This is a genomic window from Marinimicrobium sp. C6131 (genome assembly GCF_026153455.1).
In the GTDB taxonomy this organism is placed as follows: Bacteria; Pseudomonadota; Gammaproteobacteria; order Pseudomonadales; family Cellvibrionaceae; genus Marinimicrobium.
Window position 1 is genome coordinate 517,371 of record NZ_CP110629.1, and the last position, 461,373, is coordinate 978,743.

Annotated in this window: 386 protein-coding genes, 4 tRNA genes, 1 other RNA gene, 5 pseudogenes and 3 riboswitches (2 of these 399 running past the window's edge); of the genes and pseudogenes, 290 read left to right on the forward strand and 106 right to left on the reverse strand. The window is 58.6% G+C overall.

Features of this window, described 5'->3' with window-relative positions; genetic code table 11:
* Positions 1 to 1,088: the start of a 5-methyltetrahydropteroyltriglutamate--homocysteine S-methyltransferase gene (gene metE / locus OOT55_RS02195; protein WP_265367530.1), read on the reverse strand. 1,297 nt of this gene lie to the left of the window's left edge; the window shows 1,088 of its 2,385 coding nt (coding positions 1–1,088); the start codon lies at positions 1,086 to 1,088; its stop codon lies off the left edge, out of view.
* A 188-nt stretch (positions 1,089 to 1,276) separates the two neighbouring features.
* Here metE and OOT55_RS02200 point away from each other — a divergent pair, with 188 nt between their 5' ends.
* Together OOT55_RS02200 and OOT55_RS02205 are read left to right on the forward strand one after the other, a co-directional pair.
* A complete protein-coding gene (locus OOT55_RS02200; protein ID WP_265367531.1) occupies positions 1,277 to 2,197 on the forward strand; it encodes a LysR family transcriptional regulator in 921 nt (306 codons plus the stop codon).
* 74 nt (positions 2,198 to 2,271) lie between these two features.
* Positions 2,272 to 3,498 carry an MHYT domain-containing protein gene (locus OOT55_RS02205; protein WP_265367532.1) on the forward strand — a complete coding sequence of 409 codons (1,227 nt, stop codon included), beginning with the start codon at positions 2,272 to 2,274 and terminating at the stop codon, positions 3,496 to 3,498.
* A gap of 120 nt (positions 3,499 to 3,618) precedes the next feature.
* On the opposite strand, the gene tpx is transcribed toward OOT55_RS02205, so the two are convergent.
* On the reverse strand, positions 3,619 to 4,116 hold the full coding sequence (tpx, locus tag OOT55_RS02210; RefSeq protein WP_265367533.1) for a thiol peroxidase: 498 nt from the start codon (positions 4,114 to 4,116) through the stop codon (positions 3,619 to 3,621).
* A gap of 138 nt (positions 4,117 to 4,254) precedes the next feature.
* Here tpx and OOT55_RS02215 point away from each other — a divergent pair, with 138 nt between their 5' ends.
* The 13 genes from OOT55_RS02215 to hrpA all read left to right on the forward strand — a co-directional run bounded on the left by OOT55_RS02215 (position 4,255) and on the right by hrpA (position 19,087).
* Positions 4,255 to 5,784, forward strand: coding sequence for an AbgT family transporter (locus tag OOT55_RS02215; protein WP_265367534.1), 1,530 nt, complete (start codon positions 4,255 to 4,257; stop codon positions 5,782 to 5,784).
* A gap of 102 nt (positions 5,785 to 5,886) precedes the next feature.
* Positions 5,887 to 5,982: signal recognition particle sRNA small type (gene ffs, locus OOT55_RS02220), an RNA gene on the forward strand.
* Positions 5,983 to 6,120: 138 nt separating this feature from the next.
* The gene (dnaX, locus tag OOT55_RS02225) at positions 6,121 to 8,133 is read left to right on the forward strand and encodes a DNA polymerase III subunit gamma/tau (protein ID WP_265367535.1); all 2,013 of its coding nucleotides are present in this window, start codon (positions 6,121 to 6,123) and stop codon (positions 8,131 to 8,133) included.
* A gap of 15 nt (positions 8,134 to 8,148) precedes the next feature.
* Complete coding sequence (locus OOT55_RS02230) at positions 8,149 to 8,469, forward strand: YbaB/EbfC family nucleoid-associated protein (protein ID WP_265367536.1); 321 nt, start codon at positions 8,149 to 8,151, stop codon at positions 8,467 to 8,469.
* A 9-nt stretch (positions 8,470 to 8,478) separates the two neighbouring features.
* Positions 8,479 to 9,081, forward strand: coding sequence for a recombination mediator RecR (recR, locus tag OOT55_RS02235; protein WP_265367537.1), 603 nt, complete (start codon positions 8,479 to 8,481; stop codon positions 9,079 to 9,081).
* On the forward strand, positions 9,078 to 10,244 hold the full coding sequence (gene rnd / locus OOT55_RS02240; protein ID WP_265367538.1) for a ribonuclease D: 1,167 nt from the start codon (positions 9,078 to 9,080) through the stop codon (positions 10,242 to 10,244). Before recR ends, rnd begins: the two co-directional genes overlap by 4 nt.
* On the forward strand, positions 10,241 to 10,534 hold the full coding sequence (locus OOT55_RS02245) for a YcgL domain-containing protein (protein WP_265367539.1): 294 nt from the start codon (positions 10,241 to 10,243) through the stop codon (positions 10,532 to 10,534). The genes rnd and OOT55_RS02245 overlap by 4 nt, the downstream gene beginning before the upstream one ends.
* A 3-nt stretch (positions 10,535 to 10,537) precedes the next feature.
* Positions 10,538 to 10,978, forward strand: coding sequence for a YcgN family cysteine cluster protein (locus OOT55_RS02250; RefSeq protein WP_265367540.1), 441 nt, complete (start codon positions 10,538 to 10,540; stop codon positions 10,976 to 10,978).
* Between the two features lie 60 nt (positions 10,979 to 11,038).
* Positions 11,039 to 11,380: a hypothetical protein gene (locus OOT55_RS02255; RefSeq protein WP_265367541.1), complete on the forward strand. Its 342-nt coding sequence runs from the start codon at positions 11,039 to 11,041 to the stop codon at positions 11,378 to 11,380.
* A gap of 105 nt (positions 11,381 to 11,485) precedes the next feature.
* A complete protein-coding gene (locus tag OOT55_RS02260) occupies positions 11,486 to 12,157 on the forward strand; it encodes a YEATS-associated helix-containing protein (protein WP_265367542.1) in 672 nt (223 codons plus the stop codon).
* A 2-nt stretch (positions 12,158 to 12,159) separates the two neighbouring features.
* Positions 12,160 to 14,232 carry a VWA domain-containing protein gene (locus OOT55_RS02265; protein ID WP_265367543.1) on the forward strand — a complete coding sequence of 691 codons (2,073 nt, stop codon included), beginning with the start codon at positions 12,160 to 12,162 and terminating at the stop codon, positions 14,230 to 14,232.
* A gap of 153 nt (positions 14,233 to 14,385) precedes the next feature.
* A complete protein-coding gene (locus OOT55_RS02270; protein WP_265367544.1) occupies positions 14,386 to 14,853 on the forward strand; it encodes a Dps family protein in 468 nt (155 codons plus the stop codon).
* A 292-nt stretch (positions 14,854 to 15,145) separates the two neighbouring features.
* On the forward strand, positions 15,146 to 19,087 hold the full coding sequence (gene hrpA / locus OOT55_RS02275; RefSeq protein ID WP_265367545.1) for an ATP-dependent RNA helicase HrpA: 3,942 nt from the start codon (positions 15,146 to 15,148) through the stop codon (positions 19,085 to 19,087).
* 48 nt (positions 19,088 to 19,135) lie between these two features.
* On the opposite strand, the gene OOT55_RS02280 is transcribed toward hrpA, so the two are convergent.
* The 3 genes from OOT55_RS02280 to OOT55_RS02290 are packed head-to-tail and all read right to left on the reverse strand — an operon-like array spanning position 19,136 to position 21,859.
* Entirely contained in the window at positions 19,136 to 19,585 is a 450-nt protein-coding gene (locus OOT55_RS02280; RefSeq protein ID WP_265367546.1) for a response regulator, read from the reverse strand.
* Positions 19,557 to 21,119, reverse strand: a complete 1,563-nt coding sequence (locus tag OOT55_RS02285) for a sensor histidine kinase (RefSeq protein ID WP_265367547.1) — start codon at positions 21,117 to 21,119, stop codon at positions 19,557 to 19,559. The genes OOT55_RS02280 and OOT55_RS02285 overlap by 29 nt, the downstream gene beginning before the upstream one ends.
* A gap of 14 nt (positions 21,120 to 21,133) precedes the next feature.
* Complete coding sequence (locus OOT55_RS02290) at positions 21,134 to 21,859, reverse strand: substrate-binding periplasmic protein (RefSeq protein WP_265367548.1); 726 nt, start codon at positions 21,857 to 21,859, stop codon at positions 21,134 to 21,136.
* Positions 21,860 to 22,299: 440 nt separating this feature from the next.
* Between OOT55_RS02290 and OOT55_RS02295 the strand changes: the two genes are divergently transcribed.
* Positions 22,300 to 23,118 carry an AfsA-related hotdog domain-containing protein gene (locus OOT55_RS02295; RefSeq protein WP_265367549.1) on the forward strand — a complete coding sequence of 273 codons (819 nt, stop codon included), beginning with the start codon at positions 22,300 to 22,302 and terminating at the stop codon, positions 23,116 to 23,118.
* A gap of 19 nt (positions 23,119 to 23,137) precedes the next feature.
* On the forward strand, positions 23,138 to 23,818 hold the full coding sequence (locus OOT55_RS02300) for an HAD family hydrolase (RefSeq protein WP_265367550.1): 681 nt from the start codon (positions 23,138 to 23,140) through the stop codon (positions 23,816 to 23,818).
* A 79-nt stretch (positions 23,819 to 23,897) separates the two neighbouring features.
* Here OOT55_RS02300 and OOT55_RS02305 read toward each other — a convergent pair whose 3' ends face one another.
* On the reverse strand, positions 23,898 to 26,003 hold the full coding sequence (locus OOT55_RS02305) for a putative bifunctional diguanylate cyclase/phosphodiesterase (protein WP_265367551.1): 2,106 nt from the start codon (positions 26,001 to 26,003) through the stop codon (positions 23,898 to 23,900).
* Between the two features lie 434 nt (positions 26,004 to 26,437).
* On the opposite strand from OOT55_RS02305, the gene OOT55_RS02310 reads away from it, so the two are divergent.
* Complete coding sequence (locus tag OOT55_RS02310) at positions 26,438 to 27,523, forward strand: OprO/OprP family phosphate-selective porin (protein ID WP_265367552.1); 1,086 nt, start codon at positions 26,438 to 26,440, stop codon at positions 27,521 to 27,523.
* Positions 27,524 to 27,817: 294 nt separating this feature from the next.
* On the opposite strand, the gene OOT55_RS02315 is transcribed toward OOT55_RS02310, so the two are convergent.
* Positions 27,818 to 29,011, reverse strand: coding sequence for a transposase (locus OOT55_RS02315; protein WP_265367553.1), 1,194 nt, complete (start codon positions 29,009 to 29,011; stop codon positions 27,818 to 27,820).
* 139 nt (positions 29,012 to 29,150) lie between these two features.
* On the opposite strand from OOT55_RS02315, the gene cadR reads away from it, so the two are divergent.
* From cadR to OOT55_RS02330, 3 genes are all read left to right on the forward strand, one after another.
* Entirely contained in the window at positions 29,151 to 29,558 is a 408-nt protein-coding gene (cadR, locus tag OOT55_RS02320; protein ID WP_074210454.1) for a Cd(II)/Pb(II)-responsive transcriptional regulator, read from the forward strand.
* Positions 29,559 to 29,655: 97 nt separating this feature from the next.
* Entirely contained in the window at positions 29,656 to 29,940 is a 285-nt protein-coding gene (locus OOT55_RS02325) for a hypothetical protein (RefSeq protein WP_265367554.1), read from the forward strand.
* 200 nt (positions 29,941 to 30,140) lie between these two features.
* Positions 30,141 to 30,908: a VacJ family lipoprotein gene (locus tag OOT55_RS02330; RefSeq protein WP_265367555.1), complete on the forward strand. Its 768-nt coding sequence runs from the start codon at positions 30,141 to 30,143 to the stop codon at positions 30,906 to 30,908.
* Positions 30,909 to 30,945: 37 nt separating this feature from the next.
* Here OOT55_RS02330 and OOT55_RS02335 read toward each other — a convergent pair whose 3' ends face one another.
* Positions 30,946 to 31,248, reverse strand: coding sequence for a PilZ domain-containing protein (locus OOT55_RS02335; protein ID WP_265367556.1), 303 nt, complete (start codon positions 31,246 to 31,248; stop codon positions 30,946 to 30,948).
* Positions 31,249 to 31,424: 176 nt separating this feature from the next.
* Here OOT55_RS02335 and OOT55_RS02340 point away from each other — a divergent pair, with 176 nt between their 5' ends.
* From OOT55_RS02340 to OOT55_RS02355, 4 genes are all read left to right on the forward strand, one after another.
* Positions 31,425 to 32,609 (forward strand): SpoIIE family protein phosphatase, encoded by a 1,185-nt coding sequence (locus OOT55_RS02340; RefSeq protein ID WP_265367557.1) that lies wholly within the window; start codon positions 31,425 to 31,427, stop codon positions 32,607 to 32,609.
* A 6-nt stretch (positions 32,610 to 32,615) separates the two neighbouring features.
* Positions 32,616 to 33,098, forward strand: coding sequence for an STAS domain-containing protein (locus OOT55_RS02345; protein ID WP_265367558.1), 483 nt, complete (start codon positions 32,616 to 32,618; stop codon positions 33,096 to 33,098).
* A gap of 73 nt (positions 33,099 to 33,171) precedes the next feature.
* Positions 33,172 to 35,307, forward strand: coding sequence for a serine/threonine-protein kinase (locus tag OOT55_RS02350; protein ID WP_265367559.1), 2,136 nt, complete (start codon positions 33,172 to 33,174; stop codon positions 35,305 to 35,307).
* A gap of 50 nt (positions 35,308 to 35,357) precedes the next feature.
* Complete coding sequence (locus OOT55_RS02355) at positions 35,358 to 36,134, forward strand: hypothetical protein (RefSeq protein ID WP_265367560.1); 777 nt, start codon at positions 35,358 to 35,360, stop codon at positions 36,132 to 36,134.
* A 4-nt stretch (positions 36,135 to 36,138) separates the two neighbouring features.
* On the opposite strand, the gene bfr is transcribed toward OOT55_RS02355, so the two are convergent.
* Together bfr and OOT55_RS02365 are read right to left on the reverse strand one after the other, a co-directional pair.
* Positions 36,139 to 36,615: a bacterioferritin gene (gene bfr / locus OOT55_RS02360; protein ID WP_265367561.1), complete on the reverse strand. Its 477-nt coding sequence runs from the start codon at positions 36,613 to 36,615 to the stop codon at positions 36,139 to 36,141.
* 162 nt (positions 36,616 to 36,777) lie between these two features.
* Positions 36,778 to 36,987: a bacterioferritin-associated ferredoxin gene (locus OOT55_RS02365; RefSeq protein ID WP_265367562.1), complete on the reverse strand. Its 210-nt coding sequence runs from the start codon at positions 36,985 to 36,987 to the stop codon at positions 36,778 to 36,780.
* Positions 36,988 to 37,354: 367 nt separating this feature from the next.
* On the opposite strand from OOT55_RS02365, the gene OOT55_RS02370 reads away from it, so the two are divergent.
* The 4 genes from OOT55_RS02370 (at position 37,355) to ung (ending at position 41,695) form a co-directional block, all read left to right on the forward strand.
* Positions 37,355 to 37,957 (forward strand): peroxiredoxin, encoded by a 603-nt coding sequence (locus OOT55_RS02370; RefSeq protein WP_265367563.1) that lies wholly within the window; start codon positions 37,355 to 37,357, stop codon positions 37,955 to 37,957.
* A gap of 260 nt (positions 37,958 to 38,217) precedes the next feature.
* Positions 38,218 to 39,492 (forward strand): diaminobutyrate--2-oxoglutarate transaminase, encoded by a 1,275-nt coding sequence (gene ectB / locus OOT55_RS02375; protein WP_265367564.1) that lies wholly within the window; start codon positions 38,218 to 38,220, stop codon positions 39,490 to 39,492.
* A 190-nt stretch (positions 39,493 to 39,682) separates the two neighbouring features.
* Complete coding sequence (locus OOT55_RS02380; RefSeq protein ID WP_265367565.1) at positions 39,683 to 40,855, forward strand: type III PLP-dependent enzyme; 1,173 nt, start codon at positions 39,683 to 39,685, stop codon at positions 40,853 to 40,855.
* A gap of 144 nt (positions 40,856 to 40,999) precedes the next feature.
* Positions 41,000 to 41,695, forward strand: coding sequence for a uracil-DNA glycosylase (ung, locus tag OOT55_RS02385; protein WP_265367566.1), 696 nt, complete (start codon positions 41,000 to 41,002; stop codon positions 41,693 to 41,695).
* Between the two features lie 375 nt (positions 41,696 to 42,070).
* Here ung and OOT55_RS02390 read toward each other — a convergent pair whose 3' ends face one another.
* Positions 42,071 to 42,427, reverse strand: coding sequence for a hypothetical protein (locus OOT55_RS02390; protein ID WP_265367567.1), 357 nt, complete (start codon positions 42,425 to 42,427; stop codon positions 42,071 to 42,073).
* A 12-nt stretch (positions 42,428 to 42,439) separates the two neighbouring features.
* On the reverse strand, positions 42,440 to 43,795 hold the full coding sequence (locus OOT55_RS02395) for a flavohemoglobin expression-modulating QEGLA motif protein (RefSeq protein WP_265367568.1): 1,356 nt from the start codon (positions 43,793 to 43,795) through the stop codon (positions 42,440 to 42,442).
* A gap of 76 nt (positions 43,796 to 43,871) precedes the next feature.
* Between OOT55_RS02395 and OOT55_RS02400 the strand changes: the two genes are divergently transcribed.
* The 14 genes from OOT55_RS02400 to OOT55_RS02465 all read left to right on the forward strand — a co-directional run bounded on the left by OOT55_RS02400 (position 43,872) and on the right by OOT55_RS02465 (position 55,518).
* A complete protein-coding gene (locus OOT55_RS02400; RefSeq protein ID WP_265367569.1) occupies positions 43,872 to 44,183 on the forward strand; it encodes a Rieske (2Fe-2S) protein in 312 nt (103 codons plus the stop codon).
* A gap of 213 nt (positions 44,184 to 44,396) precedes the next feature.
* Complete coding sequence (locus tag OOT55_RS02405; RefSeq protein ID WP_265367570.1) at positions 44,397 to 44,687, forward strand: FmdB family zinc ribbon protein; 291 nt, start codon at positions 44,397 to 44,399, stop codon at positions 44,685 to 44,687.
* A 57-nt stretch (positions 44,688 to 44,744) separates the two neighbouring features.
* Positions 44,745 to 46,526, forward strand: coding sequence for an aspartate--tRNA ligase (gene aspS / locus OOT55_RS02410; RefSeq protein ID WP_265367571.1), 1,782 nt, complete (start codon positions 44,745 to 44,747; stop codon positions 46,524 to 46,526).
* Between the two features lie 380 nt (positions 46,527 to 46,906).
* A complete protein-coding gene (locus tag OOT55_RS02415; RefSeq protein ID WP_265367572.1) occupies positions 46,907 to 47,650 on the forward strand; it encodes a YebC/PmpR family DNA-binding transcriptional regulator in 744 nt (247 codons plus the stop codon).
* A 26-nt stretch (positions 47,651 to 47,676) separates the two neighbouring features.
* Positions 47,677 to 48,195 (forward strand): crossover junction endodeoxyribonuclease RuvC, encoded by a 519-nt coding sequence (ruvC, locus tag OOT55_RS02420; RefSeq protein WP_265367573.1) that lies wholly within the window; start codon positions 47,677 to 47,679, stop codon positions 48,193 to 48,195.
* Between the two features lie 519 nt (positions 48,196 to 48,714).
* A complete protein-coding gene (ruvA, locus tag OOT55_RS02425) occupies positions 48,715 to 49,329 on the forward strand; it encodes a Holliday junction branch migration protein RuvA (protein WP_265367574.1) in 615 nt (204 codons plus the stop codon).
* Positions 49,330 to 49,437: 108 nt separating this feature from the next.
* A complete protein-coding gene (gene ruvB / locus OOT55_RS02430) occupies positions 49,438 to 50,460 on the forward strand; it encodes a Holliday junction branch migration DNA helicase RuvB (protein WP_265367575.1) in 1,023 nt (340 codons plus the stop codon).
* Between the two features lie 52 nt (positions 50,461 to 50,512).
* Positions 50,513 to 50,923 carry a tol-pal system-associated acyl-CoA thioesterase gene (ybgC, locus tag OOT55_RS02435; protein WP_322113823.1) on the forward strand — a complete coding sequence of 137 codons (411 nt, stop codon included), beginning with the start codon at positions 50,513 to 50,515 and terminating at the stop codon, positions 50,921 to 50,923.
* A 25-nt stretch (positions 50,924 to 50,948) separates the two neighbouring features.
* Positions 50,949 to 51,620: a protein TolQ gene (gene tolQ / locus OOT55_RS02440; protein WP_416140968.1), complete on the forward strand. Its 672-nt coding sequence runs from the start codon at positions 50,949 to 50,951 to the stop codon at positions 51,618 to 51,620.
* Between the two features lie 18 nt (positions 51,621 to 51,638).
* Entirely contained in the window at positions 51,639 to 52,067 is a 429-nt protein-coding gene (gene tolR, locus OOT55_RS02445) for a protein TolR (protein WP_265367577.1), read from the forward strand.
* Between the two features lie 10 nt (positions 52,068 to 52,077).
* Positions 52,078 to 52,863, forward strand: a complete 786-nt coding sequence (gene tolA, locus OOT55_RS02450) for a cell envelope integrity protein TolA (protein ID WP_265367578.1) — start codon at positions 52,078 to 52,080, stop codon at positions 52,861 to 52,863.
* Positions 52,860 to 54,161: a Tol-Pal system beta propeller repeat protein TolB gene (gene tolB, locus OOT55_RS02455; protein ID WP_265367579.1), complete on the forward strand. Its 1,302-nt coding sequence runs from the start codon at positions 52,860 to 52,862 to the stop codon at positions 54,159 to 54,161. The genes tolA and tolB overlap by 4 nt, the downstream gene beginning before the upstream one ends.
* Positions 54,162 to 54,244: 83 nt before the next feature.
* The gene (pal, locus tag OOT55_RS02460) at positions 54,245 to 54,763 is read left to right on the forward strand and encodes a peptidoglycan-associated lipoprotein Pal (protein ID WP_265368773.1); all 519 of its coding nucleotides are present in this window, start codon (positions 54,245 to 54,247) and stop codon (positions 54,761 to 54,763) included.
* 8 nt (positions 54,764 to 54,771) lie between these two features.
* A complete protein-coding gene (locus OOT55_RS02465; RefSeq protein WP_265367580.1) occupies positions 54,772 to 55,518 on the forward strand; it encodes a YbgF trimerization domain-containing protein in 747 nt (248 codons plus the stop codon).
* Positions 55,519 to 55,884: 366 nt separating this feature from the next.
* Here the strand turns inward: OOT55_RS02465 and ppnN are convergent, their stop codons facing one another.
* A complete protein-coding gene (ppnN, locus tag OOT55_RS02470; protein ID WP_322113824.1) occupies positions 55,885 to 57,303 on the reverse strand; it encodes a nucleotide 5'-monophosphate nucleosidase PpnN in 1,419 nt (472 codons plus the stop codon).
* Between the two features lie 147 nt (positions 57,304 to 57,450).
* Here ppnN and OOT55_RS02475 point away from each other — a divergent pair, with 147 nt between their 5' ends.
* Entirely contained in the window at positions 57,451 to 58,116 is a 666-nt protein-coding gene (locus OOT55_RS02475; RefSeq protein WP_265367581.1) for an alpha/beta hydrolase, read from the forward strand.
* Positions 58,117 to 58,129: 13 nt separating this feature from the next.
* On the opposite strand, the gene mgrA is transcribed toward OOT55_RS02475, so the two are convergent.
* The 4 genes from mgrA to dkgB all read right to left on the reverse strand — a co-directional run bounded on the left by mgrA (position 58,130) and on the right by dkgB (position 62,327).
* On the reverse strand, positions 58,130 to 59,146 hold the full coding sequence (gene mgrA, locus OOT55_RS02480; RefSeq protein WP_265367582.1) for an L-glyceraldehyde 3-phosphate reductase: 1,017 nt from the start codon (positions 59,144 to 59,146) through the stop codon (positions 58,130 to 58,132).
* A 124-nt stretch (positions 59,147 to 59,270) separates the two neighbouring features.
* Positions 59,271 to 59,549, reverse strand: coding sequence for a high-potential iron-sulfur protein (locus tag OOT55_RS02485; RefSeq protein WP_265367583.1), 279 nt, complete (start codon positions 59,547 to 59,549; stop codon positions 59,271 to 59,273).
* Positions 59,550 to 59,770: 221 nt separating this feature from the next.
* The gene (locus OOT55_RS02490) at positions 59,771 to 61,354 is read right to left on the reverse strand and encodes an enolase C-terminal domain-like protein (protein WP_265367584.1); all 1,584 of its coding nucleotides are present in this window, start codon (positions 61,352 to 61,354) and stop codon (positions 59,771 to 59,773) included.
* 157 nt (positions 61,355 to 61,511) lie between these two features.
* Positions 61,512 to 62,327 carry a 2,5-didehydrogluconate reductase DkgB gene (gene dkgB, locus OOT55_RS02495; RefSeq protein WP_265367585.1) on the reverse strand — a complete coding sequence of 272 codons (816 nt, stop codon included), beginning with the start codon at positions 62,325 to 62,327 and terminating at the stop codon, positions 61,512 to 61,514.
* Between the two features lie 328 nt (positions 62,328 to 62,655).
* Between dkgB and OOT55_RS02500 the strand changes: the two genes are divergently transcribed.
* Positions 62,656 to 64,845, forward strand: coding sequence for an alpha-amylase family glycosyl hydrolase (locus tag OOT55_RS02500; RefSeq protein ID WP_265367586.1), 2,190 nt, complete (start codon positions 62,656 to 62,658; stop codon positions 64,843 to 64,845).
* A 60-nt stretch (positions 64,846 to 64,905) separates the two neighbouring features.
* Here the strand turns inward: OOT55_RS02500 and OOT55_RS02505 are convergent, their stop codons facing one another.
* Positions 64,906 to 66,402 (reverse strand): hypothetical protein, encoded by a 1,497-nt coding sequence (locus OOT55_RS02505; protein WP_265367587.1) that lies wholly within the window; start codon positions 66,400 to 66,402, stop codon positions 64,906 to 64,908.
* A gap of 117 nt (positions 66,403 to 66,519) precedes the next feature.
* On the opposite strand from OOT55_RS02505, the gene OOT55_RS02510 reads away from it, so the two are divergent.
* The gene (locus OOT55_RS02510; RefSeq protein ID WP_265367588.1) at positions 66,520 to 67,479 is read left to right on the forward strand and encodes a glycoside hydrolase family 43 protein; all 960 of its coding nucleotides are present in this window, start codon (positions 66,520 to 66,522) and stop codon (positions 67,477 to 67,479) included.
* Positions 67,480 to 67,524: 45 nt separating this feature from the next.
* Here OOT55_RS02510 and OOT55_RS02515 read toward each other — a convergent pair whose 3' ends face one another.
* The 7 genes from OOT55_RS02515 to OOT55_RS02545 all read right to left on the reverse strand — a co-directional run bounded on the left by OOT55_RS02515 (position 67,525) and on the right by OOT55_RS02545 (position 75,694).
* Positions 67,525 to 68,322 carry a DeoR/GlpR family DNA-binding transcription regulator gene (locus OOT55_RS02515; RefSeq protein WP_265367589.1) on the reverse strand — a complete coding sequence of 266 codons (798 nt, stop codon included), beginning with the start codon at positions 68,320 to 68,322 and terminating at the stop codon, positions 67,525 to 67,527.
* A gap of 102 nt (positions 68,323 to 68,424) precedes the next feature.
* Entirely contained in the window at positions 68,425 to 69,234 is an 810-nt protein-coding gene (gene tpiA / locus OOT55_RS02520) for a triose-phosphate isomerase (protein WP_265367590.1), read from the reverse strand.
* Positions 69,235 to 69,284: 50 nt separating this feature from the next.
* On the reverse strand, positions 69,285 to 69,941 hold the full coding sequence (locus OOT55_RS02525; RefSeq protein ID WP_265367591.1) for a LutC/YkgG family protein: 657 nt from the start codon (positions 69,939 to 69,941) through the stop codon (positions 69,285 to 69,287).
* The gene (locus OOT55_RS02530) at positions 69,934 to 71,385 is read right to left on the reverse strand and encodes a LutB/LldF family L-lactate oxidation iron-sulfur protein (RefSeq protein WP_265367592.1); all 1,452 of its coding nucleotides are present in this window, start codon (positions 71,383 to 71,385) and stop codon (positions 69,934 to 69,936) included. The genes OOT55_RS02525 and OOT55_RS02530 overlap by 8 nt, the downstream gene beginning before the upstream one ends.
* Positions 71,382 to 72,200, reverse strand: a complete 819-nt coding sequence (locus OOT55_RS02535; protein ID WP_265367593.1) for a (Fe-S)-binding protein — start codon at positions 72,198 to 72,200, stop codon at positions 71,382 to 71,384. The genes OOT55_RS02530 and OOT55_RS02535 overlap by 4 nt, the downstream gene beginning before the upstream one ends.
* A 78-nt stretch (positions 72,201 to 72,278) precedes the next feature.
* Positions 72,279 to 73,571 (reverse strand): L-rhamnose catabolism isomerase, encoded by a 1,293-nt coding sequence (gene rhaI / locus OOT55_RS02540; protein ID WP_265367594.1) that lies wholly within the window; start codon positions 73,569 to 73,571, stop codon positions 72,279 to 72,281.
* A 23-nt stretch (positions 73,572 to 73,594) separates the two neighbouring features.
* Positions 73,595 to 75,694 (reverse strand): bifunctional rhamnulose-1-phosphate aldolase/short-chain dehydrogenase, encoded by a 2,100-nt coding sequence (locus OOT55_RS02545; protein ID WP_265367595.1) that lies wholly within the window; start codon positions 75,692 to 75,694, stop codon positions 73,595 to 73,597.
* Between the two features lie 243 nt (positions 75,695 to 75,937).
* Between OOT55_RS02545 and OOT55_RS02550 the strand changes: the two genes are divergently transcribed.
* The 4 genes from OOT55_RS02550 to OOT55_RS02565 all read left to right on the forward strand — a co-directional run bounded on the left by OOT55_RS02550 (position 75,938) and on the right by OOT55_RS02565 (position 82,507).
* Complete coding sequence (locus OOT55_RS02550) at positions 75,938 to 77,605, forward strand: purine-cytosine permease family protein (protein WP_265367596.1); 1,668 nt, start codon at positions 75,938 to 75,940, stop codon at positions 77,603 to 77,605.
* A gap of 75 nt (positions 77,606 to 77,680) precedes the next feature.
* The gene (locus tag OOT55_RS02555; protein ID WP_265367597.1) at positions 77,681 to 79,090 is read left to right on the forward strand and encodes an FGGY-family carbohydrate kinase; all 1,410 of its coding nucleotides are present in this window, start codon (positions 77,681 to 77,683) and stop codon (positions 79,088 to 79,090) included.
* A gap of 58 nt (positions 79,091 to 79,148) precedes the next feature.
* Positions 79,149 to 81,149, forward strand: coding sequence for a rhamnogalacturonan lyase (locus tag OOT55_RS02560; protein ID WP_265367598.1), 2,001 nt, complete (start codon positions 79,149 to 79,151; stop codon positions 81,147 to 81,149).
* 38 nt (positions 81,150 to 81,187) lie between these two features.
* Positions 81,188 to 82,507 (forward strand): BNR repeat-containing protein, encoded by a 1,320-nt coding sequence (locus tag OOT55_RS02565; protein WP_265367599.1) that lies wholly within the window; start codon positions 81,188 to 81,190, stop codon positions 82,505 to 82,507.
* 416 nt (positions 82,508 to 82,923) lie between these two features.
* On the opposite strand, the gene OOT55_RS02570 is transcribed toward OOT55_RS02565, so the two are convergent.
* Positions 82,924 to 85,959 (reverse strand): TonB-dependent receptor, encoded by a 3,036-nt coding sequence (locus OOT55_RS02570; protein WP_265367600.1) that lies wholly within the window; start codon positions 85,957 to 85,959, stop codon positions 82,924 to 82,926.
* Positions 85,960 to 86,623: 664 nt separating this feature from the next.
* On the opposite strand from OOT55_RS02570, the gene OOT55_RS02575 reads away from it, so the two are divergent.
* A complete protein-coding gene (locus OOT55_RS02575) occupies positions 86,624 to 90,517 on the forward strand; it encodes a carbohydrate-binding protein (protein WP_265367601.1) in 3,894 nt (1,297 codons plus the stop codon).
* 121 nt (positions 90,518 to 90,638) lie between these two features.
* Here OOT55_RS02575 and OOT55_RS02580 read toward each other — a convergent pair whose 3' ends face one another.
* On the reverse strand, positions 90,639 to 91,898 hold the full coding sequence (locus OOT55_RS02580) for a class II aldolase/adducin family protein (protein WP_265367602.1): 1,260 nt from the start codon (positions 91,896 to 91,898) through the stop codon (positions 90,639 to 90,641).
* Positions 91,899 to 92,117: 219 nt separating this feature from the next.
* On the opposite strand from OOT55_RS02580, the gene OOT55_RS02585 reads away from it, so the two are divergent.
* The 7 genes from OOT55_RS02585 (at position 92,118) to OOT55_RS02615 (ending at position 103,802) form a co-directional block, all read left to right on the forward strand.
* Positions 92,118 to 94,790: a Tat pathway signal sequence domain protein gene (locus OOT55_RS02585; RefSeq protein WP_265367603.1), complete on the forward strand. Its 2,673-nt coding sequence runs from the start codon at positions 92,118 to 92,120 to the stop codon at positions 94,788 to 94,790.
* 47 nt (positions 94,791 to 94,837) lie between these two features.
* Positions 94,838 to 95,944, forward strand: coding sequence for a glycoside hydrolase family 88/105 protein (locus tag OOT55_RS02590; protein ID WP_265367604.1), 1,107 nt, complete (start codon positions 94,838 to 94,840; stop codon positions 95,942 to 95,944).
* 64 nt (positions 95,945 to 96,008) lie between these two features.
* Positions 96,009 to 96,323 carry an L-rhamnose mutarotase gene (gene rhaM, locus OOT55_RS02595; RefSeq protein ID WP_265367605.1) on the forward strand — a complete coding sequence of 105 codons (315 nt, stop codon included), beginning with the start codon at positions 96,009 to 96,011 and terminating at the stop codon, positions 96,321 to 96,323.
* A 10-nt stretch (positions 96,324 to 96,333) separates the two neighbouring features.
* Entirely contained in the window at positions 96,334 to 97,113 is a 780-nt protein-coding gene (locus OOT55_RS02600) for a DUF1961 family protein (RefSeq protein WP_265367606.1), read from the forward strand.
* A gap of 53 nt (positions 97,114 to 97,166) precedes the next feature.
* Positions 97,167 to 99,659 (forward strand): glycoside hydrolase family 31 protein, encoded by a 2,493-nt coding sequence (locus OOT55_RS02605; protein WP_265367607.1) that lies wholly within the window; start codon positions 97,167 to 97,169, stop codon positions 99,657 to 99,659.
* A 62-nt stretch (positions 99,660 to 99,721) separates the two neighbouring features.
* Entirely contained in the window at positions 99,722 to 102,427 is a 2,706-nt protein-coding gene (locus tag OOT55_RS02610) for a Tat pathway signal sequence domain protein (protein WP_265367608.1), read from the forward strand.
* Between the two features lies 1 nt (position 102,428).
* Positions 102,429 to 103,802 carry a rhamnogalacturonan acetylesterase gene (locus OOT55_RS02615; RefSeq protein WP_265367609.1) on the forward strand — a complete coding sequence of 458 codons (1,374 nt, stop codon included), beginning with the start codon at positions 102,429 to 102,431 and terminating at the stop codon, positions 103,800 to 103,802.
* 17 nt (positions 103,803 to 103,819) lie between these two features.
* Here the strand turns inward: OOT55_RS02615 and OOT55_RS02620 are convergent, their stop codons facing one another.
* From OOT55_RS02620 to OOT55_RS02630, 3 genes are read right to left on the reverse strand one after another with little or no spacing between them, the layout of a single operon-like run.
* Complete coding sequence (locus tag OOT55_RS02620) at positions 103,820 to 105,187, reverse strand: glycoside hydrolase family 88/105 protein (RefSeq protein WP_265367610.1); 1,368 nt, start codon at positions 105,185 to 105,187, stop codon at positions 103,820 to 103,822.
* Between the two features lie 18 nt (positions 105,188 to 105,205).
* Positions 105,206 to 106,045 carry a sugar phosphate isomerase/epimerase family protein gene (locus OOT55_RS02625; RefSeq protein ID WP_265367611.1) on the reverse strand — a complete coding sequence of 280 codons (840 nt, stop codon included), beginning with the start codon at positions 106,043 to 106,045 and terminating at the stop codon, positions 105,206 to 105,208.
* A 45-nt stretch (positions 106,046 to 106,090) separates the two neighbouring features.
* A complete protein-coding gene (locus OOT55_RS02630; RefSeq protein ID WP_265367612.1) occupies positions 106,091 to 107,620 on the reverse strand; it encodes a rhamnogalacturonan acetylesterase in 1,530 nt (509 codons plus the stop codon).
* 309 nt (positions 107,621 to 107,929) lie between these two features.
* On the opposite strand from OOT55_RS02630, the gene OOT55_RS02635 reads away from it, so the two are divergent.
* Both OOT55_RS02635 and OOT55_RS02640 read left to right on the forward strand, forming a co-directional pair.
* Complete coding sequence (locus tag OOT55_RS02635) at positions 107,930 to 109,159, forward strand: DUF418 domain-containing protein (protein ID WP_265367613.1); 1,230 nt, start codon at positions 107,930 to 107,932, stop codon at positions 109,157 to 109,159.
* A gap of 94 nt (positions 109,160 to 109,253) precedes the next feature.
* Entirely contained in the window at positions 109,254 to 111,419 is a 2,166-nt protein-coding gene (locus tag OOT55_RS02640) for a glycoside hydrolase family 20 zincin-like fold domain-containing protein (RefSeq protein WP_265367614.1), read from the forward strand.
* 173 nt (positions 111,420 to 111,592) lie between these two features.
* Here the strand turns inward: OOT55_RS02640 and OOT55_RS02645 are convergent, their stop codons facing one another.
* The 4 genes from OOT55_RS02645 to gcvP all read right to left on the reverse strand — a co-directional run bounded on the left by OOT55_RS02645 (position 111,593) and on the right by gcvP (position 117,186).
* A complete protein-coding gene (locus OOT55_RS02645; protein WP_265367615.1) occupies positions 111,593 to 113,122 on the reverse strand; it encodes a hypothetical protein in 1,530 nt (509 codons plus the stop codon).
* Positions 113,123 to 113,495: 373 nt separating this feature from the next.
* Positions 113,496 to 113,807, reverse strand: coding sequence for a nucleotidyltransferase family protein (locus OOT55_RS02650; RefSeq protein ID WP_265367616.1), 312 nt, complete (start codon positions 113,805 to 113,807; stop codon positions 113,496 to 113,498).
* Positions 113,804 to 114,214, reverse strand: coding sequence for a nucleotidyltransferase substrate binding protein (locus tag OOT55_RS02655; RefSeq protein WP_265367617.1), 411 nt, complete (start codon positions 114,212 to 114,214; stop codon positions 113,804 to 113,806). Before OOT55_RS02655 ends, OOT55_RS02650 begins: the two co-directional genes overlap by 4 nt.
* A gap of 62 nt (positions 114,215 to 114,276) precedes the next feature.
* The gene (gene gcvP / locus OOT55_RS02660) at positions 114,277 to 117,186 is read right to left on the reverse strand and encodes an aminomethyl-transferring glycine dehydrogenase (protein ID WP_265367618.1); all 2,910 of its coding nucleotides are present in this window, start codon (positions 117,184 to 117,186) and stop codon (positions 114,277 to 114,279) included.
* A gap of 375 nt (positions 117,187 to 117,561) precedes the next feature.
* On the opposite strand from gcvP, the gene OOT55_RS02665 reads away from it, so the two are divergent.
* Positions 117,562 to 119,049, forward strand: a complete 1,488-nt coding sequence (locus OOT55_RS02665; RefSeq protein ID WP_265367619.1) for an MFS transporter — start codon at positions 117,562 to 117,564, stop codon at positions 119,047 to 119,049.
* A gap of 199 nt (positions 119,050 to 119,248) precedes the next feature.
* On the opposite strand, the gene OOT55_RS02670 is transcribed toward OOT55_RS02665, so the two are convergent.
* The 3 genes from OOT55_RS02670 to dusA all read right to left on the reverse strand — a co-directional run bounded on the left by OOT55_RS02670 (position 119,249) and on the right by dusA (position 121,843).
* Positions 119,249 to 119,707 (reverse strand): TerB family tellurite resistance protein, encoded by a 459-nt coding sequence (locus OOT55_RS02670; RefSeq protein ID WP_265367620.1) that lies wholly within the window; start codon positions 119,705 to 119,707, stop codon positions 119,249 to 119,251.
* Entirely contained in the window at positions 119,700 to 120,656 is a 957-nt protein-coding gene (tal, locus tag OOT55_RS02675; protein ID WP_265367621.1) for a transaldolase, read from the reverse strand. Before tal ends, OOT55_RS02670 begins: the two co-directional genes overlap by 8 nt.
* A gap of 170 nt (positions 120,657 to 120,826) precedes the next feature.
* Positions 120,827 to 121,843, reverse strand: coding sequence for a tRNA dihydrouridine(20/20a) synthase DusA (gene dusA, locus OOT55_RS02680; RefSeq protein ID WP_265367622.1), 1,017 nt, complete (start codon positions 121,841 to 121,843; stop codon positions 120,827 to 120,829).
* Between the two features lie 128 nt (positions 121,844 to 121,971).
* Between dusA and OOT55_RS02685 the strand changes: the two genes are divergently transcribed.
* Positions 121,972 to 122,736 (forward strand): DUF481 domain-containing protein, encoded by a 765-nt coding sequence (locus tag OOT55_RS02685; protein WP_265367623.1) that lies wholly within the window; start codon positions 121,972 to 121,974, stop codon positions 122,734 to 122,736.
* A gap of 7 nt (positions 122,737 to 122,743) precedes the next feature.
* Here the strand turns inward: OOT55_RS02685 and OOT55_RS02690 are convergent, their stop codons facing one another.
* Positions 122,744 to 123,451, reverse strand: coding sequence for a glutathione S-transferase N-terminal domain-containing protein (locus OOT55_RS02690; RefSeq protein ID WP_265367624.1), 708 nt, complete (start codon positions 123,449 to 123,451; stop codon positions 122,744 to 122,746).
* A 221-nt stretch (positions 123,452 to 123,672) separates the two neighbouring features.
* On the opposite strand from OOT55_RS02690, the gene acnA reads away from it, so the two are divergent.
* The 5 genes from acnA to OOT55_RS02715 all read left to right on the forward strand — a co-directional run bounded on the left by acnA (position 123,673) and on the right by OOT55_RS02715 (position 128,617).
* The gene (acnA, locus tag OOT55_RS02695; RefSeq protein WP_265367625.1) at positions 123,673 to 126,411 is read left to right on the forward strand and encodes an aconitate hydratase AcnA; all 2,739 of its coding nucleotides are present in this window, start codon (positions 123,673 to 123,675) and stop codon (positions 126,409 to 126,411) included.
* 93 nt (positions 126,412 to 126,504) lie between these two features.
* A complete protein-coding gene (gene moaC, locus OOT55_RS02700) occupies positions 126,505 to 126,999 on the forward strand; it encodes a cyclic pyranopterin monophosphate synthase MoaC (protein ID WP_265367626.1) in 495 nt (164 codons plus the stop codon).
* Positions 126,996 to 127,244 carry a molybdopterin converting factor subunit 1 gene (gene moaD, locus OOT55_RS02705; RefSeq protein ID WP_265367627.1) on the forward strand — a complete coding sequence of 83 codons (249 nt, stop codon included), beginning with the start codon at positions 126,996 to 126,998 and terminating at the stop codon, positions 127,242 to 127,244. The genes moaC and moaD overlap by 4 nt, the downstream gene beginning before the upstream one ends.
* A 1-nt stretch (position 127,245) precedes the next feature.
* Complete coding sequence (moaE, locus tag OOT55_RS02710) at positions 127,246 to 127,692, forward strand: molybdopterin synthase catalytic subunit MoaE (RefSeq protein ID WP_265367628.1); 447 nt, start codon at positions 127,246 to 127,248, stop codon at positions 127,690 to 127,692.
* Positions 127,693 to 127,723: 31 nt separating this feature from the next.
* Entirely contained in the window at positions 127,724 to 128,617 is an 894-nt protein-coding gene (locus OOT55_RS02715; protein WP_265367629.1) for a class I SAM-dependent methyltransferase, read from the forward strand.
* Between the two features lie 69 nt (positions 128,618 to 128,686).
* Here OOT55_RS02715 and OOT55_RS02720 read toward each other — a convergent pair whose 3' ends face one another.
* On the reverse strand, positions 128,687 to 129,517 hold the full coding sequence (locus tag OOT55_RS02720) for a sulfite exporter TauE/SafE family protein (protein WP_265367630.1): 831 nt from the start codon (positions 129,515 to 129,517) through the stop codon (positions 128,687 to 128,689).
* Positions 129,518 to 129,695: 178 nt separating this feature from the next.
* Between OOT55_RS02720 and gltX the strand changes: the two genes are divergently transcribed.
* The 5 genes from gltX to OOT55_RS02745 all read left to right on the forward strand — a co-directional run bounded on the left by gltX (position 129,696) and on the right by OOT55_RS02745 (position 134,945).
* Positions 129,696 to 131,207 carry a glutamate--tRNA ligase gene (gene gltX / locus OOT55_RS02725; protein WP_265367631.1) on the forward strand — a complete coding sequence of 504 codons (1,512 nt, stop codon included), beginning with the start codon at positions 129,696 to 129,698 and terminating at the stop codon, positions 131,205 to 131,207.
* Positions 131,208 to 131,314: 107 nt separating this feature from the next.
* Positions 131,315 to 131,390, forward strand: a tRNA-Ala gene (locus tag OOT55_RS02730).
* A gap of 1,229 nt (positions 131,391 to 132,619) precedes the next feature.
* Positions 132,620 to 133,195: a hypothetical protein gene (locus OOT55_RS02735; protein ID WP_265367632.1), complete on the forward strand. Its 576-nt coding sequence runs from the start codon at positions 132,620 to 132,622 to the stop codon at positions 133,193 to 133,195.
* A 37-nt stretch (positions 133,196 to 133,232) separates the two neighbouring features.
* A complete protein-coding gene (locus tag OOT55_RS02740) occupies positions 133,233 to 133,682 on the forward strand; it encodes a hypothetical protein (protein WP_265367633.1) in 450 nt (149 codons plus the stop codon).
* Positions 133,683 to 134,360: 678 nt separating this feature from the next.
* Positions 134,361 to 134,945, forward strand: a complete 585-nt coding sequence (locus tag OOT55_RS02745) for a hypothetical protein (protein ID WP_265367634.1) — start codon at positions 134,361 to 134,363, stop codon at positions 134,943 to 134,945.
* Positions 134,946 to 135,108: 163 nt separating this feature from the next.
* Here the strand turns inward: OOT55_RS02745 and OOT55_RS02750 are convergent.
* Positions 135,109 to 135,807: pseudogene (locus OOT55_RS02750) on the reverse strand (replication endonuclease); the annotation flags it as partial.
* A gap of 769 nt (positions 135,808 to 136,576) precedes the next feature.
* Between OOT55_RS02750 and OOT55_RS02755 the strand changes: the two are divergent.
* The 4 genes from OOT55_RS02755 to OOT55_RS02770 all read left to right on the forward strand — a co-directional run bounded on the left by OOT55_RS02755 (position 136,577) and on the right by OOT55_RS02770 (position 139,728).
* Positions 136,577 to 136,882: a helix-turn-helix domain-containing protein gene (locus OOT55_RS02755; protein WP_265367635.1), complete on the forward strand. Its 306-nt coding sequence runs from the start codon at positions 136,577 to 136,579 to the stop codon at positions 136,880 to 136,882.
* 185 nt (positions 136,883 to 137,067) lie between these two features.
* Positions 137,068 to 138,120 carry a Kelch repeat-containing protein gene (locus OOT55_RS02760; protein WP_265367636.1) on the forward strand — a complete coding sequence of 351 codons (1,053 nt, stop codon included), beginning with the start codon at positions 137,068 to 137,070 and terminating at the stop codon, positions 138,118 to 138,120.
* A gap of 76 nt (positions 138,121 to 138,196) precedes the next feature.
* On the forward strand, positions 138,197 to 138,718 hold the full coding sequence (locus OOT55_RS02765; RefSeq protein WP_265367637.1) for a GNAT family N-acetyltransferase: 522 nt from the start codon (positions 138,197 to 138,199) through the stop codon (positions 138,716 to 138,718).
* Positions 138,719 to 138,783: 65 nt separating this feature from the next.
* Complete coding sequence (locus tag OOT55_RS02770) at positions 138,784 to 139,728, forward strand: YihY/virulence factor BrkB family protein (protein WP_265367638.1); 945 nt, start codon at positions 138,784 to 138,786, stop codon at positions 139,726 to 139,728.
* 81 nt (positions 139,729 to 139,809) lie between these two features.
* Here the strand turns inward: OOT55_RS02770 and OOT55_RS02775 are convergent, their stop codons facing one another.
* Positions 139,810 to 140,409: an FMN-dependent NADH-azoreductase gene (locus OOT55_RS02775; protein WP_265367639.1), complete on the reverse strand. Its 600-nt coding sequence runs from the start codon at positions 140,407 to 140,409 to the stop codon at positions 139,810 to 139,812.
* A gap of 104 nt (positions 140,410 to 140,513) precedes the next feature.
* Between OOT55_RS02775 and OOT55_RS02780 the strand changes: the two genes are divergently transcribed.
* The 13 genes from OOT55_RS02780 to OOT55_RS02840 all read left to right on the forward strand — a co-directional run bounded on the left by OOT55_RS02780 (position 140,514) and on the right by OOT55_RS02840 (position 156,697).
* Positions 140,514 to 141,455: a LysR family transcriptional regulator gene (locus OOT55_RS02780; RefSeq protein WP_265367640.1), complete on the forward strand. Its 942-nt coding sequence runs from the start codon at positions 140,514 to 140,516 to the stop codon at positions 141,453 to 141,455.
* A 170-nt stretch (positions 141,456 to 141,625) separates the two neighbouring features.
* A complete protein-coding gene (locus OOT55_RS02785; protein WP_265367641.1) occupies positions 141,626 to 142,318 on the forward strand; it encodes a TVP38/TMEM64 family protein in 693 nt (230 codons plus the stop codon).
* On the forward strand, positions 142,315 to 144,576 hold the full coding sequence (locus OOT55_RS02790; RefSeq protein WP_265367642.1) for a hypothetical protein: 2,262 nt from the start codon (positions 142,315 to 142,317) through the stop codon (positions 144,574 to 144,576). The genes OOT55_RS02785 and OOT55_RS02790 overlap by 4 nt, the downstream gene beginning before the upstream one ends.
* Positions 144,573 to 145,877: a glycosyltransferase gene (locus OOT55_RS02795; protein WP_265367643.1), complete on the forward strand. Its 1,305-nt coding sequence runs from the start codon at positions 144,573 to 144,575 to the stop codon at positions 145,875 to 145,877. The genes OOT55_RS02790 and OOT55_RS02795 overlap by 4 nt, the downstream gene beginning before the upstream one ends.
* Positions 145,874 to 148,282, forward strand: a complete 2,409-nt coding sequence (locus OOT55_RS02800; protein WP_265367644.1) for an endonuclease/exonuclease/phosphatase family protein — start codon at positions 145,874 to 145,876, stop codon at positions 148,280 to 148,282. Before OOT55_RS02795 ends, OOT55_RS02800 begins: the two co-directional genes overlap by 4 nt.
* A 118-nt stretch (positions 148,283 to 148,400) precedes the next feature.
* Positions 148,401 to 148,625: a hypothetical protein gene (locus OOT55_RS02805; RefSeq protein WP_265367645.1), complete on the forward strand. Its 225-nt coding sequence runs from the start codon at positions 148,401 to 148,403 to the stop codon at positions 148,623 to 148,625.
* A 23-nt stretch (positions 148,626 to 148,648) separates the two neighbouring features.
* The gene (locus OOT55_RS02810; RefSeq protein ID WP_265367646.1) at positions 148,649 to 148,918 is read left to right on the forward strand and encodes a DMT family transporter; all 270 of its coding nucleotides are present in this window, start codon (positions 148,649 to 148,651) and stop codon (positions 148,916 to 148,918) included.
* Positions 148,919 to 149,156: 238 nt separating this feature from the next.
* Complete coding sequence (locus tag OOT55_RS02815) at positions 149,157 to 150,191, forward strand: TRAP transporter substrate-binding protein (protein WP_265367647.1); 1,035 nt, start codon at positions 149,157 to 149,159, stop codon at positions 150,189 to 150,191.
* Between the two features lie 3 nt (positions 150,192 to 150,194).
* On the forward strand, positions 150,195 to 150,704 hold the full coding sequence (locus OOT55_RS02820; RefSeq protein WP_265367648.1) for a TRAP transporter small permease: 510 nt from the start codon (positions 150,195 to 150,197) through the stop codon (positions 150,702 to 150,704).
* Positions 150,697 to 151,992 (forward strand): TRAP transporter large permease, encoded by a 1,296-nt coding sequence (locus tag OOT55_RS02825; protein ID WP_265367649.1) that lies wholly within the window; start codon positions 150,697 to 150,699, stop codon positions 151,990 to 151,992. The genes OOT55_RS02820 and OOT55_RS02825 overlap by 8 nt, the downstream gene beginning before the upstream one ends.
* A gap of 60 nt (positions 151,993 to 152,052) precedes the next feature.
* Complete coding sequence (locus tag OOT55_RS02830; protein ID WP_265367650.1) at positions 152,053 to 152,352, forward strand: Dabb family protein; 300 nt, start codon at positions 152,053 to 152,055, stop codon at positions 152,350 to 152,352.
* A 15-nt stretch (positions 152,353 to 152,367) separates the two neighbouring features.
* Positions 152,368 to 153,192, forward strand: a complete 825-nt coding sequence (locus OOT55_RS02835; protein ID WP_265367651.1) for a 3-keto-disaccharide hydrolase — start codon at positions 152,368 to 152,370, stop codon at positions 153,190 to 153,192.
* A 448-nt stretch (positions 153,193 to 153,640) separates the two neighbouring features.
* Complete coding sequence (locus tag OOT55_RS02840) at positions 153,641 to 156,697, forward strand: TonB-dependent receptor (RefSeq protein ID WP_265367652.1); 3,057 nt, start codon at positions 153,641 to 153,643, stop codon at positions 156,695 to 156,697.
* Positions 156,698 to 156,774: 77 nt separating this feature from the next.
* Here OOT55_RS02840 and OOT55_RS02845 read toward each other — a convergent pair whose 3' ends face one another.
* On the reverse strand, positions 156,775 to 158,778 hold the full coding sequence (locus tag OOT55_RS02845) for a VacB/RNase II family 3'-5' exoribonuclease (protein ID WP_265367653.1): 2,004 nt from the start codon (positions 158,776 to 158,778) through the stop codon (positions 156,775 to 156,777).
* Positions 158,779 to 158,912: 134 nt separating this feature from the next.
* Here OOT55_RS02845 and OOT55_RS02850 point away from each other — a divergent pair, with 134 nt between their 5' ends.
* From OOT55_RS02850 to OOT55_RS02865, 4 genes are all read left to right on the forward strand, one after another.
* Complete coding sequence (locus tag OOT55_RS02850; RefSeq protein WP_265367654.1) at positions 158,913 to 160,628, forward strand: potassium/proton antiporter; 1,716 nt, start codon at positions 158,913 to 158,915, stop codon at positions 160,626 to 160,628.
* Between the two features lie 248 nt (positions 160,629 to 160,876).
* Positions 160,877 to 162,148 carry a methyl-accepting chemotaxis protein gene (locus OOT55_RS02855; protein ID WP_265367655.1) on the forward strand — a complete coding sequence of 424 codons (1,272 nt, stop codon included), beginning with the start codon at positions 160,877 to 160,879 and terminating at the stop codon, positions 162,146 to 162,148.
* Entirely contained in the window at positions 162,142 to 162,480 is a 339-nt protein-coding gene (locus tag OOT55_RS02860) for a hypothetical protein (RefSeq protein ID WP_265367656.1), read from the forward strand. Before OOT55_RS02855 ends, OOT55_RS02860 begins: the two co-directional genes overlap by 7 nt.
* Positions 162,481 to 162,572: 92 nt before the next feature.
* Positions 162,573 to 163,067 carry a shikimate kinase gene (locus tag OOT55_RS02865; RefSeq protein ID WP_416140988.1) on the forward strand — a complete coding sequence of 165 codons (495 nt, stop codon included), beginning with the start codon at positions 162,573 to 162,575 and terminating at the stop codon, positions 163,065 to 163,067.
* Between the two features lie 28 nt (positions 163,068 to 163,095).
* Here OOT55_RS02865 and OOT55_RS02870 read toward each other — a convergent pair whose 3' ends face one another.
* The 3 genes from OOT55_RS02870 to OOT55_RS02880 all read right to left on the reverse strand — a co-directional run bounded on the left by OOT55_RS02870 (position 163,096) and on the right by OOT55_RS02880 (position 164,731).
* The gene (locus OOT55_RS02870) at positions 163,096 to 163,581 is read right to left on the reverse strand and encodes an Lrp/AsnC family transcriptional regulator (protein WP_265367658.1); all 486 of its coding nucleotides are present in this window, start codon (positions 163,579 to 163,581) and stop codon (positions 163,096 to 163,098) included.
* A gap of 181 nt (positions 163,582 to 163,762) precedes the next feature.
* A complete protein-coding gene (locus OOT55_RS02875; RefSeq protein ID WP_265367659.1) occupies positions 163,763 to 164,314 on the reverse strand; it encodes a hypothetical protein in 552 nt (183 codons plus the stop codon).
* An 84-nt stretch (positions 164,315 to 164,398) separates the two neighbouring features.
* Positions 164,399 to 164,731: a pilin assembly protein gene (locus tag OOT55_RS02880; protein WP_123637030.1), complete on the reverse strand. Its 333-nt coding sequence runs from the start codon at positions 164,729 to 164,731 to the stop codon at positions 164,399 to 164,401.
* A 313-nt stretch (positions 164,732 to 165,044) separates the two neighbouring features.
* Here OOT55_RS02880 and adk point away from each other — a divergent pair, with 313 nt between their 5' ends.
* From adk to OOT55_RS02925, 9 genes are all read left to right on the forward strand, one after another.
* Positions 165,045 to 165,698: an adenylate kinase gene (gene adk / locus OOT55_RS02885; protein WP_024459760.1), complete on the forward strand. Its 654-nt coding sequence runs from the start codon at positions 165,045 to 165,047 to the stop codon at positions 165,696 to 165,698.
* A 302-nt stretch (positions 165,699 to 166,000) separates the two neighbouring features.
* Positions 166,001 to 166,717: a hypothetical protein gene (locus OOT55_RS02890; RefSeq protein WP_265367660.1), complete on the forward strand. Its 717-nt coding sequence runs from the start codon at positions 166,001 to 166,003 to the stop codon at positions 166,715 to 166,717.
* Positions 166,718 to 166,942: 225 nt separating this feature from the next.
* Positions 166,943 to 167,659, forward strand: coding sequence for a tRNA (adenosine(37)-N6)-threonylcarbamoyltransferase complex dimerization subunit type 1 TsaB (tsaB, locus tag OOT55_RS02895; protein ID WP_024459761.1), 717 nt, complete (start codon positions 166,943 to 166,945; stop codon positions 167,657 to 167,659).
* Positions 167,660 to 167,685: 26 nt separating this feature from the next.
* Positions 167,686 to 168,486 (forward strand): undecaprenyl-diphosphate phosphatase, encoded by an 801-nt coding sequence (locus OOT55_RS02900; RefSeq protein ID WP_265367661.1) that lies wholly within the window; start codon positions 167,686 to 167,688, stop codon positions 168,484 to 168,486.
* A gap of 56 nt (positions 168,487 to 168,542) precedes the next feature.
* On the forward strand, positions 168,543 to 169,862 hold the full coding sequence (locus OOT55_RS02905) for a M18 family aminopeptidase (RefSeq protein WP_265367662.1): 1,320 nt from the start codon (positions 168,543 to 168,545) through the stop codon (positions 169,860 to 169,862).
* A 17-nt stretch (positions 169,863 to 169,879) separates the two neighbouring features.
* Positions 169,880 to 170,584 (forward strand): hypothetical protein, encoded by a 705-nt coding sequence (locus OOT55_RS02910; RefSeq protein ID WP_265367663.1) that lies wholly within the window; start codon positions 169,880 to 169,882, stop codon positions 170,582 to 170,584.
* Between the two features lie 20 nt (positions 170,585 to 170,604).
* Positions 170,605 to 171,633, forward strand: coding sequence for a cyclic nucleotide-binding domain-containing protein (locus OOT55_RS02915; protein ID WP_265367664.1), 1,029 nt, complete (start codon positions 170,605 to 170,607; stop codon positions 171,631 to 171,633).
* The gene (locus OOT55_RS02920; protein WP_265367665.1) at positions 171,633 to 172,769 is read left to right on the forward strand and encodes a tRNA-queuosine alpha-mannosyltransferase domain-containing protein; all 1,137 of its coding nucleotides are present in this window, start codon (positions 171,633 to 171,635) and stop codon (positions 172,767 to 172,769) included. Before OOT55_RS02915 ends, OOT55_RS02920 begins: the two co-directional genes overlap by 1 nt.
* 82 nt (positions 172,770 to 172,851) lie before the next feature.
* Positions 172,852 to 173,859 carry a tryptophan--tRNA ligase gene (locus OOT55_RS02925; RefSeq protein WP_265367666.1) on the forward strand — a complete coding sequence of 336 codons (1,008 nt, stop codon included), beginning with the start codon at positions 172,852 to 172,854 and terminating at the stop codon, positions 173,857 to 173,859.
* A gap of 374 nt (positions 173,860 to 174,233) precedes the next feature.
* Here OOT55_RS02925 and bioA read toward each other — a convergent pair whose 3' ends face one another.
* The 3 genes from bioA to OOT55_RS02940 all read right to left on the reverse strand — a co-directional run bounded on the left by bioA (position 174,234) and on the right by OOT55_RS02940 (position 178,160).
* Positions 174,234 to 175,559 (reverse strand): adenosylmethionine--8-amino-7-oxononanoate transaminase, encoded by a 1,326-nt coding sequence (gene bioA / locus OOT55_RS02930; RefSeq protein ID WP_265367667.1) that lies wholly within the window; start codon positions 175,557 to 175,559, stop codon positions 174,234 to 174,236.
* 128 nt (positions 175,560 to 175,687) lie between these two features.
* Positions 175,688 to 176,668, reverse strand: coding sequence for an aldo/keto reductase (locus tag OOT55_RS02935; RefSeq protein WP_265367668.1), 981 nt, complete (start codon positions 176,666 to 176,668; stop codon positions 175,688 to 175,690).
* A 391-nt stretch (positions 176,669 to 177,059) separates the two neighbouring features.
* Positions 177,060 to 178,160 carry a beta-N-acetylglucosaminidase domain-containing protein gene (locus tag OOT55_RS02940; protein WP_265367669.1) on the reverse strand — a complete coding sequence of 367 codons (1,101 nt, stop codon included), beginning with the start codon at positions 178,158 to 178,160 and terminating at the stop codon, positions 177,060 to 177,062.
* Positions 178,161 to 178,505: 345 nt separating this feature from the next.
* On the opposite strand from OOT55_RS02940, the gene pgi reads away from it, so the two are divergent.
* Positions 178,506 to 180,149, forward strand: a complete 1,644-nt coding sequence (gene pgi, locus OOT55_RS02945) for a glucose-6-phosphate isomerase (protein ID WP_265367670.1) — start codon at positions 178,506 to 178,508, stop codon at positions 180,147 to 180,149.
* 227 nt (positions 180,150 to 180,376) lie between these two features.
* Here pgi and OOT55_RS02950 read toward each other — a convergent pair whose 3' ends face one another.
* On the reverse strand, positions 180,377 to 180,499 hold the full coding sequence (locus OOT55_RS02950; protein WP_265367671.1) for a hypothetical protein: 123 nt from the start codon (positions 180,497 to 180,499) through the stop codon (positions 180,377 to 180,379).
* Between OOT55_RS02950 and edd the strand changes: the two genes are divergently transcribed.
* From edd to OOT55_RS03015, 13 genes are all read left to right on the forward strand, one after another.
* Entirely contained in the window at positions 180,491 to 182,305 is a 1,815-nt protein-coding gene (gene edd, locus OOT55_RS02955) for a phosphogluconate dehydratase (protein ID WP_265367672.1), read from the forward strand. The two genes, OOT55_RS02950 and edd, sit on opposite strands and share 9 nt — an antisense overlap.
* A 74-nt stretch (positions 182,306 to 182,379) precedes the next feature.
* Positions 182,380 to 183,858 (forward strand): glucose-6-phosphate dehydrogenase, encoded by a 1,479-nt coding sequence (gene zwf, locus OOT55_RS02960; protein ID WP_265367673.1) that lies wholly within the window; start codon positions 182,380 to 182,382, stop codon positions 183,856 to 183,858.
* On the forward strand, positions 183,858 to 184,562 hold the full coding sequence (gene pgl / locus OOT55_RS02965; RefSeq protein WP_265367674.1) for a 6-phosphogluconolactonase: 705 nt from the start codon (positions 183,858 to 183,860) through the stop codon (positions 184,560 to 184,562). Before zwf ends, pgl begins: the two co-directional genes overlap by 1 nt.
* 64 nt (positions 184,563 to 184,626) lie before the next feature.
* Positions 184,627 to 185,259 (forward strand): bifunctional 4-hydroxy-2-oxoglutarate aldolase/2-dehydro-3-deoxy-phosphogluconate aldolase, encoded by a 633-nt coding sequence (locus tag OOT55_RS02970; RefSeq protein WP_265367675.1) that lies wholly within the window; start codon positions 184,627 to 184,629, stop codon positions 185,257 to 185,259.
* A 65-nt stretch (positions 185,260 to 185,324) separates the two neighbouring features.
* Positions 185,325 to 186,335: a type I glyceraldehyde-3-phosphate dehydrogenase gene (gene gap / locus OOT55_RS02975; RefSeq protein WP_265367676.1), complete on the forward strand. Its 1,011-nt coding sequence runs from the start codon at positions 185,325 to 185,327 to the stop codon at positions 186,333 to 186,335.
* 19 nt (positions 186,336 to 186,354) lie between these two features.
* Positions 186,355 to 187,800, forward strand: coding sequence for a pyruvate kinase (gene pyk, locus OOT55_RS02980; protein ID WP_265367677.1), 1,446 nt, complete (start codon positions 186,355 to 186,357; stop codon positions 187,798 to 187,800).
* Between the two features lie 230 nt (positions 187,801 to 188,030).
* Positions 188,031 to 188,864, forward strand: a complete 834-nt coding sequence (locus OOT55_RS02985) for a M23 family metallopeptidase (protein ID WP_265367678.1) — start codon at positions 188,031 to 188,033, stop codon at positions 188,862 to 188,864.
* A gap of 79 nt (positions 188,865 to 188,943) precedes the next feature.
* Positions 188,944 to 189,141: a Trm112 family protein gene (locus OOT55_RS02990; protein WP_265367679.1), complete on the forward strand. Its 198-nt coding sequence runs from the start codon at positions 188,944 to 188,946 to the stop codon at positions 189,139 to 189,141.
* 37 nt (positions 189,142 to 189,178) lie between these two features.
* Positions 189,179 to 191,779, forward strand: a complete 2,601-nt coding sequence (gene alaS, locus OOT55_RS02995; RefSeq protein ID WP_265367680.1) for an alanine--tRNA ligase — start codon at positions 189,179 to 189,181, stop codon at positions 191,777 to 191,779.
* A gap of 127 nt (positions 191,780 to 191,906) precedes the next feature.
* Positions 191,907 to 193,154 (forward strand): aspartate kinase, encoded by a 1,248-nt coding sequence (locus OOT55_RS03000; protein WP_265367681.1) that lies wholly within the window; start codon positions 191,907 to 191,909, stop codon positions 193,152 to 193,154.
* Positions 193,155 to 193,410: 256 nt separating this feature from the next.
* On the forward strand, positions 193,411 to 193,602 hold the full coding sequence (gene csrA, locus OOT55_RS03005) for a carbon storage regulator CsrA (RefSeq protein WP_024459782.1): 192 nt from the start codon (positions 193,411 to 193,413) through the stop codon (positions 193,600 to 193,602).
* A gap of 200 nt (positions 193,603 to 193,802) precedes the next feature.
* Positions 193,803 to 193,893: transfer RNA gene (locus OOT55_RS03010), tRNA-Ser, on the forward strand.
* A gap of 492 nt (positions 193,894 to 194,385) precedes the next feature.
* Positions 194,386 to 194,898 (forward strand): REP-associated tyrosine transposase, encoded by a 513-nt coding sequence (locus tag OOT55_RS03015; protein ID WP_265367682.1) that lies wholly within the window; start codon positions 194,386 to 194,388, stop codon positions 194,896 to 194,898.
* 71 nt (positions 194,899 to 194,969) lie between these two features.
* On the opposite strand, the gene OOT55_RS03020 is transcribed toward OOT55_RS03015, so the two are convergent.
* Complete coding sequence (locus tag OOT55_RS03020; protein ID WP_265368775.1) at positions 194,970 to 197,822, reverse strand: valine--tRNA ligase; 2,853 nt, start codon at positions 197,820 to 197,822, stop codon at positions 194,970 to 194,972.
* Positions 197,823 to 197,921: 99 nt separating this feature from the next.
* Between OOT55_RS03020 and OOT55_RS03025 the strand changes: the two genes are divergently transcribed.
* Complete coding sequence (locus OOT55_RS03025; protein WP_265367683.1) at positions 197,922 to 199,574, forward strand: acyl-CoA dehydrogenase family protein; 1,653 nt, start codon at positions 197,922 to 197,924, stop codon at positions 199,572 to 199,574.
* Here OOT55_RS03025 and OOT55_RS03030 read toward each other — a convergent pair.
* On the reverse strand, positions 199,543 to 200,556 hold the full coding sequence (locus tag OOT55_RS03030; RefSeq protein ID WP_265367684.1) for a glutathione S-transferase family protein: 1,014 nt from the start codon (positions 200,554 to 200,556) through the stop codon (positions 199,543 to 199,545). The two genes, OOT55_RS03025 and OOT55_RS03030, sit on opposite strands and share 32 nt — an antisense overlap.
* Before the next feature lie 314 nt (positions 200,557 to 200,870).
* Between OOT55_RS03030 and OOT55_RS03035 the strand changes: the two genes are divergently transcribed.
* The 6 genes from OOT55_RS03035 to OOT55_RS03060 all read left to right on the forward strand — a co-directional run bounded on the left by OOT55_RS03035 (position 200,871) and on the right by OOT55_RS03060 (position 207,519).
* Positions 200,871 to 201,938, forward strand: a complete 1,068-nt coding sequence (locus OOT55_RS03035) for an efflux RND transporter periplasmic adaptor subunit (protein ID WP_265367685.1) — start codon at positions 200,871 to 200,873, stop codon at positions 201,936 to 201,938.
* Entirely contained in the window at positions 201,935 to 205,090 is a 3,156-nt protein-coding gene (locus OOT55_RS03040; protein WP_265367686.1) for an efflux RND transporter permease subunit, read from the forward strand. The genes OOT55_RS03035 and OOT55_RS03040 overlap by 4 nt, the downstream gene beginning before the upstream one ends.
* 221 nt (positions 205,091 to 205,311) lie before the next feature.
* The gene (locus tag OOT55_RS03045) at positions 205,312 to 205,620 is read left to right on the forward strand and encodes a DUF883 C-terminal domain-containing protein (RefSeq protein WP_265367687.1); all 309 of its coding nucleotides are present in this window, start codon (positions 205,312 to 205,314) and stop codon (positions 205,618 to 205,620) included.
* 13 nt (positions 205,621 to 205,633) lie between these two features.
* Complete coding sequence (locus OOT55_RS03050) at positions 205,634 to 206,122, forward strand: hypothetical protein (RefSeq protein ID WP_265367688.1); 489 nt, start codon at positions 205,634 to 205,636, stop codon at positions 206,120 to 206,122.
* A complete protein-coding gene (locus OOT55_RS03055) occupies positions 206,119 to 206,385 on the forward strand; it encodes a hypothetical protein (RefSeq protein WP_265367689.1) in 267 nt (88 codons plus the stop codon). The genes OOT55_RS03050 and OOT55_RS03055 overlap by 4 nt, the downstream gene beginning before the upstream one ends.
* 15 nt (positions 206,386 to 206,400) lie before the next feature.
* Complete coding sequence (locus OOT55_RS03060) at positions 206,401 to 207,519, forward strand: AI-2E family transporter (RefSeq protein ID WP_265367690.1); 1,119 nt, start codon at positions 206,401 to 206,403, stop codon at positions 207,517 to 207,519.
* On the opposite strand, the gene ylqF is transcribed toward OOT55_RS03060, so the two are convergent.
* On the reverse strand, positions 207,492 to 208,427 hold the full coding sequence (ylqF, locus tag OOT55_RS03065) for a ribosome biogenesis GTPase YlqF (RefSeq protein ID WP_265367691.1): 936 nt from the start codon (positions 208,425 to 208,427) through the stop codon (positions 207,492 to 207,494). The genes OOT55_RS03060 and ylqF overlap by 28 nt on opposite strands.
* 310 nt (positions 208,428 to 208,737) lie before the next feature.
* On the opposite strand from ylqF, the gene OOT55_RS03070 reads away from it, so the two are divergent.
* The gene (locus OOT55_RS03070) at positions 208,738 to 210,132 is read left to right on the forward strand and encodes a family 43 glycosylhydrolase (protein ID WP_265367692.1); all 1,395 of its coding nucleotides are present in this window, start codon (positions 208,738 to 208,740) and stop codon (positions 210,130 to 210,132) included.
* A gap of 203 nt (positions 210,133 to 210,335) precedes the next feature.
* Here OOT55_RS03070 and OOT55_RS03075 read toward each other — a convergent pair whose 3' ends face one another.
* From OOT55_RS03075 to OOT55_RS03085, 3 genes are all read right to left on the reverse strand, one after another.
* Entirely contained in the window at positions 210,336 to 210,806 is a 471-nt protein-coding gene (locus OOT55_RS03075; protein WP_265367693.1) for a hypothetical protein, read from the reverse strand.
* A 27-nt stretch (positions 210,807 to 210,833) separates the two neighbouring features.
* Entirely contained in the window at positions 210,834 to 211,703 is an 870-nt protein-coding gene (locus OOT55_RS03080) for a lysozyme (protein WP_265367694.1), read from the reverse strand.
* Positions 211,704 to 211,888: 185 nt separating this feature from the next.
* Positions 211,889 to 212,521, reverse strand: a complete 633-nt coding sequence (locus OOT55_RS03085) for an SDR family oxidoreductase (RefSeq protein WP_265367695.1) — start codon at positions 212,519 to 212,521, stop codon at positions 211,889 to 211,891.
* 102 nt (positions 212,522 to 212,623) lie between these two features.
* On the opposite strand from OOT55_RS03085, the gene OOT55_RS03090 reads away from it, so the two are divergent.
* From OOT55_RS03090 to OOT55_RS03110, 5 genes are all read left to right on the forward strand, one after another.
* Positions 212,624 to 213,382: a TIGR01458 family HAD-type hydrolase gene (locus OOT55_RS03090; protein WP_265367696.1), complete on the forward strand. Its 759-nt coding sequence runs from the start codon at positions 212,624 to 212,626 to the stop codon at positions 213,380 to 213,382.
* Positions 213,383 to 213,502: 120 nt separating this feature from the next.
* Entirely contained in the window at positions 213,503 to 214,249 is a 747-nt protein-coding gene (locus tag OOT55_RS03095) for a hypothetical protein (RefSeq protein ID WP_265367697.1), read from the forward strand.
* 599 nt (positions 214,250 to 214,848) lie between these two features.
* Positions 214,849 to 215,433 (forward strand): HD domain-containing protein, encoded by a 585-nt coding sequence (locus OOT55_RS03100; protein WP_265367698.1) that lies wholly within the window; start codon positions 214,849 to 214,851, stop codon positions 215,431 to 215,433.
* Between the two features lie 225 nt (positions 215,434 to 215,658).
* Entirely contained in the window at positions 215,659 to 216,471 is an 813-nt protein-coding gene (locus tag OOT55_RS03105) for a glycoside hydrolase family 11 protein (protein ID WP_265367699.1), read from the forward strand.
* 108 nt (positions 216,472 to 216,579) lie between these two features.
* Positions 216,580 to 217,128, forward strand: a complete 549-nt coding sequence (locus OOT55_RS03110) for a YdeI/OmpD-associated family protein (protein ID WP_265367700.1) — start codon at positions 216,580 to 216,582, stop codon at positions 217,126 to 217,128.
* 15 nt (positions 217,129 to 217,143) lie between these two features.
* Here OOT55_RS03110 and OOT55_RS03115 read toward each other — a convergent pair whose 3' ends face one another.
* The 5 genes and pseudogenes from OOT55_RS03115 to OOT55_RS03135 all read right to left on the reverse strand — a co-directional run bounded on the left by OOT55_RS03115 (position 217,144) and on the right by OOT55_RS03135 (position 223,928).
* Positions 217,144 to 217,518 carry a hypothetical protein gene (locus OOT55_RS03115; RefSeq protein WP_265367701.1) on the reverse strand — a complete coding sequence of 125 codons (375 nt, stop codon included), beginning with the start codon at positions 217,516 to 217,518 and terminating at the stop codon, positions 217,144 to 217,146.
* A gap of 217 nt (positions 217,519 to 217,735) precedes the next feature.
* The gene (locus tag OOT55_RS03120) at positions 217,736 to 219,385 is read right to left on the reverse strand and encodes a family 16 glycosylhydrolase (protein ID WP_265367702.1); all 1,650 of its coding nucleotides are present in this window, start codon (positions 219,383 to 219,385) and stop codon (positions 217,736 to 217,738) included.
* 205 nt (positions 219,386 to 219,590) lie between these two features.
* Complete coding sequence (locus OOT55_RS03125; RefSeq protein WP_265367703.1) at positions 219,591 to 220,880, reverse strand: endo-1,4-beta-xylanase; 1,290 nt, start codon at positions 220,878 to 220,880, stop codon at positions 219,591 to 219,593.
* Between the two features lie 92 nt (positions 220,881 to 220,972).
* Positions 220,973 to 221,896, reverse strand: a pseudogene (locus OOT55_RS03130) (endo-1,4-beta-xylanase); the annotation flags it as partial.
* A gap of 274 nt (positions 221,897 to 222,170) precedes the next feature.
* Positions 222,171 to 223,928 carry a starch-binding protein gene (locus OOT55_RS03135; RefSeq protein WP_265367704.1) on the reverse strand — a complete coding sequence of 586 codons (1,758 nt, stop codon included), beginning with the start codon at positions 223,926 to 223,928 and terminating at the stop codon, positions 222,171 to 222,173.
* A 328-nt stretch (positions 223,929 to 224,256) separates the two neighbouring features.
* Between OOT55_RS03135 and OOT55_RS03140 the strand changes: the two genes are divergently transcribed.
* Positions 224,257 to 225,063, forward strand: a complete 807-nt coding sequence (locus tag OOT55_RS03140; protein ID WP_265367705.1) for an IclR family transcriptional regulator — start codon at positions 224,257 to 224,259, stop codon at positions 225,061 to 225,063.
* A gap of 25 nt (positions 225,064 to 225,088) precedes the next feature.
* On the opposite strand, the gene OOT55_RS03145 is transcribed toward OOT55_RS03140, so the two are convergent.
* From OOT55_RS03145 to OOT55_RS03170, 6 genes are all read right to left on the reverse strand, one after another.
* Positions 225,089 to 226,219, reverse strand: coding sequence for a cupin domain-containing protein (locus OOT55_RS03145; protein ID WP_265367706.1), 1,131 nt, complete (start codon positions 226,217 to 226,219; stop codon positions 225,089 to 225,091).
* Positions 226,220 to 226,221: 2 nt separating this feature from the next.
* A complete protein-coding gene (gene purB, locus OOT55_RS03150) occupies positions 226,222 to 227,604 on the reverse strand; it encodes an adenylosuccinate lyase (protein WP_265367707.1) in 1,383 nt (460 codons plus the stop codon).
* Between the two features lie 135 nt (positions 227,605 to 227,739).
* Positions 227,740 to 228,378, reverse strand: a complete 639-nt coding sequence (gene hflD, locus OOT55_RS03155; RefSeq protein ID WP_265367708.1) for a high frequency lysogenization protein HflD — start codon at positions 228,376 to 228,378, stop codon at positions 227,740 to 227,742.
* Positions 228,379 to 228,471: 93 nt separating this feature from the next.
* The gene (gene mnmA, locus OOT55_RS03160; protein WP_265367709.1) at positions 228,472 to 229,560 is read right to left on the reverse strand and encodes a tRNA 2-thiouridine(34) synthase MnmA; all 1,089 of its coding nucleotides are present in this window, start codon (positions 229,558 to 229,560) and stop codon (positions 228,472 to 228,474) included.
* A gap of 20 nt (positions 229,561 to 229,580) precedes the next feature.
* Positions 229,581 to 230,033, reverse strand: a complete 453-nt coding sequence (locus OOT55_RS03165; RefSeq protein ID WP_265367710.1) for an NUDIX hydrolase — start codon at positions 230,031 to 230,033, stop codon at positions 229,581 to 229,583.
* Between the two features lie 139 nt (positions 230,034 to 230,172).
* A complete protein-coding gene (locus OOT55_RS03170; RefSeq protein WP_265367711.1) occupies positions 230,173 to 231,057 on the reverse strand; it encodes a phytanoyl-CoA dioxygenase family protein in 885 nt (294 codons plus the stop codon).
* A 274-nt stretch (positions 231,058 to 231,331) separates the two neighbouring features.
* Between OOT55_RS03170 and OOT55_RS03175 the strand changes: the two genes are divergently transcribed.
* From OOT55_RS03175 to nspC, 4 genes are all read left to right on the forward strand, one after another.
* Positions 231,332 to 232,957, forward strand: coding sequence for a pectate lyase (locus OOT55_RS03175; protein ID WP_265367712.1), 1,626 nt, complete (start codon positions 231,332 to 231,334; stop codon positions 232,955 to 232,957).
* A gap of 293 nt (positions 232,958 to 233,250) precedes the next feature.
* Positions 233,251 to 235,173, forward strand: coding sequence for a biosynthetic arginine decarboxylase (gene speA / locus OOT55_RS03180; RefSeq protein ID WP_265367713.1), 1,923 nt, complete (start codon positions 233,251 to 233,253; stop codon positions 235,171 to 235,173).
* A 92-nt stretch (positions 235,174 to 235,265) separates the two neighbouring features.
* Positions 235,266 to 236,468 carry a saccharopine dehydrogenase family protein gene (locus tag OOT55_RS03185; protein WP_265367714.1) on the forward strand — a complete coding sequence of 401 codons (1,203 nt, stop codon included), beginning with the start codon at positions 235,266 to 235,268 and terminating at the stop codon, positions 236,466 to 236,468.
* A complete protein-coding gene (gene nspC / locus OOT55_RS03190; RefSeq protein WP_265367715.1) occupies positions 236,468 to 237,631 on the forward strand; it encodes a carboxynorspermidine decarboxylase in 1,164 nt (387 codons plus the stop codon). Before OOT55_RS03185 ends, nspC begins: the two co-directional genes overlap by 1 nt.
* Positions 237,632 to 237,655: 24 nt before the next feature.
* Here nspC and OOT55_RS03195 read toward each other — a convergent pair whose 3' ends face one another.
* On the reverse strand, positions 237,656 to 237,979 hold the full coding sequence (locus OOT55_RS03195) for a hypothetical protein (protein WP_265367716.1): 324 nt from the start codon (positions 237,977 to 237,979) through the stop codon (positions 237,656 to 237,658).
* A 266-nt stretch (positions 237,980 to 238,245) separates the two neighbouring features.
* Between OOT55_RS03195 and OOT55_RS03200 the strand changes: the two genes are divergently transcribed.
* From OOT55_RS03200 to OOT55_RS03210, 3 genes are read left to right on the forward strand one after another with little or no spacing between them, the layout of a single operon-like run.
* Complete coding sequence (locus OOT55_RS03200; protein WP_265367717.1) at positions 238,246 to 238,446, forward strand: DUF2788 domain-containing protein; 201 nt, start codon at positions 238,246 to 238,248, stop codon at positions 238,444 to 238,446.
* Positions 238,447 to 238,467: 21 nt separating this feature from the next.
* Complete coding sequence (locus OOT55_RS03205) at positions 238,468 to 240,660, forward strand: response regulator (RefSeq protein ID WP_265367718.1); 2,193 nt, start codon at positions 238,468 to 238,470, stop codon at positions 240,658 to 240,660.
* Positions 240,661 to 240,674: 14 nt separating this feature from the next.
* On the forward strand, positions 240,675 to 241,919 hold the full coding sequence (locus tag OOT55_RS03210; protein ID WP_265368776.1) for a sugar efflux transporter: 1,245 nt from the start codon (positions 240,675 to 240,677) through the stop codon (positions 241,917 to 241,919).
* Here OOT55_RS03210 and OOT55_RS03215 read toward each other — a convergent pair.
* Genes OOT55_RS03215 through OOT55_RS03230 form a run of 4 tightly spaced genes read right to left on the reverse strand, consistent with a single transcriptional unit; the run spans position 241,819 to position 246,108 of the window.
* Positions 241,819 to 243,681, reverse strand: coding sequence for a cation:proton antiporter (locus OOT55_RS03215; protein ID WP_265367719.1), 1,863 nt, complete (start codon positions 243,679 to 243,681; stop codon positions 241,819 to 241,821). The two genes, OOT55_RS03210 and OOT55_RS03215, sit on opposite strands and share 101 nt — an antisense overlap.
* A 5-nt stretch (positions 243,682 to 243,686) precedes the next feature.
* Positions 243,687 to 244,184, reverse strand: a complete 498-nt coding sequence (locus tag OOT55_RS03220) for a hypothetical protein (protein WP_265367720.1) — start codon at positions 244,182 to 244,184, stop codon at positions 243,687 to 243,689.
* Positions 244,185 to 244,198: 14 nt separating this feature from the next.
* On the reverse strand, positions 244,199 to 244,624 hold the full coding sequence (locus OOT55_RS03225) for a DNA polymerase III subunit chi (RefSeq protein ID WP_265367721.1): 426 nt from the start codon (positions 244,622 to 244,624) through the stop codon (positions 244,199 to 244,201).
* Positions 244,621 to 246,108, reverse strand: a complete 1,488-nt coding sequence (locus OOT55_RS03230) for a leucyl aminopeptidase (RefSeq protein WP_265367722.1) — start codon at positions 246,106 to 246,108, stop codon at positions 244,621 to 244,623. The genes OOT55_RS03225 and OOT55_RS03230 overlap by 4 nt, the downstream gene beginning before the upstream one ends.
* A 243-nt stretch (positions 246,109 to 246,351) precedes the next feature.
* Here OOT55_RS03230 and lptF point away from each other — a divergent pair, with 243 nt between their 5' ends.
* On the forward strand, positions 246,352 to 247,467 hold the full coding sequence (gene lptF / locus OOT55_RS03235) for an LPS export ABC transporter permease LptF (RefSeq protein ID WP_265367723.1): 1,116 nt from the start codon (positions 246,352 to 246,354) through the stop codon (positions 247,465 to 247,467).
* On the forward strand, positions 247,460 to 248,521 hold the full coding sequence (gene lptG, locus OOT55_RS03240; protein ID WP_265367724.1) for an LPS export ABC transporter permease LptG: 1,062 nt from the start codon (positions 247,460 to 247,462) through the stop codon (positions 248,519 to 248,521). The genes lptF and lptG overlap by 8 nt, the downstream gene beginning before the upstream one ends.
* Positions 248,522 to 248,599: 78 nt before the next feature.
* Here the strand turns inward: lptG and OOT55_RS03245 are convergent, their stop codons facing one another.
* Positions 248,600 to 249,076 (reverse strand): RDD family protein, encoded by a 477-nt coding sequence (locus tag OOT55_RS03245; RefSeq protein ID WP_265367725.1) that lies wholly within the window; start codon positions 249,074 to 249,076, stop codon positions 248,600 to 248,602.
* A gap of 42 nt (positions 249,077 to 249,118) precedes the next feature.
* Positions 249,119 to 250,003, reverse strand: a complete 885-nt coding sequence (locus tag OOT55_RS03250) for an adenylate/guanylate cyclase domain-containing protein (RefSeq protein WP_265367726.1) — start codon at positions 250,001 to 250,003, stop codon at positions 249,119 to 249,121.
* 242 nt (positions 250,004 to 250,245) lie between these two features.
* Positions 250,246 to 250,332, forward strand: a riboswitch (cyclic di-GMP riboswitch).
* Positions 250,333 to 250,495: 163 nt separating this feature from the next.
* On the opposite strand from OOT55_RS03250, the gene OOT55_RS03255 reads away from it, so the two are divergent.
* The 4 genes from OOT55_RS03255 (at position 250,496) to OOT55_RS03270 (ending at position 256,251) form a co-directional block, all read left to right on the forward strand.
* Positions 250,496 to 251,029: a DUF4402 domain-containing protein gene (locus OOT55_RS03255; RefSeq protein ID WP_265367727.1), complete on the forward strand. Its 534-nt coding sequence runs from the start codon at positions 250,496 to 250,498 to the stop codon at positions 251,027 to 251,029.
* Positions 251,030 to 251,458: 429 nt separating this feature from the next.
* Positions 251,459 to 251,917, forward strand: coding sequence for a hypothetical protein (locus OOT55_RS03260; protein ID WP_265367728.1), 459 nt, complete (start codon positions 251,459 to 251,461; stop codon positions 251,915 to 251,917).
* Between the two features lie 67 nt (positions 251,918 to 251,984).
* Positions 251,985 to 255,164, forward strand: coding sequence for a hypothetical protein (locus OOT55_RS03265; protein WP_265367729.1), 3,180 nt, complete (start codon positions 251,985 to 251,987; stop codon positions 255,162 to 255,164).
* A gap of 526 nt (positions 255,165 to 255,690) precedes the next feature.
* Positions 255,691 to 256,251, forward strand: coding sequence for a DUF4402 domain-containing protein (locus OOT55_RS03270; protein WP_265367730.1), 561 nt, complete (start codon positions 255,691 to 255,693; stop codon positions 256,249 to 256,251).
* Between the two features lie 114 nt (positions 256,252 to 256,365).
* Here OOT55_RS03270 and OOT55_RS03275 read toward each other — a convergent pair whose 3' ends face one another.
* Genes OOT55_RS03275 through OOT55_RS03285 form a run of 3 tightly spaced genes read right to left on the reverse strand, consistent with a single transcriptional unit; the run spans position 256,366 to position 258,887 of the window.
* Positions 256,366 to 256,890, reverse strand: coding sequence for a GDYXXLXY domain-containing protein (locus OOT55_RS03275; RefSeq protein WP_265367731.1), 525 nt, complete (start codon positions 256,888 to 256,890; stop codon positions 256,366 to 256,368).
* Positions 256,883 to 257,935 carry a DUF4401 domain-containing protein gene (locus tag OOT55_RS03280; RefSeq protein ID WP_265367732.1) on the reverse strand — a complete coding sequence of 351 codons (1,053 nt, stop codon included), beginning with the start codon at positions 257,933 to 257,935 and terminating at the stop codon, positions 256,883 to 256,885. The genes OOT55_RS03275 and OOT55_RS03280 overlap by 8 nt, the downstream gene beginning before the upstream one ends.
* Positions 257,919 to 258,887 (reverse strand): DUF2157 domain-containing protein, encoded by a 969-nt coding sequence (locus tag OOT55_RS03285; RefSeq protein WP_265367733.1) that lies wholly within the window; start codon positions 258,885 to 258,887, stop codon positions 257,919 to 257,921. The genes OOT55_RS03280 and OOT55_RS03285 overlap by 17 nt, the downstream gene beginning before the upstream one ends.
* A gap of 194 nt (positions 258,888 to 259,081) precedes the next feature.
* Here OOT55_RS03285 and OOT55_RS03290 point away from each other — a divergent pair, with 194 nt between their 5' ends.
* From OOT55_RS03290 to OOT55_RS03340, 12 genes and pseudogenes are all read left to right on the forward strand, one after another.
* Positions 259,082 to 260,230 (forward strand): metallophosphoesterase family protein, encoded by a 1,149-nt coding sequence (locus OOT55_RS03290; protein WP_265367734.1) that lies wholly within the window; start codon positions 259,082 to 259,084, stop codon positions 260,228 to 260,230.
* On the forward strand, positions 260,227 to 262,866 hold the full coding sequence (locus OOT55_RS03295) for an AAA family ATPase (RefSeq protein WP_265367735.1): 2,640 nt from the start codon (positions 260,227 to 260,229) through the stop codon (positions 262,864 to 262,866). The genes OOT55_RS03290 and OOT55_RS03295 overlap by 4 nt, the downstream gene beginning before the upstream one ends.
* A 225-nt stretch (positions 262,867 to 263,091) precedes the next feature.
* Positions 263,092 to 263,661, forward strand: a complete 570-nt coding sequence (locus tag OOT55_RS03300) for a hypothetical protein (RefSeq protein ID WP_265367736.1) — start codon at positions 263,092 to 263,094, stop codon at positions 263,659 to 263,661.
* Positions 263,662 to 263,775: 114 nt separating this feature from the next.
* Positions 263,776 to 265,968, forward strand: a complete 2,193-nt coding sequence (locus tag OOT55_RS03305) for an argonaute/piwi family protein (protein WP_265367737.1) — start codon at positions 263,776 to 263,778, stop codon at positions 265,966 to 265,968.
* Complete coding sequence (locus tag OOT55_RS03310; RefSeq protein WP_265367738.1) at positions 265,956 to 267,116, forward strand: hypothetical protein; 1,161 nt, start codon at positions 265,956 to 265,958, stop codon at positions 267,114 to 267,116. The genes OOT55_RS03305 and OOT55_RS03310 overlap by 13 nt, the downstream gene beginning before the upstream one ends.
* Before the next feature lie 343 nt (positions 267,117 to 267,459).
* Positions 267,460 to 268,497, forward strand: a pseudogene (locus tag OOT55_RS03315) (DUF6351 family protein); the annotation flags it as partial.
* Between the two features lie 111 nt (positions 268,498 to 268,608).
* The gene (locus tag OOT55_RS17815) at positions 268,609 to 269,013 is read left to right on the forward strand and encodes a tannase/feruloyl esterase family alpha/beta hydrolase (protein WP_416140989.1); all 405 of its coding nucleotides are present in this window, start codon (positions 268,609 to 268,611) and stop codon (positions 269,011 to 269,013) included.
* Positions 269,000 to 269,437 carry an FAD-binding oxidoreductase gene (locus OOT55_RS03320; RefSeq protein WP_265367740.1) on the forward strand — a complete coding sequence of 146 codons (438 nt, stop codon included), beginning with the start codon at positions 269,000 to 269,002 and terminating at the stop codon, positions 269,435 to 269,437. The genes OOT55_RS17815 and OOT55_RS03320 overlap by 14 nt, the downstream gene beginning before the upstream one ends.
* A 210-nt stretch (positions 269,438 to 269,647) precedes the next feature.
* The gene (locus OOT55_RS03325; RefSeq protein ID WP_265367741.1) at positions 269,648 to 271,993 is read left to right on the forward strand and encodes a TonB-dependent receptor; all 2,346 of its coding nucleotides are present in this window, start codon (positions 269,648 to 269,650) and stop codon (positions 271,991 to 271,993) included.
* An 81-nt stretch (positions 271,994 to 272,074) separates the two neighbouring features.
* Positions 272,075 to 272,752: a response regulator transcription factor gene (locus tag OOT55_RS03330; RefSeq protein ID WP_265368777.1), complete on the forward strand. Its 678-nt coding sequence runs from the start codon at positions 272,075 to 272,077 to the stop codon at positions 272,750 to 272,752.
* Positions 272,752 to 274,005, forward strand: a complete 1,254-nt coding sequence (locus OOT55_RS03335; protein ID WP_265367742.1) for a sensor histidine kinase — start codon at positions 272,752 to 272,754, stop codon at positions 274,003 to 274,005. The genes OOT55_RS03330 and OOT55_RS03335 overlap by 1 nt, the downstream gene beginning before the upstream one ends.
* 90 nt (positions 274,006 to 274,095) lie before the next feature.
* Positions 274,096 to 274,440 (forward strand): hypothetical protein, encoded by a 345-nt coding sequence (locus tag OOT55_RS03340; RefSeq protein ID WP_265367743.1) that lies wholly within the window; start codon positions 274,096 to 274,098, stop codon positions 274,438 to 274,440.
* A gap of 638 nt (positions 274,441 to 275,078) precedes the next feature.
* Here the strand turns inward: OOT55_RS03340 and OOT55_RS03345 are convergent.
* Together OOT55_RS03345 and OOT55_RS03350 are read right to left on the reverse strand one after the other, a co-directional pair.
* On the reverse strand, positions 275,079 to 275,498 hold the full coding sequence (locus OOT55_RS03345) for a type II toxin-antitoxin system VapC family toxin (RefSeq protein ID WP_265367744.1): 420 nt from the start codon (positions 275,496 to 275,498) through the stop codon (positions 275,079 to 275,081).
* On the reverse strand, positions 275,498 to 275,752 hold the full coding sequence (locus OOT55_RS03350; RefSeq protein ID WP_265367745.1) for a type II toxin-antitoxin system Phd/YefM family antitoxin: 255 nt from the start codon (positions 275,750 to 275,752) through the stop codon (positions 275,498 to 275,500). Before OOT55_RS03350 ends, OOT55_RS03345 begins: the two co-directional genes overlap by 1 nt.
* Before the next feature lie 218 nt (positions 275,753 to 275,970).
* On the opposite strand from OOT55_RS03350, the gene OOT55_RS03355 reads away from it, so the two are divergent.
* The 3 genes from OOT55_RS03355 to OOT55_RS03365 all read left to right on the forward strand — a co-directional run bounded on the left by OOT55_RS03355 (position 275,971) and on the right by OOT55_RS03365 (position 279,399).
* Complete coding sequence (locus OOT55_RS03355) at positions 275,971 to 277,071, forward strand: hypothetical protein (RefSeq protein ID WP_265367746.1); 1,101 nt, start codon at positions 275,971 to 275,973, stop codon at positions 277,069 to 277,071.
* Between the two features lie 17 nt (positions 277,072 to 277,088).
* Complete coding sequence (locus OOT55_RS03360; RefSeq protein ID WP_265367747.1) at positions 277,089 to 278,387, forward strand: phospholipase effector Tle1 domain-containing protein; 1,299 nt, start codon at positions 277,089 to 277,091, stop codon at positions 278,385 to 278,387.
* A 61-nt stretch (positions 278,388 to 278,448) separates the two neighbouring features.
* Complete coding sequence (locus tag OOT55_RS03365) at positions 278,449 to 279,399, forward strand: DUF2931 family protein (protein WP_265367748.1); 951 nt, start codon at positions 278,449 to 278,451, stop codon at positions 279,397 to 279,399.
* A gap of 134 nt (positions 279,400 to 279,533) precedes the next feature.
* Here the strand turns inward: OOT55_RS03365 and OOT55_RS03370 are convergent.
* Positions 279,534 to 279,620: transfer RNA gene (locus OOT55_RS03370), tRNA-Leu, on the reverse strand.
* A gap of 127 nt (positions 279,621 to 279,747) precedes the next feature.
* Here OOT55_RS03370 and queA point away from each other — a divergent pair.
* The 5 genes from queA (at position 279,748) to OOT55_RS03395 (ending at position 287,222) form a co-directional block, all read left to right on the forward strand.
* Entirely contained in the window at positions 279,748 to 280,827 is a 1,080-nt protein-coding gene (queA, locus tag OOT55_RS03375) for a tRNA preQ1(34) S-adenosylmethionine ribosyltransferase-isomerase QueA (RefSeq protein WP_265367749.1), read from the forward strand.
* 15 nt (positions 280,828 to 280,842) lie between these two features.
* Positions 280,843 to 281,961 carry a tRNA guanosine(34) transglycosylase Tgt gene (gene tgt / locus OOT55_RS03380; RefSeq protein WP_265368778.1) on the forward strand — a complete coding sequence of 373 codons (1,119 nt, stop codon included), beginning with the start codon at positions 280,843 to 280,845 and terminating at the stop codon, positions 281,959 to 281,961.
* 125 nt (positions 281,962 to 282,086) lie between these two features.
* Entirely contained in the window at positions 282,087 to 283,964 is a 1,878-nt protein-coding gene (gene secD, locus OOT55_RS03385) for a protein translocase subunit SecD (protein WP_265367750.1), read from the forward strand.
* A 12-nt stretch (positions 283,965 to 283,976) separates the two neighbouring features.
* Positions 283,977 to 285,140 carry a protein translocase subunit SecF gene (secF, locus tag OOT55_RS03390; RefSeq protein WP_265367751.1) on the forward strand — a complete coding sequence of 388 codons (1,164 nt, stop codon included), beginning with the start codon at positions 283,977 to 283,979 and terminating at the stop codon, positions 285,138 to 285,140.
* A gap of 69 nt (positions 285,141 to 285,209) precedes the next feature.
* Positions 285,210 to 287,222: a PAS domain-containing protein gene (locus OOT55_RS03395; RefSeq protein ID WP_265367752.1), complete on the forward strand. Its 2,013-nt coding sequence runs from the start codon at positions 285,210 to 285,212 to the stop codon at positions 287,220 to 287,222.
* Between the two features lie 75 nt (positions 287,223 to 287,297).
* On the opposite strand, the gene OOT55_RS03400 is transcribed toward OOT55_RS03395, so the two are convergent.
* Positions 287,298 to 288,098 carry an inositol monophosphatase family protein gene (locus OOT55_RS03400; protein WP_265367753.1) on the reverse strand — a complete coding sequence of 267 codons (801 nt, stop codon included), beginning with the start codon at positions 288,096 to 288,098 and terminating at the stop codon, positions 287,298 to 287,300.
* A 228-nt stretch (positions 288,099 to 288,326) separates the two neighbouring features.
* On the opposite strand from OOT55_RS03400, the gene trmJ reads away from it, so the two are divergent.
* The 20 genes from trmJ to OOT55_RS03500 all read left to right on the forward strand — a co-directional run bounded on the left by trmJ (position 288,327) and on the right by OOT55_RS03500 (position 307,940).
* Complete coding sequence (gene trmJ, locus OOT55_RS03405) at positions 288,327 to 289,136, forward strand: tRNA (cytosine(32)/uridine(32)-2'-O)-methyltransferase TrmJ (protein WP_265367754.1); 810 nt, start codon at positions 288,327 to 288,329, stop codon at positions 289,134 to 289,136.
* A gap of 85 nt (positions 289,137 to 289,221) precedes the next feature.
* A complete protein-coding gene (iscR, locus tag OOT55_RS03410) occupies positions 289,222 to 289,698 on the forward strand; it encodes a Fe-S cluster assembly transcriptional regulator IscR (protein WP_265367755.1) in 477 nt (158 codons plus the stop codon).
* 42 nt (positions 289,699 to 289,740) lie between these two features.
* Positions 289,741 to 290,925 (forward strand): IscS subfamily cysteine desulfurase, encoded by a 1,185-nt coding sequence (locus OOT55_RS03415; RefSeq protein WP_265367756.1) that lies wholly within the window; start codon positions 289,741 to 289,743, stop codon positions 290,923 to 290,925.
* Between the two features lie 90 nt (positions 290,926 to 291,015).
* The gene (sufB, locus tag OOT55_RS03420) at positions 291,016 to 292,455 is read left to right on the forward strand and encodes a Fe-S cluster assembly protein SufB (protein WP_265367757.1); all 1,440 of its coding nucleotides are present in this window, start codon (positions 291,016 to 291,018) and stop codon (positions 292,453 to 292,455) included.
* Positions 292,456 to 292,585: 130 nt separating this feature from the next.
* Complete coding sequence (gene sufC / locus OOT55_RS03425) at positions 292,586 to 293,335, forward strand: Fe-S cluster assembly ATPase SufC (protein ID WP_265368779.1); 750 nt, start codon at positions 292,586 to 292,588, stop codon at positions 293,333 to 293,335.
* 3 nt (positions 293,336 to 293,338) lie between these two features.
* Positions 293,339 to 294,652, forward strand: a complete 1,314-nt coding sequence (gene sufD / locus OOT55_RS03430; protein WP_265367758.1) for a Fe-S cluster assembly protein SufD — start codon at positions 293,339 to 293,341, stop codon at positions 294,650 to 294,652.
* A gap of 37 nt (positions 294,653 to 294,689) precedes the next feature.
* Positions 294,690 to 295,940 (forward strand): cysteine desulfurase, encoded by a 1,251-nt coding sequence (locus OOT55_RS03435; protein WP_265367759.1) that lies wholly within the window; start codon positions 294,690 to 294,692, stop codon positions 295,938 to 295,940.
* Between the two features lie 21 nt (positions 295,941 to 295,961).
* Positions 295,962 to 296,333, forward strand: a complete 372-nt coding sequence (locus OOT55_RS03440) for a HesB/IscA family protein (protein ID WP_265367760.1) — start codon at positions 295,962 to 295,964, stop codon at positions 296,331 to 296,333.
* 15 nt (positions 296,334 to 296,348) lie between these two features.
* Complete coding sequence (gene sufT / locus OOT55_RS03445) at positions 296,349 to 296,885, forward strand: putative Fe-S cluster assembly protein SufT (protein ID WP_265367761.1); 537 nt, start codon at positions 296,349 to 296,351, stop codon at positions 296,883 to 296,885.
* 25 nt (positions 296,886 to 296,910) lie between these two features.
* Positions 296,911 to 297,330, forward strand: a complete 420-nt coding sequence (locus OOT55_RS03450) for a SufE family protein (protein WP_265367762.1) — start codon at positions 296,911 to 296,913, stop codon at positions 297,328 to 297,330.
* Positions 297,331 to 297,495: 165 nt separating this feature from the next.
* Positions 297,496 to 297,924, forward strand: a complete 429-nt coding sequence (gene ndk / locus OOT55_RS03455) for a nucleoside-diphosphate kinase (RefSeq protein ID WP_265367763.1) — start codon at positions 297,496 to 297,498, stop codon at positions 297,922 to 297,924.
* 48 nt (positions 297,925 to 297,972) lie between these two features.
* Positions 297,973 to 299,154, forward strand: coding sequence for a 23S rRNA (adenine(2503)-C(2))-methyltransferase RlmN (gene rlmN / locus OOT55_RS03460; protein ID WP_265367764.1), 1,182 nt, complete (start codon positions 297,973 to 297,975; stop codon positions 299,152 to 299,154).
* 29 nt (positions 299,155 to 299,183) lie between these two features.
* Entirely contained in the window at positions 299,184 to 299,969 is a 786-nt protein-coding gene (gene pilW, locus OOT55_RS03465; protein ID WP_265367765.1) for a type IV pilus biogenesis/stability protein PilW, read from the forward strand.
* A gap of 7 nt (positions 299,970 to 299,976) precedes the next feature.
* Complete coding sequence (locus OOT55_RS03470; protein ID WP_265367766.1) at positions 299,977 to 300,927, forward strand: RodZ domain-containing protein; 951 nt, start codon at positions 299,977 to 299,979, stop codon at positions 300,925 to 300,927.
* A gap of 33 nt (positions 300,928 to 300,960) precedes the next feature.
* Positions 300,961 to 302,085, forward strand: coding sequence for a flavodoxin-dependent (E)-4-hydroxy-3-methylbut-2-enyl-diphosphate synthase (ispG, locus tag OOT55_RS03475; protein ID WP_265367767.1), 1,125 nt, complete (start codon positions 300,961 to 300,963; stop codon positions 302,083 to 302,085).
* A gap of 181 nt (positions 302,086 to 302,266) precedes the next feature.
* The gene (gene hisS, locus OOT55_RS03480) at positions 302,267 to 303,556 is read left to right on the forward strand and encodes a histidine--tRNA ligase (protein WP_265367768.1); all 1,290 of its coding nucleotides are present in this window, start codon (positions 302,267 to 302,269) and stop codon (positions 303,554 to 303,556) included.
* Between the two features lie 30 nt (positions 303,557 to 303,586).
* The gene (locus OOT55_RS03485; protein ID WP_265367769.1) at positions 303,587 to 304,288 is read left to right on the forward strand and encodes a YfgM family protein; all 702 of its coding nucleotides are present in this window, start codon (positions 303,587 to 303,589) and stop codon (positions 304,286 to 304,288) included.
* On the forward strand, positions 304,285 to 305,430 hold the full coding sequence (gene bamB, locus OOT55_RS03490; RefSeq protein WP_265367770.1) for an outer membrane protein assembly factor BamB: 1,146 nt from the start codon (positions 304,285 to 304,287) through the stop codon (positions 305,428 to 305,430). Before OOT55_RS03485 ends, bamB begins: the two co-directional genes overlap by 4 nt.
* Positions 305,431 to 305,564: 134 nt before the next feature.
* Positions 305,565 to 307,013 (forward strand): ribosome biogenesis GTPase Der, encoded by a 1,449-nt coding sequence (der, locus tag OOT55_RS03495; RefSeq protein ID WP_265367771.1) that lies wholly within the window; start codon positions 305,565 to 305,567, stop codon positions 307,011 to 307,013.
* 33 nt (positions 307,014 to 307,046) lie between these two features.
* Positions 307,047 to 307,940, forward strand: coding sequence for an AEC family transporter (locus OOT55_RS03500; RefSeq protein ID WP_265367772.1), 894 nt, complete (start codon positions 307,047 to 307,049; stop codon positions 307,938 to 307,940).
* Between the two features lie 53 nt (positions 307,941 to 307,993).
* Here the strand turns inward: OOT55_RS03500 and OOT55_RS03505 are convergent, their stop codons facing one another.
* From OOT55_RS03505 to xseA, 4 genes are all read right to left on the reverse strand, one after another.
* On the reverse strand, positions 307,994 to 308,785 hold the full coding sequence (locus tag OOT55_RS03505; RefSeq protein ID WP_265368780.1) for a thiazole synthase: 792 nt from the start codon (positions 308,783 to 308,785) through the stop codon (positions 307,994 to 307,996).
* A 2-nt stretch (positions 308,786 to 308,787) separates the two neighbouring features.
* Positions 308,788 to 308,991 carry a sulfur carrier protein ThiS gene (gene thiS / locus OOT55_RS03510; protein ID WP_265367773.1) on the reverse strand — a complete coding sequence of 68 codons (204 nt, stop codon included), beginning with the start codon at positions 308,989 to 308,991 and terminating at the stop codon, positions 308,788 to 308,790.
* A complete protein-coding gene (gene thiO / locus OOT55_RS03515) occupies positions 308,957 to 310,090 on the reverse strand; it encodes a glycine oxidase ThiO (protein WP_265367774.1) in 1,134 nt (377 codons plus the stop codon). The genes thiS and thiO overlap by 35 nt, the downstream gene beginning before the upstream one ends.
* 67 nt (positions 310,091 to 310,157) lie before the next feature.
* Positions 310,158 to 310,263, reverse strand: a riboswitch (TPP riboswitch).
* A gap of 128 nt (positions 310,264 to 310,391) precedes the next feature.
* Positions 310,392 to 311,735: an exodeoxyribonuclease VII large subunit gene (gene xseA, locus OOT55_RS03520; RefSeq protein WP_265367775.1), complete on the reverse strand. Its 1,344-nt coding sequence runs from the start codon at positions 311,733 to 311,735 to the stop codon at positions 310,392 to 310,394.
* Between the two features lie 143 nt (positions 311,736 to 311,878).
* Between xseA and guaB the strand changes: the two genes are divergently transcribed.
* From guaB to OOT55_RS03555, 7 genes are all read left to right on the forward strand, one after another.
* Positions 311,879 to 313,351, forward strand: coding sequence for an IMP dehydrogenase (gene guaB / locus OOT55_RS03525; protein ID WP_265367776.1), 1,473 nt, complete (start codon positions 311,879 to 311,881; stop codon positions 313,349 to 313,351).
* A 222-nt stretch (positions 313,352 to 313,573) separates the two neighbouring features.
* Entirely contained in the window at positions 313,574 to 315,151 is a 1,578-nt protein-coding gene (gene guaA / locus OOT55_RS03530) for a glutamine-hydrolyzing GMP synthase (RefSeq protein WP_265367777.1), read from the forward strand.
* 47 nt (positions 315,152 to 315,198) lie between these two features.
* Complete coding sequence (locus OOT55_RS03535; protein ID WP_265367778.1) at positions 315,199 to 315,915, forward strand: YebC/PmpR family DNA-binding transcriptional regulator; 717 nt, start codon at positions 315,199 to 315,201, stop codon at positions 315,913 to 315,915.
* Between the two features lie 104 nt (positions 315,916 to 316,019).
* On the forward strand, positions 316,020 to 316,382 hold the full coding sequence (locus OOT55_RS03540; protein ID WP_265367779.1) for an FHA domain-containing protein: 363 nt from the start codon (positions 316,020 to 316,022) through the stop codon (positions 316,380 to 316,382).
* A gap of 21 nt (positions 316,383 to 316,403) precedes the next feature.
* Positions 316,404 to 318,074 (forward strand): serine/threonine-protein kinase, encoded by a 1,671-nt coding sequence (locus OOT55_RS03545; RefSeq protein WP_265367780.1) that lies wholly within the window; start codon positions 316,404 to 316,406, stop codon positions 318,072 to 318,074.
* Between the two features lie 25 nt (positions 318,075 to 318,099).
* Positions 318,100 to 318,453, forward strand: a complete 354-nt coding sequence (locus tag OOT55_RS03550; protein ID WP_265367781.1) for an FHA domain-containing protein — start codon at positions 318,100 to 318,102, stop codon at positions 318,451 to 318,453.
* 228 nt (positions 318,454 to 318,681) lie between these two features.
* Entirely contained in the window at positions 318,682 to 320,088 is a 1,407-nt protein-coding gene (locus OOT55_RS03555; RefSeq protein ID WP_265367782.1) for a family 43 glycosylhydrolase, read from the forward strand.
* Between the two features lie 221 nt (positions 320,089 to 320,309).
* Here OOT55_RS03555 and OOT55_RS03560 read toward each other — a convergent pair whose 3' ends face one another.
* Complete coding sequence (locus OOT55_RS03560; protein ID WP_265367783.1) at positions 320,310 to 320,771, reverse strand: EVE domain-containing protein; 462 nt, start codon at positions 320,769 to 320,771, stop codon at positions 320,310 to 320,312.
* 129 nt (positions 320,772 to 320,900) lie between these two features.
* Here OOT55_RS03560 and thrS point away from each other — a divergent pair, with 129 nt between their 5' ends.
* The 11 genes from thrS to OOT55_RS03615 all read left to right on the forward strand — a co-directional run bounded on the left by thrS (position 320,901) and on the right by OOT55_RS03615 (position 330,333).
* On the forward strand, positions 320,901 to 322,829 hold the full coding sequence (thrS, locus tag OOT55_RS03565; RefSeq protein ID WP_265367784.1) for a threonine--tRNA ligase: 1,929 nt from the start codon (positions 320,901 to 320,903) through the stop codon (positions 322,827 to 322,829).
* Positions 322,795 to 323,442, forward strand: coding sequence for a translation initiation factor IF-3 (gene infC / locus OOT55_RS03570; RefSeq protein ID WP_265367785.1), 648 nt, complete (start codon positions 322,795 to 322,797; stop codon positions 323,440 to 323,442). The genes thrS and infC overlap by 35 nt, the downstream gene beginning before the upstream one ends.
* 61 nt (positions 323,443 to 323,503) lie before the next feature.
* Complete coding sequence (gene rpmI / locus OOT55_RS03575) at positions 323,504 to 323,701, forward strand: 50S ribosomal protein L35 (RefSeq protein WP_027329098.1); 198 nt, start codon at positions 323,504 to 323,506, stop codon at positions 323,699 to 323,701.
* 35 nt (positions 323,702 to 323,736) lie between these two features.
* Complete coding sequence (gene rplT / locus OOT55_RS03580; RefSeq protein ID WP_265367786.1) at positions 323,737 to 324,096, forward strand: 50S ribosomal protein L20; 360 nt, start codon at positions 323,737 to 323,739, stop codon at positions 324,094 to 324,096.
* 120 nt (positions 324,097 to 324,216) lie between these two features.
* A complete protein-coding gene (gene pheS, locus OOT55_RS03585) occupies positions 324,217 to 325,230 on the forward strand; it encodes a phenylalanine--tRNA ligase subunit alpha (protein WP_265367787.1) in 1,014 nt (337 codons plus the stop codon).
* A 10-nt stretch (positions 325,231 to 325,240) separates the two neighbouring features.
* On the forward strand, positions 325,241 to 327,622 hold the full coding sequence (gene pheT, locus OOT55_RS03590) for a phenylalanine--tRNA ligase subunit beta (protein ID WP_265367788.1): 2,382 nt from the start codon (positions 325,241 to 325,243) through the stop codon (positions 327,620 to 327,622).
* A gap of 11 nt (positions 327,623 to 327,633) precedes the next feature.
* Positions 327,634 to 327,942, forward strand: a complete 309-nt coding sequence (ihfA, locus tag OOT55_RS03595; protein ID WP_024459887.1) for an integration host factor subunit alpha — start codon at positions 327,634 to 327,636, stop codon at positions 327,940 to 327,942.
* On the forward strand, positions 327,923 to 328,282 hold the full coding sequence (locus OOT55_RS03600) for a MerR family transcriptional regulator (RefSeq protein ID WP_024459888.1): 360 nt from the start codon (positions 327,923 to 327,925) through the stop codon (positions 328,280 to 328,282). Before ihfA ends, OOT55_RS03600 begins: the two co-directional genes overlap by 20 nt.
* A gap of 90 nt (positions 328,283 to 328,372) precedes the next feature.
* Positions 328,373 to 328,449: transfer RNA gene (locus tag OOT55_RS03605), tRNA-Pro, on the forward strand.
* Between the two features lie 299 nt (positions 328,450 to 328,748).
* Entirely contained in the window at positions 328,749 to 329,714 is a 966-nt protein-coding gene (locus tag OOT55_RS03610) for a glycoside hydrolase family 19 protein (protein ID WP_265367789.1), read from the forward strand.
* Positions 329,707 to 330,333, forward strand: coding sequence for a hypothetical protein (locus OOT55_RS03615; RefSeq protein ID WP_265367790.1), 627 nt, complete (start codon positions 329,707 to 329,709; stop codon positions 330,331 to 330,333). The genes OOT55_RS03610 and OOT55_RS03615 overlap by 8 nt, the downstream gene beginning before the upstream one ends.
* A gap of 51 nt (positions 330,334 to 330,384) precedes the next feature.
* Here the strand turns inward: OOT55_RS03615 and OOT55_RS03620 are convergent, their stop codons facing one another.
* Positions 330,385 to 330,756 (reverse strand): thiol-disulfide oxidoreductase DCC family protein, encoded by a 372-nt coding sequence (locus OOT55_RS03620; protein ID WP_265367791.1) that lies wholly within the window; start codon positions 330,754 to 330,756, stop codon positions 330,385 to 330,387.
* Between the two features lie 120 nt (positions 330,757 to 330,876).
* Here OOT55_RS03620 and OOT55_RS03625 point away from each other — a divergent pair, with 120 nt between their 5' ends.
* Entirely contained in the window at positions 330,877 to 332,178 is a 1,302-nt protein-coding gene (locus OOT55_RS03625) for a serine hydrolase domain-containing protein (RefSeq protein ID WP_265367792.1), read from the forward strand.
* 9 nt (positions 332,179 to 332,187) lie between these two features.
* On the opposite strand, the gene OOT55_RS03630 is transcribed toward OOT55_RS03625, so the two are convergent.
* Entirely contained in the window at positions 332,188 to 337,977 is a 5,790-nt protein-coding gene (locus OOT55_RS03630; protein WP_265367793.1) for an alpha-2-macroglobulin family protein, read from the reverse strand.
* Positions 337,978 to 338,136: 159 nt separating this feature from the next.
* On the opposite strand from OOT55_RS03630, the gene OOT55_RS03635 reads away from it, so the two are divergent.
* The 6 genes from OOT55_RS03635 to OOT55_RS03660 all read left to right on the forward strand — a co-directional run bounded on the left by OOT55_RS03635 (position 338,137) and on the right by OOT55_RS03660 (position 344,571).
* On the forward strand, positions 338,137 to 339,018 hold the full coding sequence (locus OOT55_RS03635; RefSeq protein WP_265367794.1) for a 3-keto-disaccharide hydrolase: 882 nt from the start codon (positions 338,137 to 338,139) through the stop codon (positions 339,016 to 339,018).
* Between the two features lie 45 nt (positions 339,019 to 339,063).
* A riboswitch (cobalamin riboswitch) is annotated at positions 339,064 to 339,222 on the forward strand.
* Between the two features lie 111 nt (positions 339,223 to 339,333).
* The gene (locus OOT55_RS03640) at positions 339,334 to 341,181 is read left to right on the forward strand and encodes a TonB-dependent receptor plug domain-containing protein (RefSeq protein WP_265367795.1); all 1,848 of its coding nucleotides are present in this window, start codon (positions 339,334 to 339,336) and stop codon (positions 341,179 to 341,181) included.
* A 39-nt stretch (positions 341,182 to 341,220) separates the two neighbouring features.
* A complete protein-coding gene (gene cobO / locus OOT55_RS03645; RefSeq protein ID WP_416140990.1) occupies positions 341,221 to 341,829 on the forward strand; it encodes a cob(I)yrinic acid a,c-diamide adenosyltransferase in 609 nt (202 codons plus the stop codon).
* Between the two features lie 8 nt (positions 341,830 to 341,837).
* Positions 341,838 to 342,875, forward strand: coding sequence for a FecCD family ABC transporter permease (locus OOT55_RS03650; protein WP_265368781.1), 1,038 nt, complete (start codon positions 341,838 to 341,840; stop codon positions 342,873 to 342,875).
* 3 nt (positions 342,876 to 342,878) lie between these two features.
* Complete coding sequence (locus OOT55_RS03655) at positions 342,879 to 343,661, forward strand: heme ABC transporter ATP-binding protein (protein WP_265367797.1); 783 nt, start codon at positions 342,879 to 342,881, stop codon at positions 343,659 to 343,661.
* Entirely contained in the window at positions 343,654 to 344,571 is a 918-nt protein-coding gene (locus OOT55_RS03660; RefSeq protein WP_265367798.1) for a cobalamin-binding protein, read from the forward strand. The genes OOT55_RS03655 and OOT55_RS03660 overlap by 8 nt, the downstream gene beginning before the upstream one ends.
* Position 344,572: 1 nt before the next feature.
* On the opposite strand, the gene OOT55_RS03665 is transcribed toward OOT55_RS03660, so the two are convergent.
* Positions 344,573 to 347,785, reverse strand: a complete 3,213-nt coding sequence (locus OOT55_RS03665) for a DUF3857 domain-containing protein (protein WP_265367799.1) — start codon at positions 347,783 to 347,785, stop codon at positions 344,573 to 344,575.
* 262 nt (positions 347,786 to 348,047) lie between these two features.
* Here OOT55_RS03665 and OOT55_RS03670 point away from each other — a divergent pair, with 262 nt between their 5' ends.
* Entirely contained in the window at positions 348,048 to 348,800 is a 753-nt protein-coding gene (locus OOT55_RS03670; RefSeq protein ID WP_265367800.1) for a SapC family protein, read from the forward strand.
* A 91-nt stretch (positions 348,801 to 348,891) separates the two neighbouring features.
* Here OOT55_RS03670 and OOT55_RS03675 read toward each other — a convergent pair whose 3' ends face one another.
* Entirely contained in the window at positions 348,892 to 349,338 is a 447-nt protein-coding gene (locus OOT55_RS03675) for a universal stress protein (protein ID WP_265367801.1), read from the reverse strand.
* Positions 349,339 to 349,518: 180 nt separating this feature from the next.
* Between OOT55_RS03675 and OOT55_RS03680 the strand changes: the two genes are divergently transcribed.
* Together OOT55_RS03680 and OOT55_RS03685 are read left to right on the forward strand one after the other, a co-directional pair.
* On the forward strand, positions 349,519 to 350,451 hold the full coding sequence (locus OOT55_RS03680) for a TIGR01777 family oxidoreductase (protein WP_265367802.1): 933 nt from the start codon (positions 349,519 to 349,521) through the stop codon (positions 350,449 to 350,451).
* Between the two features lie 221 nt (positions 350,452 to 350,672).
* Positions 350,673 to 351,185, forward strand: a complete 513-nt coding sequence (locus tag OOT55_RS03685; RefSeq protein ID WP_265367803.1) for an Hsp20 family protein — start codon at positions 350,673 to 350,675, stop codon at positions 351,183 to 351,185.
* An 85-nt stretch (positions 351,186 to 351,270) separates the two neighbouring features.
* Here the strand turns inward: OOT55_RS03685 and OOT55_RS03690 are convergent, their stop codons facing one another.
* The gene (locus tag OOT55_RS03690) at positions 351,271 to 352,281 is read right to left on the reverse strand and encodes a GlxA family transcriptional regulator (protein WP_265367804.1); all 1,011 of its coding nucleotides are present in this window, start codon (positions 352,279 to 352,281) and stop codon (positions 351,271 to 351,273) included.
* Between the two features lie 162 nt (positions 352,282 to 352,443).
* Between OOT55_RS03690 and OOT55_RS03695 the strand changes: the two genes are divergently transcribed.
* From OOT55_RS03695 to recJ, 10 genes are all read left to right on the forward strand, one after another.
* Positions 352,444 to 354,348 carry a beta-ketoacyl synthase gene (locus OOT55_RS03695; protein WP_265367805.1) on the forward strand — a complete coding sequence of 635 codons (1,905 nt, stop codon included), beginning with the start codon at positions 352,444 to 352,446 and terminating at the stop codon, positions 354,346 to 354,348.
* Between the two features lie 207 nt (positions 354,349 to 354,555).
* The gene (rpsP, locus tag OOT55_RS03700; protein ID WP_265367806.1) at positions 354,556 to 354,807 is read left to right on the forward strand and encodes a 30S ribosomal protein S16; all 252 of its coding nucleotides are present in this window, start codon (positions 354,556 to 354,558) and stop codon (positions 354,805 to 354,807) included.
* Positions 354,808 to 354,824: 17 nt separating this feature from the next.
* Complete coding sequence (gene rimM / locus OOT55_RS03705; RefSeq protein WP_265367807.1) at positions 354,825 to 355,379, forward strand: ribosome maturation factor RimM; 555 nt, start codon at positions 354,825 to 354,827, stop codon at positions 355,377 to 355,379.
* Positions 355,376 to 356,191, forward strand: a complete 816-nt coding sequence (trmD, locus tag OOT55_RS03710) for a tRNA (guanosine(37)-N1)-methyltransferase TrmD (protein ID WP_265367808.1) — start codon at positions 355,376 to 355,378, stop codon at positions 356,189 to 356,191. The genes rimM and trmD overlap by 4 nt, the downstream gene beginning before the upstream one ends.
* Complete coding sequence (gene rplS / locus OOT55_RS03715) at positions 356,184 to 356,534, forward strand: 50S ribosomal protein L19 (RefSeq protein WP_024459910.1); 351 nt, start codon at positions 356,184 to 356,186, stop codon at positions 356,532 to 356,534. Before trmD ends, rplS begins: the two co-directional genes overlap by 8 nt.
* A 152-nt stretch (positions 356,535 to 356,686) precedes the next feature.
* On the forward strand, positions 356,687 to 357,532 hold the full coding sequence (xerD, locus tag OOT55_RS03720; protein WP_416140992.1) for a site-specific tyrosine recombinase XerD: 846 nt from the start codon (positions 356,687 to 356,689) through the stop codon (positions 357,530 to 357,532).
* Between the two features lie 46 nt (positions 357,533 to 357,578).
* Positions 357,579 to 358,337, forward strand: a complete 759-nt coding sequence (locus OOT55_RS03725; RefSeq protein ID WP_265367810.1) for a DsbC family protein — start codon at positions 357,579 to 357,581, stop codon at positions 358,335 to 358,337.
* 172 nt (positions 358,338 to 358,509) lie between these two features.
* On the forward strand, positions 358,510 to 359,817 hold the full coding sequence (locus OOT55_RS03730; RefSeq protein ID WP_265367811.1) for a homoserine dehydrogenase: 1,308 nt from the start codon (positions 358,510 to 358,512) through the stop codon (positions 359,815 to 359,817).
* Positions 359,814 to 361,211 carry a threonine synthase gene (gene thrC, locus OOT55_RS03735; protein WP_265367812.1) on the forward strand — a complete coding sequence of 466 codons (1,398 nt, stop codon included), beginning with the start codon at positions 359,814 to 359,816 and terminating at the stop codon, positions 361,209 to 361,211. Before OOT55_RS03730 ends, thrC begins: the two co-directional genes overlap by 4 nt.
* A gap of 243 nt (positions 361,212 to 361,454) precedes the next feature.
* Positions 361,455 to 363,194 carry a single-stranded-DNA-specific exonuclease RecJ gene (gene recJ, locus OOT55_RS03740; RefSeq protein ID WP_265367813.1) on the forward strand — a complete coding sequence of 580 codons (1,740 nt, stop codon included), beginning with the start codon at positions 361,455 to 361,457 and terminating at the stop codon, positions 363,192 to 363,194.
* Positions 363,195 to 363,234: 40 nt separating this feature from the next.
* On the opposite strand, the pseudogene OOT55_RS03745 reads toward recJ, so the two are convergent.
* A pseudogene (locus tag OOT55_RS03745) lies at positions 363,235 to 363,810 on the reverse strand (arylesterase); the annotation flags it as partial.
* A 180-nt stretch (positions 363,811 to 363,990) separates the two neighbouring features.
* On the opposite strand from OOT55_RS03745, the gene OOT55_RS03750 reads away from it, so the two are divergent.
* The 4 genes from OOT55_RS03750 to OOT55_RS03765 all read left to right on the forward strand — a co-directional run bounded on the left by OOT55_RS03750 (position 363,991) and on the right by OOT55_RS03765 (position 369,336).
* Positions 363,991 to 364,692 (forward strand): ABC transporter ATP-binding protein, encoded by a 702-nt coding sequence (locus OOT55_RS03750; protein ID WP_265367814.1) that lies wholly within the window; start codon positions 363,991 to 363,993, stop codon positions 364,690 to 364,692.
* Positions 364,693 to 364,696: 4 nt separating this feature from the next.
* Positions 364,697 to 367,162 carry an ABC transporter permease gene (locus OOT55_RS03755; protein WP_265367815.1) on the forward strand — a complete coding sequence of 822 codons (2,466 nt, stop codon included), beginning with the start codon at positions 364,697 to 364,699 and terminating at the stop codon, positions 367,160 to 367,162.
* A 215-nt stretch (positions 367,163 to 367,377) separates the two neighbouring features.
* The gene (locus OOT55_RS03760; RefSeq protein ID WP_265367816.1) at positions 367,378 to 368,769 is read left to right on the forward strand and encodes an MATE family efflux transporter; all 1,392 of its coding nucleotides are present in this window, start codon (positions 367,378 to 367,380) and stop codon (positions 368,767 to 368,769) included.
* A gap of 309 nt (positions 368,770 to 369,078) precedes the next feature.
* On the forward strand, positions 369,079 to 369,336 hold the full coding sequence (locus OOT55_RS03765) for a DUF4404 family protein (protein WP_265367817.1): 258 nt from the start codon (positions 369,079 to 369,081) through the stop codon (positions 369,334 to 369,336).
* Between the two features lie 67 nt (positions 369,337 to 369,403).
* Here OOT55_RS03765 and OOT55_RS03770 read toward each other — a convergent pair whose 3' ends face one another.
* The gene (locus tag OOT55_RS03770; protein WP_265367818.1) at positions 369,404 to 369,634 is read right to left on the reverse strand and encodes a 4-diphosphocytidyl-2C-methyl-D-erythritol kinase; all 231 of its coding nucleotides are present in this window, start codon (positions 369,632 to 369,634) and stop codon (positions 369,404 to 369,406) included.
* Between the two features lie 242 nt (positions 369,635 to 369,876).
* Between OOT55_RS03770 and cueR the strand changes: the two genes are divergently transcribed.
* Positions 369,877 to 370,281 carry a Cu(I)-responsive transcriptional regulator gene (cueR, locus tag OOT55_RS03775; protein ID WP_265367819.1) on the forward strand — a complete coding sequence of 135 codons (405 nt, stop codon included), beginning with the start codon at positions 369,877 to 369,879 and terminating at the stop codon, positions 370,279 to 370,281.
* 167 nt (positions 370,282 to 370,448) lie between these two features.
* On the opposite strand, the gene OOT55_RS03780 is transcribed toward cueR, so the two are convergent.
* Positions 370,449 to 370,850 carry a GtrA family protein gene (locus tag OOT55_RS03780; RefSeq protein ID WP_265367820.1) on the reverse strand — a complete coding sequence of 134 codons (402 nt, stop codon included), beginning with the start codon at positions 370,848 to 370,850 and terminating at the stop codon, positions 370,449 to 370,451.
* Positions 370,831 to 371,784, reverse strand: a complete 954-nt coding sequence (locus tag OOT55_RS03785) for a glycosyltransferase family 2 protein (RefSeq protein WP_265367821.1) — start codon at positions 371,782 to 371,784, stop codon at positions 370,831 to 370,833. Before OOT55_RS03785 ends, OOT55_RS03780 begins: the two co-directional genes overlap by 20 nt.
* Positions 371,785 to 372,087: 303 nt before the next feature.
* Between OOT55_RS03785 and prfB the strand changes: the two genes are divergently transcribed.
* From prfB to OOT55_RS03805, 4 genes are all read left to right on the forward strand, one after another.
* Positions 372,088 to 373,183, forward strand: a protein-coding gene (gene prfB, locus OOT55_RS03790) for a peptide chain release factor 2 (RefSeq protein WP_265367822.1) whose coding sequence is annotated in 2 segments (ribosomal slippage) — positions 372,088 to 372,159 and positions 372,161 to 373,183 — 1,095 coding nt in all. Because the reading frame shifts where the segments join, the coding sequence is not laid out codon by codon here.
* Between the two features lie 39 nt (positions 373,184 to 373,222).
* The gene (gene lysS / locus OOT55_RS03795) at positions 373,223 to 374,707 is read left to right on the forward strand and encodes a lysine--tRNA ligase (protein WP_265367823.1); all 1,485 of its coding nucleotides are present in this window, start codon (positions 373,223 to 373,225) and stop codon (positions 374,705 to 374,707) included.
* A 5-nt stretch (positions 374,708 to 374,712) separates the two neighbouring features.
* The gene (trxA, locus tag OOT55_RS03800; protein ID WP_265367824.1) at positions 374,713 to 375,561 is read left to right on the forward strand and encodes a thioredoxin; all 849 of its coding nucleotides are present in this window, start codon (positions 374,713 to 374,715) and stop codon (positions 375,559 to 375,561) included.
* Positions 375,562 to 375,913: 352 nt separating this feature from the next.
* The gene (locus tag OOT55_RS03805; RefSeq protein ID WP_265367825.1) at positions 375,914 to 376,939 is read left to right on the forward strand and encodes a LacI family DNA-binding transcriptional regulator; all 1,026 of its coding nucleotides are present in this window, start codon (positions 375,914 to 375,916) and stop codon (positions 376,937 to 376,939) included.
* Position 376,940: 1 nt separating this feature from the next.
* Here OOT55_RS03805 and glk read toward each other — a convergent pair whose 3' ends face one another.
* The gene (gene glk, locus OOT55_RS03810; RefSeq protein ID WP_265367826.1) at positions 376,941 to 377,930 is read right to left on the reverse strand and encodes a glucokinase; all 990 of its coding nucleotides are present in this window, start codon (positions 377,928 to 377,930) and stop codon (positions 376,941 to 376,943) included.
* Positions 377,931 to 378,827: 897 nt separating this feature from the next.
* On the opposite strand from glk, the gene OOT55_RS03815 reads away from it, so the two are divergent.
* From OOT55_RS03815 to OOT55_RS03880, 14 genes are all read left to right on the forward strand, one after another.
* Positions 378,828 to 379,940 carry a phosphoserine transaminase gene (locus OOT55_RS03815; protein ID WP_265367827.1) on the forward strand — a complete coding sequence of 371 codons (1,113 nt, stop codon included), beginning with the start codon at positions 378,828 to 378,830 and terminating at the stop codon, positions 379,938 to 379,940.
* A gap of 47 nt (positions 379,941 to 379,987) precedes the next feature.
* Positions 379,988 to 381,163, forward strand: a complete 1,176-nt coding sequence (locus OOT55_RS03820; protein ID WP_265367828.1) for a phosphoglycerate dehydrogenase — start codon at positions 379,988 to 379,990, stop codon at positions 381,161 to 381,163.
* Positions 381,164 to 381,423: 260 nt separating this feature from the next.
* Complete coding sequence (flgB, locus tag OOT55_RS03825) at positions 381,424 to 381,822, forward strand: flagellar basal body rod protein FlgB (protein WP_265367829.1); 399 nt, start codon at positions 381,424 to 381,426, stop codon at positions 381,820 to 381,822.
* A gap of 20 nt (positions 381,823 to 381,842) precedes the next feature.
* Positions 381,843 to 382,286, forward strand: coding sequence for a flagellar basal body rod protein FlgC (gene flgC, locus OOT55_RS03830; RefSeq protein ID WP_265367830.1), 444 nt, complete (start codon positions 381,843 to 381,845; stop codon positions 382,284 to 382,286).
* Positions 382,287 to 382,309: 23 nt separating this feature from the next.
* Positions 382,310 to 383,026, forward strand: coding sequence for a flagellar hook assembly protein FlgD (locus OOT55_RS03835; RefSeq protein WP_265367831.1), 717 nt, complete (start codon positions 382,310 to 382,312; stop codon positions 383,024 to 383,026).
* A gap of 32 nt (positions 383,027 to 383,058) precedes the next feature.
* The gene (locus OOT55_RS03840; RefSeq protein WP_265367832.1) at positions 383,059 to 385,407 is read left to right on the forward strand and encodes a flagellar hook-basal body complex protein; all 2,349 of its coding nucleotides are present in this window, start codon (positions 383,059 to 383,061) and stop codon (positions 385,405 to 385,407) included.
* Positions 385,408 to 385,602: 195 nt separating this feature from the next.
* Positions 385,603 to 386,346 (forward strand): flagellar basal body rod protein FlgF, encoded by a 744-nt coding sequence (locus tag OOT55_RS03845; RefSeq protein ID WP_265367833.1) that lies wholly within the window; start codon positions 385,603 to 385,605, stop codon positions 386,344 to 386,346.
* Between the two features lie 98 nt (positions 386,347 to 386,444).
* The gene (gene flgG / locus OOT55_RS03850) at positions 386,445 to 387,230 is read left to right on the forward strand and encodes a flagellar basal-body rod protein FlgG (RefSeq protein WP_265367834.1); all 786 of its coding nucleotides are present in this window, start codon (positions 386,445 to 386,447) and stop codon (positions 387,228 to 387,230) included.
* A 13-nt stretch (positions 387,231 to 387,243) separates the two neighbouring features.
* Positions 387,244 to 387,954: a flagellar basal body L-ring protein FlgH gene (flgH, locus tag OOT55_RS03855; protein ID WP_265367835.1), complete on the forward strand. Its 711-nt coding sequence runs from the start codon at positions 387,244 to 387,246 to the stop codon at positions 387,952 to 387,954.
* Positions 387,955 to 387,983: 29 nt separating this feature from the next.
* Positions 387,984 to 389,084, forward strand: coding sequence for a flagellar basal body P-ring protein FlgI (locus tag OOT55_RS03860; protein ID WP_265367836.1), 1,101 nt, complete (start codon positions 387,984 to 387,986; stop codon positions 389,082 to 389,084).
* Positions 389,084 to 390,025, forward strand: coding sequence for a flagellar assembly peptidoglycan hydrolase FlgJ (gene flgJ, locus OOT55_RS03865; protein WP_265367837.1), 942 nt, complete (start codon positions 389,084 to 389,086; stop codon positions 390,023 to 390,025). Before OOT55_RS03860 ends, flgJ begins: the two co-directional genes overlap by 1 nt.
* 13 nt (positions 390,026 to 390,038) lie before the next feature.
* Complete coding sequence (gene flgK, locus OOT55_RS03870; protein WP_265367838.1) at positions 390,039 to 392,786, forward strand: flagellar hook-associated protein FlgK; 2,748 nt, start codon at positions 390,039 to 390,041, stop codon at positions 392,784 to 392,786.
* A 14-nt stretch (positions 392,787 to 392,800) separates the two neighbouring features.
* On the forward strand, positions 392,801 to 394,411 hold the full coding sequence (gene flgL, locus OOT55_RS03875) for a flagellar hook-associated protein FlgL (protein WP_265367839.1): 1,611 nt from the start codon (positions 392,801 to 392,803) through the stop codon (positions 394,409 to 394,411).
* A gap of 44 nt (positions 394,412 to 394,455) precedes the next feature.
* Entirely contained in the window at positions 394,456 to 394,782 is a 327-nt protein-coding gene (locus OOT55_RS03880; protein WP_265367840.1) for a flagellar protein FliT, read from the forward strand.
* Positions 394,783 to 394,929: 147 nt separating this feature from the next.
* Here OOT55_RS03880 and OOT55_RS03885 read toward each other — a convergent pair whose 3' ends face one another.
* On the reverse strand, positions 394,930 to 396,099 hold the full coding sequence (locus OOT55_RS03885) for a lipase family protein (RefSeq protein WP_265367841.1): 1,170 nt from the start codon (positions 396,097 to 396,099) through the stop codon (positions 394,930 to 394,932).
* 44 nt (positions 396,100 to 396,143) lie between these two features.
* Positions 396,144 to 396,647 carry a DUF6795 domain-containing protein gene (locus tag OOT55_RS03890; RefSeq protein WP_265367842.1) on the reverse strand — a complete coding sequence of 168 codons (504 nt, stop codon included), beginning with the start codon at positions 396,645 to 396,647 and terminating at the stop codon, positions 396,144 to 396,146.
* Positions 396,648 to 396,951: 304 nt separating this feature from the next.
* Here OOT55_RS03890 and OOT55_RS03895 point away from each other — a divergent pair, with 304 nt between their 5' ends.
* A complete protein-coding gene (locus OOT55_RS03895; protein WP_265365857.1) occupies positions 396,952 to 397,986 on the forward strand; it encodes an IS110 family transposase in 1,035 nt (344 codons plus the stop codon).
* A gap of 515 nt (positions 397,987 to 398,501) precedes the next feature.
* Here OOT55_RS03895 and OOT55_RS03900 read toward each other — a convergent pair.
* Positions 398,502 to 399,356 (reverse strand): annotated as a pseudogene (locus OOT55_RS03900) (Rpn family recombination-promoting nuclease/putative transposase); the annotation flags it as partial.
* A 516-nt stretch (positions 399,357 to 399,872) separates the two neighbouring features.
* Between OOT55_RS03900 and OOT55_RS03905 the strand changes: the two are divergent.
* The 6 genes from OOT55_RS03905 (at position 399,873) to OOT55_RS03930 (ending at position 406,926) form a co-directional block, all read left to right on the forward strand.
* Entirely contained in the window at positions 399,873 to 401,627 is a 1,755-nt protein-coding gene (locus tag OOT55_RS03905; protein ID WP_265367843.1) for a flagellin, read from the forward strand.
* 52 nt (positions 401,628 to 401,679) lie between these two features.
* Positions 401,680 to 402,096 carry a flagellar protein FlaG gene (locus tag OOT55_RS03910; protein ID WP_265367844.1) on the forward strand — a complete coding sequence of 139 codons (417 nt, stop codon included), beginning with the start codon at positions 401,680 to 401,682 and terminating at the stop codon, positions 402,094 to 402,096.
* A 245-nt stretch (positions 402,097 to 402,341) separates the two neighbouring features.
* Entirely contained in the window at positions 402,342 to 404,372 is a 2,031-nt protein-coding gene (fliD, locus tag OOT55_RS03915; protein ID WP_265367845.1) for a flagellar filament capping protein FliD, read from the forward strand.
* A 53-nt stretch (positions 404,373 to 404,425) separates the two neighbouring features.
* The gene (fliS, locus tag OOT55_RS03920) at positions 404,426 to 404,866 is read left to right on the forward strand and encodes a flagellar export chaperone FliS (protein WP_238559184.1); all 441 of its coding nucleotides are present in this window, start codon (positions 404,426 to 404,428) and stop codon (positions 404,864 to 404,866) included.
* Positions 404,867 to 404,868: 2 nt separating this feature from the next.
* Positions 404,869 to 405,144, forward strand: coding sequence for a hypothetical protein (locus OOT55_RS03925; protein ID WP_265367846.1), 276 nt, complete (start codon positions 404,869 to 404,871; stop codon positions 405,142 to 405,144).
* 333 nt (positions 405,145 to 405,477) lie between these two features.
* Positions 405,478 to 406,926 (forward strand): sigma-54 dependent transcriptional regulator, encoded by a 1,449-nt coding sequence (locus OOT55_RS03930; RefSeq protein WP_265367847.1) that lies wholly within the window; start codon positions 405,478 to 405,480, stop codon positions 406,924 to 406,926.
* Positions 406,927 to 406,951: 25 nt separating this feature from the next.
* On the opposite strand, the gene OOT55_RS03935 is transcribed toward OOT55_RS03930, so the two are convergent.
* Positions 406,952 to 408,130 carry a helix-turn-helix domain-containing protein gene (locus tag OOT55_RS03935; protein ID WP_265367848.1) on the reverse strand — a complete coding sequence of 393 codons (1,179 nt, stop codon included), beginning with the start codon at positions 408,128 to 408,130 and terminating at the stop codon, positions 406,952 to 406,954.
* 318 nt (positions 408,131 to 408,448) lie between these two features.
* Between OOT55_RS03935 and OOT55_RS03940 the strand changes: the two genes are divergently transcribed.
* Positions 408,449 to 411,229, forward strand: coding sequence for a di-heme oxidoredictase family protein (locus OOT55_RS03940; protein ID WP_265367849.1), 2,781 nt, complete (start codon positions 408,449 to 408,451; stop codon positions 411,227 to 411,229).
* A 113-nt stretch (positions 411,230 to 411,342) separates the two neighbouring features.
* On the opposite strand, the gene OOT55_RS03945 is transcribed toward OOT55_RS03940, so the two are convergent.
* Positions 411,343 to 412,650, reverse strand: coding sequence for a DEAD/DEAH box helicase (locus OOT55_RS03945; protein WP_265367850.1), 1,308 nt, complete (start codon positions 412,648 to 412,650; stop codon positions 411,343 to 411,345).
* Positions 412,651 to 413,176: 526 nt separating this feature from the next.
* Positions 413,177 to 414,211 (reverse strand): IS110 family transposase, encoded by a 1,035-nt coding sequence (locus OOT55_RS03950; protein WP_265365857.1) that lies wholly within the window; start codon positions 414,209 to 414,211, stop codon positions 413,177 to 413,179.
* A gap of 256 nt (positions 414,212 to 414,467) precedes the next feature.
* Here OOT55_RS03950 and OOT55_RS03955 point away from each other — a divergent pair, with 256 nt between their 5' ends.
* Together OOT55_RS03955 and OOT55_RS03960 are read left to right on the forward strand one after the other, a co-directional pair.
* Positions 414,468 to 415,718, forward strand: coding sequence for a sensor histidine kinase (locus OOT55_RS03955; RefSeq protein WP_265367851.1), 1,251 nt, complete (start codon positions 414,468 to 414,470; stop codon positions 415,716 to 415,718).
* A 49-nt stretch (positions 415,719 to 415,767) separates the two neighbouring features.
* Positions 415,768 to 417,255: a sigma-54-dependent transcriptional regulator gene (locus tag OOT55_RS03960; RefSeq protein WP_265367852.1), complete on the forward strand. Its 1,488-nt coding sequence runs from the start codon at positions 415,768 to 415,770 to the stop codon at positions 417,253 to 417,255.
* A 19-nt stretch (positions 417,256 to 417,274) separates the two neighbouring features.
* Here OOT55_RS03960 and OOT55_RS03965 read toward each other — a convergent pair whose 3' ends face one another.
* Positions 417,275 to 418,435, reverse strand: coding sequence for a PAS domain-containing protein (locus tag OOT55_RS03965; RefSeq protein WP_265367853.1), 1,161 nt, complete (start codon positions 418,433 to 418,435; stop codon positions 417,275 to 417,277).
* 38 nt (positions 418,436 to 418,473) lie between these two features.
* Between OOT55_RS03965 and OOT55_RS03970 the strand changes: the two genes are divergently transcribed.
* From OOT55_RS03970 to OOT55_RS04140, 35 genes are all read left to right on the forward strand, one after another.
* Positions 418,474 to 422,259 (forward strand): PAS domain S-box protein, encoded by a 3,786-nt coding sequence (locus OOT55_RS03970; protein WP_265367854.1) that lies wholly within the window; start codon positions 418,474 to 418,476, stop codon positions 422,257 to 422,259.
* Between the two features lies 1 nt (position 422,260).
* On the forward strand, positions 422,261 to 423,034 hold the full coding sequence (locus OOT55_RS03975) for an EAL domain-containing protein (protein ID WP_416140969.1): 774 nt from the start codon (positions 422,261 to 422,263) through the stop codon (positions 423,032 to 423,034).
* A complete protein-coding gene (locus OOT55_RS17820) occupies positions 422,968 to 423,894 on the forward strand; it encodes an EAL domain-containing protein (RefSeq protein ID WP_416140970.1) in 927 nt (308 codons plus the stop codon). Before OOT55_RS03975 ends, OOT55_RS17820 begins: the two co-directional genes overlap by 67 nt.
* Positions 423,895 to 424,033: 139 nt before the next feature.
* Positions 424,034 to 424,399: a flagellar hook-basal body complex protein FliE gene (fliE, locus tag OOT55_RS03985; protein WP_265367855.1), complete on the forward strand. Its 366-nt coding sequence runs from the start codon at positions 424,034 to 424,036 to the stop codon at positions 424,397 to 424,399.
* 49 nt (positions 424,400 to 424,448) lie between these two features.
* Positions 424,449 to 426,152, forward strand: coding sequence for a flagellar basal-body MS-ring/collar protein FliF (gene fliF / locus OOT55_RS03990; RefSeq protein WP_265367856.1), 1,704 nt, complete (start codon positions 424,449 to 424,451; stop codon positions 426,150 to 426,152).
* A gap of 34 nt (positions 426,153 to 426,186) precedes the next feature.
* Positions 426,187 to 427,230, forward strand: coding sequence for a flagellar motor switch protein FliG (gene fliG, locus OOT55_RS03995; protein WP_265367857.1), 1,044 nt, complete (start codon positions 426,187 to 426,189; stop codon positions 427,228 to 427,230).
* Positions 427,231 to 427,290: 60 nt separating this feature from the next.
* Positions 427,291 to 428,148 (forward strand): flagellar assembly protein FliH, encoded by an 858-nt coding sequence (locus tag OOT55_RS04000; RefSeq protein ID WP_265367858.1) that lies wholly within the window; start codon positions 427,291 to 427,293, stop codon positions 428,146 to 428,148.
* Entirely contained in the window at positions 428,145 to 429,614 is a 1,470-nt protein-coding gene (fliI, locus tag OOT55_RS04005; RefSeq protein WP_416140971.1) for a flagellar protein export ATPase FliI, read from the forward strand. The genes OOT55_RS04000 and fliI overlap by 4 nt, the downstream gene beginning before the upstream one ends.
* A gap of 3 nt (positions 429,615 to 429,617) precedes the next feature.
* Positions 429,618 to 430,076, forward strand: coding sequence for a flagellar export protein FliJ (gene fliJ / locus OOT55_RS04010; RefSeq protein ID WP_265367859.1), 459 nt, complete (start codon positions 429,618 to 429,620; stop codon positions 430,074 to 430,076).
* 106 nt (positions 430,077 to 430,182) lie between these two features.
* Positions 430,183 to 430,488: an STAS domain-containing protein gene (locus OOT55_RS04015; RefSeq protein WP_265367860.1), complete on the forward strand. Its 306-nt coding sequence runs from the start codon at positions 430,183 to 430,185 to the stop codon at positions 430,486 to 430,488.
* A gap of 90 nt (positions 430,489 to 430,578) precedes the next feature.
* Complete coding sequence (locus OOT55_RS04020) at positions 430,579 to 432,312, forward strand: ATP-binding SpoIIE family protein phosphatase (RefSeq protein ID WP_265367861.1); 1,734 nt, start codon at positions 430,579 to 430,581, stop codon at positions 432,310 to 432,312.
* Positions 432,313 to 432,349: 37 nt separating this feature from the next.
* Positions 432,350 to 432,694, forward strand: a complete 345-nt coding sequence (locus OOT55_RS04025; RefSeq protein ID WP_265367862.1) for an Hpt domain-containing protein — start codon at positions 432,350 to 432,352, stop codon at positions 432,692 to 432,694.
* A 190-nt stretch (positions 432,695 to 432,884) separates the two neighbouring features.
* Complete coding sequence (locus tag OOT55_RS04030; protein ID WP_265367863.1) at positions 432,885 to 434,315, forward strand: flagellar hook-length control protein FliK; 1,431 nt, start codon at positions 432,885 to 432,887, stop codon at positions 434,313 to 434,315.
* A 191-nt stretch (positions 434,316 to 434,506) separates the two neighbouring features.
* A complete protein-coding gene (locus tag OOT55_RS04035; protein WP_265367864.1) occupies positions 434,507 to 435,055 on the forward strand; it encodes a flagellar basal body-associated FliL family protein in 549 nt (182 codons plus the stop codon).
* Positions 435,056 to 435,075: 20 nt separating this feature from the next.
* Complete coding sequence (fliM, locus tag OOT55_RS04040) at positions 435,076 to 436,089, forward strand: flagellar motor switch protein FliM (RefSeq protein WP_024459975.1); 1,014 nt, start codon at positions 435,076 to 435,078, stop codon at positions 436,087 to 436,089.
* Entirely contained in the window at positions 436,073 to 436,534 is a 462-nt protein-coding gene (gene fliN / locus OOT55_RS04045) for a flagellar motor switch protein FliN (RefSeq protein ID WP_416140972.1), read from the forward strand. The genes fliM and fliN overlap by 17 nt, the downstream gene beginning before the upstream one ends.
* On the forward strand, positions 436,534 to 436,872 hold the full coding sequence (gene fliO, locus OOT55_RS04050) for a flagellar biosynthetic protein FliO (RefSeq protein WP_265367865.1): 339 nt from the start codon (positions 436,534 to 436,536) through the stop codon (positions 436,870 to 436,872). The genes fliN and fliO overlap by 1 nt, the downstream gene beginning before the upstream one ends.
* Positions 436,872 to 437,702: a flagellar type III secretion system pore protein FliP gene (gene fliP, locus OOT55_RS04055; protein ID WP_265367866.1), complete on the forward strand. Its 831-nt coding sequence runs from the start codon at positions 436,872 to 436,874 to the stop codon at positions 437,700 to 437,702. The genes fliO and fliP overlap by 1 nt, the downstream gene beginning before the upstream one ends.
* A gap of 9 nt (positions 437,703 to 437,711) precedes the next feature.
* Positions 437,712 to 437,981 carry a flagellar biosynthesis protein FliQ gene (gene fliQ / locus OOT55_RS04060; protein ID WP_265367867.1) on the forward strand — a complete coding sequence of 90 codons (270 nt, stop codon included), beginning with the start codon at positions 437,712 to 437,714 and terminating at the stop codon, positions 437,979 to 437,981.
* Between the two features lie 192 nt (positions 437,982 to 438,173).
* A complete protein-coding gene (gene fliR / locus OOT55_RS04065; RefSeq protein WP_265367868.1) occupies positions 438,174 to 438,959 on the forward strand; it encodes a flagellar biosynthetic protein FliR in 786 nt (261 codons plus the stop codon).
* Positions 438,959 to 440,095, forward strand: a complete 1,137-nt coding sequence (flhB, locus tag OOT55_RS04070) for a flagellar biosynthesis protein FlhB (RefSeq protein ID WP_265367869.1) — start codon at positions 438,959 to 438,961, stop codon at positions 440,093 to 440,095. Before fliR ends, flhB begins: the two co-directional genes overlap by 1 nt.
* A gap of 498 nt (positions 440,096 to 440,593) precedes the next feature.
* On the forward strand, positions 440,594 to 442,816 hold the full coding sequence (flhA, locus tag OOT55_RS04075) for a flagellar biosynthesis protein FlhA (protein ID WP_265367870.1): 2,223 nt from the start codon (positions 440,594 to 440,596) through the stop codon (positions 442,814 to 442,816).
* Between the two features lie 82 nt (positions 442,817 to 442,898).
* Entirely contained in the window at positions 442,899 to 444,338 is a 1,440-nt protein-coding gene (gene flhF, locus OOT55_RS04080; RefSeq protein ID WP_265367871.1) for a flagellar biosynthesis protein FlhF, read from the forward strand.
* A gap of 47 nt (positions 444,339 to 444,385) precedes the next feature.
* On the forward strand, positions 444,386 to 445,210 hold the full coding sequence (locus OOT55_RS04085; RefSeq protein ID WP_265367872.1) for a MinD/ParA family protein: 825 nt from the start codon (positions 444,386 to 444,388) through the stop codon (positions 445,208 to 445,210).
* Between the two features lie 44 nt (positions 445,211 to 445,254).
* Positions 445,255 to 445,977: an RNA polymerase sigma factor FliA gene (locus OOT55_RS04090; protein WP_322113838.1), complete on the forward strand. Its 723-nt coding sequence runs from the start codon at positions 445,255 to 445,257 to the stop codon at positions 445,975 to 445,977.
* Between the two features lie 134 nt (positions 445,978 to 446,111).
* A complete protein-coding gene (gene cheY, locus OOT55_RS04095) occupies positions 446,112 to 446,495 on the forward strand; it encodes a chemotaxis response regulator CheY (RefSeq protein WP_024459986.1) in 384 nt (127 codons plus the stop codon).
* Between the two features lie 55 nt (positions 446,496 to 446,550).
* Positions 446,551 to 447,351, forward strand: coding sequence for a protein phosphatase CheZ (locus OOT55_RS04100; protein WP_265367874.1), 801 nt, complete (start codon positions 446,551 to 446,553; stop codon positions 447,349 to 447,351).
* A 110-nt stretch (positions 447,352 to 447,461) separates the two neighbouring features.
* Positions 447,462 to 449,747: a chemotaxis protein CheA gene (locus OOT55_RS04105; protein ID WP_265367875.1), complete on the forward strand. Its 2,286-nt coding sequence runs from the start codon at positions 447,462 to 447,464 to the stop codon at positions 449,745 to 449,747.
* A gap of 67 nt (positions 449,748 to 449,814) precedes the next feature.
* A complete protein-coding gene (locus tag OOT55_RS04110; protein WP_265367876.1) occupies positions 449,815 to 450,876 on the forward strand; it encodes a protein-glutamate methylesterase/protein-glutamine glutaminase in 1,062 nt (353 codons plus the stop codon).
* 1 nt (position 450,877) lies between these two features.
* Complete coding sequence (locus OOT55_RS04115) at positions 450,878 to 451,621, forward strand: flagellar motor protein (RefSeq protein ID WP_265367877.1); 744 nt, start codon at positions 450,878 to 450,880, stop codon at positions 451,619 to 451,621.
* Between the two features lie 9 nt (positions 451,622 to 451,630).
* Entirely contained in the window at positions 451,631 to 452,614 is a 984-nt protein-coding gene (motD, locus tag OOT55_RS04120) for a flagellar motor protein MotD (protein ID WP_265367878.1), read from the forward strand.
* 131 nt (positions 452,615 to 452,745) lie between these two features.
* On the forward strand, positions 452,746 to 453,552 hold the full coding sequence (locus OOT55_RS04125; RefSeq protein WP_265367879.1) for a ParA family protein: 807 nt from the start codon (positions 452,746 to 452,748) through the stop codon (positions 453,550 to 453,552).
* Positions 453,549 to 454,451, forward strand: coding sequence for a chemotaxis protein CheW (locus OOT55_RS04130; protein ID WP_265367880.1), 903 nt, complete (start codon positions 453,549 to 453,551; stop codon positions 454,449 to 454,451). The genes OOT55_RS04125 and OOT55_RS04130 overlap by 4 nt, the downstream gene beginning before the upstream one ends.
* A 108-nt stretch (positions 454,452 to 454,559) precedes the next feature.
* Positions 454,560 to 455,057 carry a chemotaxis protein CheW gene (locus tag OOT55_RS04135; protein WP_265367881.1) on the forward strand — a complete coding sequence of 166 codons (498 nt, stop codon included), beginning with the start codon at positions 454,560 to 454,562 and terminating at the stop codon, positions 455,055 to 455,057.
* 3 nt (positions 455,058 to 455,060) lie between these two features.
* Entirely contained in the window at positions 455,061 to 455,432 is a 372-nt protein-coding gene (locus tag OOT55_RS04140) for a DUF2802 domain-containing protein (RefSeq protein ID WP_265367882.1), read from the forward strand.
* A gap of 23 nt (positions 455,433 to 455,455) precedes the next feature.
* Here OOT55_RS04140 and OOT55_RS04145 read toward each other — a convergent pair whose 3' ends face one another.
* The 4 genes from OOT55_RS04145 to OOT55_RS04160 all read right to left on the reverse strand — a co-directional run bounded on the left by OOT55_RS04145 (position 455,456) and on the right by OOT55_RS04160 (position 459,095).
* On the reverse strand, positions 455,456 to 456,202 hold the full coding sequence (locus OOT55_RS04145) for a YciK family oxidoreductase (protein WP_265367883.1): 747 nt from the start codon (positions 456,200 to 456,202) through the stop codon (positions 455,456 to 455,458).
* Positions 456,203 to 456,255: 53 nt separating this feature from the next.
* A complete protein-coding gene (locus OOT55_RS04150; protein WP_265367884.1) occupies positions 456,256 to 456,948 on the reverse strand; it encodes an HAD-IA family hydrolase in 693 nt (230 codons plus the stop codon).
* A 3-nt stretch (positions 456,949 to 456,951) separates the two neighbouring features.
* Complete coding sequence (ubiG, locus tag OOT55_RS04155; protein ID WP_265367885.1) at positions 456,952 to 457,653, reverse strand: bifunctional 2-polyprenyl-6-hydroxyphenol methylase/3-demethylubiquinol 3-O-methyltransferase UbiG; 702 nt, start codon at positions 457,651 to 457,653, stop codon at positions 456,952 to 456,954.
* A gap of 110 nt (positions 457,654 to 457,763) precedes the next feature.
* The gene (locus tag OOT55_RS04160) at positions 457,764 to 459,095 is read right to left on the reverse strand and encodes a TRZ/ATZ family hydrolase (protein WP_265367886.1); all 1,332 of its coding nucleotides are present in this window, start codon (positions 459,093 to 459,095) and stop codon (positions 457,764 to 457,766) included.
* A gap of 266 nt (positions 459,096 to 459,361) precedes the next feature.
* Here OOT55_RS04160 and gyrA point away from each other — a divergent pair, with 266 nt between their 5' ends.
* Positions 459,362 to 461,373 carry the 5' portion of a DNA gyrase subunit A gene (gyrA, locus tag OOT55_RS04165; RefSeq protein ID WP_265367887.1) on the forward strand. Its footprint extends 559 nt past the window's final position, so the window shows 2,012 of its 2,571 coding nt (coding positions 1–2,012); it begins with the start codon at positions 459,362 to 459,364; its stop codon lies beyond the right edge, outside the window.

Consider the following 461,373-nt stretch of genomic DNA (forward strand, 5'->3'; position numbering starts at 1 on the left):
TCGACCGGTACGTGCAACAAGGAACAGGATGGCGCCAACCACAGTCGGTCACCCAGGCGCTCGGCGACATCGGCGAGGGTTTCCCGCGCCGTCTGCAGGTCGGTGCGCCATATGTTCCTTCCGTCGATTGCCCCAACGGACAACACTTTGTGCACCGGCAGGCGGTCGACGACGCTCAGTAGTTGCTCCGGTGCCCGCACGGCGTCGATGTGCAGACCGGCGACAGGCAACTGGACCGCTGTGGACAGATTCTCGCCGAGCGCTCCGAAATAGGTGGCCAGCAGCACTTTTACCGCCCGGCTCTGCAATCGGTGGTAGCTTGGCTCGAAAGCCTGCTGCCACGCCAGAGGCAGGTCCAATACCAGAATGGGTTCGTCAATCTGCACCCATTCGGCGCCCGCCTCGGCCAGGGCGTCCAGCAGTTGCTGATAGGCGGGCAACAGGGCATCGAGCAGGCTCAGCCGGTCAAAATCCGCTTTTTCCTTGCCCAGCCAGAGATAACTGAGCGGGCCCAATATCACGGGTTTGACCCGATGCCCGAGGGCGACGGCTTCCCGCGTCTCATCGATGATCTGCCGATAACTCAGCTCAAAGGTCTGATCGGGGTGAAATTCGGGGACCAGGTAGTGGTAGTTGGTATCGAACCACTTGGTCATTTCGCAGGCGCTGCTGGCGGTGCCGCTGGGCGCTCTGCCGCGCGCCATCCGGAACAACGTGTCCAGATCGACCTGTCGGCAGGGCCCCTCGGGGGCTTCCGGGGTGTCAATCGGCTCGCTGCAGCCACACTCGGACCGGGCGGCCGGTTCATTGTTCTCGGCGAGGGCTTCAGCCCGGTGGCGCAACGGAACGTTGCCAAGCGTGGCGGACAGTGTCAGGACCTGGTCGTACCAGGCAAAGTCACCGGTGGGAATCCAGCTCAGGCCGGCGTCGGCCTGTTGCTGCCAATGCCGGCGGCGCAAGGTCCGTCCGGTATCTTCCAGAGCCTCTCTGGACAGGTCGCCGCGCCAGTAGGCTTCGAGAGCCCGCTTGAGTTCTCGGTCGGCTCCGATTCGGGGAAAGCCCAGGTTGTGAGTGGGTATCGGGTGCATAGGGTCCTCAGCTCAAAAGTGTGAACAGACAAACGGTCTGTGGGGTAAGTCTCAACGTGGTGGGCGTATTCTCTGTAAAGTGCTACTATGAATCAAATGGAGTATTTTCAGATTTACTATGAATTTTATTAATATAGGCCTGGTGCTTTTTTCGCCTCGCCCGATTGTTGAGGAGCGGAACAAAACCGATGCTGGAAATCCGTCACTTGAAAACCCTGGTGGCCCTGCGGGACACCGGCTCTTTGGTGGATGCTGCGGAGCGCGTTCACCTGACCCAGTCAGCGCTGTCTCATCAGTTGAAGGACCTGGAGAGCCGTCTTGGCGGCGAGCTGTTTGTGCGCAAGAGCCGGCCGGTGCGTTTTACGCCCGCGGGCAAGCGACTATTGGCGTTGGCCGACGATGTGCTGGCCCGGCTTGAGGACGCCGAGCGGGAGGTGCACAAGCTGCTGCATGGCGAGGCCGGGCGCCTGAATATGGCCATTGAGTGTCACAGTTGCTTCAACTGGTTGATGCCGACCATTGAGCGTTACCGAAACCACTGGCCGGCCGTGGAGCTGGATTTTTCCGGCGGCTTCACGTTTGAGCCGCTACCCGCGCTGGTTCAGGGCGACATCGACCTGGTCGTGACAGCGGATCCGCAATTGATTCGCGGGGTAGAGTACGTCCCGCTGTTTGCATATGAAATGCAGTTTGCCCTGGGGCGGGACCATCCTCTGGCGGAACGTCCCTGGCTTGAACCGGAGGACCTGTTGGAGCAGACGTTGATCACCTACCCGGTTGAGCGCAACCGGCTGGATGTTTTCAAGCAGTTTCTGGAGCCCGCGGGGGTTGAACCCGCGTCAGTGCGTACCGCCGAACTGACCATGATGATGGTACAGCTGGTGGCCAGTGGGCGGGGCGTTTCAGCGCTGCCGAACTGGGTGCTGGCCGAGTATGTGGATCAAGCGTTGATCACGGTCCGCTCGGCTGGCCCTCGAGGTGTCTGGCCAATACTTTATGCCGCGGTGCGCGAGGCCCAACTGGATGCGCCCTTTATGCAGGACTTCCTCCGGTTGGCCCGCGAACACTGTCTCAAACATCTGAAGGGGGTGCGTCGGGTATCGTCCTGATCCAACCGTCGCTGTGGCGCGTAAAAACACGGAACGTCAAACAACAGCCAGATCATCTACAGCGGACTCCTCCTATGACAGGCTCCTACAATGCCGTTCTGGTCATCGCGTCTTATTGCGTGGCGGTGATTGCGTCCTACACCGCCATCTACTTTGGTACCCGGGTATTTCATTTCGACGGAGCCCAGCGGCGTCACTGGCTGATTGCCGGCGCGCTCTGTCTGGGGACCGGGATATGGTCCATGCACTTTGTGGGAATGAGTGCCTACGAGATGCCTATGGGAATGACCATGTCCTTCAATGCCGGGCTGACAGCCCTGTCCTGGCTGCCGGCGTTGGTGGCGTCAGGGCTGGCTCTGCATGTCATTACCTTGCCCAGAGTCACCTCGGTCGCTGTTGCGTCTGCCTCACTGATTATGGGCGCGGGCATTTTTTCGATGCACTATCTGGGCATGTATGCCATGCAGATGGATCCCGCCATTCAATACGACCCGCTGTGGGTCGCTATTTCCGCGGCGATTGCCGTGGGAGCATCGGGGGCTGCGCTGATGATCTGTCGCAAGATCCGCGATGTGCCTGTTCAGTATGCGGTATGGGTCAAGGCGTTGGCGGCGCTGGTGATGGGGGCCGCTATTTGTGGCATGCATTACTCGGGGATGATGGCGGCGATTTATCCGATGGAAGCCACCCTGCATCAGGGCAATCATCTCCAGGGGAACTGGATGGGTGTACCCACGGCGATAGTGGTGAGCGGCCTGCTGTTGTTGGCTATTTATGTTGCCTACAGCGATTTGCGTGCACGGGACCGGGCGCGGCAAGCGCAGGAACGGGCGCAGGATCAAGCCCGTCAGGCGGCCTTCTACGATGCCTCCACGGGGCTGCCCAATCGCAGCTATCTGGAGCGGCAGTTGTTGGAGCGGTTGACCGTAACAGCGCGGGGCTCACAGCCCGAGCCCTTCTTGCTGTTCTACGTTCAGCTCCAGGCGCCGGATGATACGCAGGTGCAGGAGGTGGCTCGACAACTCAGGCGCGCTTTCAGCCGTGCAGTGCATGTCGTGCGATACAGTAGCGACAGCTTTATGGTCCTGCACGAACCCATGTCGGCGGAGGAGGTCAAGCGAAAGCGGGTCACCCTGAACGCCGCTTTTTCGAGCAGTGCGACCATCGCCCGATGGGGGTGGGGGCTGAGCCAATACCCGGCATCGGCCAGTAACAGTCGTGGCCTGATGCAGAACGCACAGCGGGTACGGGAATGGTTGAAACCTGAGAGTGCCGCAGTTGGAGGTCGCCAGGTCGCCTGAGACGGCGCAGCGCGAAACCCGAAAGAAAGCCAGCAGCAGTCATCGAACGCTGGCTTTTCTGTCGGGCAAGGCTATCAATTCACGTGATGATATCGAATGGAACGCCCCGGCCTGTAGGCTTCAGCCCAGTGCCTGGATGGCGGCGTCATAGTCCGGCTCATCCGCCACTTCGCTGACCAACTGGGTGTAGGTTACTTTACCCTCCTGATCAACCACCACCACAGCGCGTGCATCCAGTCCGGTCAGTGGACCTTCCACCATGCGCACGCCGTAGTCCTCGGCAAAGCTGGAGCGGAAAGCGGACGCGGGAATGACTTGATCCAGTCCTTCCGCGCCGCAAAAGCGTGCCATGGCAAATGGCAAATCCTCGGAGACACACAGAACCACCGTGTTATCCAGTGCGCTCGCCTTTTCATTGAACGCACGAACAGATTGCGCGCAGGTGGGCGTGTCCACACTGGGGAAAATGTTCAGCACCACTCGCTTGCCTTTGAAGTCACTCAGGCTGATTTCCGACAGGTCGGTTTTTACCAGCGTGAACTCAGGTGCCGCTGTGCCTTTTGCGGGCAGTTCACCACTGGTTTTAAACGGGTTACCTTTCAATGTAACAGTTGCCATGCTGTGCTCCTGCTGGATGGTGACATGAGGAATCGAATCGGCCCGCACACTGGACAGGCCATAAAACATGCATTACAACGCTGGTGCGATGTGATTGCAAGTGCCGATTACCTTTCTTTAACGCAACCGGAAGCTACTATGAACGCCATTAAGTCCCCGCCCGGTGCATTGGCGGCGATTGCCCGCTGGGGCAATCGATTGCCGGCGCCAGCGCTGCTGTTCCTTTGGCTCAGTCTGGCGTTGGTGCTGATTTCTGCGGTGGTCGCCGCCTTTGACGTGTCCACCCGTTTGCCGGGGCAGGACGAGCGTATTGCGGTGCGCAGCCTGCTCAGTGCCGAGGGGGTGCGTTGGGCACTGACTCACACAGTTGACAACTTTGTTTCCTTTGCGCCGGTGGGTACGGTCCTGGTGGCCATGATGGGTTTGGGGGTTGCCGAGCACTCCGGCCTGTTGCGGGTGCTGCTTGAGCGCTTGGTGCGCCGTACGCCCCGGGGCCTGCTGAGCTGGGTTGTGGTGTTTGCCGGCATTCTGTCGAATCTTGCCATGGATGCGGGCTATGTCGTGCTGATTCCTCTGGCGGGGTTGATGTATGCCGCGGCGGGGCGGCCACCCCTGGCGGGTATCGCAGCGGCTTTCGCGGGCGTTTCGGCCGGCTACAGTGCCAACCTGTTGATCGGTCCGGTGGACGCCATTCTCAGCGGGATGAGCACGGAGGCGGTGGCGATTGTTGCGCCTGAGTACACGGTGGGCGTTGAGGCCAATTACTACTTTGCGGCCGTCTCGACCCTGGTGTTGAGCGTGCTCGGTGCCTGGGTGACGGAGCGCTGGGTGATGCCGTACCTGGCCCGGACGGCCGGCTCTGAGGAGCGTGGGAATCCCGTGCCGGATGAGGCTGTCGCGCTGTCGCCGGCCGATCGCCGTGGACTCTGGCTGGTGGCCGGCTGGACCCTTCTGTTTGTCTCAGGGGTGCTCGCGGCGTCGGTTCCGGAAGGTGCGCCGCTGCGCGACCCGGACAGTCCGGGTTTTCTCGGCTCGGCGGCAATGCAGGGGGTTGTGGTGTTGATTGCGCTCTATGCGGCCGTTGCCGGCTGGCTGTTCGGGCGCTTCAGTGGGCGGTACGGTAGTAGTCAGGCATTGGTGCAGGCCATGGAAGGGACGATGGCGACCATGGCCGGTTATCTGGTCCTGATGTTTTTTGCCGCTCAGTTTGTGAATTATTTCGCCTGGAGCCAGTTGGGTACCCTGCTGGCCGTCAGTGGTGCCGAGGGGTTGAAAGGCCTGGCGGTACCGAACAGCGTCCTGCTGATCGTGTTTGTGTTAATGGCAGCCTTTATCAACCTGTTTGTCGGTAGCGCCTCGGCCAAGTGGGGGTTGTTGGCGCCGGTCTTTGTCCCGATGCTGTTCTTGCTGGGAGTCAGCCCTGAGGCGACCCAGATGGCCTTCCGGATCGGAGACAGCAGCACCAACATCATAACACCGCTGATGCCCTATTTCGGGGTGGTGGTTGCCTTTGCCCAGCGCTATAAACCGGACTTGGGTATCGGCACGCTGATGGCGATGATGTTGCCGTACAGCATTGTGTTTTTGTTGGGCTGGAGCGCACTCATGCTGGTGTGGTTCTGGCTCGGTTTGCCCCTCGGGCCGGGTGCACCGATGCTGCTCAATTGAGGTTGCAATAGGGGGGCAAACTGCGCATAATGCGCCCCACTCGACCACAGCCAGTGGCTGTTTCAGGGGGATTCCCCCGGTGTCGAGCGACAATGGTGGCCTTTCCGGTCCCCTCGCAATGATCAGCTGTGAACCCCGCCAGGCCCGGAAGGGAGCAACGGTAGCAGTCAGTCATGTGCCGGGGTGTGGCTGGTCAGGTCACCACCCATCCCCCGCTATTTGTATAATTCTGTCGTTCCCCTGGTGGTAAGCGCAGCGCACCCGCCGTATATATCACCGGGCATCTTCCGGTATACTCCCGCCCTGGTTTTGATATTCTGATCCACTGAGGAAGGCATGAGCTACCAAGTCCTGGCCCGCAAATACCGCCCCCGCACCTTTCGGGAAACCGTGGGGCAGGAGCATGTGCTCCAGGCGCTGATAAACGCCCTCGATCACAACCGGCTCCACCACGCCTACCTCTTCACCGGCACCCGCGGGGTGGGCAAGACCACCATCGCCCGAATTCTCGCCAAATGCCTCAACTGCGAGAGCGGCGTCAGCTCCGAGCCCTGCGGTCAATGCTCCGCCTGCACGGAGATCGCCGAAAACCGTTTTGTTGATCTGATTGAAGTGGATGCGGCCTCGCGCACCAAAGTGGAAGACACCCGTGAGCTGCTGGAAAACGTCCAGTACGCGCCCACCCGGGGTCGCTACAAGGTCTACCTGATCGACGAAGTGCACATGCTCTCCGGGCACAGTTTCAACGCGCTGCTCAAGACGCTGGAGGAACCTCCACCTCACGTCAAGTTTCTGCTCGCCACCACCGATCCGCAGAAACTGCCGGTGACCATTCTGTCACGCTGTCTGCAGTTCAATCTGAAAAACATGAACCCGGAGCGGATTGTCCAGCACCTGCAGGAAATCCTGGAAAAGGAGCTGGTGCCCTTCGAATCCAGCGCGCTGTGGCTGTTGGGTCGGTCCGCCGATGGCAGTATGCGGGACGCCATGAGTCTGACCGACCAGGCGATCGCTTACGGCTCCGGGAAAATTACCGAGGCCGAAGTGCGGGCCATGCTGGGCACGATTGACCAGCGGGCCATCTACGACATGCTGGCCGCGCTGGCGGTTCAGGATGGTCGAGCGCTTCTGGGCGCGGTGGAGCGGATGTCCGAGCAGGCGCCTGATTACGCTGCCGCATTGGCAGAATTGCTGGCACTGCTGCATCGGATTGCCATCGCTCAGGCGTTGCCGGAGGCGGCGGATAACAGCCATGGTGATCGGGACAAGGTGCTTGAGCTGGCGCAGCAGATGCCCCCGGAGGACATCCAGCTGTTTTATCAGACGGCCCTGCTCGGTCGACGAGACCTGCCGCTGGCGCCAGACCCCCGTGCGGGGCTGGAAATGGTGCTGTTGCGGATGCTGGCGTTCAAACCCCAGGGGGTGGCCGACATCCCCAAAAAAGCGCTGCCGCAAGGCGCCAGCGAAACACCGGCCAGCCCGGGTGAGCGCCTGGCTGAGCAGATTCCGGAGCAGGCCCCCGTAGCGACCGTGTCGGAGTCGGCGCCTCCTGCTCCCGAGACTGGCAAACCGGGTGCGAAGGAGGAGCCCTCCCAGGCCCCAAAGCCGGTCGCTGACAGTACGCCGCCGGCTCCCGAGTCGGCGGCTGTGGCCCCGGTGGGCCACGAACCGGCGGGGCAGGAGTCTCTCCAACCATCGGATACGACCGCACCAGAGGCGAGAGGAGCCACCGGGGAAGAACCACCTCCCTGGGCCGAGGAGGATGTGCCGCCATTTGACGGCCCTTATCAGGCCGCACCCGAAGCCGGAACTCAATCGGCTGACCGGTCGAGCCGTGAGGCGACGGCGCCAATGGGCGCGCCGGGTGCTTCACGGCCGGAAACGCCACCGCCGGCATCGGCTGAGCCCGAGGCAGCCGAAACGATCAGAGCGAAACCGGCGGTTCCCAAAGTGACGCTTGAGGAAACCCGTCCGGACAACTGGGCCCGGATTTACCTGGGGTTGAGCGCGACAGGCCTGCTGCAAAGCACCGCCGCCAACTGCGTGTTGGTGGGACGTCAGGGCAATGAGCTGAATCTGGTGCTGGATGAGCGCCACAGCGCCATTTATGACGAGAGTCAGCAGCAGAGACTGGCGGATGTGCTCAGTGACTATTATGGCGAACCAGTGCGGGTGCGTATCCAGCCGGGAACGGTGGATGCGGAAACGCCGGCGGCGCAGGCCATTCGGCTCAAGGAGGAAAGCCGCATTGAGGCGCTTGAAGCCATGAAAAAGGACCCCATCGTACAACAATTGGTCGAACACTTTGGCGCGACTCTGCGCGAAGACACTGTCCAGCCCCTGGACTAATTGATGAGGTAAGTTATGAAAGGTTTGGGCGATTTGATGAAGCAGGCCCAGGAGATGCAGGCCAACATGCAGAAGATGCAGGAGGAGTTGGCTCAAGCGGAGGTCACCGGGCAGTCTGGCGCGGGCCTGGTCTCGGTGGTCATGACCGGGCGCCACGATGTGCGCCGTGTGAGCATCGACGACAGTTTGATGAGTGAAGACAAGGAAGTACTGGAAGATCTGATTGCCGCCGCGGTTAACGACGCGGTACGCAAGGTGGAGGCCAACAGCAAGGAAAAAATGGCGAGCATGACCTCGGGTATGGGCATTCCGCCCGATTTCAAAATGCCGTTTTAAGAGACGAACATGGCATCGCTATTCAGTCCACTGATCGACGAGTTGATCTCCTCGCTGCGCTGCCTGCCGGGGGTTGGTCCCAAGTCGGCCCAGCGCATGGTGTTGCATCTGCTTGAGCACAATCGTGAAGGCGCGGCGCGCCTGGCGCGCAGTCTGGAGCAGGCCATTGACGGGGTCGGGCGCTGTCAGCGTTGTCGCACCCTGACCGAGCAGCCGGTCTGCGGCATTTGTGATAATCCCCGACGGGATGGCTCCGTGCTGTGCGTGGTGGAAACACCCGCAGATGTTGTCGCCATTGAACAGGCCGGAGGCTATCAGGGTAAATATTTTGTGCTGCTCGGTCGTCTCTCTCCCATTGACGGTATTGGTCCGGAGGACATTGGCATTGATCAGTTGGTCAATCAGCTGAAAACCGGAGAGGTCAATGAGGTGATTCTGGCAACCAATCCGACCATGGAAGGGGAAACCACCGCGTTCTATATCAGTGAGCGGGCCAAGGATCTCGGCGTCACAGTATCCCGAATTGCCCACGGCGTGCCGCTCGGGGGCGAACTGGAGTTCGTCGACGGTGGCACCCTGGCCCATGCATTTTCCAGTCGAAAAACCTTATGACCACCATACCGACAGAGCCGATCTGGATTGATCAGAACGCGGAGCTGGCCGAGCTGTGCGAGCGCTGGCGTGAGCAGGGCGCCATCGCGGTCGACACCGAGTTCATGCGTTCGGAAACGTTTTATCCGATTGCCGGCCTGCTGCAGATCGGGGATGGCCGCGGCTGCTACCTGATTGATCCGCTGGCGATTGATAACCTTGAACCGCTCAGGGTCCTGTTCCTGGATCCGAGGGTGACCAAAGTGCTGCACGCCTGCTCCGAGGATCTGGAAGTGTTTCAGCGCTGGCTGGGGGTGGTTCCGGAGCCGCTGTTCGATACCCAGATTGGTGCCGCCTTTGCCGGCCTGGGCTTTTCGTTGGGTTATGCCAATCTGGTCCAGCAACTGCTGGGTATCGAGGTGCCCAAGGGAGAGACCCGATCGGATTGGCTGCAGCGGCCCCTGTCGGTTCCTCAGAAAAAGTACGCGGCACTCGATGTGGCGCACATGCTGGTGATTTACGGCAAGTTACTGCAGCGGCTGAGAGATCAGGATCGCCTCACCTGGGCGCGTGCCGACAGCGCCGATCTGGTCGCGAACGCCAAAGCCAGCCCGGATTTTAACGATTACTACCGCAAGGTGGGATCGGCGTGGAAGTTGCGCCCGCGTGAACTCGCCGTGTTGCGCCGGCTCAGTGCCTGGCGCGAACGGGAGGCACGGAAGCGGGATCGACCGCGCAACCGGTTGATCAAGGAAAATGGTCTGTGGGAGTTGGCCCGCCGTCAGCCTACGGATCTGGCGCAACTGCGGACCCTGAAAGAAGTCCCGGCCCATACCCAGAAAGAGGAAGGGGAGGCGCTGATGGCTGAGATCCGCCTGGCGCTGGAGGAACCGGAATCCGAGTGGCCCGAACGCCTCGACCCGCCCCTGGGCAAGGCCGAGGCGCCTTTGATGAAGGCGCTCAAACGTTATGTCCGTGAACTGGCGGAAGCGCACGAATTACCGCCGGAACTGTTGGTGCGCAAGCGCGAGTATGAAGCGGTCGTCCGCTCCGGGCTCAAAGGCGGAGCTTTCGAGCTGCCCGAGCGGCTGCAGGGGTGGCGCTATGAGCTCTTGGGGCAAGGGTTGCTTGAGGCGGCCGAAGCACACCGGGCCGATGTCACACCGCAGAAGGAGCCCTCATGAAACAGCTGGTTGAGATATTCCGCAGCCCGAAAGAAGAGGGCATGTACCTTTACGTCAAACGCGAGGAAGGGCTTGAACGGGTTCCGGAGGACCTGCTCCGGCGGTTCGGCAAACCCCAGTCGGCCATGGTGCTGGCGCTCACTCCGGAGCGGAAGCTGGCGCGCACCACCGCTGAGCGTGTGTTGGCCTGTCTCGAGGAGCCGGGCTATTACCTGCAGATGCCGCCAAGTCCCCATGCGGATACCGAAGTGGCCCGGGTGCGCCTCCACAACACGAAAATGGGGCATTGAGGTTTGGCTCTGCAAGCCTTCTGGGAGCGCAAAACGCTGGAGGAGATGACGGCACAGGAGTGGGAATCTCTCTGTGACGGGTGCGGCAAGTGTTGTCTGCACAAGCTTGAGGATGAAGATACCGGAGAAATTCTGTACACGGACGTGGCCTGCCGGTATCTGGATACGGCCACGGCCTGCTGCAGCGACTACCCCAATCGCCAGCGCAATGTGCCTGATTGCACCGTGCTGCGCCCGGAGGATGTTGCCGACTTTCATTGGCTGCCCTCGACCTGTGCCTACCGTCTGCTGGCCGAAGGGATTCCCCTGCCGGACTGGCACCCGCTGATTTCCGGTGATCCCGCGTCGGTGCGGCGGGCGGGCGTGTCGGCGGCAGGTCGGTTTGTCTCTGAAACCGAAGTGCCGGAAGAGGACTGGGAGGAGCGTGCGGTGATCTGGGTATGATCCCGTCCGCTGCCCGACTGTGATGAAGACTCAAGAGCGAACAACAGGAGCCGATAGCCTATGACAACGGGATACACCCTTGCCTGGATCGTCTATTTACTGGGAGCCCTGGCGCTTCTGGCCGCCGCCTGGCGGGTGACTCGGGGGTTTCGGCGCGAATGGCGACACTTACTGTTGGTGTCGGCGGCCGCATTGCTTCTGACCCCCGGGCCGATGAGCGTCAATGACAGCCTGATGCTGGCTCCGGCACTGTTTGTGCTGGTGCTTGATGGGTTGTTCGATACTCTGGATAGTGCCTCCCGAGCCGGGCTGATCATGCTGGGGGTCTGGTTGGTGGCCCTGGTCATTTCGCTGATCTTTCAGTTGCTGGTACGGCCCCGACCCCGACCCGAGACGGACTGAGATTGCCCTTTGGTACAAACCTGCTATAACTAAGAGTAATTAAACACCTGCACTGATCTCTACCTTTGGGTATTGGAGAAGGGGGCGTTTACACAGGAGAATTTCATGGCAAACCATATTTTCATTCTTGCGGCGGTCATGACTATTGCCGGCGTTTTCGGTGGGTTGATCAACTACTATCAACTGACCCAGGAGCGCGATGACGAGGCGGCGCTGCCGCGCTGCATTGTGCTGGGTATTGGTGCCGCATTTCTGGTACCGGTCATACTGTTTTTCGTCCAGAGCGATCTGATCACCCAGATTCAGGAAGACCCGTCGCGCTTGCTGATTTACACCGGTTTCTGTCTGATCGTGGCCATCGGTTCCCGTCTGGTACTGACCAGTACCCCAAAGCGTATTCTGCGTGAAGCGCAGGTCGCTCGGACCCAGGTTGAGGCAATGCAGCACGAGCTGCGGGTCATGCAGGAAGAGCTGCTGCCGCTGCTGGACACCGAAACCGAGCAGGACACCGATGTAGACGACAACGCCGGCCCCCTGAATCCGAATGAAGAACTGGATATCGCCGCCAGCAAGGTTCTGAAAACCCTGGGCGTGGGGCGGCACATCTATCGCTCCATGGCGGGCCTGTGTCGAGAGGCCGGGGCGGATGAGACGACCATCCAGAAATCTCTGAACGTCCTGGTCAGCCGGCAACTGGCCGGTAAACTCAACACCCGCAAAGGCGTACGTTGGTACCTGACCGAGAAGGGCCGTCGCGCGCTGGACCTGTTGGTATAACGATGATGACAGGGTGCCGGGCGGCGCTACTGATTCTGGGGCTTGTGCTGCTGGCACCGCTGTCTGCCCAGGAACCACTGGCCGAGCAGGCGGACATCCGCCTTGTGGTGGATATCTCCGGCAGTATGAAGCGCACCGACCCGGACAATCTGCGCCGTCCGGCGCTGTCGTTACTGGTGCGGTTGTTGCCCCCGGGCAGCCAGGCGGGCGTGTGGACCTTCGGGCAGCAGGTCAACGCTCTGGTACCTCACCGTGAAGTTGATGATACCTGGAAATCCCGGGCATTGGAGCGTGTTGGGGAGATCAATTCGGTTGCCCTCTATACTCACATCGGGGCCGCGCTGGAAGGCGCGGCCTACGATCGATCCGAACGCTCGAAGGGCACCGCTCTACGCACCGACATCATTTTACTGACCGATGGCGTGGTGGATGTCAGCCCGGATCCGCAGATCAGCGCCCGTGAGCAGCAGCGGGTGGTAAGGGAACTGGTGCCCGAGTTGCATTCCCTGGGCTACCGGATCCATACCATCGGCCTCTCGGATGAGACCGACGAGGCCCTGTTGCGCGATATGGCGCGCGGCTCAGATGGCCTGTTCAGCAAGGCGCGCAATGCCGAACAGTTGATGGATAGCCTGTTGCAGATTTTCCAGCAGACGGTGCCCGCTGAACGCCTTCCAATAACCGGCGGGCTGTTCCTGATCGATGACAGTATCGAAGAGTTTACCGCTCTGGTTCGAAAGGAGCCTGATCAAGACGCCACCGAACTCATCGCGCCCGATGGCCAACGCTATCATGCTGACGTGGAACGCCCCGAGCTGCACTGGCACAGCACCCCGGATTATGACCTGATAACGGTGACCGATCCGCCACCCGGCCGCTGGGAGATCAACGCGCAGTTGCAACCACACAGTCGACTGACGATCATCAGTAACCTGCAACTGGTGGTTGAGCCGCTGGTGAATAATATCAACGTTGGGGAGCCCATCCCGGTAAACTTCTACCTGCAGGATCAGCGGGGCGTTGTCAGTAACCCGGCCCTGCTGGAACTGTTGACCTTGACACTGGAGCTCAGCGGTACGGTTGAAAGTGAACAGGCCCTGAAGACCTGGCAGGGGCCTCCTCCGGACGACGGCCGTTATGAGCTGGTGCTGCCGGCTCCCCGTCGTCCCGGGGATTATGAATTGCGCCTGACCCTCGATGGCAAGAGCTTTGAGCGACTGTTCACACACCGAATGACCGTCGCCTCCCAGTTTGAGGTCAGTCTGGCCAAGCGGATAGAGAATGAACAAGTGCATTGGGACCTGGTGGTGGATGGCAAAGAGACCATCAACCCCGGGCAAACCGATGTGGTGGCTCATATTCGCCACTCGGCTGGGCACAGTGAAGTGATTTCCCTGGAGGCTGATAGCCCCGGCATCTGGCGCCATACGCTGACTCCTGAGGAGCGCGCCAACTACCGGGTCTCACTGCAGGCGAGTGGCCAGACGGCGGACGGGCGACCGTTTGAAGAACATCTGCCGACCCAGTATTTTTCCTACCCGGAGGAGGGCGACCCCAAGCCCGACCCGCTGGGCGAGGCAATCAGTGCTCTGCGCGAAGACCTGGAGGACAACGAGGCGGCGGCCGAGCGCGCTCGCCAGGGTCGGGACAGTGAACCGCCTCCCTCGACCCTGACGCTGGGTGAGCCCCAGGTTGACGTCGAACCCTCCCCCCCGGACGTGGCGACCAGAGAGGCGCGTAAACCGGCACACCCGGCGCTGTTGGCCGGCAGCCTGATCCTGGCCAACGGCCTGCTTCTGGTACTTGCTTACTTCGGTTATCGCGCCATCATGGGTGGGCGTAAACCCCAGCCACTGGACGATACCGACGATGAGCCGCTGCCCCCTGAAGCGGGTGCTCCTCCCCCCATGCAGCAAATCGAGTCGGAGCTGGACTCGCCTGGCGATTCACCCGACAAACCCGCGCCGACGCAACCGACGCCCAAGCCGGAGTCAGCGGATGACGAAGAGTCGCTTTTCCCGTTGGGTGACGATCAGCTGTTTGACGATAGCAGCGATGACCCGAACGGGCGGTGAAATGTCGCATAGCGCGATGCTATCGATGTGATAAAAGCGTATTTACGCCCCAGCCTTGAAAAGGTGCTGTTCTGCACGCATATATCCAACTAAGCTAATTCAATCGGGGCCCCGTCAGACGGGGCCGCTATTCATCCATTGAGGAGAAAGGTCATGGAAATCGATATCGGTATCAAACAGAGTGATCGCGAACAGATTGCGGAAGGTTTGTCGCGGTTGCTGGCGGACAGTTATACCCTGTATCTGAAGACCCACAATTTCCACTGGAACGTCACCGGCCCGATGTTCCAGACGCTGCACATCATGTTCGAGGAGCACTATACCGAGCTGGCCGAGGCGGTAGACGTGATCGCGGAGCGTATCCGTTCCATCGGTTTCCCCGCACCGGGGACCTATAAGGAATTCATCGAGCTGAGCAGCATCAAAGAGGAGCCGGGTGTTCCGAGCGCGACGGATATGATCAAACGTTCCGTCGAAGGGCACGAAGCGGTGGTCCGCACCGCCCGTTCGCTGTTCCCGGTGGTCGAGTCAGCCAGCGACGAAGCCACCGCCGACCTCCTCACCCAGCGCATCCAACTCCACGAAAAAACCGCCTGGATGCTGCGCAGTCTTCTGGAGTAAAGGTTGAGTTGCATAAAGGTTTGGCGACTTCGCATTGGAATGCTGCGGGTGGGTATACCCTTGTGAGACACGCCGTGAATACATCCCTGTAGGCTCATTACCCGCCTGGACGGCGGGTAATGAGCCTACAGGGATGTATTCACGGCGTGTCTCAAAGTGACCTTACCTCCCGCAGCTGCTGTTCCAGAGTGGTGCGCCAATCAACTTTGTCTCTCCAGCCGCTATGAAGATGCCCCCTGCGATACTGGGGCCCTCTCTGCTATCATGCCGTGCTTAATCATCCGAGCTGGCTATGTCTGAATCCGAAACACCGACCCTCGACCAATTACCCCAACGCCTCGACCTCAGCCGCGTACTGAGTCGGGACCGGTTTCGTCTGTCCAAAGGCTGGCAGGCCATCCAGGAGCGGCTCAAAGCCGGCCAACCGGTGGACAAAGACCAGAGCAAATGGCTGCAACAATGGCAGCGCTCCCAGCAGCGGTTTGAACAGCGCGAACAACACCGGCCACAGACCATCGTCTACCCCGACCTGCCGATCAGCGACAAGCGGGACGAAATCGCCGAACTGATTCGCGATAATCAGGTGGTGGTACTGGCCGGGGAAACCGGCTCGGGGAAAACCACCCAACTGCCCAAAATCTGTCTCGAACTGGGCCGGGGTGTCAGTGGCATGATTGGCCATACCCAGCCCCGGCGGGTGGCGGCGCATACCGTCGCGCAGCGCATTGCCGAAGAACTCCAGTCGCCCCTGGGCGAACTGGTGGGCTACCAGGTTCGGTTTACCGACCAGACCAGCGAACAGAGCCTGGTCAAAGTCATGACCGACGGCATCCTGCTGGCGGAAATTCAGAATGATCGCTTTCTGTCCCGCTACGACACCCTGATTATCGACGAAGCCCACGAGCGCAGTCTCAATATTGACTTCCTGCTCGGATTCCTTAAACAACTGCTGCCCAAACGCCCGGACCTGAAGGTCATCATTACCTCCGCCACCATCGACCTCGAACGCTTTTCCCGGCACTTTGACAATGCGCCGATCATTGAGGTGTCCGGCCGTACCTATCCGGTGGATGTCTGGTACCGGCCACCGCTGGACAGCGAGAGTGAGAGTGACGACAGCTATCAGCCGATACTCGATGCGATCCACGAAATTGAAACTCACGAGCGAAGCGCCGGTAAAGGCGCGCGCGGCGGTGACATACTGGTGTTTCTCAGCGGCGAACGGGAGATTCGGGAAGCGGCGCGCAGCATCCGGCAGGCGGGGTTTCAACACCTGGAAGTGCTGCCTTTTTACGCCCGCCTGAGTATGGCCGAGCAGCAGAAAGTGTTTGCGCCGCACAAAGGGCGACGGGTGGTGCTCGCCACCAATGTGGCAGAGACCTCCATCACCGTGCCCGGCATCCGCTATGTGATCGATCCGGGCTTTGCCCGGCTCAGTCGATACAGCTACCGCACCAAGGTGCAGCGCCTGCCCGTCGAGCCGATTTCCCAGGCCAGCGCCAATCAGCGAAAAGGCCGCTGCGGGCGGGTTGCGGAAGGTATCTGCATCCGCCTGTACAGCGAGGAAGACTTCCTGGCACGACCGGAGTTTACCGATGCGGAAATTCTGCGCACCAATCTCGCGGCGGTGATCCTGCAGATGCTGCAATTGCGCATGGGCGATATACACCGGTTTCCCTTCATTGATCCACCGGACCGGCGTCTGATCAATGACGGGTTCAAATTGTTGGAGGAGTTGCAGGCGGTCAACGGCAAAGGGCGTCTGACCCCGACGGGAAAGCAGCTCACTCGACTGCCACTGGACCCACGACTGTCCAGAATGTTGATAGCGGCCAGTGAACTGGATTGCCTCAGGGAGCTGCTGATCATCACCAGCGCCCTGTCGGTGCAGGATCCCAGGGAGCGACCGGCGGATAAGCAGCAGGCGGCGGACCAGTCCCATCGTCGATTCTGGCACGAGCAATCGGATTTCCTCGGTTTTGTGAATCTGTGGGACTACTTTGAACAGCTGCGTCAGGACCTGTCCCAGAACCAGATGCGCAAGCAGTGCAAGAAAGAGTTTCTGAACTACGTTCGCTGGCGCGAGTGGCGGGATATTCACCACCAACTGAAAGTCAGCCTGCGCGAGCTCAAACTCAAGGAGAATGGCGAGCCGGCGGATTACGAAGCGGTGCACCGAGCGCTGCTGTCCGGCTTGCTGGGGAACCTGGGGTTCAATGTGGAAGATCGCGAGTACCTGGGAGCGCGCAATCGCAAGTTCATGATTTTCCCGGGCTCGTCCCAGTTCAAGAAGACCCCGAAGTGGCTGGTGGCGGCGGAGCTGTTGGAAACCTCCCGACTTTACGCCCACACGGTGGGCAAGATTGACCCCCAGTGGGCGTTGAGTGCGGCCAGACACCTGGTCAAGCGTCATTACTTCGAGCCTCACTACGACTCTAAAAGTGGGCGCGTGAAAGTCTTCGAGAAGGTATCGCTGTACGGGCTGGTACTGGTGGAAAAGCAGCGCGTCGATTTCACCGAACTCGAGCCGACCACCTGTCGCGAAGTGTTTATTCGCTCCGCGTTGGTGGAGGGCCGTTACGCGAAGAAACCGGAACGGGGCGGGCCCGCAAAGTTCTTTGCTCACAACCAGCGTCTGGTCTCCGAGCTGGATGAGTTGGAGGCGAAAAGCCGGCGCCGGGATATTCTGGCCGATGATGAGGCCCTGTATCAGTTTTACGATGAGCGGATTCCCGAGTCGGTGGTCAGCCGCGCCAGTTTTGATCAGTGGCGTAAAACGGCCGAAAAAGACCAGCCCCGGTTGCTGTTTATCGAGCGCGAGCAACTGATGCAGCGCGATGCCGGGGAGGTGACCGAGGCGCAGTTCCCCGACGCATTGACCTGGCGCGGCGTCAGTTTTCCGCTGAAATATCAGTTTGAACCCGGTCACGAGGACGACGGGGTGAACCTGCAGGTGCCGGTCAGCCTGCTGCATCAGGTACCGGAAAAACGCCTCGAGTGGTTGGTGCCCGGACTGTTGCGCGACAAGTGCATCAGTCTGATCAAGGGGTTGCCCAAGCAGTGGCGCAAGCACTTTGTGCCGGTGCCGGATGTGGTGGACCGGGCCTTGGCCGGCATGCAGCCGGACAACACCTCGTTGACCGATGCCCTGGCTCACCAACTCAAGCGTCAGACCCTGGTCGAGGTGCCGACCGAGGCCTGGGACGACACCCGCATTGACGATTTTTACCGGGTCAATATCCAGGTGCTGGACGAGCGGGGGCGCTGTATCGCCCGGGGTCGGGATCTGGCGGTGTTGCGCGAGCGCTATCGGGAGCAGGCCCAGGAGAAGATTCAATCGGCAGCGGTGGGCATCGAGCGCGACCAGCTGACCCAGTGGGACTGGGATACATTGCCGGGGGAGGTGCAGCTCAAGCGCGGCGGTATCCAGTTACGCGCTTACCCGGCGCTGGTGGACAAGCGCGATTCGGTGGCCATCGTGGTGTTGGATGAAGCGGCGGATGCCGCCTATCAGACCCAGCGCGGGCTGGCGCGGCTGATTCTGTTGGAGCTTTCCCAGACCCGAAAGTATTTGCACAAGGAGCTACTGAAAAAAGACGAGCTGGCTCTGTCGGTGGCGGAGATGGGTAAGCGCGATGCGGTGGTTGATGACCTGCTGCTGGCGGCGGTGGCCCAGTGGTTACCGCTGGATGACCTGCCTCGAACCGCACCGGCCTATGAGCGCTGCAAGCAAGTGGTGCGCGAAGGGCTGGTGATACAGGCCCAGGCCCTGGCGGATGTGCTTTCCACCAGTCTGCACTCCCTGGTGAAGATCAAAAAACAGCTCAAGCAGCACCGCACCCAACTGCCACTGGCGTTTACCCTGTCGGACATCCGCACCCAGCTGGCCCACCTGTTTTACCCGGGCATGCTGTATCGCACCCCGGAGGAATGGCTGCGCCAGTACCCACGGTATATGCAGGCGCTGGAAATTCGGCTGGAAAAGGCGCCTCTGGACCCGAACAAGGATCGCCGCCTGGTGGATGAGCTGGCACCCTTCTGGGAGCGTCTGGAGCCTTTCTGGACCGATCGCGACGGTCAGGCCCTGGCGTTGAACGAGGCGCTTCAGGGGTACCGGTGGAGCCTGGAGGAATTCCGGGTGTCGCTCTTTGCCCAGACACTGAAAACGCGCATGCCGGTATCCGCCAAACGTCTGGAGAAGCAGTGGCAGGCGCTGGAAGCGGAGCGTACCTGATCCGGAACGGAAAGGGCGCGCTCGATACCGGCCGGCTCAGGGGGTGAGTCAGGGATTGTGGCGTCGTCCCGGCTGGGTGTTGCTGGACAACCAGTACTCGCTGACCTGCTGCAGCAGGTCGGCAAAACTTTCAAAATCCACGGGTTTACACAGGTAGCTGTTGACGCCCAACTGGTACCCCTGAAGAATGTCCGACTGCTCGTCGGAGGTGGTCAGTATGACGACCGGTGTGTAGCGGTACTCCGGGGTCGAGCGGATCTGTCGAAGCACTTCAAAGCCGCTCATCCGGGGCAGGTCCAGGTCCAGAATCACCAGGCTGGGGGCCCGCTCGGTGGCGCGGTCCGCATGGCGGCCCGTGGCGAAGAGATACTCCAGGGCCTCTTCTCCGTTTCGGACCAGTTGGATGTCGTAGTGACGGCCAACCTGGCCAAAACCGAACAGCGCGAGTTCGGCTTCGTCCGGGTCATCCTCAACTAATAGTATGGTGTCCCTGTTCACGGTCAGTGTTCCTTTCCCACAACGTGAAATAAAAAGTGGCTCCTTCACCCGGGCGGGACTCCGCCCAGATACGTCCACCGTGTCGGGTGATGATACGCTGAACAGTGGCCAGTCCGATACCCACCCCTTCAAATTCTTCCGCCTTGTGCAGTCGGCTGAAGGGGGCAAACAGCCGGTCGGCGTATTGCATGTCGAAACCGTCACCACGGTCGCTGACGAAATAGATGCGTTCGCCGTCTTCCTCCCGAAAGCCAAACGCCAGGTGGGTTTCCGGAAGATGACCGGAATATTTCCAGGCGTTGTCAATAAGGTTACTTAATAACATATCGAACAAATGACTATCAACCGGGGCGCGGACTTCATCCTGGATTTGCGGGTAGACATCACGTTCCGGTTCCCGCTCCCGGTACTGGGCGATCAACCGGTGTACTTTGGCGGACAGGTCGACAATTTCAACATTCAGTTCCCCCTGGGTGGCGCGGGACAGACGCAGGAAGCTGTCGATCATTTCTGACATCTCCCGGGTTCCGGCCGCAATCCGGTCGAGGTAGTGCCGGCCCTGATCGTCTACCTGCTCGTGGTACCGATCATTGAGAATTCGGCGAAAGCCCTCTATGCGCCTCAGTGGAGCCCGGAGGTCATGAGAGACGGAATAGCAGAAACTGGCCAGCTCGGCATTGGCGGCTTCCAGCTCCGCGGTACGCTGGCGCACGCGTTGCTCCAGTACCGAGTTCAGGCGTTTGACTTCCTCCTCGGCCTGACGGCGGGCGATAATGTCCTTGGCTAACGCATTATTGACCTCATGCATATGCTCGTAGGCCTGCCGCAGGTTTTTGCTCAGCGTATTGAACGCGGCAACGACCTGATCCAGTTCATCGGGCTCCGATGGTGGGCGCCGCTCCAGCGCCAGAGGCGGCTGCTGTTGGCTGATTTCAAACCGGCTGACTCGTTCTGAAATGTGCGTCAGATGAGAGGTGATCAGCCGCGAGACGATATAAAGAATAAACAGTGATACCAGAAAGGTTTTCACGCCCTGGCTCAACAAAATGACCACGGCTTTCTGCTGCAGGCGCGCATACACTTCACTCAGTGATGCCTCCACGGTCAACATGCCGATCTGGCGGGGGCCTGAAGCCAGAATGTGGATGATCGGGTAGTGCCGGGTGATGACGTTCTTGCTGTTGCCCTCGCCGCGGCTCAGTTCCAGCGGGTCGGATACGTTGTCCGAGCTTTCCTGCACGGAGACGGACTGGATGTCCGGTAGTTGATGGATCCCCTCGAGCTGCAGGCGAAGCTGCTGTATATCCAGGTTCCACAGACTGGCGCTGATACTGCCCAGGTAGCTGCCCTCGATGTCATCCAGGCGGTTTTTGATGGTGCCGACATCGCGATGGTAATCCGTATACAGCTGTACCAGAGTGGCTGCCAGAGTAATCAAGGAACTGAACAGAATGATCTGCACGAGCAGGCGCTGCCCGATACCCGAACGTTTCAGTTCACGCAGGCTGCTGAGGCCGGGAATCCGTAAGAGCATGAATCGAGATTCCGTTAAAAGTGGTACAGATCGGTGATGTCGTCCAGACGGCCTGTCTGTCTGAGGGTGTCAATGGCGGCATTCAGGGACGGCATTAACGCCAGTTGACTGGATTGCCGTGAACATTGAAAGATCAGGGGAATATCGGTCAGCTTCAAGGGTGGAGCCAACATCTCCGCCAGACCACTTTCGTTGGCCAGGAATTTCAGGGTGGGTATGGCGCCGGCAATGCCGTCCACCCGCTGACGATCAAGTTTGCGCAGGGCGATCAGGTAGTCAGTGTCATAGACTTTGTTGATGTTTTCGTCCTGATCGAACTCCGGGGAAATGGCAGAGCCTCGCAGGAGTGAGATGGTCTGCCCATGGAGGTCATCGTAGTGATCAATCGGATTGTCTTTGTGGGACAGAACCCCGACGTCATGATCAGCTACCAGTTCCCCGTGGATCACAATGGACTCATCGCGAGGAACCAGAATGGTGCAGTCATGAGTCCCGGCCTCGAGCTCCCGATCGACACGGGCGAAAGGCGTCAGTGTCGTCTCAATGGCCAACCCGGTGAGCTCGGACAGCGCTTCCACAATAGCCACGAACGCCCCCTCCTGTTGACCGGTTTCGGGGTTGTAGGATGCCCAGGGTGCGACATCAATCGTGATGAACTTCAATGGAGGCTCGGAAGTCTCCGCCGACGAGGTCGGGTCGGCGGCTGACGGCAGCGTCAGAACGGATGCCGCACTGCTCATCAAAAGGAGCAGAGTCCGGAAAAATGTACGAAACAATGGCGTTGTTTTCACCAGAAACCTCATTTACACGTTGTTTGTGGACGGGTTTGTCTGAAAGTTGTCACTTCTTGCGGGTCTTTCTGTTGACAAGTCTGAAAACGTCATATTTTTGACTAATTATTGATCATCTTGCTGGTTTTGTGGCCAGGTCGGCGGACAAGTCCGACTGAATCCTAGCACAGCCCGTCAAACCCACGCGGATGTTTTGTGTGAATTTTCTGTAAGCGAACACAAAAATAGTCGTTGAAACAACGACTTACCCACGATTCGGTGCTCTGTCAAAATTTCCGACTTGAAAAAGTGGCCTGTGCCGTACAGAAAAGGTCGCTTTTTTGCACTGAGCTATTTGATGCCACACCAACCGGTGGGCACAGTCTGTTTAAATAGCTGAGGTGAATATTATGAAACAACGTATTGTTCTTGTCGTCGGTGACAAGTTTTCTGCGTATGTCCACGGCAAAGATGCCATAACGTACTCCAATCTGCGTGGGCTGTTGAGCCTCTCCATCCCGCTGGTGCCTGGACAGGGGCGGACGGTGCTGGTCCCCGGTCAGGGCCTGAGTGATGCCAATGTCAGACAGTTGCTTGAGGAAGCCGCGCAATCGCCAAACCTGAGTCAATTCGACTTCACTCTCTGGCACAGCCTTCCGGCTCGCGCTCCGGCCAGTCTGACCCACAAGCATCGTCCTGAAAATACCCTGATCTCCGTTCCGGTGCGGCAGACGGTGGACACCTTCACCATGCATCTGCTGATCGATGAGCAATGCGAGCTGATGCAGGATCACCAAAGCGGTCAACATGTGCAGGGTATGATCCTGATAGAAGCGGCTCGCCAGGGGATGCTGGCTGTGGTTGAGCAGTACTTCCTGCCCGACAACGAAGTCGATTATGCCTTTGTCCTGAACGACATGTCTGTCAAGTACAACAATTTCGCCTTTCCTGTGTCGGCGACCATTGAGTGTCGAATTCTGGAGCAGAGCACGGATAACCCGCGAAAATTGAGCTTTGTGACCGAGGCAGTGGTGCAGCAGTGTGGAATGGACGTCTCCTCGCTGACCTTTACGTTTGCCGCGATGGATAAAGCCCGGATTGGCAAGCGCGAGGCGACGATGGCGGCCAAGGCGCAACAGGCGCATCTGGCGTTTGTGGACGGTCAGCTCCAGGCGCAGAGTGCAGCAGCTGCCTATGCCGAGATGTTGCAGCGCGTCGATAACTTCTGAGTCGCAGGGAGGTGTTTTCATGACGGCATTACCGACATTGACACAAGAGTATGTGTTTTTTGATGTTGACGACACGCTGATCTCGATCAAAAGCATGCTCAGCTTTCAGACCTTCTGGTATCAGCGAACCGGTGACGATGAAGGGCAGCGGGCTTACGAACAGGACCTGCGCCAGCACTTGCACCCCGGAGCCTCCTGGGAGTTTCTGAACCGCCTGTATTACCGCCATTTCAAGGGCCGGTGTCCTCAAGAGGTCCGTGCCATGGGGAGGGCCTGGTTTGATGAAATGCGCCACGGCCAGGCGCCGTTTTATCACCCCCGTCCATTGGCCGAACTGCGCGCCCATCAGCGGGCGGGGCGAGAAGTGGTGTTTGTGTCAGGTTCTTTTCCGGCACTGCTTGAGCCGATTGCGCAGGAGTTACAGGTGCAGCATCTGCTGTCGACCCGCCTGGCGGTCCATCAGGGGCGCTATACCGGTGAAATTCTCCCGCCCCAGACCATCGGCTCTGGCAAGGTGGAGGCGCTGACACAGTTCCTGGAAGCTCAGGGCGCTGTGCCTGAACACTGTTTTGCCTATGGCGATGATGTGTCGGACTTCCCGATGCTCAGTGCCGTCGGTCAGCCGACGGTGGTCAGTGGTGGACGGGAGTTGGAGGCGAAAGCGAGAGCGATGGGTTGGCGGGTGATTGCCCCTGCCTGAGGCGCTGGTTGAAATAACAATTCAGCATTCTCTTGAGAGTGAACCTTTGACTCCCGCAGCAACCCCTGCGGGAGTTCTTTTATCCGTCGGGCTGATTTTCTGAAAACGACGGCTGTTCCTGAACCGCTTTTTCGAGCAGCGGACGAAGCTGCTCCAACGGCAGTGGATGACTGAACAGATAGCCCTGCCCCTGATCGCAGCCATGAGCTTTCAGAAACTGACGCTCAAGATCCGATTCAATCCCCTCCGCCACAATCTCCATACCCAGGCCGTGTCCCATGGTGATGATGGTATCAATCAGCCGGGCCGTGTGGGTATTGATCCCGATGTTGCAGACAAAACTGCGATCAATTTTCAGCGTGTTGAACGGGTAGTTCTGAAGGTAGCCCAATGAAGAGTACCCGGTTCCAAAGTCGTCAATTGACAGTCGCACGCCCATGTCACAAAGACGCTGGATGTTTTCCTGCGTAGAGTCGGAATTATCCACCAGCATTCGCTCGGTGATTTCCAGCTCCAGCTGTGAGGGCGTGACACCGTTGGCGGTCAGTTGTTCGGCAACGTATTGATGGAACCCGGGCATCTGCAATTGCTGGGAGGAGATATTCAGAGCCAGGCGCATGGTTTCGTTGCTATCCGAAAGCCAGGGCGCCATCGTCCGTAGGGCACTGCGCAGAACCCAGTTGTCGATCGCGTGGATCATTCCGATCTCTTCCGCCAGTGGAATAAACCGGTAGGGTCCCCAGAGGCTGCCGTCGGGCTGGCGCCAGCGGACCAGGGCCTCGACGCCGGTGACAAAGTTTCCCTCGAGTGAATAGATGGGCTGGTAGTGCAGGGTCAGCTCACCCTTTTCCAGAACCCGCCTCAGTCGTCCCTCGAGCTCCAACCGTTCAATCAATTGCTGATTGATCTCTTCGGTGAAGAAGTGATATTGGTTGCGCCCCAGGTCCTTCGCCTTGTACATCGCCAAGTCGGCATTGCGCAGAACCAGGTGGGGATTTTTTCCGTCTTCGGGGTAGAGCGCAATACCGATACTCGCAGTGACACGGTACTGCTTTCCGATGATCGTGAAGGGGCGCTCAAACTGCTCGATGATCTGCTCGGCCACTTTCTGGGCTTCGCGGGCGGAATCGACTTTGGGCATGATCACCACAAACTCGTCGCCGCCCATCCGTACCAGCGTGTCGCCGCCGCGGATGCAACCGCTGAGGCGCCCGGCGGACTCTTTCAGAAGGTTGTCGCCAATACTGTGTCCAAGACTGTCGTTCACATTCTTGAAGTGATCAAGGTCAATGACCAGCAGGGCACACTTGTGATCATCCCGCTGGGCCGCCTCCAGGGCGACGCTCATCCGGTCGATCATCAGCACCCGATTGGCCAGCCCGGTCAGTTGGTCGTAGTGCGCCTGGCGCAACAGTTGTTCTTCATAGCTGCGCCGGACGGTCACATCTTCCTTGATGACGACGTAGTGGGTGATCCGGTCATCGGTATCGGTCAGGGGGGAGACGCTGACCTGCTCCCACAGCAGTTGCCCGTCCCGGCGGGCGCTGCAGAACTCGCCACTCCATTCCCGGCCACCGCTGACCGTCGACCACAGCTCGGATAAAGCCTGGGCGCTGTCCTGGTCGACCATGGAGAAACCCAGTTCGCGTCCGGTGGCTTCCTCGGCGGAATAGCCGGTCAGTTCCTCGAACCGGGGGTTCACATACTCGATGTTGCCGCTGGGGTCAGTGATGACGACGGAAACCGGGCTTTGTTCAACCGCCCGCGACAGCACTCTGACCCGATCTTCGGCCTTGCGCCGTTTGACGCGAATTTCCGCTTCCCGAAGTTCCCGCTCGACAGCGGGCAGCAGGCGTGCGAGCGCATGTTTGTCCATGAAGTCGTGGGCACCCTGCTTGAGCAGGTTGACGGTGTCTTCGGCTTGCACGGCGCCTGACATGATGATGAAGGGGATGTCCTGTCCGCTTCGCTTCAGAGCGGCCAGCGCATCCTCGGCGCTGAAGCGCGGCAGGCGATAGTCGCAGATGATCAGGTCCCAGGGTTGCTCTAGCGCCGCTTCCAGGTCCGGCGCCGTTTCGACCCGATGGCCGTGAGGATCAAATCCGCCCCGAACCAGCTCGGCGGTGGTGAGCTCGGCGTCTGCTTCGGAGTCTTCAATAAACAATACTTTCAGCGATGTGGCCATGAATAATCCGTAAGTGCCGACGGAAATTGGTATTTTACAGGCATCTGGGCTATTTCAAGAGGAGACCTCAGGAGAACAGCCGCACAATCGTTGATGCGTCAGTGGTCGGAACGCCAAACGCGGCCCGACAGTAATTACTGTAGTCGGTTCGCCGGGAAAAAGCGAAGCCCGGTGGTGCCGGCCCGGTTCGGACGGGTGCGGCGCGCATTGAATTACAGGGTGTCATAAAAATGTCATTTTTACGACATAAAATATTCACTTAACGGACATCAGATCGACACCAAAGTGACATATTTGAGCCGGTTTTCGGTAGAATAGCCCGGTTTTCAAATGACGTGGTAGTGACTCTGGTTGTCTTTACAGCCTATTTAAACACCCGACTGCAAGTTAGGAGTCTTCAATACCCACAAGCAAACTGAAAGGAAAAAACCACTATGAGCAAGAAATATTTGGGCTTGGCTTTGGCGATTTCTGCAGCTTCCGCCGCACAGGCCGGAACTGTTACGACCAGCGGCAAAGACCTTGTGATCGATACCGAGAGCGGTATCAAGGTGAAAACGTCGGATAAGTCAGCGTCTTTTCAGCTCGGCGGGCGCCTTCAATGGGATTACGACGCCACGCAGTCTGACGACAACGGTGTTGACACTACCAATTTCGACGTGCGCCGGGCACGCCTCTACGCCGAGGGCCACTTTGGCGACTGGGCGTACAAAACCCAGTTCAACGTGGCTGAGAGTGATGGCGCCGACGGCGGGACCGCTGAGGACCTGTACATTCGCTACCTGGGATTTGGCTCAGCTGCAACCGTGACTATTGGTAAGCAGAGAGAGCCATTCGGCCTGGAACAATTAACGAGTTCAAAAGACATCTCGGCCCTTGAGCGATCCGCCATGACCGAGCGTTATGCCCCCGATCGCAGCGGCGGCATCCAGCTCAGTGGCAAAGGCGACAACTGGACCTACGGTATCGGCTACTTCGAGGCAGACGGCAATGGCGACGACGACTTCAATAACACGGCAGTAACCGCACGGGGCACGGTTGCACCGATTCAAACGAACAATATGGTTGTTCATCTTGGTGCGGGTTATACCACGCGTGATGCCGACACTCAGGCCGATGAGGTCGATACGTTTAATCTGGAGCTCGCCGGCGCTTCCGGGCCCTTCCATGCCCAGGCCGAATATTTCGATTCCGAGGAAGGCCAGGTGGATGTTGATGGCTATTACGTACAGCTTGGCTGGATCATCACCGGCGAAAGCCGTCCTTACAAAGCCGGAGTATTCAAGCGGGTAAAACCGGCATCACCCAAAGGGGCCTGGGAAGTTGTTGCCCGCTTTGAGGATGGTGACGGAAAATACAGTGATGTGGGGCTGGCCACGACCGACGGTAAGCAAACAACACTGGGCGTTAACTATTACGCCAACAAGAATGTTCGACTTGGAATGAGCTACATGGATGGCGAAGAAGCCAATGGCGCTAGCGGAGATGAAGTGCGTGCGAGGTTACAATATGCATTTTGACCGCATGGGAGAGTGCTTGGTTGAGCTCACCACTTGATAGGGCACTGGTACGGGAAACATTGTCCTGAATCCGTGAAGCCGGCGCCGACACTTTCCCTATCACCGCCAGCGAGCACTTTTTGATCATTCGCCCCGTGCAAGTTGGCTTTCGCAAGCCCGTTATTGCCAAAACCCACCGTGCTGATCGGTGCTGACGGCCCGTTTTGTCATGCCTTTCCACCCGCCAGGCACGACATATCTGGCGATCGCGTGTCGCTTGGAACTGCTTGTGGATAGAGTGTCGCCGATTGACGGTCAGCATGGCGTTCCTCGTGGATAACGCAGTCGGCTCCGCAGCGTCTTGAGCACCGTCATGCGCCCGATATCCTGCCCGAAGTCGAGGATGATCTGCCGTGCCTTGTGAATCACGAGAGCCGCACGGTGCACCAGCTCTTGTAGCACGGTGCGCAGCCGGCGCCGCTTGGCCGGGTGGCGAACCGGGCTCAGCTCGCCGGTCATGCCCAGCTGTCCCATCAGGCGCAGGATGTTGTAGGCCAACTGGGCGAGATGCAGGATCAGATCGTTGGTGGCGAACTTGCCGGACGGCAAGCGCTCCAGGTCGAGATCGGTCTTGATCTCGCTGTGAAACTGCTCATGGGTGGCATGCGCCTGGTAGCGCTTGATCACCGCCTCCGGCGCCTCGTCCAGGCTGGTCCACCAGCCTTCCAACTCATAGTCCGGTTCGAGCAGCAACTGGCCATCGCGATCGGCGGTGCGCTCGACCAGGCGCATCACGCGTTGGACGACGTATTCGGTCTTGTTGTCGTCGTGGATCGAGACGGTCTGCGGCCACAGCGCCTGGCTGTCGAAGCCGCTGTCCTCGCGTAACAGGATCGGTTGCTTGGTCAAGCATTGGGCGCGAGGCAGTACCCGCTCCAGGAAGGCGTTGCTCTCCTTCATGGTGTGCTGCTTGCCAGGCCGCAGTTCCAGACCCAGGCACCACCCTTCGTTGCCCAGATAGGCGGCGATCGGGGTGTAGCCATCGACCTTCTGGTAGGTCCGCGAGACGCCTTCCTTCTTCGAGTTGCTGTTGTCCATGACGAGGGTGTCGATGTCCAGGCAGACGTGCGTCGTCTCGGCGGTGATCGGTGCTTCGATCAGTGACAGCAGGGTCGTGGACCAGGTGGCGGTGCGCGCCTGCAGGTCGTTGGCGGCAAGTTTTTCCAGCCGCTGTCGCAGCGTCGCCGCGCTCGGCACCTTCTGCAGGGTCAGCAGTTGTTGGAAGGGCTTGTCGCGGCGGAAGTTCTCGACAGCGTCATAGTCGCTCATGCCCAGACACAGCAGGCCCAGGTAGCTCTTGATCACGTCACTGGTGCGCATGCCCAGCGTGGTGGGGAAGCGGCTGTCGATGCTGTCGACGCCAGCGATCTCGAAGCATTGCCCGATGATGGACAGCCCGGCGTGGCTGGTGAGGGTGCGGCAACTGGCGCGGAACTTTATGTTGGGCATGGCACTGTCTGGGTGAATGGCGATAATGGCTATATTGCCATGCAGGTCAGTGGGTTAGAAGTGCTTCCGGGGGCCGGTCTCACGGATTCAGGGCTACTATAAGGTCAATAGAGTAAAGAATCCGTTGGGGAGGAGGCTGATGCGCATTGGTCAGTTGGCGCAGTTGGTAGGGGTCGAAACACAGACGATCCGCTTCTATGAACAGCAGGGCTTGTTGCCGCCGCCTGATCGGCAGGACAACGGTTACCGTGTCTATACCGAGAAGCATGGTGAGGGGCTGGCCTTCATCCGTCGCTGCAGAATCCTGGGCCTGTCACTGGCTGAGATTCACGAACTACAGAGCTATCAGGACGACCCTCATCAGCCTTGTACCGCCGTCAACGCCTTGCTCGATGATCACATCTCTCATGTGCGGTCGCAGATAACCGCTCTGCAAGCGCTTGAGAAACAACTCGTTTCACTGAGAGCGAGTTGCAACGATGACCGGGAGGTTGAGGCGTGTGGGATTCTTGCTGGAATTAGCGAAGGAAACATGCACCAGCAGTAGGTGAAGCATCAACCAGATAATCCGATGAGATGCCGGTCTGTCTCACTCTCATGCAAAGGTAAGATCAACCATTTAATCCGCTTACCCCAATATCCATGTGGGCGCCCTGTTCGAAACCTATGAAGACGCCACCACCGATGAAGATGGTGCCTTCGTCTCCGTTCTGTGGGAGGCCACCGATGTCTGGTCTTTCAAAGCGCAGGCTGGCAGCTCCGACATCAATGAAGGTGGCGGTGAGGCCATCAGCCTGGGTGCGGACTACAAGCTGACCGACAAGACCAAGCTGTACGGTTACTACACCAACGAGACCAGTGATCTGATCGACAATGGTGTCGACCGTGACGATCAGTATCTGGGCGTGGGCATGAGTCTGTCGTTCTGATCATTTTGTATGACCAAGCCCCGACGCCTGTGGGCGTCGGGGCTAACACTTTTTTACAGATCAATGTTAGCATCTGCCGGTACACTGACGTCTTGGAGGCGTTGACCGCTGCCGTATAAGGATCATGCACCCGGCCCTCCCGCACGACACCACATCACAGCCTTCGATGCGTTCGAAGCAGCCGACAGAGGTAGCTTGTAGTGATTGACACCCGCCGTGTGGCCCTGAGATGGATCAAGGTTCCCGCCGTGCTTTTGTTGCTCAGCCTGTCCGGGCTGGCGCTGGGCGCCGATGAGTTTGAGGATCCTTGGGAGGACTTCAACCGTCGTATTCACGCCTTCAATATGACCGCCGACCGCTTTGTGCTCAAGCCGGTCACCCGTGGCTATCGTTTCATTACCCCGGAGTTTGTCCAGGCCGGGGTCCGTAATGCGTTCAACAACGTGCTGGAGGTGCCCAGCGCGCTCAACGGAGTGCTTCAGGGCAAGCCCGGGTCGGCACTGCACGATTCGGGTCGTTTCCTGATCAACAGCACCGTGGGTGTGGGCGGGCTGTTTGACGTGGCCAAGCACGTGGGACTGGAGAATGGCGATCATGAGGATTTCGGGCAGACGCTGGCGGTCTGGGGGTTTGACCGGGGCCCTTATCTGGTGTTGCCGATTCTGGGGTCAAGTACCGTCCGCGACACCCTGGCCCTGCCGGTGGACTGGCTTTCCGATCCGCTGTTCTATATAGACCATACTCGTACCCGCAACAGTACCGTCGCCCTGTACTATATCAATAAGCGCTCGGAGCTGATGGAGTTGGAGAAGCACCTCACGGGGGACCATTACATTTTCATTCGCGACGCCTATCTGCAGCGCCGGGATTATCTGGTCAATGACGGCGAAGTGGAGGATGATTTCGGCTCGGATATGGATATGTCCGAATACGGCGACTTTGGGGAAGAGGGTGGCGACCCTTTCTAGAGGCATCGTCACCCGGTCTGGTACCGTCCGGGTTGGATCAGTGGAGGATTTCCAGAATTTCCAGCCCGACCCGGTGTATCTTTCCATGGGTTTCCGTCCGCACAACATGGGTTTTGGCTTTCAGGGTGGGGGCCTGACCGTGTTCAGAGGATATGGTCACTTCCAGTTCGGTACCGGGCTCCAGATAGTGCTCGGTGGCCAGCTGCATGCCTCCACCGCTCAGTTCGTGGCAAAGCCCTTCTGCCGCCACCCCCTCGCCGCTGATTTGCGCCCTGAGTGGGGTATCGATCTTCATGCGGATGAAATCCCGCTTCTCCTGATGCGCTCTGTCGACGGTCATGTCTGGCCCTCCGGATGGGTTTGACGTCAGTGGGCTAACCGGCTGTCGACCGGTTTCCTCGCTTAAACTTAGTCTAAAAAACGCACTTTGAACAGCTTGCGCCTGCCCGGAGAAGGGAGTAGTGTATTGCGCCTTATGCAACCCACGACTTTTCCGGCACCCGGACCGACAAAGAGATGACCGACGCGAGCAGAAAACTGCTGATCATCGACGACGACGCGCCGGTCCGCCAGAGTATAGTGGCCTACCTCGAAGACAGCGGGTTTGAGGTGCTGGAAGCGACCGACGGCCCTTCCGGGCTCGCGGTCTTTCGGGAGCAAAAGCCGGAACTGGTCATCACTGACCTCAGAATGCCGGGCCTGGATGGCCTTCAGGTGCTTCAGGCCCTGCATGAAGACGCTCCGGATCTGCCAGTGATTGTGGTCTCGGGCGCTGGGGTCATGGGGGATGTGGTCTCGGCCCTTCGACTCGGTGCCAGTGACTACCTGATCAAACCCATCGTTGATATGGAAATGCTGGTGCACTCGGTGCGCCGGGCGCTGGAACGTTGCGACCTGTTGGTTCAGAATCAGCGCTACCGGGACAAACTGGAATTTGCCAACCGCGGACTGCGAGAGAATCTTCGGGTACTGGAGCGCGATCAGCAGGCGGGGCGCCAGGTCCAGCAGCGGTTGCTGCCGGTTCCTCTGGATACCCCGGAGGGCTATCACGTAGCCCACCACATCGCGCCATCGCTCTATCTGAGTGGGGATTTTGTAGACTACGCCTACCTCAAGCAGCGTTATCTGGCGTTTTATCTGGCAGATGTGTCCGGTCATGGCGCGTCCTCGGCTTTTGTGACCATCTGGCTGAAACATCTGGTCAGCCGTATGGTGCGCGAGGAAGGGCTGTTCTGCGATGCCCAATCTTTTGAAGATGGCGCGAATACCATGCTTCAGCAGATCAACCGGGAGTTGAATGAAACCCGGCTGAACCATCATTTGACCTTTTTTGTCGGAGTCATTGATACTCAGACACAGGAAATGCGCTATGTTGTGGCGGGTCACCTGCCCATGCCTATTCTGATCACTCCGGAAGGGGCCGGGTTTCTGGCCGGGAACGGCAAACCTGTGGGGATCTTTGCCCACCCGGATTGGGAGATTTACCAGGTGCAACTGCCGGCGCAATTTTCTCTGGTCTGCTTCTCTGATGGGGTGCTGGAAGTATTGCCGCCGAGAGTGCTGAAAGAGAAGGAGGAGCTGTTGTTGGAAACCGTGCGAGATCACGGCGACAGTCTCGAGTCCGTGTGTTCGGCGCTGGGTATTGAAGATGTCAGCGAAACGCCTGACGACATCGCGATTATGACGGTTATCAAGAGGTAATTAGGCATGCGTCCCGGTCAGATTTTGGTTGCGGATCACTCGGGGGTCTATGTCATCAAGATGGTCGGTGACGTGCGCCTGACCCTGTGCATTTCGTTCGACCAGTTTATCGATACCATGTTCAGCCGGGACGACTTTTGCGATGTGATGTTCGATCTGTCTGAGGCTGAAGCCATCGATAGCACCACCCTTGGTCTGATGGCAAAAATTGCCCTGCAGGGGCGTGAGGAAAAAGGCATCACGCCGGTCATTTTCTCCAATAATGACAGTATCAACCGGCTGTTGCGGACTATGGGGTTCCAGGAAATTTTCACCATCGTCAGCGATCTGGAGGCGCCTGTGAAGCCCGAGCAGCCACTGGCAATGGACGCTACTGAGGAGCAGCAGGTCAAGGAAAAGGTGATCGAAGCCCACAAGATATTGATGGGGCTCAACCAGGATAATCGCGAAACCTTCCGGAATCTGGTAAAAATGCTCGAAGAGCGCTGACTGTCTCGCGAGGGTTCCCCCTCCCGAGCGGCAGAAAACCGACCGAGTCTGGTCCCGGCACCCTTGGCAACGCATGCAGATACCCGGCTATAAAATCATCGACACTCTGGGCGAAGGCGGTATGGCCCGGGTGTATCTGGCGATTCAGGAAAGCTTCGAGCGCGAAGTGGCGCTCAAGGTTCTGGACCCCCACCTCTCCCGCGACCCGACCTTCGGCGAGCGGTTCCTGCACGAAGCCCGTATTGTCAGCCGTCTGGTGCACCCGAATATTGTCACGGTCTACGATGTCGGTGTGCATCGGGGCAACCACTTCCTCTCCATGGAATACGTTCCGGGCCGGGACCTGAAGCACCGGCGCTTTGAACTGAGCCTGTACGAGTGTATCGGGGTCATCAAGGATGTTGCTCGGGCCCTGGATTACGCTGGCCGCAAGGGGTGCGTGCACCGGGATGTCAAGCCTGACAATATCATGTTGCACGCCGAGGACGGGCGCGCGGTGTTAATGGATTTTGGCATTGCTCGCATAGTGGATCAGACCTCCGCTATGACCCAGACCGGAACCACGGTGGGTACACCGCACTACATGAGCCCTGAGCACGCCCGGGGTGCGGCGGTGGACAGTCGCTCGGACCTGTACAGTCTGGGAGTCGTTCTTTTTCTGTTATTGACCGGACACCTCCCCTACGACTCGGACTCTGCCGTCGCCATTGGCGTGATGCACATTTCTGACAGCATTCCGCGCTTGCCAGAGCATCTGTCGGCGTTTCAGCCTCTGATAGATCGGGCGTTGGCCAAAGCGCCGGAGGATCGTTTTCAGACGGGCAGCGAATTGGTGGACGCCCTGGAGGCTTTTGATCGGGACACTCTGGATACCCTGGAGCGGGCAGGTGAGCGCTCTCTGATTGTAGACGCAGACGGCGAGTCGCCCACGTTGCATCAACCCCAGGCCGTCATGACTGAATCGGTCGGAGATCGTGAGGACGAGGCTGATACGGATCTTGAGGTATCCGGCGATTATCTGGCGGTTCATGACGAGGATCGTATCGACCGGGATAGCGATAAGGGAGAGATTCGACAGGGGGGCTGGGTCTGGGCTCTGCTGTTGGTGCTCGTGGTCGCCAGCGCGGGCTATGTATGGCAGGAACCGATGCGCGCTGAATGGGAGCGTCGGATAGCTCCGCTTCTGCCGGATCCGGATGGCGAAGCCACCGGGGAGGCGTCTCCAGAGGCGGTCCCGGAGGCGCCTGTCGAGCAGGACGATGACCAGAAGGCGCCGCCGGTTGTCGACGCGTCATCTGCCGGGAGTGATACGGCTGAGGGGCGGCAAGAGCCGGCGCGGAGTGGTCCTGACGCGGCGCTTGCCGACGCGGTGACTGCCGAGCTGTCAGTGCCTGTGGAGCCTCTGGATGAGGTCCCATCAGAAACGGTCAGTGACCAAACCCCTTCGGATTCGGGTGAGGTGGGTTCGTCACAACCCGATGACGAAGCGATATCGGTCGTACCGAGCCGGGATGATCGAATCCAGGACGTGAGCGAAGCGGCGGGCGAGTTGGCCGCGCAGGGTGATCTGGAAGGTGCGCTTCTGCAGATCGATCGGGCGATGACGGAATTTCCGGACAGTGAGAAACTGGCCTTGCAGCGCGAGCGGTTGGCGGTCCAGCGAGACCGGCTTCGCGAGGCGGAAATCGAGCGTCAGGCCCAGGCCGCTCGCGAAGCACGGCTTCAGGAAGTGATCAGCCGAATCGAAACCCTGCTCGCCAACGATGAACTTGAGGCGGCGGGGGCGCAATTGCGTGAAGCGCGCCGCGAGTTTACTGACAGCAGTGCGCTCCTCTCCCTGGAAGTGGAGTGGAGTGAGCGTCGTGATGCTGCGTTACAGCCGAAGATTGAGCGGGCAAGGGTCAGTCCCGAGCCCATGGAAGACCTGCAGGGTGAGCAACAGGCTAACCTGGCCCCGGCCAGAGTGCTGTATGCCGGTTTTGCTTACCGGAATTTCGGTGAGACAAGTTCGGTGATACAGGCTATTCTGTATGACGGCTCCCGCCAGTTGCAGATTGCACTGGTCCCTGTGGTCATTCAGGGAGAGGGGGGAGTCACGTTTTTTCGCCTCGAGCGTCCGGTGACCGGTTTCGTCGAGGGTGGCTATCATCTGGATCTGATCTCCGACGGGGAGGCGCTGGCCAGCGTGTCATTTCAGATCGGTGGCTGATCAGGCGCGTAGCGTCCGGATCGGCCGCAACGACCAAAAGAGAGAGTGCGATGAAATCAATAGTGATCCTCAGACGAGTTTCAGCGTTGTTGATGACTCTGGGGCTTACGGCCTGTCTGGCCCAGCCGAACGTGAAAGCGCTGCGCGATGAGAATGCGCAACTGCAGCGACAGCTCAATCAGGCCAGTGACGAGATCACGGACATGCGTGTACGCGAGGAGCGGCTACGCACCGAGTTGAGCGAACGCAACCGGGTCATTGATGTGCTGTCCACCGAAAAGAGCTCCCGGGTGCAGGAGTCCTCCCAGCTTCGGGCACTGGTGAGGGATTTTGTACAGGCCCAGATTGACAGCTACCGGGACTTTCTGTTGCAGTCTGATCTGCTTGACTATGTCGGCGGGGAGTTGGTCAGTCGCGCCCACCGGGGGGAGGAATCCCGCACGCTGGTTGACCTTGCCAATCCCATTCCACGGTCCGGAACCCTGACCGGTATGGCGGGTCATTTCGAATCGCCCGGACAGTTGGTGGTGAAAGTGCTGCGTCCAGTGGAGGAAAACCTGGTGGTCGTGTGGGAGAGTCTACCTATCAGGGCAGAGCAGTCCGGGTTGGTCCGTTTGAGCTTTCCCGTGAGCGTTGGCGTGGATGAAGGCGATATTATCGCCTATCAGTTTGACGGCGTGGTGCCCATCAGCTTTGATCGAGGTACCGGAGATACCCGCTTTCAGCGTGAAGGGCTCACGTTGGGCAGTATCGTTGAGCCCGAAGCGCTGGCCGGCGCCGATGAGCGCCGGGCCTATTCGATTGGGGTGTTGGGACTGCTGAATTGACCGATCAGCCGTCGCTGTCCATTTTGGACTGCAGGTAGTTCTGAATACCCACTTTATCGATCAGTGACAGTTGGGTTTCCAGCCAGTCCACGTGCTCCTCTTCCGAAGTCAGAATGTGCTTCAGAAGATCCCGGCTGCCATAGTCCTGTACCGACTCGCAGTAGGCAATGCCATCGCGCAGGTCAGGAATGGCTTTCAGCTCGAGTTTGAGGTCGGAGGCCAGCATTTCCTCGGTGTTCTCACCGATCAGCAGCTTGCCCAGGTCCTGCAGGTTCGGGAGCCCCTCCAGAAACAGAATCCGCTCAATCAGCATGTCGGCGTGTTTCATCTCGTCGATGGATTCTTCGTATTCGTGGTCGGCCAGCTCTTTCAGCCCCCAGTCTTTGTACATGCGGGCATGCAGGAAGTACTGGTTGATGGCTACCAGCTCATTGCCGAGGCAGGTGTTGAGAATTTCGATGACTTTTGCGTCGCCTTTCATAGCCGTCTCCGTCGATAGGTGGGCGAGGGTGGGTGCACAACCTTTAAGTCTGGGCCGGGACGGTCACGGTGTCAAGCGGTGCTTGCCTGCTAAGTGCTTGATGTATAAGGGGAAAGTGAATCTGAATAAGACTGATTTTCAGTGCGCTTGCCGGTGCTGGTATCACGCCACAGCGTAGTGAAGTGGTTGGGCTTCGGCGTATTCGGCTTGAGGCAGCGTTTCGTCAATGAGCTCACGGGTCAGGCAGGTACATTTACCGCACTGGGAGGCGACCCCCAACGCTTTACGCAGTTTGCCCACGGTGGTAGCGCCAGCGTAGATCGCGTCTTTGATTTGGTGGTCGGTAATGCCCTTGCAGACACAGACATACATAGCCAGATACCCCGGAACACGGTTGACGGACACCATTATGGTAATGTTAATGAGAATTTGTGTCAACAGGGCTTGAGAATAATTAACATTTGTGTTGCTATCTCCGGTGGGAGTCTGATAGCCAGTTTCTATATAGTCCTGGCCTTTCAGGATCATTTATAAAATCAATAGAACCCAAACCTTTCGGCCTGTATGATGTCGGCCTGCGATCTGATGCGAATCGGCAGTGGCCACAATACGAGCTGGCGGCTGCTAAATCATTGTTTTGTCGAGTGTTTGTGATCTGGTGCCAACGGTGAGTCGGTACCGGAGCCTCAGACACGGGCTTTTTTTAACCCTCAATGTCAACTTAATCAGGAGATTAAACATGGGCGTATTAGTCGGTAAACCCGCACCCGATTTCACTGCTGCGGCGGTTCTGGGTAACGGAGAAATTGTTGACGAATTCAATCTGGCCTCGGCCATCAAGGGCAAGAAAGCGGTCGTGTTCTTCTACCCGCTCGACTTCACCTTCGTCTGCCCCTCGGAGCTGATTGCCTTTGATCACCGTGTGGAAGAGTTCCAGAAGCGCAACGTGGAAGTGATCGGCGTGTCAATCGACTCCCAGTTCACTCACAACGCCTGGCGTAATACCCCGGTGGATCAGGGCGGCATCGGTCCGGTCAAGTACACCCTGGCCGCCGACGTGAAGCACGACATCTGTAAGGCTTATGATGTCGAATCCGAAGGCGGCGTGGCGTTCCGCGGCTCCTTCCTCATCGATGAAGATGGCATCGTGCGTCACCAGGTGGTGAATGATCTGCCTCTGGGTCGCAACGTCGACGAGATGCTGCGTATGGTTGACGCTCTGGCCTTCCATCAGGAGCACGGTGAAGTATGCCCGGCTGGCTGGAACCAGGGTGATAAAGGTATGGACGCTTCTCCGGAAGGCGTGGCCAAGTACTTGGGCGAACACAGCGGCAAGCTGTAAGCATCGCTTCGCGATCCCGAAAAACCCGGCTCTGTGAGCCGGGTTTTTTTTTGCCCGAAATTCCCGTAAACCCTTGTGGTTACTGGCTTTGCGGGCGGTTGGGCGGGGCGCTGAACTTGCTTTGAACTCTAAAGGTTTGTAAACTATGCAATTCTTTTCAGGCGGATTTGCTGCCCGGTGCAGTGGATCTCGTCCGCTGGCGAGGTCGTTTTTTGCCCGGATGAAGCCATTCACCCAGTGACGATAATGAGGATTATTCGATGAGAATTTTTGAAGAGATGGAGTCTGAGGTTCGTGGTTATGTGCGTTCCTTCCCCGTCGTATTTGACAAGGCCGAAGGGTCGGAACTGTTCGACGAAAACGGCAATCGCTTCATCGACTTCTTCGCCGGTGCCGGTACCCTGAACTATGGGCACAACAACCCGAAAATTACCGAAGCGCTGATCGAGTACCTGCAGCATAAGGGCATTGTGCATGGTCTGGACAAGGCCACGGTAGCGAAGCGCGAGTTCATGACCAAGTTCCGCGACACCATCCTGGCACCGCGTGGCCTGCAGTACAAAATGCAGTTTACCGGTCCTACCGGTACCAACGCTGTGGAAACCGCGTTGAAACTGGCCCGAATGATCAAGCGTCGCTCCAACGTCATCGCCTTCACCAATGGCTACCACGGTCTGACCATGGGCGCGCTGGGGGTAACCGGTAACTACTTCTACAAGGATGAGTCCTACGGTTCGCGTGCCAACACCGCCTTTATGCCGTTTGACGGTTTCCTGGGCGAGGGTGTGGACTCCATTGAGTACATGCGCAAATTCCTGTCCGATCCCAGCAGCGGCGTTGATCTGCCGGCGGCGGTGATCGTGGAAACCGTACAGGGCGAAGGCGGTATCAACGTCGCCAGCATCGAGTGGCTCAAGCGTCTGGAAGAGCTGTGCCGCGAATTCGATATCCTGTTGATTATCGACGATATTCAGGTGGGTAACGGTCGTACCGGTACCTTCTTCAGCTTTGAACGTGCGGGGATTCACCCGGACATGGTCACCCTGTCCAAGTCCATCGGCGGTGGTCTGCCCATGGCCCTGCTGCTGATGCGCCCGGAGCTGGACCAGTGGTCTCCCGGTGAGCACACCGGTACTTTCCGCGGTAACAACCTGGCCTTTGTGGCGTCCACTCAGGCGCTGAGCTACTGGGATAACGACGACATGGGCAAAGTCGTCGAGTACAAAGGCAATATCATCGAGGAAGAGCTGAAGAAGATGGCAGCGGACTTCCCCGAACTCGAGCCGCAGGTCCGCGGTGTGGGCATGGTCTGGGGACTGGAGCTGGCCGCTGGTATGGCCAATGAGGCGTCCCACGAAGCCTTTACCCGGGGTCTGGTGATGGAGACCGCCGGCGCCGACGATCAGGTGTTGAAGTTCCTGCCGTCGCTGTTGATCGAAGAAGACATTCTGCGCGAAGGGTTGCAGATTGTGCGCGATTCTCTGGCCGCCCTGGTCGAGAAACAGCGTAAAATGATCACCGGCGAAGAGAGCTAAGCGTCGCCCGGGGCCACGGCCCGCGCGGGTTTCCCCGCGGGCCGACCTCCTTTCCCGGGACTTTCAGCAAAAAGCTTCCCCAGCGTCTAAAATAGTGCTTGCCAAGCGGGCAAAACGTGTATTAAATCGCCGCCCGCGATCCCCGGCGAGCCTTGCCGGATGACGCCAATTTCGACGCCCAGGGGGTGCCATGACCGATTCTCCCATCCAGCTGCAGGACTACTACAGCCCGGAAACCTTTGCCCGCCTAAAACACTTTGCGGACACCAAAGAAACGCCGTTTGTCGTGATCGACACAGCGACCATTGATGCCGCCTATCAGGAGTTGGAAGACAACTTTCCGTACGCCAACATTTATTATGCGGTGAAGGCTAACCCGGCACCCGCCATCCTGAAGCTGTTGACGGAGCGTGGCGCAAACTTCGATATTGCTTCCATCTACGAGCTGGACAAAGTGCTGGGCTTCGGCGTGGGGCCTGAGCGGATCAGCTACGGCAATACCATCAAGAAGAGCCGGGACATTCGCTACTTCTATGAGAAAGGTGTACGTCTGTTCGCCACGGATTCCGAGGCAGACCTGCGCAATATTGCCCGGGCCGCCCCGGGTGCCCGTATTTACGTACGCATTCTGACCGAGGGCACCCTGACCGCCGACTGGCCCCTGTCACGCAAGTTCGGTTGCGAAATCGACATGGCCATGGATCTGTTGATTCTCGCCCGGGATCTTGGGCTGGAGCCCTATGGTGTGTCCTTCCACGTGGGCTCCCAGCAGCGCGAAATCAGCAGTTGGGACGCTGCACTGGGCAAGGTCAAGGTGATCTTCGAGCGCCTGAAGGAAGAGGATGGCATCGAGCTGAAGATGATCAATATGGGCGGCGGTTTTCCGGCCAATTACATGACCCGCACCAACGATCTGCAGACGTATGCCCAGGAAATTACCCGCTTTCTGGAGGAGGACTTTGGCAAGGACTTCCCGGAGATCATCATCGAGCCGGGCCGGTCGCTGATTGCCAACGCCGGTATTCTGGTCAGTGAGGTGGTACTGATTTCCCGCAAGTCACGCACGGCGTTGCACCGCTGGGTGTTCACCGATGTGGGCAAGTTCAACGGCCTGATCGAAACGCTGGATGAGGCGATCAAGTTTCCGATTTATGTGGAGAAGAAGGGCGAGCTGGAGGATGCGGTGATCGCCGGCCCGACCTGCGACAGTGCGGATATCATGTACGAGCACCACAAGTACCCGCTGCCGTTGAATCTGGCCATCGGTGACCGCCTCTACTGGCTTTCCACCGGCGCTTACACCACCTCCTACAGCGCGGTAGAATTCAACGGCTTCCCGCCCCTGAAAGAATACTGCATCTAACCCGTCCCGCACGCCGCCCCTACGCCCCATCCCCCGACTGGCGTAGGGAGGGTGCGCTGCGCCCTACGCGTGATGCTGGGGCGGTTTTCACCTTATGAGATCAATGCTAAATTGACGCGCTGATAAAACAGCTTGGGAAACGTTATGGCGGATGCGCAAAAGACAATCGACCTGGAGCCCAGTTGGCTGAGCCACCTGGAACTTGAATTTCAGCAGCCCTACATGCGCCAACTGAAGCAGTTCCTGCTCAAGGAAAAACACCAGGGCAAAACCATCTACCCGCCGTCCAGACAGATCTTCAACGCCTTCAACACCACCCCGCTCGACCGGGTCAAAGTCGTCATCCTGGGGCAGGACCCTTACCATGGCCCCAACCAGGCCCATGGCCTCTGCTTCTCCGTGCAACCCGGCATCGCGCCACCGCCGTCGCTCAAAAACATCTTCAAAGAACTCGAACGCGACCTCGGCTGCCCCGTGCCCAATCACGGTTGTCTGCAACACTGGGCCGAGCAGGGCGTCCTGCTGCTCAACGCCACCCTGACTGTCGAGCAGGGCAGGGCGGGCTCGCACCAGCGCCAGGGCTGGGAAGCGTTCACCGACCGGGCGATTGATCTGGTCAATCGGGAGCGCGAGGGAGTGGTGTTTCTATTGTGGGGCAGCTACGCCCAGAAAAAGGCGGCCTTTGTGGATCGCAATAAACACCTGGTTCTGAAGTCGGTCCACCCTTCACCCTTGTCCGCTCACCGAGGCTTTATTGGTTGCGGGCACTTTTCGCAGGCGAACCGGTATTTGGTGGAGCGGGGTGAGACGGAGATTGATTGGTGTTTGCCTTTGGTTTGAAGCATTTTTAGAGCCCGGCGGCTACAAAGACACCCGTTTGCAGACCCGCCGTAAACCCGTCCCTGGGGGCTTCACGTCGGCATCCATGCCGACGAGAGTCTGCAAACGGGTGTCTTTGCATCCGCCTCAGTGCCATCCGATTCCGTTGTTGTCTCCGAAGTAGCTCGCAGGGTAGATGTGTCGTGCCATTCTTTGTCCGAAAGAACGTTCAGCTCGGGAATTTGGCACCGAGTCGAAGGCGGGGTTTACCATTTACAGACTCTCGAAGGCATGGATGCCGACGCGAAGCCTACAGGGATGTATTCACGGCGGGTCTGTAAATGGTGAACCCCGCCTTCGACGGACTTTCTGGAGTTAAGGGGTTCTGTTCTTTATCTATGGTGCCCTACGTTTTTTGAACCAGCGGCGTTTGGGTTGGGTGAAGTGTTCCAGGTGCGCCTCGCGCTGTTCGTCCGAGACGTAAAAGTAGAAATCGTGCTTCGGCCTGCGGGTCAGCAGAGGGTGAACCGTCGCAATATGCTCCACCGACAGCTTCGGCAACCCCGCCTTACGGTCCGCATTGAAACTCTGATTCCACTGCACCAGAATATCGCGCTTGACCGTCGCAATCGCCAGCTTCTCCGAATCCGCTTTCAACAGACGGCAAGTGACAAAGCCCATCACCGGTTCCGGGCTGCCATAGTGGTCCACCAAAATGCCGCTGCCCGTCAGGACAATCTTGTAATGCATCATAATCTGAAAACGTCAATCCAATTCGGCGTCGCGCTTGCCGTTACTCGAGCCCGGATACAGCGGGGCGGTGGCCGGTAATTGCTCAAACAGCTTGCTGAAATGCTGCTGTATCCGTGCGATGTTCATCAGCGACAGACTGCTCGAAAAGCCGAACCAGACATACAGGCCATTCAGGTCGCGGAACATCGGTGGCAAATGCCGGGGGGCGGAGATTACACCTTCCAGGTAGCGTTCGTACAGTAGCGGCAGATCATCCAGGGTCACTTTACCGACAAACAGCATCGGAATGATCTCGGGCACCCCGGACTGAATGGCGCTGCGGATGAAGTTTACATTTTCCACAAAACCTTTCACATAGGAAATATCCTTGGTGAACACCGCGCCGCGCTCGCCACTGACCTGGCCGCCGCGAAATACCCGCTGAGTGACCCGGTAGCTATCGTGTTCACTGACGCCCCGGTCGAGAAAATAGCGATACACCTCGCAGAAGTCCGCTCCCTGCTCGGCCAGGTCTACCGCCACCACCCGATCACTGACCCGTCGGGCGCGCTGCGGAAAGGAGCTGAACGTCAGGGTTTCCATCAGCACTGCCATCCCCTCCTGGATGGCGGTAATCCGGGGCGAACCGACGCTCAGCCAGGTCGCCCAGGGCTGTTCTCGCCCGTTGAGCGTCGTGCCAATATGCACCCAGCCCTCGTGAACCTCCAGAACCTGAATGTCCAGCTCGGAGAATTGGGCGCGCCGATTCACCTTGAGGGTGTCTCCGCCGGCGGCGGCGTCCGAGACAATGTCGTCGCTGATGCTGACCTTCACTTGACCCGCGCCGAAATAGCGGTCCATGCGCTGACGCAGCATGGTGACGGCGGTTTCGGCATCAATGTCACTTCGGTAGGGGCGGTTCAGGTGCTCTACGGCGGGCAGTGAGAAGATGTCGCACAACCGCTCGCCCAGGGTGCGCAGGGTTTTACGGTCGCCCCGGATACGGTCACTGGCGGAGCCATACAACTGACGGCTGTAGTCGCCGAACTCCGCGCACCCACGGTGGCGCAGCAGTTGCACCACCAACTGGTACTGTTCGACCGTCGATTCGAGAATCCTGCCCAGCGCGTCTCCCCGGCCCAGCTTGCGCTTGAGGTCCCGATCCAGAGCGAGCAGTTCGCTGTCCAGCCGCTCTGGATCAAACCCCAGGGCCTGGCGCTGGTAGTACTCCGGGCCCACCTGGGGTAGTGCCTTGCCGCCGCTGGCGCGAAAGGCCTGCTCAATCTCCGGGGTCCACTTGATGGCATCGAGGATGCGAATCGGCTTCTGCAGAGCCACTAGCCGGTTGGAGAGGGTCTTGAGCTGTTCCAGGTATTGCTGGGAGGGCATAGCGAAGCTCGCGTCGGTCGGGTGGTTCAACAGTGTGCTAGTCTAGCGGAATTGGCCGGCTTTCGGGGACAAAATCATGGCATACCAGGCGCTGGAAACGCTGCATCAGCTCTATGACGGTTACCGCCGGGTCTTTCGGCTCGCCGGTCAGGAGTTGCTCCTGCTGCAGGAGGAGGGGCGGACCTACCTGCTGGTCAATCGCTGCCCGCATATGGAAGCGCCCCTGCACAAGGCCAGTGTGCAGAGCGAGGTCTTGCGCTGCCCGGTACATGGCATTGAGTTCGACTTGCGCTCGGGGCGGGCGCTGAATGGCCCTGAGGGGTGTGTGGGCCCACTGGCGTTTGTGCCTCTGGTTTACGAGGGCAACACCCTGGGTGTGGACCTTTAAAAACGCTCCGCGGCCCCTATCTATCCAAAACCGCCGCGACGTCGCTCGATTCGTCGTTGAGGCGGACTCTCCAGAGTCGCCACAAGCCCGTGGAAAACGGCTCAACCGGTTCTCGCTGGCGCCCCGTTGGGTTATAATCGCGCGTTTTTTGGCCCCTGTGGGCATTGCTGGCGATGGTTGCTCTTGACGAGCATTTGATTGAGGAACACGACAATGCCCATCTACGAATATCAGTGTCAATCCTGTAACCACGATATGGAAGCACTGCAGAAGCTCAGTGACGAGCCTCTGGTAGACTGCCCGGCCTGTGGCCAGGCGAGCCTGAAGAAGAAAATTTCAGCGGCAGGCTTTCGTCTGAAAGGCAGCGGCTGGTACGAGACGGACTTCAAAAAGTCCAATCAGAAAAATCTGGCGGGCGAGCGCAGCGGCGGCAAAAGCTCCGAGAGCGGCTCCGGTGGTGACAAAGCCTCCAAACCCGCCAACTCCAGCGCAGCGTCCGCCTGACAGACAGACGGCGCCGCGACGACTTTGAACCGAGACGGCAAATAACGGGAAAGCACTATGCGCAGTGATTACTGTGGCACACTGACAGCCAAAGACATTGATCGGGAAGTGACCCTGTGCGGGTGGGTCGATCGCCGCCGTGACCACGGTGGCGTCATCTTTATCGACCTGCGCGATCGCGAGGGGATTGTACAGGTGGTGTTCGACCCGGATGCGGGTGATCACTTCAATCTGGCCGACCGGGTCCGCGGCGAGTACGTGCTGCAGGTGACCGGTAAGGTGCGCGCCCGGGATGCCGCCACGGTCAATCCCAACATGGCCACCGGTGAAGTGGAAGTCTACGGCACCGGCCTGACCATTCTGAACGAGGCGGAAACCACCCCCTTTCCGCTGGATTCCCACGCGTCCGTGGGTGAGGATGTCCGCCTCAAATTCCGCTACCTGGACCTGCGCCGGGCGGAAATGCAGAAAGGCCTGAAATTCCGCTCCAAGGTCACCAACCTGGTGCGTAACTACCTGGACGACCAGGGCTTTCTGGACATCGAAACCCCGATTCTGACCCGCGCCACCCCCGAGGGTGCCCGGGACTACCTGGTGCCGTCACGCACCCACGAGAACAAATTCTTCGCTCTGCCCCAGTCTCCTCAGCTGTTCAAGCAGCTGTTGATGGTGTCCGGGTTCGATCGCTACTATCAGATCGCCAAGTGCTTCCGCGACGAAGACCTGCGCGCCGATCGTCAGCCGGAATTTACCCAGATCGATATCGAAACCTCGTTTATGGACGAAGAGGGCATCATGTCGGTCACCGAGGGGATGATCCGCACCATTTTCCAGACACTGAAAGAGGTGGATCTGGGCGACTTTCCGCGTATGACCTACGCCGAGGCCATGCAGAAATATGGCTCCGACAAGCCCGACCTGCGTATTCCGCTGCAATTGGTGGATGTGAAAGAGCTGATGGGCGCGGTGGACTTCAAAGTTTTCTCCGGCCCGGCCAAAGACCCCAAAGGCCGCGTCACCGCCCTGAAAGTGCCCGGCGGCAACGAGAAACTGACCCGCAAGCAGATTGACGATTACACCAAATTCGTGGGTATCTACGGCGCCAAGGGTCTGGCTTACATCAAGGTCAACGACAAAAGCGATCTGGAAGAGGGGCTGCAGTCCCCGATCGTGAAGTTCCTGCCCACCGACGTGCGCAAAGCCATTCTGGAGCGGGTGGAAGCCGACAACGGCGACCTGATCTTCTTCGGTGCGGACAAGGCTAATGTGGTCAGCGAAGCCCTGGGCGCACTGCGCTGCAAGCTGGGCGAGGATCTGGACCTGTACACCTGCGATTGGGCGCCCCTTTGGGTCGTCGACTTCCCGATGTTCGAGGAGGAAGACGACGGCTCTCTGAACAGCCTGCACCACCCGTTCACCGCGCCTTCCTGCTCCCCGGAGGAACTGGAGAAGAGCCCGGAGACGGCTTTGTCCCGCGCCTACGACATGGTGCTCAACGGCACCGAACTGGGTGGCGGCTCTATCCGTATTCACAACCAGACCATGCAGCAGGCGGTCTTCCGCGCGCTGGGCATTGGGGAAGAGGAGCAGCGTGAGAAGTTCGGTTTCCTGCTGGATGCCCTCAAGTACGGCGCACCGCCGCACGGTGGCCTGGCCTTCGGTCTGGACCGTCTGATCATGCTGATGATCGGTGCCGGTTCGATCCGCGATGTGATCGCCTTCCCGAAAACCCAGAGCGCCGCCTGCGTCATGACCGACGCTCCGGGTGCGGTAGACGAACAGCAGCTCAAAGACCTGCACATCCGTTTGCGTAAGAAAGAAAAACCCGCGAGCGAGTAGTTTTTAGAGCGTGGGGCAGTGAATTGACGCCTGGGTTCGGGGCAATACTTCCGGGACACGCCGTAAACCCATCCCTGGGGGCTCGGATCGCGGGTCCCCCGCTCTACGGTCCCGGAAGTATTGCCCCGAACCCCAGGCTCGCTTGGTCACTCTGTAGCAGGATGGGTATAGGGTGCTACCAGAGTGCTGAGGGCCGATTTGGGGTGTAGGGTTGCCAGACCGTGGAGCGGGGGACCCGCGATCCGAGCCTACAGGGATGTATTTACGGCGTGTCTGGCAACCCTACACCCCAAATCGGACCGGACGTGATTTTAGCGACATACTTCGATCAAAGAGCAACCAAACCCGACTTATAACAGACCAGTAAGTGGAGAGTATTCATGGCTGGCCACAGTAAATGGGCAAACATCAAACACCGCAAAGCCGCCCAGGACGCCAAACGCGGTAAAGTATTCACCAAAATCATTCGCGAGCTCACCGTCGCCGCCAAAGGCGGTGCCGCGCCCGAAGACAACCCCCGCCTGCGCGCCGCCATGGACAAAGCCCTCGGCGCCAACATGAAAAAAGACACCATCGAAAAAGCCATCGCGCGGGGTGCCGGTGCGGGTGAGGGGGACAACTACGAAGAAGTCACCTACGAAGGCTACGGTGCCAACGGCATCGCCGTGCTGGTCGAATGCATGACCGACAACAAAAACCGCACCGTCTCCGAAGTGCGCCACGCCTTCAGCAAACGCGGCGGCAACCTCGGCACGGACGGCTCAGTGGCGTACCTGTTCACCCGCATGGGCCAGATCAGCTTCGAGGGCATCACCGAAGAAGACATCATGGAAGCCGCGCTGGAAGCCGGGGCCGAGGACATCGTCACCAACAGCGACGGCTCCATCGACGTGCGCACGCCCTTCGAGGAGTACTTCGCCGTGAAAGAAGCGTTGGTGGCCGCCGGGTTTGAACCGACCAACAGCGAAATCATCATGCTCCCGTCCACCACCATTGAGCTGGACAAAGAAGGCGCTGAAAAGCTGTTGGCCCTGGTGGACATGCTCGAAGACCTGGACGATGTCCAGAACGTCTACACCAACGGCGACATCCCCGATGAGGTGATGGAGCAACTGAACGCATAAAGGGGCGTTAAGCCCCAGAGGTGGCCATGACCCGCATACTGGGTATCGACCCGGGTTCGCGCAAGACCGGCTTTGGTGTGATCGAGCGCATCGGCGGCAAAGTGGCCTATGTCACCAGCGGGGTCATCCGGGTGCCTGAAGGGAGTCTGCCGGAGCGTCTTAAAGTGATTTTTGACGCCATTACCCAGATCATTCAGCAACAGAGCCCGGATGTGGTGGCCATCGAGCAGATTTTCATGGCCAAAAACGCCAGCTCGGCTCTCAAGCTGGGCCAGGCCCGAGGCGCGGCGATCACCGCCGCGGTGGTGCAGGACCTTCTGGTCTACGAGTACGAAGCGCGCAAGGTCAAACAGTCGGTGGTCGGTACTGGTGCGGCGGACAAGGCGCAGGTCCAACACATGGTCAAGGCCCTGCTGCGCCTGCCGGGCACCCCCCAGGAAGACGCCGCCGACGCCCTGGCCGTCGCCCTCTGCCACGCCAACACCCAAGACCAATTGATCGCGTTGGCAGGCAAACGCAGTTTCCGGCGGGGTAGGGTGGTTTGATTTTCCGAACTCCTTTTATGACTTATGGTGTTTTCGGAGGGGCCGGTCAGGTGTGGGGTAGGGTTTTCCCAGACACGCCGTAAACCCATCCCTGGGGGCTCGGATCGCGGGTCCCCCGCTCTACGGTCTGGGAAAACCCTACCCCACACCTGACCTCCGAGCGCTGCAGAGAGTAATTTGCGCGTTCTGCTCAGGCGTAGGTCGGATTAGCGAAGCGTAATCCGACATTGGGCACGGAATCCCAGAAAGCGTCGGGTTACGCTTCGCTAACCCGACCTACGGTTGTAGGTATTTAAGTGTGGGTTGAAAGAACGTAAGGCCTGAATTTGGCACTGAGGCCCGATGCGGGGTAACCCCTTCGTGAACTCTCTGAGGCATGGATGCCGATGAGAAGCCCCCATGGATGGGTTCACGGCGGGTTCACGAAGGGGTTACCCCGTAGCGGGCCGGACTAGACACTGCCTCCACCGTTCGATGAACGGAACGACCAAAAACGGCGAATTTATCAGGATAAATACAATGATCGGACGCTTACGCGGCACATTGCTCGAAAAACAACCGCCTCACCTGCTGATAGACGTGCAGGGCGTGGGGTACGAAGTTCAGGCGCCCATGACCACCTTCTATCGGTTGCCCGAACTGGGAGCCGAAGTGACGCTGCACACCCACCTGGCCATCAGCGAAAGCGCCCACCAACTGTTCGCCTTTGCCGACCAGCGGGACCGGGCCCTGTTCCGCACCCTGATCAAAGTCAACGGCGTCGGCCCCAAAATGGCCATTGCCATCCTCTCGGGAATGGGAGCCGACGACATCGCCCGCTGCGTGCGGGAAGACAAAGTCTCGGCCCTGACCAAAGTACCGGGAGTCGGCAAAAAAACCGCCGAGCGGCTGGTCATTGAACTGCGTGACCGCCTGAAAGGTTGGGAACTGCCCCGGGAAGACCTGGCCGGCGACCTGCTGCCCGAACCCGCCCAAGCCACGGACGACCACCAGGAAGAGGCCGAAAGCGCCCTCATCGCCCTGGGTTACAAACCCGCCGAAGCCGCCCGCATGATCAGCGCCGCCGCCCGCCAGGACCCGGCCGCCGGCAGCCAGGAACTGATCCGCCTGGCGTTAAGAGCCCTCAGCCTTTAGGGGAGTCGCCCGCCGCCCGAGGGCGCAGGTCCCCCAGCGTCCAATAGAGCCTCTCCCTTCCGGTCTGATAGACTGTGCTCCGGATTATGATCACATTGAGTAGCTCCCATGATTGAAACCGATCGCCTGATCGATGCGGCTCCCCGCGAGCGCGAAGACGTCATCGACCGCGCTGTGCGTCCCAAGGCGCTGGCCGATTACATTGGTCAGCCCGCCGTGCGCGAGCAAATGGAGATTTTTATCGGCGCCGCCCAAAAGCGGGGCGAAGCACTGGATCACACCCTGGTGTTCGGCCCGCCGGGCCTCGGTAAGACCACCCTTGCCAATATCATCGCCACCGAAATGGGAGTGTCCCTGAAAAGCACCTCCGGCCCGGTGCTGGAGAAAGCCGGGGATCTCGCCGCGCTGATGACCAATCTGGAGCCCGGCGACGTGCTCTTTATCGATGAAATCCACCGGTTGAGCCCCGTGGTGGAAGAAATTCTTTATCCGGCCATGGAGGACTTCCAGCTCGATATCATGATTGGCGAGGGCCCGGCGGCCCGCTCCATCAAGCTGGACTTGCCGCCGTTCACCCTGGTGGGCGCGACCACGCGGGCCGGGTTGCTGACCTCGCCGCTGCGAGACCGGTTCGGGATTGTTCAGCGCCTGGAGTTCTACTCCGTCGCGGACCTGACCCGTATCGTATTGCGCGCGGCGCAGTTGATCGGGGTCAATATGGAGGAATCCGGTGCGGTGGAAGTGGCCAAGCGAGCCCGCGGTACCCCCCGGGTGGCCAACCGCCTGTTGCGCCGCGTGCGCGATTACGCGGAAATGCGTGGCGACGGTGTGGTCACCTCGGAAATGGCCGATCTGGCCCTGAATATGCTCAAAGTGGATGAGCGGGGGTTTGATCACATGGATCGCCGCCTGCTGCTGGCTCTGATGGACAATTTTGATGGTGGACCCGTGGGCATTGAAAGTCTGGCGGCGGCCATCAGTGAGGAGCGCGGGACGATCGAGGATGTAATCGAGCCCTATCTGATTCAGCAGGGTTTCATGGCGCGCACACCTCGCGGTCGGATTCTCACCGCTAATGCCTACCTGCACTTCGGAGTGGACTTGCCGAAACGCCTGAGGGAGAGTGACTGACCTTATGGGCCAACTATCGAGCAGGAATGAGACGGGTGTCTCAGAGTCAGCCGTGGCGGGCGAATTTTCCTTGCCGGTCAGGGTCTACATCGAGGACACGGATGCGGGCGGGATTGTTTACTACGTAAACTACCTGAAGTTCATGGAGCGCTGTCGAACCGAATTTCTGCGCCAATTAGGGTATGATAAGCCGGCCATTCTGGACGACGGCCTGTTACTGGTCGTGCATCGGGCGCAAGTACAGTACCATCGCTCCGCCCGACTCGACGACGTTTTGCGTGTGACCGCGCGGGTCGAAAAACTGGCGCGCACCAACGTGGTCTTTCACCAGTCCGTCTGGCGAGGGAACGAAATGTTGTGTGACGGTCTAATCCGGATTGCCTGTGTGTGCGGCGAAAGCTTCCGCCCGCGCCCAATTCCAACGGAAATGCAGAAAAAAATCGCATCCACTACTGAGAGCTGATGATCTTATGCCTCAAGAAAATAACATGTCCATTTGGAGCCTGGTGGCTGAAGCGAGCTTACTGGTTCAGTTTGTCATGCTGCTGCTGTTTCTCGCTTCCGTCATTTCGTGGGTCATGATTGTTCAGCGGGGACTGTACCTGCGCAAGGCCCGCACCCTGTTTCACGGGTTCGAACGGCAGTTCTGGTCGGGTATTGACCTCAACCAGCTGTACCGACAGGGCAACGGCAAAACGGCCGAGGGCGCCGAGAATATTTTTCGGGCCGGTTTCAAGGAATTCACCCGTCTTCGTCAGCAGAGTGGCGCCAGTTCCGAAGCAGTGATGGAAGGCAGTCAGCGGGCCATGCGAGTGGCGCTTTCCCGCGAGGAAGAAAAGCTGGAGCAGCACCTGCCGTTTCTGGCCAGTGTGGCTTCTGTAAGCCCCTATATCGGGTTGTTCGGTACGGTCTGGGGCATCATGAACTCGTTTCGGGGGTTGGCCAATGTCCATCAGGCGACTCTGGCCACGGTCGCCCCGGGCATTGCCGAAGCTCTGGTGGCCACCGCCATGGGGCTGTTCGCTGCCATTCCGGCGGTTTTGGCCTACAACCGTTACTCGGCTAGAGCCGAAGCCATGCTCAGTTATTACCATACCTTTGCGGAAGAGTTTTCGGCCATCCTGCACCGGCAGGTCCACAGCAAACAGGTCTCATCCTGATAGAGCGAGGTTGCCGACATGTCTCCGTTTGGGCGTAAACCCAAAAAAAAGCCCCTGGCTGAAATCAACGTGGTGCCCTACATCGATGTGATGCTGGTGCTGCTCATTGTGTTTATGGTGACCGCCCCGCTGCTGATGCAGGGGGTCCAGGTCGAATTGCCCCAGGCGCCCTCCGAGCCTCTGGAGGATGATGACGTCGAGCCGTTGATCGTGTCCGTGAAGAAAAACGGCACCTACTATATCAATCTGGGTGGGGATCAGGAGCAGGAGCGCCCACTCGAGGAGATCAAGGATACCGTCGGCAAGGTCCTGCGCCAAAAACCCGAGACGCCCGTGTTGGTGTGGGGGGATCAGGAGGTGGGCTACGGCGTGGTCGTGCAATTGATGACCGAACTGCAGAGTGCCGGGGCTCCCTCGGTGGGGCTTGTCACCGAACCGCCACAGTGATCACAGATTTATGACCCTGAAGGCTTATACACTTCCCCTGTTGATCAGCCTCTCGCTGCACGCGTTGGTGTTTACCCTGGTGCTCTCTACCTGGGATGCACGCCCCGAGCCACGGGAGGTGCAGCGGCCGCGCGTGGTGCAGGCCAAGGTGGTTGAGTACACGCCCAAGAGTCAGCGTCAGGCCGAGCAACAGGCGGCGCAACAGAAAGTCATCGATATGCGCCAGCGCCAACAGGAGAGGGAGCGACAGGAAGCGGAGCGTCGCCGCCAGCAGGAAGAGGCACGGCGTGCTCAGGCTCAGCGCGAGCGCGAACAGAAAGCGAAGGCGGAGCGTGAGCGCGAGGAAGCCGAGCAGCGGCGTCGCGAGCGGGAGGCCGCCGAGCAGCGACGCCGGGAGCAGGAACAGCAGGCCGAGCAAGAGCGACTGGAGCGGCAACAGCAACTGGATCGCGCGCTGGCCGAAGAAGCCGAGTTTTTTGAGGAACAGCAGGCCGAGGAAGTGGCCCAAAGCTACGTTGATGTCATGGCTCAGCGCATCGAGAACAACTGGAGCCGTCCGCCGTCCGCCCGCACCGGTATGCAGTGTGTTCTGGAGATTCAACTGGTGCCCACGGGTCAGGTGGTCAATGTGACCGTGGTGGAAAGCAGCGGCAACAGCGCCTTTGACCGCTCCGCAGAGCAGGCGGTCAAGCGCATCGATCGCTTTGAGGAAATTCAGGGAATGCCTTCCCATGTGTTTGAAAGTCAATTTCGCCAGTTGAGGCTGGTGTTTAAACCAGAGGATTTGAGATTGTGAGACATTGTCTGGCATTGGTCTTTTTGTGGGCGCTGTGTCTGGGAGCCCAGGCGCAGTTGACGATTGAAATCACCCGGGGCGTGGATAACCCGACCCGGATTGCAGTGGCTCCCCTGGAAGTCGTGGGGGGTCCAGGTCTGCCGGAGGACATCAGCCGGATCATTGAAGACAACTTGCGTCGCAGTGGTCAGTTTGCCCCGATCGCGCGGGAAGACATGCTGTCGTTCCCTCATCGGGAGGAAGATGTCCACTTTCGTGACTGGCGGGTGTTGGACACCGAGTACCTGATCGTGGGCCGCGTCGAGAACCTCTCCGGCCTCTATCAGGTCCACTATGACCTGTACGACGTACTCAACCAGCGCAAAATCCTCAGCAAGCAGGTTGTGGAGGGGACCGAGAGGCAGTTACGGGATATCGCCCATGCGATCAGTGATCGGGTCTACGAGTCGTTGACCGGGATTCCCGGGGCTTTCTCCACCGAAGTGATTTATGTCGAGGTTCTACGCAATCGCACGCAGGGCGGAGGCTTCAATGACACTTTCCGCCTGATGCGTGCGGATGCCGATGGCGCCCGGCCGACGATGCTGCTCGAGTCCGACCAGCCCATTCTTTCACCGGTATGGTCGCCCAACGGACGTCGGGTGGCGTATGTGTCGTTTGAAACCACTCGTCCGGCCATTTTTGTGCAGAATCTCGCCACCGGTGAGCGTGAACAGCTGACGGACTTCCAGGGGCTCAATGGCGCGCCGGCCTGGTCGCCGGACGGCAAGAAGCTGGCCCTGACCCTCTCGAAGGACGGTAATCCGGAGATTTACACGCTGGATATTGAAACGGGTAACTTCACTCGTATGACCCAACATTTTGCCATCGATACCGAACCGAGCTGGACGGCCGATGGAAAAGGCATTATTTTTACCTCCAACCGGGGAGGAAAACCCCAGATTTACCAGGTAACGCTTGCCAACGGCCGTGTCGAACGCTTAACCTTTGAGGGCGATTACAACGCCAGAGGGCGTATTTCGCCCGACGGTCGCACCATGGTGATGGTACATCAGCGCAATGATGTGTTCCATATTGCCGCTCAGGACCTCGAGACCGGAACCTTGCGTATCCTGACCGAGACGTACCTGGACGAATCGCCCAGCATTGCCCCAAATGGTGCTATGCTGATTTATGCGACGCGTCGCAACGAAAAAGGTGTTTTGGCGGTGGTATCGCTGGACGCCGGGACGCGCTATTACCTGCCATCCGAGCAGGGTGACGTGCGTGAGCCCGCCTGGTCGCCTTATTTTGACTAGGGTGAGAGAGTCGTACACGGGTTTGTAAACCGCCCATTGGGCGGACTTGAGAAGATCAACAACTGATGATGGAGTCACACATGATGACCAACGTAAAAAAGCAGGGTTTGAGTCTGGCGTTTGTTCTGGCATTTCTGGCCGGTTGTTCGAGCACTGACACCACCGATGATAGCGATAGTGCAATGGGCTCTGACGGCCAGGCCGGCAGCGGTGTGACCACCGGCACCTCGGATCGCGACGGCGTCAGCTCTCGTTCCGGTGACAGCGATGATATGGAAGAGCTGGATACGATCATTTACTTTGACTTTGACCAGGCCACTCTCAAGCCGGAAGCCCGCGCTCTGTTGTTGGCACACGCCGAACGTCTGAAGCAGTCTCCGGCCGACGTCCGCCTGGAAGGTCATGCCGATGAGCGTGGTTCACGCGAGTACAACATGGCACTGGGTGAGCGTCGTGCCAACGCTGTGCGCGACTTCCTGGTATTGCAGGGTGTGCGCCGCAGTGATCTGGAAGTCATCAGCTACGGTGAAGAGCGCCCCATGGCCATGGGCAGCAATGCCAGTGCCTGGGAGAAAAACCGTCGCGTTGAGATCAAATACTGAGGGTCATGATGAAGACCTTGATAACCGCCACGGCGTTCACCGTGATCGCAGTGGCGGCTCCGGTACTGCAAGCTCAGGTTCGGGTGGTAGAGTCACAGCCGCTGGGTAACAATCAATCAGCCAATTCCGGTGAAGCCGGGGATGCCTCCAACCTGCAGGCGGAACTGTTTTATCAGTTCCAGGCACTGCAGCAGGAGGTGCTAGAGCTGCGGGGTATGGTTGAAGAGCAGGCGCATGAAATTCAGCGTCTGAAGCAGCAACGGATGGATGATTATCTCGATCTGGACCGTCGTATTGGTGAACTGAGTCGATCTGGCGGCGGAAACCTGGGTGAATCCTTGCCAGGAAGCCGCTCCGCCGGCGAGTCCGGTGAATCCGGTGATCGGGTATCGGAAACCCAGATGTATCGCGACGCATACCAGCTGTTGCGTGATCGGGAAATCGAGCAGTCCATCGACGCTTTCAATGCGTATCTCGAAGCGTATCCTCAGGGTAATTTTGCCGGTAACAGCCATTATTGGCTGGGTGAGATCTACTTGCTGAACGAGGATCTGGATGCGGCCCAGGAGTGGTTTGAAAAACTGCTGCGGGACTTTCCCGATGACCGCAAACGCGCTGATGCCCAGTACAAGCTTGGCCGTGTCTACCACCAGCAGGGAAATGATCAGCGGGCGCAGCGGTTGTTGGAGGAAGTCGCCTCCGGCACCAGCGATGCGGCGCGGCTGGCTCGACAGTACCTGCAAGACAATTTTTAGGCTGAACACCTTCAGGTAGCCCGGGATGCTCTTCTGGGCATCATAAAAACGGGGGTCAGCGCATCGCACTGACCCCCGTCCGGCTCTTCCTGAGCAACTCTCCTTTGCGCTCGATGAGCGCTCCCTGGCCGGCGTTCCTCGCCGAAGTCCCTGACGTCCTGTCCCGAACCCTCCCGGTTCGGTGAGAATAGGCGCTTCCCTTGACCTTTCCTGGTCGACGTCACGTCACTGTGTACCTCCCTGTTGATGAGTATTCTCTCGAATTACCCGCTGTGGCGATAGTCGCCATCGTCGGCAATATTTGTGAGACATTGACCATGGTTTCCGGCCGCCCTGACGGACACACCGTGGCGTTCGGCCGTGGTGTCAGATAATCCGGTAGCAGGGGCGATAGGTCCGGCCCGGAAGCTTCATTCGGTTCTGGGCCACGAAAGAGGCCAGCAGTTCGTCCACGGGAAGCATTACCTCCGGGTCACCGTGGATCTCAAAGTGTCCATACTGCTCAATCGCGCGAATGCCCTCATCTTTTACATTCCCGGCGACGATACCGGAAAATACCCGACGCAAATTGGCGGCCAACTCGTGTGGTGCCTGGTTTTTATGCAGTTCCAGAGAGCGCATATTTTCGTGAGTTGGTATGAAAGGACGTTGAAATTCCGGGTTGATTTTCAATTGCCAGTTAAAATAATAGGCATCGTCCGTGTGCCGACGAAACTCACGCACATGCTTTACGCCCTCAAGCATCTCTCTGGCGACTTTGGGTGGGTCGTCCACGATAATCTGGTATCGTTGTTGCGCCTCTTCTCCGAGTGTGGTGCCAATGAATTCATGGATTCGCTCGAAATACTCCGCTGAGTCTTCCGGGCCGGTGAAAATGACCGGAAAGGGGATATCGCGATTGTCCGGGTGTAGCAAAATGCCCAGCAGATACAGGATTTCCTCAGCGGTGCCGGCACCGCCCGGAAAGACCACAATGCCGTGACCCGTCCGGACGAAAGCCTCCAGCCGTTTCTCGATATCGGGAAGGATCACCAGCTCGTTGACCATGGGGTTGGGCGCTTCTGCGGCAATGATACCCGGTTCGGTAATACCCAGATAACGCCCCGCCTTGATACGCTGCTTGGCGTGCCCGATGTTGGCCCCTTTCATGGGGCCCTTCATGGCGCCGGGTCCACAGCCGGTGCAGATATCCAACCCGCGCAGGCCCATCTGGTAACCCACTTCCTTGGTGTAGTCATACTCCTCCCGGCTGATGGAGTGGCCGCCCCAGCAGACGATCAGCTTCGGCTCGACCCCCGACTGCAATGACATGGCATTGCGTAGCATGTGGAACACCGCATCGGTGGTGCCCTCCTGGGTTTGCAGGTCGAACTTTGGATTTTTCTGAATCTCGGCGTTGGCATAGAGTACATCGCGCAATACGGCAAACAGATGTTCGGTAATCCCCCGGATCATCTTGCCGTCGACGAAGGCGCTGGCCGGTGCACCCTTGATGTCCAATTTGATGCCCCGCTCTTCCTGCAGTACCCGAATGGAAAAGTTCTGGTAGCGCTCGAGCAGTTCTTTGCCGTCATCCATATAATTGCCGCTGTTGAGCACGGCGAGCGCACAGCTGCGAAACAGGGAGTAGAGGCCGCTCTGGCTGGCATCGAGAAGCTTGGCCATTTCCATTTTGGAGAGGACTTTAAGAGGTCCCACCGGGGACACGACGGCATCAATAGTCTGATAGGTTCTCTGCGAGTGGTCCAATATTGAACCCTGGTACGGCTGCTGAGAATGAGTCATAAAATCGCGTATTCCTTGTTATCAATGGTTACCCAAAGTGTAGCGGGATTTGACCTCGTGTGGGTAGGGCTTATTCTGTTTTTGCCAGACGCGTATACTGGGCGCCTTTCAACCGCTTGACGTTGTCACAGAGGCAGGAACCGTTTTATGAGCTATTTACCCTGTGTGGAAATTGAGCCCAACGTGTCGGCCAATAGCGCTGTCATCTGGCTGCATGGCCTGGGGGCGGACGGCAATGATTTTGCTCCGCTGGCACCTCAGTTACCGCTCCCCGAAGCCTGCCATACCCGGTTCGTGTTTCCCCATGCGCCGCGGATACCGGTGACCATCAATGGGGGCATGGTGATGCGCGCGTGGTATGACATTCGAGAGATGAGCATTGACCGGAAGGTGGATGTCGATACCCTCAGGGCCTCGGCCGGCCAGGTCCAGCGGCTGATCGAGCGGGAGCAGGCACGGGGCGTCCCCGCCGAGCGTATTGTGCTCGCCGGCTTTTCCCAGGGGGGTGCAGTGGCTTATGAGGCCGCGCTCAGCTATGGGCAACGGTTGGGCGGGCTGCTGGTGTTGTCGTCTTATCTCGCTACGGCGGAGTCATTGACGCGGCATCCCGCCAATCAGGCCTTGCCGGTGCTGATTCAGCACGGTGTTTACGATCCGGTGGTACCAGAGGTGTTGGGGCAACGGGCGGAGGCACAGCTGAAGGCCTGGGGTTATCCGGTCCGCTATGAGCGCTATCCGGTCGAGCACGGCGTGTGCCCGGAACAGATTCCGGTGATCAGCCGCTGGCTGGGCCAGCGGCTGTGTGGTGAGTGAGGGGTACACTGTCTCAAGCGCCCAGAATGCCCTCAATGGTGGTGAGCTCGTCCTCGGAGAAGTCCAGGTTATCCAGAGCCGCCACCGAGTTTTCAATCTGCTCGGGCCGACTGGCGCCAATGATGGCACTGGTCACGGCGTCGTTATTCAACACCCAGGCCAATGCCAATTGTGCGAGGGACTGGCCTCGGGCCTGCGCCACCTCGTTGAGTGCCTGGACCTTGCGCAGGTTCTCGGCGCTGATGTCGTCCTCGCTGAAGTAGATCTGTTCGCTGCGTGAGGCCCGAGAGCCCGCCGGGATACCGTTCAGGTATTTGTCGGTGAGCATTCCCTGTGACAGCGGTGAGAATACGATCGAACCCACGCCCTCATGTTTGAGCACATCGGTCAGGCCGTCTTCGATCCAACGGTCCAGCATGTTGTAGCGCGGCTGGTGGATCAGCAGCGGCGTGCCAAGGGATTTCAGGATGGCCACCGCCTCCCCGGTTTTTTCGGGCGAATAGTTGGAAATGCCGGCGTACAGTGCGCGACCGGAGCGGACTATGGTGTCCAGGGCGCCCATGGTTTCCTCAAGGGGAGTGTCCGGATCCATGCAGTGGGAGTAAAAAATATCGAAATACTCCAGGCCGGTGCGTTTCAGACTCTGATCGCAACTGGCAATCAGGTATTTGCGGGAACCGCCAATGCCGTAGGGGCCGGGCCACATGTCGTATCCGGCTTTGCTGGAAATGATCAGCTCGTCCCGGTAAGGGGCCAGATCCTGTTTCATGATCTGACCAAAGGTGGTTTCCGCGGACCCGTAGGGCGGGCCGTAATTGTTGGCGAGGTCGAAGTGGGTAATACCCAGGTCAAACGCCCGCTGGACCATGGCGCGGGCGTTGCTCAGTGAGTCCACGCCACCAAAGTTCTGCCACAGCCCCAGAGACAGGGCCGACAGCCGCACACCACTGCGTCCGCAGCGGGGGTAGGGCATACGCTGGTAGCGCTCGGGATTGGGGCGGTAAATCGGGTTGGGTTCTGTTGTCAGCATAGTGTCGCTCTTTTTGGTGTTGACCGAGCGACCTATGGTAACGCAAAACCCGTCCGGAGGGACACGTAGCGGGGTCCGGAGCTGACCGTGGCCGGACTGGCTCCGGCCACGCTAATAAAGGGACTCAGCCACGCGCGGCCCACACATTGCACCAGCCGCTGGCCTTGACCTGCTTGCCGGGGAACAGGTTGCAGCCTATCCACTCGGCGTCCAGATCACCTTTGGCGTGGATGCAGTTATCGCAGCGCTGTCCCTCGGTTTCACTGGTTTCCATGTAGTTGAGTGCTTTGGCCTGGGCGTCATCGGGGGACAACTTCTCATCCTGGGCGTATACCGTATGAACGGGGATCAGGGTTGCACCCGCCGTGGCGGCCGACAGCTTCAGAAAGTCTCTGCGCTTCATGGTCTTCTCCTGTATTTACGGTTGGTCACGGTATTGTTTTGTGTTGTGGGTCAAACTCTAGCACAAATCGTTGCGCCCTAGGCGGGGTTGTTGTGCCAGGCGTCCCGAACTTGGAGTTCGCGTATGACTGAAGGTTCTACGTGCGGTCCGGTGGTTTGGATCCGTTGGCCGTTGTGTCCTCCGCGCCGTCCCGCTGTCTCACACGTCGTATGAAGCGCTGATCAGTGTGGGTGTTGCATAAACTGGCGTGCCAACCGGGCAAAGTGATCGTTGGCCTGCCAGGCATCGCCGCCGGGGAGCGTGTAATCCTGCTTACCCCTGGCACTGTAGTCCACGCCGACCCCGGGCTCGCGACTCATCTGGTAATAACCGTTTTTCACGATGGCCGGGTTGATAAAGACGCCCTCGTGGACGCTGCGCTCCTCCTCGGCCACAAATTCCAGAATATCCGGCACGCCGGCCAGGTTGGTGGGCCCAAACCAGGCCTGCTTGATCGCCTGAACGTTGCGCATACCTTCGCACAGCCCGATACCCCCGGTGTGAGGGCATATCCGCACATCCCGTCCCTCTTTCCGGGCTTTCTGGGCCATCAGCAGAATCGCCAGGTTATCCCCGATGCCCCCCACCCGGGAGTAATCCATCTGAATGACGTCGATGGCGTACTTGTCCCGGGTCTGTCCGCTCACATCCGGCGCGTGCAGCAGGTCTTTGAACGTGGTGGGAGAGGCGCCTTGCTCGCCGGTGGAGATGGGCATGCGCAGGGGCGGGTCGAAATCCCTGAAAGCGTGGTTCAATGCCTGTTGGAGCTCCACATGGGCCATGGCGCTGTGCTGGTTGCAGGGCTCCTCAAACCACTCGACCCGGTAGTCGGGGCTGGCCTCGTAGAGTTTCAGACCCAACTGATGGGCGAAAATGAAGGCAGAGCGGGTATCGAACACCTGGTTGCTGTCGATGGCCACGGTCATTTTATCCGGCCGGGGGTCTTCCTGCGCAATGGTCTGGTACACCAGAATCATCCGTTCGGCGTCTTCGTTGGCCGCTTGCAGGGCAATACGGTCAATGTCCTCTCGCGAGAGCAGGGTGCGAGCCTCATCGGCCTTCATTCTCGCGGCTGAGTAGCTGGCACCCACCTTGATCTTGATCTGGGGCCAGCCCGCCCGAAGCATCTTGCGGGTCTGATCCACCAGCCCCTGCTTGCTGATACCGCTCCAGCCGGCGGTGTTGTAGGCCAGCAGGCCCCGCTGATAAATCTGGTGAATCCGCTCCTGCTTCCCGTTCTGGGCCTGTTCGAGCAGGTCCAACGCCTCGGCCGGGCTGAGAACATCCCCAATGGGCTCAAAGTCGATGAACTCGAGCAGGTCCCTGGGCTCCATATCCACAATCAACTGCCAGGCCGGGACCTGCTGGATTTTTGCACTCAGGTCCCAGAGGGCGTTGGCGACCGCACCGATGGCCATGCGCGAAACGCCCACCCCGCCCAACCAGCTGTAGTCGGAGTCCTGTAGCATCCGCTTGCAGAAGCGGCCCAGGTTGCCGTTCTTGTGAAGCGCTTGAGGTGCGGGCAGATTTTCTTCCTGGAGCAGAAATCGGTTAGCCACCATCCTGGTCACTTCGCACATCTCTTTCAGGCCGTGACCGTTGGTGAAAATCACGCTGGTGCCGCGCAGCTCTGGATGGTCGGTGAGGATTTCCAGCACCGCATTGGCATAGGTGGGGCCGCCCTGGGCGATATTGCGGGCGTCGCCGCCAAAGCCAGTAGGCGGGGCGCCAATGGGTTGGACGTCGATACCGGTGATAGCAACCATGTGATTCATCTCCAAGGTCGGTTGATGGATGTTTTGTGGTTGTCAGTCACAGTATAGTAGGGCACACATGTCGTGCCGAAAGACCACCGGGCATTGCTCGTATTTGGTAGCGGCACCCCATGGGTGCCCTACGTTTTTTACGCCACCGCCTGAGTGTCTACTCGTCCCACTGAGGTGCGAAATCCGGATTGGCAATCCGCTCGCCGGCGTCCAGGGCATTGATTTTTTCCATTTCGCTGTCGCTCAACCGGATGTCCAGGGCGGCGAGATTGGCCTTCTGATGCGCGGGTTTGGTGGAGGAGGGGATGACCACGATGTCCTGCTGTGCAACCCAGGCCAGAGCGACCTGAGCCGGTGTAACACCGTGGGCCTTGCCGATCGCTTCCAGCACGGGGTCTTTCATCACTTTGCCCACCGCCAGTGGCATATAGCCGGTGACTTGCAAACCCTTGTCCTGACAGTGTCTGACCAGTTTTTTGTTCTGCAGGTAGGGGTGTACTTCAATCTGGTTGGTGACGATATGTTCTCCACCCGGCGCCGCCAGCGCCTCGTCCACCTGGGCCATGGTGAAGTTGGAGATCCCGATATGCCGGGTCAGTCCCAGCGTCCGGGCTTCGTTCAGTTTGCCGATATAGTGCTCCATGGGGACGGCATTGTCGGGCGACGGCCAGTGGATCAGCGCGAGATCGACATGGTCGGTCCCCAGTTTCTCCAGGCTTTCCTTGAGGCTGTCGACCGGTTTGTTGCCATCCAGGAAATCGTGCCACACCTTGGTGGTGATAAACAGTTCATGTCGGGGAACGCCGCTCTGGCGAATGGCCTCGCCGACGGCTTCCTCGTTGTCGTAGAACTGGGCGGTATCGATGTGTCGGTAGCCCAACTCCAGAGCCGATGTGACGGCGTTTTTGACTTCCTGATCTTTCAAGCGGAATGTTCCCAAGCCGATGGCGGGTAGCACCTGTGCCTGACTCATGTAAAGCTCCTCGTGATCCGTTCGGTTGTGTGGCGATTTGCCGTTGTTCAAAATGGTTTGAAAGCCCTTATCTTGCGTCTTGTCGAGGGGATTTCAACCGGAGCGTGCCAATCATCGCCATTGTGTGAACTTATCAAACGGTGGAGCGGTGTCTCCCGAGGCTGAGTCACTGGGCGGAACAGTGATATGGGTAATGGCCGGGAAACCGGATGCACTGCATACGTATTCATCCCTATGCATACGTATGCAGTGTGTTGTTACCGCCAGGCCCCCCACCTACCATCACTTCGGATAATAGCCCATAACATAAAATCCTGGAGTGACAATAATGAAAACGCTGTCAAGACAATGGTATGCCCTGGTGCTCAGTGCTCTGGTACTGTCGTTCTCGGCCTTGATTGGATGCGGAGGTTCGTCCTCTGGTGATTCCGGCCCCGACGTGGTCAACCCGGACCCCGATGACGACGAGGATACCGACAACGGCGATAACGATGACGGCGGCAATGATGGCGACACCGCCGAGCCGCTCACCTGTGACAATCCCTCCTACACTGAGGCCATGAACCTGCGCATCTATCAGGTGATGACCGAGTCTTTTATTGACGGCGATCCGGGTATCGGCCATGGGGTGGGCTATGGAACCAGTCACCACAGCGGCGATATTCGCGGCATCATCGACAGTCTGGAGTACATCAAGGGCCTGGGCTTCAATGCCATCTGGCTGACACCGGTTTTCGACAGTGTGCCCCTGTCCGGCCAGGACCTGGCCGCCGACCGACTGGATGCGACCGGGTATTACGCCAGCAACTACTTTGCGATTGATCCGAATTTCGGCTCCATGGACGATGCCCGGGAGCTTGTCGAAACCGCCCATGAACTCGGGTTGTATGTATTTTTCGATGGTGTGTTCGGTCACTTCAAAAACAACGCCGAGGAATACCCGTCCGTTGAGGGGCGCACGGTTACGACCGGAGGTGCGAGCGTGGCCGGAACCGGTCGCATTGCCGAATACCCGGATGACCTGGAATTCTTCAAAGAGGTGGCTACCTACTGGGTGGAGGAACTGAAAATCGATGGCTGGCGTCTGGACCAGGCCTATCAGGTACCCCTGGATGCCTGGGTCGAGATTCGTCGCGCCGTGGAAGACGCCTCGGCATCGGTCACCTATACCAACGCCGACGGTGAGTCAGTGAATCCACTCGGCTATATGGTCGCGGAAATCTGGAAAGGTGAAGCGGACATTGCCGCCGAGGCCTACGGGTCGGATGACAACCCGGCACTGTGTTCGGCGTTTGATTTTCCGGTGCGGTATGCACTGGTTCAGGCCCTGGCCGTGGAGGAGAGCGGGGCAAATAACCCAAGCGCCGCGCGGCTGAGAAGCGGCTTCAATTCCTACGACGCCTATCCCGATCACGCCATCCCCAATGGGTTTATGGGCAACCACGATCTGGTGCGCTTCGGGGATCTGTTACAGCGCGGCGACATTGCCGATCCGCAAGAGGATCTTTATTGGGCGCGCCACAAGGCAGCCTACAGCTTCCTGGCCGCGTATACCGGTCCCATCACCCTCTACTACGGCGAAGAAATTGGCGAGGAAGTACCGGACTACGCCGATCAGGTAACTGCAGACTGCGCCGACCAGGGGCTGTGTGACGACCATGTTGCCCGCACCAGCGGAAAGGTCGAGGGGTTGCCCAGTGGCACTGAGCGCGAGGTGTTTGTCGCCAATGAGAAGCAGGCCGAGCTGCGCGATTATCTGTCGGAACTGATGGAACTGCGCGCGGCGCAACCGGCGCTCTATCGTGGTGAACGCACGGCGATTGTCGCGCCCATAGACGTGGCCGGCGCGCTCTATGCGGATTACAAAACCTATGCCGAGGATGCGATCATCTATCTGTTGAATGTGAGTGATGAACCCATTGAAACGACGTTTGAAGGCTGCGCGCTGGGAAGCACCGGAACGTTGACCAACCTGCTCACCGACGACACCATCAACGTTGACGAGGAAGGGCACTATCAGATTCAGGTGCCGGCCAGCGCCGCACTGTTTCTGAAGGTCGACGCACCCGCCGAGGATGGACCGGGCTGCACCACCAGCGATGGGCCGGTGGGAACCGGACCCTTGGCCGCGTGTGATACGCCCGATGCGGACGGCACCGGCCCGCTCGCCTCCGACATGTACATCCGGGGTTCTTATGCGGGAGGCGACGGGTTCGGCGCAACCCCGAGCGATCGTCGCTTTGGCTATAAAGGCGATAACCTGTATCAGGTTGTGGTGAATGAACCCTCGGCAACCAGTTATGGTTTCAAGTTCGCGAACAGTGACTGGACCTATGAGTTCGCCGTTGCGGGCAGCGCCGATGTCGTTCTGGGGGCTGAGCAGGCCATGGCGGTTGCGTCCGGGCCCGGAACCGAGTCGTCCATCGACATTCCCGAGTCGGGGGATTATGTGTTCAGTTTTCAGATCAATGATGCGCTCGACGGCGGCACCATGATGGTCAGCCAGTGCGCTGAGTGACACCAGTCTGGAACGCTGCAGAGAGGGCGCTTCGGCGCCCTTTTTTTGGGGGGCTTGTCTTCACAGCCCCAGCTCGTCGAGCAACTCCGGGTCATCAAAATGGCGTCGGCCGATGAAGGCGATAGCGTGAGTGCCCAGTATCCGCAAAGCACCCGGGCTGCGAATGCCCATGGGCCAGAAAACCCACCGTTCCAGGCGCTCGGAGCCCGGCAACAGACCGTTTTCGTCAAACGCGGCCACGACCTGGTCGGTGTCGTCGCCCTCCAGAGCCCTCAGTTCGTTGTAGTCCTGAATCTCAAACGGTACGACGGAAGCGTTCACCGGCCCGGAGGAAATGCCCCGCAAGTGATGGGTATTGGACTCGAGCCACAGTGTCAACCGGGTTCTGGGATCCAGAGTTTGGCCAATGTGGAAGGGCTCCTGGCCGAGAGGAAGCGAGGGCCGGGGCCGGAATCCCATGGCCGGGAAAAACTGGTACCAGCAGCCACACAGATGCATCTTGTCGAATCCGATGACCGCCCCTGAGGGCAGCAGGTGCACCCGCCAGGCGATACCATTGTAGCGTCCGGCCAGCAGGTCCAGTGAGCCTTCCGGGCGTCGTTCGCTGAACCACACGCTATAGATCAGCTGGACCGTGACCTGGTCGCGGTATCGGCCATAGGCGATGTCGGTATACAGTGTCGGTTTCGATAACCGGGGTTGCAGGTCGCCGGCGTTGCTGACGGATAACCGCAGCGGATGATCGTTGTCGGCGAGTCCACCGTCGTTTGCCTGAACCGCGATGGTCGGCTGGAAGGCGGTCAGCAACTGTTGCCGTGTCGAGGCATCCATGCGGGGGATGCCGAGCGGGTCGATAGTCTGTTGGCTTAACAGCGTCAGGGCGTTGCTGGCGGACAGAATCGTGTTTTGTTGACCGAAGTAATGCCATGGGTCCGTTTCAGGGGCATCAGACAGGGGCGCGGTAAATCCGGCCTGACGCCGACTCAATGTGCGATGTTCTTCAATCACGCCCCGATAAAAGGGCAATGCCGCCAGAGGGTATAACCCCAGCCATCGCTTCCACCCCTGGTAGTGATCCGGTACATCGAAAGGCGCCAGCCTCGGTTGCAACAGCTGCTCCGCCACCAGTCGCTCACCACAGTGGATCAGTGCTGCCGAAATGTCCTCGTGGTGTTCTTGCAGTAACGGCAGCAGGGCGCGTTGTTGAGACGCCGGCAAGCGCAACCATTCCAGTGTCAGCCCCTCAATGGCCAGTGCGTTCTGATGTTCCAGCCAGGTACGGTAGGCGGCGGGCGTCATCGACGCTGGAGAAAAGCTCGCCCAGAAGCGGGACGTCCGTAAAAACGGCAACCCCGGGACTCGCGTATGTCGCACATCCAGAGTACGCCGGGCTTCCATCGTCTGATCCAGTATCCGATAGATTTTGAGGCAGGTCGCCTCCGGGCTTTCAGCGTCGACCGATGGTGGGGCAGGGGGCGGCACTGTGCAGCCGGTGAGGCTCAAACACAGAATGACCCATCGCCAGGGGGATGCGAACCACCAACACTGTTCAGACAAAACCGGCTCCATCAATGTGTCCACTCTATTGAGTACTATAGTGGAATTCCGGGGTGATCTCGAAGAGCGGTTCGTGTAGGATTCAAATCGTATGATAATTACTGAAAAGGACCCGTTATGACCTTCCGGACTTCCATCATTTCTCTGGTGACTTTAGCGATGGCTTTCCTGCTCGGCTGTCAGTCGCCGGGCAAACCGAACGACACCGGTGCTTATGTCTTTTCCTCCTTTCGGGGCAATGGGGAGGACGGCCTGCATCTGGCGTACAGTCATGACGGGCTGACCTGGAAAGCGTTGAAAAACGATACGACCTTCCTCGAGCCCGAAGTCGGTCAGGGACTGATGCGCGATCCTTGCATCATTCAAGGGCCCGAGGGGACCTTTCACATGGTGTGGACCACCGGTTGGTGGGATCAGGGGCTGGGGGTGGCGCACTCCGATGATCTGGTGAACTGGTCCGAACAACAGTTCGTCCCGGTAATGGCTCATGAACCAACGGCGAGAAATACCTGGGCGCCGGAAATCATCTGGGATGATCAGAATGATCAGTATGTGATTTATTGGGCCAGCACCATCCCGGGACAATTCCCTGAAACCGCCGATAGTGGCGACGACGGCCTGAACCACCGGATCTATTACACGACCACCAAAGATTTTCAGACCTACAGCGACACCAAACTGTTCTATGAGCCCGGGTTCAATGTGATTGACTCCACCATCATTCCCGATGGGGACGGTTATGTCATGATCCTGAAAGATGAGACTCGTCATCCCGCCGAGAAAAATCTGCGAGTGGCCCGCAGTGACAGTCTCTATGGGCCCTGGACGGAGCCGTCCGAGCCGTTTACGCCAGAAGGCGTGTGGGTGGAGGGGCCGACCCTGCTCGATCTGGGTGAAGAGGTTATCGTCTATTACGACGAGTACACCAACAAACGCTACGGCGCGATGCGCACCCGTGATTTTGATACCTGGACGGATATTTCAGACGAGATCAGCTTCCCGGAGGGAACCCGACACGGGACGGTACTGCGCGTATCAAACGCGACGTTGGAAGCGTTGTTGGAGGAAGTTGAGTAAGATTGGCGGCACCCTGTGGTGCCGCCGTCGCTCGTTGCGAGCGTTTTATTCCGCCTGGCTCACGTCAACCAGAATCACTTTGATGTTCTGATCTTCAAAAAAGCGCACGGTCTTTGGATCGGCTTCGCTGTCCGTGATCAGAATGTCCACATCCGCGAGCGGACACAGAATGAAGTTGCTGCGCTTGTTGAGCTTGGTGCTGTCCGCCAGGATGATCAACTGATCCGCCTGCTTTTTCAGTTTCTGCTCGGTCTGGATCAACAGCGGGTCTGATTCCATGACCCCAAACTCGCCAATCCCCGGCGTTCCCATGAACATTTTACTGGCGTGGTAATACTGGATGGTGTCGTTCTCAAAGGCGCTCAGGATGATGCCCTGTTTCCGGTAGAGCTCCCCGCCGGGCAGGGTAATCTGGTTGTCACTGACTTCCGACAGGTCCTGGGCAAGCACAAAGGAGTTGGTCAGCACGTTCAGGTGACGGTCGGCCAGAAACTCCTTCATCATGTAGGTCGAGCTACCGCCGTTGATGATGATGAATTCGCCGTCCTCACACAATTTCACCGCTTCCTGTGCGATCAACCGTTTGACATCGGCCCGCTGTTCCTTGGCCGCGAGAAACGCCGAGCCGGAAATGTGCGGGCGACGGACTTTCCGGTCCTGGACTTTGAGCACCTCGGCCCCGCCCCGGATTTTGCGCAGCTGGCCCTGATTGGACAGCTTGGTGATGTCCCTCCGGATGGTGGCTTCAGAGGCGTTCAGTTGCGTGGACAGGTCGTTGACACTGACAAACTGTTGTTCGTCGAGAATGTCCAGCAGCAGTTTGTGGCGTTGTTTTTCCAGCATGGAAGTCGAGGCCCCGAGATGAAATGATCATGTGAAGGAAATTTGACGAAAAGCTAGCATAAAATTGCAGGGAAAACAAACAAAATCAATCATAACCTTTCACTAAAAGTCTTGGTAGTGGACGTTTTTTGTGGATCTCATTTTGGGCTTGGGCGGCCGAGTCTGAGCGGCCCAGCAGATGTCCAGAAAGTCGGCGGCTTTCAGGGAGGCACCGCCAATCAGACCGCCATCGACATTGGGCAATGAAAAGATTTCCTCACTGTTGCCGGGTTTGAGACTGCCGCCATAAAGCAGGGTGACGTCATCGGCGTCCAGGCCGTTGTCAGACAGTTGCGCTCTGATCAAAGCATGGGTGGCCTGAATGTCCGCCAGCTCGGCGGATACCCCGGTACCAATTGCCCACACCGGCTCATAGGCAATGACCGCGTTGCGGAACGCGTGTGTACCAGAGGTATCAATCACCGCCTGAATCTGGTGGGAGATGACCGATCGGGTCTGCTCCTGTCGTCGCTCCTGTTCCGTTTCACCGACACACAACACCGGGGTCAGCCCTGCCAACGAAACCAGCTTGAATTTTCCGGCAACGTCGATATCGCTTTCTCCCATGCGAGCCCGTCGCTCGGAATGTCCGACGATCACATAGCGGCACTGGAGCTCCTTGAGCATGTTGACACTGACTTCACCCGTGAAAGCGCCAATACACTCCGAGCTGACATCCTGGGCGCCAAGCTGCACGACATCGGGCAATATCGAACGAATGGATTGCAGGTAAGGAAAGGGAGGGCAGACGGCGACCTCCACGTCCTGAAGCGTCTGGGATTTCAGTCCGTGGCGAAAGTGGGTCGCCCAGAGAATATTGTCGGCCAGGCTGCCGTTCATCTTCCAGTTGCCAATCACCAGGCGTTGTTTCACGGTCTACTCCAAAAAATTCAACGGATTCGGTATCAATCAATAGGAGTTGGTCACTGGGGCAGGGACTCAACAATCAGGTAATCGGTCCGGCGCGGTCCATGGGCGCCAATCTGAATCTGTTGCTCGATATCGGCGGTCCTGGAGGGGCCGGTGACCAGGTTGACTGTTCGCGGCAGAGGCTGACCGTCGTGCAGTCTCTCCCAGGCATCTTCCTGAAAGCGGACAATGTCCCGCTTGTCGATCAACACAATCAGCCGCTCCACCAGAAACAACAACCTGCTCGGGCAGTCACGACTCAGGGACATGATGGTCCCGGTTTCAGCCATCGCCGAGTGGGCGCGCACCAGCCCCCAACTCTGAACCGGCTGTGGTGTGTCGTCGGAAAGGGTCAGTGATCCCCAATCGGATTGGCTCGCGGCGATTTGGGGGGACAGCGACAGGGTGGGGGGAACGCTCTGACTGTCCGCCTCGCGCTCCAGCCAGTGCTGAACCTGCTCCAGATTTTCCAGCTCGGTCACCACGGCGCCGTTGCGCTGGGCTTCACTGATAAAGCGTGAGACGGTTTCCACATGGCTGAGTGCCGGTTGGGCCGGCGTGTCGGCCTGCGTCTCACACAGTGTTTTGAAGGCCGCTTCCAGGTCCTCGCCCGCGTGGTCGCTGCCGATGGACTGACGAATGCGCTCGATAATACGGGTGCGACTATCCATGGCGACGGTTCTCCGGGTGCGATTGACGTTGTGGCTGTTGCCGCCACTGTGTCTGGAAGCTGGACCCCTGGGGCGCGGAGAAATCCCGGTACCGGGTCCAGCTGGACATCATGGGTAGCGAGCGGAAACGTCCCCGGTTGCCCGCCAGCCAACGCATTACCTTCACCGCCGGACTGGTCAGGTGTCGATAGAGGCCGGGGCGGCGGCTCAGCCGGCAGAACAGTCTGACGGCCAGGGTTGATGCCTTGGGCTTCGTTGCTTCACGCTGCTCCTTATCCCGCAACTTGCGCATCAGGCCGGGCAGGGGAATTCGCACCGGGCACACCGACTCGCAGCGCCCGCAGAAGGTACTGGCATTGGGCAGCTGATAGTCATCCTTCCCGTGGCGCAGCAGGGGGGTAAGCACGGCGCCCATGGGGCCGGGGTAGACGCTGTTATAGGTGTGCCCGCCCACGGACTGATAGACCGGGCAGTGATTCATACAGGCACCGCAGCGAATGCAGTGCAGCATGTCCTGGAATTCCGTGCCCAGAATTTCTGTGCGCCGGTTGTCCATCAGGACGATGTGAAAGTTCTCCGGCCCGTCTTTATCCTGGGCGCCCTTGGGGCCGGTAAAAAAAGTGGTGTAGGTGGTAATGTCCTGCCCGGTGGCGCTGCGGGCCAGCACCCGGAGGATCGCGCTGGCGTCTTTCCAGGTGGGTATCACCTTGTCGATGGATGTGGTCACGATATGGGTTTTGGGCAGAGTGGCGGTCAGGTCGCCATTGCCCTCATTGGTCACAATCGCGGCGGTGCCGGTTTCGGCAATCAACATATTGGCGCCGGTGATCCCCACATCCGCCTGCAGGAATCGTTCACGGATAACATCCCGCGCTTCGTTGACGATGGACTCGACCGCGTCGAGATCCCGCTCGCCCAGCGGGTGATTTTCACGGAACAGGGCCTGAACCTGGGCCTTGGTTTTGTGCAATGCCGGGGCGACGATGTGGCTGGGTCGTTCGTGTGCCAGTTGAATGACGTATTCGCCCAGATCGGTTTCCTGGGGTTCAATACCGGCTTCCTCGAGCGCCTCATTCAGCTCGACTTCCTCGCCCACCATGGACTTGCCCTTGGTGACGGTTTTGGCCTCGTACTGACGACACAGCCCGACGACGGTCTCGCGCATCTGCTCGGGGGTTTCGACCCAATGGACCTGCCCGCCGGCTTCCTGCACTTTCTTTTCAAAGTGCAGCAGGTAGACATCCAGATTTTTCAGCGCACGTTGGCGCGCGCGCAGAGCGCGATCGCGCATGGCTTCGAAGTTGGGCACCCGCTCGATCGCCGCCTGGCGTTTGTGCACAAAACCCGAGCCGGCCTTTTCCAGGGCCTGCTGCAGGTTGTCGTCATCCAGGGCGCCCCGGGAGCGGGCGATGAAGTCCGGTTCCTGTATCTCGACACCGCTCATGATGTTTTCCCCGAGTCGGCGGCGGTTTCGCCGATAGCGGGCGTGGCGAGATCACCCGCCAGCACTTCGGCAATGTGACGCACCTGAACCACGGGGTTGCCAGAGGCCGGATCGGTCTCCCTGTGCAGCTTGCCGGCGATATTCAACAGGCAGGACAGGTCGCCGCCCAGCACCATGGAGGCACCCGATTGTTGAATGTTCCGGGTTTTGTCGCCGACCATACGGTTGGACACATCCGAGTACTTGACGCAGAAAGTGCCGCCAAAGCCACAGCAGACATCGGTGTCGGCCATCTCGGTCACCTCGACCCCTGAACACTGCTTCAACAGACGACGCGGCTGCTGTTTGATGCCCAACTCGCGCAGGCCGGCGCAGCTATCGTGGTAGGTCACTTTCTGTGAACTCAAGTCGATGTTGGGGGTGTCCGGCATATAGTCCAGCACATCCGTGAGAAAACTGGTCAGCTCAAACACCTTGCGGCAAAAGGACTCGACCTCGGCGCGTCGGGGATCCCCGGCGAACAGTTCGGGGTAGTGCTCCCTGATCATGCCTCCGCAGGAGCCGGACGGCGTGACGACGTAATCAAAGTCTTTGAAACTCTGCACAATGTTCCAGGCCAATGCGCGCGTCTCGTCGGGAAGCCCGTTGTTGAACGCGACCTGTCCGCAGCAACTCTGTTCCGGCACGCTGACGGTGCAACCCGCCTGCTCCAACAGTTTTACAGTCGCAAAGCCGATGCTGGGCCGTATCAGGTCCACCGGGCAGGTAATAAACAGGCCGACTTGAGGGCCTTGTGATGACTGGTTATTCGACATAATTATCCGTCTGATTCACAGCGACCGGGAGAGGAAAAAACGGTGCCGGCCGACACATTGAAGCCGGCACCCAACGCGCTACACAATACCGGAACGGCTGCCACCAGCGTCCGGGCGAGCCACCGCCGCCTGCTCGCGGTACCGGGAGGCCCGGTAGGTGGCGAGCGGATTGATCGCGGCGTTTTTCCGGTAACGGGCCATGGCCAGAATCGGAGAAACGTCGACGTTGAACGCTTCTTTCAGTGTGTTGCTCGCCATCAGGGCATCATTGTCCTGCTGGTAACCTTCAAGTGCCGTGCGGTCAACCAGTAGGGCCTTGATGTAAGAGCGCTGCACCTCAATCGCGGAATTGATCAGACTTTCGATCGGATCGGTGACATTGTGCGATTGGTCGAGCATATAGGCCGGTGAAAAACCGGGCTGTTTGCGGTGCTCGGCATCCACCAGTTCGTTGAAGATCAGGAACTGCTGGTAGGGATGAATGGAGCCGCTGTCCAGATCATCATCACCGTACTTGCTGTCGTTGAAGTGGAAACCGCCGAGCTTCTTGAATTGAATCAGCCGCGAGACGATCATCTCGATATTGACGTTGGGCGCGTGATGGCCCAGATCCACCAGAGACTTGCACCGCTCGCCGGTTTCCATGGCCGCCAGGATGTTGCTGCCCCAGTCCTGAATGACCGTGGAGTAGAAGGCCGGTTCGAACACCTTGTGTTCCAGGTGCATTTCCCAGTCACCGGGCAGGGCGGCGTAAATGGCCTTGGCGCTGTCCAGGTAGCGCTCAAACGCGCGTTGGAAGTGTTGTTGGCCCGGATGGTTTGAGCCATCGCCGACCCAGACCGTCAGGGTATCGGAGCCCAATTGCTTGCCCCACTCGATCACCTGGATGTTGTGGGCGATGGCCTGCTCGCGGACCGCCGCACTGGTGTGGGTGAGGCTGCCGTACTTGTAGGACTGCGCCTGGTCCGGCTGATCCTGGAAGGTGTTGGAGTTCACGGAACTCCAGCTCAGGCCGTAGCTGTCGGAGTGGGCTTTCAGTTCACTGAAGTCATCCACCACGTCCCAGGGAAAGTGGGGCGAAATGGCGCTGGCACAGCCCGAGAGCTGATGGATGACCGCGCAGTCTTCCACTTTCTCAAAGATGTTCCGCGGTTCACCGATGCCGGGGAAGCGGGCAAAGCGGGTACCGCCGGTGCCGGTGCCCCAGGAGGGTACGGCAATGTCGAAGGCCTGCGCTTTTTCGGTCAGAGCGTTGATATCAACGCCCTTGCGGGAGAGCTGCTCGCCCAGAACCTCAAAATCCCGGTTGAGATCGGAGACCAGTTTGTCATTGTGCGCCGAGAGGACGTCAGGCTGAATGGCGTATTTCATGATTATTTTCCTGCTGGCTCGGGTTATCGGGTAAAGGATGGCGCGTGACCGGCATCGACGTTGATGATATTACCGGTGGACTTGGCCGACAGATCCGCAGCGAAGAAGTAGGCGGCCTCGGCGATATCTTCCGGCAACACCGAACGCTTGAGCATACTGCGCTGGCGATAGTGCTCTTCCAGTTCTTCGTTACTGATATCGTACGCCGCGGCACGCTCCTGGCGCCACTCGCCGTCCCAGATTTTGGAACCGCGCAGTACCGCGTCGGGATTGACCACATTGCAGCGAATACCCAGCGGGGCTCCCTCCAGAGCAATACAGCGGGCCAACTGGATTTCGGCGGCTTTGGCTGTGCAGTATGCCGACGCGCCGGGAGAAGCCACCAGGCCGTTTTTGCTGACAATAAAGACTACGGAACCGCCAGTGTTCTGTCGCTTCATCAGCTTAAAGCCTTCGCGGCCGACCAGAAAGTAACCGGTGGCCAGGATGCTGATGTTTTTATCCCACAGATCCAGGCTGGTTTCGTCCAGTGGCGCAGAGCTGGCAATGCCGGCGTTGGACACCAGGATGTCGATGCCGCCGAACTCCCGGGCGACGTCGGCCATGGCGCCGGCGACCGATTCGGGTTTGGTCACATCGCAGTGCACCTGACGAATAACATCCTTGCCGAAGGCCTGGCTCAGCTCATCTTGTGCGCGGTCGAGACCGGCCTGGTCAATGTCGGCCAACATAATGCAGGCGCCTTGCTCGGCCATACGGATGGCCGTGGATTTGCCGATACCACCGGCGCCGCCGGTGATGAAGGCGATGCGACCGGCCAGAGACTTGGGTTTGGGCATGCGCTGCAGTTTCGCTTCCTCAAGCAGCCAGTATTCAATATCAAAGGCTTCCTGCTCCGGCAGGCCCACATACTCGCTGACGCCGTTGGCTTCGCGCATCACGTTGATGGCGTTGACGTAGAACTCACCGGCAATACGCGCGGTGGCCTTGTCTTTGGCAAAGGTGATCATGCCGACCCCCGGCACCAGGTACACCACCGCATTGGGGTCGCGCATGGCCGGGCTGTTGTCCCGCTTACAACGATTGTAATACTCCGCGTACTCCTTGCGGTAGGCTTCAAGTTGCTGGTCCAATCCTTTTACGCAGCGTGCCAGTTCAGCATCGAGATCTTTGGCGGTGGGGTCGAAATCCAATACCAGCGGGCGGATCTTGGTGCGCAGGAAGTGGTCCGGGCAGGAGGTGCCCAGCGCGGCCAGCGGCTCCAGGTCTTTGGAGTTCACGAACTGCAGCACGGTATCGGAATCGTTGAAGTGGCCGATTTTGCGCTGGTCGTTGGTGATTTTGCCGCGAATCCGGGGCATCAGTTCGCTGATGACGGTTTGCCGATGGCTTTCATCCAGGGGGTTGTCATACTTGATGCCGCCGAAGGCGTCGGTTTTGTTGTTCGCTTCCAGCCAGTCCTGCGCGCGCTGAATGATGTTCAGCGTGGTCAGGTAACAGTCTTTGGCCGTGGGGCCCCAGGTAAAGATACCGTGACCTTCCAGCATGATGCCCTTCAGGTTGGGGTTGTCTTTGGCCACTTTTTCCAGCTTCAGCCCCAGGTCGTAGCCCGGGCGCTGCCAGGGCAGCCAGCCCATTTCGCCTTCGAAAATCGTTTCGGTCAATTCTTTGCTGTTCTTGGTGCAGGCAATGGCGATGGCGGCATCCGGGTGCATGTGGTCGACATGCTTGTGAGGGATGTAGGCATGCAGCGGCGTGTCGATGCTGGCCGCGCGGGGATTCAGGTTGAAGGTGCAGTGGGGCAGATAGCCCACCATCTCGTCTTCGTGCTCCAGGCCCCGGTACAGGTCCTTCAGTTGGTGCAGCTTCTCCATATAAAGGGTGGAGAAACCATCGAGCTTGATCGAGCCCAGATCACCTCCGGAGCCTTTTACCCAGAGCACCTCGGCGTCCCGACCGTTCAGGGGATCCTTCATGGTGAGCTTGGCCGAGGTGTTACCTCCGCCAAAGTTGGTGATGCGCAGGTCGGAGCCGAGCAGGTTGGAACGGTACTTCAACAGCTCGGGTTCGCTCATTTTGGCGGCTTCTTGATCATTCCAGAGGTTATCTAATTTCGAGGCCATGGTCGTCGCTCTTATTTCAGGTGAATAATGGGTTCATAAACTGAATATCTGATTGAGAGTGATTATAAATGAGCAAAAATGGAGGGTCAAGGTGAAGTTGATCGAATCTTTATGGATTTTGAGGTTGTTTAAATGCTATTTTGACGTTATTGTTCATAATTGATCATTAATGTTCAGTTTGGGCCTGCCTGTCGCAGCCCGAACCCTCGAATACCGTCAACAATACAAATAAGTATAGTGAACATGCCGTCCCACGATGAGTTTGAGCAGGCGCCCTTGCGGCCCGACCAGTTGAAGCCCGCCCGTCATTTTGCCGCCAGTTATGCCGGCGAGCATGTGGCGGGCACAGAGTTTGTCATCGGTGCCAGCTTTGTGGCCTGGGGCGTAGGCGTTGCCGACGTGCTATGGGGGCTGCTGTGGGGCAATCTGGCCGCAGTGCTGACCTGGGGCCTGGTGTGCGCCCCCATCGCGGTGGACACGCGTCTGACGCTCTATGCCTACCTGAAGAAAATTGGCGGTAAGGGGCTGATCAATCTTTATAGCGTTGTGAACGGCCTCCTTTTCTGTGTGTTGGCGGGCGCCATGATCACGGTATCGGCCTCGGCGGCCCGAATTCTGTTCGGTATCGGCCCGCAGGTCGAGTGGTACCCGACCGATCCTGCCTTCGTCGCGGTCGCATTGCTGGTTGGCGCCGTGGTGACCGTTGTCTCTACCAAGGGGTTTCGCCGTCTGGCGGTGTTTGCGCAAGTCTGCGCACCCTGGATGATCATGATGTTTGTCGTGGGCGGCTTGACCATGCTCACCGTTCTGCGTGACGCGACTCCGCTCGCGTCCGAGTCCTCTTTTCTCCAGCGTCTGCTTTTGATTGCCGACTCCCACATATGGCGCGGTGACGAAGACGGGCTCGGGCTCTGGCATGTGGCGGCTTTTGCCTGGGTGGCCAACCTGGCCATGCATGGCGGCCTGTCGGATATGACCATACTGCGCTATGCCAGAAAGTCGTCCTACGGGTTTCTGTCTGTGCTGGGGATGTTTATTGGCCACTATCTGGCGTGGGTGTGCGCGGGCGTGATGGGGGCCGGGGCGGCGCTCGTCCTCAATACCTCCATTGAGAAACTGGATGCGGGCTCGGTGGCCTATCAGGCCCTTGGCGCGACCGGGATACTGGTCGTCATTATCGCCGGTTGGACAACGTCCAATCCGACCATTTACCGGGCCGGGTTGGCGTTTCAGTCATTGCATCCCCGGTGGCGTCGCACCACGGTCACCGCCATTACCGGTGCGGTGACTACCGTCATTGCCTGCTTCCCGTTTGTGTTTACTCAGTTGATGAGTTTTGTTGGCCTGATGGGGCTGATCCTGGCGCCGATGGGTGCGGTCATCGTGACCGAGCACTGGATCTTTCCCCGGATCGGCCTGACCCGATACTGGAACCAGTATCGAAATGCCTATATCAACTGGCCCGCATGCCTGGCCTGGTTTCTGTCCCTGTGTGCGGCATGGGTGTTCCACTGGCTGGGCCTGCACTTGTTTTTTCTGCTCATTCCCACCTGGATGACGGCAGCCGCCGTGTACACCGCTTTGGCGGCCTGGAGTGGGGCGGCGGCCTCCTACACGCAATCCTCGGTGCACGAGGTCGACGAGGTACGGCGAAAGCAGGCGGAGCAACAGTACCTGCAGGCGCCACAGGCGCGAGTTCGCGGTGACCAATCCCGTTTCGGTTCGCCCACCATGGCCGCATCCGCGGTGGTGGCGATCGGCTCGTTGTTGGTTTGTTTGGGGCTCGGGCTGTATAGCGTCGATTCGGGTAACATTGACCTGGTCAAACACTGGGTCTTTCTTCCAACGGCGACTTATCTGATATCGGCGACCCTCTGGTCCCACTTGAAAGAAAAGTACACCCAACGTTAACCGGTACATCTGACTTTAACCGGGGTGAATCATGCAGTCATCCCGGCGACAACACGACATGGTGAACTTGTCCCAATGAGTAATATTCTGATTCTGGATATTGGTAAAACAAACATTAAAGTGCATGTTCTTGATGAGCATCTCGAGAGCCGGTTCGAGAAAACCAGGCGCAATGCTGTGGTAGAGAATCCGCTTTATCCTCACTTCGACGTGGATGCCATATGGGACTGGTTTTGCGAGACGGTTCGCGAGGTGGCGAAGGCCTTTTCCATCACCGCGATCAGTGTCACCACCCACGGCGCTACGGCAGCCCTCGTTGATCGGCACAGCTCCGGTAATGGGCTGGTGCTTCCGGTTCTGGACTATGAATACGGGGGCCCGGATGAGATGACGTCGGACTATGCCTGCGTTCGACCGGATTTCTCTGAAACCCGCTCTCCCGATCTGTCGGCGGGCCTGAACCTGGGGCGGCAATTGTACTGGTTGCGTCAACGGTATCCGGAGGCCTTTGGAAAAGCCACCGATGTTCTGTTGTATCCCCAGTACTGGGTTTGGCGGATGACTGGCAAGCGCTGCTCCGAAAGGACCTCTCTGGGGTGTCACACCGATTTATGGTCCCCCGAGCGAAATGACTATTCATCGCTGGTTGACCGGATGGGGTGGCGAGCGCTGTTCCCCGAGCTGAAAGCCGCCGACAGTCTGGTGGGGCCGGTCTGTTCCGATTTCATCGCCCGAACCGGTTTGCCCGCTTCCTGTCAGGTTGCGGTGGGCATCCATGACAGCAACGCCAGTTACCTGCGGTATCTGCTTCATAATGATGGCCAGCCGTTCTCCGTGATTTCTACCGGAACCTGGGCAATTACCATGACCCACGGTGGGGCCAACGCCGAACTCGACGAAGCCCGGGACATGTTGATGAATGTCGATTACCGGGGGACTCCGGTGCCCTGCGCCCGCTTTATGGGCGGGCGGGAATACGAAGCCATCTGCTACCGCTTGGGGTCCTATCCGGAGGAGCCCTTCAGTGTTGAGGATATCGAAACCGTCCTGGCGGACGCCGTCTACGCGCTGCCTCAGTTCTGTGATACCTCGGGCCCGTTTTCCGGAACGCCGGGGCGAATCGAGGGAAGTACCGATCGAATAAACGGAGCCGCTCTGGCGTCGGTGTACAGTGCATTGATGCTGGATCTTGAACTCGATCTTCTCAAGGCTCGGGGCGCGGTGTTTGTTGAGGGGGCCTTCCTGAAGAACAGCCTACTGTGCCGCCTGCTTGCGACACTGCGCGGTGACAACCCGGTGTATCTGTCGAATGACTCGACGGGAACCGTCAAGGGCGCCGCGTCTCTGGCGCTCTCCAACCCGGACAGCCCTGAACATCGAGTTCTTTGTGAGTCATTGTCGATCGACGGCCTGGAACACTACAAGGCGCAATGGCGGAACTATTGTCAGGCGATGACATTGGAATCTTCGGCTGCATCACTCTGAGAAAAATCACATTGTTTCTATAGTCAATCAACCCTATCGATCAAATGCAGGTTCAATCATGAAAATAATGTTGCATAACACCAAGCGTTCATACCGCCGGATCCCGTTGGGGCTGCTGTTGCTCGCCACCCTGCCCGGGTGTGGTACCGCGTTGAATGACAGCGCTCCATCCGTGACGAAGGGTTCGAATCAGAAAGTAATAACGCTGGCCGACGTAAAACCCGGACGCCAGGACGGTCGGTTTCTTGAGCAGTTGAATCGTGGATTGGTGGCGGTACCCTCTGATAAGGGTGTGCTTGTCTCCTGGAGGCAGTTGTATCAGGACCCTGACGGTCTGTCATTTTCGGTGTATCGGAACGGTGAATTGATTTCGGAACAACCCATTACCGGGCGTTCCAACTTTCTGGACCCGGAAGGAAAAGCCGGTGACGAGTATCAACTGAAAGCCGGTGGACGGGTCCTTGATGTGGCGACCACCTGGAGCGCCCCTTATCTTGAAATTCCGTTGGATGTGCCGGAAGACGGTGTGACGCCCGATGGTGATCACTATCACTACACCGCCAATGACGCCAGCGTCGGCGACCTGGATGGCGATGGTCAGTATGAAATCATTCTCAAGTGGGATCCCTCAAACGCAAAAGATAACTCCCAGGGCGGCTATACGGGTAACGCCCTGATTGATGCCTATACCCTTGAAGGCGAACGACTCTGGCGTATCGATATGGGCCGAAATATCCGCGCCGGCGCCCATTACACCCAGTTCATGGTGTATGACTTTGATGGCGATGGCCGTGCGGAGATCGCCATGAAAACCGCCGATGGAACCCTGGATGGTGAAGGCAATGTGATCGGATCAGCGGGCGCCGACTGGGTCTCCCACGGCGGGAACCCGGAGGTGAGAGATCGCACGGGATCAACGGTCACCGAAGACGGGCGCTATCTGGGTGAACTCAAAGGACGAATTCTCAAAGGCCCTGAGTACTTTTCCGTATTCGATGGCGAAACCGGTCGGGTTCTGGATACCAAACCCTATATTCCCCAGCGGGCGCCGGGCAACGATAACCCGACGATGGATGAGATGAAATCTCTGTGGGGGGATGGTTATGGCAACCGGTCCGAGCGCTATCTTGCCGGCGTTGCCTTTCTAGACGGCGAGATGCCCAGTATCGTCATGGCCCGTGGCTACTATGAGCGCACCGTCATTGCCGCTTACGATTTCCGGGATGGCGAGATTTCTACCCGGTGGACGTTCGATACGCTGTCCGAGGAGATACCGGATGAGTACGCCGGCCAGGGGAATCACCAGTTGTCCATAGCAGATATCGACGGAGATTTTAAAGATGAGATCGTCTACGGTGCCATGGCCGTCGATCACGAGGGTTCTCCGAAATGGAGCACTGGGTTTGGTCATGGCGACGCACTGCACGTTTCTGATCTGGACCCCAACAACCCGGGCCTTGAAGTATTTGGTGTTTATGAAGACATTCGCGGAAACGGCGGCATCGGGTCGGCTCTGATCGATGCCGAGAGCGGCCGGGTTCTCTGGACGAAAAGCGCCCGGAAAGACAATGGCCGAGGGCTGGCCGCCAATATCGATCCGCGTTTCCCCGGGGCGGAAGTCTGGGCGCTGAATGCGCCGGACTTGTTTGATATCAAAGGTGAACCCACCGGTGCGAATCGTCCGGGCCCCGTGAATTTTGCCGTCTGGTGGGATGGTGATCTGCAGCGTGAACTGCTCAATCACAACACCGTCTACAAGTGGAATTGGGAGTCCGAAGAAGTCGACACCCTGATGGTGGCCAGCGGCATGACATCCAACAATGGTACCAAGGCTACGCCGACGTTATCGGGAGATATTCTGGGAGACTGGCGGGAAGAGATCATATTGCGCTCGGAGGATAACCGGTTTCTCCGGATCTATTCCACGAACATTCCCAGTGAACACGGATTTGTCACGTTGATGCATGACCTGCAATACCGGCTCGCCATTGCCTGGCAGAATACTTCGTATAATCAGCCTCCCCACCCCAGTTTCTATATTGGAAGCGATAGAGAGTGATGGTCGTCCCGGGGAATCTTAGGATAGTCGGTGCCGCAATGCTGGTCGCGGCCGCATTGGGTGCCTGCAGTATGCATTCGCCCGAGGACGACTGGCCGGGGCCGCAGGCCGCGGGAGTCGATCAGATCCCGCTGGGGCCTGAGGCCTTCTCTGGAAGCTCGGTCAATGTGGTGGCCGGAACCCGCCAGATGCTTTTTACTCACGGCGGGCACCAGTACGCCGGATACTATGGCCCCGAAGGCCGGGTGATCCTGGCCAAGCGCACATTGGACTCGTCGCAATGGCAAAGGACACCGACCCCGTTTTTCGCCAATACGCGGGATGCGCACAACTCCATCAGTCTGATCGTGGACGGAAAAGGTTATCTGCATCTGGCGTGGGGGCATCACGATTCACCGTTGAGTTACAGCGTTTCTGATGCCCCTGGTAGCCTGGACATGACGGAGCCAGCCGAGATGGTCGGCTCTGATGAGGATAAGGTCACCTATCCGCAATTCTTCCGGCTCAGCAACGGCAACCTGTTGTTTGTTTACCGGGATGGCGCTTCGGGCAGAGGCAAGGTGGTTCTGAATCACTACGATGTACAGCGCCAACGCTGGACCCGCAGACAGGATAACCTCATCGACGGAGAAGGGGAGCGAAGCGCTTACTGGGATATGGTGGTTGGCCCCGACGATACGCTGCATCTGGCGTGGGTCTGGCGGGAGTCGCCCGACGTCGCCACCAATCACGATCTGCTCTATGCGGAATCAGTGGATGGCGGGGTTACCTGGCAACGTCGCGACGGTACGCCGTACAGGCTCCCGATTACCCAGCGTACCGCAGAGGTCGCTCACGCCATCGAGCAGAACAGCAACCTGATGAATCCTCCCGCCCTTGCGGTTTCGGCAAACGGCACTCCTTTTGTGACCTCCTACTGGTCTGAAAACCCTGGCGACAATCCGGGGTTCAACATTGTGTACCCTTCGTCAGAGGGCTGGGATTTTATTGCCGGACCCAAGGCGGCGAAGCCGTTCACTTTGGCGGGGGGCGGTACCAAGAAGCCGCCAATCTCCCGGGCGGCGCTGCTGGTGGAGGAGAACGCGGAGCGAATTCACCTCGTGTATCGCAGTGACCATCACGGTGGACGTGTTGTAGGAGCGTCTTTGCCGACCCTCTCCGGGGCTGAATGGCGTTACCGATATCTGACTGATGACTCGGTTGGCGCCTGGGAGCCCTCCATTGATCCGGGGCAATGGTCCGGAAATCAGCAAGCTCATATGTTGTTACAGCGAGTGGCGCAGATTGATGGCGATGACACCGTTGGAAAACAGCAGGAAGCAACCACTATTCATGTGTTGAAGTGGCGCCCTCGCTGAGAATTGACGCGCGGGAGTCCTTTCCCGCGACGTCAGTACAGTCTGCGATCTTTAATGATTTATAACGATTGATTGTGATTTAAAATGATTGACGGGTTGACTGAAAACACCTACCATAGTGTGGAAGTCGGGATTCAGGTTGCTCCGCTGATAGCGCACCCGGTGTCGCACAGAGAGCGCTCTCTCACCCGGTCCTTCGAGTCTGCTTGGTTGGCATCACTCAGGTCCGGTGTTCTCCTGTCTACTGGTTTACCAGCGCCGACTACCACCGAGCAATCACGACTTCTGATCTCCTCCTCGGCTTGCTGCTGATTATCCAATCAGCAGCTTTTTTTTGCCTGCCGTTCTCTCCTGAATTGAGCACAAAAAAAGGCACCCAAAGGGTGCCTTCAAGGGGTGTTGCTTGAGGAGAGCACTTACATCCGGTAGGTGAAACCAGCGGAGAACATACGGCCAGACCACTGCAGGTCGTTGGTCCGTCCGACACCGGAGGTTTCCAGTTTCACCTCTTTGCCCAGGTTCCGCGCATCAACGTAGAACTTGAGGTTGTCATCATAGGTATAGGTGATCTTTCCGTCGATATAACCACTGGCATCTACGAACACCGGGAGACCATCAAACACACGCGCGTAGTACTCATCACGATAGTTGTAGGCCAGTTTTAGACTCCAGGTATCGTCCTCATAGAACGCCTCAAGGTTATAGGAGTTCTCTGACTGACCACGCAGTGGCATCTGTTCGCCGGTCAGCGGGTTGAAGTCATCGACATTGTCGGCGGTAATGTAGGTGTAGTTGGCTTTGGCACCGGTATTGTTGAAGGGCTCAGGCAAGAAGTCGAAAAAGGTCGAGGCCTGGAGTTCAAAGCCCTTGGTGGTAATACCTTCTTTGTTCACCTGCTGACGAACATCCCACAGAGTGCCATCGTTGAAGAAGTCGACATCCTGCTGTGTTTCAGCGCCAAAGATATAGCTTGTAATGTCTTTGACGAAGTAAGCACCAGACAGGATAGAGCTGTCATTCGGGTACCAGGTCAGCGCAAGCTCACCCTGAGTCGCGCGGTAGGGGTCCAGATCCGGGTTACCCGCGGTACAGGTGTTCGGGGTCATCTGATCCCGTGCCAGCGGATAATCGCGCAGAGTACAGTCGGCGTTGATGTTCAGGTCGTTGATCTGTGGACGCGCCATCACTTTCGCCACGCCCAGATAGGCTTCCAACCCTTCGATCATTTCCAGGGTCAGGTTCAGGCTGGGCAGAACATCCACGAAGTCTTCCTCAACGGTCCGACGACCTTCGAAAGCGCGCGGATCATCGGGGTCTTCGACACCCGCCAGGTCTTCACCGTTTGGCCCGTAAATCGGGTTGCCATCTTCGTCGGTCTGCTCCACGAGCACCCGAATGCGGGAGAAGCCTTCGGAGGCGGTTTCGGTGCGAGCGACCCGAACACCAAAGTTACCGCGCAGTACCATGCTACCGACATCGGTCTCGAAATCGGCCTGTACGTAGGCGGACTGGGTCTGGACATTGATGTCGTAACGGCTGTCGATGGGTTGCAGGTTGCCGCGCGCCGCTTCAGCGGAGCTGAAACCACTGCGCTCGAGCAGAGCGGCCAGGTACGGCTCGGTATCAACGGCCATGTAACTCTCGATGATATCCACGCCCGGGTTGTAATCCCGGAAGAACTTGTCGGTCGCAAAACGGTTTTCAACCAGTACCGCCTCGTGATCGTCCTGGGTCCAGATGCGGGTTTCACCATCGACGGTATAGGGGTTGCCTACGGTCTGCATCAGGTTGTAGCCCCAGGCGTTGTTGGCGAAGTCCTGGTCGGTGGCAATAAAGCCTGTACGGTAAGCGGTGAAGAAGCTTTGCTCAGGGCTGTAAGTTACGTCAAACTTGGCAATGTTCTCGGACGCTTCACTCTGCGAGGGCGCGTATTTGAAGCGGTCCAAAGACGTGTACTGAGTGCCGTCATTGTAGTTGAAGGTATTGAAGGTATCTTCAACGTCGTCCTGATTGATGATGTAGGCGTCGGTAAAGTCAATTTCCGGAAGGTCATTGACCTGGGTGACGACAATGCCCCCCACGTTGTTCTGGGCGGTCTGGGTATCCCGGGAATCAATATCCTCAAACGTGGTGGATCGTGCGATATAGCCATCGATCACCAGATTGTCGTTGACATAGTCGAAACCGGCACGCATCACCTTGCGTTCCTGGTTCCAGTCAAAGTTCAGGGTCCGGTTTCTGACGGTGGCACCAATAGGAGTGCCCGCGGCGTTCACACCGTTGGTTACGAACTGGGTAACGTTCTTGTTGGCATCGACCACGGCGCTGTCGATATCAAAGGCCGAACCGACCTCCACTTGGAAGTTGCGGTCGGTCGCCAGTTTTTCACGCTCACCGTCGGTGTAGGAGAGGTCGAAAGACAGGTTGTCGGTAACGGCGTACTGTACTTCGACGTTGGCCGACAGGCGGTTTTCTTCACGGCCCCAGATACTGTAGCGGGGAGTGCTCGGGCTGTATTCATGCCACTGCTCCAGACAGGCTGTTTCGCTTGCCGAGTCGAGCCCCGCATCCATACACTCCTGTTGGGTGGAGTAGTCTGCATAAAGCTGGTCGACTGAGGTCTTACTGGCAACTCCGTCAACATCGTGATACTTCTGCCAGTTGGTATTACGCAGGCCGTGCAGCATCGTATGCACATCGGAGCCGGTAATATTCACCAGGAAGCCCAGGCGGTCGGATGCTTTGTAAACACCGGTCAGGTTGTACTTGGGCATCACCTCATCAATCATGGTGTTGTACTGGGCTTCCCCGTTGATTGACAGGAAATTTTCCTCAAACTCGTTGGGCTTGCGGGTATTGACCTGAATGGTACCACCCACGCCACCTTCGGTGAGTCGGGCTTCGGATCCTTTATAGACATCAATCGACTTGACCAGCTCAGAGGCCATGTCCCGGAAGTCCACACTGCGGCTGCCGCCCATACCCATGGCGGTCACGCCATTCAGTTCAACGCGTACGAGCCCTGATTCGACGCCCCGGACACTGACTGAACTGCCTTCGCCCATATCGCGTTCGAGCTGAATGCCGGAAATCCGCTGCAGTGCCTCACCGATATTCTTATCGGGGAATTCACTGATGTCTTCGGCCACCAGAGAGTCCATCATGGTACCGGCTTCCCGCTTCCGGTCCAGGGCGCTGGTGTAGCTCTGACGGATGCCGGTGACCAATACCTCTTCAAACATCGCATTCTCGGAGGAGGCGTTATCATCCTGAGATTGATTCTGCTGCTCTTCGTCCTGTTGGTCCTGAGCGTAGGCGCTGGTCGCCATAAAGGTGCTGCAGGCGGCGCCCGCCAATACGATAGAGGCAATGCGACTGGCCAGTGAGTTCTTTCTAAAGAGTGGTGTTGTCTTGGTGCAATCAAGCTTTTCAGACTGATTGTAGTTATTCATTATTAAATCCCGCCTTAAATGTTAGTAAGTGGAAATTTTATGTAATGGTTACTTTGCTAACAGTGCCCATAGTATAACCAAAAAAAATCAAATTCAACAAAATATAGCCACGATAATAACGAGTTACAGTCACTAGCGGTCATATCAATCTCTTATTGATTTAAGAAACAATATTTATATTTCATTAATGAATATGCAGGGTTTGAATCCGAATCCTGATCAAGGGGCCCAAAGGGGGGATACGCATAGGCGGGGTCGGCGGGAGATGGCGCCAGCGCAGGCGCTGCAGCGACGGCTTCGGCCTGGAGACCGGCCATGATGCCAGCCAGGATAGGGATATTTTGCGGATGATATGGTCGATAATACCTTTTGAGGTGTGAGTTGTGCCCTCCAGTGTTGAGGCCGGCCGCCTTTCCGGAAAGCAAGGGCGGTTGCTGCACTTGGCGGTTTGAAAACTATTGGCAAACAACGACGAAAAGCACTAGAATCGTGATTGAAGCTGATGTAATATGATCATTGATGGTTTTTTGTTAGCAGTTACATAATGATAAATGACTAATTCCGTTGGTCTTTTCACCCTAAATAAGAATTCAGTTTCATCGCCATGTAGTTTTAACCGCTAATTCTACATCTCTTTCGTAAGATCACTTTCGGAGATTGCATAATGAGAAAAGACGGAAGTTACTCCAAAGGCAAAATACGGGCGCTGGCGGTACCGCTGGTGCCGGTGTTGTTATCCACGATGCTGGTGGCCTGTGATGATGAGTACACACCGGCCGAACCTTTCAACGCCCCACCACTGACCGACGCTGAGCGCGACACCAGCGGCAGCTCCAATGTTGAGTACCTTGATCGCGGGCTGGTGGTTATGCCTGGCGAAGAGGAGGGGAATGTCCTCAGTTGGCGCTGGTCCGGTCTGGATGAACAGCGAATTATTTTCGCGGTTTATAAGAACGATGAGTTCTTCCGAACCGTGCGCCCGGGAGAGCCTACCTTCCTGGAAGATCCCAACGGGATGCCGGGTGATACCTATCAGATCGAGGCCCTGGTCGACGATGAACAGAAAGATGTCTCGGCGGTCGTTGCGGCTCCGGAGACACCTTATCTGAGTATCCCCCTGAACAAACCGGCCAACGGCTTTGTGGACGGGGCGGAGTACAGTTACTCCGCGAATGATGCCTCCGCCGCCGACCTGACCGGCGATGGCCAGTACGAGCTGATCGTCAAATGGGAGCCTGACAATGCCAAAGATAATGCGCAGTCGGGCAAAACCGGTGATGTGCTCATTGATGCCTATACGATGGAAGGCGACTTCCTCTGGCGCATCAACCTGGGACCGAATATTCGTGCCGGCGCTCACTATACCCAGTTTATTGCCTATGACTTCAATCAGGACGGTCGCGCCGAAGTGGCGATGAAGACTGCCGATGGCACCGTCGACGGTCGCGGCACAGTGATTGGCGACGCAGAAGCCGTCTATCGCAACGATGGTGGCTATATTCTGGACGGCCCCGAGTACCTGACCATGTTCGATGGCATTTCCGGTGAAGCGGTCAGTACCGTAGACTACATCCCGCCTCGAGGCGAGGATATCAATGCGATCTGGGGGGACGACTATGGCAACCGGGTCGACCGTTTCCTGGCGGGCGTTGCGTATCTGGATGGTCAGACACCCAGTCTGGTGATGACGCGGGGCTATTACACGCGCGCGGTAGTGGCTACCTTCAACTTTGACGGAAGCAACCTGACTCAAAACTGGGTCTATGATTCGGCCGAGGATGAGTCGGGGCCAAGTCTGGCGGGGCAGGGGGCTCACAGTCTGAGTGTGGCCGATGTCGACAGCGACGGCAAAGACGAAATCATTTTCGGGGCGGCGACCCTGGATGACAATGGTACTCCGCTGTACAGCACCGGACTCGGGCACGGCGATGCGCTGCACGTCACGGATATTATTCCGGACAACCCCGGTCTCGAAATCTTCATGGTTCACGAAAGCTCCGGCGCCTACATTACCGAAGATGGTAATTTTGGTGTGGAAGTTCATGACGCCGAAACCGGTGAAATTCTCATCTCTCAGCCAAGCAACGGTGAAGGCGATGACGTGGGTCGCGGCGTAACCGGGGATATCGATCCGAACTATCCCGGCCTGGAAAGCTGGGGCTCTCGCGGTGGTCTGATGGCCGCTGATGGTACGGTCATTTCCGAGAACAAGCCGGCCATGAACTTTATGGTCTGGTGGGATGGCGATCTTAACCGTGAGATGCTGGACGGTACCGAAATCACCAAGTGGAACCCCGAATCCATGCTGGTGGAAGAGCCCCTGCTGAATGCGGGTACTTTCGCCAATGGTCTGGCGGTATCCAACAATGGTACCAAGGCGACGCCCGCTCTGTCCGCCGACCTGCTGGGTGACTGGCGCGAAGAAGTGGTGTTGGCCAATGAGGCCAGCACCCGATTGATGGTCTACTCAAGCAATATTCCCACGGATGTTCGTTTGCCCACCCTGATGCATGATCGTCAGTATCGCACCGCCATTGCGTGGCAGAACGTTGGTTACAATCAGCCTCCGCACCCCAGCTTTTATATGGGTTCGGATATGAAGCTGTACGATCATATCGTCAAGGAACTGCCTCAGTTCAAAACCCAGGCGGTCCCGGCCGAACCGGTCAGTGCCGCTGTCGTCCAGGGCAATAATGACAATGTTCTGGTCAAGGTGATTCCCGGTGATGCGGAGCTCGACTCCTTTGAAGTGTTCCGGAGTGAGTCCGATGCACGCGATTCCGCGACCAGTGTGGGTGTGGCCGAAGGTGGTGAGACATCGTTCATTGACGATTCCGCACGCCCGGATACAACCTACTATTACTGGGTCGAAGCCACCAATCTGAACGGCAATGCAATCTCGGGCATTGATGGTCCGTACCAGACACGACTGACATCCACGCAGATTCCCCGTGTCGAGGCGGCCAGCTCCAACAATTACGTCGATCTGACTTGGGTAACTGACCTGGAGTTGAGCGATATTTACATCTATCGCGCCGAGACCGACGATGTCGAGAACGTGCCTGAAAAACCGTCCACGGCTTATGCGGAGGTCAACCCGAACGCGAAAACCTGGACCGATGGCGACACTGAAGAGGGTAGAAAGTACTACTACTGGCTTGAGTTGAGCACGGTTGAAGGCGATACCATCGTCGCGGCGCCGGCGTTCGGTGAAAACCTGGTGGTTCCTGCCACCAACCTGAACGCCACTTACGCTGATGGTGTAATGACTGTCTGTTGGGACCTGGAGAATGTCGAGCCGGGCGCGACCTACAATGAGTTGTACCGCAACGACGTCAATGATGCCCCAGGTCGTACCCGGGTCTATCCGATCAGTGATTCAGCTGTGATCTATGAAGGTTGCTTCGAGGATGCAGGTCCTGAAGGAGGCTTCGTCGAAGGTCAAGGCTACTGGTATATGTTCAAGCAGGTGGCGGGTAATGAAATTGTCGGCCCCTTCGGGTTTGGACTGGAGTCCAACGTTACCAACTTCTCGGCTGAGCTGGATCCGGTATTGGGTACCATCAATCTGAGCTGGAAGCTGTGGAACTTTGGGCAGGACATCGTCAATGTTGACCTGTACCGGAATACCAGCGACTCCCTTACCGGAAAAACCCTGGTGCGTGAAGATGTGAGAGCGCTGGATGGTCGTCTGCGCGATACCGGTGGCGACAATGGGTTTACCCAGAATGAAACCTACTGGTACTCCTTCGAGGTAACGCTGCAAGACGGCACTGTCGTCAATACCGATCCGGAAGGTGAGGTCTTGTTTGAGTTGCCTGAGCCGGAAACCAATATCCTCACGCGCCTGGAAGATGGTGGTATTCGCATCGACTGGAACCTGGAAAACTTCCAGGGCGAGATCAGTCAGATCGAAATACTGCGCAATACTGAAGCGTCCGCTGAAGGTGCGACCGTGGTGGTGTCCGAAGGTCTGGAACTGCGCGGTGTGTACGCCGAGTACGAGGGGCTGGTGGAGCTGCAGTCCTATTGGTACTTCATGCGGGTCACCATGGCCAATGGCGACGTCATTGTCGGTGAGCCTTCCATGGAACTGGTGTATGAGGAGAACCCGAGCACGACCAGTCTGACCATCAACGAGAATGAAGATGGTTACTGCGAGATGTCCAATGGTCTGATCGAGAGCAACTGGGCCGGCTATGAAGGCGATGGTTTCTCCAATACCGATAACGCCGAAGGTGAGTACATCACCTACAAGGTCAACATCCGCGATGCGGGCACTTATCGGCTGCTGGTTCGTTACGCCAACGGTGCGGGGGACAACCGCTTCGCCCGTGTGGATATCAACAGCCAGATTGGCGTGGCCCAGATTGATATGGAAGGCACCGGTGCCTGGGATACCTGGATGGAGTCCAGTGTGGATGTGGAACTTGAGTCAGGCGAGACTGACATTACCCTGTACGCCGGCTCCGGCGGTGGCCTGGGCAATGTCGACTACCTGTACATCAATGCTCTCACCACGGAAAATGCTCCGCAAGCGATTGCCTGTACGCCGTAATCGTGGGGCTCTGGGGCGTTCCCGCCCCAGTTCGTTACCATGAAAAAGGGCCAGACTGATGTCTGGCCCTTTTTCATTCTGTATGCGTTTCTGTTCAGACGGATCAATGAGCCGTGTGGCTTCAGAGGGTTGCCAGAAGCTGAGCTTCCTGTGCGGATAAGCCCACATAGGTGTCGATAGCCTCGGCGCAGCGCATGACCTCGATCGCATTCTGGTAGGCCTCGGCGGCCAGCCGGGAGTCACTGTCGCTTTGGCCCCATGCAATCATTCCGATACCGGGTATCAGGCAGACCGCAGGCGCTTCGCTTTGTGCGTTGTATTTGTAGTGATCGCTGCGCGTCTTCCGGTAGCGCGCGACCCCGTGTTCAAGGCGCTGCTTGAGCGTTTCCAGGGTGTCGCCGTCAGGGTTCCAGGGAATGAACAGCGGTTTCAGTTTGGTGTGCCTGAGGTGATGCAGGCAGGCCACGCCTTTGTCCGCCAGGCGGGCTGCATCGACTGAATTGACGAAACGCAACACCTCTGGCCCTGATTCCACGGTTCCGATCACCGGGTTCCCATCGGATATCAGGTCGGTCAGAAGCGGCAGAATTCGCTCCAGGACATTCTGTCGTGCCGATTCGCTCAGGTCGCGATGGCGCGGGCCTCCGAAGGTCTTATCGCCCTTGTCCCGTGTGGCGATATAGCGGGACGCCGCTTCAATGATGTCCAACGTCTGTCGGTAGCAAAGCCTGTTGTCATCGGACCAGGTGGCGATGCCATTGCCGGCCAGCAGGGCGCCTATCGCGTCGGGGTTGCGGTTCCAGGCGGCCTGCAAGGGGATGCCCTGCTCGAAGCCCGGACGTGCCCGGGGGACCCAGAGCATTGCCTGACCCCAGATGCGTTCCGTCAGGGCTCTGGAGTTTTTACAGGCCCCCACGGCAATCGCTGCACACGGATGAATATGGTTGACGTGGGCGTAGGGCATCAATGCGTGCAGGGGCGTGTCCACTGAAGGGGCAGGAGCGGCCCGGTTGAATGTGGCTGCCTTGAACGGCTCCGACGGAATGGTCTGGAGACGATCCCGTGCGCGGCGCTCTCGTTGGTAGTGGTGCCGTAACGCTATCAGCTTCTCCTGATAAAGCGGAGAAAACTGGCTCCCGCTTGAGGTTTTCAGGTCTGTGCCGGCACTTTTGACCCAGATGACCTCGACGGGTTGACCGCTAAGTGGGTCCTTTTCGATGACTTTCAGTGAGGTGCTGCCGCCCCCGGTCGGAGTGATGCGACGATCCGCCCCGAGTCTGTTTGAGCGGTACACCAGCGCTTCCAGCGGTGACAGCTGATTGGCCTGTGCATCATCCCAGGTGTCATGGATGTGGGTGTAACGATTGTCGCGGTAAGACATGGCTCGAACCCTGAATATGGCATCGTCGTTGGATGAAAAAGGGTAGCGCAGGAATCACAAAAAGTCATTATAAATCAAATATTGTCAATAATCGTCGGTTGTGATAACGTTTCATGGATGAAAGGGTCGCTTCATGCGGCCTGAAAACGATAAAACCAACGCTGATCAACGCTAGAGTGCTCCTGAATGAACCGACGAGAGTTTCTTAAAAGAGGCGGTGTGGCCGCTTCTCTCCCCCTGACCTTGCAGGCCCTGTCCAGCGGTTGTGCCACCTCCGGTTCTTCCTCGGTTCCGACGCGCCAGGCGGGTCGTTTGAGCTGGCTTGAGGGTGACGAACCGGCGGTCAACGCCGGTACCACCTGGGGACAGCCCTGGGCCGTGGGTGAGCTCTCCGTCAACGACGCGCTCCGTCTGAACACAGAAGACGGACGCCGGGTGCCCCTGCAGAGTTGGCCAACCGCATACTGGCCGGATGGCAGCATCAAGTGGACCGCCCACGCCGTGCCGGCGGGCGTCACACTCGGAAAACAGTTCCAGGTGACCAAAGGTCGTAACGCCGCTCCCGAGCGTCCTGTACGTGTGACATCCGGCGCAGGCGCCATTGAGGTCGATACCGGTCGGGTCAAGGTCTCGGTGCCCACCTCGGGGGATTTTCTGATTGGCTCGATGGCTCGCGGTGATGCCTTGGTCGCCCGTAACGCTCGCCTGGTGGGGCTCGTTCAGGATCAGGTGGACCCGAGTGAGTCCGTCTCCCGGGTGGAGGCCTTCCAGTCCCGAACGGATCGGGTCACGGTCGAACAGGAAGGCCCGGTGCGTGCGGTTGTCAAAATCGAGGGCAAGCACAAGGCGGAGTCCGGAAAAGAATGGTTGCCCTTCACGGTCAGACTCTACTTTTACAGTGACGCCGAGTCCCTTCGAATCAGTCATACCTTCATCTATGACCTGGATGACCAGAAAGATTTTATTCGCGGTCTGGGTTTACGCTTTGACGTGCTCCAGCGCGACGAAGTGTATGACCGTCATGTCCGCTTTGTGGGCGAGAATGACGGCCTCTGGGCCGAGTCGCCCAAAGGCATTACCGGGCTTCGTCAGGACCCGGGCAAAGCCGTACGGGAGGCACAGCTTGCCGGGCGCAAAACGCCGCCCTTGAGTGAATGGAACCCGAGGGTCAGTGGCCTGCTGCACTATGTGCCGGTCTGGAATGATTTCACGCTGTCCCAACTGAATGCCAACGGTTTCACCATCAAAAAGCGCACCCAGAGCGGTCATGCCTGGATCAACGCCGATCAGGGCCGCCGTGCCAGCGGTGTGGCGTATGTAGGCGGAGCCTCCGGCGGCGTACTGTTCGGGATGCGGGATTTCTGGCAACTGCACCCGGTTCAGGTGGATATTCGCAACGCCGGTCGCGACGTGGCGGAAGCTACGCTCTGGTTCTGGTCGCCCGAAGCGCCACCCATGGACGTGCGTTTTTACCACGACGGCATGGGGCAGGAGACCTACGAGCAGCAGTTGGATGCGCTTAAAATCACCTACGAAGATTACGAGCCCGGATTTGATACCGCCTACGGTGTGGCGCGGACCACGGACTTTGTCCTGTGTGTGCTGTCCTCGACGCCGTCGCGCACGGAGACCGTGAACTGGGCGAAGGAAATCAGCAAACCCGCGCAGGTGGTTGCCGCCCCTGAGGACTATCTGCAATCCGGTGTCTTTGGTGCCCTCTGGAGCCTGCCGGATCGCTCCACGACCCGGAAAAAACAGATCGAAGACCGCCTGGCCTGGCAGGTTGAGCATTACTGTCGGCAGGTGGATCAGCACCACTGGTACGGTTTCTGGGATTACGGCGATGTGATGCACACTTACGATGTCGACCGCCATGTGTGGCGCTACGACATCGGTGGATACGCCTGGGACAATTCCGAGCTTTCACCGGATTTGTGGCTGTGGTACTCCTTCCTGCGCAGCGGCGATCCCGACACCTTCCGGTTGGCCGAAGCGATGACCCGGCATACCCGGGATGTCGACATCTATCACCTCGGACAATATAGAGGGCTGGGCACTCGACACAACGTCCAGCACTGGGGCTGTAGCGCCAAGCAACTTCGCGTCAGTACCGCCGCCTACCGACGATTCCACTATTTCCTCACCGGGGATGACCGGACGGCGGATGTACTCGATGAAGTGATTGATGCCGGGGAAGCCTTGCGCCGCGTCGATCCCACCAGAAAGCTCCCGAATCGCGAGCCGGTGCCGGGCCCGGATCGATTGCAGGTGGGCACCGACTGGGGTTCGGTCGCGGCCAACTGGCTCACCGCCTGGGAAAGGACCGGTGATGACCAGTACCGGGATCGACTGGTAAGCGCCATGCGCACGATCGGCGGTCATCCCGACGGCTTCTTTGCGGGTACCTATGGCTTTGATGCCGACACGAAAGAACTCCTGGCGCCTCCGGAAGGTGACATTGAAGGTTCACATCTGAGTTCTGTATTCGGGCTGGTGGAAATCAATGCCGAGCTGATTCAACTGCTCGATGTGCCCGAGTACAAGGCGGCCTGGTTGCGCTACTGCCGCCTGTACAATGCCAGTGATGAGCAGAAGGTGGCGGCGGTAGGGCGTGCCTTTGGCACGCATCTGGAAGCACCGCATTCGCGCTTGACCGCCTACGCGGCTGCTCAGGAAGGCGACGCCAGGCTGGCGAAACGCGCCTGGCAGGAATTTCAGTTACCGCAAGAATTTGCTCGCCAGTGGACCGGTGATTTTCAGGCGATTCTGGAGGTGAAACCCCCTCAGGTACTCAACCCGGTGGTGGAAGCGCCCTGGCTATCGACCAATGATGCATCGCAATGGGGACTGGCCGCCATCCAGAACCTGGCGCTGATCGCCGACGAGCTATAATACCGGATACGTTTTGTTTGATTCATACGCTAGAGGTTTTAAGAAGTATGCCAACTGTTGCACATAACATCGAATACGCCCAGGTCCGGAACACCATCGATAAGCTGATCGATAATCTGGTCAACATCAAAGATGAAACCGGTGAGTTCCTGCTCAAGCTCGACGATGGCCGGGTGATTGATACCAAGGGCTGGGCCGGCTGGGAGTGGACCCACGGCATTGGCCTCTACGGCTTGATGAAGTACTGGGACATTACCGGCGACGAAAAGCCCAGAAAGATCATTGAAGACTGGTTTAGCGACCGGCTCAAGGAAGGTACGCCCACCAAGAACGTGAACACCATGTCCCCGTTCCTGACCCTCGCCTATATGCATGAACGCACCGGAGAGCGCAGCCATCTTCCGTACCTGGATGTCTGGGCGGAGTGGGTCATGCGGGATATGCCCCGGACCCGGGAAAATGGTCTTCAGCATATTGTCTACAACTCGGTGAACGATCAGCAGTTGTGGGACGATACGTTGATGATGAGTGTCATGCCGCTGGCCAAAATCGGATTGTTGCTGGATCGTCCCCACTATGTGGAAGAAGCCAAGCGGCAATTCATGTTGCACGTTAAATACCTGGCGGATCGCAAGACCGGCCTCTGGTTCCACGGCTGGACCTTTGACGGCAACCACAACTTTGCCAATGCCCTGTGGGCACGTGGCAACAGTTGGGTCACCATTTCCATTCCCGAGTTTATTGAACTACTCGACCTGCCGAAGACCGACGGTCTGCGCCTATTCCTGGAGGAAACCCTGGAAGCCCAGGTCAAAGCGCTGGAGGAAACCCAGCACAAAGACGGCCTGTGGCACACCCTGTTGGATGATCCCGACTCCTACCTCGAAGCCTCGGCCGCCGCCGGGTTTGCCTACGGCATTCTGAAAGGCATTCGCAAAGGCTATCTCGACAAAAAATACGAAGCGGTTGGCCTCAAAGCGGTCAAAGCCGTGCTGGATAATATCAGTGCGGACGGCGAGCTCCAGCAGGTGTCGTTCGGCACGCCGGTTTTTGATGACCTGCAGGGTTACCGGGATATCCCGCTTACCTCCATGCCCTATGGTCAGTCCATGGCCATCCTGCTGTTGGTCGAATACATGAACTATTACATCTGATTGTCCCTCGCTCTGCCTGCCTCCGTCGGAGGTAGGCCGAGTGCCATTCTGGAGTCACTCGACCATGGAAAAAATAGCCTTCGTCATGCAGCTGAAGCCGGGCTGCGAGCAGGAGTATGAGAAGCGTCACGACGAAATCTGGCCCAAGCTGGTGGCTCAGCTCAAGGCCGCCGGTGTTTCGGATTACTCCATCTTTCTGCACCCGGAGACGCTGCAGTTGTTTGGAGTACTCAAGCGCACGGATGATCATGGTATGAACGAGTTGCCCCACACCGACATCATGAAGCAGTGGTGGGCTTACATGGCAGATATCATGGATACCGAAGCCGACAACAGCCCGGTATCTACGCCACTCAAGAACGTCTTCCACCTGGAATAGCGAGGCCTCTATGAGCAACAGACCACGGTCTTTATGGGTGACACTGCTACTGGCGTGCGTGGTGGCAGGCTGTTCCATGGTGTCGTCCGAGCGCAAGGCCAATCCCACGGCGGATTCTCTGACCGAGCCGGGTCCATTGCTTTACGAGGTCAGCTTCGGCGATTCCGAGTCGGTGGCCGACTGGGTAATGGAAGGCCCGGGTGAAATCGCCTTCGTGGACGGATGGATGGAAATGCACAGCCCGGGCGAGCAGGGCCATCACGTATTCTGGTGTCCCGAGGATTTCCCGGAAAGCTTTATCGCCCGCTGGGATGCACAGAACCTGGATGACGAAGCGGGACTGGTGATCGTCTTTTTTGCCGCACGCGGTGTCGATGGCCAGGACATCTTTTCACCCGAGTTACCGGAAAGGGATGGCACCTTTACCCAGTACACCGAAGGCGAGATCAAAAGCTACCACATCTCCTACTATGCCAACGCCGCCCATAACCCGGGCCGGGGCCATGCCAACTTGCGCAAGAACAATACCTTCAGCCTGTTGCAGAAAGGGGAGGTCGGCATTCCGACCGAATCCATGCAAGAGCATGAAATCACCCTGGTGAAAGAGGGCGAGCGAATTCGACTGTACATCGACGATCGAAAGGTGATCGACTATACGGATAATGCCCCGGTGGTCGACGGTGTCGATACGGGCGGCGCCCTGGGAGGTGGGAAAATCGGCTTCCGACAGATGAAATGGACTCAGTTCCGCTATAAAAACTTCCGCGTTTACGAATTGCCCCAGCAATAATGGGGCAAAGCACACCCCTCGATATAACCAGCGATAATTGACGAGGAAACCCCATGAAGTACTGCTTACTGGCACTCCTGTGTCTGGCGGCCTTTGTACAGGCGACTGAGTCGCCCGAATCTTCCGCAGCTCGGGACGCACTGGGCCCGGGTAAGGTTCAATCGTCGCCCGTCAGGGAGGGCAACAGGGTGCTCATCTCCGCCGAGCATGCGGATGTTCAGATCGAGTTCTGTACCGCCTCCATGGTGCGTGTGCGCAGCAGCTGGGATCGGGAGTTTGACGAGAACGCGGCGCTCGGACTGATGGTCACCAGGCAGGATTGGCCGCCCGTCGTAATCAATACCGCGGAGGAAACTGATTTCTACGAGCTGGAATCAGAGCAGTTGCTCGTCCGTGTGTATAAGTCGCCATTGCGACTGGAGTTCTATGCTTCTGACGGAACCCTGTTGTCCACCGAGCGGATTGAAGCAGGGGGTATGGTTCAGAAAACGGCGGGCGTTTCGGTTCATAAAAAGCTGCAAGACAATGAGCAGGTGTTCGGCTTTGGCCAGCGGATGGACTTTATCAACCAGCGGGGCAAACAACTGGAGCTGACCGTCGGGCGTGGTATGGGTCGCCCCCATATCATCGGGGCCTACAATATTCTGGAAGCCAACTACAGCCCGGTGCCGTTTTTCATGAGTACGCGGGGCTACGGCATTTTCCTTCACACGCCCTACACCTCCCACTGGGATATGGGGCACTCCACGCCGGGTGTTTACTCATTTGAAGCAGAAGGCGGGGAGCTGGATTACTACTTCATGGCAGGTGCTGATTTTCCCTCCCTGCTGAATCAATACACCGCTGTGACCGGCAAGTCACCGCTGCTACCCAAACCGGCTCATGGTCTCCACGTCGGGACCTACAGTGGCGGCACCTGGGGCTACGAGAAGCACACCTCCACCGACTACGTGGTCAAACTGGGGCGGACATTCCGTGAAAAGGAAATCCCGGTGGATATCATTCATCTGGATTCCACCTGGCGGATGTTCGGTGAGCAGGGCGGCAGTGGGGCCACCACCTTTGAATGGCGTGAAACCTTTGATGACCCGGAGACCATGTTCGATCAGCTCTACGACATGGGTTACAGCATGGTGGGCGTTCACGTCCGGCCACGCTATGACAATGGCAGACAGTACAAGCTGCTGGATCAGGCACGGGATGCGGGTATGGTCTATCCCGAGCCCAATAATAGCGGCGAGTTCGTCAACTTCTTTGACCCGAAGGCGGTGGACTGGTGGTGGGAGCACGGCGCCATGAAGGTGGCCTCCCAGGGGGCCATGTTCTTCAAGACCGATGAAGGCAGCGCCTTTGGACGCAAGGCAAATGAGAGTGACAAGACCGGACCGACCGGGCCGGAAGCCGAGCGTTTGCACAATCTCTTTCCATTGGCCTATGCCAAGGCGCCGTTTGAGAAATTCAGTGAACACAATCAGATGCGCGGTTTCAACCTGACGCGGGAAGGCTACGCCGGTATTCAACGCTACCCCTATCTCTGGGCGGGCGACTGGCCGAGCGAGTGGCAGTACTTCAAGCCGGTCATTCGCGCCGGGCTCAATATGGGCCTGTCCGGGGTTGGCTACTGGTCGCACAATATGGGCGGGTTCGAGCACGACCCGGATCCCGAGCTCTATATCCGCTGGACCCAGTTTGGGCTCTTCAGCCCCATCGCGCATCTGTTCGGAATGGATCACCCCGGTTACAAGGAGCCCTGGCGTTATGGGGAAGAGGCTGAGCGGATTTTCAAGCAGTACGATCGCATGCGTTACCGGTTTATTCCCTATATCTACAGCGAAGCCTACCAGATGCACCGGACCGGTATGCCCATGATGCGGGCGTTGGTACTGGAGCACCAGGAGGATGAGAATACCCACGACATTGATGACCAGTATCTGTTTGGCCGCAATCTGCTGATTGCCCCGGTGACCACCAAGGGCGCGCAAACGCGGGTGGTCTATCTACCCGAAGGTACCTGGTATGACTACTGGAGTGGTGAGCCCTATGAGGGCAAGCGCTATCACAACATTGTCACCCCGCTGGACCAGTTGCCCATCTTCGTCAAAGCCGGTGGCATTCTTCCTCAACAGAGAGTGATGAATCTGGGCCGGGAAACGGCGGATACCCTTACTCTGGAAATATTTCCCGGTGGCGAGTCCTCGTACCCGATTTACGATGATGATGGTAAAACCAAGGCGTACCTGTCGGGTGACTACGCGATCACCGACGTCACCGTCAACGCCGAGCCGGATCGAACCCTGATTCGTATTGAGGCCCCTCGTGGCGACTATGACTTGGCCGAACGTTCCTACACACTGAAAATTCGCCGTGACGGCCCTCCGGAATCCGTTGAAGAGGCGTCCAGTACGCTCCGTGCCTTTGGCTCCTCCGTTGAGTACGAGACAAGTCAGCCTCAAGCCGGTTGGTACTTCGATGATGAATCGGGCGCACTGTACGTGAGGTTGGCCGGAAGCAGCCTGAGCGACATTTCCGTGGCAATCAATCAGTAGTTGTCGTTAGCGAATGCACACAAAACCCGTGAGAGAACACCAATAACAGGATCCCTGAGACCATGAAACATTCCCGATTATTTCCCCTGCTGGCCGCCGCACTGTTGTCATCGGCCTGCTCCGCTCAGGCCGAGCCGGAGGTGCAGGTGCAGTGGCTGAACGACAGTACGGACCGCGACGCGGTAGGCGCGACCTGGGGGACGCCCTGGCCGCAGGGCGAGGTGGACGCCGCCAGCGGATTCACCCTTGAATCCGAATCCGGAACGTCGTTGCCCGTGCAGAGTTGGCCATTGGCCTATTGGCCCGATGGTTCCCTGAAATGGACCGGGCATGCGATTGCACCGCTTGAGTTGAATGTCGGCGCGCTGACGTTGAGGCCCGGTGAAGCGGCCAGGTCCGAACAATCGTTGCGGATCGTAGAGAACAACCGCTCCATCCGTGTCGACACCGGTGTAATTCAGGCCGTGATTGCCAAATCCGGTGATCGCCCGATTCAGTCCATTACCCGCGGAAACCGGCAGACGCTGAACGATGGTCGTCTTGTCATTCTGTCGCAGAATCAGCCCGAACCCGACGTGGGGCAACCATTGACGGTGAAGTCCTTCACTGGACAGCTCGACCGGGTGACCCTCGAGCAGGAGGGACCCGTGCGCGCGGTGGTCAAGCTCGAAGGTCAGCACGTTGGCGAAGACGGACGTGCGTGGATTCCCTTTGTGGTGCGTCTTTATTTCTACGCTGGCGATGATTCGGTGCGCATGGTGCACACCATGATTTACGATGGTGATCAGGAGACCGGTTTTATACGTGGGGTGGGCGTCCGTTTTGATGCGCCGCTGGACGGCCCGCTGCATGATCGGCACGTGCGCTTTTCCGGTGAAGGCGATGGCCTTTTCGGTGAAGCCGTTCGAGGTATCACCGGCCTGCGTCGCGACCCGGGCAAGGCGGTTCGTGAGGCGCAGATTGAAGGGCGTGCTACGCCGCCCTTGAGTGAATGGGCGAGCAGTGTGTCGGATCGTCTCGAGATGATTCCCGCCTTCGGTGATTACACCCTGTCCCAACTGACCGCCGATTCGTTTGAAATCCGCAAGCGTACCCAGCCGGGCCTGTCCTGGCTGGACTCCGCGGAAGGCACGCGATCCAGAGGGCTGGGTTATATCGGTAGCCCGAAGGGCGGCGTGGCGTTTGGTATCCGGGATTTCTGGCAAAGTCATTCGTCTCAGCTCGATATTCGCAACGCGCGTTCGGACGAGGCCGAAGTCACCCTGTGGTTGTGGGCCCCCGACGGTCGAGCCATGGATATGCGCTTCTATCACGATGGTATGGGGCTGGATACGCACGAGAAGCAGCTCGATGCTTTGAACGTGACCTACGAGGATTACGAACCGGGCTTTGACCATGCCACCGGCGTGGCCCGCACCAGCGAGTTGCGCCTTTGGGCTTTACCGGCCACACCGGATCGCCATACCATCGTTGAGATGGCACGAACCCTGGCCGAGCCCCCGCAGATGGTGGCCCGTCCCCAGGACTATGAAGCGGCCGGCGTGTTCGGCGCCGCCCTCTGGGATCTGCCGGATCGCTCCACCCCCGCCAAAGCCGCGATTGAAGATCAGGTGGATTTTTATCTGGACCACTATCTGACCCAGGTGGAAGAGCACAACTGGTACGGCTTCTGGGACTACGGCGATGTGATGCATACCTATGATCACGACCGGCATACCTGGCGTTACGACGTGGGCGGTTTTGCCTGGGCCAACTCCGAGCTCTCGCCCGACATCTGGCTATGGTATTCCTTTTTGCGCACCGGCCGTGCCGACGTCTTCCAGATGGCCGAGGCGATGACCCGCCACACCGGTGAGGTCGACGTTTACCATCTGGGACGGTTTGAGGGGCTCGGCTCCCGCCACAACGTCAAGCACTGGGGCGACAGCGCCAAACAACTGCGCATCAGCACGCCCGCCAACCGCCGCTTCTATTACTTCCTGACGGCGGATGAACGTACCGGTGATCTTATGCGCTCTCTGCTCGGGGCTGAACGGCGTCTGCTGGACGTGCCTCCGCTGCGCAAACTCAATCGTCCGACGCCCGACTTTTCGGGAAAACCCTATTCCATGATGATGGGCCTGGGGACCGACTGGAGTTCGGTGGCCGCCGCCTGGCTGACCGAGTGGGAGCGCACCGGCGAGCCGACCTATCGGGACAAATTGGTCACCGCGATGCGCAGCGTCGGCAACTTTGACCACGGATTGCTGGTCGGCAGTGCGGCGTTTGATCCCGAATCCGGTCAGTTTCACCGGATCGGGGAGGGCGTGTCCGTTTCCCATTTGTCCATGGTGTTCGGCGGTGTCGAAATCAACGCAGAGCTGATTCAACTGCTCGACGTGCCGGAGTATGAACAGGCGTTTATTCAATATGGGCGCTTTTATAATGCCCCCCGGGACGAGAAGGCCGAGATCATCGGCCAGCCCTATGAGCGGAATCTGAATCTGGGTCAGGCGCATTCGCGGATGACCGCCTACTCGGCCTGGAAGCTCAATGATGAGGCGCTGGCCGATCGCGCCTGGGCGGAATTCTTCAGCGGCCGGGCCGGTATCCCGGTGTTCGGATTACCCTATCCGACCAGGACGGTCATGCCACCCGAGGTGCTATCCCCGGTGACCGAAGCACGCGGCGTCTCCACCAATGCGGTGTCCCAGTTCGGGCTTGCCGCGATTCAGGTGATGGCATTGATTGGAGACGAGGCGCCGGAGCAGGTTCCGGAGCGGGATTAATATGGATGATCGAGCTATGACCGCGCGCTCAAACGGGACGACCAAAGGGCTGCGACCGTTACTGTTGTCTCTGATGTTTCCTTTGATGGTGCAGGCGGCCGAGATTCGGCCGCTCCCCAAATTCGACTTTGGTCTCGGCGCTGTGGCTGAGGGTTACGTCGGTATTGGGCCGGAAACGCGCTACGCTCCCGAACGGGGCTACGGCTTCGCCAGTGCCAATACGCCTGAGTGTACCGTGGCAGCGCCTGGGACAGAGGCGCTGCGAGGCGATGCCTGTGTGTCCGACGAGGCATTTACTTTTGCGATCGACGTACCCGAAGGAAATTATGAGGTAACGCTCCTGTTAGGTTCACCCGATTCCGCCGCGGAGACGACCGTAAAAGCCGAGGCACGCCGCTTGATATTGCGTCCCGTCCCGACCAAAGCCGGAGAGCAGGCGAGGGCGACCTTCACCGTCAATCGAAGGGGTCCGGCATTGGAAGAGGACCGCCGTCTTTTCTTGAACTCGCGCGAACAAGGCCCACCAATGATCGCGCACTGGGATGAGCATCTGACCATCGAATTTCTGGGCAGTCCGGCGGCGGTGTCGGCAATGACGATTCAACCGGCACCGGAGGCCACTACCGTCTTCGTGGCCGGGGACTCGACCGTCACGGATCAACGCAATGAGCCCTGGGCCGGCTGGGGGCAGATGTTGCCCGCTTTCTTTACGCCGGGTGTGGCCATTGCCAACCACGCCGAGTCGGGGCGGGCTCTGTTCAGCTTCGAATCGGAGAACCGGCTGGAGAAAGTCCTGAGTACCATGAAACGCGGGGATTACCTGTTGATTCAGTTCGGCCACAATGACCAGAAAGACCAGAGCGAGGGCGCCGGCCCTTTCACCACATACGCCGAAGATTTACGCGAGTACATTCAGGCGGTACGGGGCAAGGGCGGTATTCCCGTGTTGGTTACACCCATGGAGCGTCGCCGCTGGAGTGAAGGAAAGCCCAGTGAAACCCTCACCGACTTCGCCACAGCGGTGCGTCAGGTCGGAGAAGAGCAGGGCGTACCGGTTATCGATCTTCACGAGATGAGCCTGGCGCTTTACGCTGCTTTGGGAGAATCAGGTTCCAAAAAGGCTTTTGTACATTATCCGGCCAATACTTTTCCCAATCAGAAGCGGGCGCTGAAAGACGATACACACCACAATCCCTACGGCGCTTACCAGCTGGCTCGCGCTGTCGTAGAAGAGATTCGGAAAAAGGTGCCGGGACTGGCCAATCACTTGCGTGACGATGTGCTCCCGTTTGATCCTGCCGAGCCGGACTCCCCGAGTGCGGTCAGCATCCCGGCAAGTCCGGTGTTTCAGCTCGAGAAGCCGGAGGGTAACTGAGCGCTCCGGCGGAAGCGTTACTCCTTGAGTTGCAAAGAGCTATCGTTAATTTCGAATTCGTTGTCCTTGAGCGTCAGGATGACTTCGGCACCGGCCAGCAGAACGGGTCCGTAGCCGTGCGCGGCGTATAGATGAACCGGTCTGTAATAGTAAAAGGCCGGGTCAAAGCCCATGCCGGTGCCAACGCAAGTCCCCTCGACCTGACCGGCATCATTGACCTGTGTTGCAACCGCGTTCCAGGCAAGGAGTACTGCCGGAGAGTAGGCTTTTTTGTCGATGTAGCCCCGGTTGATGGCTCGCGCCATGGAGTAAGCGAAGATCGCCGTGGCGGACGTTTCCAGGTAAGTATCATTTCGGTCGAGCAACTGATGCCATAAGCCGGTTCCGTCCTGATATTGAACAAGCCCTCTGATATGCGCTCTCAGTTGATCCAGTACACCGGCGTAGCCGGGGTGATCCTCAGGTAGGACCTCCAGCAACTCTACCATGGCCATCACGGCCCAGCCGTTGGCTCTCCCCCAGTAGAACTCCGGGTGATCTTCCATGCCCTGCACCCAGCCGTGCATATAGAGTCCCTGGTCTTCGTTGAACATCCTCTCTGAAAACTGCTCTATCTGCTTTACCGCATCATCAAAGTATCGGCGTTCTCCGGAGTAGTGCCCCATTTGAGCCAGCGCAGGAACGCTCATAAAGAGGTCATCCAGCCAGAGCGTGTTGTCCTGGGGGCGGTTGCGGGCCAGGGTGCCATCGTCAAGGCGAAATTGCTCCTCACTGATGTACTCGAGAAAGTTGCTGATCAGCGGCTCTACCGGAGCATCCAGGCCGTTCATTTTTGCCTTGATCATAGCGGCGGCCAGGGAACCGGAGTCATCGAGCGAATCGGGATTCAGCACACTGCGAATCGGAGAGCGCCTCGGGTCGTCCGCGCCATGGTTCGCGGCAATATCGGCAATCAGTTTCAGGCGGGTGTTGGTGTAATCTGCATAATAGGGTTCTCCCGTCGCCTCGGAAGCCAGCAGCATGCCGGCGTAGGTGACGCCCCACTCATAGCCGGTGATGTGGAAGGCGCCCTCGCCGAGGGCAATGTTTCCTTTAATGGCTTCGGGATCCGTAATTACCTTTCCCGTATCGGCATCCACAATGATCGAGGCCGAGTTCTCATCCAGAAAGGCATGGACCCGATCCAGAACCGCCTTGATGCTCTCCACTTCCGGGGCTCCATAAGGGGTTGGATACTCGGCGGGAAGCAGGTGAAGCGGGCCCGCCGTGTCACCGGTTTGAGCGGTGGCCTGAGAGCCTGACAGGCACAGGACGCTGAGTGCGAAACCCCTGAAGAATCGGTTGGAGATAATTTCAGTGGTTATTTTTCTAATGGGTTGATGCATGGTAGAAGCCTCCGTGGGCTACTTGGCCGACTGACGCAAACGCTCCAGAATACCCTGGACGTTCTCAGGATTGGTGCTCTCGAGAATGGTATGGATGCCGGGTTTGATTTTCTGAATCAATGACATCAGATAGCGGTGATCCATTTCGCCGGTGCCGGAAGGCAGGTCTCCTTCCTTCATTCCATCCTTGATCACGAAGTCCTTGCTGTGTATCGCGACGATTCGGTCTCCGAACAGTCTGAAGGCTTCGTCCATCAACGACTGCTGTTGGTGGCACTGGTCCAGCGGGAAAAAGTTCACCGGGTCGTAAATGACCTGAACATTGGGTGAGTCCACCAGCTCCAGCATTCTTACCATTTTCTCGTAGCTGTGTACCGTATGATGGTGTGCCACGCCTTCAATACCCACAATGGTGCCGTATTTCTCGGCGGTATCGGCCAGGCGTCGGACGGAATCGACCAACTCCAGAAACGAGCTTTCTTTCCGGCTGTCGGGGTGATAGCTACAATCGCCGTTCTTGGAGCCGGTCTCGGTGCCGACAATAGCGCAGCCGAAATCCCGGGCAAAGCGCAGGTGTTCTTCGAAGCGCTGCAGCGCCTGTTCTTTGGCGTCGGGGTCCGGGTGAGTCGGGTTGATATAGCAACCCAGTACGGCGATGTTGATCCCCTGTGCGGCAAAGACATCGCGCACGTGGTTGGCGAACCCGGGGGTCAGTTGTCCGGGCTGTTCCGTCAGGACGGGAAACGACTTGGCGGGTGCGAGCTGCACGCAGGAGACATCGTATTGACCGAGCTTTGCCGCAATCTCCGCGGGTGTACCCTGACCATAGTCGTGTGCTCTCAGGCCCAAATTCAGCATAAAACGTCTTCCTGTGGTTGATCTGTTCGGTGTTTGGAGATGTCGCTACAGAATGCCTTCAAGCCCCTGGGCGACCACTTTGGCATTCAGTTGGGCCCCTTCGCGGGACGTGTGGGTGTGTTTGTCGGCAAAAAAGGCTTCGACTTTTTCCGGCCCCAGCTCGTCATAACGTTCGGCGACCCATTCGTGCAGATCGATCAGCGCGACGCCGCTTTCCGCGGCGACCTGTCGGGCCCACTGAGGGTAACTGTCGTCCGGGCGGGCAATCCGCTCACCGCTGTCGTCCCAGATTTTCCGGGGCACCGGGGTGGCGAGGATGGGAGTCACACCTCGGGCATAGGCCTCGCCAATCATTTTGCGCAGGTACCAGCCGTAGGTGTGAACCGTTTCAGGCTGGCCGGTCAGAAGGTTGTCGATGTCCTGCTCGGCGGCACCGACCCCCTTGATGGTGCCCCGTGCCCGCTCTTTATCATTGAGTGGAGCGGAGTCATTGTGACCAAACTGGATCACCACATAATCACCGGGGCGCGCCATGTTCAGGGTTCGCTCCCAGTGGCCGCCGGTTACAAAAGTCCGGCTGCTGAAACCGCCGATGGCGCGATTGACAAAGTTGTAGTCCTCGGCGCTCAGATAATCGTCAATGAAATCACCCCAACCCCACTGACCACCGGCGCCATCGCCCCAACCGTTGCGCACGGTGGAGTCGCCGACCATAAAAATGCTGGTCTTCCCGGGGTGGGCGATTACCGGCAGGCGCAGAAACGTCCAGTCGTAGGCCATCACTTTGCGGCCTTTAGCGGAATACAGCTCCGCCGCCAGGGTGGGACGCAGCCCCTTCAGCGCCGATACGATGGTCTCGACGTGAAGCTCGGCGCCCGCCTCGTTAAAATGGGTGTGGTCCTTCGGGTAGAGTTCCGCCACCCGCTCGGCGCCCAGGCGGTCCAGCTTGTCGGCCACCGGGTTGGTCACATCGATAAACGGTGTGTCCAGCGCCCAGGCGAGCTGGCGCATCCAGTAACCGTACTGGCCGTGGCGACGCTCAACACGGTCATTTTCCCACCGGTTACGGACCGTCATCGACAAAAGGATCGGCGTGGCGTCCTTGGCTTTCACGTCCGCCACCATCTGGCGAATGTAGTGCCCAAAGGTATACACCGTTTCGTTCTTGCCGGTCACCTGATTGGTAATCTCGGTCCGTTCGTCGCTCAGTCCGGGCAGGGAGCCCCGCGCCCGGCTGTCATCATTGATCGCCCCGGCATCGTTATGCCCGAACTGGATCAACACCAGATCGCCGGGCTTGACGTCCTCGATCAGAGACTGCCACAACCCTTCGGTAATAAACGTCCGGCTGCTCCGACCGCCCCGCGCCCGGTTATCCACGACCACTTTGTCCTCATCCAGAAAGCTCTGCAGGGTGGCGCCCCAGCCCTGGTGGTCCTTGTTCTGGTAGGACGCCGCCGTGGAGTCCCCGGCAATAAAGAGGGTCTGGGGGTGCAGCTCCTCGGCGAAGCAGGGCAGTGAAAGCAGGAGTATCGCGAGCTGCGCGACGATTCGGAGGATTCCCTTGTTAGGCATGGACAGTGTCTCTTTATTGGAGGTTGGCGTTCCGGAGGACGTCGCAGAACGCCTTATGGCAACAAAGTGATCACTATAGACGTAAATTGACTCAATATGCAATATGCTGGTAATTATTGAGCTGAGTGGCGAGTTGTCCAGAAACCACTGTTTCCCTGTTGGACAGGCCCTCAAACCTGGATGTCCCCTCCGCCGGACGCCGGATCGAGAGACTCCTCATGGCGCTCCACCCGGCTTGGTGATAGATCGGAAGATACGCTATATTGGGTCGGACAGAGTTTGACTCGAATAATTAACAAGGAGGATAAGATGCAGCCACACCCTATGGGCCCCACTGAAGAATCCGAACGCTTGGTTCACTTGGACATTTTACGTGGCTTTGCTTTATTCGGTATCTTATTGGTCAACTTTCAATGGTTTACTCGACCTCTCCAAGCAATATATCTGGGGTATGACCCGTCTCTCACCGACACCAACCTCACCGTTGACTGGTTGATCAGTTGGTTGGCGGAAGGCAAATTTTACCCTTTATTTGCCCTGTTGTTTGGTGTCAGCTTTACATTGATGGCTGAACGTGCAGACGTCAGGGATACCCGCTTCTGGACAACGTATTGCCGTCGCTTATTGATGTTGGCTTTCATCGGGCTGCTGCATGTGGCTTTTGTCTGGTCTGGTGATATTTTATTGGTTTATGCCGTATGTGCGGCGGTGATGCTTGTGCTGTTTCGGCGGACACCGGTGCAGCGATTGTGGAAATGGGCCCTGGTGCCAATAGGAATACCGTTTTTGCTAATCGGTGTATTGGCGCTGTCATCGTTCATTGACCCCTCCTCAATGAACGATATGCGTGAAGATCTTGTGCAAGAGAAAGCCGAGTTGCTAGCGGATGTTGAGCGGGCTCGCGCGGTATACAGTGACGGCAGTTACATCGAGGTGACACGCGAACGCATCAACGGCTACCTGAGCTACGTGTCTTCTGACGAAATCCTCGTGTTCCCCACGGTGATAGCTTATTTTCTGCTGGGCCGTTGGCTGGCTGTATCACGCCGAGTGATTGATCTCCACAGGCATCGCCGGTTTTTGCGGTCCTGGGCGATCGTGGGTTTTCCTTCAGGGCTGGTTTTGTCGGCTTTGGCCGCCGCTCTTATGTATCGTGGCGATATTGCTCTACTGGATCAGTTCTCTCTCGTGGGGGCATGGTTAGCGTCGGTGGCCGGTGTGGTTTTACCACTCGGTTATCTGGCGGTGGTGGTACTGAATGCCTCAACACTCCGCTGGTTGGCACCAGTGGGTCGCATGGCGCTCAGTCAGTACCTGTTGCAATCCTTGGTTTGGACCACAGTCTTCTATGGCTATGGGTTGGGACTCTGGGGACAAGTGCCCAGAATCTGGCACCCAGCGCTGGTTGTGGTGTTTTTTGCGCTGCAAGTAGTCAGCAGTCACTGGTGGTTAAAGCACTTTCGCTACGGTCCCGTCGAATGGTTATGGCGTTGCTTTACCTACTGGCGTTGGCAGCCTTTGCGTCGCGAGCTTCGTTGAATGGATGCAAACCCTGAGCGCCATCCAAGTGGTTCTATTGACTATATGCTGTGGGCTGGGTAACGTAGAGCCTTGTTCTGCAGGGTTGAAACTTATGACAATAAAACGCTTGTTCCCTTCGTTTGTGCTCCTCTTTCTTTTGAACGCTACCGCAGCCTGTGCTCAGGAGGTGACGCTCGTCTACGACGAGACGGTGCCACAGGAGGCCTATGCCGCCCGGAAACTGGGTGAGGCCCTGGAAGAGCAGGGCTATGAGCTCGGCTCGGATCGGAGCGGTTACGATCATCTGGTCAGTCTGTCGGTGCATGAAGAGAGGCTGGGTTCTGAAGCCTTTGCTATTGTGCCCGAGGACAGGGTCACGAGCGTCTATGGGGGCGATCACCGGGGGCTGATCTATGGCGCGCTCGCCCTGGCCGAGACGTTGCGCAACGGCACGCCGCTGACGTCGGTGGAAGCCACCGAACAGAGCCCGAATCTGGCGTTTCGCGGGATCAAATACAATCTGCCCTGGGAAACCTACCGGCCCAGCTCAGCGCTGGACCAGCACTACGACACGGCCCGGGATCTCGAATATTGGGAGGCGTTTCTGGATATGATGGTGGCGAACCGCTTCAACGCCATCAGCCTGTGGAATCTGCACCCTTTCACGTTCATGATCCAGCCGAAAAATTTCCCCGAAGCGAGCCCCTGGTCCGATAAAGAATTCGCCCAGTGGCAGCGTCTCTACCGCGAGATCTTCCGGATGGCAAAGGAGCGTGGGTTGGACACCTACCTGGTCCACTGGAGCATTTTTGTCAGCCGGGAATTTGCCGAGGCCCACTCCGTCGCGGAGCAGAACTTTTATCCACACTACTATGTGGAAGGCGATACCTCTGAGATCGTGCGGCGTTATCTGCGCGAAAGCGTGACCCAGGTGCTGGAGGAGTATCCCAACCTGGATGGGTTTGGTATTTCCCACGGTGAAGGCATGGCTGGCATGACGCCTCTTGAGCGCCAGAAGTGGATGGATGATGTGTTGATCGCGGGGATGCTGGACGCTGATCGCCCCGTGAAACTCATTCACCGCGTCCCTTTTTCCTCGGGAACCGGTTCGGAGCCGGGCGTCAGCAAGAGTGTGGAAGTGGTGACCCGCGATGCGATGGAGAAGCTGGAGGATCGCTTCGATGGCCCGATCTGGGTGGAAATGAAGTTCAATTGGTCCCATGCCCATTCCACACCGGAGCTGGTGAAGGTCCACGGCGGCAAGCTGGGCGACACTTATTTCAAACCGACGCCCAAAAACTACAAGGTCACCTGGCAGGCACGCAACGAAGACTTCTTTGCCCTGCGCTGGGGCGTGCCCGATTTCATTCGTCAACATATCGCTCTGAATGGCGCGGCGGACTATGTGGGCGGTTATTTTGTCGGCTCGGAAACCTACATCCCGGCGCTCGATTACTTCACCGCGGTGGACGAGCCGGTCGACTGGAACTGGGCCTTCGAGCGCCAGTGGTTGTTCTATCAGCTTTGGGGCCGTCTGCTTTACGATCCTGAAACGCCCGACTCGGTGTTTCAGGCGGCATTCAACCGCCGGTACGGGGCCAAGGGAGATAACCTGTTGAACGCTTACTCTCTGGCCTCATCCACCCAGTTGCGGCTGGCCTCGCTGTATGACTCGCGCTGGGATTTCACCCTCTACAGCGAGGGCTTTCTGGCGCTGCAGGGCGACTACACCCGTTATATTTCGGTTGACCACCTTATCGACCATCCCACCATGGACCCGGATTATGTCTCGGTGGCGGATTTCGTAGAGACGATGCACGAAGGCGGCTCTTTCGGCGTTGACCGCATTACTCCGCCGATTCTGGCCGAGCAGCTTGAGCGCGACAATCGCGAGGCGCTTCGGCTGGTAGAAGGTATTGATACCGAGGGCAATGCCTCGCTCATGTACGAAGTGGCCGACGTCAAAACCTGGGCCCATCTCGGTCTGCATCTTGCGGAGAAGCTGAAAGGCGCCGTGGCGCTACACCGTTACCGTCTGTACGGTGATGACGAACAGCAGCAGGTGGCTATCCGGCATTTACAGCAGGCCCTCGCGCACTGGGACCAGGTGGTGGCGATCACCCGGCCGATTTACCGCGACATGCCGCTGACCCACTACAACCACAACTTCTTCGAGGCCAATGACGATAATCTCTTTCATTGGGCCCTGGTTCGGGATGAGGTGGCGCAAGACGTTGAAATTGCCCGCAGTGCCGAGCCAGAAGGTTCGGCCAGATGAGGTTATAGCCGCCATTATCCATCACAGACCGAATGTTCTCACCGGGCACCGTCGTAGGTCCATTCCGTTGGAAAAGAACTGTCCGATCAATCCGGCTTTTTTGGGCGCCACGCTTCCTTGATCTGTCGTAATGGTCTGATAATCCCGGATATCCAGTGAACATGACGGCTCAATTACTCTGATTCTGTGGCTGGGGTATCCGGGTGAGGTTCGGAAAGATAGGGAGTGTATGGGATTTGGTCGGTAGCTGACAGGTCGTCATTGATGTCATAGATCATCGACTCGATGATACCTTCATCTGTTGTTCCCCAGTAGTTTTCCCGCGCATCCATGGAAGCGTTGCTGTGTCCGGGACGCAACTCCACTGCTATTCGGTCCGTGCTTAGAAAGCTGTTTTTCGATACTGTAAGAACAGAGGAGTCATATGTGGCCCAGCTTTGTACTGCGTAGCCGGAAGAGGTTGAAGATCCTTGATTACGAATAAACACATTATTCTCGACTGTTGCGTTCACTCCGGTAGAAAGGCCTATTGATAATCCTCCAGTATCTATGAATATGTTGCGAGCTATAGTTACATCATCTACTGGATACCAGAGGTGAACGTAAGGGATGCCCTCTATGACCGAGTCGGTTAGTATCAATGTCCCGTAAATCGCATTACCGGTTGGGTAATACAAGCTGCCACCACGCAGTGACAAAAATGTTAAATCGATCTTGAAGGGAGGATCTGAAGTCGAATTATTTCCCGGGACTATATGGAGATTGTTGATACGCACATTGTTGTTTGGGGCGCCTTCTACCTTGAATATACCAAATACGGAAAAATTTCTGTTGTCGCCTTCTAAGTTAACTCCTGGTTGGATATTTACGGTGGTGTTATGAGCTACCTGAACATCTTCGTAGGCCTTGTAGGGGGATTGGTTCTCGTTTAGTAACTGATCTGAATAGATGATTCCTCCCAAAGGCGTAGCGTTCAACTCCGTAATGGGGTCAGTCCTAAACCTATGACCATCTCCAAAATCCGCTTCAATGATAAAATCTTTCTCTCCCAGGTTGAAATTCTCCAGTGTCTTCAGGGCGATGCTGACATTTGGGACCATTTCTGCGTCCGGGTAAGCAGCATAATTCGATGTGTCGGATATACCTACCGGCATTGCGTAGGCGGCATAGTGGGGCGCTTCGATACTAGTCCAGGATAGAGTTAATCCGTCTTCTGAGAATTCGCCTTCTGCAAAAAAATTAGAAATGCAGCGCAAGTTAAGGACATTGCCTGAACCGTTCTGCGTAAGTCCTTGAGATCCCATAAGTGAGCAACGCGGTAGTCCTCCAGGCGACAGAGGAGCCGCAGTTATTGATACCTTGTACTCGGTGCCCTCAGGTAGCCCCGTAGGGAACATAAAGGACCCATCAGAGAATATTTCGACATTTTCGCTGTCATTAATCTGAAGAATGACGGGTTCGTCGAGGTTATCAATCCCAACGGATGTTCCCCCAATATGATAGACGAGCACCTCTTGCTCGGGAGGAGGTTCTTCAGATGGATTATTCGGCTCTGGATCATCTGTCGGTGTATCGGTCTCCGTCTCAGACTGATCCTCAAAGGTTGACTCGGGAGTAGGTGAAGATGTCCCACCCTCACTGCCACAGGCAGACAATACCAGTGCTATGAATCCAGCTTGGAATAGCTTTATTAACTGTTTCATTTAAGGCCCCCGAACCATCATCTCTCTGAGCGGCAAAAACTGTTCCAGGGCTATAAAAATCAATTGGTTATAGGCATTCTTCTTGATGGGTGTAAAAATTATCGACGCTCTGTGTGTTTTCCGGTGAATATGACTTTTCACTCCCCTAATTGTATGGGTAGCTGGGGGCAGGCTGGATAGAAATTTGCTTTGAGCAGGTTGTTCTGGCTCTTTCTTAAATTGGATCTTTGAAAGGTGACGAGTTATGGTGCTCAGCGGTTCGTATTGGTGCTCTACGCGAGAAAGTTCTCCGAAGGTTGAGGGGTTCACTTGAACAATTTGCTTGAGAAGTAAAAGTGTATTTAAAACCTGATGTTCCGGAGGTGCAGGGTTATTAGCGCAACGGAATACCGTCTCGTTGAATGATGCGCTGAAACGACTCATCCGTCATTGAATAGTCCAGGACATCTACTTTCCATGGAAGGTCGGACTCGGAGAACGCTTCTGATAGCCTGGCCAGCGTATCGATCGGAACGGGCTTTTCGCTGACAATGGCCAAGTCGAGGTCGGAGTAGGGTTTTGGCTTTCCGGTCGCACGGGAACCGAAGGCGAGTACCCGCGTACTGGCCAGGTGCCGACTTAGAATATCTTCGATCAGGTGCCATTCGCTCGGGGTGACGCGGAGACCGCTGGGAACCTGACTCATACGTTTCGCTTTTGCAATTCGTTCAGCAGATGGCGAGCTTCCAGGAGAAAGTCGGGTATCTCCGCGACTACGATGAGCGCGACATCTTCGCTGTAGGTGTGGCTGGTTTTGGCTCTAAGCTCTCGATAGCGACGCCACGTTGGCCAGTCACTTCGTAACAAACCGGCCTCATTACCTGTCCGGATCAGATCCTGAAACGGCATTGCGTCAAACTGCTCAGGAGTGGCGGACGTCATTTCCAGATACCGCTTGAGCATTTTGTGACTGATTTCGTAGGTGAACTCAAAGCGTTGAATCAGCCCGTCTCTAATCTGGGTGTCGGAGGTATCTTGTTGGTAGCGGGCAAGACCCTCCTCCAGTCGTGAGACAGCGTTCGCTAGGGTGGTAAGATCCAGCTTTGCTTCCATTGTTACTTTGCCGTCAGAATATCACTTTGGATTATCGATAAAGCATAACAGTTTACGCGCATTCACCGATAATCCTCAATACTCGGGCAAGAACAAACAAGATTCCGGTCCCCGAACACATTATCAATGCGGTTCACCGTCGGCCACACCTTGTGCTCTCTCAGCCAGCTTGCTGGGCGTGAAGCTGTGTCTCGGCTGTAGGGGCGATCCCAGTTCTCATCCATCACGTCGTCCTGCGTGTGCGGTGCATTGCGCAGCGGGCTCTGTTCCACGGTGTATTCGCCGCTTTCGATCTGGGCGATTTCCTTGCGGATGGTGATCATGGCTTCGATAAAGCGGTCCAGCTCTTCTTTGGACTCGGATTCGGTCGGCTCGATCATCAAGGTGCCGGCCACCGGGAAGGACATGGTGGGGGCGTGGAAACCGAAGTCCATCAGGCGCTTGGCGATGTCTTCCTCGGTAACGCCACTGGCTTCTTTCAGCGGGCGCAGGTCCAGCAGGCATTCGTGGGCGATGGTGCCGTTTTTGCCCTTGTACAGAATGGGGTAGTGGCCACTCAGCTGTCTGGCGATGTAGTTGGCGTTCAGGATGGCGTATTCGCTGGCCTGGCGCATGCCGTTTTTGCCCATCATTTTGATGTACATCCAGCTGATCGGCAGGATGCTGGCGGAGCCCCAGGGGGCGGCGCTGATGGTGCCGTTGGCCGGGTCGGTGTCGGGCACGCCCTGGACCGGGTGACCGGGCAGGAAGGGCGCCAGATGTTGGGCCACGCCGATGGGGCCCATGCCTGGGCCACCGCCGCCGTGGGGAATGCAGAAGGTTTTGTGCAGGTTCAGGTGCGATACGTCGCCGCCGAACTGACCGAACGCGGCCAGGCCCACCAGAGCGTTCATGTTGGCACCGTCGATATACACCTGGGCGCCGATGCTGTGGATCAGCTCGCACAATTCGGTCACGCTCTCCTCAAACACCCCGTGGGTGGAGGGGTAGGTGATCATGATGGCGGCGATGCGGGTGCCGAACTCGTCCACCTTGGCCTTGAGGTCCGCCATATCGACGTTGCCGTCTTTGTCGCAGCTGACCACTTTGACCTGCATGCCCACCATCTGGGCAGAGGCCGGGTTGGTGCCGTGGGCCGAGGCGGGAATCAGGCAGATGGAGCGCTCGGTTTCACCCTTGCTCTCAAAGTATTTCTTGATCGCCACGAGACCGGCGTACTCGCCCTGGGAGCCGGCGTTGGGTTGCAGGCTGATGGCATCGTAGCCGGTACAGGCCTCGAGCATCTGCTGCAGGTCTTCAAACAGTCGCTTATAGCCCTGGGCCTGATTCATGGGCGCAAAGGGATGCAGTTGCCCGAATTCCGGCCAGGTGACAGGAATCATCTCCGCGGTGGCGTTGAGCTTCATGGTGCAGGAGCCAAGCGGAATCATGGATTGGTTCAGGGCAATGTCCCGGCCTTCGAGGCGGCGCAGGTAGCGCAGCATCTCGGTTTCGCTGTGATAGCGATTGAACACCGGGTGGGTCAGCACCGCGTCCAGACGCTCCAGCACCTCGGGAATGGCCGGCGCGCGATTGTGGCTGGCCAGTTCATGGTCCAGTTTGGGCAGGTTCAGGGCGTGGTCACCGGCGCAGAAGACGTTCAGCAGCAGGTGCACGTCATCCTGCGTGGTGGTTTCATCCAGGCTGATGCCCAGACCGGTGGTGCCCACCTTGCGCAGATTGATTTCGCTGAGCAGGGCGGCGTTGTACAGGCCGTTCTGCTTTTTCTCGCTGTCGAGCTCCACCACAATGGTGTCGAAGTAGTGATCGTGGCGCAGCTTGAAGCCTTTGTCCTTCAGCCCTTCGCCGGTCAGCCGCGCCAGACGGTGAATGCGCTCGGCGATGCGCCGCAGGCCTTCCGGGCCGTGGTAGACGGCGTAGCTGCTGCTGAGCACCGCCAGCAGCACCTGGGAGGTGCAGATGTTCGAGTTGGCCTTTTCCCGGCGGATGTGTTGCTCGCGGGTCTGCATGGCCATGCGCAGGGCGGTCTTGCCCCGGCTGTCTACGGAGACGCCGATCAGCCGGCCCGGGGCCGAGCGCTTGTAGGCGTCGCGGAAGGCAAAGAAGCCGGCGTGGGGGCCACCAAAGCCCATGGGAATGCCAAACCGTTGGTTAGTGCCCACCACCACGTCGGCGCCCATCTCGCCGGGGGATTTGAGCAGCATCAGCGCCATCAGGTCGCTGGCGACGGTGATCAGGGTGTTTTTCTCGTGAGCCCGGGTGATCAGGTCGGTCAGATCGTGGACCCGGCCGGTGGAGCCGGGGTAGGAGAGCAGGGCACCGAAACACTCGGTGTCGGCCAGTTGCTCGGCGGGCGCGATCACCACCTCAAAGCCAAAATGCTCGGCGCGGGTGCGCAACACGGCAATGGTCTGTGGGTGGGTGTCCTCGTCCACAAAGAACACGTCGGACTTGTTCTTCTTGTTCTGGCGCTTGCACATCGCCATGGCTTCGGCGGCGGCCGTGCCTTCATCGAGCATGGAGGCGTTGGCCAGTTCCATGCCGGTCAGGTCCATCACCATCTGCTGGAAGTTCAGCAGCGCCTCAAGTCGGCCCTGGGAGATTTCCGGCTGATAGGGGGTGTAGGCGGTGTACCAGCCCGGGTTTTCCAGAATGTTGCGCTGAATCACCGGGGGCAGATAGGTATTGTAGTAGCCCATCCCGATATAGCTTTTGTACAGGCGGTTCTTGCCGGCAATGGCTTTCAGCTCCGCCAGGGCCTCGTGCTCGGTCATGGGCTCGCCCAGCGCCAGGGGCTCGCGCTGGCGAATGGCCTCGGGCACCGTCTTGTCGAGCAGTTCATCCAGCGTCCCGGCGCCCAGTGCGTCCAACATGGCGCGGGTCTCGGCGGCATCCGGGCCGATATGACGGTGGATGAATTCATCGGCGTAGGCCAGTTGCGCCAGGGGCGCGGAGCGGAAATCAGCGGACATAGGATGACTCGTGTCGGGGTTGTGCGAACGTGATCGTCGGGCGTGCGGAGGGCGGTGTAAATCCGGGCCTCCAAAGGGCGCTAATGGTAGCAATTGCCGGCTCTGGCGGCAATTGCTGAATCCTCTGCCGAATCCTCTGAGTGGACCGCGTTGACCGCGGCCTCCGGGCACCCGACGGCAAGTAAAGATACGTCAGCGCCCGGCCTCTGGATTGTCGGCGGCGCAATAATCAGTTTATACTGCCCAGCTTATAGTAATCTTAACTATATACGCTGGCTCCGGGAGTCGGGTACACTTCCGACTGACGCTGGTAGTGTGAGGGGGCGCAGAGCCACCCTTGAACGTTAACGACTCAACAATAAGACTCTGAGCGCTATGAATAATCAGTCACAAATACTCTCAGTCAAAGAGAAGGTAGGCTACAGCCTGGGCGATCTGGCGGCGAACCTGGTATTCCAGACCATGGTCACCTTTATTGCCTACTACTATACGGATGTGTACAAACTCGAGGCCAGCACGGCTCAGTGGGTAATTGCTACCTGTGGCATCATCGGCGGGGTGCTGTTTGCGCCCATCATGGGCGCGATTGCGGATCGTACCCGTACCCGCTGGGGCCGTTACCGCCCCTGGATTCTGTGGACGTCCATTCCCTTCGGTGTGATGGTGCTACTGACCTTCACCACGCCGAATGTCAGTTATGAAATGAAGGTGGTTTACGCCTTTGCCACCTACCTCGCGTTGGTTACCCTCTACACCGCCAACAACCTGCCGTATTCATCGCTCAGCGGTGTGCTGACCGGCAATATGTCCCAGCGTAACAGTCTGTCCGCCTACCGCTTTGTGGCGGTGATGGTGGCCCAGTTCACCGTGCAGGTGCTGTTGCGTCCGATCGTGTTGATCCTGGGTGATGGTGATGAGGCGGTCGGTTTTGAGAAAATCATGATGATCTTCGCCGTGGTCGGGGTGATTTTCTTCTTCATCACTTTCTTCACCACCCGTGAGCGCGTCATTGAAAAGCCGGGCGAGACCAGCACCATCCGCCAGGACCTGGGCGACCTGCTGCTGCGTAATATTCCCTGGGTGATTCTGCTGTGCGTCACGGTTCTGGTGTTCACCAACCTGGCGTTGAAAGGCGGTACCTACGTGTACTACTTCAAGTACTACGCGAGCCAGGCCGCGATTACAGCCTTCCTGAGCGACATTGGTTTCACGGGTCTGATCGCCAGTATCCAGAGCGTCTGGCCCAACTTCGCCTGGCCTGAAGATCCCGACGCCTCGGCCTTCGCCCTGTTCAACGGCGCCGGCATCATTCTGATGATCGTCGGTATCGGTTTTGCCCGGCCCCTGGCGGACCGCTTCGGCAAGCGCAACATTTTCGGGGGCTTCCTGTTTCTGTCCGCCTTACCGTTGATCGGGTTTGCGGTGGTACCCCGGGAGTCGATCGGGACCATGTTCGTACTGCAGATTCTGCACGGCTTTTTCTACGGCGTGACCATTCCGCTGCTGTGGGCCATGACCGCAGACGTCGCGGACTACTCCGAGTGGCGTAACCATCGTCGGGCAACCGGTATTATTTTCTCCGCCATGATTCTGGGCCTGAAAGGCGGTCTGACCCTCGGTGGTACCCTGGTGGTGACTTTCCTGGCGGCCTATGGCTATGAGGCCGGGGTGGCGGATCAGACGGCCGAATCGATTCTGGGTATCAAGCTGACCATGAGCATCTACTCGGCGATTCCGTTCCTGATCGCCTGCGGTCTGTTGTTCTTCTACCGGATCAACAAATCGCTTGAGACGGAAATTGAGCAGGAGTTGGGTTCACGTCGCACCCAGCCGATGCCGGAGCCGGATGAGCCGACCCTGTAAGGGGTTGGTTTGATCGGCCAACAAAAAAGGCGAGCCGGATGGCTCGCCTTTTTTGTTGGGGATGTGATTTCGAGTTGGGTTGCGGCGGATGCGGGCTTACACCGCTGCGCTCGGCCCCTACGGGTAGCACTAAAGGTCGCGTAGGGCGGATCGGTCCGACGCATCGGAGCGCGAAGCGCGCATCCGCCGTTACCGAACTTTATGCCTGCCCATCCCTCACCGAATTCCGCGCATGAATAAACATCGAATGCGACACATAAATTAAATCCGCCACTTTGCGGATCAGTGCCTCTTCGTATTTATCCAGCTCACCGTCGGCGTAGGCCACTTCCCACATTGCCTTGATCAGCTCGTACTTCTCGTCGTCGCTACAGGTCTGGTTGATCTGGTAGGTGAACTGATGCAGCGAGGTGGCGTCATCCTGTTCGGACTTGGCCAACTCACTCAGTTCGTCCAACTGCGCGGGATCGAGCTCGTACTTGCGGTGCAGGATGTTGCGGAGGGTGGCCAGCTCGGTGTCATCGAGCAGGCGATCAGCGGTGCCGACTTCAATCAGAAGGGCGGCGACCGCCAATTGCTTCTGCTCGGAAGACAACGCGGGCGCATTGTCTTCCGGCTGAAGGTGCTTCTCAATAAACTGCGAAATTTTATTAAGCACGTGACTTCAACAGATCTTCCAGTTTGACCTGGTCGGCGGCGAAGTTGCGAATGCCTTCGGCCAGCTTTTCGGTTGCCATGGGATCTTCATTCAGCGCAAAGCGGAAACTGGATTCATCATTGTTGGGCTTGGCAATCGCCTCACCGGTGTTCTCGGGAGACAGCTTGCGCTCCAGAGTGCCGGTGTCATTGCTCAACTCTTCCAGCAACTGCGGGCTGATGGTCAGGCGGTCGCAGCCGGCCAGCGCTTCGATTTCACCGATGTTGCGGAAGCTGGCACCCATCACAACCGTCTTGTAGCCGTGCTGCTTGAAGTAGTTGTAGATGTGACGCACGGACAGAACGCCGGGATCTTCTTCCGGGGCGTATTCGCTCTTGCCGGTGTCTTTCTTGTACCAGTCCAGAATACGGCCCACGAAGGGAGAGATCAGGTAGACACCGGCTTCGGCGCAAGCGGCCGCCTGGGCGAAGTTGAACAGCAGGGTCAGGTTACAGTTGATCCCTTCTTTCTGCAGCACTTCTGCCGCGCGAATGCCTTCCCAGGTGGAGGCCAGCTTGATCAGAACGCGGGACCTGTCCACACCGCTCTTCTCGTACAGGTCAATCAGGTGGTGCGCCTTCTCAATGCTGGCTTTGGTATTAAACGACAGGCGAGCGTCCACTTCGGTGGAAATCTTGCCCGGGATCAGTTTCAGTACTTCACAACCGACGGCGACCGCCAGGTGGTCGCAGGCATAGCTTATCTGCTCAGCTTCAGTGCCACCCTCTTTTTTGCCGGCGGCAATGGACGCGTCCACCAGCTCGGCATACTCGGGAATCTGAGCGGCTTTGAGCAGCAACGAGGGGTTGGTGGTCGCATCTTGCGGCTGATATTTTTTGATGGCGGAAATCTCACCGGTATCCGCGACCACATCGGTCATTTTCTTCAGCTGTTCGAGTTTCGTAGTCACTGTTATCCCGTCCTATATTTAACGTGTTGAGTGAATGGTTGACGGCCAGCGGCCGGCAATCATGGGTGCCGGGCCCGTCGGTGGCCGGTTAGCGTTCGATCTGTATCCTTATTGTATTACAAATTGCTTCCCGCTTGTAGTTTTGGCTTTTGCTCTCCAGCTTGGCGCTTTCATACCGCCATTGTATCAGGCTCGACGCGGGCTCTGGCCGCGTCGAGCACTTCCAGACCCGCACCGGGCCGGAATGCCTGTTCGCTGATCACCCGACGGAACTGACGCCCGCCGGGCTGGCCCTGGTAGAGGCCCAGAATATGTCGGGTCATATACTTCAGGGACACGCCCCGGGCGAGTTCGGTTCCCATATAGTCGCGGAATGCATCCAGTATATCGGCCCGGGTCGGTACGGGTCGGGAGGCGCCAAACAGCTGCTGATCCACCTCCGCCAACAGGTAGGGGTTGGTATAGATTTCCCGGCCGATCATGACGCCGTCCAGGTCGTCCAGCAGCGTTTTGGCCTGCTCCAGCGTGTTGATGCCGCCATTGATGATGATTTCAAGGTCCGGGTACTCCCGTTTGAGCTGACGGACCCGGTCGTAATCCAGCGGCGGAACGGTGCGGTTCTCTTTGGGACTGAGGCCCTTCAGCCACGCCTTGCGGGCGTGCACGATAAAGGTGCGGCAGCCCGTTGCCGCCACGGTGCCGACAAAGTGTGACAGCCCCTCGTAGGCATCCATATCGTCCACACCAATGCGGTGTTTGACCGTCACCGGAATGGTCACGGCCTGTTGCATGGCATCGATGCACTCGGCCACCAGGTCCGGCTCGGTCATCAGGCAGGCGCCGATTTTGTTGTTCTGTACCCGATCGCTGGGGCAGCCGCAGTTGAGATTGACTTCGTCATACCCCCAGTCTTCAGCCATGCGGGCACACTCGGCCAGCTCCGCCGGATTGCTGCCGCCCAACTGCAGGGCGAGGGGGTGTTCCACGACGTTGTAATCCAGGTGTTGGGCCCGGTCGCCATGAATCAGGGCGCCGGTAGTCACCATTTCCGTGTACAGGAGGGTTTCACGGCTGAGTAGCCGCCAGAAGGTCCGGCAATGCCGGTCAGACCAATCCATCATCGGGGCGGCGCAGAAGCGTCGGTTGACCGGATCTGGTGTGGCGTGAGGCCGGTGGCTCTGACTCATGAGTTCCTATGGGGTAAAAAGTGAATTATATCACTCTTTTGACGGCGACGAAAAATTGTCCCGACGGGAAAACCGCCAATGAGTTGTGTAAACTAGGCGTTTTTCTGAACGGTAAAGGATGAGGTTTTATGAAGGTTCGACTCACAGCACTGGCGGCCGGTCTGGCGGCATTGAATGCGGCACCGACCCTGGCCCAGGAGGAACAAGCAGCGAAGGTGTGGAAAGCGACGGCCGAACTGGGCATGATTGTCACTTCCGGTAATACCGAGACCACCACCTTCCAAGGCAAGATGGATGCCACCCAGGATCTGGAAATGTGGAAAAACCAGTACGTGATCAGCGCGCTGTTCAAGGAAGATGAAATCACTCTGGCGGACGGCACCAAGGAAACCGAAAAAACCGCCGAGAAAATTTCCGGGTCGGTGAAAAGTGCCTACAAGCTGGATAAGGACAACGCGAACCTGTTTATCTTTGGTTCTCACACCGACGACAAGTTCGGTGCCTACACCAAATACAGCACGCTCGCCATCGGTTATGGTGACCGCCTGTTCGAGACTGAAACCATGCAACTGGATGTGGAAATCGGTCCGGGTTATTTCTGGGCGGAGCAGGAACAGGAAGATGGCACCACGGTCGACGAAGAGGGCGCTATCGTCCGTGCCGCAGCACAGTACGATTGGCAGGTGACCGAGAGTGCCGACTTCCGCCAGACCCTGGCGGTTGAATCCGGTCAGGACAACACCCGCACCACCTCTGACACCTCACTGAGCGCCCGCATCAACGGCTCCATGCAGATGAAAGTCGGTTTTACGGTTCAGTCGGATTCGGAAGTGACCGAGGGTAAGGAAAAGACGGACACCACCACCTACGTCACTCTTGTGTACAAGTTCTGACGGCGCTTCAGCGATCCCGGTCCTCGGGGTCGCACACCCGGCGGGCGATGCCGTAGCTGGGCCGCTCGGTACAGCGTGCCAGCCAGCGCAGAACCGCCGGGAATTCCCGTAGTTTCAGGTGTTTACCGGCCCGGTAAAAAGTGTCCAGGCAGTCCACCCAGGGCGCGATGGCCATATCGGCAATACTGAAACTCTCCCCCAACATGTAGTCCCGGTTATTCAGGTGTTGCTCCAGCACGCCAAGCAGGCGCTGCGTCTCTTTACTGTAGCGTTCCACGGGGTAGGGGTGGTCGCACTTGTCCCGGGCGTACACGAAGAAGTGACCGAACTGGCCGAACATCGGGCCGATGTGGCCCATCTGGAAAAACAGCCACTGCAGGCAGGCACTTTTGCCATCCGGGTCTACCGGCATGAAGGTGCCGGTTTTCTCCGCCAGGTAAATAAGAATGGCGGCGGACTCCATCAGGCTGATCGGGCGTCCGTCGGGGCCATCCGGGTCGTACAGTGCGGGAATTTTACCATTGGGGTTGATCCACAGAAATTCCGGGGTGTGCTGATCGCCCGCCAGGATGTTGACCGTATGGGGTTCATACGGCAAGTGCATCTCTTCGAGCGCCTGAGCCACCTTGATCCCGTTCGGGGTGTTCATCGAATAAAGCTGGATCAGTTCCGGTTCCCGGGGTGGCCAGCGACGGAAAATGGGTGGCTGGGACATGATGACATCTCCTGGTTGGGGCAAACATTACAATGCTGACAAGTGTAAATCGGCGCAAAGAGGGCTTGGATTAACAGCATAAGGCCCCATATGTTTTTAAGAAAGCACATTTGCCCCACTCGTGCGAACGGAAACTCAAGCGCCTGCTGGCGTCCCGGGCCGCAATGGCCTAATCTCTAAAGCAGTGATGGATTCATTTTTTAGCAAACCGTGAGGCAGTTATGGCAGATTCCTACCGGTCCGTCGACACCCTGAAGGTGGGCGGCAAAGACTATCGTTATTATCCCTTCACGGAAGTGGAGAAGCGCTTCCCGGTCGATAAGCTCCCCTATTCGCTGAAAATTCTGCTCGAAAACCTGTTGCGCCATTCCGATACGGACGTGGTCAGCGATGCGGATATCGAAGCGCTTGCTCAGTGGGACCCCAAGGCTCAGCCCTCCCAGGAAATTGCCTTCGTGCCGGCCCGGGTGGTCCTGCAGGACTTTACCGGCGTGCCGGCCATCGTGGACCTGGCGGCCATGCGCGATGCGGTGAAGAGCCTGGGCGGCAAGCCCGAGCAGATCAATCCGCTCTCGCCGGTCGAGCTGGTGATTGACCACTCCGTCATGGTGGACTTCTTCGGTGGCGAAAACTCCTTCAAGAAAAACACCGCCCTGGAGGTGGAGCGCAACCGCGAGCGCTATCAGTTCCTGCGCTGGGGCCAAAAGGCCTTTGATAACTTCAAGGTGGTGCCCCCCGGTACGGGTATTGTCCATCAGGTCAATCTGGAGTATCTGGCCCGTGGTGTGTTCACCCGCGAACGCGACGGTGTGCTGGAAGCCTACCCGGACTCCCTGGTCGGCACCGACTCCCACACCACCATGATCAACGGCCTGGGCGTACTGGGCTGGGGCGTGGGCGGCATTGAGGCCGAAGCGGCCATGCTGGGTCAGCCGATCTCCATGCTGATTCCTCAGGTGGTGGGCTTCAAACTGACCGGCGAGCTGCCCGAGGGCGCCACGGCCACGGATCTGGTGCTGACCGTCACCCAGATGCTGCGTGAACTGGGCGTTGTGGGTAAATTCGTCGAATTCTTCGGCCCTGGCCTCAAGCACCTGACCCTGGCCGATCGCGCCACCATCGGCAATATGGCGCCGGAGTATGGTGCCACCTGCGGGATCTTCCCGGTGGACCAGCAGACCTTGGATTACCTGACCTTCACCGGCCGCTCCAAAGAGCAGGTGGAACTGGTGGAGGCCTATATGAAGGCCATGGGGCTCTGGCACGACGATAAAACGCCGGATGCGGCGTACAGCGACGTACTGGAGCTGGATTTGGGCACCGTGGTGCCCTCCATCGCCGGTCCCAAACGTCCCCAGGACAAGATCGCCCTGACCGACGCCAAGCCGGCGTTCCATGACGTGTTGAATGAAATGGATCGCCACCGGCGCAACACCATTGCCTCTACCGAGCAGGATTTTTCCTCTGAAGGTGGAGCCGCCGCCGTGGGTGGCGTGCCCCTCTCGGACCAGGGGGCGGTCCGGGTGGATTATGCCGGTGAGAATTTCCTGTTGAAGAATGGCGCGGTGGTGATAGCCGCCATCACCAGTTGTACCAACACCTCCAACCCGGCGGTGTTGATGGCAGCCGGGCTTCTGGCGAAGAACGCCCGGGCCAAAGGGCTCAAATCCCGGCCCTGGGTCAAGACCAGTCTGGCCCCCGGCTCCAAGGTGGTGACCGACTACCTGGAAAAAGCGGGGCTGATGGATGAGCTGGAGGGCCTCGGGTTCTACCTGGTCGGTTACGGCTGCACGACCTGTATTGGTAACTCCGGCCCGCTGCCCAAGGAAATTCACGAAGCCATTCATGAGGGCGACCTTACCGTCACCTCCGTGCTCTCGGGCAACCGCAACTTCGAAGGGCGGATTCATCCGGATGTGCGGGCCAACTATCTGGCATCGCCGCCGCTGGTGGTGGCCTACGCGCTCGCCGGCACCATGGATATCGACCTGCAGAAGGAGCCGCTGGGTTACGACAAAGACAACAAGCCTGTCTATCTGAAAGACATCTGGCCCTCCGCAGTGGATATTCAGAAAGCCATTGCCGACAACCTGGACCCGGCCATGTTCTCCGAGAAGTACGCGGACGTGTTCAGCGGCGACGAGAGCTGGCGGGCACTGCCGGTGGAGGAGAGCCAGCTGTACGCTTGGCCGGACTCCAGTTACGTGCGCAAGCCCCCGTTCTTTGACGGCATGGGGAAAACCCCGGACGACATCACCGACATCAAGGGGGCACGCTGTCTGGTGAAGGTGGGTGACAGCATCACCACTGACCACATTTCCCCGGCCGGGGCCATCATGCCGGACAGTCCCGCCGGCCTGTATCTGCAAGAGCAGGGCGTGGATCCGTCGGACTTCAATTCCTACGGCTCCCGGCGCGGCAATCATGAAGTGATGATGCGCGGCACCTTTGCCAACGTCCGGCTCAAAAACCAGATGGCCCCTGGAACCGAAGGCAGCTGGACCACCTATCTGCCCGGGAACGAAGTCATCAGCATTTTCGATGCCGCCGAGCGCTATCGCGAAGACGGCACACCGCTGGTGGTGTTGGCGGGTAAGGAATATGGCTCCGGCTCCTCCCGGGACTGGGCCGCCAAAGGCCCGTCATTGCTGGGAGTGCGCGCCGTCATCGCCGAAAGCTACGAACGGATTCACCGCTCCAACCTGGTCGGCATGGGCATTCTGCCACTCCAGTTTGCCGAGGGAGAGTCGGCAGACTCCCTGGGGCTGACGGGGGAGGAAGCGTTCGATATACCCGCCGTGCAGGCGGACACTCAGGAGGTGGAAGTAAGCGCCAAAGGAGGCGATGGCAAAGCCAGAACCTTCAAGGCCAAAGTGCGCATCGATACCCCCAACGAGTTCGCCTACTTCCGGAACGGTGGCATTCTCCACTACGTACTGCGCAACCTCGCCAGTCAGTAGCCCGTTCGCACTACCCACAAGCGCCTACCCACTCACGGGAGGCGCTTTTTTTCGGGTATGATGAAGGATTATTTCAATCACAACAGGTTTCCCATGAGTTTGACCCATACCGATGATCAAGGGCGCGCCAGCATGGTGGACGTGTCGGACAAGCCCGCCACCGTGCGTGAGGCGAGGGCCAGTGCCTTTGTCCGGATGCAACCCGCCACCCTGGCGTTGATTCGTGAAAATGGCCTGAAAAAAGGCGACGTATTGGCGGTATCCCGCATTGCCGGAATTCAGGCGGCCAAGCAGACCGCCAACCTGGTGCCGCTGTGTCACCCACTGGCGCTGAGCAAAGTGGGGGTGGAGTTTGAGTTGCAGGAAGAGCCCGCTGGTGTCGCGATTGAAACCTACTGCAAGCTGTCCGGTCAGACTGGCGTGGAAATGGAAGCACTGACCGCCGCCAGCGTGGCGGCGCTGACCATCTATGACATGTGCAAGGCCGTGGACTTGAGTATGGTGATCGAAAATGTCTCACTGCTGGAGAAATCCGGTGGCCGTCGCGGTCATTACGTGCGCGCCAAAGACGAGACCAAGCAGCCATGATTCAGGTGTTATTTTTTGCCCGCTTGCGCGACCAGTTGGGCTGTGATTCTCTCACCCTGGAAACCGTGGATGGTGACAGTGTCACCAAGGTGCGTGAGCGTCTGGTGGCGGAACACCCCGACTGGCGCGAGCCCCTGAGCGCCTCCGGCGTGCTCTTTGCGGTGAACCAGTCGCTGGTGAAGTCCGGCCATCCGGTTCATGATGGTGACGAGGTGGCCTTTATGCCCCCCGTGACCGGAGGCTGACATGATATCCGTGCAGACCGCGCCTTTTGATGTGGCCCATGAATACGGCCAGCTCACCGCCGACGACGTGGATGCCGGCGCGGCCGTGTTTTTTGTCGGTCGAGTGCGCTCCCACAACGACGGTCGCGCCGTCACCGGCATGACGTTGGAGCACTACCCGGGCATGACCGAAAAGGCGCTGGAGCAGATTGTCGCCGATGCGCGTCAGCGCTGGCCGCTGGGGCGGGTCAGGGTGATCCATCGCGTCGGTTCACTGGTATTGGGGGACGCGATTGTGTTCGTTGGCGTGACCAGCGCCCATCGGGACGCGTCCTTCGAGGCCGCGGAATTCATCATGGATTATCTGAAAAACCGGGCGCCGTTCTGGAAGCGCGAAGACACCGAAGACGGCTCAGTCTGGGTCGACGCCCGGGACAAAGACCTGCGCGCCCTCGCGCGCTGGAACTGAACACCTTATCGATAATAAACGGAGACAAACCATGAAAATCCTTAAACTCGTCGCCTGCCTGGCGGCCGCCACCGCACTGACCGCCTGCGACCAGGCAGAAGAAACCCAGACTGCCACCCCCGAACCGGAGCCCGAAGCGACAATCTCGGACGGCGCCCCTCTGGCGGCTCCGGGGGCCAGCATTCTGGAGATCATGGCCAGCGCTCACCGCAGTGACGAAAACCGGGCCCGGGATCGCTATCGCAATCCGGAAGAAACCCTGTTTTTCTTCGGTCTGGAGCCCGATGACACCGTCATTGAGATCAACCCCGGCGGCGGCTGGTATATGGAAATCATCGCCCCCTTCGTCAACGAAGACGGGCAATACATCGCCGCCACGCCGGATCCCGAGCTGGAGGGCATGCCCTCTTACGTGATCCGTCAGGCGGCGCAGATTCAGGCGCGTATCGAGGAACAGCCCGACTTCTACGGCAATGCCGACGTACAGCTCTACGATCCTTCAGCGCCCGTGCTGGGCGAGCCGGGCAGTGCGGACTTTGTGTTGACGTTCCGCAATGTGCACGGCTGGATCAATGGTGGGCAGGCCGAAGGCATGTTCCAGGCGTTTGCCGATGTGCTCAAACCCGGCGGCGTGCTGGGCGTGGTGCAGCATCGCGCCGTGGATGATGCCGACCCCTCGGAAAGTGCCGCTACCGGGTACGTTTCCGAGGCGGCGGTGATTGCATTGGCGGAAGCGGCCGGTCTGACACTGGATGACCGCAGCAACATCAACGCCAACCCCAAGGACACCCGGGATCACCCAGAGGGCGTGTGGACCTTGCCACCGTCACTGCGCCTCGGTGAAGAGAATCGCGCCGCCTACGAGGCGATTGGCGAGAGTGACCGGATGACCCTGCGCTTCGTCAAACCCGAATCGGCGGAATAAGCCACTCGGCAGCAGCGCACGGAAAAGGGGCTTCGGCCCCTTTTTTGTTTTGAGGGCGACAGGCCGCGGTCAGCGAATCAGGGTGGACGCCAGAGTGACCAGCGCCAGGAGCACCAGCCCGACCGCAAAAATCTGTTGCAGGCGGGCATTGGCGATACGGTGACTGATCTGTTGGCCAACCACCATGCCTCCCACTCCGCCCAGCGCCAGCCAGCCCAGCAGAGACCAGTCCATCGGGGTGCCGGCCTGTTCACTGAACAGCCAGTGGCTGATAAAGCCCGAGCTGCTGATCAGGGTGATGATCAACAGCGAAATCGACACCGCCTGCACCATGGAGATTCGGCTCAGAAACAACAGCAGGGGAATAATCAGAAACCCGCCGCCGACCCCAAATACCCCGGACAGCAAACCCACCAACGCACCACCAATGGTCAGCCCGGAAATACAGCGCAGCTTGAGCTCGAACTGACCGTTCGGGCCCAGCATGCACAGCATCTCCGGGCGTCGGTGCTCGGCCCTGCTGGCCCGTACCACCTGGGCGCGCTCGGGGTTACGCTGGGCGTCGCGCCACATGCGCACCGCGATAATCAGCGTCAACCCATTGAAACTGACCAGCAACAGGACGTCTGGCAATTGATTGCCCAGCCATTGACCTAACGGCGCGACCAGAGCGCCACTGAGCGCGAGAATGAGGGTGGGCGGCCACAGCACCAGATCGCTGTGCCAGCTGCGAACGCTGCCGTAGAGCGCACTGATGGCCACGGCGCCCAGGGACAGGCCGACGGCACCATGGACGCTCATCCCGCCGAGCAGAATCAGCAGCGGCACCGCAAACACCGAGCCACCCGCGCCAGTCAGGCCGAGCACCAGTCCGATGAGCATGCCAATCAGAAAAAACATGAGCGCGTCCCCCGCCAAGTAATGAGTGTCATAGGCTAATACTAGGCAAGCCAGTTAAATTAGTAAACTCTAATTTAATGTCTGTTCAAAGTGTTCAGGTTCATCGCAGATCTGCCGTCACTCACGTATAATGCCGGCCCATATCGCACTCTCGTTCATCAACTCGCGGAAGTTTTCTATGACCGTTCGCACCCGTATTGCGCCTTCACCGACGGGCGATCCCCACGTCGGTACCGCCTACATTGCCCTGTTCAACCTGTGCTTCGCCCGCCAGCACGGCGGCCAGTTCCTGCTGCGCATCGAAGACACCGACCAGGCCCGCAGCACCCCGGAATCCGAACGGGCCATTCTGGACAGCCTGCGCTGGCTGGGCATCGAGTGGGACGAGGGCCCGGATGTGGGCGGCGAACACGGCCCCTACCGCCAGAGCGAGCGCATGGACATCTACCGGGGCTACGCCGAAGAGCTGATCGAGAAGGGCCATGCCTTCTACTGCTTCGCCACCGCCGAAGAGCTGGACCAGATGCGCGCGGAACAACAGGCCCGTGGGGAAACCCCCAAATACGACGGTCGCGGCCTGAAACTGAGCGAAGCGGAAGTCAAACAGCGCCTGGACGCCGGCGAGCCCTACGTCATCCGCATGAAAGTGCCGGAAGAGGGCACCTGCAAAGTGCAGGACATGCTGCGTGGCGAAATCGACATCGACTGGTCCCAGGTGGATATGCAGGTGCTGCTCAAAGCCGACGGCATGCCCACCTACCACCTGGCCAACGTGGTGGACGACCACCTGATGGGCATCACCCACGTGATCCGCGGTGAGGAGTGGATCAACTCCGCCCCCAAACACCTCAAACTGTACGAATACTTCGGCTGGGAAGCCCCCGTGCTGTGCCACCTGCCGTTGCTGCGCAACCCGGACAAATCCAAGCTCAGCAAGCGCAAAAACCCCACCAGCATCCTCTACTACCAGCGCGCCGGCTTCCTGCCCGAAGCCCTGCTCAACTACCTGGGCCGCATGGGCTGGTCCATGCCCGATGAGCGCGAGAAATTCACCCTGGAAGACATGCAGGCCCACTTCGACATCACCCGTGTGTCCCTGGGCGGCCCCATCTTCGACGTGGAAAAGCTCTCCTGGCTCAATGGAATGTGGATCCGCGAAGACCTCTCCACCGAGCAGCTCGCCGACCGCCTGCAGGCCTGGGCGCTCAACCGGGACAACCTGCTCAAAGTGCTGCCCCACGCCCAGCCCCGCATGGAAACCCTGGGCGACTTCGCCCCCCTGGTCAGCTTCCTCGCCTCCGGCAACCTGGGCCTGACCGAGAGCCATTTCACCGGCAACAAGCTGGACCTGGACGAACAGAAGCGGGTCCTCCAGTTCGCCGTCTGGCGCATGGAAGCCCTGCGCACCTGGGAGCGCGACGCCATCTTCGCCGAGCTAAAATCCCTGGCCGACGCCACCGGGATCAAGGTCAAAGACTTCCTGGCCCCGCTGTTCGTCGCCATCTCCGGCACCACCGCCTCCTTCTCGGTCATGGACGCCATGGTCCTGCTCGGCCCGGACATGAGCCGCGCCAGACTGCGTCAAGCCGTCGAAGTGCTCGGCGGCGTGGGCAAAAAGCAGCTCAAAAAGCTGGAAAAGGCCTACCAGGTGCTGGGTGCAGAGGAAGTCGCTTCAAGCGACAGCGAGTGACAACTGCTTAAAAATCAACAAATTAGGATTTTTGGCGGATTTGATCTTGACAGCCCAGAGCGGGGTGCTACAATGCGCCCCGCTTCCAACGAAGCACAAGCAGTTTTGGGGCCTTAGCTCAGCTGGGAGAGCGCAACACTGGCAGTGTTGAGGTCAGCGGTTCGATCCCGCTAGGCTCCACCAAACACAAAACCCTCGCACCGAAAGGTGCGGGGGTTTTTTGTTTGGCGGGACCCCCGCCGGGTGAGGGCCGCTGACGCGGTTCACGTGCAGCGCCGGGAGCGCTGCCGAACGCCCGCATGGGCGGCCCGCAGGGTGGAGCACAAGGAAGTGCTCCATACTAATCGGCAGGACAGCCATTTTGCACAGCCGAAGGCTGCCCGAAGGGCGAGGGCCATGGATGGCCCGAGTGCATCCCGCCCCTCCGTTGGCTTCGAAACAGCTATCCTTCCCCAGTCGGAATTGTGCAAATCGTTGTAAATCAATGGCTTAGAAGCCCGCTCACGTAGCGGGTTTTTTGTATCTGTAATTTAAGTCCATACTAAGTCCAAATTTACTCATCAATTTCCCGCTTAACCCCTTCCCGCTACTGGGAAGCCGCCAGATTGTTGTAACTATCGCGCTCAGCAAATCGCTATAGCCGCTTGCTTCTGCGCGCATACCCGAGCGGCTCTTTGGGCCGCCGAGCCCTTAAATGCGTGAGTGCGCCTTCGAGTGGCCCGTGCTAGCCTTATAGTCATATGCTCTAGACTAGAAAGCGGTTCATATGCGGTGGATGAATCCATAGGACCGGTCTAAGCAGCAATGAAAATAGTTTGAATAGTTTGCCCAGTGTATTTGCGGTGTGGCCGGAATGAAGCACATTGCGGAGAAGCAGTGCGTGTTTCCATCCCACCTGATTGACGGAAAGCTGTCTGAAAGATATCGAAAACTAGGGGTGTCCGTCTTCAGTAAAATGGTTGATTGGGGGATGGCATGCATGCGTATTCTAAAGGCGCCAAACACCCTAGGAGCATGAATATGATAACGGTCCGGATTAACGAGAATTCGCAAGATTATTCAAAGATTAATCCAAGCTAGATCAACGCGAAAATACGGGAAAGAGAAAAGGAAGGGGTTGCTATTTGCGTGGTTATTGAAGTCAGAAAGGGTGACGTCAGAATCTCTTTAACTGCTGGAAACTGCGAGGATATGGGCGCCCACCGAATCACCACGAAAAGGAAGTGTTGAATCTATGGGATAAGTTAGGTGTGGATCAAAACCCAATTAACACAGGTAAACTCAACGCCTTTCTGGAACAAGTCTCAAGGTTGTGAGCGTGTTTGACAAAAATTATGTCAACGGCTGATGGGCGGGGCCTTCGCTCCGGCGCTTCGCGCCGCAGCTTCGTATTTGGGTATTAGGAAGTTATTATGATTAGAGATATCGATTCAAGGAAAACAGAGTATATAGGTACTATATATAGATCCCGAACTGAGGCTAGATGGGCAGTATTTTTTGATCGTTTGGGGGTCACATTCGAATACGAAAAAAATCTTATAACTCTTTCATCTGGTGAAAAATACTTGCCAGATTTTTATATCCATGACTTCGACACTTACCTTGAAGTTAAGTCTTCATCAGAGGAAGTAGTTACTGAAGAATGCGTAAAGGCCATAGCCTTTTCAAATGAAGTTGGCGATGTGAATGTTTGGCTTTCTATAGGAGCGCCATCATCCAAAAGGGCAAACATACTACCTTTGAGCCTATGGGAGAGTGACAGAGACATCAAGGAGATACTGTCCTCACCGGAGAATCGATATAAAATTCTAGAAGATAGAAGAGATCATCAGATTTATTGGCTGCACTCTGAATACACTGGAGGTTCGTTTCATCATAGCTACATGATCGGCGGACCAGGCATACCAACAGACCATAGCAGGCTTCCTTTGCTTCATAATGTGGTTAAAGAAGCATATGAAGCTGCTTTCAATGTAAAGTTTAAGTGAAAGCGATTGGCAAGTACAGGGATTTGGAGGGCAGATTGTGAACTTACCGTATGAATTCATATTCCCGGAAAAAGATTGGTATATAGTTGAGATCGGAAAAGCTACAAGCTGGGACTTGTACGTAATAGTATCCCTGCACGTAATGTCGCATGAAGATAGAATTAAACGTCTTTCTGCGTTGGGGTTTGAAGTAAATGAGAATGATAAAAAAAGTTCCTTCCTAGGGGTATCTGGGGGAAAGGAAGAGAACGCCTATCATTACTCCATACACGTTTTTGAAGAATATAGCGGAGCTAAAGCTTACTATGACTATGAAGTATCGCGTAGCTCTGAATCATCTCATTCTTACTATCAGAGATTTAAAATATGGAGAACTATTTCACGGTTTAGGTATCGTGCAAAGAGAGATCCTGGGTTAAGTTTAATCGACAACCTTCTTCATGATAAAGATGTAGGAAAAGTTAATCTTAGTGCCAAACAAGAATAGTTCGCTTGGACGGATTTGAGCGCCGTGACGTTGCCAAGTAACGTAAACGCTCTGTATGGTTAATTCCTCTATGTTAAGAGGTTCAACATGGTAAGAATGTTTATATACATACTTATAGGCGCTACCTGTCTCATATCCTACGCACAGGCGCTTGATGCGTTACTCAACCCGAACTACAGAGGAATATTTCAGCATCCTGATCGCACCGAATATATTTATATGCCGATAGGTTTTGGTGTGCTACTTGGAGTGGCCATGTTTCTTAGTTCAGTTTGTGGTCATAGAGGGTGGCGTAGGTTGGGAATTGTACTAAGCGCAATCTCCGGAATATACCTCTCCTATAGTATATCTGAGACAGTTTACTCAATGATTTATTTTTTTTTCGTAGCATTTGGCATTTCTCTAATGTTATACCACCTAGTACTAATGGTGGGGTTATGGATAATATCTGGATTCATAGGAAGTAAAGAGTGAACATATATAAATTCTGCTCTGAAAATGTATAATGAAATTAGTATCTGGTAAGCAGATACTATCGTAAAATTAGTTCAACTACTTAATTGGTCTCAGTCAGATCTTGTTGAACGCTAGGCGAGGAATATTTAATTGACAAAATTTAGATTGCTCAGTTGGTTGTGCGCGATATGGCGCTGGTTGGCAGAGGCCAGAGTCGTCTTTATGGGGCTGTTCATCTTGGTTGTCGCCTTTTTGTTAGAAATAGCTGTCTGGCAAAGCGAAGCCTCTATCAGGATTTCGGGTTTCGTTCTTCAGCTTATCGGCATGTTGCTTGCCATCAGGGGATTATTGCTCATTCGAGCACACTTTAGGCAGCCCTTGTTACGGGATCTTTTAATAAAGTGGATAAAGCGCTTTCCAAACTGGAAAGGTCGAGTTGTTAGGGGCGCTGGTGTCGCTGCTGCGATGAATGCTACGGGAACAGCTGATTTAACTGCATGGACTCCAGATAATCCAGAACATTCGTTAGAGAAGAGGGTCGATGCGATAGTTGAAAATCTTAGCCGCCTCCGGGAATCGCAATCTCAGCAGAATATTATTCTTAGGGAACTAAAGGGCAGCCATGAAAAACACATAAAGGAGACAGCAGAGGAAACCCAAAGGTTAGAAAAAGATCTGCGAGCGGATTTAGAGTCTCTACATACGTCGGATATCGTAACGTCCCTTGTGGGGCTGGTTTTGCTGACCTTTGGGATATTTCTAAGCACTTTGGCGCCTGAGTTACACTTTTGGCTACACCATACTTAATCCGTGTCAATAGCCATTCATTTAGACCTACCATATAGCGTTTAACTTGTCGTCTTTTGCTTTATTCGATAGCTCTCATCGTCCTGCATGGAGAGTACAGTTATTGACAGAACTCCAAGGGAGCGAAATTCTCGGGTTGTGCCAATAAGTGCGGACTTGTACGCTAAATGTGATCGGTTTGAATACCGGTAGCTTCTGCCTCTTCTGATGTTGGATTGGCATTCTGGCTGACTAGGCGCACCGTCCAATCGTGAACTCGGGTTATTACCCGCTCGGGTCCGTAGAACAGGCCTTTTAAATTTTTTACCGCTTCGCCGTATTTGTTCAGCGTTTCACGAATGATCATCATAGGCCTTATCGGTCGGTCTTTTCGGGGGAAAACCGCTCCGCCCATGAGACGGGTGTACTCCTCCCTGTCGCTGTCGTCGGCCGCTGCGATGGGCTGGCGAAGCAGTTCTTTGTCTTCCGTATTAGCCTCTAATCGGCGTAATTCCCGCCAAACCGTGACGCTGGCCCCTCCAATTTGCTGAAACTGGCGAATCCCCCACACGGAAGCCCAGGTCTCAATTCTTATGGCGCTTTCTTTGGCGTCTCGTCCGAAGGAATCGGCGTCGATGCCGAAACCGTCGATATTTTTGGAGATGTACTTGACGATGTAGCCGGTAGCGCTGCCTTTGTTGGGATCTATCGTTTCGGCGGTAAAGCGTCTTAGTGCCGCCCCTGGCTCATCCCCGCCTTCCGCAAGGGCGTAGCGCCTCAAAATCTCGGTTGCTCGTGCGGCCTGGTCCGCCGGAATGAAGAGCAAGAGGTGCCAATGGGGTGTTTCGTCGTGGTGCGGCTCAGTGACGCGCATTCCGTAGGTGTAAAAGCTGGTACGGAAGAGGTGTTCGTATCAGCCGTTTAGAGCTTAGTAAGTCGGTCTGAGAGCGAAGTGGGAGGCTAGAATTGAGCTTTCCTTAGCTCAGCGTGATAAAGCTTTTTCGAATGGCTTGGTGTTTCATCAACGAGTGGTGGACCTAGCCACCATATGAAGCATTGCACGCACACCCGGACGACTTGTGGCACGTTTTATCCTTGGATATGCAGCTGTCTCCGCAAGCCTTGCCTTTGCGGCAAATTTTGCAGCAGCTCTGGGCAAGCTCCATAAGCGTATCTGGTTCACCTGATGCAGACGTTGAATCGGCACAAGCGGCACTCTCGACGCTCAATGAAGCTGAAGAATCGATGTCAGGGCTAGAGTTTACGGGTGTTCCTGCAAAGACTCCGGCGCTGAATACTAAGGATATGAGTAAGATAAGGGTAGCTCGAGACATATTGATATCCGCCATTTAAGAATAGTTGTTATTTGCAGTGCGGAGACGGTGCTACTTTGGCAATACTTGGCAAGGTCCCCAGCCCAGACTGGTCCTTCAAGTCGTTTTCCATACTAGCACGTAAATTCACGCGCCACCTTCTTTGTGGACGGTAATTTTTGGCTCATGCAGCTGTTAGTCTAGCTCTTGATGATTATACGTCAATGACGTATATTTAGCGGGAAAACGGAGAATTGTGGTTACTGGTGATTTATGCAAAGAGTGTTCGCGGTAATATCCCAGCTCACTTGCTGAAATCCATCCGAGAGGTAATTGAAAATGGCTAAACAACCTACCATGACCGGGGAAGAGCTAGGCAAAAAGCTTCTACAGTCCGTGAATGAAATGAAGGCGGGTAAAGTAGCACGGACGACGCAGGTTTCGCCAAATGAAGTGGCGGCGGCTCGTATTAAAACCGGGCTTTCCCAGTCACAGTTTGCAGAAGCTCTACATATATCCCCTCGCACTCTTCAGGAATGGGAGCAAGGACGTCGAAAACCTTCAGGCGCCGCCCAAGCTCTCATCCAAATTGCTTTTAGGCACCCTGAAGTCATTACAGAGTCCTTAATGAAAGAGGCAGGCTGACAAGCAAATTATAAACGCGCGTTTCACGTGCCGGACACTCTCCTGCGTCGGGTGCCATATATTCGCACGTTTTCCTGACACAGTATCCCTTGATAGCTATACGTCAAGGTTTATCGTTCCCCCAGTTGAATAGACACCTTCTATAAAAATTTTTGCTCAAAAAATTACAACAGGAGTCGTAAACGATGCCATTGTTCAATCCCTCAATCAGAACCCGGCGCACCGTCACAACACTCGTTTCATCGGCCGCAATGGCTGCTGCGTTCTGTGTCCTTGCGGCCTGCAACTCTGAAACCAATAGCCCACAAGTTACCGACATCGCCCCAGTGCAATGGCAGCAGCACAAGGCCAGTACACCACCCAGTGCGCGCCACGAAAACGGTTTTGTGGCTGTAGGTGAACATTTGTATCTGATCGGCGGTCGAGGTGAGCGGCCTTTGGACATCTTTGATCCAGCCACTGGGAATTGGAGCCAGGGCGCCAAACCGCCGTTTGAAATTCACCATATGCAGGCCATCGAATACGACGAAAAACTCTACGTGCTGGGCGCCATGACCGGCGGTTTTCCGGAAGAGCCTCCACTGGCTAATGTCTTGATTTACGATCCCGCCACGGACGCCTGGTCGGAGGGGCCAGAAATTCCCGCCGATCGTCGGCGTGGCGGCAGCGGCGTTGTGTTGCATGAAGGGCTGATTTATCTCGTGGGTGGAAACACGCGTGGCCATATGAGCGGCTATGTCCCCTGGGTGGATGTGTTTGATCCGGAAACCGGACGCTGGACGCAACTGCCCGATGCACCCCATGCGCGGGATCATTTTCATGCGGCGGTGATTGATGGGCACATATACGCGGCCGCAGGGCGTACCTCATCCCACGACACGGGCGAAAGCATGTCGCTCACCGTTGCGCCCGTCGATGTGTATGACATTGAAAACCAACGCTGGCACACACTGGAAGCGCCTTTGCCCACCGAGCGTGCTGGTACGGCAACGGTGGCTTTCAATGGATTGTTGGTGGTCTTGGGCGGTGAGAGTATCAGTCAAGTTGAAGCCCACCGCGAAGTGGAGGCGTACAACCCGGAAACTGGGGAATGGCTCAGTCTGCCACCTTTACCGGTTGGGCGCCACGGGACCCAGGCCACGCTGTTCAATGGAGAATTGCATATTGTCGCCGGCAGCGAAAATCGTGGTGGCGGTCCTGAGTTGAATGATCATTGGGTTATGGAGATGGGTGAGTAGGTATCCGTACAAACTTATTCATTCGCCAATTTCATGGGCACTTAGTGCCCTGGGGAAACAGGGAGAACGATGCTAAATGGAAACGCAACCTAAACTTCATACCAAACGATTGACGCTACGGCCATTCTCATTGACAGACGCTCCCCGAGTGCAGGCGTTGGCGGGCGACCGTCGAGTATCAGCAATGACGGCCAACATACCGTATCCCTATAAAGACGGTATGGCGGAAAGCTGGATAGCCTCTCGGGCTGTTGCGTTTTCGCGTGGTGAGGCAATCGTTTACGCGGTCACTCTTTCGGAAACGTCGGAACTGATCGGGACAGTGAGTCTAACCGAACTCACAGCTGCCGACGGTAATCTCGGTTACTGGATTGGGTTTCCATACTGGGGTAACGGGTATTGTACCGAAGCCGCGGGCGCTCTGGTTGAGTTCGGACTGAAAGAGTTCGGGTTGCCACTGATTTATGCCAGGCACCTGAAAGAAAATCGCCCTTCAGGGCGGGTAATCCTCAATATCGGTTTCCAGTATACAGGTACAGTGTCTACGAATGTTCATGGTGAAAGGCGCGTGCTTGAACACTACGAGAGAAGGACGTGACTGCCCCTCTGGCGTTGCGTCGACACCGGGCACCAGGTATCGCTAAGGCAAAGGTTCTTCACACTATGGATTTGACGATTCAGGACAAGCTCCCTGCTCCCGTAAAGCACTGGCTCGACATCTTCCTCGCCGCGAGCCAATATTGGCTGGGCAGCCAGGCCTTCATCTACGCCGCCGCGCTGGCGTTCTTCACGGTCTTCTCGATCGCACCGGTGTTGGTCGTGGTGGTCATGCTCGTTGGGCTGTTTATCGGTGAGCGGGCGGTTCAGGGCCAGCTCTTTGAACAGCTTGAGGGGACCATCGGGCCGGAGGCCGCCGGAGTGGTTCAGACAGCAGTGGTCAATTCGCAAATTGATCAGAGCGGCATCTGGCCGGCGCTGATCGGGATCACGGCCACCATCATCGGTGCCACCACCGTGTTCGCCCAGATGCAGCGGTCTCTGAATGAGATCTGGAGTGTTGTGCCGCGTCCCTCCAAAAGCAGTCTCTGGATCTTTATCAAAAGCCGATTGTTGTCGCTGACCATCATTCTGGCCATCGGCTTCGTTCTGCTGGTCTCGCTGCTGTTGTCCGTGGCCTTGCGTACCATCATGGCGTTTGCGGAGGAGTGGTTGCCGGTGCCCGGTTGGGCCATGGTAGGGATGGAACTGTTTCTCTCACTGTTCGTGGTGACGGCGCTGTTTGCTGCGATGTTCAAAATCCTGCCGGATGTACTTCTGTCCTGGCGGGACGTTCTGCTCGGCGCCTTCATCACCGCCGTGCTGTTCACGGTGGGCCGCTCCCTGATCGCCATTTACCTGGCCTATACGGCGACGGCATCGGCCTATGGTGCCGCCGGCTCTCTGGCGCTGCTCCTGTTATGGGTGAACTATTCCTCCATGATTCTCCTGTTCGGGGCGGCGTTTACCCGGGCGCACCTTGAGGGCCGGGGTCTGTCAGTGCTGCCCAGGAGCACAGCGGTGCGAGTGCATCGCGAGTTGATTGACGAAGTGCAAAAGAAAAATGAGTGAGAAGGCTCATTGCTGCATCTCTTGAAGTCCGGTGACAGGCCGCCGGGCAGTTCGACGCCCCTGTTTCACGGGGCATCAAGCTCATACTACCGCGCTCAGACGTTCAATCCGTTGTTTCGCAGCCGCCAGATTTTTCTCGGCTTTTTCCTTCATCGCCAGGCCTTCGGCGTGGATAAATTCCACATCGGTGATACCGATGAATCCGAGAAATTGGCGGACAAAATCGGTCTGGGCGTGGCTTTCACCGTACACTCCTCCGCGGGTCACAAAGACATAGGCCTTTTTGCCTTTGACCAAGCCCTCCGGGCCGTTCGCGGAGTAGCGGAAGGTAACGCCGGCGCGGGCGACATGGTCGAAGTAGGTATGCAGCGTCGACGGAATGTTGAAGTTGTACATGGGTATTCCAAGGAGGATCACATCGGCGCTGACCAGCTCCGCAATCAATGCATCTGATTGGGTGACCGCTTCATGCTGCGCGTCCGTCATCTCATCCGGGGTGGCGGTGAAGGCCTGGAATCGCTCAAGGTCGAGGTGGGGGACCGGATCTTCGGCCAGGTTGCGATTAATGACTTTGCCGCCAGGGTGCAGGGTCAGCCAGTGCTCGACGAAACGGTTGATGAGTGCTGAGGACTGTCCCTGCTCTCCGAACAGGCTGCTTTGAATGGTCAATAACGTGCTCATGATGTACCTCCAGATCAATTGTTGATGGCTAGGGGTATCTAACCATTGATCCAGTCGATATAAAAATGCAAATATTGGCTTAAAATCATCAAATGGATAGATATATGAAAGCGAAACCCACCCCCCATATCACGTTGGAGCAATGGCGCTGCCTAGTGGCTGTGGTTGATGCCGGGGGCTACGTCCAGGCCGCCGAGGCGTTGCATAAGAGTCAGTCCTCAATCACTTATGCGGTGCAGAGGCTTGAGCACATGCTGGACGTCAAGGTGTTCTCGATTCAGGGGCGAAAGGCGACGCTGACCCCGGTCGGGCGCATGTTGTACCAACGCGCGCAGCAGTTGCTGGAAGACTCGTTAAATATCGAACGGGCGGCGGGCAAGGCCTCTGCGGGCTGGGAGAGTGAGATTGCCGTTGCCGTGGAGGTACTGTTTCCCGCCTGGCTGCTGCTGGAATGCCTCGACGCGTTTGGAGAGATCAGTCCGCAGACCCGGATCAACGTTTATGAAACGGTGCTTGATGGCGGCAAAGAGTTGTTGAAGCGGGGCGAGGTGGACCTTGCGATCCTGCCACAGATTCCGGTCGGTTACGATGGTTCTATTATTCAGCGTGGCGCCAAAATCATTCCTGTTGCCCACCCCGATCATCCTTTGCATCAGTTGGGGCGTGAACTGTCACTCCGCGACCTTCGCAAGCACCGACATGTTGTCGTGCGCGATACCTCCTCTGAGCGCAACGACCGAACGTACACCGTGGACGTGGAGCAACGGTGGACGGTGACCAATATGGCGACCCTGATTGGCGCGGTATCGCGTGGATACGGTTTTGCCTGGTTGATGGAGGAGAAAATTCGGCATGAACTGGCCGCTGGGACTCTCAAGCCTCTGCCCATGCGTAAAGGGCGCGAACGCTTTGTCGATCTGTATCTGGTGTTTGCCGGCGGCGATGTGGCAGGTCCGGGCGTGGAGCGCCTGGCACACATCATCCGGGATAGAACCCAGACCGCGTGCGCCAGGTTTCTATCCGATAAAGAGCCTGAACAGCGGTAAGTACGCGATTTGCAGCTATACTTTTGCTGAGCAGAACAAGGATATGACCCCGTCCTTCGCGGCCGGCACCGCTTTGCATTGGGGGTTGGACGATGACGCAGAGTCTTCCACCAGAGCCTTCCAGCAGGCTACCGTCGCCGCTATTCGCCATAGCGGGGGGCATTCTTTTTGTGGCGGTTTTGCTGGCGGTGCTGATCTACTTCGATGTGCATGAGCAGGTGGTCGCGCTGTTGGAGTGGTTCAGGGACCAGGGCGTCTGGGCGCCGGTGCTGTTCATGCTGGTCATGGCCGCTGTGGTGGTGCTGCTGCTTCCGGGCGCGCTGTTCACCGTGGGGGCGGGCTTTGTGTTTGGCCCGGTGCTGGGGACCTGCTATGTGGTGGTGGGTACCACGCTCGGCGCTACCCTGGCTTTTCTGGGCGCCCGCTATTTTTTTGGGGCCCGTGCGCGCCAGTTCGTCGTAAGGCACACCCGCCTGAGGCTGGTCAGTGAGGAACTGACGCCCAATGGCTGGAAAATTGTTCTGCTGATCCGCCTTATTCCCTTCTTTCCCAGCAAGCTGGCCAATTATTTTTTTGGCCTGACCCAGTTTCGGCTGTCGGGTTATATGGTGGGGTCGTTTATCGGTTTTATTCCTTTCTCCCTGCACAATGTGTACCTGGGCTCCATCGTTGCCGATCTGTCGCAACTGGGTACCCGGGAACTGGATCGTTCTCCGCTGGAGTGGGGGATTTACGGTCTCGGCTTCGTCGCGACGGTGGTGGCGATTGTGTACCTCAACCGCCTGGCCCGGCGCGCTCTGGCGCCCTATACCGACCCACCGGGCACCGATGACAATGCCGCTGCCCGCGGGGGCACGCCATGACCTGGATGAAGTGGTTACCCTGGCGTTTTGCCATTCGCTATGTGGCCCGCAAACACGGGTTCCTGGACCCGGTGGCTCTGCTGGCGCGGCTGCATCAGTTTGCTCAGCCCTCGGAAGTGGGGGAGCCAATCGAGTTGCTGCGCGCCGGCGTGGTATTTCACGCGCGGGGGCTGATCAACAGTCGGGTAATCCAGCACAACCTGGACTGGGTCTGGCCCTTCTGGATCGAGCGGCAGTTCGACCCTTGCGACCCGTCGTTTATTCCGCGCGCCTTCTCCATTACCCACATCAACCTGACCCACCGCAACTGGACGGCCATCGGTTACCCGGACGTGGAAGAGCTACCCATTGTCGATCCCCGGGGGCTGTTGACCCCGTTTCTCGACGGTTGGTCGCTGGACGGCTGGCTGTTGGCCGGGGACGGCCGCTGCCTGTTGCCCTCGCGCACGCCGGCGTGTCGGCAGCAGCAACAACTGACGCCGGGGCTGAGCATCAGCACCGAGAGCGCCATGGACGACCTCCAGTTGACCGCCCGGGCACGGGTGGTGTTGGAAGCGGGCCAGCCGGTATGCCAGTTGCAGTTGAGCGGACGGGCAGCCAGCGACGGCTGGCTGGTGCTGGCGCTGCGGCCACAGAACCCGGAGGGGATCAGTTTTGTACACCGGGTCAGCCTGTCCCCGGAGCGCGATGCCTGGCTGGTTGACGGTGTGCGACGGGTGGAATTCGACACCCGGGTGGCGCGGCACCACGTATCCGATTATCGCGACGGGGATGTCTATATCCATCTGCTGGAGCGGGAAGAACAGACGCAGGGAATTTGCGACGTCGGCATGGTGACGGCGGCGGCGATGTTTCCTGTGGTGGCGGGGCAGACGTGCGAGGTCCGGGCCAGTATTCCTCTTTCAGAGGGGAGCGAAAAGGCTTATCCGCAAGAGGCTTGGCCGACTCTTCAAGCGCAACATTGCCGACTCAGCTGCCCCGAGGCGCGCTACCAGTTTCTCTATGACGCGGCCATCAGCTCCCTGATTCTGCATTCCCCAAAAGATGTATACCCGGGGCCGTTCACTTACAAGCGGTTCTGGTTTCGTGATGCCGCCTTTCTGATTCACGCCCTGCTGTGCGCGGGTTTTACCGAGCGGGCGGAGCGGGCGCTGGCGCAATTTCCGGCGCGGCAGACGGCGACCGGCTTTTTTCGATCGCAAGAGGGGGAGTGGGATTCCAACGGCCAGGTGCTGTGGATTCTGGAACGCTTCTTCGCCATGACGGGTAAGACACCCTCGCCCAACTGGCTGAAATGCATCAAGCGTGGCGCCCGCTGGATCGAGCGCAAGCGGATCAGGAACGCGCCGGATGCACCGCACGCCGGTTTGTTGCCCGCCGGGTTCAGTGCCGAGCATCTGGGCCCCAATGATTATTACTACTGGGACGACTTTTGGGGCGTGGCGGGGTTGCGTGCTGCGGCCCGCTTGTTGGGTGAACAGGATCCCGAGGCGAGCGAGACCTTTGCTAAGGGAGCGGATGACTTTGCCGCAGCCATCGAGCGCAGTCTGGCGGGCTGTGAGATCCGGCTGGGGCGCCCGGCCATGCCGGCCTCTCCCTACCGGCGACTGGATGCCGGAGCCATCGGTTCCCTGGCGGTGGGTTACCCGATCCAGGGTTGTGCCCCGACGGACCGGCGTCTGCTGGATACCGTCGAGTTTCTGCTCAAGCACTGCTTTGTGAACGGTGCTTTCTACCAGGACATGATTCATTCCGGGCTCAATGCCTACCTGACGCTGCACGTTGCCCAGGTATTGCTGCGTGCCGGTGACTCGCGCTATCTGGACTTGATGGATAGTGTCGCCGAGCTGGCGTCGCCAACGGGGCAATGGCCCGAGGCAATTCATCCTCTCACCGGGGGTGGTTGCATGGGGGATGGCCACCACGTCTGGGCGTCGGCGGAATGGGTGCTGATGGTACGGCACTGTTTTGTGCGGGAGGAGGGCGGTCAGCTGATTCTCTGCGATGGGATTCCGGCCCGCTGGCTCGAGCAGGAGCAACCCATCCACTTTGGGCCGGCGCCCACAGCGTTCGGTGCGGTGACGCTCAGCCTCTGGCCCAATCCCGGCGCTCAGCCTCGCGTGGAGTGGCAGGGGGACTGGCACCGGGAGGCGCCGGACATTGTTCTGGCCCTGCCCGGTTACGAGCGGGTTCATGTCAGCGCCGAGCGGAATGCCTGTGTGCTGCGAAGGACGGTTAAAGAGGACGCTGAGCGATGAACATTTTATTGGTAACCAATACCTTTACGCCACACGTTGGCGGGGTGTCACGCTCGGTGGTCGCCTTTGCCCGGGAATACCGACAGCGCGGTCACCGGGTATTGGTGCTGGCTCCCCGGTTTCCCAACATGCCCGCACGAGAACAGGACGTCGTGCGCGTCGCGGCCATCCAGAATTTCAATGCCAGTGATTTCTCGGTGGCGCTGCCGTTTCATCAGGGATTGAGCGATGCCCTGGATGACTTTGAGCCGGATATTGTCCATTCCCAGCATCCGTTCCTTTTGGGAATGACCGCTCTGCGGGTGGCCCGCTACCGGAAGTTACCCCTGGTATTCACCCATCACACACTGTACGAGCAGTACACGCACTATGTGCCGGGGGACTCGCCGGCGCTCAAACGTTTCGCCATTGAGTTGGCCACCCGCTACGCCAACCAGTGTGACTGGGTGTTTGCCCCCAGCGACAGCATCCGGCAACTGCTGACCGAGCGCGGCGTCACCACCCCGGTCAGCGTCGTCCCGACCGGTGTGTCTCTGGAGAACTTCGCCCGGGGGGATGGCGCGGCCGTGCGCGAGCAGTGCGGGATACCGCGGGATGCCTTTGTGGTCGGGCATCTCGGTCGATTGGCGCCGGAGAAGAATCTCGCGTTTATGACGGCGGCGTTGGTGGATTTTTTGCGAGTCCACTCCGATGGTCACTGCCTGGTGGTCGGTGAGGGCCCCTATGCCGGTGAGCTGCGCGCGGCTTTTCAGCAGGCCGGGCTGGCGGCGCGGCTGCATACTCTCGGAGTCCTCCTGCAACAGTCTCTCGCCAATGCCCTCCATTCGATGGATGTATTTGCGTTTGCCTCTCTCAGCGAAACCCAGGGCATGGTGCTGACCGAAGCCATGGCGGCGGGCTTGCCGGTGGTGGCGTTGGATGCCTCGGGTGTGCGGGAGGTGGTGAGGGATGGCTGGAACGGGCGCCTGTTGCCGACCGGGAGCGTGGCATCATTCAGTGACGCCCTGGGCTGGGTTCGGGCGTTGCCCGCCGAGCAGCGGGCGGTATTGCGACGGCATGCGCTGGAGACCGCCGAGACCTACTCCATGCCCCGATCGGCGGACAAGGCTCTGGGGCTCTATGCCGACCTGATCGCCCGGGGCGGCACCGGTAGGGGCGGCGAGGACCGTCACTGGGAGGATGTGCTCACCTGGATCAGGACGGAGTGGAAAATCCTGAAAAGCCTGGCGGAAGCCGGAGATGCGGCGGTCACCCCGGTTCATCCCAAGGACCCGAAAAAGGGTGGGCAGACAGCACCATGATTGGCCGGGTGGAGGTGTTCTTTCGTCGGTTGCGTCGCAACCTCAGCCGCAGCCTCTGGTTATCGAGACTGCTGAAGTTGCCGGTGTCCGAGGGTTCGCCCAATCGGCCCGGTCTGATTATGGTGCAGGTGGATGGCCTCTCCCAGCGACAGTTTGAACGGGCACTGGCAAAAGGGGAGTTGCCCTTTCTCCGACGTCTGCTGCAACGCGAGCATTACCGGGTACACCCGCACTACTCCGGGTTGCCTTCGTCGACGCCGGCGGTTCAGGCCGAGCTGTTTTACGGTGTCAAAGGGGCGGTCCCCGCGTTTTCGTTTCGCGACCGTGATACCGGTAAACGGGTCAGCATGTTTGACGCCGACGCCGCAACCAAGGTGCAGGAACGCTGCGCCAGTGAAGAGTTCGAACCGTTGCTGAAAGCGGGTAGCGCCTACGTCGATAACTACACCGGTGGCGCCAGTGAGGCGCACTTCTGCGCAACGTCTGTCGGATGGGGCCCGGCCTTGCGCAGCGCCAATCCTCTGGTGCTGATCGCGTTTCTGTGCGTCAACTTTTACAGCTTTCTGCGCATGCTCGTTCTGTTTTTCACCGAGCTGGGTTTGTCACTGGTGGATGCGATTCGCGGCGTTACCCGCGGTCAGGATATCGTTACCGAGTTGAAATTCATCCCGGCGCGGGTGGGAATTACCATTCTCCTGCGCGAGCTGTGCGTGATCGGTGGCAAGATCGATATCGTCCGGGGGCTGCCGGTCATTCACATCAATTTTCTCGGGTATGACGAACAGGCTCATCGACGGGGCCCGGGTTCCCTGTTCGCCCACTGGACGCTGAAAGGCATCGATGATGCCATATCCCGTTTATGGCATGCGGCTCATCATGCGCCGTGGCGCCACTATGATCTGTGGGTGTATTCCGATCACGGCCAGTCGCACGCTACGAACTATCACGAGATGCAAGGCTACAGCCTTAAAGATGCGGTGGTTCGGGCCGCGGAAACCCTGGCACTGAACGCCGCCACCGAGCTCAGGACCAGGCCCCCCAGTAAACAGGGGCAACGCGCGCGGGTACTGGGAGGGCGACGGGTGCAACGCTGGTTTTCCGTGTTGGGCATCAACGGCGATGAGGTGCCGGCGCAACATTGGGTTGTCTCCGCCCTGGGCCCGGTGGGGCATGCCTATTCGCCGGTGCCGTTGAGTGACCGGGAGCGGGTGGCGCTGAGCCATGAGCTGGTACACACGCACAGGGTTTCTGCGGTGCTGACCGTGATGGCCTCCGGAAGCATCCTCGCCTGTACCGCTCAGGGGGAACTGTCACTCCCGGAGGACAGTGCGCGGCTGTTTGGTGCCGGGCACCCGTTTGTGGCGGTGATGGGTGACGACCTGGTGCGATTGTGTCGGCACAAGGATGCGGGCGACCTGGTCCTGCTGGGCTGGTGTGATGGCGCGCCGTCGCTGACCTTTGCCCAGGAGAATGGTGCACACGGCGGTGTGGCACCAGAGGAAACCGGCGGCTTCGCACTCTTGCCCAGAGACGTACCCTTGCGGGCCTCGCCTCACCCTTTCCTGCGCCCTCTGGACCTGCGCGAGGCGGCGTTGCGACTTCTCGGGAGGGCGGAACCTCATGCGACGACCGGCACTTTTCAGTGGGAAACCCCGAAGGCGGAGAGTCTTCGGGTGATGACCTACAACGTCCACAGCTGTATCGGCATGGATGGCAAAGTGGATACCCGGCGTATCGCCCGCGTGATTGCCCAGGCTCAACCGGATGTCGTGGCGCTGCAGGAACTGGATGTGGGCAAGGCGCGCAGCTTTGGCAAGGACCAGGCTCATCTGATTGCGCGCCATCTGGATATGGACTTCCACTTTCATCCGGTCATTCATCTGGAGGAGGAACTCTACGGAGACGCCATCCTGACGCGATTACCCCTGCGCCTGATCAAGGCGGGGCCCTTGCCCGGTCTGGAGGGCAACCTTCAGCGAGAGCCGCGCGGGGCTCTGTGGGTGGCGGTAGAATTCAGGGACCGTGAAATTCAGATCATCAATACTCACCTGGGACTGAGCGTGCGTGAGCGCGGGGTTCAGGTCGACGCACTACTGGGCCGCGAGTGGTTGAGTCACGCCGACTGCCAGGGACCGGTGATACTGTGTGGCGATTTCAACGCAATGCCGTCGTCGGCGGTTTACCGCCAGTTGGCCGCCCGTTTCAAGGATGTGCAGACCCAGATTCCGGGGCTCAGGCCACGAGGCACTTTTTTCAGCCGCTTTCCCCAGATGCGCCTCGACCACATTTTCATCAGCGATGATCTGGCGGCGGTCACTATGACCACCATCGATTCCCAACTGGCGCGCACGGCCTCGGATCACCTGCCACTGGTGGCGGAGGTTCTGGTTTCTGGCAGGCCGTAATGTTTTGACAAAGACGTCGCGGTAAACGACCCTCACGCAGAACGCTTGACGATTTGGCCGCACGAAGCGGAACCGGTCATTTCGCCTCGCACCCTTCATCCGGTGTTATTGAGCAGTGATGAAACGTCTGACTGACAAAACTCTCCCGGGTCCCGCGTTTGTCGCGCTGGCCGCATTCTGCTGGGGGCTGTCGGGCGGCATCGGCGGTATACTGACCAGCGAGGGTTGGGCGCCGCTGGTGGTGTCGTTTTACCGGGGCGCGATCGGGTTGCTGTTTGTGCTCGCCTGGTTGGTCATCCGGCCGGGTGGCAGTGGGTTGGCCAGCCGCCCCTGGCGGTTCTGAGTGCGCCGACCTGGCCCCTGTTTGTGCTTCTGGGCCTGCTGGGGGCGGGCCTGTCGTTCGTGATCTACCTTCGGGGCCTTCACTATACGCCACCGGCCGTGGCCTCCATTGTGGCCATGGTCGAGCCGGTTACCGCCTCCCTGTTCGGCGTGGTGCTGTTGAATGAAAGTCTGGGGCGCTTCCAGGTGCTGGGACTGGTGATGATTCTGGTGACGGTCACGGCGCTGAGCGTCTATTCGAATGTCCGGCCGGCCTCCGGAGAGCATCCCGGAGCGTCGGAGCACCCGCCTTAGACTTGCTGTTGGCAGACGCCGGTGGTCTGATCCGGTCCGCCGTTGGCACTGTTCGGCGCGGGGCGCCCCTCGCTGCGGCTGATAATTTACCGCCCGCCATATTTCAATCACGCATTTTCTGGGTTACAATTGCCTAAATTTGATTGAAAATGATTTATAATGAAATCAATTTGGCGCCTTTTTCTTCCGTAAAGGGCTCTTATTCTGCCGATGTATTCGTGATGGTAGGAGAATAATAATGACAGCTCGCCCCCCGTTGTCCCGGGCGCTGAAAGCGCTCTGTGTGGGCATCACCCTGTCTTTGGCGGTTGCCGCGATTGCGGCTTCCGGCATTCTGTCCGGAGCAACCCGCGGTACCACCCTGTTTATCGCTTACGCCCAGAACAGCCAGCCGGTCATTGATGCTCTGCATCTGCTGGGGCGGCGAATCGAGGAGAAGACCGGGGGTGAGGTGAAGGTCCGCTTTTTTCCGGACAGTCAGCTCGGCGGTGAGCGTGAGTTGGTGGAGTTGCTGCAAGTGGGCGCGGTGGATATCACCAAGGTATCCGCCGGCCTGATGGAGAGTTTTTCCCCCATCTACGGTGTCTTTTCCATGCCTTTCCTCTTCGAGGATACCGGGCATTTCTACCGTGTCATGGATAACCCCGACATCATGCAACCCATCTATGCGTCCACCCGAAAGAACGGGTTTGTCGGTATGGGTTATTACGACTCAGGCTCACGCAATTTTTACGTGAAAGATGACCCGATCCGCTCTGTGGAAGACCTCCAGGGGCGGAAGATCCGGGTCATGCAGAGCGAGGCGGCCATTGAAATGATGCGCCTGTTGGGAGCGACACCGGTGGCCATGGGGCAGGCCGAGGTGTACACCGCGATGCAACAGGGCATTCTCGACGGAGCGGAAAACAACGAGTTCGCACTGACCATCGCCCGGCACGCCGAAATCGCCAAGCACTACACCTACACCATGCATACGCGTATTCCCGACGTGGTGGTCATCAGTAATATGACGCTGAACAAACTCAATGATGACCAGAAGAGGGCGGTTTACGAGGCCATGGCGGAGTCCATTGAATTTCAGAAACAGGCCTGGAATGAGGCGGTGGCGGAGACCCGTCAATTGGCGATCGATGAGTTCGATGTGAACTTTATTGACGTCAAGCTCGCTCCCTTTCGAGAGGCGGTTGAACCCATGTATGAGGACCTGAAGCAATATCCCGAACAGTATTCACTGTATCGCGAAATCAGGTCCACAGCAGATGAAGCGGAGTAGGGTATGCGTTTGATCAACGGGATTCGAACCGTGATGGACCGCCTGGTTGAGGTGGTGTGCAGCGTCTGGTTGCTGGTGATGGTCGCCATGACCTGTTGGCAGATCATCAGTCGTTATCTGTTGGGAGCACCCAGTACGTATTCAGAGGAGTTTCTTCGTTTCTCCCTTGTCTGGGTGTCCATGATTTCGATGGCCTATGTGGCCGGCTTGCGCAAGCATGTCGCCTTTACGCTGTTTTCGGACAAAGTGTCGGTTCACTGGCAACACTACTGGCAGATTCTGATTGAGCTGGCCTTTCTGGCGTTTGCCATCTTTGTTCTGGTTCAGGGTGGATACAATGCGACCAGCATTACCATGAATCAGGTATCGCCGTCGCTGGGGTTGCCCATGGGGTATGTCTACTCGGCGTTACCGCTGGCCGGGGGGATTCTGGCGGTGTACAGCGTGTTGAACTGCATCGAGTTGTTGGTGAAAGAGTTGCGCCCGCAAGAGGAGGCCCCTCAGGATGTTTGATGCGGCGCTGTTACTGATCGGGTCTTTTGCATTTTTACTGGTGCTGGGTATTCCCATCGGCATCTGTATCGCGGTTTCCTCCGTGATCACCATCGCTTCGGTGCTGCCCATGGATGTTGCGCTGTTCACCACGGCGCAAAAGATATTTTCCAGCCTGGATAGTTTCTCTCTGCTGGCGGTTCCTTTTTTCATTCTGTCCGGGGTGATCATGAACTCCGGGGGTATCGCCATGCGGCTGGTGAATTTTGCCAAGCTGTTCAGCGGACACATTCCCGGCTCTCTGTCTCATACCAATATTGCCGGCAACATGATGTTCGGGGCCATTTCGGGTTCGGCGATTGCGGCGTCCACCTCTATTGGTGGGGTCATGGTGCCGATGAGTAAAAAGGAGGGCTACAGCAGTCCGTTCGCGGCGGCGGTCAATATTGCCTCGGCGCCCACGGGTATGCTCATTCCCCCCACAACAGCGTTTATCCTCTATGCGCTGGCCAGTGGCGGAACTTCCATCGCGGCGCTGTTTGCGGGCGGTCTGGTGGCCGGCGTGCTCTGGGGCGCGGGCTGTATGCTGGTGACTTACCTCATTGCCCGCCGCCGGGGTTATCGCTCCGTGGTGCTGGTCGAAAAAGGGGTGGCGGCACGTGTCACAATGGAAGCCCTGCCCAGCCTGTTGCTGATTATCGTCGTGGTGGTTGGTATCGTCGGCGGAGTGTTTACGGCAATTGAGGCCTCCGCCGTCGCGGTTGCCTACACCGCTTTTCTGACCATGGTGGTCTATCGCACGGTGTCTTTTGGTGACCTCCGGGGTATTCTGGTTCAGTCATTGGTGATGACCGGAATCATCATGTTCCTGTTGGGGACGTCCTCGGCCATGTCCTTTGCAATGGCGATTACCGGGCTGCCGGATCTGATCAGCAGTGTCATTCTCGGGCTTTCCGAGAATCCCGTCATGGTGTTACTGATCATCACACTGTTTCTGCTGATTATCGGCACCTTTATGGATATTGGACCAGCCATCCTGATTTTTACCCCGATATTGTTGCCCATCGCCCTGAAAATTGGCGTGGATCCGGTGCATTTCGGTATTCTGATGGTTTACAACCTGAGTATTGGTACCATCACACCTCCGGTAGGCAGTGGGCTGTATGTCGGCGCCAGTGTCGCGGATGAAAAGGTTGAGAAAATACTGCCATCGCTTCTGCCCTTCTATGGGATCATCATTCTGGTGCTGATCCTGATTGCGCTGGTTCCGGACGTTACCTTGTTCTTGCCACGATTGATGGACTTGTAGGGTGGCGCTTGACTCGGCGGTGGCGTAAATACCACTGACTATACCTGTAAGGGAGATCGCATGATCCGACATATTCTGCTGGTCAAATTCAAACCGGAGGCAACCGCTTCGGAGATCGAGAACGTCCGCACTCTGTTTGAGTCCATGGTTACCCGTGTGGAGGGGGTCGAAGCGGTGGAGTGGGGGCTTAATGATAGTCCCGAAGGGTTGAACCAGGGGTTTACCCACGCCGTTCTGATGACTTTTGCCGATGAGCAGGCGCGGGAGCGCTATCTGCCTCATCCGGAACATGAGGCGCTCAAGGCGGAGTTTGTGCCGCTGGTGGCAGACATTGTCGTTTTTGACTATCCGGTCGCGTAATTAAGGGGGCGTGCCATGGTGTTTTTAAATAACCGCATCAACCTGACTCGCATAACGGGCCGAGCCGCCGGTGCATTGCTTTTTATTGGGCTGACGGCCTGCAGCGCCACGGAGCAGAGTCAGGACTCTGGAGAGTGGCAGTCGCTGTTCAACGGGAAGGATCTCGATGGATGGGTGGTGAAAATCCACCGCCATGCGGTGGGTGATAATTACGCGGACACGTTCCGGGTTGCCGATGGGGTGATTCAGGTTAACTATGAGGGGTACGATGAAGGTTTTGGTGAACGGTTTGGACACCTGTTCTACAAGGAGCCGTTTTCATCCTATCACCTGAAGTTCGAGTACCGGTTTACGGACCAGTGGCTCGAGGATGCTCCTGGGTACGCTTATCGGAACAGTGGCATCATGTTTCACGCTCAGGATCCGAACACCATACTGAAGGGGCAGGATTGGCCCATTTCGGTGGAGTATCAGATGCTGGCGGACCGGGGGGATGGAAACCCGCGGCCGACCGGGAACATGTGCTCTCCGGGCACGGACGTGGTGTATCAAGGCGAGCTGGATGACCGACACTGCATCAACTCGACATCGGCCACCTATCCGCCCGGCGAGTGGGTTGAAGGTGAGCTGATCGTTCATGGTGATTCTCGGGTGGTTCACAAGGTGAATGGCGAGACAGTACTCGAATACACCGATCCGCAGATCGGTGGTGGTGTGGTGAGCGGTTACGACCCTGGTATCAAAGTGGATGGGCAGCCGTTGAACGAAGGTTACATCGCGCTGCAGTCGGAGGGGCAGGGCATTGAGTTCAGAGGTATAAAGATCAAGCCGTTGAAGTAATTGATGCGTCAGGTGCTCGAATAAAGTGTCACGTTTTCAGGTCACCGGCGAAAGACGTTTGCCGGTGACCGTTTGATCCTCTCGCGGTGCGCCACTGCCCTGCGTGTGCGACCGTTTCCGTCTCTCCCGTTCCAGATTGATCAAGTGCAAAAAACCGTAAAGCGGTTGCGCTCCGGTTTTTTTAGTAATATCCTCTCCCGTGCCTGTAATCGGTTACAAAAATGGTATTCAGGTGACCCGACAGCGACCCGGTATACGGCCTGCATTGGCTAAAAAATGATCATAAAGCCGCTGTTTTAAGCCAAAAAGACGAAATAAGTGACAGTTGTGATGCGCATCCCAATGCGTATCGATGATCATTTTGGTGTCATTTTCGGGGGCATACCCCCGGGCTGGGCAGGCCTTCGGGCCGATGATAAAAACCCAAAGCAAGTGATAGGAGAGTTCCATGTCACCCAGAACAAAGTCTTTTCAGAAGCGACTCCTGCCGGCGGTTATGGCCGCCTGTGCGGCTGGCAGCCTGGCTGCACCGACACTGGCGCAGGACGATAGGCAATTGTTGGAAGAAGTGATCGTCACCGGTGTTCGCAGTGCTCAGGAGACGGCGGTCAACGTCAAGCGCGATTCCGACTCGATTGTGGATGCCATCTCGGCGGAAGATATCGGTAAGCTGCCGGATGTCACCATCACCGACTCCCTGCAGCGCATCAGCGGTGTGCAGGTTCGCCGCAACGCCGGGGAAGGGGGCTCATTGAATATTCGTGGTCTGGGGCAGGTCTCCACCACACTCAATGGTGAGTCCTATCTGGGTGCCAACTCCATTACCACCGTGCAACCGGACTACTCGGACATCCCGTCCCAGCTGTTTTCCGGTACTCAGGTCATCAAGTCCCAAACGGCGGCCAATCATCCGGGTGGCATCAGCGGTGTGGTCAATCTGGAAACCTATCGCCCGCTCGACAGCGGCTTTGACGACGGCTGGACCCTTTCCGGTGCGGCGCAAGTGGGACGAGGCAAGGAGACCGGTGAAACCGATCCTTCCGTGAATTTCCTGGCGAACTGGCGTACTGACACTGTGGGTTTCCTGGTGTCGTTTGCCCATCAGACCTCCAATTTGGCCAATACCTACTCGGGCATGAATGGTGATGCCGGCTGGACGGGCTTCGCTTCGGAGCGCGATGGTGCGGAATACAGTTGGGTCAGCGCCGACACGCAACTTGGTGGCATGGGTGACCGGGTGACCGCTGACGGTGTGGATGTGAACGACAATGGTGTGGTTGGCGACACGTTTTGGGCCTATCAGGGCCACTCGGCGTTCAACCGCGCCTCCGAGCGCGAGCGCGACGGTTTGAATGCGGCGTTCCAGGCGGATCTGGGCAATGGCTTTGAGGTAGTTGCCGAAGCGTTCTACACCAAAATGGAAGACTATGATCGCCAGATGGGCGTCGCCTTCTCCGACAAATGGAACCGGTGGGGCTGGGCCTACCCGAGCATCAGTACACCCAAGGGCGTTGAGGTGAGCGGCGGCGAGCTGCATACCGTTCAGGAGTTTACCGGCAATGGCATGCGCCTGAAGTCCTACTCGGATGTGGGTGTGACGGAAGCGGAGTCCCGAAACTTCAATCTGGAGCTGAATTACGACAATGGTGGCGCCTTTACCGGCAGCGCACGGTTGGTCAGTGGCAGTGCCGAGCAGGAGCAACTGAACAGCTACATGGATATCGACCTGGCCAGTGGTCGCCAGTGGGGTGTTGACTGTCAGTTGTATCCGGCCGGCACCGCCGGGGAGCAGGGCGACTGCGCGGATGGCCGTCTGCAGACCAATCCGAATGGCTATCAGGGCTGGCCGGTGCTCACGGTGAACTATCAGGGTGATAACCCTCACTGGAGCGGTTGGGACAACAACGCGAACCTGGATCGGGATGGTCAACCTCAGGCCGGTATCGACAGTCGCAGCCTGCAGAGTTATGTCGATGACGTGAACAGCTATTCACTGGGGGCCTTTGCGTCGGAGAACAACTTCCTGCGCGAAGGGGACGTGGATGTGGTCCGTTTTGACGGACGTTACGACGTGGCTTTCGGCATGCTCGACAGCGTCGACTTTGGTGTGCGTTACAGCCAACGAAGCGTGGACAACTTCGAGTTTGATTTGCTCTCCCCGGTGGGTGGTTGTGATGTGAAATGGAAAGCGACCGACGTGGTGTTGAATGGCGGCGGTATTGAGGGTGCCTGCACCTATGGTGAGGGCGGCGAGTATTACACCGCCGGTGTGCCGACCCCCATTGCCGACCTGGATCCCATCCAGGTCAGTGATTTCGGCAGTGCCACGGGTATTCCGCCGGTCTGGACAGTGAACCCGGAATACATGGATGACGTGGAAGGCGTGCACAATCAGTTGTATCCGGGCACGCGCCGGGCGATCAATCCGGGGCGGTCCTATGGTGTCGACCTGGATGAAATGAGCACTTACGTCAAAGCCAATTTCTCCCGCGGTATCATGAGCGGTAATGTCGGTGTGCGGGTGGTGGAAACCGACCTCACCGTGGACCAGAACCAGGTGGGTAGCCCGCAGCCCTACGGTGCCGCCAACGAGTTTCTGGGCCAGGTCAGTACCGAACGTTCCTACAGCGATGTGTTGCCGTCGTTGAACCTGCGTTTTGATCTGACCGACGAGTGGGTATTGCGTGCGGCGGCGACCAAAACCATGGCACCGCTGGATCTGGCACAGTGGGGGGCCGGCCTGGCACCCAACTATGCTATTGACGGTGAACCGGGCAGCGATACCTACCAGCAATTTATCGTGATTGGTGGTAACGCGGATGGTAATCCGGAGTTGGACCCCTGGCGCGCGGATAACTACGATCTGTCGCTGGAATACTATCTGGGGCCCGCCAGTGCCTTGAGTGCCGGTTTGTTCTACATCGATGTCGAGAGCTTCATCGAGAGCGGTTCCGTGCAGATGGCACTGCCGGATCAGGACGGTGTGGTACGCCGGGAAGTGGAAGTGTCCACCAGTGTTCAGGGCAGCGGCGGTGAGCTGAAAGGTCTCGAGTTGAGCGCCAAGCTGGCCTTCGGTGACTTCCTGTACGACAGTGTGCTGGAGGATTTTGGTGCGGACGTAAACTACACCTACTCACCCAGCGAGTCCGGCAATCAGGATCTCAACGGCGGTGACCTGCCGTTCCAGGATAACTCCGAGCATGTGTTCAACCTGGTGGGTTGGTACGAGTCCGGTCCCTTCCAGGCTCGGGTGGCGTACAACTACCGCAGCGAGCGTGTAGCGGGTTACAACCAGACCTGGGGCAATGGCGCCCTGTGGCAGGAGGCGACCGGCTATGTGGACCTGTCGGCCAGTTACGATATCAATGACGCGGTCAATGTGTTCTTCAACGCGTCCAACATCACCGACGAAAAAGAGCAGTACTACCTCGAATTTGAAGATCAATTCGCCTGGCAGTATGAGTATGAAGCCCGGTACACCCTGGGGGTACGTGCGACTTTTTAAGCGGCGATAGAAAACCGGCCGTCAACGGTGTTGACGGCCGGTTTTTTTGTGCCCGGAATCGGTGGGCCCGAGCGGGCTCAACCAGCGGAATCCGGCGTATCGGTCCAGGCTTTCAATCGTTCAGCGGTGGCTTCATCGACCACCTCCAGTATCACCCGTTGCCGTTCGTCATCCACGCCCTGAATAATCACATGGACCTGTTGGTCAAGTTGGTATTGCTGGGCTTCCAGGGTAATTTTCAGGCGTCGTGAGTCAAACGCCGGTTTGACGTCGTCTTTCGCCAGGCGCACAAAACCCTCAATGCCCCAGTCGTCCAGGCGCACCCCGAAGCCCATGGAGTTCACCAGGGCGATGGTGCCCGTGTGTACGCTGCCAATCTTGTCGCGTACAAAATCACAGGCCAGCCACTGCTCCAGCTGGCGACAGGCCTGACGGCCTTTCTGAAGCTGGTTCTGCAGGTCTTCAAGCAGCGTGGGTTCCGGTGACTGGGCGGGTTGCTCGCGCAGAATCCGCTTGATGGCCCGGTGATTGTAAAAGTCGTGGTAGCGCCGGATCGGCGAGGTGACCGTGGCGTAATGGGGAAAGCCCAGGCCAAAGTGTTCGCTGGCATCGGCGGACAGGGAGGCGGCCTGCAGCATCCGTTGGACAAGAGGCAGCAGGGACTCGAATTCCGGAGTATTGTCCGGGTTGACCCGCAGATCGCGCAGCAGCTTCTGGAAGTGACGCAGCGCGGTCAGGTCGCCCACCTCGTAGTCCGGAACGTCTTCGTTCAGCAGGCTGACGGCATCGTCCAGTCGTTCCGGACGGAAGCCGACGTGGTTGGAGAAAATGCCGTGCCCGGGGTGCCGGGTGAACAGTTCTCCCGCACAGATGTTGGTGGCAAGCATGGACTCTTCGACAATCCGGTGCGCCTTGGTGCGCTCGCGTTTCTCGATGCGTTCGATTTTCTTCTGATCGTTCAGGACGAAGTAATAGTCCGGACGGTCTTCCATCATCAACGCGTGCTGATGACGGTAGTCGCTGCGTGCGGTGGCGCAGGCGTACAGGGCTTTGAGCATCTCGACCCGCTCGGCGGGCAAGTCAGCGGGGGCGTCCTCACCGTCGAGCAGCTCGGTGACGCCGGTGTAGCTCAGCTTGTGGTGAGAGCGGATCAGGGCCTCGGAAAACCGGTAGTCAGTAATGGTGCCGTCCTGCTGGATGTGCATCTGGCACACCAGGGCCGGGCGGCGCTGATCCGGCACCAGTGAAAAGGTGTCGTGGGACAGCTCCGCCGGCAGCATGGTCACACTCTGGCCCAGCAGGTAGACGGTGCTGGCCCGGCTCGCGGCGGCCTGGTCCAGCGGGGTGCCCGGTTCGATGTAGCGGCTCGGATCGGCGATGGCGACCCAGAGGTCCCAGCCGTCCTCGCGCGCCTCCAGGTAAACCGCATCGTCCATATCCCGCGTGGTTTCGGCGTCGATGGTCACAAAGGGGCGATCGGTCAGGTCTTCCTGGTGATCATCTGCGGTGATGGGCGTCAGGTTGATGGCCTGGGCCTGATCCCGCGCCTTATCGGACCAGTCCGTCGGCAGTTCGAATTTCGCGGTGATGTAGCGGCTTTCCACTCCAGGCTCGCCGGGCTTGCCAATGGCGCTGAGAATGGTGACCTGCGCCTTGCCTTCGTGATGAAATGGATGGCGGCTGAGTTTGCAGTGAATCAGGTCGCCGTCGTCGAAGCCTTTGCGCTGATTTGGTGGAATAAACAGCCAGCGTGTAAACTGGGCGACGTCAGGCTCCACAAAATGGGCCTTGCCCTTGACGCGATAGCGACCCACAAAGGTGGTGAATTCGCTGCTCAGCAGTCGCTCCAGTTGCGCTTCCAGTTGATCTTTGCGGTTGGTGGTCAGTTGGACTTCTACCCGATCGCCGGGCATGACCTTCATGGTTTCATCGGGCGGAAGAAAGGCATCCCGCCCATCATCGAGGTGGACGAACGCAAAGCGACGGGTGGTGGTGCGCACGGTTCCTTGAGCCAGGTCCTTCTCCGAGCGAAGGTTGGATTTGAGCTGAGACAGCTGTTGCAGTGCGTTCTGATCAAACATGAGAGACAACTTCAGATTGGCAGGTTCGGTTTCGGGGTCAGGCGCGATCATAACAGGAAACCCGCCCTGACGTTACCGGGGCTGGCACAATTGGCCGGCTCCATTCTCTGGATATGTAGTAGTATTGGCGCCCTATGGATACCTTGAACCAGCTCATTCTGTTTGGCGGAATGCTGTTTGTGATCAGCATTCTCGCCAGCACCCTCTCCCCGCGCATGGGCATGCCTCTGCTGCTGGTGTTCCTTATTATCGGTATGTTGGCGGGGGAAGACGGCCTCGGTGGCATTCGTTATAACGATGTTCAATCGGCGTACTTCCTGGCCACCCTGGCGCTGGCGGTGATCCTGTTCGATGGCGGCTTGCGCACTGATCGGCACAACTTTCGGGTCGGGCTGCGCCCAGCCTTGCTCCTGGCCACCGTCGGGGTGGTGGGCACAGCGGCCCTGACCGGCGCTTTTGCCGCCTGGATTCTGGGAATTGGTTGGGTTGAGGGCTTGCTGATCGGGGCGATTGTGGGCTCCACCGATGCGGCGGCGGTATTCTCGGTATTGAACATGCAGGGGCTGGCGCTCAAGACCCGGGTGGGCGCGACGCTGGAAATCGAATCCGGTCTGAACGACCCGATGGCGATCTTTCTGACCATTATTCTGGTGGAGTTCATGGTCAGCCAGCAGAGCGGTTTTGACGCCCTGATGCTGGGGCAGTTTGTCTGGCAGATGGGGCTGGGGGCTGGCATTGGTCTGCTGGGCGGAAGGATTCTCGCCTATGGTGTCGCCCGTCTGGCCCTGAGCCCGGGGTTGTACCCTCTGTTGGCCCTGTTTGGTGGCATCTCTATTTTTGGCCTGGCAGCGGTCCTGCAGGCCAGTGGGTTCCTCGCGGTGTACCTGGCCGGCCTGGTGGTCGGTAACCGACTCTCCCGAGGGCTTTACAACATCCAGCGCTTCCATGACGGTATCGCCTGGTTGGCCCAGATCAGTCTGTTCCTGATGTTGGGCCTGCTGGTATCGCCCCGCGAACTGATGCTCTATGCACCCAGCGCCGTGCTGGTGGGGCTGTTTCTGATTCTGGTCGGGCGCCCCGTGGCGGTCTGGCTGTGTCTCATGCCGTTTCAGTTCGCCTGGCGGGAAAAGCTGTTCATAAGTTGGGTGGGGCTGCGCGGCGCGGTGCCGATTGTGCTGGCCATGTTTCCCTGGTTGGCAGGCTTTGAGAACTGGCCGTTCTTTTTCAATATCGCCTTCTTTATTGTGCTGGTGTCTCTGGTTATGCAGGGCTGGACCGTGGCGCCCCTGGCCCGCTGGTTGAAGCTCGATGTCCCCACCACTTCCTCACGGGTCCAGCGGGTCGAGTTGGGGGTGCCGGGGCAGGTGGGCTACGAGTTTGTCGGCTACAAGCTGGCCGAAGGCAGCCCGGCGCTGCGCTCGCCCACCGATAAACTGCCCTTGCCGGCGGGCGCCAGCCTGTTGTGCGTCTTGCGGGAGGATCAGCCCCTGTCGCTAAAGGAAAGTCATACCCTGGAGCCGGGAGATCACGTCTACTTGCTGGCCTCCGCCACGGACTTGCCCGCCCTCGACAAGTTGCTGGTGGGGGTGGACGAGCCGGACCGGCTGTCGGCTCAGGCGTTCTTCGGGGAATTTGTGGTCACGCCGCGGGCCAAACTGGCGGACCTCGGCATGCTCTATGGCTTTGAGGTGCCGGAGGAGATGGCCAACTGGAGTATCGCTCGGTACATCTACAGCCAATACCGCCAGCCGGTGGTGGGCGACCGGGTTCGCTTGGGTGATGTGGAATTTGTGGTGCTGGATATGCGCGACTCGAAGCTGACTCAGGTCAGCCTGAAACTCCACCGGTAAAATCCTGCCCGAATTTTCCTTCAGAAATTTTGCGCCCGGCCGATGATTATTGGCCAGGCGTGATTTTGTCTTTTCTCGGCTACACTTTAATAACCAATCCCGATGAGGCCCAGCGTTGTACGGTGGGTTGGGGCTGAAAATCGGTATTTCGATACGGTCTGTTAAACGCCGGATTTTCTTATATAGGTCTTGTTGAAGGGTTCGTTATGTTGAGTTGGTACAACAATATAAGCTTTCGATGGAAGCTGATGCTGCCTTTATCGCTTCTGGTTATTATCTTTATTGCGGTGAGCATCTACGCGGTGCGGGCGGCGCATCAAATGGGGAGCTACTCGAACACCATCGGCACCGTGAACCTTCCGGAAATCCAGCTTTTGATGCAGGCCGATCGCGACCTTTATCAGGCGCTGACCGCCGAGAGGGCCATGCTGTTAGCCGACCCGGGTAGCAGCGAAATGGATGCGCTGTATCGCGACCATCAGGATAATGCCCAGCAGACTTATGATCGCGCGATCCAATCTCTGGACCTCTCCGAGATTGCCACCCGCGAAGAGCGGGAAACCTTTCAGCAGCTCTACGATCGCTGGTTCGATCTGAGTCAATCCATTGTTCAGGATGCTCGCAGTGCCGATCGGATGACGCTCGCCTTCCTGGAGGATCGTTCCTTCGGAGAGGTGGCTGAGGCTTTCGACGCGCTTCGAACTCACCTGGACGTGGTATCCGAACGCCGCCTGGAGCAGGTTGACCGGCTCAATCAGCGGGTTGACGCGGAAGAGGCGCAGATGACCTCGATCCTTACTCTGTCGGGTGTGACGGGCACTCTGATTGCCGTGTTGGCCGCCTTGTTATTGCCCCTGGTGGTGACACGCCCTCTGAACGAAATCAGCGGCCGGATTCACGACATCGCCGAGGGCGATGGAGATCTTACCCTGCGCATCAACCTCGATCGGCGCGATGAGCTGGGACAGCTTGCCGGGCATGTGAACCGCTTTATGGACCGGTTGCAGCAATTGATTGGCGATATTCGTCACACCACCGAAGACGTTTCCGTTTCCAGTGAGCAGGTGCTGCAGGCCTCCACCAGCAGCCAGAAAGCGGCGGACGATCAGGGCCAGGCCATCAACATGGTGGTGGCGGCCGTCAATGAGCTGACCGCCGCCATTCAGGAAGTGGCGCAGAATACCAACGAGACCGCCGACAGTGCCAAAAACGCATCGGGCACCACCGATGTGGGGCGCGAGCGCATTGAGCGGGCCGTGGCCCGGGTGAACAGCCTCTCGGCCCACATTGGCGAAACGGCGGAGAGCATGCGCCGTCTGGAAGAAGAAGCCAAGAACGTCACCTCCGTCATTGATGTGATTCGCGGCGTTGCCGAGCAGACTAATCTGCTCGCGTTGAATGCCGCCATCGAGGCGGCGCGGGCGGGCGAACAGGGGCGCGGTTTTGCCGTGGTGGCGGATGAAGTCCGCACCCTGGCCAGCCGCACCCAGCAGTCTACGAGGATATCCGCACCATGCTGACTCGGCTTCAGTCCGGCGTGCAGGAAGCGGTTGAGGCCATGACCTCCAGCAGCGAAATGACCGAAGAGGCCGTCACCGCCGCCGGGGAAGCCGGGCAATCCCTGGAGGATATTGCCGAGGCGGTACAGCGGATTACCAATATGGCGATTCAGATTGCCAGTGCCGCTGAAGAGCAGAGTACCGTCACCGCCGATATCGACAAAAACATGGTGGAGATCAACGAGCTGGCGGCCCGGACGCAGGATGATGCCGCGACCACAGCGAGCGCCAGTGGACGCCTGACCGATCTGGCTTCCAGCCTGAGAGAACTGGTGGTAAGGTTCAAGGTCTGACGTTAACGAGCCGGCCCGTGTTTTCGGGCCAGGCGTGATACGAGGAGACTTCCGTGAGCGAGCCGATTGGCAACAGTCTGATACTGGTCGGTATGCCCGGCGCGGGTAAAAGCACCGTGGGGCTGCTGCTGGCGAAAGAGTTGGTCAAGGCCTTTGTGGATACCGACATTCTCATCCAGACCCAGGAGGGTAAGGCGCTTCAGGACATCATTTACGATCACGGCTACGAGTATCTGCGCAAGGTGGAAGAGCAGGTGTTATTGCAGTCGCAGTATCTCAACCATGTGATCGCCACCGGCGGCAGCGTGGTCTACAGCGACCCCGGTATGCAGCACCTGAAAAAGGCGGGTCGGATTGTGTTTCTGGACGTTCCCTTGGAGGAGCTCGAACGGCGGGTGCACAACTTTTCCACCCGGGGTATTGCTTGCGCGCCGGGACAGACTCTGGCCGACCTGTTTGAGGAGCGTCGGGCCCTGTATCAGCGCTATGCCGATATCACGGTGGACTGTGCGACCAAGCATCAGGATGAGGTGGTGTCGGAAATCATTTACCAGGAAGCGGAGCAATTCGCTGAAATGGATGCCTGAGGCGTCCCTGCCTCCTTTTCCGGTCTGACTACAGTGGCAGCTCGGTGGTGTATTTCACCTGCTTGAGCGCGAAGTTCGAGCGAATCGAGGCAACATGGGGCAGGGGGCGCAGCTTTTCATTCAGCAACTGCTCGTAATGCTCGATGCTGTTGACCACCACCTTCAATAAATAGTCGCTGTCTCCGGTGCTGGCATAGCATTCCAGTACCTCGGGGACGGCCTGTATCCCCGCTTCAAACTCCGCCAGGGCTTCACTCTGGTGGCCGGTCAGACGCACGGCGCTGTGCACCACCACATGCATTCCTACCTTTTTCGGGTCCAGCAGAGTCACTTTCCCCCGGATGATGCCTTCGGCTTCCAGCCGTTTGAGGCGGCGCCAGCAGGGCGTATGCGACAACCCGATCAGGTTGCCCAGATCGGCCATGGAGTAGTCCGCACTGCCCTGGAGGGCGCGCAGAATTTTTCGGTCGTAGTCATCCAGATCAATGGAATCGGAGGAGGTTGATACTGACATAGTTTTTATCCTGATTATGAATTTCTCTCACTACCTATTGTAGGGGGCGCGGGCGCGGCAATCAATTAGGGCGAGTATGATCAATCAGGGGGCGGACGGCGGGCAGTTGGCGCTTGAGATCAGGCCTCTGCCCGAGGTGAGCAAAAGCCTGATTTGACGAAGGTTTTGGGGCGTTTCCGGATCAGGAAGAGAGGCTGCCACGCCCCCGGCGCCCGGCCGCAATGGGCGTGGCCGGCTCGGTCGTTTCCAGGCTGTCGCTCAAGGGTTCGGAATCCGTCAGGGGCGCTGCTGCTGGTGCGGGCGGCGCCTGTGTCTGAGGGGCCCGGACCTGCTCAAAACGTGCCTTTATACGGGTCAGCTCCTCCAGTGAGGTGCTGAGCTCCGCCAGTTGCACCTGCTTATCATCAATCTGCTTCTGGAGGGCCGCAATATCCTGCTCGATTCCCTGATGCTCACGGCGAATACGCTGCTCTTTCTGATTAGCATCCTGGAGCACATCGTCGGTGCGGATACGCGCCGATTCCAGGGTTTTACAGATGACCTCCATCAGCCGTTCATCCGGATCGTCGGGCAATTGGCGCATCAGCGCCATGGCGTCGTCAATGCTGTATCGGGTTGCGTTGCGGGCTTTGGGCTCATCCACCAGAGGCGCGTGGAAGTCGTCTCGGGTGGGTAGGTCCAGGTCTTCGTCTTCCGGTGCATTGTCCTGCTCGTGTCGGTTGAACAGTCCCATAGTCTTATCCTCTGCTGTTGGCAGGTGTCACAAGACCTAAGCATAGTCTACCGCGGACGATTTTTCCGGTGTCCCCAGCCTGTTTCAGGCTGGCTCTCCCTTGAGTTTCTGGAGGTGCTTCTGGCTCAAAGACAGAAACCGGGGCGTTGGGCCGGAGTCGTTGTAGATCGGATCGCCCAGTTCATCCTCCGCCACAACGGTCCCACCTTTTATATAGGGCATGCCGGATTCCAGCTCGCTCAAGGCGGCGGAGAGCAGGTCAGTGATCAGGCTCTCCGGGGTTTTTTTCGGGTACATCTCGCACAGTGCTTGGATGCGTGCCGCATCTTCCACCGGCAGGTGCACGGCGTAGGCCTGCTTGGTCAGTTCGCCGCGGGCATTTTTTTCCCAATGACTCATGAGTTCGCTGACTTTCATCGATAAAACCTCATTGCTGGTCAGTGTGGGCGGTCGACCGGACCCCCTCAAATTCAGTATAGAGCAGCTTTTTGCGGCCAGCTAACTCCCGATAGGGAAAAGTGGCCACCCGATGTCGGTTCCGCTACGGAACCTGCCGGTAACGGCTCCTCTATATAAGGAATGTGGGTGAAAGTCGACAAATCAAGGGTTTCCGGGGGCTGATTGTCGCCAAACGGGGCTTATATTGTGCTCCCGGGGCCGTGCGTGTATCGTATGCGGTTTTTCATTGGCCATCAGTCCGCCAATCCGTACTGCTTTAGAGGAGCAACCCATGAAAGTAATCCTGCTCGGTGCCCCGGGAGCCGGTAAAGGTACCCAGGCTCAGTTGATCATGGATAAGTTCGGTATTCCCCAGATCTCCACCGGTGATATGTTGCGAGCGGCCGTCAAGGCAGGCACACCCTTGGGTTTGCAGGCAAAAGACATCATGTCGGCGGGCGGTCTGGTGCCGGACGACCTGATCATCGCCCTGGTAAAAGAGCGTATCAAGGCCCCGGATTGCGCCAAGGGCTTTCTGTTCGACGGTTTCCCCCGCACCATCCCCCAGGCGCAGGCGCTGCTGGATGAGGGGATCAAAATCGATCACGTGATCGAAATCGATGTGGATGATGAAGAAATTGTTTCCCGTCTGGCCGGTCGTCGTGTGCATGAGCCGTCTGGTCGGGTCTATCACATCAACCATCAGCCGCCCAAAGAAGAAGGAGTGGATGATATTACCGGCGAGCCCCTGATTCAGCGCGAAGACGATCGGGAAGATACCGTGCGTAAGCGTCTGTCGGTGTATCATGAGCAAACCAAACCGCTGGTCAACTTTTACCGCGACCTGGAAAAATCCGGAAACCCGGACGCACCTCATTACACTCGCATTGAAGGTGTCGGCAGCATTGCGGACATTCGCGCACAGCTGGAATCGGTGCTGAAATAAGCGAAGAGTCACGTCTCCGTTTTTGCGATTGCATCAGGGCCCGCTTGCGGGCCCTGATGCGTTTTAGAGCAATGAAGAATTACCCGCGTTGCATTCCGGCAACACCTGAAACGGTTCAGTTTTACCAAAAACGTGATAAAAATTAAAAAAAAGCCGAAAAATCATCAAATAATTTGCTAAAAACTCGCAATGTGGCTAATTTTTACATAGTATTTGTGTGCAGACTGGACGCACATAGACTGTGCTCGGTTTATGATTCAACTGATGTGCAAACAACGATACGAAGTTGAGGAGAAACGTTTATGGCCAGAGTAGCAAAAAAGCGTAAGGCAACTGCCAAACGCGCCACCGCAAAACGCACCACTTCAACCACCAAAACCGTTGACGCGGCCGTGGCAAAAGTGGAAGCGAAAATCGAAAAGCTGCAGAAAGATGTTGCTGATCACGCGAAGAAAGTAGAGGCCGCTCGCAAGAAAGCGACCGCGGCAAAGTCGAAAGCCGCTACTTCCAAGCGCGCGGTTGACAAGCGTTCGGCAAAATCTGCCACCGCAGCGGTCAGCAAGGCCAATGAAAAGGCCAAGGCCGCTCGAGCCAAGGTCGCGGAAGCGCGCGTAGAGCTCGCCAAAGCCAAGGCGATGGCAACCGCAAAAGCCGCCGCCGAAGCGGCTGAAGCCAAGATTACCGAGTTGCGCGAAAATCTGGCCAAGCGTGCCGAAACCGATCTCGAGAAAGCCAAGGCTTCCTTCGAGCAGCGCTGGAGAAAGTCCCGCGAGAAAGCGGATGAGCGTAAGGTGAAGGCCGCACGCAAAAAAGCCGCTGCCAAAGCCAAAGCCGCCGAGAAGAAGGCCAAGGTGAAAATGGCGCAGGTCGAGCGTAAAGCCGCCGCCAAAGCCAAGACGAAAACCAAGAAGAAGGCCACCAAAAAGCGGGCTACCGCCAAGCGGACCACCACCGCACCGGCGAAAACCCAGGCTCGCAAGGCGACCGCCAAGCGTGCCGGTCGTCCGCGTAAGAAGTAAGACGCGAGTCAGCGCCGCTCACTCGTCCAGGGCGGGCCGGGCGGTCGCTTAGGCCAGGCGAAGCCCTGTAAAGGGATCGCCTTTGGTAAAAACCCGGAACTCCCGGCCGAAATGGACCGGGAGCCGGGTTTTTTTCGTTCTGGAGGCTTACGTGAGGTAGATCGATGCACGGCGGGGTGAAATCTGGCAGAATGCGGCGTCTTCTCTCTGGACCCACGTGACACTATGACCCGACTTCTTGCCCTCGATACCTCAACCGATGCTTGCTCCGTCGCGCTGCAGGACGGAGAGCGGATCATTTCCCGATTTGAGCTGGCCGCCAAGAGCCACACCCAGCGTCTGCTTCCGATGGTGGACGAGGTGCTCTCGGAGGCCGGGTTGGCGTTGGCCGACCTGGATGCGCTGGTGTTCGGTCGCGGTCCCGGGTCATTTACCGGCCTCCGAATCTGTTTGGGGGTGGTTCAAGGGTTGGCGTTTTCGCGGAATTTGCCCGTCGTGGGCGTGTCCACGCTCGAGGCCATGACGGTCGGTTATTATCGGCGGCATCCCGACCTGGCCAGCGCCTCCACGCCGTTGCTGGTTGCGCTGGATGCGAGAATGCAGGAAGTGTATTGGACTCTGGTCAAACCCCAATCCGGTGGCGGCGGTGTTGAAACCTTGACCGATGAAGCCGTTTCTCCCCCGGAGCGGGTCGTCGAGCTTGCCGCCGGGCACACCGGGGAGGCGGGTTTTTATGGCGTGGGGCCGGGTTGGCACTACCCGGCATTGGAAAAGCTGGCGCCATCGGCGGTGGATATGGACGTACAGCCGGACGCCCGCGATATGCTGCCGTTGGGTGCCTTTGCGCTCGCGCAGGGGCAGGCGGTGTCCGCCGAGCAGGCCCGGCCCGTTTACCTGCGCGATGAAATCAGTTGGAAGAAACGCGAGCGGATTCGTTCCTGAGCCTCATTATAGTCACGGAAAGCGCTATGGACCTGTTGCAGATTGTTTTTCTGGCCCTGATCCAGGGCATTACCGAGTTTCTGCCCATATCCAGTTCGGGGCATCTGCTGCTGCCATCGGAGTTGCTGGGTTGGCCGGATCAGGGGCTGGCCTTTGATGTCGCGGTACACGTCGGCACGCTCAGTGCCGTCGTACTGTATTTTCGCCACAGTCTGGGCGCCATGGCGCGCGACTGGTTGGGGCAGGTGTTTGCCCGTCGCGACAGCACCGAAGACAGCCAGCTCGCCTGGTATCTGATTCTGGCAACGGTGCCGGCGGCGCTTGCCGGACTGGTGTTTGATGGCGCGATCGAAACCCATCTGCGCTCGGTGTGGGTGGTGGCGATTACCACGATTGTATTTGGCCTGGCGCTGGGCTGGGCGGACTGGCATGGCGGGCGCGCGAAAACCGTATTGGACATTACCTGGAGAACCGCTTTGATCATCGGCCTTGCCCAGGCGCTGGCCCTGATTCCGGGAACCTCCCGCTCCGGCATCACCATAACCGCAGCGCTATTTCTGGGACTCACGCGAACGGATGCGGCCCGCTTCTCGTTTCTGTTATCGGTGCCGGTGATTGCGCTCAGCGGTGGCTATAAGGCCTTACAGTTGTGGTTGCAGAGCGAGCCGGCACCTTGGGGTGAACTCTTGGCAGGCGCGGCTATCGCCGGGGTCAGTGCGTTTGTGTGCATCCACTATTTCATGCACTATATTCGGCAAATTGGCATGATGCCGTTCGTTGTGTATCGGTTGCTCTTGGGGGCCGCGCTCATCTGGGTGGCGCTTTGATTCCCACCCCAAGCCAATCACGCTGTTGTCTCGATTCATTTGGATAGATGTCGTTTATGGTTGATCAATCCTCCCAAGCATTCAATCGGGGCCTGCTGGAATTTCTGCAGGCTTCGCCCACGCCGTTTCACGCGGCGGAGAATATTGCGGCCCAGTTGACCCAGGCCGGCTTCCAGCCCCTGGTCGAGGGTGAGCGCTGGAGTCTCAAACCCGGTGGCAAGTACTGGGTCATGCGCAATGGCTCCTCCGTGATTGGTTTCATCTACGGGCGCGAGCCCATGGAGACCGACGGTATCCGGATGGTCGGTGCCCACACCGACAGCCCCTGCCTGAAAGTGAAACCGCAGCCGGACCTGTCCCGCCAGGGGTATGCTCAGCTTGGCGTGGAAGTGTACGGTGGTGCGCTGTTGGCCCCTTGGTTTGACCGGGACCTGTCCATGGCGGGGCGCGTCAGCTATCGCGATGGTGAGGGCCGAATCCGCAGCGGTCTGGTGGATTTCAAATTGCCGGTCGCGGTGGTGCCCAGCCTGGCCATTCATCTGGACCGGGAAGCCAACCGCCAGCGCAGCATCAACCCGCAGAAAGAATTGCCGCCGCTCCTGCTCAGTGAAATAGATGGCGTGGATCAGCCGTCATTTCGCGAGCGGCTCAAGGCCCAGTTATTGGCTGAACAACCGTCGCTGACGGTGGATGAGGTGCTGGACTTTGAAATCAGTCTGTACGACACCCAGCCACCGGCATTGATCGGCCTGGCCCAGGATTTTCTCGCCAGTGCCCGGCTGGATAACCTGTTGAGCTGCTATGTGGGTCTGCAGAGCCTGCTGAAGGCCGATGACCGGCACAGCACGCTGTTGGTGTGCAACGATCACGAAGAAGTGGGCAGTGCGTCCGCCTGTGGTGCCAAGGGGCCCATGTTGCAACAGTTTCTGGAGCGTCTGGTGCCCGAGACGGAAACCCGTATGCGGGTGCTGGATGCCTCCCTGATGATTTCCGCGGACAACGCTCATGGCGTGCACCCGAACTTTGCCGATCGCCATGACGACAATCACGGCCCGCGCCTGAACCGGGGGCCGGTGATCAAGGTCAACGCCAACCAGCGATATGCCACCACCAGTGAGAGCAGCGCCCTGTTTCGTGACCTTGCCGAGCGGGCGGACGTGCCGGTGCAGACCTTTGTCTCCCGGACCGACATGGAGTGCGGCAGCACCATTGGGCCGATCACCTCTGCTGAAGTGGGCGTCAAAACCCTGGACGTGGGTGTGCCCACCTTTGCCATGCACTCCATTCGCGAGCTGGCGGGGCGGGACGATGCGGCCTATCTTCATCAGATCCTCAATGAATTCTATCGCTACCCGCATCCGCCGGGGCAATCATGACACTAGCAGGAGGAGTTATGTCCGGGAGTTTCTATCGTTCAACGCTGAGGCGAGCGGCCTGGCCACTGATGCTTGCGACGGCTTCGATACTGATGGCCGTCAAGGCAGGCGCCAATGGTGGTCACTTTCTGGTTGATGACGCGGCCACGACACCACCACAAACCTGTGCCCTTGAGACCTGGGTTACGAGAATGGATCCCACCACCCGTGCGACGGTGGCGCCAATGTGCAATATTACTGGTGCCAGCGAGTGGAAGCTCCCACTGGAGTACAACCTGTCCAATGACGAGCTGACCACCATCGGGCTTGATTACAAGCGGGTGTTGTGGGCTTCGCGCAGTGGCCCGGCGCTGGCCGGCAGTGCGGGATTTCGCTACAACCGGGTGACCAGCGAAATGGACACCTACTATCTCAATATTCCCCTGAGTTTCCAGCCCATGGACAGCCTCACGCTGCACCTCAACGGTGGGGTGGAGCACGATCGGCCACTGGATGACACCTACGCCACCTGGGGCGCGGCGGCGACGTTCAAACCGGTGACCGGACCGATCTGGATTCTGGAGATGTATGACAATGATCGCCGTCAGGATCCGATCATTGCCGGCGGCGCGCGAATGAATGTCGGCAGCACCCGCTGGACACTGGACCTGGGCCTGGCCCGTGATACTCAACTGGACGAGACTGCCTATACGCTGGGGATCAACATTCCCCGTTTGTTTTGATTGCACGGTAGAAACGTTCTATGAGTCTCCAACGGGACACTTTACGGGTTTTTTCCCCTTTCGATCGCCTGTCTGATGAGTACCTGGACAAGGTGCTGGAAAAGGCCGAGTGGGTAGAGATACCCCGCGGCACACTGATCTTTAAACGGGGCAAAACCCTGGATGTGCAGCACTATCTGGTATCCGGCCGGGTCGACCTGATCGATGCCCAGTTTCAGAGCAGCAGCCTGGAGGCGGGATCGGACAATGCCAGCTTTCCTCTGGCGGATCATTCGCCCACGCAAGTGTCGGCGGTCGCCAAAACGGACGTCGAGCTGATTGTTCTGGAGCGCGACTTTCTGGATCTGGTGATGGCCTGGAGTCAGAGCGGCGATCACCCCGAGGGTGACAGCAGCGGGGCGGATGATCATGACTGGATGTCCTACCTGCTGGAGTCGCCGCTCTTTACTCGCGTACCGCCGGGCCATATTCAGCAACTGTTTGTCCGCTTCGAAGAAATCGACGTCGAAAAAGGCGAATCAATCGTGCGCGAAGGGGAGCCCGGTGATTATTTTTATGTGCTCGAGTCCGGGCGCGCTTCGGTAACCGACAAGGCCGGTCGGGTATTGGCGGAATTGGGCGCGGGTTCCTATTTTGGTGAGGAAGCGCTGGTCGGTGATACGACCCGCAATGCCAATGTCGACATGCTGACCGCCGGGCGGCTGATGCGCCTGGAAAAAGCGGATTTCAAAACCCTGTTGCAGGAGCCGGTGGTCAAAACCATCCCGGCGTCCGAGTGGGGCGAGCGCTCCGCCTCTTTGGGCGAGTTCGTCATTCTCGATGTCCGTCTGGTGGTGGAGCGGCGTTTCGGTAAGCTGGAGGGCAGCCGCAATCTTCCGCTCGGACAGCTGCGCGGTGCTTTGGGCGAGCTGGACAAATCGACCGCGTATGTCGTTTCCGATGATGCCGGGCGACGCAGCGATGTCGCCGTGCAGTTGCTGGCCCAGGCGGGCCTGGAGGTCTACCTGCTTACAGACGCGGCTCAGTTGCACGGTCAGTCGCTCAACTGATGCGCGTCCTGCTCCTGTCCGGATACGATGCCCCCAGTCATCGTCGATGGCGGGAGCAACTGGCCGCCCGGTACCCGGATTGGCAGTGGACACAGTTGAGTCTGCCCCCGCGTCACTTCAAGTGGCGCATGCGCGGCAGCGGTTTTCTCTGGGCGTTTGAGCAGGCGCACTGTCTGCGTGAACCCTACGATCTATTGATTGCCACCTCGATGGTGGACCTGTCGGCTCTGCGCGGATTGGTGCCCGAAGTCGCGCGCATTCCCACCCTGGTTTACTTTCACGAAAATCAGTTTGCCTACCCCCAGCGCAAGCAACAGCGGGCCAATGTCGAACCTCAGCTAATCAACCTGTACACGGCCCTGTGCGCCGACCAGGTGGCGTTCAATTCCGATTACAACCGGCAGACCTTTCTCACCGGGGTGGCGGACCTGCTAGCGCGGTTGCCGGATCGAGCGCCGGATACCGTTCTGGCACAGCTGCACGCCCGCAGTCGGGTGCTGCCCATACCGATCGAGCGCAACTGCTTTGTGCCGGACCGGGCACCAGAGGATGGCCCTCTGACCCTAATCTGGAACCACCGTTGGGAATACGACAAAGCGCCGGATCGGCTGCTCAATGGTCTGCGCCGTTTTTTCGAACTGTGTCCGGAGGGAAAAGCCGGCGAGCCGCCGATTCGCGTGCACGTGGTTGGGCAGCAGTTCCGCCAGCAACCGCCGGCTTTTGAGGCCCTGAAGTCCCTGCTGGACGCTCACGGCGCCGGGGGCGCCTGGGGTTATGTGGAGAGTCGGGAAGCCTACGGCCGCCTGCTGGCCGAGAGCCATGTGGTGCTGTCCACAGCGTTGCATGACTTTCAGGGTTTGTCGGTACTGGAAGCGGTGGCGGCGGGCTGTCGCCCCCTGGTGCCGGATCGTGAAGCCTATCCGGAGTGGTTTGCGCCCGATTACCGTTACCTGAGCGATCCGGAAAATCCCGAGCTTGAAGCCCAGGCGTTTGCGGAGCGGTTACTGAGTTGGTGTCGGGCGCGGGTCCAGGGCGAATGGCTTGCTGTGCCAGATATCGATTTTCTGCATGAGCGGCGCTGGCATCCGGTCTATCGGGATGAGCTGATCGCACTCGCGCGGACCTCAAAAATCTGACCGTCGGGTGCAAAACCGGTGTTTCAGCCTGTATCATAGCGGCCTTTCGTTCCCACCACTGAACAGCGATACGATAACGATCATGAGTAAACAGCGGGTTCTAACCGGTATCACCACCACAGGCACGCCTCATCTGGGCAACTACGTCGGCGCCATTCGCCCGGCCATTCGCTCCAGTGAACGGGACGATGCCCAATCCTTCTACTTTCTGGCGGATTACCACGCGCTGATCAAATGTCAGGACCCGGAGCAGGTGCATCAGTCCACCCGCGAGATTGCGGCCACCTGGCTGGCACTGGGTCTGAACACCGACAAGGCGGTGTTCTATCGCCAGTCGGATATCCCGGAAATTCCCGAACTCTGCTGGTTGCTGACCTGCATGGCTGCCAAAGGCCTGATGAACCGCGCCCACGCCTACAAAGCGGCCGTCGCCGCCAATATGGAAGCGGGGGAGGACCCGGACTTCGGTGTCACCATGGGCCTGTACAGCTATCCGGTGCTGATGGCCGCCGACATTCTGATGTTCAACGCCAATGAAGTGCCGGTCGGGAAGGATCAGATCCAGCACGTGGAAATGGCCCGGGATATCGCCGCGCGATTCAACCATCATTACGGTGATCACTTCGTCTTGCCCGAAGCGAAAGTGGACGACCATGTGGCGGTGTTGCAGGGCCTGGATGGCCGCAAGATGAGCAAGAGCTACAACAACACCATTCCGTTGTTCCTGCCCGAGAAAAAACTCAAAAAGCACATCAACAAAATCAAAACCAACCTGCTGGAACCCGGCGACCCCAAGGACCCGGATGATTCCACCGTGTTCCAGATCTGGCAGGCCTTCGCCACTCCCGAGCAGACCGATGAAATGCGCAGGGCTTTCGCGGAGGGTATTGCCTGGGGCGAAGCCAAGAAGCAGTTGTTTGAATTGGTGAATGGCCAGTTAGGCGAGGCGCGCGAGCGTTACGAAGCCTTGTTGGCCAACCCGACCCACATCGAAGAGGTGTTGCGGGCCGGCGCCGAGAAAGCCCGCAAAGAAAGCCGCGAGTTTATTGGGAAACTGCGTGAAGCAGTGGGTATTCGTCCCATTCGGTGATTGTTATGAACGTTCCGGTGTTGCATGACGTCCGGGCCGCTACGGGGTAAGCCCTTTCAAGACACGCCGTACATACATCCCTGTAGGCTCGAATCGCGGGTCCCCCGCTCCACGGTCTTGAAAGGGCTTACCCCGCATCGGCCCTCCGTGCCACGGTTCGCGATGGACGGATCGGCCCGACGCATCGGAGCGAAAATTAAATCAATCCATTGGACTGCTGCGTTACTCTGAGGGTGGCACGGAGGCCTGGGGTGGGGTGGACCCTTTCAAGACCGTAAGCGGAGGGACTCCGCGAGGCGAGCCCCCAGGGATGGGTTCACGGCGTGTCTTGAAAGGGTCCACCCCACCCCAGGCCGGGTTAGATGCGCCCTCCATCACTTCAACTCAGATACAACCGTATAAATACCCATAGTTAACTGCCGCAACTCCTCCGGCGTGATCACAAACGGCGGCATGATGTACACCAATTTGCCGAAGGGCCGTACCCAAATCCCTTCTTCCACAAACCGCGGCTGCACCTTCGCCATATCCACCGGCTCGTGCAACTCCACCACACCAATCGCGCCCAATACCCGCACATCGGCCACCGCCGGCAAATCCCGACACGCCCCCAGCTCCTCTTTCAACTGAGCTTCAATACGCCCAACCTGTCCCTGCCAGTCGCTGTCCAGCAACAGGTCGATGCTGGCATTGGCCACCGAACAGGCCAGCGGATTGCCCATGAAAGTGGGCCCGTGCATAAACACCCCGGCTTCGCCCCGGCAGATGCCGTCGCTGACTTTATCGTTACACAGCGTGGCGGCCAGAGTCATATAACCGCCGGTCAGACCCTTGCCCAGACACAGAATATCGGGGCTGATGCCGGCGTGTTCGCAGGCGAACAGTTTGCCCGTGCGACCAAAGCCAGTGGCGATTTCATCGGCAATCAATAGCACATCGTGTTCATCACACAGTTCCCGCACCCGGCGCAGGTAATCGGGGGAATAAAAGCGCATGCCGCCCGCGCCCTGCACGATGGGCTCGAGAATCACCGCCGCGAGTTCGTCTTTGTGCGCCACCAGCAGGGCTTCAAAGTCCGCAATATGGCGCTCGTCCCAGGGTTCATCGATGCCGCATTCCGGTTGGGGGGCAAACAGTTGCTGTGCCAGGGTGTGACTGAACAGCTGATGCATACCGGTCACGGGGTCACATACTGACATGGCGCCGAAGGTATCGCCGTGGTAACCGCGGCGAAGGGCCAGAAACCGGTGCTTGTCCGGGCGCCCCTGGGACTGCCAGAACTGCATGGCCATCTTCAGCGACACCTCCACCGAAACCGAGCCGGAGTCGGCCAGAAACACTTTGTTCAGGCCCTCCGGGGTCAACTCCACCAGTCGTTTGGCCAGGGTGACGCCGGGCTCGTGGGTCAGACCGCCGAACATCACGTGCGCCATCTGCTCCAGCTGTTCCTGAATGGCCTGATTCAGACGCGGGTGGTTGTAGCCGTGAAGCTGACACCACCAGGAGGACATGCCGTCCACCAGCTTTCGGCCGTCGGACAGGTGCAGGTATACGCCCTCGGCCCGTTGCACAGGGAACACAGGAGTCGGGTTCAGAAACGAGGAGTAGGGATGCCAGACGTGCTGACGGTCGATCTCCAGAATCTGTTCGGCGCTGAGCGGGCTGGAGGAACTGGAACTGGAGGGATGGTGACTGGACATGCGGGCCCTTCAGAAGTTACGTGAGTGGAGTGGAAAGGCGCTCACGCTAGCAGAAAAGCCGTTAAAAATCAGCTGTCCTGAGACTATCGGGCCCGGCCAGCGCCGGGTCCGATAGTGGAAGGGTGCAATCAGTAGGCGCCGCGAATGTGCTGCTGGACCTGGTCCTGATAGAACCGATACAGGTCTTCATGCAACCCGTCTTCCAGGGGCTTGAGCGCACTGACTTTGGCATTTTCCCGCACCTGCTGAGCCGAGCTGGCACCGGGGATGATGCTGGTGACCGCGGGCTGGTCCAGAATCCAGCGCATGGCCATCTGCGCCATGGTGTAACCCTCGGGTACCATGCCTTCCAGTGCGCGCACCAGTTTGACGCCGGTTTCAAAGGGAATGCCCGCAAAGGTCTCGCCCACATTGAAGGCGTCGCCATCGCGGTTGAAGTTCCGGTGGTCGGTTTTGTCGAACTGGGTGTTCTCGGTGAACTTGCCGCTCAGCATGCCGCTAGCCAGGGGCAAGCGAACGATAATGCCAATGCCCTTGTCTTCGGCCCGGGGCAGCAGTTCGTCGAGCAGTTTCTGGCGGAAGATGTTGAAGATGACCTGCAGTGAGGTCAGGTCATCGTGCTCGGCACAGATCAGCCCCTCTTCAACGGTTTCCACGCTGGCTCCGAAATAGCGGATCTGACCGTCCTGCTGCAGTCGGCGCAGCCAGTCGAAGATTTCGCCGTGGCGCATGACTTCGGTGGGCACGCAGTGCAGTTGCAGCAGGTCCAGGGTGTCGGTCTTCAGACGGTCCTGGGCGCGCTTGACCGAGTCCTGCATGTGGGTCAGGGAGTAGCCGTCGGGGTAGACGCCGTCGCCGCGGCCGTATTTGGTGGCAATGACCGGCTTGGGGTTGCGGTTGGCCAGGTGTTGGCCCAGGTAGGTTTCGCTGGCACCACCGCCGTACACATCGGCGGTATCAAAGAAGGTGATGCCTTCGTCCAGAGCGGTCTGAAGGATGGCTTCGACGGTGTCGGCGGTGATCGGGCCGAAGTCGCCACCGAGCTGCCAGCAGCCCAGGCCCACTTCGCTCAATACCAGTTCGCTGTTGCCGAGTTTTCTCGTCTGCATTGGTCGCTCCCGTGTTTGCGATACATCGTGATGGACGGGATCGCCGTCCATAATTAGTCGTTCTGACTATTTGCAGTTTAACACTCTGCTGTGGTCAGTGTGTCTTGTGGGTTGATGGGGTCTAGTGGTCCATGCGGCTAATGCTGTAACTTTCAGCCGTCACACAAGCGTCGTGGGCAAGGCGCGCGAGCGCAGGACTGGCCGTGGCCAATTCAAGCGAGCGCAACACCGCCCACGGCGCTTGTGTGGCGGCCCTTCGGGAGCTTCTGTGCTGACGCGACTCGTCGTTGCGTTTCTTGACAAGGGAGCCACCCTTGCCTGCAAAACGCGCCTTGATTCGCGCCAGCACAGAAGCTCTGAAAGCTACAGAATTAGCCGCATGGACCACTAGTCAATCGGTCAGGCACGCCGGGTCAAACGCATAGCCGCCGTTGAGCCAGTTCAGTAATTCCCGGGCGTGAGGTTGTCCCGCCTCGGCGAAGGGTTGATAGTGGTCTTCCAGGTCGCGTCGCTCGGCGTCGGTGAGCGCATTCAGCCCTCGCTCCTGCAGCAGTGCCCGGTCGGCGATCAGGTGTCTGGCCAGCTCGGGCGGGGTGCAGGCCCGGGTCGCGCTCATGAACGCCGCCTCCGGCTGGTAATCCCCCCATGTCCGGTACGCCTCAGGTAGGGAGTGTAGCGGAATCTGCGACAGGTAGGCCTGGTTCATCGGGTTCACCGCGTGGCCCGCGACCTGCCCGCGAAGCCTGGCATGGCTGGCGGGGTAGGCGTCCAGGCGCAAATAGGGGCTCAGGCTCGCACTGTCATTGACCGGGTAATTGTCCCAGAGAAAGGGCCGCCGCTGCAGGTATTGGCTGACCTGGGCGAGGTGATCATCGGGGTAGGTCCGGGAGCAGACTTCCGCCCCGGTCCAGAACAGGTCGATCGACGGATCGAGGTTCTGCCCGAGATGCTCCCAGTAGCCGGCCGGCCGTGCACCGAAAACCTTCTCCAGAACGGGGTCAAAGCTGTAGTAGGTCGGGCAGAGGATCAGGTGCTCGGCGGTGCTGGCCTCGGCCGCGACATGGGCCAGGGATACCTGGCGTTCAGCCAGCTCGGGCAGGTCGCCGCGCATATCGTCGAACAACAGTCCCATCAGGTCCGGTTCGAGGCGGTTCAGCGCCTGGAGTTTCCGCGTCAGGGCCTCCCGGCTCTGCGGCCAGGGCTCCCGGTAGAGTTCCAGGGGGCTGAGTCCTACCCCAAAGCGGATCCCCTGTGCCCGACAGGTGTCGCGCAGGGCGCACAGGGCCCGCCACTCGTCTTCCGGCCAGGGCGTCTGCCAGTGGCGGCGCAGGTGGGGGTCCGCTTTCGGGGCATAGAGGTAAAAATCGTAACCCTGTCGGGCCAGGAAGTGGACCATGTCGGTTCGGGCCGCCCAGGACCAGGGGCGGCCGAAGAAACCTTCAATGATTCCCAGCGGCGGCGGGGTGGAGCGAATGTCAGCGGATGGGGACATGGCGCAAACTCGGCCTCGACAAATAAGCCAGCTTACCCTGTGAGACCAGCGCTGGAAAGCCGCTCAAATTGACTTTTTCACCCTAAGTGCTTATTATGCCTGCCTTTTTGAAGCACGCTCAATTTCTCGCCAGGCCAGAGGCGGCGGTGCTTTGCAGCGCTCAATCGGCACCTTTGACACCCGGCGCAGCGGCGGTGTCATCGCTAAATACCTACGCAGTCTTTCGCGTCGGTCAACCGAAGCGGCGGTTGGGCGGGCAGGCGACCTGATGCACCGGACGCCGCCAAAAAACCACAATTGCTTCCAACACAAGTGACCCGCTCTGCGGAAAAATGAGGTCGATACATGGCAAGTCCTACCCAGTTACCGAGTTGGCAATCCCTGGCACAGCATGCCGATACCCTGCGTCAGCGGGAGCTCAAATCTCTGTTTGCCGAGGACCAGTCCCGGTTCGACAGTTTCTCCATTCGCGCTCCCCACATCCTGTTTGATTATTCCAAGAATCTGATCACCGAAGAGACCCGCAAAGGGCTGCTGGCATTGGCAGAAGAGTCCAGGGTGGCGGATTGGCGCGATCGCATGTTCGGCGGTGAGCACATCAACCGGACCGAAGATCGCGCCGTCATGCACGTGGCGCTGCGGGACAAGTCGGGCAAGCCGATCATGGTGGACGGCAAGGATGTTCGCCCCCAGGTTGAGCGCGAGCTGAACCATATGCGCGAGCTGGTCACCAGCGTGCGCGCCGGTGAGTGGAAAGGCTTTTCCGGCAAGTCGATCACCGATATCGTCAGCATCGGCATTGGTGGTTCCAACCTGGGGCCGCTGATGGTCACTGAAGCGCTGAGCGCCTATAGCGACGATACTCTGCGTACCCATTACGTCTCGAACGTGGACGGTTTTCAGATCGCCCAGGTGCTGGAGCGGGTGAACCCCGAAACCACCCTGTTTATCGTGGCCTCCAAGACCTTTACCACGCTGGAAACCATCACCAACGCCAATACCGCCCGGGCCTGGTTCCTGAAAGGCGGCGGCTCCGAGTCCACCACCAGCCAGCATTTCGTGGCCGTCTCCTCCAACGTGAAAAAAGCCGTGGAATTCGGGGTGGCGGAGAAGAACATCTTTGAAATGTGGGACTGGGTCGGCGGCCGCTTCTCGCTCTGGTCCACCATCGGGCTGCCCATCGCGCTGCAACAGGGTTTTGACGCCTTTGAGGAGTTGCTGCAGGGCGCCTATGAAATGGATCGCCACTTCTGCGAAGCCCCCCTGGCGGAAAATGCCCCGGTCATGCTGGCCCTGGTCGGTATCTGGAACCGCAACTTCCTGGGCTATCCCTCCCATGCCCTGCTGCCGTACGACCAGTGCTTGCACCGCTTTCCGGCCTATATGCAGCAGGCGGAAATGGAAAGTAACGGCAAGTCGGTCAACTGGGAAGGGGAAACCCTGACCTACGGCAGTGTGCCGCTGATCTGGGGTGAGGTGGGCATTAACGGCCAGCACGCCTTCTATCAGTTCCTGCACCAGGGAACCGACATCATTCCCGCCGACTTTATCGGCTCGGTGAAGCCCACCATTGAAGTGGAAGGGCATCACGATGCACTGATGGCCAATATGTTCGCGCAAACCGAAGCGCTGATGAAGGGCATCGACGCCGATCAGGTGCGTGCGGACCTCAAGGCCAAGGGTATGGATGAGGCGCGGATTGAAGAAATCGTGGCCCACAAGGTGCACCGTGGCAACCGTCCGACCAACACGCTGCTGATGGACAAGGTGACGCCGCGTTCTCTGGGCGCCCTGATTGCGCTATACGAGCACAAGATCTTCACCCAGGGCATCATCTGGCAGATTCACTCCTTCGATCAGTGGGGTGTGGAGCTGGGTAAGGTGCTGGCGGCCGGTATTCAGCCTGAGCTGGCGGATGGCGCCGAGGTGAGCGACAAACATGATGCCTCGACCCGCAGTCTGATAAACTACTACAAACAAGCAAAGTAACAGCGGAAACAGTACAGCCGCCAGCGACCCCCGGTCCCTGGCGGCAAAATCATTTTTATGACCGCTGCGCGGAGACGTGTGAGAGAGCCTTGGTGGCATTGTCCGGCAACGTATCGGATGAGCGCTGAGGAGCATTAGACCGTGAATATAGCAAGTCAGACAAGGCTTGGCGGGCCGGTGTATGGCGCCGCCCCCTGTGCTGTCCGGCCCCCCAGCGCCGGACACGTTCACCCGTAGACGGGGTGGCAGTGCGCGGGGCAGGCCTCCGACCCGATTCGTTGCTCCCGCTGGTGGCGGGGCGAGGGCGTCTGGCTGGATGTAAAGTAATCAATGGTGCTGAAATGACTCACAAAAGACTCTCCGACATTACCCAGCGGATCATCGACCGAAGCCGGGATACCCGGGCTGCGTACCTTGAGCGCGTCAATGCGATGCGCACCGACGGTCCCTCCCGGCAGCGCTTGTCCTGTGGCAACCTGGCGCACGGGTTTGCTGCCTCTTCCGAGAAGGAAAAACAGCAGCTGATGGACACGGGTGCCCCCAATATCGGGATCGTAACCGCTTACAATGACATGCTGTCGGCGCACCAGCCCTACGTGGATTACCCTGACAAGATCAAGCGGGCGGCCCTGGCCAACGGCGTCACCGCCCAGGTGGCTGGTGGCGTTCCCGCCATGTGTGACGGGGTCACTCAGGGACGGGACGGTATGGACCTGTCACTGTTCAGTCGCGACGTGATCGCCATGTCCACCGCCGTCTCCCTGTCCCACGACATGTTTGATGCCGTGCACTGCCTGGGTATTTGCGACAAGATCGTGCCCGGCCTCATGATCGGCTCGCTGTCGTTCGGGCATCTGCCCACCGTCTTTGTGCCTGCGGGTCCCATGCCCTCGGGTCTGCCCAACTCGGAAAAAGTGAAAATTCGCCAGCTCTTTGCCGAGGGCAAAGTCGGCCGTAAAGAGTTGCTCAAGGCGGAAATGGACTCCTACCACAGCCCCGGCACCTGTACGTTCTACGGCACAGCGAACAGCAACCAGATGCTGATGGAAATGATGGGGATGCAGTTGCCGGGCAGCTCGTTTGTCAACCCCGGCACCGGCATGCGCGATGCGCTGACCACCGAAGCGGTCAACCAACTGGTGAAACTGACCCAGAGTGGCGACCAGTACACGCCGATCGCCGAGGTAATCGACGAGAAAGCCATCGTCAACGGTATTATTGGTCTGTTGGCGACCGGTGGTTCCACCAACCACACCATTCACCTGACCGCCATTGCCCGGGCGGCCGGGGTGATCATCGATTGGCAGGATATGGCCGATCTGTCCGAGATCATTCCGCTGATGTGTCGTGTGTATCCCAATGGTCTGGCGGACGTGAACCGCTTCCAGGCGGTGGGGGGGATGGGCTTCCTGATCCGCAGTCTGCTCAGCGAAGGGCTGATGCACGAGGATGTGACCACCATCATGGGTAAGGGGATGTCCCACTTCGCCAAGGAGCCTTTCCTCGAGGGCGATAAAATTGAGTGGCGTGACGCCCCGGAGAAAAGCCTGGACGAAGATGTGCTTCGCCCGGCGGGCAGCGCCTTCAGCAAAACCGGCGGTATGGCCCTGCTCAAGGGCAACTTGGGCCGCTGCGTCATCAAAGTGTCCGCAGTCAAGCCCGAGAATCGTAAGGTCAAGGCGCCCGCACGGGTGTTCTACCGCCAGGAAGACCTCCAGGCGGCGTTCAAGGCCGGCGAACTGGACCGGGATTTCGTCGCCGTGGTGCGTTTCCAGGGCCCGAAAGCCAACGGTATGCCGGAGTTGCACAAACTGACTCCGCCGCTGGGTGTGCTCCAGGACCGCGGCTTCAAGGTCGCGCTGGTCACCGATGGCAGGATGTCCGGTGCCTCTGGTAAAATCCCCGCGGCCATCCACCTGACCCCCGAGGCGCTCGATGGCGGCCCCATCTCGCTGGTGCGCGATGGCGACATGATTGAGCTGGATGCCGATGCAGGCAAGCTGGAGCTGCTGGTTTCTGAAGAAGAGCTTGCCAGCCGTCAGCCGGAGCAGACGGACATTTCCAACAGCCACTATGGCATGGGTCGTGAGCTGTTTGCCCCCCTGCGTGCCGAAGTCGGGTTGGCCGAAGAGGGAGCCACCGTCTTCCGTTGGTAGTGAGAGCGCTCGAGCCCGGTGAACACACCGGGCTTGTTGTATAACCGCAAATACAGAACACAAGGTTTTAGTCCATGCTGAAAGCATTTGATTTTGTGATTTTTGGCGGTGCCGGTGACCTGGCGCTGCGCAAACTGATCCCGGGCCTGTATCGTGCTTATTGCAATGACGAGTTGCCCGAAGGGACTCGCATTTTCGGTACCTGCCGGCGTCAGGAAGCCGTGGCCGAATACCAGGACAAGGTTCGCGCTGCCGCCGAACAGCACCTGCGCAAAGGCGAGTTTGTGGCTGAAACCTGGGATCGTTTCGCGAAAATGATTCACCCGCTGTTTCTGGACATTTCTTCCCGGGATGAACACTGGGACAAAATGGCGGAAATCCTCAAGTCCGGAAACGAGAATCGTGTCTTTTACCTGTCGACGCCCCCCAGCGTGTTTGGTATCTGCTGCAAGCACATTTCCGAAAGCGATCTGATCAGCCCGACCACCCGCGTGGTGGTCGAGAAGCCGCTGGGTTACGATGCCGCATCCGCCGATGCCATCAACACGGAAATTGGCGAGTACTTTGACGAGAAGTCCATCTACCGGATCGACCATTATCTCGGTAAGGAAGCAGTGCAGAACCTTCTGACGTTGCGTTTTGCCAATGGCATCTTCGAGCACCTGTGGGATGCCAAAACCATTGATCATGTGCAGATCAGTCTGTGTGAGACCGTGGGCCTGGAAGGGCGCGCCAGCTTCTACGACGACGCGGGTGCCATGCGCGATATGGTGCAGAACCACCTGCTTCAACTGCTTTGCCTGGTGGCCATGGAGTCACCCAACAAGCTGACCGCCGACAGCATCCGCTCCGAGAAAATCAAGGTGCTGGAATCGCTGCGTCCGCTCAAAGGGGATGCGGTCAAGTGGCACACCGTGCGCGGTCAGTATGCGGCCGGTGAAATGGGCGGCAAGCCGGTGCCCGGCTACCTGGACGAGCTGGGTAAGGAGAGCAACACCGAAACCTTCGTCGCCATTCGTGCCCACATCGACAACTGGCGCTGGTCGAAGGTGCCGTTCTATCTGCGCACCGGCAAGCGACTGAAGGAACGTTTTGCGGAAATCGTCATTCAGTACAAAGACGTATCTCACGAGGTGTATCCCGAGTCGGCCGGTGGTGTAACTCCGAACCGCCTGGTGATCCGTCTGCAACCGGAAGAAAGTATCCAGATGGTGCTGATGTCCAAGAACCTGGAAAAGCACGAAACGGAGCTGACGCCGGTGGTTCTGAATCTGAACCTGGCGGAAAAGTACAAGCATTTTGTCAGTGACGCCTACAAGCGTCTGATGCTGGATGCCGCCGCGGGCGACCCCAGCCTGTTCATTCACCGCGCCGAAGTGGATGCGGCCTGGGGCTGGGTGGACCCGATCATCGAAGCCTGGCAGCGCCCTGAGAACAAACCCATGGCGTACCCGGCGGGAAGCTGGGGGCCAGAGGCTTCGGAAGAACTGTTGTCCGGCGATGGTCGCCGTTGGTTCAACATGGATGAACTGCTGACGGAGGATAAGGACTGATGTTGGACGAAAAGATTTTTGACAGCCGAGAAGCACTCCTGGCGGCGTTGCAGGAAGATTGCGTCGCCGCATTGGATGAGGCGCTCAAAGCGCGTGACCAGGCGAGCTTTCTGGTGTCCGGTGGCAGCTCACCGGCTCCCCTGTACCAGCGCTTGAGCCAGATCGCGCTGGACTGGAAGCGGATTCAGGTAGCGCTTGTGGATGAGCGTTGGGTCGAGCCGGGCCACGCCAAGAGCAACGAGACTTTTGTGCAGAAAAACCTGCTGCAACATGCGGCGGGCCAAGCGCCGTTTCTGGGTATGAAGAACTCCGCAGCCACGGCCGCAGAGGGGCTGGCGGCGTGTGAGCAAGCCTACCAGGCATTGCCCCAGCCGTTTGATCTGACCATTCTGGGCATGGGACCGGATGGCCATACCGCATCTCTGTTCCCCAATGCCGAAGGTCTCGAGGAAGCGCTGACCACCGATTCGCTGTGTTCGGCCATTACCGCGCACCAGAGTGAGGTGACCGGCGAGTACACCGAGCGCATGACCCTGAGCCTGGCCGGCATCGTGAATTCCCGCCGTCTGGTTCTGCTGATCACTGGCGACGAAAAATTGCAGGCCCTGCGCGCCGCACAGGGTGAAGGCCCGGTTGGCGATATGCCGATTCGCGCCGTTCTGCGTCAGAACAAAGTGCCTGTGACCCTGTATTGGGCCCCCTGAAGCCCCTGGCTCGGGAACGCCCCTGTTGAATCAACCCAGTTACCGAATTAAAGAGGAAAGCATAGTGGCATTAAGTATCGATAAAATCGTCCAGGTGGCTCCGGTCATTCCCGTGATGGTGGTGGAGCGCCTGGAAGATGCTGTACCGCTGGCACAGGCTCTGTACAACGGCGGCCTGAAAGTGCTTGAAATTACCCTGCGTACCCCCGTGGCACTCGACGCGATTCGCGCAATGGTGGATGCGCTGCCGGGCGATGCCGTGATCGGTGCCGGTACCATCGTCACCCCGGATGACCTGAAGAAAGCGGTAGACGCCGGTTCGACCTTCCTGGTCAGCCCGGGCACCACTCCGGAACTGATTGAGGCGGCGAAGGCCAGCGATGTTCCGCTGTTGCCCGGTATTGCCACGCCCAGCGAAGCCATGAATCTGCTGGCACACGGCTTTACCCACATGAAGTTTTTCCCGGCGGAATCCGCCGGTGGTGTGTCCATGGTCAAATCCATTGGCGGGCCTCTGCCGCAAATCACTTTCTGCCCGACCGGTGGCATCAACCTCGCCAAGGCGCCCGAGTACCTGAGTCTGCCCAACGTGGCCTGCGTGGGGGGGACCTGGATGGCTCCCAAGGAGCTCATTGCCGAGAAGCGTTGGGACGAGATTGAAAAACTGGCTCGTGAAGCGGCCCAACTGGCGCGCTGATCACGCCTGAATGTGTTTGTTGTTTCTCTATTTAGATTGTCCGAATTGTAACCAGGAGATGTGTAATGACCATTAAAGTAGCAATCAACGGCTACGGCCGTATCGGCCGCAACGTGCTGCGCGCTCTGTACGAATCCAACTATCGCGATCGCATTCAGGTGGTCGGTATCAACGACCTGGGCGACGTCAACCTGAACGCCCATCTGACCAAGTACGATTCGGTCCACGGCAAGTTCCCCGGCGAAGTATCCGTCGACGGTGAGAACATGATTGTAAATGGTGATGCAATCCGCATTACCTCTGAGCGTGACCCGAGCAAGTTGCCCTGGGGCGAGCTGGGTGTGGACGTGGTGTATGAGTGCACCGGTATCTTCACCAGCAAAGAAAAAGCCAGTGCCCACCTGGAAGCCGGTGCCAAAAAGGTCATCATCTCCGCACCGGGTACCGATGTGGATGCCACCGCTGTCTATGGCGTAAACCACAACACCCTGAAGGCGACCGATCAGATCATCTCCAACGCCTCCTGCACCACCAACTGCCTGGCGCCGATCGCCAAAGTGCTGAACGACAAGTTCGGCATCGAGCAGGGCTCCATGACCACCATTCACGCCTACACCAACGACCAGAACCTGAGCGATGTCTATCACACGGACATCTATCGCGCCCGTTCCGCGACTCAGTCCATGATCCCGACCAAGACCGGTGCGGCTCGCGCCGTGGCGCTGGTGCTGCCGGAACTCAAGGGCAAGATCGATGGTATGGCCGTTCGCGTACCGACCATCAATGTCTCTCTGGTGGACCTGAACGTGCTGGTTTCCAAAGACGTGACCGTTGAGGAAGTGAACGCGGCCATGAAGGAAGCCGCTGAAGGCGAAATGGCGGGCGTACTGGAATACTGCGACGAGCCGCTGGTCTCCATCGACTTCAACCACAATCCGGCGTCTTCCAACTTCGACTCTCTGCAGACCAAGGTTTTCAATGGTCGTTGGGTAAAAGTCATGGCCTGGTACGACAACGAGTGGGGTTTCTCCAACCGCATGTTGGATAACACCCTGGCGCTGATGCAAGCCAAGTAAAAAATACTGAGAGAGAGTTATGTTAAGACGTACCAAAATTGTCAGCACCCTGGGGCCCGCTTCTGAGGCCCCGGAAATGCTGGAGAAACTGATTCTGGCGGGCGTGAACGTTGTTCGCCTGAATTTCTCCCACGGGTCGCCGGAAGAGCACAAGCAGCGCGCGGAAAATGTGCGCGCCATTGCGGCCAAGCACGACCGCTTCGTGGCCGTGCTGGGCGACCTTCAGGGGCCGAAAATCCGTATTTCGCGCTTCAAAAACGGCAAGATCGAACTCAAGCTCGGTGACAAGTTTGTCCTGGATGCGGATCTCGGTCGCGACGAGGGAGACCAGAACCAGGTTGGTATCGACTACAAGGAGTTGCCGGGCGATTGTAAGCCGGGCGACAACCTGTTGCTCGACGACGGCCGCGTCGTGTTGGAAGTGGAGAAGATCGAAGGCAACCGGGTGTACTGTGTTACGCGGATTGCTGGTCCGCTGTCCAACAACAAGGGCATCAATCGTCAGGGCGGTGGTCTGTCTGCTCCAGCGTTGACTGAAAAGGATATGGCCGATATCAAGACGGCGGCGGCGATCGACGTCGACTACCTGGCGGTTTCCTTTCCGCGCAGTGCGGAAGACATGAACAAGGCCCGTGAGCTGATGCGAGCCGCCGGTGGTGAGCGCGCTGGTCTGGTGTCCAAGATTGAACGTGCCGAAGCGGTGGCGGATGACGCAACCCTGGATGCCATCATCGAAGCCAGTGATGCGGTCATGGTCGCTCGTGGTGACCTGGGTGTGGAAATCGGTGATGAATCCCTGATCGGTGTACAGAAGCGCATCATCGAGCGCTCCCGTGCCCTGAACAAGGTGGTGATCACGGCGACCCAGATGATGGAGTCCATGATCAAGAACCCGATGCCGACCCGCGCGGAAGTGTTCGACGTGGCCAACGCCGTACTCGATGGCACCGATGCGGTGATGCTGTCCGCTGAAACGGCGGCCGGTGACTTCCCGGAAGAGACCATCAAGGCGATGGTGCGCATTATCCTGGGTGCGGAAAAGCATCCCAGCGCCAGCCAGAGCACCTATCGGGTGGATCAGAAGTTTCAGACCATCGATGAATCCATCGCCATGGCGTCGATGTATACCGCCAACCATCTCAGTGGTGTGAAGGCGATCATCTCGCTGACCGAGTCCGGTGCGACACCGCGCCTGATGTCGCGCATTGGCTCCCAATTGCCGATCTTCGCGTTCTCCGGACGGATCGATACCCAGCGTCGCGTGGCGTTGTATCGCGGTGTTCAGCCGGTACCGTTTGAAACCGACAGTTCCGCGCCGGGCCATCAGGATCATATGCGCGCCATTGACATCCTGAAAAGCAAAGGGGTGTTGAACGACGGTGACCTGGTGATCGTGACCAACGGTGACTCCAACCAGTTGGGTGGCACCAACACCATGAAAATACTGCGGGTGGGCGAGCAATAAGCTCAATCCTCCGTCATTGTACGAAACGGAAACGGCAGCCTCCAGGCTGCCGTTTCCGTTTGTGGCGGTACAGTTAGCACGGCAATTTGCGTAGGGGCCGAGCGCAGCGGTATGACCCGCATCCGCCGTTCCCTCAGACCCTGACCCCGGCACAACATGGGTGCCCCAATCATCTCCGTTCGTGCTAACCTGCTCATTAATTGACCCTTTGATGATGTTTGAGGCACCCCATGCTCAAAAATTTCGCCGCACTCCCGCTCACCCTCCTGGTGGCCCTTTCGGCCCAGGCTCTCGAAATCCACCACGGCGACTGGCAGCAGGGCGCCGTCATCCGGGGCTCTGTGACACCGGGTAGCGAGCTGAAACTGGGTGAGCGCGCCGTGCGGATCGCCGACGACGGCCAGTTTGTGATCGGTCTCGACCGGGACGCCGAGTCACCCGCCAAGTTGACCCTGATACCGCCGGCCGGCGAACCCGAGCACTTTGAGTTCGCCGTCAAAGCCCGGGATTACAATATCCAGCGCATTGAGGGCGTGCCGCAAAGCACAGTGACCCCCGACCCGGAGCAGGTCAAGCGCGCCCGGGCCGAGGCGGCTCTGGCCTGGAAGGCCCGCCAGCATGATTTGCCGCGCACCGACTTTGCGGAGCCCTTCCAGTGGCCGCTGGTCGGCATCATTACCGGCGTTTACGGCAGTCAGCGGTTTTATAACGGCGAGCCGCGCTCACCCCATTACGGGGTGGACATCGCCGCGCCGCAGGGCACCCCGGTGGCATCCCCGGCGCCGGGTGTGGTCACCTTGGTGCACGAGGATATGTTTTTCTCCGGGGGGACCCTGATAGTCGACCATGGTCATGGTCTGTCGTCCACCTTCATACACCTGCATCGAATTCTGGTGGAAGAGGGGGATGAAGTGGGCCAGGGGGACACCATCGCCGAGGTGGGAGCCACCGGAAGGGCGACCGGCCCGCATCTGGACTGGCGCATGAACTGGTTCGACCGGAGGGTCGACCCGACGACACTGGTGGGCCCGATGCCCGAGCCGGAGGATGTCGCCAGCAACTGATTTGCCGGGCCACTCAGTAGCGTTGGAGTCATGCCCCGGTGTAAGATAGCGGCTTTTACCTCATTCCCCGAGGGGCACTATGATCGACAAAAAACTGCTCAGTCTACTGGTCTGCCCGGTGAGCAAGGCTCCGCTGGAGTACGACGCTGAAAAGCAGGAACTGGTGTGCCGGGCCAGCCACCTGGCCTATCCCATTCGCGATGGTATCCCGGTGATGCTGGAGAGCGAAGCGCGCCAGCTGACCCAGGAAGAGCGGGAACAGCTCGACCGCTCCTGAATCGCCCCTTTTCGATGTTTATAACCACGGATACGCTATGAAAAGCGCAGAAATTCGCGACGCCTTCTTGAAGTACTTTGAGCAGCAGGGGCACACCGTTGTTCCCAGCAGCTCCCTGATTCCGGGTAATGACCCGACCCTTCTGTTTACCAATGCCGGCATGGTCCAGTTCAAGGACGTGTTTCTCGGAGAGGAACACCGGGATTACCGCCGTGCGGCCAGCTCCCAGCGGTGTGTGCGTGCCGGGGGCAAGCACAACGATCTCGAGAACGTGGGCTATACCGCCCGTCACCACACGTTTTTCGAGATGCTGGGTAATTTCAGCTTTGGGGACTACTTCAAGCGCGACGCGATCAAGTTTGCCTGGGAGTTTCTGACCCAGGTACTCAGGCTGCCCGAAGAGCGGCTGTGGGTCACTGTCCACATCAGCGATGATGAAGCCGCCGATATCTGGCAGAAGGAGGTGGGCGTCAGCCCCGAGCGATTCTCCCGCCTCGATGAAGACAATTTCTGGCAGATGGGCGACACCGGTCCCTGTGGCCCCAGCTCCGAAATCTTTTATGACCACGGCCCGGATGTGCCCGGTGGCCCACCCGGCAGCGAGAATGACGATCTGGACCGGTACATCGAGATCTGGAACCTGGTGTTCATGCAGTATGAGCGCCACAGTAACGGCGAACTCAAACCCTTGCCCAACCCCTCCATCGATACCGGGATGGGGCTGGAGCGTATCGCTGCGGTCATGCAGGGGGTGCACAACAACTACGACATCGACCTGTTTCAGCACCTGCTCCAGGCCGCCGCCCAGGCAACCGGTGCCGACGATATGGAGAACAAATCGCTGCGAGTGATCGCCGACCATATCCGGTCCTGCGCTTTTCTGATCAGCGATGGTGTCCTGCCCTCCAATGAAGGGCGGGGTTATGTGCTGCGCCGTATCATTCGCCGCGCCGTGCGCCACGGCCACCAATTGGGTCAGACACAACCCTTTTTCCACCAGTTGGTGGTCGCGTTGGCCGAGGTCATGGGCGATGCTTATCCGGAGCTTCGACAGCAACGGGCGCAGATCGAAAAGGTGCTGCTGTTGGAAGAGGAACAGTTCGCCAAAACCCTGGACAAGGGGATGGTGGTCCTCGAAGGGGCGCTGGAAGACCTGAGTGGCACCGAGATCCCCGGCGATATCGTTTTTACCCTGTACGACACCTACGGCTTTCCCGTCGATCTGACCGCCGACATTGCGCGCGAGCGCGGTCTGACCCTGGATATGCCCGGTTACGAGCGGGCCATGGAGGCTCAGCGTGCCCGGGCCCGGGCCGCTGGCAGCTTCAAAGTGGATTACACGGCGGCGGGGCTGGACCTGCCGGCGACGGAGTTCCTGGGCTATACCCAATTGGCCGAACAGGGCCGTGTTCAGGCGTTATTGAAAGACGGCCAGACAGTGGAGCACCTGGAAGAGGGCGATGAGGGGGCCGTGGTACTCGATCGCACGCCGTTTTACGCCGAATCCGGTGGTCAGGTGGGCGATACCGGTTACCTGGAAACCGATGCTGGTCTGCGTTTCGAGGTCCGTGACTGCAATAAACAGGGCGCCAGCCATCTGCATCTGGGCCGCCTGCTGCATGGCAGGTTATCCGTGGGTGATACGATTTCCGCTCGGGTGGACGGCACGGTCCGTCAGGCGACGGCCCTGAATCATTCCGCGACCCACCTGATGCACGCGGCGCTTCGGGAGGTGCTGGGCGAGCACGTGACCCAGAAAGGTTCTCTGGTGGATTCCGAGCGCCTGCGCTTTGACTTCTCTCACTTTGAAGCGGTCAAGCCCGAAGAACTCAAGGCGATTGAAACGCTGGTCAATGACCAGATTCGTGCCAACACCCGGGTGCAGGTGGAGGAGATGGACATTGAAAGCGCCAAAACGAAAGGCGCCATGATGCTCTTTGGTGAAAAGTATGGCGATCAGGTCCGGGTTCTGACCATGGGTGACGGCTTTTCGGTGGAGCTCTGCGGCGGTACCCATGTCCGTCGCACTGGTGACATCGGTCTGTTCCGGATCACCTCTGAGTCCGGTGTGGCGGCGGGTGTACGTCGTATCGAGGCCGTGACCGGAGCGGGCGCTCTGGCGCTGTTTGATGAGGTTGAAGCCCTGGCCGACCGCACCGCCCAGGCCTTGAAAACCCGCCGTCCGCAGGTGCCGGAGAAAGTCGAGCAGTTGCTGGCGCAGAACCGCAAGCTGGAAAAGGAGCTGTCCGCGCTCAAGGCCAAGCTGGCCACGGCGGGTAGCGGTAGCCTGCTGGACCAGGTTCAGGAGGTCGCGGGGGTCAAGGTACTGGCGGTCAAACTGGAAGGTGCCGACAGCAAATCCCTGCGTGAGAGCGCCGATCAACTGAAAAACAGACTCGGCAGCGGCGTGTTGCTGGTAGCGGCGGTTGAAGGCGAGAAGGTCTCCCTGGTCGCCGGGGTAACCAAGGATCTGACCGACCGGATCAAGGCCGGCGACCTGATGCGCGAAGTGGCCGCCAAAGTGGGCGGTAAAGGCGGTGGTCGACCGGATATGGCACAGGGTGGCGGCACCGACCCGAGCGGCCTGGGTAGCGCCCTGAGCGCCGTTCCCGAGTGGGTCAAAACCCAGCTTTCGTGACCGCCGTCGGGGCGTAAAAAACTATTTCGCTAAAGCGCGATTTACGCTTTAATAGCGGGCCGCGTATGGCGCGCAATATTGCAACTGAGCCGGTTTTCCGGCGCACTGGTCGAGGAAGCGTTCGGACATGAGTTTGTTCGTACAGAAATACGGCGGAACCTCCGTGGGCACCGTCGAGCGGATTGAAGCGGTGGCTGACAAGGTGGCGGGATTCCGCGACCAGGGCCACGATATGGTGGTGGTCCTGTCGGCGATGAGCGGCGAGACCAACCGTCTGATTGCCCTGGCTCAGCAAATTCAGGAAAACCCTGATCCGCGTGAGCTGGACGTGCTGGTGTCGACTGGCGAACAGGTCACCATCGCACTGCTGTGTATGGCTCTGAAAAAGCGGGGTTACGATGCCCGCTCCTACACCGGTGGCCAGGTGCGTATTCTGACTGACAATGCCTACACCAAAGCCCGAATCCAGGCCATTGATGAGGCCAATATGCGGGCCGATCTGCGGGCCGGACGTGTTGTGGTGGTCGCCGGCTTCCAGGGGGTGGACGAGAACGGCAACATCACCACCCTCGGGCGCGGTGGCTCCGATACCACAGGCGTGGCCCTGGCAGCCGCGCTGAAAGCGGATGAGTGCCAGATCTATACCGACGTGGACGGCGTATATACCACCGATCCACGAGTGGTGGAACGGGCCCGACGGCTGGACCGGATTACCTTCGAAGAAATGCTGGAAATGGCCAGCCTGGGTTCCAAGGTATTGCAGATCCGGTCGGTTGAATTCGCTGGCAAGTACAAAGTTCCGTTGCGGGTGTTGTCGAGCTTCCAGGAAGGCCCGGGCACCCTGATTACACTCGATGAGGAAGACGACACTATGGAACAACCCATTGTCTCGGGCATCGCGTTCAATCGCGATGAGGCAAAAGTGACTCTCGCCGGTGTGCCGGACACGCCGGGCGTCGCCGCCCGTATCCTGGGCCCGGTGGGCGCGGCCAATATTGAAGTGGACGTGATTGTCCAGAACGTGAGTGCCGACAACACCACCGACCTGACCTTCACCGTCAACAAGGGCGATCTGAAAAAAACCGTCGCGGTGCTTGAAACCGTTGCGCAGTCCATCGGTGCCCGGGAAGTCCGCGGTGATGATCGGGTGGCGAAGGTGTCGATTGTGGGGGTTGGTATGCGGTCCCACGCCGGCGTTGCCTCCACCATGTTCAATGCCCTGGCCGAAGAGAACATCAATATTCAGATGATCACCACGTCGGAGATCAAAATCTCCGTGATCATCGAAGAGCGTTACCTGGAGCTGGCGGTTCGTTGCCTGCATACGGCGTTCGGGCTCGACAAAGAGCCTGAGGAGAGCCGGGACCGGGGTTAACCGGCGCTGGGCCGGGTTTGGGGCGGTTGGTTAGCGAACGCTCAATAAATCTGGTACAGTTAGCGCGCGTTAATGTAAGCAAGGAGAACAAAGTACATAAAAGGGTGGAAAATGTTTGTCCTAATCGCCAACTATGGTCAATACTTCAAGGGGGTTTGTGGTTTGACGCCCATTGGCGATCGGGGTTAGCCGAGAAGCGGCATCGGACGATGGAGTCTAAGCCGTATTCTTACAGGATGAGTGAAGGAGATTTAATATGTTGATTTTGACCCGCCGTATTGGCGAAACACTGATGGTTGGTGATGAAGTAACAGTCACTGTGCTTGGCGTGAAGGGTAACCAGGTCCGTATCGGTGTGAATGCACCCAAAGACATTGCCGTTCACCGCGAAGAGATTTACCAGCGCATTCAGCGTGAAAAGCAGAACCAGGATGAGCAACTGGACTGAAACCAGACTCGTCAACGGGCCTCGGGAGCGTAATCAACCACCTCCCGAGCCGCTCTTCCCTCTGGAAATTCCGGTCAAGTTCTGACCCGACGCGATTTTGATCGCACTTTTTTGCATCCAACCACTCTCAACCCTTTGATTTTTCGTGAGATATGGTATGATGCGCCGCACTTGTCGAGAGGCAGGTGACAAATTGTTTTGGAGAGGTGGCCGAGTGGCTGAAGGCGCTCCCCTGCTAAGGGAGTATACCCTAATCCGGTATCGAGGGTTCGAATCCCTCCCTCTCCGCCATACAAAAACCGTCCCCGACAGGGGGCGGTTTTTTTATGGCTGAAAGGAAAGGGTGAGAAGGCTCGCCGGGTTCGACCAATTTGACGGGATCAAATTGGGACGGCGAAGCCGCCCGAAGGGTGAGCCTCAGGAAGAGGCGAATCAAAAAACGGCAGGACAGCCGTTTTGCACGGCCGAAGGCCGCCCGGAGGTCGAGGGCCATGGATGGCCCGAGTGAATCCCTCCCTCTCCGCCATAGGCCTCGGTCTATCCCTGCTCAAGGCAACGGCGGATTTATACCGCTGAGCTCGGCCGTAGGGCGGATAAGCCGAAGGCGCATCCGCCGTTACCCACCCCAAATGCCTCCACCCGACACCCTCTGGCTCGCCCCAAAAATCATGACTCCCGTCCCACTTCAATAACCCCCTGTCGCTTGATGCCTCTATCGGCTTGGCGCCGTTCGTCCTATTGGATACCCTTTGTGGCGACATTATCCAAGGACTGGAGCCCGCCATGCACAACTACCGACGCACCTACATCCCCGGTGGCACCTTCTTCTTCACGGTAACCCTGCAAGACCGGCAATCCGATTTTTTGACTCGCTATGTTGATACCTTCCGCGATGCCGTGCGCCGGGTACACCAAACGCGTCCTTTTGCCATCGACGCCTGGTGTGTCCTGCCGGATCACCTGCATGCCATATGGACCTTGCCGCAATACGATACCGACTACTCTGGCCGCTGGCGGGAGATCAAAAAGGTGTTTTCAAAAACGGTGATTGCGATGGAGGGGTTGTCAAGAGATACCGCGATTTGGCAGCAGAGGTTTTGGGAGCACACCATAACCAGCGAGCAAGATTTCCAGAACCATGTGGATTACGTACATTACAATCCAGTCAAACACGGTTGGGTGAACGCAGTTAAGGATTGGCCGTATTCAACCTTTCACCGATCGGTAAAGGAAGGTGTTTATCCCGAGGATTGGGGTGGGAAAGGGGTGCTCGACGTAAGGGCCGGTGAGCGTTAGGTGGCGTAGGGCGGATCGGTCCGACGCCTCGGAGGGCGCAGCCCGCATCCGCCGTTACCCAAACAGGCGTATCAAAGACTCTCGATCCGCCGCACCTGCTCCTGCAGTTTACTCAATGCGGATTTCAACCCGTCCAACCGATCGCGCTCCTTGTCGACCACCTCTTTCGGCGCCTTGTCGACAAAGCTCGCATTGCCCAGCTTGCCTTCGGTTTTCTGGATGTCTTTTTCCAGTCTGACGGTTTCCTTGTTCAACCGCTCCAGCTCGGCATCCTTGTCGATCAGGCCGGCCATGGGGACCAGCAGTTCCAGATCGCCCGCCAGGGCGGTGGCGGATACCGGTGCTTCGTCGCCCGGGTTCAGCCAGGTGACATCTTCCAGGGCGGCGAGTTTGATCAGGTACTGGCGGTTGTCCTTCAGGCGGCGCTGATCCTGATCGGAACCGTTGTAGAAAAACAGCGGCAGTTTTTTTGCCGGGGAGATGTTCATTTCCCCGCGGATGTTGCGCACGCCCAGAATCACCGCTTTCAGCCATTCAATATCCGCCGAGGCGTCCGCATCGATTTTGCGCTCGTCGGCCACGGGGTAGGGCGCGAGCATAATGGTCTCGCCCCGGGCGCCGGCCAGGTCTTTGATCTTCTGCCAGATTTCCTCGGTGATAAAGGGCATCAGCGGGTGCGCCAGACGCAGGGTGGTTTCCAGCACGCGGATCAGGGTGCGGCGGGTGCCCCGCTTCTGTTCGGCGGTGGCATTCTCGTCCCACAGCACCGGCTTGGACAGCTCCAGATACCAGTCGCAGTACTCGTTCCAGATGAATTCGTAGAGTGCCTGGGCGGCCAGATCAAGACGGTAGGTGTTCAGCGCCTCGGTGACGGTTTGCTCGGCGTTCTGCAGACGGGAAATGATCCACCGGTCCGCCAGGGACAGGGCGATCTCTCCACCGTCCTGCCCGCAATCCTCACCTTCGCACTGCATCAATACATAGCGGGTGGCGTTCCAGATCTTGTTGCAGAAGTTGCGGTAGCCTTCCACCCGGCCCATATCGAACTTGATGTCCCGGCCGGTGGAGGCGAGGGAGCAGAAGGTGAAACGCAGGGCGTCGGTGCCGTAGGCGGCAATGCCCTCCGGGAATTCCTTACGGGTCTGCTTTTCAATTTTCTGGGCGTCTTTCGGGCGCATCAGGCCTTTGGTGCGCTTGGCCACCAGGCTTTCCAGGTCGATGCCGTCAATGATGTCCAGCGGGTCCAGCACATTGCCCTTGGACTTGGACATTTTCTGGCCATAGCTGTCGCGCACCAGGCCGTGCACGTAGACGGTTTCGAACGGTACCTGTGGCTTGCCGTTTTCGTCCTTGATCAGGTGCATGGTCAGCATGATCATGCGCGCGACCCAGAAGAAAATGATATCGAACCCGGTCACCAGCAGATCGGTGGGGTGGAACTTTTTCAGGAAGTTGGTCTGCTCCGGCCAGCCCAGGGTGGAGAAGGTCCACAGGCCTGAACTGAACCAGGTATCCAGTACGTCTTCGTCCTGCTCCAGCTTGACGCTCTGGGGCAGGTCGTATTTGCTGCGGATTTCCGCCTCGTTGCGGCCCACGTACACCTGGCCGTTTTCGTCATACCAGGCGGGAATCCGGTGGCCCCACCAGAGTTGACGGCTGATGCACCAGTCCTGGATGTCGCGCATCCAGGAGAAGTACATGTTCTCGTACTGCTTGGGCACAAACCGAATGCGGCCGTCTTCCACCGCCTCGATGGCCGGCTCGGCCAGGGGCTTGGTACTGACGTACCACTGGTCGGTGAGCCAGGGCTCGACCACCACGCCGGAGCGGTCACCGCGTGGCTGTTTCAGGGCGTGATCTTCAATCTTGTCCATGAGGTCGGAGGCTTGCAGCGCCTCGACAATGGCTTCCCGTGCAGCGTAGCGGTCCTTGCCCGCGAGATCATCCGGTAGACCGGTGTCGATATCCGAGCGCGGTTGACCGGCATAGTCGAACACTTGGGCGGTGCCCAGAATGGCCGCGTCTTTATCCAGAACATTGATCAGTGGCAGGTCGTGGCGCTTGCCCACTTCGTAGTCATTGAAGTCGTGGGCGGGGGTGATCTTCACGCAGCCGGTGCCGAAATCCTGGTCCACATAGTCATCGGCAATGATCGGAATGCGACGGCCCACCAGGGGCAGTTCGATAAATTTGCCCACCAGCGAGGCGTAGCGTTTGTCGTCCGGGTGCACGGCCACGGCCGAGTCGCCCAGCATGGTTTCCGGGCGGGTGGTGGCAACCACCAGGTAGCCTTTGCCGTCGGCCGTCTTCTCGCCGTCGGCGAGAGGGTAGCGCATGTGCCAGAAAAAGCCTTTCTCATCGTGGTTCTCCACTTCCAGATCGGAAATGGCGGTGTGCAGTTTCGGGTCCCAGTTCACGAGTCGCTTTCCGCGGTAGATCAGGCCGTCTTCATACAGGCGCACGAAGGCTTCCTGAACCGCTTTGGACAGGCCCTCGTCCATGGTGAAGCGCTCGCGGCTCCAGTCCAGGGACGAGCCCAGACGACGCAGCTGGCGGGTAATGTTGCCCCCGGACTCGGCTTTCCACTCCCAGACTTTTTTCAGGAATTTTTCCCGGCCCAGGTCGTGCCGGTCCTGCCCTTCGGCGGCCAGTTGCCGCTCCACCACCATCTGGGTGGCGATACCGGCGTGGTCGGTGCCCATCTGCCACAGGGTGTCATCGCCCTTCATCCGGTGATAGCGGATCATCGCGTCCATCACCGCGTTGTTGAAGCCGTGGCCCATGTGCAGGCTGCCGGTCACGTTCGGCGGCGGAATCATGATGCAGTAGGGGTCGTTGCCGCCCTGGGGCTTGAAGTAACCTTTCTCTTCCCAGGTCTGATACCACTCGCGCTCGATGGCGTGGGGGTTGTACGTTTTTTCCAAAGACATGCGGTAACCTGTACTAAGCTTCGTGTATGACGGGCTGGCGTGAAACCCGCGATTATACAGCTTCCAGACCCACCGGCCTACCGGGAGGTGACCATGAGCGAGCCCCACTCGCGCGATTCCCAGACAGAGACCCATGAAGTGTTCAACGTGCCGCCGCCCCTGGAGGGGCAGGATGCGTATCGCGACGACCTGGCGTTGCAGGAGTTGGTCAAAACCGGTGGCGCGGGCTGGGCGGAAACCGCCCTGCATGAACAGGGCCGGACATTGGGTGATCCGGAGTGGATTCGCTGCGGCTTTGATGCCAACGCCCACCCGCCGGCGTTGCGTACTCATGATCGCTGGGGCCACCGACTCGACTGGGTGGACTACCACCCGAGCTATCATCGGCTGATGCACAAGGCCATTGCCGAGGGCCTGCACGCCGCGCCCTGGCAGGTCCCCCAGCCCGGCGCCCATGCCGCCCGGGCCGCCGGCGTCTATCTGCAGACGCAATTGGAGCAGGGCCACGGTTGTCCGATCACCATGACCTTTGCCGGTATACCGGTGTTACAGGCGCAGGAGGGGCTCCCGGCGACCTGGGTGCCCGGGCTGTTGTCAGGGGAATATGACGGCAGCAATCGGCATTTCAACGAGAAGGCCGGACTGACCCTGGGCATGGCCATGACCGAAAAACAGGGTGGCTCGGATGTACGCGCCAACACCACCCGGGCTCGGGCCCAGGGGGATCACTATCGGCTGACCGGCCACAAGTTTTTTATGTCCGCCCCCAACTCCGATGGCTTTCTGACCCTGGCGCAGACCGACGCGGGTCTGTCCTGTTTTCTGGTGCCCCGTTGGCGCGCTCAGGGTGGCAAGAACGCGCTCCTGCTGCAGCGGCTGAAAAACAAGGCCGGCAATGTCTCCAATGCCTCCAGTGAGGTGGAGCTGCGGGGAGCCGAGGGTTGGCTGTTGGGTCAGGAAGGGCGGGGAGTGGCGACCATCATCGAGATGGTGGCCCTGACGCGGTTTGATTGCACCGTCGCGTCGGCCGCCGCCCTGCGGCAGGCGGTGGTTCAGGCCATTCACCACTGCGTACACCGCCGGGCCTTTGGCCGGGCGCTGGTGCAGCAACCGCTGATGCAGAACGTGTTGGCAGACCTGGTGGTCGAAAGCGATGCGGCCGTGACATTGGCGATGCGCCTGGCCCAGGCGCTCGATCATCGGCAGGACCCGCAGGAGCAGGCGTTTCTGCGTCTCGCGACGGCCCTGGGTAAGTATTGGGTGTGTAAACGGGTGGCCGGCCACAACGCCGAGGCGATGGAGTGTCTGGGGGGCAGTGGGGTGATGAACGAGTTTATGACCGCGCGGCTGTACCGGGAGGCGCCGATCAATGCCATTTGGGAGGGCAGCGGCAATGTGCAGTGTCTGGATATTCTTCGGGCGTTGGATAAGCAGCCGGAAACCCGAGAGGCGCTGTTCAGTGAGTTTCAGCGCAGTCGTGGCGTGGATGACCGGCTGGACCGGTATGTGGTGGATCTGGAGGCGGCGCTCAAGGCGCCGGACGCGCGGGAGTACCGGGCCCGGAGCCTCGCCGAGGCCATGGCGGTGGCCTTGCAGGCGTCATTATTGCTGCGCCACGGTGATCGGCGCGTGGCGGAAGCCTTCATCGTCAGCCGTATCGAGCGACCGCACGGGTTGTACGGTAATTTGCCCAAAGGCGTGCCGGTGAAGGAGATTATCGCGCGTGCCTTGCCGATGTATGGGTGATGTCACCCCGATCATGGGGCGCATCCAACCCCAGCTCCGGCCCTGCCGGCACGATTCGGGTCGGGTTGATGGTGTCGTGGCTGTAGTAATAATGATGCTTGATATGGTCCAGATGCACCGTCTCTTTCACCCCGGGTACCTGGTACAACTGACGCAGGTAGTTGGACAGATTCGGGAAGTCCGCAATCCGGTTCCGGTTGCATTTGAAATGGCCCACGTACACGGCATCAAAACGCACCAGCGTGGTAAACAGTCGCCAGTCCGCCTCGGTCAACACATCCCCGGCGAGGAACTTCTGTTGCCCGAGTAGCGCTTCCACATCATCCAGAGCGGCGAACAGCGCCTGAAAGGCTTTCTCGTATTTGTCCTGCCGGGTGGCAAAACCGGAGCGGTACACGCCGTTGTTGATATTGTGATAGACCTTCTCGTTAATCGCATCGATCTTCGAACGAAGGGCTTCCGGATATAAATCCCGGGGCGATTTCGCCAGGTCCCAGAAGCCGCTGGAGAGCATGCGGATGATTTCAGCGGATTCGTTATTGACGATGGTTTCCCGCTGCTTGTCCCAGAGTACCGGCACGGTTACCCGTCCGGAATAGTCCGACCGGGTTTTGGTATACACCTGGTGCATACAATCAAAACCGTATAAGGGTTCCGGGCCCTCAGTGCCGAAGGTTTTATCAGTCCGGAACTCCCAGCCATTTTCCAGCATATGCGGGTGTACCACCGACACGCTGATCACGTCTTCAAGTCCCAACAGAGCGCGAAAAATCAGTGTCCGGTGGGCCCAGGGGCAGGCGTAGGACACATACAGGTGGTAGCGTCCTTTTTCCGCCTTGAAACCACCTTCGCCACTGGGGCCGGGGGCGCCGTCCCGCGTGACCCAGTGTCTGAACTGGGCGTCCTCGCGAATAAACTCGCCGCCGGTTTTTTCCGTATCGTACCACTGGTCGTGCCATTCACCTTTGACTAGCAGGCCCATTGCTGTGCTCCCCAAGTTGATGTCAGTTGGTCCAAGGCTAACGACCTTTACGGGAGATATCCACGGGAGTGTTAAGTGAGATAACCAATCTTTACATTTACTGTTCGGCCCGCAACCCCCGTTATCTCGTCATTTGTATGATTTTAGCGTAGGCTGTATTGCTTCCGAATGATCGTTTGTAATAACAAAGCAGTATCCCTGACAGCCAGGGAGTTCCCGACCTCAATTGACCTGAAAACCATCAGACGCTTATGAAAATTTCGATGTATTGTTCTCGTGCCAGCCGTGCCCTGTTAGGGGTTTTGGCCGTTTCCTTGACCGTTGCCTGTTCCGACTCTGGCGAAGAGCCGGGACGAATGGGGGGCGGACCGGGAGAGCGCAAGCCTCAGCCGGTGCTGACGGCGGCGGCAGAATACGCCTATGAGACCACATCGTTGGAAGCGGTGGGGACCTCCCGGGCACTCAAATCGGTCACTATCGAGTCGGCGGTGTCTGGTGAAGTGGTCGAGGTCAATTTCTCGGCGGGAGACAAAGTGGAGCAGGGGCAGGTATTGCTCCGGCTGGACGATCGCGACGAGCGCTTGGCGGTGCAGGCGGCTGAACTGGAACTGGCCGATGCCGAGCGGCAACTGGACCGGTACCAGCGCTCTGTCCAGAGCGGCGGTGTGACCCAGTCCGATCTGGACGATGCCCGCAGTGTGGTCGAGCGTGCACGGATCGCCCTCGAACGGGCGCGGGTGGACTTGAACTACCACACCATTCGCGCGCCATTCAGTGGCTATGTCGGGCTGACCGACCTGGACCCTGGTGCCTGGATTGATCCGGATACTGCTATCACGACACTGGATGATCGCAGCACCCTGCTGGTGAGATTTGAGTTGCCGGAGCTGTTGTTGGGCAAGCTCCAACGAGGCGAAGAGATCGAAGTGACCACCTGGAGTAACCGTTTCGCCCAGGCGACGGGAACCATCGTCGATGTGTCCTCCCGGGTGGACGAAGTCCGGCGGACTTTCACGCTGCGCGCTCATGTCGATAACGACAATGACGTGCTGCTGCCCGGGATGAGCTTTCGGATCAATCTGAGTCTGCAGGGCAACCGTTACCTGTCGGTGCCTGAAGTGTCCGTTCAGTGGGGCGGTGAAGGCGCCTATGTGTGGACCATTGAAGAGGGCAAGGCGGAGCGGGTTGCGGTCAATCTGATCGAACGTAATCAGCGCGGTGTCCTGGTGGAAGCGAACCTGCAAGAGGGTGATCCGATCATCACCGAGGGTGTTCATATCGTTCGGGCCGGCATGGAGGTTCGCCCGTTGAATGCCGAGCTGGGCGAGAATGACGGCGCCTACCGCGACGCTGAAGAAACCGAGGAAGGAGAAGAGTCGTGAGCGAGGAAAAATCCCGGGCTGACACTCAGGAAGTCAACGACCTCCCCAGTCTGAGTATTCGCCGCCCGATTCTGGTATTGGTCATCAACCTCCTGATTGCCCTCGCCGGTGCGGCCGCGATTCTCGCCGTGGAAGTGCGTGAACTTCCGAATATTGATTATCCCTTTGTCAGTGTGAACGGCAACTATCCAGGCGCCTCACCGGAAACCATGGACGCGGAAGTGACCTCCATTGTCGAAGGTGCCGTGGCTCGAGTGACCGGGCTGCGCTCCATTCGCTCGGACAGCGAAGAGGGAAATTTCCGGATGTCGCTCGAGTTCAATGCGGGCGTGGATCTGAATGATGTGGCCTCCGAAGTCCGTGAAGCGGTCAGCCGTGTGCAGCGTGAGCTGCCGGAGGATGTTGAGCAACTGACCGTGGTCAAGGCCGACCCCGATGCGCAGTCGATCATCAATATCGCGGCCATCAGTGATTCACTGAGTGAAACCGAACTGACGCAGCGAATCGAGCGGGACATCGTCCCGGAGTTGACGTCGGTATCCGGCGTGGCCGACGTGCAGGTGTTTGGCGGGCGTGACCGGATTGTGCGAGTGGTGATGGACCCGATCAAGCTGGCCAGTTTCGGCCTTGGGGTGACCGACGTGGCCAACGCCCTGCGCAATGCCCCCTACGACGTACCCAGTGGCAGCTACCGTTCCAGTGATCAGGAATTGCTGGTGCGAGCCGACGCGACGGCGACCACGGAAGAGGATATTCGCAGCATCATCGTCGAGGGCAATACTCGGGTCGGAGACGTGGCCCGGGTGTTTTATACCCCGCGCGACGCCGATTCCCTGGTGCGGTTTAACGGTCAGCCGGTTGTGGGTATGGGCGTGATTCGTCAGGCCCAGTCCAACACGCTGGAAATTTCCGATGGCATTCGTCGGGTGCTCGGACCACTGGATGAGCGCTTGACCGATGTTGAACTGATCATTACCGAAGACAATGCCACCTTCATTCGCGGTTCGGTGAAAGAGGTGATCACCAGTCTGTTGCTGACGGTGGCCATCGTCATTGGCACCATCTGGCTGTTCATCGGCTCGTTCCGGGTCACCCTGGTGCCGAGTCTGGCGATTCCCATTGCGCTGGTGGGCACCGTGGCAGCCATCTGGGCACTGGGGTTTTCCATCAACATTCTGACGTTGTTGGCGCTGGTGCTGGCGACCGGTCTGGTGGTGGATGACGCCATTGTGGTGCTCGAGAATATTCAGCGTCGTCGGGGGCAGGGCCTCGGGGCCCGGGCGGCCGCCGTTCTCGGTACCCGGCAGGTATTTTTTGCGGTGGTGGCGACGACAGCCGTATTGATTTCTGTTTTTGTGCCGATTGCCATTCTGCCCAGCACAGCGGGTCGACTGTTCCGCGAGTTTGGTTTTGTATTGTCCATTGCCGTTGCGATCTCCTCGTTCGTTGCCTTGTCGCTGGTGCCGGCGGCGGCCGCGCGCATCTCGCCGGAGCGTGCCGACCAGCCGCACCCGATTCGCAACAAGCTCACCCGGTTTGGCAATCGGATGACCGGCATCTATAGCTGGATGGTCGATCATGCACTGCGTTATGCCTGGACGACGTTCGGCATCGCCCTGCTCATCGTGGCATTGGCCGGCTATGCCTACACTCAAGTGCCCAAGGAGCTGGTGCCCAGTGAGGATCGGGGTGTGATTTACATCGGTATCAACGGGCCTGAAGGTGTTGGTCTGGATTACATCGAGCGTCAGGCCGGGCAGGTGAGTGAGATCATTCAGCCCATTGTGGATTCCGGGGAAGCTCGGCTGGCGTTTTCCATTCTCGGCTGGCGCGACCCGAATCGTGCACTGTTTGTTTTGCCTCTGGCTGATTGGAGTGAACGCCGTCGCAACCAGCAGGCCATCGCCGCCGAGATTGAGCCCAAACTGAAAGAGTTGCCCGGGGTGACCAGTTGGGTTGGCGCGGGCAACAGTCTGAATATTCGTGGCGGCGGTCAGGGCTCAACGATTGAGCTGGCGCTGACCGGGCCGGATTACGATGAGATCTACCAGGCGGCGCAAAGTTTCATCAAGGAAGTGGAAACACGCTACGATCATATTTCCGATCCAGACCTGGACTACGATCCCAACAAGCCCCAGCTGTCGATCAATGTCGACCGGCGCCGGGCCTCAGAGCTGGGTGTTGAGCTGGCCGATATTTCCGCCACTCTGCGGGCAATGGTCGACGGGTATGATCTGGTGGATCTGAGTGTCGGCGACGAGGCCATTCCGATTATTCTGGAGTCGGCGACCGGACAGATTCGCAGCCCCGACGACTTGCTGAACCTGTACATCAGCTCGAGCACGGGGGAGTTGCTGCCGCTGTCGAGCGTGGTGACCCTGACCGAGGAAAACATTGCCGCTGAGCTTGAGCGCAATGCGCAACGTCGCTCGATTGAAGTGGAGTTCCAACTGGACTCGGACTACCCTCTGCAGACCGCTGTCGATGATGTGCGGGCGGTGGCCGCCGATACGCTGCCGCGTGGTATCGGGTTGATCTTTCAGGGCGAAGCGCAAACCCTGGATGAAACCTCCCGTGATGTGGCGCTGACCTACATCATCGCCCTGGTAGTGGTATTTCTGGTGTTGTGTGCCCAGTTCGAGAGTTTCACCAGTGCCCTGATTGTCATGGTCACGGTGCCGTTCGGTATTGCGGCGGCGATTCTGGCCATTCTGATTACTGGCACCAGTATCAATATCTATTCCCAGATCGGGCTGGTGATGCTGATCGGCCTGATGGCCAAAAACGGCATTCTGCTGGTCGAGTTTGCCGACCAGTTGCGGGATCTGGGGCACGATGTGTACAGCGCGGTGCGCACCGCCGCCATGGTACGTTTGCGGCCCATTGCAATGACCCTGATGTCGACCGTGCTCGGCGGTCTGCCGCTGATCCTCAGTACCGGGCCGGGGGCCGAGTCCCGTTGGGCCATTGGCTGGGTCATTTTTGGTGGCCTGGGGTTGGCGGCGCTGTTCACACTGTTCCTGACGCCCGTGGTCTATCTCGGCCTCGCGCGCTTTGCCAAACCCCGTGCCGCTGAGGGTGAGCGTCTGCACGGCGAGCTGGCCGATGCCGAAGCCATTCCCGACAGCGACGCCGAATGGCGTGCATCCTGACAGTCCGGATCGGAGGTTTGGGCGCCGAATGACACTCCGACGTCGAATATCATGGTCCCGATCGGTTCAAACGGTTTTGGGGGCGGGTGCTCACACCCGATCCCCAAAAAGGTGTTAAGCTAGTGATTGGAGCCACGCGGCGCGGCCGCGTGGGGGAGTTCCTCAACGGCCACATTACTGGCTGCCACAACTCTGGCGATGACGCCAAAAAGGAGGCTGAAATGGCAACATCATCCAAAACCACCACCGACAATGGCGCCGAGACGGGCGCTCCTTTCACAGAGAAAACCGTTGCAGCGGCGCACGAAGCGATAGACCGTCTGTCCGAGCGTGTGGCTAAAACCGAAGAGCGCCTGCGTGGTGCCGCGACCCATGGCCAGCAGAGCTGGACGGAAAAGCAGGAAGAGGTGCGAGCCCAGGTGGAAGGTTCTGTTTCCAGCGCGCGGGAATACGCCCGGGAAAATCCGTTGATGACGGCGGGTATCGCGTTCGCGGCAGGCCTGATTGTTGCCAATCTGCTTCGCCGCTAATCCGGGGCATTGAATGCACGACGGTGAACAGGCAAGAGCCCGGGACCATGGTGGAGAGAGTGACGCAGAGTCTGTGAACGGTGCGGCGAATGAATCGCCGCCGGAATCGTCGCTTCTGGATCTGGCGACTGCCATGGTCATTCTGATCCGCCAGACGTGGATCGACCGCTGGGCGTTGTTTAAAGCCGAAGCCCGTCTGGCGGCCAGGAGCCTGGCGTTGATCCTTCTGGTGAGCATGCTTCTGGCGATGACACTGGTACTGGTCTGGGTGTTACTGTTGGCGGTGGCCAGTTACCTGGTCTGGCAGGCGGGCGTGCACTGGGGCTGGATCGCCGCCGGACTGCTTCTTGCTCAGGGTCTGATGATCATTTATCTGCGCGGGCAGCTCCGGCGACTGCTGCGTTGGCTACGTTTTCCGGAAACCCGTCGTGCCTTTGAACGGTTGGCAAGCGAGCATTCATCATCGGAAACGCCTTCTGAGGAAACGGAATCAACGCCATGATTACCTCACTTCTTCTCAAACGTCAGTCTCGGGAAGTTGCCCGGTTGTCCGTTGCCATTCATCATGAGCGTCGGGTACTCAATGCCCTTCGTCAGGAGGCTCGAGCAGGGTTGGAATCCCACCTGCGAGGGGGCTGGGCGTTGGCAGGCTGCTTTTCCGCAGGCTTTCTGACCGGCCGCTTTGGTGGCCGGGCTGTCCGAGCGGTGCGTACGCTTCCGGTGATGCGACTGGCCCGTCAGCTGTGGGCCCACCTGTTGGTGTAAGGACTCATCACCCTCATGTTCAAACCGTTCTCATCGCACTTTGGTCTGCCGCACTTTCAACTGATCGCTTTACTGGTACTCGCCACCATCGCTCTGGTGGCGGCATTGCATGTGGCGTCGCCCATTCTGATCCCCATTACCGTGGCCTGGCTGCTCAGTGCGCTGCTCGCTCCGGTCATTCGCTATGGCCAGCGTTATCACATTCCGCCCACGCTGTCTGCCCTGGTGCTGATGGCGCTGCTGGTCTACGGCGTAGTGCTGATGTTCCTGCTGCTGATCGAGCCGGCCGAGCAATGGCTGCAGGATATCCCGGACGTGGTACGCGGCTTTCGGGAAAAGATGTCCGAGTTCAGTGGCCCCCTGTCCAACCTTCAGGCAGTAACGGAAGAGGTCCGTCAGCTTTACATACTGGGGGATGGCGACAAGATGACCCCGGTCGAAGTCAAAGTCGAGCGCGAGAGCACACTGGGGTCGTTTGTACTGGCCAATCTTCCGACGCTGTTGGCCGGCCTGACCATCGTGGTCTTTCTGACGTACTTTCTGCTGGCGGCGGGAGACCGCTTTCTGCGCAAGGCCACGCAACTTGGGGCCAACCTCGGTTCACGGCGTCGCATTGTGCGCATCGCCTACCGAATTCGCCAGGACATTTCCCGTTATCTGGCCACGATCACGGTCATCAACATAACGCTGGGTGCCTGTGTGGCGCTGGCCATGAAGTTGCTGGGCGTACCCAATGCCCTGTTGTGGGGAATCATGGCCACCTGTTTCAACTTCGCGCCTTACGTCGGCGCGGTGGTGATGGCCGGGATTCTCACACTGGTCGGACTGGCCACCTTCCCGAGCATTCCCCAGGCACTGCTGGTACCGGGTGTGTACATGGCACTGTCGGTCACCGAGGGGCACATGATTACGCCGCTGGTGATCGGGCGGCGCTTGGCCGTCACGCCCACCGCGGTGTTCATTTCAGTGGTGGCCTGGGGCTGGTTATGGGGTGTGGCCGGGGCGCTTATGGCGGTTCCGTTGCTGGCGAGCTTCAAGATCGTCTGCGAAAATGTGCCGCAGTTGATGCCGATTTCACGACTGCTCGATAACCGCTCCCCCAAGCGTCAACGCCGGTTTTTGCGAGCCCGCTGACGGCGCAGTTTGGCTTTCTCTTCCTTCTCGATTCTGGCCCGCTCGTCGGCCTCTCGGGCTTCGGCCTCTTCGCGTTCGGTCATCTCCGGCGTTTCCAGCGTAATGGGGCCGAGAACCCCGTCCCGCAGTTCACTGATCAACAGGGCGGAGACTTTCTCCAGATCCACCTGGCCGCCCTTGCGCACCGTGCCCCGGGCCCGACCGATGTCTTCCAGCAGTTCCAGATCGTCGTCGGGCAACGCCGTGAGTCGGTAGCGGGCCTTGAGCGCCTCGGGGTATTGCTGGCCCAGATAGGCTACCGTAAACAGCGCCACTTCCGGATAGTCAAAGATCTTTTCCTTGATCGCCCCCGTGGCGGCCAGGCGGTATCCGCAACTGGGGGGATTGAGTTTGGGCCACAGAAAACCGGGGGTGTCGGTCAGTACGACCCGATTGTCCAGTTTGATCCGTTGCTGGGCTTTGGTCACCCCGGCTTCGTTGCCGGTTTTGGCAATTTTGCGCCCGGCCAGGATATTGATCAGGGTGGATTTGCCCACGTTCGGAATCCCCATGATCATTGCCTGGGTGTTCCGCGCGCTCAGGTTCCTGTCCGCCAGAATGTCCTGAATCTGTACCAGCAGTCGACGAATACTCTCGGGCTTGTGGTGCGTGACGGGTAGGGCGGTCACGCCCTGTTCCTGCTCCAGGTGGGCCACCCAGCGCTCGGTCATGGCCGGGTCCGCCAGGTCGGCTTTGTTGAGCAGCTTGATACACGGCTTGTCACCGCGCAGGGCGGGAATCATCGGATTCTCGCTGGAGTAGGGGATACGGGCATCGAGCACCTCAATGACCACATCCATATGGGCCATCACCTCCGCAATCTCCTTGCGGGCCTTATGCATGTGTCCGGGAAACCAGTTAATCGCCATTCAATTCTCTACCAGGCTGCGTGTTCATCGGCGGGGGAGGGCGATTGTGCCCGCAAACCACCCCAACCACAACGGTTGCTTAAGGTTGCGTAGGGGCCGAGCGCAGCGGTATAACCCCGCATCCACCGTAAACTAAACCCGTTTCCAGTTGCGCCACCCAAAATTATCGAAATAACAGATACCTCCAACTATTCAAAAATTGTATTACAAATCCTTGGCTCGCCATTCCAACCTTGATACCCTCAATAACGCACGATAATAGGATAATAATACGAATGGACCCACAAACCATAACCATAACAGGTGACCCATGAGAACAGCGATACTCCGTCTACTACCGTCCCTGCGCCGCTTTGGCCTGATGGCGCTACTGTTGGGCGCGACTCCCGCTCTGGCGCTGGACCTGACCGGCATTACCAACTCCCATGACCCGTCCACCCTGGTGCGGGATGACGATACCTACTTCCATTTCACCACGGGTAACGGTATCTGGTATTCACGCTCGACCGACCTGGTTCACTGGGATAACCCCGGCGATATCTTCGGCAGCTCCTGGCCGGCCTGGATCAACGACGCGGTGCCCGGCTTCGAGGGCCACTTCTGGGCGCCTGATGCCATCCAGATGGGGGATTATTACTACGTTTATTACTCCGTCTCCACCTTCGGCAGTTCCCGTTCCGCCATCGGCGTGGTGCGTACCCCGTCGCTGAAAAAACCGAACTGGCAGGACCTGGGTGTGGTGGTGCAGTCCTACGGCGGATCGGAGGAAATCAATGCGATTGATGCAGCCCTGTTCCGGGATCACGACGGCAAAGTGTATATGTCCTACGGCTCCTGGTTCGGCGGCCTGGGTGTGGCGGAAATCAATCAGAATACCGGTAAGCTCGCCAGCGCCGTCACCAAAATTTATGGTGGTGGTCACCAGTCCATTGAAGCGCCCTACATTACCCGCAACGGCGATTACTATTACCTGTTCTTCACCCGCGGTCTGTGCTGCCGGGGCGCGGACAGTACCTATGAAGTGCAGGTGGCCCGCTCCACCAGTGTGTTTGGCCCCTACACCGACGAGCGCAACCTGTTGCCTAACGAGGACGGCAAGCGCAAAGGGCCCGGCCACATCGGCGTGCTCAAGCAGGACGGTTGTAACTACGTCACCACCCATTACTACGATCTGAATGACGGCGGCAACGCCAAGCTGGATATTCAGCGTATGACCTTCTCCGGCGGTTGGCCATCCATGACTCACAACTTCAGTTCCATCACCAGTTGTGGTGGGGTGAGCGAGGGGCTGTATCAGTTCGAGTCCCAGCTCAGTGGCAAGCTGTTGGAGATTGCCAATGCCGATACCGCCAACGGTGGCAACGTCGTGCAGTACGAGGATAATGGTGGCCTGCACCAGAAATGGTATGTGGTGGACCACGGCACCGGTGAATACAGCCTGATCAACGGCCTCAGCCTGAAGGGCATGGATGTGTGGGAAGGCAGTACCTCAGCGGGTGCCAATATCGCCCAGTGGGACTACTGGGGCAGTGCCGGACAGCGTTGGCAGATCAACCCGGCCGGTAACTACGTGGAAGTTGAGTCGGTACTGAGCGGCATGGTGCTGGATGTGGAAGGAAAAAGCACCGCCAACGGCGCCAACATTCTGCAGTGGAACAGCACCGGCGGTACCAACCAACGCTGGACCATGATCCGTCAGTATTAATCACCAATCTTGTTGCGGCGGATGCGGCCTTCGGCCTTATCCGCCCTACGCGTGTCTATACCGCTGCGCTCAGCCGTAGGGGCTGAGCGCAGCGGTATTAAGGCCGCATCCGCCGTAACCCAACCCGAATCTTTCACCGCTAACCTCTAATACGCACTGATGCTCTGCCTTCAAAACACGCCGGTCTTGCCGGAAAGCTTATTTTATTGGGTTCGCTGGAGAGAATACACCCAACCGTCAAACAACTCCCAAAGCCCACCATCAACGATTTCGAAGTAATAGGAAGGATGGTTGTCTTCCTCCCCAACAGCATACACCTCTAATACTTCTATGAACTTACGATCTATCCCGAGGCCGTAGTGGATACTCCACCGCTGGCTGGGAATCTCTCCCTCTATGGAGGTCGCTGGGTAGCACTTGATAGCGTACCGAGGGTTTTCAAAGGTCACTAAACCCGTATTCAGAATTTCCTTCGTAATCAGAACTTCATTCCCTATACGTGCCTGGGCCGTGTTTTCATCAGTCAGCCCACCCCGGTATCTATCCGCACTCTGTACCGTGTAGGTATCAAGATAGGAGTCCAGTGGCTTTTCAGAGCATGACGCTCGGGTTTCCGCGTTGCATGCAGTGCATAGAAAAACCGCTGCTATGAGCATAACTTTTTGAATTTTCAATGAAACTTCTCCCTGAAGTACGTCAGATTACCAGCGTTGGTAGATACCCTGGATGTAAATATTCCACTCAGCAGCACGTCGATTGACCAACCCTTGATTGACTGTCCCTTGAGACCTACGCCACGCTTTCCAGGCCATTTCCAGATTGTTGAAGGGTGTTTTGGCGTCTGGGTTATTGATCAAGGAAACCACAGAGGAGCTTGAAAATGCGGATACACCGATGTTGAACGCCAGGATCACCAGTGCATCGAACTGATGCTGATTCTGAGGGGTATTGATGTGCTGTTTGACCGCAGTGACGAATGGCTCAACGTCTCCCTGAAATATCTGATTGGCCTGCTCTTGGGTGATTCCGTTTTTGAAAACCGACCATTCAGGCTTGTGAATCAGGTGGCCATATCCGATAGTCGCTCCCTCAACCCACGAAGTGATTTCCTGGCCCGTCTGATCCTCATAAGGTGTCAGCCGAAGAGCTTCGGTGCTTTTGAGGAAGTCTTCACCCCTTTTGCTCAATGAGGAGGCCGAGGTCGGTTCAACATTAACTGACCAGTTAGCGGTCAAAGCCTGATGGAAAGCGTCAAGAGAGCTGCCGGTTGGAAATGCGACCTTCGATAAAACATGCACGTCATCCCGGGTCCTTTCGATAATAAATCGGACGCCCGGAAATGCAAGTTGGTAACGTTGACCACCTCTGCGAGAGGTTATCGGTTCACCTTTGACGCGAGACAGGCCTCCAGAGGAAACATCCGCCAAGCCTTTAACCAACATTCTGGCCCAATGGCTGCCTTTTAGAGAAGCTTGATAGAGTTTTTCGTAGACGGGAAAGCAGTCTGGTGCGCACCGGAGCACTTTTCCACCAAACTTTCCGGATATCAGGGGGTATTGCGAGAGGGGCATAGAGCAAGTCCTTTCAATGAATCCATAACACGCTGTCGTACCTTACAAAAAATGCCCACGGAAAGTCCACAAGAGACGTTTTCCAGTAGAACAAATCGTGACCAAGCTCTCAAACTTGGCTGTAGGGCGGATCGGCCCGATGCCTCGGAGCGCGCATCCGCCGTAACCCAACTCAATCCCCTCACTTACCCCAAACAGGCCCCTATCGGCTGATCCCCATGAAACAGGGGATAAATCTTCCCGATCGTTCCCGGCGACCCCAGGCAGTGCTCAATCGCCAGCGCCACATCCGCCCGGGAAATCCACTGGTCCTCGGCGTTCTCCGGCCAATGGTTGATCACCCGTCCCGAGGCCGGATCATCGGTCAAGCGTCCGGGCCGCAGAATGGTGTAGGGCACACCGCTCGCCAGCAGATAATCGTCCGCAACTTTCTTGCACACCGTGTAATGTTTGATCTTGGCCGGCCCCGCATCGGGATCTTCCGCCCCGCGGGAGCTGACCATCACAAACTGCTGAATACCCCGGGCCCTGGCGACATCCACCGCCTTCATCGCGCCCCACATATCCACCAGAATGGTCTTGTCCGCCCCCGTTTTCGGGCCCGAGCCGGCGGTAAATACCACCTTGTCACAGCCCTCAAACGCATGGCTGAAATCGCCTTCCAGATCCGCAATCACCGGCTCGGCGCCCAGAGAGCGCATCGCCTCGACCTGCTGCTCGTTGCGCACCATGGCCCGCGGTTTCTGGTGGTGGTCCGCCAGCTCCTGGACCAGTAACTGGCCAATCTGCCCGTGAGCGCCAATAATTAAGGTGGTCATTGCGTGTTTCCTCTCATTTCCAGTGCAATGACAACACCTTACCATGAACACAAAAAGTCTGGCATCATCAAAAAAGACCCGTCGATGTTACTGGAGGCCGCCATGAACGACACCCCCGTCAAAGCCGTATTTTTCGACCTGTCCGGCGTCCTGTACGAGGGTGATCGGCGAATCGACGGCGCCATCGACGCGGTCGCGGCGGCCAGAGACCGGGGCCTGACCCTGCGATTCGTCACCAACACTGCCACCAAGTCCCGCGAACAGTTGCTGGAGAAGCTGCAACAACTGGGTTTTGATGTGACAGCGCAGGAACTCTTTACCGCCCCCGATGCGGCCCTGGCCTACGTGCGGGAACACCGGCTGACCCCCTACGCCCTGGTCCACCCCAGCATCAAGCCGCTGTTCGAGCCCCAGAGTGAGCGCGAACCCGACTGCGTGGTGCTGGGCGATGCGCGGGACGAGCTGAACTACCGCAACCTCAACCAGGCGTTTCGTATCGCTCAGGCCCATAAACGGCTGATCGCCATCGGCGACAACAAATACTTCAACGACGGTGACGCCCTCTGCCTGGATGCCGGCCCCTTTGTCCGGGCCGTCGCCTGGGCGGCGGATGTGGAGCCGGTGGTCATGGGCAAACCCAACCCGGAATTCTTCCACCAGGTCGTGGCCTCCACCGGCCTACCCCCCGAGCAGTGCCTGATGATCGGCGACGATGTGTTCGGGGATGTTGAAGGTGCACTTACAGCCGGACTGCAGGCCCGGTTGGTGAAAACCGGGAAATATCAGGCTGGAGACGAGAATAAGCTGAGTCCGTCCGCTTTGATGTTGGATTCGGTAAAAGCGTTGGAGTCAGTGTTGTAGGTGCCGGATTTGCAAATTCTGAGATATGGTGCACACTTTCGTGTACTGCACTTGATACGGCAGTGGTTAGTCGAGGCACAGCTACAGCTCATTGATGGGCGGTGAGTAGGGTATGTGTCTGTGGATGCACGTCACTTTTCCAATGAATCTAATGTTGAATTAAAAATGGACCGATATGAAAAGATTGCCTACACATATCTCGCACGTCATGGGCACACTCCAATTGTCCATGAGCCAGATGGAAATGTTCCTCCTGACCTTCTGACAAAAGAAAAAATTGCAGTAGAAGTACGACTTTTGAACCAAAATATCGAATATGGTGGCCGTGTCAAGGGGGTGGGGGATGAGGCGTTCCCTTTAATGAAAGGTATTGAAAATCACCTTATAGGTATTGCGAATCCGAGTGCGGAAAGAAGTGCTTATGTAAGCTTCAGTTTTCGTCGTCCTCTACCGAAGCTAAAAAAACTGAAGAGCCTTGTTTCGAAGAGCCTCCCAGTTGGCATTCCAGAAATCGGAGAAGACACTTTCTATCAGCTGACACCAACAGTGAATATGCATGTTGTTGGAGCTAGTAAGTGGCTTAATGAACCATATGTTTATAGTGGTTGCTTTGACGATGATTCTGGGGGTTTTGTTCTTTCCGAGCTAATTAGAAATGCCCAGATATGCATCGATGAAAAAACCGAGAAAATTAAGCCGTATCGAACCAGTTACGAAAGGTGGTGGTTAGTTCTGATAGATTCAATCAGTTTCGGCTTGAATGATCTCGAGTTAGAGGTTCTGAAAAGTTCTCTCGCGGTTCCTGATTGTTGGACGTATGTTAGTTTCATAAGCTTACAAGATGATCGCATTGCTTTCAGGATCTAATCGGTCGCGTCACCCGGATGTTTTTTATGAGGGTTCGCCATGCAAAGGCCGGCGATGAAATCAATGTTAGCTATCAGAGTGCCAATATGAGATTGATATTTATTCCATTGTTTGGGGTTTGTTTGTCAGGGTGTATACCAGTCATTCATACTGCAATGTGTATAGATGCCAAAATTCCAAGAGGTGGCGAGAGAGTGAATGGGTACTACGAGGTGTCTCTGAAATACCCTGGACATGAAACAATTATTAGAAATATTGAGTGTGAAAGCTATTACGATAGTCAGTGCAGCACGAGAGGAAACTCTTGGGCATACAGAGAAGTAGGCCAAGAAAGGGGTTGGCCTTCTCAAAAAGTTACAGTTAATACTGAGGATCATGGGCCAATAGAGTTTAGCCTTCCTAGCTGTAACTGGCTCGTTACGGGAAAGTCAGTAAGTCATCACAATAGCATAATTGAGGTGTCTGAGGAGCCGTATTTCTTGCAATCATCAAATCATGAGAGTCATACCTATGTTTCTTCGAGCTCCAATGATGCGATAAAGAAAACGATTACCATCAATTACTCAGTAGATGTGCAGCATGTCAATCAAGGAAACTAAGTGAACGACAGTGTTACTCAACTATCCGATTTTCTACTTCAACTTGACGGGCTGAAGTCCGTAAACCGCCGGACTTACATCAGCGGCGGCGAGCGCGTAGAAAACTCGGCTGAGCATTCCTGGCACTTGGCGATGGCGTGTTGGGCGTTCTCGGAGTTGTTGCAAGATGACTTCGACGTTTTGACGCTTATCAAACTGGCGTTGGTTCATGATCTGGGAGAGATAGATGCCGGTGATACGTTTCTCTACAGCGCCGATCGAGGCACTGCCCACCTTGAAGAGCGCAAGTGTGTTGAGAGGATGGCATCTCACCCTGGAAACCCCATCAAGAACTTATTGACCCTGTGGGACGAGCAGGAGTTTGGCCAAAGCAGAGAGGCCAAACTGCTGAAGGTCATCGATCGACTGCTGCCGTTTCTGCACAATATCTCCAGCAACGGGCGAGCCTGGCGGGAGAGTGGGATTCATAAAAGCCAGGTGTTGGAAATGCATCAGTTTGTTGAACAGGAACAACCGGACATCTATCAGTGGGTGATTGCAAAGGTAGATTATGCGGTCGAGCAGGGGTGGCTGAAAGAGTCCTGATGACGGGCTTGATCAAATAATGACCAAATCGTTCTCCGGGGCCGCAGGGATTCACTTATTTGGCCAGAAACCACCGATTTTGGTTTCCCGAAAGTGGTTACTTTGGCTTTGTGTTCGATCCGGATAAATGCTCTAATAATGGTCATAAGGACCACTACAGACATTCAAGCTCCCGTGTACCTCAGGTATGGAGGTCTGGCCGGGAGCCCATAAGAGGACCGAGATTTGAAAACCCATCGTCTTACGACTACCGCACTGGCGCTCGCCCTGTTTGGCGCTGTGGGCTGTGCTACCGAGCAGCAGGCTCCGGATTCCAGCGATACGGCCTCCGCGGCCGGTATCGAGAAGTTCAAGGCCTATACCCGGAAATTCTCCAATGACACCGTGATTACCGACAGCCATGCCACCGGTCACGTGGGTGATTTCTTCTTCACTCACTGGAAAGACGGCGGTGCCACCACCCTGGCGCTGGAGACCGACGGGTCCTTCAAGGTGGAATGGGAAGGCGGCGGTTATAACTACGTTGGCGGCCCCGGCTGGCACTATGGCGATGAAGATCGGGTGATCGGCTATCGGTTCGACGAGGACAGCGGTGCGAGCTATATCACCCTGTACGGCTGGGGCTACGATGAAACCATGCCGAAGGACGATCCGGCTCACCTGGTGGAGTATTATATTCTCCAGCGCTGGACCTACGACCCCAGTCAGGACGGTGAGTACGGAAAGACCTTTGTCAGTAATGGCGTCGAGTACTCCACCTATCGCTCAGTACGCGAGCAGAAGCCGTCGATCAACAATACCTCCACGTTTTACCAGTATTGGAGCAAGCCGACGGAACAGCGCGAGCTGGGCAAGGACTACGAGATTGTCTTCGCCGACCACGTCAAGGCCTGGGCGGATACCGGCTGGATTATTCCGGATATGAACAACTTTGACGCCAGCGATGACCCCACCTATCAGGTCATGGCGGTCGAGGTGTTTAACCCTGCCAATGACGGTGTTGGGTCTGGTCAAGTATGGGATGCGACAGAGCGGTAAGGTCTATTGATTCCTTCTTGCCGGCGCTTAGGGTTCTTTTTGGTTGCTCTTATTGTGTAAACTTGTGGTGACACAAAAGAACCCTCAGTGCACGTTCAATATTGAGCAATGACAACGCCAAATCCATCGACATTCAAAGCCAAACTCCAACGCCCGGCCAAGCCGGGAGCGGATGATACCTGGACCTTCCTTGTGTTACCCAAAGCGGCCAGTGACACGCTGCCCCGGCGTGGACGGACGTCGGTGGATGGCACCCTGAATGGTTACCCCTTTCAGGCGACGCTCGAGCCGGATGGGCAGTTGAGCCATTGGCTCAGGGTCTCCCGGGCATTGCGAGAAGCAGCGGATGCAGAAGTGGGTGATACGGTAACGGTGGCACTGGCACCCGTTGAGGTGGAGCCGGAACCCGGGCTGCCGGAGGATCTTCAAAACGCCCTGGCGGCGGCTCCGTCGGCAAGGGAAACCTGGGAGAGCGCCACCACCCTGGCACGAGTTGACTGGATACACTGGATCGAGTCGGCCAAGCAGGCGAAAACCCGGGCGCGGCGGGTGGAGAATGCCTGCGATATGTTGGCTTCGGGTAAAAAGCGGGTCTGCTGTTTCGATCCGTCGGGTTTTTATAGCAAGAGCTTGAGCGCCCCCGACGCTGATCAATGAGCAGCGGTCCGCTGTTTATTGCGATTCGTTTCGCTGGCTTCGCTGCTCTCTGATGTAGCTCATTATCTGCTCCACCTGATCGGACCTCAGTATCCGGTTCAATCTTGACTCCAGAACGATATCGGAATAGACGGTTGTAGCACTGATCTCTTCCTGAGGTGGCAGGGTTTCACTCAACTCTTCCAGCGCTTCTTCGGCTTTCTCCCGGTCCTCCCGAAATTGATTCATCACTTCCATTACGTCGTTGCGTCGACGCATGGTCAAATCCATCTGTTGGAAAAGTTCATCCAACTGGATGTCGTCGTAGAGGTCGCCTTGATCATCAGCCAGAGCTTGAGGCAGTGACAGCGCAATGAACAGGGCAGATACGGATAGCAGTGCACGAATCATGACGTTTTCCCTCAGAGTCCAGTGGGCGTTTCGGTAACCGAGGAAGCCATTGGCTTCGTCTTCCCTACAGTATTGATCAAGATGCACTTTTTTGGGGCTGGTTGTGGCGGATTTATAGACGATTTGGTTTGTGGATGGGGTTCGGTTATTGCGTTTGGAGATTTAGAGAGAAAAGACCGTCGCAGAATAGCCGTCTGCGACGGTCTCGTTGGCAGGGTTACTGGTAGACCCGCACGTAATCGACATACATGCGTTGGGGGAACTGGCTGGTGCCGTCGGGTTCACCGGGCCAACTGCCGCCGACTGCGATATTCAGCAGGAAGAAGAAGGGGTGGTCGTACACCCAGTTACCGTATTGTTCAACCTGCGTGCGGCTGACGCTGTAGAAGTTGACGTCGTCTACGTACCAGTCGATGCCGTTCTCATCCCACTCCACCGCGTACACGTGGTAGTTGGCGTCGGCGGACTCGCCCAGGTCGTGGGTGCCGTTGATCGGGGTGTCGCCGGAGTAGCCCGGGCCGTGCAGGGCACCGTGGGTGAGGTTGGGTTCGAAGCCCACGTGTTCCATGATGTCGATTTCGCCATTGTTGGGCCAGCCGACCTGGTCGAAGTCATTTCCCATCATCCAGAAGGCGGGCCAGATGCCCTGGGTTTGAGGCAGCTTGATGCGGGCTTCCATGCGCCCGTATTGGAACTCCTGCTTGCCTTTGGAAATCATGCGGGTTGAGGTGTAGCTGCAGTAGCCGTACCAGCAGTCGTAGCCTTGGGGGTTTTCCTGGCGGGCCTCCAGCACCAGTACGTTGCTGTCCACTTCGGGATCGTACTGGATAAAGGCGTTGTCACCGCCGGTGTAGTACTGCAGCTCCTGATTGCCCCAGCCCCAGCCACCGGTCTCAAAGGTCCAGTTATTGCTGTCGATCGTGTCGAACTCGTCGCTCCACACGGGCTGAGGGCCCGGATCGGTGCCGCCGCTGTCCGGTTCGAAGCGCACCCAATTGAGGTTGAAGTCTCCGCTTTGAACATTGACCCGCACAGTGTGTTGCCCGGCGGGCAGAGCGATGGGCCAGGAGGTCAGGGTGGTCCAGCTTTGCCAGCCACCGGTATTGTCGACGGTCTGGGTGCCGACGATTTCAGAGCCGTTCAGGTCGATCGTGAACTGGCCGCCACCGATGTCCGAAGCGACGCGGGAGCTCACCGTGTAGGTGTCGGCGTCCAGATTGATGGTGTATTCCAGCCATTCCCCGGCGTCGATCCAGCCGACATTGTAGCCGCCGCCGTCGTCGGTGCTGGCTTCAATGTCGACATCGCCGCTGCGATAGGCGCCACCCGTGTTGCCTGCCGTGGTGTCGTAGGCGTTGATGTAGTCTTCGGCCTGCAGTGTTTGCGCGCTGACTGTGCCGCCGCCCTGGCCGTAAATTTCCAGCTCCCAGATGGAATAGCCCCATTCATTACCAGCACTGCGGCTGATGCCGTTCATGCGCACGTAGCGGAAGTCGCCCGCGACGTTGAGGGTATCCGTTCGGTCTCCGAAGGTGCCGCCGGTTTCTGTGGCCAGCGTCGTCCAGTTACCCCCGTCGTTGGAGCCGAGTATCTGGTAGGTGTCGGCGTTGGCCGCTTCCCAGTGAATGACGACGCTGGACAGGGCGTACTGTTGTCCGAGGTCGATGGTGATGTGGGATGGGTCAGTCTGCGCCGCTGAGGCCCAGCGGGTGTTGGGATCGCCATCAATGGCGTTGCTGGCCGCCAGATCCTGAGTGCTGGCGGAGGCTGTGGCGTTTAGTGCCAGGTTGTCGTTTTGTGCCTGAACGCTGACGCTGATCATGAGCAGCAGTGCGCTGAAAAGCGCGGGAAGGTTTCGATACATCATTATTATCCTCGCTGTGCAAGTGAGTTTTATTGAGATGGCCGTTAAACGGCATTGTCAGCTAAGCACAGAAGGTGAGCGAGGGTTTCCCACTTTGGGGTAGGGGCGGAAAGTGGGGCTTGCGAATGGTTGAAAGTGTGGGGTGAGTCACAGGGTAAGGTGGATAAGGGGCCAACGGCCCCTTATCCACCTTTATCCACCAATTACCTTAAAACTCGCTGGTGCAGGTTTCGCCACGGAATGCCTGAGCGACGCCTTCCAGGGCGGGCTTGGCACTCAAGTCGGCGTTGAACAGCAGCGGCCAGACGTCGTCGTAGTCATTACCGGTGGCGTTGGCGAACTGGTTCATCAGCCAGCTTTCGTCATCGGTAAGGCCCCAGACGGTGAAGCCGCCGCGCAGGTTTGCCGGAACAACCTCCAGGTAAACTTCGGCGATTTCACAGAACCGCAGCTTCTGGGCGCCGGCCAGTTCAGCGTCGTAGGTCAGCGTGTCCGGCGCATTGCCTCCGTAGGGATTGACCACGGCGACATCCAGCTCGGTGATCTTCACTTTCAGTTCCATGTCCACCACGTCCTGGAAAGCGTCCCGGAAGTTGGCGATACTCGGGTAGTCCATATAAGCGTGCATCTGAAAACCGACGCCATCGATAAGGCCCAGGCCGTCGAGGTGCTCGGCAATCTCCAGGGTCTTGGCCAGGCGGCCGGCGTTGGCAGTGTTGTCGTAGTCGTTGTAGTACAGGTCGACGTCCGGCTGGGTGTTGCGTGCGGCCTGGTACATTACTTCGATGTACTCGGGCACTTCGCCTTCAGCCGGCGGCGCGTAGTTGTAGAACAGCGAGTGGCGCCATCCGTCGGCAGTGCTGGTATCCACCGCTTCGTTGACAACGTCCCAACTGACCACCACTTCGGGATCAAAATGGTTGAGGATGCCTTCGACGTGGGCCGTCAGCATATCCTGCCAACCCTCGCTGTAAGTCTCCATAAACTCGGGCACTTGATAGTCGGGGTGCCAGAGCAGGGCGTGGCCGTGTACGGTCATGCCGTTGCTCTGGGCAAAGTTGACCAGCTCATCGGCATCCTCGAAGGTGAAGGTGTCTTCGGTCGGATGCAGGTAACTCATCTTCATGATGTTGCCAGCGGTGAGCTGGTTGAAGTGAGTGGCAATGACATCCTGACGTTCAGTGGCATCGCTGTGATTGAAAATACTGTAGTTTTCGTTGGCGGCCGAAACGGCGACGCCGACCGGGAAGTTGGTGGGTGCTTTCGCATACAGGTTGTAATCAGCGGTTACGCTGAAAACACTGGGTTCGCTACTGCTACTGGAGCTTTCGCTGCTCGATTCACTCGACGACGAACTGGAAGAGCTTGAGGATGAGCTTGAAGGCCGCTCTGGAAATTCCAGCTCCGGGCCGCTGTCGCTGCCGCCACAGGCGGACAGGCCCAGCGCCATCAGGACGGTGGTGAGCAGAGTAAAGCGGTTTTTCGTTGCGATTGACATGGGGTCACCTGGTTAGTGTTATTGAATTGTGCGAACCGGGGCTAAAGCCCCGGTTCGTGTTGGTCAATTGCGGTAAAAATCCAGTTTGCCGATTAGCGGTTCAGGTACTCCATTAACCACTGCATGGCGGGGCGTTGCTCACCGTCGCTGGTCATCAGGCCGGAACCATCAATCCAGGTGGCGCCCACGATATAGCCCCACAGGGTAATACCGACCACATCGGGATGCTCGTAGAAGACCGGAAAATGCGTCTGCATATACTCGAGTTGCTGCTGGTCATCGGCCTCGCCAATATCGTACTCTGATACGTAGATGGGCAGGCCCAGCTCGGCGATGTTGTCAAGATTGTCCTTGATTTCCTGCGCCGTCCAGACGCGCGGACTGTAAAGGCCGTGTGCCTGAACACCCAGTGCGTCCACGTAACCGGATTCCACCAGAGGAGTGATCAAGTCGATGATCGCCTGGTTGTCCCAGGTCAGGAAGTTGTAGTCGTTGTAGATAAGGATCGTATCCGGGCAGTGCTCGCGTGCCAACTTGAAGGACTCGATAATCCAGTCGTCACCATAGGCGCTTTGTGCGTATTCGGCGGGCGCATGAGTGGGCAGCGCCTCATTGACGACATCCATCATGGCAGTATCTGGGTAGCGTTCACAGTAATCACTGATCCACTCTTCGATTTCCGCGCGCTGTTCCTCTGGGCTCAAGTCCGCAATCCAATTCGGCTGCTGGCTGCCCCATACCAGAACATGGCCTTTAACCGGGATATCGTTGGCACGGGCAAACTCATAGATGGCATCCAGCGGTCCCCAGTTGTACTGATCCCGAGTGCCTTCCACCGAGCCCCACTTGCCTTCGTTTTCCGGGGTAATCTGATCCCAGTACTGCGTAAAATCGGAACGAACAGCGCCATTGGTGGTGATGTTGCCCACGAAGGTTACGGACGTCGGCGTGCTGCTGGAACTACTGCTGCTTGACTCACTCGAGGAGCTGGATGAGGAAGAACTGGATGAGCGGTCGGGAAATTCCAGCTCGGGGCCGCTGTCGCTGCCGCCACAGGCGGACAGGCCCAGCGCCATCAGGGCGGTGGTGAGCAGAGTAAAGCGGTTTTTCGTTACGATTGGCATGGGGTCACCTGGTTATGGTTATTGAATCGGCCGGGCCCGGATCGCTTTATCGGCCCGTTGTAGTCAAATATACCACAAGAGTTCAGGTTGACCAATGGCTGTTGAGCGGGCGCACAAAAAAAGGGGCGCAGCCGCGCCCCTCAAGGGTTTCAGCGCAATAATCTGCCTAGGGGGCGCTGACCCCGCAATTTGATAACGCTGTCCACTGCCCATTTTGGTAGCAGGTGTTATCGCCACTCATGGTCAGGTCAGCGGTCTGGGCGCCACCGTTGTCGTTGAATACGACATTCAGGCCGGTGAGCTCAACGCCGGTGTCGTAGCAGTAAAATCCGTTGTTGGCTTCCAGAGCGACGCCGGGCCAATTGGTATCACCCAGAACACCGCTGGGGCTGGCACTCCAGAAATGCATATGCGGATTGCTGTAGCCGTTGGCGTTGTCATAGCAGACGTAGGTGTTGTCGCTCGGGGTGACCGCACCGGTGATGCGCGCATCGCGGTGGATGGCGGCGGCGGACATGCCGTCCAGGCTGACGTCCACTTGACCCTGGGCGTTCACCCAGAGGATTTCGCCGGAGCAGTTGCCATTGTCGAAATCGCCGTCGATCACGTTGCAGTACTCACCTTCCGGCAGGTTGGTGCTGAAGGTGCGGGTCAGTTGGTTGCCTTCCCGATTGATGACCACAAAGCCGGCATCGCCACGCCCGAAGGCAATCTGATTGCTCCCGTTGTCCCACCAGTTGTTGACCGGCTGATCGCCAACGGCGGAGCGAAACCCCACCATATTGGCGATGGGGCGCCAGCGGTGTTCGCACTTCCAGTCGGAGCCATAGCAGTTCAGGTTACCGTTGTTGTGCACCGGCGCGCTGGGCGGGCCCGCTTCGCTGTCCGAGAAGTCGAAACTGGACATGACTTTTGGGTAGCCGTAGGGCCAGGCGAGCATGAATACGTTGCTCAGGTCATACAGTGAGCCGTCCTTGTAGGTCAGCACATTGCTCCCGCCGGCACCGTGGCCGCGCTGATTGTCGTGGTTGTCGGTAAAGACCACCGCGGAACCGCCGCTGATAAAACCCCAGCTCTCGCCGAAGTTCTGCAGCCAGTTCAGTTGGCCGTTTTTAAATTGATTACCAAGCTCGGCGCTGTATCGGAATTCGGTGACGTCGCCGCCACTCAAATATTCACCGGCGCTGACCGCTTCGCCGCCCAGATCAATTACTTCCTGAAATATATAGGGGTTGCCATTGAGGCGGCTGGTGATGGCGTTAATATCCGTCGGGCTCATATGTTTGGACGCATCCAGGCGAAAGCCTTTGACGCCGATGTTGATCAGGTCATTCAGATAGTTCGCCAGGGTTTGCCGGACATACTCTGCTCCCGTGTCCAGGTCCGGTAGGCCTACCAGCCGACAGTTTCGCACGGCCCAGGCATTGCTCGCGTAATCGCTTCCGCTGATGTCGCAGGGTGCATGGAAGTCATTTGTGGAGAATTCCGGGTAGCTGGTGCCGTAGGAATAATTGCTGCCGTTGGTGCCCACACCGGAACCGGCGGCCGTGTGGTTGATGACCGCATCGACGTAGATGTTCACACCGGCCGCGTCACAACGTTGCACCATATCGATAAATTCAGCGCGGGTGCCGCTGCGGCTATTGTCGATGGAGAAGCTGACCGGCTGGTACCGGGTCCACCATGCGTCGCCCTGGATGTGCTCCTGGGGCGGAGACACCTGAATGCCGGCATAGCCTTTGGGTCCCAGGTGCTGTTCACACTCGGTGGCAATATCGCTCCAGCGCCATTCAAACAGGTGAACAAACGTATCCCCGGGAGCCGGTTGGGCAAAGCTGCCGGACGTACTCAACGCGGCGATCGACAGAGCGCCGCCAAGCCAGTGACGCAATCGTGAAAGTAAGTGGTTATTGTGGTTTTGCATAGAACCTCCGTTCTCGAAATGTCTATTGGTGTTATGTTTTTTTTAACTTGCCACATCGCGCAAGTTCGGGAGGTTGGGATGACATCAGCGACTGATTATTGTGGTGTGCGTCGCTCAATGGTCATTGGAAAACCTTTCGGGGCGTTCGGGCAATATGAATACGTATGCAACCTTGGAATGCTCGGGTGTAATCGACCTCAATGTGCACTGTGTCACGCTGACTGAACCAGCCACGATTTTTCAGTGAGGGGACAAACGGCGGTTTTGTTTTTACATGTAAAATTTATGTGGTAGTCTTCTGAGCGAGAATTTGAATTAAGGAGTGAACATGGCCAAGCCCTCTCCCGCGCAGGATTCACCCGGCGCCAGTTCCAACGATGAAACCGAACGCAAGTATCGCGCACCGGCACTTGAGAAAGGTCTCGATGTGCTCGAGTTGTTGGCGCAGGGAGGGGGTCCGTTGACCACATCGCAGATCGCCGCGCAGTTGGGACGGTCCGTGAGCGAATTGTTCCGGATGGTGCTGACTCTGGAGTATCGGGGCTATATCGCGCAGTCCGACAATGGCGAAGGCTACGAGCTCACCAACCATCTGTTTACGCTCGGCATGGCGCAGGCACCGACCCGAACGCTGTTGGATGTCGCATTACCGGTCATGAAGGAGTTGACCCAGGAAGTGGGGCAGTCCTGCCATCTGGTCGTCGCTTCCGGCGATCAGGTCGTGGTGGTGGCGCGTATTGAAAGTCCCCGTGACCTGGGCTTTGCCGTGCGTCTGGGCTACCGGCGCCGGGTTATTGATGCGGCGTCGGGGCTGTTGCTCTACGGGCTGCGTTCGGAACAGGAGCGCGCCGCCTGGCGCCCGATGTTGGTGGCCTCGGATGATCAGGGCCAGCGAATGGCGTCGTTTTTGGTCGAGGCCGAGCAGGCCGCGGCTCAGGGCTATCTGTGTCGTGCCAGCGATTTCGTGGACGGAGTGACCGACGTTGCCTGTCCGGTCATGGGCCGGGAGGGGCCGATTGCTGCGTTGACTGTCCCGTTTATTCAGTGCAAGCCGCTGCCGTGTACCCTGGACGAGGTGTTGGAACGGCTGAAAAATGCCACGGCCCGTATCGGCAGTCAGCTTGGCGGCGTGTAGCGCCGCCTGTTGAATTCCGCCGGGCCTATTGGGCCCAGAGTTTTCCGGTATCGACCAATTCACTGACGAGCGCGAGATCCTGATCGGATCGGGCGCTGGCTTTGAGCTGTTGCGTATCAGGGGCGATGTCGGCACACAGAGACTCCGCCAGCGTCCGAGAACAGGTATGCTGTTCACCGTCCACATAAAGCGTCGCCTGGTCGCCCTCCGCGCAGTACGCGAAGCGGCTGGCCGGATGCCGTTCCAGGTGTGGGGACCGGGTCCAGTCCTGTCCGGTTTCTTCCGGGTCTTCGGGCTCCAGGTCGGGGTATTTGGGCGAGGTCATGTGACGGCCAAACCAGTCTTGAATGGCTTCGGGGGTCAGGTGGCGCTGAATCAGCTCGTCCAACGCGTTCAGAGTGTCCGCGGGAATTTCGCCGGGGTTGTCGGCGGGAGTCAGTGCCGGGTCCCGGTAACGCTGGTCGTTGCTCAGCCGGCTGGCTATATCCTGGCTCAGCTCGGTGAAAATGTCCGCCACACTCGGGGCGCGAAAGCCGATTGAATAGGTGATGCAGTCGTCGCCTTCAGCCGTGCCCCAGTGGGCAACCCCGGGTGGAATGTAGAGCATATCGCCCGGTTCCAGAACCCAGTCCTCCTTACCCTCGAACTCCTGCAGAATGTTCAGGGCGGTCCCTTCCAGCCGGGGGCTCTGGCTGTCGCAGGTCTGACCGATGCGCCAGCGGCGCCGACCCTTGCCTTGCAGCAGGAAAACATCGTAGTAGTCAAAATGCGGGCCGACGCTACCCTGATCCACCGCGTAGCTCACCATGATGTCATCCAGCCGCCAGTCGGGCAGGAAGCGGAAATGGTGTAGCAGTTCCTGAACCTCCGGCACCCATTGATCCACGGCCTGGACCAGCAGGGTCCAGTGACTGGGGGGGAGGGAGGCGAAGTCGTTTTCCTCGAAGGGCCCTTGACGTAGCTCCCAGAGCGTTTTCCCCTGTTCGAGCACCAGGCGCGATTCCACGTCCTCTTCCAGTGCCAGGCCGGCGAGTTCGTCGCCGTCCAGCGGGGATTCAAAACCCGGAAAGGCGTTGCGGATCAGCAGCGGTTTCTGTTGCCAGTAGTCGCGCAGGAAAGTGTCGACGGGCATGTTGCCGAGGTGGATCAGGGGCATGGCTAAATATTCTTCGCCTGCGCTTCGGCATTCCCGATGTAATTACCCGGCGTCAGCGCCCGCATGGCCGCCTTGGCTTCTTCCGGAATATCCAGCCCGTCAACAAAATCATTGAGCACCTGCTGGTTGATGGTCTGCCCACGGGTCAGCGCTTTCAGCTTCTCGTAGGGCTCTTCCACGTTGTAGCGGCGCATGATGGTCTGAATCGGCTCGGCCAGGACTTCCCAGGCATTGTCCAGGTCTTCCGCCAGGCGGGCGCGGTTGATTTCCAGCTTGCCGATACCCTTGAGGGTGGAGGCGTAGGCAATAAAGCTGTAACCAAAACCCACGCCCATGTTGCGCAGGGCGGTGGAGTCTGTCAGGTCGCGCTGCCAGCGGGAAATCGGCAGCTTCTGCGCCAGGTGGGTGAACACTGCGTTGGCCAGCCCCAGGTTACCCTCGGAGTTTTCAAAGTCGATGGGGTTGACCTTGTGGGGCATGGTGGAGGAGCCCACCTCACCGGCGATGGTTTTCTGTTTGAAGTAACCCAGGGAAATATAGCCCCACACGTCCCGGTCAAAGTCGATCAGGATGGTGTTGAACCGGGCAATGGCATCGAACAGCTCGGCGATATAATCGTGGGGCTCGATCTGGGTGGTGTAGGGGTTCCAGGTCAGGCCCAGGCCCTCGACGAAGGTCTGGGCGTTGGCAGCCCAGTCGATGTTCGGGTAGGTGGCCAGGTGGGCGTTGTAGTTGCCCACGGCGCCGTTGATTTTGCCCAGCAGCTCCACCTGTTCAATCTGTTTGATCTGACGGCGTAAGCGGGCCACGACGTTGGCCATTTCCTTACCCACGGTGGTAGGTGAGGCGGTCTGTCCGTGGGTGCGCGAGAGCATGGGGTCGGCGGCGTAGTCGTGGGCCAGCTTGGCGATGGCGTCGGTGATCTGCTGCGCCTGGGTCAGCAACTGCTCGCGACCGGCCTTGAGCATCAGCGCGTGGGACAGGTTGTTGATGTCTTCACTGGTGCAGGCGAAGTGAACGTACTCCAGAACCGCTTCCAGCTCTTTATTACCGGCAAACTGCTTTTTCAGGAAGTATTCCACGGCTTTTACGTCGTGGTTGGTGGTCCGCTCGATCTCTTTGATCTGTTCGGCTTCGACTTCGCTGAAGTTGGCCACGATGGCATCGAGCTGCCGGTGAGTCTCGCTGCTGAAGGCGGGTACCTCGGTAATCTCCGGGTGTTCGCTCAAACGTTGCAGCCAGCGCACTTCCACCGCCACGCGGCAGTGAATCAGGCCGAATTCGCTGAAAACCGCGCGCAGATCGGTGGTTTTACTGCCGTAGCGGCCATCAATGGGGGAAACAGCGTTCAGGGGCGTGAGTTGGTCGAAGGTTGCGGATGCCATGGGAGTCTCTTGCTTGGGTTCAAACGGATTGGAAAAGGCCGGCATTGTACCGGAAAATGGTGGTTCGCGCAGGGGTTGATGGATGTTGCGGGGTTGTTGGTGGATAAGGCCGAAGGCCGTCATCCACCATGACAGTCAACGTAACTCCGCCTTCGCCTCTCGCAACAACCGGTCAACCGTCTGGGCCAACTTCTTGCGCTGGAAAATCAACTGCCACCGGCTGCCGCCCACCTGCCGCCACAAGGTGGCCGAACGGATGCCCGCCAACAACAGGGCCCGGACCTGATTGGCGATGCGGGCCTGCTGCAGATACCCCTGGTCCCCGGTCACCTGAATACGAAAGCGGAAGGTGCTGATGGTTTCCTTGTACAGATCGCCGAGGTTGCCAATCACATTTTCGTGGGTGCTGGAGAACAGCTCGGCCTGCCGGGCCGCCTGCTTCAGCCGCGTGCCCAGTACGCCGAGCATATCTTTCCGGGCACTCAGTTTGCGCTGCAGGTGGAGGACGCCGAGGCTGTAGCGCAGGGCGTCTTTATGGCGCTGGTTCCCGGGCTCCAGCGTCGCCTGCAGAATTTCCAGCCCGGGAATAAGGTTGGCGAGGGTGTTCCCGTACACCGCTCGGGTGTTGGGCGGGTCCATGGCAAACAGGCTCTCGATGGTGCAGCGGTAGGGATCGCTGGGGACGTAGCCGGTTTTGGCCAGTTGTTCCACGAGGCCGGCGGCCTGGAAGAGGCCCGCCAGGGCGATGGTGGCGTTTTCGAGCTTGTCAGTCACGGGGGTGTTGGGTCCTCGTTGGTCGTTAAAATGGTAAGGGCATCATTATGAGGGATGAGGGCCGTTGTTTGGTGGATGACGGCCCTGCGGGCCTTATGCCGCCCGCTCAATCACCGCGCCCCCCAGGCACACATCCCCATCGTACAGCACGACCGATTGCCCGGGGGTGATAGCCCGCTGGGGCTCGTCAAAGGCGATACGCAACCGGTCGCCCTCGACCATCACCTCGCACGCCTGGTCCGCCTGGCGGTAGCGGGTCTTGGCCATGCAGCGGAAAGAGGGGGCCGGGGCCTTGCCGTTGATCCAGTGAATCTGGCTCGCCTCCAGCCCGTTGTTATACAGCAGCGGGTGCTCGCCCTGCACCGCAATCAGCACATTGCGCTCCAGGTCTTTCTGCGCTACAAACCAGGGTGCTTCGCTGGCGCCGGCCACGCCGCCGATGCCCAGGCCCTGGCGCTGGCCAATGGTGTAGTACATCAAGCCGGCATGCTCGCCAATCACCTGGCCTTCGGGGGTCTCGATGGTGCCGGGCTGGGCGGGCAGGTACTGCTGCAGAAAGTCCTTGAAACGGCGCTCACCGATAAAGCAGATGCCGGTGCTGTCTTTCTTCTTGGCCGTCGCCAGGCCGTTCTCTTCGGCGATGCGGCGCACCTGAGGCTTTTCAATGCCACCCAGTGGAAACAGGCTTCGGGCAAACTCGGCTTCCCCCACGGCGTGCAGGAAGTAACTCTGGTCCTTGTTGGGGTCCAGGCCCTTGAGCAAGTGGGTGCGTCCGTCCCGGTCCTCGCGGCGCACATAGTGCCCGGTGGCGATCAGCTCGCCACCGAGCATTTCGGCGTATTCGATGAACACCTTGAACTTGATTTCCCGGTTGCACAGGATATCCGGGTTGGGGGTTCGTCCCGCCTTGTACTCGGCCAGAAAGTGTTCAAACACATTGTCCCAGTACTCGGCGGCAAAATTGGCGGTGTGCAGCGTGATGCCGAGCCGGTCGGCCACGCGCTGGGCGTCCGCCAGATCGTCTTTGGCGGTGCAGTATTCGGTGCCGTCGTCCTCATCCCAGTTTTTCATGAACAGGCCTTCGACCTGATAGCCTTGCTGCTGCAGGATCAGGGCCGTGACCGAGGAGTCGACGCCGCCGGACATGCCGACGATGACGCGGGGTTTGGTTGCTGCTGTCATGATAATCCGGTGTTGTTCAATCAGTTGTGCCGCCGGGGGTTCAGGAGCTCCAGTGGATACCGTTTGCCACTGAGGTATTCATCAACGGCGTCCAGGACCATTGGGCTGCGCCACTGCGCTTCGCAGGCCAGTAGCTCGTCCCGGGTCAGCCAGCGCGGTTCAATGATGCCACGATCCAGTGGCTGCTCGGGAATTTCCTTCAGCGCTTCCGCGGCAAAGGTGTGACGCAGATAGGTCACGCCATTGGCCGGTGCGTTGTACAGGCTGATGCTCAGCAGGGCGGTTGGCTTTACCAGCCAGCGGGTTTCCTCGAGGGTTTCCCGGATTGCCGCCTCGACCAGCGTTTCCCCGGGTTCCAGGTGGCCGGCGGGCTGGTTGTAGACAACCCGGTCCTCGGCGTGTTCAAACACAAACAAGAAGCGGCCATCCCGCTCCACCACGGTGGCCACGGTCACGTGGGGTGCCCAGGTCATAGAGGTCCTTGTTGTCGGGGATCAGCGAACGAAAGGCACAGTTTACCGGATTTGGCGACTGGCGGCACGGGCCGGCGTGTTATGCAGGGTGGATAGGGGGCGTCAGCCCCGTCATCCACCGCTTGCGAGTTACAACCGTTTACAGGATCTTGGGCTCCCTGTCGGCCAGATAATGGGGCCGTGGGGCCTGTCCGCTAAAAGGCGCTTCCAGCTCGTTTTCCGTGCTGTTGTACACAAACATCAACAACGCCCGGGGGTCGCCGGAAATATTGTCCGGTGAGCCGTGCAGGATGTTGCACTCGTGCAGCACCAGGGTGCCGGCTTTGCCATAAACCCCTTCAATGCTGTGGTCTTTCAGCAGCGTCTGTAACGATTCTCTGCCGGGTACGCCGGCAACCTGCTTTTTCAGGGACTTGCGGTAGTTCTTCTCTTCGGTGGTGCCGCCGCAGGACACATAGTGTTTGTGGGAACCGGGAATCACATACAGCGGGCCGTTGTACTCATGGTTATCGGTGAGCATGATCCAGGCGGTAACGGCCCGCATGTGACGCATGCCGTCCTCGACGTGCCAGGTTTCAAAATCCGAGTGCCAGGCAAAGGAGCGGCCCTTGAAGGCGGGCTTTCGGTTGATGCGCGACTGGGTGACGTACACATCGGAGCCGAGAATCTGCTTTACCGGCTCCAGAATGCGCGGGTCCCGGGCGATGCGGGTGATAGTCTCGCTGTAGGCGTGGGGCTTGAAGATGGTGCGCAGCTCACCGCTGTCGGGTTCGGTGTACAACTCTTCCCGACCGGCCATCGTGGTTTTGAGGGTCTCAGCTTCGCCGCGAATGGCGTCGAGCGTGTCCTCCATACGGCCGGGGAGGGTGAGAAAGCCCTTTTGTTCATAGTGCGCCAGTTGGTCGTCGGACAGCGCGTGCGGACTGTTGCTCTGGCCATCGCCGTATATGACCGGGTCGATGCGCGGTATGATGTGTTCGGCGTCGCCAGTGCGGGACGGGTAGGGGTCGTATCGTTTAAGCAAGGTCATTCCTCCTTAATTCACTGTCATCATTCGCAGGAATCAATCGGTTCACTAAAGAAGAAAGCTTTGGCCAAGCCTGCGCTGGGGAGATAGGGTCGATGGGTGCGGCGTTCAACCCCCGAATTTATTTAAAAAATCAATCATCAAAAATACAGTCATAGCTCAATAAAGTGAAAAGACGGGTAAAGTCCTTGGGACCCTGTCGGTGGAACCGCTAGTATTCAGGTATAAAAAAAGATCCATTAACAATAAATACGACAACAAGGTGAGAGAGATGATTCGAGTGATCCGAGCTCGGCTACGGCATTGGCTGGTAGCCTTCCTGACGGTTTTTCCCCTAATGGCCCTGGCCGAGGGGCCCTCCCGCGCTGAAATCGAGGCGACCATGAAAGAGGCCACCCGCTTTATGCGCGAGGAGGTCAGTTTTCGTGGGGGGTATCTCTGGTCCTACCTGCCCGATTTTTCCCGGGTGTGGGGGGAGTTGGAAGCCAGGCGCACCATGATCTGGATTCAGCCTCCGGGGACGGCGACGGTGGGGCACCTTTACCTCGATGCACTGGCAGCCACCGGTGATCGCTATTACTACGAGGCGGCGCAGGAGGTGGCGAATGCCCTGATCTGGGCGCAGCATCCCTCGGGCGGCTGGAACTATGTGGCGGACTACGCCGGCGAAGAGTCCCTGAAGCACTGGTACAACACTGTGGGGAAAAACGCCTGGCGTCTGGAGGAGTTCCAGCATTATTACGGAAACGCCACCTTTGATGATGCCGGCACCATGGAGTCGGCCAAATTTCTCCTGCGGCTGTACATGACTGAGCGTGACCCCCGGTATCGTCCGGCCCTGGAGCGCGCGATCCAGTTTGTTCTCGACAGCCAATACCCGATCGGAGGCTGGCCCCAGCGGTATCCCCTGCGCTACGAGCACTCCAAAGACGGTCAGCCGGACTACACCTCGTTTATCACGTTCAACGATGATGTGGCACAAGAGAACATTGAGTTCCTGCTGTTGTGCTATCAGGCGTTGGGGCGGTCGGATCTGCGCGAGCCGGTGATCCGGGCCATGAACAGCTTCCTGGTCACCCGGATGGGGCCACCCCAACCGGGTTGGGCGATGCAATATACGCTGGAGCTCGAGCCTGCCGGTGCCAGAACCTACGAGCCCAAATCTGTCTCACCGGGCACGACCGCGGCCAATATCTATCAGCTGATCACATTTTACCGGTTGACGGGAGAGACCAAATTCCTGGCTCCCATTCCGGCCGCTCTGGACTGGCTCGACCGGGTGCGCCTGCCGGCGCGTGAGCAGCGGGATGGACGCACACACCCCACCTTCGTGGAGATCGGTACCGGAAAAGCCCTGCACACACACCGGCGGGGCTCCAATGTGAGCAACGGTGAGTATTTTGTCGACTACAACCCGGATAACGCCCTGTCTCACTACCGCTCCACACGTCATATCGATGTTGAGGCGTTGAGGTCACTGTATCGGACGGTTAAAGCCATGCCCCGGGAGGAAGCAACCAGGGGGTCGCCTCTGCTTGAGCCGCAGAGTGCGGATTTGCCCCGGTTTTTCACTTTGGGCAATGTCAGCGTGTCCGATCTCAATACCCGCGCTCAGGAGCCGGTGGATACCGGCGACTTGGCGTCCGATGCGGCCCGGTTGCGCTCGGCCCTGAATGATGAGGGCTACTGGCCGACGCCCCTGCATTTTACGTCCAACCCCTATATCGGGCCGGCGCCGAAGACCGCCGCAGAGGGAGATTTTGGCAGTCGACATGTGGGAGACCAGTGGGATACTTCGCCCTATCGGGCCGAGGAACCCGTCATGGGAATTTCCACGGGGGCGTTTATCAGAAACATGGGGGTGTTGATTCGCTATCTGGAGGCGCAGAGCGAGTGATGGCGCGGCTCACGCCATTTGCGCAGACCGGGAAACTCTGGCAAGGTTGACGACTTTAGTGTTTTCAGCCCTCGGGGAAGGTGTCGGTCGGGTTAGCGAAGCGTAACCCGACGAACCACCGCCTTGCGCTTTTTGTCGGATTACGCGCTGCGCGCTGATCCGACCTACGGGTGGGGAGGGTAAAAAAAGGTTTGCAATTGAGACCGGTTTGGGCAAAATTGCGCGCCTTTCACACATCTTTCCCTCCGGTTCCCGGAGGGCTTGCCAACGTTAAACAGAGGTAGGTTGCTGCATTGACTCAATCCAATGATTCCCAGACCTGGTCGGCACGCCATTCATCTGAGCTGTATGGCATCGAAGAGTGGGGAGGCGGCTATTTCGGCGTCTCGCCCGAGGGTGAAGTGGTGGTGCGCTCACCCAGTAATGGGCAGGCGGGAGCGACGGTATCCCTGATGGATGTCGCCCACGGATTGCAACAGCGCGGTCTGGAAATGCCGGTGCTGCTGCGACTGGAGAATCTGGTGGACAGCCGCATCAGCATCCTGAACGAGTCTTTTGCGCAGGCGATGGAGACCACCGGCTACCAGGGCTGTTACCGGGGCGCCTTTCCGATCAAGGTGAACCAGCAGAGCCATATCGTGGCGGAGATTGCCCGCTTCGGCGAGCGTTACAACCACGGCCTGGAGGCGGGCAGTAAGGCCGAGCTGATGATCGCCCTGTCGACCCTGCAGAACCGGGAAAGCCTGATCATCTGCAATGGCTACAAAGACGCCGAGTTCATTGACCTCGGGTTGCAGGCCCGCAAGTTGGGCTTCAAATGTTTTTTCGTGCTCGAAACACCCGCCGAAGTGCCCCTCATCATCGAGCGCAGCCGCGCCCTGGGCGTTGATCCGCTCATTGGTGCGCGGCTTAAACTGTCGACCAAGGTCGAGGGACATTGGAGCGAAGACAGCGGCGACCGCAGCCTGTTCGGTCTCACCGCCATCCAACTGGTGGAAGTGGTGGACAGCCTGCGCGAGGCGGGCCTGTTGCACTGCTTCCAGTTGCTGCACTTTCACCTGGGCTCCCAGATTCCCAACATTCGCAGTATCCGGGCCGGCGTTTTCGAAGCGTGCCGCTATTACATTGACCTGGTGGCCGAAGGCGCGCCGTTGGGCTATATGGACCTCGGCGGCGGTCTGGCCATCGACTACGACGGCACCTGCAGCACCAGCGGGCACAGCCGGAACTACTCCGTGCAGGAATATTGCGTGGACGTGGTCGAGGCCATCCAGCAGGCGCTGGATCCCCACGACATTGAGCACCCGGTCATTGTCACCGAATCCGGACGGGCCACTGTGGCCCATACGTCGGTACTGCTGTTCAATATTCTGGATGTGGGGCACTTTGATCCGACGCCGTTGCCGGAGGCTCTGCCGGAAGACAGCCATGCCCAACTGGCCAACCTGTGGCACGCGATTCGGGTCATTTCGACCAACAACCTGCAGGAAAGCTATAACGACGTCACTTATTACCGGGATCAGATCCGCGACATGTTTCACCGTGGCGAAATCAGCCTTCGGGAGCGCGCGTTCGGGGAAAACCTGTACCTGGCCGGCCTGCAGAAAATTGCCACCTTGCTGCCGGACCTCAAGCGCATACCGCCGGAACTGGAAACCCTGCCGCAACAACTGGCGGACATTTACTACGGCAACTTCAGCGTATTCCAGTCACTGCCGGATTCCTGGGCCATTGAGCAGGTGTTTCCGGTCATGCCGATCCACCGGCTCAATGAAAAACCCACCCGGCAGGCGATCATTGCCGATCTGACGTGCGACTGTGATGGCAAGCTGGATCGTTTTGCGGGGCCGCACGGCAATACGGAAACCCTGTCCGTGCATCCGGTCAAAGCCAGCGAAGAATATTATCTGGGGGTATTCCTGGTCGGGGCCTATCAGGAAACCCTGGGCGATCTGCACAACCTGTTTGGCGACACCAACGTGGCGAGCATTCGCATCAACAGCGAAGGTGGCATGGAGTTTGTCCACGAGCTGCATGGCGACAGCATCGCCGATGTATTGAGCTATGTGGAATACGATCCGCAGGCCATGTTCAAGCAGTTCCGTGCCACCGCCGAACAGGCCGTGCGCGACGGGCGCATTTCGGTGTCCGACCGGCAGGAAATGTTGGCGGCCTTTACCGACAGTTTGCGGGGTTATACGTATTTCGAGCGGTGAAATATTGGTGGATGACGGAGCTGCGCTCCTTATCCACCCCACCTCGTGACCGCCCTATCAGATTTGCACCATCCTCAGAGGAGCTAAAAGGTATGGCAAAAGTACTCATCATTGGCGCCGGTGGCGTCGGCGGCGTGGTTACCCACAAATGCGCCCAGGTCCCCGAAGTGTTTGAAGAAATCGTGCTCGCCAGCCGCACCGAAGCCAAGTGCAAGGCCATTGCCGAGCAGATCGAGCGACCGATCAAAACCGCCCAGGTGGATGCGGACAACGTCCCTGAATTGGTGGCGCTGCTGAACCGGGAGAAGCCGGACCTGGTGATCAACGTGGCCCTGCCGTACCAGGACCTGACCATCATGGACGCCTGCCTCGAAGCCGGCGTGCACTACCTGGACACCGCCAACTACGAACCGCCGGGTGAAGCCAAGTTCGAGTACAGCTGGCAGTGGGCCTATCAGGACAAATTCGTGAAGGCGGGCAAAATGGCACTGCTGGGCTCGGGGTTCGACCCGGGGGTGACCAACGTCTACACCGCCTATATCAAAAAACACCATCTGGATGAGATTCACACCCTGGATATCATCGACTGCAATGCGGGCGATCATGGCCATCCTTTTGCCACCAACTTCAACCCGGAAATCAACATCCGGGAAGTGACCGCCAAAGGCCGTTACTGGGAAAACGGTGGCTGGAAGGAAACCGATCCGCTGAGCGAGAAGCGCTCCTTCGATTTCCCGCACGGCATCGGGCCGAAAAACTGTTACCTGATGTACCACGAGGAGCTGGAGTCCATCACCAAGCACTTCCCGGAAATCAAGCGGGCCCGCTTCTGGATGACCTTTTCCGACAACTACCTGAAGCACCTGGAGGTGCTCGAGAACGTGGGCATGACCTCCATTGAGCCGGTCAACTTCGAGGGCAAGGAAATCATTCCGCTGCAGTTCTTGAAGGCCCTGCTGCCGGATCCGGCCAGCCTCGGCCCGCGCACCAAGGGTAAGACCTGCATCGGCTGTCTGGCGCAGGGCACCAAAGATGGCAAGCCCAAGACGGTGTACATCTACAACATCTGTGACCACGAGACCTGTTACGCGGAAGTGAAGTCCCAGGCCATTTCCTACACCACCGGTGTACCCGCCATGATCGGTGCCAAAATGATGCTGGAAGGCAAGTGGATGAAAGAGGGGGTGTGGAACATGGAGCAGTTGGACCCGGATCCGTTCATGGAGGATCTGAACCAGTATGGTTTGCCCTGGCAAGTGGAAGAAGTCACCCAGAAAACCGGTATGGAAGACTGATGACGGCAACGTTCCATCACTTTGACCCTCAGCGCGTTCCATCCCCCTGTTTCGTGGTGGATGTCGCCGCGGTGGAGGAGAACCTGAAACTCCTCAACCGTGTGCAGCGCGAGAGCGGCGCCAAGGTGTTGGCGGCGCTCAAGGCGTTTTCCTGCTGGCGCCTGGGGGATCTGACCGCGCGCTACCTGTCCGGCACCTGTGCCAGTGGCCTGCACGAAGCGCGCCTGGGGCGGGAATACTACGGCGGTGAGGTGCATACCTACTCGGCGGCGTTCCGGGAGTCGGACCTGAAGGAGATTCTCGACATCTCCGATCACGTGGTGTTCAACTCCTTCAGCCAGTGGCGCCGGTTTCGCGATCTGGCCCTGGCCGCTCAGCGGCGTCGCCCGCAGTTGCGTTTTGGTCTGCGGATCAATCCGGAACACTCGGAGGGCGAAGTTCCCTTATACGACCCCTGTGCACCGGGGTCGCGGATGGGCGTGCCGGCCAGCCGTTTCGAGCCAGACCTGCTCGAAGGGATTTCCGGCCTGCATTTTCACACCCTCTGCGAGCAGGATGTGCCGCCGCTGGAGCGCACGGTCAAAGCGGTTGAGGAAAAGTTTGGCCCCTGGCTGGCGCAGATGGAGTGGGTGAACTTCGGTGGTGGCCACCATATTACCCAGCCGGGTTACCAGGTGGATGCCCTGATTGAGCTCATCAAGGACTTCAGTCGTCGTCACGATGTGCAGGTCTACCTTGAGCCCGGCGAGGCCGTGGCGATCCATACCGGGGTGCTGGTGGCAGAGGTTCTGGACATCACCTGGAACCAACTGGACCAGGCCATTCTGGACACCTCGGCGACCTGTCATATGCCGGATACCCTGGAAATGCCGTATCGCGCGGATATCTGGGGTGCCGGAGAGCCCGGAGAGTTCGCCCATACCTATCGATTGGGCGGCATGACCTGCCTGGCGGGGGACGTGATGGGGGATTACAGTTTTGCCGAGCCGCTCAGGGTAGGGCAGCGCTTGCTGTTTGACGATATGTCCCACTACACCATGGTGAAGACCTCCACCTTCAATGGCATTCCTTTGCCATCGATCGCGTTGTGGGATTCCCGCACGGATGAACTGGAGGTGGTGCGTCAGTTCGGTTACGAGGATTTCAAGACCCGCCTGTCCTGAACGGCGGGTCGGTGGGCCGACCCGTTACTCGTTATCGCCATCCATGGTGTCGCGCATTTCATCAGCCGCCTCGCGGCTCTTCTCCTTGGTGGTTTCCCAGCCTTCCTGCATGGTATCACCCGCCTCGTCCGCGCCTTCGCGAATGGTATCCCCGGCCTCGTCGGCCTTTTCCCGGGTGGCTTCCCAGGCCTCTCCAGAGGCTTCCTTGGTTTCTTCCCAGGCTTCGCGGGTGGTCTCGCGGGTTTCCTCGGCCGCTTCTTCCACGGTATTGTCGGCTTCTTCCTGTGAGCAGCCGGTAGCCATTCCGGCCATCAATGTCAGACTGGCGAGCCAGATAAGCGTTTTCATAGCATCAACTCCTGTGATTGGGTTCTTGTTGGACGTAGTGTTTGCCCGGAGCGTGCGATCACGCTCACGGACAGTGTGACGACGCTGAACCACAAGCGTTCCGTCGGTTTGTGTGAACTGGCCTGCAAAAGCGGCCAATGGCCGCGAACAGGCTTATAGAGTGTAGTTCGTCCATTGGTGCTTGCAAGCCTTTGCTATCGGTGCCGGCGTTTTTTTTATACAATGGCCGCTGTCGATAGATCGGTCATTTAAGGTGGTTTTCAGATATGACGATTGAGCAGTTTGAAAGTTGGTCGTTGGTCCTGGGAATTGGCGGCCTGATACTTTTCATGCTGTTTATCGTGTGGGATCTGGCGAAGTCCTCCAAAGCGGGGCGTTTTGGCACCTTCATATTGTTCCTGGCCCTGGCGCTCGGGTTGGCCGGTTTTCTGATCAAGACCATCCTGGTTGAAGTCATCAATCCATAATATCGTTCGGGAAGGCCGCGCATGCTGCAACTGTTCGTTCCCACCTCCAAAGTCCAGAAAGATCGCCAGATCATGCGCGACACCGATGCCCGGGTCGCCAAGTACAGCCGTCGCGGGTTGGTGCTCAACTTTATCGTCGCGGTCTCCTGTCTGGTGTTTGGTGACTTTTTCCAGAACTACCAGAATCTGTCGATTGTCCTGATTGTCGGCCTGCTGCTGGTCACCTTGCTGCGCGCTTACTACCTGTTCCGTTTCGACACCCTCTACGCCCGGGCACCAGCCCGTTGGCGCAACCAGTATTTCTTCGCGTCTTTTCTCGGGGCCGGCTGGTGGGCTTTCATTCTGGTGAGCCTGACCTGGCTGATCGGGATGCGGGACGAAACCCTGATCATGTGGCTGTATTCGGTGGTGTTTTACTCCAGTGTGGCCAATGTCTTTGCGCCCTACCGGCGCTTTCTCACCACCTATCTGTTCATCGGTCAGGTTCCCGCCGCGCTGACCGCCGTGCTCCTGTTCAGCGTCGAGGGCTACCTGTACGGCAGTATCATGCTGGTGTTTTACACCATGCTGAGTCACCAGGCCAAAGTAACCTCCAATACCTACTGGGAGCGGCTGGAGGCCAACTACGCGCTGCGCGAGCGGGCCAAAGGGCTGGAGTTCGAGCAGCGTAGCTCCAAGGCAGCCATTGAGCTGAAAAATGAGTTTCTGGTCAATCTGGGGCAGGAGTTTCGCTCCTCGTTGAATGACATTCTGGGCACCCTGGCTCTGGTCGATGACGAGCAGATGTCCGAGCGTCACCGGGAGCTGTTGTTGCTCGCCAGCAAGGCCGCTGAGCGGCAACTGGACCTGGTCAATAACGTGGTGGATTTCTCCAAGATCACCACCAAATCCCTCGAGCTGGAAAAAGTACCCTTCAATCTGCGGCGCCTGCTGGAAAAGCTGGTTCAGGACTTTGCGTTGGAGGCGCACCAGCAGGGGATTGAACTGAACTATGTGTTTGATCAGGATCTCCCGCGGAGAGTCGAGGGCGATGCGACCCGCCTGGGGCAGATCTTCGGTACCCTGATGACCTATGCGGTCAAGCACTCGGGCATGGCGCAGATCTTCGTGGAGGCCGCGTTTCATCCCGGTGAAAATGAAACCGGTGAATTGCAGTTGGTCATCAGTGACGCCTCCCGGGCCGCCCAGGAAGACGACAGTGATGAGCGCACCGATCAGAATCTGCGCGGTATCGGCCTGTCCATCTGTAAAGGGCTGGCCGAGTGCATGGGCGGCAGCGTCAACCTTGTGGAGAACCGGGAATCCGGCAAGCGTATCGTCATCAATGTGCAGTTGGATGTGGTGGCTTATCAGGATGTAGGGCAGGCGGAACAGCGCCTGCGTGGCAAACGCATTCTGCTGGTGGACATTCCTGAAGTGGTGGCGTTGGATCTGGTGGACCAACTGGCACGTTGGGGCATGAAGGCGTCCCGGGTGTATGGTCACGCGCAAGCGCTAAAACAGCTGAAGGCGGCCGCGGATAACGATCAGAAGAATGACCTGGTACTGATCTACAACAAGCTGGACAGCTTCGATGCCCTGACCCTGTCCCGGGACATCGCAAAGGAGCCGTCGCTGAGCGCTCTGCCCCAGGTGATCGCCATGAGCCTGCTGCAACGCGACAGTGAGGAGGCCCGAGCCCATCTTCACAATTATCCGCAGGTCAGTTGCATTGAAAAGCCCATCATGCATCGCAAATTGTATGAGACGCTGGTGCATCGTCTGCTGAGCCATGACACCTCCGAAGCACTGCTGGCGGAAGAAGAGGATGACGGAGTCAGTCCCGTGGTCGGGCGCAAGGTCTTGTTGGTTGAAGACCAGCGGGTCAGTCAGATGGTGGTATCCGGTATGCTGAAAAAGCTCGGCTGTCAGGTGCATGTGGCGAGTAATGGAAAAGAGGCGTTATCAGCCATTGAAAAGGAAAAGTTTGACCTGGTGCTGATGGACTGCGACATGCCCGAGCTGGACGGGATTGCCGCGACCGAGCGAATTCGTGAAAGTGAATCCAGCGACGGAGGCCGACATCTGCCGGTGGTGGCCATGACCTCCTTCACCGCCGATGAAGATCAGGCGCGTTGCCGGGCGGCCGGCATGGACGATCACATCAGCAAACCTCTGCGTTACGAAGCCCTGCAGAGCCACCTGGAGCAGTGGTTGGGGCGGGGCAGGGACTGACGCTGCCCGACGTGATGGTTCGAGACCTTCTGCGCCCGGTTCCACTGGGCATCTATTTTCTGTCGTTCGCTATCGGTGTGGTGGGGGCACTCGTGCTCCCCACCTTCAGCGTGTTTCTGGCCAAGGAGCTGGGGGTTCGTCCGCTCCTGGTTGGTATTCCCTTTACCGGACTGGCCTTGGCCAGCATTGGCTACAATCACTGGATAGGACTCTGGTCCGACAGACTGCCGGACCGACGGCCGCTGGTGGCCGGGTTCTGTCTGGTGGGCGTATTGTCCTGCGTGATCTTTGCCCTCACCCGGCAGTATTGGCTGGTGGCCTTTTCGGCGGTGGCGCTGTTCAGTCTCGGAATGGTCGCTTACTCCCAGATGCTCGCCTACAGCCTGGACTATGCCGAGCGTCAACTGCCGGTTGCCCGGATTCCGCTGTTCAATGCCATCGTCCGTGCCCAGATCGCGATCGCCTGGGTAGCCGGGCCTCCGACCGGGTTTCTGCTGGCGAGCTATTACGGCTTCAGCACGATGTACTGGTTTGCCGCCGCCCTGTTCGCATTGGTGGGGCTGTCGAGCCTGAAACTCCTGCCTCGTCTGGCGGATGCCCCACGGCCGTCCGCGGCGGATGCGGGGCTCAATCCGGTCGACACACCCCGCACCGGGGGCTCGGCGGTCACCCCGGCCCGGCGCGCGCTGATCTTCTGTCTGATCGCGTTTTCCCTGATGTGGTGTGTGAATAACGCCTACCTGATCGCACTGCCTTTGCACCTGGACAATCATCTCGGGATCGGAACGGAGTGGGTCGGCTGGATCATGGGCACGGCCGCCCTGCTGGAAGTGCCGGTGATGCTTCTTGCCGGGCTTCTGGGAGCGCGCATCAACCTGATGGTCATGGTGCGTCTTGCGGGGGTGGCGGGTTTTCTGCTGTACGCCGGCGTGCTGTATGCCAGTGAGTTGTGGCACTTGTTTGCCCTGCAGTTGTTTAACGCCATCTTTATCGGGGTTCTCGCCGGACTCGGGGTATCGGTCATCCAGTCGCTGATGCCCGGGCGTTCGGGCAGTGCCTCGGCGCTCTACACCAACACCACGCACCTGGGCAATCTGCTCAGTAGTCTGCAAGTGGCGTTGGTGGCCGACTGGTTCGGCTATGGCGCGGTCTTCTGGGTCAGCCTGGCAGTGGTGATTCTGGCGATGGCGGTGTTTCTGGGCGTTCGTCCGGCGTCGGCCGGGCACTCCGCTCGGCCGGCACCAGGCTCAGCAACGTAGCGCCGCTTTCGGCTATTGCCTCACGACCGGCGACGAAGGGCTGAAGGTGGCCACTGTCCGATATGCTGAACAGCACCAGCGTGCCTTTGGTTTTGGTCCTTCTGAATTCTTCGTAGGTAAATTCGTCGGTCAGCCGAGTGGCCCGGATTTCGGCGCCTTCGCCGATCAGGCTGGCCAACTTGGCATAGGTGATCCGTTCCGCAAATAGCGTGGCGCCCTTTAGGTCGTCAGAAACGTGGTGCTTTTCGGCCTTGTGGTTCTCCGAGGTGTGGCGGATGGTGTACACATTGTCGCGCCCGAACTCATTGCGAAAATGCATACAGGCGATCACATTCAATTCCCGCAGTGGCGACATGGCCAGCAATTGCCCGATACCGGTCAGCTCCAGGCGCTGGTTGGCATACTCGGAGGTGGGGTTGCCGTAAAACGTGCGCAGCCCCGCCATCCGAGCCGTGCGGATATTGTCCCAGTTGGAATCGCACACCAGCACCGGCAGCTTTTGTTCACTGAGCGCCTTGCCAATGGTCCTCGCCACCGAGTTGGCGCCGAGAATCAACACCCCTCTCGGTTCCGGCTCCACGGCCTTCAGGGCCCGGGCGAGGGGACGGGCGGTCGCACTTTGGAACACCACTGTGCCGAGAATCACCGCAAACGTCAGAGGCAGCAGCCAGTGTGCGTCGGGGTGGCCCTGTTCGGCCAGGCGCAGGGCAAACAGCGCCGACACCGCCGCCGCCACAATACCGCGCGGGGCTATCCAACTGAGCACGATGCGCTCGCGCCAGTTGACCGGAGAGCCCAGGGTGGCGAAGGCCACGGATATCGGGCGGGCGACGAACTGGATCACCAGCAGCAACAGCAGGGGCGCCAGGGTGAAAATGCCGAGCAGTTGCTCCCGGGGCAAGCGCGCGGCAAGAATGATGAACAGCCCGGAAATAAACAGGATGGTCAGGTTTTCCTTGAAGTTGAGGATGTTGTGGATGCGCACGTCCTTCTGGTTGCCCAGCCACATGCCCATCACCGTAACCCCCAGCAGACCGGACTCGTGCGCCAGATGGTTGCAGAAGGTGAACACCATGAACACCAGGCTGAGCGTGGCGAGATTGTGCAGGTACTCAGGCAGCCACTGGCGGGCCAGAATTCTGCCCAGCAGGTAACCGGCGGCCAGCCCGATTGCCAGGCCGACCACAATGATCTCAAGGAACAACAGGACGCTGTGGCCGAAGGCGGCCGCCTGGCTTTGGGTGGCAATAAACTCGTACACCACAACCACCAGCAACGCCCCCACCGGGTCAATGACAATCCCTTCCCAGCGCAGAATATTGGCCACCCGAGCCGAGGGGCGGACGCTGCGCAGTAGCGGGGTGATCACCGTCGGACCGGTCACCACCATCAGGGCACCGAACAGAATACTGAGGTCCCAACCGATACCGAACAGGTAGTGGGTGGTCACCGCGACAATCGCCCAGGTGATGGGGGCGGCAACGGTAATCATGCGACGCACCACGGTACTCAGGCTGCCGAGCTCCCGGAAGCTGAGGGTCAGACTGCCTTCGAACAGGATGACCGCGACCGCGAGCGAGACCAGGGGAAAGAGCAGGTCGCCAAAGAGCGCGTCCGGGTCCAGCCAGCCGCCGATGGGCCCCAATATCAGGCCCGTGACCAGCAGAAACAGAATGGCCGGTAGTCGGGCTTGCCAAGCCGCCCATTGGCACATCAGGGCGGCGATGCCGATCAGGGCAATCGCGAGTCCGGCATTTTCCATAGTCACTATCCTTTTGTGTGAGCGGCGTCGTCCGCGATCAATGCCTGCAGTTGTTCATCCGTCAGCGCGTCGAGCCGGGCGCGCAACCGGGCTTCAATATCCGGCAGGCTGGCCTGGATCACCTCGTCAATCAGTATCGCCCGGGACACCAGGCCGTCGGCGGGAGTGTCTGTGCGGGGTTGAGCCGATGCATTCGCCGCGAGTTCCTCCACCAGCGGCGGTGGCCGATTACCGTGCAGACGGGCCCGAATATGCTCCGGCAGAAAGGGGTTTTCACCCGAGGCCCGGGTAATACTGGCTGGGCGGGGTTTGGCCGCGGGCGCTCTGGTCGACGCGGGGGGCTGAAACAGAGAGGTCTGCCGGGGGCGATCCTGCGGTACCGGTTCTATGGCCTCAATCACCTCGCTGAGTATGGGAATGTCATCGTCGTCCTGCAACAGTCCTTTGATGGATTCCAGCTCATCCAGAAGCGTCTCTTTGGTATCGCCTTTGCGCTCGGCCATGGCTGCACGCTCGATTACAGTTGTTGGTGGCGAACAGGATAACCCCGGGACTTGTAAAAACTGAAGTGCTCCCGGGTGGTTTTTAGTACCTCCGGCGCCTGAATCACCACTTCGGCCAGTCGTTCGAATTGCTCAAAGTGTGAAGGCACGGCGCTGCGCAGGTTGATCAGAACATCCCGATGGTCGCCGCATTGCTCGGAGTCGGTAATCTCGACGGCGGCGGCCGGAGCGTCCGGATCACCCAGACGTCGGTGGGGCAGAAAACTGTCCTCCGGTTGCATCCACAGGTGATCGTCCAGCGCCTGCGCCTGTTCGGTCGTGTCGACGGCAATCAGCACCCGGTGCCCGAGGCGCGCGGCCTTGTCGGCCAGCCGGCCGACAAAGTGCCAGCGCGCCTCGGGCGCATCCGTGGGCAGAATGTAGAAGTCGATCCGGTTCATGAGGTCTGACTGAGCAGGTAGTGCATCAGCAGCGGCACCGGCCGGCCGGTCGCGCCTTTGGCGGCACCGGAGCGCCAGGCCGTTCCGGCGATATCCAGGTGTGCCCAGGGGTATTTGTCCGCGAAGCGGGACAGGAAGCAGGCGGCGGTGACGCTGCCCGCCTCACGACCCCCAATATTGGCCATGTCGGCAAAATTACTGTCCAGTTGCTTCTGGTACTCGTCCCACAGCGGCATCCTCCAGGCGCGATCGCCGGCGGTTTCGCCGGCCGAGAGCAGAGCGTCCGCCAGTTCGTCCCGGTTGCTGTACAGGCCGGTGGCGTGGTTACCCAGAGCGATCACACAGGCGCCGGTGAGCGTGGCGACGTCCACCACGGCCTTGGGTTTGAAGCGCTCGACGTAGGTCAGGGCGTCGCACAGTACCAGGCGACCCTCGGCGTCGGTGTTCAGTACCTCGATGGTCTGGCCCGACATGGACGTGACGATATCACCGGGCTTGGTCGCGCCTCCGCTGGGCATATTCTCGGCGGCGGCCACCACGGCCACCACATTGAGTTTGGGTTGCAGCTCAATCAGTGATTTTATGCAGCCGAACACGCTGGCGGCACCACACATATCGAATTTCATTTCGTCCATTCCGGCGCCCGGTTTCAGGCTGATGCCGCCGGTGTCAAAGGTGATGCCCTTGCCGACCAGAACGACCGGGGCTTCGGTTTTGGCGGCACCCTTGTACTCCATGACAATCAGTTTGGCGGGCTCGTCGCTGCCCGCAGAAACGGACAGGAGGGAGCCCATGCCCAGCTCCTTCATCTGTTTTTCATCAAGCACTTTCACACTCAGCTTTTTCTGGTTGCGCGCCAGCTTGCGCGCCTCTGTGGCCAGATAGCTGGGTGTGCAGACGTTGCCGGGCAGGTCGCCCAGCTCGCGGGTCAGATTGGTGCCCTTGGCCAGGGCGACGCCCTCGAGCAAACCGGCTTCGATTTCGGCGGTCTGGGATTTTTTGGCGCAGCCGAGTGTCACTTTGGAGGGCGCGAACGGTGAAGGGTCGACGTTGCGGCTTTTAAAGCGGGTAAACCGGTACTGGCTCAGGCCCAGAGTGTAGGCCACCTGTCGGGCCGTCCAGCGAAGATCCCGGTCCTCGACCGTAACACCCTTGAGGCACAGGGTCAGGGATTTGACCGGTGTATTCTTCAGGGCCTCCACCGCTTTGCCCAGGGCCCGCTGGAAACTCGCGGCCTTGGGTGTGGCACTGCCCAGGCCGAGTACCAGAACGCGTTTGGCGGAAGTACCCTCCGGAGTGGACAGCAGGAGCGTTTCGCCTTCCTTGCCCTTGAAACCATCGCGCTTGCACAATGCGGCCAACTGCCCGGCCTGGTTCTCCAGTGCCTCGGCGGCGGGAGACCACTGCTGATTTCCGAAGGCGGTCACAATCAGGCAGTCACTGCGGTCGGTTAAGGCATTGACGACTTTGGCCGTGGTTTGCATGGCGGTACTCCATTGCGTTAAGGGTTGCATTCTGCCACGTTGGCTCGGGCCACGTGGGCAAGAGGTCAAGACAAATGCGGTCGAGTAGGGGATAATGCCACCCCTCGGAGTCGGCCGCAGGCTGATGCCTCAAGTTTACGCGATCCGCGACGCAGGGCAAATTGTGTGGGGTGGATTGGCGGTCTTTTTTTCGGGGTCGCTCATGGCGAGAGTGACCGGTCGAGCAACAGACGGGATGCGTGTGTGATTATTTTTCGCTATCTCAATCGGGAGATCCTTGTGACGACTCTGGCGGTCAGCAGTGTACTGCTGCTGATTTTCATGAGTGGTCGCTTTGTCAAATACCTGGCCGATGCGGCCGCCGGTGAGCTGGCGGTGGATGTGCTGTTCACCATCATGGGTTACCGGTTGCCGGGCTTTCTTGAGCTGATCATCCCGCTGGGCTTTTTTATCGCCATCCTGCTGGCCTACGGTCGACTGTACACCGACAGCGAAATGGTCGTGCTGTCGGCCTGTGGTATCAGCCAGGCGCAGTTGGTCATTATTACCCTGATTCCCGCCGTCATGCTCTCCGTACTGGTGGGACTGCTCAGTCTCTGGATCAGTCCCACCGGCGCCCGCGCGACCGAAACCATTCTGGCCGAGCAGCGAACCCGCAGCGAGTTCGATACCATCCAGCCGGGTCGCTTTCAGGCGTTGGGCGACTCCAACTCCATGGCCTACATTACCGAAGTCAGCGAGGATCGCACCCGCCTGCAGACGTTGTTTGTCGCACAGGGCGGCCGCGAAGCGGGGGCCGAACGGCATTCGGTTCTGGTGGCCGAGTATGCCGAGCAGGCCATGCACCCGGAGTACGAGCAGCGCTATCTGTACCTGCACAATGGCCGACGTTATGAAGGGCAGCCCGGCGCGGCGGATTACGAGGTGACCGAGTTCGATACCTTCGCCCAGTACATGAAACCCCCCAATATCGAAGCGAGCATGCGCGGCCAGTCCGATACCTGGAGCACGGCGGAACTGATCGGTGCGGAGGATCTCGAGCGGCGCACGACCCTGCAGTGGCGGCTGTCCCTGCCGGTGTTGGTTCTGGTGGTGGCCCTGATGGCGGTGCCGTTCAGCCGCACCGATCCGCGTCGCGGCCGCTACGCCAAAATGTTGCCCGCCATTGTGCTCTACATGCTGTATCTCGGGACCCTGAGTGGTTTGCGTGGCGCGCTGGAGTCGGGCAGCTTCCCGTTGATGCCGGGGTTCTGGTTGGTGCACGGCGTGTTTCTGGCCATTGCCCTGCTGATGCTGAGCTGGCAGAACCTCAAGCTGGGGCGTCAGAAGCGGCGGTCGAGGAGGGCAGCGCATGCGTAAGATCAGTCGCTATATCGCCCGCACCGTTTTTGCGGCCATCGCCCTGGTGTTGCTGGTGGTCCTGTCACTGGATCTGATCGGCGGCTTTATCGACGAGGTCGCCGACCTGCGCGCCGACTATGATGTGTCCGAGGCGTTGATCTATATCGCGCTGACCATGCCCGGGCGCATCTATGAATACATTCCCTACGCCAGCCTGATCGGCTGTCTGGCCGGCCTCGGTCTGCTGGCAAGTTCCAGCGAGTTGGTGGTGATGCGAGCCGCCGGCGTGTCGGTGGTCCGTATTACCTGGCTGGTGCTCAAGCCGGTGTTTGTGTTTATCGGCATCGGTCTGGTGCTGGGGGAATATGTCACCCCCTATACGGATCAGGTAGCAGAAAGTCGGCGTGCGGTCGCATTGGGCGGGCAGCGGGCCCTGAATACCGAGCGCGGTCTCTGGCACCGCGAAGGCAATGAGTTTCTGTATTTCAACGCGGTACAACCGAACGGAATACTGCACGGTATCACCCGTTACCGGTTCAATGAAGAGCGACAACTCGAACAGGCCAGCTATGCCGAGCAGGCGACGTTTCAGCAGGGTTATTGGCAGGAGGAGGGCGTGTCGGTCACCCACTTCGAAGAAGAGGGTACCCGGGTAGACGCCTACGCGTTGCGGCGCTGGAAGACCGACCTGACCCCGGATCTGCTGAATATCATCGCCTTGCCTCCCGAAGGCCTGTCGATCCGCAATCTGGTTTATTACGTGGACTATCTGGCGGAACAACAACTGGAGAACAGCGAATACCGGTTGGCTTTCTGGGAAAAAGCCCTGCAACCCCTGGCGACGGTGAGCCTGGTGTTGGTGGCGATTTCGTTCATCTTCGGTCCGCTTCGGGAAGTGACCATGGGCCAGCGCATTTTCACCGGCGTGGTGTTCGGTATCGCCTTCCAATTGACCCAGAGCCTGCTTGGGCCCTCCAGCCTGGTGTTCGGTTTCCCGCCACTGCTGGCGGTGCTGATCCCCATTGCCGCCTGCGCCGCCTTCGGCCTGCTCCTGCTAAGCCGTACCCGGTAACGCTCCCATTCCCGGGCGGTAGGGTGGCATAAGGCCGCAGGCCATCATCCACCATTAAACAGCAGCAAGCCGGCAGGACTACGTCTTGGGCTCCTTGGGCATCAACCACACACGGGTGCCGCTCAGGCGCCCGTGCAGAGTGTGGCCTTTCGGGTCCACCCACAGCCAGAAATAACCCAGCCCAGCAAGAAGTAGCGACAAGGGCGCGAGCAGCCCTCGCGTCAGTCGTTGCCGGGGCGCCGGCAACTGACCGGAAGCCGCGTCGGTCAGCTTCAATCGCCAGGCCCGCATGCCCAGCGTCTGTCCCGAGCGTCCCCAGAAGTAGTAGAAAAAGCCTACCCATACCGCAATCAGCCCGATGAACACGGGAAATCGCCAATAACCCCACTCAATGGCTTCGCGCTCGGCCGGTGCACCCTGAATCAGTACATTGAGCAGCGTCACCAGCGCGCCGTAGGCCAGTCCCACGGCAATCAGCAGCAGGCTGTCATACACCATGGCGGCGAAACGGCGAAGCAATCCGGCGGGGCGTGGTGTGTTTTTGGCGTCGGTCACGATGGCAAGGTCCGGCAGTCGATGAATGTCAGGCGGTCGTGGTTACAGTTGGTAGTGAATCAGCCATTCACCGGCACGCTCCGCCGGTTGGCCGATAGAGATGGTGCCCGAACCGAACAGCGGAAACTCCTCCCGGCGCAGGTAAATTTCCGGCTGATCCGGGCCCGAGACGTAGGTGCCGTTGGTGCTGTGGTCCACCAGCACAAACTTGCCGCGCCGGAAAATCACATGGCAGTGATCCCGGGAAGCGAGGCCAGACTGTATGTGCAGATGAGCCTTGATCGGGTCTCGGCCGATGATATAGGGCGTCTGTTCGGGGTGGATGGTCAGTTGCTCGTCACCCAGCGTCAGGTGTAGCTGATAGCGGCTCATTTTCCCGGCGATCTCTTCGATCGACATCACCGTCGTGGCGCTGTGGCTCTGGGTGGGCGTTTCCCACTGCAGGCGGTAAATCAGGCTGTGCCGGGTTTCGCCCTTCACGGCCACCCGGTCGAATTCCTGGCACTGCTCACGCATGGCGCCCTGAAGTTCGTCCACCAGCGTCTGGGTGAGCACAATCTGGTTGGCGCGGGCCACCTTGGAGACGAAGGCCGCGTCGTTGACGGCTTCTCCGAACACATCGTTGTCATCCAGCAGTGCGGGGCCGAAGGCGATGCCGATACGCAGGGCCACCCCGGCGTGGCGGGCTTCGCGCTGCATGGCAACGGCCGCGTCGCAGGCGGCCTGAGCGGTATCGAAGCGGGCCATCACCTCGTCACCGAGGGTTTTGACCACATGCCCCTGATAGCCCTCGGTCACTTGAGTCATGATCTCGATGGCGCCGTCCACCGAGCGTTTTGCCAGCAGGTTGCCCAGGCGCTTATAAAGCGCGGAACTGCCGGAAACGTCGGCAAACATGATGGCCAATGTCCGATTAAGCGCGGTCATGAGGCGGTAGGCTTCTCCAGAACGACTCGTAAAAGGTGAATGATACCGCCTGGCGCCCCGAAAACACAGGGTTGGATTGCGGTGTAAGAAAGCTACAGCTTGGTTTAGCGACGCCTATTACTGCTAAGATGGGCTTATGTTATTGGCACATAAATTTGACTTTGGATAAAAAATGATCTAAAAAGAATACGTAGTTCAAACGACCGATGGGTCGTTCTGCACGAGGGTATCGTTGAGAGCCCGCGTGAAAAAGGCAAAACCGGTGAAAGCCGGTGACGCAAAGCCACCTGTCTAACGGATATATATCCTACGATCGAGGGGCCGCCACGTTTATACTGCATATGAATGCGAGTCCCTGCGCGTTGTCGCCCTTCTTTCATCTATATATTCCCGCAAAACAGGTGTGCCTTATCGGCCGGCATGGAGTCTGGCGTGTAATGAGGAGTATCTGAATGATACTCGCTATTTTTTATAACAATGAGGTGAATCACCATGATGAAACGGGCTAAATTAAGTGCAATATTTCTGGCATCTGGCTTGATGTTGAGCGCAGGTCATACTCTGGCGGTCGATGCTACCGATACGTTTACCGCGACGGCGGCACTGGAGGAAGGTCTTTCTGTAGATTGTGCCAGTGGCAACGTTGACTTTGGCACAATCGCTGTACCTTCAGGTTATGCAGGGGGCGACACGGTGACAGTTGCCGCCGCCACTGGTGAAACGGCAGCCACCGCGGGGAACCTGGTCGTGACGGGAGGCTCAGTGCTGACCTGCAGCGTGACGGGCGCAACCACCGCGACCGCAGCACTCAGCGACGGCTCCGCAACCTTCACCACTGACACATTGGCCGGCGTAACTCTCACCGAGTCAGGTTCATCGGATACCATGCTCGCCGACATAACCTTATCCAAAGCCACCGGCATTGCCGCTGAAGATATTTACATCGGTGGTTCCTTGACAGTTCCTCAGAATAACACCTTTGGAACCTACACCTCGGACACAATTACCCTGACCGTCACAGAATAAACCACTGAGGATTGGCCTTCTGTCCGCCAGGCACGTCGTTGTCGGCGTTCAGGAGGCTGATTAAGGGTACCTATGAAGCCAGCTTATAGAGTAGTTAGCGGGTTGGGATTGGCTCTGTTTTCCCTGCTCACACAGGCACAATCGTTAATGCTGTCTCCGGGAACCGTGGTGCTGAGTGATCAGCAGCGCGCCGCCGCAATCTTGGTGGGCACTACCGGCGATCGGCTTACAACATTTGAAGTCAGTAACAGCTTTTTCGTGCAGCAACCTGACGGCCTATTGGTCGCTGCGGACCCCGCCAGCAGTGAGGGGACTGCAGTGGAGTTCGTGCGAGTTGGCCCTCGTCGCTTTGTGGCGGAGCCCGGTCGAGGTCAACAGGTAAGGGTGGCAGCACGCCCCCCAAGAGATCTCCCCCCGGGTGAGTACCGGATGCACCTGACGGTTGCTTCGGTCGGCGACAGCGACGCAACCCCCAGCGAGAGTGTGACAACCGAAACGGATAACGGTATCAAGGTCGTCATTCCGGTTCGGGTTGCCCGGGCGGTACGCATACTCTATCGTCATCAAGTTGAACCGCAAGGCGGCGACCTTGAGGCCTTGCGTCGTCAGCGTAAGGGGAGGGATGCGGTTATCGACTTCACGGTTATTCGCAAAGGTCAGACCAGTCTGATCGCTGAAACGGAAATTTTGGCTATGAGCTCTTTGGGAACGGTTCTATCGCGTTGGCCGGGGCCAGCGATTAGTCTTTATACGGAAAATGATCGTCGTCATTTTTCAGCTCACGTGCCCGCCAATGAAGTTCCGAACAATGCTTCCCTTTGCGTGCGTCTATCCGTCACGGATGAAATGGTGCATGACGTAACAGCGGTGACTCGGTGCGCGGATTGAGCTGGTGGTCAGGCGCCCTTGTTTCTACTTTCCCCGATCGGTATCCATACCCCAATTAGGGCGGGCGGTGAGCTCGCTTTCACTGGCAGGGTTGCTTCTGGCTTTTGCGGCGTTCGCCTTGGCTGATGATCCGCGCATCCATGAATCAGAATACTTGCTTACCCCCTGGTATAAGGGAGAGGCTCTCCCGGGGCTGGTGCCGACCATATTGCCTGAAGGTCTGGGCGCTCCGCTGGTTCTGATGGCAGAAATACTGTATGCGATAAATGCGGAGCATCAGATAGATGACGATGGTTCGGTTCAGGGGCGCCGCCATCCTGGTAATGTGCCCTTCGAAATCCATGTGACGGGCAGTTGGCGGGTGGGACGTGAACAAGGGCAGCTACCTTCAAGCGAGTATCGTTGGGTTCACAACGAGTTGTATATCAGCGCTGATCTGCTTGCTCGAATGTTCCCGGTCTCGCTTGACGTTGATGTAAAGCATCAGCGTCTGGTGTTCAAGGCTAGTGGACCTTTGCCCCTGGATATTGCACGGGAGCGGGAACGCCGTCGCAACCGTTTGCTCAATGAGGCCGTTACAGATCCACCACCAGAAGCTGAGTTCCCTTATCGGCCGGTGGGTAGGCTGGCTGGCGATCTGAACCTTGATTACTTTCACCAGAGTATGAAGTCGGACCTTGTGGCGTCCAGCACTGACGACCTTGAATATGATGGATTGCTGGTCAGTGAGCTCGCGTATAACACTGGGACACTGTTTTTTCGGGGAGATCAGGATGAACTGGAAGACGCTCGCTTGCGAATGGGTCAGGAGTCGCCGAAAGGGGGAGCTTGGGGCATTCCCGGACTGACCCTTGGTTATTTGGGCGATGTGAACGGAGCAGCAGTCCCTTTAGTGGGGACCCTGTCCGGACGGGGCGGTGTAGTGAGCAACTATCCATTGGATCGCCCCGACCAGTTCGACCAGACCACGATAGAGGGTGATGCGCCAGCGGAGTGGGAGGTGGAGCTCTACCGAGGGTCGACCTTACTGAGGTTTTCCAAGGTAAGCCCCGATGGCCGTTACCGCTTCGAAGACATTCCCCTGCTATTTGGTCGCAACGATTTTCGCGTGGTGTTTATTGGCCCAGAAGGTCAAATTCGGGAGGAATCCCGGGACTATACCGTAGGAAACACGATAACACGCCCAGGAGAGCTGCACTGGCGGGCATTTGCCGGTGAACATCAACGCCGTACACTGGAATCGATGCTATCGATGCCTCAGGGTGATCTTGAAGAGAATCAAAGAGTGTATTCAGTGGAAGGAGATCTTGGTCTGGGGCGCCATGCCAGTATCGGACTGTTCGCCAGCCGGGCTCCTGGTAGCTATCTTGAGGATGCTTCATTATTTGATACACAAGGTGTAAGTGCGAGCTTGTCTCTGCCGGGTATTGCACTGGAACTGGATGGTGCCACCCAGACAGCGTCACTCGACACGTCGGAAAAAGGCAATGCATGGGGTGTGGGGGGAAGTACCGCGCTTGCTTCACTGAACCTGAGCTGGCGACACAGTGTGTATGACAATTTTTTTTCACGCAGAGCAACGTATGGGGCCTCTGCTCTGGACAGTGAGTCCAGGGTGCGGGCAAGTCTGCCTGTGACATTGGGGCGTCAGTCTTTGACACTTTATGGCAGTGGTGAGCGCTGGCAGTTTCTGGATGATAGTGGAGAGTTGTCCACGAGAGCTGGCGCGCGCTTTCGTCTCGGTAGCGTGTATGTCAACCAGGAACTGGAGTGGCGGCGGTTCTTGGGCGCCCAGAACAAGGAGCCCCAGCGTCGGGCTTGGCTTCCCGGCGCGTCCATGAACGTAGGGCGGCTGCGCTTATCTTTGGACGGGCGCTATGATATTGATACGCAGGCGTGGCGAAATACCCGGGTACTGGGTAATTGGCATTTGGGAGAGCGCACCAATCTGGCCGTCAGCGCCCAACGAACACTGGACATAGTGGGCGACCCAGGCTGGACCGGGTCACTCAGTCTCTCCCGGGACTTCCGTTACGCCCGCGCACGGGCGATGTATTCCAGCCGACGCGATGGTGGCTACGTCGCGGGACTTGGCCTGAACTTTTCTTTTGGTATGAGCCGTAGAGGTCGTTTGCACTTTTCTTCTGTACCTTCGGCCGAGCGTGGCGCAGCGGATGTTCGGGTCTACCACGACGTGGATCAAGATGGGAATTTTGATCGCGGCCGGGATCAGCTTGTATTGGGGGCAGAAGTTCTGGCCGGAGAAGGACGTCGAGCACCAAAGACCAGCGATCAGGGGAGAACCTACTTGAACGGCCTGGATACGCATAGTCCCGTCACTTTGCGGGTTGCCCCTGCATCTATTTCAGATCCGTTCCTGGTGCCTGCCCAAGGCGGTATTACGTTCACGCCCCGGCCTGGCCAGCCTTATCCTGCCGAGATCTCACTGGTGGAGTCCGGAGAGATCTCGGGACGCGTATTGGTTGAACGGAACGGCGTGAAGTCTGGTTTGGCCAGTGTATCTTTGGCCTTGGAGCGACTTCCCGATGGCGCAAAAGGGGCCTCAGAGCTGCCATTGCGTTGGAATGAAGGCATGCTGACTGCGGCCTATATTGATGCTCGATCTGGTTCTGAGATCCCGTCGCCGACTTCATCGACCCAGACTTATGCCGTGCAGCAGACACAGTATGATGGCTCCTATCTGTTTGATCTGATCCCTCCGGGAAAATATCGGGTTCGAATTCAGCCTGATCAGAGCGTAGAGGAAAGCCCTATTGAATCGGTTCAAGTAGAAGCCTTCCTGTCATCCGGGAACCTTCTTGTGTCCAAAGATATATTGTTGCTCGCGCCGGACGATAAAGAGCGTCGACCTGAGGTTTTGAAGCAGCGAATCCGGGATCAGAGAACGACGGGCGAGGCGGACCCCGAAGAGGTATCGGGAAGCGACGCTATAGGGGATGGGGGCGCGCAATTGGTGATGGGAAGCTTTCGGGATCTGGAGCATGGTTGGACCCGGGCGCGGAGCATCGCGACAGAGCTGAGTCAGCCCGTCTGGCTTGTAAAGGTGACTCTGGATGACGGGCTTTGGTACCGGGTGGTAACCACTTGGTTGACTGAAGAGGAACGGGCTCGCTGGGAGAGTGCATTGCAATCGATGGGCGTTAAGTATTGGGCCCTGACCAAGATGTCGGCTCATTATGAAATCATTGCACATGTCGTTGATGATTCGGTGAGGGCTGATCCATGACGCGAATCCCCAATATTGTTCTACTGTGGATCAGTTTTGCATTTTCCGTTGTATCGACTAATGCGTCCGGAGAGAAGACTCCTGCCGAGACCTGTATGCCTCCCAGCTTAACGGTGGTTCATCCGCTGGATTTCGGTGATGTTCGGGTACCTTATGGGGTGACGAGTTATCTCTATATTGATCCTGATGCAAGCGTCAGGCAGGGGGATGCGGTACTCATCGTGCGTGACCCGACTCCTGGCGAGGTATTAGTGTGTGGTCAGAGCGATCAACGGGTTCAGATACGGCTGAGCCAGCCGTCTGTGGAACTGACTTCAGGGGGACGTCGACCGGTGGCTCAGTTACTGGAAAATGTTGTTCTGGCCGGTGAAGGTGCTCGTTGGAGTCAGGTCATGCCCGGACTTTGGGAGGGGAGATTGCCCGCTAGTGGTCGAGCTCGAGTCACCATCGGAGGTACCCTGCGGTTAAGAGGAGTTGGTCAACACGGCGCCGCTGGAACCAATATAGTGTTGGAGGTCGAGCCACTATGACTCTGTCAAGAAGAGCGTTATACGGTGCTTTCCTTGTGTGTGCACTGTCGGCAACACGTTTTTCCTGGGGGCAGGCCAGTGATCTACCGGTAATCGTCAATACAGGGCCGGCTTTGGAGGTCAACTGCGATACCAATCTCAATTTCGGGGCCATCCTCATCGCCGGAGACAGCGAGGGGGGAGCAGTTCAGTTGCTGGCCGAGGCCTCTGCCGTCGCCACGATCACAGGCGGCAGTGGGCTTGCATTGGCGGGAGCTTCTCAGCCGGCTCGATGTTCGGTGACGGCCGTATCGGGTACAACTGTCACGCTCTCTCTGAGCGGTGGAGGCGGAGTGTTCGATCCGGCAACCGGAGTGCTGTCAGGGGCTCTGCTTAGCAGTTCTGGAAATGACACAGTGTCCGTTGACTTGAGTTTGAGCCATATCGGGGGTGAACCTGGTACATCTGAAGAGGCCGAACCGGTTTACATTGGTGGTACGCTCTCCATACCCGCCGGTGCCTCGGCAATTTACGGGGTGTACGAAGAGGTGTTTACGATTACGGTAGTAGAGGACTGATTAACGCATATTGATTGATCTTGTAAGTTGTGTGTCGAAGCTTCGATTGCGCTGCGAATCTTTCCCGTCAAGCCCGGTTTACCCTTGAGCGGTACGGCTTTAGTTGATTCGCCTCTACTTGGCGTTGTCAGGGGCTAGAGGTTTCAACCCCTCATCATGCAACCCTACCAACAACGGCTCGCCTTGCTCGTTCACCCGAAACCGCCCGTAGCGGGCCGCCTCATAACGCTCCGCCTGCCCCTCCTGAAAAAAGAAGGCGTTGGTGGCGAACAGAATCCGGCCGTTACGTTGACGATAGAACAGGGCGCGCTGATCTTCCTCAAGGGCGGTGTTTGACGCGGCGAGTCGGACAAAGTGCGCGATACTCTGCTCATCCAGACGCACGATGGCGTAGCCTTCGGAAGTGTCGTCGGGTTCACCGTCGGCCTGTCCGTTTGAGCGGACGGCGTCACGGATCTGATCGCCGATCTCAAAACGGAGCGTCATGTAATCCCCCTGTATCAGCGAGCGCGGGTCCACCGGAGCGAGCTCAAGATATAGGATTTCGCCGTGGGCGAGGTGCTGCTCCTTTTCGTAAATGGAAAAATTGACGAGCACCAATATGGCCGCGGCGGTCACCAGCGCAATTCCCCTACGCATCGGTTACGTCTCCAGAGTGGCTGGCCGACCAACGATTCAAACCATAGCGTACAGCGAGAAAAAACAGCCCGAGAGTCAGCAAAGTGAAGGATTTCTCCAGCAGGGTCAGGTCCAGGCGGTAGTAGTAGGTGGAAATGGAAAACAGCAGAGAGAGTATGCCAAGCCCCATCACGATCCGGTGGCTGATGGCAAACCCCAGCGCAATCAGCGCCGCGCCCTGAGTCAGACCGAAAGCATAAGATGAGGCCAGACAAAGAAGCACCAAGGTGACCGCACTGATAATCAATGCGCGTCCCGTCAGCTCCATCTGGTTCACGCGGATCACCCGGTAGGCCAGATAGCCAAGCGTGGCGCCGGTCAGCCACTCGCCCAGCCAGTGGGGTAACCAGGCGATCGAGAGGCTGTCTTCCACCAGCTCGGGAAAACGGATCAGGTACTGCATGATCAACAGCCCGAGGGTCAGTCCCATGGCGATACACTTCAGGGCGTTGCGGTGCTGAGGGTAGTGAAATTCGTTCAGCCAAAGTACGCAGGTGATGCCCAGTACGACGGGCGGAATGCCGTACACGGCTCCCGTTTCCACGCCGAGAAAAAACAGGGATACGCCCGCAAACAAGGCGGAAAATATCCGGTGCAACGGACTCGCCATCAGCAAGGCAAGGGCTGAATGCAGAATCAACATTCCCACCCAGAACAGGGCGTTGATATCATCGAGCCAGTAGGCGATGGCATAGGCGACCAGCAATTGACCCGCGAGGCTGGACGCCAATACCAACTGCTCCAGAAAAACGCTCTGTCGGTGACGCAATAAACCAAAGGCGCCACCGATCAGCAACAAACCCAACGCCAGCGCGATGGCCGGTTTATCCAGGGCTTGAATAAACCCCAAACCGAGAAAACCCATAAGAAACAGCGCGGCCAGCCAGCCACCGATCCCCTGAAGGACAAGCAGGTACCAGGGAATCACCGGCCCTTGATCGTTGCCCGGTTGAAGGTCGATACCGGCTTCGGTGAGGCGGCGCGATGCGTCAGTGTTCTGGGTCATGGTGCATAAGCCGGTTCAGATGAATCAGCCACTTCACCAGGGCTGTGGTCGAGCCGATGGTGAGGGCGCTAAGCAGAAAAAAGACGCTGTCTTCCTGAAGATCGGTGTGGGCAATGAACAAGCCGTCGATGACCACAATCACCGAGAGGCAGCCGCCGGCGAGCATAAACAGGTCGGGTTTGAGGTGCCGGTAAACGCCGTAAATGGCCGCCAGCACCAGGGCGTAGATCAGTAGCTCGCCACTGACCAGGGTGTCCGAACTGCCGATCAGAACCAATAAGGTGGCCGCCATCCCGACGCCGGCGGCAATCAGGCGCTGAGGCCAGCCGGTGTCGAGCCAGGTCAATCGGCGCGCCGCCAGCTCCCACCCGGTCAAACTCAGGGCGTTGATGACCAGCAGCGCCCAGGCCAGGCTGGTTTCCCCGGTCAGAATCCAGACGGAGCCGAAGGTACCGTGATAGAGCAGGGCGGCGAGGTTCCAAAGCCCGATCACCAATACCCAGAGCGCGGGCAACCGGGCAATCAGCGCCCAGGGCAGAATCATCAGGCTCCAGGTAAAAAACAGCTGCCAGGGGTCCGCGCCGGTCTGATAGGTCTGACCAAACAGGGCCAGTAAACCGCCCACCGCCAATGCCGCCGCAAACAGCGCCGCTTTCGCCACCAACCCTCGTCCACCTTTCCAGGCATAAGCGCTCACGGCGATCAGCAGCGCCAGCTCAACCAGCGCAAACCGGCCCAGATGACCCAGCTCGGTCCAGTTGTAGGCAATAAAAAACAGCAGCGCAAAGCCAAGCGCCAGCGCGCTGAGCCAAAGCAGAAGATGATCGAGGAAACGTTGCCAGCGGGGCAGGGAAGGATAGAGGCCGAGCAACGTGGCCGCGCGCTGGTAATCAGCAGGAGCGAGCGCCCCCTGCTCAATCAGATGATCCAATTGTCGGCGCGCCGTATCCATGAAAGCAGGTCCGTGTTCGTTTTCAGGCAGTATCCACAAGCCACCCAACACCGTCAAGCAGCCATGCCGACAATCTCCCACCCAAACCCTGCCACCCAGCGGTCGTCATCCCCCAACCCTATGGCAACCCCGACAACTCCGGTACACTCTCTCTTGGCATCGCAATCTCGATTCAAACCACAGGGACCGGCCCCATGCCCCGCTTTCTCCACACCGCCGACTGGCAAATCGGCCGCCAATACAGCCGTTTCGCCGAAGAAGACGCCTCTATTCTGGCGGACGCCCGCTTTACCGCCATCGAGACGCTGGCCGCGCTGGCCACCGAACAGGCTGTCGATGCCGTGCTGGTCGCCGGGGACGTGTTCGACGCCCAGACCGTCTCGGACCGCACCATCCATCGCACCTTTCAGGCCATGGCCAGCTTCTCCGGCCCCTGGTTGCTGCTACCCGGCAACCACGACGCCGCCCTGGCGGAGAGCGTCTGGAGCCGGGCCCAGCGCCTGAACGCGGTACCGGATAATGTGGACCTCTTGCTGACACCGGAGGTCCGTGTCTATCAGGACCTGGGCTTTGCCGTGCTGCCCGCGCCCCTGACCCAGCGGCAGACCTACAACGACCTCACGGAATGGTTCGATCGTGCCGACACCCCCGAAGGCCTGCTGCGCATCGGCCTGGCTCACGGCAGTGTCGAGGGCCAACTGGCCGAGGAAATCGACTCCACCAACCCCATTGCCGCCGACCGGGCCGTCACCGCCCGGCTGGACTATCTCGCTCTGGGGGACTGGCACGGCTACAAAACCATCGACGCCCGCACCCGCTACAGTGGCACCCCGGAGCAGGAGCGATTCAAGGACAACGGCGCTGGCCAGGCTTTAATTGTCGATATTGAGCGGCCCGGTACCGAGCCCCGGGTGCAGCCCCATACCATCGGCCAGTTCCAGTGGATAAAGCATCAGAGCACCCTGGCCGTGGCCAGCGATATCGAACGGTTGATGAGCGAGCTGGATGCACTGCCGCCGCGCTCGGTGGTGGCCCTGACTCTGGACGGCGAAGTGGACCTGGCCGGCTATCAATCGCTACTGCAATACTTCAGCGCCGCCGAGGCGCGGCATCGCAGCTTTCAGGCCCATCTGTCCGGCCTGAACCTGGTACCCACCGAGGACGATATCGCCGCACTGCACGCCGACGGTTATGTGGGCGAAGTGATTGGCGAGCTGCGCGAGCGGCAGGAGGGTCAGAGCGAAGATGCTGACACCGCCCGCACGGCCCTGGCGATACTGGCCGGCATGCTGCGTGAAAACGGCACGACTTCCGAGAGCGAACGGACGGAGAGCGAACAATGAAATTGACCCGTCTGCGTCTCGACCAACTCAAGCAGTTCCGCCAGCCCCTGGAAATCCGCGATCTCACCGACGGCATCAACCTGTTCGTCGGCCCCAACGAGTCCGGCAAAAGCACCCTGGTGCGCGCCATCCGCGCCGCCTTTTTCGAGCGCTACAAATCCAATAGCGTGGATGACCTGCAGCCCTGGGGCGACACCTCCGCCACCCCGGAAATCGAACTGGAATTCGACTGGCAGGGCGAGCACTGGACGCTCAACAAACGTTTCCTCGGCAAAAAGCGCTGCGACCTCAAAGTCGGCAGCCAGCACTTCAGCGGCGAAGAGGCCGAAGAAAAACTGGCCGAGATGCTCGGCTATCAATTCCCTGGGCGCGGCGCCAGCAAAGCTGAACACTGGGGCATCCCCGGCCTGTTGTGGGTGGAGCAGGGTGCGGTGCAGGACATTCAGGGGCCGGTCAACCACGCCGGCGAACACCTGCAGTCGGCATTGGGCCAGAGCCTGGGCGAAGTGGCCAGCAGCGGCGGCGACGAACTGATCGCCCGGGTGGAAAAAGCGCGCGCCGAACTGCTGACCACCACCGGCAAGGAAACCAAAGACTACAAAAAAGTGCAGGAGGACTACCGGCAAAGCCAGGAACGCCTCGAGGCCCTGAATCAGTCCGTCGAACAGTACCGCCAACAGGTGGATCAGCTCGGCGTATTGATCGAACAGAAACAGACCATTGACGCCGCCCGCCCCTGGGAAGAACAAAACCGAAAGGCCGACGCCGCAAAACGCCAACTGAGCGAAGTTCAGCGCTGGCAGAGCGAACAGCGACAGGACGAGCAGGCTCTGGACAGCTGCCGTCAAAGCCAGGCGGTGTATCGCCAGCAACTGCAAGACTTTGAAAACCAGCAGCACCAACTGACCCAACGCGCCGAGGACAAAGCCAGGGCCGAAGCGCAACTGCAGGAATGCCGCGACCGCCGGCCCCAACTGGAAAAACGCCGTGCCGACGCCGAGCAAGCCTACGAGCGGGCCCGGAGCCGGCGCGAGCAAGCCCGCGATCAGGCGGCGCGAGCCCGGCTGCAACAACAGATTGATGAGCTGGCCGAACGCCAACGCCAACAGGCGGACGCTCTCAAACAGGCCACCGAACTGCAAGAAACCTTGAAAGGGCTGCACGCACAACAGCCCGCCAAAGACATCGACCCGGCCGCGCTGGCCCAACTGAAACGCACCGAGCAGGCGCTGGCGGAACTGGTGATCCGCCAGAAAGCCCTCGCGACCCGGTTGAACTACGAGCTGGAGCCGGAAAAATCCATCACCGTCGGCGACGACACCGTCACCGGCCAGGGAGAAACCCTTCTGGTGGAAGCGACAGACCTGCGCATCCCCGGCGTCGGCCGCTTGCGCATCCAGCCCGGCGGCACCGACGTGGCGGACCTGCAGCGTCAGCAGGAAGCCCTGCAGGCCGAGCAAAGCAGCCTGCTACGCCGCCTCGGCGTCGCCACCTTGGAAGAGGGCGAGCAGCGCGCCGCTGAAAGCCAGCGGCTGGCCCAGGCCATCGAGCGCGATCAGGCGCGGCTGGATATCCTCGCCCCCAAAGGCGTCGACACGTTACGCACGACGGCCGAGCAGGACAGCGCCCGGCTGGACGCACTGCGCGCGCAGCTGAAGCAATTGCCCGAGGTGCAAGCGGACATAATCTCGGAAGAAAACGCCGAAGCGGACCTGGAAGCGGCCCGCGCCGAACTCAAGCGAGCCGAGGACGCGCTCAACCAACACCAACAGCAACAGGGCTTGGCAGAGCAGGCCAGCACCAACGCCAATGCCGAATGGGACAAACTCAACGCTGAACTACAAGCGCCGGAGCGCAAAGCGCGCGAAGAACGTGCCAATCAAGAACTGACCGAACTCAAAGCCCGGGAGCATCAGCTCACCACCGCCATCGACGCCCGGCAAAAGCAGATTGATGACGCGCAGCCCGACGTGCTTGAACAGGACATCGAACGCTTTACAAGGTCCGCGAATGCAATGGAAACCCAGGCGCGAGAGCGGGCGCAAAACATACGCGACCTTCAAGTCCGCCTGGAAGAGCAGGGCGCCCAGGGCCTGGAAGAAAAGCGCGATGAAGAAGCACAGATCAACCAACGCCTGGCCCAGCGCCGGGACGAACTGACCCGACGCGCCCAGGCGCTGGACCTGCTGCTCAACCTGCTCAAAGACAAACGCCAGGCCCTGACCCGTCAGTTGCAGGCGCCCCTGCAGAAACACCTGAACCACTACCTGAAATTGCTGTTCCCCCAGGCCCACTTGAGTGTGGACGAAAACCTCATGCCCACCACCCTGACCCGCCCCCTGGGCACGGGAGAAGAGCAGGGCGACCTGCCGTCCCTAAGCTACGGCGCCCGGGAACAGATGGGTCTGATCAGTCGCCTCGCCTACGCCGACCTGCTGCGCGAAGCCGGCAAACCCACACTCATCATCCTGGACGACGCCCTGGTCCACAGCGACGCCCAGCGCCTGGACCAGATGAAACGCATCCTGTTCGACGCCGCCCGCCGACACCAGGTGCTACTGTTTTCCTGCCATCCGGAGAATTGGAGGGACTTGGGGGCCACGCCGAGGGATTTGCAGGCTTTAAATTTGGGTTAGTCGAGCGTAAAACGTTCTCTAATCAGCAGTTAGCTGGCTATATGGGCAGCATGTTTTCGCCAAGCAGTCTACACGAGGAAATTTTTCGAATTTTGTGCTACCTTTTCTACGCTGATACGTTCTACGTCACGAATTACGCGGCCTATGGGGCATGATAGGAAAATAGCTAAATGTGAAATGCGGACGCTTTCTATCTAACAATACTGTTATGTGTATGGAGAAATAGTGCTTAAATTTACTGCCGGGATAATTTTGGGGATTGCAGTTGGGGTATCCGGCGTATATGTATATTACTGCCTAAGTTTTGAGTTTGATCTTAGTCATGCAACAAATATTATAATTGCTGCTGCTACTCTCTTCGCGGTTTCGATACACTTCGATGCTCAGAGGACAGCGAATAAGAATCGGATTTGGGACACGAACAAGGAAATGTTATTAGATCTTATTCATTCACTATCGAAAGCAATGAATGCAACCGATCTCGAAATTGAATACGAGCTAAAGCATCAAGCAGGTCAGAGCTCCGCTGAGGAGATTGAAGGACAAGCAGCAAGTTTTGATGATTTAGACAGAAAGATTGACTACGTTCTAAGCGTGTACAGTCCATTAATGGAGTCTAATTTGGTTGTGGATATAAAAACGTTCAAATCTGAAAGTGACGAAATTACCCGAAAAGCGCTTAAAGACGAAGTAAGTAACTTAGAGGCTTACGAGGAAATGCTTGGTAAATATGAAGCATTGTATGGGAAGCTAGTAAAATTCGTTGGAAGAATCAGTGGAATCAAATACACTTAATCAGGAATCAAGTGTGTTCCCTGCGGTCGCCGGCGGCTCGTTCTTCGAGCCGCTTGTTACGAGCGTTGTTCGCACAAGAGGGGCGCGAGCATCGAACAAAGAAAGGATAGAGTTTTGTCAGTCTTCCTGAATGCATTTCCACTCAGAATCCCCGATGCGGAGCTGAAGGCTCTCCAGATTCCCTATAACAAGGAGACTCTGGATAGCCTTCGCGCGCAATACGGATTAACGCACTTTTTTCGTCGCCAAGGCGATAAAATCCTGATCTTTTCGGGGGATGGAGTATATCCCGTACCCGGGGCGCCACGCACGATCACGTTAAAGGATAATTTCAGTATATTCTGCTCGCTGGTAAAGGATGGTCTGACTAAACATCTCGCAGGTTTGGGCCGGAATCCCTTCGGCTTTACGCCCATCGTGCTGGTGAGCGCAAAGCCGGAAGACAATCTTCTGGTTCCGATTCTCGGCGATGCTTACCCGTTTAAAATTTGTGCTAAGTACACAATCGAGACGCGCATCGTTAAGGGCCATCCGCACCTTGTTATTGACTGCACAACGCGTCGGGTGCTCAAAGAGAACTGTCTGTACTTCCTGAGCGCCGGGTTCGATCTTGTTGGGCGCTATGTTGTTGCTGAACAAGACGACGGATACCGAAAGCTTCTGGGGTCAGTGAGAGAATGTAACGGTGAAGTAATATCGGTTAAACGGCCTGACGAGCAGGTAGTGCAAGTTAATGCGAAAGATGTATATCTTGAGGCCAGCCGAGTTAACTTCGACGATTACATCCTGCATACGCATGGCGGACGAAAGGACGCCATCCTGGAACGCATCCGGAAAGCTGTCTCCACATTCAATGGCGGCAAGAACAAGAAGGCCCGCATCGGCGCACTTAAAAATTACATTCAGTCGAGAGCCATTCCGCTGATCGATGCGACGCCCATTGAAGTGAAAGACTCACCGGATATTGAGAGCCAGTGCGGGCAGATTCAAAAGGCAGTTTTTGTCTTCAACGACAACGGTGAGGCCACTTGGGCTGAGAAGGGGCTCACTCAGTACGGTCCATATACGAAGCGAACGTTCGACAGGAACGACCCATCGGTCTGCGTGATCTGCGCACAGCATGACAAGGGCCGTGTCGAACAGTTTGTACGGAAGTTCCTGAAAGGTATTTCGCGAAGCAAGTATTTCAGCAGTGGCCTTGAAGGAAAGTTCTCGCTTGGGACCAGTCGCGTTGAAGTATTCACGACCTCCAACGACAGTGTGGACGCATACAAGAGCGCCATTGAGGCCGCGATCCGAAAGAAATCCGATGAGAGTGGGCGTTGGGATCTGGCACTCGTTCAGGTCCGGCAGTCCTTCAAGAAGCTCAGTGTCACGGAAAATCCTTACTATATCGGGAAAAGCCTCTTTTTCTTGCATCAGGTTCCTGTTCAGGATTTCACGATAGAACTTTTGGAGCAATCTGATTACTCACTCGGATACTCGCTTAACAATATGGCGTTGGCCTGCTACGCGAAGATGGGTGGCGTTCCGTGGCTTCTAAAATCCTCCCCGACCCTTTCCCACGAACTTGTAATCGGGATCGGCAGCGCGAATATCGGACAGGAGCGTGGCGCTGAAAACCAACGAATCATGGGAATTACCACCGTTTTCTCTGGGGATGGCAGTTATATTGTCTCGAATACTTCGAAGGCAGTTGTCACGGAAGCCTACTGCGAGGCGTTGACTTCGGTTCTCGGTGAAACCATTGAAAAAATTCAGAAGAGGATGAACTGGCAAAAAGGAGACACGATCCGCTTGGTCTTCCATGCGCAGGTTAAGAAGTTCAACAAGGAAGAAATTTCCGCCGTTCGGACTATCGTAGATAGGTACCGGGAATATCAGGTCGAGTATGCGTTCCTGAAGATTTCAGAGAACCACGGCTTGCATATGTTTGACTCCTCTACGGCCGGAGAGCAGAAGGGTAAGCTCGCGCCGCAGCGAGGAAAGACGTTCAAACTTTCCAAACATGAAATGCTCGTTTACTTGATCGGTCAGCGAGAATTACGTAATGACACGGACGGTCACCCACGCGGCCTTATTGTTGATGTACACAGGGATTCGACATTCAGGGACATCAAATATTTGAGTACACAACTTCATAGCTTTGCCTCACACTCTTGGCGCAGTTACTTCCCCAATCCTCTTCCTGTGACAATCAGCTATTCCGATCTGATCGCTCGAAATCTTGGTTGGCTGAACCAGATCCCTGGCTGGAGCGACTCTGTGATGATCGGAAAAATTGGGCAGTCCCAATGGTTCCTGTAGCGAAGGAGAATGCCTACCAACTTCGTGATTACCTTTTTAGTAAGGTGATTGAAGGTGCGCACAACGACCCTTTTAAATCTTGTTTTCTACATTTCTTGGGGTTGTCGATGTACGGTGCGCCTTCTTTCGACTTTTCGGTGCTTCCTTTGTATCAGCGGTGCGCGATTGCGGGCCTCTGTATAGGGGAAGAGCACGTTTCAAGCCAGGACGTTTTGCGCCTGCTCGGGCAAGCCGCCAAGATCGACTCCACGCCACGACCTTGGGTATCTGATATATTCGGGGTTATGGCCGTGAAGTGGCTCGTTGCAAAAATGGACGATGCACGCATCGCCAAAGAGTTTGAGAGCTGGATATCAGGATTCCTTGCACAGCAGGTGAGCGGCGACAAACTCAATATCTTCGAGAAGGACATCGCGGAGTATGTTCGTAGCGGCGAATCCGCCAATTATACCAGCGCGTGTGTGCCGCTCTTCCTTCATTATAAGAAGATTCGAAGAATCAGCGATCATCAAGAGCGGCTATCCCTCATTGACCTTTTTATGGGGGAGTTTCGGGCGCAAGCGCATAGAGATGCTCCGACAGCTTTTCTGAGTTTGATGATCTACGTTTTTGATCAGGTCAATCAGGATGTTGCCGTGGTGCCGCCCAAAGGCTGGAGCCTCGGTGACCTTCTGGGGTTTCTTGACCATATTCCCGTCGGCCTAAAGCGGTGGACATGGGAGGATGTTGGTCGGACAAAGGGCGCCGAGCCGGTTAAGTGGCCTGTTATGAACGAATACCACGTCCAGAACCTTCTCTATGTGTTACTCGCTCCAATTTTTAACGACATCGCCGACGAAGTGAATCTTCAGCCTGTAGGGCAGAAAAATCCGCGCGTTGATCTCTATCTGCCGTCGCTGCATACGATCATCGAAGTCAAGTACCGTAAGAGTGTGAAGAAGTCTTTTCCGGCGCTTATTGGAGAGATAGCCGAAGATGCGTCACTCTATCGTGCCGATGCCAGATACAAGGATTCACTGATTGTCACCTTCCTGTGGGATTGTACGCGTGCGACACAGGAACATGCAAAGTTTAAGGAAGGTGTTTTGAGGATCGATGGGATCAACGGCTGTGTTGTAGTTAGTGCGCCATCAACAATAGATAATTGATCGCATGATTAGATTTAGAAATGCAATTGGAGCTGGATTTAAAACTGTTAGTAGAGGTTTTTGTCGAAAGAATAAGTATGTTAACGCGCGTCTAACAAGACTCCTTTGGCGAGCAATCATTACACCGATTGGGACTTCCCCAATAAAGTAGACGCCAATCACAACGAAGGGGTCGGCGTAAGATGGCCGTGTTACCGACAATTGGTAGATGCCTTCTATAGTTATATAAACCACTACGGAGGTGTTCGAAATGGCGCTTAAAGGCAATCCGTTTTGAGCTCTCTAGAGCTGTACTTCCTCATTTTCGTTGGTTGTTGGGCCAGTAATAAAAGAGATGAAAATTATGAACCGATTGACGATTGGACTGACGGTGTTAGCTGTCGCGGGATGTGGGGTAAGCGGCTTTTCCGGTGGCGACGCCACGGCGGCCAACAATGCCTGCTCGGCATTGACGGGGCTTGAAATAGCGAACACCAAAATCACCAGCGCAGAGGAAAAACCGGCCGGTTCATTCAGTTTCGGCGACGGCCCCGCCAGCACGACGGCGGAGTTACCCGACCACTGTTATGTCGAAGGCATCAGCGATGAGCGTCAGGGTGCGGACGGTAAGACTTATGGCCTCGGTTTCGCGCTGGCCATGCCGGTGGATTGGAACGGCCGCTTCCTGTTTCAGGGCGGCGGCGGGCTGAATGGCACTGTGCACCCGCCGCTTGGCGGCAATGCCGCTGGCGACACGCCGGCTTTGGCGCGCGGTTTTGCGGTGATCTCCACCGATGGCGGACACAAAGGGGAGGGCGGTTTCGATGCGTCCTTCATGGCCGATCAGCAGGCCGCGCTCGATTTTGCCGGGCAATCGGTGGCCAAGGTGACCGAGCTGGGCAAGGAGATTGTGACGGCTTATTACGGGCAGGCGGCGCATCATACCTATATCTCCGGCTGCTCGACCGGTGGGCGCGAGAGCATGCTGGCCGCGCAGCGCTATCCCATGCTGTTCGACGGCGCCGTGGTCGGCGCGCCGGCCATGCGCACGGGTAACTCGAATTTCGCCCTGCGCAAGGCGGTAGTGGCCTTTAATGAGATAGCGCCCCGTGACGACGAGGGCAATCCGCAAGTTGGCCGCGCCTTTTCTCCGGAAGAACGCCGGGCGGTGCACGACGGGCTTCTGGCGCAATGCGACGGTCTGGATGGCATTGAGGACGGTGTGGTCGCCAATGTCCGTGGCTGTGACTTCGACCCCAACCAGCTCGTCTGCGAGGAAGAGGGAGGCGATTCGTGTATCTCCCAGGCGCAGGCGGACGCGCTCGACAAGGCCTTCGCGCCGCTCGTCAACAGTGCCGGCTACGAGATCTATCCCGCCTTTCCCGTCGATACCGGCATGATCGAGGGGCACATGACCTATATTCCGGGTGAGAATTTCTTCTCCCCCGGCGCCAGCGCCGACCAGACCGAGATCGATATCGATGCCGAAGATGCAGAGTTGCGCGATGATCCGATGCAAGGGCGCACCGACAGCTACGGCTGGACCAACTTTTCCACCTTCCTTGATCGCGGTGGAAAGATCCTGTTCTACCACGGTGTCAGCGACGCCTGGTTCTCGGCCTATGACACCCTCGGGTTCTATCAGCGCGCAGCCGAAGCCAACGAAGGCTGGAGCGATGCCAGCCGGTACTACCACGTACCCGGCATGGGCCATTGCGCCGGAGGGGCCAATACCTACGATTCCTTTGATCTGCTGGGCGCGGTCGTCGACTGGGTGGAAAACGGCGAAGCGCCGGAGGGTGTCATCGCCTCCCGCGAAAACCCGGAACCCGCCAGCCGCAAGCTCTGCGCCTATCCGGAGCACCCGCACTATATTGGTGGTGATGAGGCCTCTGCCGATAGTTATGAGTGTCGGTAGAGAGCGACTGTTGATGGTGATGAGAAGAGTTCTGGCAGCGCTACTGTTTCTTCCGCTTGGTGCCGTTGCCGGTGACCTTCAGCCTTTTGTAACCGATGGGTGCAGTTCCTTTCCGGACGGCACAGTCCAGAATAACGAGCTATGGCTCTCATGCTGTGTCGCCCATGATTATGCCTACTGGAAAGGCGGCACCTATCGGGATCGTATTGACGCCGACAACGAACTGAAGCGTTGCGTTGCCGACGCCGGTGAGCCAGAAATCGCAATGCTTATGCTGGCTGGGGTCAGGGTCGGTGGTACGCCATTTCTGCCTACCGGGTTTCGCTGGGGATTCGGTTGGCCGTTTCTGAGAGGCTATAAAGCGCTGACCGAGGACGAGCTGGACCAAATACGCGCACTGGAAGGCGAGGGTGATCCCTTGTAACCCCTGACTGCTGGGTTTGCCCCTATTCGGAGCACTGCACCAGGCTCTGATGGAGCATTCACATTTCAGCGACGTTTTAGTCACATTGGTGCTGTTAACCTCCCAACGTTTCATACCAATTACGGTCGATTCTCGGAGGAATGGCATATGACTAGGCGATTGAGGAATAGGGGCACGCACTTGAGGCGGGTATCCTGGTTGATTCTGTCGATGTTTCTGATTGGTGTTCCTGTTTTCACCCAGGCCGCCGAGGCGCCTGGTGCGCTGACTATTGTTGTGAAAGATCAGACTGAGCGGCCACTCTCAACCGTGCAGATCACGATCACGGAACGGGAAACCAATTCCACACAATCAGTAGAAACCGACGCTCGAGGTCGCGTTGTCGTTGAACAGCTCGATCCCGGCCTCTACTCGGTAAGCATCGCGAAAGGCGGGTTTGCTACAGCGTATGAGCCCAGCATACGCGTGATTACGCGCAAAAATGTCCAGATTGGCTTCGAGCTCAGGCCGCAGACCATTGAGGAAGTGCTGGTTCGAGCACAGCAAGCGGATCGATCGACCGTGGCGTCAGCTTCCAGTACTTATCTTGATAGAGAAGCGTTGCGAAGTGCGGTTGGCGGTGGCGCCGATCCGCTTCTCTCGCTGGACGGGTTACCTGGCCTGGCATCCACTGGTGAATTCGCAAACTTTAGCGTACGCGGCCGTGGTCCGAGAGATAATCTCTTATTTGTAGATGACTTTCCCTTTGATAAAGCGGTGCATTTTGATGCATCACTGGGTGAAGACGAAGATGTCGGAGGCGGCGGGCGTTTCTCGATTTTCGCACCGAACGTTATCAGCGGCGCTGAGTTCTCACCGGGTGGATGGGGGCCGGCCTATGGCGGTAAAGCGGCTTCGCTACTGAAACTGGAAGTCGCCGATGGTAATCCGAGCCCTTCAGCAAGCCTGCGCCTTGACCTGGCGGGCTTTGAGGTGGGCTACGACGGCCCTGCAGGTATCACTGAAGACTCTACTTTGCTCGTTTCTGCTCGACGACTGGATTTTGGCGCTCTATTTGAAACGATCGAAGAGCTGGACATCGGCGACCCTGTTTTAAGAGACGTCATCGTCAAGTCGGTCGTGCCCCTCAACGAGAACCACACCTTCGAAGTTCTATTGATGGATACCCACGAAGACTATACTCGCGGCGTTACTCACGTTTTTGAATCGCCCAACTTCGAGGATGCGGCACTTCAAGATTCTGAACAGGACAGTGATCTGTACGGTCTGACACTGCGATCGTTGATCGGTGACGAAGCCGTCTTGACCAATAAGGTTTACTACCGAAAAAGCGACAAGGTCAGCTCAGAGGGTGAAGCATTTCCTGATCTGGTGCCTGAGGGGTCCCCCGCGTCCAGCTTTCCTGTGCGGGAGGACATTATTACCATTGGTGAAGGTGAAACGGAGACCGGCTGGCGAAGCGATTTTGAGACAGGGAATCAATGGGGTGTGTTCAGTGCCGGCGTTCGATTGACGCAGATTGAATTGGATTACAACACTGTACTGGATGGCGACTGGAACCGGTTTGTCTACGACAGCGATGATTTCAGGCCAGACCCCGAACAGCGTTACATAGTGTTGACTCCCGAGAATATCAACTCTTCAATAAACCGGAAAGAAACGAGCTATGCGGGCTACGTAGATCAGGTTTTCGAAACCGGTGATTGGGATTTTGGCACCGGATTGCGGGTCGAACGGGACGGTTTCTCTGATGAAAGCTTGGTGTCGCCCAGGTTCAGCGCCAACTGGCGGCCGAGTAAAACGGTTCGATACTTTGCGACCGCAGGGCTCTTTCATCAGTCGCCACGGTTTTTAGAGCTTGCCGCCAACGAGTCGAACGATCTTGAGAACGAAAAAATCACGCATGGAAGTATCGGTATGAAATATTTCCTGACCAACAACTGGTCGGTGTTGACGGAGGCCTATTATCAAGATCTCGACAACCTGGTGGTCGACCTTGATCGGACCAGCGGTACCTTTGCCAATAGGGGGGAGGGCACATCCTACGGCGTCGATTTCGTGGTGAACGGTACTATTCGGGAAGGTATTTACGCTACCGCAACCTACTCTTACAACGATATCGTCATAGATCAGAAGGATGGTCGCGGAGAAGTCGCCGCCGACTTCAGCCGAAAGCATGTCGCGACCCTCGGCCTGACCTGGGAAATCAGCGACCGCTGGAAGGTCGCCGGACGCTACAAATATCTTTCTGGCCGGCCAGACGAAGAATTCATTATTCACTCAGACGTGCTGGGACCAGGGCAGCCTCTGCGATACTCAAAAGAGATTACTGAGCGTAATATTGGTCGTAAAGACGATTACAGCTTAGTGAACCTTCGGGTTGACTATCGGCGCGCTTTTGGCCCCATAGATGTGACATCCTTTCTCGATGTCATCAATGTAACGGCAGCGTCTTCGAGTGACGACGCCGAGTTTGACTATCGCCGAGGCCTCGAAGTGGAAGACAGTAGCGAAGCCGAGCCTTTGATTGGTCTGCGGCTGGACTATGCTTGGTAACTGGGCTTGGCAAGTTGGGCGTGGTAAATCGTGTCTGGTAAGGGAGGGCAGTAGATGGTACGCAATTTGGGCGATGTGCCAATTAGAGCGTTGATTGTCGAAGACAACCGCGATATCTGCGGGAACATCGCCGCGTACCTTGAAAAGCATAGTTATGTCCTGGATTTTGCCTATGACGGTATTAGGGCCATGCACCTGGCGTTATCGAATACCTACGACGTTATTGTTCTGGATTTGATGCTTCCAGGAATGGATGGCCTGAGTTTCTGCAGGAAACTGCGAGCTGAAGGCTCAGTGGGAACACCCGTTCTTATGCTGACGGCGAGAGACACGCTTGACGATAAACTCAAAGGATTTGAGGCCGGAGCCGATGACTACCTGGTCAAACCATTCGCCCTGCAGGAGTTGCATGCGAGACTTCAGGCGCTGTACAAACGCAGTCACCGAAACACTGACAATCTGTTGACTGTGGGTGATCTGACGATGAACAGATCCACGCTGCAGGTGCATCGTGCGGGGCGTCGGGTCGATCTCACTCCTGCTGGGATGAGGCTGCTGGAACGATTGATGGAGGAGGCTCCGGCGGTTGTGGCTCGCGATGATCTCGAAACGTTGTTGTGGGCTGACGAGCGCCCCGATGGTGATGCGCTTCGCTCGCACTTGTACAGGCTGAGGCAGGCTGTCGATGGGCCCTTCGATACCCCGCTGATCCATACGGTGCACCGCATCGGGTATCGAATTGCAGAGGGTGATCAATAATGTACCGGCGCAGCTTGCGCAAGCGTGTCGCAATTGCCTTTGCGATATGTATTGCTACGCTCAGTGTGGTCTGGGGACTCGCGTTCTTCGCTGCGATCAGGTTGAGTGAAGACCGTGTGCTGGTGAATCAGCTACAGCGTGCCGCCGAAAGCTATCCCTCTCTGACGACGAACCTTCGCGGATACGATGAGGCCCGTAGCTTGCCGGAGCCACTCAGGGAGTGGGGGCAGACAAACCCCGATGAGGGATTGTACGAATTCGCTGCCGAGGAATTGCACGTCGCGGTAGTGCCTGTCGACAATGAACAAAGAAACGCCTTTGTGGTTTTCGACGTTGCCGGGATTGAGGCGGCATCATCAGAGGACTGGTGGTGGCTGCTCCTTATCACCGGTGTCGTGGGTGCGCTCGGCGTTATTGGTTTCGGGCTGGGAATCGTTGTGATGCGCAGAGCCGTCGCCCCTGTTTGGCAGCTCGCCAAAATGGTCGAGAACATCGACCTGGAAAACCTATCGGCTGGAGATCATAAACGCATAGAGGCTAGCCGGTTCGGCGATGATGAAGTCGGCATGCTCGCTGAGACCATCGAGAAGACTGTTGAGCGCATCAGCGCTTTTGTTGCGAGGGAGCGATATTTTACCAGTTCAGCCAGTCATGAGTTGCGCACGCCGATCACAGTGATTACAGGCGCGCTCGAGCTTCTGGAGCAAAGCGAGCTGTCAACGACCGATGTGGAGGTGGTGGCTCGAATAAGGCGTGCGACGCTCGAAATGAGAACCACGATTGAAATGTTCTTGTGCCTTGCCCGGGAAACCGACGATGGGTTGTACGAGGAGCAGTTCTTAGTGATGCCGCTGGTAAGGCAGGCGATAGACCAGCAGCGCTACCTGTTGAACGACAAGTCCGTCGATGTTGAAATTGACCTGATCGATATTGAAATCGGTGATCTGTCAAAACCCATGGCCAGAGGACATGCGCAGGCTTTTTCTATCGCGGTCAACAATCTGGTGCGTAATGCGTTCGAGCACACGCTCGACGGCCAGGGGCCGATTACGATTCATGTCGACGAGCGTGAGCTATTCATTACCAACCAGGTGCGCAGCGACTCTGATGAACGGCACATGTCGATCGAGGCGGCGTCGCCAAACGGGTATGGTCTGGGTCTGGGTATCGTTCAACGGCTGTGTGAGCGCAATGGCTGGTTGTTTTCATTGCGCGCTGATGAGGTGAGTGTAGCCGCCCGCCTCTCGTGGTGACGACGGGACAACGTGGCCAATCCGCCAGGGAGTCCAGGTAAGTCCGGTTAAACCCGGAGAAGTCCACCATGGCATCCAGATCATTCAGGGATGAGTGTGCTCCCGCCGGATATCCGCTTTTCTCAGACCCCCGCCAACGCCAGTCAGCTTTGCCAGCAGAGCCCGGAAACACTCGAGCAGTTCTTACGTTGTAATCCCCAGGTTGCCAGCGGCAATACCACGATGCCGGGGCACTCCGCGTACAATATTTCGTCGGAGTCCACTGTGGCGTCGAGGATAGTGACGCAACAATTCAACAGCCTGCCAATGACCGCTCGCCAGAATCTTGATCAATGTGTTGCGGACTATGGTTATGATGTTCATGCCCTGGCCGAGTTCTACGAGCGCCACCGCCCTAAGCAACGCCGGGCGCGGTATCACGCTGACCGAGTGTAGTCGAGATCGGGGAATCCACGTGTCGGATATGCATGAGGGGCAGAAGGTGAGCCGACTTTCTTAGGCGCTACGGTACTCCGGCCGTTTAGCGTTAGCGGCGACTCCAATGGGGTGGGCGGTCATTATCGGCTCAAGTATTGCCATTGGTGCGGTCGCGGCCTATCAGGCAGATAAGTTTGGGCAGGGTTTTATCGGGCGAATGTGGGATAGGATTTTCTGAGATGGCATTGGATTGGTTTTTGATCTATGACATTGTAGGGGCGTTAAGTCTAATTCTAATGGGCGTTTTCTGGGTCGTCTTTTTATTCTATTCGGTGAGAAGGATTGAAAAGGGAATAGTGGCAGAAGGGAAGCCCAGGCCTTGCCAATGGGATCCTATGGGACTTAGGGCCTTTTTCTATGCCTGGAAGGTTTCTTTCCCCTTAAAGTTTTTGCGGTATGTCGACGATGGGGTAATTGATCCTCATGATGTTAAGCGATATTCAAATAATGTCGACTTTTGGTTGGCCTCTATCTTAAATGTCGCTTCGCATACGTTTTTCTTAATGGTTCTTGTGAGCTGGGTCGTTGGTCTATAGCAGACACTTGCATGAAAAAGTCAGCCACTAGTTATGAACGTCGCGAGCGGGCATTGTCTGTCACTGCGAAAATGGATTCAAGACTACCGTGCCTGTGCCCTCAAAGTCTCGTTCGTTGCGGGTCACCAAGGTGAGTTGGTGCACCTGCGCCGTAGCGGCAATCAGGGCGTCCCGCTCCGGTTGGGGATCGGGCGTGTGGAGATGAGCGCAGCGTCTCGCGACAGCCTCATCCACTGGTAAAATCCGGTGCTGAAACTCGGGTAATACTTGTTCTTCCAGCCACCGGCGTAGAACGGCGCCTTGGCGTTTGTCCTTTCGCTCAATTCGCAAGACACCCAGTTCCAGCTCCAGAACAGAGATCGCGGACAGATAGAGCAGCTCCGGGCTGACTTCGTCGGCCCACTGCACTACGCCGGCATCGGCGCGGCCGCTGGCCGCTTTGCGCAATTCCGAGATGATATTGGTATCGAGCAGGTACATCAGTCCAGCTCTGCCGGTTTGAGCCCCAGGCGGCGGGTTACGGGTTCAAATTCCACTTCGGTGGCTGCCGGGCTGGAGAGGCGCTCAACGATTGACGTGCGCTTGCCGGTCAAACGCTGGTACTCCGCGTAACTCATCATTACGTGGGAAGGTTGCCCCCGGTCGGTAATAATGACCGGGCCAGTCAGTGAAGACTTTTTGATCCGGCTCAGCGCCTGATTCAGTTCCCTGCTGGAAACAGTCTGCTTTGTCATAACCCACCTCCGGTGAGATCTCTGATGGATGTGACTACGTTACTACAATCTCAGGGTTTTTGCCACAGATAACCAAAAGGCGTCAGCGCCGGCTAGCTCCGCAACGTTGTGCGCCTATTCACAAAACGGTAACCACCGGTGTCGCTCACCTTGCGGCTTTCCAGTCCGCTGATTAGACTTCGGTCTGGTTTCGATTTCTGACCAAGGACGATGCGTATATGGACGACGCGCCACAACTCTATCTTTCCGGCATGGGCATGGTAAACGCCATTGGTGGCTCCGTTTCCATGGTCTGGGCGGCGGCCGGTGCCGGTATCAACCGCTACACCCTCTCCCGCTTTGTCGATGACCGCGGCAACCCCATCCGGCTGGCGCCGGTGCCTGATGAGGTGTTTTATCACCCGGGCTGGGCGCTGGATGAGGGCGACTTTCACAGCGAACCGCAAGACCATGCCATCAAAATGGCGCTTCACGCTTTGGGTCAGGTGGCAGAGCAGGGCGCCTTTCCCGAGCAGGCGCCGCTGATTCTGGCCATGAACGAGCCCGAGCTGTGCGCCGATTGCCTTCCCCTGGATAAACTCAAAGCCAACCTGGCTCTGGCAGGCCATGATTGGCTGTCGCCGGAATTGCTGCGAAACCTGCACACGGGCCGTGCGGCGGGCCTGGAGGCCGTGGCCTTCGCTTACGATTACTTGGCGGAGACTTACCCGCAAGGCATGGTCATTGGCGCCAGCGACTCACCCAACCATTACACCCGCCTGCGCATACCGGAAAAGCAGAGCCGGCTCCTGACCTTGGGACCAAACGATGGCTACGCGCCGGGGGAGGGCGCGGCGTTTGTGGTCCTGACCGCAGACCCAGCGAGGGCTCTGGAGGAGAATGGGCAAATCATCGTGGTACATCCGCCGGGCCTGGCTCGGGAAACCGGGCATTGGTTCAGCGACGAACACTATCGGGGCGAGGGGCTGGACGCCGCGTTCAAAGCGGCGCTGGCGGACTACAACGGCCCGGCCATCCACAGTATCTACAGCAGCATGAACGGCGAACGTTATTGGGCCAAGGAATACGGCGTGGCCATGACCCGCAGCCGGGACCGGTTGAGTGATGACGTCCATTTGGTGCATCCGGCCGAGTATTACGGCGATCTGGGCAGTGCCACGGCCCCCTCGCTGCTGGCGCTGGCCGCGTTTGATCTGCTGAAAAACACCAGGGCGCAGAGCCACCTGGTGTACAGCTCATCCGATGCCGGCCTGCGTGGCGCACTGATCGTGGAAAAACGCCCCAGGGCAATGGAAATCAGCAAAGGAGAAGCGATATGACACAGGTGGGCGAGAGCGTGTTTGTGCCCCAGCCGCCCAATAGCGGCGGTGATGAGGATGACGAGCGCAAGAAAAAGATCAGTGTTCGGTTGCTGTTGTTTTTTGATGGGACGGCCAATAACCGAACGAATGTGGAGGAGCGGGAGAAAAATACTGAGGTGTACCAGGCGTTGGCCGATCAGTGGGTGGGACTGAAGGCCTACCAAAGCTATAACAATGGCAAGTCCAATATTGCCTTATTGGAGGCGCAAGTCGATGACAAGAAGGCGCCTGAACCTTTCCAGCATGCTCTCAAGTTGTATGTTGAAGGCGCTGGCACTGAAGACCGGGAAGCGGATCATCGCCGAGGGTTGGCAATGGGAATAGGGTCTACCGGTATAGACGCGAAGGTGAAAAAAGGTATTGAGAAAGCGGTGTCAAAACTGAGGAAGCTTTTCCAGAGCGCGGACGAAGACACCACGCTGAAGCAATTGGCTATTGATTTGTTTGGATTTAGCCGTGGCGCCGCGAGTGCGCGCTACTGTATCCATAAGCTGATGGACGCAGGCGGTGAGCCAATATCCGAGCAGCTGGAGGTTGAGGGATTTCCCGCCGATAAAATCGAGATCAACCTGGTCGGACTGTTTGATACTGTCTCCTCCCATGGGATGTCGTTCAATAACGATGTGAGCACGCTCAAGCTGGATTCGATTCGCAGAGCCAAACGCGTTGTTCAGTTGGAGGCTTCGGAGGAGTACCGAAGAAACTTTTCCCTGACCACTATTGATAGTGCCGGCGGGAAAGGGCAGCGTATTTGCCTGCCCGGCGCCCATAGTGATGTGGGTGGAGGCTATCGCTCTGGCCCCGAGGCTCAGGTCGTCTATCGGGGGCATCAGCGGGATCGCCACAGCGATCGGGACTGGCTTCTGGCGCAAGGCTGGTATCGCCCGGAGGAGCTCAGGCTACCCACTTCCCGCAATACGTTGAGCCACGTTATTCATGCCGAGCGGGAGCTGGTGAAAACCAGCTACAGCAAAATCCCTTTGGAACTGATGGCGGAGTTTATTCAGGATGAGGGGGTGGCCATGAATAAGCAAAAATTCCCGGAACTTGTTGATTTGAGCGAAGAGTCTGACGAATTGCAGGAGTTGCAGAGTCGCATACAGGCTTACGTGGCATCGGGTAGTGAATCCAGGCCAGAACACTGGCAGGGTCGTGACCCCTTGCTTCGTATTATTCGCCATCAGTACCTGCATCTTTCTGCGCATTATTCGAGTGTGGGGATGTCTCCGAGACTTCACGAAGGTCAACGCAGGCGAAAATACCATGAAGGTTAAAACCCGGCGCCGATACACTCTGATATCGGCACTGTTACTGTTACTCGGTTGTGAGGATTCTATGACCAAAGCGGATTGGCTGGCGTCAGAGTCGGCGCCCAATGATTACCCGATGGAGGTGATTTCCGGAACTTTTCTGTATCCAGGCGAAGATCATGGGCTTTACGTCCCCGACGGTAAAACTGTCCATCACGGCTGGGGATACCCCGTTTCCACCCATGTGGTAGGGCCGGATCAAAAGCCATTACCGGATAGGTTGCGGATTACCTATTATTCGTACTTGGAAGATCAGTTCTATCGGGGCGAATTTGAACTGCCCTATGAGAGCATTGTGCAGATGGTTAATGAGGGCTATCCAAATCATAAGACGCCGCCGGCAACTATGTACTATGACGAACTGACCGTCGGCATGGCTCCCGGAGGCAGCGTCGCGGTGTGGCTGGTTGGTATTGGAAAAACCACAGAAATATTCTTTGGAAAAGCTGAGCCCATTGATTACGATTGGGAGAAGTACTGGTCTGACGCTTTTATGAGCGATCATCCAAAGCCGAGAGAGCAATACTTCGAGAAGGCGCTTGGACTTTATCTGACTCCCGAGCAGCGAAAACGCCTCGAAACCGAAGGCATACCCTTCGACAAGTGGGAGCGGATGCGCACCCACTACCATTGGCAGCCCGAGTTCTTCCGTATGGCGGGGCCGGATTCCCCGGGAACGATCAATTACCTCAACGGCGAACTCTACCACTTACGTTACCCCCTCAGCGAGGAAGACGCCGCCAAGCCCAGGCCATTACCCAAGCGCATGAGTTTCCACAGCGGAAAGTATCTTTTTATCATCCATTTCGATGAAGACGAGATGCTGGACGTGTTCGAAAAGATGGCGGAGGGCGATAATCCGCTCTATCTGGATATCGCACCCGGAATACCCCGGGCAGAAACCGCCATCCGGGTGAGAAACCAGGAGGATGAGCATATTGACCTTGAGAAGTTTACCGTGGAGGAGATCAATTAGTCCTACATCGAGCCGTCGGGCCTGCACCGGTGCCCGAAACACCATACGGCGGATGCGCCTTCGGCTTATCCGCCCTGCGCAAGCCTTGGGGATTGGCGCGGGCTATCAATTATGAGGGAGAAGTATAAGAAAGATGGTACCAGAGGCCGGACTCGAACCGGCACACCCTCGCGGGCGGGGGATTTTGAATCCCCTGCGTCTACCAATTTCGCCACTCTGGCATCGTATGGTGTCGATGTGGGGCGGGATTATAGCAGCGTGCGGGGGTTCGTCAACCGGAGATTGTGGTCATTTTCGGGGTTTTCCGGTACCCTTGCGGCCTTTTGAACCTGCCTGAATACACGTCTTATGCGCCGCCAGGATTTTTACTACGATCTGCCCGAATCCCTGATTGCCCGTGAACCGGCCGCCGAGCGACGCGGGAGTCGCTTGCTGGGGCTGGATGGCCCGACCGGGAAGGTGACCCACGGTCAATTCCCGGACCTGCTGGAGCAGGTCCGGCCCGGGGATCTGATGGTGTTCAACGACACCAAGGTCATTCCCGCCCGCCTGTTCGGGATGAAAGACACCGGGGGCAAGGTGGAAATTCTGGTGGAGCGCCTGCTCACCGATGCCCGGGTGTTGGCCCACACCCGGGCGAGCAAGTCCCCCAAGATTGGCAGCCTGATCGTGCTGGAAGACGGCACCCGCTTGGCGGTCACCGGACGGCGCGATGACCTGTTCGAATTGAACTTCCCGCCGGAGGAAACCGCGCTGTCGGTATTGGAGCGTCTGGGGCATATGCCGTTGCCGCCCTATATCGATCGGGAGGATGAGGCGCTGGACCGGGAGCGCTACCAGACGGTTTACAGCCGCAAAGCGGGCGCCGTGGCCGCGCCCACCGCCGGTCTGCATTTTGATGATGATCTGCTGGCCCAGTTGCAGGCCAAAGGCGTCAATCTGGCGTTTGTCACTCTGCATGTGGGCGCCGGGACCTTCCAGCCGGTGCGGGTGGACAATATTGCCGAGCATAAAATGCACAGCGAGGTCATGGACCTGAGCGAACAAGTGGCCGAGCAGGTGCGCGCCACCCGCGCGACCGGCGGTCGGGTGATTGCCGTGGGCACCACCAGCGTGCGCTGCCTGGAAACCGCCGCCGCTCGTGCCGAACCGGGGCAGGGCATGGCCGCCTACCAGGGCGAGACCGATATCTTCATTACCCCCGGCTTTGAATTCAGGGCGGTGGATGCGTTGCTGACCAACTTCCACTTGCCCGAGTCCACGCTGATGATGCTGGTGTCCGCCTTTGCGGGCTACCGGCACATCATGGACGCCTATCGAGAAGCCGTGTCTCAGGAGTACCGCTTTTTCAGTTACGGCGATGCCATGTTTATCACCCGCAACCCGGACGCTCCGCGCGATATTCCGGGCAGTCCTTCCGAGGGATAACAGATGTCTTCCTTTATGCAGTTTGAACTGGACCGGGAAGACGGCCTGGCCCGACGCGGCCGCCTGAAGTTCCCCCGTGGCGTGGTGGAAACCCCCGCTTTTATGCCCGTGGGCACCTACGGCACGGTCAAGGGCATGTTGCCTCGGGATATCGAGGCGATTGGCGCCCAGATCATCCTCGGCAATACCTTCCACCTGATGCTGCGCCCCGGCACGGAGGTCATCAAGGCCCATGGCGACCTGCATGACTTTATGCAGTGGTCCGGCCCGATTCTGACCGACTCGGGTGGTTTCCAGGTGTTCAGCCTGGGGGATATCCGCAAGATCACCGAGAAAGGGGTGTCGTTCCGCTCGCCCATTGACGGCAGTCCGGTGTTTCTCGGCCCCGAGGAGGCCATGCAGGTGCAGCGGGATCTGGGCTCGGACATTGTGATGATCTTTGATGAGTGCACCCCGTACCCGGCCACCGAGGACGAGGCGCGCAAGTCCATGGAGCTGTCCCTGCGTTGGGCCCAGCGCTCCAGGGACGCCCACGGCGATAACCCGTCCGCGCTGTTCGGCATTGTGCAGGGCGGGATGTACGAGAACCTGCGCCGGGAGTCTCTGGCGGGCCTGGAGGCGATCGGCTTTGACGGCTACGCCATCGGTGGCCTCTCGGTGGGCGAGCCCAAAGAGGATATGGTGCGCGTGCTGTCGGCCCTGACGCCCCATATGCCCAAAGACAAGCCCCGCTACCTGATGGGTGTGGGCAAACCGGAGGATCTGGTCGAAGGTGTGCGCCGGGGGGTGGATATGTTCGACTGCGTGATGCCCACCCGCAATGCCCGCAATGGCCATCTGTTCACCCATGAAGGGGTGATCAAGATCCGCAATGCAAAGCATCGCCACGACACGGGTTCGCTCGACCCTCAGTGTGACTGCTACACCTGCCAGAACTTCAGCCGCGCCTATCTGCACCACCTGGACAAGTGCGGTGAGATCCTCGGCGCTCAGCTTCAGACCATTCACAACCTGCGCTACTACCAGTTGGTGATGGCCGGGTTGAGGGAGGCCATTGCCGCCGGCGCGTTGGAGGCTTTTGTGGCCGACTTCTATCGGGCTCGCGGTAAGGACGTGCCGGCGCTGACGCCATAAATTACCGGGCGGGGCGCGGTTGCGCTCCGTTCATTACCGTACTTTCATTGTTGTCTTGGGGGAAATCGGTATAATCCGGGCCTTCATCCGTATCCGATACCGTCGAATAAGCCACGGAACCGTTTATGCATAACCGCTATCCGCTCTGGAAATACCTCTTGATCCTGGGGGTTGTTACCCTGGGATTCATCTACGCGCTGCCCAACCTTTATGCGCCCGACCCCGCCGTACAGATTTCCGGTCAGTCAGGGGCGACCACCATGGATGCGTCCACGGTGGAGCGGGTGGAAGAACAGCTCCAGTCGCAGGGCATCGACTACATCGGCGTTGAGCTGAACGAGAACGTCGTTCTGGTCCGCCTGGCCAGCGAAGATGAACAGATGACCGCCCGCCGCACCCTGCAGGAGTCGCTCGGTGGCGATTTTGTGGTCGCCCTGAACCAGGCGCCGACCACACCGGACTGGCTGGTGTCTCTGGGCGGTGCCCCCATGCGCCTGGGTCTGGACCTCTCCGGTGGTGTGCATTTTCTGCTGGAGGTGGACACCGACTCCGCCATTGAAACCCGCCAGGAAATCACGGCGGACGAAATGAAGGGCATCTTGCGTGAAGAGCGCATTCGGTATAACTCGCTGGAGGTGGAAGAGGATCTGAGTATCGTGGCGCGCTTCCGTTCGGCCGAGTTGCGGGATCGGGCTCTGGAGCTTGCAGAAGACGAGTACGACACACTGGTATTCCAGACCGAAGATGCCGGGGAAGAGGACTTCCGCTTTACCGCGCAGTTGAGCGAAACGGCGATCGCTGAAATTGAAGACTATGCCCTGGGCCAGAACCTGGTGACTTTGCGTAACCGGGTGAATGAGCTGGGCGTGTCCGAGCCCGTGGTGCAGCGCCAGGGCGGCAACCGCATCATTGTGCAACTGCCGGGGGTTCAGGACACTGCTGAAGCCAAGCGGGTGATCGGCAAAACCGCCAACCTGGAGTTCCGGCTGGAGGCCAGCCCGGATACGCTGGTGTCCATGAAAGAAGAATTTCCCTACCGCAGTGAGGCGGACAAGCAGCGCTTTGGTGGTGCCGAGCTGGAGCGTCAGATCATCCTGACCGGTGACCATGTGGCCAACGCCACCAGCAGCTTCGATGCGGAAACCAATATGCCCCAGGTGAATATCACGCTGGATGGCCTGGGCGGTACCAAAATGCACCGCGCGACCCGGGACAATGTCGGGCGGCGCATGGGGGTACTGTTTATCGAGCACAAAACCCGCACGGAATTTACCACCAATGAGGCGGGCGAAACCGTCGAGGTGCGGGAAAACTACGTCGAGCGGGAAATCATCAGCCTGGCCACCATTCAGAGCGCGCTGGGCAAGCAGTTCCGGATTACCGGCCTTGAGTCCCCGGCGGAAGCCTCCGAGCTGGCGCTGTTGCTGCGTGCCGGTGCCCTGGCGGCACCCATGTACTTTGTGGAAGAGCGCACCATCGGCCCGTCCCTCGGGGCGGAAAATATCCAGACGGGCTTGAAGTCGGTCGTGATTGGCCTGGCGTTGGTGCTGGTCTTTATGCTGATTTACTACCGGGTGTTCGGCATTTTCGCGAATCTGGCGCTGGCGGCCAACGTGCTGTTGCTGGTAGCGGTCATGTCTCTGTTGGGGGCCACCCTGACCTTGCCGGGTATTGCCGGTATCGTGCTGACCGTGGGTATGGCGGTGGACGCCAACGTGTTGATTTTCTCCCGAATCCGGGAAGAGCTGAAAGAAGGGGTATCACCCCAGTCCGCCATTTACAGCGGTTATGAGCGGGCGTTTGTCAGTATTCTGGACGCCAACATCACCACGCTGCTGGTGGCGGTCATTCTGTACGCGATTGGCACGGGTCCGGTGCAGGGCTTTGCGGTGACGCTGTCCATCGGTATTCTGACCTCCATGTTTACCGCGATCATGGGCACTCGGGCGCTGGCCAATCTGGTGTACGGCCGCCGTCGCAACCTGAAGAAGATCTGGATCTAAGAGAGCGCCACTATGCTACCGGAATCAAAAGTGATTAATTTTATGGGCTGGCGCAAAACCTGCGCCACCATTTCCCTTGTGTTGTTGCTGGCTTCCATCGTCTCTCTGGCGACGCGTGGTCTGGAGTTCGGGCTGGACTTCACCGGCGGCTCCCAGGTCGAGCTGGGCTTCGATCGCCCGGCGGATCTGTCCACCATCCGCTCGGTGCTGGGCGAGCAGGGCCTTGAGAACCCCGTGGCGATTCTGTTTGGCTCGGACTCGGAAGTTCTGATCCGCACGCAGGACGCTCTGAGTGACGGTGTACTGGAGCAGTTGGAAGAAGACCTCGCGTCCCTGTCCGACAATGCGACCATTGCCGAGGTGCGTAACGCCGCCAGCGACCAGACCCAGTTTTCCCAGGTACTGGTTTTCAATGGCGTCAGTGAGTCAGCGCTGCGCTCGGCGGAGCTGTTTGACCCGCGCTACTACGGTCGCACGCAAATCGCGACCGAGGGCGAGGCCGTCACCGTTGCCGTTGAAAATGCCCTGGACAATGTCTATTCCCGGTTTCTGATTGACGCCCTGGAAGAAGCCACCGGGGCGAGCATCAACCTGCGGCGCAGTGAATTTGTCGGCCCGCAGGTGGGTGAAGAGCTGCGCGATCAGGGCGGGTTGGGTATGCTGTTCGCCCTGGCCGTGGTGATGATTTACGTGGCCATCCGCTTCCAGTACAAATTCTCGGTCGGGGCGGTACTGGCCCTGATTCACGACGTGATTATTGTCCTGGGTGTCTTCTCGCTCTTGCGCCTGGATTTCGACCTGACGGTGCTGGCGGCGGTGCTCGCGGTGATCGGTTATTCGCTGAACGATACCATCGTCGTGTTTGACCGGGTGCGGGAGAATTTCCGGAAAATGCGCCGGGGTACCACCAATGAGGTGATCAACACATCTTTGACCCAGACGCTGGAGCGGACGCTGTTGACCTCCTTGACCACCTTGCTGGTATTGGTTGTACTGTACTTCTTTGGCGGTGAGCTGATCAGTGGTTTTGCGTTTGCGTTGATTGTGGGTGTGGTGGTCGGTACCTACTCGTCGATCTATGTCTCGGCCAACATTCTGGCGGCGATGCATCTGACCAAAGAAGACCTCATGTCACCGCCGAAAGAGGGTGAGGAGCAGGAAGAACTGGTTCCCTGAGCCTTGTACACCGCTGAAAAGTGCGGATGCCAGTGGTGAGGGTATCCGCCCGATCGATGAGCAAAGCTTATGTCGAAAGGCATCACCATCAGCGACGAAGAATTGAATCAGGCCGACAGCGAGCAGCTGCGCGACCTGGTGGCACGCTATCGCCGGATTTTCAACGGTAGCGGCTACGGCTTCTGGGAGTGGGACCTCACCTCCAACCGCATTGACTGGTCCGGTGGTTTCTGGGAATCGCTGGGGTTCAATGACGAAGATAAAATCCGCATCAGCGACGCCACGGCGCTGCCCGAATACATTCATCCCGACGATCGGGATCATATGCTGGAGGCGGTGCGCGAGCACTTGCGCAGCGGCGAACCGCTGAATACGGCCTACCGGATTCTCACCAAGCGCGGCAACTACGTCTGGACCCAGGCGCGCGCGAACTCCATTCGCGACAAGTACGGCCGGGTGATGTACATCTCCGGTGTCAATTTCGATATTACCGAACTGAAGAATGTCGAGGCGGCCCTGCGTGAAAGTGAGGCCCGCCAGGCGCGTATCATCCAGGCGTCCAATGACGGTATCTGGGAGTGGTACGCGGATCGTAAAGGTTTCCACTTTTCCAATCGTTGCTGGGAACATGCCGGCTACGATGAGAAAGACGATGTGGTCATTCGGGGGCAGAATCGTCTGTCCGTGTGGCGCTCTCACATTCACCCGCAAGACCTGCCCAAGTTTGACCAGACTCTGGCCGATCATATGGCCGGTCGGGCGCCTTTCGATATCGAGTACCGGATTTTTGGCAAAGACGGGGATATCCGCTGGATTCGTGCCCGTGGGCGCGCCAGTTTTGACACCGAGGGTAACCCGGTGCGCATGTCCGGCACCAATATGGATATCACCGATATCAAGCGCGCTGAAGAGCGGGTGGTGCAGGCGAAGGACGCGGCGGAAAAAGCCAATCAGGCCAAGTCCGATTTCCTCTCCAGTATGAGTCACGAGCTGCGCACGCCGCTCAATGCCATTCTCGGATACGCGCAGCTGTTTCAGTATGACAACAACCTGACCGACAGTCAGATGGACAATGCCCGGGAAATTCGCAAGGCCGGTGAGCATCTGCTGCAACTGATCAATGATGTACTGGATCTGGCCAAGATCGAGTCGGGGCGGATGACCTTTTCTCTGGAGCCGGTACTGGTGTCCCGGGTGGTTGCGGAGTGCTTTACATTGATCCAACCCCAGGCCGATGCCGGTGGCATCAAGCTCAATGCGGATATGAAACGCCTGGAGAGTACCTACGTGGTGGCGGACAATGTGCGCCTGAAACAGGCGTTGCTCAACCTGGTCAGCAATGCGGTGAAGTACAACCAGGTCGGTGGAGAAGTGGCGGTGAGCCTGTCGGAGCGGGACGATAATCGCCTGAGGATCACAGTGCGCGATACTGGCCAGGGTATACCGGCCAGCCGGCAGCACGAGGTGTTTCAGCCCTTCAATCGCTTGAACGCTGAATACTCAAAGGTCGAGGGCTCCGGTGTCGGGCTGGTGATTACCAAACAGCTCGTCGAGATGATGGGCGGAAAGCTGTCTTTCGAGAGCACGGAGGGTGTGGGCACCGAATTCTGGATGGATCTGCCCTTGTCCACCGAGTGGAATCAGGATCTGGTGGTCAACCGCCGAGACCATGACCAGACGACCGATCAGGAACCGGAGACGCTGGTGCTCGACGAGCCTCGGACAATTCTCTATGTGGAGGATAACCCGTCCAATATCCGTCTGATGCAGCAGATTCTGGGGCGCTATCCAAAGCTGACGCTCGAAGTGGCGGAAGAGGCGTTTCTCGGCATTTACAAGGCGCGCAGCGAGCGGCCGGATGTGATCATTCTGGATATCAATCTGCCGGGGATGGATGGCTACGAGGCGCTCTCGGTATTAAAGCGCGACCCGGTGACCGCGGACATTCCCGTGGTAGGGCTGTCCGCTAACGCCATGGCGTACGATGTGGAGCGGGGCCGGAAGGCGGGGTTTTACGATTATCTGACCAAGCCGGTGGAGATCAACCATCTGGTACGGACGCTCAAGAAGCTTTTGGCTTAGGTTGGGTAACGGCGGATAAGCGCAAAGCGCGCATCCGCCGTTACCAATACCAGCCGCATCCACCAGCCTTTTGACTCAAACGTGCCCCAAATGCTTCTGCACCACCTGCAACACCGGTTTGAACACCTTCGGTGTACCACACACGATGTGGCCGGTATCCATATACGAGGTGCCGCCTCGGAAATCGCTGATCAGGCCGCCGGCTTCTTTCACCAGCAGTACACCCGCCGCGAAATCCCATTCGTTCAGATGCATTTCCCAGAAAGCGTCATAGCGACCCGCCGCCACATAGGCCAGATCCAGCGCCGCTGAGCCCGCGCGGCGAATGCCGGCGGTCTGGCCCGCCAGTTCAGCGATGCTGGCCAGATAGGGCTGGATTTTGGCGAGCGCCGGTCCGTCAAAGGGAATGCCGGTGCCGAGCAGGGCGCCTTCCAGACCGCGACGACTGGACACTCGGATCCGACGGCCATTAAGCGCCGCGCCGCGGCCGCGGCTGGCGGTAAACTCTTCGCGTTTGATAGGGTCGAGCACCACGGCGTGCTCAATTTGCCCTTTATAGAGGCAGGCAATAGAAACCGAGCAATGGGGCATGCCATGCACGAAGTTGGTGGTGCCGTCGATCGGATCGATGACCCAGACGTAGTCCGGGTTCTTGCCCTGGGTCGTACCGCTTTCCTCACCGCGGAAGCTGTGATCCGGGTAGGCCTTGCGCAGCACCTGAATGATCGCCTGTTCGGCGCCCCGATCCACTTCAGTGACAAAGTCGTTGGGGCTCTTGTTTTCAATCTTGATGGTGTCCGGGCGTTCATAGGCGCGTTCAATCAGTTCTGCCGCCTTGCGCGCCGCGCGCAAAGCCATCGTCAACATGGGTTCCATAGGGCAATCAATCTTTTCGTGAAAAATGGGAAAGAACGGGGCGAGGGCTGGCCTCGCGAAGGGCGCACAGTATAACGGCAAGCGCGCCGGGTCGCCAGCGCCACGGCGCAATTGTCCGGTCTTTGTCGGAACGGGCCGGGCGGAACCTCAGCCGGGTGGTTCATGATAGAATGCGCGGCTTTTAGTGGCCCAGCGCCTCACGCAACCGCTATCGATCAAGAGACTGCCATGACCGCCAACCCTTTCGACAATATCCGTATCGTTCTGGTGAACACCTCCCATCCGGGCAACATCGGTGGTGCCGCCCGGGCCATGAAGAACATGGGCCTGTCCCGCCTGTACCTGGTGGAGCCCAAGGAGTTTCCGTCGGAAAAGGCCGTCTGGCGGGCCGCCGGCGCCCTCGATGTGCTGGATAACGCCGTGGTGGTGGAAACCCTGGATGAGGCCATTGCCGGTTGTGGCCTGGTGGTCGGCACCAGTGCCCGTGAGCGCCGGATTCCCTGGCCGCTCGTGGATCCGCGCCAGTGTGGCGAGCGCTGCTGGCAGGAGGCGGGCGAGCACGAGGTGGCGCTGCTGTTCGGGCGCGAGGACCGGGGCTTGACCAACGAAGAGCTGCACAAGTGCCAGTATCATGTGCATATTCCCGCCAACCCGGAATACAGCTCCCTGAATCTGGCGACGGCCGTGCAGGTGCTCTGCTATGAGCTGCGCATGGCCCACCTCTCCGAGCAGGAGGGTGGCCCGCTGGGTAAGACCGAGTGGGATATGCCCCCGGCCAAGAGCGAGGCCCTCGAGCGGTACTTCGAGCACCTGCAGCAGACGCTGGAAACCCTGGATTTTCTCAACCCGGATAACCCCCGCCAGACCATGACCCGCTTGCGTCGCCTGTATCATCGCATCCGTCCGGATGAGATGGAGTTGAGCATTCTCCGGGGGGTACTGACCGCCACCCAGAACTACATTTATCACACCGATAAGCGCCTCAAGTCCCTCGAGCCGGGCCCGGCAAGCGAAAAGCCCTTGGATAATGGTGAATAGTTGAGTAAAATACTCGGTTATAGACGGGCGGGTTTCCGATGGTCGGCACTCGTCCTCCACCTTGGCTAGAGGCGATAAACCGGGCATGAGACTGACTACGAAAGGTCGTTACGCGGTCACCGCGATGCTGGATCTGGCCCTGCACAGTGAGCAGGGGCCAGTGAGCCTTGCGGATATCTCCAATCGACAGGGCATTTCCCTGTCCTACCTGGAGCAGTTGTTCGCCAAGCTTCGGCGGCAGAAGCTGGTGAGCAGTGTTCGCGGTCCGGGTGGGGGATATCGCCTGGCGGAGCGTCTGGAAGCCATTTCGGTCGCGCAGGTGGTGGATGCCGTCAGTGAATCCCTGGATGCCACGCGCTGTGAAGGTAAAGGGGATTGCCAGCACGGCGAAGTCTGCCTGACCCACCATCTCTGGGAGGACCTTAGCGCCCAGATTCACCAGTTTCTGAGTGATATCTCTCTGGCGGATCTGGTTGAGCGGCGCGATATTCAGGCCGTGCGTGCCCGTCAGGATCATCAACAGACCGTCTCGGCTGAACAGATTCTGTGCAGCCAGGTGTAGACATCCATCCGGTGTCGTCCGACTACGAGGTTTGAGTAATTAATGACGTCGAACGCCCCACGTCAGCCCATTTATCTGGACTATGCCGCCACCACGCCGGTGGATCCGGTGGTGGCCGAGCGGATGGCGGCCTGCCTGACCCGGGAAGGCACATTTGCCAATCCGGCCTCGCGCTCCCATCTGTATGGTTGGCAGGCCGAAGAGGCGGTGGAAAATGCCCGTCAGCAGGTGGCCGACCTGATTGGTGCGGATAACCGGGAAATCGTATGGACCAGCGGGGCCACCGAAGCGGACAACCTCGCCTTGAAAGGGGCCTGGGAAGCACGGCAGCGGGCGGGGCAGCCGGCCGGGCATCTGATCGTCTCCGCGATCGAACACAAAGCGGTACTTGACCCGGCTCACTGGCTTTCCGGGCAGGGCGTTGAAGTTACCCACCTGACGCCCGATGCCAGCGGGCGGATTGAGCCGGAAGCGGTACGCGCGGCACTGCGGGACGATACGTTCCTGGTCAGCGTGATGCATGTGAACAATGAGCTCGGCAGCGTCAATGATATCGCCGGGATCGGCGCCCTCTGCCGGGAGCGACAGGTGCTGTTTCATGTCGATGCCGCTCAGAGCGGCGGGCGTCTGGCATTGGATGTGGCGGCCCAGAACGTGGACCTGATGTCCCTCTCGGCGCACAAAATGTACGGACCGAAGGGTATCGGTGCGCTTTATGTACGCCGTCACCCGGAGGTCAAAATCAGCGCCCAGATTCACGGTGGTGGTCATGAGCGCGGTATGCGCTCCGGCACCCTGCCGACCCATCAATGCGTGGGTATGGGCGCGGCGGCACAATTGGCCGCCGATCGTCTGGCCGAGGACCCGCCGCGTATCGCTGCGCTGCGGGACCGGCTTTGGCAGGGCATTGCGGATCTGCCGGGCATCCGGTTGAACAGCGATCTGGCGCACACTGCGTGCGGCCACCTCAATATCGCCTTCGGTGGCTGTGATGGGGAAATGCTGTTGCTGTCCCTGCGTCAGCTGGCGGTTGCGACCGGCTCCGCCTGTACCTCGGCGAGCCTGGAGCCGAGCTACGTACTCAAGGCGATTGGTCTGAGTAACGATCTGGCCCAGGCGTCGCTGCGTATCAGTCTGGGGCGCCTGACCACCGAGGACGAGGTGCGGTTCGCGATCCAGCATATTCGCGACGTGGTGCCAAAGCTGCAACGCAAGGCCGCCGTGTAGGGGGCCGAACAAAACAACGCGAACAATCGCGGAAACCGAACAACCGACATTTAGCTAACTCACTCCGAATGCGGAGACAGAGGTGAAGTGATGGCAGAGCAAGAAGTTGAAAAGCTGATCAAGCGTGAGTACGCGGCCGGCTTCCATACACAGATCGATACGGATACCTTACCGCCCGGTCTGAATGAAGACGTGATCCGGTTTATCTCCGCCAAAAAGGGTGAGCCCGAGTGGATGCTCGATTGGCGGCTCCAGGCATTCCGTGCCTGGGAGAAAATGGACGAGCCCAACTGGGCCCACGTTCACTACCCCAAGGTCGACTTTCAGGCGTTGTCATACTTCTCCCAACCGAAAAGTATGGAAGATCGCCCCAAGAGTCTGGACGAAGTGGATCCGGAGCTGCTGCGCACCTACGAGAAGCTGGGTATTCCGGTTCATGAGCAGGAAATGCTGGCCGGCGTCGCCGTGGATATGGTGTTTGACTCCGTCTCGGTGGTCACCACCTTTCGCGAAAAGCTCAAGGAAGCCGGAGTGATTTTCTGCTCCATCAGTGAAGCGGTGCAGGAATACCCGGAACTGATCAAAAAGTACCTGGGGACTGTCGTGCCTCAGAAGGACAACTATTACGCCGCGCTCAACTCAGCGGTGTTCTCCGATGGTTCGTTTGTATACATCCCCAAAGGGGTGCGCTGCCCCATGGAGCTGTCCACCTACTTCCGGATCAATGAGCAGAATACCGGGCAGTTCGAGCGCACGCTGATTGTGGCCGAAGAGGGTGCCTACGTCAGCTACCTGGAAGGGTGCACCGCACCGATGCGGGATGAAAACCAGCTGCACGCCGCAGTGGTCGAGCTGGTAGCCCTGGACAACGCCGAAATCAAATACTCCACGGTCCAGAACTGGTATCCCGGGGACGAGCAGGGCAAGGGCGGCATTTACAACTTTGTGACCAAGCGCGGCCTGTGTCACACCAATGCGAAGATCTCCTGGACCCAGGTGGAGACCGGCTCGGCGATTACCTGGAAATATCCCAGTTGTATCCTGCGCGGTGACAACAGTGTGGGTGAGTTCTACTCGGTTGCACTGACCAACAACTATCAGCAGGCCGATACCGGCACCAAGATGATTCACATCGGGAAGAACACCCGTTCGACGATCATCTCTAAGGGGATTTCGGCGGGGCACAGCTCCAACGCCTACCGTGGTCTGGTGCGGATGAATCCCGGAGCGGAAGGGGCGCGAAACTACACTCAGTGTGACTCTCTGCTGATCGGTGATCGCTGTGGGGCGCACACCTTCCCCTACATCGAGAGCAAGAATCCGAGCGCGGTGGTGGAGCACGAAGCGACCACCTCCAAAGTGAGTGAAGATCAGATGTTCCTGTGCCAGCAGCGCGGCCTGGACCCCGAAAAAGCCGTCTCAATGATCGTGAATGGCTTCTGCCGGGAAGTGTTTAAAGAGCTGCCGATGGAGTTTGCGGTGGAAGCCGGCAAGCTGCTGGAAGTGAGCCTCGAAGGCTCGGTGGGTTGATCGTTGGGTAGCGGCGGATAGCACTGCAGTTCGCGTAGGGCGGATAAGCGCAGAGCGCGCATCCGCCGTTACCCAAGCCACCGTACACGACGAACCGAATTTACGTTTTATGAAACTGGAAACCGACACTATGCTGACCATCAAAGACCTGCGCGCCAGCGTCGAAAATGAAGAAATCCTCAAGGGCCTGAGTCTGGACATCAAGCCGGGTGAAGTGCATGCCATCATGGGGCCGAATGGCTCGGGCAAGAGTACCCTGGGCAATGTGCTGACCGGCCGCGAAGGCTATGAAGTGACCGCCGGCAGCGTGCAGTTCAATGGCAAAAACCTGTTTGAACTGGAACCCGAAGAGCGTGCCCGCGAGGGACTGTTCCTGGCCTTCCAGTACCCGGTGGAGATTCCCGGCGTCAGCAACATGGAATTCCTCAAGGCGGCGGTGGATGCGCATCGTGAGCATCGCGGCGAAGCGCCGATCTCTTCGGTGGACTTCCTGAAATTGGCCCGAGAGACCTGCAAGTCGGTCGACCTGGATCCGTCGTTTCTCAAGCGCGGCGTCAACGAAGGCTTCTCCGGCGGCGAGAAAAAGCGCAACGAAATTCTGCAGATGATGCTGCTCAAGCCCACCGTCTGTATTCTGGATGAAACCGACTCCGGTCTGGACATTGATGCCCTGCAGGTGGTGGCCAATGGCGTGAACGCCATGCGTGCGGAAGATCGCAGCTTCATCGTGGTCACCCACTACCAGCGGCTGCTCAACTACATCGTGCCGGACAAGGTGCACGTATTGGCCGGCGGCCGTATCGTGAAATCCGGTGGTAAAGAACTGGCGCACGAACTGGAAGCCAAAGGTTACAGCTGGCTCGAAGAAGAGGTGGTGTAAGCGATGAGTGATTTTCAGCAACAGGCGTTGCAATTGGCCGGGCAGCAGGACAGCCCGGACTGGCTGTCCGAGGTGCGCAACAGTGGCGCCCGGCAGTGGCTGAAAGCGCCCTGGCCAAACCGCAAAACCGAGCAGTGGAAGTACACGCCGCTGGCGCCACTGCAGAAAACCGAATTCGCGCAGTGGGCCGCGACCTCATCCCAGTGGCACGAACAGATCGAGTGGTTGGAGCTGGATGCCACGCGGCTGGTTTTTGTCAACGGTGTGTTCGACGCCGAGGCCTCGGATGGGTTGCCCGCCGAAGTGGTCCGCTTTGGTGATGCTAGTGCGGCACAGCAGGCCGTCATCGGTCAGCATCTGGGCCGAATCGTCGACAGCGAACATCATCTGTTCGCCGCGCTCAGCAACGCCTGGGCGTCCGAAGACGGCGTGCTGGTGCATGTGCCGAAAGACACCAAACTGGCCAAACCGTTGTACGTGGTGCATGTATCCACGCCGAGCAGTGCACCCGCCACCGCTAACCAGCGTTTGCTGGTGGTGCTGGAAACCGGTGCCCAGGCGAGTGTGATTGAACATTTTGCCTCGACCGAGGCCGAGCAGAATGGCTTCGTCAACAGTCTGACTGAAATAGAAGTGGGCGAGAATGCGTTCTTGCACCACTACCGCATCAATCTGGAAGAAGAAAACCTGCTGCATGTGGGCGGCGTTCACGCCAACTTGCAGCGCAGTTCACAGCTGCGCGGTTTTACCGTGGCTCAGGGTAGCAAACTCAAGCGTATTGACTACCAGATCAACCACTGCGGTGAAGGCGCCCATCTGGATCTGCAGGGGGTGTATGTGCCGCGCAACAAGCAGTTGATCGATTACCACACCAACGTGCAGCACAAGGTGCCCCATTGCACCAGCAACGAGGTGTTCCGGGGCATTATCAGTGACTCGGCCCACGCGGTGTTCAATGGACGCATTCATATTCACCCGGACGCCCAGAAAACCCTGGCCGAACTCAGTAACAAAAACCTGCTGACCTCGTCCAGGGCGGAAGTGGATACCAAGCCGGAGCTGGAAATTTACGCGGATGATGTGAAGTGTGCCCACGGTGCCACCGTGAGTCAGTTGAACAAAACCGCGCTGTACTACATGCAGGCCCGCGGTATTTCGCGGGAGGAAGCCCAGGTGATGCTGAGCTTCGGTTTTATCAATGAGCTGCTGCAGGATGTGGTGGAGCCAGCGGTCCGGAACTACCTCGGGCCGCGTTTGGCCCGACTGTTCAGTACCAACAGCGACCTTCTGAGACACATTCAGAGCGAAGACGCCTGAATCTCTTTGCACTACGGAGCTGAGACGCTATCGCATTATGAACAAACCGGAAGCATTACAAAGCACCACCGGCTTCGACGTTGAAGCGGTTCGCCGGGACTTCCCGATCCTGCAAGAGCAGGTGAACGGGCACCCGCTGGTGTATCTGGACAACGCCGCCACCACGCAGAAGCCACGCGCGGTGATCGATGCGATCAGCCATTATTATCTGCACGACAACAGCAATGTGCATCGTGCCGCGCACGCACTGGCCGAGCGGGCGACGACGAAATTTGAAGGGGCGCGCTCCGCGGTGGCGGAGTTTCTCAACGCGCCGCACCGCGAGCAGATCCTCTGGACGCGCGGTACCACCGAGAGCATCAATCTGGTGGCGGTCAGTTGGGGGCGTAATAACCTCACGGCAGGCGATCGGGTTCTGGTCTCGGCGATGGAGCATCACTCCAACATCGTGCCCTGGCAGATGGTGGCCCAGGCCTCCGGCGCCACTGTTGAGCCGATTCCGGTGGATGACACCGGCACCCTGGATATGAGCGCGCTTGAAACCCAGCTCGAACAGGGCAGGGTACGGATGGTGGCGGTAGGACATGTCTCCAACGCCCTGGGTACGGTGAACCCCATTGACGACATCATCGCGCTGGCGCACAAGCACGGCGCCCTGGCGCTGATTGATGGCGCCCAGGCGGTGAGCCATTGGCCCATTGATGTGCAGGCGCTGGATTGCGACTTTTATGCCTTTTCGGCCCACAAACTGTTCGGCCCCACCGGTTTCGGGGTTCTGTACGGGAAGCGCGAGCTGCTTGAGGCCATGCCGCCCTACCAGGGCGGTGGTGAAATGATTCAGTCGGTAAGCTTTGCGGGAACCACTTACAACCAGTTGCCGTACAAATTTGAGGCCGGCACCCCGGATATTGCCGGGGCCGTTGGCCTGGCGGCCGCCATTGAATACCTCAACGGGCTGGACCGGGAAGCCGCCGCGGCCCACGAGCGTGCGTTGTTGGCGTATGCTGAAGAAAAGGCGCTGGCGACGCCGGGGGTTACCCTGGTGGGCACGGCAGCGCATAAAGTCAGTGTGATGAGTTTTCTGGTCGAAGGCACTCATCCGAACGATCTGGGTTTTCTGCTCGATCAGCAGGGTGTGGCGGTACGTACCGGGCACCACTGCGCGCAACCGATCATGGAGCAGTACCATATCCCGGGTACGGTGCGGGCCAGTTTTGCGTTTTACAACACCTTTGATGAGGTGGATCGACTGTTCGAGGCGCTGGAAAAGGCCCGGCAGTTTTTTTGATGAATACAGGAGTAGAGTGAGATGGCAGTAGAGTCATTTGATCCCACTCGGCAGGCCGTTTCGGTCACTCCGGCCGCGGTGGAACACTTTCGGCGTCAGCTGGGGCTCAATCAGGAGGCCCAGGCCGTCCGTCTGAGCGTGAAAGAAAGCGGCTGCACCGGCTTCATGTACGTGGTGGACCTGGTGGCCGAGGGGCGCGAAAACGATGTACGTTACGGATTGGCTGACGATGTGTCGCTGTACATTGATCGCGACAGTCTCAAGGTGGTGAGCGGCACCGAGATCGATTACGTCATTGAAGGTGTCAATCGCCAGCTCAAATTCAATAACCCCAACGCCCAGGATTATTGCGGTTGTGGGGAGAGCTTCAGCATAGTGAATGCTTCCTCCTAGAGAACGGGCGCCCCGATGACCGAACGACGTATGGTAGTGGCCCTGGCGGACTGCCCGGCCCGCCGGGTGCCCGACGGCACGCCCCTGACCATCCCCAAAGACACCTTCGTGACGATCACCCAGTCTCTGGGCGGCAATTATACCCTGACCTATCACGGCCAGATGGTGCGGGTGGATGGCACCGATGCGGCTGCCCTGGGGCTGGAGGCGCAGGAGCTCGACTTTCCGGAGCCCGCCGACGAGCGCATTGACGAAGCGCAGGTCTGGGAGGCACTGAAGACCGTCTATGATCCGGAAATTCCGGTGGATCTGGTCAATCTCGGGCTGATTTACTCTCTGGATATCGATCAATCCCAGCGCCGTGTCGGGATTGAGATGACGCTGACCGCCCCCGGGTGTGGTATGGGACCGGTACTGGTTGGCGACGTCGAGCGTCGTGTCGCCAAGGTGCCGAACGTGAATCATGTGGCCGTTTCCCTGGTGTTCGATCCGCCGTGGAGCCGGGAGATGATGAGCGAAGAAGCCCAGCTCGAAACCGGAATGTTTTTTTAAGGTTTAACCCTCAGGATTCTGTGGTATGTCCCAATTTGGTACCGAAATCACCGCCGACGACATCGTCGAAACCCTCAGCTTTTTCGATAGCTGGGAGGATCGCTACAAATACATCATTGACCTGGGTAAAGAGGTGCCGGCGCTCGATCCGGCCTACCAGACCGAGGACTACCTGGTGCGGGGTTGCCAGAGCCAGGTGTGGCTGACCCATCGGGAAGAGGGCGGCAGACTCTGGTTCGATGCCGACAGCGACGCCTTTATCGTCAAGGGACTGCTCGGGGTGGTATTGGCCGCCTATAATGGCAAGACCCCGGCCGAAGTGCTGGACTTTGACATCGAAGGGTATTTCAACGAGCTCAATCTGCTCAAACACCTCAGCCCGACCCGGGGCAATGGCCTGCGGGCCATGGTGGCCCGGATTCAGGAAATCGCCCGCACCGCCTGAGGTCCCCGGAACAGGGCGGAAGTATCGAACGGCGCACATTCCACCGTCGATGGCGTCGGCCGGGGTGGCTTATAGGCGCAACCCGCGTATAATTCCCGCATTTCTCCGCCCTGTGACATCGGGGCGTAATCCGAGACAGACGCGAGACAGACACTGGAGCCCCTAATGCCCGAACAACAGACCCTCTCTATCATTAAACCGGACGCGGTACGGAAGAACCTGATCGGTGCCATTGAGAGCCGTTTCGAGCAAGCTGGGCTCAAGATCGTGGCACTTAAGATGGTTCGCCTGAGTCGGGACCAGGCCGAGGGTTTCTACGCCGAGCACAAGGGCAAACCCTTTTTCGAAGGGTTGGTGGATTTTATGACGTCCGGTCCGGTCTGTGTACAGGTACTGGCGGGTGAAAATGCCATTGCCCGCAACCGCGAGTTGATGGGGGCGACCAACCCGGAAGAGGCCGCGCCCGGCACCATTCGCGCGGACTACGCCGAGAGCGTGTCGATCAACGCGGCGCACGGCTCTGACTCACCCGAGTCGGCCGCCCGGGAGATCGCGTACTTTTTCGAACCCGGAGAAATTTTCGCCCGCGACTGAAGCGGATGCGAGGTTTTCCGAGCTCATTTCGTTCAGACAGGTAATCACATGACCGCTGCACCCGCTGCCAACACCGCCGACCAGCCGACGACCGACACGTCCGGGCGGACCAATCTGCTGGGCCTGCCCGAGGCCAAGCTGGTGGCTTTTTTCGAGTCCTTTGGCGAGAAGCGTTTCCGTGCCACCCAGGTGCTGAAGTGGATTCATCAGCGCGGGGCGGAAAACTTTGACGAGATGACCAACATCAGCAAATCGCTGCGTGAAAAGCTCAAAGAGGTGGCCGAAATTCGGGCACCGGAAGTCATTCAGCAGTTGGACTCGACCGATGGCACCCGCAAGTTCCTGATCCGGGTGACTGGCGGCAGTATTGTCGAGACGGTGTTTATCCCCGAAGGCGACCGGGGCACCCTGTGTGTGTCCTCGCAGGTGGGCTGCTCGCTCGATTGCAGCTTTTGCGCCACAGGCAAGCAGGGCTTCGACCGCGATCTCACCGCAGCGGAGATCATCGGGCAGGTCTGGATTGCGGCCAAGTCATTCAATCAGCTCCAGCCCAATGGCCCGCGCAAGGTCACCAATGTGGTGATGATGGGCATGGGTGAACCGCTGTTGAACTTTGACAATGTCGTGGATTCCATGAACCTGATGATGGACGATAACGCCTACGGTATCTCCAAGCGTCGGGTGACCCTGAGCACCTCCGGTGTGGTGCCGGCGCTGGACAAGCTGGGGCAGTACACCGATGCCTGTCTGGCCATTTCCCTGCACGCACCCAACGACGAGCTGCGCAACGAGCTGGTGCCGATCAACAAGAAGTACCCGATCGCCGTACTGCTGGACTCCGCCAAGCGCTACATCGCCGGATTGCCCGATACGCATCGGCGCATTACCATCGAATACACCATGATCGATCATGTGAATGATCGCCCGGAACACGCGCGCCAATTGGCGGAGTTGCTGCAGGATGTACCGGTGAAGATCAATCTGATTCCGTTTAACCCGTTCAAGCTGTCCAACTACAAACGGGCCAGTAACAACGCGATTCGCCGTTTCCAGACCATTTTGATGGAAGCGGGTTATATCACCACCATTCGCACCACTCGGGGTGAAGACATCGATGCCGCCTGTGGCCAACTGGCCGGTACGGTCAATGACATGACCAAGCGCAGTGAACGGTACCGAGCAAAATTCGACGAACTGCAAGCCGTGAAAATAATCGCGCCGTCTCCCTGAGGAGCGGCCATGACCAAGAGGTTAGGGTGATGATAAAAGCACACAGAAACCCGCGGACTCGGTGGTGCTCGATAACCGCCCTGATTGCCGCACTGCTGTTCGGTGCGGTGGGGTGTGTCTCGCAGACGACCGGGCCCGAAGTGGATCGAGAAGCCGCCCTGGACACACACTACCGGCTTGCCATGGCATACATCGATAACCGCAACCGTGACTCGGCCCGGCACCACATCCGCAAGGCGTTTGAACTGGACAGCGGCTCCGCGAAAGCCTACGCCGCACAAGCCATGCTGTTCCAGCTTGAAGGCGAAATGGAACGCGCCGAAGACAGTTTCAAGTCGGCACTGCGTCGGGATCGAAATTTTGCTCAGGCACGGAACAATTATGGCGCGTTTCTCTATCGTCAGGAGCGCTACGAAGAGGCCTACGATCAGTTTGCGATCGTGAGCGAGAACCTGGATTACGATAACCGGGCGCGGGCGCTGCTCAGCCTGGGCCGGGCCGCGCTCAAGCTCGGCCGGGAGGAGCGCGCTCGCGCGGCCTTTGAACACGCGTTCACGCTGGACTCGCGCCTGGCGCCGGTCCTGCTGGAGTTGGCCGATATCAGTTTCAAGGACAAGGAGTACGCGCAGGCCAAGCGCTACCTGGATCAATACGGACAGGTGGCCCGCCAGTCAGCCCGATCGCTGCTGCTGGGTATCAAGATTGAGCGGATCTTTGGCAACAAGGACAATGAGGCCAGTTACGCCCTGGCGTTGAAAAATCGCTTTCCCTATTCCGATGAGTATCTGGAATACAAACGCGAAATGAGTCGTTGAGGTCCTGATGTCAACTGAAGAACAACCCGCCGGGACTGAGGTTCCGGAAATCGCTCCGGAAGAGTACCCGGGCGCACTGCTGAAAACCGCGCGGGAAAAGGCCAAGCTCAGCGAAGAGGATGTTGCCCGAGAGCTGCGGATGACGGTCAGCAAAGTGCGCGCGTTGGAGGCGGACGAATACGACCGGCTGCATTCCGATACGTTCATCCGCGGCTATTTGCGCACCTACGCGAAACTGCTCGGTCTGGAGCCGGAAGACCTGCTTCAGGCTTATCAACGGGCCCGGCGTCAGTCGGGCTTGGCGGATGACCTGGAAGAGAGTCCACTGAAGATCAATGTGCCCGAACCGACCCGGTCCCTGTGGAAATTTGTGCTGTGGATTCTGGTGTTGCTGGCGGGCATCTGGGCTCTATCGGTCTGGTTTCTGGGCAATCGCCAGGACCCGGCAGCAGACAGTGCCATGGTGGACCCGATCAGTGAGCTGAATACCCCGGCGCCGACTCCGGATGAGGAGCCGGCAGTCGAACAGGAGGCGGAGGCAGTCACTGTGGCCGCTGTGACCGAGGGAAACCCCGAAGCAGAGCCGACCGCGAGTGCCGGGACAACCTCGGCTGCGGCGTTGACCGGCGCTGAGCCCCCGGTAACGACAAGCCGTGCGGTGGAGCCTTTGGCGGCGACGGAGGTGAGCAACCCCGGTGCCGCCCTGAATGATCCGGAGGTGCTTGACCAGTTGCGGCTGACCTTCTCAGAGGAGTGCTGGCTGGAGGTCACGGACAGTCGCGGGGATGTGCTCGAAACCGATCTGATCCAGCCCGGTCGGACGTTGCTGCTTTCCGGCGAAGCGCCTTTTACCGTGAAGCTCGGCAATGCCGCGGCGGCCCAGGTTGAGCTCAACGGCGAACGTTTTGATTTTGTTCCGCCGGCCAGCGGTCGCCTGATGACCCTGACCGTCAACTGATACCCCTGAACCGAAACTCGACAGGATCACATCATGCACAGTGAGTCGCCCATTGTACGCCGTCAGTCCCGCCAGATTATGGTTGGCAATGTGCCCGTTGGGGGCGGAGCGCCCATCTCCGTGCAGAGCATGACCAACACGGAAACCACCGATGTGGCGGCGACGGTTGAGCAGATTCAGCGCCTGCAGCTCGCCGGTGCGGACATTGTGCGCGTCTCGGTCCCGAGCATGGAGGCCGCTGAAGCGTTCGGCGCAATCCGCAAACAGGTGAACATTCCCCTTGTGGCGGACATTCACTTCGACTATCGAATTGCATTGCGGGTGGCGGACCTGGGCGTGGACTGCCTGCGCATCAATCCGGGCAATATTGGCCGGGAAAAGCGCATTCGCGCGGTGGTGGACAAAGCGCGGGACCTGAATATCCCCATTCGCATAGGCGTCAATGCCGGGTCTCTGGAAAAGGACCTGCAGAAAAAATATGGCGAGCCCACTCCCGATGCGCTGGTGGAGTCCGCCTTGCGTCACGTGGACATTCTGGATCAGCTCAACTTTTACGACTTCAAAGTCAGCGTCAAAGCCTCGGACGTGTTTATGGCGGTAGCGGCTTACCGCAAGCTGGCCACCGAGATTGATCAACCGTTGCACCTGGGTATTACCGAGGCTGGGGGCCTGCGTGCGGGGACCGTCAAATCCGCCGTCGGTTTGGGCGCGTTGTTGATGGATGGCATTGGCGATACGGTGCGGATTTCCCTGGCGGCCGACCCGGTCGAGGAGGTCAAAGTCGCCTGGGACCTGCTGAAGAGCCTGAAGCTGCGCAATAAAGGCGTCAATTTTATTGCCTGCCCGAGTTGTTCCCGGCAGAATTTCGACGTGATCAAAACCATGAACGAGCTGGAAATGCGGGTGGAAGATATCACGGTGCCGCTGGATGTGGCCGTGATTGGCTGCGTGGTCAATGGGCCCGGTGAAGCGAAAGAGGCGGACCTCGGGCTCGCCGGCGGGACACCCAACAACCTGGTGTATATTGACGGCGCACCGAGCCAGAAGCTGGGCAACGATACCCTGGTGGACGATCTGGAGCGCTTGATCCGCGCCAAGGCCGAGGAGAAAAAAGCACGTCTGGAGAAAGAGGAAGCGGATCTGATTGTACGGGGATAAGTCTGGTTACGGCGGATGCGGGCTTCGCCCTTATCCGCCCTACGCCTCGCTGCGGAGTTTGCGTAGGGCGGATAAGCGAAGCGCATCCGCCGTAACCAAGGCCCGATGAACTTGAGCAAAACGCATCCGCCGCAACCCAAGCTCAAGAAACAAACACCAAAGAAGATTTTAGGAACCCACTTTGAAAAAACTGCAAGCCATTCGAGGAATGAACGACCTGCTGCCGGACGAGAGTGGCCAGTGGCAGTATCTGGAAAATACCCTCAAATCGATCCTTCAGCAGTACAGCTATCGGGAAATCCGCTTTCCGATCGTCGAGAGCACCGAGCTGTTCAAACGCTCCATCGGCGAAGTGACCGACATTGTTGAGAAGGAAATGTACACCTTCGATGATCGCAATGGTGACAGCCTCACCCTGCGGCCCGAAGGCACCGCCTCCTGTGTGCGAGCCTGTGAACAGCATGGCCTGTTGTACAACCAGACCCAGCGGCTCTGGTATATGGGGCCCATGTTCCGCCACGAGCGCCCGCAGAAAGGTCGCTACCGCCAGTTTCACCAACTGGGGGTTGAAGTGTTCGGCATGGCCGGACCGGATATTGATGCCGAAGTGCTTCTGCTCAGCGCACGCATGCTGCGCGTATTGGGTGTGGCGGACAGGGTCACCCTGCAGTTGAACAGCCTCGGCAGCAGCGAAGCCCGCGCCGCGTACAAGACCGCGCTGGTGGATTATCTGAGCCAGTACCGGGAGCAACTGGATGAGGATAGTCAGCGTCGTCTGACGTCCAATCCGCTGCGCATTCTGGACAGCAAGAACCCCGAGACCCGGAAGATTCTGGACGGCGCTCCGGTGCTGCTTGAGCACCTCGACGAGGAGTCTGCCGTCCACTTCGAACAGCTCAAAACCATGCTGACCGATGCGGGGATTCCGTTCGAGGTCAATCCGCGCCTGGTGCGCGGTCTGGACTACTACGGCAAAACCGCCTTTGAGTGGGTGACGGACGCGCTGGGGGCGCAAGGCACGGTGTGTGCGGGTGGTCGCTACGACGGGCTGGTGGAGCAACTTGGTGGGAAATCCACGCCCGCCATTGGTTTTGGCATCGGTCTGGAGCGTCTGCTACTGCTTCTTCAGGCCACGGAGCAGTTGCCTGAGGGCCTCGATCGTCGCACACAGGTCTATCTTGTGGCGGTGGGTGAGGTACAATCCTCGGCCATGAGCCGGGCAGAGCAGTTGCGCGATGCGCTGCCGGGGCTGCAACTGTTGACCCACTGCGGTGGTGGCAGCTTCAAAAGCCAAATGAAAAAAGCGGACAAGAGCGGCGCAGACATCGCGTTGATTCTGGGGGAGGATGAAGCCCGCAACGGCCAGCTCACGCTCAAGTATCTGCGTGAAGAGCGGCCCCAGGAGACGTTGTCCGTGAACGATATCATCGAGCGGCTTCGGGCCCATTGGCCCGGGCCGAACAATCTCTGAAACGAATTTTGACAATAACAGGAGTACAACGTGAGCGATCATCTGACCGAAGAAGAACAGCTGGAGGCCCTGAAGCGCTGGTGGAAGGAAAACGGCAAGTGGATTGTGGCTGCAGTCGTGGTTGCGGTGGGCGGCTATTTTGGCTGGACCACCTACCAGGATCGGCAGCAGGCCGAGGCCGAGGCGGGGTCCGCGATATATTCTGAACTGTTGGACACTTTGGCGGTCGAGGAAGGCAGCGCTGTTTCGGACGATGACCGTGCGCGGGCCACCGAGTTGGTTACGCAACTCAAAACCGAACACGCCAATAGTGCCTACGGCGCGAATGCTGCGCTGATTCGCGCCCGCTGGGCGGTGGACGAGAACGATCTGGAAACCGCGGAAGGTGAGTTGCGCTGGGTGCTGGAGCAGGAAACCTCTGAGGCCGTTCGGCAATTGGCCCGTCTGCGTCTGGCCCGGGTTCTCTCGGCTGGCGGACAGCTCGATGACGCCCTGGCGACGCTGGAGGCGGAATCACCGGCGGACAGTATTGCCGCGGAGTACGCGGAGGCCCGTGGGGACATCCTGAGCAAACAGGGCGACAATGAAGGGGCGGCCCAGGCGTATCAGAGCGCGCTGGATTCGCTCGACGCCCAGCAGCAGAATCGTGTTCTGCTGCTGCAGATGAAACTGGATAATGTGCAACCGGCTGCGGCGAGTGATGCGTCGGGCACCGAGGAGAATGCTTCATGAGGTTATGCGCACTGGCGCTTTGTGGTTTGCTGTTTTCCGGCTGTGCGCTGTTTTCGAAAGAAGACGGCACAGAGCCGGTGGAACTGGTGGATTTTGAACCCACGGCGGAGCTGGATATCGTCTGGCGCAGCGGTGTCGGTGCGGGCACCGACAAGGCCGTGGTCAAGTTGCAACCGGCGTTGGATGGTGATCGGATTTACGCCGCCGACGCCAAAGGTCGGGTGTTCGCCTTCAGCCGCGACAACGGCAAGCGTCTCTGGCGGCAGAAAACCGGCGATGCCATTACCGGCGGTGTAAGCAGCAATGCCGGACTGTTACTCTACGGCACGGGCAATGGCGAGGTGGTCGCCCTGTCGAATGAGGACGGTGAGGAGCTGTGGCGCACTGCCTTGAGCAGTGAGGTGATCTCCGTTCCCCAGACCAACGGCACTCTGGTGGCCGCCCAGACCATGGATGGCCGCCTGCATGCGCTGGACGCCAAGACCGGGGATGTCCAGTGGTTGTATGACAGTCCGCCGCCGGTGCTGACCCTGCGGGGCACCGCCTCGCCACTGATGACCGAATCGGCCGTCATCGCCGGCTTCTCGACCGGTAAGGTGATGGCCTTCAATCCGGACAATGGCCTTGTTCTGTGGGAGCGCCGCGTGGCTCTGCCACAAGGCCGTTCCGAAATCGAGCGCATGGTCGATATTGATGCCTCGCCGCTACTGCACGAGGGAGTGGTGTTTGCCGCGGCCTTCCAGGGCAATGTGACCGCTCTGGGGCGCAGCAATGGCCGGCCGGTGTGGAATCAGGAGGCCTCGACCCACAAGGATATGTCCGCCGAGGGCCGTACCTTGTATTTGTCTGAGGCCGACAGCGTGGTCAAGGCGTTCAGCACCGCAACGGGTGAGTTGCGCTGGCAGAACGACCAGTTACTCCGTCGACATATCAACGGCCCTCAGGTGATCGGTGATTACCTGGCGGTGGGTGATTATGACGGTTATCTGCACCTGCTCAAGCGCGATGACGGGTCTTTTGCCGCGCGCCGCCGGCTGGATCGCGGTGGGATATCCGGTACCATGGTCACCGACGGGGAGATCCTGTACGTGCAGACCGACGGTGGTCGTCTGGTCGCACTTGAGGCCCTGCCCCGGGACTGATCGTCCACTTGTGACCGTCTCGCCGCCGACCTCCCGCCGGGGTTCGGCGGCGTTCTCGTTTATGGCTGTATAAAAAGTCTCCAATCCGCTATCCTAGGCGCCTTTGCGTTCTACCGATCTTTGATGCCTCCATTATGATTCCAGTTATTGCCCTGGTGGGCCGCCCCAATGTGGGCAAATCCACGCTGTTCAACCGTCTGACCCAATCCCGGGATGCGCTGGTGGCGAACTACGCCGGTTTGACCCGTGACCGGAAATACGGGGAAGGGCAGGTTGAAGGCCGCCGCTTTATGGTGATTGATACCGGGGGTATCAGCGGTGAGGAAGAGGGCATCGACAGCGTGATGGCAGGCCAGTCCCTGCAGGCCATTCAGGAGGCGGACATCGTACTGTTCATTCTGGATGCGAGGGCCGGGCTGACGGCAGCAGATGAAATGATCGCCCGGCACCTTCGGGTACAGAACAAAAAGACCTACCTGGTCGCCAATAAAATTGACGGTGTGGATCCGGACGTGGCGCTGGCGCCGTTTTACGAACTGGGACTGGGCGAAATTTTCCCGACCACGGCCACCCATGGTCGGGGCGTCAAATCCATGATGTCCGATGTGGTGGCCGAGCTGCCGGTTGAGGAAGTCGTGCCCGCCCCAACCAATCAAGGCATCAAGATCGCCGTGGTGGGCCGGCCCAATGTGGGTAAATCCACACTGGTCAATCGGATGCTCGGTGAGGATCGGGTGGTGGTTTACGATCAGCCGGGTACTACCCGGGACAGCGTCTATATTCACTACGAGCGATTTGAAAAACACTACACCCTGATCGATACCGCCGGGGTTCGCCGGCGCAAGAACGTCTCGGAATCGGTGGAGAAGTTCTCGATCGTCAAAACCCTGCAGGCCATTGACGACGCCCATGTTGCCATCCTGGTGATGGACGCCAGTGAAGGCGTGGTGGATCAGGATCTGCACCTGATGGGCAATGTGCTCGATGCCGGACGGGGGCTGGTGATTGCCCTGAACAAGTGGGACGGCCTGGATGACGGCCACAAGCAATACGTACGCAATGAACTTGAGCGCCGGCTGCGCTTTGTGGACTTTGCCAAAATCCATTTTATTTCCGCATTGCACGGCACCGGGGTAGGGCACTTGTATGAATCCGTAGAGGGTGCCTACAAGTCCGCCACGGATAAATTTTCCACCAATTTCCTGACCCGCATCCTGCAGGATGCGGTGCGCGAGCATCAGCCCCCCATGGTGCAGGGGCGCCGTATCAAACTGCGCTACGCCCACCCCGGTGGTCACAATCCTCCCATTGTGGTGATTCACGGCAACCAGACCGAGGCGGTGCCCAGTCACTACGCGCGCTATCTGGAAAAGACCTTTCGTCAGGTTCTGAAGCTGGAGGGAACGCCGGTACGGATCGAATTCAAGTCCAGCGAAAACCCCTTCGCCGGTCGTCCCTCCAAGCCCAAAAATCAGGGTGGGCGAGGACCGGGTAACCGCGGTCCGGGCAGCAAAGGCGTGAAAGGCAAATCGCCTTCCGGCCCCGGAAAAGAGCGCAAGGCGCCGCGTGGCCGACGCTCTTGAAGCGCGGCGTGACGTCATTACCGGGGTAGACGAATGAGTAACCTGCTTCTGATTCTGGCGTGTCTGGGTATCGGTCTGCTATTGCAGCGATCGAGTCGGATGCCCCGGGACGCGGCCAGTGCGCTCAACCTCTACGTGTTGTACGTCGCGCTGCCGGCCATGATCCTCACTGAAATTCCCAAACTGACACTGGATCAACGGGCATTACTGCCCGTGATCAGCACCTGGGTCGTGATGGCCTCGACCGCCGCGCTGGTCTGGCTGACGGCGCGCGGGTTCGGGTGGTCCCGCTCGGTGACCGGCGCCTTGATGCTGGTGATCGTACTGGGCAATACCTCGTTCGTCGGTATCCCCCTGATTCAGGCACTGCTGCCACCTGAAGCATTACCCTACGCACTGCTCTACGATCAGACCGGCACGGTGATCGCTCTGAATACCTATGCGGTTATTGTTGCGGCCTGGTATAGCGGGCAGGATACCTCCTGGCGGAAAGTCAGCCGCACCATATTCACCTTTCCGCCGTTTGTGGTGCTACTGCTCGCGTTTGCGACGTTCCCGCTGGACTATCCGCACTGGTTTACCTACGCCACCGGCCGGATTGCTGAAAGCCTGGTGCCGGTGGTGATGGTGGCGGTCGGGCTGCAATGGCAACTGAAGCTGGACCGGGAGCATCTGCTCCCGCTGACCGTTGGCCTGGGGTACAAGCTGGTTTTGATTCCGGCGATCGTCTTCGCCGTGTTCGCCGTGCTGGATCTGCATTCTGTGGCGGCCAAAGCCGTTGCGTTGCAGACGGCCATGCCGGCGATGATTTCAGCGGGGGTGGTGGCCATGGCTCATGGCCTGGCGCCGAGGTTGGTGTCGACCATTGTCGGTTATGGTCTGTTGCTGTCGCTGGTGACGGTGCCGCTCTGGAGTCAGTTACTGTAGTGCGGTTGTTGTCGGCTTACGCGCGCTGCGCTAAGCCGACAACCCCCTTCCATTCACGCCTGATGCCAAAACGGCTGGCCAATGGTTGGTGTGCTGGGACTGGCCGTCTGGCGGCGGGTCATCAATCCGGCCTTGAAGGCTTTCCGGCCGGCATCAATGGCGTCGGCGAACGCTTCGGCCATCAAGGGCGGAGTGTGGGCTTTCGCCACCGCAGTATTCAACAGAACGCCATCAAAACCCATTTCCATCGCCTCGGCGGCTTGAGACGGGGCGCCCAAACCGGCATCAATGATCAGCGGCGTGTCCGGCAAACGTTCGCGCAGGGTCCTCAGGTTGTAGCGGTTGAGCAGTCCCTGACCGGTGCCGATGGGCGACCCCCAGGGCATCAGGACCTCGCACCCCACAGCGAGAAGGCGCTGACCGAGAATCAGATCATCGGTGCAGTAGGGCAACACCTTGAAGCCTTTGCGAATCAGCTGTTCCGCGGCATCGACGAGCCCAAACGGATCCGGCTGAAGGTTGTAATCATCGCCGATGACTTCCAATTTGACCCAGTCGGTGTTGAACATTTCCCGGCTCATCTCCGCCAGGGTGACCGCCTCTTTGGCCGTTTTGCAGCCGGCGGTGTTGGGCAACAGCCGACAGCCGCTGCGCTGAATCATTCGCCAGAACGCATCGCCACTGCCGTCGGCGGGATTCTGTCGGCGCAGCCCCAGAGTGACAATTTCACAGCGACCGGCATGGATGGCATCGAGCATGCTCTGTGGCGAAGGGTACAGGGCCGTGCCCAGCAGAAACCGGCTGTCAAACGACTCACCGTACAGATTCAGCGTATCCGTTTGCATCATTAACCCCCTCCCACCGGTTGAACGATATCGATCTGATCACCGGTCTGCAGTAACACCTGCGGGTACCAGGCGCGGGGTACAAACTCACCGTTGATGGCAATCGCCACCGGCTGGTCGGCATACTGCCATTGTTGCAGTGCCTTGTTCAGGGGGGTGTCGGCGGGCAATTTAACCCGCTCGTTGTTGAGGCTGACTTCTATCATCAGAGGTTTTCCGCGAGCAATGCATTAATAAAGAGTGTGCGAATTCGGTGTCGGCGCTACCTTCGGTCATGGCCACCACCTGGTCAACCACGGCGGGCGCCAACAGGTAGCCGTGCCGGAACAGGCCGTTGACCCGTAACAGACGGTCTTCGCTGGTAATCCGTGGATTATTGTCCGGCAGGGCGGGACGCAGATTGACCGACTGCTCCACGATACGCGCTTCGGAAAAAGCCGGCGCCAGGGTGTAAAGGGCGCTGCTCAGTTCCAGAGACGATTGCAGCGACATGGGAGAGCGATCTTCGCTTTCAATTTGCGTGGCGCCGATCACAAAGTGGTGATCGGGCTTAGGGACGACGTAGAGCTGGTAACGTGGGTGCATCAATCGGATCGGCCGGCTCAACGTCAGGTCCCGGGTCTGCACCTGAAGTATTTCACCACGTACGCCGCGCAGTTCCGGGAAACCGGACTTGGCGCCCATGCCCCGACAGTCGATCACCTGGTCGAAACGGCGGGGGCCGGATGGTGTGTGTATCAGGCCGGACTCCAGCTCCACCTCGCAGTCAAACACACAGTGACCGCCCAGTTCCCGCAGGGCGTCGCCGAGCGCAGCGAACAGGGCGCGGTTATCCAGATGTCCTTCGTTTTCCAGCAGCAGCCCGCGCTGGAACTGATCGCTCAGATCCGGCTCCAGCGCTCGGATGGCCGGGCGGGTCAACCACTGGTAGCCGTGAGTGTCGCCGGTGGCGTGGTGCAGGTCCCGGTAGAACTGGGTCAGTTCAGTGTCGTCCTGAGGGTGGGCCACCACCAGACTGCCATTGAATTGCCACAGGGGCCGGCGGTTCGAGGCCAGCTGTTTGACCCAGTGTGGCCACTGGCGCAGCGCGTATCGGCCCATCTCGTAGACAGACCGGTCCGAGACGACCGCTTCGCTGAGCGGGGCCACCATGCCGGCGGCGGTCCAGGCGGCCGCCTGGGTGCCGTTTTCCGGGCCGCGATCAAACAGCACGACGCTGTGCCCCTGGCGGAGTAACCGCCAGGCGATCAGCCGCCCGAGCAGGCCGGCACCGGCAATACCGATGGACTGTTTTGCATGACTCATAAGACCTCAAACACAAGGGTATAGCGTGTGAGATCAGGAGCTTGAAGCAGGGGGAAGGGGCCAGACAGGGCCAGGCTCGCTTGTTTCCTCCGCAGGCATCAACCTGATCAGGTTCAACGGGTTTCGGTGTGACCGATCTCAGCCCCTAATGCAGGGCACCCCGACAAGTTCGTATTTATAGTAACCAGGGCGAAGACCAGAATCAACGGTCATGGTGAACCGCCGTGGTATCCATAGTCCGCGTAGGGCGGATCGGTCCGACGCTGCGGAGGCCCAAGGCCGCATCCGCCGTAAAAAACCTTTACTCCTCCACCCGACTGAGAATCTCCCCGGCTGCCACCCGGGTCCGAATCCGTTCACCGGGCTTCACCTGCGCGGCATCCCGAATCACCTCGCCGGCGTCGTTGTGCACAATGGCATAACCGCGCTCCAGCGTGTTCAGCGGACTCACGCCGTGCAGCAGCCGCCCGGCTTCGCTCAGGCGCTGGCGCTGCTGCTTCAAGGTCTGTTGCATCTGTCGGTTCAGCCGCTGGCGTAGCTGGTCGATACGGGTTTGCCATTGGTGAAGTTGCGGCTCCGGCCGCTGTGCCTTCTGGCGGGCGGCAAGGTTGTCCAACCGCTGCCGGGCCTGAATCAGTCGCTGTTGCATGGCACGACGCAAACGCAATTCCAGGTTGTCCAGGCGCTGGCTCTGTTGCTGCAGGCGTTCCCCGGGGTGGCGCAGACGTTTGCTCAGGTGCTGGAGGTGGTGTTGTTCGGCCTGCAGGCGGTGACGCATCAACTGGGTCAGACGCTGTGTGTAACCCCGAAAGCGGGCGAGCCATTCGCTGGCGTCGGGAACAACCAATTCAGCGGCGGCGGACGGGGTGGGCGCTCGCAAGTCGGCGACAAAGTCGGCGATGGTGACATCCACTTCGTGACCCACGGCACTGACCACGGGGATGTCGCTAGCGGCGATGGCGCGCGCCACGATCTCCTCGTTGAAGGGCCAAAGGTCTTCCAGGGAGCCGCCACCCCGGCCCAGAATCAGCACATCAAACAGCCCCGACCGGTTGGCCAGCGACAGGGCCTCAACAATCGCGGGCGCCGCGTCTTTGCCCTGAACCGGTACCGGTACCAGCGTCACCGGAATACTCGGAAAGCGGCGCTGCAACACGGTGAGAATGTCGCGCACCGCCGCGCCACTGCCGGAGGTGATCACGCCAATATGCCGGGGCAGGGCGGGAATGGGTCGCTTGCGGGCCGGATCAAACAGGCCTTCCTGGGCAAGCTTGTGTTTGAGGGCTTCAAAGGCACGCTGCAGGGCGCCGGCCCCGGCTTCTTCCATGTGCTCGGCGATCAGTTGGTAATCGCCACGGTTCTCGTACAGGCTGACCCGGGCCCGCAGCAGCACCTGTTGGCCTTGTTGGGGGTTAAAGCGCACCTGCTGGTTGCGCCCGCGAAACATGGCACAGCGCACCTGGGCCTGATCATCCTTGAGCGTGAAATACCAGTGGCCGGAGGAGGGGCGGGCGAAGTTGGAAATCTCCCCCTCGACCCAAATCAGGGGCAGGTGGGTTTCCAGCAACTGCTTGGCGCGCCGGTTCAGTTGGCTGACGGTGAAAATCGGCCGTTCGGAGGTCGTTGGGGAGTCGTTTTCAAACATCCCGGCATTATAACCAAACCGGGGCGGGCTATGACGAAAATGACTGGCGAAACAACGACTTTTAACCGGTGGTGGCAGTTTACCCACAGGCTTGTGAACGGTATAATTGACGGTTTACTTATCTCAGGATGAAGGTTGGCTGTATGTTGCGTATTGCTGAAGAAGCCCTCACGTTCGACGACGTTTTGCTCCTGCCGGGCTATTCAGACGTCACGCCCAAAGACGTCTCACTGAAAACCCGGCTGACCCGCGGCATTCAACTGAATATTCCGCTGATTTCCTCTGCCATGGATACCGTCACCGAAGCGCGCCTGGCCATTGCCATGGCCCAGGAAGGTGGCATCGGTATCATCCACAAAAGCATGAGCATCGAAAAGCAGGCCCAGGAAGTCCGCCTGGTCAAGAAGTTCGAGGCCGGCGTGGTCAAGGACCCGATTACCATCGACTCGAATGCCACCATCAGCGACCTGCTGGCCCTGACCCGGCAGAACAATTTCTCCGGCCTGCCGGTACTGGAAAACGGTGACCTGGTGGGTATTGTCACCGGTCGCGATGTGCGTTTTGAAACCAACCTGGAGGCGAAAGTCTCCAGCATCATGACGCCGAAAGACAAATTGGTGACGGTCAAAGAGGGCGCCAGCAACGATGAAGTACGCAGCCTGTTGCACAAGCACCGCATCGAAAAAGTCCTGGTGGTCAATGATGACTTCGAGCTGAAAGGCCTGATCACCGTCAAAGACATCAACAAGGCCGAAAAATACCCGAACGCCTGTAAAGACCCGGAAGGTCGCCTGCGCGTGGGTGCCAGCGTCGGCACCAGCCCGGACACCGACGATCGCGTCGCCGCCCTGGTTCAGGCCGGTGTGGACGTGATTGTGGTGGACACCGCCCACGGCCACTCCAGGAACGTCATCGAGCGGGTCCGCCGCATCAAAACCGACTACCCTGACCTGCAGGTGATCGGCGGCAACATCGCCACGGCGGACGCGGCCAAGGCCCTCGTTGAAGCCGGCGCTGATGCGGTCAAGGTCGGCATCGGCCCGGGCTCCATCTGTACCACCCGCATTGTCAGCGGCGTTGGCGTGCCGCAGATCAGCGCCATTGCCAACGTCGTGGCGGGCCTGAAAGACAGCGACATCCCCATCATCGCCGACGGCGGCGTCCGCTTCTCCGGCGATCTGGCCAAGGCCATCGTCGCCGGTGCACACACCGTCATGATGGGGTCCATGTTTGCCGGTACCGAAGAGGCTCCGGGTGAAGTCGAACTGTTCCAGGGTCGCACCTACAAAGCTTATCGTGGCATGGGCTCCCTGGGCGCCATGTCCCAGACCCAGGGCTCCAGCGACCGCTACTTCCAGGATGCCAGTGAAGGCGCCGAAAAACTCGTCCCGGAAGGCATCGAAGGCCGCGTGCCCTACAAAGGTCCCCTGAACGTCATCGTCCATCAGATGATGGGCGGCCTGCGCGCCGCCATGGGCTACACCGGCAGCCACAACATTGAGGAAATGCGCACCCAGCCACATTTCGTGCGCGTCACTTCCGCCGGTATGGGTGAAAGCCATGTCCATGACGTACAGATCACCAAAGAAGCCCCGAACTATCCGGTCGGGCGGTAATACCAGCACAACCATAACGCGGGGTTCTTACTGGTTAACTGGTGAATCTCGCACAGTCGGAAGGTTCGGTGAGGGGACCCCCCTTTCAAGACCGTAAGCGGAGGGACTCCGCGAGGCGAGCCCCCAGGGATGGGTTCACGGCGTGTCTTGAAAGGGGGGTCCCCTCAGCGGACCGGCTACGAAGCCCATCAAACGCAAGCACAACCAACCAGTAAGAGCCTCATGACCCAAGACATTCACGCTCAACGCATCCTCATCCTCGACTTCGGCTCCCAATACACCCAACTCATCGCCCGACGAGTGCGCGAAATCGGCGTCTTCTCCGAAATCCGCGCCTTCGACATGAGCAACGACGAAATCCGGGACTACAACCCCAACGGCATCATCCTCGCCGGCGGCCCGGAATCCGTCCATGCCGAAGGCAGCCCGAGGGCACCCCAGGCCGTCTTCGAACTCGGCGTCCCCGTACTCGGCATCTGCTACGGCATGCAGACCATGGCCGAACAACTGGGCGGCTCCGTGCAAGGCTCCAAAGTCCAGGAATTTGGCTACGCCCAAGTCAAAGTCCACGGCCAGACCAGACTTCTGCACGATATCAAAGACCACCTCGACCACAATGGCGACTCCCTGCTGGACGTCTGGATGAGCCACGGCGACAAAGTCATCAAACTGCCGCCGGACTTCGACATCATGGCCTCCACCCCAAGCTGTCCCATTGCCGGTATGGCCAACGAAGCCAAACAGTTTTACGGCGTTCAGTTCCACCCCGAAGTCACCCACACGCTTCAGGGCAAGCGCATTCTCGAGCACTTCGTGTTCGAACTCTGCGGCTGCGAAGCCCTCTGGACCCCGGCCAAAATTGTCGACGATGCCATCGAAAAAGTGCGCGAACAGGTCGGCAAGGACAAAGTACTTCTCGGACTGTCCGGCGGCGTGGACTCCTCGGTGGTGGCGGCCCTGCTGCACAAAGCCATTGGCGACCAGCTTACCTGCGTGTTTGTCGACAACGGCCTGCTGCGCAAGGAAGAGGGCGACCAGGTCATGGAAATGTTCGCCCGAAACATGGGCGTGAAAGTCATACGCGTGGACGCCGAAGACCAGTTCCTCGGCAAGCTCCAGGGCGTGGACGACCCGGAAGCCAAGCGCAAAATCATCGGCAACACCTTTATTGACGTGTTCGATGACGAAGCCACCAAACTCAAAGACGTCAACTGGCTGGCCCAGGGCACCATCTACCCGGACGTGATCGAATCCGCCGCCGCCAAAACCGGCAAGGCCCACGTGATCAAATCCCACCACAATGTGGGCGGGCTGCCGGAAACCATGAAAATGCAGTTAGTGGAACCGCTGCGCGAACTGTTCAAAGACGAAGTGCGCAAAATCGGTCTGGAGCTCGGCCTGCCTTACGACATGGTCTATCGTCACCCCTTCCCGGGACCGGGCCTGGGCGTGCGGATTCTGGGCGAAGTCAAAAAAGAGTACGCCGATATTCTGCGCGAAGCCGATGCCATCTTTATCGAAGAGTTGCACAATGCCGACTGGTACCACAAAACCAGCCAGGCCTTTGCGGTATTCCTGCCGGTCAAATCGGTCGGCGTCGTCGGTGACGCGCGTCGCTACGAGTGGGTGATTGCTCTGCGCGCGGTGGAGACCATCGACTTCATGACCGCCCGTTGGGCGCACCTGCCTTACGAATTGTTGGAGAAAGTCTCCAACCGCATCATCAATGAAATTTCAGGTGTGTCCCGGGTGACTTACGATGTATCCAGTAAGCCACCCGCGACCATTGAGTGGGAGTAGGCCGTCCGTTGACGGCCAAGCATAATTAACGAACCCGGTATTCACCCATGGGCAGAGCCTACCAGAACCGCAAAGAATCCATGTCCAAAACCTCGGACATGAAATCCAAAATTTACAGCCGTTACAGCCGCGAGATTTATATGTGCGCCAAATCCGGCGGCACCGAGCCGACCGGCAATCTGGCGTTGGCGTCTCTGCTTGAACGGGCAAAGAAAGAGCAGGTGCCCGCTCATGTGATCGAGAAGGCGATCGCCAAGGCCGAGGGTGGCGGCGGAGAAGACTTTGCGGTGGCGCGTTATGAGGGTTTCGGACCGGGTAACACCATGGTCATTGTGGACTGCCTGACCGACAATCCGAACCGGACTTACGGCGATGTGCGCACCTGCTTCAATAAGGTCAAAGCCAAACTGGGTGCGTCGGGCGCGGTCAGTCATTTGTTCGATCACAGCGCGATTTTCCGCTTCACCGGGCCGGATGAGGACGCGGTGTTGGAGGCTCTGGCGGACGCCGATGTCGATGTCACCGACATCGAAGCCGAAGAGGGCGTCATTACGGTATTTGCCCCGCAGACCGAATACGCCAAAACCCGCAATGCACTGAAAGACGCTTTCGAAGGGATCGAGTTTGATGTCGAGGATGTGCAGTTTATCCCCCAGATGACCACCGAGATCGCGGGCGAAGACGTCGAGCAGTTCGAGAAAATGGTCGAACTGTTGAACTTTCTGGACGATGTTCAGCGCGTTTTCCACAATGCGGAGTATTGAAGCGCGGTAAACACGCTCAATCGGCAAGAGGAGAAAGGCGTCACATTCCTCTTTGGCTCCCTGTGCTACGCTTTCCGGATTCACCGGCACAGACAGGGGGCCCTATGCCGTACATTCACCATCAGCTCAACGGTGCCAGTGTCGGCTACTACGAGCTCAGCAACGAAACCCTGACCATCGGACGCAGCGCCGATAACCACCTGGTTGTGGATGATGCCACGGTCAGTGGCCATCACGCCGTCATCGAGGCCACGGCGAAAGGCTACCGCATCCGGGACCTGAACAGCACCAACGGTGTCTGGGTGAACGGTCAGCGGGTGCCCGAGGCGCCCTTGAGGGCTGAAGACAGCATTCGGGTCGGAACTCATGAGCTGCAATACGTTGAGCAGATTTCCGACGAACTGCAGCGCACCCTGAAGATCAAAAAAAGCTGGATTCCCGGCGTTTACTACACCGCGGAGCAATAATCCTTCTTCATGAGCGCTACCTTGACGGAACGACTGGCCGACGGACTGAGCCTGCGTGTGCTGGTTCTGTTGCTTGGCGGCTGGCTGATCCTGTTTCCGCAATCCCTGCCGTCGCCTTCCTGGCTTGATGCCATTGTGTTTGATGCCTCCCTGGCGCTGACCCCTGAGCGGGTTCGTTACACTCATTCGGTCTCCCCACCGTCGGCTGACAGATGGTATTTGATCTGGCCCGAGGTTACCGATCGCTGGGCAGAGCAGGGACTGTCCGGGCAATCCGGCGCGCTTCTCAATGGCGGTTACCGGACGCCCTGGTGGTTTTATCCGGCCTTCTCCGGGCTGATTCTGGCTTTGGTGGTTTATCTGCTCTGGTTGACCCCGGCCATGGGTCGGGTGACCGCGTTATTGATGACGGGGCTGCTAACGGTGGGGCTGGTTGCGGGGCAGATTGGTGCCCAGATCAGTCAGGGTCTGTATTTGCCGCTCGGGCTGGCGGTTCAGTATCTGTGGATCGGGCTGTTGCTGATAGGCGCTTATTGGCACCAGTGCCGCTGGTATCGCCAGGCGCAGTATCTGCGCCGTCAGTTGGGGATTGAGCGCTTTGAAAACGGCCACTGGAAAGAAGCGCTGACCGCGCTGAAAGCCTGCCCCACATCGGACTCTATCCTGGACCTGCTCTACGATCAGGGCAGAGAGCACGAGCGTCGCCAACGCCGCCAGGAGGCGCTGGCCTGTTACCGGGAGATCGCGGGGCGAAAGCCAATGTACCGCGACGTTCCGCGGCGGCTCGAGGTGCTGGAGACGCGGCCAGGGTCAGCCGCCGGCGCGTCAACCCTGGCGCAGACCCAGGTGCTGGAAGAGTTTGCCGTTCCTCAACAGTTGGGGCGCTACCAGATCGAGCGGGAGTTGGGACGCGGTGCGATGGGGATCGTCTATCTCGGGCGAGATCCCCATATCGCCCGGGAGGTGGCGATCAAAACGTTGAATGTTGCTCCATTCGATGCCGATGAACGGGAGAACCTTAAAAAACGGTTTTTCCGGGAGGCGGAAGCGGCGGGGCGGTTGCGTCATCCGAATATTGTGACGGTATACGACGTGGGGCAGGAGCATGAGCTGGCGTTTATTGCCATGGATTACGTACGGGGCGAACCGCTGAATGAGCGCACCGCCCAATCCCGGCAACTCCCCTTGGCCAAGGTCTATGAGCTGATGGCCACGGTCGCGGAGGCTTTGGCCTATGCCCACGAGCAGCAGGTGGTTCATCGGGATATCAAGCCGGGCAATATTCTCTACGACCCGGAAGAAAACCGCGTGGTCGTGACCGACTTCGGAATCGCCCGGGTGGCCAACAGTGCCCGGACCCAGACCGGCGAGATTATGGGGAGTCCGCTCTATATGTCCCCGGAGCAGCTCAGGGGCGCGCGGGTGGGGCCGGCGAGCGATATTTTCAGTCTGGGTGTGACCCTGTACCAATTGCTGACCGGTGCTCTGCCATTTCGTGGCGATACGATTGCGGAGCTGAGTTATCAGATCGTGCAGAGCCGCCATAAACCCCTGAGGGAGGTTCGCAAGGATCTGCCCCGCAGTGCCACTCGGATTGTGAACAAAGCGCTACAGAAAGAGCCGGAAAAACGCTATGCCAACGCTGCAGAAATGGCCAGGGCTTTGCGCACGGCTTTGGAGAAAGAATTTTAAAGACACTTTGAGAAGGTACCCAACAATGGCTTGGTTGATTCAACTCGTAGACGATGTCGCCGTTCACAAGTTTGAACTTGTGGGTGGTGAATTGACGCTGGGGCGTCACCCCGAGTGTGACGTGCTGATTGACGACAGCGCGGTCAGCGGTCGTCACGCCCGCATGAGCGTGAAGCCCAATCCGGATTTCCCGCAGTTTCGGGAGTATTACCTGGAGGATCTGGGCAGTACCAACGGCACTTTTGTGAATGATCAACGAGTGGCGCAGCGGTTGCGACTCCACCATAACGACAAGATCCGGCTGGCCTGGAATCAGTTCAAGTTCGTGAATAACGACGAGCAGGACCTGGAGCGCACCCGACATATGGTATCGAGCTGATTAAGAATATGGCACTGAGGGCCGGGGTGGGACCGACCTTTCAAGACCGTGGAGCCGGGGACCGGCGATTCGAGCCTACAGGGATGTATGTACGGCGTGTCTTGAAAGGTCGGTCCCACCCCGGCCCGGACTGCATCGCCAACCGCGAATCTGGATTTTCCTGCCTAAATTGTATTATGATATTCAAAATACCAATGATTTCATAACAACGGCAAGCAGGAGAACACCATGTCGACATCTTTCAAGCGCACTCTGGGCGCCACCCTGATGGGTCTCGCCGGTGCGGCGGGCGTACAGGCGGATAACCCCATCATCACCGAACGCTTCAGCGCGGACCCGGCCGCTCTGGTTCACGACGGTAAGGTCTACCTGTATGTGGGCCACGACGAGGCCACAGTGGATGGTGACTTCTTTGTCCTCAAGGAGTGGAACATCTACTCCTCCACCGACCTGGAAAACTGGACACTTGAGGGTGAGGTGCCCCGCACCATTTTCGAATGGGCCGATGGCGACTCCGCCTGGGCCTCCCAGGCGATTGAGCGCGACGGGAAGTTCTACTGGTACACCACAGTGCGTATGCCGGTGCCCGAGGAAGGCGACTGGCAGGGCGGCTACACCTTGGGGGTTGCCGTATCGGACGATCCGGTCACCGGCTGGAAAGATGCCCTGGGCAAACCGCTGATTGACCCCAACGACACCGAGCCGGCGCCTCATATGATCGAACACAGCCACAGCTGGGACGACATCGACCCGAGCGTCTTCATTGATCACGACGGCCAGGCCTACCTCTACTGGGGCAACTCCCACCTCTACTACGCCAAACTCAAAGACAACATGATCGAGTTCGATGGCGAAGTGCACAAAGTCGAATTCGACATGCCCGGCACTTTCACCGAAGCGCCCTGGGTGCACGAGAAAAATGGCAAATACTACCTGACCTACGCCATGAACTACCCCGAAGAACTGGCCTACGCCATGAGCGACAGCCCCGAAGGCCCCTGGGAATACAAAGGCCTGCTGATGGATGTGCTCGAAGACAGCGGCACCAGCCATCAGGCGATCCTGGAATACGAAGGTGAAGACTACTTCATCTACCACACCTCCGCGCTGCCCACCGGAGGCAACTTCCGCCGCTCCGTCTCCATGGAATTCCTGGAATACAACGCCGATGGCACCATCAAAAAACTGACCCCCACCGCCTCGGGCATCACCCACACCGCCCGGGCGCTGCAGAGCCACGCGAATACCGACGAATACGTCCGCTATGGCGACGGGGAAGAGACCACCGTCACCGAGTTGAACGCCCAAGACCACTGGAACTTCAAGTGGCACCTGGAACCCTTGGCAGAACAGGGCGGCAACACCGTCTCCTTCCAGCCGGAAACCCGTATGGGCTACTACCTGGTGGCGCAGGACGGCGACGTCGCCATTGTTGAGCACGACGGTACCGACGAATTTGCTCGTGCAGCTACCTTTGAACAGGTGAGTGGCCTGGCGGGGGAGGGTGCGTCCTTCCGGTCGCTGGAGAACCGGGCGCATTACCTGATGGTAAGTCGCGGTGAATTGACCTTGGGTCAGCCGGGCTCAGCCGCCGAGCGTAACGCGGCTACGTTTGAGGTTATGCCTACCGAATAAGGTTGTGTGGTGGATGACGCGCTACGCGCTTATCCGTCCTACGCAACCATGTTCGAACATGTTGCCTTGGATAAATGTGGCACTTAGGTCCGGGGTGGGGTGAACCTATCCAAGACACGCCGTGAACCCATCCCTGGGGGCTCGCATCGCGGGTCCCCCGCTCCACGGTCTTGGATAGGTTCACCCCACCCCGGACCGCCCCTCTAAAAAACCACCAAACATCACGAAGCCATCTTCAGAATGTACTTCCATTCCTTCGCCGTTACCGGCTGAATCGACAAGCGGCCCTGCTTCAACAGCACCATCTCATTCAACGGCTCCTGCTGCTTGATCACCTTCAAGGGCACCACCTCATCAAACGCCGACTCAAACTGGATATCCACACAAAACCAGCGCGGAGCCTCCCCCGACGCCTTCGGATCAAAATAATCACTCTTCGGATCAAACTGCGCCGGATCCGGATAGGCCGCCTTCACCACCCTGGCCGTGCCCGCCACACCCGGCACCTTGCATTGACTGTGGTAAATCAGAACGCCATCACCGACAGCCACCTCATCGCGCAGAAAATTACGCGCCTGATAATTGCGAATCCCGTTCCAGCGGCCAACGCCCGCCTTCTCCCGCCGCAAATCGTCAATGCCATACTCATCCGGCTCGGATTTAAACAACCAGTAATTTGCCATGCCGCTTACTACCTCTCTATAATGTCCGGTTTACGCCGTTCCGGCCCGCTCCCCATCCTGGAGCCGCCCGCCGGAGTCAAAACGCACGTGGCCTTTGGTAGGGGTCACCACTGACATCAAGGATACACCATGCCTGTTATTACACTGCCCGACGGTTCCAAACGCGAATTCTCCCAGCCAGTCACTTTGATGCAAGTCGCCGAAGACATTGGCCCCGGTCTGGCCAAAGCCACCGTGTGCGGCCGCATCAACGGCAAACTGGTTGACGCCTGCGAGCTCATTGAAAATGACGCCGAGGTCACCCTGATTACCGGCCGCGACCCGGAAGGGCTGGAAGTCATCCGTCACTCTTTTGCTCACCTGGTGGGCCATGCCGTCAAACAGTTGATCCCCGAAGCCAAAATGGCCATCGGTCCGGTGATTGAAGACGGCTTCTACTACGACATCGACGCGCCGCATCCCATTACCACCGACGATATGGAAGCCATCGAGAAGCGCGTTCAGGAGTTGATCAAGAAAGATTACGACGTCATCAAAAAAATGACCCCCATCGAACAGGCCCGCGAGCTGTTCATGGAGCGGGGCGAAGACTTCAAAGTCGAGCTGATTGATGACCTGATCGCCGCCGGCGAAAAGGCGGTGGGCCTCTATCATCACGAAGAATACGTCGACATGTGCCGTGGTCCCCATGTGCCCAATACCCGGGTCATGCGCTACTTCAAGCTGATGCGGGTCTCCGGCGCCTACTGGCGGGGCGACTCCAGCAACAAACAGTTGCAGCGTATCTACGGCACCGCCTGGAATGACAAGAAGGCGCTCAAAGCCTATATCCAGCGTCTGGAAGAGGCGGAAAAGCGGGACCACCGCAAGCTGGCCAAAAAACACAACCTGTTCCACACCCAGGAAGAGGCGCCGGGCATGGTGTTCTGGCATCCCAAGGGCTGGACCATCTACAAGACCCTGGAAAACTACATGCGCGACATGCAGCATCGCCATGATTACCAGGAAATCCGCACCCCGCAGGTGGTGGATATGACCCTGTGGCAGAAATCCGGCCACGCGGACAAGTTCGGTGACGGCATGTTCACCCTCAAGTCCGAAGATCGGGATTTTGCCGTCAAGCCGATGAACTGCCCCTGTCACGTGCAGGTGTTCAACCAGGGCCTGAAGAGCTACCGGGATCTGCCCCTGCGTCTGGCCGAGTTCGGCTCCTGTCACCGCAATGAGCCCTCCGGCTCCCTGCACGGCATCATGCGGGTGCGCGGCTTTACCCAGGACGACGCCCACATTTTCTGTACCGAGAGCCAGATTCAGCCGGAAGTGGCCGATTTCATCGACTTCCTGCACGAGGTGTACCGGGATTTCGGCTTTGACGAGATCATCTACCGTCTGTCCACCCGCCCGGAAGAACGGGTCGGTAGCGACGAGAGCTGGGACAAGGCCGAGCAGGCCCTGGCCGAGGCGCTGAACGCCAAAGGCCTGGACTGGGAAGAGCTGCCGGGGGAGGGCGCCTTCTACGGGCCCAAGATCGAATTCTCCCTGAAAGACTGCATTGGTCGGGTCTGGCAGTTGGGCACCATTCAGGTGGATTTCTCCATGCCGGGTCGCCTGGATGCCCAATATGTGGCCGAAGATGGCTCCCGCCAGGTGCCGGTCATGTTGCACCGGGCCATTTTGGGCTCTTTCGAGCGTTTTATCGGTATTCTGATCGAACATTACGAGGGGATTTTCCCCGCCTGGCTGGCGCCAGAGCAGGCGGTGGTGATGAATATTACCGACAATCAGGCCGAATATGCCCAAAAAGTGGAAAAAACCTTGCGAAATAAAGGGTTTAGGGTCATTTCGGACTTGAGAAACGAGAAGATCGGCTTTAAAATCCGCGAGCACACCCTTCAGCGGATTCCCTATTTGCTCGTGATCGGCGACAAGGAGATGGAATCCGGGGCTCTCGCCGTGCGCACGCGCGGGGGCGAAGACTTGGGGGTAATGAGCGTGGAAGACTTCGCCGAACGCCTGGCGGCCGATGTGGCCCAGCGCGGACGGAGTCAGTCCCGGTAACGGCAGGGCTCAGGCCCGCACGTTGCGAACGGACGGGCCAGCTCAGATTTTCAACAAACAGGAGATAACAGCTATCAAACGACCAGCGCCTAAAGGCAAGTCCAAAAAAGCTCGGATTAACGATCAAATTGAAGCCAGCGAGGTGCGCCTGATCGGCCCCAATGGCGACCAAATCGGTGTTGTACCCTTGGCCGACGCGCTCGAGGCGGCACAATCCGCGGACCTGGATCTGGTGGAAATATCGCCCGATAGCGACCCCATCGTCTGTAAGGTGATGGATTACGGGAAGCACCTGTTTGAGATCAAGAAAACCAAGGCGGCTGCCAAGAAGAAACAGAAGCAGCAGCAGATCAAAGAAATGAAATTCCGTCCAGGGACGGAGGAAGGGGACTACGAGGTCAAACTACGCAACCTCGTACGTTTCCTGGAGAACGGGGACAAGGCCAAAGTAACCTTACGGTTCCGCGGCCGGGAAATGGCTCACCAGGAACTCGGCATGGAAGTTATGCATCGTGTCGAAAAGGACCTGGAAGAGCTGGGCACCGTTGAGCAAAAGCCGAAGATGGAAGGCCGGCAGCTCACTATGGTGATCGCCCCGAAAAAGAAGAAGTAGCTGGGCTTTTTAGCTGCCTGAGTTACTGTTTATTTACCTATGAATGCGGAGTTTTAATCCCATGGCAACAAAAGCTAAAGTACACAGTGGCGCCGCCAAGCGCTTCAAGAAGACCGCGGCTGGTTTTAAGCACAAGCACGCTTTCAAAAGCCACATCCTCACCAAAATGACCACCAAGCGCAAGCGTCAGCTGCGTGGCACCAGCGTTCTGAACGCTGCTGATGTCCCGGCCGTCAAGCGCATGTTGCGTTCCAACTGATCGGTTGCAACCGGAAATTTTTTGAGGAGTAAACAATGGCTCGAGTAAAACGTGGTGTGGAAGCACGCCGTCGTCACAAGAAAGTTCTTAAGGCTGCAAAAGGTTATTATGGAGCCCGTTCACGGGTATTCCGCGTAGCCAAGCAAGCGGTTATCAAGGCCGGTCAGTACGCTTATCGCGACCGTCGCAACAAGAAGCGTAACTTCCGTCAGCTGTGGATCGCGCGTATCAACGCCCAGTCCCGCGCTGAAGGCATGACCTACAGCCAACTGATCGCCGGCTTGAAAAAAGCCAATATCGTTCTCGACCGTCGCGTACTGGCCGATCTGGCCGTTCACGACAAAGCGGCGTTTGCCGTCGTTGTTGCACAGGCTAAATCAGCTCTGGCTGCTTAATCGTCAACAACGTCTGACACGGTAACGTGTCTGAATGAGCGCGATAAAAGGAGGGGCTGGTAGCAGTCCCTCCTTTTTTTATTTTTAGACGACCGTGAACAACTTTTTTGGGTTTGACTGATGGAAAATCTCAATGCGCTGACCGAAGCGGCGCTCAAGCAGGTACAAGAAGCCGATGACCTGGCCAGCCTGGACAAAGTCCGGGTCGAGTATCTGGGCAAGAAAGGCAGTATCAGCGCCCAGATGAAAAGCCTGGGACAGCTGTCCGCCGAGGAGCGGCCCGCCGCCGGGGCGAAAATCAACGAAGCCAAGAATCAGGTTCAGGACGCGCTGAATGAGCGCAAAGCGGCCCTGGAAAAAGCGGCCATTGACGCCCAACTCGCCGCCGAGACTCTGGATGTGACCCTGCCGGGCCGCGCCAACCAGACCGGTGGATTGCACCCGGTCACCCGCACGCTTGAGCGAATCGAAGCCATTTTCGCCGCGGTGGGTTATACCGTGGAAGAAGGCCCGGAAATCGAAGACGATTACCACAACTTCGAAGCTCTGAATATTCCGTCCCATCACCCTGCGCGGGCGATGCACGACACCTTTTACGTGGACGACACCCACGTACTGCGCACCCACACCTCGCCGGTACAGGTGCGCACCATGGAAAACCGGAAGCCGCCCATTCGCATCATCTGCCCGGGGCGGGTGTACCGCTGCGACTCGGATCTGACCCATACCCCCATGTTCCACCAGATCGAAGGTCTGGTGGTGGACAAGGGCATCAGCTTTGCCGACCTGAAAGGCACGGTAGACGAATTTCTGAAAGCCTTCTTTGAGGCCGACGTGCCCGTGCGTTTCCGGCCGTCCTACTTCCCCTTTACCGAACCTTCCGCCGAGGTGGATATTCAATGCACCCAGTGCCAGGGCAAGGGTTGCCGCGTGTGCAAGCAGTCCGGCTGGCTGGAAGTGATGGGTTGCGGCATGGTTCATCCGGAAGTCTTCAAAGCCAGCGGCGTGGACCCGGATACCTACACCGGCTTCGCTTTCGGCATGGGGGTCGAGCGCCTCGCCATGCTCCGCTACGGCGTGAACGATCTGCGCCTGTTCTTCGAAAACGACCTGCGTTTCCTGAAACAGTTTTAAGAGTCCGATTATGAAAGTAAGTGAATCCTGGTTGCGGGAGTGGGTAAACCCGGCCATCACCACCGATGAACTGGCCGCTCAGATCACCATGGCGGGCCTGGAAGTCGATGCCGTTGATCCGGTCGCGGGTGAGTTCAGCGGCGTGGTGGTCGGCGAGATCGTCTCGGTCGAACAGCACCCGGACGCGGACAAACTGCGCGTGTGTAAAGTGGCGGGCGAGGGCGATGAACTCCGGCAGGTGGTGTGCGGTGCACCCAACGCCCGTGAAGGCATCAAGGTGCCGTTCGCGACCGTCGGCGCCACGCTCCCCGGTGACTTCAAGATCAAGAAAGCCAAGCTGCGCGGCGTGGAATCCTTCGGCATGCTCTGCGCCCAGACCGAACTGGAAGCCGGCGATGATGACGACGGCCTGTGGGAGCTGCCCGTCGATGCGCCCACCGGCACCGACCTGCGCGAGTATCTGGGCCTGAACGACCAGATTATCGAAGTCGACCTGACCCCAAACCGCAGTGACTGCCTGAGCATCAAAGGTATTGCCCGGGAAGTCGGGGTGCTCAATCGTGTGCCGGTCAATGAACCCGAGATCGTTCCGGTCAAACCGGTCAACGACGAGACCCGACCGGTCACCCTGAGCGCGCCGGAAGGCTGCAGCCGCTATGTCGGTCGCGTGGTCCGGAACATTGATATCAGCCGCCCCAGCCCCCTGTGGCTGCAGGAGAAGCTGCGCCGGGCCGGTCTGCGCAGCATCGACGCGGTAGTGGATGTCACCAACTACGTACTGCTCGAGCTGGGCCAACCCATGCATGCGTTCGACCTTGCCAAACTCAGTGGCGGTATCGACGTGCGCCTGGCCAAGCCGGATGAAAAGCTTGTACTGCTGGACGATCAGGAAGTCACCCTGACCGAAGGCACACTGGTGATTGCCGACCAGGAAAAGCCCCTGGCCATGGCGGGCATCATGGGCGGTCGCGACAGCGCGGTCGGCCCCGAAACCCGGGACATCTTCCTGGAAAGCGCCTTTTTCAATCCCATCGCCATTGCCGGTAAAGCCCGCAGCTATGGCCTGCATACCGATTCTTCCCACCGCTTTGAGCGCGGCGTGGACTATCAGCTGCAAGAACAGGCCATGGAACGCGCCACCGAGCTGCTGCTGAGTGTGGTGGGCGGTGAGCCCGGCCCCCTGGTCAAAGCCTGGGATGAAAACCACCTGCCGGGCGATCGCACCGTCAGTCTGCGTCGCGAGCGTGTGACCAGCGGCCTGGGTCTGGAATTGCCGGATGAAGACGTGGAAGCCATTCTGACCGGCCTGGGGCTGACCCTGACCGAACAGACCGATGCCGGCTGGACCTTCGCGGTGCCCAGCTACCGGTTCGATCTGGCCATCGAGGCAGACCTGCTCGAAGAGCTGGCCCGCATCTACGGCTACAACCGGCTGCCCACCCGCAGTCTGGCCGCGGCCCTGAGTATTCCGGCCCGCCCGGAAGGGCGCCTGTCTCTGGAGCGTATTCGCCGGGAACTGGTGGCGCGGGATTATCAGGAAGCGATTACCTACAGCTTTATCGAGCCCAAGCTGTCCAAGCAGTTTGCGCCGGATATCGAGCCCGTCGCTCTGCGCAACCCCATCAGCGCCGATATGGCGGTCATGCGCCCGACCCTGCTGCCCGGGTTGGTCTCCACCCTCCAGCACAACCTGAACCGCCAGCAGGAGCGTGTGCGCCTGTTTGAGAGCGGGCAGCGGTTTGTTCCCGGTGCGGACGGCAAACTGAGCCAGGAGCCCATGCTGGCCGGTCTGATTTATGGCAGTCGTCAGCCCGAGGGTTGGGCCAATGTCAAAGAACCCGTGGACTTCTACGACCTCAAAGGCGACCTGGAAGCCGTACTGGCGCTTACCGGGGCCGGTGATGAGTTCCGCATGGCACCCGGTGCCCATCCGGCCCTGCACCCGGGCCAGTCCGCCGCCATTTACCGGGGTGAGACCCAGGTCGGCGTGATCGGCACCCTGCATCCGCAGCTGCAGCGCGGTCTGGACATCCCCGGAGCGGTGTTTGTGTTCGAACTGGCCCTGTCGGCGCTCAAGTCCGCCCGCAAGCCCGCCTTTGAGCCGCTGTCCCGTTTCCCAAGTGTCCGTCGGGACCTGGCGCTGCTGGTCGACCGGGGCGTGGCGGCCCAAAGCCTGTTCGATTGCGTCAAAAGCCACGCCGGTGAGCAATTGCGAGACTTAAAGGTCTTTGACGTGTATGTGGGCAAAGGTATTGATCCGCATAGAAAAAGTGTCGCTCTGGGCTTGACCTTTCAGGACGCTTCGCGCACTCTTAACGAGGAAGAGATCAACGCCTCTGTCGAGCGGGTAGTGGAACGCTTGAAAGAGGAGTTTGGTGCCACCCTCAGATAGGGATAAGAACTATGTCGGGCGGGGCTCTCACAAAAGCCGATCTAGCCGAAAAACTCTACGACGAGCTTGGCCTCAACAAGCGTGAGGCCAAAGAGCTCGTGGAGCTGTTTTTTGAGGAAATCCGGCGGTCACTGGAAAGCAACGAACAGGTAAAACTGTCCGGATTTGGTAACTTTGACCTGCGAGATAAAAGCCAGCGCCCGGGGCGCAATCCCAAAACCGGGGAAGAAATCCCCATCAGCGCCCGCCGGGTGGTCACCTTCAGACCAGGACAAAAACTCAAGGCCAAAGTAGAAGCCTATGCTGGAACCAAGCCATAACGACGAATTGCCGGTAATTCCGGGCAAGCGCTACTTCACCATTGGTGAGGTCAGCGAGCTTTGCGCCGTGAAACCTCACGTACTGCGCTATTGGGAGCAGGAATTCCCCCAGCTCAAGCCGGTCAAGCGTCGGGGTAACCGCCGGTACTATCAGCGCCAGGACGTGCTCACCATCCGCCAGATTCGGGCCCTGCTGTACGACCAGGGCTTCACCATCGGCGGCGCCCGCCAGCAGATGGAAGGGGAGACGGCCCAGCAGGACGCCAGCCAGTTCAGCCAACTCGTCGGCCAGATGATCGCCGAGCTGGAAGAAGTCCTGGAAGTGCTGAAAACCCGCTAAATCAGGCACTTGCAAAATCACGATTTTGCGGTATCATGCCCATCCCTGTGACGGACAGCCCCAACGGCACCGCTCACAGCCAGCCAAAATCGGAGCGTAGCGCAGTTTGGTAGCGCACCACACTGGGGGTGTGGGGGTCGCAGGTTCAAATCCTGCCGTTCCGACCAAATACCGACGTTTAAGCCCTTGATTTTCCTAGAGAATTTCAAGGGCTTTTTCGTTTCTGGTCCTCTTTGTGCCGTAATTGTGCCCCAACCAAACGTAGGGCGGGTAAGCGCAATGCGCGCACCCGCCGCTACCAATGGATCTTCCCAAACAGCATTACCTGATTTTGTGACAAAAGTCCTGCCACTCGGCTAGAAACCGGTATTGAACTCGTTATACTTGCGTGACGAGGAAACCGCTCATGGGATGATCTGGTTTTCTGTAATGAATTTTAAGAGACCACGGAAACAGGAGGTGTAAGGTGTCTTACGCGAGTCAGTTTAACAGGGTAAATCTCTCCTCTTTACAGCGTAGCGTCGGAAATGGTGGCGCTAACCTTCCTCTCGATGTGCTTCTTATCCAACGTTTGCTGAATGGCACAAAGCACTTGTATCAGGGTAAAGAATCTCTGCTGCCGGATGGGGTTTATGGTCCCGCCACAGGACGTCAAATATCCCTTTATCAAAAGTCTGTCGTGGGTATGGTAAATCCCGATACGCTCGTAAATGTCAATCGGGCTACCCATCGAAGCCTGGTAGCGTCGTTGAAACCGGACTATATACTCAATCAACAGATTCATTCGCAGTTGAATCAAAAATCGGCAATTGACACGGATCAATTCAAAGCGCTGTACGAAGCGCAGTTTCCTGGCGCTCAGCACATTGGATCGCTTGTTGCCCTGCTCAAGAGAATCCTCGGCGATGCCGATATCACCGATGTTCGTTGGGTGGCCTATATGTTGGCGACGGTCAGGCGCGAATGCGGTGGAGCATGGCAGCCGATTCGGGAGTGGGGGCGAGGTCGTCATCGCCCCTATGGTAATGAGATAAAAGTGACTGATCCGGTTACAGGGAAAGAGAAAACCAATGTTTACTATGGTAGAGGGTATGTCCAACTGACCTGGGACTACAATTACAGAAATGTTGGCGAGCTGCTGGGTATGGGGGAGTCGCTTTACATCAACCCTGACGAGGCGCTCAAACCGGATGTCGCTTATAAAATCATGTCACTGGGTATGAGAAGAGGGATTTTTGCCAATGCAAGTCTGGCGCAGTTTCTGTCTGGCAAGCGAACGGATTATGTCGGAGCAAGACGAATCATCAATGGCAATGATCATGCTGAAGAAATCGCGCGGGATGCCAGGGATTTTGAGGAGCTGCTCTTTGCTTCGTCAGCACAGAAACTGTTTCGATTGATGCCCAACAACAGGTTTGCACACTATGCGTAGTCTTGGACTCCTCAGTCTTTTTTGGTTGATTCTGTATGTTCCGGCTTGTGCCGACACGAGCGAGGCTTCGGCCGAAGCCGAAAGTGATCCCGGTACTGTCGATGCGAAGAAACAGCAGGAGGGTAACAGGAAGGGCCTCGTACAATCGCTGCCAGAGGGGTGGGAATCTTACACCCATAGCGATTGGCTGGAGTCTTTAGACATTACCTATTGCGAGACAGAGGATCAGGGCAGTGAGTCCCGCCGTAAGCATTGGATTGCTCTTGAGGGGCACTCCAGGTTACTCAGCCTGAATTGTGAGTTCGGAGCCTATCAGGATGCGTTTCACCTGTTCGTCGTTGATGTTGAAGCCGCAACGCTGAAGAGAGTGATCTTGCGGCCACCTGAGTCGGCGGACGCTGAGCCGAACGATCTTGCCAGAGGCGTCGTGTATATGAGTGAGCAAGGCGACAGGGTCGAGTTTGTCCACTTGTCCGCCGCCACAGGTGCTTGTGGATGGCGAGCCATTTATTCAATAAAGGACATAAAGCGGGGTGGTCCGGTTGCCCCCAATGCTGCGTTTGGTGACGACGATTGCTACAACGGTGTAACCGTTGAAGGTTGGCCGGAAATTCACTGATGGCACGGGTCGAGGTTGGTTGGTGAGAAACGGGTTGCTTCCAACCGCGCGCTAGCCTCGACCACTTTTCCTCAAACGACGATCCACCCAGGCGTGATAGCCGCGGGATAATAACCCGCGAATGCCGGGTAGCCCGATCAGCCACGCCAGGGGCCGTAACAATCGGGTCTTCCGCATCAGCAGGATGTAGGCATCCAGCTCCCGGTGTATCTGCCCCTCGCCATCCTGCACATGCAGTTCGCGCAGGGCCCTGTCTGGGTCTATTCCTCTCTGTTTCAGTTCGTGATCGCGGCCGGTTATATCGACCCATTGGACGGCTTCGCCGGCGGTGCCCGCCAGGCGCTCGTAGCGCTGGCGGTCGGCCACGCAGCGGGGGCAGGCGCCGTCGTAGTAAACGATAAGGTGGTCGTCGCGGTTGCTCATGGTAAGAACCTGTCTGTGGTTGAGCGTGGGTGACGATTTGTATGATGTATATCGTATAATGACGGTACCATAAACGACCTATGTCTAACACAGAGAGTGGAGCGACGGATGAAAAAAATAATGACGATTGGATGGGCGATGCTGATTCCGGTGTTGCTGGCCGCGGGCTGCAGCACCACGGAGACGTCAGAGGGCTTCGAGTACCCCTCGGACATTGCCCAGGAGGGCGCTGATCCGGCCAAGGCGGCGGAGATTGATGCGCTGCTGCAATCCTTTGTGGAAGAGAAGAAAACCAACAGTGTAGCGGCTTTCGTGGCCCAGGACGGGAAAGTGCTGTATTCCGGTGCCTTTGGCTGGCGGGACATGGAAGCGGGGGTGCCGGCCAGTGTGGATGATTACTACGCGCTTTTCTCCCAGACCAAGGCGATCACGACTGTCGCGTTTATGACGCTGGTGGAGAAGGGGCTGGTGGATATCCATGATCCCGTCTCGAAGTACTTCCCGGGTATTCCGGACCAGGTGATTACCGAGTTTCACGACGACGGTCGCTATGACACCCGACCGGTTGAAACGCCGATGACCTTTGTGCATCTGATGGCGCATACGGCGGGTTTCGATGCCCGTCTGGCGGGGGAGCTTCGCAAGCAGCACGCCGGGGAGCCTATGGGATTTCTCGGTTTTGGCGGAAAGGAGCCTGATTTCGTGCCCATCGGTCAGCATACCTCGGGTGGGGATTTCAGCGCTGAGTATCTGGAAGAGGAAATGCTGGCGCTGGCGGAGTACCCGTTGGGCTTTGATCCCGGCGCGGAGTGGCACTATCACCTGAGCACCAACATGCTGGGTTATTTGATTGAACGCATTTCCGGCCAACCGCTACGTGACTACGTGAAAGAAAACGTGCTGGACCCGTTGGGTATGGACGATACCGACTGGTTTCACGCCCCGGAGGACTTTGATCGTTTCGTCAAACCTTACCGGGCGGTCGACGGGGAGCTGGTGCCGGGTACGGAGTTGTATATCAAGGGTGCCGTCACCGAACAGCAGACCTACGCGGAGGGCGCCATTGGCCTGAATGGCCCGATTGAGGATTACGCCAGGTTCTGCCAGATGCTGTTGAACAAGGGCGAGTTTAACGGCCAGCGGATTCTCCAACCGGAAACCGTGGAGCTGATGACCACGGTGAATCGCCTGCCGGAGTCGAGCCAACCGTTTGAGTTTGGCCTGGGTTTTGAGCTGTACAACGATGAAAAAGAGCCGGTGCCGGCGGTGTCCGATTCCGCTTACGCCTGGGGCGGACTGTTGGGCACGGCCTATATTATCGATCCGGAAAAGAACATGATTGCGCTGTTTTACCGCAATATGTATGAGCGGGAGGAACTGTACCCGCAGTTCCTGGAAAAGGCCTATGAGCTGATCGAATAAGTCGGGCCATTAGGGCGTTTCATTCACCCGGACGGTTTCCGTCGCCGAGCGGCCGAAGGTCTCCGGTTGGTACATCTCTTCGGCTTTGGCCGGTGGCACCACAAACTCACCGGGTGTGGTGGCCAGCGCGGTGTATTCGTAGTGATACACGCCGGGTTCCAGTTGGGTGCTGAACGCTTCGGCGCGGTCGTCGCGCAGTTGCTGGTGGTTGTACCAGTGTCCGGGCCGGATTCGGCTCCCCATGATTGCTCGCTCGTTTTCCCGTATAGGCGCACTGGTTTCCAGGGCGGGATTCAGTGCTTCGAAGCCGGCCGGCAGGCGGTCGGTCAGGGCGACGTGGTGGCGCCGGGCGGGGACGGTGAGGGTGAGCGTCACACGCACGGCGGCGCCGGCTTTGATGTTCCAGGTGCCGTCCTTGGCCTGCGTGACATCGCCGGGATGATTGACGGCCTCATAGCGGCGCTCTACCTGAAACCCGTGCCGGGCGGCATCCAGTTGTAAATCCTCCGGGGCGTACTCCAACCCAATGCGGTAGTAGAGACGACCTTGTCCCTCGTGTTGTAGCGCCAGGGTGGTTGTGGCTTCGCCGCTTTGCAGTTCACTCATCGGAACCTGGGTGCGGGTGGGCTTGCTGTCCCGCCCCTGATAGGGTTGCTCACCGAGGTAGCGGTCACCCAGCCAGGCCCGAGCGGTCAGATCGGGTACGTCGGCTTCCCGGGCCTGGAAGTAGTGTTTCAGGGCGAGCAGGACGAAGACGTTTTCCTGAGTGTTGCCCCAGTGGCCATTGCGGCGGTGATTGACCAATCCGCGGGCGAGTTTTTCGATCAGGTCGCTGTCGGGTCGGGCGCTGAGCAGCGCGTCCAGAACCACCGCGTCGGTGCGCCGACTGCCGTGCAGAACCCAGTGACCGTCACCGGCATAGTCTTCCACAAAGGCGGCGGTGGCGGCGGTCTCTCGCAGTTGATTGGTCAGGCGGCGCAGAAGGTTTTCGTGCAGCGGTCCCGCACTCGGCTCGTTTGCCGTGGCGCTCAGTAACCAGCCCATGGCCTCAAGGCCCAGGTCGTCCTCCGTCCCTTGGAAATGATCGATAGCGGTGGCAGTGACCCGGTCGCCGGCCAGAGCCTGCACGTAGAGGCCGTAGGCAATCACACTGTTGCCGGGTTTTTCCGCCATGGTTTTCGGGAGCTGCTGGGCGACGGAGCGCGTATAGCTCAGCGCCGACTCCAGAACCCTGGCTGGAACCTCGTAGCCCGCCTCCCGGGCCCGCAAGAGGGCGTGGGTGACGTGTACGGACAGATACGCCTGGGACGCCTCATTGCGCACCCAGAAGCCCCAGCCACCGTCGCGGTTCTGAAGCTCTGTCAGTCGGTTTATGGTATCGCTGACGTTTTGCTGTATGGCCGCCTCGTCCGGCAGGCCCTCCGCGTGGAAGGCGCCCAGCAGGTCCTTCAGGCTGGCAATGGCCATCAGGCGGGAAGCCAGTTGTTCGGCGCAGCCGTAGGGGTAGTCGTACAGGTACAGGAAGGCATCCTGCAGGGATTGGAACTGGGTGCTGCTGGTGGTCAGGCTCAGGCCGCCAAAATCCGGATAGACGTTTTCGGGGACGTCGATCTGCAGAAATTTATGGCCCTCGGTCAGGCTGCCGTATTGTGCAAAGGCTTCGTCGGTGGCGGGGCGTTGAACGGGAATGGCGACCTCGGCCGCATCCTCTAGCTCACCGGAACGGACGATCACCTGCACGCGGGCTTCACCCACCTGAATCGGTTCAGCACTGAAGCGGACCTCGCGCCGGTCGTTGGCGGGAATGGTCAGACGTCTTCCGGGGGCGCCGCTCAGTGTCAGGTTGCTGGCCCGCAGTGCCAGTTCAACGGTCATGTCACGGTCAGTGGTGTTCTGTACCACCACCGGCAACTCGGCCCGATCGCCCAGGTTGAGAAAGCGTGGCAGGGAAGGGCGGACCATCAGTGGCAAGCCAACGTCGATCCGGGCATCCCCGGCACCGAACTGCTGCTCGGTGTGGGCCACCGCCATAAGGCGATAGCGGGTGAGGTTGTCGGGGAGTGTGAATGAAACCCTGGCCTCACCCTGTGCATCCAGAGTAACCGTCGATTCAAAGGTGGCCAGGGGGCTGAAGTTCTGGCGCAGTGTGAGGGCCGGGTTCGAGCTTTCGTTGGGGCCGCGGCCCAAAGCCATCGCATGGTCGCTGGTGCGGAATTCCGTGGCCACGATTTTTTCGACCAAACCGTCGTTAGCGTCTTCTGGAACCAGAGGCATCTCAGCCCGCGAACGGTATTCGATGACGCCATCCATGACCGCGCTATACATTTCAGTCAGCGGATCGGGCAGGGTGTAGCCCGCCATATCCAGTACCGCCTGATCGACCGCATAGAGCGTCACTTCCGCGTCTATCACAGGCGTACCCTGCGGGTCGGTCACCCGGGTGGTCACCTCAATCGGGTCACCGGGTTTAAACGCCTCCGCATTCGGGGTGACCTCGACGTTCAATTGGCGATGGGCGCTGCTGACCGGCCGTGTCAACTCCCCGACCGCCATCCGGGGCAATGATTGGCCCTCGGCAGGTGTTCCGCCAATCGCTTCGGCGGTGACCACTAATTGGGGCAGGTAGTTGTCCTTGATGGGTACTTCCAGCGTGTGGGTACCGTCCTCCAGGTAGTGATAGTCCACTTCGACCAGCCCCTGACGCTGGACGGTCACCAGGGTGTGCGCCTCGGTGAAGGGTGTCTGTATCTGAACGCGGGCGGTATCGCCCGGGGCGTATTCATCCTGGTCCGGAATCAGTTGGACGCGGGGTTGCTCTTCATAAGTGGGCGCGGTGTCATTCGAGGGACCGGCGACCCAAAGGTGAATCTGTGAGCGGTTCGGACGATCGTTTGCGTCGGTCACGGTAGCGGAGATCCGGTACTGTCCGCTGTCGGTGGGGCTGAATTCACAGGCCTGTTTTTTACCCGAGGTTGCGCAGTTGAGGGTGTCCTGTGTCTGCCAGTCGCCGTCTTCCCAGGCCAGGCGTTCCACCTCAATGTCGGGCGCATCGGTGGTCACGGCGTTGCCGTCGATATCGACCGTCACCCACTGAACGGTGATGGTGTCTTCGACATATGCGAAGCGCTTGTCGGTACGCAGTCCAACGTAGAGATTGCCCGGGTGCACAAGTAAAGTGTCGTTGGTGCTCCACTGTTGTCGATTGACGTCGGTAACGGTCGTGGTCACATCCAGTGTATGGGGAAACAACAGATCGGAAAAATCCAACGCCTTGTTGGGGGCAATGCTCAGCCGATGTTCGCCTTCGGTATTGGTTTGCCCCGACGCCTGATGCTGCCAACGGGCCTCCTCGGGTTGGGGCCAAAAGCCGTGCCCCCACATTGGGGGGACGCGACCAAAGTGGTAATCGGACCAGCCGGGCGGTGCATAGTGAGCCGTATTCAGGGTCAGTTGCCAGTCCACCGGCGCGTTGGGCAGCGGGCCACCGGCATAGTAGCTCGCCCGGGCCGTGGCCTGTAAGGGCGCTTGTGCGATAGCGCGTTCGGCGCTGAAATTCAGATCGACCTTGTATTCGGGGCGGCGGAAGGTTTCTATGAGAAAACTGTGGCCACCGTAATATTGATCTATTTCGTCCTCCCCGCGGAATAGGCGCAATTCAATTCCGGCCGAGCCGGACGCGGCACTACTGGGTAGCGCTAAAGAGAGATCAAAAGCGCCGGACTTACTCAAAGCGAGCTGCCCCTGGTCGAGTTCATTGCGTTGACCATCGTAGGCCGTCCACTCCAGATGGGTCAGATCCTTGGGGTAGTGCAGGTCGCCCTCGACGCCGAACCCGCGTTCGCGAATGAGGCCTTTCAGGTTGACCGTCTCGCCGGGTTGATACAGCTGGCGGTCGGTGAAGGTGAACGTCGGGTAGCGATAATAGTTATGTTCTTCTCTGTAAGCTGGATATAAAGCGTGAGGTCTGAACAGTGCACTATCCGATCCGCGTCTGACGTTCAATGAATATTCGAAATCCTGTGAAGTGGCATCCAGTACGGCGAGCCCCTGATGATTGGTGGTCGCCGTGGTATTCCCGATGTTCACTGTCGCTTCCGCCACGGGCTCTGCCTCGATAAGGTCGGTTACCCAGGCGGTCAGCCGATCGCGTTCCGCGTAGGTGCTCACCCCAAGATTGGTCACTTGCAGCCACTGGCCAGACTGAGCCGAGTGATAACGGTAACGGGCTTTCTCTTCGTTTTCCAACTCCGGTGATGAGGCAAACACCAACAGGTGGCCAAAGCCCTCCTCGTTCAGCCACGAATCCAGCGAAAGACGTGTGACCGTCAATGTGTTCGCTTCGGCATTTAACGTCAGGGTGTGGTTTTCCAGTAATGTGCCGGGCTTCTCCGGCTTTTCCTTATCAGCTGCTCGACGGTAGTTCAGGCGGTAGCGCTGGAAGTCGGACCAGTCGTCCGGTGTGACCTGGCGGACTTCAATGTCCAGTGTCTGGATATTCCGGCTGACGATGGGCAGCGTGGCAAAAGCCCCGGGCAGGGTAATCAAATCTTGACCGGGCAGGGTGAACATCGGAGGGTAGGAGGCGATAGTGACCTTGGTGACCAGGTCTTCTTCCAGCGTCCGACCGAATTCATCTGTCGTGCCCGCGGGCAGCGTCAGTGTGTATTCGGTCTCCGGCTGGAAAGCTCCGCGCAATTGAATATAGGTGCCGTAGTGAGAAAGCTCCAGCCCGTCCACGTCGGGGGATACTTTAAACCGGGATTTGTCCCAGTCTTCGGAAAGGCGGTGGCTGAATTGTAACGACACCCCTTCATCGGGTGTGCACTCGCGTTCTGCGCAGTCATTGCGCTCAATACGCAGGGGGCCGGCGGTGCGAAAGGTAAATTGCTGGTCGGATTTGGTCAGCCGGTTCCCGGCCTTGGCGGGTGAGCCTTGCGCCAGGGTCAGCGAGAAGGTCTGATCCCAGGGAAGTGGTTCGGAGGGTGTCAGGGCCAGCCACTGTTCGGCCGGCACATTGTCAATCAATGCCTTGTACTCGGCTCGCACTATGGTATCCGGGTCGACCCGATTCAGTGCGTGGGTGTGTTGCTTGTCTTTCAGGCTCACATGCTCAAGCAGTTCGTTTTTGTCGATGGCCTGGTTGAAGATCAGAACCAGAACGGGCTGCCGGTCAGTGACGGCGTTGTCACCGGGGTAAAAGTCGGTGACAGCCAGTGGCGCGGTGGCAAATTGCCACTGCGCGGCGGTGGCCAGGGGGATACCGGCGGCGGAGGTAAAACCTTCCTCCAGGGTCACGGTGTAATCGGTGGCCATGGGCAAGGCATCCCCCGTGGGCTCAAACACCAGGCTTTGGGTGTCCAGCCAACGCCACTGACCTTCAACCTTGGGGCTTAGCGTGACGGGAAGGTCTTTTCCCAGCGTCTGCTCCAGGCGGGTGAGCGACACCATGGGTTCGGAAAACGTGAGGCTGACCAATGCGGCCCGCTCGACGTCACCTTCCGGTGCATAGCGCACCAGGCGCGGCACTTCGGGTGGATCGGCCGGAGGTAAGGCGGGCTCAAAAGCGGGGGCTGATTCGCCGTCGGCTCGAGGGGGCGGCGCGGCGTCTGAGGTGTCGGGGCTCGACCCCGGGGTGGCATTGGCCTCCAGCTCGGGTAGTTGGGCCAACAATCGCTCAGTGTCGTCGGCGGAGAGGGCCTCCTCCGCCGGCGGATCGCCGGGCATACAGCCTGCAAACGCCAGCAACAGGACGCCGATCAGGCCGGCGGTAACGGAGCGGTGTGTGGCCTGTAGTTCCATGAGTCTGTGTACTCCCAACGGTGGTGCTCCTACCTTACCTGCACCGGTTGTAAAAGTCTGTGAGAAAACCGACACGCGGGTGCTTGTGGGGTTCATTTTGCGTATTATGTTCGATCCAACCATAAGGGGGTAAACCCCCAAGCAACAGGAATCGGCATTATGCAGTCTATGAAAGTAGGTGTGGCGCTGGTCAGCACACTTTGGTCTCTAGGTGCGCTCGCGGAAGGCGACTGGACACCGTTGTTGGATGAGTCGTTGAGTGAGTGGCGTACTTATCTCGGTTATCCCAACCCCGATACGGAGGTAACGGGCCTGGCTCGGGCGGATGATGGAGAATACTCTGAGCCGGTGGGTTATGACCGGGATGAACTGGGGGTTTTTAGCGTTACGGAGGAGGGCGGTGAGCCGGTTCTGCGAATTTCCGGCGAAATTTACGGCGGCATTTTCACCCGGAAGGACTTCAGCGATTATCGCTTGCGCCTCCAGTTCAAGTGGGGCGAGCAAAAGTGGGCGCCCCGGGAAGATCGTCCCCTGGACAGCGGAATTCTTTACCACGGCACCGGCGAGCACGGTGTGGACTATTGGCGGGCCTGGCCGCTGTCTCAGGAATTCCAGATTGTCGAGCAGGGTATCGATGGACTGACCGGGGATTGGTGGAAAATTGCCTACTCCCAGATTGATATTCGCTGTGCGTCGTCGGGAGAGGATGAGCCGCATCGCTACCATCCCGAACTCCCCGTCAAAACCTTCGGCGGTGATGACGGGCCAATTACCTGCCGCGCGATCGAAAACCATGAGAAGCCCTCGGGTGAGTGGAATACGCTGGAACTGATTGCGGTGGGGGACAAGAGTCTGCATATCGTCAACGGCGAGGTCGTCATGGCGTTGAGTGGTTCGGCTTACCCCAGTGAGGAGGGCGTGCAGCCACTGACCGAGGGGCAGATTGTGTTGCAGAGTGAAGCGGGGGAAGTGTTCTACCGGCGAATCGAGTGGCAACCGCAAGCTACTATTCCTTCGGAGTACCAGCACTACTTTAAATAGGTAGCCCGGCGCGAGCGCATTGACTTTACCGCCACGCTCGCCTACATTGCCGCCTCGACACAGGGTGCCTGCTGCCCCCGACTCATTTCGAGGCTGAGCAGGTTAAACGGGAAGTCTGGACAATCCAGCGCTGCCCCCGCAACGGTGATCAGGGCGAACCATGGCCCTGTAAGCCCGATACCGGCCCTCTGTCGCGTTCTATGATGGAGCGGAGGGCTACCATCCGGCAATCCTTCACGTGCTGCCCCGCGCAGCCGCGTCGCTTTGCGTTTCCTCCCTCCCCATGTTGTCTTTGATCAAACATAGGGGATTACTGTGTTTAAAACATCTGTACTCAGTGCAGCGGTCTTCGCTGCCTCGGTCCCGGCGCTCGCCGTGGCCCAATCATCCCATGCCTCTTTTGATCCGGCGTCGGCCAACTCTCCGCTGGAAACCCTGGTGGTGGTCGCCTCCCGTACTGAAACACCGCTGCGCCAACTGGGTAGCTCGGTCGCCGTGTTGGACAAACAGGACCTGAAAAACCTGGGCGTACAGTCTCTGGCCGATGCACTGCGGACCATGCCATCGGTGTCCATTACCAATGCCGGTGGACCGGGCAAAGCCAGCTCGGTGCGCGTGCGCGGTGAGTCGGGCTTCCGGACGCTGGTGCGCGTGGACGGGGTGGATATCACCGATCCCACCGGACCCCAGTCGAGCAGCCAGGTGCATCATCTGCTGACCGCCAATGTGGCCCGGGTCGAGCTGCTTCGTGGCCCCCAGGGCATGATGTACGGCGCCGATGCGGGCGGTGTACTCAACGTCACCACCGATCACATCAACGACGGGATGCAGTCGGGCCTGAGTGTTGAAGGCGGCCGCTACGATACCCGGAATTACTCGGGTTATGTGGGCGGTGGTAATGAACAGGGCGATTTTTATCTCTCCGCGGCGCGCGCCGATACCGAGGGTTTCAGTGCCCGGTCCGACGATCCCACCGGGGAAGCCGATGGCTACGAAAACACCACGCTGCACGCTCGCGGTGGTTGGAATCTGGATCGGGATTTGCGGGCGCAGATCGTCGTGCGTGATACCGAAGGCACCTCGGAGTTTGATAACTGCGGCTTCCCGGTGGCGACGCAAGACTGCGTTGATCAGTTTGAGCAAACCAACGCTAGGGCCAGCATTACCCACAGCAATCAGAGCGGCGCCAACACCTTTGCCTATTCGCAGACGGATGTGGATCGGGTCAACTACGCCGATGGCGCGGTGTCCTACCAGACCGAAGGTAAAGTCGCCAAGTGGGAGTTGAACGGTAAAGTCGATCTCGCCGACGCTCACACCCTGGTGTACGGCGCCGAGCACCGGCGCGATGAAGTGATGGAACTTGAACGGGAACAACGCGGGGCCTACCTGGAGTATCAAGGCGACTATCAGGATCAGTGGTTTGTGACCGCCGGTGTGCGTCAGGATGACAATGACGATTTTGGCAATCACACCAGCTATCGTCTGAGCACCGCTTACCGGGTCCCGGTGGCCGGCGGTGAGCTGAAGTTCAAGTCGACATTGGGCACGGGGTTCCGCGCGCCCAGCCTGTCGGAGATCGACTACAACCGCTCACAGGAGCTTCCACCGCCGGCCCTGGATGCCGAGGAGAGTCGCGGACTGGATGTCGGGGTGGAATACTTTGGACGCGATGGCCTGTACCTGGAGGCGGTCTGGTTTGACCAGAAAATCGACGACGAAATCTTTTTTGATATGGCGACCTTCAGTGGCTATCTGCAAGACGGTGTCACCAGTAAATCCCGGGGGGTGGAACTGAACAGTGAGGTGCCATTGGCCGAGCAGTGGCAACTGGTGGGCAACTACACTTACGTCGACACCGAAGCCGGCGATGGCAATCCCCGTTCGCTGCAACCGCGTCACCTGGGCAATATCGGCCTGCGCTACTCGCCGGTGGCGGCACTCACCGTGGCTCTGGACTGGCGCACCGCTCGGGATCGGCAGGAGGGAACGACCGAGCTGGAGGATTATCAGGTGGTCAACGCCAATGTGCGCTATCAGGTCATCGACGGTATGGTGGTGTTTGTGCGCGCGGAAAACCTGTTGGATGAGGACTATGTCGAAACCCTCAATTACAACACCAGCGGCGCGGCCGGCTATGCCGGTGTAGAGTTCACCTTCTAGGGGCTCCATGTTCCAACAACAGGACACGCCATGAGTGACATGAACGAAGAGCGCAAGGCGGCCCGTCACAAGGCCGCCATGGAAAAACAGAAATCCCGCGTGGATGCCCGCATCGCTGAGGCGGACACCGATCGCGGTGTGGCCATTCTGTTGACCGGCAATGGCAAGGGTAAATCCAGCTCGGCCTTCGGCATGGTGCTGCGGGCCCTGGGTTATGGCCAGAAGGTGGGCGTGGTGCAGTTCATCAAGGGCGAGCAGCTCTCCGGGGAAGAAATTTACCTCAAGGAGCAACTCCCTCAGGTGTGCTTTTACCAGATGGGCACCGGCTTTACCTGGGATACCCAGGACCGCAGCGGCGATATTGCCGCCGCTGAGCGGACCTGGGCCCAGGCGGCGGAGATGCTCAATGACCCCTCACTCGATCTGGTGGTGCTGGATGAGCTGACCTACATGCTGGCCTTTGATTATCTGGACGAGGCCACGGTGCTCTCGGCACTGGCGAACCGCCCGGTGCATCAGAGCGTGGTGGTCACCGGACGGGGCGGCGGTGCAGAACTGCAGGCGTTGATGGATACCGTCTCGGAAGTGAAGGACATCAAGCATGCCTTCAACGCCGGAATCAAAGCCCGTCGGGGCGTGGATTACTGACTGTGGTAGTGCTTGCCCGCACCCGTCAGAGCCGGCGCCGTCAGGGCACGATTGTCCTGGGGGTCGCGCTGGTGGTCAGCGTACTGCTCTCGCTGTGGCTGGGCTCGGTGAGTCTGGGGGCGGCCAATGTCCTCAAGGCGCTGGTGGGACTGGAAGCACCCGGGCATGCCGCGCAGATCGTGCAGGCCATCCGGCTGCCGCGCGCGCTGTTGGCGGCCTCGGTGGGTGCGCTTCTGGCGCTGTGCGGCGCCATTCTCCAGGGCCTGTTTCGCAATCCGTTGGCGGATCCCTCCCTGATTGGCGTGACCGCGGGCGCCTCGGTGGGGGCCAGCCTGATGATTGTGCTCGGCACCGGCATGAGTGGCGTGCTGACCGGGTTGGCCGGCATGTCCCTGGTGTCGCTCGGGGCGTTTCTCGGCGGGTTGCTCACCGTCTGGCTGGTTTATCGGGTGGCGACCGGGGTCAATGGAACCTCCGTGGCCACCATGTTGCTGATGGGGATCGCGGTGTCCGCCTTGTCGGCCAGCGCCACCGGGTTGCTGGAATACTTTGCGGACAACGAAATGCTCCGGCGGATCAGTCTCTGGCGGATGGGCGGCCTGGAAGGCGCCAACCTGACCCGGGTGCTGCTGGCCGGCAGTATTCTGACCGTGGCGCTTCTGGCGCTGCCGTCCTTTGGGCGGGCGCTCAATACCCTGTTGCTGGGCGAGTCCCAGGCGCGCCATCTCGGGGTGGATGTCGAGCGACTCAAAACCCGGCTGATCATTCTGGTGGCGGCCGGGGTAGGGCTGTCGGTGGCGGTGGCCGGCAGCATCGCCTTTGTCGGGCTGGTGGTACCGCACATGATCCGGCTGTGGGTTGGGCCCGATCATCGTTATCTGTTGCCCCTGTCGGCTCTGGGGGGCGCGGTGCTGCTGTTACTGGCGGATGTGGCGGCCCGGACCTTGATGGCGCCCGCCGAGCTGCCCGTGGGGCTGGTGACCGCCCTGTTGGGGGCGCCGTTCTTCATCTCTCTGCTGCGCCATCGCCGTTTCGAGGGAGGCTGACCCATGTCTCTGCTGCATCTCGACCAACTGAGTGTCTGTATCGACGAGCGCGAGCTGGTGTCCTCGGTGTCCCTAGCGGTACAGCCGGGCGAAATCCTGGCGCTGATCGGGCCCAACGGAGCGGGCAAGACCACACTGCTGCGCGCCATCAGTGGCGACCTGACCCCCAGTGCGGGTGAGATCCGGTTTAACGATCGGCCACTGGCGCACTGGCCGGCGGACGAGAAGGCATTGGCATTGGCGGTATTGACCCAGTCCAATCCCCTGACATTTCCATTTACCGTCTCTGAAGTGGTGGCGCTGGGGCGCACGCCCCACAGTACCGGCGTGCTCATTGATGAGCAGGTCTGTGCCGAAGCCATGGCGGCACTGGATGTGGCGCATCTGGCCGAACGACTCTATCCGTCCCTGTCCGGTGGTGAAAAGCAGCGGGTACAGTTGGCCCGGGTGATGGCGCAGATCTGGCGCCCGGATACCGCCGCCGGGCGGCTGCTGCTGCTTGATGAGCCGGTGGCGGCGCTGGACCTGGGCCACCAGCGCCAGCTGATGCAGGCGGTGCGGGCCTTTGCCGACCGGGGGGTCGGGGTGGTGATGGTGGTGCACGATATCAGTCTGGCCGCCGCCTACAGCGATCATCTGTTGGCGTTGAAAGAAGGGCAGCGCGTGGCCTACGGCACCCCGGACGAGGTGGTGACCCGGGCGCTGATTGTGGATCTGTTTGATACTGATGTGGACGTGATTCCCCATCCGAAAACGGGAAAACCGGTGGTATTGGCCAATGGGTAAGCGTATGGGGTTGCGTCGACGGCTATTGACGGGGTTTATTCTGCTGCTTGGCCTGTCGCTGGGGCACCATGCGCTGGCCGATATTCGGGTAACGGATGATCTGGGACGCGAGGTGACGTTGAAGCAGCCGGCCCAGCGGCTGATTGCGTTGGCGCCGCACATCGTGGAGAACGTCTACAGCGCCGGTGCGGGTGACCGATTACTGGCAGCAGTGGATTACAGTGACTATCCACCGGAAGCCAGGGAACTGCCCCCACTGGGCAGCGCCCAATCGGTCAGTGTGGAAGCCATTCTCGCGCTGGAGCCCGATCTGGTTTTGATGTGGGCCACGGGAAACAGTCGGACGCTACGCCGACAACTGGAGCGCCTGGGGGTCGAGGTGTATGTGGATGAACCTCGCACGTTGGAGGATGTGGCCCGTTCGGTCCGGGCAATCGGTACCCTCACTGGAACTCGGCAAGTCGCCGATCGAGCCGCTCAGCGGTACCTTGATACGCTGACGGCACTGCGCGACCGCTATCGGAGTCAGACACCGATCGGTGTTCTGTACCAGGTCTGGCATCAACCGCTGCAAACCCTCAATGGCGAGCACTTGGTGAGTGATGTGATTCGCTTGTGTGGAGGGCGCAATGCCTACGCCGACGCCAAACCATTGGCACCGACCATCAATATGGAGTCGGTGTTGGAGCGTGATCCGGAGGTGATTGTCGCCAGTGGGATGGGGGAGGAGCGCCCCGATTGGCTGGACGAATGGAAACAGTGGCCGGAGCTGACGGCGGTACAGCGGGACAACCTGTTTTTTGTGCCGCCGGATCTGATCCAGCGGCACACACTGCGTATTCTCGAGGGTGCCGAATTGTTCTGTCGGCACATTGATCGGGCCCGCCAGCGTCTGGCACGCGACCCCTGAGTCAGCGGGTCGCCTGGTCCGGATGCCGGTTGCGGGTTACCGGTCGGGAAAGGGCGTCGATGGCGTTCAGGGTAAACGCCTGAAAAGCGCTATAGTCGGCGGCTGAGTAGCGGCCCGCCTCAATCTGGTAATCAAAGTCATGGGTCAGCGCCTCAGCGTCGGCACGGGTCGTTGACCGGAAGCGGCCAAAGCGGGACTCGTCCCGTTGATCGGCCACCGGCTCCGGTGTCCGATGGTCATCTCCAGGGTAGGTCACGCGAGAGGTCAGGTGCAGGGGGTAGGCCACCTCAAAGTCGGTTTGTCGATCGTGCACATAATGACTGCTGAGGTAATAGCGCTCCCAGTAGGCGGGATCAATCACCGCCGACTGGTCTCGTTGGGCCGCGCTGCGAGCGACCCGGTAGCTCAGCGTCAGTACCAACGCTTTCTCGGTGTTATCCAGGTTGGCCACGGACATCGACTCCACAATCACGGGCCGGCCGTTGTCACCCAGGAACCGTTGGACCCAGTTCAATCGCTCCCGGGGTTCAATGTCCTTGAAGTGCCCCCGCAGGCTCGAGGCGAAATAGGCGCTCATGCTCAGGGTTTCCCGGACCCGCGTCTCCCCGTTGGACTGAGTGCTCAGGGAGCGGTTGATGTCGATCCTGCTGGGACTGAGCGCGGGTACCTGCACCAGCGCAGGCTGCTCGCCCAAGGTGAGCGTCCAGGTGCCGCCGAGGCCGTCGGGGGCGACGCCAAGCAGGTCAATGTATTTGTTGGTGGCATCGATGAAGGTGCCGCCGTTCCAATCCGGCAGATACACCACCATGTGATCAAACTGATCGATGCTGGGCATCTCGGGGTCCACCGGGCCGGACAGGTTGGCCAGGGCCAGCTCGGCGGGAATCCCGGCTTCGCGGAGCAGGCGCCAGAGCAACACTGAGTGATCCTTGCAGTCACCAAACCGGTCCCGAAGAATCTGCTGCGGTGGGTTGGGGGTGTAGCCGCGCACGCCGAATTCGAGCGCTTTGTAGGTCAGGGTGCGCTGTACGTAGCCCGCCAACGCGGCGAGGTGGCCCCGGGTATCGCCCGGTGCCAGGCCCTCGGTCAGGCCCTCCACCAGCGGGCCCAGCTCCGGGGTGTCGGCGAGAATGACCTCGTTCACCCGCGTCCGGTAGTCCCGTCCGGCCTCCCGCCACTGATTTTTACTGACCACGACCACACTGGCCATATACGCTGCATCGTCCACTTGCATGGGCTCCCACAGTGCCGGTGTGGGGTTTTCCACGGCCCAGAGCAGGGAGTTTCGGCGCTTTTTGGGCTTGGGCGCGTTGGCCTGGTTGTACAGCAGGTCGTCCAGCTCGCCCTCGATATAGAGCGCCGATAGCCCGATCGGACGCTGGCCGGACAGATAGAGCCGCTCGAACGGGAACCGCCCGGCCGGGGAGCGCTGTTCCAGTGTGTACTCAAACTCGATCCGATGGCCCGGCGCCAACCCGGCCACCGGGGCGCGAACGACCTTGCCAAAGGTGGCCTGGTCATAGTCCTCGGCATCACCGATGTACAGGCTGCTCCGGTCCAGTGAGGACACTCGCTTGCCGTCTTCGTCAAACACCTCAAGACGGTTGATATACAGGCGTTCGGAAAGCGGGTTGTAACGGGCCATCAGGGTGCTGTGGCGATTGACGCCGGCACTATCGTGCACCTGAATGTGACGGACTTCGGTGGTTTTGAGAGGCTTGGCCGGGTCGTAGTGATAGGCGGTGACCGTCAGGGCGTAGTGAGAGTCATAGCCATCTATGCCGGCGACCGTGTCCGGGGGCGTGAGGTCCGGCCAGTCGACCGGTTCAATGGGGGTGTTGATGGAGGCGGAGTCGCCCTTGCCCAACTGGGCGTTGGTAAACCGCAGGTATTCGGCGGTGGCCATGTCGCCGGGCTGCAGAACCAGCGCCTGTTCGAACGAGGCCTTGGCTTCCCGGTAGCGCTCCAACTGGTATTGGGCGTCTCCCCGGTAGTTGTACACGGTATTGGAGCCGAGCCCGCGTTCAATCAATCGGTCGCTGTAAGCGATGACCGCCTCGTAGTCCCGCATATCCCCCAGCACATCCATGCGGGTCAGATGCAGGTTGGCGGAGTGAACCCCCCGACTGTCCGCCTCATCCAGAATCGTCAGGGCCTGCTCATGGGCGGATTGGGCCCGGGCCACTTCCGCTTGCGCCTGTACGGCGACTGCACCGGGCTGGCGGGGGCTGTGCTGGTCGAGAACCGACTGCGCCTGGTCGGCCCGGTCCTGTTGCAGCAGACTCTGCACATAGGCATACAGGTCGTCTTCGGACAGTGAGCCGAGTGCGAAACCGCGCTGATAATGACGGCTGGCGGCCGGGTAGTTCTGCAGGTGGTACTCAAACCAGCCCAGCCAGCCCTGGATCATGGCATCATCCTGCGCCTTCAGATCCGGGTGCTGCATGAACGCCAGCCCGTCCCGGTAGCGGCTCAGCAAGTTATAGGTGGAGGCGGCGTTATTGATGTAGACCTTGTCATCCGGGTCGAGCCGGGCGGCAAGGGCAAATCCTTTTACCGCCTCGACGTGGTTTTCCGCGTTGTGGAAGTACAGGCCGGCGGCGTTGTAGAACCAGGCCCTGGCGACCGGGCTGGCGGCGGAGTCGGGCTCTGACCAGGCCACCCCGTTGATCACTTCGCTGGACAGGGTCTCCAGGGCCGCATCGTCCAGGGTGGTCCAGACGGCGAACAGATGCGTGCAATCGCCCCGCTCGACCAGATGGTAGCGAAAGCGCAGCGGCAGTTCACCCTCCCTGGGCAGGAGCCTCTCCCAGGACTCCGCCTCCTGTTGGCCAATACGTCGGGATTGGTGGTTGCGGGCGCCCGGTGTAGGGTATTCGTGCCCGATGGCGCGCAACAGAGCAAAACGCACCGCCTCTTTGCCAGGCTGCCAATCGGTGAAACAGGCGGGCACCGAGACGAAGGCGCCCTGCCAGCGTTCTCCGCCAATATCCGGGTGGCTCACGTGCTCACTGACCTGGGGCCAGTGGGTCCAGTCGGTGTCGGCAAGCTCCAGTCGGTAGCCGAAAGGCGATTCAAAAGCCTCGATAGGCTGGCCGCCGGACGCGGGTGGGGACTCGGCAGATCGGTTTTTCGCGGCGAAGGTTCCGGGCGCGAGGGCGGTCAGTGCCACAAGAAGGCAGGCAACGCGGTACAACGGGTGTCGACGGGGCATGAGGGAGGGTCCTTTAACCGGGTCCTTTTATCGAGCCATGCTGGCTTATTATTGACCACCACACTCGTGGGGCGCGCTGTGCGGCGGTCGTGTCTCTTGACCGGAGTCTAGCCGGAATGCCAAAGGTGGGCAAATGGTGCGCCACATGGCCGCGATGGGGGGATTTCGGGTGGTGACAGGGCTCCGGATAATGCTAGTATTTGTCCTTTCTTGCATCAGGGCGCCCGGTGCGGCGCTTGAGAATAACAACTGAGGTAATATCGTGTCGAAACAATTGCTGATCTACAACAACATTTCCCCCGTCTCCAGCGAAGCGCACCGCGACTGGTCGATCCAGATTGACAACCACGCCTTTGCCGAGGGGCTGAATTCCGTGCCGCTGCTGGCCACCGAAATCACTTCTGTAGCCCGTGAGCTGCCGGTGATTTTTGCCAAGACCCAGGACGATGGCGGTTTTGTTCCTCTGGCGGTGATGGGCCTGAAGAAGGGCCAGAACCTGTTTCTGGACGAGAAAAAGCGCCTGACACTGCGCTACGTGCCGGGTTTCCTTCGCCGTTACCCCTTCGCCTTCGCCAATGACGGCAAGAGCGACAACTTCACCCTGTGCATCGACGACCAGTTTGAAGGTTGGAGCAAAGATGGCAGCAAGGGGAAGCGCCTGTTCACTGAAACGGGTGAGCAGACCGAAGAACTCAAGGGCGTCATGGAGTTCCTGAAGGACTACCAGTATCGCGCCGAGCTGACCAATGTGTTCTGCAAGCGTCTGTCCGAGCTTGAGTTGCTGGAGCCGATGGAAGCCAATATCAAACTGAAAGACGGGCAGGAAGGCGGCGGTTTCAACCTGACCGGCTTCTATGTGGTCAACCGCGAGAAGCTCAAGAAGATCAGTGACGAGGACGTTCTGGATCTGTTCAAAAAAGATGGTCTGGAGCTGATCTTCAGCCACCTGCAGTCCATGCAGAATCTGAATGCATTGGTCAACAAGTACTCAGAGCAGTCCAAAGAAGCCGCCTGATCCGGTCGGCGCTTTGTTGAGCAAAACCCGCACTGGTTGCGGGTTTTTTTATGTCCGGCGTTCGGGCAACACCTCCCTGAACGGCGCCGAATCAGGTGCCCTGGGGGGGCTCGTGGATGCGTACGATCAGGACGTCACAGGAGGCCTGGTGCAGAATGTTGGTCGCGGTGGTGCCCAGCAGCCGCTTCAGCCCCTTTTCCCCATGACTGCCGGTCACGATCACGTCGGCGCCGAGTTTGTTGGCCAGGTAAGTGACTTCCTGTGGGGCGTCGCCAAACAGAATGTGGATGTGGTCGGGGGGCAGGGCCATGCCTTCGGTGTATTCCTGGAGGCGCGGAAACAGCTCCTGACGGACCTGCAGCTCACCGTGACGGTGGTTGCGCCCGGTACCGCTGCCCAGCGCCGTGATGGGGTGCTCCGCGACGTGGACCAGGTGGAGATGTGTGCCTGCAGCCGCAAGCTTTCGGGCACCGTTCAGCACCTGGGCTGAGTCCGGGGTCAGGTCGAGCGCGACCAGGATGGTATTGTACTGGGACATGGCAATCTCCCTTAACCGGTTCTAAGCTGTTGTCTTCATAAGTGTAGTCCAAGGCATGGGTTGATCCGAAAGAACCCGCGATAAGTAGTAGACTGTAGGCAGTGGATCACGCAATCATGACCTCATGTTCGGAGGTCGCTTGATAATCTGCACTACCTGTTATGACCCGGAGAACGGACTATGAACAGCACCGAAACTTCGCGCACCATCCTGTTGACGGGAGGTACCGGCTTCATTGGTGTGCCCTTGTGTCACGCATTGCAAGAGCGGGGCGATCATCCCGTGGTGCTCACCCGGGATACATTGCGGGCGGCTCGGATTCTGGGAACGGGCGTCAGCCTGGTGTCCGAGCTGGGCCAACTGCCTGACCGACCGGTGGATGCGGTGGTGAACCTGGCCGGCGAACCTCTGGCCAGTGGTCGTTGGAACGACCGTCGCAAAGAAGAGTTTCGACGCAGCCGCATTGGCACCACCGAAGCGTTACTGGCGCACTTTCAACAGCGTGGTACCTTCCCGACGCGTATGGTCAGCGGCAGTGCCATTGGTTTCTATGGTGATGGGGGTGACCGGCCGCTGACCGAGATGGATGGTAGCGGCACGGGGTTCGCCGCGCAGTTGTGCCGGGACTGGGAGGCAGTGGCGGAGCGCTTTGCCGATTCCGGTACCCGGGTCTGCCGGTTGCGGACCGGCATCGTGCTGGGCCCGAACGGCGGTGCCCTGCAATCCATGTTGTTGCCGTTCAAGTTGGGGCTGGGTGGGCGCCTGGGGTCTGGTCGCCAATGGATGTCCTGGATCCATCGGACGGATCTGGTACGTCTGATATTGCACTGTCTGGATCGGGGCACCTTGTCCGGACCGGTGAATGGGACCGCGCCGAACCCGGTCACCAATCGGTATTTCACCCGCTCTCTGGCGAAGGTTCTGCATCGCCCGGCGGTGTTTCCGGCGCCGGCGTTCATGCTGCGGGCCATAATGGCCGATATGGCGGACGAGTTGTTGTTGGTCAGCCAACGGGTGTTGCCGGAGGCGGCTCTGGAGTCGGGGTTTCAGTTTCATTATCCGGAGCTGGTGCCGGCGTTGGAGCAGATTCTTCGCAGACCCGACAGTCGATAAAAACCGGCGTAAAAATTTTTCTTCAGAGTCTTGAAAAAGCCCCGGGTGACCCTATTTTCTGAGTAAGCCCGCTCGAATGAGGGGCCCGTTCCCGGCACTGCCTGATCGGTGGTGTTTCCGGATGAGCAACACGCCGTTGTTCCCGGCCGGTAACGTTTATTGAACCTGACTTGATCATTGTGATGAGTCCCAGTAAATATTGCTCTGAAGAGGATATTGTTATGCGTAGCTTTGATTTTTCTCCCCTGTACCGTTCTGCCATTGGTTTTGATCGTATGGCCAGTCTGCTGGATACGTTGAGCCGCAGTGAGCAGAATCAACCGAGTTACCCCCCGTACAACATTGAGTTGACCGGTGAGGACCAGTACCGGATTACCATGGCGGTCGCCGGGTTTGACCGCTCGGAATTGAACATTGAGGTCAACCAGAACAACCTGACGATTTCGGCCAATAAAGCGCCTGAACAGGAAGAGCGGCAGTACCTGCATCAGGGCATTGCGGCGCGCAATTTCGAGCGTCGGTTCCAGTTGGCTGATCATGTGGAAGTGAAAGCCGCGACCTTTGAAAATGGTCTGCTACACATTGACCTGAAGCGGGAAATTCCCGAGGCAATGAAACCGCGCACGATTGAAATTGATGATGGACAGAGTCCGTCATTGAAGGACAAGCGCGACGTCAAGTCTGTCACCCACGATGCGGAATCGAAAGGCAACGACGATTCCAAAGCCGCTTAAACGGCAGTTGACCCAAAAACCGGCGAACCCATTCGCCGGTTTTTTTATGCCCGGGTGTCCCGACGATGCAGAGATGGTTTTCCCATCACTCCGCGCTGAACAGTTTCGCCCGGACGGTGGCCCGGTATTCCCTCGGCGTAATCGCCAGCTGCTTTTTGAACAGTGTTGTAAAGTAACCCGTGTCCTGATAGCCCACTTTATCAGCGATTTCGGCGATCGTGAGGTTGCTGGTTTTCAATAAGTCCCGGGCGTTGTTGATCCGGATTTCCTGGAGGTACTCCAGGGGCGTTTGCCCGGTCGCCGCTTTGAAACGACGGTTCAGGGTGCGCGTGCTGAGTCCAAAACGCTGTGCCACCTGTGACAGGGCAACCTCCCGGGGGTAATTGTCCTGTAGCCACAGTTGTACCTGAATGATTTCCTCGTCGGGGTGGCGGCTGTGGGCTTCTTCGAAATAGCCGCTGCTCTCGTATGACCGACGGATTTCATGGGAAAAATGACGCTCCACATGACTGGCGATGCGCTTGTTGTAAAGGCGCTGAATAAAGTGCACCGTCAGGTCGGCCAGAGAGTTGACGCTCGCGGCACAGTAAAGGTTACCTGCCTGAGTGATGAAGTATTGCCGCTTGAGATCGACGCCGGGGTAGTCGCGCTGGAACTGGTCGAAGTAGTGCCAGTGTGTGGTGGCCGGCTTGCCATTCAGCAGCCCGGCTTCCGCCAGAAAGCAGCACCCGGTGCCGACCGCGCTGATCAATGCGCCGTTCTGATATTGCTCCCGAAGCCAGTCCAGTACTTCTGGTTGGCGTCGGATGATGGGGCGGGGATTGCGCCAGAAGCCGGGCACATAGACCAGATCCGGTGTGGGGGCGTCGGCCAGGGCATGGTCGGGGGTCCAGCGCAAACCGGATCGGGTCGCGGCCGGCTCACCCCGGGCCGAGACAGTGCTCAGCAACAGTCTGCTTCGCGGTGTGCCGCGATCCCTCTGGCTGGCACTCTCGGCGGTCAGCAGCATTTCCATGGGCAAGGTGGCACTGGTTGCCAGCATGTTGTCGCTGAGCAAAAACGCAATCTGGATGGCTTCGCCGGCATTTTGGGGCATAAAATGAGGTCTCCTCGACAGTTTGGCCAAAATACCACAAGTTTTGGCGAAAACAACCATGACAATTGGCATCCAGAACAATACACTTTCCAGCTATTCAGACACTCATGTGTCCTCAGTCTACGGACCTGTCGCTGTCGTTGAATTCAATGGGAGTCACCTATGTCATCACTGCCGGTTATTGTGGGGTTTGGCGGTTTCAATGCCGCCGGTCGAAGCTCGGGTCATCATGCTTATCGGCGGATGATCATCGAAAGCTTGCCCACGGAAGAGCGGCAGGAAACCCTGGCGGGCCTCGCCGTGCTGATGGGGCTGGTGAGTTACGAGGATAACGCCTACCGCGACGCCGATGACCGCCCTTACGAATTGGCCGATATTGAGCGCCAGTTCGGTCCGGCCATTCTCGAAGGCACGCTGATCCGCCGAATCGATCCGACGTTCTTTGACGTCGATGCGGCTCATTGGCAAAAAAGTGCCAATCTGAGTGGTGGCGAGGCGCCCATGAGTTTTGAACTCTCCGAGCGTGACCTCCCGGAGCCACTGCCCTCAGACTGGCAAGTGCAGGCGCTGGATGACCGTCGCGTCAGAGTGACGTTGGCGGGGACGCTGGAAGTGAAGTGGGACAGCTTCCGGGCCTTGCCGGTCAAATCTGCGGGGCAGTTGCCCAGGGGATTTGACCCCGGCTCGCTGTACAACTCCCGCTTTCATCCGCGGGCCCTGCAACTGACGGTCATTGGTGCCTCGGATGCGATTCAGTCGGTGGGAGTGCCCTGGGCGGACATTGCCAATGCGGTGCGTCCCGACCAGGTGAGCGTCTACGCCAGTAACGTCATGAGCCAGATGGATGAGGCGGGCTTCGGCGGCTTGCTGCAGGCACGCCTGAAGGGCGGCCGGGTGAGTACCAAGCAGTGCCCACTGGGTCTGAACAGCATGCCGGCGGATTTCGTCAACGCCTACATTATTGGCAGCGTCGGTCAGACCGGGGCGATTGCCGGCGCTTGTGCCTCATTCCTGTATAACCTGCGCGCGGCGGTGGAAGACATTACCGCCGGGCGCTGCCGGGTGGCGGTAGTGGGTAATGCCGAGGCGCCCATTACCCCGGAAATCATTGATGGTTACGCCACCATGGGTGCCCTGGCGGCGGAAGATAAACTGAAGAAAATAGATGGGGCCGATACGACAGACCCCCGTCGGACCAGCCGTCCGTTTGGAGAGAACTGCGGTTTCACCATTGCCGAGTCCAGCCAGTACGTGGTGTTGATGGATGATGCGCTGGCGTTTGAACTCGGGGCGGATATTCACGGCGCGGTCAACGACGTTTTCATTAACGCGGACGGTTTCAAGAAGTCGATTTCAGCGCCGGGGCCGGGTAACTACATTACGATGGCCAAAGCAGTGGCGTCCGCTCGTGCCATTCTGGGTGAAGAGTCCGTGCAGAAGCGCTCCATGGTGCAGGCCCACGGCTCCAGTACTCCCCAGAATCGGGTGACCGAGTCGGAAATTTTCCATCGGGTGGCCGAAGTATTTGGTATTACGGACTGGCCGATTGCCGCCGTAAAGGCCTATGTCGGCCACTCCTTGTCCGCCGCCAGCGGCGAGCAGTTGATCAACAGTCTCGGGGTGTTCCGCTATGGCTTCGTGCCGGGTATCAAGACCATCGACAAAGTGGCGGATGATGTGTTCTCCGAGCGGTTGATCCTCCCGCTGGAAGACCTGGATCGCCGGGAAAACCCTCTGGATGTGGCTTTCCTCAATTCGAAAGGGTTCGGCGGTAACAATGCGACCGCCAGCGTGCTGGCCCCCCGGGTCGTGGAACCGATGCTGCGTCGGCGCTATGGTGACGCCGCTTTCCAGGACTACGAACGGCGTCGGGAGGCGGTTCGGGAGCAGGCGAGGGCCTACGATGGCCAGGCTCTGAAGGGGCAGTTCGATACGCTGTATCACTTTGGTCAGAACATGATCGATGAGAGTGAAATTGAACTCGGCAGCGAGGAGCTGCGCTTACCGGGTATGGCGCAAAGTATCGATCTGAACTTCCCCAACCGTTACGCCGATATGACCGACTGACCGGTTTGGTGGCACCGGGCGGGTCATCAGTGGCCAGGCCGGTGCCGCGAAGCCATGCAAATGGGGGGATCTTTGGCCACTTCGGCCTATACAAAGCCGATTCTTTCCCTTAAAATACCGCGCCTTTCGCACCCTGTGTGTGATTGGGTCTTTTCACCGGGTGTCGGTAAGTGCCGGCCCCAACTGGAAAATATAGGAAAATCCTCAATGGTAACTATTCGTCTGTCACGTGGCGGCTCCAAAAAGCGTCCTTTTTACCACCTGTCCGTAACCGACAGCCGCAGCGCCCGTAATGGCCGTTACATCGAACGCGTTGGTTTCTTCAACCCGATCGCTCGCGGTCAGGAAGAGCGTCTGCGCATCGATAACGAGCGTGTCGAGTACTGGGTGGGCCAGGGCGCGCAGTTGAGCGACCGCGTTGCCAGCCTGCTGAAAGAGCAGAAGAAGCAAGCCGCCTGAGCGAAGCGCGCTTGACGATGGCTGACGCCCGAACCCGCAACAAGGGGTCAAACCTGATTGACGTCGGGCGTATCACGGCCGTATTTGGCATTCAGGGGTGGGTAAAAATTCACTCCTATACCGAGCCACAGGAGAACCTGTTCGGCTACGGCCCTTGGTGGTTGAAGACCGCCCGGGGGGTAAAAGCGGTAGAAATTGACGACAGTCGTCCTCACGGTAAAGGGTTTGTCGCGCACATCAAGGGCGTAGACGACCGCGATGAGGCCGCCCTCTATACCGGGGTGACCATTGCGGTGGAAAAGCAGCTGCTCCCGGAACTGGAGGGTGACGACTATTACTGGCACCAGTTGCAGGGCCTTCGGGTCGTCAGCCACTGGGGTGGTCAGGAGCAGGACCTGGGTACCGTGACGCGACTGCTGGAAACCGGCGCGAATGACGTGTTGGTGGTGCAGGGCGATGCCCAGAGCATTGACCAGAGCGAGCGGCTGATTCCCTATGTGCCCGAACAGTTTGTACGCCGGGTGGACCTGGCGGCAGAGCGTATCGAGGTGGACTGGGATCCGGAGTTTTGAACGAAGCGCCTGAAACACAGCCGGTACGATTGGCGGTGGTCAGTCTGTTTCCGGACATGATGCAGGCGGTGACCGGCTACGGTGTGACCGGACGGGCGGTCAAGCAGGGCCTGATCGACGTGCAGTGTTGGAATCCCCGGGAGTTTACCCGGGATAAGCACCGCACCGTAGACGATCGGCCCTACGGTGGTGGCCCCGGCATGGTGATGATGGTGGAGCCACTGCGCGACGCCATTGCGGCCGCCAAGGCATGGGCCGGTCAGGAAGCGCCGGTGATTTATCTGTCGCCACAGGGGCGCCCGCTGGATCAGTCCGGCGTAGAGACTCTGGCCGGTTATGGCCCGATGGTGCTGGTGGCCGGACGCTATGAAGGAATTGATGAACGGTTGCTGGAGACGGTGATCGATCAGGAGTGGTCCATTGGCGACTACGTTCTGAGCGGCGGGGAGTTGCCCGCCATGGTGGTGATAGACGCGGTGACCCGCCTGATTCCGGGGGCGTTGGGTCACGCCCAGTCGGCAGAGCAGGACTCCTTTACCAAAGGCCTGCTGGACTGCCCACACTACACCCGCCCGGAAAATTTTGAAGGGCATGAGGTCCCGGAAGTGCTACTGTCCGGTGACCACGAAAGAATTCGGCGCTGGCGCCTGAAACAGGCGCTGGGGCGGACCTGGCAGAAACGGCCAGACTTGCTAAAAGCAATTAACCTAACCGAGGAACAGCATGCGCTGTTGACGGACTTTCGTCGGGACCTTGAAGCACTTAACTCTAGCTGTGAAGCTACAGACTCTCAGGAGACTAGGCATGACTAACAAGATCATTCAGGCGCTCGACGCCGAACAGATGAAACAGGATGTACCGGAATTCGCCCCGGGCGACACCGTGGTGGTACAGGTAAAGGTAACGGAAGGTAACCGCGAGCGTCTGCAGGCGTTTGAAGGTGTGGTTATCGGTAAGCGTAACCGTGGCCTGAACTCGGCGTTCACCGTGCGTAAGGTGTCCCACGGTGTGGGCGTTGAGCGTACTTTCCAGGTGCACAGCCGTCAGGTTGACAGCATCCAGGTGAAGCGTAAGGGTGATGTTCGCCAGGCGAAGCTGTACTACCTGCGCGATCTGACCGGCAAGGCGGCTCGCATCAAGGAAAAGCTGTCCTGAGCGATACGCTGATCCGTTCGAAAAAAACCGGGGCCTTGGCTCCGGTTTTTTTATGCTATTCTCGCTCAAATGCCGAAACCTGACTGACGATTACTGTGATCCTACCCGCCCAAGAGAGTCAAACGCTCGAGCAATACCTCGATGCCATCTGGATGGAAAAAGGCCTCAGTGAGAATACTCTGGGTTCCTATCGGCGCGACCTTGAGGCCTTTGCGCAGTGGCTGGTCGAGCAGGGCAGGGGGTTGATGACGCTGGATGCCATCGCCGTCTACGACTATCTCGCGTATCGCCATAAAAAAGGTTATTCCAGTCGTTCCACCGCCCGTTTTCTCTCGTGCGCCCGTGGATTTTATCGCCACCAGATTCGCGAAGGGCGGCTGGAGGAGAACCCCCTGGCCCTCGTGGATAATCCGAAACTGCCCAGGTCTCTGCCCAAATCCCTGACCGAAACCGATGTCGAGCGACTGTTGTTGGCGCCGGATCTCGAAGATCCAGTGGGCTTTCGCGACCGTACCATGCTCGAGGTCCTCTACGCCTGTGGTCTGAGGGTCAGTGAGCTGGTGGGGCTCACCCTGGCGCAGGTCAACCTGCGTCAGGGCGTGGTCAGGGTCATGGGCAAGGGCAGTAAGGAGCGACTGGTGCCCCTGGGAGAGGAGGCCATCGACTGGATCTCCCGGTATCTGCAGGAAGCGAGACCTGTGCTCTTGCATAATGTGCCCAGTGAAGTACTCTTCCCCAGTACTCGCGCCCGGGAGATGACTCGCCAGACTTTTTGGCACAGAATTAAACATTGGGCGCTGGTGGCGGGCATTGATAAGCCCCTGTCGCCCCATACCTTGCGGCATGCCTTTGCGACCCATTTGCTGAACCATGGGGCGGATTTGCGGGTCGTACAGTTGTTGCTGGGCCACAGTGATTTGTCCACTACCCAGATATACACCCATGTCGCCCGGGCGCGGATGCAGGAGCAGCATCGCCAGCATCACCCGCGGGGATGACGCGTCGGGGTCGTTGAATACTTTGAATTTGTGACAGGAAAACATTATGTTGAAGCAAGTGGCGGTTGGTCTGATGGTCCTGATGGGTGTCGTGACGGCACAGGCTCAGGAGATGTCCACCGAGGATCGTATTTTGAAAGCCCTCTCCGAGGCGCGTCCCGATTTTGAGTTTACCGACGTGCGCCCGTCCCCCATTGAAGGCCTGTATCAGGCGCGTGTGGTCGGCGGACCGGTGCTTTATGTTTCCCCCGATGCGCAATTGATGATCGCCGGTGATATGTTCACCATTGAGCCCGGTGGCTTTGGACGCTATGAAGATCCGGCGGTGGTCGAAAAGCGCAAGCAGCTTGCCGCTCAGCTGGATAAAGAAGACACCATCGCCTTCGCCCCGGAAGGGGAGAGCAAGGCGGTAGTGTATGTATTCACCGACGTTGACTGCGGTTATTGTCGCCGGCTGCACAGCCAGATGACCGCCTATCAGGACGGTGGTGAAACCAAGCCTGGCTACAATGATCTGGGCATCGAAATTCGTTACCTGGCCTATCCTCGGGCCGGTGTGGGCAGTCCCTCCGCCCAAAAGCTGGAAACCGCCTGGTGTGCGGACGATCAGCAGGCCGTACTGGATCGCCTGAAAAACCTCCAGTCAGTGGAGAACAAAGCCTGTGACAATGACCCGGTGGCTGAGCACTACCGCCTCGGTGGCGAGTTCGGTGTGAACGGAACCCCCGCTCTGGTGCTGCCCAACGGGACGGTTCAGCCCGGGTATGTACCACCGGCGCAACTCGCCCAGATTCTCGGGCTCTGACGGCCCCATCCCTGTCGCCAATTGACACCTCGCGAGCGGCCCAGTAAGGTTGCTCGCCCGCGCCTCGCTCCGGGGCGCGCATTCCAGTAGAATAGCCGGTCTCGCTCGCCCGCACCCAGCGTTGGCGGGCGTCACCTTTTACCAGCAGGGCTCATTTTTGGGGGAGAGAAGTTTGAAACCGGTCAAAATAGGTATCTGTGGCCTCGGCACCGTAGGCAGCGGCACGGTCAATGTCCTTCATCGCAACAGTCGGGTGATCAACGCCCGCGCCGGGTGTGACATTGTTATTGGCCAGGTCGCCTGTCGTCGTGACGATGTGGACTGCGACATCTCAGGGCTCAATGTCACTCGCGATATCTTTGACGTCGCCACCAATCCGGACATCGACATTCTGGTCGAGCTGATCGGCGGGATTGATGTGGCCCGGGAGCTGATTCTGAAAGCTATTGAGCACGGCAAGCATGTGGTTACCGCCAACAAGGCCCTGATCGCGGAGCACGGCAACGAGATTTTTGCCGCCGCCAATGAAAAAGGCGTTACGGTTGCATTCGAAGCAGCGGTGGCCGGTGGTATCCCCATCATCAAGGCCATCCGCGAAGGCCTGTCTGCCAACAAGATCGAGTGGCTGGCGGGGATCATCAACGGCACCGGCAATTTCATTCTCACCGAAATGCGCGACAAGGGCCGCGGCTTTTCCGAAGTGCTGGAAGAGGCCCAGGAGCTGGGCTACGCCGAAGCCGATCCGACCTTTGATGTCGAGGGCATCGACGCCGCGCACAAGCTGGTGATTCTGGCCTCCATTGCTTTCGGTATTCCCCTGCAGTTCGACAAAGTATTCACCGAAGGCATCAGCCGTATTGCCCCCCAGGACGTCCAGTACGCCCAGGAGCTGGGTTACCGGATCAAACATCTGGGGATTGCCCAGAAAGGGCCCAAGGGCATTGAGCTGCGCGTGCATCCGACCCTGATTCCCCAGAAGCGCCTGATTGCCAATGTAGATGGCGTGATGAACGCTGTGTTGGTCAAGGGCGACGCCGTTGGCCCGACCCTGTATTACGGCGCCGGTGCGGGTGCCGAGCCCACAGCCTCGGCGGTGTTGGCAGATATCGTCGATGTCGCACGTACTCTGACCGCCGATCCCGAGCATCGGGTTCCCTACCTCGGCTTCCAGCAGGAACAGCTGCGCAGCGAACTGGAAATCGTGCCCATCGAAGAGGTGGAGACCGCGTACTATCTGCGCATGTCGGCTCTGGATAAACCCGGGGTACTGTCTCAGGTCGCGCAAATTCTGAGTGACTCCGGCATCAGCATCGAAGCCCTGATCCAGAAGGAAGCCGCAGACGAAGAAGAAATCGTCCCCTTGATCCTGTTGACCAACCGGGCTGTGGAAAAGCAACTGGTGGAGGCGATCATCAAGATCGAATCCCTGAGCTCCATCACCGGCCCGATTACCCGCATCCGTGTGGAGCCATTGAAGTGAAATACATCAGCACTCGGGGTCAGGCCCCGGCCCTCGATTTTGAAGACGTAGTCCTGACCGGGTTGGCGCCGGATGGCGGCCTTTATGTTCCGGAAACGCTGCCGGAATTCAGCCGGGAAGAAATTGCCTCCTGGGCGGGCCTCTCCTACGAACAACTCGCGTTCAAGATCATGGCGCCGTTCGTCTCGGGCGCCGTGTCCGATGAGGAACTCAAGCAGATTATCAGTGAGGCTTACAGCAGCTTCCGTCACGACGCGATTGCGCCTCTGGTGCAGACGGCGCACAACGAATGGATTCTGGAACTGTTCCAGGGCCCGACCCTGGCGTTCAAGGACTTCGCCCTGCAGTTCCTCGGCCATCTGCTCGATCACCTGCTGAAAAAACGCCAGCAGAAAGTGGTGGTGATGGGAGCGACCTCCGGTGATACCGGTTCGGCGGCGATTGAAGGCTGCCGTCGTTGCGACAACATCGATATTTATATTCTGCACCCCTACAAGCGGGTATCGGATGTACAGCGCCGGCAGATGACCACCGTGCTGGAAGACAACGTGCATAACATTGCGTTGGAAGGCAATTTTGACGATTGCCAGAATATGGTGAAAGCCAGTTTCGGCGATCAGTCATTTCTGCCCGAAGATCGCCAACTGGTGGCGGTCAACTCGATCAACTGGGCGCGTATCATGGCCCAGATCGTTTACTACTTTTACGCGGGCCTGGCGTTGGGCGCACCGGCACGTCCGATCTCTTTCTCGGTGCCTACCGGTAACTTCGGCGATATTTTTGCCGGTTATCTGGCCAAGCGCATGGGACTGCCGATCGATCAGTTGGTGATCGCCACCAACAGCAACGATATTCTGCATCGTTGTCTGAGCGGCAATGATCACAGCAAACAGCCGCTCCAGCATACGCTGTCGCCGAGTATGGATATCATGGTGTCCAGTAACTTTGAGCGTATGTTGTTTGATCTGTACGACCGCGACGGGAACAAGATTCGCGCTCTGATGGAGGACTTCAAGTCTGGCGCCATGCATCTGGATGAGTCGGCGCTGTCGAAGGCGCGTGAGCTGTTCAGCAGTTACAAGGTGGATGATGATGTGATGCTGGAGGTGATTCGCGATGTGTTTGAGCGCACTGAATACCTGCTGGATCCGCATACGGCGATCGGTTTGAAAGCGGCCCGCGAAACGCGCCGTCGTCAGGATATTCCGATGGTCTGCCTGGCCACGGCCCATCCGGCGAAGTTTCCGGAGGCGGTGCGCAAGGCCGGTCAGGATGCCGATCCGGCCCTGCCACACCACATGGCGGATCTGTTCCAGCGTGAAGAGCGCTACGAAGTATTGGCCAACGACATCGGCACCGTGCAGTCCTACATCGCCAAAAATCTGAAAGCGTAGGGCGCCAAGCGGCCCGGATTGAGTGCAGTGAGTTCCTCACGCCCGGGCCGGAAAGGGGAAGCCCTTTCAAGACACGCCGTAAACCCATCCCTGGGGGCTCGACGCGCGGAGTCCCTCCGCTTACGGTCTTGAAAGGGCTTCCCCTTCCCGTCCCTCCGTGCCAAGGATCGCGTAGGGCGGATAAGCCGAAGGCGCATCCGCCGTAACCAAAGCCGAATCCCTCTATTTTCACCGACGGACCTCATGCAAAAAACCATCCTCCGCCGTACCGCCCCCGAACAGGCCCCGGACACGCCACTGGCCGGTGACCTGCCACCCTTGCTGGATCGGTTGTATCGCCTCCGTGGCGTTTCCCGCGCCGAGGAGCTCTCTCACAAACTCCAACACCTGCACAAGCCCACCTTCAAAGGTCTGCCTGAAGCCGTGGCGTTGTTGGCCGATGCCGTCGAAGCCCAGGCCAATGTGTTGATCGTGGGCGACTTCGATGCCGATGGCGCCACCAGCTCGGCGCTGGCGGTGATGGCACTGCAGGCCATGGGTCTGTCGAGTGTGGATTTTCTGGTGCCCAACCGGTTTGAGTACGGTTATGGGCTGACGCCGGAGATCGTGGAAGTGGCGGCGGCGATGGCGCCGGATGTCATTGTGACGGTGGATAACGGTATTTCCAGTGTCGAGGGCGTGCGCGCGGCGCAGGCGCATGGCATCGCGGTGGTGGTGACCGACCATCACCTGCCCGGGGACGAGCTGCCACCCGCGGAGGCGATTGTGAACCCCAATCAGCCGGGTTGTCCCTTTCCCAGTAAAAACCTGGCGGGCGTGGGTGTGATTTTTTATGTGATGAATGGTCTGCGGACGGAGTTGCGTCAGCGTGGCTGGTTTGCCCAGGGCCAGCCCGAGCCCAATATGGCGAACTTTCTGGATCTGGTGGCGCTGGGCACCGTGGCGGATGTGGTGCCGCTCGATCACAATAACCGGATTCTGGTCTCCCAGGGGCTGCAGCGGATTCGGGCCGGTGTGGCGCGTCCGGGCATCATCGCGCTGCTGGATGTGGCCGGGCGACAGATGCATCGGCTGGTGGCCAGTGATCTGGGCTTTGCCATTGGCCCGCGCCTGAACGCAGCGGGGCGGTTGGACGATATTTCGGTGGGCATTCAGTGTCTGATGTGTGACAGCGATGAACTGGCCCGGGAAATGGCGTTGACATTGGATGAGCTCAACCGCGACCGCAAGGCGATTGAAGGCGGCATGCAGAAAGAAGCGGTGGCCATGCTCAATCGGTTGCAGTTGGATGAAGAAAATCAGGCCCTGCCCTGGGGGCTCTGCCTGTACGATGGCAATTGGCATCAGGGCGTGATCGGTATTCTGGCTTCGCGTATCAAGGATCGTCTGCACCGCCCGGTGATCGTATTCGCCGACGCGGGAGACGGGGAGATCAAAGGCTCGGCCCGTTCCATCCCCGGTTTGCATATCCGCGATGCGCTGGATGCCGTGGCGGCACGCCACCCACACTTGTTGAACAAGTTCGGCGGCCACGCCATGGCGGCGGGTATGACGCTCTCAAGGGAGAATTTCGACGCGTTTCAACAGGCCTTCGATGACGAAGTGAAGCGCCAGTTACAGCCGGAAGATCTTCAGCCGGTGTTGATCAGTGACGGCAATCTGACACCCGCGGAAGTGAATCTTGAACTGGCCAGTCTGCTGCGCAATGCGGGCCCCTGGGGACAGCACTTTCCCGAACCCTTGTTCGATGGGGAGTTTGCTCTGGCTCAGCAGCGTCTGGTGGGAGAGAAACATCTGAAGATGACGTTGGCTCTGGACTCACAGGGGCAACATCTGGTGGACGCCATTGCGTTCAATATTGATCCTGAGCTGTGGCCGAATCCCTCGGTGCAACGTGTGCGCCTGGCGTATCGGTTGGATGTGAATGAGTTTCGCGGGCGTCAATCGGTGCAGCTGATGGTGGAGTATCTGGAGCCGGCGTGAGCACCTTGCGTAGGGTGGGCCACACATTTTCCAGAATCTTTGGCTGCGCCTCGGCATTGGGGTGAATACCATCCCGCTGCATCAACTCATCTTTCGTGGCGACGCCTTCGAGCATAAACGCCACCAGCGGCACACTTTCTTCCTGGGCCAATTGCGGATACACGGCCGTAAACTGGTCGGTATAGCGCGGACCGTAATTGGGGGGAATCTGCATGCCCAGCAGCAACACCTCCGCCCCCTGTTCCCGGCTCAATTGAATCATGGCCGTGAGATTGTCCGCCAGATCGCTGAGCGGGTAACCGCGTAAGCCATCATTGCCACCCAGCTCCAGAATCACCCATTCCGGGTTGTGTTCTCTCAGCAGCCGGGGAAGGCGCTTCAGCCCCCCCTCGCTGGTTTCACCGCTGACGCTGGCGTTTACGACGGTATGGGGGTAGCCTTCGCGCTCAAGCTGCTCGTCGAGCAGGTTGACCCAGCCTTCTTCCTCATCAATGCCGTAGGCGGCACTCAGGCTGTCGCCCAACACAAGGATGCGGGGGGATTCGGCCCATGCCGCGGAGGCGAGCGCGAGCAGCAGGGCGAGGGAGATACAGTGCAGTGTGCGGTGTAACGTCATGGGTGGTTCCGGCTGAGTGGGTGGACACAGATGCAATCATAACCTCTGAGGGGCTCACACTGCATAGGTACGCTGATCGGGTGACCAGAGGTCACCGTAAAGAATTGTGAACCGTTTTGACACCCTCTCGTAACCAAGGTGCAATAGGTCACTCTGTTTTTTGACGAACCAGGACATTTCATGACTTCCAGGGCACTGGTACAGGCCAACGGCGTTGGCAAGGTGGTTTCAACCGCAGAAGGGCAACTGACCATTCTGCACCGCATTTCCCTTTCGGTGGCGGAGGGCGAAAGTGTGGCAATCACCGGCCCCTCGGGCTCCGGCAAGTCAACGCTGCTGGGTATTCTGGCGGGGCTGGATCTGCCGAGTTTCGGTGAGGTGCAACTGTGTGGCCAGACGCTGACGGCGCTGGACGAGGAGGGGCGGGCAAGGGTCCGGGCCGAGTCCGTCGGTTTTGTGTTCCAGTCGTTCCAACTGCTGCCGGGCCTGACCGCGCTGGAGAACGTCATGCTGCCCATGGAGCTGCACGGCATGAAGAATGCGCGCAGCCGTGCCCAGGACTATCTGGCCCGGGTCGGGTTGGCCGAGCGTCTGACCCATTACCCGCAACAGCTCTCCGGCGGTGAGCAGCAGCGGGTGGCGGTGGCGCGGGCCTTTGCCAGTCAGCCCAAGGTGCTGTTTGCCGATGAACCCACGGGCAACCTGGATATCCACACCGGTGCCAGAATCATCGACCTGTTGTTTGAACTGAATCGCGAACAGGGCACCACCCTGATTCTGATTACCCACGAAGAGCGCCTGGCCCAGCGCTGTGGTCGTCGCGTTCACCTGGTGGCCGGTTCTCTCGAGCCGGAAATCGACCCCGTGCCAGAGGAGGCCTGAGCCAATGCTGGCGGCAAGATTACTCTGGCGCAATTGGCGCAGCGGGGAAGTGCGACTGTTGAGCATCGCCCTGGTGATGGCCGTGATGGTGGTCAGTGCCATTGCCATTTTTACCGATCGGCTTGAAGCCACTCTGGTACAGCAAAGCAACAACCTGCTGGGGGCGGATCGGGTGGTCCGGGCATCCCAACCCCATGATCCGGCCTGGGCGGAGGAAGCCGATGAACGCGATCTTCAGCAGTCCCGCCTGGTGGAGTTTTCCTCCATGGTGTACCGGGGTGACGAAATGCACCTGGCCTCCATCAAGGCGGTGGACGAGGGCTACCCGCTGCGTGGTGTGGTTGAAACCACCGATCAACCCTGGACCACCGCACCCCCGGAGGTAGCCACTGGCATCCCGGCGCCGGGTGAAGCCTGGGTGGACGCGCGCATGCTGCCCCTGCTGGGCATTGAGCTGGGTGATACCTTTGGTGTCGGTGAAGCGGAGTTGGTGGCCAGCCGTGTTCTGGTGCGCCAACCCGATGGTGCCAGTTCCATTTTCATGACCGGTGGCCGGGTCCTGATGAACCTTCAGGACCTGCCGGCGACCCGCGTGGTGCAACCGGGCAGCCGGGTGAGCTACCAATGGCTGTTGGCCGCCGATCGGCCCGCTGATCTGGAAGGTTTTTTAGCCTGGCTGGAACCGCAACTGACCGACCACTATCGGGTGGTGGACATTGAATCCTCCCAACGCAATCTGGCTGAGACTCTGGATCGCGGCAAACAGTTTCTGCTGTTGGCCGCCGTGGTGGGCGTTCTATTGGCCGGGGTTGCCATCGGGCTGGCGGCGCGCCAGTTTGCCGATCGTCATGTGGATCAGGTCGCTCTGATGAAAAGCCTCGGAGCGGGCAGCCAGCGTATTCGGAACCTCTACTTCAGTCAACTGATACTCCTGTCACTGGTGGCCTCGGTCTTCGGTGTCGGCCTTGGGGAAGGCTTCCAGCAGTTGGTCGCTTACGGCCTGTCGAGCTTTTTTGCCCTGAACCTGGCCCAACCGGGTTGGCTGGCCTATGTGTTAAGTGTGTTGAGTGGTCTGGTGTGCCTGGTGTTCTTCGCTTTGCCGGCCCTGTGGTTCCTGCCCAAGGTGCCGCCCCTGAAAATTCTGCGTCGGGAGTTGAGTGTCGATAAAGTCCAGGTCTGGACTCAGGTCGTACTGGCGCTCTTGGCCGTGGTGTTGCTGGTGGTACTGTTCAGCCGGGATTGGGCACTGGCGGCAAGTGTGGTCGCGGCACTGCTGGTGGTGGTTGTGGTGACCGCCATCCTCGGCCTTGGACTGCTGCACCTGAGCCGCAAACTCACCACCGGGGCCAGTAGCGTCTGGCGCCTGGCGGTGGCCAATCTGCAGCGCCGGCGCGGGCACAGCCTGGTGCAGATGGTGATCTTTTCGGTGGCGATCATGCTGCTGATCACCCTGACCGTGGTGCGCACCTCGCTGATACAGGATTGGCAAGCGCAGTTGCCGGAGGATGCGCCCAACCACTTCCTGGTCAATGTGGCGCCCGAAGACGTCGAGCCGGTACAGGCCATGCTGGACAGTGAATCCGTGGACCGGCAACCCTTGTATCCCATGGTGAGGGGTCGCCTGACGCACATCAATGAGCAGGAAAAGTCTCGGGAACGGCTGAACCGCGAAGCCAACCTGACCTGGACCGACACCCTGGCGGAAGACAATGAGGTCGTGGCCGGGCAGTGGTGGGACCAGTGGTCCGGTGGCGAGCTACCCGGTGTCTCGGTGGAGCAGGAGCTGGCCGGTGAGCTGGGCATTGAGCTGGGGGATACCTTGCGGTTTTCGATCGGCGGACTGACACTGGAAGCCGAGGTGGCCAGTTTGCGGACGCTGGACTGGCGTTCCATGAACCCGAATTTTTTCTTCATTTTTGAGCCCGGTGCGCTGGATGATTTTTCGGCGACTTACATTACCAGTGCCTATGTCTCGGCGAGCCAGAAATCATTGATCAACGATCTGATGCGCGAATACCCCACCATTCTGTTGATCGAGCTGGATCGGGTATTCGAGCAGATCCGCTCGATTGTCACCCAGGTGACCAAGGGCATTCAGTTGGTTCTGGTGCTGACGGTAATCGGCGGCATTCTGGTACTTCTGGCCGCGGTAACGACCAGCCTGGATGCACGCAAGCAGGAGGCGGGTCTGCTGCGCGCACTGGGCAGTCCGCGCCGGTTGGTGGTGGGCAGTGTCTGGGCGGAGTTTTCAATTCTCGGTGGTCTGTCGGGGTTGATAGCGGTGCTCGGTTCGGAGGCACTGTTGATGAGTCTGCAGCATTTCGTCCTGGAAATCCCCATCCGGCCGCATTACCTTTTCTGGGTGTTGGGCCCGATCCTGGGCGCCGCTTTCGTCGGCGTCCTGGGCGCCCTGAGCTGCCGCAGCGTGGTCACCACCCCACCCGCCGTAGTATTGCGCGAAGCGGCGTAGGGGGGGGATTGTTTTATTGCGGGACTTCGACTTGAGTGCTGCGGTTGGGTATACCCTTGTGAGACACGCCGTGAATACATCCCTGTAGGCTCATCACCCGCCGTCCAGGCGGGTGACGGTCTCACAAGGGTATTCCCCCTTCTTGGTCCGGCCGTGATGAACCTACGCCGCTTTACATAAACGCTTAACTATCTACACCGCAACGAGGCCCATTCTTGAGTCATCAACCAAAAAGTCGCGTTCTGGACAAAGGCCTTTGGGGCATGAGTGCACCCATGCTGGTGGATCAGGCGGTGACCTTTACCATTCCGCTCACCGACATGTTCTTCCTGAGCCGGATCTCCGACAGCGCCGCGGCCGCCGTCGGCGCCATATCGCCCCTGGTATTCGCCGGTAACACCCTGCTCATGGTCACCGCCTTTGCCGGCTCCAGCATCGCCAGCCAGCGCATCGGGGCTGACAAATACGACACCGCCAACGCCACCATCATGGCCTATGTGTTGCTGATCATGGGTCTGGCGGTGCTCACGGCACTGGCCATCAACACCGGCGGCGCTTACGTTGCCAGTTGGATGCCCCTGTCCGATACCGTGGAAGGCCATGCGGTAACCTACCTGGGCATCATCGGCTGGATGGTGGCCATCTGGGGCCTGCGAGCGTCTTACCAGACGATCCTCAACGTGTACGGCGAACCCAAATGGAACACCATCAGCAACTTCATCTTCTTCGGTGCCAACATCCTGGGCAACAGCATTGTCGTATTCGGGCTGTTTGGCGTCCCCAAGATGGGCGTGGACGGCGTGGCCATGGCCAGCGTTGCGGCGATCTTCTGCAGCTTTGTGTTCACCTTCAGTATCGTTCACCTCAAGCTCCGCCTGCGGCTGCCCCTGCGGCAGGGGGTTCGGGAGTTCCGGTCGCTGATCAAGCCGGTACTGCGGATTGCCGCACCGGCGAGCCTGGAGCCGGTGTCGTTCAATATGTACATGATCATGTTGAACTGGATTGTCGCCGGGGTGGGGGACATGGCGTTGAAGGTCAAGGTGTATGCCTTCAATACCTTTCTGTTCTGCCTGATGATTTCGGTCGCCCTGAGCATGGCCACGGAGGTGATTATTGCGCAGCGGGTAGGGCGCAACGAGTTTGCCGAGGCGGACCGGCAGATGCGTCACAGTGTGAAGGTGGCGATCTGGGGGACGGGCGCGCTGGCGTTGCTGTGGGTGGTGTTCAATCAGCAGATGCTGGGAATTTATACCGATGACCCGGCGATTCTGGCGTTCGGCTTTTGGGTGTTTGTATTGGCGTTTTTGTCGGAGCCGGCCCGCACGGTGAATATTGTGATGGGAGCGGCGTTGCGTTCGACGGGGGATGCGGCGTTTATTTCCTATTCGACGATTGCGGTGATTTGGTTGTTTTCAGTACCCTTGGCGTATGTGCTGACGATTACGTTGGGTTGGGGAATTTACGGGGTGATGTCGGCGGCGATTGTGGATGAGTCGGTGCGGGCGGTGATCAAGTGGTGGCGTTGGCGCAAGGGCCACTGGAAGGAGTATGGCGTCGCGGCCCGGGAAGCCCGAGAGGCCAAACGCCGAAACTTAATGAATCAGTAGGGTCTATAATTAGTTGTGTGGAGCCGAGTAGAGGTTCCGGCCCGTCAAGGTGGATAGTGTTTGGAGACCCGCCGTAAACCCATCCCTGGGGGCTTCACGTCGGCATCCATGCCTTCGAGAGTCTCCAAACACTATCCACCTTGACGAGCCTCCGTGCCACAATCCATGCTCCGCTGGTAAGAAAGTGTTTGTAGGGTGGAGCTGAGTGCAGCGTTATGGTTCGTCATCCACCACTAAGCACGCAAGGTAGAGTCGAATACAACATTCCAAAGTCAGCGAACCAAGTTAACCCCCAAAAACGAGGTCTTTATGCCCCAGGAAAAAGCCAGAAGTCTGATTACCCAGTTGCATGAGATGTATGGCAACGAGGAACCCAGTGAGCAGCAGAAGCATCTGATGGAGCAGTTGGAGTTACACACCCATCCGAAGGGGGCGAAGGATCAGTACGGTGAGCCGGTGCCGCTGGATACTCTGGAGTTGTTGGTCGAGGAGATGGCGGCTGAGCATCCGCGTACGGCGGCGGTGATGCGGGAGCTTTTGGAGACGCTCAAGAATATTGGTGTCTGAGTCGGTTTCGGCAGGCAGGTTGCGTGCAACGCGCAACCTGCCGCTTATTGATTGCCTTGGCCTTGAGTCAGACGGCCCATGCGAAGGCGACGCCGGCGCGCTCTAGGTAGATGTACTCGGTTTTCTCTGTGGCCGGGTGGCAGGGGTGGCGGAAGTGGTGGTGGTCTTTGGTTGACCCCATGTACTCCCAGGCCTGGCCGGCGAATTCACAGATCGGATCGCCCTGATTCAGGCGGTCTTCCGCAAGTTGATCCCACATGGTTTCCCACTCGGGACTGGTCATACTCAGGTATTCCATGGCGGCCACTCCGGCTCGGTGTTTAATGTCTAATCTAGACTTTTCATTCTATTTGTCAAATATAATTTGTAAGTCTTTGATGCAGATAGCAAAAATGCCGTTTAAGTGTGCGCCTTGTCACACTGTTTACCGGGACGTTTCTGGCCGATATTGATCAATAAGTAGTCAGGCGCCACTTAAAAGGTTATAGTTAGTGTAATCTTTGCTGGCCAATCGGCCGGTAGCTTGTGGGAGGTGGATGGATGAATATCGGTCAAGCGGCGGAGCGGAGCGGATTGAATCCGAAAACCATCCGCTATTATGAGAGTATTGGGTTGGTGCTTCCGCATCGGGCGAGCAATGGTTATCGGGATTACCGGCTGGTGGATGTGGAGCAGCTCCAGTTTTTGCAGCGTGCCCGGGCGGTGGGGTTCACGTTGGATGAATGCCGGGAATTGCTCGATCTTTACCGGGATCCTCACCGCCGCAGTGCGGAGGTCAAGGCACTGGTGTTGGAGCGGGTGGCTCAGGTGGATGAGCAACTGGCCCGGTTGGAGGCGATGCGGGATACCCTGGTGACCATGGCGAAGCACTGCGCCGGGGATGATAACGCGGAATGTGCGATCATTGATTCTCTGGCCCAGCCAATGCCCTTTAAGCTTGTTTAGCGTCCGGACCGTGAAGGGGAACTCCTTTCAAGACACGCCGTGAACCCGGTCCCCTTCGCGCTCCCTGCGCTTCGGGACACTTCCCACATCCATGTGGGGCGTCCATAGGGGCTCGACGCGCGGAGTCCCTCCGCTTACGGTCTTGAAAGGAGTTCCCCTTCACGGTCCTAAGTGCCACTGGCAGCTGATCCGGGGCGATAGACCCAGAACTTATTGAGGATAAAAGAGACTACCGGCACGGATATGACTACGATGCTCAGGGTGATTCGATGGGGGAGCGACGTGCCGGTCTCTAGTGCCCAGAGAAGTATTTCGCTGGAGAGGAAAGTGGAGACCGAGGCGATCACGAAGCGTTGCAGGGTCGAGCGGGTCAGCGTCACCCGGAAGGTCAGCCAGCCATGGCCGTAGAAGGACACGGTCATGGCGGTCACATAGCCCAGCAGGTTGGCGGCATACAGGTTGAGGCCCAGTCCCTCATGGCTGCCCAGGGCCATCAGGTAGTGGGTCAGGGTCGCGGCGACGCCAACAATCCCGAAGCAGACCAGCTGTCTAAGCAGTCTGATCGTCATCGAAGCCCCACTTGGCCGCCACCAGATAGATGGGTCGGTTTTTCACTTCCTTGTAAATTCGGCCCACGTACTCTCCAAGCAGCCCCAGAAAGAACAACTGGATGCCCCCCAGAAACAGAATGACCACCATGGTGGACGCATAGCCCGGAACATCGACCCCGGTGGTCAGGGTTTTAATAATGACCACCACGGCGAAGACAAAGGCGCAGAATGAAACGATCAGGCCCAGGTAGGTGCCCACCCGGATGGGAAAGGTGCTGAAAGAGGTGATGCCGCTCAGGGCAAAATTCCACAGGCGCCAGTAGTTGAATTTGCTCTCTCCCTGGGCGCGTTCTTGCCGGTCGAATTCAATGACCGTGTGCCGGAAGCCGGGCCAGCAGAACAGACCCTTCATAAACCGGTCTTTTTCCGGGAGAAGTTTGATGGCATCCACCGCCTTGCGGTCCATCAGACGGAAATCCCCGACGTTTTCGGGAATATGGATTTCACTCATTTTGTTGAACAGACGATAAAACCACTGGGCGGTTTTGCGCTTCATCAGGCTGTCGGCCTTGCGGGAGGCGCGTTTGGCGTAGACCACTTCGTATTCGCCGGTGAGCCATTTTTCCACCATCTGGCCGATCAGTTCCGGCGGGTCCTGCAGGTCGGCGTCAATCGGCAGTACGGCATCACCGCGGGCAAAGTCCAGTGCGGCGGTCATCGCCGCCTCCTTGCCGAAATTACGGGTGAGTGCGAGCACCTTGATTCGCGGGTTGCGTTCGGCGTGAGAGCGCAGGCGCAGGAGTGTGTCGTCGGCGGAGCCATCGTCCACACAGATGATTTCATAATCAACCGGGACGTTTTCCAGTGACCGCTCCAGGGTCCGGAAAAAGTGGTCAATTCCGCCCGATTCGTTGTACATGGGCGTGAGTATCGACAGTAGTGGATGGTTCATGCCGGTCGCTCCGGGTTGGTTCAAAGCCGCAGGGCTCTGTTGTTATTGGTGTCTCTGTCCATGGTGCCAGAAGTCGGCCTGAGCATTGTCCACGGTTTTTGCGGTTTTTTACAGAGGCAGGGCGTCAGTTTGTGGCTTCTATCGCGATTTTGTCCAATGGGCTGTCGGGCCGGAGCACTGGCGGTGGTGCGGCCTTGTGCGTTAGAATGCGCGCCCTGATTGGGGCGATCCCCCACCTGAATTCACCCTGTCCCCGGCCCATTACCCCGGTCGGCCGGTGACGTGACAATCGGTTTGGAACTTATGGAAATCAATCCGCTACTGAATCAATTGAAAGACCTGACTGAGCGTACCGATGTGCTCAGGAGGTATCTTTGACTACGCTCACAAGAAAGAGCGTCTGACGGAAGTTGAACTGGAGCTGGGTCAGCCCGACGTCTGGGAAGATCCGGATCGTGCCCAGGCACTGGGAAAGGAGCGCTCCTCACTGGAGCTGGTGGTAAAGACCATCGAGGACCTGGACACCGGGGTGGCGGACTGCCGCGAACTGCTGGATATGGCGGTCGAGGAGGATGACGCCGACAGCATTGACGACGTGGCGGCCGAAATCGAGCGCCTGGATGGGCAGTTGGAGTCTCTGGAGTTTCGCCGGATGTTTTCCGGAGAAGTGGATGAAAACAACGCCTATCTCGACATCCAGGCGGGCTCTGGTGGTACCGAGGCGCAGGATTGGGCCGAAATGGTGCTGCGCATGTACCTGCGTTGGGGTGAGAACAAGGGCTTCAAAACCACACTGGAAGAGGTGTCCGCCGGCGAAGTGGCGGGGATCAAAAGTGCCACCATCCGTTTCGAGGGCGAATACGCCTTTGGCTGGCTGCGCACGGAAACGGGGGTGCACCGGCTGGTCCGCAAATCGCCCTTTGACTCGGGCAACCGTCGTCATACCTCGTTCTGCTCGGTGTTCGTGTCTCCGGAGATTGACGAAAATATCGAGATCGATATCAACCCGGGTGACCTGCGTACCGACACCTACCGCGCCAGTGGTGCGGGTGGCCAGCACGTGAACAAAACCGACTCGGCGGTCCGAATCACCCACGTGCCCACGGGTATTGTGGTGAGCTGTCAGAGTGAGCGCTCCCAGCACCAGAACCGCGATCGGGCCATGAAGATGCTGCGCGCGAAGATGTACGAGCAGGAGATGCTCAAGCGAAATGCGGAAAAGCAGGCCATGGAAGACAACAAGGCTGATATCGGCTGGGGCAGCCAGATCCGCTCCTATGTGCTGGACGATCAGCGCATCAAGGATCTGCGCACCGGTGTCCAGACCAGCAACTGTCAGTCGGTGTTGGATGGTGCGCTGGACCCGTTTATTGTCGCCAGTCTGAAAGCGGGCCTGTAATCAGGCCCTGTTCATTCACTCCCCAACGTTAGAGATGCCATGAGCAAGCCCAACGCCCCCCAGGACGAAAACAACCTTATTGCCGAGCGTCGCTCCAAATTGGCGGCCATTCGCGAGAAGGGCAATCCCTTCCCGAACGATTTCCGTCGCGACAATACCTGCGCCGAACTGCAGGCGGCACACCAGGACAAATCCAAAGAGGACCTGGAAGGCGCCGGCCTGACCGCCAGCGTGGCGGGTCGGATCATGGCCAAGCGGGGCCCCTTCATGGTGCTGCAGGATGCCACCGGTACCGTGCAGCTGTACGCGGACAAGGACACCCAGAAAGCCATCAAGGAGCACTGGGGGCAATGGGATATCGGGGATATCGTCGGCGCCAGCGGTACTTTGCACCGCTCGGGCCGGGGCGACCTGTACGTCAATATGGAGCAGTATCAACTGCTGACCAAGTCCCTGCGTCCGCTGCCGGAAAAGTACCACGGCCTGCACGATCAGGAGCAGCGTTACCGCCAGCGCTATGTGGACCTGATCGTCAACCCGGAAGTGCGCGACACCTTCCGGCTGCGCTCCCGGTGTATCAGCTACATTCGCAACTATCTTGACGGCCATGGCTTCATGGAAGTGGAAACCCCCATGCTGCAGGTCATTCCCGGCGGTGCCACCGCCCGGCCGTTTATTACCCACCACAATGCGCTGGACATCGACATGTACCTGCGCGTTGCCCCGGAGCTGTATCTGAAGCGCCTGGTGGTGGGTGGCTTTGAGCGGGTGTATGAAATCAACCGCAACTTCCGTAATGAAGGCCTGTCGACTCGCCACAACCCCGAATTCACCATGTTGGAGTTCTATCAGGCCTATGCCGACTTCAACGACCTGATGGACCTGACCGAGGACATGCTGCGCGGGCTGTGCGAAACCGTGATGGGTTCTACGGTGGTCAGGTACCAGGACAGCGAATACGACTTCGGCAGCCCCTTCCGCCGGATCAGCGTGTTCGACAGTATTCTGGAGTACAATCCGGATATTACCGCCGGGCAGATCAGTACCCTTGAAGGTGCGCGCGCCGTTGCGGAAGGTCTCAAGATTCCGCTGAAGGATTCCTGGGGCCTGGGCAAAGTGCAGATCGAAATTTTCGAGGCCACGGTCGAAGAGAAGCTGGATCAGCCGACCTTCATTACCGAATACCCCACGGAAGTTTCACCCCTGGCGCGGCGAATGGATGCCAAACCCGAGGTGACCGAACGGTTTGAATTCTTTGTTGGTGGCCGCGAGTTGGCCAACGGCTTCTCGGAGCTCAATGACGCCGAAGACCAGGCCGAGCGCTTCCGCGAGCAGGTGCGGGAAAAAGACGCCGGAGATGACGAGGCGATGCACTACGACGCGGACTATGTGCGCGCCCTGGAATACGGCCTGCCGCCGACCGCGGGGCAGGGCATCGGCATCGACCGTCTGGTCATGCTGTTCGCCAACGCCGCCTCCATCCGTGACGTGCTATTGTTCCCCCATATGCGCCCGGAGCACTGACCACCATGAACGTCATTGATATTACCCTGGACAACGCTCAACAGTACGTCATCGACGAATCCTTCAAGCGTCCCGTACTGGTGGACTTCTGGGCCGACTGGTGCGGCCCATGCAAAACCCTGATGCCCCTGCTGGAAAAACTCGCCGACGAATACAATGGCGAATTCCTGCTCGCCCGGATCAATGCGGACGAGCAGCAGATACTGGCCTCGCAGTTTCAGGTTCGCAGTCTGCCCACGGTGATGTTGATCAAAGATGGCCAGCCTCTGGATGGTTTTACCGGCGCGCAATCAGAAGTTCAGGTACGGCAGATGCTTGAGCAACACTTGCCCAAGGCGTGGGAGCGGGACCTTCAGGAGGCTCAGGCCATGTTGGAGGCCGGTCAGTACGGAGAGGCGTTGCCTGTTCTGCAGCGGGTGTATGAAGAGTCCGGTCGAAATCCTCAGGTCGCCTGTATGGTGGCCCACGCCCAGGTGGAGCTCAACCGGCTCGAAGAAGCTGAGGCAACCCTGGCCAACGTCAAGCTCGCGGATCAGGATACGCTGTACGAGCAGGTCAAGGCGAAAATTGAGCTGAAAAAGCAGGCCGCCAAGACCCCGGAGATCGAGGCGCTGGAGAAGGCCCTTGAGGCCGATCCGGACAACCTGGAAACGCGCTATAAGCTGGCGGTTCAGTACAACCAGGAAGGGTACCAGAAGCCGGCACTGGAGCTGTTAATTGAGGTATTGCGCAAGGACCTGGGCTACGCCGACGGCGCGGCCCGTAAAACCCTGACCGATATCATTGCAGCGTTGGGGAAGGGCGATCCGTTGGCGATCGAGTATCAGCGAAAGCTGTTTACCCTGCTGTATTGACAAAGAAAACCCCCAGTCCGGTGTGGACTGGGGGTTTTCTTTTAGGGCGCCTGACGTTGCCGATCGTCGTTACTGCTCATTGGCGCCGTTTATCAAACATCCCTTGTCAGTTCTTTTTGACCGAAAAATTGCCGATTTTTCAGGCCCCAGGGGCGATGTCGCTCGCCCTCAAGGTAAAGCCACTATAGAATAAATTGACAGCGCTGTCACCCCGTTTGGACAATTTTCTTGATGGGCGCAGGGGAAACCGCCTCAAGGTCGGGAAAAATGCGACACAACGGGTTTGAGCACTTGTCAACGGGGCGTCTTTTCAGGATAGTGCGTCTTCCAGCTACTTCCGACGGAGCTCTTTGTGGCCAAAGCGACCATCGACAATGTTGCCGCCCTGGCGGGCGTTTCCATCAAAACCGTGTCCCGGGTAGTGAACAAGGAGCCAAACGTCCGGCAGGCAACGCGGGACAAAGTGCTCAAGGCGATTGATGAGCTGGATTACCGACCGAATCTCTCGGCGCGCAGCCTGGCCGGGAACCGCTCTTATGTCATTGGTCTGCTGTACGACAACCCCAGTGCCAACTACGTCATCGATGTTCAGGATGGGGTGCTGTCGACCTGCCGCGCTCAGGGGTACGATGTGTTGATCCACCCCTGCAATCACCAGGATCCCGACATTGGCCGGGAAGTGCGGGACCTGATGCGTCAGACCCGGATCGATGGGCTCATTTTGACCCCGCCGCTATCGGACGTAGAGCCGATTCTGGCGGTGTTGAAAGAACGGCAATTGCCGTTTGTACGCATCGCGCCCACCATCGATAAGGCCATCAGCCCCTACGTTGAAACCAATGATGCGGAAGCGGCTTACGATATGACCTGCGAATTGATCGCCCTGGGGCACGAACGTATCGGGTTTGTTGCGGGACACCCGGATCATCGGGCGGTCAGCCATCGATTTGAAGGCTATCGGGCGGCACTGGTGGAGAATGATATTGCCCTGGACGAGGCGCTGGTGGTGCAGGGGTATAACTCGTTCGAGTCCGGTGAAGAGGCGGCGGACGTGCTGCTCTCCCTCGACAGAGTTCCCACCGCCATTTTCGCCGCCAATGACGATATGGCGGCCGGTGTGATGATGGTCGCTCATCAGAAGGGGTTGCGTATTCCCGGGGATCTGTCGGTGGCCGGATTCGATGATACGCCTGTCGCTCACCAGATCTGGCCGTCTCTGACAACCGTGCGTCAGCCGATTCAGGCTATGGCGCAGAAAGCGACCGATCTACTGTTGAAGCAGCTCAAGGGCAAAGATGTCCAGTTGCCTGCCAGCATGTTGAGCTCCAGCCTGATCCGGCGGGACTCCACGGGCAAACCTTCGCCGCGCAAGCGCTAGGTCAGGCTTTCAGTTCGGGCGTCGTGTCCACCAGCCAGGCCGCTGTGCCGATCAGCGCTGACTTGTCGTGCATGATGATGTTGAGCGGAATCCGGCCAACGTAACCGCTCATCGGCCCTTTGTGCTGGTAACGCTTGACCAGGTCGGAGCCATCAATGAATTCTGCCAGTTTGGGCGCAATCCCGCCGCCAATATAGACGCCACCCTGAGCGCCCAGGCACAGTGCACGATCGCCTATCGCGCTGCCCAACATGGCGCAGAACAGCTCCAGCGCTTCGCGGCACAGGGGGTCTTCACCGCTTTGACCTTTGTTGGCCACGTCGGCCGGTTCGTAATTCTGTACGGTTACACCGTCGATCTCGGCCAGGGCCTGATAGATACGGACCAGGCCTTTGCCGCAAATCAGGGTTTCCACCGACACGTGGTCCTGCTTTTTCAGCAGATTCTGGAGAATGGCAATTTCACGCTCATTGCCCGGGGCGAAGTTGGTGTGTCCGCCCTCGGTGGGGACAATTTTCCAACGATCGCCGCAGGGTACCAGTGCCGCCATGCCGAAGCCGGTGCCGGGACCCAGAATCAACATGGGAGCATTTGCATCAGTCTCGCCGGTGACCAGTGGCTTGAGCATGTCGCCCTTGAGGTGAGGGGTGGCGTAGGCGAGGGCGGCAAAATCGTTGATAACGTCCAGGGCGCGCATGCCCAGCAGATCGCGCAGCTCGTCAATCCCGAACTCCCAGTCCAGGTTGGTCATGCGCACCCGGCCATTATGAATGGGGCCGGCAATGGCAAAGCAGGCGAAATCCGGCAGGGTGACGCCGGCCACTTCGGCATAGGCGTGAACCATTTTATCCAGGCTGGGATAGTCGGCACAGCGCAGGCTGTGTTGATGCCTGGCGGTAAAGTCGGGCGGCGTTGCGCAGGCGCCGGCAATCTCAACCAGACCGAAGCGGGCGTTGGTACCGCCAATATCCGCAACCAGAATAAAGCTCATAGTGGTCCCCGTTGTGTGCCGTTCCTGCTAGCCTGTCGCTGTTGGGGGCAGGCAGTCGCTGTTCTTGGATAATCGGTTGCCCGACTGAAAAGTGGAGTGAGTCTACGAGCGGTTGACAGCGCTGTCAATAATTCTGGCATATCACCCCACAAATGTGGCGTTAAAATATACATGATGATGGATTTCTGACCTGTTTGTGCTCGCGAATTGATGCTTGAGCGAGCCGTCCCGTAATCCGAGTATAGCGGGTATTTGCGCTGTAACCGGTAACATTTTGTTTTTTTAAAAAATGTGGTATTGTCACTCAAAACGCGGACAGGAAAGTTAGCGATGATCGCCGTAAGGCAGGCATAATCAGCCTTACAAGATAAGCAGGGTAGGAGAAACAGGCTGTAAACGGTTACATGCCAAAATTTATCCTACTTTTTCAGCGATTACTGGCAAAAGGATTGTGAGTTTAAGGTTTTGTTGAAGTAGGGTGTTGACAGCGCTGTCAGCCCTCAGTAAAGTAAATACAGAATTTGTGGTCGAGGCAGGGTGGTCTCGACCGGTGAGGCGCCGAAGAGGGCAAACATGCCGCTCCTGGTCAATCACCACGATCTCTCACCCTCGATGTCTGGTTGATGCATCGAGGTCTCCCTCTTGCCCTTTACATCTGTAAAGGGCTTTTTTTTGTCTGCAATTTCTTCCTCAACCTTTCTTCCCACCGCGTCATCTAGTGGTTTGACTCATTAACTGGCATAATCGGCGGCTTTCTGATCCAGGACACTCCCGCCAGGTTCTCGCCTGTCCGGGCAATTCCGCGTTTTGCGCCTGAGTTTGGGTGATCGGCCTAACGTTCACCGGCTACTGACATCGGGCCTATAGAGTAGAACCGTCAACTGTTCGAGGAATCCCATGCAACCACAGGTCAAGCCCCGCAATCCCAACTTTTCTTCCGGTCCCTGCAGCAAGCGCCCGGGATACGACGTCAGTCAGTTGGACGTTTCCACCCTGGGCCGTTCCCATCGTTCCGGGCTGGGCAAGGCGGCGCTCAAGCGCGCCTGCGAAGACACCGCGCGCCTGCTGGGATTGCCGGAAGGCTACCGGGTGGGTGTGGTGCCGGCCTCGGATACGGGTGCCGTTGAAATGGCCATGTGGTCGATGCTCGGACAGCGTCCGGTGGACGTCATGCAGTGGGAGTCTTTTGGTAAAGGTTGGCTGACCGACATTACCAAGCAATTGAAACTGAAGGATGTCACCCCGCTGGAAGCCGACTACGGCTACCTGCCGGATCTGACCAAGGTCAATTTTGATCACGACGTCATCTTTACCTGGAACGGTACCACTTCTGGAGTGAAGGTACCCAATGGCGACTGGATTGCCGATGACCGCAAGGGGCTGACCATCTGTGATGCGACCTCCGCCGTGTTCGCCATGGAGCTGCCGTGGGAAAAGCTTGATGTGGTTACCTTCAGCTGGCAGAAGGTGTTGGGGGGCGAGGGCGCCCACGGTATGCTGATTCTGGGTCCGCGTGCCGTAGAGCGTCTGGAAAGCTACACGCCGGACTGGCCGCTGCCGAAGATTTTCCGCATGACCAAGGATGGCAAGCTGATCGAGGGGATTTTCCGCGGCGAAACCATCAATACGCCTTCCATGCTCTGTGTCGCGGACTACCTGGACGCGCTCGACTGGATCGACCGCATCGGTGGCGTGAGCGAAGCGATTCGTCGCTCGGAGGCCAACCTTGAAGTACTGTCCACGTTCGTTGAACAGAACGACTGGATTGAATTCCTGGCCAAGGAGCCGGGTACCGTCTCCAACACCAGCGTGTGCTTTACCCTCGACGCCGAACCGGAGCGGGTCAAAGCCATGGTCAAGCTGCTGGATCAGGAAGGGGTGGCCTACGACATCGGCGCCTACCGCGACGCGCCTCCGGGCCTGCGTATCTGGTGTGGAGCCACCGTAGAGACTGCGGATATTGAAGCGCTGCTGCCCTGGTTGACCTGGGCCTACGAACAGACCGCCTGAGGACGAAACTTCGACAGATACGTCAAAACGACCAGACAGGAAGACCTATGTTCAAAATCAAGACGTACAACAAGATATCCGTCAACGGCCTGAACCGCTTCGGTCGCGACCATTACGAAGTCGCCAGCGACATCAATGAGCCGGATGCTTACATTCTGCGCAGTCACAAGCTGCACGATGAGTCACTGCCGACGAGTGTTTGTGCGGTGGCTCGCGCGGGCGCGGGCGTGAATAATGTGCCGGTGGCGGAGTACACCAAAAAAGGTGTGGTGGTATTCAATACCCCCGGCGCCAATGCCAATGCGGTAAAAGAGCTGGTGCTGGCGGGTATGCTGCTGGCATCGCGCGGCATTATTCCGGGCATGAACTACGTTCAGACGCTGACCGACATGAACGATGCCGACGAAATGAGCAAATTGCTGGAAAAACAGAAGTCCAACTTCGCCGGCTCCGAGCTGATGGGCAAAACTCTGGGGGTTGTGGGCCTGGGTGCCATTGGCTCTCTGGTGGCTGAAACCGCTCTGGCTCTGGGTATGAACGTGATCGGGTACGACCCGGCACTCTCGGTTGAGGCCGCCTGGCGCCTGCCCAGTCAGGTGGGGCGGGCAGACAACCTGCAGTCGCTACTGAGCCGCTCGGATTTCATCAGTCTGCATGTACCGGCTATTGAGGCTACCAGGCATCTGATCAATGATGAATCGCTCAAATCCGTGAAGCAGGGCGCGGTGCTGCTCAACTTTGCACGGGACGCGATTGTCGAACCGGAAGCGATTGTACGTAGCCTTGATGCCAAGCGGCTGCGGCAGTATGTGTGTGATTTTCCGGAGCCCTGCCTGCTGTCCCGGGATGATGTTTATGCCATGCCGCACATCGGTGCCAGCACCCTGGAAGCAGAAGACAACTGTGCCGTAATGGCAGCCGAGCAACTCAAGGGCTACCTGGAGCACGGCAACATCCGTAACTCGGTGAACTTTCCGGAAGTCAGTATGGAACGGACCGGTGATCTGGGGTCGCGCCTGACCTTCAGTAACGAGAACGTGTCCGGTGTGTTGGGTCATGTGCTGTCGGTTCTGGCTGATCACGACATCAACGTCATCGATATGGTGAACAAAAGTCGCGGCGACATCGCCTATAACATCATTGATCTGGAGCAGGCACCCACCGAAGCGGTGGTGCAGGCCGTCTCGTCCGTCGAGCACGTGATCTCCGTGCGCGTGGTGTAAAAACCGGTGCCCGGGCCGTCCAGGCCCGGGCCTTTCCTCAAGCGGAAAACCCTTGCCGCTTTGCCTCTCCGGCCTTACCGCTTTTTTTTCTCCCTTGGATCCCTCTCGTCCAAAACAAGTAATTCAAGCCGTATTCGCTCCCCATAATTCCTTTTATTTCAAAAGGTTAGAAAACTCCCTGATCGGATTTATGGCATTGGCACAGGCATTGCTTTACTTCAGGTAAGTGTTAATGACTTTGCCGCTTTGGAGTAAAACCAATGGCCATATCCTTCGAATCTGCCCTGGGCGTTCATGAATCCGCGTTCAAGCTGCGGGCGCAGCGGGCGGAGCTGTTGGCCGACAACATGGCCAATGTGGATACCCCCAATTACAAAGCCAAAGATCTGGATTTCCGGCAGGCGCTGGAGGCGCAGACCAGTGGGCGCTCGGGCGTGAATCTCGCGGCGACCCACAATGGTCACCTGAGTGGCTTTGAAGAAACCGGCCACCCGGATGCCAAATACCGGGTGCCCCAACAGCCTTCCATTGACGGCAACACGGTGGAAGAGCACATCGAACACGCGGAATACATGAAAAATGCCCTGGATTTCCAGGCCAGCTTTCAGTTCCTGAACGGCAAATTCAAAGGGCTCACCAGCGCGCTGCGCGGCGAGTAATCGGGTAGGGGAGTTACGGTATGTCTCTGGTCAATATTTTTGATGTCGCCGGTTCCGGCATGAACGCGCAGACCGTGCGCATGAACACCACCGCCAGCAACCTGGCCAACGCCCAGACCGCCAGTTCCAGCGTGGACCAGGTGTACCGCAGCCGTCAGCCCGTGTTTGCGCAAATGCAGCGCGAAGCACAGCTGAGAATGCAGGGCGGTGACCAGTGGGCCGAGGAATCCGCCGGCCGCGGCGTCCAGGTGATGGGGATTGTGGAAAGCGATGCGCCGTTGCAGCGCCGCTATGAGCCCGATCACCCACAGGCCGACGAAGAGGGCTATGTGTTTTACCCGAACGTCAATCCCGTGGAAGAAATGACCAACATGATCTCCGCCTCCCGTTCGTTTCAGATGAACGTGGAAGTAATGAACTCCGCCAAACAGATGGTTCAGCGTGCGCTGACCCTCGGCCAATAAGGACTGACTGAAGGTACCGAACCATGAACCAGGTCAACAACGATAACGCCGCCAACAGCATCCTGAGCAATCTGAACATTGCCAACAAGAACAAGGATGAGGAAAAGAGCAATGAGCTGGGGCAGTCGGCCTTTCTGGAACTGATGATCACCCAGATGAACAATCAGGACCCGCTGTCACCGCAGGATAATACCGAATTTATTGCCCAACTGGCCCAATTCAGTTCGGTTGAGGGGTTGGAGCGACTGAACAGCAACTTTGAAGATTTCAGTGGAACCTTTCAGTCCAACCAGGCACTGCAGGCGTCGTCCCTGGTCGGCCGTCAGGTCACGGTGCCCTCCGAGACAACACAGCTGTTTGAGGGTGGCATCGTCAGCGGTGCGGTCAATCTGGAGTCGTCCGCCAGCGATGTACAGCTTAACGTCTATAACGAAGCCGGATCGCTGGTTTCCAAAATTCCCTTGGGGGCACAACCGGAAGGAGAGTTGGCTTTCCGGTGGGATGGTCAGAATATGGAGGTCAATGGCGAGCTGCTCGACTGGGTCGGCAGTGAGGAACCCTTGCCGGCGGGAGATTACCGATTTGAAATGCTGGCTAACCAGAACGGTGATCGCGAGCAGCTTGAAACCGCGCTCAGCGCCAATGTGAACAGCGTAACCCTGGGGGATGATGGTCAGCTGACTCTGAATCTCGCCGGAATCGGTGCCGTCAATATCGGCGACGTCAAACAATTCAATTAATCGCTCCACTGCGTCAAGACGAGGATACAATCATGCCGTTTAACATTGCGCTCAGTGGCATTCGCGCCGCCAGTTCCGATCTGGACGTGACCGGTAATAACATTGCCAACGCCAGTACGACGGGCTTCAAGTCGTCCCGGGTGGAGTTTGGTGACATCTATGCGGGCAGTATTCTTGGCTCGACGGCCAACACTCCGGGCAGTGGTGTCAGCCTTCAGAATATTCGCCAGCAGTTCAGTCAGGGGAATCGGAACTTTACCGATAACTCTCTGGATCTGGCGATTAACGGCACCGGCTTTTTCGTGACCAGCAACGGTGGCGACCGCCAGTATACCCGTGCCGGCGCGTTCGGCCTGGACGATGATGGATTCATGGTGTCCAACGTGGGTGCCCGGTTGCAGGGCTTTGCGGCCGATGAAGATGGCAACATCAACGGCACCTTGTCAGACTTGCAGGTGGATGTCAGTGTTCAGCCACCACGGCAAACGACGCTGAGTGAAGCGCGGTTTAACCTTGATTCGAATCAGCCGGTACTGGAGTCGATTGGAACCGAGTTTACAACGGACGGCGCGGTAATCGGTATTGCCCAGCAGGGTTTGCAGGAGGCGACATCGACCACCACGGATGTGGGCAACATCACCACGCCGATTAACTTTGCGGCCGATCCAACCACCTTTCAGCTCGAGCTGACGGGGTCGTCTCCTTCGTCCGGTAACGGCACAGTCAACATTACGCTCGATGCCTCTACGGCCAATTCCGTGCAGGATATCGCCAACCTGATTAACAGTGAAATTTTTGGCGCACCCTCGCCGATTAACGTGCAGGCGGTGGCAAACGGTAGTCAGTTACTGTTTCAGGATCTGACCGAGGGAGTCAGTTCCACCATCACAGTGAGTGGTGTCACCGGGACCAATGACCTGTCAACGGCGCTGGCCGGCGCGCCAGCCAGTGTAGCGGGTATTGCCGAAGTCACCAACGGCTACCTGGCTCAGACGCTTGAGTTTGAAGGGCCCGACGGTGATGTTTTCAACTTTACCAGTGAGCGGGACGCATCTGCAGCCCAGACCGCCTCGGAGATGAACGCTCTGGCGGGTATTACCGCTTCGGCTCAAACCAACGCGCGGATCATCGCCGGAAGCTTTGACAATAGTAACAATAACTTTACTTTGAATGGCGTGACATTGACATCCACAACACTGGATGGTCTGGCTAATGAAATCAACGGTTTGGGGACGTCCCAGTTGGCGGGTATTCGCGCCGAGGTAAACAGCACCGGCGATCTGGAGATTACATCCCGAGTGGGTGCTGACCTGCGCTTCGGTTTTGGCGGCAGTCAGCCCCCGGGTACGCTGGATGTGATTGGTCGGACGGGTACCGGCATTCAGACAGTCAATACCAATACAGAGGACGTGGTAGTGGGCGGTAGCCTGACCATTCAGATGGAGGAGGGGTACAGCCTGCTGTCGGCGGAGCCGAGCGTGGGCAATCTGTTTTCGCCTCTGACTGATGACAGTTTCTCGGAAGTCGCGATCAACGCTTTTGATCCGGCTGATCAGGGTACCTTCAATCACTCCACCACGTCCACGGTGTACGACAGCCTGGGTAATCCGCATACTCTCGAGCAGTATTTTGTGCGTCAGCCCTATGACACCAATGACCCGTCCACCTCGCCGAATCATTGGATGATGTACGTTCAGGTGGACGGTCAGAATGTGGGGGATCCGGATCCGACTCTGCCGGTACCGGAAAACACTCAGCCCACCATGGCATCGTTTAACGTTCACTTTAACAGCGACGGCTCACTGAACGAAGACCTGACCGATCCCATGTTGATTTCCAACTGGACGCCCAACAATGACGACGGTTCGGCAGCCGGCGCCCTGGGACCGTTGAATGTCCTGCAGGGCGGTCAGTTGCCTGTTACCGAACCCCCCAGCAGCTCCAACTTTGAAATCAGCCTGGATGGTACCACCCAGTTTGGCTCGAACTTCGGTGTTGAGCGGCAGGATCAGAATGGTTACACCACCGGTCGACTGTCCGGGGTCGATATCGCCGATGACGGGATTATTTTTGCCCGGTTCACCAATGGTGAGGCGCAGGTGTTGGGCCAGGTGGCACTCGCCAACTTCAACAATATTGAAGGGTTGAAACCGGTAGGGGATACGTCCTGGGTGCAGACGGCGGATTCCGGTGAACCCGTGGTTGGCGCTCCGGGCTCTGCCCAGTTGGGCATTATCAATTCAGGTGCTTTGGAAGAATCCAATGTGGATCTGTCCACCCAGTTGGTGAACCTGATCATTGCCCAACGTAACTTCCAGGCGAGCTCGAAGACCATCGAGACCGCCAATCAGGTGACTCAGACCATCATTAACCTGCGATAAGCGGGCTTAATGAAAGTGGGGTAACGGCGGATAAGCCGAAGGCGCATCCGCCGTTACCCCACGTCCCGCATCCACCAACCCCCAATCACCACACAACCCCCTCCGCGATTTTTGCCACTCTGGCACCCATCTTGCAATCCATCCCCCAACGGCCCAAAAAGCGACAATTTTTTCGCACCCATCGGGGGATACACCATGGATAAAGCGCTCTACATCGCCATGACCGGTGCCAAGCACAATATGCTGGCGCAGACCAATCACTCCAACAACATGGCCAACCTGAACACCACCGGTTTTCGCGCGGATTTCGCTCAGGCCCGCAGCATGCCGGTGTATTACGGCGATGGTCACCCCACCCGGGCGTACGCACTGACCGAGCGGCCCGCCACCAACTTCCAGCCGGGGCCCATGAACGCCACCGGGAGGGACCACGATATCGCCATACAGGGCGATGGTTTTATTGCGGTCCAGGCACCGGACGGCACCGAGGCCTATACCCGTGCCGGCGGCCTGCACATTGATCCGTTGGGTATTCTGCGCAACGGCAGTGGCCTGGCGGTTATCGGCAACGATGGGCCGATCGCTTTGCCCCCGCTGGAAAAGCTGGAAATCGGCACCGATGGGACACTGTCGATTGTCGCGCAGGGTCTGGGGCCCGAAGCCATGGTGGAAATCGACCGCATCAAGCTGGTCAATCCGGATCTCGCCGAGGTCTCCAAGGGTGAAGATGGCCTGTTCCGCCTCGATGGCGGAGTGCCCGCACCGGCGGATGCGCAGGTCAGTGTCGCCACCGGCTTTCTGGAAGGCAGCAACGTCAATGCCGTCAACGAGTTTACCCAGATCCTCAGCCTGTCCCGTCAGTATGAAATGCAACTGAAGTTGATGCAGACCGTCAAGCAGAATTCGGAAACCTCGGCACGGCTATTGCAAAACGGTTAATAGCGTAACGTCGCGGGCCGGTTTTATGGCCCAGGGCGGAAAAACCTTGCCGCAAGGCGGCAAGCACTGAAGCAGATACCCGACAGAGAGAACACACCATGCACGCAGCACTGTACGTCAGCAAAACCGGTTTGAGTGCTCAGGATAAACAACTGACCACCATCTCCAACAACCTGTCCAACGTGGGCACGGTGGGTTTCAAGCGCGACCGTGCCGTGTTTGAAGACCTGTTGTATCAGACCCAGCGTCAGCCCGGCGGCCTGGCGAACCAGAACAACGAGTTGCCCTCCGGTTTGCAGTTGGGTACCGGTGTACGCGTGGTCGCGACGCAGAAAGAATTCACTCCCGGCAGTCTGGAAGTCACCGACCAGGCGCTGGATGTAGCCATCAATGGCCGAGGCTTTATCCAGGTGCTCCAGCCCGATGGTAATCTGGCGTACACCCGCAACGGTCAGTTCCAGATCAATGGGGAAGGCGAGCTGGTGACCAACAGCGGCCTGTTGATTGAGCCGGGCATTGTGATCCCGGAGAACACCAGCCAGATCAATATCAGTGAAGACGGCATCGTCTCCGCGCATTTCGCGGACGACCCGCAGCCTCAGGAAATCGGTCAGATTCAGTTGGCGGATTTCATCAACCCCTCCGGTCTGGAAGCCATCGGTGGCAACCTCTATGTCGAGACCGTCGCCAGTGGTAACCCGGTTATCGGCGCGCCGTCGGAAGAGGGCATGGGGTCGCTCAAGCAGGGCATGCTGGAGAGTTCCAACGTGGACATCGTCCAGGAAATGGTGGACATGATTTCCACCCAGCGCGCTTATGAGCTGAACTCCAAAGTGGTCTCCAGCGCGGACCAGATGCTTCAGTACATTAACCAGACGTTGTAACGAGGCCTTCGCCATGACTCCCGTCGCCCTGATCCGCTGCTGCCAGAAACTGATCGCCCGCGTTGCATTGCTCCTGCTGGTAGTGAGCGTGTCGGCGTGTATTACCTACGAGCGGCCGGTGCCCGGCGATCCGTATTACGCGGCCACGATTCCCACGGCGTCCAGTGTGCCCCAGCGCACCGAAGGCTCGCTGTATCAGGGTAATTACGGCATGGCACTCTATACCGATCGCAAAGCGTTGAACGTGGGTGACATCATCACCGTCACCCTGGCCGAGCGCACGGTGTCGAGTAAAAGCTCCGGCGTCTCGGTGGACAAGGAAAGCGAACTGGACTTCAATGCGGGTCCCTTGTTGGGGACCAACCCGAGCTTTCGTGGCAATACGCTTGATACCAATCTGAGTCAGAACCGTGCGTTCAGTGGCGATGCGGGTGCCGACCAGAGCAACAGCCTGGAAGGCAATATCACCGTCACTGTGGCGGAGGTTTTGCCCAACGGGGCGTTGGTGGTACGCGGAGAAAAGTGGATTACCATCAACCGCGGTGATGAATTTATTCGCATCAGTGGCATCGTTCGGCCAGACGATGTATCGCCGGATAACACAGTGCCATCCACCCGGCTGGCCAATGCCCAGATTTCCTACAGCGGCACCGGCACCCTGGCGGACTCCCAGTCCATGGGCTGGTTGTCCCGGTTTTTTAATAGCGGTTACTGGCCATTCTGAGCGAGGCTGACCCTGTGAGAGGATTTTCCATGATCCATCGTATTCTGATCGCGGCCCTGCTGGTACTGACCAGCACCCTGGCTCAGGCCGAGCGAATCAAAGACATCGCCACGGTCGCCGGCGTTCGCTCCAATCAATTGGTGGGATATGGCCTGGTCGTCGGTCTGGATGGCACGGGGGATCAGACCAACCAGTCGCCGTTTACCATTCAGTCATTTAACAACATGCTGCAGCAGTTCGGTATTACCGTCCCGCCGGGCACGCGTGTGCAGACCAAAAACGTGGCGGCCGTCATGATTCAGGCGGAGTTGCCCGCGTTTGCCAAACCCGGCCAGACCATCGATGTAACGGTCTCCTCCATCAGTAATGCCACCAGCCTGCGCGGCGGCAGTCTGTTGATGACCTCCCTGAAAGGGCCGGACGGCCAGGTCTACGCACTGGCGCAAGGCAACCTGGTGGTGGGCGGTTTTGGCGCCGAAGGCCGGGACGGTTCCCGGATCACCGTCAACGTCCCCAGCGTCGGTCGCATCCCCGGTGGCGCCACCGTGGAGCAGGAAGTCAAAAACAATTTCAGCTCCGGGCAGCCGGTGGTACTCAACCTGAACCGTGCGGATTTTACTACCGCCAACCGGGTTGCCCAGAGCATCAACGAAATGCTGGGGCCGGATGTGGCGCGTGCCCAGGATGCGGTATCGGTCGCGGTCAGCGCGCCCCAGGATCCGTCCCATCGGGTGGATTTCATTTCCCTGCTGGAAAACATCGAGGTAGAGCCCGGCGAGGAAGCGGCCAAGGTCGTGATCAATTCCCGCACTGGCACCATCGTGGTGGGCCAACATGTGCGCGTCTCCCCGGTGGCGGTTACTCACGGTAACCTGACCGTTTCCATTTCGGAAGACTATACCGCCGTTCAACCCAACCCACTGGGCGAGGGCGATACGGTCGTGTTGCCGGGCAGTGATGTGGAAATCACCGAAGAAACCAACCCGATGTTCAAGTTCGCGCCGGGCAATACGCTGGAAGATATTGTCCGCTCGGTGAATAACGTCGGTGCGTCTCCCGGTGACCTGATGGCCATTCTGGAAGCGCTCAAACAGTCCGGCGCACTCAAAGCCCAATTGATGGTGATCTGATGATACCGCTCGATAACACGCATGTGCGTCAGCAAGTACAGGACAGTCTGCTGAACAACGACGGCATGGAAGCGCTGCGCGCCAAAGGTCGCAACGGCGATCCGGAAGCGTTGCGGGAAGTCGCTCGCCAGTTTGAATCCATGTTCGTGCATCAGATGTTCAAACAGATGCGCGCGACCAACGAAGTGTTTGGCAAAGACAGCCTGTTCAGCAGTGAAGAGAGCAAATTCCACAAGGAAATGCTCGACCAGCAGATGTCCCTGGAGCTGACCAAGGGTCGCGGTCTGGGCTTGGCGGAAATGCTGTATCAACAGATGGAACGGGCTTACGGTGATAAGCTCAAACCACAGAAAGCGGAATCCATGGACGTCAGTCGTCTGGAACGCCAATCCAACCTGTCGGTGCCTGTCGCACCGGTTACCGGGGGCAAGGCGCCCCTGGCAAACAGCCCGGGTGAGTTTGTGGAGCGCATTCGCCCTCATGCCGTTAAAGCGGCCGGGCAGCTCGGTGTTGCTCCGCAGGCATTGATCGCCCAGGCGGCGCTGGAAACCGGTTGGGGCCAGCACGTGATTCATACCGGCAGCGGTGCCAACAGTCACAACCTGTTCAATATCAAAGCGGATGGGCGTTGGGAAGGGGATCGCATCAACGTCTCCACCATTGAATACCGCCATGGCTTGCCGCAAGTGGAGCGGGCGGATTTCCGTCGCTATGACAATTATGAGCAAAGTTTTGCCGACTACGTGCAGTTCCTGCAGGACAATCCGCGCTATCAGGAGGCTCTGAAAGCCGGTGACGATGCGGAGCGCTACGTGGAAGGATTGCAGGACGCGGGCTATGCGACCGACCCCGCCTACGCGGAAAAACTGAAGACCCTGATGCGCACCGAACCGCTGATGACCGTGGTTCGCAATGACGCCCCTAACCCGAACGATGCCTGATAGGTAAGCCACCATGTCCGGAATACTGAATACCGCCATCTCCGGTCTGCGCGTCAGCCAGGCAGCCATGCGCACGGCGGGCCATAATATCAGCAATGCCAATACCGATGGTTACAGTCGGCAGCGCACGGAAGATATCACCCGGCCCGAGCAGCAACTGGGTAACGCGGGCTATGTGGGCACGGGGGCAACAACCCAGTCAATCACACGCATTGTGGATCAGTTCGTAGTCAGTCAGCTGCGCACGGATACCACCAACTTTCATTCCCTCGACAAATACAACAGCAATCTCGAGAAAATCGACAAGTTGTTCGCGGACGAGTCCACGGGTCTCGCGGGCGGCCTGAAGGCGTTTTTTGCCTCGGTCCAGAATGCCGCCGATGATCCGTCCTCATCCCCCGCACGGCAGTTGATGATTACCGAGGCGGACAGTCTGAGTACGCGCTTCAATACGCTTTACGACCGCCTGGCGGACATCGAGCGCAATGTGATTCGGGAAATTGATGCGGTCACCCAGCAGATCAATGACCTGGCACAGAACGTGGCGGACCTGAATCAGTCGATTGCTGACAAAGCACTTCCCGGTGCTGGAAATGACCCCAATGACCTGATGGATCAGCGGGACGAGACATTGCGTAAACTGTCCGAATTGGTCGGTATCAGTGTAGTGCCCCAGGGCAATGGTCATGTCAGTGTGTTCATGGGGGAGGGGCAGGCGCTGGTCGTGGGTTCGACGGTAAACCGCTTTCAGGTCACCAATGCCGGCGAAATCAAACTCAGCCAGGGTACCCGTACCCACGATGTCACGGGGCTTCTTAACGGTGGCCAGCTCGGTGGTTTGGTGGACTTCCGCGATGGCATCTTGCACACCGCCAAAAACGAACTCGGGCGCATTGCACTGGTGTTATCCGACACCTTCAATGAACAGCAACAACAGGGGCTGGACCTCGATGGTGATTACGGCCAGCGTCTGTTCAAGGACATCAACTCGGACGATCTGATCAGCAATCGGGTGGTGGCGGGCAATAATGCCGGGCCTGACGATCGTCGCCTGTCGGTCACCATAGATGACATTGGGCAACTGACCACCAGCGACTATCGTTTCCAGATTCTCGAGAACACCAACAATTATGTGATCACCCGTCTGAATGACGACAAGGTGATTCAGCAGGGCATGCTCACGGGCAGTTATCCGGAGACGCTGTCGTTTGATGGCCTGTCGGTCACGCTCGAGGGAGGCTCGTTCCAGGGCGGTGACAGCTTCACCATCCAGCCGACAACGAATGCTGCCCGCTATATTGAAACCTTGCTCAGTCGCCCTGAGGACCTGGCTTTCGCCTCACCGGTGCGTACCGGCTCGGACAGTGGTAATGAGGGTTCCGGAAGCATCAGTCAGGGGCAGGTCCTCAGTAAGCTCGGACTGGATGGCGAGGTATTGCCAACCTTTGCCACGGAAGGACAATTGTCGCCGCCGGTGATCGTGCGCTTCACCTCAGAGACCACCTACGACATCCTGGACAACTCCGACCCGGCCAATCCTAAACATCTTGAACCGCCCATACGCGAGCAGCGTTTTGTGCCTGGCCAGGACAATGCACTGTTTACGACCGATCCGGGCGAAACCCGGGTCATAGGGGCGGGGAGCCGTCTTGGGTTGCCGGATGGACGCAGCGCTCAGGTGGTTGCCGTGGGTGGCCCGGCGCAGAATAACGGCTACCCGGTGGAGCAGATGCGTTTCCGGGTGACCGACCCGAGCACCGGTGCAACCACGACCCAGAATGTGGTGACCAACCCCAATGCCTCCGCCGCCAATATCGCCGATCAACTGAGTCGGGTGCCCGGCGTGTCCGCGAATGCCTATACCCAGGCGACCTTGACCGATATCAGTATCGAGGATTTCAGTTCACCACTTCAGATCACCATCAACGGTGAAGACCTTCTGGAGTATCAGGGTGGCAACCTCGCCCCGATGGTACCCAATCCGCAGACAGACCCGGATGGGTTTCAGGAATATCTGGCCGAACAGATCAATGCCAACTCCAACCTGCAAGCGTTGGGTTTTCGCGCCGAAGCCGGGGCCAACCCGATTACCGGTGAGCTGGAGCTGCGCATGGTCGCGTCCTCCGGTGTGGATGTCGATGTCCGTCTGCAGGCGGATAACGCCACCCAGAATCAATTGAGCGTGAATGACAGTACCGGCAACCCGAATGTCCGACTGACGGGGCAGGGGGCGGGCAACGAGTCCACAGTGACGGTGGGTGGCCGGGTGGATCTGACGCTGGCCGACGGCGTGGCGTTGCAGACCGCGCCGACCGACAGCCAGCTTTTCGGTGACAGCGAAGCGGCGGATTTCGCCCAGTCCTCTTTCCTGGGTTACCAGGCCAGCATTAAAGGTCAGCCCAAAGCGGGCGATACCTTTACCCTGGACTTCAACAGCGATTCCAGCAATGACAACCGTAACGCCCTGGCCATGGCCGCGCTGGAAACTGCCAAAGTCATGGGCGACGGTAAGCTCGGGCTGAGCGATGCCTACGGACGTCTGGTCGAGCAGGTGGGTACCGAGAGTGCCTCCGCACGCAGCAACAGTCAGGCGGCGGAAAGCCTGATGGAGCAGACCCAGTCCATGCGCGACAGCATCAGTGGCGTCAACCTGGATGAAGAGGCCGCCAACCTGATCAAGTTTGAGCAGGCGTACAACGCCAACTCCCGGGTCATCTCCATCGCCCGGGACCTGTTTGACACACTGTTAAACTCTATCTGATTGAGGCGCTGATCATGCGTGTGTCCACCTCACAAATCTACAGTATTGCCGACATTGGTATGCGCGATGCCCAATCGGCCGTGAACAAAACCAGCGAGCAGATCAGTACCGGCAAGCGGGTGCTCAGTCCGGCGGACGACCCGGTCGCGGCCACCAGCATTCTGAGATTGAATCAGCAGTTGGGGCGGATTGAGCAATACGAGAAAAACGTCAATGCGGCCGAGAACAGTCTGGAGCAGGAAGAGGTGGCGATTCAGTCTATCGTCACGCTCATGCAGCGCATGAAAGAACTGGCGGTTCGTGCCGGTAATACCGGGGTCATGACACCGACGGATTACCAGTCCATTGCGGCAGAAGTGGACAGTCGGATCGGCGAGCTGATCAATCTTCAGAATACCCGTAACGCATCGGGCCAATACATTTTCTCGGGGCATCAGGGTGATACCCAACCCTTTACCGAGGATGGTGGAGGCAACTTCTCTTATCACGGCGATGAAGGGCAGATGCGCATTCAGATTTCCGAGACGGGCTCCGTTCCGGTGAGTGACTCGGGCAAGGCGCTGTTCGTGGATGTGCCCAGTGGGCACAACACCATGAACACCCGCCCGAGCGAGGCCAACCGGGCGGTGCCTCCGGCGCGGATCAATGTCGGTGAAATCGTGGATCAGGAGGCCTACGACGAGTTTTATCCCCGGGACATGAAGATCACCTTCAATGCGCCCGAGTCGGTGAGCCCTCCCGCCGCCAACTACACCATCACCGATGACAAAGGGCGGGTGTTGGTGGCCAATGCCGCCTATGAGCAGGGCGAAGCCATTGAAATCAACGGCGTGCGGGTGCGAATCTCCGGTCAGCCCTATGCCGGGGAGGCGGCGACGCCGGGCACTATCGATTTCGGAGCGGTCACCCCCGTCGATTTTACCGGCGCCCCGGAGACGGTGACCCTGACCGTGGGAGGCAAGTCAGAGACGCTGGTACTGGATCGGCCGATCAACAATGCGGCCGATCTGGCTGCCGCCCTGAATAGTACTGCGGAGGTAACGGCGGGCAGTGGCGCGGATCGCAACGCCGAGCGGCTGGCCAATCTGGGTGTAGTCGTGGACGCCAACGGGCTCAGCGTTCCCAGCGGCCAGAACCTGACTGTGCGCAATGGCACCGCCAACACTGACAGCGTGTTCGGGGTCGCCACTCAGAATGACGGCACCACTTCGACCGATGGCGAGCTGGCCGAGCCCGGCGACAGCTTTCTGATCACCTCCAGTAACAAACAGGGGCTACTGACCACGCTTTCCCGGCTGAGTGAGGCAATGAAGAACGTTGAAAGTAATCCGGAGAGTAAGGCGGAACTCAGTAACATTATTGGTCAGACCCTGACCAACCTCGATAATGGCATGACCCACCTGACGGCTGCTCAGGGGGACCTGGGGGCCCGGCTCAACACCCTGGAGTCCACCCGTGATCTGCTGGCAGATACCAAGCTACACAGCGAGGAGGTGCTTGCCGATATCCAGGACCTGGACTACGCTGAAGCTTCCACCCGACTGCAGATGGAGAGTCTGGTGCTCAGTGCCGCCCAGCAGACCTTTGCGAAAGTCAGTGGGCTGTCGCTGTTCAATTATCTGTAACCCCTGATTCAGGCCGGAACCCCCGGCCACGAGACCCTGTTGTTATGAGTGATACCGATACGCTGAAACCGCTACGCCAGTTCCACGCTTTTACTGAGACGTTGTTGGAGCTGGCCAGGGCCAATGAGTGGCAGGCATTTGAGGAGAAGGCGGCGGAGCGTGAACGGTTGATTGATGCCATCAACGACAATCAGTTTCTGATCGAGGTTGCGGAGGCGGGGCTCGCGGACAGCATGCGGGCGGAGATTGCCGAGATCCAGACCCTCAACGACGAAATCACCGAACTGGCCGAAGCCACCAAGGCGGACATCGCCGCCCAGCTCAAACAACAGAACCACCAGGATAAGGCCATCAAGGCCTACAAACCCTGACTCCACACAACCCACCGCCCCGACGTAGGGTGGCATAAGGCCGAAGGTTGTCATCCACCGTTCCGGGTCCAATCGGTGGATGACGGGGCTGCGCCCCTTATGTCACCCTACGGCCAAGGAACCGTGCGGAGAAGGTCCGCATGCTTGCTAAACCGCTCGCCCATTGACCAACGACTGGTCCAAAACCCGCTGCACCAAGGCATTTACCTTCCGCTGCAATTCCATCAAAATATGCCGCAAATACGTCCGGCTAATATCCGCACTCTCCACCACCTCAGGCCGACCAATCAGCATCAGGATTTTACGTACCAGGTATAGAACCCAACGAGAAACGGTGTCAGCGAGTTTGATGCCTTTGTCCAGAATAACCGCGATGGAGTCCAACAGCGTCAACTGCGTTGATCCCGCGGCCGACAACAAGCGGGCCGCCCCGGTCATGCAGCGTTCGAGCACATACACCAGTGCTCGACCGAGCCACTCCAGGCTATCCATGCTGAAACTGACCAGGTGGTTGCTTAATAACCAATGTTCAATCTCGCGGTCCGAGCCTGACCCTTTCGGCTCAGCCAGAACCGGCCAGCTTTTTGAGCCAATGCTGGTGGCGTACTCGCCAATACTGTGGTCGCGAAGGGTTGGCATCGTCCCGATCGCGGGTAGTTGATAGGTCCGGCCCTGCAAAGGTGCGTGAAGAAATGGCCAGATTGGGACATAGGGCACCACGTCTGAGCGGCGATATACCCGGTAAATATTGGGCGAGCTTAATGTGTTGGACAGGGTGTTGGCGAAGCCGTGTAACCCTACGCGTGGCGCTCCGAAGGTGTAAAGGCACGGTTTTCTATGGTACGCCAACTCGATCCATTCGGCGCACAAGCTGGCGATCGCACCGCCCAGACTGTGGCCAATGCAATGAATCTGGGTGCCGGAAATACTCGGCATTAGCGACAATAGCTGTGGGCGAATGGATTTAAACGCATCGCTAAAGCCGGCGTGTACCGGCTGATTATTGCTGGAGCGAGCGAGGGTGAAATTAGCGTTGGTCAGCCAGTCCGCCAAGTAGCTGGTGCCACGGAACACCAAAAAAGAGTGGCCTTTCAGGTTTTTCTGACCGACCAAGCATACCCCAAAAGCCGTCCTGCATTTCAAAAAGCCTGGACCGCCGGTCTTTGCTAGCAGTGGCTCATCGGAGGGGAACGTGAAAAGGTCTCCGTATCTGGCGTTCAAGGCGCGCATCGCCTCCTTCGGTGAAGGGAGTTCAGAGAACAGATATACAGCTTCGGCGAGGTCGACTGCCTGGGGGGCATCTGCGGGTTTACTCATCTTTCAATTCCTTTTTAAAGGCAGGGTGTTAATGTTGGTGGACGTTAAAAGTTCTCCCAAATATGGCGCTTTGATGGATCAGGTTCCACGTCCCACGTACAGCGGCTGTAGATGAGACCACCACTGACCTCGATATAGTTTTCTTCAGCGGTTAGCTCACAGGTCACATTGAGTGCTTCGCCTTTGGCCTCTGCATTAGCTTGGGGAGTGCGTTTTACGCCACCCCATATTCGAATTTCAGCGTCATCGTAAAAGGCGACGACTTTCTGCGAAGCCACAAACTCCATCGGTAGAAACTTGGCGACGGTTCGCTCGGTCATCTCCGGGAAGTGAAAACGGCCGTCGGCATCGGTCGTGGTTTCATCCTGGTGTTCTGATTGCCATTTGGCCGTTCGCACCAGACGGATGTTTGCCGCCGGTACCCCATTGGCCTTCAGCACCCCTGACATTTCTGAAAACAGGCAAACTTTCCCGATATCGGTAAAACTCATCGCACAAACTCCCACAGAGGTAAGGGCCAGAAGGACCAACAATAAGGACTTCAGCATGCTGAAGGTTCCTGGAGGAATGGGGTTTCGGGTGGGGTAGGGGTTTGGTGGTCCATAATCGCTCCTTGTGGTGTGGATTCCTGATGGCGAAAACTATCACCGGGCATCTGCGGGGGCAAGAGGTCAGGCGGGGTTTTGTGAACCAGGTCAAAAGCCCACCAGCGCGCTCGGACCGATTCGCCCTGCGCAAACTGCCTTTCTATCCGTAGGGCGATGAGATGGTCTCCTCCCCTCCTAATCGGCGTCGCGATGCGCCAAGATAGGGGAGGAATAAGTTCCTATCTGAGATGAGTGGGAGGAGACCATGGCAAAGCTTACAACGATTGGCATTGACCTCGCAAAGAATGAGTTTGCAGTGTACGGACTGGGCCCGAATGGCCAGTGCGGGTGGAGGCGCAAATTGCGCCGCAAGCAACTGCTTAATCAGATGGCAAAGCTGGCCCCTTGCAAGGTAGCCATGGAAGCCTGCGCCAGCGCCCATTACTGGGGGCGCAAGCTACAGGCACTGGGGCACGAAGTGAAGCTGCTGCCGGCCCAGCATGTGAAGGCGTATCTGCGGGGCCAGAAGAACGACTACAACGATGCCCAGGCGATCGCCGAGGCCTGTGAGCACGGACGAATCCGCCCGGTGGCGATCAAGAGTATCGAGCAGCAGGATGAGCAGATGCTGCACAAGCTGCGCCGCAGCGTGATCGCTGAGCGCACCCGGATGGGCAACCGGCTGCGAGGCTTGCTCGCCGAGTACGGTGTCATCATCCCTGAGGGGATAGCGGCCCTGCGCCGGGAACTGCCCCTGGCGCTGGAGGATGCCGAGAACGAGTTGAGCCCACGGGCTCGGCAGTTGCTGCACCGTCAGTATCAGCGCTTCCTGGAGGTAGAAGAGGAGTTGGCCTGGTATGACCAGGAGGTGAAGCGACAGGCCAAAGCCGATGAGGTCTGCCAACGCCTGGATGCGCTGCCGGGTGTTGGCCCGGTGGTAGCCAGCCAGCTCAAAGGCTGGATGGGCGATGGCCAGCAGTTCGGCCGGGGGCGGGATGCCTCGGCGGCACTGGGGGTAATACCGAGACAGAACAGCACCGGTGGCAAGGAGGTCCTTCTGGGGATCAGCAAACGGGGTGATCCCTATGTGCGGGCGCAGGTGATCCACGGAGCTCGGGCGGTGGTGTCACGAGCGGACCAGAAAAGCGACCCGCTCAGCCGCTGGATCCAGCGCATCAAGGCCGAGCGGGGGTTCAACAAAGCCACCGTAGCGCTGGCCAACAAGTTAGTCCGCATGGCCTGGGTGATCATCGCCCGAGGCGAGCGGTACCGGCCGATCGAGGAGCGAATGGCCGGATAAGTTAATCAGGGAGCGAGTGGAATAGACAAACGAGGCGACGTAGATAGTTACGGAGGTAAACCTTCCCTCAGGTTGCGAGGGTCACAGCGATCGATGGCATAACAGGTCAGACCGGCCTGCCGAAAACCTGACTTATCCGAGGGCCCCAAAGGCCGTTAGGGCGATGAGGACGGCAGGCGCGCATCTTCCATCAAGGCCAGAGGCGACAAAGCCGCCTCGTTCAACAGGCCGGATATACGGGAGCCAACCTGTCCCTGACATCGAGCACTGAGACCTTGCAAACGGGGAGGAGACCATATACGGATAAGCGCTGCAAGGCACGCATCCGCCGTTACCCAGTATTCACACTGGCCTCCATGTGGTGCCGTCTACACTCCTCCGTCACCAGGCGACAAAAATACGTCGTCAAGCGAGCCCGCATCCAACACCCGATCACCCCAGGCTTCGAGCTGCTCCAGAGGGGCAGCTTCCACCTTCTGCCGGGTCGCTTCGTCAACCGCCTCAAACCGTTTGCTTTAAAAGCGCAGCAGCATCGCCGCCGCCTCTTGCTGTCGGCCTTCGAGTTGCCCTTGCAAACGATCCTCTTGACGGCCTTCCTGCCGACCTTTCTCCAAGCCTTCACGCTTCCACTGTTCAGTCCAGTCGTCCAGCTTTTCCGCCAACATGGCATCTACCTCGTTCAGGTTCTGAAGCTCCGGGATGGCTTCGTTTCTAAATCTTACTCTCAACAGCCGGTTTAGCCAAATAGCGACCGAGCGCTGTAGCGGGCGGCTGTCCGGCCCGCTGAGTAGGGCGGTAAGCTGCTTTACCCGGTGGTGCAACTCATGGGTGCTCTGACTGAAGCCCAAGCCGATCACATGGCCCAGCACGTTGTCGGGGTACGCATCACTGAAACGCTCGGGAATATCCCTCTCCTCTACCAGGCAGTAGTTCAACTCCGGTACAAAGCGAGCCAGGCCCGGATGGGGGCGGTGTACCAAATCTGCCACATTAATCGGGCTGGTCCAGTCGCGGGCACCGCTATAGAGCACAATCGGCAGTACCGGTGGTAGTTTCTGGCCTTTGCGCAGGGGCTCATGGCGGATGATGTCCTGATAGAGCAGGCCCACATAGGTCATGATCCGACAGGCCATAAAATAGTCATCCGAGGACTGAAACTCAATCAGTAGGTAAAGGTACACCCAATTCGGCCCCATTTTCGCCCGCCAGATGCTGTCATCGTGTCGCTCGCGCAGGTCATCGGTGGCGAAGCTGGCTTTGAGCGGCTCCAGGGTGTCGAAGTCCAACTCGTTGATCCACTCAGGCTTGACGAAGCCCTCCAGCAGCTCTTTAACCATCCTGGGGTTGCTGAACAGCAACTTATACCCCGTGTCGAATGGGGTGGCATCCTTGGCTTTATGTCAACGCTATATGGAGCGACATGGGTGGATGGGCGAGGCTCTAAAGCAAGAATTGGGCAGATAAGCGCTGCAAGGCGCGCATCCGCCGTTCCCAGCTCTGATGCGACCTCCAACCGGTGGATGACGGGGCTTGCGCCCCTTATGCCACCCTACGGCAAGGGCAGAGCAGGCCCGTAGACCGGGGTAGCGCGAAGCGCGCAATCCGACAACCTGGGTGGTAATGGTGGATTTTGGGGGTTATTTGTTGGATTACGCTTCGCTAATCCGACCTACTTGAGGGTTGCGTCGTTCTTAACCCATTGAAAATTAAAGAAAAACTGAAAATCAAGCCGGTTTGGCGCAAAAAATCCAAAATTCTCCTAAAGCTCCCTCATGATGGGTCGATAACCTTTACAGAAGACCTGGTGACCGACTGTTCCGGGCTTCACTGTCCGAATGATCCACGGCTGGTAAAGCCTGTGAACAAAACAACTTAGGAGATCCATCATGGCTCTAGTAATCAATACCAATGTGGCCTCACTGAACACTCAGCGTCAGCTGATGCAGTCTGGCAATGCTCTGGACCAGGCGACAGAACGTCTGGCGTCCGGTAACCGCATCAACTCCGCCAAAGACGACGCCGCGGGTCTGGCGATTTCCAACCGCATGACCTCCCAGGTTCGCGGTCTGAACCAGGCCGTGCGTAACGCGAACGACGGTATTTCCATGATTCAGACCGCTGAAGGCGCTCTGCAGGAAGGTACCAATATTCTGCAGCGGATGCGTGAGCTGGCTGTACAGTCTGCCAACGGCATTTACTCCGACAGCGACCGTAGCACCCTGAACGCCGAAGTTCAGCAGCTCAAGACGGAGCTGAACCGTATTGCTGAAGAAACCACCTTTAACGGCCAGGCTTTGCTGGACGGCAGTCTGAATAATACCTTGCTGCAAGTGGGTTCTGAGCAGGATCAGACCATTTCGGTATCCGTTGGTGCATTCAGCACTAGCGCATTGGGTGGGACCTCTGGAGATATCGTTGGTGAGGCGACCGCTAATGGTATCGCTGATCTTACTGCCCTGGATGGTACTGACACCATTAGTATCAATGATACGTTGATCGATGCATCAGACGCGGCAGGCGGCACCTTAAACGAAGCATTGGCGAGTATCAATGCCGATTTGGATGGAAAAGGTGCAGAAGTTTCCAGCTTGGTTGAAGTAGAAGCGGCGAGTGGTGGGTCTGGTCGACTTGTTTCCGGCACTGATGTGCTGACGCTGACTTTGACAGATGGCGATGGGCGCACTCAGGTGACTGAAATTAGTGGAACCAGCAGTATGGAGGAATTAGCCGCTAAAATTACCGAAGAGACGTCCATTACTGCCACTTTGAATGACGATGGTGCGTTGGTGATGAGCGCAGAGGGAGCGACGTCAATTGCTTTTTCCGGAACAGGTGATGCTGTCGCAAACGCAGGGCTTACCGGTGTTTCTGCCTCGACTAACTTTTCGTTGGTTGTGAATGATACCAGCGCAGATAAACGCGGTGTAACCATCGAAGCTGCCGGGACGTATGCTGCAAGTGCAGACCTAGGCATAGACTTGCAGGATAGCAACGGAAACATTACTGGCGCTGCAGTGACGTCCGAATCGACCACTCCAACAGGTGCTCAAAGCCTTGCCGAAGGTGACTTGATCATCAATGGGGTTGAGATTGGTCAGATTGATGCGGGTGCCGCTGTAGGCGACACAGTAGATGAAGCCATTCGGGTCATTAACGAGTCTTCAAATGAAACTGGAGTCGTGGCATTTGAGGGTAGCACGGCGAATACCATAGCACTTCGTTCTGCCAATGGTGAGGAAATCTCCATTAAATATGGAGATTCAGCCACAGCGCAAGACGTGTTGGACATTGTTGGACTCCAGGAGCGTAACGCATCGCAAGGCACCGGGTCTGTGGCCAGTGTGGATATCTCAACCTCTGAAGGTGCTCAGAAGGCAATTGGTGTCATAGATTCAGCCATCGAGCAAGTAGGTGCCACTCGCGCTGAGCTTGGTGCCGTCAACAACCGTCTGGACTTCACCGTATCCAACCTGAGCAACGTTGCCGAGAAGACCTCCGCTGCCCGCTCACGGATCACCGATGCGGACTTCGCGGCGGAAACCGCCAACCTGAGTAAGGCGCAGGTACTCCAGCAGGCCGCCCAGGCGATGCTGGCCCAGGCCAACGCCCGTCCTCAGCAGGTGCTGTCGCTGCTGCAGTAATAGCTGAGCCCTCCCCCGGGTAACCGGGGGAAACCCTTGAGAGGGATGTACCATGAGTGAAGTGACGACGTTAAACAACAATGCCCGCCAAGAGCTCTACGGAGCGAAAGGCGGTCGGCAAGCTTCACCTGATACAACCCGTCAAGCGGCAAAAGAGGGAGGCAAGTCATTGCCGCCCTCTGTTTCGTTGGAACCGGCCAAACGCTCTTATGCTGAGAAGCAGAGTGAGCGGCAGACACAGATGGCGGACAATGTCCGCGACGCGGTCGCCCAGATGAATGAATACATCCAGGCAACCCAGCGTGATCTGCGCTTCAGTATTGACCGGGACTCCGGGGAAACCATTGTCAAAGTGCTCGACCGGCAAACCGAGGAAGTGATTCGTCAGATCCCGGACGAAATCTTTCTTGAACTGGCACGAAACTTGAGTGTCGATGAGCCGGTGCACCTTTTCAGTGAGCAGGCTTAACGGGCTGCAATCAGACTGTAAAAACGAAAAAGGGCGCCTCACAAGGGTGCCCTTTTTTCTATTGTGGGGCCTTTGTCCAAGAGCTTTCTGATCAAGGTTGTGATCGCCGTCACGGCGGCTGGAAGAATTTCTGTAATCAGGCTAAAGTTTAACCAAAAGCGGCCGACAGCCGTTACAGCACGCGGTCAATGTCCGCCGCACAGACCGGTTGATCGTCTTCACCGTCACTTCAGGGTACTCAGGTTATGGTCGAGCGCGTAGGCAGTAACATCATCAATCAACTGGGCAGTGGTTCCGGGATCGACACCCAGAACATTGTCGATCAGTTGGTCGAGCTGGAGCGGCTTCCCGAGGATCGTCGCCTGGACCGACGCGAAGAGCGTATAGAGGCGCAGATCTCGGGCCTCGGTTTGCTGCGCAGTGCGGTGGATGAGCTTGAAGGTGCCATGACGCCGCTGGCCAATGCCGATACCTTCGACGCCAAGCAGGCCTCCATTTCCGACACGTCCCTGATGGCGGTCAACAAGTTGAACCCGGACGCGGTGCCGGGTAATTACCGGATCAAGGTGGAACAGGTGGCTCAATCACAGTCATTGGCGTCCGGCACTTACGCCAGTCTCGACTCTGAGGTGGGTGAGGGCAGCCTGACCATTCGCTTTGGCGACTGGGCATCGGACCTGAGTACCTTTACGGCCGACGCGGATGCGACGGGTGCGACCATCGAGATTGATCAGAGCAATAACAGCCTGTCCGGGTTGCGCGATGCCATCAATGACGCGGACATCGGTGTTCAGGCCAGTATTGTGGGGCAGGAAGGCAGCTACCAATTGTTGCTGACCGGTCCGACCGGCGCGACGAGAGAGCTGGAAATTACCGCCACTGAAGGAGCCAGCCCCGGTCTTGCGAACTTCAACTTCAATGAGTCCGCTCAGAATTTCGCCCAGCAACAGGAAGGCCTGGACGCGATCGTACGGGTGAACGGTCTGCAGGTAACCCGGAACAGCAATGTGATCACCGACGTGATCGAAGGCGTCGAGTTTGAACTGTTCAACAGCAGTGCCACCGAAGAAGTCAGCATCAACGTCACCGAAGATCCCAGTCTGGCGGAGGAGGCCATCCGCGACTTCGTAGAGGCCTACAATACTTTCTACACCGAAACCAATCGCCTGATATCCAGAGACGAGGGTGAAGATGGCAAGGGCAGCCTGAGCAATGACCCCCTGGCGGGCAATATGCTGCGTACGATTCGCAGTATGATCGGTAGTGCCATGCCCGGTATCGACAGTGATTTCAACTCCCTCGCCAGCATTGGTATCCGGACCAAGATCGATGGCACTCTGGAAATAGCGGACGACGGCGAGGCCACCGACTTCGACGAGGCCATCAGTAACAACTTTGAACAGGTCCGGAATCTGTTCGTCCCCAATACCGAATCCAGCGACTCAAAAGTCAACGTGACGGCATTCGGTAGCCGCACACAACCGGGCAGCTATGCCGTTGAAATTACCCAGGAAGCGACCAAGGGGCTGCTGACCGCCGACCCGGTGGCGTTGGCGTTTCCGCTCGATACGACGGGCAAGGATTACAGCTTCGCGGTCAAAGTGGACGGCAAGCAATCGGCGACCATTGCGCTACCGGATGGTAAGACCTACGCGTCCGGGGCGGAGCTGGCCGAAGATTTTCAGACGTTGATCAATGCGGACTCCACGCTCAAAGAGGGGTTTGCCAAGGTCAATGTCAGCTACAACACCACCACCGGAGCCCTGGAATTCCAATCCAATAGCTACGGCGCCGTCAGCAATGTGGAGTTCACGGCCGTGGGCGCGGACATGGCCGATCTGGGCGTTGCGGTCGGCGCCGGAACCGCCGGGCAGGACGTGGCCGGCACCGTGGATGGCGAGGAAGCATTCGGGTTCGGCAATGTGTTGCGCCCGGCGATTGGTTCTCCCGCCGAGGGGTTGAGCATGACCATCTCACCGGGTGCGACCTCGGCCACCGTCGGGTTTTCCCGGGGGCTGGGTGGAATGTTGACCGGTATTGTGGATTCCTACGTGCGTAACTCCGGGTTGATTTCCCAGCGGGAGAGTAACCTTCAGGAAGACAAGAGTGATATTGCCGACGCTCGTGAAGCGTTGGATCGGCGCAGCGAAGCCTTCCGGGCACGACAGGAAGCCCAGTTCCGAGCCATGGAGCAGATTGTGCGCAGTCTGAACAGTACCGGGGACTTCCTGGAAGGCATCAACGACCGCTTACCGTTTACTGCGCCGCCGAGGTAAGACCAAAATAGGCTAAAGTTTCCCCCTCCACAGCCGCAATAAAGGTTAGTCCGATGGTAAAAACCACCGATGATGACGACAACCAAGAACGGGGAACCGGTATGAACGCCTACGCTCGTGCGGCACAGAATTACTCTTCCATGAAAGTACAGTCCAGCGCCATGGACGCCTCTCCCCACCGCCTGATCCAGATGTTGTTCGAAGGGGCTCTGGAGCGTATCGCTCAGGCCAAGGGTGCGATGCAGCAGAATCAGGTGGCCCGCAAAGGCGAGCTGATCGGCAAGGCCATCAATATTGTGGCGGGCCTGCAGGGCAGCCTGAATGACAAGGAGGGCGGCCAGCTCTCGGAAAACCTGGATGACCTGTATGACTACATCATCCGTGCCCTGACCGAAGCCAACTACAAGAACAGCCTGGAGCGGCTGGATGAGTGTGGCCGCCTGTTGGGCGAGCTGAAGTCCGCCTGGGACGGTATTGCCGACCAGGCCCGTTAGTCATGACGTTGTCAGCGGTCCCCAGCCCTGATTACCGGGGCGATGCCGGGGTAGAGCAGGTGCGCCAGCTGCGCAATGAGTTGGTGCGGGCCCTGCAGGCTGAGGATTGGTGGACGGTTCGCGAGCTGGACCGTGCCTGTGCCGGGTTGGTCGAGCGGGTAGTGGCGGCCAATGGTGGTGACGGGACGGCGCTGGTCCAGGCGTTGAGTGAGCTCAAAGGCGTGTATGCCAACTTGATCGAGCAGTGCCAGCAGGAGGTTTTGCAGCTGGCGCTGTAGAGGGCTGCTCTATCTCTTCTGATTCTTGACGTTTTTCGCGTCAGTTTTTTGTCATTTTCGCCGTTTTGGGATTGCCCCAGCCGGATATCCCTGCCAAAATCCCCTTACTTGTGATGTCTGTCACAGTTTTGTTGAGGGTTCCGTCCTGTCTTTACCGAATTGCCGGCGTCGATGTCGGACTTGACGATTATTTGACTCCGATAAGGGCCTCGGCTATTAGTTTAAACGAATGTCGTCGTAACAAGGGTTACAGGTCCGATGTTTGAGGAGTTGGCTCCTCGCGCTCCGGGACGATTCAGCACGACACAAGAATGTAAAAAAGGGCCAAGTCGCATGTGGCGTAACACCAATGTTCTGGTTGTAGATGACAATGAACAACGGCGCAGGGAGCTCGGAGTCATTCTGCAGTTCTTGGGGAAAACCGTCAGGACCACCGGTTGGGTGGGTTGGCAAACCGCCCACGAGGATGCTGAAGATTCGGACGAACGTGGCGTCATGGCGGTGTTTCTGGGCGAAACGCCCAGGCCCCGTGAGCTGGAATCCCAGCTTAAGGAGATTCGTGACTGGCAGGACGATGTGCCGGTCATCATGTTGGAGGAGCGCACATTACCCGAGTCGGCGGCGCCCCAACTGGCCCGGATGATTATTGCCAGCATGACCGTTCCTCCGGCCTATAACCAACTACTGGACACCCTGCATCGCGCCCAGCTCTATCGCCAGGCACAGCAGGCCAGTCGCCGCCAACCCACGCGCCGCCCGGTACACCTGTTTCGCAGCCTGGTGGGTACCAGCCGCCAGATTCAGCAGGTGCGCGATATGATGGCCCAGGTGGCGGATAAGGACGTATCGGTGCTGATCACCGGCGAGTCCGGCACCGGCAAGGAAGTAGTGGCCCGCAACCTGCACTACAATTCCCCCCGACGCGACAAGCCTTTCGTACCCGTGAACTGTGGTGCCATTCCGGCGGAGTTACTGGAGAGTGAGCTGTTTGGTCATGAGAAGGGGGCTTTCACCGGCGCCATCAATGCCCGCGCGGGGCGCTTTGAACTGGCTGAGGGCGGCACCCTGTTTCTGGATGAAATCGGGGATATGCCCCTGAACATGCAGGTCAAGATTCTTCGGGTGCTGCAGGAGCGCTGCTTTGAGCGGGTGGGCAGTAACAAGACCACCAGTATCGACGTGCGGGTGATTGCCGCCACCCACCGCGACCTGGAGACCATGATCAGCGAAGATCGGTTCCGCGAGGACCTGTTCTATCGGCTGAATGTCTTCCCCATCGAGCTGCCAGCTCTGAAAGAGCGTGCGGAAGATATCCCACTGCTGATCAATGAGCTGATCTCCCGCCTGGAAAGCGAGGAGCGGGGCTCCATCCGTTTCAATTCCGCCGCTATCCTGTCTCTGTGCCGTCACCCCTGGAGCGGCAACGTGCGCGAGCTGGCAAACCTGGTGGAGCGCATGGCAATCATGCACCCCTACGGTGTGGTGGGCGTTCAGGACCTGCCTCCCAAATACCGACATGTGGATGTGGTGGAAGAGGATTTTGGTACCGACTCCGAGCAGGAGGCACTGAACGGTCAGGCCGGCTATGTCAGCATGAACGACACGCCTTTATTGCCGGAGCAGGGGATCGACCTGCGTGAATATATCAACAACATGGAGCGGGAGTTGATTCAGCAGGCCTTGAACGATTGTGGTGGCGTGGTGGCCCGGGCGGCGGACCGGTTGAGCGTTCGGCGCACGACCCTGGTTGAGAAGATGCGGAAGTATGATTTGCAGCGTTGACTGAGGTTGGCGGGGGGGTGTCGGATTACGCTTCGCTAATCCGACCTGCGGGGCTACGGCGAATGTTTTCCCGGTACTCGCTGGGGGTCATGCCGGTGGCGCGCTTGAAGCAGCGATTGAAGGTGGATTTGCTGTTGAACCCCGATTGTTCCATCACTTGCATCATGGAGTCGGGCCCCTCCCCGGAAGCGATGATGGATTTCGCCCGCTCGGTGCGAAAGTCGTTGACATACTCAAAAAAGTTTTTGTTGAGCCGGCGATTGATGATGCTGGACACCAGCTTGCTGGAGAGCCCCATGGTGCTGGCGAGCCGCTCCAGGCTCAGTTCCGGGTCCAGAAACAATTGCTGTTCTCGCATCACCTTATGGATTGATTGGGTCAGCGATGCCTGTTCATCTTCGCTCCCGACCGAGACGCTATTGAGGCCCGATGCCTCGGAAACACCGCGGAAGGTCTCCGACCGGGTCAGGCTGTAAACGACCAGCGACGTGATAAAAAAGACGTTGAGATAGTTGCCCAGGACGCCGGTAAAGTTGGCCATTCTCCGGTGCTCAAACAACAGGTGGCTCAGATAGCTCGTCAGGTACAGACTCCAGATGATCAGAAAACCGATGACCAGCAGCCGGAGCCACCAGGGATCCACGCTCTTGAGGTTGGAGTAACCCTGCTCCAGATGTCGATGATAAGTCGCCAGCACTCGATAACTGATAGCGCCGTAGATGAAATAGATCCCGTATTTAAAGAACAGGTACAGCTGAAACGGGAGATCGTGAAACAGCACCTCATAGTCATACCTCGCCCGGGCAAAGAATCCCTCATCGCGCACCAGAAGGTAAAAGGGCAGAAGCAGGGTGATCAATAGTGCGGGTGCGAAGTGCAGGAGTCGGCGTCGGCACCAGCTGAAGTCCGAAAACAGCATTGATTTAAGGTACAGGTACAGCGCTGGCGCGGCCATCAGCCCGAGCGGCTTGAGGATGTAAAAAGTGTAAAGATGATCGCCCAGCCAGCGCGCTTTCAGTGGCTCTGCCCAATAGATCAGGGTATCCAGGAAGTCGATACCCAACGACAACAGGAAGAGCGACAACAACAGGCGTTGGGCCAGGGGAATGTGAGTAATAAACAGAAGCAGGGCGCCAAGCAACAGGCACTCCAGGACGGCCACCACCAGAACGGTGTCGTTCACGCTGAAAATCGGTACGTCCATACGGGGTTTGACCGTCACTGATGTTATTGCTTTGGCGAAAAGAATAAACAGAATGCCCAAGGTGATCAACACGCCAGCGGGAGAACCGAGAACCTGTCCACAAAAGCCCGAGTGTCAATATCGCCCAATAAGTTGATACCTTTTTGTAACTCCATGAAAATATTGAGTATTTTGTTCTGAGCGAGGGGTGTGTCCGGTGTTTATGGTGGCACGGGCCACTTTCACGAGCACTCGCAAAGTGGGACGACGATGCCTCCATTCAGGCTTTAAGGTCGGTGGGACCCATAACCAATAATAGCCATGCGCGAGGTCCACACTATGCGTCTCTACTCTCTGAAACACCCTCTCACCCTCGGGGGAGCGTTGCTCTTTCTGGTTCTGAGCACATCGCTCAACGCCCAGACCACGGAACTTGCCCGGAATGCCGCTGTATCGGCGAGCACGGCGGATCTGCCGGCAAGCAACGCCGTGGATGGCGATATGAACACACGCTGGGCCTCAGCGGCACAGACCGATCCCTCCTACCTGACCGTAGATCTGGGGCAGACCTATGACTTGTCGGAGGTGGTGATTCACTGGGAGGCCGCCAATGCGGACACCTACGAAATCCGCGGCTCCAGCGATGGTTCCAACTGGAGTACATTGGCGACCCGCACCGGTGGCACCTTCGGGCATCGCACCGACACGGTGGCGGTGAACGGCGAGTACCGATACGTTCGTATTTTTGGAATTTCTCGCAGTCAGGGCAATGAATGGGGCTACTCCATCTGGGAGCTGGAGGTGTACGGCAGTGAGCCCCAAACCGTGCCGACTGACTGTGCGGACGGCTGTTTCCAGGAGCTGGACGCCACCACCTTGCGAGCCCGTGTCAGCGAGGGCGATATCGTGGACATTCACTACACGGTGAATGGCGGTGGTCAACAGAATGTCCGGATGCAGCAGGACAGCAATGGTTGGTATTACGACCTGCCGAATCTGTTGCCGGGCGATGAGGTAAACGCCTCATTTACGGTGATCGCCAACGGCGTCGGTCGCAGTACCGGTTGGATCAGCCACACCTTTGTCGGCAGCGGTGGAAGCAGCAGCTCTTCGAGCAGCCAAAGCAGTTCCAGCAGTAGTGAGCAAAGCTCGAATTCCAGTAGCAGTGAGAGCAGCTCCGAAAGCTCCAGCGTAAGCCAGAGCAGCTCGAGCAGCTCCTCGGTCAGCCTCGGTGAGATCACACCACTGTACGACGCCGCCACGACTCTGGAGCCGGTGGTTCAGTACGAAACCGAAACCGCCCTGATTACCCGCTTTGCGGACCGGGCGCGTGATCGTCATGCCAAAGAGGATCAGTTCCAGGCCTACGACCATTACCTCAGTTTCTACTGGGAGGATCGTACCGCCGCCATTGAAATCATTGATGAGGTCGCCAAGGGTGGCGATACCGTGCGGATGAATGTGCGCACCGAATTTTTACTCAGCAATACCGAAGCCGAAAACCGCTGGTTCTATCGCGGCGTGGGCACTGTCGCGGAGTACTGTGACAACGGCACCATGGTGGTGGTTGATAACCTGAATTACTACAAGGAGCGCAGTCATAACTGCCGGGAAGGCCGTCCGATTCAAGTGGGTGACAAGCTGGAGTTTGAAATCAGTCAGTTTCTGGATGCCAGCGTCCCCAATGGCCGGGCCAACTATTACGGTACCACTTACCTCTACATCGTGGGCGAGGGGCTGGTGCCCTGGGATGTCGGAGGCTCCACTCCGTTCGGTGGTGTGAAAGACTCCTTCAAAATTCCAGAGCACGCCTGGTTGGGCGGTGACACCACCATTCACGAAATGACGTCGGGTGAAACGGACAACCATTTCATGCAGATGGCCACTAACCTTGGTTATGACAATGGTCAGCCGTTTGTGCGTGGACGCCGGGTTCTGCATACCTCTTTCGAAGACGGGCGGCACGATGAGCGTCCCCTGGAAAATCCGGTCTTCAACGAGATGGTTGGTCTGGCCGGACCTCACTATATCAACGACAGTTGCGCCGGCTGCCACGAACGCAACGGCCGGGCGGCCCCGGCGCCGGTGGGCGAGCCGCTCGACAAGTGGTCGTTCAAAGTGGCCGATGAGAACGGTCTGCCGGACCCGGACCTAGGGCGGGTGCTGCAGCCGGAGGCGAGCAACGGAGCGAGCAGCGAGGGCATTGTGTCCATCGCTTACTGGACCGAAGAGAACGGCCTGCGCTCACCCAACTACCAATTCACCGGTGCGGTGCCTGAGCGGTTCTCCGCCCGCATAGCGCCCAATCTGGTGGGCATTGGACTGCTGGAGGCCATTCCCGAGTCCGCGATTCTGGCCCAGGCCGATCCGGACGATGCGGATGGCGATGGCATCTCCGGTCGTCCCAATCGTATTCCGGATCCGGAAACCGGTGACACCCGACTTGGGCGCTTCGGCTGGAAAGCGGGCACCGTGAGTGTCAAACATCAGTTGGCCAGTGCCTTCAACTCCGATATGGGCGTCATGACTTCTGTGTTGCCCGAGCCGGATTGCGGTAGCAATCAGACGGATTGTGGTGGTACCGGCGCCGAACTAAGCGATGAGCATCTGGATGATCTGGTGAAATACATTGCCTTGCTGGGTGTCCGCCCACAGCGCAACTACGATGATCCGGCCGTGCAGAATGGTGAACAGTTGTTCGATACCGTCGGTTGTGCGGGTTGCCATACACCCAGCCATCAGACCAGTGAATATCATCCGTTGGCGGAGCTGCGCGATCAGACCATCTACCCCTACACCGATCTGTTGCTGCACGACATGGGGCCGGGTCTGGCGGATAACCTGGGTGAAGGGGAAGCCACCGGTGCGGAGTGGCGCACGCCGCCGTTGTGGGGGCTGGGTCTGTCGGCCTGTGTGACCGGCGGTGTGGAGAATCCGGTTGGCGGGCAAGGCAACGAGGTCTGCACGCCGGAGCACAGTTACCTGCACGATGGTCGTGCCCGTTCCATCGAGGAAGCCATTCTGTGGCACGGTGGAGAAGGGCAGGCAGCGAACGATGCGTATCAGGCATTGTCAGCGTCGGACAAGCAGGACCTGATCAGTTTCTTGAACTCGTTATAAAAAATCCGTTCGCGGCGGGTGCGCGCGTTGCGCTTACCCGCCCTACGGGTGGTTTGGTGGTTCAACCGTAAACAAAAACGGCACCCGAGGGTGCCGTTTTCAGTTCTTCGTTTTTACGCTCGCCGTTGACGACTTTTCTGATTTGGTCGACCGCCATTGCCGTTTTTGCTGGCGCTGGACGGCGCACTGTTACGGGCACGGTTGCCGGCCGGCTTGCTGCTGCGGCCCCGACCGCCGCCATTGTTCTGGCGACCCAACTGGATGGGCTCCGGGCGAATACTCGGGTCCGGTTCAAAGCCGTCGACCACAACCTTTTCCACATTGGTTTTGATCAGTTTCTCAATGTTGCGCATGAAGTTGTGCTCATCCACGCACACCAATGAAACCGCCACACCTTCACGTTCGGCGCGACCGGTGCGACCGATGCGGTGGACGTAATCTTCCGGCACATTGGGCAGTTCGTAGTTCACCACGTAGGGCAGCTGGTCAATGTCGATGCCGCGAGCGGCGATATCGGTGGCCACCAGGGTGCGAACCTTGCCGCTTTTGAAGTCGGCCAGTGCTTTGGTGCGCGCGCCCTGGCTCTTGTTGCCGTGGATGGCGGCGGCGGTAATGCCGTCATTCTGCAGTTGCTCGGTCAGACGGTTGGCGCCGTGCTTGGTCCGGGTAAAGACCAGCACCTGTTTCCAGTCGCCATCGCCAATCAGGTAAGACAACAGCTCACGCTTGCGGTTGCGATCCACCGGGTGAACCCGCTGGGTGATGCGCTCGGCGGTGGTGTTGCGCGGCGCGACTTCGATCAGCTCCGGCTGGTTCAGCAGTTTGTCCGCCAGTTGCTTGATCTCATCCGAGAAAGTGGCGGAGAACAACAGGGTCTGTTTCTGTTTGGGCAGCAGTTTCAGGACTTTTTTGATGTCGTGAATAAAGCCCATGTCCAGCATGCGGTCCGCTTCGTCCAGAACCAGGGTTTCCACCCGGTCCAGTTGCAGAGCGTTCTGCTGTACCAGGTCCAGCAGGCGGCCCGGTGTGGCCACCAGAATGTCGACGCCTTTGCGCAGGGTCATCATCTGGGGGTTGATGCTCACCCCGCCGAAAACCACGGTGGAGCGCAGCGGCAGATGCTTGCCATAGGTGCGTACGCTGTCGTGCACCTGGGCGGCGAGTTCGCGGGTCGGCGTCAGGATGAGCGCGCGCACCGGGCGATACTTCTGGCCGGATACGTCTTTACGACTCATGTTTTCCAGCAGTGGCAGGGTAAAACCGGCGGTTTTACCGGTACCGGTCTGGGCGGCCGCCATCAGATCGCCGCCTTTGAGGACGGTGGGAATGGCTTTGGCCTGAATGGGCGTAGGTACGGAGTAGCCCGCGTCGTCAAGCGCACGCAGGAGTTCGGCGCGAAGGCCGAGTTCAGCAAATGTCATGAAATGTGTTTCCTGTGGCCCGATCCCTGCCCAACAAATGTGGGTACGGTCTGGGTGAGCCATGATGAGGTATCAGAGAAGAGCGACGCCGACCGAAGGACGCCGAAGCGCGGACTATAACACAGTTGGTTGGAAAGCGCACGGTACATTTGTTTACCTCAAGAAGCTGTCTCGCATGGGGGTCTTTGGTTTTGGTTGCGGCGGATGCGGCCTCCGGCCTTATCCGTATATGGTCTCCTCCCCGTTTGCAAGGTCTCAGTGCTCGATGTCAGGGACAGGTTGGCTCCCGTATATCCGGCCTGTTGAACGAGGCGGCTTTGTCGCCTCTGGCCTTGATGGAAGATGCGCGCCTGCCGTCCTCATCGCCCTAACGGCCTTTGGGGCCCTCGGATAAGTCAGGTTTTCGGCAGGCCGGTCTGACCTGTTATGCCATCGATCGCTGTGACCCTCGCAACCTGAGGGAAGGTTTACCTCCGTAACTATCTACGTCGCCTCGTTTGTCTATTCCACTCGCTCCCTGATTAACTTATCCGGCCATTCGCTCCTCGATCGGCCGGTACCGCTCGCCTCGGGCGATGATCACCCAGGCCATGCGGACTAACTTGTTGGCCAGCGCTACGGTGGCTTTGTTGAACCCCCGCTCGGCCTTGATGCGCTGGATCCAGCGGCTGAGCGGGTCGCTTTTCTGGTCCGCTCGTGACACCACCGCCCGAGCTCCGTGGATCACCTGCGCCCGCACATAGGGATCACCCCGTTTGCTGATCCCCAGAAGGACCTCCTTGCCACCGGTGCTGTTCTGTCTCGGTATTACCCCCAGTGCCGCCGAGGCATCCCGCCCCCGGCCGAACTGCTGGCCATCGCCCATCCAGCCTTTGAGCTGGCTGGCTACCACCGGGCCAACACCCGGCAGCGCATCCAGGCGTTGGCAGACCTCATCGGCTTTGGCCTGTCGCTTCACCTCCTGGTCATACCAGGCCAACTCCTCTTCTACCTCCAGGAAGCGCTGATACTGACGGTGCAGCAACTGCCGAGCCCGTGGGCTCAACTCGTTCTCGGCATCCTCCAGCGCCAGGGGCAGTTCCCGGCGCAGGGCCGCTATCCCCTCAGGGATGATGACACCGTACTCGGCGAGCAAGCCTCGCAGCCGGTTGCCCATCCGGGTGCGCTCAGCGATCACGCTGCGGCGCAGCTTGTGCAGCATCTGCTCATCCTGCTGCTCGATACTCTTGATCGCCACCGGGCGGATTCGTCCGTGCTCACAGGCCTCGGCGATCGCCTGGGCATCGTTGTAGTCGTTCTTCTGGCCCCGCAGATACGCCTTCACATGCTGGGCCGGCAGCAGCTTCACTTCGTGCCCCAGTGCCTGTAGCTTGCGCCCCCAGTAATGGGCGCTGGCGCAGGCTTCCATGGCTACCTTGCAAGGGGCCAGCTTTGCCATCTGATTAAGCAGTTGCTTGCGGCGCAATTTGCGCCTCCACCCGCACTGGCCATTCGGGCCCAGTCCGTACACTGCAAACTCATTCTTTGCGAGGTCAATGCCAATCGTTGTAAGCTTTGCCATGGTCTCCTCCCACTCATCTCAGATAGGAACTTATTCCTCCCCTATCTTGGCGCATCGCGACGCCGATTAGGAGGGGAGGAGACCATCTCATCGCCCTACGGAAACCTTTGTGACGGAAAATTGACTTGGGGTTATATTTGAGTTTTGTAAGCTATTGAATAATAAAAGAAAATCAGATTGGCACCCTCCTTGCAAAACCCGATATCAAGCAACGGCCCAGCGCCGGAAAACCGTAACGTGACAGAGGGAGTGCCCCATGGCTGAGGGTGCATCGACCATTTCCGAGAAGTCCGTCGCCCGCGCCAGGGCCGACGTGGTCAGTCTACGACCGTCGGCGCTACGCCCCGCAGGTGAAGGGGCGGGTGGCGCGCGCGACCAGGGCTTTGACCTGTTTGAGGATCTGTCGCAGCGGCTGGTGACGTCTCACGAAATGCTGGAACGGCAGGTGGCGAAGCTCAGTGGCGAGGTGTCCAGCCTCGAAAAAGAGCGCCGTGAGGCTCAGCTTGAAAAGGAAAAATTCGCCAACCGCCTCGATAACCTGATCAATTTTCTGCCGGGTGGTGTGATCGTGCTCGATTCCACGGGACGGGTGACCGAAGCCAACCCCGTGGCGGTGGACCTGTTGGGTGAACCACTGGAGGGGATGCCCTGGCGCGAGGTCATCGCACGCTCGTTCAAGCCGCGCAGCGATGACGGCCATGAGGTGTCTCTGCAGGACGGACGGCGCATTCGTATTGCCACCCGCAATCTGGGCGTGGACGGGCAGATTATCCTGCTGACGGACCTGACCGAAACCCGGCGGTTACAGAGCGAGCTCAGTCGGCACGAACGACTGTCCGCTATGGGCAAAATGATGTCCGCGCTGGCCCACCAGATTCGCACGCCGCTCTCGACCGCCATGTTATACGCCGGGCACCTGCGCAACAGTGAGCTGGACGAGTCGCGTCGCGGTGAGTTTACCGACAAACTATCCAGCCGGCTCAATCATATTGAACGGCAGATTCAGGACATGTTGCTGTTTGTCAAAGGCGAGCTGCCCCTGAATGACTACATCACCGTGGAAGATCTGCAAAGTGGCCTGGCGGAAGCGCTGGAAGTGCCGCTGAACACCTCCGCCAGCCACTGTCAGTGGTTGAACAGTTGTGCCCACGTGCGTCTGCGTTGTAATCGCGAAGCGCTGATTGGTGCCTTGCAGAACCTGTCGAATAACAGTATCCAGGCGGTCGGCAAGGGCGCCGAGCTGTTGATCAACTTCAAACATGAAGTGGTGCGAGGCCAGCACTGGCTGGCGATTCACCTGACCGACAAGGGGCCCGGTATTGACCCGGAGTTACTGCCCCGGGTGCGAGACCTGTTTGTCACCACCAAGTCCCAGGGAACCGGTCTGGGGTTGGCGGTGGTGCAGGCGGTTGCGAGAGCGCACGGTGGTGCCTTTGATCTGCGCTCGGAAGTCGGGCAGGGCACGCATGCCACCGTATTGTTGCCGTTGGCTCAGTCCTTCAAGTAAAGCACCCATGCGGTGCAAAGGTTAACCTGAACATCCATTGGAGAATCACATGACGCAAGCAGCACGACAGGCTTCCCCGGACACGGTCCGGCCCCGCATTCTTGTGGTGGAGGATGATGCGGCACTGCGAGAGGCGCTGGCGGATACGCTGGAGCTGGCGAGCTATGATGTCATTGAGGCCGACAGTGGCGAGCAGGCGCTGGCTAAACTCAATGCCGATAGCGACTGTCAGATGATTGTGTCAGACGTCAATATGAGCGGCATGAGCGGACAGGAATTGCTGCAGGCGGTGAAGCAGCAATACCCGCAGATTCCCATGATGTTGATCACGGCTTATGCGAGCATCAATCAGTCCGTCGATGCCATCAAGCAGGGCGCGGTGGATTATCTGGTCAAGCCATTTGAACCCGCCCTGTTGGTGGACACCCTGGCGCGTCACCTCGGCTCCGCGCCGGTGGGAGATGAGCCGGTGGTTCGGGCCGCGTCCAGTCAGCGACTCTTGCAATTGGCACAGCGAGTGGCTCAGTCGGAATCGACCGTATTGATCCTCGGTGAATCCGGTACCGGGAAAGAGGTGCTGGCACGCTACATTCACAACCACTCGCCGCGTCATCACAAGCCGTTTGTCGCAATCAACTGCGCGGCCATTCCCGAGAACATGCTGGAGGCGATGCTGTTCGGTCATGAGAAAGGCGCCTACACGGGGGCTCATGCCAGCGCGCCAGGCAAGTTCGAACAGGCCAACGGCGGCACCTTATTGCTGGATGAAATTTCGGAAATGAATGTCGGGTTGCAAGCCAAACTACTGCGTGTGCTTCAGGAGCGGGAAGTGGAGCGTCTGGGTGGGCGCAAGACCATCCCGCTGGATGTCCGGGTGATTGCTACCTCGAATCGCGATATGCGCGAGCAAGTGGCCAACGGGCAATTCCGGGAAGATCTGTACTATCGGTTGAGTGTGCTGCCCTTACAGTGGGCGCCACTGAGGGAGCGACGGGAAGATATCGTGCCTCTGGCTGAACAGCTGTTGCGCAAGCACGCCCAAAAACAGCGGCGCGGCTGGGTGCAACTGACCGACTCAGCCCGGGCAGCGCTCACCGATTATGCCTGGCCCGGGAACGTGCGTGAACTGGACAATGTTATGCAGCGGGCGTTGATTCTTCAGCCGGGTGATCTCATCCAGGCCGAAGATCTGGGGCTTGAGGCGGACCGGGCGTATGCGGATGTGGCGTCGAGTACAGGTTCGGGCGCCGCACGGAATGATGCGAACCCGGTTGATGTCGCCCATGACAATGATGTGTCGGCCTCTGCACTGCCGACCACGGACCCTGCTGCTCCGGCTTCCGGCACGTCGGTCGAACAACCGGCTTTGGGCAGCGACCTGAAGCGCCGGGAATTTGAAATCATCGTCAATACTCTCAACAGTGAGCGCGGCAGTAAAAAACGCACCGCGGAACGGTTGGGCATCAGTCCGAGAACTTTGCGGTATAAAATGGCTCGCCTGCGTGAAGCCGGTTTTCCGGTGGATGGGTTGGCGTAGGGCTCCTCTCTGCGGGCGCTCAGACTGTCACCGCCGACTCCGGAATTTCAACGGCGCTGCCATACCATTTAATGATGTTGCCGTTGATGTCCCGCGCAGGGGTCGCCTGAACCTGGTGCCAACGGTACTGTCCATCGTAGCGACGGATGCGAAACTGAATGCTATAAGGACGACCCGTTTGTATGCATTGGGTCCAGGTCTGAACACAGCGTTCCTGATCGTCGGGATGCAATAACATCAGCCATTCTCCTGGTGCCGACAGCGTTTCCCGTGGCACCCCAGAATAGTCACTCAGGGCCTGGTTAAAATAATCGATTGAACCGTCGGAAAGGGCACTCCAAACCGTGACCGGTAACGCGTCTAATTGTGCCTGTAGCGCGCGGGCGTTATCCGCAAACCGGTTGTTGGAGTGAGTGGTTCCGGTCAGGTCTTCGAGGGTGCCGACAACGCCAATTTGTATCCCGTGATGATCGAACAGAGGGCGCCCTGAGGTTTGCACCAATCGCTGTTGTCCGCTGCGAGTGATGAGAGGCAATTGTTGAGTATAAGGTTTGCCACGTTCAACGCACTCATCGAATGCGGCGACCACTTGCGTGCGGCCGGGCTCCGGGAAAAAACTCAAGGCACCATCGGCTGGTGGGGGCTCGCCCGCTGACAGACCAACGATCGGATTGATCAGCTCCGAGCGGTGGAATGTCTGACTGGCCTTGTCATAACACCAGTAGCCGATACCGGCCTGATGGCTCAACATGTCCAGAGTGGCTTGCGCTTGTTGGAGGCGGCGCTGGCAGGACTCCAGTTGCCGCCGGGTGTCGTCCTGCGCTTGACGAGTCGCCAGCCAGCGTAGGCTTATTGTCAGGGTAACACTGATGGCGAGAAGGCTGAGTAGCCGATTAACCAGCACAGCCACCAGAGGGAATCCCTCGGGCAAATCGGCGAGCACGAGGCCTGCACTGCACAACAGGAGCGACCAAAGCCCTATGTTCAGCACCCAACCCCTATCTTGTGTCTGATTGGCAAGGGCGATTACGAGCAGGTAGAGAATGCCATGAGCGATACCAAGAGGCGTCACTATGTCGGCGGCAAAAATCAATAGAAATGCAGCGACTGAAATCTGCCGATATTTTGACGTGTTGCGACGGGTGCCGGTTTGATCACGTTGGTTTACACTGATCTTCATACCAATGGCCTTGGATGGAAGTGTGTGGGTTTATCTTAATGAAAGCACAGTCAAATAAAATAGTCGAGCGGTTGGCGGCGCACCGAACCTATGCGGTGGTCCTGCGGTGGGCGGTTCTGTCCTTGGGCATATTGGTCCTCGGGCTGCATTTTCACGAGTTCTCTTTATCTTCAGATTTTTTGGCGGTAAGCACGGAAGCCTGGTGGCGCTACGTTGGGGAGGGCGCGCTGCTGATCCTGATTCTCGCGTTGGTGATGTTGGCGGCGAGCAATGACCGGAAACGCCAGGTATTGGAGCAGTCACTTGACAATGAACTGGTGTTGTTTCGCCAACTGGCGGAAAGTGTCCAGGAGGTTTTCTGGCTGACGGAAGTGGAATCCGGGCAGTTGTTGTATGTTTCCCCTGCCTATGAACCTTTGTGGGGACGGTCCCGAGCGTCGCTACTGGCCGACCCCGATCAGTGGTTCGATGCGGTGATTCCTGAACATCAGCAACGTGTCGCTGAAATGCGCGAACAGCAGATTGGGGGTCGTTATGACATCGAATATGAAATTCAACGCCCCGATGGCAGTCGGCGCTGGGTGCATGATCGGGCTTTTCCAGTGCGTAATGATCAAGGACAGGTGGTGCGACTGGCGGGTTTTGCATCGGATGTAACGGATCAGCGTTGGCTGTCTCAAGCGCTGGTGCGGCAAGACCGTCTTCTGAATATCGCCACTCAGATGGCGCGCGTGGGAGGCTGGTCGGCGGATCTGATTGCCGAACGGGTCACATTGAATGACGAAGCCTGTGCCATTTTTGATGTACCGTCCGGCACCGTGTTCACGCTTGAACAGGCCTTCAGTTATTACACGCCGCAATTCCAGCGTCAGGTGTCTGAAGCTGTGGATCATGCCATTCAGGAGAAAGCCCCCATAGACCTGGAGGCGCAAATTGTCACGGCGGTGGGGCGTTATATCTGGATTCGGGTCCAGGCACATCCCATACTGAACGGGCAGGCTGAAGTGGTGCGCCTGGAAGGCGCTGTGCAGGATGTGACCGAGCGCAAACATGCCTCGTCGTTGCTGGCCCAGGGTATTCAGCGCTTTCGTGAGTTTGCCAACGCCATGCCCCATCTGGTCTGGACCGCGGATCTGGCAGGACGTCTGGATTATGGCAACCGGATGCTGGAGGAATTTCTTGGCTGTGAGCACGACGATCCGCTATTGGATGATACCTGGCGGCAAGCCATTGAGGCGGATGATAAAAGCCGCTATAACCTCGCCTGGGATATGGCCCTGGATCAGGGCGGGCGCCTGGAGCTGGAGGTCCGTTTGCGCCGCTTCGATGGCGCCCGGCGTTGGCATGCTCTGCAGGCCATGCCGATAAAGGACCCCCACGGACGGACGATCAAGTGGTACGGCAGCGCCATCGATGTCCATGAGCGGCGCGAAAGTGAGGAGCGTGCCAAACGCTTGGCAGAGCGTCTGGCAACGACACTGGAAAGTATCACTGATGCGTTTTTCACGCTCAACACTGAGTGGGTTTTCACCTATGTAAATCGGGAGGCGGAGCGGCTGTTAAAACGGTCTCGAGACGAACTGCTGGGGCAACGCCTGTGGGACGCCTTCCCGGATGCACTGGGGACCGAATTTGAACGCCGTTACCGTCAGGCGGTAGCGACTGGCGTCAAAGTGTCGTTTGAGGCCTACTTTGAACCACTGGGTTATTGGTCATCGGTCAATGTTTTTCCTTCGTCGGACGGCCTCGCCGTTTATTTTCAGGACGTAACCGAGCGGCGGCGCGCCGAAGAGGAACAGCAGCGTATTCAGGAGCTGGAGCGTTCCCGGGAACTGGCGGAAATGGCCAGCGCCACCAAGTCCCGTTTTCTGGCTACCATGAGCCACGAGGTGCGCACGCCCATTAACGGCATAGTGGGGATGGTGGATGTACTCCACCAGACCAGTCTGCGGGGGCATCAGGTGGAGATGGTCGATATCATCCGGGAGTCGGCCCAGTCCTTGTTGGGTATCGTGGATGATATCCTGGACTTTTCGAAAATTGAGGCGGGCAAGCTGGAACTTTCACCCGTCCCCTTCTCTCCCTCGGCGCTGGTTCGCAGCGTCTGCCTCTTGCTGGACCGGATGGCATTGAATCAGGGTGTTGAGCTGACGCTGTTCTCAGATCCGGCCCTGCCCGCACAGGTTCTGGGTGATGAGCTGCGCATCCGCCAGGTGTTGCTCAATCTGGTCAATAATGCCATCAAGTTCTCCTCCAAAATGGACCGTCAGGGTTCAGTGGCTGTGCGCCTGTACGTGGCTGGGCGCACCAGTGATCGGGTTCACCTGGCCTTTCATGTGATCGATAACGGCATCGGCATGACACTGGAGACGCAGCAACGACTGTTCAGCCCTTTTACCCAGGCGGATGTATCCACCACCCGGCAATACGGTGGAACGGGGCTGGGATTAAGTATCAGCTACAGTCTGATACAGGCAATGGAGGGCGACATCAAAGTGTCCAGCGAGCTTCACAAGGGATCTGAGTTTCGTGTATCCCTTGAATTGCCGGTTGTGGCGGACAGTCTGCCAGCACCGGTGGCACCCGATCTGAGTCAGGTCCACTGTGTGGTTTGGCCGCAGCACCAGGGGGCGGATTGGGAGGCCTATTTGCGTGCGGCAGGCGCCAGTGTCCACGGCCCGGATCAAGTGCCTGAGTTTGCCGCCCAGGATCCATCACTATGGTTACTGGTGTGCGATACCGGTTCCAATGGTGAAGCGATGATGACTTTCGCGGAGCATGCGTCATTGCCGGTGTGGCCAGCGCATTATCGTTGGTTATTGATTGGGCGGGGTTACCGGCGTCGGGCGCGAGAAGATAAACCGGGGCATTTTTGCGTTGATAGCAACAGCCTTTCGCCAATGGCGTTTTTACAGGCCGTGGTGACGACCTTGGGGAAACAACCTGAAGATGGACATGATTCGCTCGGTGGACACCGTTCAGAGCAGCGGACGATGCCGAACCGGGAGCGGGCGCTGCGCGAAGGGCGGCTGGCGTTGGTAGCCGAAGACAACGAAACCAACCAGCGGGTCATTGAGCGGCAGTTGGCGATGTTGGGCTTTGCTGCAGATCTGTGTGACGATGGCAGGCAAGCGTTTCGTCGATGGCAACAGCTTAGGCACGATTACGCTCTGGTGCTGACGGACTTGCATATGCCGGATATGGACGGCTACGCCCTGACTGCCGCTATTCGACAGGATGAAGCGAAGGAGGGCGCTGTTGCCCCGGTCCCTATTGTGGCACTTACCGCCAATGCGATCGCTGGCGAGGCCGAACGGTGTCGGCAACTGGGTTTCGATGGTTACCTGATAAAGCCCGTGTTAATGGATACGCTGAAAGCGTCGTTGGAGCAATGGACAGGTGTGTCTCCGGGGCAATCGTTGACAGGACATGCAGAAAGCGGACGGGTAGTGCTGGTTTCCGAGGCCCTGGATTTGCGGGTGTTACAGGAGCTGATCGGTGGCGATGATGCCCTGTTAGCGGAATTTGTGGATAGCTTCCGGAGCAGTTCAGAGGAGTTGGTGACACGCCTGCGGGAAGCGGCGACCCAACAACGGTGGGGTGCGGTTGCCGATGCGGCGCACTCCCTGAAGTCGTCGGCCCGGTCGGTTGGCGCCAATGGTTTGGCTGACCGGTCACTCGCTCTGGAGCGCTGGGGGCGTTTGCCTGACCGAGAGAAGTCTCTGGCCGGTGAGTTGTTGAACAATTTTGAAGCCGAGTGGCGTCGGGTGCAAACGGCGTTGCAACAAGTCCAGATCTATTTGAACCAGCAGTTGCGAGGGTGAGATGAACAAGAGCAAAGTCAAAATCATGACGGTGGACGACGACGAATTTATGCGCCGTCTGATCAGTCGCCTACTGACGAAGCTCGGTTATGTCATGATCAAAGAAGTTGATGGAGGTCGCCGAGCCGTAGATCTGTTGCGTGCGTTGAAAACACCGCCGGACGTTCTGATTCTCGACCTGAAAATGCCGGATCTGGATGGTATAGAAGTGGTCCGGCATCTGGTTGAGTTGAAGTTCCCCGGGCAGCTGATTTTGCTGAGTGGCGAGGAGGAACGTCTGTTGCGCACGGCACAGAATCTGGTTCACGCACACAACATTCCCGTGTTGGGTTATTTGACCAAGCCGGTGGACGACCGGGAACTCGGACTGTTAATGGACAAACTGCTCAACCAGGCGCCGGCGCGACTGGCGAGGAATAACCAGTCAGTCACCGCTGAAGAGCTGCGCGAAGCCATCGCCCGCAATGAACTTTTTAACGAGTATCAGCCCGTGGTTTCACTGGTCGATGGCGAGCTGGCAAGCCTGGAGGTGTTGGTGCGTTGGCAGCACCCGAAACATGGGCGGGTGATGCCCGACCAGTTTATTTATCTGGCCGAGGAGCAGGGGCTGATTGACGATCTGACCCGCTGGGTGATCGGGGAGGCGTTGCAGCAATCAATGCGCTGGAAAAAAATGGTATTCACTGTGCTTTGTCGGTCAATCTGTCGATGGATAATCTGGAACAGTTGGATTTCACGGATTGGCTGCAGAGTGCGCTTCAGGATGCCGACCTGAAGCCCTGGGACCTGATTCTGGAAATTACCGAGAGTCGGCCCATGCGTCGTCCGGAAATCGTACTGGATAATCTGACCCGCCTTCGGTTGAAGGGCTTTAAGCTTGCCATTGACGATTTCGGCACCGGCCATGCATCCCTGGCTCAGATTCGGGATATTCCTTTTGACCAGTTCAAGCTGGATCGGAGTTTTGTTCATGGTGTCGGGCAGGAGCGTCGAATTCGGGTCATGTTTGAATCGGCCCTGGGGTTGGCAAAAGAGTTGGGGCTGGAAATTACGGCCGAGGGCGTGGAAGACGAAAACGATTGGCAGTTCCTACGCCAACACGATTGCCACAAAGCGCAGGGTTACTTTATTGCTCGCCCTCTACCCGCCGATCAGGTGAGTGGCTGGTTAGATCAGTGGCGCGACGAGACCAGTAAAGCGCTATTTCCCCATCTCAATGCCAGCACCATTCATGAGTCTTCCACTAGTGGTGCCGGGCCGTCCTCCAAAGGACCGGCACTTATCGTCGAAGACAATGACTTTCAGCGTAAGGTCCAGGCGAGAATCATGCGGGAGGAGGGCTTTGAGCCGTATCTCGCCGCCAGCGCCCAGGAGGCGCTGGAAGCGCTGAGAGAACTGCGTCCCAGCTTGATTATGATTGACATCGAGATGCCCGGAATGAACGGCCTGGATCTGCTTCGGCGATTACGGGGTACCCGGGTGTTCGCCCGCACGCCGGTGTTGGTGATTTCCGGTGTCAATACCAAAACGGTGGTGCAGGACAGTCTGTCGGCGGGCGCCACGAGCTTTATGGTCAAGCCCTACAACCGTCAGACGCTCATCGAGCGCGTTAACCGGGCACTCCAGGGAGCCTAGGTTACACACTAGCCAGGCAAGGCACCCATGCGGTGCCGACGTCAACACCGGCGGCAATACCTGGCCCGTTTTGTGCAGTATTTCTTCTGAACGCTTGAATCCGGCGAAATCGCCAAATTTTTGTCGCAGGGGAAATACCATGACCGATCGCGTTGACATCAACCGCCTCCTGGTGGAAATGCGCTCCCTCAAATCCCAGACCCAGGCCTTCCAGAAGCCCCAGGGCATCAACCCCATAAGCGAGGGGCAGCCCGGGTTGCGCACGGAAGCCGGCCGGGACGTCCCCGGGTTCGGTGAAGTCATGGCTCAGGCTCTCAACAAAGTCAACGACACCCAGAAGGCCTCGGGCGCCCTGCAGGCGGCCTACGAGCGAGGCGAGCCGGGCGTCGACATCACCGATGTCATGGTCGCGTCCCAGAAATCCAGCGTCGCCTTTCAGGCCACCCTTCAGGTGCGCAACAAGCTGGTTGAAGCCTATCGCGACATCATGAATATGCCGATCTGATGGTCGGCCCCGTTTCTGATCCTGACAACGTATAACGAGATACACGCACATGGCTGCAGCTGATTCCGCCGTCGGCGACGACACCTCAAGCGCCGGTCGCAAACGACCGGGCAATGACCTCATCGAGGGATTCAGTAACCTAAACCTGGTCCGTCAGGCCGGTTTGATGGTGGGGCTGGCGGCGGCCGTGGCCATCGGCTTCGCCGTGGTGCTCTGGACGCAGGGAGAGGAGTATCGTCCCTTGTTACCGGGCTTGAACCCGAGCGAGTCCCCGGAGGTGGTGACCGTGCTGGAGCAGGCTCAGATTCCGTTCCGTATCGATCCGGGCACCGGCGGCCTGCTGGTGGCGGCGGACGACCTCTCGGCCGCCCGCATCCAACTTGCCCAAGCGGGTATTCCCCGGGATAACACCACCGGTTTCGAACTGATGGATCAGGAGCAACCCCTGGGCACCAGCCAATTTGTGGAGAGCACCCGGTATCATCGGGCCATGGAGGGGGAGCTCGCGCGCACGATTTCCAGCATGAACAATGTTCGCAGCGCCCGCGTTCACCTGGCGGTTCCCAAGCGCTCGGTGTTTGTGCGGGATGTACGCGAACCCCGCGCCTCGGTGTTTCTGGATGTAAACCCCGGACGTAGTCTGGACGCCAGTCAGGTCAAGGCGATTACCAATCTGGTGGCCTCCAGTGTGTCCGAACTCAACGCGGACGCCGTGACCATTGTGGATCAGCACGGTGAGTTGCTATCCGCCAAAGAAGAAAACACCGAGTTGCTGATGGCCGACCGCCAGCGCGAATACACCCGCAGGGTGGAAGATGGACTGGTACAGCGGGTCAACCGGATTCTGGAACCCGTACTGGGCAGTGAGAACTTTCGTGCGGAAGTCAGTGCCGATGTGGATTTTACGGCCACAGAGCAAGCGGCGGAGACCTTCAATCCGGACATGCCCGCCATCCGCAGTGAGCAGATCATGAACGAGTCCACCAGCGGACGGGATCAGGGCGGTATTCCCGGCGCCTTGACCAATCAGCCGCCGGGCACCGCTGAAGCGCCGGAGCAGATTGACCCGGAAACCGGAGAGCCGGTCAATGAGGACTCTCCGCGCGAAGTGCGTGAGCGCGCCACCCGCAATTACGAACTGGATCGGACCATCAGCTATACCCGGTTTCAACAGGGACGGGTCGATCGCCTGTCGGTGGCTGTGGTGGTAGACGACAAAGTCGAGCTGGATGAGGCGGGCAACGAAACGCGGGTTGCCTGGACCGACGCGGAGCTGCAGCGTCTGGAGTTGCTGGTGCGCGATGCGGTCGGCTTCTCCGCCGCGCGCGGTGACAGTGTCAATGTACTGAATTCACCGTTTCGGGCACGCAGCCTTGAAGAGTTTACGACACCGGAACTGCCCTGGTGGCAGCAACCCTGGCTGTTTCCTTACCTGAAGCAGGGCGCCGGCATTCTGGTATTGGTGCTGCTGATTTTTGGTCTGCTGCGGCCGGTGCTCAAGAGTCTGGCCCGAACCGGTGGCCGGGCCTCGGAAGAGGAGGAAGCGCGGGAATTGGCCGCGCTGGAAGAGTCCGGACTGGGTGGGTATGATGGCCTGTCGGACGAAACCGTCACTCTGACCGGCGGCGCCCTGGGGCTGCCCGGGCCGGAGGAGAGTTACGAGCAGCAACTGAACGCCGTTAAAGGGCTGGTGGCCGACGACCCGGGGCGGGTTGCCCAGGTGGTGAAAAGTTGGATCAACCGGGACGATTAAGCGATACCCGTCGACTGAGTGAGAGAGGAACCCCGTGGCTGATAAAGCGCCTGCAGCGGATAAAAACGCACCTGCCAAACCCGCATCGAAACTGAATCATGTGGATCAGGCGGCCATTCTTCTGATGTCGCTCGGCGAAGCCGATGCGGCGGAAGTGCTTCGCCATATGGGCCCCAAAGAGGTGCAGCGTATCGGTGGTGCCATGGCGCAGATGAAAAACGTCCAGAAAAGTGACGTTCAGGCGGTGTTGAGCAATTTTCTCGAGGAAGTGCGCACCCTCACCGGCTTGGGCACGGACTCCGACGCTTACATCCGCAATATGCTGGTGACCGCCCTCGGTGAAGACAAGGCCAGCGGCCTGATCGATCGAATTCTGTTGGGCGGCAATACCACCGGCCTGGACACCCTCAAGTGGATGGAGCCGCGCTCCGTGGCCGATGTGATCCGCAATGAACACCCTCAGATTCAGGCCATTGTGGTTTCCTATCTCGATCCCGACCAGGCCGCAGAAGTGCTCAGCTTTCTGAGTGAGAAAATGCGTCTGGATATCATGATGCGGGTCGCGTCTCTGGATACCGTACAGCCCAGCGCCCTGCAGGAACTGAACGACATTCTGGAAAAGCAGTTTACCGGTAGTGCCTCCTCGCAGACCAAAGCGGTCGGCGGTTACAAAACGGCGGCGGAAATCATGAACCATCTGGATGGTACTATTGAGGCCGACCTGATGGACTCCATCAAGGAGTTGGATGAGGATATGGGTAACCAGATTCAGGATCTCATGTTCGTCTTCGACAACCTCAAGGATGTGGATGACCGGGGCATTCAGATGTTGCTGCGCGAGGTGTCTTCCGAAGTGCTGATCGTGGCGCTCAAAGGGGCCGATAACGAGCTGCAGGACAAGATTTTCAGCAATATGTCCAAACGTGCGGCCGAGCTGTTGCGCGACGACCTGGAGGTGAAGGGGCCGGTGCGGCTGTCCGAAGTGGAGGCCGCACAGAAAGAAATTCTTACCATTGCCCGGCGTATGGCCGATGCCGGCGAAATTGTGCTCAGCAACAGTGGCGAAAAAATGCTTTAATCGCGCTGGAGTTTTCTTCAGTGTTGTTGTTTCTGATGCACCACCAACGGCGTCGTAATCATGACCACCAAAAAACTTGCCAACCGGATTCCCGCCGAAGAGCTAGAGCACTATCAGACGTGGGTTCTGCCGCCGATTCACGGTGAACAGGACCGTGTGTTGCCCAGTGCGGAGCGTGAAGCTCGCCAGCGCGCCGAGGAAGCGGAACGGCGCAAAGGCGAGAAAATTGAAGATGTGGACTACGACGGTGGCAGCAGTGGCTTGAGCGCCGAAGAAATGCAGCGCCTGGTGGATGCCGCCGAACAGGAGGGCCGCGAGCAGGGCTACCAGGCCGGCTTCGAGCAGGGACGCGCTGAAGGGTATGAGGCGGGCCAGCAGAAAGGCTGGGAGGAGATGCGTCAGAAACTGGCCGCTGAACAACAGCGCTTTCAGCACCTGGTGCAGTCTCTTCGGGAGCCTCTGGCGGAGCAGGAAGACGCGCTGGAGCAGTGGTTGCTTGAGGCGGTCTGTGCGCTGACACGCAGCCTGGTGACGCGGGAGTTGCTGACGGACTCCAGTCATATCATGGAGCCGGTTCGCGCGGCCGTGGCGGCATTGCCCGCCGGTGCCGAACACTTGCATATTTACCTCAATCCCGATGATCTTGCACTGGTGGAAGCTTACGCCGAGGAGCATCGCCTCGCTTGGACTTTTCACGCCGATGAGGACCTGTTGCCCGGTGGTTGCCGGGTGGAAACCAAAGAAAGCCAGGTGGACTTCTCCGTTGAACACCGACTGGCCCAGCAGTTGGACGCCTTCGTGAACCGTCAGTTGGGTAGTGATACCCAGGTGAGTGACGACGACGGGTATGGTGATGAGGCGCTGCGGCGCGATCACGAGACCGGTCACAGCCCGACCGAAGGGAACGAAACACCGTGAGAGATGACGCTGTTCCACCCGGTGCCCGTTCGCCACTGCTGGAACGACTGCGCGGTTTCGGCCCGACCGGAGTACCCGACGCCCCGAAACCGGAAGCCGAAGGCCGTCTGACCCGGTCGGTGGGCATGACCCTTGAAGCCGTTGGACTCAACGTATCCGTGGGACGCCAATGCCAGGTGATCAATCGGGATGGCCGCCGGATTGAAGCGGAAGTGGTCGGCTTTGACGACGACATTGTCTATCTGATGCCCGTCAAGCGCGTCGAGGGCCTGCAGCCCGGCGCCCGGGTCATTCCCATATCCACACATCAGGGCATGCGTGTGGGTCCCCGTTTGCTCGGCCGGGTGGTCAACGGCCTGGGGCAGCCGCTGGACGATGCGGGGCCACTGCGGGGCGACGATTTTCTGGACTTTGCGCCGCACGACATCAATCCGCTCAAACGCCACCCGATCAGTGAACCCCTGGATGTGGGGATACGGGCAATCAACGCCCTGATCACCGTGGGGCGCGGGCAACGCCTCGGCCTGTTTGCCGGCAGCGGCGTCGGCAAGAGCGTTCTGATGGGCATGATGACCAAATACACCACGGCGGATGTGGTGGTGGTCGGCCTGGTGGGCGAGCGGGGCCGCGAGGTCAAGGAGTTCATTGACCATATTCTCGGCGCCGAGGGGATGGCACGTGCGGTGGTGGTGGCTTCGCCGGCGGATGATGCCCCTTTGATGCGGCTTCGGGCGGCCCAGTTGTGCAGCCGGATTGCCGAGTATTATCGGGACCAGGGAAAGAATGTTTTATTGTTGATGGATTCCCTGACCCGCTTCGCCCAGGCGCAACGGGAGATTTCCCTGGCCATCGGCGAGCCGCCGGCTACCAAGGGCTATCCGCCTTCCGTGTTTGCGAAGATCCCCCAACTGGTCGAGCGGGCCGGGAACGCGGCTCGGGGAGAAGGGTCGATTACCGCCTTCTACACGGTGCTCTCCGAGGGGGATGATCTGCAGGACCCGATTGCGGATGCCGCCCGGGCCATTCTGGATGGGCACATTGTGCTGTCCCGTCGGCTGGCGGAGGAGGGCGTTTATCCCGCCATCGATGTCGAGGCGTCCATCAGCCGGGCGATGCCCAATATCGTTGACGAGTCCCACCTGAAGTCCATGCAGCGATTCAAGCAGTTGCTGTCCCGCTATCAGCAGAATCGGGACCTGATCAACATTGGCGCCTATACGCCGGGGGCGGATCCTGAAACCGATGCGGCCATTGAGCGGTTCCCCCATCTCAGAGCGTTTATTCAGCAGGGGCTGGGGCAGGCGGTGCAACTGGATGAAAGTGTCAATCATCTGCAGCGCACCCTGCAGCCGTCGGGGCCGTCGGGCACGGTGCCGGGCCGAGGGCAGCCGGGAAGCGGGTCCGCCGGCGCGGGGCCGCGTCGTGGGCCGCTGGCGGCTCAGCACAGCGGCCGGGGACAGCGCTAAGTCATGGCGGAACAACGCTCGGAACGACTCAAAGTGGTTCTGATGGTGGCGGAGCGTGAGGAGCAGGCCGCCGCCGCCCGGCTCGGGGAAGCCAGGCAGCAGCTTGAGCAGGAAGAGGGTCAGTTGGCCCAGTTGCGGGAGTATCAGGCACAGTATCTGGCGGACTATCGCGAGCGGCGCCGGGGCGTCGATGCCCGCTCCCTGATGAGCTACAGTGGTTTTTTGCAGCGTCTGGGGGAGGCTCTGGGCGGGCAGGAGCAGAAACTGGCCCAGGTGCGCCATCACCTGGACCAGTGCAGACGACAGTGGCAGGAAAAGTACCACCGCCGCCGCTCGCTGGAAGACATGATTGAACGAATGCAGCGCGAGGAAAATGGCGCCCTTGAGCAGCGCCAGCAGCGCGAACTGGACGATCTGGCCGCCCAGCGTATGGGCCGGACGGGTCCGACCCGAAAACGCTGACGGGGCAGTGGAATTACGCTATGCTTAAGGTCGCTCTGTGCCGGATTGCTTTTGCGCGAATGCTTTGGCCTGAACAATAACGTGTCAGAAAGGATGTGAAACAGTTATGGCGATAACCTCCACCCTGTCCGCCGACGGTACCCTGCTCACCATCTATATTCAGGGCCGGTTCGATTTCAGTTCGCACCAGGATTTCCGGGGCTCGTACGAGCGTCTGGAGAAAGCGCCGGAACGCTATCGGGTGGACCTTCAGGAAACGACCTACCTGGACAGCTCCGCCCTGGGGATGTTGTTGCTGTTACGTGATCACGCCGGTGGTGACCGGGCGAATATCGAAATCCGGAACTGTAGCCCGGACGTCAGGAAAATTCTGACCATATCCAATTTCGAACAGTTATTCGATATCCAGTAATCGGGTACCAATCGGGCCGATCATCGAGCTTGTGGTCGGCTTTGGCAGGGCGGCAGTCCGCCGCCTCGGGCGCGAATGGAGACGCTGCGCATGACCGACGACAGTCCGCTGACCATCCTGATTGCTGACGACTCCGAAACGGACCGCCAGATTCTTCAGGCCATAGTCGCTCGCGATGGCCACCGGGTGATCAGCGCCCGTGACGGACGCGAAGCCGTGACGGTGTTTGAGCGGGAGCGGCCGGACCTGGTATTGCTTGATGCCCTGATGCCCAATCTGGACGGTTTTGGCGCCGCCCGGCGGATCAAGGCCCTCGCGGGCGAGTCGCTGGTGCCGATCATTTTCCTGACCTCATTGACCGATACAGAGTCCCTCGTGCAGTGCCTCGACGCCGGGGGAGACGACTTCCTGTCCAAGCCCTATAACCGCGTCATTATCCAGGCCAAAATCCGGGCATTCAACCGCATGCGGGCCATGCATGCCACCATTCTCGATCAGCGCGATCAGATCAGCCGTCATAACCAGCACCTGCTGCAGGAGCAGACGGTCGCCAAACAGGTGTTCGACAACATCGCTCACAGCGGCTGTCTGGACTCCAACAATGTCCGGTACTACCTGTCTTCACTGGCGGTGTTCAACGGCGACATTCTGGTGGCGGGCATGCGTCCCGGGGGCAGTATGATGGTGCTGCTGGGGGACTTTACCGGCCACGGTCTGCCCGCGGCGGTGGGGGCCATTCCGCTGGCGTCGACGTTTTACGGGATGGTGTCCAAGGGCTTCGCCATGAGCGACATCCTCCGGGAAATCAATCACAAATTGAAGACCATTCTTCCGGTCGGAATTTTCTGCTGTGCCACCATGGTGGACATCAATTTCCGGCGCCAGCGCATTCGGGTCTGGAGCGGCGGTTTGCCTCCCGGCTATATCCTTCGTCAGGGAGATGAGCCTCCGCAGGCGATTACCTCAACGCACCTGCCCCTGGGTGTGTTGGGCAACAGCGCCTTCAAGGACGATATGGAAACCTATGAGCTGGCCTGGGGTGACCGTCTGTATCTCTGGTCCGACGGTATTCATGAAGCCCGAAGTCCCGAGGGCGAAATGTTCGGTGAAGAGCGGTTGAATGTGCTTTTCAGGGAACATCGCGAGACCTCTCCCAGAAATGACGACCGGCTCTTTGACGAAATTCTGGCCAGGGTCCAGCAGTTTGTGGGCCGGGGCGAACGCGATGACGATCTGTCGCTGGTAGAGATCCGGATGGACCGGCCGGATAACGTCAATGCGGTCGCCGCCGAGGCGGCGCGACGCAACCGCTCCACCTTGTCCGAGTGGAACATGAACTTCGATATTCTGCCAGCGAGCTTTCGTCAGTTTGATCCGATGCCGCTGTTGTTGAATATCCTGGTGGAGGTGCCCGGTCTGCGGCAGCATAGCGGAACGCTGTATACCATTTTGTCCGAGCTGTATTCCAATGCCCTGGAACACGGGATCCTGGGATTGGACTCGGGGTTGAAGGGTACACCGGAGGGGTTTGCCCGCTATTATGAGATCCGGCAAAAACGCCTTGAAGAGGTCAGTGAGGGATTGATTCGCATCCATCTTCATCACAGCACCACAGAAGAGGGCGGCCTGCTGCGGATCGCCGTGGAAGATAGTGGTCCGGGGTTTGACGGTCTCGAGGAACCCGGTGCCCGTTTGGTCTCGGGACAGGCGCCGGGTTATGCCGGCCGGGGCCTCGCGCTGATTGAAAAACTGTGCGATGCTGTTCAGTATCCGGGTGAAGGTAACCGGGTCGAAGCGGTGTTTTCGTGGAATGCGGATGACTGACACGAAACGGATGAGAGACTAACCGGAGGCGCGCCCCATGAGTTCGGAAACCCACCTCAATCGTGAGGTTCTGACGACACTGCAGGACGTGATGGACGATCAGTTTCCGGTGTTGATCAATACCTTTCTGGCAGACTCGGAAGAGCGTATTCGTCAACTTCAACGGGCGCTGGCGGCTCAGGATAGTGACACCGTGTGGCGTCAGGCGCACAGTTTCAAAGGCAGCTGCAACAACCTTGGTGCAGAACGACTGGCCGAGCTGTGCCAGGGAATGGAAGCACGCGGCCGGGCCGGTGAAATCGAAGGGCTGGAACAGGCGCTGGTGTCCGTTCAGGAAGAATTCGCCAAACTGAAAGTCACTTTGAACAGCTTCGCAGGCTGATCGTCGGTCGACTCCGTCCGGTGTGATTGTTGCGGTTTTCCTCGCGTCTGTACGCCTCCCGCTGTCAGTTGTCATTACCCACTCCCTTGCTGGCATTAACCTTGCAGTTCCCCTCTGAGAAACGGGCCTTTGCCCCAGTTTAACCGGTTGGCGGCAAACCTTTGCCGCCAACCTTGCCGGAGTGGTGTCGATGCCAGGTCATTCACAAATCAGCAGTCTGTTGTCTTTCAACTCAGAGGCCTCGCCGGTTCGGCGTCGCGCGGCGCCGGAGGGAGAGGGTTTTCGGCAGGTATTCGAAGGCACAGCCAGTCGTGCCTCCTCGTCGGACCGGGAGCAGGCGTCGCTGCCGGAACGGAGTGAGTCCCGTGAGGGCGTGAAACGCGAATCCGCGAGCGCTCAGCGAGAAGCGGACGTCCGTGATAACCGGCCGGATGAGGGGGCCACTTCCGGACGCGCCGCGGAAAACGAAGCCACCCGGACGAACGCTTCTCAGCGCCCGGAAGCGTCGCCAAGCGATTCCGGAGCGGCCGGTGCCAGCCACGAAGGTGAGTCCGACGGCAGCACTGTGCTGTCCAGAGACGACAGGGCCTTGCTGGCCGATTTGAGCAGCGAAGACTGGGGGGCGTTATCGGAAGATGTGACGGCCCTATTGGAACAGCTCAAGAGCCAGTTGGATGAGGGCAGTCTGGCACCGGAGCTGGAAAAGGCGCTGCGCCAATTGCTGGCGGACCTGAAGGACGGTGCGCCCCTGGATCAGGTGGCTGAGAGTCTGGACGCCATTCCGGTCACGGCACTGCCCGAACTGGCGGCCCGGTTCCCGGGCGCTACGACGCTGCGCGACGCGATCGGTCGCACGGGTGCCGCCTACCTGTCTCAACTGAGCGCCATGGCGAGCCAGCGACCGGCGGCGGCCGGTGCTTCAGGCCCCGACGTCGGGTTGCCAATGGCGATCTCTGGTGACAAAGGCGCGGAGGGGCTGGATCTCAAGGGGCTGCTGGAGTTGAGTGTCTCAGCGGGCAAAAACGGCAAAGAGGCCTTTGCCCAGACCCTGCAAGCGATCTCTGAAGCCTCCGCCCAGCCAGCGTCCAGAGCCAGTACTTCGTTTGATGGCGGTCAGTCACCCGCCAACGCCCTGGCCCAGTTGGAAAGTGCCAACCGCGGCCAACCGCTCTCTCCGACGGAGCGGGGATTCACCGTGCAGACCGATGTCCGGGTCCCGGTGGGGCAGGGGCAGTGGGGGCAGGCCGTTGGGCAGAAAGTGCTCTGGATGGCGTCGCAAAAGCTGTCCAGCGCCGAGCTGCGTCTGGATCCCCCCGATCTGGGTCCCATGCAGGTCCGGGTCAGTGCCAATCAGGATCAGATCAGTGTGACCTTTACCAGTCCTCAGGCGGCGGTGCGGGAAGCTCTGGACCAGAACGCCAACCGTCTGCGGGAAATGTTCGCTGAACAGGGGCTGGACCTGGTGGATGTGAATGTCTCGGATCAGTCCGGTCGGGAGCAGGCAGACGAAGACGGTGAGGGCCGGACGGCGGGCCGGGCCCTGAATGGCGACGCGGATGATCCAGAGGCCGAAGTGATCGAACAGCGTATCAGCGATCGTCTGGTGGACCACTACGCTTGAGCAGAAGGGGCCGGGTGGATGACGCTTCGCTCTGAAGCGTCGTACCGGTCCGTCTTGGCTCCCGTGAATCCCCTCGTTCTTTCTTGCCCGAACGCCTTCCCTGTGCCAAAGTATCCGCGCAAGCCCCGTGCCTGACTTGGCACGGGGCTTGCTCCATCCCCTTCAAGAACTGTGAATGACGGAATTTTGGCATGGCCGAAGAAGACGATGAGCGCGAGCTGACCGAAGAAGAACAGGCGGAAATCGATCGCAAGGCCCGACGCAACCAGAAAATCAAACTGGCTGTCCTGGCACTGTTGCTGGTGGTGTTGTCGGTGGGGGTAACCCTGGGACTGCTGCACTTTCTGTCGCCGGATGAGCCGGTGCCGGATGGCGAAACGGCTGAAGCCGAACCGACGGAACCCCTGGAACCAGCGCGTCAGCAGGCGATTTACTTTCCGCTGAAGGAAAAATTTGTCATCAACTACAATGTGCGTGGCCGGCAACGCTTTCTGCAGACCGAAGTGAACCTGATGTTGCGCGATAATGAAGTAGTCAAAGTGCTGGAGCAACACCTGCCCCGGGTTCGCAATGACCTCATTATGCTGTTCAGTGGCCAGGAGTTTGAGGATCTGCAGACGCCAGAGGGCAGAGAGTTGCTGCGTCAGGACGCCCTGCGTCGGGTGCAGGCCATTCTCGAGCAGGAAATGGGGCAACCCGGCGTCGAGCAGGTCCTGTTTACCAGCTTTGTGATGCAGTAAAAACGATAAGGTAGCCGCTCGTGCAAGACTTACTTTCACAAGACGAAATTGATGCGCTGCTTCACGGGGTCGATGAAGGCGATATCGATACCGATGACGATCTGGAGATGGACCCGGTCAAAGCCTATGACCTGACCACGCAGGACCGCATTGTCCGCGGGCGGATGCCCACGCTGGAAATGATCAACGAGCGCTTTGCCCGCTACACCCGCATCAGCATGTTCAATCTGTTGCGACGCACCGCCGATGTGTCCGTCGGCGGTATCCAGATCCAGAAGTTCGGTGAATATGTTCACACGTTGTACGTGCCGACCAGTCTGAATATGGTGAAATTCCGCCCGCTGCGCGGCAACGCCCTGATCATTCTGGATGCGCGGCTGGTCTTCAAACTCGTGGACAACTTTTTCGGGGGTGACGGCCGTCACGCCAAGATCGAGGGCCGGGAATTTACCCCGACCGAGTTGCGCGTGGTGCAGATGGTGCTGGATCAGGTGTTTGTCGACCTCGGCGAAGCCTGGAAAGCGGTCATGCCCATCACCTTTGAATATATGAATTCAGAGGTCAACCCGTCCCTGGCCAATATTGTCAGCCCCAGCGAAGTGGTGGTCGTCAGCACCTTCCATGTCGAACTCGATGGCGGCGGTGGCGACCTGCATATCACCGTCCCTTACTCCATGATCGAGCCGATCCGGGAAGTACTGGATTCCGGTCTGCAAAGCGACAGTGATGAAAAAGACGAGCGCTGGGTAAAGGCGCTACGAGAGGATGTGCTCGCGGCTCAGGTCGATCTGGAGTGCGATATCGTTCAGAGAGAAATTACCCTGAGGGACATCATCAATCTGAAGGCGGGGGATGTGATTCCGGTGGAATTCCCGGAATATCACGTGGTCACGGCCAACGGCGTACCGATGTTCCGCACCCGGTTGGGCCAGATTCGCGGGAACCTGGCATTGAAAATCCACGGATTAATTGATCACAGTTCAGCCTATAACATTACGGCAAACGAAGGGGGCTCCAGTGGCAAACGAAAATGATACCCACGATGACGATAAAGACCAGGATGCCATGGCGGCCGAGTGGGAAGCGGCCATGATGGAGCAGGGTGACGACGCTGACAGCGGTGACGACTCCGATGAGAGTCAGGCGTCGCAGAGTCGGAGTAATGACGTAGACCGGGTCGCACTGGACGAACTCACCGAAGACGAACAACCCAACACCAATCCGGATCTGGATGTGATTCTGGACATCCCTGTGTCCATTTCCATGGAAGTGGGGCGCACCTCCATTACCATCCGCAACCTGTTGCAGCTCAACCAGGGGTCGGTCATCGAGCTGGATCGGCTGGCCGGTGAACCACTGGACGTGCTGGTTAACGGTACACTGATTGCCCACGGTGAAGTGGTGGTGGTGAATGAAAAGTTCGGTATCCGGATGACCGACGTGATCAGTCCGTCCGAACGGATCAAGAAGCTGCGCTGATGGAAGGAACGGCCGCCACCCAATTGATGAGTGTGCTGTTCAGTCTGTTACTGATCATCGCGCTGATTTTCGCGCTCGCCTGGTTGTTGCGTCGGTTTGGGCAGAGTGCTTTTATGAACTCGTCCGCCATGAAAGTGGTCGCCACCTTACCGCTGGGTACCCGGGAACGGCTACTGGTGGTGGAGGTGGGCGGCCAGCAACTGCTGCTCGGCGTGACTGCACAGCAAATCCGCACACTGCACGTGTTTGAAGAACCGGTCATCGACGCGCAAGGCGTCAAGAGCAGCGATTTCAGACAGCGCCTGATGAACATTATGAACAAGAACCCAAAACCCTGATGAAGTCTTACCCCGCAAACCCATTTCGTGCCCTCTGGCCGCTGCTGTTGTCACTCCTGTTGTGCGTTGGTGCGGGACAGACCCTGGCCCAGGACGCACCGGACGCTGAGCCACCTGCAGAGCAGGGAGTGGGTGGTTCCCTGCCGGCGATCCCGGGCTTGCCGGCACTGACGGTCACCACCAATCCGGATGGCTCGGAAGAGTACACGGTCACGCTGCAGATCCTGGCGATCATGACCGCGTTCACCTTCCTGCCCGCCATCCTGCTGATGATGACCTCCTTCACCCGGATCATCATCGTGTTTGCCATCCTGCGTCAGGCGCTGGGCTTGCAGCAGTCGCCGTCGAACCAGATCCTGATTGGCCTGTCGTTGTTCCTGACCCTGTTCATCATGCAGCCGGTACTCGAACGAGTAAACGCCGACGCCCTGCAACCCTACATCAACGAAGAAATCAACGCCCAGACCGCACTGGCGCGAACCACTGAACCCTTCCACGCGTTCATGCTGGCCCAGACCCGGGAATCCGACATCGAACTGTTCGTCGGCATCGCTGACAACCCGGACATTCAGACACCCCAGGACACCCCCTTCAGCATCCTGGTCCCGGCGTTCGTCACCAGCGAACTCAAAACCGCCTTTCAGATCGGGTTCATCATTTTCATCCCCTTCCTGGTCATCGACATCGTCGTCGCCAGCGTGCTCATGGCCATGGGTATGATGATGCTCTCGCCCCTGATCATCTCACTGCCGTTCAAAATCATGCTCTTCGTCCTCGTCGACGGCTGGGCCATGATCATCGGCACACTCGCCGCCAGCTTCGGTGTATAAGGAGGCCCTATGACCCCGGAAGTCGTCATGGACATCTTCGCCGACGCCCTCTACCTCGTCATCCTGATGCTGATTGTCATCGTCGGCCCCGGCCTATTGGTGGGCCTGGTGGTGAGCATGTTCCAGGCCGCCACCCAGATCAACGAACAGACCCTGAGCTTCCTGCCGCGCCTGCTGGTCACCCTGGCCTCGGTCATGATCGCCGGCCCCTGGCTACTCAGAGAGTTTATGGACTTATTCACCCGTTTATACACCAACGTCCCAAACTTAATAGGGTAGAGCAGGTAGAACACACAGAACGTTGAAGCAACCAATGAGGGCTGAGCGCGGAGGGACCTCTTTTCAAACCCTCACTTCAGGGAGAAGTGAGGGAGCTCCATGGACGGATTTATGTGTTTTGAAAAGAGGTCCCTCCGCGCTCAGGCCGGACTTTCTGGAGACACGAACTTTGCTGGAGCAGACCACGAAACCGTGAACGAACTGGTATTGAGCGAACAACAACTGATGCAATTTATCGGTCAATACCTCTGGCCGATGCTGCGCATTGGTGGCCTCTTCCTCGCCATGCCCGTCATCGGCGCCCAGACCGTCACCGCAAGAGTACGCATCGTCCTCACCGCCTTCGTCACCCTGCTGGTCGCGCCACTACTACCGCCACCACCCGACATCGACCTCGTCTCCCTACAGGCCATGACCATCGTCGCCAGAGAACTGCTCATCGGCATCGCCATGGGCTTCATGCTCCAGGTCTTCCTGCACATCTTCATACTGGCTGGCGAACTCATGGCCATGAAAATGGGCCTCGGCTTCGCCGCCATGAACGACCCATCCACCGGTGTATCCACCACCGTACTGTCCCAATTCTACCTGCTGCTCGCGACCCTGTTGTTCCTGAGTTACAACGGCCACCTCATCATCATCGGCATGCTCGTGGACAGCTTCCAGAGCCTGCCCATCGGCGGCAGCGGCCTGGGTCCGGGCGCCTTTGCCACCATCGCCGGCATGGGCACCTGGCTGTTCAGCGCCGCCCTGGTGATCACCTTGCCGGTATTCACCGCTGTCATGATCATCAATATGGCCTTCGGCGCCATGAACCGCTCCGCACCGCAGATGAACGTATTCACCGTCGGCTTTCCCATGACCCTCATCTTTGGCATCCTGGTCATGTGGTTCGCCTTGCCCGCATTGCTTCCCGTGTTCGAAGTCTTCACCCAGGAAGCCTTTGAACGGGTTCGACTGGTAATAGGACTGCCCTGATGGCCGAAGAAAACGACAGCAGTCAGGAAAAAACAGAAGAGCCCACGACGCGAAAACAGGAAAAGGCGCGCGAGGAGGGGCAGATTCCCCGATCCCGGGAACTGACCACCACCTTCATATTGCTTGCCGGTACCGTTGGCCTGCTGCTGTTCGGCCCGTTTATGGCCGGCAAGTTGGCCGGCATCCTCAAATTCAACTTCACCCTGGATCGTGAGGTGGTGTTCAACACCGACGCGATGATCGAGCATCTCAGCGCGTCCCTGTACCAGGGAACCCTGAGCATGATGCCGGTGTTCGCCTTGCTTCTGGTGGCCTCCATCGCCGGCCCCATTGGTCTGGGTGGCTGGCTGTTCAGCAGCAAATCCATGGCCCCCAAGGCCAGCCGAATGAATCCTCTCGCCGGTCTGAAGCGGATGTTTGCACTCAAGGCCCTGATGGAATTGGCCAAGGCGCTCGGCAAAGTCATTCTGATCATGGCGGTAGCCGTCGGACTGCTGGTGGTGCAGCAGCAGGACATGTTGCGGCTGTCGGATCAGGAGCCTTTGACGGCGATCAAAAACTCGGTGTGGCTGAGCGCGGTCGGCGCCATCGCCCTGGCGGCGGTCACCATCGCCATCGCGGCCATTGATATCCCGTTCCAGATTTTTGAGAACAAGAAGAAGTTGAAAATGTCCCGTCAGGAAGTCAAGGATGAGATGAAGGACACCGAAGGTAAGCCGGAGGTCAAGAGTAAAATCCGGCAGTTACAACGGGAAATGGCCCAGCGCCGTATGATGTCGGAAGTCCCCAAGGCGGACGTGGTTATCACCAACCCCACGCACTATTCGGTGGCTTTGAAATACGACCCGGATACCATGGCGACGCCGATTCTGGTAGCCAAGGGGGCGGATCAGACGGCGCTGAAAATCCGGGAGATCGCGCGGGCGCACAATATCGACATCATGGAATCTCCCGCACTGACCCGGGCGATTTACCACACCACGGAAATCGATCAGGAAGTCCCGGCGGATCTGTACATGGCCGTTGCCCAGGTATTGGCCTATGTCTTCCAGCTACGCAATTTCCGCAAGGGCCGCGGCGAAAAACCCGCCTACCCAAGAAACATCCAAGTCCCCCGCGATATGCGCTTCGATTAGCGTTCCTTTTACTTGGAGCGTCCGGCGGCTACGGGGTGATGCAAGGCGTAGGGTGGCATAAGACCAAAGGCCGTCATCCACCGTTCTGTCGCGGTTTGTCTTGCGGTGGTGGGGGAGCTTCGTAGGGAATCCGGCGGCTACGGGGTATAGCCATTGGAGACCCGCCGTGAATACATCCCTGTAGGCTTCTCGTCGGCTCCCTGCCTCCGAGAGTCTCCAATGGCTATACCCCGCATCCGCCTCAGTGCCAGTCGAATACCATGGTTGGTGGAATTTCACTCGGAGGCGGATGCGGGGTGAAGCCTTCCGGGACCGTGGAGCGGGGGACCCGCGATGCGAGCCCCCAGGGATGGGTTTACGGCGTGTCCCGGAAGGCTTCACCCCGTAGCCGCCGGACTCTCAGATAACCACCAACACCGATGAAGCCAAACCCCTCCAATTGGTACGCTTCTTGCGATACGACGGTCAACTAACGAAACCGTCAAAAAAGCGACCTACATGGCACTTCCCAGCTTCAGCCAACTGAATAACATCGACCGCCGCGCCGCCTTCAATCATATTCGCGGACTCGGTCGCGGCAACATCGGCATCCCCGTACTGCTGCTTATGCTGCTGGGCATGATGATCCTGCCGGTGCCGCCGATACTGCTCGACGCCTTCTTCTCCTTCAATATCGCCCTGTCCATCGTCGTGCTATTGGTTGGCGTGTACGCCATGCGCCCGCTGGACTTCGCGGTCTTCCCCACCATTCTGCTGGTTGCGACCCTCTTGCGTCTGGCCCTGAATGTCGCCTCCACCCGTGTGGTACTGCTCAATGGCCATGAGGGCGGCGATGCCGCCGGTAAAGTGATCGAGGCGTTTGGTGAAGTGGTCATCGGCGGCAACTACGCCGTGGGTCTGGTGGTGTTCCTGATCCTGATGATCATCAATTTTGTCGTGGTGACCAAAGGGGCAGGGCGGATCTCGGAAGTGAGTGCCCGGTTTACCCTGGACGCCATGCCCGGCAAACAGATGGCCATTGACGCCGACCTGAACGCCGGGCTGATCGACCAGGACGAGGCGCGTACCCGCCGTAAAGAAGTCGCCAGTGAGGCGGACTTCTACGGGGCCATGGACGGTGCCAGCAAATTCGTGCGCGGCGACGCCATCGCCGGCATCCTGATTCTGGTGATCAACATTATCGGTGGCTTGGGGATCGGGATGATTCAGCATGACCTGGACTTTTCCACGGCGTTGGAGAATTACATTCTGCTGACCATTGGTGACGGTCTGGTCGCCCAGATTCCATCGCTGTTGCTGTCGACCTCCGCCGCCATCCTGGTGACCCGGGTCAACAGTTCCGAGGATATGCGTGAGCAGATCATGGGGCAGATGTTCGCGACCCCCAAGGCCTTGGCCATCGCCTCGGGCGTTCTCTTGCTGATGGGCTCCATCCCCGGCATGCCCCACGTGGCGTTCCTTGGCCTGGGTCTGCTCTGCGGCGCCCTGGCGTACTTCATTCACTGGCGCAGCCTGCAACCCCAGGCGGTCGATGACGATGAGTACCGGCCCGCCGGCGGGCGCCCATCGGGTTCTGGCGGTAGTGGGCCGACGGTCACACCCTCGGCGCCGAACCCCGGACAGGCGTCACTGCCGCCCGCCAAAGAATCGGCGGAGCTGGATTGGGATGATGTCCAACCGGTGGACATCATTGGGCTGGAAGTCGGGTATCGCCTGATTCCGCTGGTGGACCGGGGGCAGGGGGGAGAGCTGCTCGGCCGGATCAAGGGGGTACGTCGCAAACTGTCCCAGGAGATGGGTTTCCTGATTCCCTCCGTGCACATTCGCGATAACCTGGACCTGCTGCCGAACAAATACCGGATCAGCCTGATGGGGGTTTCGTTGGCCGAGGCGGAGGTCTACCCGGATCGGGAAATGGCCATCAATCCCGGTCAGGTGTTCGGTGAGCTGGATGGCACCAAAACCAAAGATCCGGCGTTTGGCCTTGACGCCGTCTGGATTGACGCCAGCCAGAAAGAGAAGGCCCAGACACTGGGTTATACCGTGGTGGATGCCAGTACCGTAGTGGCGACCCATCTGAATCAGATCCTGCAAAAGCACACCTGGGAGCTGCTCGGTCACGAGGATGTCCAGAAGCTGCTGGATATGCTCGCGAAAAACTCGCCCAAACTGGTCGAGGAACTGGTGCCCAATACCATCAGCCTGAATGTGCTGCTCAAGGTGTTGCAGAACCTGTTGCGCGAGCGGGTGCCGATTCGGGATATGCGGTCGATTGCCGAAGCATTGGCGGCCAACGGCAGCAAGAGTCAAGATCCCGCCGCTTTGACCAATGTGGCCCGGGTCGCCCTGTCGCGCCAGATCGTCCAGAACATCGTAGGGTCGGACGTTGAGCTGCCGGTGATCACCCTTGAGCCAGAGTTGGAACAGTTGTTGCTAAATACCCTTCAGCAGGCACAAAAATCTGGCGCTGATGACAGCGCCTTTATTGAGCCGAGTCTGGCGGAACGACTTCAGAGGTCGCTGATGGAGGCCGCTCAGAAGCAGGAGGTGGCCGGCAAGCCACTGATCCTGCTGGTAGCGGCGCCACTGCGCAATATGCTGGCACGGTTCGCGCGCAATAGCGTTCCGGATATGAATGTCCTGGCGTACACCGAAGTGCCGGAGAATAAGCAGATTTCCATTGACGCCACAGTGGGGGCCGGTCAGAGCAACAACCGGTAACCCGGGAGCAGGGCGCCGGGGTTTGAGAGTTCAAGCCCGACTTTAATGACGGAAGGCCCGTTTTTTGACGAGGAGTACAACGATGCAGGTCAAACGGTTTCTCGCGGCGGATATGCGACGTGCCCTGGAAATGGTTCGTCAGGAACTGGGGCCCGATGCGGTCATACTGTCCAGTAACCGCACGAAAGATGGTGTGGAGCTGCTGACCACCCAGGCCTCGGCGCCCCTGGCGGAAGCGCCTCAGAGGACAGATTCTGTATCGAACGCCGAGCCCGACGGGTCGCGTGTGACCGTGCGAGCGTCGGAAAGTGGTCAGGAACGGGCCGAGGCGATAGAGCGCGCCCGTCAGCGGCAGTTGGCCCAGCGTGAGCTGGATGCGTCGGCACGCGAGTTCCTGCAGCCAAATCAGCGCGTCAACGCCGGAATTCGCGTGCAGCGATCTCTGCTCGAAGCGGGCGGGGCGGCAATGGATTCTGTGACGCCAGACAGGCCGGCGGCCAATCGCTCCCGGGGAGCCGGCTTTGTCAGTGCCGCCGAGCGCTATCCGCTGAGAGATGACGAATCGACGGCGGGGCCATCGGGCTCAACGGCGACGAGCGATCCACGTCTGGACACACTGCAGGCCGAGTTGGCTGAAATGCGCTATCTGCTTGAAGAACAGCTCTCGCAGATGCTCGGTCCGCGCCCGACCTCCCGGGCGCCCGGGCTGGCAAGTATTGGTCGTCGTCTCGAGCGAATGGGATTGCCGCCGGAGGTGTCGGAGGCCCTTCTCAACGACACCTCCTCCGACCAACCGCTGGCGCAAGCCTGGACCGGCGCGCTGGCGCAGTTGGCCCGCAAGCTGCCCGCAGATGGCGGGGACCCGGTGTCCCGCGGCGGTGTCTATGCGCTGGTCGGACCGACCGGTGCCGGCAAAACCACAACCATCGGCAAGCTCGCGGCCCGTTACGTCATGGCCCACGGTGCCCGGGACGTGGCGTTGGTTACCCTTGATACCCACCGTATCGGAGGCCATGATCAGCTTCGCTCACTGGCACGTATCCTCGGTGTAACCCTCCGGGTGGTCGACGATCAGGCCAGTCTTGAGTCCGTGCTGTACAGTCTGCGCCGCCACCGCCTGGTCCTGATTGATACCGCGGGTTTCCGGCAGGGTGACCCCCGCCTCACGGAGCAGCTCGAAACGCTCAATCGGCTGCCCCAGGTCCAGTCATTGATGGTGTTGCCCAGTACCAGTCAGGCCGCCATGCTGAAGGCCTCGTTGCACGCGTACGGGCAGGGGCTGTCGGGCTGCATTCTCAGTAAACTGGACGAAAGTGCCAGTCTCGGTGAGGCGCTGGGCGTGGTCATGCAGGCCGGTGCGCCGATCGTCTATACTACCCACGGTCAGGATATCCCCCGGGATATCGAGATCGCACGCCCGCACCAGCTGGTGACCCGGGCGGCCAGTCTGGTCAGTCGGCGAGACGACGCCGCGCGCCGCACCCGCAACACAACGGCTGCAGCGGCCACCCGGGCCCTATAATCGACCTTGTCAGGGTCAGTCGCAGAATTCGAGGAGTAGAACGGCAGATGAGTCAAATGCGTCCGGTTCAAGTCATAGCAGTGTCCGGCGGCAAGGGCGGTGTGGGAAAGAGCAATATTTCCGTCAATCTGAGTATCGCCCTGGCCGAGCTTCGCCGCCGCGTGGTGCTGCTGGATGCGGACCTGGGGCTCGCCAATGTCGATGTACTGCTCGGCCTCAAAGCGAAGCACACCCTGTCCGATGTCCTCAACGGTGAACTGGGCCTGCGGGATGTACTGGTCAGCGGCCCATCCGGACTGAAAATCGTTCCGGCCGCTTCGGGGGTTCAGCGCATGACCATGCTGGGTCCCCGGGAGCACGCGGGCCTGATCAATGCGTTCAGTGAGCTGAGTGATCAGGTGGATGTGCTGGTGGTGGATACCGCTGCGGGCATATCCGATACCGTGGTGAGTTTTGTTCGGGCTGCCAATGAAGTGCTGGTGGTGGTGTGCGACGAGCCCTCGTCGATTACCGATGCCTACGCCCTGATCAAGGTGCTCAACCGGGACCACGGTCTGCAGCGCTTCCGGGTGGTGGCGAACATGACCCGCACCACCCGTGAAGGACAACTGATGTTCAACAAGTTGAACAGCGTGTGCGAGCGTTTTCTGGATGTTACCCTCCAGTACGTGGGCCACGTTCCTTTCGACGAAAATGTCCGCAAAGCCGTACAGAAACAAAAGTCACTGCTGGAGTTCGCTCCACAGAGCAAAGCGGCGCAAGCGATTCGTACGCTCGCCAAAGAGGTGGATCAGTGGCCTCTGCCCAGCGCGCCCACGGGCCGGCTGGAGTTCTTTGTCGAGCGTCTGCTCCAGGTCGCCAACAGTCGCTAGATGGTGTGAGGTAGCTGACAATGGCCGCAGCCGATGGATTAGCCATGTACGATAAAACCCGACAACTTGGCAATCAGATCCGGGTTGAAGACTACGCCCCGCTGGTCAAGCGCATTGCCCATCATATGATGCTGCGCATGCCCGCCTGTGTGCAGGTTGAAGACCTGATACAGGCCGGAATGATCGGCCTGATTGAGGCCTCCCAGAAGTACGATGCCTCCAAGGGGGCCAGCTTCGAAACCTACGCCGGCATCCGCATCCGCGGTGCTATCGTGGATGAAATGCGCCGGGGTGATTGGGCGCCTCGCTCCGTTCACCGCAACGCCCGGCGCATCAGCGAGGCCATTGGCATTGTGGAAGGGCGCACCGGTCGGGATGCCCAGGATGCCGAGGTCGCCGAGCAACTGGGCGTAGAACTGGATGATTATTTCGACATGCTGCGCGATGCCAGTGCCAGCCGGTTGTTCAGCTATGAAGAGACCTTTGGCGATGATGATACCAGCCAGCATATGGCCGGTCCGGGGTCCGAGCACGCCAGTCCCCTGGATGGAATCCAGCGTGCGGCCCTAAAGCAATCCCTTGCGCAGGCGATAACCCAACTGCCGGAGCGGGAAAAACTGGTGTTGGCGCTGTACTACGATGAAGAGCTCAACCTCAAGGAAATCGGTCAGGTGCTGGGGGTCAGCGAATCCCGGGTCAGCCAGATTCACAGTCAGGCGGCCCTGCGTCTGAGAACACGACTGGCCGATTGGCAGGGTAATGATTGACGCATCAAGGGTTTGTGGGTACTTTGCCCGGCCCGGCCTTGCTAGAATATGAACATCACCGGTGTGGTGGGCGCCTCAGGGCGCTGCTTCCCATTCTTGAAACCAGACTCCCGCCAGAGTAGACGGAGGTTGCATTGGATAAGAACATGAAAATCCTGATTGTCGACGATTTTTCGACAATGCGACGGATTATTAAGAACCTGCTCAGAGACCTGGGGTTCAGCAATACCCATGAGGCTGACGATGGGGTAACGGCCTTGCCCATGCTGCGCAGCGGCGACTTTGACTTCCTGGTGACCGATTGGAACATGCCCGGTATGACCGGTATCGACTTGCTGCGTGCAGTGCGTGAGGACGAGAAGCTGCATGCCCTGCCGGTGCTGATGGTGACCGCTGAAGCCAAGCGCGATCAGATTATTGAAGCCGCCCAGGCCGGCGTGAACGGGTATGTGGTCAAACCGTTTACCGCGGCTGCGCTCAAGGAAAAGATCGAGAAAATTTTTGAACGCGTTGGTTAAACCACGCGCCGCCGGTGCGCTGGCGCACCGGCCACAGCGACAATAAGGCTTATTCATGGCTTCAACATCCCAGTTGCATGAAAACGATGAGTTCATTTCCGAGCTGAAAGAGTGCGCCAAGCTGCTGGTCGACAAACTTCAGGGGGACCAGTATGAAGAGGCCTCTCAGCTGATTCACGCGATCACCGAAGTGCGCGACCGGCATATTTTCCAGTCTGTCGGGCGTCTGACCCGTGGCCTGCACGATGCGATTGTCAACTTCAATGTCGACGGTGATCTCAGCTCGGAACCACCGGATATCAAAAACTCCGAAATCCGGGACGCGTCCAACCGCCTGAATTATGTCATCGACCTGACTCAGCAGGCGGCCGAAAAAACCATGGATATGGTGGACGAGTCGGCCCCTATTGCCACCAATCTCGGGCAGGAAGCCGGCTCCTTGAGGGAAGAGTGGGCCAGGCTCAAACGTCGGGAAATGAGTCCGGACGAGTTTCGCGAGCTGTACCACCGGATGGATGAGTTTCTCGGGCAAATGGTCACCGGCACTGAGACCATAGGGCGTAACTTGCAGGAAATTGTCCTCGAACAAGGGTTTCAGGACCTGACCGGCCAGGTGCTCAAGCGGGTGATTGGACTGATCAATGACGTCGAACAGGATCTGGTCAGTCTGGTCCGGATTGCGGCTCAGGTGGAAGATGTTACAGGTTTTGTCCCCGATGCCGATAGTGAAGAAGCGGCAGTGAAAAAACGTCAACTGAGCTCCGGAGAGGGGCCGCAGATGAACGCCAGCGAACGGGCTGACGTGGTATCCAGTCAGGACGAAGTGGACGATTTGCTGTCGAGCCTGGGTTTTTAATCCGGGTTGGAACAGGGTTCACCCGCAGGCGCGCTGCGCGCCAGGTTGGCCGTCCGAGGATGGCCATCCGATGACAATAACCGGTGAGAAAGGTTTGATAGGAGCGCTGAATGGGGTTCGGTGACGACGAAGAAATCCTCCAGGACTTCCTGGTCGAAGCAGGTGAAATACTGGAGAAACTCTCCGAGCAGCTGGTCGAGTTGGAGCAGCGCCCTGACGACGCTGATTTGCTCAATGCGATTTTCCGTGGTTTCCACACCGTCAAAGGGGGCGCCGGATTTCTCCAGCTTGACCCGATGGTGGAGTGCTGTCATGTGACAGAGAACCTGTTTGACGTACTGCGTAACGGTCAGCGCCAGGTCACGCCCGAACTGATGGACGTGGTACTGCAGTCGCTCGATACCATCAATCAGCAGTTCGCGGAAGTGTCCCAACGGGAAGAAATGGCGCACGCCGATCCTCAACTGATTGATACCCTGCAACGACTGGTAAACGGTGAACCGATTGGTGGTGGCGCCGATGCGGCGCCGGCGAACGCGGAGGGCACCGAGTCGGATGTGCAGGCCGGGCACGAAACGGCCAATGCGCAGGGCGACATTACCGATGATGAGTTTGAGCAGCTACTGGATGCGATTGCCGATGAGCCCGGCGCCGCTCCCGCTAAAACCGGATCTGAATCAACGCGCCCGTCCGACAATAGTGATGTGATTCAGGAAGACGAGTTTGAAGCCTTGCTGGACGAACTGCACGGCAAGGGTAAGGGGCCTGGCGCCAGCCGGCCGGCTGACCCGCCTGCCGCCTCCGCGCCGGGCAGTGACGAAATTGATGACGACGAATTCGAAGCCCTGCTGGATCAGTTGCACGGCAAGGGCAAAGGTCCCGGTACCGGTGCGCCAGCCAGGGCGGATGATGCTCCGCAGGCGGCGTCTGCCAAGCCCCGGGGCGAGAGTAAAAAGCCGGAATCGAACAGTCCGCCGGCCGACGACCTGATCAGTGACGACGAGTTTGAGTCGCTGCTGGATGAGTTGCATGGTAAGGGCCAGGGCCCGACCCGCAAGAAGCCGGGGGAGAGCGCTCCGGCCAAACCCGAGAGCGTGAAGGCGCCGGCTCCCGAGGTCGCGTCGAGTGCACCGCCCGCGCCGGCTGGCGGCGGCGCGGGCGACGGCAGGAAACCGCCGGCAGCGCGCCCCTCCGGCAAGCCCGGTGACCGCGACGGGGGGCCGGCCCCGGCGGAGACGACGGTGCGCGTTGATACGCAGCGTCTCGATGAAATCATGAACATGGTGGGCGAGCTGGTGCTGGTGCGCAATCGTCTTGTGCGCCTGGGGGACGATATTGAAAATGAGGCACTGGCCAAGGCCGTCTCCAACCTCGATGTCGTGACCGCCGACCTGCAGACGTCCGTCATGAAAACCCGGATGCAACCGATCAAGAAAGTATTTGGTCGCTTTCCCCGTGTTGTGCGCGACCTGGCTCGCAACCTGAAAAAAGAGGTGAATCTGGAGCTGGTGGGCGAGGAGACCGATCTGGATAAAAACCTGGTTGAAGCCCTGTCCGACCCTCTGGTTCACCTGGTGCGCAACTCCGTGGATCACGGCATCGAATTGCCCGATCTGCGTGAGGCGAACGGCAAACCCCGCACCGGTAAGGTGGTACTCGCGGCGGAACAGGAGGGCGATCACATTCTGCTGTCAATCACCGATGATGGCGCCGGCATGGATCCTGACAAGTTGCGGGACATTGCCGTTGAGAAGGGCGTTATGGATCGCGATAGCGCCAACCGTCTGTCGGACACCGAAGCGTTTAATCTCATCTTTGCACCGGGCTTTTCCACCAAGAAGGAAATTTCCGATGTGTCCGGTCGGGGCGTGGGCATGGATGTGGTCAAGACCAAGATCACCCAGCTCAACGGCACCATTGAAATCCAGTCCACCAAGGGCGAGGGAACCCGGCTCAATATCAAAGTCCCGTTGACTCTGGCCATCATGCCGACGCTGATGGTGATGTTGGCGGAGCAGGCCTTCGCTTTGCCGTTGGCCAGCGTGCAGGAAATTTTCCATATGGATATGTCCAGAACGCACACGGTGGATGGTCAGGAGTGCGTGACCATCCGCGATCGGGCCATCCCGGTTTTCTACCTGAAAGACTGGCTGATCACCGGCCCGCGGCAGGCCCGTGAACGCGAAGCCCACGTGGTCATTGTCGCCATTGGTACCCGCATGGTGGGATTCGTGGTCGATCAACTCATCGGGCAGGAAGAGGTGGTGATCAAACCTCTGGGTAAAATGCTCCAGGGCACACCCGGTATGGCCGGAGCCACCATCACCGGCGACGGGACCATGGCGTTGATACTCGATATTCCGGGGTTGCTCAAGCGCTATGCCGGCGGCGTATAATCCCCATTGACTTTTGTGCTCTCCGGTAGGAGGGGCGGACTTACTGAACAGGCTGGAGTTAGCGACAATGCCATTGAGGGTGTTAATCGTAGATGATTCGAACTTCTTTCGTCAGCGACTGAAAGAAATGATCGATCAACACCCGGATCTCTCGGTCGTGGGAACCGCGACCAACGGCCGTGAGGCGGTGGAGCAGGCCCGCTCCCTGCGCCCGGACCTGGTCACCATGGATTTTGAAATGCCGGAGATGGACGGCATTACCGCGGTGCGCCACATCATGGCGGACCGGCCGGTGCCGATTCTGATGTTCTCGTCGCTCACTTACGAGGGCGCACGCATTACGCTGGATGCGCTCGCAGCCGGCGCCATGGACTTTATGCCCAAGGACTTCGGCGAAGTCTCCCGCAACGCCCAGGGGCTGCGCGATAAACTGCACGAGCGGCTGCTCACCTTGGGGCGGCAGGCTCGCGCATCGGCTTCCGCTTCTCGAGAGGCGACACGCCTGCAATCGCCCCAGCCGGCTGAAAAGCCACCGGTTCGGGAACCACAAACACCTCCTCGCCCCCGTGGCAGCTACAAACTCCTGGTTATCGGAGCCTCCACCGGTGGGCCGGTGGCGCTTACCGATGTGCTGGTCAATCTGCCCGCCACCTTTCCTCTGCCCATCGTGCTGGTGCAGCACATGCCGGAGAATTTTACCCGGGCGTTTGCCGAGCGCCTTAACCGCCAGTGTCAGATACAGGTGCGGGAAGCGAAGGAAGGGGACACGCTGCAGCCGGGCGTGGCCCTGTTGGCTCCCGGTGGCAAGCAGATGATGCTGGATGCACGCGGCGGGCTGCGCATCGTTGAAGACGAGCGAATGACCTACAAACCCTCCCTGGATATCACGTTCGGTTCAGCCGCCAAGCACTATGGCAATAAAGTCCTCGGTGTAGTGCTGACCGGGATGGGAGCCGATGGTCGGGAAGGTGCCCGTATGCTCAAGAGCGCGGGCTCGACCATCTGGTCCCAGGATGAAGCCAGCTGCGTGATTTACGGAATGCCGATGGCCGTAGCCAAGGCGGGGCTGTCGGACAAGGTGCTCAGCCTGAAAGACATCGGCCCCAGACTCGTTCGCGAGGTCTGCTGACATGGATATCCTCAGCATACTCGGTGTCATCATCGGCTTTGCGGCCCTGATTGGCGGCAACTTTGCTGAGGGGGGTAGTCTCTCTTCCCTGCTCAATGGTCCCGCTGCGGTGATTGTGATCGGTGGTACCCTGGGGGCAGCCATGCTGCAGACGCCGAAGGTTCACCTCAAGCGGGCCCTGCAGATATTTCCCTGGATTTTCCGACCGCCGGTCAACGCGTTTCGCGGTGGCATTGACCAGATCGTTCGCTGGTCGGTAACCGCTCGGAAGCAGGGTTTGCTTGGTCTGGAGCAGATTGCTGACAATGAAAAAGATCCCTTTGCGCGCAAAGGATTACAACTGATGGTTGATGGCAGCGAGCCGGAAGTCATCCGCCGGGTCATGGAAAATGAGTTGGTGCTCAGTGAACAACGCGACCAGGACGCCGTACGGTTTTATGAAAGTATGGGCGGCTACTCGCCGACGATCGGGATCATCGGGGCAGTGATGGGGCTGATTCATGTGATGCGCAACCTGGCTGACCCCGAACAGCTTGGGCCCGGTATCGCGGTGGCGTTTGTCGCGACCATCTACGGGGTTGCGCTGGCCAATCTGTTTCTGTTGCCCATCGCCAACAAACTCAAGATGTGTATCAACGAGCGCTCCCATTACCGGGAACTGATGATCGAGGGCATTATTGCCATTGCCGATGGCGAGAATCCGCGCTCTATCGAAATGAAACTCAACGGCTACCTGCACAAGTAGAGGTTGCCCATGCCGCGCCGTCGCCCCACAGAACTGCACGTGAATCACGAGCGCTGGTTGGTGTCCTACGCGGATTTCATTACGCTGCTGTTTGCGTTTTTTGTGGTGATGTATTCCATTTCCCAGGTCAATGAAAGTAAATACCGGGTGCTGTCTGATACCCTGATGGAGGCCTTTGAGCCGGCGCGCACGAACCGGCCCATTCAGGTCGGCGAGCCGTCCCGCTCACCGTCGGCCAGTGCGATCGATATTCGTGGCGACGATCGTGGGGATACCGAACAGCCGAGGCTGGGGGAGTCGGGAGGTCTTGCGGGTGAAGAGGGGTTGGGTGAGCTGGGAGAACTGGCGGAACGTATCAGCGAGCGGTTTTCCGACCTGATTGGCGATGACCTCCTGGAAGTGTACGCGAACGAGTACTGGCTGCAAGTCGAGCTGCGGGACAGTATTCTGTTTGAGTCGGGCAGCGCGGAGTTGAGTGGCCAGGCCCGGGATATTTTTGCCGAAATGGCCCGCCTGTTGGCGGAGTACGACAACCCGATTCAGGTAGAGGGGCACACGGACAATCAGCCCATCCGCAATCTTCGTTACCCCAGCAACTGGGAGTTGTCGGCCGCGCGGGCCAGTGCCATCGTCAAACTGTTGTCTGGAGCCGGCGTCTCGGCACAACGATTGTCCGCTGTCGGGTATGGTGAACACCAGCCCAGCGCCGCGAACGACACGCCACAGGGCCGAGCTCAAAATCGACGGGTTGCCTTGATGATTGCCCGCGAAGCGATACAACGCCCGAGTGCGGCGCTGGATGAGAACGGCGCGGGAGACGGGTTTCTGCCGCCGCGAGAGGCTGCCCCGGAAAGCGCACCTCAAGAATCCGGCCCGGAGGCCGATAGCTCTTCGGGTGACAGCGCCGAATCCGCCGCGCCAGTGGAGCCGGTACAGTTGGAGGGTGGGGGACTGCTCTTCAGTAGTGACCCCGATCTGCCCCGGCAGCGCTAGTCTGGCCATTTCATATGGCATGGCCGTTGCTTGATCGTGGCGCTTAGTGGAGTAAACCGGATAGGTCTGCGGAATATTGGTGCTGTGCGCCGACACACCGATCGGACCATCGACAACGAGGATCGCATCTGTTGCGCGTCTGGAGTATTGCCAATCAGAAAGGTGGGGTCGGTAAGACCACCACCACCGTGGCCCTGGGCGGGCTTGCCGCCGAGCAGGGCCGGCGTGTATTGCTGTTGGACCTGGATCCTCACGGCTCTCTGAGCACCTATTTCCGTCAAGATCCTGACACGGCCCGCAGCAGTGTTTTCACGCTGTTTGAGGAGCGCAAACAGCTCTATCCCGAGCGCGTGAAAAAGCTGATCCAGAAAACCGATTTCAAGAACCTGGACCTTCTGCCCTCGGCCACGGCGCTGGCGACGCTGGAACGCCACGCGGTGGGGCAGGAGGGCATGGGCCTGGTGCTGACCCGTGCGCTCGCGCAGGTGTATGACGACTACGATCTGGTGCTGGTGGATACGCCGCCCCTGCTTGGTGTGCTCATGATCAATGCGCTCGCCGCCGCGCACCGGCTGGTGATGCCGGTGCAGACCGAGTTTCTGGCCCTGAAAGGGCTGGAGCGGATGGTGAATACCCTGGAGATGATGAGTCGGTCTCGCAAACGGCCGCTGGAATATCATGTGGTGCCGGTCATGTTCGATCGGCGCACTCAAGCCTCGGTCAGTAGCCTACTGACCATCCGCAATACCTACCCCACCCAGGTCTGGCCCGGGATGATTCCGGTCGACACCAAGTTCCGGGATGCCAGCAAGGCGGGCGTACCGCCACACCAGTTTGAGCCGGACAGTCGGGGGGTGGACGCTTATCGCTCCCTGTACAAATGGTTGTTGAAAAAAGAACCTTCGGCGGCAACGGTCGCGGCGGGAGGTTCGGCATGAAACACTCACCCAAAGATCCCCAGGGGTTGCTGCAAGCGTACCTGGATGACTTGCTGACGGCGCCGTCTGAGACGGCTTATGCGGATCCGGTCGATGATCAGCGCGAGCGGTTGCAGAAATTGCTGTACAGCGCCGCCACGCCCTTGAAAGCCGGCACTGTGACCTCTGCGAAAACGCAGACGCGACCCGCTCAGGCGCGGAGCATCACTCGGCCTGTTGTGGTCGAGCCCAAGGTGTCTGCGCCGACCATTGAGCCCACAACCGACGCGCCAGCGGCGAGGGTGACGCCCCAGCCCCGGGTGAAATTGGCCGAACCATTGGCTCCCGAAGTCCCGGAGAATGATACGGCTGAAACGGTGCCAACCCCTTCGGCACAGGAACTGATGCCAGAACCCGAAGCCGGGCAATTCCGGTTGAAAGATGTCGAATGGCTGGTCAACGGGCGCCCGGTTTGGGCGCAGGAACGGTTCGATGTACTGCTGTTCAAGGTGTCCGGCCTGACGCTTGCGGTGCCGCTGATCGCACTGGGTCAGATTCAGCCTCTGACCGATGAACTGACGCCGCTGTTCGGGCAGGCGGATTGGTTTATGGGACTGCTGCCGACGCCGACCGGAAAAATACGCACGGTCAATACGGCGCGATTCGTCATGCCGGAGCGCTATGACGAACGGTTCGTTGAAACGGCGGAGTATGTCATTTCCATTGATGGCGTGCCCTGGGGGTTGGCGGTGGACTCGGTCAATCAGCCGATCAGCCTCGATCCGGAAGACGTGAAGTGGCGGACCGAACGCAGCCGTCGTCCCTGGTTGGCCGGGACGGTCAAAGAGCACATGTGTGCGCTGCTGGATATTCCGCGTATTGGCCAACTGCTGATGGAGGCGGATCGCAAACGGGCCTGAACTGCGCGGGGGTAGGCGCCGGAAACACGCAGCGAACCGCCGCGATATCAGCTATAGTGCGTAACAATGCATAATGATGAAAAGCATGAGCTATTGAGGACTTGATGTATGGCGACAGGTACCAAAAACAGTAAGCAACAAAGCAAAGGCGGGGACGACCAGGTTCTGCAGTGGGTGACGTTCCGGCTGGACGGCGAGACGTACGGTATTAACGTCATGCAAGTGCAGGAAGTCCTTCGCTATTCCGAAATTGCCCCGGTGCCGGGCGCACCTCCCTATGTGCTCGGTATTATCAACTTGCGGGGCAACGTGGTCACGGTGATCGATACCCGTCACCGGTTCGGTCTGGCCGAGGGGGAAGTCACGGACAATACCCGGATTGTGATCATCGAAACCGACAACCACGTGATTGGTATCATGGTGGATAGTGTGGCGGAAGTGGTGTATCTGAATCAGTCCGAAATTGAAACGGCGCCGAATGTCGGTAATGAAGAGAGCGCCAAGTTCATTCAGGGGGTGTGCCACAAAAACGACGAACTGTTGATTCTGATTGACCTGAATAAATTGCTCACCAATGAAGAGTGGGCGGAGCTGGATGAGATTTAGCGGATGAACTGGATGCTGCTGGCGATCGGGTTGAGCCTGGCACTGAGCGTGATGGCGATGGCGGTGGCCCTGGTGGCACTGCGGGCCAGTCATCGCCAGTTGGATCAGGTGCGCTCCAGCCACCGTCGTCTGGAAAGCGAGCTGGCGGTAGCCAACAGTGCCGCCATTGGTATGGGCAATCGCCTGATTGCCATGGAGAGGCGCCTGGCCCAGGGGGCGGGCGGAGCGTCCGAGGCATCCTCGGAACAGGACTTTCCCTACACTGAAGCCAATCAGCTGTTTCGCATGGGGGGCAGTGTCGAAGAAGTCGCCCGCCGCTGTGGCCTGTCCCGGGCCGAAGCCTCACTCCTGCAGGCCATGCAGGAACACCGGTAGAGTATTGATCCGGCGGAGGCGGATTACGGCGCAAAAATCTCCCCATTCACACCCATCGAATCCTCTCCCATCAGATACAGATACAACGGCATATGCGACTCGGGCGTCGGCAGCGTGCGCGGATCTTCTGCCGGGTAGGCCGCCGCCCGCATCCGGGTGCGGGTGGCACCGGGATTGATGCTGTTGGCCCGGATCGGCAGGGCACCGTCCAGCTCTTCGGAGAGGGTCTGCATCAGATTGTCCTGCGCCGCCTTGGAGGCCGCGTAGGCCCCCCAATAGGCACGACCTTTCCGGGCGACCCCCGAGCTGGTAAATACAATGCTGGCGTTTCCGGATTGCTCGAGCAGCGGCAGCAGGGCCTGAGTCAGCATGAACGGCGCATTCACGTTAATCTGCATCACCCGCAACCAGGTGTCGGCGGCGTAGTTGGCAATGGGGGTTCGCTCTCCCAGGTCACTGGCGTTGTGCAGAATCCCGTCGAGCTTACCGAATTCCTGATACAGGGTGTCGGACAGATCGCGGTAGTCCTTCTCCGTGGCGCCTTCAAGGTTCATGGGGTAAATGGCGGGCTGGGGACCGCCGGCCTGTTCGATCTCGTCGTACACTTTTTCAAGTTTTGCCATCGTTCGTCCGAGTAGTACCACGGTGGCCCGATACTCGGCAAAGGTTTTCGCCGCGACCCGCCCTATGCCATCCCCGGCGCCGGTGACCAGAATCACTTTATCCTTGAGCAGGCTGGGGGCGGGTTGGTAATTGTCCGGTAGTGTCATAGTTGAACTCTTGTCGATGTACGCTCGGTATTGGTCAGTAACGCCATTGCGCCTCAGAGCAGGCGTTCCAGAATGGGCAGAATGTCCCGGCCATGGTCAACGCGGTAGTCCGCGCCCCAGGCGTCGACATCGTCGCCTTCTTCGATGTATCCGTAGGCGGCGGCAATGGTAATGGCACCGGCCTGCTGGCCGCATTCAATGTCGCGCCGATGATCGCCAACATACACGATGTGCGCAGGCTCACAACCCAGATGCTTGGCGGCCAGAAACAGCGATTCCGGGTGCGGTTTGCGCTCCTTGACGTGGTCCGGGCAGATGATGCTCTCCGGCGCCGGCTTCAGGTCCAGTTGCGTCATCAGTGGCAGGGTGTAGGCCGCCGGCTTGTTGGTGGCCACCCCCCAGGGAATCTGCCGCTCCCCCAAGGCATGCAGCAGTGCCTGCAGTCCGGGAAAGAGTCTGGTGTGTACCGCCAGGTGGTCACTGTAGAGCTCCAGAAGGCGAATCCGGAGGGGTTCGAAATCCGGGTGGCCCGGGGCAACGCCAAAGGCCAGTTGAACCAGCGCCCGGGCGCCATTGGATACACTGCGGCGGATGGTGGCGTCGGCCAGGGGCGCTCGATCGTACTCGGCCAACAGTCGGTTGACCACCACCACGAAATCCGGCGCCGTATCCAGCAGCGTACCATCCAGGTCGAACATCACGGCGCGGATCGGAAGATGTTCTCTTGCCGGGGGCTTCTCGATCATTGGTCAGCCCACCTGGCGGGCATGGAGCAGGTAATTGACACTGACATCGTTTGGATCGAGTTTGTAGGTTCTGGTCAGCGGGTTGTAAGTCATGCCGGTCAGGGTTTTCAGCTCCAGGCCGGCAGCGCGCATCCAGCGCGACAGCTCGGAGGGGCGGATGAATTTACGATAGTCGTGCGTTCCCCTGGGCAATAGCTTGAGCACATATTCGGCGCCCACAATGGCGAAGACGTAGGCCTTGGGGTTGCGATTGATGGTCGAGAAGTAAACGTGGCCTCCGGGTTTGACCAGGGCGGCACAGGCGGCGATAACCGAGGCCGGGTCCGGTACATGCTCAAGCATTTCCAGGCAGGTGACAATGTCGTATTGACCGGGCTCCTGTTCGGCCAGAGCCTCGGCGGTCATCTGACGGTAGTCGATGTTCAGCCCCGACTCCCGGGCATGCAGCCGGGCCACGCCGAGGGGCGCTTCGCCCATATCGATACCGGTGACATGGGCACCGCGCTGGGCCAGGGCTTCGCTGAGGATGCCACCACCGCAGCCCACGTCCAGCACCTTGCGTCCGGCGACCGGGGAATGTTCGTCGATAAAATTGGCGCGCAGCGGATTGATGTCGTGCAGAGGTTTGAATTCGCTGTTGCGATCCCACCAGCGACTGGCCAGGGCCTCAAATTTGGCGACTTCGGCCGCATCGACGTTGCTCATGGTTGTTCTCCGGGTATCGGCACCACATGGGTGCCCTACGAGTATCGGTTGATGTGTGGTCTGCCCCAGCATGGGTGTCCAGTGTCGCAGGGCACCCATGCGGTGCTTTTTTATCCGTGCTGCCCCTGAATCTGCTTGGCCCACCAGCGTGCCTTGCCGATCAGTTCGCGCTCGTTCAGGGTCTGTAACTGCCGGCTCAGCAACAGCGCCTTGCCCGCGACCCAGACGTGGCTGACCTTGTGTCCGCTATTGGTATACACCAGTTGCGACACCGGGTGATATACGGGCTGCGAGGGTAAATCGCTCAATTCGATGGCGGTGATATCCGCGGCTTTTCCCACCTCCAGGCTGCCAATCTGCTCCTCCAGCCCCAGGGCGCGCGCGCCGTTCAGGGTGGCCATGCGCAGGGCGCTGTGGGCATCCAGGGCGTCGGCACGGCCGGCGACGGCCTTGGCCAACAGGGCGGCGGTCTTCATTTCGCTCAGTAGATCCAGGTCGTTATTGCTGGCGGCGCCGTCGGTGCCCAGTGCGACGTTTATACCCTCGTCCAGCAGTCGCTGCGCCGGGCAGAATCCACTGGCCAACTTCATGTTGGACTCGGGGCAGTGCACCACCTGCGCACCACTGTCCCGAAGCAGAGCGATATCGTCATCGGTTACCTGGGTCATATGGACACACTGTGTCAGGGGAGACAACAGGCCCAGATCGGCGAGACGTTGGACCGGGCGCTTGCCGTAGCGCTCGAGCGAGTCGTCGACCTCCTGTGCCGTTTCGTGGAGGTGGATGTGAATAGGGGCGTCCAGCTCCTGAGCCAGAGTGGCGATACGTGTCAGAGGTTCATCGGACAGGGTGTAGGGTGAGTGGGGCCCAAAGCCGATCCGGACCAGTTGGCTGGCGCGAAAATCATCGTGCAGGGCCAGCCCCTTGCGGAAGTAGTCCTCCGGGCCCTGGCCCCAGGCGCTGGAGGCGTCAAACACCGGGAAATTCACCTGAGCCCGCATGTGAGCCTGTTGGGCCGCCTGAGCCACCTGTTCGGGGAAAAAGTACATGTCGCTGAAACAGGTGGTCCCGGAGCGGATCATCTCGGCTATGGCCAGTTCGGTGCCGTCGCGCACCATGTCCTCGTTGATCCACTGGCCTTCGGCGGGCCAGATGTGGTCTTCCAGCCACTGTTTCAGGGGCAGGTCGTCCGCGTAGCCTCGCAGCAGGCTCATGGCCGCGTGTCCGTGGGCATTGACCAGCCCGGGGATCAGCAGGTGGTTGCCCAGGAAGATCTCCTGCTGGGCGTCGTAACGCTTATCGGCCTCCTCCTGAGGGACCAGGGCCTGAATGACCCCTTTGTCGATGACCAGGGCGCAGTGCTCAAACACCTGATTTTCCGGTACGACTGGCGCGATCCAGCGGGCTTTGATGATCAGGCTGACGGTTTGCGGGGCTGACATAAAAGGAATCCTGCATACAACTTTGTCCAAAGGCCGCCAGTATACCCTTATTGGCCTGTGGCATGCAGGCCCTCATTGCTCGAAAAACGCCCTGAAATCACCCCCTTAGCCCGTTTTTATGGTAGTATTCCGCCCTTTGTGCGGCAGCCTGGATACTGCCTTGGTGGGCCTCAGAGGGCCCGTCGAGCATGGCTCAGGGGGCTTTACCGGCCTCCCCGGTAAGGGCTGCTTCTCCGACGTTTGATAATAAGGAACTCAGCGAGTCCATGGGCGAATTAGCGAAAGAAGTTTCACCCGTCAACATCGAAGACGAACTCAAACAGTCCTATCTCGACTACGCCATGAGCGTGATTGTGGGACGGGCCCTGCCGGATGTGCGCGATGGCCTCAAGCCTGTGCACCGGCGCGTTCTGTTCGCCATGAGCGAACTCAAGAACGACTGGAACAAGCCCTACCTCAAGTCGGCCCGTGTGGTCGGTGACGTGATCGGTAAATACCACCCGCACGGCGACTCGGCGGTGTACGACACCGTGGTGCGGATGGCGCAGCCGTTCTCCCTGCGCTACATGCTGGTGGACGGGCAGGGCAACTTCGGCTCCATTGATGGCGACAGCGCGGCGGCCATGCGTTACACCGAAGTGCGGATGGCCAAAATCGCCCACGATCTGCTGGCGGACCTGGACAAGGAAACCGTCGATTACGTCGACAACTACGACGGCACCGAGCGCATCCCCGATGTGCTGCCCACCCGTATTCCCAACCTGTTGGTCAATGGCTCCTCCGGGATTGCCGTGGGCATGGCCACCAATATCCCGCCACACAACCTGAGGGAAGTGGTCCGTGGTTGTCTGGCGCTGATCGACGACGAAGACATCAGCATTGATGACCTGATGGAACACATCCCCGGGCCGGATTTCCCCACGGGGGCGATCATCAACGGCCGCGCGGGCATTGTTCAGGCCTATCGCACCGGCCGTGGTCGTATCTACGTGCGCGCCAAAGCGGAAGTGGAAGAAGATCCGAAAACCGGTCGTGAGACCATTGTGGTGCACGAGATTCCCTACCAGGTGAACAAGGCGCGTCTGATCGAGAAGATTGCCGAGCTGGTCAAGGACAAAAAGATCGACGGCATCAGCGAATTGCGCGATGAGTCGGACAAAGACGGTCTGCGTATCGTGATCGAGGTCAAGCGCAACGAGTCCGGCGAAGTCCTGCTGAACAACCTCTACGCCCAGACCCAGTTGCAGACCGTGTTCGGCATCAACATGGTGGCGCTGGTGGATGGTCAGCCGAAACTGTTGAACCTCAAACAGCTGCTCGAAGCCTTCGTCCGTCACCGCCGCGAAGTGGTGACCCGCCGGACCGTCTACCTGCTGCGCAAGGCGCGCGAGCGGGGTCATATTCTCGAAGGCCTGGCCATGGCCATCGCCAATATCGATCCGGTGATCGAGTTGATCAAAGCCTCGCCGTCGCCGGCGGAGGCCAAAGAAGGTCTGATGGCTCGGGGCTGGGACATCAGTCAGATGTCCGCTTTCCTGGAGCGGGCGGGCGACGATGCCTGCAAGCCGGAAGATCTGGGCAAAGAGTTTGGCGTACACGACGGTGCTTACTATCTGTCGGCTGCCCAGGCGCAAGCGATTCTGGATTTGCGTCTGCACCGCCTGACCGGCATGGAGCACGACAAGCTGCTGTCCGAGTACGAAGAGAAACTCGAGCAGATCGCCGGTTTCCTGGACATTCTGAACCGCCCCGAGCGTCTGCTGGAAGTCATCCGTGAAGAGCTTGAGCAGGTGATGACCGACTATGGCGACGATCGCCTGACCGAAATTACCGCTTCCACGCTGGATCTGACCACCGAAGACCTGATTGCCGAGGAAAACCGCGTCGTGACCATTTCCCATAATGGTTACGCCAAGACGCAGCCGCTGGACGATTACCAGGCCCAGCGTCGCGGGGGTATGGGCAAGTCGGCCACGGCGGTGAAGGATGAGGACTTTGTTGAGCACCTGCTGATTGCCAGCACCCACGACACCATTTTGTGTTTCACCAATGCCGGTAAGGTCTACTGGCTCAAGGTGTACATGATTCCGGTGGCCGGGCGTCAATCCCGGGGGCGGCCGGTAGTGAATCTGTTGCCGCTGGAAAATGACGAACGGATCACCTCGATTCTACCGGTCAAGAATTATGACGCAGACCACTTCATCTTCATGGCGACCCGTCGCGGCACGGTCAAGAAAACCCCGCTGGATCAGTTCTCCCGCCAGCGCAGTGTCGGCCT

What these genes read in the sequence shown, in the direction of transcription:
- OOT55_RS02200 (WP_265367531.1), top strand. Translation starts at nt 1,277, where the DNA reads ATGCTGGAAATCCGTCACTTGAAAACCCTGGTGGCCCTGCGGGACACC.
- OOT55_RS02205 (WP_265367532.1), top strand. Translation starts at nt 2,272, where the DNA reads ATGACAGGCTCCTACAATGCCGTTCTGGTCATCGCGTCTTATTGCGTG.
- tpx (WP_265367533.1), bottom strand. Translation starts at nt 4,116, where the DNA reads ATGGCAACTGTTACATTGAAAGGTAACCCGTTTAAAACCAGTGGTGAA.
- OOT55_RS02215 (WP_265367534.1), top strand. Translation starts at nt 4,255, where the DNA reads ATGAACGCCATTAAGTCCCCGCCCGGTGCATTGGCGGCGATTGCCCGC.
- dnaX (WP_265367535.1), top strand. Translation starts at nt 6,121, where the DNA reads ATGAGCTACCAAGTCCTGGCCCGCAAATACCGCCCCCGCACCTTTCGG.
- OOT55_RS02230 (WP_265367536.1), top strand. Translation starts at nt 8,149, where the DNA reads ATGAAAGGTTTGGGCGATTTGATGAAGCAGGCCCAGGAGATGCAGGCC.
- recR (WP_265367537.1), top strand. Translation starts at nt 8,479, where the DNA reads ATGGCATCGCTATTCAGTCCACTGATCGACGAGTTGATCTCCTCGCTG.
- rnd (WP_265367538.1), top strand. Translation starts at nt 9,078, where the DNA reads ATGACCACCATACCGACAGAGCCGATCTGGATTGATCAGAACGCGGAG.
- OOT55_RS02245 (WP_265367539.1), top strand. Translation starts at nt 10,241, where the DNA reads ATGAAACAGCTGGTTGAGATATTCCGCAGCCCGAAAGAAGAGGGCATG.
- OOT55_RS02255 (WP_265367541.1), top strand. Translation starts at nt 11,039, where the DNA reads ATGACAACGGGATACACCCTTGCCTGGATCGTCTATTTACTGGGAGCC.
- OOT55_RS02260 (WP_265367542.1), top strand. Translation starts at nt 11,486, where the DNA reads ATGGCAAACCATATTTTCATTCTTGCGGCGGTCATGACTATTGCCGGC.
- OOT55_RS02265 (WP_265367543.1), top strand. Translation starts at nt 12,160, where the DNA reads ATGATGACAGGGTGCCGGGCGGCGCTACTGATTCTGGGGCTTGTGCTG.
- OOT55_RS02270 (WP_265367544.1), top strand. Translation starts at nt 14,386, where the DNA reads ATGGAAATCGATATCGGTATCAAACAGAGTGATCGCGAACAGATTGCG.
- hrpA (WP_265367545.1), top strand. Translation starts at nt 15,146, where the DNA reads ATGTCTGAATCCGAAACACCGACCCTCGACCAATTACCCCAACGCCTC.
- OOT55_RS02285 (WP_265367547.1), bottom strand. Translation starts at nt 21,119, where the DNA reads ATGCTCTTACGGATTCCCGGCCTCAGCAGCCTGCGTGAACTGAAACGT.
- OOT55_RS02290 (WP_265367548.1), bottom strand. Translation starts at nt 21,859, where the DNA reads ATGAGCAGTGCGGCATCCGTTCTGACGCTGCCGTCAGCCGCCGACCCG.
- OOT55_RS02295 (WP_265367549.1), top strand. Translation starts at nt 22,300, where the DNA reads ATGAAACAACGTATTGTTCTTGTCGTCGGTGACAAGTTTTCTGCGTAT.
- OOT55_RS02300 (WP_265367550.1), top strand. Translation starts at nt 23,138, where the DNA reads ATGACGGCATTACCGACATTGACACAAGAGTATGTGTTTTTTGATGTT.
- OOT55_RS02305 (WP_265367551.1), bottom strand. Translation starts at nt 26,003, where the DNA reads ATGGCCACATCGCTGAAAGTATTGTTTATTGAAGACTCCGAAGCAGAC.
- OOT55_RS02310 (WP_265367552.1), top strand. Translation starts at nt 26,438, where the DNA reads ATGAGCAAGAAATATTTGGGCTTGGCTTTGGCGATTTCTGCAGCTTCC.
- OOT55_RS02315 (WP_265367553.1), bottom strand. Translation starts at nt 29,011, where the DNA reads ATGCCCAACATAAAGTTCCGCGCCAGTTGCCGCACCCTCACCAGCCAC.
- cadR (WP_074210454.1), top strand. Translation starts at nt 29,151, where the DNA reads ATGCGCATTGGTCAGTTGGCGCAGTTGGTAGGGGTCGAAACACAGACG.
- OOT55_RS02335 (WP_265367556.1), bottom strand. Translation starts at nt 31,248, where the DNA reads ATGACCGTCGACAGAGCGCATCAGGAGAAGCGGGATTTCATCCGCATG.
- OOT55_RS02340 (WP_265367557.1), top strand. Translation starts at nt 31,425, where the DNA reads ATGACCGACGCGAGCAGAAAACTGCTGATCATCGACGACGACGCGCCG.
- OOT55_RS02345 (WP_265367558.1), top strand. Translation starts at nt 32,616, where the DNA reads ATGCGTCCCGGTCAGATTTTGGTTGCGGATCACTCGGGGGTCTATGTC.
- OOT55_RS02350 (WP_265367559.1), top strand. Translation starts at nt 33,172, where the DNA reads ATGCAGATACCCGGCTATAAAATCATCGACACTCTGGGCGAAGGCGGT.
- OOT55_RS02355 (WP_265367560.1), top strand. Translation starts at nt 35,358, where the DNA reads ATGAAATCAATAGTGATCCTCAGACGAGTTTCAGCGTTGTTGATGACT.
- bfr (WP_265367561.1), bottom strand. Translation starts at nt 36,615, where the DNA reads ATGAAAGGCGACGCAAAAGTCATCGAAATTCTCAACACCTGCCTCGGC.
- OOT55_RS02365 (WP_265367562.1), bottom strand. Translation starts at nt 36,987, where the DNA reads ATGTATGTCTGTGTCTGCAAGGGCATTACCGACCACCAAATCAAAGAC.
- OOT55_RS02370 (WP_265367563.1), top strand. Translation starts at nt 37,355, where the DNA reads ATGGGCGTATTAGTCGGTAAACCCGCACCCGATTTCACTGCTGCGGCG.
- ectB (WP_265367564.1), top strand. Translation starts at nt 38,218, where the DNA reads ATGAGAATTTTTGAAGAGATGGAGTCTGAGGTTCGTGGTTATGTGCGT.
- OOT55_RS02380 (WP_265367565.1), top strand. Translation starts at nt 39,683, where the DNA reads ATGACCGATTCTCCCATCCAGCTGCAGGACTACTACAGCCCGGAAACC.
- ung (WP_265367566.1), top strand. Translation starts at nt 41,000, where the DNA reads ATGGCGGATGCGCAAAAGACAATCGACCTGGAGCCCAGTTGGCTGAGC.
- OOT55_RS02390 (WP_265367567.1), bottom strand. Translation starts at nt 42,427, where the DNA reads ATGATGCATTACAAGATTGTCCTGACGGGCAGCGGCATTTTGGTGGAC.
- OOT55_RS02395 (WP_265367568.1), bottom strand. Translation starts at nt 43,795, where the DNA reads ATGCCCTCCCAGCAATACCTGGAACAGCTCAAGACCCTCTCCAACCGG.
- OOT55_RS02400 (WP_265367569.1), top strand. Translation starts at nt 43,872, where the DNA reads ATGGCATACCAGGCGCTGGAAACGCTGCATCAGCTCTATGACGGTTAC.
- OOT55_RS02405 (WP_265367570.1), top strand. Translation starts at nt 44,397, where the DNA reads ATGCCCATCTACGAATATCAGTGTCAATCCTGTAACCACGATATGGAA.
- aspS (WP_265367571.1), top strand. Translation starts at nt 44,745, where the DNA reads ATGCGCAGTGATTACTGTGGCACACTGACAGCCAAAGACATTGATCGG.
- OOT55_RS02415 (WP_265367572.1), top strand. Translation starts at nt 46,907, where the DNA reads ATGGCTGGCCACAGTAAATGGGCAAACATCAAACACCGCAAAGCCGCC.
- ruvC (WP_265367573.1), top strand. Translation starts at nt 47,677, where the DNA reads ATGACCCGCATACTGGGTATCGACCCGGGTTCGCGCAAGACCGGCTTT.
- ruvA (WP_265367574.1), top strand. Translation starts at nt 48,715, where the DNA reads ATGATCGGACGCTTACGCGGCACATTGCTCGAAAAACAACCGCCTCAC.
- ruvB (WP_265367575.1), top strand. Translation starts at nt 49,438, where the DNA reads ATGATTGAAACCGATCGCCTGATCGATGCGGCTCCCCGCGAGCGCGAA.
- tolQ (WP_416140968.1), top strand. Translation starts at nt 50,949, where the DNA reads ATGTCCATTTGGAGCCTGGTGGCTGAAGCGAGCTTACTGGTTCAGTTT.
- tolR (WP_265367577.1), top strand. Translation starts at nt 51,639, where the DNA reads ATGTCTCCGTTTGGGCGTAAACCCAAAAAAAAGCCCCTGGCTGAAATC.
- tolA (WP_265367578.1), top strand. Translation starts at nt 52,078, where the DNA reads ATGACCCTGAAGGCTTATACACTTCCCCTGTTGATCAGCCTCTCGCTG.
- pal (WP_265368773.1), top strand. Translation starts at nt 54,245, where the DNA reads ATGACCAACGTAAAAAAGCAGGGTTTGAGTCTGGCGTTTGTTCTGGCA.
- OOT55_RS02465 (WP_265367580.1), top strand. Translation starts at nt 54,772, where the DNA reads ATGAAGACCTTGATAACCGCCACGGCGTTCACCGTGATCGCAGTGGCG.
- ppnN (WP_322113824.1), bottom strand. Translation starts at nt 57,303, where the DNA reads ATGACTCATTCTCAGCAGCCGTACCAGGGTTCAATATTGGACCACTCG.
- OOT55_RS02475 (WP_265367581.1), top strand. Translation starts at nt 57,451, where the DNA reads ATGAGCTATTTACCCTGTGTGGAAATTGAGCCCAACGTGTCGGCCAAT.
- mgrA (WP_265367582.1), bottom strand. Translation starts at nt 59,146, where the DNA reads ATGCTGACAACAGAACCCAACCCGATTTACCGCCCCAATCCCGAGCGC.
- OOT55_RS02485 (WP_265367583.1), bottom strand. Translation starts at nt 59,549, where the DNA reads ATGAAGCGCAGAGACTTTCTGAAGCTGTCGGCCGCCACGGCGGGTGCA.
- OOT55_RS02490 (WP_265367584.1), bottom strand. Translation starts at nt 61,354, where the DNA reads ATGGTTGCTATCACCGGTATCGACGTCCAACCCATTGGCGCCCCGCCT.
- dkgB (WP_265367585.1), bottom strand. Translation starts at nt 62,327, where the DNA reads ATGAGTCAGGCACAGGTGCTACCCGCCATCGGCTTGGGAACATTCCGC.
- OOT55_RS02500 (WP_265367586.1), top strand. Translation starts at nt 62,656, where the DNA reads ATGAAAACGCTGTCAAGACAATGGTATGCCCTGGTGCTCAGTGCTCTG.
- OOT55_RS02510 (WP_265367588.1), top strand. Translation starts at nt 66,520, where the DNA reads ATGACCTTCCGGACTTCCATCATTTCTCTGGTGACTTTAGCGATGGCT.
- OOT55_RS02515 (WP_265367589.1), bottom strand. Translation starts at nt 68,322, where the DNA reads ATGCTGGAAAAACAACGCCACAAACTGCTGCTGGACATTCTCGACGAA.
- OOT55_RS02525 (WP_265367591.1), bottom strand. Translation starts at nt 69,941, where the DNA reads ATGGATAGTCGCACCCGTATTATCGAGCGCATTCGTCAGTCCATCGGC.
- OOT55_RS02530 (WP_265367592.1), bottom strand. Translation starts at nt 71,385, where the DNA reads ATGAGCGGTGTCGAGATACAGGAACCGGACTTCATCGCCCGCTCCCGG.
- OOT55_RS02535 (WP_265367593.1), bottom strand. Translation starts at nt 72,200, where the DNA reads ATGTCGAATAACCAGTCATCACAAGGCCCTCAAGTCGGCCTGTTTATT.
- rhaI (WP_265367594.1), bottom strand. Translation starts at nt 73,571, where the DNA reads ATGAAATACGCCATTCAGCCTGACGTCCTCTCGGCGCACAATGACAAA.
- OOT55_RS02545 (WP_265367595.1), bottom strand. Translation starts at nt 75,694, where the DNA reads ATGGCCTCGAAATTAGATAACCTCTGGAATGATCAAGAAGCCGCCAAA.
- OOT55_RS02550 (WP_265367596.1), top strand. Translation starts at nt 75,938, where the DNA reads ATGCCGTCCCACGATGAGTTTGAGCAGGCGCCCTTGCGGCCCGACCAG.
- OOT55_RS02555 (WP_265367597.1), top strand. Translation starts at nt 77,681, where the DNA reads ATGAGTAATATTCTGATTCTGGATATTGGTAAAACAAACATTAAAGTG.
- OOT55_RS02560 (WP_265367598.1), top strand. Translation starts at nt 79,149, where the DNA reads ATGAAAATAATGTTGCATAACACCAAGCGTTCATACCGCCGGATCCCG.
- OOT55_RS02565 (WP_265367599.1), top strand. Translation starts at nt 81,188, where the DNA reads ATGCTGGTCGCGGCCGCATTGGGTGCCTGCAGTATGCATTCGCCCGAG.
- OOT55_RS02570 (WP_265367600.1), bottom strand. Translation starts at nt 85,959, where the DNA reads ATGAATAACTACAATCAGTCTGAAAAGCTTGATTGCACCAAGACAACA.
- OOT55_RS02575 (WP_265367601.1), top strand. Translation starts at nt 86,624, where the DNA reads ATGAGAAAAGACGGAAGTTACTCCAAAGGCAAAATACGGGCGCTGGCG.
- OOT55_RS02580 (WP_265367602.1), bottom strand. Translation starts at nt 91,898, where the DNA reads ATGTCTTACCGCGACAATCGTTACACCCACATCCATGACACCTGGGAT.
- OOT55_RS02590 (WP_265367604.1), top strand. Translation starts at nt 94,838, where the DNA reads ATGCCAACTGTTGCACATAACATCGAATACGCCCAGGTCCGGAACACC.
- rhaM (WP_265367605.1), top strand. Translation starts at nt 96,009, where the DNA reads ATGGAAAAAATAGCCTTCGTCATGCAGCTGAAGCCGGGCTGCGAGCAG.
- OOT55_RS02600 (WP_265367606.1), top strand. Translation starts at nt 96,334, where the DNA reads ATGAGCAACAGACCACGGTCTTTATGGGTGACACTGCTACTGGCGTGC.
- OOT55_RS02605 (WP_265367607.1), top strand. Translation starts at nt 97,167, where the DNA reads ATGAAGTACTGCTTACTGGCACTCCTGTGTCTGGCGGCCTTTGTACAG.
- OOT55_RS02610 (WP_265367608.1), top strand. Translation starts at nt 99,722, where the DNA reads ATGAAACATTCCCGATTATTTCCCCTGCTGGCCGCCGCACTGTTGTCA.
- OOT55_RS02615 (WP_265367609.1), top strand. Translation starts at nt 102,429, where the DNA reads ATGGATGATCGAGCTATGACCGCGCGCTCAAACGGGACGACCAAAGGG.
- OOT55_RS02620 (WP_265367610.1), bottom strand. Translation starts at nt 105,187, where the DNA reads ATGCATCAACCCATTAGAAAAATAACCACTGAAATTATCTCCAACCGA.
- OOT55_RS02625 (WP_265367611.1), bottom strand. Translation starts at nt 106,045, where the DNA reads ATGCTGAATTTGGGCCTGAGAGCACACGACTATGGTCAGGGTACACCC.
- OOT55_RS02630 (WP_265367612.1), bottom strand. Translation starts at nt 107,620, where the DNA reads ATGCCTAACAAGGGAATCCTCCGAATCGTCGCGCAGCTCGCGATACTC.
- OOT55_RS02635 (WP_265367613.1), top strand. Translation starts at nt 107,930, where the DNA reads ATGCAGCCACACCCTATGGGCCCCACTGAAGAATCCGAACGCTTGGTT.
- OOT55_RS02640 (WP_265367614.1), top strand. Translation starts at nt 109,254, where the DNA reads ATGACAATAAAACGCTTGTTCCCTTCGTTTGTGCTCCTCTTTCTTTTG.
- OOT55_RS02645 (WP_265367615.1), bottom strand. Translation starts at nt 113,122, where the DNA reads ATGAAACAGTTAATAAAGCTATTCCAAGCTGGATTCATAGCACTGGTA.
- OOT55_RS02650 (WP_265367616.1), bottom strand. Translation starts at nt 113,807, where the DNA reads ATGAGTCAGGTTCCCAGCGGTCTCCGCGTCACCCCGAGCGAATGGCAC.
- OOT55_RS02655 (WP_265367617.1), bottom strand. Translation starts at nt 114,214, where the DNA reads ATGGAAGCAAAGCTGGATCTTACCACCCTAGCGAACGCTGTCTCACGA.
- gcvP (WP_265367618.1), bottom strand. Translation starts at nt 117,186, where the DNA reads ATGTCCGCTGATTTCCGCTCCGCGCCCCTGGCGCAACTGGCCTACGCC.
- OOT55_RS02665 (WP_265367619.1), top strand. Translation starts at nt 117,562, where the DNA reads ATGAATAATCAGTCACAAATACTCTCAGTCAAAGAGAAGGTAGGCTAC.
- dusA (WP_265367622.1), bottom strand. Translation starts at nt 121,843, where the DNA reads ATGAGTCAGAGCCACCGGCCTCACGCCACACCAGATCCGGTCAACCGA.
- OOT55_RS02685 (WP_265367623.1), top strand. Translation starts at nt 121,972, where the DNA reads ATGAAGGTTCGACTCACAGCACTGGCGGCCGGTCTGGCGGCATTGAAT.
- OOT55_RS02690 (WP_265367624.1), bottom strand. Translation starts at nt 123,451, where the DNA reads ATGTCCCAGCCACCCATTTTCCGTCGCTGGCCACCCCGGGAACCGGAA.
- acnA (WP_265367625.1), top strand. Translation starts at nt 123,673, where the DNA reads ATGGCAGATTCCTACCGGTCCGTCGACACCCTGAAGGTGGGCGGCAAA.
- moaC (WP_265367626.1), top strand. Translation starts at nt 126,505, where the DNA reads ATGAGTTTGACCCATACCGATGATCAAGGGCGCGCCAGCATGGTGGAC.
- moaD (WP_265367627.1), top strand. Translation starts at nt 126,996, where the DNA reads ATGATTCAGGTGTTATTTTTTGCCCGCTTGCGCGACCAGTTGGGCTGT.
- moaE (WP_265367628.1), top strand. Translation starts at nt 127,246, where the DNA reads ATGATATCCGTGCAGACCGCGCCTTTTGATGTGGCCCATGAATACGGC.
- OOT55_RS02715 (WP_265367629.1), top strand. Translation starts at nt 127,724, where the DNA reads ATGAAAATCCTTAAACTCGTCGCCTGCCTGGCGGCCGCCACCGCACTG.
- OOT55_RS02720 (WP_265367630.1), bottom strand. Translation starts at nt 129,517, where the DNA reads ATGTTTTTTCTGATTGGCATGCTCATCGGACTGGTGCTCGGCCTGACT.
- gltX (WP_265367631.1), top strand. Translation starts at nt 129,696, where the DNA reads ATGACCGTTCGCACCCGTATTGCGCCTTCACCGACGGGCGATCCCCAC.
- OOT55_RS02735 (WP_265367632.1), top strand. Translation starts at nt 132,620, where the DNA reads ATGATTAGAGATATCGATTCAAGGAAAACAGAGTATATAGGTACTATA.
- OOT55_RS02745 (WP_265367634.1), top strand. Translation starts at nt 134,361, where the DNA reads ATGGGGCTGTTCATCTTGGTTGTCGCCTTTTTGTTAGAAATAGCTGTC.
- OOT55_RS02755 (WP_265367635.1), top strand. Translation starts at nt 136,577, where the DNA reads ATGGCTAAACAACCTACCATGACCGGGGAAGAGCTAGGCAAAAAGCTT.
- OOT55_RS02760 (WP_265367636.1), top strand. Translation starts at nt 137,068, where the DNA reads ATGCCATTGTTCAATCCCTCAATCAGAACCCGGCGCACCGTCACAACA.
- OOT55_RS02765 (WP_265367637.1), top strand. Translation starts at nt 138,197, where the DNA reads ATGGAAACGCAACCTAAACTTCATACCAAACGATTGACGCTACGGCCA.
- OOT55_RS02770 (WP_265367638.1), top strand. Translation starts at nt 138,784, where the DNA reads ATGGATTTGACGATTCAGGACAAGCTCCCTGCTCCCGTAAAGCACTGG.
- OOT55_RS02775 (WP_265367639.1), bottom strand. Translation starts at nt 140,409, where the DNA reads ATGAGCACGTTATTGACCATTCAAAGCAGCCTGTTCGGAGAGCAGGGA.
- OOT55_RS02780 (WP_265367640.1), top strand. Translation starts at nt 140,514, where the DNA reads ATGAAAGCGAAACCCACCCCCCATATCACGTTGGAGCAATGGCGCTGC.
- OOT55_RS02790 (WP_265367642.1), top strand. Translation starts at nt 142,315, where the DNA reads ATGACCTGGATGAAGTGGTTACCCTGGCGTTTTGCCATTCGCTATGTG.
- OOT55_RS02795 (WP_265367643.1), top strand. Translation starts at nt 144,573, where the DNA reads ATGAACATTTTATTGGTAACCAATACCTTTACGCCACACGTTGGCGGG.
- OOT55_RS02800 (WP_265367644.1), top strand. Translation starts at nt 145,874, where the DNA reads ATGATTGGCCGGGTGGAGGTGTTCTTTCGTCGGTTGCGTCGCAACCTC.
- OOT55_RS02805 (WP_265367645.1), top strand. Translation starts at nt 148,401, where the DNA reads ATGAAACGTCTGACTGACAAAACTCTCCCGGGTCCCGCGTTTGTCGCG.
- OOT55_RS02815 (WP_265367647.1), top strand. Translation starts at nt 149,157, where the DNA reads ATGACAGCTCGCCCCCCGTTGTCCCGGGCGCTGAAAGCGCTCTGTGTG.
- OOT55_RS02820 (WP_265367648.1), top strand. Translation starts at nt 150,195, where the DNA reads ATGCGTTTGATCAACGGGATTCGAACCGTGATGGACCGCCTGGTTGAG.
- OOT55_RS02825 (WP_265367649.1), top strand. Translation starts at nt 150,697, where the DNA reads ATGTTTGATGCGGCGCTGTTACTGATCGGGTCTTTTGCATTTTTACTG.
- OOT55_RS02830 (WP_265367650.1), top strand. Translation starts at nt 152,053, where the DNA reads ATGATCCGACATATTCTGCTGGTCAAATTCAAACCGGAGGCAACCGCT.
- OOT55_RS02835 (WP_265367651.1), top strand. Translation starts at nt 152,368, where the DNA reads ATGGTGTTTTTAAATAACCGCATCAACCTGACTCGCATAACGGGCCGA.
- OOT55_RS02840 (WP_265367652.1), top strand. Translation starts at nt 153,641, where the DNA reads ATGTCACCCAGAACAAAGTCTTTTCAGAAGCGACTCCTGCCGGCGGTT.
- OOT55_RS02845 (WP_265367653.1), bottom strand. Translation starts at nt 158,778, where the DNA reads ATGTTTGATCAGAACGCACTGCAACAGCTGTCTCAGCTCAAATCCAAC.
- OOT55_RS02850 (WP_265367654.1), top strand. Translation starts at nt 158,913, where the DNA reads ATGGATACCTTGAACCAGCTCATTCTGTTTGGCGGAATGCTGTTTGTG.
- OOT55_RS02855 (WP_265367655.1), top strand. Translation starts at nt 160,877, where the DNA reads ATGCTGCCTTTATCGCTTCTGGTTATTATCTTTATTGCGGTGAGCATC.
- OOT55_RS02860 (WP_265367656.1), top strand. Translation starts at nt 162,142, where the DNA reads ATGCTGACTCGGCTTCAGTCCGGCGTGCAGGAAGCGGTTGAGGCCATG.
- OOT55_RS02865 (WP_416140988.1), top strand. Translation starts at nt 162,573, where the DNA reads ATGCCCGGCGCGGGTAAAAGCACCGTGGGGCTGCTGCTGGCGAAAGAG.
- OOT55_RS02870 (WP_265367658.1), bottom strand. Translation starts at nt 163,581, where the DNA reads ATGTCAGTATCAACCTCCTCCGATTCCATTGATCTGGATGACTACGAC.
- OOT55_RS02875 (WP_265367659.1), bottom strand. Translation starts at nt 164,314, where the DNA reads ATGGGACTGTTCAACCGACACGAGCAGGACAATGCACCGGAAGACGAA.
- OOT55_RS02880 (WP_123637030.1), bottom strand. Translation starts at nt 164,731, where the DNA reads ATGAAAGTCAGCGAACTCATGAGTCATTGGGAAAAAAATGCCCGCGGC.
- adk (WP_024459760.1), top strand. Translation starts at nt 165,045, where the DNA reads ATGAAAGTAATCCTGCTCGGTGCCCCGGGAGCCGGTAAAGGTACCCAG.
- OOT55_RS02890 (WP_265367660.1), top strand. Translation starts at nt 166,001, where the DNA reads ATGGCCAGAGTAGCAAAAAAGCGTAAGGCAACTGCCAAACGCGCCACC.
- tsaB (WP_024459761.1), top strand. Translation starts at nt 166,943, where the DNA reads ATGACCCGACTTCTTGCCCTCGATACCTCAACCGATGCTTGCTCCGTC.
- OOT55_RS02900 (WP_265367661.1), top strand. Translation starts at nt 167,686, where the DNA reads ATGGACCTGTTGCAGATTGTTTTTCTGGCCCTGATCCAGGGCATTACC.
- OOT55_RS02905 (WP_265367662.1), top strand. Translation starts at nt 168,543, where the DNA reads ATGGTTGATCAATCCTCCCAAGCATTCAATCGGGGCCTGCTGGAATTT.
- OOT55_RS02910 (WP_265367663.1), top strand. Translation starts at nt 169,880, where the DNA reads ATGTCCGGGAGTTTCTATCGTTCAACGCTGAGGCGAGCGGCCTGGCCA.
- OOT55_RS02915 (WP_265367664.1), top strand. Translation starts at nt 170,605, where the DNA reads ATGAGTCTCCAACGGGACACTTTACGGGTTTTTTCCCCTTTCGATCGC.
- OOT55_RS02920 (WP_265367665.1), top strand. Translation starts at nt 171,633, where the DNA reads ATGCGCGTCCTGCTCCTGTCCGGATACGATGCCCCCAGTCATCGTCGA.
- OOT55_RS02925 (WP_265367666.1), top strand. Translation starts at nt 172,852, where the DNA reads ATGAGTAAACAGCGGGTTCTAACCGGTATCACCACCACAGGCACGCCT.
- bioA (WP_265367667.1), bottom strand. Translation starts at nt 175,559, where the DNA reads ATGTCCAGTCACCATCCCTCCAGTTCCAGTTCCTCCAGCCCGCTCAGC.
- OOT55_RS02935 (WP_265367668.1), bottom strand. Translation starts at nt 176,668, where the DNA reads ATGCAGACGAGAAAACTCGGCAACAGCGAACTGGTATTGAGCGAAGTG.
- OOT55_RS02940 (WP_265367669.1), bottom strand. Translation starts at nt 178,160, where the DNA reads ATGTCCCCATCCGCTGACATTCGCTCCACCCCGCCGCCGCTGGGAATC.
- pgi (WP_265367670.1), top strand. Translation starts at nt 178,506, where the DNA reads ATGGCAAGTCCTACCCAGTTACCGAGTTGGCAATCCCTGGCACAGCAT.
- edd (WP_265367672.1), top strand. Translation starts at nt 180,491, where the DNA reads ATGACTCACAAAAGACTCTCCGACATTACCCAGCGGATCATCGACCGA.
- zwf (WP_265367673.1), top strand. Translation starts at nt 182,380, where the DNA reads ATGCTGAAAGCATTTGATTTTGTGATTTTTGGCGGTGCCGGTGACCTG.
- pgl (WP_265367674.1), top strand. Translation starts at nt 183,858, where the DNA reads ATGTTGGACGAAAAGATTTTTGACAGCCGAGAAGCACTCCTGGCGGCG.
- gap (WP_265367676.1), top strand. Translation starts at nt 185,325, where the DNA reads ATGACCATTAAAGTAGCAATCAACGGCTACGGCCGTATCGGCCGCAAC.
- pyk (WP_265367677.1), top strand. Translation starts at nt 186,355, where the DNA reads ATGTTAAGACGTACCAAAATTGTCAGCACCCTGGGGCCCGCTTCTGAG.
- OOT55_RS02985 (WP_265367678.1), top strand. Translation starts at nt 188,031, where the DNA reads ATGCTCAAAAATTTCGCCGCACTCCCGCTCACCCTCCTGGTGGCCCTT.
- OOT55_RS02990 (WP_265367679.1), top strand. Translation starts at nt 188,944, where the DNA reads ATGATCGACAAAAAACTGCTCAGTCTACTGGTCTGCCCGGTGAGCAAG.
- alaS (WP_265367680.1), top strand. Translation starts at nt 189,179, where the DNA reads ATGAAAAGCGCAGAAATTCGCGACGCCTTCTTGAAGTACTTTGAGCAG.
- OOT55_RS03000 (WP_265367681.1), top strand. Translation starts at nt 191,907, where the DNA reads ATGAGTTTGTTCGTACAGAAATACGGCGGAACCTCCGTGGGCACCGTC.
- csrA (WP_024459782.1), top strand. Translation starts at nt 193,411, where the DNA reads ATGTTGATTTTGACCCGCCGTATTGGCGAAACACTGATGGTTGGTGAT.
- OOT55_RS03015 (WP_265367682.1), top strand. Translation starts at nt 194,386, where the DNA reads ATGCACAACTACCGACGCACCTACATCCCCGGTGGCACCTTCTTCTTC.
- OOT55_RS03025 (WP_265367683.1), top strand. Translation starts at nt 197,922, where the DNA reads ATGAGCGAGCCCCACTCGCGCGATTCCCAGACAGAGACCCATGAAGTG.
- OOT55_RS03030 (WP_265367684.1), bottom strand. Translation starts at nt 200,556, where the DNA reads ATGGGCCTGCTAGTCAAAGGTGAATGGCACGACCAGTGGTACGATACG.
- OOT55_RS03045 (WP_265367687.1), top strand. Translation starts at nt 205,312, where the DNA reads ATGGCAACATCATCCAAAACCACCACCGACAATGGCGCCGAGACGGGC.
- OOT55_RS03050 (WP_265367688.1), top strand. Translation starts at nt 205,634, where the DNA reads ATGCACGACGGTGAACAGGCAAGAGCCCGGGACCATGGTGGAGAGAGT.
- OOT55_RS03055 (WP_265367689.1), top strand. Translation starts at nt 206,119, where the DNA reads ATGATTACCTCACTTCTTCTCAAACGTCAGTCTCGGGAAGTTGCCCGG.
- OOT55_RS03060 (WP_265367690.1), top strand. Translation starts at nt 206,401, where the DNA reads ATGTTCAAACCGTTCTCATCGCACTTTGGTCTGCCGCACTTTCAACTG.
- ylqF (WP_265367691.1), bottom strand. Translation starts at nt 208,427, where the DNA reads ATGGCGATTAACTGGTTTCCCGGACACATGCATAAGGCCCGCAAGGAG.
- OOT55_RS03070 (WP_265367692.1), top strand. Translation starts at nt 208,738, where the DNA reads ATGAGAACAGCGATACTCCGTCTACTACCGTCCCTGCGCCGCTTTGGC.
- OOT55_RS03080 (WP_265367694.1), bottom strand. Translation starts at nt 211,703, where the DNA reads ATGCCCCTCTCGCAATACCCCCTGATATCCGGAAAGTTTGGTGGAAAA.
- OOT55_RS03085 (WP_265367695.1), bottom strand. Translation starts at nt 212,521, where the DNA reads ATGACCACCTTAATTATTGGCGCTCACGGGCAGATTGGCCAGTTACTG.
- OOT55_RS03090 (WP_265367696.1), top strand. Translation starts at nt 212,624, where the DNA reads ATGAACGACACCCCCGTCAAAGCCGTATTTTTCGACCTGTCCGGCGTC.
- OOT55_RS03110 (WP_265367700.1), top strand. Translation starts at nt 216,580, where the DNA reads ATGACAACGCCAAATCCATCGACATTCAAAGCCAAACTCCAACGCCCG.
- OOT55_RS03115 (WP_265367701.1), bottom strand. Translation starts at nt 217,518, where the DNA reads ATGATTCGTGCACTGCTATCCGTATCTGCCCTGTTCATTGCGCTGTCA.
- OOT55_RS03120 (WP_265367702.1), bottom strand. Translation starts at nt 219,385, where the DNA reads ATGATGTATCGAAACCTTCCCGCGCTTTTCAGCGCACTGCTGCTCATG.
- OOT55_RS03125 (WP_265367703.1), bottom strand. Translation starts at nt 220,880, where the DNA reads ATGTCAATCGCAACGAAAAACCGCTTTACTCTGCTCACCACCGTCCTG.
- OOT55_RS03135 (WP_265367704.1), bottom strand. Translation starts at nt 223,928, where the DNA reads ATGCAAAACCACAATAACCACTTACTTTCACGATTGCGTCACTGGCTT.
- OOT55_RS03140 (WP_265367705.1), top strand. Translation starts at nt 224,257, where the DNA reads ATGGCCAAGCCCTCTCCCGCGCAGGATTCACCCGGCGCCAGTTCCAAC.
- OOT55_RS03145 (WP_265367706.1), bottom strand. Translation starts at nt 226,219, where the DNA reads ATGCCCCTGATCCACCTCGGCAACATGCCCGTCGACACTTTCCTGCGC.
- purB (WP_265367707.1), bottom strand. Translation starts at nt 227,604, where the DNA reads ATGGCATCCGCAACCTTCGACCAACTCACGCCCCTGAACGCTGTTTCC.
- mnmA (WP_265367709.1), bottom strand. Translation starts at nt 229,560, where the DNA reads ATGACAGCAGCAACCAAACCCCGCGTCATCGTCGGCATGTCCGGCGGC.
- OOT55_RS03165 (WP_265367710.1), bottom strand. Translation starts at nt 230,033, where the DNA reads ATGACCTGGGCACCCCACGTGACCGTGGCCACCGTGGTGGAGCGGGAT.
- OOT55_RS03175 (WP_265367712.1), top strand. Translation starts at nt 231,332, where the DNA reads ATGATTCGAGTGATCCGAGCTCGGCTACGGCATTGGCTGGTAGCCTTC.
- OOT55_RS03185 (WP_265367714.1), top strand. Translation starts at nt 235,266, where the DNA reads ATGGCAAAAGTACTCATCATTGGCGCCGGTGGCGTCGGCGGCGTGGTT.
- nspC (WP_265367715.1), top strand. Translation starts at nt 236,468, where the DNA reads ATGACGGCAACGTTCCATCACTTTGACCCTCAGCGCGTTCCATCCCCC.
- OOT55_RS03195 (WP_265367716.1), bottom strand. Translation starts at nt 237,979, where the DNA reads ATGAAAACGCTTATCTGGCTCGCCAGTCTGACATTGATGGCCGGAATG.
- OOT55_RS03200 (WP_265367717.1), top strand. Translation starts at nt 238,246, where the DNA reads ATGACGATTGAGCAGTTTGAAAGTTGGTCGTTGGTCCTGGGAATTGGC.
- OOT55_RS03205 (WP_265367718.1), top strand. Translation starts at nt 238,468, where the DNA reads ATGCTGCAACTGTTCGTTCCCACCTCCAAAGTCCAGAAAGATCGCCAG.
- OOT55_RS03210 (WP_265368776.1), top strand. Translation starts at nt 240,675, where the DNA reads ATGGTTCGAGACCTTCTGCGCCCGGTTCCACTGGGCATCTATTTTCTG.
- OOT55_RS03215 (WP_265367719.1), bottom strand. Translation starts at nt 243,681, where the DNA reads ATGGAAAATGCCGGACTCGCGATTGCCCTGATCGGCATCGCCGCCCTG.
- OOT55_RS03220 (WP_265367720.1), bottom strand. Translation starts at nt 244,184, where the DNA reads ATGGCCGAGCGCAAAGGCGATACCAAAGAGACGCTTCTGGATGAGCTG.
- OOT55_RS03225 (WP_265367721.1), bottom strand. Translation starts at nt 244,624, where the DNA reads ATGAACCGGATCGACTTCTACATTCTGCCCACGGATGCGCCCGAGGCG.
- OOT55_RS03230 (WP_265367722.1), bottom strand. Translation starts at nt 246,108, where the DNA reads ATGCAAACCACGGCCAAAGTCGTCAATGCCTTAACCGACCGCAGTGAC.
- lptG (WP_265367724.1), top strand. Translation starts at nt 247,460, where the DNA reads ATGCGTAAGATCAGTCGCTATATCGCCCGCACCGTTTTTGCGGCCATC.
- OOT55_RS03250 (WP_265367726.1), bottom strand. Translation starts at nt 250,003, where the DNA reads ATGACCGCGCTTAATCGGACATTGGCCATCATGTTTGCCGACGTTTCC.
- OOT55_RS03255 (WP_265367727.1), top strand. Translation starts at nt 250,496, where the DNA reads ATGATGAAACGGGCTAAATTAAGTGCAATATTTCTGGCATCTGGCTTG.
- OOT55_RS03260 (WP_265367728.1), top strand. Translation starts at nt 251,459, where the DNA reads ATGCACCTGACGGTTGCTTCGGTCGGCGACAGCGACGCAACCCCCAGC.
- OOT55_RS03270 (WP_265367730.1), top strand. Translation starts at nt 255,691, where the DNA reads ATGACTCTGTCAAGAAGAGCGTTATACGGTGCTTTCCTTGTGTGTGCA.
- OOT55_RS03275 (WP_265367731.1), bottom strand. Translation starts at nt 256,890, where the DNA reads ATGCGTAGGGGAATTGCGCTGGTGACCGCCGCGGCCATATTGGTGCTC.
- OOT55_RS03280 (WP_265367732.1), bottom strand. Translation starts at nt 257,935, where the DNA reads ATGACCCAGAACACTGACGCATCGCGCCGCCTCACCGAAGCCGGTATC.
- OOT55_RS03285 (WP_265367733.1), bottom strand. Translation starts at nt 258,887, where the DNA reads ATGGATACGGCGCGCCGACAATTGGATCATCTGATTGAGCAGGGGGCG.
- OOT55_RS03290 (WP_265367734.1), top strand. Translation starts at nt 259,082, where the DNA reads ATGCCCCGCTTTCTCCACACCGCCGACTGGCAAATCGGCCGCCAATAC.
- OOT55_RS03295 (WP_265367735.1), top strand. Translation starts at nt 260,227, where the DNA reads ATGAAATTGACCCGTCTGCGTCTCGACCAACTCAAGCAGTTCCGCCAG.
- OOT55_RS03310 (WP_265367738.1), top strand. Translation starts at nt 265,956, where the DNA reads ATGGTTCCTGTAGCGAAGGAGAATGCCTACCAACTTCGTGATTACCTT.
- OOT55_RS17815 (WP_416140989.1), top strand. Translation starts at nt 268,609, where the DNA reads ATGCAAGGGCGCACCGACAGCTACGGCTGGACCAACTTTTCCACCTTC.
- OOT55_RS03320 (WP_265367740.1), top strand. Translation starts at nt 269,000, where the DNA reads ATGAGTGTCGGTAGAGAGCGACTGTTGATGGTGATGAGAAGAGTTCTG.
- OOT55_RS03325 (WP_265367741.1), top strand. Translation starts at nt 269,648, where the DNA reads ATGTTTCTGATTGGTGTTCCTGTTTTCACCCAGGCCGCCGAGGCGCCT.
- OOT55_RS03335 (WP_265367742.1), top strand. Translation starts at nt 272,752, where the DNA reads ATGTACCGGCGCAGCTTGCGCAAGCGTGTCGCAATTGCCTTTGCGATA.
- OOT55_RS03340 (WP_265367743.1), top strand. Translation starts at nt 274,096, where the DNA reads ATGAGTGTGCTCCCGCCGGATATCCGCTTTTCTCAGACCCCCGCCAAC.
- OOT55_RS03345 (WP_265367744.1), bottom strand. Translation starts at nt 275,498, where the DNA reads ATGTACCTGCTCGATACCAATATCATCTCGGAATTGCGCAAAGCGGCC.
- OOT55_RS03350 (WP_265367745.1), bottom strand. Translation starts at nt 275,752, where the DNA reads ATGACAAAGCAGACTGTTTCCAGCAGGGAACTGAATCAGGCGCTGAGC.
- OOT55_RS03355 (WP_265367746.1), top strand. Translation starts at nt 275,971, where the DNA reads ATGGACGACGCGCCACAACTCTATCTTTCCGGCATGGGCATGGTAAAC.
- OOT55_RS03365 (WP_265367748.1), top strand. Translation starts at nt 278,449, where the DNA reads ATGACCAAAGCGGATTGGCTGGCGTCAGAGTCGGCGCCCAATGATTAC.
- queA (WP_265367749.1), top strand. Translation starts at nt 279,748, where the DNA reads ATGCGCCGCCAGGATTTTTACTACGATCTGCCCGAATCCCTGATTGCC.
- tgt (WP_265368778.1), top strand. Translation starts at nt 280,843, where the DNA reads ATGCAGTTTGAACTGGACCGGGAAGACGGCCTGGCCCGACGCGGCCGC.
- secD (WP_265367750.1), top strand. Translation starts at nt 282,087, where the DNA reads ATGCATAACCGCTATCCGCTCTGGAAATACCTCTTGATCCTGGGGGTT.
- secF (WP_265367751.1), top strand. Translation starts at nt 283,977, where the DNA reads ATGCTACCGGAATCAAAAGTGATTAATTTTATGGGCTGGCGCAAAACC.
- OOT55_RS03395 (WP_265367752.1), top strand. Translation starts at nt 285,210, where the DNA reads ATGTCGAAAGGCATCACCATCAGCGACGAAGAATTGAATCAGGCCGAC.
- OOT55_RS03400 (WP_265367753.1), bottom strand. Translation starts at nt 288,098, where the DNA reads ATGGAACCCATGTTGACGATGGCTTTGCGCGCGGCGCGCAAGGCGGCA.
- trmJ (WP_265367754.1), top strand. Translation starts at nt 288,327, where the DNA reads ATGACCGCCAACCCTTTCGACAATATCCGTATCGTTCTGGTGAACACC.
- iscR (WP_265367755.1), top strand. Translation starts at nt 289,222, where the DNA reads ATGAGACTGACTACGAAAGGTCGTTACGCGGTCACCGCGATGCTGGAT.
- OOT55_RS03415 (WP_265367756.1), top strand. Translation starts at nt 289,741, where the DNA reads ATGACGTCGAACGCCCCACGTCAGCCCATTTATCTGGACTATGCCGCC.
- sufB (WP_265367757.1), top strand. Translation starts at nt 291,016, where the DNA reads ATGGCAGAGCAAGAAGTTGAAAAGCTGATCAAGCGTGAGTACGCGGCC.
- sufC (WP_265368779.1), top strand. Translation starts at nt 292,586, where the DNA reads ATGCTGACCATCAAAGACCTGCGCGCCAGCGTCGAAAATGAAGAAATC.
- sufD (WP_265367758.1), top strand. Translation starts at nt 293,339, where the DNA reads ATGAGTGATTTTCAGCAACAGGCGTTGCAATTGGCCGGGCAGCAGGAC.
- OOT55_RS03435 (WP_265367759.1), top strand. Translation starts at nt 294,690, where the DNA reads ATGAACAAACCGGAAGCATTACAAAGCACCACCGGCTTCGACGTTGAA.
- OOT55_RS03440 (WP_265367760.1), top strand. Translation starts at nt 295,962, where the DNA reads ATGGCAGTAGAGTCATTTGATCCCACTCGGCAGGCCGTTTCGGTCACT.
- sufT (WP_265367761.1), top strand. Translation starts at nt 296,349, where the DNA reads ATGACCGAACGACGTATGGTAGTGGCCCTGGCGGACTGCCCGGCCCGC.
- OOT55_RS03450 (WP_265367762.1), top strand. Translation starts at nt 296,911, where the DNA reads ATGTCCCAATTTGGTACCGAAATCACCGCCGACGACATCGTCGAAACC.
- ndk (WP_265367763.1), top strand. Translation starts at nt 297,496, where the DNA reads ATGCCCGAACAACAGACCCTCTCTATCATTAAACCGGACGCGGTACGG.
- rlmN (WP_265367764.1), top strand. Translation starts at nt 297,973, where the DNA reads ATGACCGCTGCACCCGCTGCCAACACCGCCGACCAGCCGACGACCGAC.
- pilW (WP_265367765.1), top strand. Translation starts at nt 299,184, where the DNA reads ATGATAAAAGCACACAGAAACCCGCGGACTCGGTGGTGCTCGATAACC.
- OOT55_RS03470 (WP_265367766.1), top strand. Translation starts at nt 299,977, where the DNA reads ATGTCAACTGAAGAACAACCCGCCGGGACTGAGGTTCCGGAAATCGCT.
- ispG (WP_265367767.1), top strand. Translation starts at nt 300,961, where the DNA reads ATGCACAGTGAGTCGCCCATTGTACGCCGTCAGTCCCGCCAGATTATG.
- bamB (WP_265367770.1), top strand. Translation starts at nt 304,285, where the DNA reads ATGAGGTTATGCGCACTGGCGCTTTGTGGTTTGCTGTTTTCCGGCTGT.
- der (WP_265367771.1), top strand. Translation starts at nt 305,565, where the DNA reads ATGATTCCAGTTATTGCCCTGGTGGGCCGCCCCAATGTGGGCAAATCC.
- OOT55_RS03500 (WP_265367772.1), top strand. Translation starts at nt 307,047, where the DNA reads ATGAGTAACCTGCTTCTGATTCTGGCGTGTCTGGGTATCGGTCTGCTA.
- OOT55_RS03505 (WP_265368780.1), bottom strand. Translation starts at nt 308,785, where the DNA reads ATGCAAACGGATACGCTGAATCTGTACGGTGAGTCGTTTGACAGCCGG.
- thiS (WP_265367773.1), bottom strand. Translation starts at nt 308,991, where the DNA reads ATGATAGAAGTCAGCCTCAACAACGAGCGGGTTAAATTGCCCGCCGAC.
- thiO (WP_265367774.1), bottom strand. Translation starts at nt 310,090, where the DNA reads ATGAGTCATGCAAAACAGTCCATCGGTATTGCCGGTGCCGGCCTGCTC.
- xseA (WP_265367775.1), bottom strand. Translation starts at nt 311,735, where the DNA reads ATGTTTGAAAACGACTCCCCAACGACCTCCGAACGGCCGATTTTCACC.
- guaB (WP_265367776.1), top strand. Translation starts at nt 311,879, where the DNA reads ATGTTGCGTATTGCTGAAGAAGCCCTCACGTTCGACGACGTTTTGCTC.
- guaA (WP_265367777.1), top strand. Translation starts at nt 313,574, where the DNA reads ATGACCCAAGACATTCACGCTCAACGCATCCTCATCCTCGACTTCGGC.
- OOT55_RS03535 (WP_265367778.1), top strand. Translation starts at nt 315,199, where the DNA reads ATGGGCAGAGCCTACCAGAACCGCAAAGAATCCATGTCCAAAACCTCG.
- OOT55_RS03540 (WP_265367779.1), top strand. Translation starts at nt 316,020, where the DNA reads ATGCCGTACATTCACCATCAGCTCAACGGTGCCAGTGTCGGCTACTAC.
- OOT55_RS03550 (WP_265367781.1), top strand. Translation starts at nt 318,100, where the DNA reads ATGGCTTGGTTGATTCAACTCGTAGACGATGTCGCCGTTCACAAGTTT.
- OOT55_RS03555 (WP_265367782.1), top strand. Translation starts at nt 318,682, where the DNA reads ATGTCGACATCTTTCAAGCGCACTCTGGGCGCCACCCTGATGGGTCTC.
- OOT55_RS03560 (WP_265367783.1), bottom strand. Translation starts at nt 320,771, where the DNA reads ATGGCAAATTACTGGTTGTTTAAATCCGAGCCGGATGAGTATGGCATT.
- thrS (WP_265367784.1), top strand. Translation starts at nt 320,901, where the DNA reads ATGCCTGTTATTACACTGCCCGACGGTTCCAAACGCGAATTCTCCCAG.
- infC (WP_265367785.1), top strand. Translation starts at nt 322,795, where the DNA reads ATGTGGCCCAGCGCGGACGGAGTCAGTCCCGGTAACGGCAGGGCTCAG.
- rpmI (WP_027329098.1), top strand. Translation starts at nt 323,504, where the DNA reads ATGGCAACAAAAGCTAAAGTACACAGTGGCGCCGCCAAGCGCTTCAAG.
- rplT (WP_265367786.1), top strand. Translation starts at nt 323,737, where the DNA reads ATGGCTCGAGTAAAACGTGGTGTGGAAGCACGCCGTCGTCACAAGAAA.
- pheS (WP_265367787.1), top strand. Translation starts at nt 324,217, where the DNA reads ATGGAAAATCTCAATGCGCTGACCGAAGCGGCGCTCAAGCAGGTACAA.
- pheT (WP_265367788.1), top strand. Translation starts at nt 325,241, where the DNA reads ATGAAAGTAAGTGAATCCTGGTTGCGGGAGTGGGTAAACCCGGCCATC.
- ihfA (WP_024459887.1), top strand. Translation starts at nt 327,634, where the DNA reads ATGTCGGGCGGGGCTCTCACAAAAGCCGATCTAGCCGAAAAACTCTAC.
- OOT55_RS03600 (WP_024459888.1), top strand. Translation starts at nt 327,923, where the DNA reads ATGCTGGAACCAAGCCATAACGACGAATTGCCGGTAATTCCGGGCAAG.
- OOT55_RS03615 (WP_265367790.1), top strand. Translation starts at nt 329,707, where the DNA reads ATGCGTAGTCTTGGACTCCTCAGTCTTTTTTGGTTGATTCTGTATGTT.
- OOT55_RS03620 (WP_265367791.1), bottom strand. Translation starts at nt 330,756, where the DNA reads ATGAGCAACCGCGACGACCACCTTATCGTTTACTACGACGGCGCCTGC.
- OOT55_RS03625 (WP_265367792.1), top strand. Translation starts at nt 330,877, where the DNA reads ATGACGATTGGATGGGCGATGCTGATTCCGGTGTTGCTGGCCGCGGGC.
- OOT55_RS03630 (WP_265367793.1), bottom strand. Translation starts at nt 337,977, where the DNA reads ATGGAACTACAGGCCACACACCGCTCCGTTACCGCCGGCCTGATCGGC.
- OOT55_RS03635 (WP_265367794.1), top strand. Translation starts at nt 338,137, where the DNA reads ATGCAGTCTATGAAAGTAGGTGTGGCGCTGGTCAGCACACTTTGGTCT.
- cobO (WP_416140990.1), top strand. Translation starts at nt 341,221, where the DNA reads ATGAACGAAGAGCGCAAGGCGGCCCGTCACAAGGCCGCCATGGAAAAA.
- OOT55_RS03655 (WP_265367797.1), top strand. Translation starts at nt 342,879, where the DNA reads ATGTCTCTGCTGCATCTCGACCAACTGAGTGTCTGTATCGACGAGCGC.
- OOT55_RS03660 (WP_265367798.1), top strand. Translation starts at nt 343,654, where the DNA reads ATGGGTAAGCGTATGGGGTTGCGTCGACGGCTATTGACGGGGTTTATT.
- OOT55_RS03665 (WP_265367799.1), bottom strand. Translation starts at nt 347,785, where the DNA reads ATGCCCCGTCGACACCCGTTGTACCGCGTTGCCTGCCTTCTTGTGGCA.
- OOT55_RS03675 (WP_265367801.1), bottom strand. Translation starts at nt 349,338, where the DNA reads ATGTCCCAGTACAATACCATCCTGGTCGCGCTCGACCTGACCCCGGAC.
- OOT55_RS03680 (WP_265367802.1), top strand. Translation starts at nt 349,519, where the DNA reads ATGAACAGCACCGAAACTTCGCGCACCATCCTGTTGACGGGAGGTACC.
- OOT55_RS03685 (WP_265367803.1), top strand. Translation starts at nt 350,673, where the DNA reads ATGCGTAGCTTTGATTTTTCTCCCCTGTACCGTTCTGCCATTGGTTTT.
- OOT55_RS03690 (WP_265367804.1), bottom strand. Translation starts at nt 352,281, where the DNA reads ATGCCCCAAAATGCCGGCGAAGCCATCCAGATTGCGTTTTTGCTCAGC.
- OOT55_RS03695 (WP_265367805.1), top strand. Translation starts at nt 352,444, where the DNA reads ATGTCATCACTGCCGGTTATTGTGGGGTTTGGCGGTTTCAATGCCGCC.
- rpsP (WP_265367806.1), top strand. Translation starts at nt 354,556, where the DNA reads ATGGTAACTATTCGTCTGTCACGTGGCGGCTCCAAAAAGCGTCCTTTT.
- rimM (WP_265367807.1), top strand. Translation starts at nt 354,825, where the DNA reads ATGGCTGACGCCCGAACCCGCAACAAGGGGTCAAACCTGATTGACGTC.
- rplS (WP_024459910.1), top strand. Translation starts at nt 356,184, where the DNA reads ATGACTAACAAGATCATTCAGGCGCTCGACGCCGAACAGATGAAACAG.
- xerD (WP_416140992.1), top strand. Translation starts at nt 356,687, where the DNA reads ATGGAAAAAGGCCTCAGTGAGAATACTCTGGGTTCCTATCGGCGCGAC.
- OOT55_RS03725 (WP_265367810.1), top strand. Translation starts at nt 357,579, where the DNA reads ATGTTGAAGCAAGTGGCGGTTGGTCTGATGGTCCTGATGGGTGTCGTG.
- recJ (WP_265367813.1), top strand. Translation starts at nt 361,455, where the DNA reads ATGCAAAAAACCATCCTCCGCCGTACCGCCCCCGAACAGGCCCCGGAC.
- OOT55_RS03750 (WP_265367814.1), top strand. Translation starts at nt 363,991, where the DNA reads ATGACTTCCAGGGCACTGGTACAGGCCAACGGCGTTGGCAAGGTGGTT.
- OOT55_RS03755 (WP_265367815.1), top strand. Translation starts at nt 364,697, where the DNA reads ATGCTGGCGGCAAGATTACTCTGGCGCAATTGGCGCAGCGGGGAAGTG.
- OOT55_RS03765 (WP_265367817.1), top strand. Translation starts at nt 369,079, where the DNA reads ATGCCCCAGGAAAAAGCCAGAAGTCTGATTACCCAGTTGCATGAGATG.
- OOT55_RS03770 (WP_265367818.1), bottom strand. Translation starts at nt 369,634, where the DNA reads ATGGAATACCTGAGTATGACCAGTCCCGAGTGGGAAACCATGTGGGAT.
- cueR (WP_265367819.1), top strand. Translation starts at nt 369,877, where the DNA reads ATGAATATCGGTCAAGCGGCGGAGCGGAGCGGATTGAATCCGAAAACC.
- OOT55_RS03780 (WP_265367820.1), bottom strand. Translation starts at nt 370,850, where the DNA reads ATGACGATCAGACTGCTTAGACAGCTGGTCTGCTTCGGGATTGTTGGC.
- OOT55_RS03785 (WP_265367821.1), bottom strand. Translation starts at nt 371,784, where the DNA reads ATGAACCATCCACTACTGTCGATACTCACGCCCATGTACAACGAATCG.
- lysS (WP_265367823.1), top strand. Translation starts at nt 373,223, where the DNA reads ATGAGCAAGCCCAACGCCCCCCAGGACGAAAACAACCTTATTGCCGAG.
- trxA (WP_265367824.1), top strand. Translation starts at nt 374,713, where the DNA reads ATGAACGTCATTGATATTACCCTGGACAACGCTCAACAGTACGTCATC.
- glk (WP_265367826.1), bottom strand. Translation starts at nt 377,930, where the DNA reads ATGAGCTTTATTCTGGTTGCGGATATTGGCGGTACCAACGCCCGCTTC.
- OOT55_RS03815 (WP_265367827.1), top strand. Translation starts at nt 378,828, where the DNA reads ATGCAACCACAGGTCAAGCCCCGCAATCCCAACTTTTCTTCCGGTCCC.
- OOT55_RS03820 (WP_265367828.1), top strand. Translation starts at nt 379,988, where the DNA reads ATGTTCAAAATCAAGACGTACAACAAGATATCCGTCAACGGCCTGAAC.
- flgB (WP_265367829.1), top strand. Translation starts at nt 381,424, where the DNA reads ATGGCCATATCCTTCGAATCTGCCCTGGGCGTTCATGAATCCGCGTTC.
- flgC (WP_265367830.1), top strand. Translation starts at nt 381,843, where the DNA reads ATGTCTCTGGTCAATATTTTTGATGTCGCCGGTTCCGGCATGAACGCG.
- OOT55_RS03835 (WP_265367831.1), top strand. Translation starts at nt 382,310, where the DNA reads ATGAACCAGGTCAACAACGATAACGCCGCCAACAGCATCCTGAGCAAT.
- OOT55_RS03840 (WP_265367832.1), top strand. Translation starts at nt 383,059, where the DNA reads ATGCCGTTTAACATTGCGCTCAGTGGCATTCGCGCCGCCAGTTCCGAT.
- OOT55_RS03845 (WP_265367833.1), top strand. Translation starts at nt 385,603, where the DNA reads ATGGATAAAGCGCTCTACATCGCCATGACCGGTGCCAAGCACAATATG.
- flgG (WP_265367834.1), top strand. Translation starts at nt 386,445, where the DNA reads ATGCACGCAGCACTGTACGTCAGCAAAACCGGTTTGAGTGCTCAGGAT.
- flgH (WP_265367835.1), top strand. Translation starts at nt 387,244, where the DNA reads ATGACTCCCGTCGCCCTGATCCGCTGCTGCCAGAAACTGATCGCCCGC.
- OOT55_RS03860 (WP_265367836.1), top strand. Translation starts at nt 387,984, where the DNA reads ATGATCCATCGTATTCTGATCGCGGCCCTGCTGGTACTGACCAGCACC.
- flgJ (WP_265367837.1), top strand. Translation starts at nt 389,084, where the DNA reads ATGATACCGCTCGATAACACGCATGTGCGTCAGCAAGTACAGGACAGT.
- flgK (WP_265367838.1), top strand. Translation starts at nt 390,039, where the DNA reads ATGTCCGGAATACTGAATACCGCCATCTCCGGTCTGCGCGTCAGCCAG.
- flgL (WP_265367839.1), top strand. Translation starts at nt 392,801, where the DNA reads ATGCGTGTGTCCACCTCACAAATCTACAGTATTGCCGACATTGGTATG.
- OOT55_RS03880 (WP_265367840.1), top strand. Translation starts at nt 394,456, where the DNA reads ATGAGTGATACCGATACGCTGAAACCGCTACGCCAGTTCCACGCTTTT.
- OOT55_RS03885 (WP_265367841.1), bottom strand. Translation starts at nt 396,099, where the DNA reads ATGAGTAAACCCGCAGATGCCCCCCAGGCAGTCGACCTCGCCGAAGCT.
- OOT55_RS03890 (WP_265367842.1), bottom strand. Translation starts at nt 396,647, where the DNA reads ATGCTGAAGTCCTTATTGTTGGTCCTTCTGGCCCTTACCTCTGTGGGA.
- OOT55_RS03895 (WP_265365857.1), top strand. Translation starts at nt 396,952, where the DNA reads ATGGCAAAGCTTACAACGATTGGCATTGACCTCGCAAAGAATGAGTTT.
- OOT55_RS03905 (WP_265367843.1), top strand. Translation starts at nt 399,873, where the DNA reads ATGGCTCTAGTAATCAATACCAATGTGGCCTCACTGAACACTCAGCGT.
- OOT55_RS03910 (WP_265367844.1), top strand. Translation starts at nt 401,680, where the DNA reads ATGAGTGAAGTGACGACGTTAAACAACAATGCCCGCCAAGAGCTCTAC.
- fliD (WP_265367845.1), top strand. Translation starts at nt 402,342, where the DNA reads ATGGTCGAGCGCGTAGGCAGTAACATCATCAATCAACTGGGCAGTGGT.
- fliS (WP_238559184.1), top strand. Translation starts at nt 404,426, where the DNA reads ATGGTAAAAACCACCGATGATGACGACAACCAAGAACGGGGAACCGGT.
- OOT55_RS03925 (WP_265367846.1), top strand. Translation starts at nt 404,869, where the DNA reads ATGACGTTGTCAGCGGTCCCCAGCCCTGATTACCGGGGCGATGCCGGG.
- OOT55_RS03930 (WP_265367847.1), top strand. Translation starts at nt 405,478, where the DNA reads ATGTGGCGTAACACCAATGTTCTGGTTGTAGATGACAATGAACAACGG.
- OOT55_RS03935 (WP_265367848.1), bottom strand. Translation starts at nt 408,130, where the DNA reads ATGGACGTACCGATTTTCAGCGTGAACGACACCGTTCTGGTGGTGGCC.
- OOT55_RS03940 (WP_265367849.1), top strand. Translation starts at nt 408,449, where the DNA reads ATGCGTCTCTACTCTCTGAAACACCCTCTCACCCTCGGGGGAGCGTTG.
- OOT55_RS03945 (WP_265367850.1), bottom strand. Translation starts at nt 412,650, where the DNA reads ATGACATTTGCTGAACTCGGCCTTCGCGCCGAACTCCTGCGTGCGCTT.
- OOT55_RS03950 (WP_265365857.1), bottom strand. Translation starts at nt 414,211, where the DNA reads ATGGCAAAGCTTACAACGATTGGCATTGACCTCGCAAAGAATGAGTTT.
- OOT55_RS03955 (WP_265367851.1), top strand. Translation starts at nt 414,468, where the DNA reads ATGGCTGAGGGTGCATCGACCATTTCCGAGAAGTCCGTCGCCCGCGCC.
- OOT55_RS03960 (WP_265367852.1), top strand. Translation starts at nt 415,768, where the DNA reads ATGACGCAAGCAGCACGACAGGCTTCCCCGGACACGGTCCGGCCCCGC.
- OOT55_RS03965 (WP_265367853.1), bottom strand. Translation starts at nt 418,435, where the DNA reads ATGAAGATCAGTGTAAACCAACGTGATCAAACCGGCACCCGTCGCAAC.
- OOT55_RS03970 (WP_265367854.1), top strand. Translation starts at nt 418,474, where the DNA reads ATGAAAGCACAGTCAAATAAAATAGTCGAGCGGTTGGCGGCGCACCGA.
- OOT55_RS03975 (WP_416140969.1), top strand. Translation starts at nt 422,261, where the DNA reads ATGAACAAGAGCAAAGTCAAAATCATGACGGTGGACGACGACGAATTT.
- OOT55_RS17820 (WP_416140970.1), top strand. Translation starts at nt 422,968, where the DNA reads ATGGATAATCTGGAACAGTTGGATTTCACGGATTGGCTGCAGAGTGCG.
- fliE (WP_265367855.1), top strand. Translation starts at nt 424,034, where the DNA reads ATGACCGATCGCGTTGACATCAACCGCCTCCTGGTGGAAATGCGCTCC.
- fliF (WP_265367856.1), top strand. Translation starts at nt 424,449, where the DNA reads ATGGCTGCAGCTGATTCCGCCGTCGGCGACGACACCTCAAGCGCCGGT.
- OOT55_RS04000 (WP_265367858.1), top strand. Translation starts at nt 427,291, where the DNA reads ATGACCACCAAAAAACTTGCCAACCGGATTCCCGCCGAAGAGCTAGAG.
- fliJ (WP_265367859.1), top strand. Translation starts at nt 429,618, where the DNA reads ATGGCGGAACAACGCTCGGAACGACTCAAAGTGGTTCTGATGGTGGCG.
- OOT55_RS04015 (WP_265367860.1), top strand. Translation starts at nt 430,183, where the DNA reads ATGGCGATAACCTCCACCCTGTCCGCCGACGGTACCCTGCTCACCATC.
- OOT55_RS04020 (WP_265367861.1), top strand. Translation starts at nt 430,579, where the DNA reads ATGACCGACGACAGTCCGCTGACCATCCTGATTGCTGACGACTCCGAA.
- OOT55_RS04025 (WP_265367862.1), top strand. Translation starts at nt 432,350, where the DNA reads ATGAGTTCGGAAACCCACCTCAATCGTGAGGTTCTGACGACACTGCAG.
- OOT55_RS04030 (WP_265367863.1), top strand. Translation starts at nt 432,885, where the DNA reads ATGCCAGGTCATTCACAAATCAGCAGTCTGTTGTCTTTCAACTCAGAG.
- OOT55_RS04035 (WP_265367864.1), top strand. Translation starts at nt 434,507, where the DNA reads ATGGCCGAAGAAGACGATGAGCGCGAGCTGACCGAAGAAGAACAGGCG.
- fliO (WP_265367865.1), top strand. Translation starts at nt 436,534, where the DNA reads ATGGAAGGAACGGCCGCCACCCAATTGATGAGTGTGCTGTTCAGTCTG.
- fliP (WP_265367866.1), top strand. Translation starts at nt 436,872, where the DNA reads ATGAAGTCTTACCCCGCAAACCCATTTCGTGCCCTCTGGCCGCTGCTG.
- fliQ (WP_265367867.1), top strand. Translation starts at nt 437,712, where the DNA reads ATGACCCCGGAAGTCGTCATGGACATCTTCGCCGACGCCCTCTACCTC.
- flhB (WP_265367869.1), top strand. Translation starts at nt 438,959, where the DNA reads ATGGCCGAAGAAAACGACAGCAGTCAGGAAAAAACAGAAGAGCCCACG.
- flhA (WP_265367870.1), top strand. Translation starts at nt 440,594, where the DNA reads ATGGCACTTCCCAGCTTCAGCCAACTGAATAACATCGACCGCCGCGCC.
- flhF (WP_265367871.1), top strand. Translation starts at nt 442,899, where the DNA reads ATGCAGGTCAAACGGTTTCTCGCGGCGGATATGCGACGTGCCCTGGAA.
- OOT55_RS04085 (WP_265367872.1), top strand. Translation starts at nt 444,386, where the DNA reads ATGAGTCAAATGCGTCCGGTTCAAGTCATAGCAGTGTCCGGCGGCAAG.
- OOT55_RS04090 (WP_322113838.1), top strand. Translation starts at nt 445,255, where the DNA reads ATGTACGATAAAACCCGACAACTTGGCAATCAGATCCGGGTTGAAGAC.
- OOT55_RS04100 (WP_265367874.1), top strand. Translation starts at nt 446,551, where the DNA reads ATGGCTTCAACATCCCAGTTGCATGAAAACGATGAGTTCATTTCCGAG.
- OOT55_RS04105 (WP_265367875.1), top strand. Translation starts at nt 447,462, where the DNA reads ATGGGGTTCGGTGACGACGAAGAAATCCTCCAGGACTTCCTGGTCGAA.
- OOT55_RS04110 (WP_265367876.1), top strand. Translation starts at nt 449,815, where the DNA reads ATGCCATTGAGGGTGTTAATCGTAGATGATTCGAACTTCTTTCGTCAG.
- OOT55_RS04115 (WP_265367877.1), top strand. Translation starts at nt 450,878, where the DNA reads ATGGATATCCTCAGCATACTCGGTGTCATCATCGGCTTTGCGGCCCTG.
- motD (WP_265367878.1), top strand. Translation starts at nt 451,631, where the DNA reads ATGCCGCGCCGTCGCCCCACAGAACTGCACGTGAATCACGAGCGCTGG.
- OOT55_RS04130 (WP_265367880.1), top strand. Translation starts at nt 453,549, where the DNA reads ATGAAACACTCACCCAAAGATCCCCAGGGGTTGCTGCAAGCGTACCTG.
- OOT55_RS04135 (WP_265367881.1), top strand. Translation starts at nt 454,560, where the DNA reads ATGGCGACAGGTACCAAAAACAGTAAGCAACAAAGCAAAGGCGGGGAC.
- OOT55_RS04140 (WP_265367882.1), top strand. Translation starts at nt 455,061, where the DNA reads ATGAACTGGATGCTGCTGGCGATCGGGTTGAGCCTGGCACTGAGCGTG.
- OOT55_RS04145 (WP_265367883.1), bottom strand. Translation starts at nt 456,202, where the DNA reads ATGACACTACCGGACAATTACCAACCCGCCCCCAGCCTGCTCAAGGAT.
- OOT55_RS04150 (WP_265367884.1), bottom strand. Translation starts at nt 456,948, where the DNA reads ATGATCGAGAAGCCCCCGGCAAGAGAACATCTTCCGATCCGCGCCGTG.
- ubiG (WP_265367885.1), bottom strand. Translation starts at nt 457,653, where the DNA reads ATGAGCAACGTCGATGCGGCCGAAGTCGCCAAATTTGAGGCCCTGGCC.
- OOT55_RS04160 (WP_265367886.1), bottom strand. Translation starts at nt 459,095, where the DNA reads ATGTCAGCCCCGCAAACCGTCAGCCTGATCATCAAAGCCCGCTGGATC.